The 453165-nt window shown below is 72.6% G+C and carries 408 protein-coding genes, 2 tRNA genes, 1 other RNA gene, 13 pseudogenes and 2 riboswitches (2 of these 426 running past the window's edge); of the genes and pseudogenes, 196 read left to right on the top strand and 228 right to left on the bottom strand.

From position 1 onward, the window contains the following. From AC0VYN_RS26620 to AC0VYN_RS26645, 6 genes are all read right to left on the bottom strand, one after another. Positions 1–1229 carry the 5' portion of an FUSC family protein gene (locus AC0VYN_RS26620; protein ID WP_475533003.1) on the bottom strand. The gene continues 700 nt to the left of window position 1, outside the view, so 1229 of the gene's 1929 nt are visible here — the first part of the coding sequence; its start codon is at positions 1227–1229; its stop codon lies beyond the left edge, outside the window. Positions 1230–1424: 195 nt separating this feature from the next. Continuing rightward, positions 1425–2345 carry an RNA polymerase sigma-70 factor gene (locus tag AC0VYN_RS26625; protein WP_475533004.1) on the bottom strand — a complete coding sequence of 307 codons (921 nt, stop codon included), beginning with the start codon at positions 2343–2345 and terminating at the stop codon, positions 1425–1427. Further along, positions 2342–3547 (bottom strand): NAD(P)/FAD-dependent oxidoreductase, encoded by a 1206-nt coding sequence (locus tag AC0VYN_RS26630; RefSeq protein WP_475533005.1) that lies wholly within the window; start codon positions 3545–3547, stop codon positions 2342–2344. The genes AC0VYN_RS26625 and AC0VYN_RS26630 overlap by 4 nt, the downstream gene beginning before the upstream one ends. A gap of 116 nt (positions 3548–3663) precedes the next feature. Further along, complete coding sequence (locus tag AC0VYN_RS26635) at positions 3664–4458, bottom strand: nucleotidyltransferase domain-containing protein (RefSeq protein WP_475533006.1); 795 nt, start codon at positions 4456–4458, stop codon at positions 3664–3666. A 42-nt stretch (positions 4459–4500) separates the two neighbouring features. Then, entirely contained in the window at positions 4501–5466 is a 966-nt protein-coding gene (gene pip / locus AC0VYN_RS26640; protein ID WP_475533007.1) for a prolyl aminopeptidase, read from the bottom strand. A 32-nt stretch (positions 5467–5498) separates the two neighbouring features. After that, positions 5499–6221, bottom strand: a complete 723-nt coding sequence (locus tag AC0VYN_RS26645; RefSeq protein ID WP_475533008.1) for a uracil-DNA glycosylase — start codon at positions 6219–6221, stop codon at positions 5499–5501. 215 nt (positions 6222–6436) lie between these two features. Here AC0VYN_RS26645 and AC0VYN_RS26650 point away from each other — a divergent pair, with 215 nt between their 5' ends. Further along, complete coding sequence (locus tag AC0VYN_RS26650; RefSeq protein WP_475533009.1) at positions 6437–6946, top strand: RNA-binding S4 domain-containing protein; 510 nt, start codon at positions 6437–6439, stop codon at positions 6944–6946. A 13-nt stretch (positions 6947–6959) separates the two neighbouring features. On the opposite strand, the gene AC0VYN_RS26655 is transcribed toward AC0VYN_RS26650, so the two are convergent. From AC0VYN_RS26655 to AC0VYN_RS26670, 4 genes and pseudogenes are all read right to left on the bottom strand, one after another. Beyond that, positions 6960–7646, bottom strand: a complete 687-nt coding sequence (locus AC0VYN_RS26655; RefSeq protein WP_475533010.1) for a class I SAM-dependent methyltransferase — start codon at positions 7644–7646, stop codon at positions 6960–6962. Between the two features lie 96 nt (positions 7647–7742). Beyond that, positions 7743–7997, bottom strand: coding sequence for a hypothetical protein (locus AC0VYN_RS26660; protein ID WP_475536996.1), 255 nt, complete (start codon positions 7995–7997; stop codon positions 7743–7745). Further along, positions 7955–8113: pseudogene (locus AC0VYN_RS26665) on the bottom strand (acyltransferase domain-containing protein); the annotation flags it as partial. The pseudogene AC0VYN_RS26665 and the gene AC0VYN_RS26660, both read right to left, overlap by 43 nt. Positions 8114–8240: 127 nt before the next feature. Continuing rightward, positions 8241–8321 (bottom strand): annotated as a pseudogene (locus tag AC0VYN_RS26670) (acyltransferase domain-containing protein); the annotation flags it as partial. A 160-nt stretch (positions 8322–8481) separates the two neighbouring features. Here AC0VYN_RS26670 and AC0VYN_RS26675 point away from each other — a divergent pair. Beyond that, positions 8482–8799 carry a DUF6343 family protein gene (locus tag AC0VYN_RS26675; protein WP_475533011.1) on the top strand — a complete coding sequence of 106 codons (318 nt, stop codon included), beginning with the start codon at positions 8482–8484 and terminating at the stop codon, positions 8797–8799. Between the two features lie 24 nt (positions 8800–8823). Here the strand turns inward: AC0VYN_RS26675 and AC0VYN_RS26680 are convergent, their stop codons facing one another. The 4 genes from AC0VYN_RS26680 to rpsA all read right to left on the bottom strand — a co-directional run bounded on the left by AC0VYN_RS26680 (position 8824) and on the right by rpsA (position 12568). Then, the gene (locus tag AC0VYN_RS26680; RefSeq protein WP_385463929.1) at positions 8824–9204 is read right to left on the bottom strand and encodes a tetratricopeptide repeat protein; all 381 of its coding nucleotides are present in this window, start codon (positions 9202–9204) and stop codon (positions 8824–8826) included. A gap of 49 nt (positions 9205–9253) precedes the next feature. Continuing rightward, positions 9254–9898: a dephospho-CoA kinase gene (gene coaE / locus AC0VYN_RS26685; RefSeq protein ID WP_475533012.1), complete on the bottom strand. Its 645-nt coding sequence runs from the start codon at positions 9896–9898 to the stop codon at positions 9254–9256. A gap of 56 nt (positions 9899–9954) precedes the next feature. Then, positions 9955–10893 carry a PAC2 family protein gene (locus AC0VYN_RS26690; protein WP_475533013.1) on the bottom strand — a complete coding sequence of 313 codons (939 nt, stop codon included), beginning with the start codon at positions 10891–10893 and terminating at the stop codon, positions 9955–9957. 175 nt (positions 10894–11068) lie between these two features. After that, entirely contained in the window at positions 11069–12568 is a 1500-nt protein-coding gene (rpsA, locus tag AC0VYN_RS26695) for a 30S ribosomal protein S1 (RefSeq protein ID WP_225634200.1), read from the bottom strand. A 374-nt stretch (positions 12569–12942) separates the two neighbouring features. Here rpsA and AC0VYN_RS26700 point away from each other — a divergent pair, with 374 nt between their 5' ends. Both AC0VYN_RS26700 and hrpB read left to right on the top strand, forming a co-directional pair. After that, a complete protein-coding gene (locus AC0VYN_RS26700) occupies positions 12943–13767 on the top strand; it encodes a class I SAM-dependent methyltransferase (RefSeq protein ID WP_475536997.1) in 825 nt (274 codons plus the stop codon). 61 nt (positions 13768–13828) lie between these two features. Then, entirely contained in the window at positions 13829–16387 is a 2559-nt protein-coding gene (gene hrpB, locus AC0VYN_RS26705; RefSeq protein ID WP_475533014.1) for an ATP-dependent helicase HrpB, read from the top strand. A gap of 88 nt (positions 16388–16475) precedes the next feature. Here the strand turns inward: hrpB and AC0VYN_RS26710 are convergent, their stop codons facing one another. Then, a complete protein-coding gene (locus AC0VYN_RS26710) occupies positions 16476–18311 on the bottom strand; it encodes a lytic transglycosylase domain-containing protein (protein ID WP_475533015.1) in 1836 nt (611 codons plus the stop codon). Between the two features lie 247 nt (positions 18312–18558). Here AC0VYN_RS26710 and AC0VYN_RS26715 point away from each other — a divergent pair, with 247 nt between their 5' ends. Further along, positions 18559–19413 carry a DUF4184 family protein gene (locus tag AC0VYN_RS26715; protein WP_475533016.1) on the top strand — a complete coding sequence of 285 codons (855 nt, stop codon included), beginning with the start codon at positions 18559–18561 and terminating at the stop codon, positions 19411–19413. A gap of 586 nt (positions 19414–19999) precedes the next feature. Here AC0VYN_RS26715 and polA read toward each other — a convergent pair. Then, entirely contained in the window at positions 20000–22726 is a 2727-nt protein-coding gene (polA, locus tag AC0VYN_RS26720; RefSeq protein ID WP_475533017.1) for a DNA polymerase I, read from the bottom strand. 248 nt (positions 22727–22974) lie between these two features. Between polA and AC0VYN_RS26725 the strand changes: the two genes are divergently transcribed. From AC0VYN_RS26725 to AC0VYN_RS26765, 9 genes are all read left to right on the top strand, one after another. Beyond that, positions 22975–25254 carry an FdhF/YdeP family oxidoreductase gene (locus AC0VYN_RS26725; RefSeq protein ID WP_475533018.1) on the top strand — a complete coding sequence of 760 codons (2280 nt, stop codon included), beginning with the start codon at positions 22975–22977 and terminating at the stop codon, positions 25252–25254. Between the two features lie 66 nt (positions 25255–25320). After that, a complete protein-coding gene (locus tag AC0VYN_RS26730) occupies positions 25321–25851 on the top strand; it encodes a hotdog fold thioesterase (RefSeq protein ID WP_475533019.1) in 531 nt (176 codons plus the stop codon). A 9-nt stretch (positions 25852–25860) separates the two neighbouring features. Next, positions 25861–26280 (top strand): hypothetical protein, encoded by a 420-nt coding sequence (locus AC0VYN_RS26735; protein ID WP_475533020.1) that lies wholly within the window; start codon positions 25861–25863, stop codon positions 26278–26280. Beyond that, positions 26277–26900: a Tat pathway signal sequence domain protein gene (locus AC0VYN_RS26740; protein ID WP_475533021.1), complete on the top strand. Its 624-nt coding sequence runs from the start codon at positions 26277–26279 to the stop codon at positions 26898–26900. The genes AC0VYN_RS26735 and AC0VYN_RS26740 overlap by 4 nt, the downstream gene beginning before the upstream one ends. 287 nt (positions 26901–27187) lie before the next feature. Next, positions 27188–28429, top strand: coding sequence for a branched-chain amino acid ABC transporter substrate-binding protein (locus tag AC0VYN_RS26745; protein WP_475533022.1), 1242 nt, complete (start codon positions 27188–27190; stop codon positions 28427–28429). 118 nt (positions 28430–28547) lie between these two features. Continuing rightward, on the top strand, positions 28548–29480 hold the full coding sequence (locus AC0VYN_RS26750; RefSeq protein ID WP_385462106.1) for a branched-chain amino acid ABC transporter permease: 933 nt from the start codon (positions 28548–28550) through the stop codon (positions 29478–29480). Positions 29481–29485: 5 nt separating this feature from the next. Further along, the gene (locus tag AC0VYN_RS26755) at positions 29486–31312 is read left to right on the top strand and encodes a branched-chain amino acid ABC transporter permease (protein ID WP_475533023.1); all 1827 of its coding nucleotides are present in this window, start codon (positions 29486–29488) and stop codon (positions 31310–31312) included. A gap of 5 nt (positions 31313–31317) precedes the next feature. Continuing rightward, positions 31318–32232, top strand: coding sequence for an ABC transporter ATP-binding protein (locus AC0VYN_RS26760; protein ID WP_475533024.1), 915 nt, complete (start codon positions 31318–31320; stop codon positions 32230–32232). After that, complete coding sequence (locus AC0VYN_RS26765) at positions 32229–32945, top strand: ABC transporter ATP-binding protein (protein WP_386925078.1); 717 nt, start codon at positions 32229–32231, stop codon at positions 32943–32945. The genes AC0VYN_RS26760 and AC0VYN_RS26765 overlap by 4 nt, the downstream gene beginning before the upstream one ends. A 137-nt stretch (positions 32946–33082) precedes the next feature. Here the strand turns inward: AC0VYN_RS26765 and AC0VYN_RS26770 are convergent, their stop codons facing one another. The 7 genes from AC0VYN_RS26770 to AC0VYN_RS26800 form a co-directional block, all read right to left on the bottom strand. After that, positions 33083–33430, bottom strand: coding sequence for a hypothetical protein (locus AC0VYN_RS26770; protein WP_475533025.1), 348 nt, complete (start codon positions 33428–33430; stop codon positions 33083–33085). A gap of 178 nt (positions 33431–33608) precedes the next feature. Next, positions 33609–33959, bottom strand: coding sequence for a hypothetical protein (locus AC0VYN_RS26775; protein WP_350814963.1), 351 nt, complete (start codon positions 33957–33959; stop codon positions 33609–33611). A 17-nt stretch (positions 33960–33976) separates the two neighbouring features. Next, on the bottom strand, positions 33977–34297 hold the full coding sequence (locus tag AC0VYN_RS26780) for a hypothetical protein (protein ID WP_318218142.1): 321 nt from the start codon (positions 34295–34297) through the stop codon (positions 33977–33979). 20 nt (positions 34298–34317) lie between these two features. Beyond that, a complete protein-coding gene (locus tag AC0VYN_RS26785; RefSeq protein WP_475533026.1) occupies positions 34318–39039 on the bottom strand; it encodes a putative T7SS-secreted protein in 4722 nt (1573 codons plus the stop codon). A gap of 2 nt (positions 39040–39041) precedes the next feature. Then, positions 39042–39707 (bottom strand): hypothetical protein, encoded by a 666-nt coding sequence (locus AC0VYN_RS26790; RefSeq protein WP_475533027.1) that lies wholly within the window; start codon positions 39705–39707, stop codon positions 39042–39044. Next, positions 39704–40111, bottom strand: a complete 408-nt coding sequence (locus tag AC0VYN_RS26795) for a hypothetical protein (RefSeq protein ID WP_475533028.1) — start codon at positions 40109–40111, stop codon at positions 39704–39706. The genes AC0VYN_RS26790 and AC0VYN_RS26795 overlap by 4 nt, the downstream gene beginning before the upstream one ends. 150 nt (positions 40112–40261) lie before the next feature. Beyond that, entirely contained in the window at positions 40262–40918 is a 657-nt protein-coding gene (locus AC0VYN_RS26800) for an ANTAR domain-containing response regulator (protein ID WP_189228316.1), read from the bottom strand. Between the two features lie 98 nt (positions 40919–41016). Here AC0VYN_RS26800 and AC0VYN_RS26805 point away from each other — a divergent pair. Next, a tRNA-Leu gene (locus AC0VYN_RS26805) sits at positions 41017–41100 on the top strand. 249 nt (positions 41101–41349) lie between these two features. Here the strand turns inward: AC0VYN_RS26805 and pyk are convergent. Continuing rightward, positions 41350–42786, bottom strand: a complete 1437-nt coding sequence (gene pyk / locus AC0VYN_RS26810; protein WP_475533029.1) for a pyruvate kinase — start codon at positions 42784–42786, stop codon at positions 41350–41352. A gap of 213 nt (positions 42787–42999) precedes the next feature. Here pyk and AC0VYN_RS26815 point away from each other — a divergent pair, with 213 nt between their 5' ends. After that, on the top strand, positions 43000–44805 hold the full coding sequence (locus AC0VYN_RS26815) for a bifunctional metallophosphatase/5'-nucleotidase (RefSeq protein WP_475533030.1): 1806 nt from the start codon (positions 43000–43002) through the stop codon (positions 44803–44805). Positions 44806–44828: 23 nt separating this feature from the next. Here AC0VYN_RS26815 and AC0VYN_RS26820 read toward each other — a convergent pair whose 3' ends face one another. From AC0VYN_RS26820 to AC0VYN_RS26835, 4 genes are all read right to left on the bottom strand, one after another. After that, positions 44829–46241 carry a lysine N(6)-hydroxylase/L-ornithine N(5)-oxygenase family protein gene (locus AC0VYN_RS26820; RefSeq protein ID WP_475533031.1) on the bottom strand — a complete coding sequence of 471 codons (1413 nt, stop codon included), beginning with the start codon at positions 46239–46241 and terminating at the stop codon, positions 44829–44831. Continuing rightward, entirely contained in the window at positions 46238–47707 is a 1470-nt protein-coding gene (locus AC0VYN_RS26825; RefSeq protein ID WP_475533032.1) for a pyridoxal phosphate-dependent decarboxylase family protein, read from the bottom strand. The genes AC0VYN_RS26820 and AC0VYN_RS26825 overlap by 4 nt, the downstream gene beginning before the upstream one ends. Before the next feature lie 173 nt (positions 47708–47880). Further along, on the bottom strand, positions 47881–50409 hold the full coding sequence (pepN, locus tag AC0VYN_RS26830) for an aminopeptidase N (RefSeq protein ID WP_475533033.1): 2529 nt from the start codon (positions 50407–50409) through the stop codon (positions 47881–47883). Positions 50410–50583: 174 nt separating this feature from the next. Next, on the bottom strand, positions 50584–50922 hold the full coding sequence (locus AC0VYN_RS26835) for a chorismate mutase (RefSeq protein ID WP_385462050.1): 339 nt from the start codon (positions 50920–50922) through the stop codon (positions 50584–50586). A gap of 115 nt (positions 50923–51037) precedes the next feature. On the opposite strand from AC0VYN_RS26835, the gene AC0VYN_RS26840 reads away from it, so the two are divergent. The 3 genes from AC0VYN_RS26840 to AC0VYN_RS26850 all read left to right on the top strand — a co-directional run bounded on the left by AC0VYN_RS26840 (position 51038) and on the right by AC0VYN_RS26850 (position 53952). After that, positions 51038–51931 (top strand): hypothetical protein, encoded by an 894-nt coding sequence (locus AC0VYN_RS26840; RefSeq protein WP_475533034.1) that lies wholly within the window; start codon positions 51038–51040, stop codon positions 51929–51931. Positions 51932–52123: 192 nt separating this feature from the next. After that, positions 52124–53053, top strand: a complete 930-nt coding sequence (locus tag AC0VYN_RS26845; RefSeq protein WP_475533035.1) for a rhomboid family intramembrane serine protease — start codon at positions 52124–52126, stop codon at positions 53051–53053. Then, a complete protein-coding gene (locus AC0VYN_RS26850; RefSeq protein ID WP_475533036.1) occupies positions 53050–53952 on the top strand; it encodes a chitosanase in 903 nt (300 codons plus the stop codon). The genes AC0VYN_RS26845 and AC0VYN_RS26850 overlap by 4 nt, the downstream gene beginning before the upstream one ends. Positions 53953–54053: 101 nt before the next feature. Here AC0VYN_RS26850 and AC0VYN_RS26855 read toward each other — a convergent pair whose 3' ends face one another. The 3 genes and pseudogenes from AC0VYN_RS26855 to AC0VYN_RS26865 all read right to left on the bottom strand — a co-directional run bounded on the left by AC0VYN_RS26855 (position 54054) and on the right by AC0VYN_RS26865 (position 61223). Further along, positions 54054–55517 (bottom strand): glutamate synthase subunit beta, encoded by a 1464-nt coding sequence (locus AC0VYN_RS26855; protein ID WP_385462038.1) that lies wholly within the window; start codon positions 55515–55517, stop codon positions 54054–54056. Continuing rightward, positions 55510–60054 (bottom strand): glutamate synthase large subunit, encoded by a 4545-nt coding sequence (gene gltB / locus AC0VYN_RS26860; RefSeq protein WP_475536998.1) that lies wholly within the window; start codon positions 60052–60054, stop codon positions 55510–55512. The genes AC0VYN_RS26855 and gltB overlap by 8 nt, the downstream gene beginning before the upstream one ends. 436 nt (positions 60055–60490) lie before the next feature. After that, positions 60491–61223, bottom strand: a pseudogene (locus tag AC0VYN_RS26865) (VIT1/CCC1 transporter family protein). A gap of 256 nt (positions 61224–61479) precedes the next feature. On the opposite strand from AC0VYN_RS26865, the gene AC0VYN_RS26870 reads away from it, so the two are divergent. The 6 genes from AC0VYN_RS26870 to AC0VYN_RS26895 all read left to right on the top strand — a co-directional run bounded on the left by AC0VYN_RS26870 (position 61480) and on the right by AC0VYN_RS26895 (position 68443). Continuing rightward, a complete protein-coding gene (locus tag AC0VYN_RS26870; RefSeq protein ID WP_475533037.1) occupies positions 61480–62607 on the top strand; it encodes an ADP-ribosylglycohydrolase family protein in 1128 nt (375 codons plus the stop codon). Between the two features lie 158 nt (positions 62608–62765). Continuing rightward, complete coding sequence (locus AC0VYN_RS26875; protein WP_475536999.1) at positions 62766–63872, top strand: ADP-ribosylglycohydrolase family protein; 1107 nt, start codon at positions 62766–62768, stop codon at positions 63870–63872. Next, positions 63869–65044 (top strand): ADP-ribosylglycohydrolase family protein, encoded by a 1176-nt coding sequence (locus AC0VYN_RS26880; RefSeq protein WP_475533038.1) that lies wholly within the window; start codon positions 63869–63871, stop codon positions 65042–65044. Before AC0VYN_RS26875 ends, AC0VYN_RS26880 begins: the two co-directional genes overlap by 4 nt. Then, the gene (locus AC0VYN_RS26885) at positions 65032–66414 is read left to right on the top strand and encodes an ADP-ribosylglycohydrolase family protein (RefSeq protein ID WP_475533039.1); all 1383 of its coding nucleotides are present in this window, start codon (positions 65032–65034) and stop codon (positions 66412–66414) included. Before AC0VYN_RS26880 ends, AC0VYN_RS26885 begins: the two co-directional genes overlap by 13 nt. Continuing rightward, positions 66396–67622, top strand: a complete 1227-nt coding sequence (locus AC0VYN_RS26890) for a CaiB/BaiF CoA transferase family protein (RefSeq protein WP_475533040.1) — start codon at positions 66396–66398, stop codon at positions 67620–67622. Before AC0VYN_RS26885 ends, AC0VYN_RS26890 begins: the two co-directional genes overlap by 19 nt. Next, positions 67619–68443 (top strand): HpcH/HpaI aldolase/citrate lyase family protein, encoded by an 825-nt coding sequence (locus AC0VYN_RS26895; protein ID WP_475533041.1) that lies wholly within the window; start codon positions 67619–67621, stop codon positions 68441–68443. Before AC0VYN_RS26890 ends, AC0VYN_RS26895 begins: the two co-directional genes overlap by 4 nt. 72 nt (positions 68444–68515) lie before the next feature. Here AC0VYN_RS26895 and lgt read toward each other — a convergent pair whose 3' ends face one another. The 11 genes from lgt to hisI form a co-directional block, all read right to left on the bottom strand. Beyond that, positions 68516–69589: a prolipoprotein diacylglyceryl transferase gene (gene lgt, locus AC0VYN_RS26900; protein ID WP_475533042.1), complete on the bottom strand. Its 1074-nt coding sequence runs from the start codon at positions 69587–69589 to the stop codon at positions 68516–68518. An 85-nt stretch (positions 69590–69674) separates the two neighbouring features. Beyond that, positions 69675–70448, bottom strand: coding sequence for a DsbA family protein (locus tag AC0VYN_RS26905; RefSeq protein WP_475533043.1), 774 nt, complete (start codon positions 70446–70448; stop codon positions 69675–69677). Between the two features lie 87 nt (positions 70449–70535). Further along, on the bottom strand, positions 70536–71351 hold the full coding sequence (gene trpA, locus AC0VYN_RS26910) for a tryptophan synthase subunit alpha (protein WP_475533044.1): 816 nt from the start codon (positions 71349–71351) through the stop codon (positions 70536–70538). Continuing rightward, complete coding sequence (gene trpB / locus AC0VYN_RS26915) at positions 71348–72634, bottom strand: tryptophan synthase subunit beta (RefSeq protein ID WP_475533045.1); 1287 nt, start codon at positions 72632–72634, stop codon at positions 71348–71350. The genes trpA and trpB overlap by 4 nt, the downstream gene beginning before the upstream one ends. A 105-nt stretch (positions 72635–72739) precedes the next feature. After that, positions 72740–72913: a tryptophan biosynthesis modulator TrpM gene (trpM, locus tag AC0VYN_RS26920; RefSeq protein ID WP_385467688.1), complete on the bottom strand. Its 174-nt coding sequence runs from the start codon at positions 72911–72913 to the stop codon at positions 72740–72742. Positions 72914–72934: 21 nt separating this feature from the next. After that, on the bottom strand, positions 72935–73744 hold the full coding sequence (trpC, locus tag AC0VYN_RS26925; protein ID WP_475533046.1) for an indole-3-glycerol phosphate synthase TrpC: 810 nt from the start codon (positions 73742–73744) through the stop codon (positions 72935–72937). A 117-nt stretch (positions 73745–73861) separates the two neighbouring features. Beyond that, the gene (locus AC0VYN_RS26930) at positions 73862–74323 is read right to left on the bottom strand and encodes a DUF2752 domain-containing protein (protein WP_475537000.1); all 462 of its coding nucleotides are present in this window, start codon (positions 74321–74323) and stop codon (positions 73862–73864) included. Positions 74324–74416: 93 nt separating this feature from the next. Further along, entirely contained in the window at positions 74417–74662 is a 246-nt protein-coding gene (locus AC0VYN_RS26935) for an HGxxPAAW family protein (RefSeq protein WP_385467694.1), read from the bottom strand. Between the two features lie 197 nt (positions 74663–74859). Then, positions 74860–75501, bottom strand: a complete 642-nt coding sequence (locus AC0VYN_RS26940) for a TIGR02234 family membrane protein (protein WP_475533047.1) — start codon at positions 75499–75501, stop codon at positions 74860–74862. 62 nt (positions 75502–75563) lie between these two features. Beyond that, on the bottom strand, positions 75564–77084 hold the full coding sequence (locus AC0VYN_RS26945) for an anthranilate synthase component I (RefSeq protein ID WP_475537001.1): 1521 nt from the start codon (positions 77082–77084) through the stop codon (positions 75564–75566). Positions 77085–77104: 20 nt separating this feature from the next. Further along, a complete protein-coding gene (gene hisI / locus AC0VYN_RS26950) occupies positions 77105–77506 on the bottom strand; it encodes a phosphoribosyl-AMP cyclohydrolase (RefSeq protein ID WP_385467700.1) in 402 nt (133 codons plus the stop codon). 81 nt (positions 77507–77587) lie between these two features. Between hisI and AC0VYN_RS26955 the strand changes: the two genes are divergently transcribed. Beyond that, positions 77588–78223, top strand: a complete 636-nt coding sequence (locus AC0VYN_RS26955; RefSeq protein ID WP_385467703.1) for a TIGR03085 family metal-binding protein — start codon at positions 77588–77590, stop codon at positions 78221–78223. A 12-nt stretch (positions 78224–78235) separates the two neighbouring features. Here AC0VYN_RS26955 and AC0VYN_RS26960 read toward each other — a convergent pair whose 3' ends face one another. From AC0VYN_RS26960 to hisD, 9 genes are all read right to left on the bottom strand, one after another. Continuing rightward, positions 78236–79489, bottom strand: coding sequence for an MFS transporter (locus tag AC0VYN_RS26960; protein WP_475533048.1), 1254 nt, complete (start codon positions 79487–79489; stop codon positions 78236–78238). 135 nt (positions 79490–79624) lie between these two features. Further along, on the bottom strand, positions 79625–80380 hold the full coding sequence (hisF, locus tag AC0VYN_RS26965) for an imidazole glycerol phosphate synthase subunit HisF (protein WP_475533049.1): 756 nt from the start codon (positions 80378–80380) through the stop codon (positions 79625–79627). A gap of 25 nt (positions 80381–80405) precedes the next feature. Further along, on the bottom strand, positions 80406–80801 hold the full coding sequence (locus tag AC0VYN_RS26970; protein WP_475533050.1) for a RidA family protein: 396 nt from the start codon (positions 80799–80801) through the stop codon (positions 80406–80408). Next, complete coding sequence (gene priA, locus AC0VYN_RS26975; protein WP_475533051.1) at positions 80798–81523, bottom strand: bifunctional 1-(5-phosphoribosyl)-5-((5-phosphoribosylamino)methylideneamino)imidazole-4-carboxamide isomerase/phosphoribosylanthranilate isomerase PriA; 726 nt, start codon at positions 81521–81523, stop codon at positions 80798–80800. The genes AC0VYN_RS26970 and priA overlap by 4 nt, the downstream gene beginning before the upstream one ends. Positions 81524–81525: 2 nt before the next feature. Further along, the gene (hisH, locus tag AC0VYN_RS26980; RefSeq protein WP_475533052.1) at positions 81526–82170 is read right to left on the bottom strand and encodes an imidazole glycerol phosphate synthase subunit HisH; all 645 of its coding nucleotides are present in this window, start codon (positions 82168–82170) and stop codon (positions 81526–81528) included. Then, positions 82167–82331: a hypothetical protein gene (locus tag AC0VYN_RS26985; protein WP_385467722.1), complete on the bottom strand. Its 165-nt coding sequence runs from the start codon at positions 82329–82331 to the stop codon at positions 82167–82169. The genes hisH and AC0VYN_RS26985 overlap by 4 nt, the downstream gene beginning before the upstream one ends. Continuing rightward, on the bottom strand, positions 82328–82921 hold the full coding sequence (hisB, locus tag AC0VYN_RS26990; RefSeq protein WP_386925117.1) for an imidazoleglycerol-phosphate dehydratase HisB: 594 nt from the start codon (positions 82919–82921) through the stop codon (positions 82328–82330). The genes AC0VYN_RS26985 and hisB overlap by 4 nt, the downstream gene beginning before the upstream one ends. Beyond that, on the bottom strand, positions 82918–84030 hold the full coding sequence (locus AC0VYN_RS26995) for a histidinol-phosphate transaminase (protein WP_475533053.1): 1113 nt from the start codon (positions 84028–84030) through the stop codon (positions 82918–82920). Before AC0VYN_RS26995 ends, hisB begins: the two co-directional genes overlap by 4 nt. Then, complete coding sequence (hisD, locus tag AC0VYN_RS27000; RefSeq protein ID WP_475533054.1) at positions 84027–85379, bottom strand: histidinol dehydrogenase; 1353 nt, start codon at positions 85377–85379, stop codon at positions 84027–84029. Before hisD ends, AC0VYN_RS26995 begins: the two co-directional genes overlap by 4 nt. Positions 85380–85578: 199 nt before the next feature. Here hisD and AC0VYN_RS27005 point away from each other — a divergent pair, with 199 nt between their 5' ends. The 4 genes from AC0VYN_RS27005 (at position 85579) to ybaK (ending at position 89869) form a co-directional block, all read left to right on the top strand. Continuing rightward, entirely contained in the window at positions 85579–87156 is a 1578-nt protein-coding gene (locus tag AC0VYN_RS27005) for an oxidoreductase (RefSeq protein ID WP_475533055.1), read from the top strand. Between the two features lie 404 nt (positions 87157–87560). Continuing rightward, the gene (locus AC0VYN_RS27010) at positions 87561–88538 is read left to right on the top strand and encodes a hypothetical protein (protein ID WP_475533056.1); all 978 of its coding nucleotides are present in this window, start codon (positions 87561–87563) and stop codon (positions 88536–88538) included. A 73-nt stretch (positions 88539–88611) separates the two neighbouring features. Beyond that, the gene (locus AC0VYN_RS27015) at positions 88612–89352 is read left to right on the top strand and encodes an LON peptidase substrate-binding domain-containing protein (protein WP_475533057.1); all 741 of its coding nucleotides are present in this window, start codon (positions 88612–88614) and stop codon (positions 89350–89352) included. 13 nt (positions 89353–89365) lie between these two features. Further along, positions 89366–89869: a Cys-tRNA(Pro) deacylase gene (ybaK, locus tag AC0VYN_RS27020; RefSeq protein WP_475533058.1), complete on the top strand. Its 504-nt coding sequence runs from the start codon at positions 89366–89368 to the stop codon at positions 89867–89869. A 98-nt stretch (positions 89870–89967) separates the two neighbouring features. On the opposite strand, the gene AC0VYN_RS27025 is transcribed toward ybaK, so the two are convergent. The 4 genes from AC0VYN_RS27025 to AC0VYN_RS27040 form a co-directional block, all read right to left on the bottom strand. Then, the gene (locus AC0VYN_RS27025) at positions 89968–90666 is read right to left on the bottom strand and encodes an AAA family ATPase (RefSeq protein WP_475533059.1); all 699 of its coding nucleotides are present in this window, start codon (positions 90664–90666) and stop codon (positions 89968–89970) included. 34 nt (positions 90667–90700) lie between these two features. After that, complete coding sequence (locus AC0VYN_RS27030; protein WP_475533060.1) at positions 90701–91516, bottom strand: ABC transporter permease; 816 nt, start codon at positions 91514–91516, stop codon at positions 90701–90703. Between the two features lie 119 nt (positions 91517–91635). Beyond that, positions 91636–92610: an ABC transporter ATP-binding protein gene (locus tag AC0VYN_RS27035; protein WP_386925132.1), complete on the bottom strand. Its 975-nt coding sequence runs from the start codon at positions 92608–92610 to the stop codon at positions 91636–91638. A 120-nt stretch (positions 92611–92730) separates the two neighbouring features. Continuing rightward, on the bottom strand, positions 92731–93945 hold the full coding sequence (locus AC0VYN_RS27040) for an NYN domain-containing protein (RefSeq protein ID WP_385467749.1): 1215 nt from the start codon (positions 93943–93945) through the stop codon (positions 92731–92733). A gap of 225 nt (positions 93946–94170) precedes the next feature. Here AC0VYN_RS27040 and AC0VYN_RS27045 point away from each other — a divergent pair, with 225 nt between their 5' ends. Beyond that, entirely contained in the window at positions 94171–94335 is a 165-nt protein-coding gene (locus AC0VYN_RS27045; protein ID WP_451685446.1) for a hypothetical protein, read from the top strand. 84 nt (positions 94336–94419) lie between these two features. Here the strand turns inward: AC0VYN_RS27045 and dnaE are convergent, their stop codons facing one another. Continuing rightward, positions 94420–97959, bottom strand: a complete 3540-nt coding sequence (gene dnaE, locus AC0VYN_RS27050) for a DNA polymerase III subunit alpha (protein WP_475533061.1) — start codon at positions 97957–97959, stop codon at positions 94420–94422. Positions 97960–98195: 236 nt separating this feature from the next. Here dnaE and AC0VYN_RS27055 point away from each other — a divergent pair, with 236 nt between their 5' ends. The 4 genes from AC0VYN_RS27055 (at position 98196) to AC0VYN_RS27070 (ending at position 102981) form a co-directional block, all read left to right on the top strand. Continuing rightward, entirely contained in the window at positions 98196–99557 is a 1362-nt protein-coding gene (locus tag AC0VYN_RS27055; RefSeq protein WP_386925124.1) for a DUF2252 domain-containing protein, read from the top strand. Positions 99558–99626: 69 nt separating this feature from the next. Further along, a complete protein-coding gene (locus tag AC0VYN_RS27060) occupies positions 99627–100334 on the top strand; it encodes a hypothetical protein (RefSeq protein WP_475533062.1) in 708 nt (235 codons plus the stop codon). An 84-nt stretch (positions 100335–100418) separates the two neighbouring features. Continuing rightward, on the top strand, positions 100419–101219 hold the full coding sequence (locus tag AC0VYN_RS27065) for a DsbA family protein (protein ID WP_475533063.1): 801 nt from the start codon (positions 100419–100421) through the stop codon (positions 101217–101219). A gap of 76 nt (positions 101220–101295) precedes the next feature. Then, entirely contained in the window at positions 101296–102981 is a 1686-nt protein-coding gene (locus AC0VYN_RS27070; RefSeq protein ID WP_475533064.1) for an alkaline phosphatase D family protein, read from the top strand. Here the strand turns inward: AC0VYN_RS27070 and AC0VYN_RS27075 are convergent. After that, positions 102966–103565 carry a dienelactone hydrolase family protein gene (locus tag AC0VYN_RS27075; RefSeq protein WP_475533065.1) on the bottom strand — a complete coding sequence of 200 codons (600 nt, stop codon included), beginning with the start codon at positions 103563–103565 and terminating at the stop codon, positions 102966–102968. The genes AC0VYN_RS27070 and AC0VYN_RS27075 overlap by 16 nt on opposite strands. Positions 103566–103669: 104 nt before the next feature. Between AC0VYN_RS27075 and AC0VYN_RS27080 the strand changes: the two genes are divergently transcribed. Next, the gene (locus AC0VYN_RS27080; RefSeq protein WP_475533066.1) at positions 103670–104794 is read left to right on the top strand and encodes a mechanosensitive ion channel family protein; all 1125 of its coding nucleotides are present in this window, start codon (positions 103670–103672) and stop codon (positions 104792–104794) included. 24 nt (positions 104795–104818) lie between these two features. On the opposite strand, the gene AC0VYN_RS27085 is transcribed toward AC0VYN_RS27080, so the two are convergent. The 5 genes from AC0VYN_RS27085 to AC0VYN_RS27105 form a co-directional block, all read right to left on the bottom strand. Further along, positions 104819–106405, bottom strand: a complete 1587-nt coding sequence (locus tag AC0VYN_RS27085) for a Na+/H+ antiporter (RefSeq protein ID WP_475533067.1) — start codon at positions 106403–106405, stop codon at positions 104819–104821. Positions 106406–106493: 88 nt separating this feature from the next. Next, positions 106494–106967, bottom strand: coding sequence for a GNAT family N-acetyltransferase (locus tag AC0VYN_RS27090; RefSeq protein ID WP_475533068.1), 474 nt, complete (start codon positions 106965–106967; stop codon positions 106494–106496). Then, positions 106964–107908 carry an RluA family pseudouridine synthase gene (locus AC0VYN_RS27095; protein ID WP_385471365.1) on the bottom strand — a complete coding sequence of 315 codons (945 nt, stop codon included), beginning with the start codon at positions 107906–107908 and terminating at the stop codon, positions 106964–106966. Before AC0VYN_RS27095 ends, AC0VYN_RS27090 begins: the two co-directional genes overlap by 4 nt. 57 nt (positions 107909–107965) lie before the next feature. Continuing rightward, positions 107966–108559, bottom strand: coding sequence for a signal peptidase II (lspA, locus tag AC0VYN_RS27100; RefSeq protein ID WP_386926416.1), 594 nt, complete (start codon positions 108557–108559; stop codon positions 107966–107968). A 121-nt stretch (positions 108560–108680) separates the two neighbouring features. Continuing rightward, entirely contained in the window at positions 108681–109421 is a 741-nt protein-coding gene (locus tag AC0VYN_RS27105) for a TraR/DksA family transcriptional regulator (protein WP_475533069.1), read from the bottom strand. Positions 109422–110029: 608 nt separating this feature from the next. Between AC0VYN_RS27105 and ileS the strand changes: the two genes are divergently transcribed. After that, a complete protein-coding gene (gene ileS / locus AC0VYN_RS27110; protein WP_475533070.1) occupies positions 110030–113167 on the top strand; it encodes an isoleucine--tRNA ligase in 3138 nt (1045 codons plus the stop codon). Positions 113168–113344: 177 nt separating this feature from the next. On the opposite strand, the gene divIVA is transcribed toward ileS, so the two are convergent. The 16 genes from divIVA to rsmH form a co-directional block, all read right to left on the bottom strand. Further along, the gene (gene divIVA / locus AC0VYN_RS27115; protein WP_475533071.1) at positions 113345–114526 is read right to left on the bottom strand and encodes an apical growth/hyphal branching protein DivIVA; all 1182 of its coding nucleotides are present in this window, start codon (positions 114524–114526) and stop codon (positions 113345–113347) included. A 55-nt stretch (positions 114527–114581) separates the two neighbouring features. Beyond that, complete coding sequence (locus AC0VYN_RS27120) at positions 114582–114866, bottom strand: YggT family protein (RefSeq protein ID WP_189228257.1); 285 nt, start codon at positions 114864–114866, stop codon at positions 114582–114584. Between the two features lie 80 nt (positions 114867–114946). Continuing rightward, positions 114947–115588: a cell division protein SepF gene (gene sepF, locus AC0VYN_RS27125; RefSeq protein WP_451627923.1), complete on the bottom strand. Its 642-nt coding sequence runs from the start codon at positions 115586–115588 to the stop codon at positions 114947–114949. Positions 115589–115717: 129 nt separating this feature from the next. Beyond that, positions 115718–116437: a YggS family pyridoxal phosphate-dependent enzyme gene (locus tag AC0VYN_RS27130; RefSeq protein WP_475533072.1), complete on the bottom strand. Its 720-nt coding sequence runs from the start codon at positions 116435–116437 to the stop codon at positions 115718–115720. 6 nt (positions 116438–116443) lie between these two features. Next, entirely contained in the window at positions 116444–117172 is a 729-nt protein-coding gene (gene pgeF, locus AC0VYN_RS27135) for a peptidoglycan editing factor PgeF (RefSeq protein WP_475533073.1), read from the bottom strand. After that, positions 117169–118371: a cell division protein FtsZ gene (ftsZ, locus tag AC0VYN_RS27140; RefSeq protein WP_189228253.1), complete on the bottom strand. Its 1203-nt coding sequence runs from the start codon at positions 118369–118371 to the stop codon at positions 117169–117171. The genes pgeF and ftsZ overlap by 4 nt, the downstream gene beginning before the upstream one ends. A 287-nt stretch (positions 118372–118658) precedes the next feature. Continuing rightward, positions 118659–119453 carry a cell division protein FtsQ/DivIB gene (locus tag AC0VYN_RS27145; protein ID WP_475533074.1) on the bottom strand — a complete coding sequence of 265 codons (795 nt, stop codon included), beginning with the start codon at positions 119451–119453 and terminating at the stop codon, positions 118659–118661. A gap of 25 nt (positions 119454–119478) precedes the next feature. Then, entirely contained in the window at positions 119479–120573 is a 1095-nt protein-coding gene (gene murG, locus AC0VYN_RS27150; RefSeq protein WP_385469417.1) for an undecaprenyldiphospho-muramoylpentapeptide beta-N-acetylglucosaminyltransferase, read from the bottom strand. A 6-nt stretch (positions 120574–120579) separates the two neighbouring features. After that, the gene (ftsW, locus tag AC0VYN_RS27155; protein ID WP_385469415.1) at positions 120580–121953 is read right to left on the bottom strand and encodes a putative lipid II flippase FtsW; all 1374 of its coding nucleotides are present in this window, start codon (positions 121951–121953) and stop codon (positions 120580–120582) included. Between the two features lie 75 nt (positions 121954–122028). Further along, entirely contained in the window at positions 122029–123444 is a 1416-nt protein-coding gene (murD, locus tag AC0VYN_RS27160) for a UDP-N-acetylmuramoyl-L-alanine--D-glutamate ligase (protein ID WP_475533075.1), read from the bottom strand. An 8-nt stretch (positions 123445–123452) separates the two neighbouring features. Beyond that, positions 123453–124544, bottom strand: coding sequence for a phospho-N-acetylmuramoyl-pentapeptide-transferase (gene mraY, locus AC0VYN_RS27165; RefSeq protein ID WP_385469432.1), 1092 nt, complete (start codon positions 124542–124544; stop codon positions 123453–123455). Then, positions 124544–125959 (bottom strand): UDP-N-acetylmuramoyl-tripeptide--D-alanyl-D-alanine ligase, encoded by a 1416-nt coding sequence (locus AC0VYN_RS27170; RefSeq protein WP_475533076.1) that lies wholly within the window; start codon positions 125957–125959, stop codon positions 124544–124546. Before AC0VYN_RS27170 ends, mraY begins: the two co-directional genes overlap by 1 nt. A 28-nt stretch (positions 125960–125987) precedes the next feature. Beyond that, a complete protein-coding gene (locus AC0VYN_RS27175; RefSeq protein WP_475533077.1) occupies positions 125988–127508 on the bottom strand; it encodes a UDP-N-acetylmuramoyl-L-alanyl-D-glutamate--2,6-diaminopimelate ligase in 1521 nt (506 codons plus the stop codon). Positions 127509–127699: 191 nt separating this feature from the next. Then, on the bottom strand, positions 127700–129667 hold the full coding sequence (locus tag AC0VYN_RS27180) for a peptidoglycan D,D-transpeptidase FtsI family protein (protein ID WP_451627926.1): 1968 nt from the start codon (positions 129665–129667) through the stop codon (positions 127700–127702). Next, on the bottom strand, positions 129664–130167 hold the full coding sequence (gene ftsL / locus AC0VYN_RS27185; protein WP_475533078.1) for a cell division protein FtsL: 504 nt from the start codon (positions 130165–130167) through the stop codon (positions 129664–129666). Before ftsL ends, AC0VYN_RS27180 begins: the two co-directional genes overlap by 4 nt. Positions 130168–130225: 58 nt before the next feature. Then, positions 130226–131182, bottom strand: a complete 957-nt coding sequence (gene rsmH, locus AC0VYN_RS27190; protein WP_475533079.1) for a 16S rRNA (cytosine(1402)-N(4))-methyltransferase RsmH — start codon at positions 131180–131182, stop codon at positions 130226–130228. Between the two features lie 426 nt (positions 131183–131608). Here rsmH and AC0VYN_RS27195 point away from each other — a divergent pair, with 426 nt between their 5' ends. The 4 genes from AC0VYN_RS27195 (at position 131609) to AC0VYN_RS27210 (ending at position 137251) form a co-directional block, all read left to right on the top strand. Next, positions 131609–132157: a beta-class carbonic anhydrase gene (locus AC0VYN_RS27195; RefSeq protein ID WP_475533080.1), complete on the top strand. Its 549-nt coding sequence runs from the start codon at positions 131609–131611 to the stop codon at positions 132155–132157. 269 nt (positions 132158–132426) lie between these two features. Beyond that, on the top strand, positions 132427–133500 hold the full coding sequence (locus AC0VYN_RS27200) for an AAA family ATPase (RefSeq protein WP_386926395.1): 1074 nt from the start codon (positions 132427–132429) through the stop codon (positions 133498–133500). Beyond that, positions 133500–134864 (top strand): DUF58 domain-containing protein, encoded by a 1365-nt coding sequence (locus tag AC0VYN_RS27205; RefSeq protein WP_475533081.1) that lies wholly within the window; start codon positions 133500–133502, stop codon positions 134862–134864. Before AC0VYN_RS27200 ends, AC0VYN_RS27205 begins: the two co-directional genes overlap by 1 nt. After that, positions 134861–137251, top strand: coding sequence for a transglutaminase TgpA family protein (locus AC0VYN_RS27210; RefSeq protein ID WP_475533082.1), 2391 nt, complete (start codon positions 134861–134863; stop codon positions 137249–137251). Before AC0VYN_RS27205 ends, AC0VYN_RS27210 begins: the two co-directional genes overlap by 4 nt. Positions 137252–137538: 287 nt before the next feature. Here AC0VYN_RS27210 and AC0VYN_RS27215 read toward each other — a convergent pair whose 3' ends face one another. From AC0VYN_RS27215 to AC0VYN_RS27225, 3 genes and pseudogenes are all read right to left on the bottom strand, one after another. Next, complete coding sequence (locus AC0VYN_RS27215) at positions 137539–137949, bottom strand: DUF3040 domain-containing protein (protein ID WP_385472257.1); 411 nt, start codon at positions 137947–137949, stop codon at positions 137539–137541. 279 nt (positions 137950–138228) lie between these two features. Then, positions 138229–139056 carry a class I SAM-dependent methyltransferase gene (locus tag AC0VYN_RS27220; protein WP_475533083.1) on the bottom strand — a complete coding sequence of 276 codons (828 nt, stop codon included), beginning with the start codon at positions 139054–139056 and terminating at the stop codon, positions 138229–138231. A gap of 181 nt (positions 139057–139237) precedes the next feature. Beyond that, a pseudogene (locus AC0VYN_RS27225) lies at positions 139238–139832 on the bottom strand (SAV_6107 family HEPN domain-containing protein). A gap of 194 nt (positions 139833–140026) precedes the next feature. On the opposite strand from AC0VYN_RS27225, the gene AC0VYN_RS27230 reads away from it, so the two are divergent. Further along, positions 140027–140656, top strand: a complete 630-nt coding sequence (locus AC0VYN_RS27230) for a TetR/AcrR family transcriptional regulator (protein WP_385472249.1) — start codon at positions 140027–140029, stop codon at positions 140654–140656. Positions 140657–141126: 470 nt separating this feature from the next. Then, positions 141127–142620: a phytoene desaturase family protein gene (locus tag AC0VYN_RS27235; RefSeq protein WP_475533084.1), complete on the top strand. Its 1494-nt coding sequence runs from the start codon at positions 141127–141129 to the stop codon at positions 142618–142620. 39 nt (positions 142621–142659) lie between these two features. Here the strand turns inward: AC0VYN_RS27235 and AC0VYN_RS27240 are convergent, their stop codons facing one another. The 6 genes from AC0VYN_RS27240 to AC0VYN_RS27265 form a co-directional block, all read right to left on the bottom strand. Next, positions 142660–143616, bottom strand: a complete 957-nt coding sequence (locus AC0VYN_RS27240; protein WP_475533085.1) for an SCO2102 family sporulation regulator — start codon at positions 143614–143616, stop codon at positions 142660–142662. A 56-nt stretch (positions 143617–143672) separates the two neighbouring features. Next, positions 143673–144596: a methylenetetrahydrofolate reductase [NAD(P)H] gene (metF, locus tag AC0VYN_RS27245; protein WP_225633557.1), complete on the bottom strand. Its 924-nt coding sequence runs from the start codon at positions 144594–144596 to the stop codon at positions 143673–143675. A 124-nt stretch (positions 144597–144720) separates the two neighbouring features. Further along, a complete protein-coding gene (gene thiE, locus AC0VYN_RS27250) occupies positions 144721–145377 on the bottom strand; it encodes a thiamine phosphate synthase (RefSeq protein WP_475533086.1) in 657 nt (218 codons plus the stop codon). A 115-nt stretch (positions 145378–145492) separates the two neighbouring features. Further along, positions 145493–145858: an Rv2175c family DNA-binding protein gene (locus AC0VYN_RS27255; RefSeq protein WP_475533087.1), complete on the bottom strand. Its 366-nt coding sequence runs from the start codon at positions 145856–145858 to the stop codon at positions 145493–145495. Between the two features lie 66 nt (positions 145859–145924). Further along, a complete protein-coding gene (locus AC0VYN_RS27260; RefSeq protein WP_475533088.1) occupies positions 145925–147166 on the bottom strand; it encodes an NAD(P)/FAD-dependent oxidoreductase in 1242 nt (413 codons plus the stop codon). After that, the gene (locus AC0VYN_RS27265; protein WP_475533089.1) at positions 147163–147549 is read right to left on the bottom strand and encodes an avidin-fold protein; all 387 of its coding nucleotides are present in this window, start codon (positions 147547–147549) and stop codon (positions 147163–147165) included. Before AC0VYN_RS27265 ends, AC0VYN_RS27260 begins: the two co-directional genes overlap by 4 nt. A gap of 51 nt (positions 147550–147600) precedes the next feature. Continuing rightward, positions 147601–147712, top strand: a riboswitch (TPP riboswitch). On the opposite strand from AC0VYN_RS27265, the pseudogene thiO reads away from it, so the two are divergent. The 5 genes and pseudogenes from thiO (at position 147710) to AC0VYN_RS27290 (ending at position 152938) form a co-directional block, all read left to right on the top strand. Next, positions 147710–148922 (top strand): annotated as a pseudogene (thiO, locus tag AC0VYN_RS27270) (glycine oxidase ThiO). It overlaps the preceding riboswitch by 3 nt. Next, complete coding sequence (gene thiS / locus AC0VYN_RS27275) at positions 148919–149119, top strand: sulfur carrier protein ThiS (RefSeq protein WP_385460802.1); 201 nt, start codon at positions 148919–148921, stop codon at positions 149117–149119. The pseudogene thiO and the gene thiS overlap by 4 nt, the downstream one beginning before the upstream one ends. Before the next feature lie 3 nt (positions 149120–149122). Next, complete coding sequence (locus tag AC0VYN_RS27280) at positions 149123–149920, top strand: thiazole synthase (RefSeq protein ID WP_386925015.1); 798 nt, start codon at positions 149123–149125, stop codon at positions 149918–149920. 133 nt (positions 149921–150053) lie between these two features. Continuing rightward, complete coding sequence (gene pknB / locus AC0VYN_RS27285) at positions 150054–152012, top strand: Stk1 family PASTA domain-containing Ser/Thr kinase (RefSeq protein ID WP_475533090.1); 1959 nt, start codon at positions 150054–150056, stop codon at positions 152010–152012. 47 nt (positions 152013–152059) lie between these two features. Further along, positions 152060–152938 carry a deoxyribonuclease IV gene (locus tag AC0VYN_RS27290; protein WP_475533091.1) on the top strand — a complete coding sequence of 293 codons (879 nt, stop codon included), beginning with the start codon at positions 152060–152062 and terminating at the stop codon, positions 152936–152938. Positions 152939–152951: 13 nt separating this feature from the next. Here AC0VYN_RS27290 and AC0VYN_RS27295 read toward each other — a convergent pair whose 3' ends face one another. Continuing rightward, positions 152952–153599 (bottom strand): sulfite oxidase-like oxidoreductase, encoded by a 648-nt coding sequence (locus AC0VYN_RS27295; RefSeq protein ID WP_386925019.1) that lies wholly within the window; start codon positions 153597–153599, stop codon positions 152952–152954. Positions 153600–153791: 192 nt separating this feature from the next. Between AC0VYN_RS27295 and bfr the strand changes: the two genes are divergently transcribed. Beyond that, positions 153792–154295, top strand: a complete 504-nt coding sequence (bfr, locus tag AC0VYN_RS27300; protein WP_475533092.1) for a bacterioferritin — start codon at positions 153792–153794, stop codon at positions 154293–154295. Here bfr and AC0VYN_RS27305 read toward each other — a convergent pair. Together AC0VYN_RS27305 and AC0VYN_RS27310 are read right to left on the bottom strand one after the other, a co-directional pair. After that, positions 154292–154525, bottom strand: coding sequence for a (2Fe-2S)-binding protein (locus tag AC0VYN_RS27305; RefSeq protein WP_385460784.1), 234 nt, complete (start codon positions 154523–154525; stop codon positions 154292–154294). The two genes, bfr and AC0VYN_RS27305, sit on opposite strands and share 4 nt — an antisense overlap. A gap of 172 nt (positions 154526–154697) precedes the next feature. Beyond that, positions 154698–156050, bottom strand: a complete 1353-nt coding sequence (locus AC0VYN_RS27310) for a class II 3-deoxy-7-phosphoheptulonate synthase (RefSeq protein WP_385460781.1) — start codon at positions 156048–156050, stop codon at positions 154698–154700. Between the two features lie 104 nt (positions 156051–156154). Here AC0VYN_RS27310 and AC0VYN_RS27315 point away from each other — a divergent pair, with 104 nt between their 5' ends. Both AC0VYN_RS27315 and AC0VYN_RS27320 read left to right on the top strand, forming a co-directional pair. After that, positions 156155–156211 (top strand): trp operon leader peptide, encoded by a 57-nt coding sequence (locus AC0VYN_RS27315; protein ID WP_225634270.1) that lies wholly within the window; start codon positions 156155–156157, stop codon positions 156209–156211. A 104-nt stretch (positions 156212–156315) separates the two neighbouring features. Further along, positions 156316–158205: an anthranilate synthase family protein gene (locus tag AC0VYN_RS27320; protein ID WP_475533093.1), complete on the top strand. Its 1890-nt coding sequence runs from the start codon at positions 156316–156318 to the stop codon at positions 158203–158205. Here AC0VYN_RS27320 and AC0VYN_RS27325 read toward each other — a convergent pair. From AC0VYN_RS27325 to AC0VYN_RS27340, 4 genes are all read right to left on the bottom strand, one after another. Continuing rightward, the gene (locus AC0VYN_RS27325; protein ID WP_475533094.1) at positions 158157–159152 is read right to left on the bottom strand and encodes a 2-hydroxyacid dehydrogenase; all 996 of its coding nucleotides are present in this window, start codon (positions 159150–159152) and stop codon (positions 158157–158159) included. The genes AC0VYN_RS27320 and AC0VYN_RS27325 overlap by 49 nt on opposite strands. Before the next feature lie 111 nt (positions 159153–159263). Beyond that, positions 159264–159941 (bottom strand): response regulator, encoded by a 678-nt coding sequence (locus AC0VYN_RS27330; RefSeq protein WP_475533095.1) that lies wholly within the window; start codon positions 159939–159941, stop codon positions 159264–159266. Further along, positions 159938–161188 carry a MacS family sensor histidine kinase gene (macS, locus tag AC0VYN_RS27335; RefSeq protein WP_385460769.1) on the bottom strand — a complete coding sequence of 417 codons (1251 nt, stop codon included), beginning with the start codon at positions 161186–161188 and terminating at the stop codon, positions 159938–159940. The genes AC0VYN_RS27330 and macS overlap by 4 nt, the downstream gene beginning before the upstream one ends. 33 nt (positions 161189–161221) lie before the next feature. After that, positions 161222–162016 (bottom strand): lysophospholipid acyltransferase family protein, encoded by a 795-nt coding sequence (locus AC0VYN_RS27340; RefSeq protein ID WP_475537002.1) that lies wholly within the window; start codon positions 162014–162016, stop codon positions 161222–161224. A gap of 193 nt (positions 162017–162209) precedes the next feature. Here AC0VYN_RS27340 and AC0VYN_RS27345 point away from each other — a divergent pair, with 193 nt between their 5' ends. Both AC0VYN_RS27345 and AC0VYN_RS27350 read left to right on the top strand, forming a co-directional pair. After that, on the top strand, positions 162210–163013 hold the full coding sequence (locus AC0VYN_RS27345) for an alpha/beta hydrolase (protein ID WP_475533096.1): 804 nt from the start codon (positions 162210–162212) through the stop codon (positions 163011–163013). Then, positions 163006–163668: a hypothetical protein gene (locus AC0VYN_RS27350; protein WP_475533097.1), complete on the top strand. Its 663-nt coding sequence runs from the start codon at positions 163006–163008 to the stop codon at positions 163666–163668. The genes AC0VYN_RS27345 and AC0VYN_RS27350 overlap by 8 nt, the downstream gene beginning before the upstream one ends. A gap of 30 nt (positions 163669–163698) precedes the next feature. Here the strand turns inward: AC0VYN_RS27350 and AC0VYN_RS27355 are convergent, their stop codons facing one another. The 6 genes and pseudogenes from AC0VYN_RS27355 to AC0VYN_RS27380 all read right to left on the bottom strand — a co-directional run bounded on the left by AC0VYN_RS27355 (position 163699) and on the right by AC0VYN_RS27380 (position 168766). Next, on the bottom strand, positions 163699–164445 hold the full coding sequence (locus AC0VYN_RS27355) for an endonuclease/exonuclease/phosphatase family protein (RefSeq protein WP_385460761.1): 747 nt from the start codon (positions 164443–164445) through the stop codon (positions 163699–163701). A 138-nt stretch (positions 164446–164583) separates the two neighbouring features. Next, positions 164584–165537, bottom strand: a complete 954-nt coding sequence (locus AC0VYN_RS27360; protein WP_385460758.1) for an ROK family glucokinase — start codon at positions 165535–165537, stop codon at positions 164584–164586. 55 nt (positions 165538–165592) lie between these two features. Further along, positions 165593–166102: pseudogene (locus AC0VYN_RS27365) on the bottom strand (DUF5304 domain-containing protein); the annotation flags it as partial. Between the two features lie 71 nt (positions 166103–166173). Then, on the bottom strand, positions 166174–167355 hold the full coding sequence (locus tag AC0VYN_RS27370; protein WP_475533098.1) for an ArsA family ATPase: 1182 nt from the start codon (positions 167353–167355) through the stop codon (positions 166174–166176). Between the two features lie 76 nt (positions 167356–167431). Next, positions 167432–167872 (bottom strand): SRPBCC family protein, encoded by a 441-nt coding sequence (locus tag AC0VYN_RS27375; protein WP_385460749.1) that lies wholly within the window; start codon positions 167870–167872, stop codon positions 167432–167434. 138 nt (positions 167873–168010) lie between these two features. Then, on the bottom strand, positions 168011–168766 hold the full coding sequence (locus AC0VYN_RS27380) for a metallophosphoesterase family protein (protein ID WP_385460805.1): 756 nt from the start codon (positions 168764–168766) through the stop codon (positions 168011–168013). A gap of 349 nt (positions 168767–169115) precedes the next feature. On the opposite strand from AC0VYN_RS27380, the gene AC0VYN_RS27385 reads away from it, so the two are divergent. Beyond that, a complete protein-coding gene (locus AC0VYN_RS27385; protein WP_385460747.1) occupies positions 169116–170912 on the top strand; it encodes an AMP-dependent synthetase/ligase in 1797 nt (598 codons plus the stop codon). A 130-nt stretch (positions 170913–171042) separates the two neighbouring features. Here AC0VYN_RS27385 and AC0VYN_RS27390 read toward each other — a convergent pair whose 3' ends face one another. Beyond that, on the bottom strand, positions 171043–172185 hold the full coding sequence (locus tag AC0VYN_RS27390; protein ID WP_475533099.1) for a glycosyltransferase family 4 protein: 1143 nt from the start codon (positions 172183–172185) through the stop codon (positions 171043–171045). 121 nt (positions 172186–172306) lie between these two features. On the opposite strand from AC0VYN_RS27390, the gene AC0VYN_RS27395 reads away from it, so the two are divergent. Next, the gene (locus AC0VYN_RS27395) at positions 172307–173557 is read left to right on the top strand and encodes a glycosyltransferase 87 family protein (protein ID WP_475533100.1); all 1251 of its coding nucleotides are present in this window, start codon (positions 172307–172309) and stop codon (positions 173555–173557) included. Here AC0VYN_RS27395 and AC0VYN_RS27400 read toward each other — a convergent pair. The 5 genes from AC0VYN_RS27400 to AC0VYN_RS27420 all read right to left on the bottom strand — a co-directional run bounded on the left by AC0VYN_RS27400 (position 173514) and on the right by AC0VYN_RS27420 (position 178945). Next, positions 173514–174704 carry a hypothetical protein gene (locus AC0VYN_RS27400; protein WP_475533101.1) on the bottom strand — a complete coding sequence of 397 codons (1191 nt, stop codon included), beginning with the start codon at positions 174702–174704 and terminating at the stop codon, positions 173514–173516. The two genes, AC0VYN_RS27395 and AC0VYN_RS27400, sit on opposite strands and share 44 nt — an antisense overlap. 49 nt (positions 174705–174753) lie before the next feature. Next, positions 174754–175767, bottom strand: coding sequence for a C40 family peptidase (locus tag AC0VYN_RS27405; RefSeq protein WP_475533102.1), 1014 nt, complete (start codon positions 175765–175767; stop codon positions 174754–174756). Positions 175768–175984: 217 nt separating this feature from the next. Beyond that, positions 175985–177025: a C40 family peptidase gene (locus tag AC0VYN_RS27410; protein ID WP_475533103.1), complete on the bottom strand. Its 1041-nt coding sequence runs from the start codon at positions 177023–177025 to the stop codon at positions 175985–175987. A 248-nt stretch (positions 177026–177273) separates the two neighbouring features. Continuing rightward, positions 177274–178623, bottom strand: coding sequence for an NYN domain-containing protein (locus tag AC0VYN_RS27415; RefSeq protein ID WP_475533104.1), 1350 nt, complete (start codon positions 178621–178623; stop codon positions 177274–177276). Between the two features lie 82 nt (positions 178624–178705). Beyond that, entirely contained in the window at positions 178706–178945 is a 240-nt protein-coding gene (locus tag AC0VYN_RS27420; RefSeq protein ID WP_385460726.1) for a hypothetical protein, read from the bottom strand. A 156-nt stretch (positions 178946–179101) separates the two neighbouring features. Between AC0VYN_RS27420 and AC0VYN_RS27425 the strand changes: the two genes are divergently transcribed. Further along, the gene (locus tag AC0VYN_RS27425) at positions 179102–179866 is read left to right on the top strand and encodes a rhomboid family intramembrane serine protease (RefSeq protein WP_475533105.1); all 765 of its coding nucleotides are present in this window, start codon (positions 179102–179104) and stop codon (positions 179864–179866) included. A gap of 541 nt (positions 179867–180407) precedes the next feature. On the opposite strand, the gene AC0VYN_RS27430 is transcribed toward AC0VYN_RS27425, so the two are convergent. Beyond that, complete coding sequence (locus AC0VYN_RS27430; RefSeq protein ID WP_475533106.1) at positions 180408–180566, bottom strand: hypothetical protein; 159 nt, start codon at positions 180564–180566, stop codon at positions 180408–180410. A gap of 55 nt (positions 180567–180621) precedes the next feature. Between AC0VYN_RS27430 and AC0VYN_RS27435 the strand changes: the two genes are divergently transcribed. The 6 genes from AC0VYN_RS27435 (at position 180622) to AC0VYN_RS27460 (ending at position 185845) form a co-directional block, all read left to right on the top strand. Then, entirely contained in the window at positions 180622–181191 is a 570-nt protein-coding gene (locus AC0VYN_RS27435) for a polyprenyl synthetase family protein (protein WP_475533107.1), read from the top strand. Next, the gene (locus AC0VYN_RS27440) at positions 181188–182102 is read left to right on the top strand and encodes an isoprenoid biosynthesis enzyme family protein (protein WP_475533108.1); all 915 of its coding nucleotides are present in this window, start codon (positions 181188–181190) and stop codon (positions 182100–182102) included. Before AC0VYN_RS27435 ends, AC0VYN_RS27440 begins: the two co-directional genes overlap by 4 nt. Positions 182103–182114: 12 nt before the next feature. After that, positions 182115–183470, top strand: a complete 1356-nt coding sequence (locus AC0VYN_RS27445; RefSeq protein WP_475533109.1) for a cytochrome P450 — start codon at positions 182115–182117, stop codon at positions 183468–183470. Between the two features lie 58 nt (positions 183471–183528). Beyond that, positions 183529–184887, top strand: a complete 1359-nt coding sequence (locus tag AC0VYN_RS27450; protein WP_475533110.1) for a cytochrome P450 — start codon at positions 183529–183531, stop codon at positions 184885–184887. Then, entirely contained in the window at positions 184800–185483 is a 684-nt protein-coding gene (locus AC0VYN_RS27455) for a phthiocerol/phthiodiolone dimycocerosyl transferase family protein (protein ID WP_475533111.1), read from the top strand. Before AC0VYN_RS27450 ends, AC0VYN_RS27455 begins: the two co-directional genes overlap by 88 nt. An 80-nt stretch (positions 185484–185563) precedes the next feature. Next, the gene (locus tag AC0VYN_RS27460; RefSeq protein ID WP_385460708.1) at positions 185564–185845 is read left to right on the top strand and encodes an Lrp/AsnC family transcriptional regulator; all 282 of its coding nucleotides are present in this window, start codon (positions 185564–185566) and stop codon (positions 185843–185845) included. A gap of 39 nt (positions 185846–185884) precedes the next feature. Here the strand turns inward: AC0VYN_RS27460 and AC0VYN_RS27465 are convergent, their stop codons facing one another. The 6 genes from AC0VYN_RS27465 to ctaE form a co-directional block, all read right to left on the bottom strand. Continuing rightward, the gene (locus AC0VYN_RS27465) at positions 185885–187273 is read right to left on the bottom strand and encodes an aminotransferase class V-fold PLP-dependent enzyme (RefSeq protein ID WP_475533112.1); all 1389 of its coding nucleotides are present in this window, start codon (positions 187271–187273) and stop codon (positions 185885–185887) included. A 165-nt stretch (positions 187274–187438) separates the two neighbouring features. After that, positions 187439–187555: riboswitch (SAM riboswitch) on the bottom strand. 75 nt (positions 187556–187630) lie between these two features. Next, on the bottom strand, positions 187631–188695 hold the full coding sequence (gene trpD, locus AC0VYN_RS27470; protein ID WP_385460702.1) for an anthranilate phosphoribosyltransferase: 1065 nt from the start codon (positions 188693–188695) through the stop codon (positions 187631–187633). A gap of 131 nt (positions 188696–188826) precedes the next feature. Continuing rightward, the gene (gene qcrB, locus AC0VYN_RS27475) at positions 188827–190464 is read right to left on the bottom strand and encodes a cytochrome bc1 complex cytochrome b subunit (protein WP_475533113.1); all 1638 of its coding nucleotides are present in this window, start codon (positions 190462–190464) and stop codon (positions 188827–188829) included. Further along, positions 190461–191519 carry a cytochrome bc1 complex Rieske iron-sulfur subunit gene (gene qcrA, locus AC0VYN_RS27480; protein ID WP_475533114.1) on the bottom strand — a complete coding sequence of 353 codons (1059 nt, stop codon included), beginning with the start codon at positions 191517–191519 and terminating at the stop codon, positions 190461–190463. Before qcrA ends, qcrB begins: the two co-directional genes overlap by 4 nt. Continuing rightward, positions 191516–192325, bottom strand: coding sequence for a cytochrome bc1 complex diheme cytochrome c subunit (qcrC, locus tag AC0VYN_RS27485; RefSeq protein ID WP_475533115.1), 810 nt, complete (start codon positions 192323–192325; stop codon positions 191516–191518). The genes qcrA and qcrC overlap by 4 nt, the downstream gene beginning before the upstream one ends. 65 nt (positions 192326–192390) lie before the next feature. Beyond that, complete coding sequence (gene ctaE, locus AC0VYN_RS27490; RefSeq protein ID WP_077797597.1) at positions 192391–193011, bottom strand: aa3-type cytochrome oxidase subunit III; 621 nt, start codon at positions 193009–193011, stop codon at positions 192391–192393. 188 nt (positions 193012–193199) lie between these two features. Here ctaE and AC0VYN_RS27495 point away from each other — a divergent pair, with 188 nt between their 5' ends. Continuing rightward, a complete protein-coding gene (locus tag AC0VYN_RS27495; protein WP_475533116.1) occupies positions 193200–193601 on the top strand; it encodes a response regulator in 402 nt (133 codons plus the stop codon). A gap of 118 nt (positions 193602–193719) precedes the next feature. Here the strand turns inward: AC0VYN_RS27495 and AC0VYN_RS27500 are convergent, their stop codons facing one another. From AC0VYN_RS27500 to ctaC, 4 genes are all read right to left on the bottom strand, one after another. Next, positions 193720–194997 (bottom strand): L,D-transpeptidase, encoded by a 1278-nt coding sequence (locus AC0VYN_RS27500; RefSeq protein WP_475533117.1) that lies wholly within the window; start codon positions 194995–194997, stop codon positions 193720–193722. A 130-nt stretch (positions 194998–195127) separates the two neighbouring features. Then, a complete protein-coding gene (locus AC0VYN_RS27505) occupies positions 195128–195526 on the bottom strand; it encodes a cytochrome c oxidase subunit 4 (protein WP_385460685.1) in 399 nt (132 codons plus the stop codon). Beyond that, entirely contained in the window at positions 195523–197256 is a 1734-nt protein-coding gene (gene ctaD, locus AC0VYN_RS27510; protein ID WP_475533118.1) for an aa3-type cytochrome oxidase subunit I, read from the bottom strand. The genes AC0VYN_RS27505 and ctaD overlap by 4 nt, the downstream gene beginning before the upstream one ends. After that, a complete protein-coding gene (ctaC, locus tag AC0VYN_RS27515; protein WP_451685559.1) occupies positions 197253–198212 on the bottom strand; it encodes an aa3-type cytochrome oxidase subunit II in 960 nt (319 codons plus the stop codon). The genes ctaD and ctaC overlap by 4 nt, the downstream gene beginning before the upstream one ends. 324 nt (positions 198213–198536) lie before the next feature. Between ctaC and AC0VYN_RS27520 the strand changes: the two genes are divergently transcribed. Beyond that, entirely contained in the window at positions 198537–199919 is a 1383-nt protein-coding gene (locus tag AC0VYN_RS27520; protein WP_475533119.1) for an aminotransferase class V-fold PLP-dependent enzyme, read from the top strand. Positions 199920–199958: 39 nt separating this feature from the next. On the opposite strand, the gene AC0VYN_RS27525 is transcribed toward AC0VYN_RS27520, so the two are convergent. Then, entirely contained in the window at positions 199959–200933 is a 975-nt protein-coding gene (locus AC0VYN_RS27525; RefSeq protein WP_475533120.1) for a carbohydrate kinase family protein, read from the bottom strand. Positions 200934–201066: 133 nt separating this feature from the next. Between AC0VYN_RS27525 and AC0VYN_RS27530 the strand changes: the two genes are divergently transcribed. Further along, the gene (locus AC0VYN_RS27530; protein WP_385460671.1) at positions 201067–201276 is read left to right on the top strand and encodes a hypothetical protein; all 210 of its coding nucleotides are present in this window, start codon (positions 201067–201069) and stop codon (positions 201274–201276) included. A gap of 114 nt (positions 201277–201390) precedes the next feature. Further along, positions 201391–202920: a hypothetical protein gene (locus AC0VYN_RS27535; RefSeq protein WP_475533121.1), complete on the top strand. Its 1530-nt coding sequence runs from the start codon at positions 201391–201393 to the stop codon at positions 202918–202920. A 99-nt stretch (positions 202921–203019) separates the two neighbouring features. Here the strand turns inward: AC0VYN_RS27535 and AC0VYN_RS27540 are convergent, their stop codons facing one another. After that, positions 203020–203376, bottom strand: coding sequence for an iron-sulfur cluster assembly accessory protein (locus AC0VYN_RS27540; RefSeq protein WP_030405042.1), 357 nt, complete (start codon positions 203374–203376; stop codon positions 203020–203022). Positions 203377–203627: 251 nt separating this feature from the next. Between AC0VYN_RS27540 and nadA the strand changes: the two genes are divergently transcribed. After that, positions 203628–204812 carry a quinolinate synthase NadA gene (gene nadA, locus AC0VYN_RS27545; RefSeq protein ID WP_475533122.1) on the top strand — a complete coding sequence of 395 codons (1185 nt, stop codon included), beginning with the start codon at positions 203628–203630 and terminating at the stop codon, positions 204810–204812. A 78-nt stretch (positions 204813–204890) separates the two neighbouring features. On the opposite strand, the gene AC0VYN_RS27550 is transcribed toward nadA, so the two are convergent. Next, positions 204891–205679 carry an SDR family oxidoreductase gene (locus tag AC0VYN_RS27550; protein ID WP_475533123.1) on the bottom strand — a complete coding sequence of 263 codons (789 nt, stop codon included), beginning with the start codon at positions 205677–205679 and terminating at the stop codon, positions 204891–204893. Beyond that, entirely contained in the window at positions 205676–206692 is a 1017-nt protein-coding gene (locus AC0VYN_RS27555; RefSeq protein WP_475533124.1) for a 3-oxoacyl-ACP synthase III family protein, read from the bottom strand. Before AC0VYN_RS27555 ends, AC0VYN_RS27550 begins: the two co-directional genes overlap by 4 nt. Before the next feature lie 151 nt (positions 206693–206843). Between AC0VYN_RS27555 and AC0VYN_RS27560 the strand changes: the two genes are divergently transcribed. Further along, positions 206844–207599, top strand: a complete 756-nt coding sequence (locus AC0VYN_RS27560) for an SDR family NAD(P)-dependent oxidoreductase (protein WP_475533125.1) — start codon at positions 206844–206846, stop codon at positions 207597–207599. A gap of 17 nt (positions 207600–207616) precedes the next feature. On the opposite strand, the gene AC0VYN_RS27565 is transcribed toward AC0VYN_RS27560, so the two are convergent. The 14 genes from AC0VYN_RS27565 to AC0VYN_RS27630 all read right to left on the bottom strand — a co-directional run bounded on the left by AC0VYN_RS27565 (position 207617) and on the right by AC0VYN_RS27630 (position 224319). After that, positions 207617–208822 (bottom strand): cytochrome P450, encoded by a 1206-nt coding sequence (locus tag AC0VYN_RS27565; protein ID WP_385466081.1) that lies wholly within the window; start codon positions 208820–208822, stop codon positions 207617–207619. Beyond that, on the bottom strand, positions 208819–210060 hold the full coding sequence (locus AC0VYN_RS27570; protein WP_475533126.1) for a phthiocerol/phthiodiolone dimycocerosyl transferase family protein: 1242 nt from the start codon (positions 210058–210060) through the stop codon (positions 208819–208821). Before AC0VYN_RS27570 ends, AC0VYN_RS27565 begins: the two co-directional genes overlap by 4 nt. A gap of 233 nt (positions 210061–210293) precedes the next feature. Next, on the bottom strand, positions 210294–210953 hold the full coding sequence (locus AC0VYN_RS27575; protein WP_475533127.1) for a LuxR C-terminal-related transcriptional regulator: 660 nt from the start codon (positions 210951–210953) through the stop codon (positions 210294–210296). Between the two features lie 239 nt (positions 210954–211192). Beyond that, the gene (locus AC0VYN_RS27580; protein ID WP_385466072.1) at positions 211193–211426 is read right to left on the bottom strand and encodes a ferredoxin; all 234 of its coding nucleotides are present in this window, start codon (positions 211424–211426) and stop codon (positions 211193–211195) included. Beyond that, positions 211423–212787: a cytochrome P450 gene (locus AC0VYN_RS27585; RefSeq protein WP_475533128.1), complete on the bottom strand. Its 1365-nt coding sequence runs from the start codon at positions 212785–212787 to the stop codon at positions 211423–211425. The genes AC0VYN_RS27580 and AC0VYN_RS27585 overlap by 4 nt, the downstream gene beginning before the upstream one ends. Beyond that, on the bottom strand, positions 212784–213875 hold the full coding sequence (locus AC0VYN_RS27590; RefSeq protein ID WP_475533129.1) for a terpene synthase family protein: 1092 nt from the start codon (positions 213873–213875) through the stop codon (positions 212784–212786). The genes AC0VYN_RS27585 and AC0VYN_RS27590 overlap by 4 nt, the downstream gene beginning before the upstream one ends. Before the next feature lie 8 nt (positions 213876–213883). Continuing rightward, positions 213884–214951: a polyprenyl synthetase family protein gene (locus AC0VYN_RS27595; protein WP_475533130.1), complete on the bottom strand. Its 1068-nt coding sequence runs from the start codon at positions 214949–214951 to the stop codon at positions 213884–213886. Next, entirely contained in the window at positions 214948–216303 is a 1356-nt protein-coding gene (locus AC0VYN_RS27600) for a cytochrome P450 (protein WP_475533131.1), read from the bottom strand. Before AC0VYN_RS27600 ends, AC0VYN_RS27595 begins: the two co-directional genes overlap by 4 nt. A gap of 55 nt (positions 216304–216358) precedes the next feature. Next, complete coding sequence (locus AC0VYN_RS27605; RefSeq protein ID WP_475533132.1) at positions 216359–217594, bottom strand: cytochrome P450; 1236 nt, start codon at positions 217592–217594, stop codon at positions 216359–216361. Between the two features lie 265 nt (positions 217595–217859). Further along, the gene (locus tag AC0VYN_RS27610) at positions 217860–220982 is read right to left on the bottom strand and encodes an efflux RND transporter permease subunit (RefSeq protein WP_475533133.1); all 3123 of its coding nucleotides are present in this window, start codon (positions 220980–220982) and stop codon (positions 217860–217862) included. Positions 220983–221137: 155 nt separating this feature from the next. Then, positions 221138–221824 carry a response regulator gene (locus tag AC0VYN_RS27615; protein ID WP_475533134.1) on the bottom strand — a complete coding sequence of 229 codons (687 nt, stop codon included), beginning with the start codon at positions 221822–221824 and terminating at the stop codon, positions 221138–221140. Next, the gene (locus AC0VYN_RS27620) at positions 221821–223041 is read right to left on the bottom strand and encodes a sensor histidine kinase (protein ID WP_475533135.1); all 1221 of its coding nucleotides are present in this window, start codon (positions 223039–223041) and stop codon (positions 221821–221823) included. The genes AC0VYN_RS27615 and AC0VYN_RS27620 overlap by 4 nt, the downstream gene beginning before the upstream one ends. 187 nt (positions 223042–223228) lie before the next feature. Then, entirely contained in the window at positions 223229–223513 is a 285-nt protein-coding gene (gene pspAA, locus AC0VYN_RS27625) for a PspA-associated protein PspAA (RefSeq protein WP_385466045.1), read from the bottom strand. Positions 223514–223533: 20 nt separating this feature from the next. Continuing rightward, entirely contained in the window at positions 223534–224319 is a 786-nt protein-coding gene (locus tag AC0VYN_RS27630; protein WP_385466042.1) for a PspA/IM30 family protein, read from the bottom strand. Between the two features lie 272 nt (positions 224320–224591). Between AC0VYN_RS27630 and AC0VYN_RS27635 the strand changes: the two genes are divergently transcribed. From AC0VYN_RS27635 to AC0VYN_RS27645, 3 genes are all read left to right on the top strand, one after another. Next, complete coding sequence (locus AC0VYN_RS27635; RefSeq protein WP_475537003.1) at positions 224592–225230, top strand: DUF3043 domain-containing protein; 639 nt, start codon at positions 224592–224594, stop codon at positions 225228–225230. 83 nt (positions 225231–225313) lie between these two features. Next, positions 225314–226015: a class I SAM-dependent methyltransferase gene (locus AC0VYN_RS27640; protein WP_475533136.1), complete on the top strand. Its 702-nt coding sequence runs from the start codon at positions 225314–225316 to the stop codon at positions 226013–226015. Between the two features lie 143 nt (positions 226016–226158). Then, positions 226159–227253 (top strand): S1C family serine protease, encoded by a 1095-nt coding sequence (locus AC0VYN_RS27645; RefSeq protein ID WP_475533137.1) that lies wholly within the window; start codon positions 226159–226161, stop codon positions 227251–227253. A 49-nt stretch (positions 227254–227302) separates the two neighbouring features. Here the strand turns inward: AC0VYN_RS27645 and AC0VYN_RS27650 are convergent, their stop codons facing one another. Next, positions 227303–227515, bottom strand: a complete 213-nt coding sequence (locus AC0VYN_RS27650; protein WP_189228162.1) for a hypothetical protein — start codon at positions 227513–227515, stop codon at positions 227303–227305. Positions 227516–227683: 168 nt separating this feature from the next. On the opposite strand from AC0VYN_RS27650, the gene AC0VYN_RS27655 reads away from it, so the two are divergent. After that, positions 227684–228883, top strand: coding sequence for a bifunctional adenosylcobinamide kinase/adenosylcobinamide-phosphate guanylyltransferase (locus tag AC0VYN_RS27655; protein WP_475533138.1), 1200 nt, complete (start codon positions 227684–227686; stop codon positions 228881–228883). Here AC0VYN_RS27655 and AC0VYN_RS27660 read toward each other — a convergent pair. Continuing rightward, positions 228872–229627, bottom strand: coding sequence for a class I SAM-dependent methyltransferase (locus tag AC0VYN_RS27660; RefSeq protein WP_475533139.1), 756 nt, complete (start codon positions 229625–229627; stop codon positions 228872–228874). The two genes, AC0VYN_RS27655 and AC0VYN_RS27660, sit on opposite strands and share 12 nt — an antisense overlap. A gap of 150 nt (positions 229628–229777) precedes the next feature. Here AC0VYN_RS27660 and cobT point away from each other — a divergent pair, with 150 nt between their 5' ends. Beyond that, complete coding sequence (cobT, locus tag AC0VYN_RS27665) at positions 229778–230836, top strand: nicotinate-nucleotide--dimethylbenzimidazole phosphoribosyltransferase (RefSeq protein WP_475533140.1); 1059 nt, start codon at positions 229778–229780, stop codon at positions 230834–230836. 24 nt (positions 230837–230860) lie between these two features. Here the strand turns inward: cobT and AC0VYN_RS27670 are convergent, their stop codons facing one another. Further along, entirely contained in the window at positions 230861–231607 is a 747-nt protein-coding gene (locus AC0VYN_RS27670; protein ID WP_475533141.1) for a hypothetical protein, read from the bottom strand. Between the two features lie 60 nt (positions 231608–231667). On the opposite strand from AC0VYN_RS27670, the gene AC0VYN_RS27675 reads away from it, so the two are divergent. Beyond that, positions 231668–232450 carry an adenosylcobinamide-GDP ribazoletransferase gene (locus AC0VYN_RS27675; RefSeq protein ID WP_475533142.1) on the top strand — a complete coding sequence of 261 codons (783 nt, stop codon included), beginning with the start codon at positions 231668–231670 and terminating at the stop codon, positions 232448–232450. A gap of 3 nt (positions 232451–232453) precedes the next feature. Here AC0VYN_RS27675 and AC0VYN_RS27680 read toward each other — a convergent pair whose 3' ends face one another. After that, a complete protein-coding gene (locus AC0VYN_RS27680; protein ID WP_385466016.1) occupies positions 232454–233239 on the bottom strand; it encodes an endo alpha-1,4 polygalactosaminidase in 786 nt (261 codons plus the stop codon). Positions 233240–233482: 243 nt separating this feature from the next. On the opposite strand from AC0VYN_RS27680, the gene AC0VYN_RS27685 reads away from it, so the two are divergent. From AC0VYN_RS27685 to AC0VYN_RS27715, 7 genes are all read left to right on the top strand, one after another. Further along, the gene (locus AC0VYN_RS27685) at positions 233483–235009 is read left to right on the top strand and encodes a leucyl aminopeptidase (RefSeq protein WP_475533143.1); all 1527 of its coding nucleotides are present in this window, start codon (positions 233483–233485) and stop codon (positions 235007–235009) included. 352 nt (positions 235010–235361) lie between these two features. Next, complete coding sequence (gene lpdA, locus AC0VYN_RS27690) at positions 235362–236750, top strand: dihydrolipoyl dehydrogenase (RefSeq protein ID WP_385466010.1); 1389 nt, start codon at positions 235362–235364, stop codon at positions 236748–236750. Between the two features lie 65 nt (positions 236751–236815). Continuing rightward, entirely contained in the window at positions 236816–238606 is a 1791-nt protein-coding gene (gene sucB, locus AC0VYN_RS27695) for a 2-oxoglutarate dehydrogenase, E2 component, dihydrolipoamide succinyltransferase (RefSeq protein ID WP_475533144.1), read from the top strand. Between the two features lie 210 nt (positions 238607–238816). Then, the gene (locus AC0VYN_RS27700) at positions 238817–239440 is read left to right on the top strand and encodes a GntR family transcriptional regulator (protein WP_385466004.1); all 624 of its coding nucleotides are present in this window, start codon (positions 238817–238819) and stop codon (positions 239438–239440) included. 374 nt (positions 239441–239814) lie between these two features. Next, positions 239815–242517 (top strand): pyruvate dehydrogenase (acetyl-transferring), homodimeric type, encoded by a 2703-nt coding sequence (aceE, locus tag AC0VYN_RS27705; protein ID WP_475533145.1) that lies wholly within the window; start codon positions 239815–239817, stop codon positions 242515–242517. Between the two features lie 55 nt (positions 242518–242572). Further along, a complete protein-coding gene (locus AC0VYN_RS27710; protein WP_475533146.1) occupies positions 242573–243580 on the top strand; it encodes a helix-turn-helix transcriptional regulator in 1008 nt (335 codons plus the stop codon). Between the two features lie 56 nt (positions 243581–243636). Continuing rightward, on the top strand, positions 243637–244158 hold the full coding sequence (locus AC0VYN_RS27715) for a DUF4240 domain-containing protein (protein ID WP_475537004.1): 522 nt from the start codon (positions 243637–243639) through the stop codon (positions 244156–244158). 15 nt (positions 244159–244173) lie between these two features. On the opposite strand, the gene AC0VYN_RS27720 is transcribed toward AC0VYN_RS27715, so the two are convergent. Together AC0VYN_RS27720 and AC0VYN_RS27725 are read right to left on the bottom strand one after the other, a co-directional pair. Further along, positions 244174–244971, bottom strand: a complete 798-nt coding sequence (locus AC0VYN_RS27720) for a peptidoglycan recognition protein family protein (RefSeq protein WP_475533147.1) — start codon at positions 244969–244971, stop codon at positions 244174–244176. Between the two features lie 79 nt (positions 244972–245050). Beyond that, entirely contained in the window at positions 245051–245539 is a 489-nt protein-coding gene (locus tag AC0VYN_RS27725; RefSeq protein WP_475533148.1) for an N-acetyltransferase family protein, read from the bottom strand. Positions 245540–245604: 65 nt separating this feature from the next. Between AC0VYN_RS27725 and AC0VYN_RS27730 the strand changes: the two genes are divergently transcribed. Both AC0VYN_RS27730 and AC0VYN_RS27735 read left to right on the top strand, forming a co-directional pair. Continuing rightward, positions 245605–246510: a TIGR01777 family oxidoreductase gene (locus tag AC0VYN_RS27730; protein ID WP_475533149.1), complete on the top strand. Its 906-nt coding sequence runs from the start codon at positions 245605–245607 to the stop codon at positions 246508–246510. A 194-nt stretch (positions 246511–246704) separates the two neighbouring features. Beyond that, positions 246705–248108, top strand: coding sequence for an NAD(P)/FAD-dependent oxidoreductase (locus tag AC0VYN_RS27735; RefSeq protein WP_475533150.1), 1404 nt, complete (start codon positions 246705–246707; stop codon positions 248106–248108). Between the two features lie 87 nt (positions 248109–248195). Here AC0VYN_RS27735 and AC0VYN_RS27740 read toward each other — a convergent pair whose 3' ends face one another. After that, positions 248196–249659, bottom strand: coding sequence for a regulator (locus AC0VYN_RS27740; RefSeq protein WP_475533151.1), 1464 nt, complete (start codon positions 249657–249659; stop codon positions 248196–248198). 257 nt (positions 249660–249916) lie between these two features. On the opposite strand from AC0VYN_RS27740, the gene lipB reads away from it, so the two are divergent. The 4 genes from lipB to AC0VYN_RS27760 all read left to right on the top strand — a co-directional run bounded on the left by lipB (position 249917) and on the right by AC0VYN_RS27760 (position 253100). After that, complete coding sequence (gene lipB / locus AC0VYN_RS27745) at positions 249917–250714, top strand: lipoyl(octanoyl) transferase LipB (RefSeq protein ID WP_475533152.1); 798 nt, start codon at positions 249917–249919, stop codon at positions 250712–250714. Positions 250715–250889: 175 nt separating this feature from the next. After that, positions 250890–251855, top strand: a complete 966-nt coding sequence (gene lipA, locus AC0VYN_RS27750) for a lipoyl synthase (RefSeq protein ID WP_385469855.1) — start codon at positions 250890–250892, stop codon at positions 251853–251855. A gap of 271 nt (positions 251856–252126) precedes the next feature. Next, positions 252127–252330 (top strand): SCO2195 family GlnR-regulated protein, encoded by a 204-nt coding sequence (locus AC0VYN_RS27755; RefSeq protein ID WP_385469857.1) that lies wholly within the window; start codon positions 252127–252129, stop codon positions 252328–252330. A gap of 68 nt (positions 252331–252398) precedes the next feature. Continuing rightward, positions 252399–253100, top strand: a complete 702-nt coding sequence (locus AC0VYN_RS27760; RefSeq protein ID WP_475533153.1) for a DUF4191 domain-containing protein — start codon at positions 252399–252401, stop codon at positions 253098–253100. A 108-nt stretch (positions 253101–253208) separates the two neighbouring features. Here AC0VYN_RS27760 and AC0VYN_RS27765 read toward each other — a convergent pair whose 3' ends face one another. Then, complete coding sequence (locus tag AC0VYN_RS27765; protein WP_475533154.1) at positions 253209–253676, bottom strand: RDD family protein; 468 nt, start codon at positions 253674–253676, stop codon at positions 253209–253211. Between the two features lie 231 nt (positions 253677–253907). On the opposite strand from AC0VYN_RS27765, the gene glnA (AC0VYN_RS27770) reads away from it, so the two are divergent. From glnA (AC0VYN_RS27770) to AC0VYN_RS27790, 5 genes are all read left to right on the top strand, one after another. Then, positions 253908–255317, top strand: a complete 1410-nt coding sequence (glnA, locus tag AC0VYN_RS27770; RefSeq protein ID WP_385469863.1) for a type I glutamate--ammonia ligase — start codon at positions 253908–253910, stop codon at positions 255315–255317. Between the two features lie 155 nt (positions 255318–255472). Then, positions 255473–255736 carry an SCO2583/SCO2584 N-terminal domain-containing protein gene (locus AC0VYN_RS27775; RefSeq protein WP_475533155.1) on the top strand — a complete coding sequence of 88 codons (264 nt, stop codon included), beginning with the start codon at positions 255473–255475 and terminating at the stop codon, positions 255734–255736. 104 nt (positions 255737–255840) lie between these two features. Further along, complete coding sequence (htpX, locus tag AC0VYN_RS27780) at positions 255841–256758, top strand: zinc metalloprotease HtpX (protein WP_385469867.1); 918 nt, start codon at positions 255841–255843, stop codon at positions 256756–256758. Positions 256759–256763: 5 nt separating this feature from the next. Then, positions 256764–257342, top strand: coding sequence for a PspA-associated protein PspAB (gene pspAB / locus AC0VYN_RS27785; protein WP_451685623.1), 579 nt, complete (start codon positions 256764–256766; stop codon positions 257340–257342). Positions 257343–257421: 79 nt separating this feature from the next. Continuing rightward, positions 257422–258606: a winged helix DNA-binding domain-containing protein gene (locus AC0VYN_RS27790; protein WP_475533156.1), complete on the top strand. Its 1185-nt coding sequence runs from the start codon at positions 257422–257424 to the stop codon at positions 258604–258606. 66 nt (positions 258607–258672) lie between these two features. Here the strand turns inward: AC0VYN_RS27790 and AC0VYN_RS27795 are convergent, their stop codons facing one another. After that, the gene (locus AC0VYN_RS27795) at positions 258673–258987 is read right to left on the bottom strand and encodes a hypothetical protein (protein WP_385469878.1); all 315 of its coding nucleotides are present in this window, start codon (positions 258985–258987) and stop codon (positions 258673–258675) included. A 174-nt stretch (positions 258988–259161) separates the two neighbouring features. On the opposite strand from AC0VYN_RS27795, the gene AC0VYN_RS27800 reads away from it, so the two are divergent. From AC0VYN_RS27800 to AC0VYN_RS27835, 8 genes and pseudogenes are all read left to right on the top strand, one after another. Beyond that, positions 259162–259521, top strand: coding sequence for an arsenate reductase family protein (locus tag AC0VYN_RS27800; protein WP_475533157.1), 360 nt, complete (start codon positions 259162–259164; stop codon positions 259519–259521). A gap of 122 nt (positions 259522–259643) precedes the next feature. After that, positions 259644–260412 (top strand): annotated as a pseudogene (locus AC0VYN_RS27805) (hypothetical protein). Between the two features lie 231 nt (positions 260413–260643). Continuing rightward, positions 260644–261675, top strand: a complete 1032-nt coding sequence (glnII, locus tag AC0VYN_RS27810; protein WP_385471743.1) for a glutamine synthetase — start codon at positions 260644–260646, stop codon at positions 261673–261675. A 326-nt stretch (positions 261676–262001) separates the two neighbouring features. Then, a complete protein-coding gene (locus tag AC0VYN_RS27815; protein ID WP_475533158.1) occupies positions 262002–262610 on the top strand; it encodes a winged helix-turn-helix domain-containing protein in 609 nt (202 codons plus the stop codon). A 60-nt stretch (positions 262611–262670) separates the two neighbouring features. Further along, the gene (locus AC0VYN_RS27820; RefSeq protein WP_475533159.1) at positions 262671–263690 is read left to right on the top strand and encodes an SDR family oxidoreductase; all 1020 of its coding nucleotides are present in this window, start codon (positions 262671–262673) and stop codon (positions 263688–263690) included. 51 nt (positions 263691–263741) lie between these two features. Continuing rightward, entirely contained in the window at positions 263742–265004 is a 1263-nt protein-coding gene (locus AC0VYN_RS27825) for a sensor histidine kinase (RefSeq protein WP_475533160.1), read from the top strand. Then, a complete protein-coding gene (locus tag AC0VYN_RS27830) occupies positions 264989–265642 on the top strand; it encodes a response regulator transcription factor (RefSeq protein ID WP_475533161.1) in 654 nt (217 codons plus the stop codon). Before AC0VYN_RS27825 ends, AC0VYN_RS27830 begins: the two co-directional genes overlap by 16 nt. A gap of 132 nt (positions 265643–265774) precedes the next feature. After that, positions 265775–267295 (top strand): DUF1996 domain-containing protein, encoded by a 1521-nt coding sequence (locus tag AC0VYN_RS27835; RefSeq protein ID WP_475533162.1) that lies wholly within the window; start codon positions 265775–265777, stop codon positions 267293–267295. 69 nt (positions 267296–267364) lie between these two features. Here AC0VYN_RS27835 and AC0VYN_RS27840 read toward each other — a convergent pair whose 3' ends face one another. Then, on the bottom strand, positions 267365–267796 hold the full coding sequence (locus AC0VYN_RS27840) for a hypothetical protein (protein ID WP_475533163.1): 432 nt from the start codon (positions 267794–267796) through the stop codon (positions 267365–267367). A gap of 133 nt (positions 267797–267929) precedes the next feature. On the opposite strand from AC0VYN_RS27840, the gene AC0VYN_RS27845 reads away from it, so the two are divergent. The 3 genes and pseudogenes from AC0VYN_RS27845 (at position 267930) to AC0VYN_RS27855 (ending at position 270930) form a co-directional block, all read left to right on the top strand. Continuing rightward, entirely contained in the window at positions 267930–269864 is a 1935-nt protein-coding gene (locus AC0VYN_RS27845) for a hypothetical protein (protein ID WP_475533164.1), read from the top strand. 76 nt (positions 269865–269940) lie between these two features. Next, a pseudogene (locus tag AC0VYN_RS27850) lies at positions 269941–270174 on the top strand (2Fe-2S iron-sulfur cluster-binding protein); the annotation flags it as partial. Positions 270175–270240: 66 nt separating this feature from the next. Beyond that, entirely contained in the window at positions 270241–270930 is a 690-nt protein-coding gene (locus tag AC0VYN_RS27855; protein ID WP_475533165.1) for a TetR/AcrR family transcriptional regulator, read from the top strand. A gap of 1 nt (position 270931) precedes the next feature. Here the strand turns inward: AC0VYN_RS27855 and AC0VYN_RS27860 are convergent, their stop codons facing one another. From AC0VYN_RS27860 to AC0VYN_RS27890, 7 genes are all read right to left on the bottom strand, one after another. Beyond that, positions 270932–271285: a 5-carboxymethyl-2-hydroxymuconate Delta-isomerase gene (locus tag AC0VYN_RS27860; RefSeq protein ID WP_475533166.1), complete on the bottom strand. Its 354-nt coding sequence runs from the start codon at positions 271283–271285 to the stop codon at positions 270932–270934. A gap of 50 nt (positions 271286–271335) precedes the next feature. Further along, entirely contained in the window at positions 271336–276762 is a 5427-nt protein-coding gene (gene pulA / locus AC0VYN_RS27865; protein WP_475533167.1) for a pullulanase-type alpha-1,6-glucosidase, read from the bottom strand. A gap of 144 nt (positions 276763–276906) precedes the next feature. Further along, on the bottom strand, positions 276907–278280 hold the full coding sequence (locus AC0VYN_RS27870) for an alpha-amylase (protein WP_475533168.1): 1374 nt from the start codon (positions 278278–278280) through the stop codon (positions 276907–276909). Between the two features lie 149 nt (positions 278281–278429). Continuing rightward, positions 278430–280112, bottom strand: a complete 1683-nt coding sequence (locus AC0VYN_RS27875; RefSeq protein ID WP_475533169.1) for a glycoside hydrolase family 13 protein — start codon at positions 280110–280112, stop codon at positions 278430–278432. Between the two features lie 150 nt (positions 280113–280262). Then, a complete protein-coding gene (locus AC0VYN_RS27880) occupies positions 280263–281174 on the bottom strand; it encodes a sugar ABC transporter permease (protein WP_385460650.1) in 912 nt (303 codons plus the stop codon). A 13-nt stretch (positions 281175–281187) separates the two neighbouring features. Further along, a complete protein-coding gene (locus AC0VYN_RS27885; protein ID WP_451685655.1) occupies positions 281188–282192 on the bottom strand; it encodes a carbohydrate ABC transporter permease in 1005 nt (334 codons plus the stop codon). 107 nt (positions 282193–282299) lie between these two features. Next, complete coding sequence (locus AC0VYN_RS27890) at positions 282300–283568, bottom strand: extracellular solute-binding protein (RefSeq protein ID WP_475533170.1); 1269 nt, start codon at positions 283566–283568, stop codon at positions 282300–282302. Between the two features lie 378 nt (positions 283569–283946). Here AC0VYN_RS27890 and AC0VYN_RS27895 point away from each other — a divergent pair, with 378 nt between their 5' ends. Continuing rightward, the gene (locus AC0VYN_RS27895) at positions 283947–284981 is read left to right on the top strand and encodes a LacI family DNA-binding transcriptional regulator (RefSeq protein WP_385460642.1); all 1035 of its coding nucleotides are present in this window, start codon (positions 283947–283949) and stop codon (positions 284979–284981) included. Between the two features lie 84 nt (positions 284982–285065). Next, complete coding sequence (locus AC0VYN_RS27900) at positions 285066–285929, top strand: phosphatase PAP2 family protein (RefSeq protein ID WP_475533171.1); 864 nt, start codon at positions 285066–285068, stop codon at positions 285927–285929. Positions 285930–285993: 64 nt separating this feature from the next. Here the strand turns inward: AC0VYN_RS27900 and AC0VYN_RS27905 are convergent, their stop codons facing one another. Beyond that, positions 285994–288987 carry a bifunctional [glutamine synthetase] adenylyltransferase/[glutamine synthetase]-adenylyl-L-tyrosine phosphorylase gene (locus AC0VYN_RS27905; RefSeq protein ID WP_475533172.1) on the bottom strand — a complete coding sequence of 998 codons (2994 nt, stop codon included), beginning with the start codon at positions 288985–288987 and terminating at the stop codon, positions 285994–285996. Positions 288988–289180: 193 nt separating this feature from the next. On the opposite strand from AC0VYN_RS27905, the gene AC0VYN_RS27910 reads away from it, so the two are divergent. Next, on the top strand, positions 289181–289627 hold the full coding sequence (locus AC0VYN_RS27910) for a VOC family protein (protein ID WP_385460633.1): 447 nt from the start codon (positions 289181–289183) through the stop codon (positions 289625–289627). A gap of 189 nt (positions 289628–289816) precedes the next feature. Here the strand turns inward: AC0VYN_RS27910 and AC0VYN_RS27915 are convergent, their stop codons facing one another. Continuing rightward, positions 289817–290443: a DUF305 domain-containing protein gene (locus AC0VYN_RS27915; protein WP_475533173.1), complete on the bottom strand. Its 627-nt coding sequence runs from the start codon at positions 290441–290443 to the stop codon at positions 289817–289819. Next, positions 290440–291108: a DUF3105 domain-containing protein gene (locus tag AC0VYN_RS27920; RefSeq protein WP_475533174.1), complete on the bottom strand. Its 669-nt coding sequence runs from the start codon at positions 291106–291108 to the stop codon at positions 290440–290442. Before AC0VYN_RS27920 ends, AC0VYN_RS27915 begins: the two co-directional genes overlap by 4 nt. A 306-nt stretch (positions 291109–291414) precedes the next feature. Between AC0VYN_RS27920 and glnA (AC0VYN_RS27925) the strand changes: the two genes are divergently transcribed. From glnA (AC0VYN_RS27925) to AC0VYN_RS27950, 6 genes and pseudogenes are all read left to right on the top strand, one after another. Next, positions 291415–292776, top strand: coding sequence for a type I glutamate--ammonia ligase (gene glnA / locus AC0VYN_RS27925; RefSeq protein WP_475533175.1), 1362 nt, complete (start codon positions 291415–291417; stop codon positions 292774–292776). Between the two features lie 576 nt (positions 292777–293352). Then, positions 293353–293736: a hypothetical protein gene (locus AC0VYN_RS27930; RefSeq protein ID WP_475533176.1), complete on the top strand. Its 384-nt coding sequence runs from the start codon at positions 293353–293355 to the stop codon at positions 293734–293736. Positions 293737–293895: 159 nt separating this feature from the next. Then, complete coding sequence (locus AC0VYN_RS27935; RefSeq protein ID WP_475533177.1) at positions 293896–294348, top strand: hypothetical protein; 453 nt, start codon at positions 293896–293898, stop codon at positions 294346–294348. 88 nt (positions 294349–294436) lie between these two features. Beyond that, positions 294437–294568, top strand: a complete 132-nt coding sequence (locus AC0VYN_RS27940; protein ID WP_475533178.1) for a hypothetical protein — start codon at positions 294437–294439, stop codon at positions 294566–294568. Positions 294569–294625: 57 nt separating this feature from the next. Further along, positions 294626–295826 (top strand): annotated as a pseudogene (locus AC0VYN_RS27945) (IS3 family transposase). Positions 295827–295961: 135 nt separating this feature from the next. Beyond that, positions 295962–296219, top strand: coding sequence for a hypothetical protein (locus AC0VYN_RS27950; RefSeq protein WP_475533179.1), 258 nt, complete (start codon positions 295962–295964; stop codon positions 296217–296219). Between the two features lie 372 nt (positions 296220–296591). Here AC0VYN_RS27950 and AC0VYN_RS27955 read toward each other — a convergent pair whose 3' ends face one another. Together AC0VYN_RS27955 and AC0VYN_RS27960 are read right to left on the bottom strand one after the other, a co-directional pair. Further along, the gene (locus AC0VYN_RS27955) at positions 296592–297026 is read right to left on the bottom strand and encodes a hypothetical protein (protein ID WP_475533180.1); all 435 of its coding nucleotides are present in this window, start codon (positions 297024–297026) and stop codon (positions 296592–296594) included. A 29-nt stretch (positions 297027–297055) separates the two neighbouring features. After that, positions 297056–297712: a hypothetical protein gene (locus tag AC0VYN_RS27960; RefSeq protein WP_475533181.1), complete on the bottom strand. Its 657-nt coding sequence runs from the start codon at positions 297710–297712 to the stop codon at positions 297056–297058. A gap of 687 nt (positions 297713–298399) precedes the next feature. Between AC0VYN_RS27960 and AC0VYN_RS27965 the strand changes: the two are divergent. Both AC0VYN_RS27965 and AC0VYN_RS27970 read left to right on the top strand, forming a co-directional pair. Further along, positions 298400–299149 (top strand): annotated as a pseudogene (locus tag AC0VYN_RS27965) (transposase); the annotation flags it as partial. A 242-nt stretch (positions 299150–299391) separates the two neighbouring features. Further along, positions 299392–300312, top strand: coding sequence for a GNAT family N-acetyltransferase (locus tag AC0VYN_RS27970; protein ID WP_475533182.1), 921 nt, complete (start codon positions 299392–299394; stop codon positions 300310–300312). 123 nt (positions 300313–300435) lie between these two features. Here the strand turns inward: AC0VYN_RS27970 and AC0VYN_RS27975 are convergent, their stop codons facing one another. Beyond that, the gene (locus AC0VYN_RS27975) at positions 300436–302496 is read right to left on the bottom strand and encodes a restriction endonuclease (protein WP_475537005.1); all 2061 of its coding nucleotides are present in this window, start codon (positions 302494–302496) and stop codon (positions 300436–300438) included. 114 nt (positions 302497–302610) lie between these two features. Here AC0VYN_RS27975 and AC0VYN_RS27980 point away from each other — a divergent pair. Continuing rightward, positions 302611–302694, top strand: a pseudogene (locus tag AC0VYN_RS27980) (glutamine synthetase); the annotation flags it as partial. Between the two features lie 82 nt (positions 302695–302776). Here the strand turns inward: AC0VYN_RS27980 and AC0VYN_RS27985 are convergent. Both AC0VYN_RS27985 and AC0VYN_RS27990 read right to left on the bottom strand, forming a co-directional pair. Continuing rightward, a complete protein-coding gene (locus AC0VYN_RS27985) occupies positions 302777–303232 on the bottom strand; it encodes a VOC family protein (protein WP_475533183.1) in 456 nt (151 codons plus the stop codon). A 359-nt stretch (positions 303233–303591) separates the two neighbouring features. Further along, complete coding sequence (locus AC0VYN_RS27990; RefSeq protein ID WP_475533184.1) at positions 303592–304845, bottom strand: hypothetical protein; 1254 nt, start codon at positions 304843–304845, stop codon at positions 303592–303594. A gap of 438 nt (positions 304846–305283) precedes the next feature. Here AC0VYN_RS27990 and AC0VYN_RS27995 point away from each other — a divergent pair, with 438 nt between their 5' ends. Next, positions 305284–305490 (top strand): hypothetical protein, encoded by a 207-nt coding sequence (locus AC0VYN_RS27995; protein WP_475533185.1) that lies wholly within the window; start codon positions 305284–305286, stop codon positions 305488–305490. 43 nt (positions 305491–305533) lie between these two features. Here the strand turns inward: AC0VYN_RS27995 and AC0VYN_RS28000 are convergent, their stop codons facing one another. The 6 genes from AC0VYN_RS28000 to AC0VYN_RS28025 all read right to left on the bottom strand — a co-directional run bounded on the left by AC0VYN_RS28000 (position 305534) and on the right by AC0VYN_RS28025 (position 311647). Then, positions 305534–305743 (bottom strand): DUF397 domain-containing protein, encoded by a 210-nt coding sequence (locus tag AC0VYN_RS28000; RefSeq protein WP_475533186.1) that lies wholly within the window; start codon positions 305741–305743, stop codon positions 305534–305536. After that, positions 305740–306591 (bottom strand): helix-turn-helix domain-containing protein, encoded by an 852-nt coding sequence (locus AC0VYN_RS28005; protein ID WP_475533187.1) that lies wholly within the window; start codon positions 306589–306591, stop codon positions 305740–305742. The genes AC0VYN_RS28000 and AC0VYN_RS28005 overlap by 4 nt, the downstream gene beginning before the upstream one ends. 228 nt (positions 306592–306819) lie before the next feature. After that, positions 306820–308040, bottom strand: coding sequence for an MFS transporter (locus AC0VYN_RS28010; protein WP_475533188.1), 1221 nt, complete (start codon positions 308038–308040; stop codon positions 306820–306822). Between the two features lie 100 nt (positions 308041–308140). Beyond that, on the bottom strand, positions 308141–309103 hold the full coding sequence (locus tag AC0VYN_RS28015; RefSeq protein WP_475537006.1) for an endonuclease/exonuclease/phosphatase family protein: 963 nt from the start codon (positions 309101–309103) through the stop codon (positions 308141–308143). Positions 309104–309380: 277 nt separating this feature from the next. Then, a complete protein-coding gene (locus AC0VYN_RS28020) occupies positions 309381–310004 on the bottom strand; it encodes a TetR/AcrR family transcriptional regulator (RefSeq protein ID WP_475533189.1) in 624 nt (207 codons plus the stop codon). A gap of 50 nt (positions 310005–310054) precedes the next feature. Next, a complete protein-coding gene (locus AC0VYN_RS28025) occupies positions 310055–311647 on the bottom strand; it encodes an MFS transporter (protein ID WP_475533190.1) in 1593 nt (530 codons plus the stop codon). Between the two features lie 193 nt (positions 311648–311840). Between AC0VYN_RS28025 and panB the strand changes: the two genes are divergently transcribed. The 4 genes from panB (at position 311841) to AC0VYN_RS28045 (ending at position 315178) form a co-directional block, all read left to right on the top strand. Beyond that, positions 311841–312716 (top strand): 3-methyl-2-oxobutanoate hydroxymethyltransferase, encoded by an 876-nt coding sequence (panB, locus tag AC0VYN_RS28030; protein WP_385460590.1) that lies wholly within the window; start codon positions 311841–311843, stop codon positions 312714–312716. 147 nt (positions 312717–312863) lie between these two features. Beyond that, positions 312864–313163, top strand: coding sequence for a hypothetical protein (locus AC0VYN_RS28035; protein ID WP_475533191.1), 300 nt, complete (start codon positions 312864–312866; stop codon positions 313161–313163). Between the two features lie 165 nt (positions 313164–313328). After that, positions 313329–314357, top strand: coding sequence for an ATP-binding cassette domain-containing protein (locus AC0VYN_RS28040; RefSeq protein WP_475533192.1), 1029 nt, complete (start codon positions 313329–313331; stop codon positions 314355–314357). After that, positions 314354–315178 carry an ABC transporter permease gene (locus AC0VYN_RS28045; RefSeq protein ID WP_475533193.1) on the top strand — a complete coding sequence of 275 codons (825 nt, stop codon included), beginning with the start codon at positions 314354–314356 and terminating at the stop codon, positions 315176–315178. The genes AC0VYN_RS28040 and AC0VYN_RS28045 overlap by 4 nt, the downstream gene beginning before the upstream one ends. Before the next feature lie 6 nt (positions 315179–315184). Here AC0VYN_RS28045 and AC0VYN_RS28050 read toward each other — a convergent pair whose 3' ends face one another. Next, positions 315185–318898 carry an AfsR/SARP family transcriptional regulator gene (locus tag AC0VYN_RS28050; RefSeq protein WP_475533194.1) on the bottom strand — a complete coding sequence of 1238 codons (3714 nt, stop codon included), beginning with the start codon at positions 318896–318898 and terminating at the stop codon, positions 315185–315187. A 166-nt stretch (positions 318899–319064) separates the two neighbouring features. On the opposite strand from AC0VYN_RS28050, the gene AC0VYN_RS28055 reads away from it, so the two are divergent. Further along, positions 319065–319862: a site-2 protease family protein gene (locus AC0VYN_RS28055; RefSeq protein ID WP_475533195.1), complete on the top strand. Its 798-nt coding sequence runs from the start codon at positions 319065–319067 to the stop codon at positions 319860–319862. Here the strand turns inward: AC0VYN_RS28055 and AC0VYN_RS28060 are convergent. Both AC0VYN_RS28060 and npdG read right to left on the bottom strand, forming a co-directional pair. Continuing rightward, positions 319852–320040 carry a hypothetical protein gene (locus AC0VYN_RS28060; protein WP_385460572.1) on the bottom strand — a complete coding sequence of 63 codons (189 nt, stop codon included), beginning with the start codon at positions 320038–320040 and terminating at the stop codon, positions 319852–319854. The genes AC0VYN_RS28055 and AC0VYN_RS28060 overlap by 11 nt on opposite strands. An 83-nt stretch (positions 320041–320123) precedes the next feature. Beyond that, on the bottom strand, positions 320124–320831 hold the full coding sequence (npdG, locus tag AC0VYN_RS28065) for an NADPH-dependent F420 reductase (protein ID WP_475533196.1): 708 nt from the start codon (positions 320829–320831) through the stop codon (positions 320124–320126). A gap of 131 nt (positions 320832–320962) precedes the next feature. Between npdG and AC0VYN_RS28070 the strand changes: the two genes are divergently transcribed. Both AC0VYN_RS28070 and AC0VYN_RS28075 read left to right on the top strand, forming a co-directional pair. After that, positions 320963–321565 carry a hypothetical protein gene (locus AC0VYN_RS28070; protein WP_385460566.1) on the top strand — a complete coding sequence of 201 codons (603 nt, stop codon included), beginning with the start codon at positions 320963–320965 and terminating at the stop codon, positions 321563–321565. Positions 321566–321626: 61 nt separating this feature from the next. Further along, positions 321627–322943 (top strand): MFS transporter, encoded by a 1317-nt coding sequence (locus AC0VYN_RS28075; RefSeq protein ID WP_475533197.1) that lies wholly within the window; start codon positions 321627–321629, stop codon positions 322941–322943. Here the strand turns inward: AC0VYN_RS28075 and AC0VYN_RS28080 are convergent, their stop codons facing one another. After that, positions 322944–323174: a hypothetical protein gene (locus AC0VYN_RS28080; protein ID WP_475533198.1), complete on the bottom strand. Its 231-nt coding sequence runs from the start codon at positions 323172–323174 to the stop codon at positions 322944–322946. A gap of 57 nt (positions 323175–323231) precedes the next feature. Between AC0VYN_RS28080 and map the strand changes: the two genes are divergently transcribed. Both map and AC0VYN_RS28090 read left to right on the top strand, forming a co-directional pair. Next, positions 323232–324089 carry a type I methionyl aminopeptidase gene (gene map / locus AC0VYN_RS28085; protein ID WP_364677424.1) on the top strand — a complete coding sequence of 286 codons (858 nt, stop codon included), beginning with the start codon at positions 323232–323234 and terminating at the stop codon, positions 324087–324089. Between the two features lie 11 nt (positions 324090–324100). Continuing rightward, positions 324101–324741 (top strand): annotated as a pseudogene (locus AC0VYN_RS28090) (biliverdin-producing heme oxygenase). Positions 324742–324780: 39 nt separating this feature from the next. Here AC0VYN_RS28090 and AC0VYN_RS28095 read toward each other — a convergent pair. Beyond that, positions 324781–325425 (bottom strand): PhzF family phenazine biosynthesis protein, encoded by a 645-nt coding sequence (locus tag AC0VYN_RS28095; protein WP_385460554.1) that lies wholly within the window; start codon positions 325423–325425, stop codon positions 324781–324783. Positions 325426–325702: 277 nt separating this feature from the next. On the opposite strand from AC0VYN_RS28095, the gene efeO reads away from it, so the two are divergent. The 4 genes from efeO to AC0VYN_RS28115 are packed head-to-tail and all read left to right on the top strand — an operon-like array spanning position 325703 to position 329954. Continuing rightward, a complete protein-coding gene (gene efeO, locus AC0VYN_RS28100; RefSeq protein WP_475533199.1) occupies positions 325703–326857 on the top strand; it encodes an iron uptake system protein EfeO in 1155 nt (384 codons plus the stop codon). A gap of 16 nt (positions 326858–326873) precedes the next feature. Continuing rightward, the gene (efeB, locus tag AC0VYN_RS28105; protein ID WP_475533200.1) at positions 326874–328127 is read left to right on the top strand and encodes an iron uptake transporter deferrochelatase/peroxidase subunit; all 1254 of its coding nucleotides are present in this window, start codon (positions 326874–326876) and stop codon (positions 328125–328127) included. A 2-nt stretch (positions 328128–328129) separates the two neighbouring features. Continuing rightward, entirely contained in the window at positions 328130–329002 is an 873-nt protein-coding gene (gene efeU / locus AC0VYN_RS28110) for an iron uptake transporter permease EfeU (RefSeq protein WP_385460545.1), read from the top strand. Next, entirely contained in the window at positions 328962–329954 is a 993-nt protein-coding gene (locus AC0VYN_RS28115; RefSeq protein ID WP_475533201.1) for an SCO2278 family lipoprotein, read from the top strand. The genes efeU and AC0VYN_RS28115 overlap by 41 nt, the downstream gene beginning before the upstream one ends. A 21-nt stretch (positions 329955–329975) precedes the next feature. On the opposite strand, the gene AC0VYN_RS28120 is transcribed toward AC0VYN_RS28115, so the two are convergent. Together AC0VYN_RS28120 and AC0VYN_RS28125 are read right to left on the bottom strand one after the other, a co-directional pair. Continuing rightward, a complete protein-coding gene (locus AC0VYN_RS28120) occupies positions 329976–330707 on the bottom strand; it encodes a bifunctional DNA primase/polymerase (protein WP_385460539.1) in 732 nt (243 codons plus the stop codon). Positions 330708–330799: 92 nt separating this feature from the next. Continuing rightward, on the bottom strand, positions 330800–331447 hold the full coding sequence (locus AC0VYN_RS28125; RefSeq protein WP_475533202.1) for a TetR/AcrR family transcriptional regulator: 648 nt from the start codon (positions 331445–331447) through the stop codon (positions 330800–330802). Between the two features lie 108 nt (positions 331448–331555). On the opposite strand from AC0VYN_RS28125, the gene AC0VYN_RS28130 reads away from it, so the two are divergent. Then, entirely contained in the window at positions 331556–331744 is a 189-nt protein-coding gene (locus tag AC0VYN_RS28130; protein WP_475533203.1) for a DUF6243 family protein, read from the top strand. On the opposite strand, the gene AC0VYN_RS28135 is transcribed toward AC0VYN_RS28130, so the two are convergent. From AC0VYN_RS28135 to AC0VYN_RS28145, 3 genes are read right to left on the bottom strand one after another with little or no spacing between them, the layout of a single operon-like run. Then, positions 331745–332737: a small ribosomal subunit Rsm22 family protein gene (locus AC0VYN_RS28135; protein WP_475533204.1), complete on the bottom strand. Its 993-nt coding sequence runs from the start codon at positions 332735–332737 to the stop codon at positions 331745–331747. Next, complete coding sequence (locus AC0VYN_RS28140) at positions 332734–333966, bottom strand: serine hydrolase domain-containing protein (protein WP_475537007.1); 1233 nt, start codon at positions 333964–333966, stop codon at positions 332734–332736. Before AC0VYN_RS28140 ends, AC0VYN_RS28135 begins: the two co-directional genes overlap by 4 nt. Beyond that, entirely contained in the window at positions 333903–335237 is a 1335-nt protein-coding gene (locus tag AC0VYN_RS28145; protein WP_475533205.1) for a multidrug effflux MFS transporter, read from the bottom strand. The genes AC0VYN_RS28140 and AC0VYN_RS28145 overlap by 64 nt, the downstream gene beginning before the upstream one ends. 84 nt (positions 335238–335321) lie before the next feature. Between AC0VYN_RS28145 and AC0VYN_RS28150 the strand changes: the two genes are divergently transcribed. After that, positions 335322–336359: a Gfo/Idh/MocA family protein gene (locus AC0VYN_RS28150; protein WP_475533206.1), complete on the top strand. Its 1038-nt coding sequence runs from the start codon at positions 335322–335324 to the stop codon at positions 336357–336359. Here the strand turns inward: AC0VYN_RS28150 and AC0VYN_RS28155 are convergent. Further along, positions 336346–338013 (bottom strand): alkaline phosphatase D family protein, encoded by a 1668-nt coding sequence (locus tag AC0VYN_RS28155; protein ID WP_475533207.1) that lies wholly within the window; start codon positions 338011–338013, stop codon positions 336346–336348. The two genes, AC0VYN_RS28150 and AC0VYN_RS28155, sit on opposite strands and share 14 nt — an antisense overlap. 143 nt (positions 338014–338156) lie before the next feature. Between AC0VYN_RS28155 and AC0VYN_RS28160 the strand changes: the two genes are divergently transcribed. After that, entirely contained in the window at positions 338157–338951 is a 795-nt protein-coding gene (locus AC0VYN_RS28160; protein ID WP_475533208.1) for an SDR family oxidoreductase, read from the top strand. A 262-nt stretch (positions 338952–339213) separates the two neighbouring features. On the opposite strand, the gene AC0VYN_RS28165 is transcribed toward AC0VYN_RS28160, so the two are convergent. Beyond that, a complete protein-coding gene (locus tag AC0VYN_RS28165) occupies positions 339214–340236 on the bottom strand; it encodes an aldo/keto reductase (protein ID WP_475533209.1) in 1023 nt (340 codons plus the stop codon). A gap of 71 nt (positions 340237–340307) precedes the next feature. Further along, the gene (locus AC0VYN_RS28170; protein ID WP_385469948.1) at positions 340308–340634 is read right to left on the bottom strand and encodes a nuclear transport factor 2-like protein; all 327 of its coding nucleotides are present in this window, start codon (positions 340632–340634) and stop codon (positions 340308–340310) included. Between the two features lie 163 nt (positions 340635–340797). Here AC0VYN_RS28170 and AC0VYN_RS28175 point away from each other — a divergent pair, with 163 nt between their 5' ends. The 3 genes from AC0VYN_RS28175 (at position 340798) to AC0VYN_RS28185 (ending at position 342900) form a co-directional block, all read left to right on the top strand. Then, on the top strand, positions 340798–341340 hold the full coding sequence (locus tag AC0VYN_RS28175; protein WP_385469950.1) for a DoxX family protein: 543 nt from the start codon (positions 340798–340800) through the stop codon (positions 341338–341340). Between the two features lie 36 nt (positions 341341–341376). Further along, a complete protein-coding gene (locus AC0VYN_RS28180; protein WP_475533210.1) occupies positions 341377–341772 on the top strand; it encodes a MazG-like family protein in 396 nt (131 codons plus the stop codon). A gap of 141 nt (positions 341773–341913) precedes the next feature. Next, positions 341914–342900 carry a PASTA domain-containing protein gene (locus AC0VYN_RS28185; RefSeq protein WP_475533211.1) on the top strand — a complete coding sequence of 329 codons (987 nt, stop codon included), beginning with the start codon at positions 341914–341916 and terminating at the stop codon, positions 342898–342900. A gap of 110 nt (positions 342901–343010) precedes the next feature. Here the strand turns inward: AC0VYN_RS28185 and AC0VYN_RS28190 are convergent, their stop codons facing one another. Further along, the gene (locus AC0VYN_RS28190; protein ID WP_475533212.1) at positions 343011–343391 is read right to left on the bottom strand and encodes a hypothetical protein; all 381 of its coding nucleotides are present in this window, start codon (positions 343389–343391) and stop codon (positions 343011–343013) included. 3 nt (positions 343392–343394) lie between these two features. Here AC0VYN_RS28190 and AC0VYN_RS28195 point away from each other — a divergent pair, with 3 nt between their 5' ends. Then, positions 343395–343832: an ATP-binding protein gene (locus AC0VYN_RS28195; RefSeq protein ID WP_475533213.1), complete on the top strand. Its 438-nt coding sequence runs from the start codon at positions 343395–343397 to the stop codon at positions 343830–343832. Continuing rightward, positions 343829–344878, top strand: a complete 1050-nt coding sequence (locus AC0VYN_RS28200) for a ParA family protein (RefSeq protein ID WP_475533214.1) — start codon at positions 343829–343831, stop codon at positions 344876–344878. The genes AC0VYN_RS28195 and AC0VYN_RS28200 overlap by 4 nt, the downstream gene beginning before the upstream one ends. Positions 344879–345012: 134 nt before the next feature. Here the strand turns inward: AC0VYN_RS28200 and AC0VYN_RS28205 are convergent, their stop codons facing one another. The 3 genes from AC0VYN_RS28205 to AC0VYN_RS28215 form a co-directional block, all read right to left on the bottom strand. Continuing rightward, the gene (locus AC0VYN_RS28205; RefSeq protein WP_475533215.1) at positions 345013–345999 is read right to left on the bottom strand and encodes a polysaccharide deacetylase family protein; all 987 of its coding nucleotides are present in this window, start codon (positions 345997–345999) and stop codon (positions 345013–345015) included. Positions 346000–346034: 35 nt separating this feature from the next. Then, the gene (locus tag AC0VYN_RS28210) at positions 346035–347030 is read right to left on the bottom strand and encodes a glycoside hydrolase family 11 protein (protein ID WP_475533216.1); all 996 of its coding nucleotides are present in this window, start codon (positions 347028–347030) and stop codon (positions 346035–346037) included. Positions 347031–347242: 212 nt separating this feature from the next. Continuing rightward, entirely contained in the window at positions 347243–348802 is a 1560-nt protein-coding gene (locus AC0VYN_RS28215) for a hypothetical protein (protein ID WP_475533217.1), read from the bottom strand. Between the two features lie 188 nt (positions 348803–348990). On the opposite strand from AC0VYN_RS28215, the gene AC0VYN_RS28220 reads away from it, so the two are divergent. Continuing rightward, the gene (locus AC0VYN_RS28220; RefSeq protein WP_475533218.1) at positions 348991–350217 is read left to right on the top strand and encodes a cytochrome P450; all 1227 of its coding nucleotides are present in this window, start codon (positions 348991–348993) and stop codon (positions 350215–350217) included. A 69-nt stretch (positions 350218–350286) separates the two neighbouring features. Here AC0VYN_RS28220 and AC0VYN_RS28225 read toward each other — a convergent pair whose 3' ends face one another. From AC0VYN_RS28225 to AC0VYN_RS28260, 8 genes are all read right to left on the bottom strand, one after another. Then, a complete protein-coding gene (locus tag AC0VYN_RS28225; RefSeq protein ID WP_475533219.1) occupies positions 350287–351549 on the bottom strand; it encodes a cytochrome P450 in 1263 nt (420 codons plus the stop codon). After that, positions 351546–352163, bottom strand: coding sequence for a GTP-binding protein (locus tag AC0VYN_RS28230; protein ID WP_475533220.1), 618 nt, complete (start codon positions 352161–352163; stop codon positions 351546–351548). The genes AC0VYN_RS28225 and AC0VYN_RS28230 overlap by 4 nt, the downstream gene beginning before the upstream one ends. Then, positions 352144–352500 (bottom strand): DUF742 domain-containing protein, encoded by a 357-nt coding sequence (locus AC0VYN_RS28235; protein ID WP_385469967.1) that lies wholly within the window; start codon positions 352498–352500, stop codon positions 352144–352146. The genes AC0VYN_RS28230 and AC0VYN_RS28235 overlap by 20 nt, the downstream gene beginning before the upstream one ends. After that, positions 352497–352916, bottom strand: a complete 420-nt coding sequence (locus AC0VYN_RS28240; RefSeq protein ID WP_475533221.1) for a roadblock/LC7 domain-containing protein — start codon at positions 352914–352916, stop codon at positions 352497–352499. Before AC0VYN_RS28240 ends, AC0VYN_RS28235 begins: the two co-directional genes overlap by 4 nt. Before the next feature lie 119 nt (positions 352917–353035). Next, entirely contained in the window at positions 353036–354826 is a 1791-nt protein-coding gene (locus AC0VYN_RS28245) for a sensor histidine kinase (protein ID WP_475533222.1), read from the bottom strand. 463 nt (positions 354827–355289) lie between these two features. Next, positions 355290–355703, bottom strand: an RNA gene (rnpB, locus tag AC0VYN_RS28250) — RNase P RNA component class A. A 65-nt stretch (positions 355704–355768) separates the two neighbouring features. Further along, positions 355769–355918 (bottom strand): hypothetical protein, encoded by a 150-nt coding sequence (locus AC0VYN_RS28255; protein WP_475533223.1) that lies wholly within the window; start codon positions 355916–355918, stop codon positions 355769–355771. A 25-nt stretch (positions 355919–355943) separates the two neighbouring features. Next, entirely contained in the window at positions 355944–356312 is a 369-nt protein-coding gene (locus AC0VYN_RS28260) for a hypothetical protein (protein WP_475533224.1), read from the bottom strand. A 100-nt stretch (positions 356313–356412) separates the two neighbouring features. Here AC0VYN_RS28260 and yaaA point away from each other — a divergent pair, with 100 nt between their 5' ends. Together yaaA and eda are read left to right on the top strand one after the other, a co-directional pair. Beyond that, positions 356413–357195 (top strand): peroxide stress protein YaaA, encoded by a 783-nt coding sequence (gene yaaA, locus AC0VYN_RS28265; RefSeq protein ID WP_475533225.1) that lies wholly within the window; start codon positions 356413–356415, stop codon positions 357193–357195. Positions 357196–357267: 72 nt separating this feature from the next. After that, the gene (gene eda, locus AC0VYN_RS28270) at positions 357268–357954 is read left to right on the top strand and encodes a bifunctional 4-hydroxy-2-oxoglutarate aldolase/2-dehydro-3-deoxy-phosphogluconate aldolase (RefSeq protein ID WP_475533226.1); all 687 of its coding nucleotides are present in this window, start codon (positions 357268–357270) and stop codon (positions 357952–357954) included. Here eda and AC0VYN_RS28275 read toward each other — a convergent pair. Genes AC0VYN_RS28275 through AC0VYN_RS28285 form a run of 3 tightly spaced genes read right to left on the bottom strand, consistent with a single transcriptional unit; the run spans position 357929 to position 360996 of the window. Then, positions 357929–359377 carry a bifunctional RNase H/acid phosphatase gene (locus tag AC0VYN_RS28275; RefSeq protein ID WP_475533227.1) on the bottom strand — a complete coding sequence of 483 codons (1449 nt, stop codon included), beginning with the start codon at positions 359375–359377 and terminating at the stop codon, positions 357929–357931. The genes eda and AC0VYN_RS28275 overlap by 26 nt on opposite strands. A 12-nt stretch (positions 359378–359389) precedes the next feature. Beyond that, on the bottom strand, positions 359390–360133 hold the full coding sequence (locus tag AC0VYN_RS28280; RefSeq protein WP_475537008.1) for a zinc ribbon domain-containing protein: 744 nt from the start codon (positions 360131–360133) through the stop codon (positions 359390–359392). Beyond that, complete coding sequence (locus tag AC0VYN_RS28285; RefSeq protein ID WP_475533228.1) at positions 360130–360996, bottom strand: Nif3-like dinuclear metal center hexameric protein; 867 nt, start codon at positions 360994–360996, stop codon at positions 360130–360132. Before AC0VYN_RS28285 ends, AC0VYN_RS28280 begins: the two co-directional genes overlap by 4 nt. A gap of 198 nt (positions 360997–361194) precedes the next feature. Here AC0VYN_RS28285 and AC0VYN_RS28290 point away from each other — a divergent pair, with 198 nt between their 5' ends. Together AC0VYN_RS28290 and AC0VYN_RS28295 are read left to right on the top strand one after the other, a co-directional pair. Beyond that, positions 361195–362358, top strand: a complete 1164-nt coding sequence (locus tag AC0VYN_RS28290; RefSeq protein WP_475533229.1) for a hypothetical protein — start codon at positions 361195–361197, stop codon at positions 362356–362358. A gap of 97 nt (positions 362359–362455) precedes the next feature. Then, positions 362456–362623, top strand: coding sequence for a hypothetical protein (locus tag AC0VYN_RS28295; RefSeq protein ID WP_475533230.1), 168 nt, complete (start codon positions 362456–362458; stop codon positions 362621–362623). Positions 362624–362711: 88 nt separating this feature from the next. On the opposite strand, the gene AC0VYN_RS28300 is transcribed toward AC0VYN_RS28295, so the two are convergent. Next, positions 362712–363572: a MaoC/PaaZ C-terminal domain-containing protein gene (locus AC0VYN_RS28300; RefSeq protein ID WP_475533231.1), complete on the bottom strand. Its 861-nt coding sequence runs from the start codon at positions 363570–363572 to the stop codon at positions 362712–362714. 255 nt (positions 363573–363827) lie between these two features. Between AC0VYN_RS28300 and AC0VYN_RS28305 the strand changes: the two genes are divergently transcribed. The 6 genes from AC0VYN_RS28305 to AC0VYN_RS28330 all read left to right on the top strand — a co-directional run bounded on the left by AC0VYN_RS28305 (position 363828) and on the right by AC0VYN_RS28330 (position 369125). Next, positions 363828–365567, top strand: coding sequence for an MFS transporter (locus tag AC0VYN_RS28305; RefSeq protein WP_475533232.1), 1740 nt, complete (start codon positions 363828–363830; stop codon positions 365565–365567). A 98-nt stretch (positions 365568–365665) separates the two neighbouring features. Continuing rightward, the gene (locus AC0VYN_RS28310) at positions 365666–366316 is read left to right on the top strand and encodes a class I SAM-dependent methyltransferase (protein ID WP_385467917.1); all 651 of its coding nucleotides are present in this window, start codon (positions 365666–365668) and stop codon (positions 366314–366316) included. Between the two features lie 37 nt (positions 366317–366353). Beyond that, positions 366354–366617 carry a hypothetical protein gene (locus AC0VYN_RS28315; protein ID WP_189228049.1) on the top strand — a complete coding sequence of 88 codons (264 nt, stop codon included), beginning with the start codon at positions 366354–366356 and terminating at the stop codon, positions 366615–366617. A 96-nt stretch (positions 366618–366713) separates the two neighbouring features. Then, on the top strand, positions 366714–367703 hold the full coding sequence (locus AC0VYN_RS28320) for an N-acetylmuramoyl-L-alanine amidase (protein ID WP_475533233.1): 990 nt from the start codon (positions 366714–366716) through the stop codon (positions 367701–367703). Positions 367704–367861: 158 nt separating this feature from the next. Continuing rightward, complete coding sequence (locus AC0VYN_RS28325; protein WP_475533234.1) at positions 367862–368731, top strand: hypothetical protein; 870 nt, start codon at positions 367862–367864, stop codon at positions 368729–368731. Positions 368732–368837: 106 nt separating this feature from the next. Next, on the top strand, positions 368838–369125 hold the full coding sequence (locus AC0VYN_RS28330; RefSeq protein WP_385467906.1) for a hypothetical protein: 288 nt from the start codon (positions 368838–368840) through the stop codon (positions 369123–369125). Between the two features lie 16 nt (positions 369126–369141). Here AC0VYN_RS28330 and AC0VYN_RS28335 read toward each other — a convergent pair whose 3' ends face one another. The 3 genes from AC0VYN_RS28335 to AC0VYN_RS28345 are packed head-to-tail and all read right to left on the bottom strand — an operon-like array spanning position 369142 to position 372340. Then, positions 369142–370230 carry a glucosidase family protein gene (locus AC0VYN_RS28335; protein ID WP_475533235.1) on the bottom strand — a complete coding sequence of 363 codons (1089 nt, stop codon included), beginning with the start codon at positions 370228–370230 and terminating at the stop codon, positions 369142–369144. Further along, complete coding sequence (locus tag AC0VYN_RS28340; protein ID WP_475533236.1) at positions 370227–370961, bottom strand: class I SAM-dependent methyltransferase; 735 nt, start codon at positions 370959–370961, stop codon at positions 370227–370229. The genes AC0VYN_RS28335 and AC0VYN_RS28340 overlap by 4 nt, the downstream gene beginning before the upstream one ends. Continuing rightward, on the bottom strand, positions 370955–372340 hold the full coding sequence (locus tag AC0VYN_RS28345; RefSeq protein WP_475533237.1) for a glycosyltransferase family 4 protein: 1386 nt from the start codon (positions 372338–372340) through the stop codon (positions 370955–370957). The genes AC0VYN_RS28340 and AC0VYN_RS28345 overlap by 7 nt, the downstream gene beginning before the upstream one ends. A 202-nt stretch (positions 372341–372542) precedes the next feature. Here AC0VYN_RS28345 and AC0VYN_RS28350 point away from each other — a divergent pair, with 202 nt between their 5' ends. Beyond that, complete coding sequence (locus AC0VYN_RS28350; RefSeq protein WP_475533238.1) at positions 372543–373208, top strand: TetR family transcriptional regulator; 666 nt, start codon at positions 372543–372545, stop codon at positions 373206–373208. A 36-nt stretch (positions 373209–373244) separates the two neighbouring features. On the opposite strand, the gene AC0VYN_RS28355 is transcribed toward AC0VYN_RS28350, so the two are convergent. Further along, complete coding sequence (locus tag AC0VYN_RS28355; protein WP_475533239.1) at positions 373245–373919, bottom strand: phosphotransferase; 675 nt, start codon at positions 373917–373919, stop codon at positions 373245–373247. Positions 373920–374223: 304 nt separating this feature from the next. On the opposite strand from AC0VYN_RS28355, the gene AC0VYN_RS28360 reads away from it, so the two are divergent. The 7 genes from AC0VYN_RS28360 to AC0VYN_RS28390 all read left to right on the top strand — a co-directional run bounded on the left by AC0VYN_RS28360 (position 374224) and on the right by AC0VYN_RS28390 (position 382067). Next, positions 374224–375474, top strand: a complete 1251-nt coding sequence (locus tag AC0VYN_RS28360) for a prenyltransferase/squalene oxidase repeat-containing protein (protein ID WP_475533240.1) — start codon at positions 374224–374226, stop codon at positions 375472–375474. Beyond that, complete coding sequence (locus tag AC0VYN_RS28365; protein WP_475533241.1) at positions 375471–376130, top strand: SCO2322 family protein; 660 nt, start codon at positions 375471–375473, stop codon at positions 376128–376130. Before AC0VYN_RS28360 ends, AC0VYN_RS28365 begins: the two co-directional genes overlap by 4 nt. 112 nt (positions 376131–376242) lie before the next feature. Next, the gene (locus AC0VYN_RS28370; protein ID WP_475533242.1) at positions 376243–377439 is read left to right on the top strand and encodes an energy-coupling factor transporter transmembrane component T; all 1197 of its coding nucleotides are present in this window, start codon (positions 376243–376245) and stop codon (positions 377437–377439) included. Further along, complete coding sequence (locus tag AC0VYN_RS28375) at positions 377436–379112, top strand: ABC transporter ATP-binding protein (RefSeq protein WP_475533243.1); 1677 nt, start codon at positions 377436–377438, stop codon at positions 379110–379112. Before AC0VYN_RS28370 ends, AC0VYN_RS28375 begins: the two co-directional genes overlap by 4 nt. Continuing rightward, positions 379109–379957, top strand: coding sequence for an ECF transporter S component (locus tag AC0VYN_RS28380; protein ID WP_475533244.1), 849 nt, complete (start codon positions 379109–379111; stop codon positions 379955–379957). The genes AC0VYN_RS28375 and AC0VYN_RS28380 overlap by 4 nt, the downstream gene beginning before the upstream one ends. An 89-nt stretch (positions 379958–380046) precedes the next feature. Next, the gene (locus AC0VYN_RS28385) at positions 380047–381597 is read left to right on the top strand and encodes a serine/threonine-protein kinase (RefSeq protein WP_475533245.1); all 1551 of its coding nucleotides are present in this window, start codon (positions 380047–380049) and stop codon (positions 381595–381597) included. Positions 381598–381812: 215 nt separating this feature from the next. Then, a complete protein-coding gene (locus AC0VYN_RS28390) occupies positions 381813–382067 on the top strand; it encodes a hypothetical protein (RefSeq protein WP_475533246.1) in 255 nt (84 codons plus the stop codon). Here the strand turns inward: AC0VYN_RS28390 and AC0VYN_RS28395 are convergent, their stop codons facing one another. Continuing rightward, positions 382068–382544 (bottom strand): ATP-binding protein, encoded by a 477-nt coding sequence (locus AC0VYN_RS28395; RefSeq protein WP_475533247.1) that lies wholly within the window; start codon positions 382542–382544, stop codon positions 382068–382070. A 92-nt stretch (positions 382545–382636) separates the two neighbouring features. Between AC0VYN_RS28395 and AC0VYN_RS28400 the strand changes: the two genes are divergently transcribed. The 3 genes from AC0VYN_RS28400 (at position 382637) to AC0VYN_RS28410 (ending at position 385457) form a co-directional block, all read left to right on the top strand. Further along, the gene (locus tag AC0VYN_RS28400; RefSeq protein ID WP_475533248.1) at positions 382637–383485 is read left to right on the top strand and encodes a helix-turn-helix domain-containing protein; all 849 of its coding nucleotides are present in this window, start codon (positions 382637–382639) and stop codon (positions 383483–383485) included. Next, a complete protein-coding gene (locus tag AC0VYN_RS28405; protein ID WP_475533249.1) occupies positions 383460–383717 on the top strand; it encodes a DUF397 domain-containing protein in 258 nt (85 codons plus the stop codon). Before AC0VYN_RS28400 ends, AC0VYN_RS28405 begins: the two co-directional genes overlap by 26 nt. Before the next feature lie 102 nt (positions 383718–383819). After that, the gene (locus tag AC0VYN_RS28410; RefSeq protein ID WP_475533250.1) at positions 383820–385457 is read left to right on the top strand and encodes a hypothetical protein; all 1638 of its coding nucleotides are present in this window, start codon (positions 383820–383822) and stop codon (positions 385455–385457) included. Here AC0VYN_RS28410 and AC0VYN_RS28415 read toward each other — a convergent pair. Continuing rightward, positions 385411–387510 (bottom strand): bifunctional glycosyltransferase 87/phosphatase PAP2 family protein, encoded by a 2100-nt coding sequence (locus AC0VYN_RS28415; protein ID WP_475533251.1) that lies wholly within the window; start codon positions 387508–387510, stop codon positions 385411–385413. The two genes, AC0VYN_RS28410 and AC0VYN_RS28415, sit on opposite strands and share 47 nt — an antisense overlap. Before the next feature lie 474 nt (positions 387511–387984). On the opposite strand from AC0VYN_RS28415, the gene proP reads away from it, so the two are divergent. Both proP and AC0VYN_RS28425 read left to right on the top strand, forming a co-directional pair. Continuing rightward, positions 387985–389382 carry a glycine betaine/L-proline transporter ProP gene (proP, locus tag AC0VYN_RS28420; RefSeq protein WP_475533252.1) on the top strand — a complete coding sequence of 466 codons (1398 nt, stop codon included), beginning with the start codon at positions 387985–387987 and terminating at the stop codon, positions 389380–389382. A 163-nt stretch (positions 389383–389545) separates the two neighbouring features. Continuing rightward, positions 389546–390217 (top strand): O-methyltransferase, encoded by a 672-nt coding sequence (locus tag AC0VYN_RS28425; protein ID WP_475533253.1) that lies wholly within the window; start codon positions 389546–389548, stop codon positions 390215–390217. Between the two features lie 16 nt (positions 390218–390233). Here AC0VYN_RS28425 and AC0VYN_RS28430 read toward each other — a convergent pair whose 3' ends face one another. Next, the gene (locus tag AC0VYN_RS28430) at positions 390234–390626 is read right to left on the bottom strand and encodes a hypothetical protein (protein WP_475533254.1); all 393 of its coding nucleotides are present in this window, start codon (positions 390624–390626) and stop codon (positions 390234–390236) included. Positions 390627–390718: 92 nt separating this feature from the next. Here AC0VYN_RS28430 and AC0VYN_RS28435 point away from each other — a divergent pair, with 92 nt between their 5' ends. After that, positions 390719–391126: a DnaJ family domain-containing protein gene (locus AC0VYN_RS28435; RefSeq protein ID WP_475533255.1), complete on the top strand. Its 408-nt coding sequence runs from the start codon at positions 390719–390721 to the stop codon at positions 391124–391126. 10 nt (positions 391127–391136) lie between these two features. On the opposite strand, the gene AC0VYN_RS28440 is transcribed toward AC0VYN_RS28435, so the two are convergent. Together AC0VYN_RS28440 and AC0VYN_RS28445 are read right to left on the bottom strand one after the other, a co-directional pair. Continuing rightward, positions 391137–391754: a hypothetical protein gene (locus tag AC0VYN_RS28440; protein WP_475533256.1), complete on the bottom strand. Its 618-nt coding sequence runs from the start codon at positions 391752–391754 to the stop codon at positions 391137–391139. A 5-nt stretch (positions 391755–391759) separates the two neighbouring features. Beyond that, positions 391760–392425: a hypothetical protein gene (locus tag AC0VYN_RS28445; RefSeq protein WP_475533257.1), complete on the bottom strand. Its 666-nt coding sequence runs from the start codon at positions 392423–392425 to the stop codon at positions 391760–391762. A gap of 160 nt (positions 392426–392585) precedes the next feature. Between AC0VYN_RS28445 and AC0VYN_RS28450 the strand changes: the two genes are divergently transcribed. Beyond that, the gene (locus AC0VYN_RS28450; protein WP_475533258.1) at positions 392586–393077 is read left to right on the top strand and encodes a GNAT family N-acetyltransferase; all 492 of its coding nucleotides are present in this window, start codon (positions 392586–392588) and stop codon (positions 393075–393077) included. Positions 393078–393082: 5 nt separating this feature from the next. Here the strand turns inward: AC0VYN_RS28450 and AC0VYN_RS28455 are convergent, their stop codons facing one another. Continuing rightward, positions 393083–395134, bottom strand: coding sequence for an MDR family MFS transporter (locus tag AC0VYN_RS28455; protein ID WP_475533259.1), 2052 nt, complete (start codon positions 395132–395134; stop codon positions 393083–393085). A gap of 185 nt (positions 395135–395319) precedes the next feature. Between AC0VYN_RS28455 and AC0VYN_RS28460 the strand changes: the two genes are divergently transcribed. Continuing rightward, positions 395320–396426 carry a peptidoglycan-binding domain-containing protein gene (locus tag AC0VYN_RS28460; protein ID WP_475533260.1) on the top strand — a complete coding sequence of 369 codons (1107 nt, stop codon included), beginning with the start codon at positions 395320–395322 and terminating at the stop codon, positions 396424–396426. A 235-nt stretch (positions 396427–396661) separates the two neighbouring features. On the opposite strand, the gene AC0VYN_RS28465 is transcribed toward AC0VYN_RS28460, so the two are convergent. After that, positions 396662–397336, bottom strand: a complete 675-nt coding sequence (locus AC0VYN_RS28465; RefSeq protein WP_475533261.1) for an HAD family hydrolase — start codon at positions 397334–397336, stop codon at positions 396662–396664. 371 nt (positions 397337–397707) lie between these two features. Here AC0VYN_RS28465 and AC0VYN_RS28470 point away from each other — a divergent pair, with 371 nt between their 5' ends. The 4 genes from AC0VYN_RS28470 to AC0VYN_RS28485 all read left to right on the top strand — a co-directional run bounded on the left by AC0VYN_RS28470 (position 397708) and on the right by AC0VYN_RS28485 (position 401632). Beyond that, positions 397708–398352, top strand: coding sequence for an HNH endonuclease family protein (locus AC0VYN_RS28470; RefSeq protein ID WP_475533262.1), 645 nt, complete (start codon positions 397708–397710; stop codon positions 398350–398352). Between the two features lie 82 nt (positions 398353–398434). Then, positions 398435–400081 (top strand): alkaline phosphatase D family protein, encoded by a 1647-nt coding sequence (locus tag AC0VYN_RS28475; protein ID WP_475533263.1) that lies wholly within the window; start codon positions 398435–398437, stop codon positions 400079–400081. A gap of 244 nt (positions 400082–400325) precedes the next feature. Continuing rightward, positions 400326–400778, top strand: a complete 453-nt coding sequence (locus AC0VYN_RS28480; protein ID WP_386922346.1) for a DoxX family protein — start codon at positions 400326–400328, stop codon at positions 400776–400778. Positions 400779–400984: 206 nt separating this feature from the next. Next, positions 400985–401632, top strand: coding sequence for a DedA family protein (locus AC0VYN_RS28485; protein ID WP_475533264.1), 648 nt, complete (start codon positions 400985–400987; stop codon positions 401630–401632). A gap of 28 nt (positions 401633–401660) precedes the next feature. Here AC0VYN_RS28485 and AC0VYN_RS28490 read toward each other — a convergent pair whose 3' ends face one another. Beyond that, positions 401661–401894, bottom strand: a complete 234-nt coding sequence (locus AC0VYN_RS28490; protein WP_475533265.1) for a DUF2277 domain-containing protein — start codon at positions 401892–401894, stop codon at positions 401661–401663. A 164-nt stretch (positions 401895–402058) separates the two neighbouring features. Between AC0VYN_RS28490 and AC0VYN_RS28495 the strand changes: the two genes are divergently transcribed. Beyond that, positions 402059–402403, top strand: a complete 345-nt coding sequence (locus AC0VYN_RS28495) for a hypothetical protein (RefSeq protein WP_386922343.1) — start codon at positions 402059–402061, stop codon at positions 402401–402403. A gap of 68 nt (positions 402404–402471) precedes the next feature. On the opposite strand, the gene AC0VYN_RS28500 is transcribed toward AC0VYN_RS28495, so the two are convergent. After that, positions 402472–402546 (bottom strand) — tRNA-Val (locus AC0VYN_RS28500). Between the two features lie 225 nt (positions 402547–402771). Here AC0VYN_RS28500 and AC0VYN_RS28505 point away from each other — a divergent pair. The 4 genes and pseudogenes from AC0VYN_RS28505 to AC0VYN_RS28520 all read left to right on the top strand — a co-directional run. Next, a complete protein-coding gene (locus AC0VYN_RS28505; protein ID WP_475533266.1) occupies positions 402772–403542 on the top strand; it encodes a DUF4097 family beta strand repeat-containing protein in 771 nt (256 codons plus the stop codon). 71 nt (positions 403543–403613) lie between these two features. Further along, positions 403614–405020, top strand: coding sequence for a hypothetical protein (locus AC0VYN_RS28510; protein WP_475533267.1), 1407 nt, complete (start codon positions 403614–403616; stop codon positions 405018–405020). A gap of 55 nt (positions 405021–405075) precedes the next feature. Continuing rightward, positions 405076–405294: an FmdB family zinc ribbon protein gene (locus AC0VYN_RS28515; protein ID WP_385470187.1), complete on the top strand. Its 219-nt coding sequence runs from the start codon at positions 405076–405078 to the stop codon at positions 405292–405294. 74 nt (positions 405295–405368) lie between these two features. Continuing rightward, positions 405369–406019: pseudogene (locus AC0VYN_RS28520) on the top strand (DedA family protein); the annotation flags it as partial. Positions 406020–406038: 19 nt separating this feature from the next. Here AC0VYN_RS28520 and AC0VYN_RS28525 read toward each other — a convergent pair. From AC0VYN_RS28525 to AC0VYN_RS28535, 3 genes are all read right to left on the bottom strand, one after another. Further along, entirely contained in the window at positions 406039–406848 is an 810-nt protein-coding gene (locus AC0VYN_RS28525) for an HAD family hydrolase (protein WP_475533268.1), read from the bottom strand. Next, positions 406848–409343 (bottom strand): phosphoribosyltransferase, encoded by a 2496-nt coding sequence (locus tag AC0VYN_RS28530; RefSeq protein ID WP_475537009.1) that lies wholly within the window; start codon positions 409341–409343, stop codon positions 406848–406850. Before AC0VYN_RS28530 ends, AC0VYN_RS28525 begins: the two co-directional genes overlap by 1 nt. Before the next feature lie 63 nt (positions 409344–409406). Beyond that, positions 409407–410591 (bottom strand): HpcH/HpaI aldolase/citrate lyase family protein, encoded by a 1185-nt coding sequence (locus AC0VYN_RS28535; protein ID WP_475533269.1) that lies wholly within the window; start codon positions 410589–410591, stop codon positions 409407–409409. A 209-nt stretch (positions 410592–410800) separates the two neighbouring features. On the opposite strand from AC0VYN_RS28535, the gene AC0VYN_RS28540 reads away from it, so the two are divergent. Beyond that, complete coding sequence (locus AC0VYN_RS28540) at positions 410801–411745, top strand: TerD family protein (RefSeq protein ID WP_475533270.1); 945 nt, start codon at positions 410801–410803, stop codon at positions 411743–411745. Between the two features lie 42 nt (positions 411746–411787). Here AC0VYN_RS28540 and AC0VYN_RS28545 read toward each other — a convergent pair whose 3' ends face one another. From AC0VYN_RS28545 to AC0VYN_RS28570, 6 genes are all read right to left on the bottom strand, one after another. After that, positions 411788–412525 (bottom strand): TerD family protein, encoded by a 738-nt coding sequence (locus AC0VYN_RS28545; protein WP_385470179.1) that lies wholly within the window; start codon positions 412523–412525, stop codon positions 411788–411790. 150 nt (positions 412526–412675) lie between these two features. After that, positions 412676–413818 carry a DUF475 domain-containing protein gene (locus AC0VYN_RS28550; RefSeq protein ID WP_475533271.1) on the bottom strand — a complete coding sequence of 381 codons (1143 nt, stop codon included), beginning with the start codon at positions 413816–413818 and terminating at the stop codon, positions 412676–412678. Between the two features lie 49 nt (positions 413819–413867). Next, positions 413868–414443, bottom strand: a complete 576-nt coding sequence (locus AC0VYN_RS28555; protein WP_475533272.1) for a TerD family protein — start codon at positions 414441–414443, stop codon at positions 413868–413870. A gap of 112 nt (positions 414444–414555) precedes the next feature. Continuing rightward, on the bottom strand, positions 414556–415131 hold the full coding sequence (locus AC0VYN_RS28560; protein ID WP_385469910.1) for a calcium homeostasis/redox stress adaptation protein: 576 nt from the start codon (positions 415129–415131) through the stop codon (positions 414556–414558). Between the two features lie 142 nt (positions 415132–415273). Next, positions 415274–415732 carry a peroxiredoxin gene (locus AC0VYN_RS28565; protein ID WP_385469912.1) on the bottom strand — a complete coding sequence of 153 codons (459 nt, stop codon included), beginning with the start codon at positions 415730–415732 and terminating at the stop codon, positions 415274–415276. Positions 415733–415856: 124 nt separating this feature from the next. Beyond that, positions 415857–416294: a DUF3052 domain-containing protein gene (locus tag AC0VYN_RS28570; RefSeq protein ID WP_385469914.1), complete on the bottom strand. Its 438-nt coding sequence runs from the start codon at positions 416292–416294 to the stop codon at positions 415857–415859. A 374-nt stretch (positions 416295–416668) separates the two neighbouring features. Here AC0VYN_RS28570 and aceE (AC0VYN_RS28575) point away from each other — a divergent pair, with 374 nt between their 5' ends. Beyond that, complete coding sequence (gene aceE / locus AC0VYN_RS28575) at positions 416669–419416, top strand: pyruvate dehydrogenase (acetyl-transferring), homodimeric type (protein WP_475533273.1); 2748 nt, start codon at positions 416669–416671, stop codon at positions 419414–419416. Positions 419417–419494: 78 nt separating this feature from the next. Here aceE (AC0VYN_RS28575) and AC0VYN_RS28580 read toward each other — a convergent pair whose 3' ends face one another. Both AC0VYN_RS28580 and AC0VYN_RS28585 read right to left on the bottom strand, forming a co-directional pair. Continuing rightward, positions 419495–419803 carry a small hydrophobic protein gene (locus tag AC0VYN_RS28580; protein ID WP_475533274.1) on the bottom strand — a complete coding sequence of 103 codons (309 nt, stop codon included), beginning with the start codon at positions 419801–419803 and terminating at the stop codon, positions 419495–419497. 252 nt (positions 419804–420055) lie between these two features. Beyond that, entirely contained in the window at positions 420056–421672 is a 1617-nt protein-coding gene (locus AC0VYN_RS28585) for an MFS transporter (protein ID WP_475533275.1), read from the bottom strand. A gap of 146 nt (positions 421673–421818) precedes the next feature. Here AC0VYN_RS28585 and AC0VYN_RS28590 point away from each other — a divergent pair, with 146 nt between their 5' ends. The 3 genes from AC0VYN_RS28590 to AC0VYN_RS28600 all read left to right on the top strand — a co-directional run bounded on the left by AC0VYN_RS28590 (position 421819) and on the right by AC0VYN_RS28600 (position 424700). Then, positions 421819–422502: a TetR family transcriptional regulator gene (locus AC0VYN_RS28590; RefSeq protein ID WP_475533276.1), complete on the top strand. Its 684-nt coding sequence runs from the start codon at positions 421819–421821 to the stop codon at positions 422500–422502. A gap of 65 nt (positions 422503–422567) precedes the next feature. Then, positions 422568–423785 (top strand): alpha/beta hydrolase, encoded by a 1218-nt coding sequence (locus AC0VYN_RS28595; RefSeq protein ID WP_475533277.1) that lies wholly within the window; start codon positions 422568–422570, stop codon positions 423783–423785. Positions 423786–423851: 66 nt separating this feature from the next. Then, entirely contained in the window at positions 423852–424700 is an 849-nt protein-coding gene (locus AC0VYN_RS28600) for a DUF4429 domain-containing protein (RefSeq protein ID WP_475533278.1), read from the top strand. Here AC0VYN_RS28600 and AC0VYN_RS28605 read toward each other — a convergent pair. Then, positions 424697–425161, bottom strand: coding sequence for a MerR family transcriptional regulator (locus tag AC0VYN_RS28605; RefSeq protein WP_475533279.1), 465 nt, complete (start codon positions 425159–425161; stop codon positions 424697–424699). The two genes, AC0VYN_RS28600 and AC0VYN_RS28605, sit on opposite strands and share 4 nt — an antisense overlap. Before the next feature lie 156 nt (positions 425162–425317). Between AC0VYN_RS28605 and AC0VYN_RS28610 the strand changes: the two genes are divergently transcribed. Then, positions 425318–426133: a serine hydrolase domain-containing protein gene (locus AC0VYN_RS28610; RefSeq protein ID WP_475533280.1), complete on the top strand. Its 816-nt coding sequence runs from the start codon at positions 425318–425320 to the stop codon at positions 426131–426133. Here the strand turns inward: AC0VYN_RS28610 and AC0VYN_RS28615 are convergent. After that, on the bottom strand, positions 426130–426780 hold the full coding sequence (locus tag AC0VYN_RS28615) for a pirin family protein (protein ID WP_475537010.1): 651 nt from the start codon (positions 426778–426780) through the stop codon (positions 426130–426132). The two genes, AC0VYN_RS28610 and AC0VYN_RS28615, sit on opposite strands and share 4 nt — an antisense overlap. Before the next feature lie 62 nt (positions 426781–426842). On the opposite strand from AC0VYN_RS28615, the gene fasR reads away from it, so the two are divergent. From fasR to fabF, 5 genes are all read left to right on the top strand, one after another. Then, on the top strand, positions 426843–428048 hold the full coding sequence (gene fasR, locus AC0VYN_RS28620) for a fatty acid biosynthesis transcriptional regulator FasR (RefSeq protein WP_385469932.1): 1206 nt from the start codon (positions 426843–426845) through the stop codon (positions 428046–428048). A gap of 89 nt (positions 428049–428137) precedes the next feature. Continuing rightward, complete coding sequence (locus AC0VYN_RS28625; protein ID WP_475533281.1) at positions 428138–429049, top strand: ACP S-malonyltransferase; 912 nt, start codon at positions 428138–428140, stop codon at positions 429047–429049. Between the two features lie 16 nt (positions 429050–429065). Next, a complete protein-coding gene (locus AC0VYN_RS28630) occupies positions 429066–430097 on the top strand; it encodes a beta-ketoacyl-ACP synthase 3 (RefSeq protein WP_475533282.1) in 1032 nt (343 codons plus the stop codon). Between the two features lie 79 nt (positions 430098–430176). Further along, entirely contained in the window at positions 430177–430425 is a 249-nt protein-coding gene (locus tag AC0VYN_RS28635) for an acyl carrier protein (RefSeq protein WP_077795951.1), read from the top strand. Positions 430426–430512: 87 nt separating this feature from the next. After that, positions 430513–431784, top strand: coding sequence for a beta-ketoacyl-ACP synthase II (gene fabF, locus AC0VYN_RS28640; protein ID WP_475533283.1), 1272 nt, complete (start codon positions 430513–430515; stop codon positions 431782–431784). An 88-nt stretch (positions 431785–431872) separates the two neighbouring features. Here the strand turns inward: fabF and AC0VYN_RS28645 are convergent, their stop codons facing one another. Beyond that, positions 431873–432367, bottom strand: coding sequence for a DUF3145 domain-containing protein (locus tag AC0VYN_RS28645; protein WP_475533284.1), 495 nt, complete (start codon positions 432365–432367; stop codon positions 431873–431875). A 255-nt stretch (positions 432368–432622) separates the two neighbouring features. Here AC0VYN_RS28645 and AC0VYN_RS28650 point away from each other — a divergent pair, with 255 nt between their 5' ends. Then, positions 432623–433537, top strand: coding sequence for an SGNH/GDSL hydrolase family protein (locus tag AC0VYN_RS28650; RefSeq protein WP_475533285.1), 915 nt, complete (start codon positions 432623–432625; stop codon positions 433535–433537). 56 nt (positions 433538–433593) lie between these two features. Then, on the top strand, positions 433594–434568 hold the full coding sequence (locus AC0VYN_RS28655) for an aldose epimerase family protein (RefSeq protein ID WP_475533286.1): 975 nt from the start codon (positions 433594–433596) through the stop codon (positions 434566–434568). Between the two features lie 214 nt (positions 434569–434782). Here the strand turns inward: AC0VYN_RS28655 and AC0VYN_RS28660 are convergent, their stop codons facing one another. The 3 genes from AC0VYN_RS28660 to AC0VYN_RS28670 all read right to left on the bottom strand — a co-directional run bounded on the left by AC0VYN_RS28660 (position 434783) and on the right by AC0VYN_RS28670 (position 437268). Then, positions 434783–435640, bottom strand: a complete 858-nt coding sequence (locus AC0VYN_RS28660; RefSeq protein ID WP_475533287.1) for an EI24 domain-containing protein — start codon at positions 435638–435640, stop codon at positions 434783–434785. Between the two features lie 78 nt (positions 435641–435718). Continuing rightward, on the bottom strand, positions 435719–436138 hold the full coding sequence (locus AC0VYN_RS28665; RefSeq protein WP_475533288.1) for an organic hydroperoxide resistance protein: 420 nt from the start codon (positions 436136–436138) through the stop codon (positions 435719–435721). A gap of 107 nt (positions 436139–436245) precedes the next feature. Continuing rightward, entirely contained in the window at positions 436246–437268 is a 1023-nt protein-coding gene (locus AC0VYN_RS28670; RefSeq protein ID WP_475533289.1) for an NADP-dependent oxidoreductase, read from the bottom strand. A gap of 101 nt (positions 437269–437369) precedes the next feature. On the opposite strand from AC0VYN_RS28670, the gene AC0VYN_RS28675 reads away from it, so the two are divergent. Continuing rightward, positions 437370–437810 (top strand): MarR family winged helix-turn-helix transcriptional regulator, encoded by a 441-nt coding sequence (locus AC0VYN_RS28675; RefSeq protein WP_475533290.1) that lies wholly within the window; start codon positions 437370–437372, stop codon positions 437808–437810. Between the two features lie 178 nt (positions 437811–437988). Here AC0VYN_RS28675 and AC0VYN_RS28680 read toward each other — a convergent pair whose 3' ends face one another. After that, entirely contained in the window at positions 437989–438756 is a 768-nt protein-coding gene (locus AC0VYN_RS28680) for an SCO2400 family protein (protein ID WP_475533291.1), read from the bottom strand. 215 nt (positions 438757–438971) lie between these two features. On the opposite strand from AC0VYN_RS28680, the gene AC0VYN_RS28685 reads away from it, so the two are divergent. The 8 genes from AC0VYN_RS28685 to AC0VYN_RS28720 all read left to right on the top strand — a co-directional run bounded on the left by AC0VYN_RS28685 (position 438972) and on the right by AC0VYN_RS28720 (position 449357). After that, on the top strand, positions 438972–440138 hold the full coding sequence (locus AC0VYN_RS28685) for a mandelate racemase/muconate lactonizing enzyme family protein (RefSeq protein WP_475533292.1): 1167 nt from the start codon (positions 438972–438974) through the stop codon (positions 440136–440138). Further along, complete coding sequence (locus AC0VYN_RS28690) at positions 440135–441139, top strand: zinc-dependent alcohol dehydrogenase (protein WP_475533293.1); 1005 nt, start codon at positions 440135–440137, stop codon at positions 441137–441139. Before AC0VYN_RS28685 ends, AC0VYN_RS28690 begins: the two co-directional genes overlap by 4 nt. Before the next feature lie 147 nt (positions 441140–441286). After that, on the top strand, positions 441287–442258 hold the full coding sequence (locus AC0VYN_RS28695; protein WP_451628156.1) for a hypothetical protein: 972 nt from the start codon (positions 441287–441289) through the stop codon (positions 442256–442258). A 140-nt stretch (positions 442259–442398) separates the two neighbouring features. Then, positions 442399–443511, top strand: coding sequence for a multiple monosaccharide ABC transporter substrate-binding protein (chvE, locus tag AC0VYN_RS28700; protein ID WP_475533294.1), 1113 nt, complete (start codon positions 442399–442401; stop codon positions 443509–443511). 32 nt (positions 443512–443543) lie between these two features. Continuing rightward, complete coding sequence (gene mmsA / locus AC0VYN_RS28705) at positions 443544–445094, top strand: multiple monosaccharide ABC transporter ATP-binding protein (RefSeq protein ID WP_475533295.1); 1551 nt, start codon at positions 443544–443546, stop codon at positions 445092–445094. Further along, positions 445091–446335, top strand: a complete 1245-nt coding sequence (mmsB, locus tag AC0VYN_RS28710) for a multiple monosaccharide ABC transporter permease (protein WP_189227971.1) — start codon at positions 445091–445093, stop codon at positions 446333–446335. Before mmsA ends, mmsB begins: the two co-directional genes overlap by 4 nt. Before the next feature lie 65 nt (positions 446336–446400). Then, positions 446401–447549, top strand: a complete 1149-nt coding sequence (locus AC0VYN_RS28715) for an aldose epimerase family protein (protein ID WP_475533296.1) — start codon at positions 446401–446403, stop codon at positions 447547–447549. A 152-nt stretch (positions 447550–447701) separates the two neighbouring features. Next, complete coding sequence (locus AC0VYN_RS28720; RefSeq protein ID WP_475533297.1) at positions 447702–449357, top strand: pyridoxal phosphate-dependent aminotransferase; 1656 nt, start codon at positions 447702–447704, stop codon at positions 449355–449357. A gap of 45 nt (positions 449358–449402) precedes the next feature. Here AC0VYN_RS28720 and AC0VYN_RS28725 read toward each other — a convergent pair whose 3' ends face one another. After that, the gene (locus AC0VYN_RS28725) at positions 449403–449861 is read right to left on the bottom strand and encodes an RrF2 family transcriptional regulator (RefSeq protein WP_385466607.1); all 459 of its coding nucleotides are present in this window, start codon (positions 449859–449861) and stop codon (positions 449403–449405) included. Between the two features lie 96 nt (positions 449862–449957). Between AC0VYN_RS28725 and AC0VYN_RS28730 the strand changes: the two genes are divergently transcribed. Beyond that, complete coding sequence (locus tag AC0VYN_RS28730; RefSeq protein ID WP_475533298.1) at positions 449958–452690, top strand: beta-galactosidase; 2733 nt, start codon at positions 449958–449960, stop codon at positions 452688–452690. A 2-nt stretch (positions 452691–452692) separates the two neighbouring features. On the opposite strand, the gene arfA is transcribed toward AC0VYN_RS28730, so the two are convergent. Then, a protein-coding gene (gene arfA / locus AC0VYN_RS28735; protein ID WP_475533299.1) for an arabinosylfuranosidase ArfA crosses the window boundary here: on the bottom strand, positions 452693–453165 show its 3' end. Its footprint extends 1033 nt past the window's final position; 473 of the gene's 1506 nt are visible here — the last part of the coding sequence; the start codon falls outside the window, past its right edge; its stop codon occupies positions 452693–452695.

Genomic DNA, 453165 nt, shown 5'->3' on the forward strand with positions numbered 1-453165 from the left:
GTCCCGGCCACCCGGCACAGCACGCGGGACACCAGCGGGCCCAGGTCGGGCTTGACCAGGAAGACGACGGTGGCGGGCAGCCAGTACCAGTGCTGGTGCGACCCGTACCAGTGCCCCTGGTGCAGGACCTGGCCGACGGCGGCGCCGGCCCCGAAGCACAGACCGGCGCGCAGTCCGTACTCCCGGCCGGCGGCGCCGAGGACGGTGCGCGCCACGGAGGTGAGCGGCCGGCTGCGGGTGTGCAGGTCCCGGCCGCTGCCCCGGTCGAAGGCCTCCGCCGCGTGCAGGAGGGCGTCGTCGAGGGCCCGCAGGGCGGGTTCGGTGCGGGCGGGGGCGGGCAGCGGCCCGGTGGGGGTGTTGCCGCGGACGGCCGCGGCGAGCCGCCGGGGGCCTTCGGCGGCCCGGGCGGGCACGGGGTGCTCCGACCAGGCGAGCGCGGTCGCGGCCTCGCCGAGGGGCAGCGCGGCGGCGTACTGCGCGTGCAGCCGGCGTTCGGCCGAGGAGGAGGGGTGGCGCCGCAGCCGGGGCCCGGCGAGCGCGTCCTGCGCCTGGTCGAGGGCGGCGGTGAGCGCCGCCCGGCGGGCACCGGCGTGTTCGGTGCCCGCCGCCTCCAGCAGCGCGGCGACGGCGTCGTACGCGTCGGCGACGGCCGCGCGCTCCCCGTCGAAGCGGAAGTCGAGGCGCGCGTCGCGGGCGAAGGAGCCGGGTGTGGGCAGGATCAGCCGCAGCGTGAGCAGCCATCCCGCGCCGGCGAGGAAGGCGAGGACGCTCTGCCACCCGGGGTCGGGCATCGGCATGCCGGCGCCCACGGCGGTGGTGACCATCACCTGCGTCCCGGTCCCGGACGCGACGGTTCCGGCGGCGCTGACGCCTCCGGCGACCACTCCGAGCGCGGTCAGCGCCAGGGTCAGCGGGACGGGCCCGAGGTGCTGCCCCGCGAAGGTGCCGCCCAGCAGCCCGGCCGCCCCCGCGAGCGCCGGGACGCCGATCCGCCTGACGGACGTACGGCGACTGCCCGGCCGGTCGTTGATGCCGGCGAGCAGGGCGGCGATGGCGGCGACGACGCCGAGGGAGGTCCGCCCGGCGAGGAGGGCGGCGAGCAGCAGCGGCCCGCCGGCCAGCGCGCCCCGCGTGACCGCGCTCCAGGGCACGGGCCCGCGCTGGGCGTTCAGGGCGTGGGCGAGCCAGGGCGGGAGCGCGAGGACGGCGGGACGGGCGGTGCGGGGCACGGGGCGCGGGGCTCCTGTCGTCTGGTCGAGGGCGGAGGTGAGCCTTCGGGCGACGGTGGCCGGGCTGTGGCGTGCGCTGTCAAGAGTACGGGCGGTTCGTGAGGGGGCGGAAACGGGCGCGTTTCCGCGAGGTGACGGACGCCGGCCCGCCACCGCCGGGAGCCGGGGCTCCGCGGCGGCGCGCGGTGACGGCGCTCACCGCGTACGGACGTCGTAGGCCGTGCCGTCGGCGACGGCCTGGAGTTTGTCCGGGTTGGCCACGTTGTGGATGGCGGTGATACGGCCGTCGGGGCCGAAGTCGAAGGTGACGGTGGCGATCACGCGATCCGGTCCGCTGAACACCACGCCCGGCCCGCCGTTGACCCCGACGAGTTCGGCCTTCATGTCGGCGGGCTCGACGCCCTGGTAGGTGACGGTGCCGATGGCCGCGAACCAGGCGGCCACCGTGGCCGCGCCCACCACCGGGCGCAGGGCCTGGCGGACCTTGCCGCCGCCGTCGGTCCACAGGGTGACGTCCGGGGAGAGCAGTTCCATCAGGGCGTTGACGTCCCCGCCGGTCGCGGCGGCGAAGAACCGCTCCGTGGCATCGCGCTGACGCGAGCGGTCGGCGGCGAAGCGCGGCCGTCGGGCCCGCACGTGCTCGCGGGCGCGGTGCACGGCCTGCCGCACCGCGACCTCGGAGCGCTCCACCGCCTCGGCGATCTCGGCGTGGCTGAAGTCGAAGACCTCCTTCAGCACGAACACCGCGCGCTCCAGCGGGCTGAGCGTCTCCAGCACCACCAGCATGGCCATCGACACCGACTCGGCGTCCATGACGGCCTCGGAGGCGTCCCCGCCGGTGAGGATGGGCTCCGGCAGCCACGGCCCCACGTAGGTCTCCCGCTTGTGCCGGGTGGAGCGCAGCCGTTCCAGTGCCAGGTTGGAGACGATCCGGGTCAGGTACGCCTTGGGGTCGGCCACCTGCGACCGGTCCGCGGCGGACCACTTGATCCAGGCGTCCTGGACCGCGTCCTCGGCGTCCGCCGCGCTGCCGAGGAGGCGGTAGGCCACGGAGAACAGCAGCCGCCGGTGCTCGTGGAAGACCTGCTGGCCGGGGTCGGTGGAGAGGCCGGTCACCTGCCCTCCCCGCTCCGGGTGAAGCGGCCCCCGCGGGGCCAGAACGCGCCCGAGGCGGGCATCTTCTTCATGCGGCCGTAGGTCGGCCAGGGCGAGGCGGTCACGGTCTCCTTGTACCGGACGGCCATGCGCCCGGTCAGGCAGATCCGGCGCGGACTGTCGTCGGGCCGTGTGAACTGCACCACGGCGTCGCCGCGTCCCAGGCTCACCGGCGTGTGATAGTAGCCGAAGCGGAACGGCTTGGGCTGCTTGCCCCTGAGCACCCGGTCGATCGACAGCGCGGCGTGCACCCCGGTCGGCATGCCGCCCTGGCAGGTGCCGTGCATGACGCCGTAGCCCTGGCGGATCGCGGCCGCGTCGCCGATCGCGTACACGTCGGGATGGGACACCGACCGCAGCGCGGCGTCGGTGACGACGCGTCCGTGAGCGTCGACGGTCAGCCCGGCGGCGGCCGCGAGCGGCTGGGCCCGCGTGCCGCTCGTCCACAGGACCGCGTCGGCCGCGACGCTCTCCCCGCCCGCCAGCTCGACCGCGTCGGGCAGCACCTTCACCACCTCGACGCCGGCGCGCACCTGGACGCCCAGCCGGTCGAGCGCGGCGTGCACATACGCCTTCGCCCTCGGGGTCATGGCCGCGCCGGGATCCTCCCTGCCGAGCAGCACGACCTTCGACTCCGGGTACCGCTCGGCGATCTCCGCGGCCGACTCGATGCCGGTCAGCCCGCTGCCCGCGACCACCACCGTGCCGCGGCCGAACCGTGCCAGCCGGTCGGCCAGCAGCTCGGCGTCCTGTGCGCCGCCCAGCGTGTACGCGTGGTCGTCGGCCCCCGGCACCGCGGCGGTGTCGGCGACGCCGCCCAGCGCGTACACCAGCGTGTCGTAGGACAGGACCCGGTCGTCGTCGATCCGCACGGTCCTCGCGTCCGCGTCCACCGCCGTCACCCAGCCGCGCACGAACTGCGTGCCCGTGCCCTCCAGCAGCTCCGGGACGTCCAGCTCGGCGAGCCGCTGCCCGGTCGCCGTCATGTGCAGCCGCATGCGCTCGGTGAAGCGCTCCCGCGAGTTCACCACGGTCACCCGCACGTCCTCGCGTCGCTTCGTCCGGGCCGCTAGCTGGATGGCCGCGGCCATGCCCGCGTATCCCGCCCCCAGGATCACCACGCGGTGCGCGGTCGCCGTGCCGGTCCCCTGTCGTGCGCTCATCGTTCGTCCTCCTTGGCCAACTTGCCGACACCCACCGGATGGAAGCAGGCGGCCCGAACGTGACATGGCCAGGATGTGACGCGCGCCACAGGTCGGCGGCCGGGCGGGATCTGCCGTCACGCACGCGTCGTCGGCGCACCGTGCCGGGCCGCCTCCATGGCTTCGCCCAGCAGTTCCCCGGCCCGCGTGACCGCCCCGGTCAGGTACCGCGGGTCCTCCGTCAGCCGCGTCAGCAGGACGTCGAGGCCGCCCAGTCCCGCCCGCGCGACCATCCCCTTCTCGTTGGTGACCCACTCCCCCCGCGCCGCCAGCACCGCGTGCGCCGTCTGAGTCGCGGCCAGGGCGATCGCGCCGGCCACCTGGGTCACCGCTCCCTTCGGGGCGTGGCCCGCCCCGGCGTAGGCGAGGGTGGCCGTGGCCATCCCGTACCAGTGCTCCGGGGCGGTGGCGCGGAGGGCCGCCGGGTAGGCGGGGCGGGGCAGTTCACCGCGCAGCACCTCGTTGACGGCCAGCTCCGCGACCACGAGGTACGTCGGGATGCCCGCCAGGTGGAACATCAGCGGCTCCACGCCGAAGCGGCCCGCCTCCGCCTCCGCCACCTCGTGCTCGACCGCGTCGAGGTCGCGGTAGTGCACGTCGACCCGGCGTTCGTCGATCGTCAGCCAGGCGCCGCCGTTGAAGACGCCGCCGCCCCACGCGCCGATGCCGGACACCTCCCCCGGCCAGCCGAGGGCACGGAGGCCGTCCGGGTCGAACGCGCCCCGGTAGTAGACCGCCAGGTCCCAGTCGCTGTCGGGCCGGTGGGTGCCCCGGGCCCGGGAACCGCCGAGGGCGACGGCCCGGACGGTGGGCAGGGCGGCGAGCCGGTCGGCGGTCGTGTCGAGGAAGGCCTGGTCCGTGAGGGAGGGCACGGCTGCGAGCTCCTGGTGGATAGGGGGTGGAATGCCGGCCGGTCAGGCCGCGGCGCGGGCGTACTTGTCCGTCGCCGCCACGAGCGCGTCGTCCCCGACCGCGCCGGCGTCGTGTCCCGCCTCGTCCACGACCACCAGTTCGCTGTCCGGCCAGGCGTGGTGGAGCCGCCAGACGATGCCGAGCAGGTTGCCGAAGTCGAGGCTGCCCTGCACCAGGGTGCCGGGGATGCCCTTCAGCAGGTGCGCGTCCCGCAGGACCACGCCTTCGTCGTTGCCGTCGCCGAGGAAGTGGTCGTTGCCCCAGTAGTGCGTGACGGTGCGGGCGAAGCCCATCCGGAACACCGGGTCCTGGAAGCGCGCGATCGAGCCGGGCGGTGCGGGGACGGTCGCCGTCTCCCAGTCCGTCCAGGCCCGCGCGGCCCGCTCCCGGACGTCCGGATCGGGGGACTCCAGCAGCCGGTTGCAGGCGGCGGCCAGGTTGCCGTCGCGCTCGCCGGCCGGCAGGGCGGCGAGGAACCGCTCGTGGGCCTCCGGGAAGACGGTGCCCAGCCCTCGGGTGAGCAGGTCCACTTCGGCGTTGGAGCCGGTCGCGACCCCGGTCAGGACCAGCTCGGTCACCACGCCCGGGTGGGTCTGCGCGTACCGCAGCCCCAGGACCGACCCCCACGACACGCCCCACACCAGCCACCGCTCGATCCCCAGGTGGGCGCGCAGCCGCTCCAGGTCCGCCATGAGGTGGCCGGTGGTGTTCACGCTCATGTCGGTGGTGGGGTCGCTCGCCGGGGGCACGGAGCGTCCGGCGCCGCGCTGGTCGAGCAGCACGATGCGGTACGCGGCGGGATCGAAGTAGCGCCTGAGGTTCGGGCTCGTGCGGGACCCGGGCCCGCCGTGCAGCACCAGCGCGGGCTTGCCGTGCGGGTTGCCCGCGGTCTCCCAGTGGACGTGGTTGCCGTCGCCCACGTCGAGCATGCCGTGGTCGTACGGTTCGATCTTCGGATACAGGCCCATCGGGGCACCGTAGCGCCGACGGGCGCGGCCGTTCATCCCCTTTCCGCCGTGGGCAGCCCCGCCGCCCCGGCCGCGGTGCGGAGCACCTCCCGCAGCATCTCGGGGGTGAGGCGGCCGGTGAAGGTGTTGCGCTGGCTGACGTGGTAGCAGCCGAAGAGGTGCAGGTCGGGGGTGTCCGGGCCGTGCAGCGTGACCCGGGCGCCGTGGGCGAAGGCGGGGCGGGGCCGGGGCAGCATCCAGCCGGCCCCGGCGAACGCCGGCAGCGCGGCCTGCCAGCCGAAGGCACCGAGGACCACCACGGCGCGCAGCGTGCGCCGCAGCAGGCCCAGTTCCTGGACGAGCCACGGGCGGCAGGTGTCGCGCTCCGCGGGGGTGGGTTTGTTGGCGGGCGGGGCGCAGTGCACCGGGGAGGTGACGCGGACGCCGTGGAGCTCCAGGCCGTCGTCGGCGGTGACGGCGGTGGGCCGGGACGCGAGCCCCACGTCGTACAGCGCCCGGTACAGCACGTCACCGGAGCGGTCGCCGGTGAACATCCGGCCGGTCCGGTTGCCGCCGTGGGCCGCGGGGGCGAGCCCGACGATCAGCAGGCGCGCGTCCGGCGGGCCGAAGCCGGGCACCGGGCGGCCCCAGTACGTCCAGTCGGCGAAGGCCGCCCGCTTGGTGCGGGCCACCTCCTCCCGCCAGGCGACCAGCCGCGGGCAGGCCCGGCACCCCGCGATCCGCTGATCGAGCCCGGCGAGGCCGCTGGTGTCCATGCCCCCACCGTAAGACCACCGGGCCACCGCTCGGCCACGCCCCCGGGGGGGGCCGGCTGTGCCGCCGCCTGCCGCGCGCGCGTGAGGGGGCGGCCGTCCCGTCGACTGCCGCGCGGCACGGCACGGCACCCGATGGTCCCGGCGCCCCGGGCCCCGTCTCCCGGCCCCCCCCGATATCCGGTCCCCCGCACGGGGCCGGGCGGCTAAGGTCGGGCATGGCTTCCGAGCATGACGAAAGCACCGGCGGCGAGGCGAAGGCCGCCGAGCAGGCCCCCGACCCGAAGACCGCCGCCGCGGTCGCCGCCGCCGAGGCCGCCGGGCCGCAGCCCGGCGAGAGTGTCCGGGTCGACAGCTGGATCTGGGCCGTCCGCCTGATCAAGACCCGTTCCCTCGGCGCGACCGCCTGCCGGGGCGGTCACGTCCGGGTCAACGGTGAGCGCGTGAAGCCCGCGCACTCCCTGCGCGTCGGCGACGAAGTGCGCCTGCGGCACGAGGGCAGGGAACGGGTCGTCGTCGTGAAGCGGCTGATCCGCAAGCGGGTCGGAGCCCCGATCGCCGCCCAGTGCTACCTCGACAACTCCCCGCCGCCCCCGCCCCGCGAGGCCGTCGCCCCGGCCGGCATCCGCGACCGGGGCGCCGGACGCCCGACCAAGCGGGACCGGCGCGAGCTGGAACGCCTGCGCGGCCTGGAGGGCCCGGGCCGCCCGGAAGGCCCGGCGAGGTAGCCGGCCCGTCCCCTCACCCCCGGTCCGCGGGAACCGCCCGCACCCATGTCCCGTCCTCGGTGAGACAACGGTCCACCCTCAGCCCCGCCGCTGCCAGCGCCTCCTCGAACTGCTCCTCGGTCAGCGGCCGGGCGCGGAAGGTCTGTGTCCAGACCGCGTCCGGGAACTCGTACTCCACGTGGACCGAGTTGACACCCTCCCCGACCGGCTTCGCCGACACGATCCGCACGGTGAAACCGCTCGGGTCCACCCGCTCGCGCGGCACGTTCGTGTGGTAGTCCGCGCCCTCCCGCTGGATCAGCACGCAGCCGCTCTCCGAGACGTGCCGGACGCAGGCGTCCAGCAGCCCTCTTCTCACCTCGACGTCCCCGGCGTGGACGAGGAACGACGCCAACATCACGACCTCGAACGTCTCGCCGAGGTCGAGGTGCTCGATCGGGCTGCACACGGTGCGTGCCCCGCACACCTGCTCCAGCATCTCGGCGGACTCGTCGACCGCCGTCACGTCGAAGCCGCGCTCCAGCAACGGCCGGGTCATACGGCCCACTCCGCAGCCCAGCTCCAGGATGCGCGCGCCCGCGGGCACGGCCGCGGCCACGATGTCCGGCTCGGTCCCGACGGGCAGCCGTGAGTAGAGCTCGACCGCGCAGCCGTCCGGGGTGATCGCCCCTGGCCCCGTCCCCTGGTGTCCCTCTCGCATTTTCAGCTCCATGCCCGTCCAACGGGCCGCGTCCGCACAGCCGTTCCACTCCGCGGCCGGTTCACCCGACCGAGTGAACGCCCGGCCGTCGCCGGTTCAGAGCGGCAGCCAGCCGTGCCCGAGGTGCCAGTGGCCGACCGCCCGCATACGGTCCCCGACGGCCCGCTCCACCGACGTGCGGCGCGGCAGCCGCGCGGCCGCCGCATCGGGGGCGCCGAAGACGAAGCGGAGGGGCTCGGCGTCGGCCGGTTCAGCGTCGGGACCCCCCGGAAGCGTTGCTGGAAGCCAGCGATGTGGGAGTCCAGGGCCAGATACCGCTTCAACTGCGGGTCCAGCAGCCAGGAGTGGCAGACCGCGGCCGGGTACGGCTCCTCGGTGAAGTGACGGCGGACGAACTCCCGGGCGAGGACCAGGCAACGGTCGCAGGCGGTCGGCGTCAGCGGTCCCCGGGAGCCGGGGACGTGCACCTCCAGGCAGGGCTCCCCCGGTACGGCGTCCAGACCGGCCCGCCGCAGCAGCGGTGCGCGATGCGCCGGCCGAACCGGGCCCGCTCGAACTGAGCCTCCCCAGCTGGTACGGCTCGCCCCGGAAGTGGTGTGTCAGCCACTGCGGGGCCTGCACCCCGCCCGTGCCGTGCCGGCTGCGATGCCCCGCCATGTCGCGGCCCAGGTCGGCGAGCGTCCGCCGGTGACCTCAGCCGCGTCGCCCCGGGGTCCCGCGTCACCGACCGGTGCGGTGCGATCAGGCGTCGGGCAGTACGGCTCGGTCCGGTCGCACGGCTCGGTTTCCTCCTCGGCGTTCCGGGAGTACGTTTTTGACAGGAGTGGTCATCCCCATGCGTACGGGAAGTGAACCGACAACCGCGCGCAGTGCCCTGCGGGCGCGGTTCTGGCTGAGCCTGTGGGGGGTGGTCTGGTCGATCTTCGGGACGGCCGTCTTCGCGCTCACCGGGCGGCCCGGCTGGGCCGTGGCCTTCGGGGTCCTGTGGCTGATCATCATGGTCGACCTGGCCGTGATCATGCGGCACATCCGCCAGGGCCCGCACTACCAGCCCGGCCCGGACGTCCCGCCGTACCGGCCACCGGAGCACCGCACGCGGGACGGTCCCCGGGGGCCGCCCCCCGGTGGGCCCGGGGCACCCGGGAGCCCGTGACCCGCACCGGCCGTCCCGTCGGGATCAGGAGTCGAACCGCGCCTGTTGCAGGTACTCCGGGTTCGGGTCGAGGGCCGCGGCCAGCCGGAAGTGGCGTCTGGCCTGGTCCGGGCAGCCCCGACGCTCGAAGGTGCGGGCCAGCGCGAAGTGCGCGAAGGCGTTGTCCGGCTCGCGTTCCAGGACGATGGTGAACTCCAGCTCGGCCGGTCTGAGCTGCGCCGCCGCGAAGAAGGCGCGGGCACGCAGCAGCCGTGCCGCGGTGTTCTCCGGGTGCGTGGCGATGACTCCGTCGAGGAGCTTCACCGCGCCCCGCGGGTCCCGCGCGGCGAGCAGTTGCTCGGCGGCGCGGAAGTCGATGACGTCCGTCTCCGGAGTCCGTCCGGTCGAACCGCTGGTCTCGGGCACGGCAGAGTCCTTCCCTCGCTGGAAGGGCTCAACGCTCCCGCGGGGGCCGCTATTCCTGCGCCGGCCGGGGCGGCGGCGCACTCGCCGGGGGCTGCGCCGCGTGGGCCCTACGGGTCAGCTCCGCCCACACCTCCGCCACGCGGTGCCGCAACCGCTCCAGCGGCACGTCGTTGTCGATGACGACGTCGGCGATCTCCCGGCGCTGTTCCCGGGTCGCCTGGGCGGCCATGCGGGCGCGTGCGTCCTGCTCGGTCATGCCGCGCAGCCGCACCAGCCGGTCCAGCTGGGTGGCCGGGTCGGCGTCGACGACGACCACGACGTCGTACAGCGGCGCCAGACCGTTCTCGGTGAGCAGCGGGACGTCGTGGACGACGACGGCGTCCTCGGCCGCGGACCTCTCGAGTTCGCGGGAGCGGGCACCGACCAGGGGATGCACGATCGCGTTGAGCGCGGTCAGCTTCTCCGGGTCGGCGAACACGATCGCGCCCAGCCGGGGCCGGTCCAGGCTGCCGTCACCGGCGAGCACCTCCGCGCCGAACGCCTCCACGACCGCCGCGAGCCCCGGGGTCCCCGGCGCGACGACCTCGCGGGCGATGCGGTCAGCGTCGATCAGTACCGCCCCGCACTCGACCAGCAGCCGGGACACCTCGCTCTTGCCGGCGCCGATCCCGCCGGTCAGGCCCACACTCAGCATGAGCGGAAGCTTAGGGCCTGCCGGTGACGGCACCTCGTACGGGGCGCCGCGGGACGTCAGCCGTCGCCCTCCCGCTCCGCCAGGAAGCGTTCGAACTCGAGACCGATCTCGTCGGCCGACGGGATCTCGACCGGCTCGGCGAGCATGTTGCCCCGGGTCTGGGCGCCCGCGGCGGCGTCGTACTGGTGCTCCAGGCCCTGGACGAGCGCGGTCAGCTCCTCGTCACCCTCCTGGATCTGCCGGTCGATCTCGGTCTGGGTCCGGTGGGCCTCCGTGCGCAGGGCGTGCGCGACGCCGGGCAGGACCAGTCCGGTCGCCGCCGTGATGGCCTCCAGGACGGTCAGCGCGGCGTCCGGGTAGGCGGACCGGGCGATGTAGTGCGGCACGTGCGCGGCGACGCCCAGGGCGTCGTGACCGGCCTGAATGAGCCGGTACTCGACGAGCGCCTCGGCGCTGCCGGGGACCTGCGCCTCCTCGAAGGGGCTGCGGTGGCCCGGGACGAGGTCGGTGCGGTTGCCGTGCGGGGTGATCCCGACGGGACGGGTGTGCGGGACGCCCATGGGGATGCCGTGGAAGTTGACCGAGAGGCGGACACCGAGCCGCTCGACGATCTGCCGCACGGCGGCGGCGAACCGCTCCCACTCGACGTCCGGTTCGGGGCCCGACAGCAGCAGGAAGGGCGCTCCGGTGGCGTCCTGGACGAGACGCACCTCGAGGGTGGGTTCCTCGTAGTCGGTCCAGGTGTCGCGCTTGAAGGTCAGCAGCGGGCGGCGGGCCCGGTAGTCCACGAGCCGGTCGTGGTCGAAGCGGGCGACGACCTGGTGGGGCAGCGAGTCGAGCACCTGGTCGACGATCTGGTCGCCGGTCTCGCCGGCGTCGATGTATCCGTCGAAGTGGTAGAGCATGACCAGCCCGGCCGACTCCTGGGCGAGTGCCATGTCGACCACGGCCAGGCCCTTCGGCTCCCACGCGTACAAATCTTGCGGATCAAGCACAGTGACCGCTCCCCTCCTGGTGTCCGTGGGTCATAACGCCGGTGCGGGGGCGGGCATTCCCGGAACGGGAGGCGGTGATCTTCACGGCGGCCGGGCAACGCGAAGGGGCCGCACCTCGAAAGGTACGGCCCCTCGGTGTCAACGACCGGGCCTCAGCGGCCGGCGTTCACGGTGTTCAGCTCTGGCCGCCGGCCAGCTTCTCGCGCAGCGCGGCCAGCGCCTCGTCCGACGCCAGGGCGCCGGAGTTGTCGCCACCCTCGGAGGAGTACGAACCGCCACCGGACGCGGCCGGAGCCGCACCCGCGGTGTCGCCACCCTCGGCGGCGGCCTTCTCGTCCGCCTCGCGGGACTTGATGACCTGCGCCTGGTGCTGCTCGAAGCGCTGCTGCGCCTCGGCGTACTGGGTCTCCCAGGCCTCGCGCTGGGTCTCGTAGCCCTCGAGCCAGTCGTTGGTCTCGGGGTCGAAGCCCTCGGGGTAGATGTAGTTGCCCTGGTCGTCGTAGGACGCGGCCATGCCGTACAGGGTCGGGTCGAACTCGACCGCCGACGGGTCGGCACCGAAGGCCTCGTTGGCCTGCTTCAGCGAGAGGCTGATGCGGCGACGCTCGAGGTCGATGTCGATGACCTTGACGAAGATCTCGTCGTTGACCTGGACGACCTGCTCCGGGATCTCCACGTGGCGCTCGGCCAGCTCGGAGATGTGGACCAGACCCTCGATGCCCTCGTCCACGCGGACGAACGCACCGAACGGAACCAGCTTCGTGACCTTGCCGGGCACGACCTGGCCGATCTGGTGGGTGCGGGCGAACTGCTGCCACGGGTCTTCCTGGGTCGCCTTCAGCGACAGGGAGACACGCTCGCGGTCCATGTCGACGTCGAGGACCTCGACGGTGACTTCCTGGCCGACCTCGACAACCTCGGACGGGTGGTCGATGTGCTTCCAGGAGAGCTCGGAGACGTGGACCAGGCCGTCGACGCCACCCAGGTCCACGAAGGCACCGAAGTTGACGATCGAGGAGACGACGCCGGAACGGACCTGACCCTTCTGGAGGGTGGTGAGGAACGTCTGGCGCACCTCGGACTGGGTCTGCTCCAGCCAGGCACGGCGGGACAGGACCACGTTGTTGCGGTTCTTGTCCAGCTCGATGATCTTCGCCTCGAGCTCCTTGCCCACGTAGGGCTGGAGGTCGCGGACGCGGCGCATCTCGACCAGGGAGGCCGGGAGGAAGCCACGGAGGCCGATGTCGAGGATGAGACCACCCTTGACGACCTCGATGACGGTACCGGTAACGATGCCGTCCTCTTCCTTGATCTTCTCGATGGTGCCCCAGGCACGCTCGTACTGGGCGCGCTTCTTCGAGAGGATCAGGCGGCCTTCCTTGTCCTCCTTCTGGAGAACAAGGGCCTCGATCTCGTCACCGACGGCGACGACCTCGTTGGGGTCGACGTCGTGCTTGATCGAGAGCTCGCGGCTCGGGATGACACCTTCGGTCTTGTAACCGATGTCGAGCAGGACCTCGTCCCGGTCGACCTTCACGATGACGCCGTCGACGATGTCGCCGTCGTTGAAGTACTTGATCGTCTCGTCGATCGCGGCGAGGAAGGCTTCCTCGTTACCGATGTCGTTGACCGCAACCTGCGGGGTGGTGGCGGTGGTCTCGGTGCTGCTCGTCATGTGGGAAAGGGCTCCGGTACGGACATTGAAGTCGTAGGTACTGCTTACGCCGGGAGCCCGTTTCGCTCTGCAGAAGCCGGACAGCCAAGTAAGCGTCACCGAAAAACAGTGGCGACGCCTCGAGAACCGAGGGGACATACAACAGATGCGAGCGCGACCTGCTACGTCTGAGGTGCGCAGGCCCGCAGCGCAACTTGTAGCATACGGGGGCGGCCGGGCATGGTCAATGCGCGAAGCCGCCCACCCGGGGCGGATCGCCGCATACCCGGCGCAGAAGCCGTCTCCGGAGGCCGCGCGGAACCCGTCGAGTCCCGTGCCCGAGGCCCCGGACAGCCTGGCCGGAAGAGCCGCAGACTAGTACGAGGGAGCCGGTCATCCAAGAGCCCGTAACGTCCGAAGCCGGAGAGACGGAATCCGAGGCCACCCGGCGCGCCGCCGGTGTCACGGAGAGTGCCCGCGCCAACCGCGGCTGGTGGGACCGGAACGCGGACGAGTACCAGGTCGAGCACGGCACCTTCCTCGGCGACGACCGCTTCGTGTGGTGCCCCGAGGGCCTGGACGAGGTCGAGGCCGAGCTGCTCGGCCCGACGGAGGAGCTGAAGGGCAAGGACGTCCTGGAGATCGGCGCCGGCGCCGCCCAGTGCGCGCGCTGGCTGGCCGGCCAGGGCGCGCGTCCGGTGGCCCTGGACCTCTCCCACCGCCAGCTCCAGCACGCGCTGCGCATCGGCGCCGGCTTCCCGCTGGTACAGGCGGACGCGGCCGTGCTGCCCTTCGCGGACGGCTCCTTCGACCTGGCGTGCTCGGCCTACGGGGCGCTGCCCTTCGTCGCCGACCCCCGGCTGGTGCTGCGGGAGGTGCGCCGGGTGCTGCGGCCCGGGGGGCGCTTCGTCTTCTCCGTCACGCACCCGCTGCGCTGGGCCTTCCCGGACGAGCCGGGCCCCGAGGGGCTGTCGGTGTCCGCCTCCTACTTCGACCGCACGCCGTACGTCGAGCAGGACGACGAAGGCCGGGCGGTGTACGTCGAGCACCACAGGACGGTGGGCGACCGCGTCCGGGACGTCGTGGCGTCGGGGTTCCGGCTGGTGGACCTGGTGGAGCCGGAGTGGCCGGACTGGAACACCTCGGAGTGGGGCGGCTGGTCCCCGCTGCGCGGCCATCTGATCCCCGGGACGGCGATCTTCGTGTGCGAGCGCGACTGACCGGCCTCCGCCCTCCACGCGCGCGTGGAGGGCGCTTCCGCCGGCGTACGACACTGGGGACGTGATCCGTTACGACGCCCTGGACGCGCTGCCCGTGCGCGGTGCCCTGCCCGCTCTGCACGACGCCCTGGAGGGCCACGGCACCGCGGTGCTGGTCGCGCCGCCCGGCACCGGCAAGACGACGCTGGTGCCGCTCGCGCTGGCGGGCCTGCTCGGCGAGGGGCCCGCGCGGCGCGTGGTCGTGGCCGAGCCCCGGCGGATCGCGGCGCGGGCCGCGGCCCGGCGGATGGCGTGGCTGCTGGGCGAGAAGCCCGGCGGCAGCGTGGGGTACACCGTGCGCGGCGAGCGGCTGGCCGGGCGGCACACGCGCGTGGAGGTCGTCACGACCGGCGTGCTCCTGCAGCGGCTCCAGCGGGACCAGGAGCTGACCGGTGTCGACGCGGTCGTGCTCGACGAGTGCCACGAACGGCACCTGGACGCGGACACGACGGCGGCGTTCCTGTGGGACGTGCGGCAGGCGCTGCGGCCCGAGCTGCGGCTGGTGGCCGCGTCGGCGACGACCGACGCGGAGGGCTGGGCCCGGCTCCTGGGCCGGGCGCCGGTCGTCGAGGCGCGGGGCGTGGCGTACCCGGTGGAGACGGTGTGGGCGCCGCCCGCCCGGCCGGTCCGGCCGCCGCACGGGATGCGGGTCGACCCGGCCCTGCTCACGCACGTGGCGTCGGTGGTGCGGCGCGCGCTGGCCGAACGGGACGGGGACGTGCTGTGCTTCCTGCCGGGCGTCGGCGAGATCGCCCGGGTCGCGGGGCAGTTGTCCGCGCTCGGGGACGTGGAGGTGCTCCAGGTGCACGGGCGGGCGCCGGCCGCCGTGCAGGACGCGGTGCTGTCCCCCGGGGCGCGGCGCCGGGTGGTGCTGGCGACGTCGGTGGCGGAGTCGTCGCTGACGGTGCCCGGGGTGCGGGTGGTGGTGGACGCGGGGCTGGCCCGGGAGCCGCGGGTCGACCACGGGCGCGGGCTGAGCGCGCTGACGACGGTGCGGGCATCGCGGGCGGCGGGACGGCAGCGGGCCGGGCGGGCGGGGCGTGAGGCGCCGGGCACGGTGTACCGCTGCTGGGCGGAGGCGGAGGACGCCCGGCTGCCCGGCTTCCCGAATCCGGAGATCAAGGTGGCCGACCTGACGGCGTTCGCCCTCCAGGCGGCGTGCTGGGGCGATCCGGAGGCGTCCGGGCTGGCGCTGCTGGACCGGCCGCCGGGCGGCGCGATGGCGGCGGCGCGGTCGGTGCTGACGGCCGTGGGCGCGGTGGACGCGGCCGGCCGGGCCACGGAGCGAGGCGTACGGCTGTCGCGGCTGGGGGTGCATCCCCGCCTGGGGCGGGCGCTGCTCGACGCGGGCGCCTCGGGCACGGTGGCGGAGGTGGTCGCGCTGCTCGGCGAGGAGCCGCCGCGGGAGTACGGCGACGACCTGGCGTCCGTGCTGCGGGCGGCCCGGCGCGGGGGCGACGCCTACGGGGCCCGGTGGCGGACGGAGGTGCGGCGCCTGCGGGCCGCCGCGGCACTGCCCGACGAGGTACCCGCCGGTGCGGCGGGGGGCGCCGCGGGTGACGTGTCCTCGGGCGCGGCGGACGGGTCGGGGGAGGACGGGATCGTCGGGCTCGTGGCCGCGCTGGCGTATCCCGAGCGGGTGGCCAGGAAGGACGGTGGTTCGTATCTGATGGCGTCCGGGACGCGGGCGGAGCTGCCGGAGGGGTCCGGGCTGCGCGGGGCGCCGTGGATCGCCGTCGCCGCGGCCGACCGGCCGGTGGGCAGGGGTCACGCGCGGGTGCGGCTCGGCGCGGTCGTGGACGAGGCGACGGCCCGGCTGGCGGCGGGCGCCCTGCTGACGGAGCGGGACGAAGTCCACTGGGCCGGCGGTGACGTGGTGGCGCGGCGGGTCGAACGGCTCGGGGCCGTCGAGCTGTCGGTGGGCCCGCCGGCCGACGCCGCCCCCGGCCTCGTCCGGGACGCGCTGCTGGAGGGGCTGCGGCGGGAGGGGTTCGGGCTGCTGCGCTGGTCCGCCGACGCGCGGGTGCTGCGGCAGCGGCTCGCGTTCCTGCGGCAGCGGCTGGGCGAGCCGTGGCCGGACGTCTCGGACGACGCGCTGCACGCGCGCGTGGACGAGTGGCTGGAGCCTGAGCTCGGACGGGCCCGGCGGCGGGCCGACCTGGCCCGTGTCGACGCCGGGCAGGCGCTGACGCGGCTGCTGCCCTGGGCGTCGGGCGAGGCGGCGCGGCTGGACGAGCTCGCGCCGGAGCGGATCACCGTGCCCAGCGGGTCCGGGATCCGGGTCGACTACAGCGATCCCGGGCAGCCCGTTCTCGCGGTGAAGCTGCAGGAGATGTTCGGTCTGGAGCGGTCGCCGGAGATCGCCGGGGTGCCGCTCCTCGTCCACCTCCTCTCCCCCGCCGGCCGGCCGGCGGCGGTCACGGCCGACCTGGCCTCCTTCTGGAAGGACGGCTACAAGGGCGTACGGGCGGAGCTGCGCGGCCGGTACCCGAAGCATCCGTGGCCCGAGGACCCGGCCACGGCGCAGGCGACACGGCACACGAAGGCGCGGCTCGGACGGGAGTCCGCGTCCGGGACCTGACGGCTCCCGCCGTCACGCGGCGGACGGCCCGAGGGCGCCCCCTCCGCCGCGGCGGAGGGGGCGCCCTCGGTGCCGGTCCGGCGGGTGCCTACGCGGTGGGTTCGGCCGACGGGTCGCCCGACGGGTCCGCGGAGGGGCTCGGCGAGGCGTCGGGGGAAGCCCCGGTGGACGGGTCCGGCGACGGCTCGGCCTCTGCCTTCGCCACCTTCAGCGGGACGTCGAGGGTGGCGCCGCCCGCGGTGGTGAGGCGCAGCACGAACGTGCCCTCGGTGTCGTCCGCGTACAGCTTCGGCAGCGTCAGCAGGCCCTGGGCGTCGGTCGTCAGGCCGCTCAGGGCGCGGACGGCCTTGCCGTCCGCGTCCTTGAAGTAGGGGCCCTTGTCGTTCACGGCCGGGTCGGCCGCCGACGTGACGAGCGTGGCGGTGACGGCGACCTTGTCCGCGACGGCGCCCTTGTACGTCGCCTTCACCTCGACGCGGTCCGCGAACTCGCCGCCCACGGTGCAGGTGAGCGCCGCGGCGCCGGTGCGGGCGAGGGCGTCGGCGACGCGCTCGGTGACGGTGGCCCGGTAGTCGAGGCCGGCGACGGTACGGCCGACGACGGTGGCGCGGACGGTGAACGCGCCGGTCTTCTCGCCCGCCCTGAGTGCGGGTGCCGCGGCCACGCCGGCGCTGCCGGTGACGACGGTGGCGACGTTCTCGCCGCCGGCGAAGGTGGCGTCCGTGTCCCCGACGATCGTGAAGCGGATGCGGACCTTGGCGACGGCCTCCCCGCTCCTGGTCTCGGCCCGGGTGCTGATCCTCCCTGCGAACGTGTCGCCCGCGGTGGCGGTGAGGCCGGAGGTGCCGGCGTTCTCCAGGTGGTGCACCGTGTCGGTGGGGGTGGGTGTCGTCGTCGGCGGGATCGAGGGGGTGGGGTCCGGTGAACCGGTGCCGGGCGGCGAGGGCTCGGCGGGGACGGCCGGACCGGTGGAGCCGCCGGAGCCGCCGGAGCCGCCCGGGGACGGCGTCGACGTGCCCGGGGTCACGGGCACGGTGGGCAGGCCGGGGGTGCCGGTGAGACCGGGCGACGGGCTCGGCCCGGTCACGGCGCCGTCGTCGCTGCGGCCGACCGGCAGCGCGCCGGAGCCGTCCGGGACCTCGTGGGTGCCCTTGCGGTAGTACTCCAGCCAGGACAGGACCGTGTTCAGGTAGTCCTGCGAGTTGTTGTAGCTGAGGATCGCGCGGTTGAGGTCGGCCTGGACGGCCAGGTCCCAGCCGTTGCGGCACAGGTAGTGGCCGGCGGCGAGGGCGGCGTCGTAGACGTTGTTGGGGTCCTTCAGGCCGTCACCGTTGCCGTCGCGGCCCGCCCACGCCCAGGTGGACGGGATGAACTGCATGGGGCCGACGGCGTTGTCGTAGCTGCTGTTGCCGTCGTAGACGCCGTTGTCGGTGTCCTTGATGAGCGCGAAGCCGTTGCCGTCGAGCTGCGGGCCGATGATGCGGCCGGTGGTGGTGCCGTTCGCGTCGACCCGGCCGCCGCGGGCCTGACCGGACTCCACCTTGCCGATGGCGGCGAGGAGTTGCCACGGCAGGTTGCAGCCGGGCTTGGCCCGGCGCAGCTCCGACTCGGCCTTCTTGTACGCGTCGAGGACGGTCGCGGGGATGCCCGCTTCGGCGGGGCCCCGGGACACGGGGGTGCCGACGGTGGGCGCGGGGCTCGGGGTGTTGAGCGGCGGCAGGTCCGTGTAGTAGGGCGAGTTGCCGGTGGCGCTGTCGTCGGAGGCCGCGGAGGGTGACGGCGTGCCGTCGGCGGTGGTCCGTCTGCCGTTGCCGTCCGCCGTCACGTCGGGAGCCTGGGACGCGGAGAGGGCCGCGACCGCGACCGCCGCGACGGTGGTGGTGACCGCCGCCTTGCGGAGTCTCCTGTCGAACTGCGCCGCCATAGAGTGACCCCTCCCGTGGACGCCCGCGCGTCCGTCTCCGTCGTCCGTCCGTCTTCGGCTGTGGTGCTCGCGCCGTACCGTCCCCGTGGGGACGAGCGGCCCGAGCCGGAGGTTGCGCCGCAACTTTCCGAGCGCGAGGGTCGTCTGTTCGACCAGTACGGCGCCGCAGGCGACCCTACGACAACTTGCTTTGCGTGGGCACCCGTTCGTGCCCGATATTCACCAGTTGGCCATATGAGGAGCCGGGTTGCCTTTCACCCTCAGTCATGCGGCGGCCGTGCTGCCCGCCGTGCGCGGCGACGGTTCCGGGCGGGGCCGCCTGGTGCCGGCCGTGCTGGTCGCGGGTTCGTTCTCGCCCGACATGACCTACTACGCGGCGAGTCTGGTGTCCGGAGCGATGGAGTTCGGGGACGTGACGCACTCCTTCGCCGGGGTCTTCTCGGTCGACGTGCTCATCGCCTGGGCGCTGGTGGGGCTGTGGCTGCTGATGCGCGAGCCGGTGGTGGCGCTGCTGCCGCGGGCCCGGCAGGGGCGTCTCGCCGCCCTGCTGCGCTGCGGGGCGCCACGGGCGCGCGTGCGGCCGTCCCTGGTGGTGCGGTGGTACGTGTCGGCGGCGCTGGGTGCGCTGACGCACGTGGTGTGGGACGCGTTCACGCATCTCGACCGGTGGGGGATGCGGGTGCTGCCCGTGCTGGGACGGGAGATCGCGGGCTCGCCGCTGTACTGGTACCTGCAGTACGGCGGTTCCGCGGTGGCGGCGGTGGTGATCGTCGTGTTCGTGGCGCGGGCGCTGCGCCGGCGGCCTCCGGCCGAGCCGCTGGGCGTCCCCGCGCTGTCGGCACGGGACCGGTGGTGGGCCGGGGCGGTGCTCGGCGGCTGTGCGCTGGCCGGGGTGGTGCAGCGGACGGCCCGGTGGTGGGAGCACGGGGCGTCCGGGGCGAAGCCCTGGGAGGTCGTCCCGACGGTGTGCTTCGGGGCGGGCGCGGGGCTGGTCCCGGGTCTGCTGCTGTGTGCCGTGGGGATCAGGGTGTGGCGTCCGGTCCCGGTCCCCGCCGCCCCGGGAGGCGTCGGTGCGGAGCCGGCCCGCCGGGTGGCGCGCTGAGGGGGTCGGCGGGCGCGACGAACGCGGTGGGAGTGCGCGCGGGGCGCGACCGGGGCAGCAGGGTGAGGGCGAGCGTCAGGTAGCCGCGGGCCAGGTCGGCCCAGAGGCGCCGGGCGGGGACCTCGCGTGGCGCCGCGGCGGCGCGGCCCCGGCGGGTCACTCGGCGGCGGAGGCCCTCCCCGGTACGGCGCAGGGCCGTCATGAGCGTGGCCGGGACGCGGCCGGTGCTCGCGCCCGGCGCGAAGTCCGGGACCGTCGGGAGTGGCACGCGGGCGGGTCGGTCCGTGCTTGCCCGAGCCGGTGTCGTCCGGTGGTGGAGCATGCGTATACCCATGCCCGCATCCTGGGGGGAGGAAGGGGGCGGGGGCTTTCCCGCGGGGGCCACCTGAGTGACGGGTCCTCCGGAGGCGGCGGACGGGGGCGACGGGAGGCCCGCGGGGCCGGGCTCGTGGCGGGGGAACGCGGTGAACCGCCGGATCCGCGGCCCTGCGGCACGGCGCCGCCGCCGAAGCCGGGCCTTGGGGGCTGGACGCGCGGGAGCCGGGGCAGGTGTCCGTCCTGCTCCCGGCTCCCGCGGCGTCGGCGGCTAGTGCGCCGCCGATTCCCAGTCCGCGCCCGAGCCGACCGAGACGCCCAGGGGAACCCTGAGGTCCACGGCGTTCGCCATCTCGCGGCGGACCAGTTCCTCCGCCGCGGCCCGCTCGCCGGGGGCGATCTCCAGGACGATTTCGTCGTGGACCTGGAGCAGCATGCGGGACGCGAGGCCGGCCTCGCGCAGCGCCCGGTCCACGTTGAGCATGGCGATCTTGACGATGTCGGCCGCCGTGCCCTGGATCGGGGCGTTCAGGGCCATCCGCTCGGCCGCCTCGCGGCGCTGGCGGTTGTCGCTGTTGAGGTCGGGCAGGTAGCGGCGGCGGCCGAAGACCGTCGCCGTGTAGCCGGTGGCCCGGGCCTCGTCGACGACCCGGCGCAGATAGTCGCGGACACCGCCGAACCGCTCGAAGTAGGCGTCCATCAGGCCCCGGGCCTCGGCCGCCTCGATGTTCAGCTGCTGGGAGAGACCGAAGGCCGACAGCCCGTACGCCAGGCCGTAGGACATCGCCTTGATCTTGCGGCGCATCTCCGCGTCCACCGCGGACCGCTCGACGGAGAACACCTGCGCGGCGGCGGTGGTGTGCAGGTCCTCGCCGGAGGTGAACGCCTCGATCAGACCCGCGTCCTCGGACAGGTGGGCCATCACGCGCAGTTCGATCTGGCTGTAGTCCGCCGTCATCAGGGACTCGAAGCCCTCGCCGACGACGAAGCCGCGGCGGATCGCCCGGCCCTCGTCGGTGCGGACCGGGATGTTCTGCAGGTTCGGGTCGGTCGAGGACAGACGCCCGGTCGCGGCGACCGTCTGGTTGAACGTGGTGTGGATGCGGCCGTCCGCGGCGATCGTCTTGATCAGGCCCTCGACGGTGACGCGCAGCTTGGCCTGCTCGCGGTGGCGGAGCATGATCACCGGCAGTTCGTTGTCCGTCTGCGTCGCGAGCCACGCCAGCGCGTCGGCGTCCGTGGTGTAGCCGGTCTTGGTCTTCTTCGTCTTGGGCAGGTTCAGCTCGCCGAAGAGGACTTCCTGGAGCTGCTTGGGCGAGCCCAGGTTGAACTCGCGTCCGGCCGCCTCGTGGGCCTCCTTCACGGCCTGCTGGACCGCGCCCGCGAACATCTGCTCCATGGCCCGCAGGTGGTCGCGGTCGGCCGCGATGCCGTGCCGCTCCATGCGGGCCAGCAGGGCGGACGTGGGCAGTTCCATGTCGCGCAGCAGGTCCGCGGCGCCGACCTCCGCCAGGCGGCCCTCGAAGGCCTCGCCCAGGTCGAGGATCGCGCGGGCCTGCACCATGAGCGCCTCGGCCTCGGCGGCGTCGTCCGCGCCGAAGGCCAGCTGTCCGTCGGCCGCCGCGGCCGGGGCCAGCTCGCGGTGCAGGTACTCCAGGGAGAGCGCGTCCAGGTCGAAGGAGCGGCGGCCGGGCTTGACCAGGTAGGCGGCGAGCGCGGTGTCCATGCCGACGCCGGCGACGCTCCAGCCGTGCTCGGCGAGGACGCGCATCGCGCCCTTGGCGTTGTGCAGGACCTTCGGCCGGTCCGGGTCGGACAGCCAGGCGGCGAACGCCGTCTCGTCGGCCTCGTCCAGCTGGGACGGGTCGAACCAGGCGGCCTTCCCGTCGGACGCGGCCAGCGCGACCTCGGCGACCGAGCCGGTGCCCAGCGCCCAGGTGCCCACCGTCGCGACGCCGAGGGGCCGCGTGCCGTGCTCGCCGAGCCAGCCGGCCAGCTCACCGGTGCCCAGCACCGTGCCGTCCAGCTCCACGCCGTCCGTGACGACCGGCGTCGCCTCGGCCTCCTCGGCACCGGGGTCGACGGCGAAGAGCCGCTCGCGCAGCGAGGGGTTGCGGATCTCCAGGGTGTCAAGCAGCATCGCGACGCCCTTGCGGTCGTACGCCGGGCGCTCCAGGTCGGTGACCGTGCCGGGCAGTTCGACCCGCCGCTCCAGCTCGGTGAGCCGGCGGTTGAGCTTCACGGACTCCAGGTGGTCGCGCAGATTCTGCCCGGCCTTGCCCTTGACCTCGTCGACGCGCTCGACCAGTTCCGCGAAGGACCCGAACTGGTTGATCCACTTCGCGGCCGTCTTCTCGCCGACGCCCGGGATGCCCGGCAGGTTGTCCGACGGGTCGCCGCGCAGGGCCGCGAAGTCGGGGTACTGGGCGGGCGTCAGTCCGTACTTCTCGACGACCTTCTCCGGGGTGAACCGGGTGAGCTCGGAGACGCCCTTGGTCGGATACAGCACCGTGGTGTGCTCGCTGACCAGCTGGAACGAGTCCCGGTCGCCGGTGACGATCAGCACCTCGAAGCCCTCGGCCTCGGCCTGGGTGGCGAGCGTGGCGATCACGTCGTCCGCCTCGAAGCCCTCGACGGCGAAGCGGGTCACGTGCATCGCGTCGAGCAGCTCGCCGATCAGCTGGACCTGGCCCTTGAACTCGTCCGGCGTCTTGGAGCGGTTCGCCTTGTACTCCGTGAACTCCTCGGAGCGCCAGGTCTTGCGGGAGACGTCGAACGCCACCGCGAAGTGCGTGGGTGCCTCGTCACGCAGCGTGTTGGCCAGCATCGACGCGAAACCGTAGATCGCGTTGGTCGGCTGGCCCGTCGCGGTCGTGAAGTTCTCCGCGGGCAGCGCGAAGAACGCGCGGTACGCCAGCGAGTGCCCGTCCATGAGCATCAGGCGCGGGCGGCTGCCGCCGGTGGGGGTCTCGGTCTTCTTCGATGCTGTGTCTGCCACGTTCACGATCCTGCCACGTGCCACTGACAGCCCGCTCCGCGCTTCGCCGGTGCCGGGCGCGCGCCGACGTCCGGCGCGGCCGGCCGCGCGGTTGCCGGGACCCCTCGTACGCACCGCGGCGGCGGTGGAGGAGCCGCGGCCACCGCAGCCGTCGCTCCTCCACCCGTTCCCGCCCGGCCTCCCTCGGTGTCGGCGGCCCATGCGAGGATCGGAGACGTACCTCACACGTGCAGGCGAAGGAGCGCGCGATGGCCACGAAGCCGCCCAAGGGTGATCCGGTTCAGGACGCGCCGCAGGTCACCGGGCCCCAGCATGCGGCGGCGGGCATTCCGGCCATCGGCCACACCCTGCGCATCGCGCAGCGGCAGATGGGAGTGCGGCGGACCGCGCTGACGCTGCTGAGCGTCAACCAGAAGGACGGCTTCGACTGCCCGGGCTGCGCCTGGCCGGAGCCGGACCACCGGCACAGGGCCGAGTTCTGCGAGAACGGCGCGAAGGCCGTGGCCGAGGAGGCGACCCTGCGCCGGGTCACCCCGGAGTTCTTCGCCGCGCACTCCGTGGCCGACCTGGCGACCCGCAGCGGCTACTGGCTGGGCCAGCAGGGGCGGCTCACCCATCCCGTGTACCTCCCGGAGGGCGGCGGGCACTACGAGCCGGTCACCTGGGAGCGCGCCTTCGGCATCGTCGCCGAGGAGATCGCCGCCCTGGACTCGCCCGACGAGGCGGTCTTCTACACCTCGGGGCGCACCAGCAACGAGGCGGCGTTCCTCTACCAGCTCTTCGCGCGCGAGCTGGGCACCAACAACCTGCCGGACTGCTCCAACATGTGCCACGAGTCGTCCGGCTCGGCCCTGTCCGAGACCATCGGGGTCGGCAAGGGCAGCGTGCTGCTGGAGGACCTCCACAAGGCCGACCTGATCATCGTGGCCGGCCAGAACCCGGGCACCAACCACCCGCGCATGCTCACCGCCCTGGAGAAGGCCAAGGCGAACGGCGCGAGGATCATCAGCGTCAATCCGCTGCCCGAGGCGGGCCTGGAGCGCTTCAAGAACCCGCAGACGCCGAAGGGGCTCACCACCGGGGCCGCGCTGACCGACCTGTTCCTCCAGATCCGCCTCGGCGGCGACCAGGCGCTGTTCCGGCTCCTGAACAAGCTGATCCTCGAGACCGGGGGCGCGGTCGACGAGGCGTTCGTCGCCGAACACACGCACGGCTTCGAGGAGTTCGCCGAGGCCGCGCGGGCCGCCGACTGGGCGGAGACGCTCGCGGCGACCGGGCTGACCCGCGCGGAGATCGAGGAGGCGCTGCGCCTGGTCCTCGCCTCGGAGCGCACCATCGTGTGCTGGGCGATGGGTCTGACCCAGCACAAGCACTCGGTGCCCACCATCCGCGAGGTCGTCAACTTCCTCCTGCTGCGCGGCAACATCGGCCGGCCGGGCGCCGGCGTCTGCCCGGTGCGCGGCCACTCCAACGTGCAGGGCGACCGCACGATGGGCATCTTCGAACGTCCGGCGCCCGCGTTCCTGGACGCCCTGGAGAAGGAGTTCGGCTTCGCCCCGCCCCGCGAGCACGGCTACGACGTCGTGCGGGCCATCCGCGCGCTGCGCGACGGCGAGGCGAAGGTCTTCTTCGCCATGGGCGGCAACTTCGTCTCCGCGTCCCCCGACACCGAGGTGACCGAGGCGGCGATGCGCCGCGCCCGCCTCACCGTGCACGTGTCGACGAAGCTGAACCGCTCGCACGCCGTCACGGGCGCGCGGGCCCTGATCCTGCCGACGCTGGGGCGCACCGAGCGCGATCTCCAGGCCGGCGGCGAGCAGTTCGTCACCGTCGAGGACTCGATGGGCATGGTGCACGCCTCTCGGGGACGGCTCGAGCCCGCGAGCCGCCACCTGCTGTCCGAGCCGGCCATCGTGTGCCGGCTGGCGCGCCGGGTGCTCGGGGAGGACAGCAGGGTGCCGTGGGAGGAGTTCGAGAAGGACTACGCGGCGATCCGCGACCGCATCGGGCGGGTGATCCCCGGCTTCGAGGACTTCAACGCGCGCGTGGCGGCCCCGGGCGGCTTCGCCCTCCCCCACGCCCCGCGCGACGAGCGCCGCTTCCCGACGGCCACCGGGAAGGCCAACTTCACCGCCGCGCCCGTCGAGTACCCCGAGCTGCCCGAGGGCCGGCTGCTGCTGCAGACGCTGCGCTCGCACGACCAGTACAACACCACGATCTACGGCCTGGACGACCGCTACCGCGGCATCAGGAACGGCCGCCGGGTGGTGCTCGTCAACCCGGAGGACGCCGAGAGGCTGAACGTCGCGGACGGCTCCTACGTCGACCTGGTCGGCGAGTGGTCGGACGGCGTGGAGCGCCGGGCACCCGATTTCCGTGTCGTGCACTACCCGACGGCCCGTGGCTGCGCCGCCGCCTACTACCCGGAGACCAACGTCCTGGTGCCGCTGGACGCCACGGCGGACACCAGCAACACCCCGGCCAGCAAGTCGGTCGTCGTCCGTCTGGAACAATCGGCGACCGACTGAGCGTTCGCTCAGCCGAGCCGACAGGCGCATCGGACCGACGGATCGCGACGAACGGAGCAAGGCCCCATGGGTGAGCAGCAGCAGGTGCGGTTCCCGCAGGAGATCATCGACGAGTACGCCGCCATGGGCGTCGACCTTCCCGCGCTGTTCTCCGCGGGGCACCTGGGGGCGCGGATGGGCGTCCAGGTCCTGGAGGCGGCGCCCGAGCGGGTCGTCGGCACCATGCCGGTGGAGGGCAACACCCAGCCGTACGGGCTGCTGCACGGCGGCGCCTCGGCGGTGCTGGCCGAGACGCTGGGGTCGGTGGGCTCGATGCTGCACGGCGGCAGCTCCAAGATCGCCGTCGGCGTCGACCTGAACTGCACCCACCACCGCGGGGTCCGCTCCGGACTGGTCACCGGTGTGGCCACGCCCGTGCACCGGGGCCGGACGACGGCGACGTACGAGATCGTGATCAGCGACGAGCAGGAGCGGCGGGTGTGCACCGCCCGTCTGACCTGCCTGCTGCGCGACGTTGACTCCGGCGAGGGCGCCCGGGCGGGCGCGGCGGACCGGACTGCCGTCGTCCCCGTTGTCCCCCTCGCTCCGGCGCCTTAGCGTCGGGGCATGGAACGGGGCAGAGTCCCCAGGCCGGCGGCCGCCGGGGGCAGGATCCGGCGTGCGGTCCCCCTGGCACTGCTGACGGCCGTACTGACGACCGCGTGCGGCGGCGGCTCCGGTACCGGCGGGGCGCGTCCGGCCACCGCCGTCCCGCCGCCGTCGCCCGTGTCCGATGCCGTGTTGTGCGTGCGCGTCGTCGCCCACTGGTCGCGCGAGGTGCTGGACGGCGGCACCTACGGCGACTACCAGTCGATGGGGCTGTCGAACCGGCAGTACGACATCCTGCGGGAGGTCGTGGCCGCCGCGCGGCCCGTCCTGCGCACGCAGGGCGCCCTCGCCGCGAAGGAGTTGATCGACCGCCGGACGCGGGCCCGGTGCGCCGGACGCCCACCCGGCCGGGACGCGGACGGGGGGCCGTGGCGGTGAGCGGCACCGGTCCCGTCGAGCCGGGCGAGGGCACGCACGTGCGGGAGACCACGCCGCGCGCCCGCCGTCGCCCAGGCCGGCCGCGCGCACGCCTGGGCCGCCTCCACGCACGCCACCGCCGGGCGGTCCGCGCGACGGTCGCGGCCCTCGCCGTCCTGGCGGTCGGCGGCTATCTGTACGCCGGCCGGCCGTGGGAGCAGCCGCCGCCCCCGGCACCTTTGCCGCCCTACCCCTCCCAGGCCGTCGACCTTGTCTACCTGGACCCGGTGGCCGGTCCCGGCGACGCCCCGGCCGGCGACTTCAGCTTCGCGGTGCTGCTCAGCGTGCGGTCCGGACCACCCGTCACGGTGACGCGGGTGACCCAGCCCTACGCCGGACTCTCGGCGACCTCGACCCCCGCGGCACCTTTCCGGACAAAGTCGCATTCCGCCCTCAAGATCATCGTCACTCTGCGGGTGACGGAATGCGAAAAAGCACCACGGAACCCCGGACTCCCTTTCCTGGATGTAACGCTGCGTAATACGCGCGCAATGGAGGAGCACAGTTTCATCCTCGGAACGCGCTATGCGGGGCACCTCTCGCAGGCGCTGCAGGTCGCCTGCGGCAACGTTTCCCGGTAATCACCAAAACGACTTACACGCCTGAACGAGCCCCGTCGGTCCTGCGGGTTCTCAGCATGCGGACAGAGCAAACCGGCCTGAATTCCGCCCTTCTTCCCAGCCAGTACCGCTCTGCATTACCGCGTGTCATAACAAGAGCGTCACAGCATGAGTCAGACCCTCCTCCACGTTCCCCACACACGCTTAGAGTCACGGCCAGTCACCGCGCCGTCGGATTGTCACTTCGGCCCAGCGCTCGACTCGGCCGTCTCCACGGGGAAACGGCTGCGCCAGGGAAAGGACTGATCGTGCGTCAACGTTCGCTCATCGCCATCACCGCCGCTCTGGCGGCGGGAGCGCTCACCCTCACCGCCTGCGGCTCGCGCGACGACGACGGCGGCTCCGACTCCGGGAACGGCGGCAGCGGTGGCGGCACCACCGTCGTCATCGGTGTCGACGCCCCGCTGACCGGCGACCTGTCCGCGCTCGGCCTCGGCATCAAGAACTCGGTGGACCTCGCGGCGAAGACCGCCAACAAGCAGAAGACCGTCGACGGCGTCACCTTCAAGGTCGAGGCCCTCGACGACCAGGGCCAGCCCTCCGTCGGCCAGCAGAACGCCACCAAGCTCGTCGCCGACAAGGACGTCCTCGGCGTCGTCGGCCCGCTGAACTCCTCCGTCGGCGAGTCGATGCAGAAGGTGTTCGACACGGCCAAGCTGGTCGAGGTCTCCCCGGCCAACACCAACCCGTCCCTCACCCAGGGCGTGGACTGGCAGACCAAGAAGGTCCGGGCCTACAAGTCGTACTTCCGCACCGCGACCACGGACGCCGTCCAGGGCCCGTTCGCCGCGCAGTACGTCTACAACGACTCCAAGAAGAAGAAGGTCTTCGTCATCGACGACAAGAAGACCTACGGCGCCGGCCTCGCCGGCACCTTCACCGAGGAGTTCAAGAAGCTCGGCGGCCAGGTGGTCGGCACCGAGCACATCAACCCGGACACCAAGGACTTCAACGCGGTCGCCACCAAGGTCAAGAACTCCGGCGCCGACGTCGTCTACTACGGCGGCGAATACCCGCAGGCCGGCCCGCTCAGCAAGCAGATCAAGGAAGCGGGCGCCAAGATTCCGGTCGTCGGCGGCGACGGCATCTACAGCGCCGACTTCATCAAGCTCGCCGGCGCCAGCGGCACCGGCGACCTCGCCACCTCCGTCGGCGCGCCGGTCGAGGAACTCCCCTCCGCCAAGGAGTTCGTCGCCAACTACAAGGCCGAGGGTTACAAGGAGGCCTTCGAGGCGTACGGCGGCTACTCCTACGACTCCGCCTGGGCGATCATCGAGGCCGTCAAGAAGGTCGTCGAGGACAACGGCGGAAAGCTCCCCGACGACGCCCGCGCCAAGGTCGTGGACGCCATGCAGAACGTCTCCTTCGACGGTGTGACCGGCAAGGTCTCCTTCGACGAGTTCGGTGACGCCACCAACAAGCAGCTCACCGTGTACGCCGTCGAGAACGGTGCGTGGAAGGCCGTGAAGTCCGGCACCTACACCGGCTGACCCACCCGCACCACACCACTGCCCACGAGCCGCGCGGGGCGCTGTTCCACAGGCGCCCCGCGCGGACTCGCATCCGGGCCACATCCGTCGAACATCCGAAAGTCTCGGAGGACATGCGGTGAACGAACTGCCGCAGCAGCTGGTCAACGGCCTGCTACTGGGATCCATGTACGGGCTGATCGCCATCGGCTACACAATGGTCTACGGCATTGTCCAGCTCATCAACTTCGCCCACGGTGAGATCTTCATGGTCGGCGCCTTCGGCGCGCTCACGGTCCACCTGTACATCCTGCCCGACGGCACCACCATGTGGGTCGCCCTGCCTCTGATGCTGCTCGGTGCCGTGATCGTCTCCGTCGCCGTCGCCATCGGGGCGGAACGGTTCGCCTACCGCCCGCTGCGCGGCGCCCCCCGCCTCGCGCCGCTCATCACCGCCATCGGCCTCTCCCTCGCCCTCCAGCAGGCCGTGTGGGCGCTGTACCCGAACGCCAAGTCGAAGCTCCCCTTCCCCCAGATCGAGGGCGGGCCCTTCCACATCGGCAGCGCCACCATCCAGACCGGCGACATCTTCCTCCTCGTCGCCGCACCGGTCAGCATGGCCATCCTCGCCTTCTTCGTGATGCGCACCCGCACCGGACGCGGCATGCAGGCGACCGCCCAGGACCCGGACACGGCCAAGCTCATGGGCATCAACACCGACCGCATCATCGTGGTCGCCTTCGCCCTCGGTGCCGTCTTCGCCGCCGTCGGCGCCGTCGCCAACGGCCTCAAGTACGGCCAGATCGACTTCAAGATGGGCTTCATCCTCGGCCTGAAGGCCTTCACCGCGGCGGTGCTGGGCGGCATCGGCAACATCTACGGCGCCATGATCGGCGGCGTCGTCCTCGGCGTCGCCGAAACCCTGGCCACCGCCTACATCGCCGACATCCCCGGCCTGGACAAGTTCGGCAGCCAGTCCTGGGCCGACGTCTGGGCGTTCATCCTCCTCATCCTCGTGCTGCTGTTCAGGCCACAGGGCCTGCTCGGCGAACGCGTTGCGGACAGGGCGTGACACCGATGACCACACAGACCACCGCTCCGAAGACCCCGGACACCCCCACCACGGGTGCCCCCACCGGCCTCATCGGCATACCCGCGCACATCGGACGAGCCCTCGCCACCGGCGGCGGCGTCCTCACCGTCCTGTCCACCTTCCTCGCCTGGACCTGGACCGCCGAGTTCCCCGGCGACCTCACCGTCTACGGCTACCCGGGCGGCCTGCAGGTCCTGGTGCTGATCGGCGGCGCCCTCACCGCCCTCCTCGGCCTCGCCTCGTACGGCGTCAGGGGACTGGGCTGGCTCGCACCCGCCGGCGCCGACGCGGCCGTCAAGGTCGCCGCGCTCGCCACCTTCGCCACCGCCTGGTACACGGTCGTCGCGATCAGCACCCAGCTCGGCGGCGTGGTGAACCTGGAGCCCGGCGGCTACGTCGTGGCGGCCGCCACCCTGATCGCCCTGCTCGGCTCGCTCGCCCTGCCGTTCGAGCGTCCGGAACCGGACCCGGTCGACCCCGACGACACCGGCTGGGAGCAGTTCAAGCACACCAGCGCCCACAACTGGCAGATCGTCAGGGCCGCCTTCGCCTCCGGCACCCCGCGCCCCCTGCGCCCGCTGCCCTCCTACGCCGAGCTCCTGATCATCGTCGCCGTCCTCGCCGTCGCCCTGCTCGTCTTCACCTACGGCATCGGCACCGAGTACGACGAACTGTTCGTCGGCTTCCTGATCACGGCCGGCTTCGGTTTCGCCGCCCTCAACAAGTCCGGACTGATCGGCCACATCACGCAGATCACCGCCCGGCACCAGAACATCACCGTCTGCGGCGCCTTCGTCGCGGCGGCCTGCTTCCCCTTCACACAGACCGACGACCAGTACGCCACCCTCGGCGTCTACATCCTCATCTTCGCCACGGTCGCCCTCGGCCTGAACATCGTCGTCGGCCTCGCCGGCCTGCTCGACCTCGGCTACGTCGCCTTCCTCGGCGTCGGCGCCTACGCCGCGGCCCTGGTCTCCGGCTCGCCCAGCTCGCCCTTCGGCGTCCACTTCCCCTTCTGGGCAGCGGTGCTCGTCGGCGCCGCCGCCTCCCTGGTGTTCGGCGTCCTCATCGGCGCCCCGACCCTGCGGCTGCGCGGCGACTACCTCGCCATCGTCACCCTGGGCTTCGGAGAGATCTTCCGCATCGCGGCCAACAACACCGACGGCACGTCGGGCCCGGACCTCACCAACGGCTCCAACGGCGTCTCGTCGATCCCCGACCTCAAGATCCTCGGCTTCGACCTCGGCATCCAGCACGACATCGCCGGCTTCACCATCGGCCGGTTCGCCAACTACTTCTTCCTGATGCTGATCATCACGGCCGTCGTCGTCCTCGTCTTCCGGCGCAGTGGCGACTCCCGCATCGGCCGCGCCTGGGTCGCCATCCGCGAGGACGAGACCGCCGCGCTCGCCATGGGCATCAACGGCTTCCGCGTCAAGCTCATCGCCTTCGCCGTCGGCGCCACCCTCGCCGGCCTCGCCGGCACCGTGCAGGCACACGTCACCTACACCGTCACCCCCGAGCAGTACCTCTTCGCCGGCACCACGCCGCCCAACTCCGCCTTCCTGCTCGCCGCGGTCGTCCTCGGCGGCATGGGCACCATCGCCGGTCCGCTCATCGGCGCCGCACTGCTCTTCCTCATTCCCAACAAGCTCCAGTTCCTCGGCGACTACCAGCTCCTCGCCTTCGGACTCGCACTCGTGCTGCTGATGCGCTTCCGCCCCGAGGGCCTCATCCCCAACCGGCGCCGCCAGCTGGAGTTCCACGAAGAGGCCGAAGCGCCCGCAGTCCTGAGCAAGACAGGGGCCTGACCACCATGACCACCGACACCACCACCAAGGACACCGCCGCGGGCGCCCCCGCCCCCGGCACCCCCGTCCTCGACGCACGCGGCGTCACCATGCGCTTCGGCGGACTCACCGCCGTACGCGGCGTCGACCTCACCGTCAACAGCGGCGAGATCGTCGGCCTCATCGGCCCCAACGGCGCCGGCAAGACCACCTTCTTCAACTGCCTGACCGGCCTGTACATCCCGACCGAGGGCGAGGTCCGCTACAAGGACAAGGTCCTGCCGCCCAAGTCCTTCAAGGTCACCGCCGCCGGCATCGCCCGCACCTTCCAGAACATCCGGCTGTTCGCCAACATGACGGTCCTCGAGAACGTCCTCGTCGGCCGCCACACCCGCACCAAGGAAGGCTTCTGGTCCGCCGTCCTGCGCGGCCCCGGCTTCCACAAGGCGGAGGCGGCCTCCCGGACACGCGCCATGGAACTCCTGGAGTTCGTCGGCCTCGCCGACAAGGCCGAGCACCTCGCCCGCAACCTCCCCTACGGCGAGCAGCGCAAGCTGGAGATCGCCCGCGCCCTCGCCAGCGAACCGGGCCTGCTGCTCCTGGACGAGCCCACGGCCGGCATGAACCCCCAGGAGACCCGGACCACCGAGGAACTCGTCTTCGCCATCCGCGACAAGGGCATCGCCGTCCTCGTCATCGAGCACGACATGCGCTTCATCTTCAACCTCTGCGACCGCGTCGCCGTCCTCGTCCAGGGCGAGAAACTGGTCGAGGGCGACAGCGCCACCGTCCAGGGGGACGAACGCGTCGTCGCCGCCTACCTCGGCGAACCCCTCGAGAACGACCCCGGCGCCGCGGAAGCCGCCGAGGTCGAGGCCGCCGAGGCCGCACAGGCCGACACCACCACGGACACCTCGGCCGGCAAGGAGAACGACCGATGACCGCACTGCTCGAGGTCGAGGACCTCCGCGTCGCCTACGGCAAGATCGAGGCCGTCAAGGGCATCTCGTTCAAGGTCGACGCGGGCGAGGTGGTCACCCTCATCGGCACCAACGGCGCCGGCAAGACCACCACCCTGCGAACCCTGTCGGGGCTCCTCAAGCCGGTCGGCGGCCAGATCAAGTTCGGCGGCAAGTCGCTCAAGAAGGTCCCCGCCCACCAGATCGTCTCGCTGGGCCTCGCCCACTCCCCCGAGGGCCGGCACATCTTCCCCCGCATGAGCATCGAGGACAATTTGCGCCTCGGCGCCTTCCTCCGCGACGACAAGCCGGGCGTCGAGAAGGACATCCAGCGGGCCTACGACCTCTTCCCGATCCTCGGCGAACGCCGCAAGCAGGCCGCGGGCACCCTGTCCGGCGGCGAGCAGCAGATGCTCGCCATGGGACGCGCCCTGATGTCCCAGCCGAAGCTGCTCATGCTGGACGAGCCCTCCATGGGCCTCTCCCCCATCATGATGCAGAAGATCATGTCGACGATCGCCGAGCTGAAGTCGCAGGGCACCACCATCCTGCTCGTCGAGCAGAACGCCCAGGCCGCCCTGTCCCTGGCCGACCACGGCCACGTCATGGAGGTCGGCAACATCGTCCTGTCCGGCAGCGGCCGGGACCTCCTCCACGACGAGTCCGTCCGCAAGGCGTACCTCGGCGAGGACTGAGCCGACGGCACCCGGCACGCGAGGGCCGCCACCGCACTCCGGTGGCGGCCCTCGCGCGTCGGTGCCGTGGCGTCACCTCGTCGAACACCGCATGGTGACCAGGCCCGGGCACCGTGCGTGAGCCACGTGCCGGAGGACTACTGTTCCAGCTCCGCCGCGCGTCGCTTGAGGTCCTCCGCCTCCGCGTCCCAGTCGGGGCCGAAGCACAGCAGGTCGGCGGCGGCCTCGCGCAGCAGCTCCGGGTCGTCCGGACGCTGGAGGCAGGCGAGACGGTAGGCCAGATTGCGGGCCCACGGCGGCAGCCCCATCCAGTCCTCGGCGAGCACCTCCCGCAGCATCCCGCGGATCTCGTCCGCACTCGCGAACGTCACCGCCTCGACGAAATCCCGGACGGCGTCCCGGACCTCCCGGCTCTCGGCACCGGCCTCGTCCAGAGCCTCGCCGAGGTTCCTGGCCACGGAGACCTCACCAGGCCCTGACCTCATGGAGCACCTTCTCCTAGGGCACGGATGGGGATTTCGCGGTCTTCGGCACTCTCCGACAGCACAGCCTCGGCGTCGTCGATGGTGAGGAGGACATGCTCGGTGCCGACCCAGTGCAGTGAACACCCCACTCGTGCCGCTCCCACCAGGTGGCGTCACTCATCGATCCAACCCCACCTCACTACTGGAACAGAAGGCGGTCCCTCACCGACAGAGCCGGTGTCACCCGGATGTCCGTGGCACCCGCGCATTCACCCATGTGAAAGTCGACGGATATGCCGGTTCCCGTGCCCCCGCCGGCGACGGACAGGCGCGTCGCACCCTCCCGGAAGACGTCCAACAACTCCGCGCCCTGCTCGTTCGTCCAGCGCATACTGACCGACCGTGACAACACGTCGTAGGAGAAGACGAGAGTCTGCCCGGAAGCGTCCCGGAGAGTGAGCGTACGCACTCCGTCTTCATTCGAATCCGGCCATTCACCGAGGGCTTTGTAGACCTCTTCGTCGTCAGGCGTCAGAAACTCTTGATACATCTGATGGTGCCTTCACTTCACCCCTCCAGAAGATCGGTGACGTAGTCGCGGAGCTGAGGAGGAAGGTCGTCGACGTCGATCTCACGCAGAGGCGAGAGGTGATCGACCTGGACATGGCCGGTGGAGGTGAGCTCGATGATCGCGTGCAACTCGGCTTCCAGGGCGGATTCCTCCCCCTCTGAGGCCGCGGTCGCCGCCAGCAGGGTCGCCAGAGCGGAAGCCTGAGCAGACGTGTACGAACCCACATGGTCCGACGCTTCGTCGGCCGCGCGTTCCCGCGCCGATGCGTCGACGCCCAATACCATCCGAGCCACGCTGATGAAGTCGTGGGACTTCATTGTGAAACACCCGTTCGTCACTAGTACGGAAGTGGAAACTGGGCCGGCCACGGAATGTGTGTGGCATGGGCCGCGTCCGGATTGTAATGAGGACTGTTGGCGTTGTGGACCTGACGGTGATACAGGTTCCCCGCCTCGTCCTGGTACTTCCCGCCGATCGAGATACGGTAGATGTCCCCGTTCGCCGCGTTGGACCCGGCGGGAGCGGTTCCGTCCTTGTCGTGGACCCGCAGACGAACCTTGTTGCCCGTCTCCGGATCGTCCCACTTGTATTCGACGCCCTTCTGCGCACCGCCGTTGGGGTCCGGCTTGAGGACCCGCATCTCGGCATCGTCCGGGACGATGTCGAGCGGGTTGCGACCTCTCACGTCCCAGCCGCCCCCCTCGACGCGGGAGGGATAGGGGGACAGGCCCAGTGGGTCGGCCCACACGTGGGGGTTGACCACGTATGCCGTCGGATTGGGAGCGGGTTCCAGACCGAGCGGATCGGCGGTGAGGTAACGGGCCGTCGCGGGATCGTAGTGGCGGAAAACGTTGTAATGGAGGCCGGTCTCAGGGTCGTAGTACTGACCGGGGAACCGTAGCGGGGTGTAGGTGGTCCCGGCAGTGGACCATGCCGTGGTGCCCCACAGCGTGCTCCGGCTGCGCCAGGCGATGTCACCATTCTCGTCGACCAACTCGGTGGGAGTGCCGACGAGGTCGGCGGCGATGGCGAAGAAGCGGCGGTCGATCTCTTCCTGCCGGACGTCCGCGGTGAGGATGCGCTCGGTCTGGGCCAGCGGCGCCAGGCCGCGGTGGTCCCACGTGAGGACCACTGGGCGGGGCAAGTCCGGGGACACCGTGCTCTGTTCGCACAGTGCCGCGCCGTCCCAGGTGAAGAGAACCTCCTCGACAGCCGTTTCACCGTCGGCGGCGAGGCGCTGCTTGGCGGTGCGGCGACCCAGCGGGTCGTACCGATACCGCCACCGCGCTCCGTCCGGGGTGACCACGGACGTCAGGCGGCCTTCGATGTCCCACGTGAAGCGCCAGGTGTCCGGCTTGCGAGACAGACGGGTCCTCCGACGCAGGATCACGCGGCCGAGCGAGTCGTGTTCGTAGCGGACGCTTCCGGCGCGAGTGAGGGCGGTGCCCTCGTACGTCCGGCGACCGGTGGCCTCGTGGCCGGGGTGGGAGACCGGCCAGGACGCCTCCGTCTGATTGCCGCTCGTGTCGTAGGCGTACCGCTCGCTCCAGCCGTCGGCGGTCACGGAGGTGACGCGGCCGACTGGGTCGTGAGCGAATGCACGGGTGCCGGAGAGCTGGTCGACGAGCGTGACGAGGTGCCCGTCCGCGCGGTAGGTGTACGCCCGGCTGTTAAGCGTCCGGCCCCCGACGGTCAGGTGCTGGGCGGCCAGCCGCCCCGACTCGTCCCAGGCGGAGTGCACGGTGAAGATGTCGTCGAAGACCCGGGACAGCTCACGGCCCGCGGCGTCGTGGGCGAAGGCGATGTGGTGGCCACCGGTGGTCAGATGGTCGGGGCGGCCGGCCTTGTCGTAGGCGTACGTGGTGACATGCCCGGTGGGGGTCACGCGCCGGGACCGGCGGCCGAGCGCGTCGTAGGCGTACGTGATCACGTGGCCGTCGATGACTTCGGTCTTGAGCCGGCCGCAGCGGTCGTAGCCGCGTGCCAGTTCGGTGTCCGGGCCGGAAGCGTGGACGAGACGCCCTGCAAGGTCGTAGGCGTACTCGGTCACCTGCCCCGCGACGTCCTTGCGGATCACCCGGTCCAACGAGTCGTGTGTGAGAGAGACGACGTGGCCGAGAGAGTCCTCCCGTGCGGTCAACCGGCCTGCCCGGTCCCGGCGGTAGCGAATGGTGCGGCCGTCGAAGTCGGTCTCGGCCGTGAGCCGCCCGGCCGCGTCGTACACGTAGCTCCAAGGGAGTCCGTGCGGATCGGTGACCCTGGTGAGACGCAAAGCCGCATCGTGCTCGAACTCATAACGGGCACCGTCCGGGTAGGTACGGGCAGCGAGCAGGTCGAAGTGGGTGTACTCGAAGCGGGTCACCCCTCCGACCGGGTCGGTGTGGGTGAGGCAGTTGCCTTCGCCGTCGTACGTCCACGACGTCGTGGCCCCGCCCGGATCGACACGTCGGGCGAGATTGCCGTCGGCGTCCCACATGAAACGGGTGACTCCGCCGGACGGGTCGGTGATCCGCACGACTCTGCCGAGGGCGTCCCGTTCCAGGCGAGTGGTGCCGCCGGCCGGATCGGTAACCTCCACCGGCAGACCAGCGGCATCGCAGCGGACCCCGGTGGTGGCGCCGAGGGCATCGGTGACGGAGGTCGGACGGCCGGCATCGTCGTAGGCGTAACGGGTCGTGCGGCCGGCCGGGTCGGTGACCGAGACCCGGTTGCCGCGCCCGTCGAACTCCTGCGTGCGGCGGGCACCGTCCGGTTCGTCGATCTCCACCGGCAGCCCGAACCGACCGTACGAACCCCGGACCTGGCTGCCGTCCGGCCGGGTGACCCCGGTGAGACGACCGTCCTCGTCATAGGTGTAGGCGGTGATGCGGCCCAGCGGGTCGGTGCGGCTCGACAGATTGCCGCGAGCGTCGTACGTGAACCGCGTGGTGCTACCGAGCGGGTCGCTGGTGGCCAGGACACGACAGCCGCGGCCGATCAGATGACGCGTGACGGCGCCGTCCGCCGTGGTCAGCGTCGTCGTGCGGTGTCCGGTCCGAGGGTCCGGGTCCGTGTACGCCAGGGTGATCTGGACGTGGCCGGCCTCGCCGCCCTCGACGACGACACGGTCGCGGTCGTCGTACGCGTAGTCGTAGCGGCTCCCGTTGGAGTCGATCCAGGCGGTCACGCGGCGGCGTTCGTCGTAGACGAACGTGGTCGTGGCACCGGACGGCTTGGTGACGGCCGTGAGATTGCCGTCCTCGTAGCCGTAGCGCATCAGCAACAGGTCCGCGCCGCCCTCGCCCGCCCCCGCCAGGGACAGCGCGGTCACCCGGCCCTCGCCACACGTCACCCGCACCTCGTGCCCCGCCGAGTGGACCAGCGCCAGCGGCAGGCCGTCCGCGGACCGGTCGACGTCGACGGCGTGGCCGTTGCGTTCGGTGATGCGGGACAGCCAGCAGGTGCCGTCACCGCCCGGTTCCGTGCCCACCGGGGCGGCGAAGCGCCGCACCAAGCCGCTGTCCGGCTCGGTGACCGTGTAATCGCCGTCGGCGTCACGCGACAGCAGCGTCCGTGCCGTACCCGACTCCGGGCGCGTCGGGGCCCCGGGCACCGGATGCGGATACGTGACCAGCAGACCGTCGGCCGTGACGTGGAGGACCCCCACCGGGTCGACGACGAGGCGCTCATCGACCGTGGAGGACCACGACGGGCCCAGAAACCTGCCAGAGGTGAGACCCGACTCCGTACGCCGGGTGAACGTCAACGGCAGGATGCCGGGGATCACGACATCCGTCTGGGGCAGGAACATCCGTCCCGAGGCGAGGTCCACCGGGTCCGTGCCGTCCGTGACGCGCTCACCGTCGGGACGGTTGTGCGTGCCGTCCGGCGCGTCGTCCACCAGCCGGCGCAGCCGCGCCGTGTCGGCCGCCTCCTCCGCGACCCGCACCCCCTTGACCGCGGCGCCGCCGCCCCCGGTCGCCGCCGTCAGCGCGAGGTCCGGGATCAGCCGCCCGAACCCCTCCGCCGGGTCCTTCATGAAGTCGCTGACCATCTGCTTGCCCGTGCCGACCGGGTCGTTGGCCGCCACCACCAGCCCCGCCGCCAGACTGTTCAGCGACGTCGCGTACTCCGCCGGATGCGTCAGGTTGTACGGATCCATCGGATTGACACTGCGGACGAAGTTCACGATCCCCGCGGTGCCCTTGATGATCCCGCCACCGACATGATCACCGATGATCTGCGCCTCCTGCAGACCGCCACCGAGCTGATCCGCGTACGACGGCTTCTCCGGCGCCTTGTCACGCGCCGCACGCACCGCGCTGCGCGCCGTCTCCGCGGCGTTGTTGCGCTGCTTGCGCGCCTCCGCCAGCAGATCCTGCGCCTCCTTCATCAGCGCCTTGCCCGGATCGTCGAACGTCGGCGCCGGACACGGCGGCAACGTGGACGGATCCCGCTTGTCCGGAGCCTGCGCGTTGTAGCGGTCGACGGCCTTGTTGTAGTCGTCGACCTTCTTGCGATGGGCGTCCGCCGCCTCCTCCGACGCCTTGACGCCCTCCTTCCACTTGTCGATCGCCGTCTGCGCCTGCCCCTGCGCCCACGTCACCGTCGTGGCGAACGCCTCCAGCGCGGCAGCCGCCTCCCCACAGGCATCCGCCCCGGTGAACCACTTCGGCGGCTGAGACCCCACCACCGTCCGCAGCGTCTCCGCCGCCTTGCCCTTCAGCTCGGACGAGTCCAGACCCTTGAGACCGTCACCCACACCGTCGAACGACGACTGGAACCCCCGCAACCGCTCAGCGGTCGACCGGATCTTCGACGCACTGCCGTACACCAGCTTCGTCTTGTCCTCGGTCTGCCCGAGATCCATCTCGTCGACCTCGGCACCCATCCGGTTCGCCACCGAACGGGACTGCTCCCGCACCCAGTCCGCACCGGACTCCCAGCCGACGTCGTCCAGCCGGTCCGCCGTCCAGTTGCCGGCGTCCTCGACCCGGTTGCCGACCCACTCGACACCGTCCTCGACCGCGTTCTCCACCGAGTCCGGAGTGATGTCGCTGAGGAAACCGCCGATACCCACGCTCAGTTCCCCCCGGACTCACCCTGCTGTGCCTGCTGCTGCGCCTGTTGCGCGCGCTCCTTCGGCGACGGACCGAACGTGTCGTCCAACGCCTGGTCGAACTGATCGTCGGAGATCCCGAGCGCCTGGTTGAGCAGGTCCGCCCGGCGCTCGCCCTCCCCCTCGGTCAGAACGGTGCGACCGGTGTCCTTCCACGTCTGCGAGATGTCCTGCCCCGCCTGCTCGAACGACTGCGCACTCCAGTCCGGATCCAGATAGTCCGGCGTGAACACGTCGCCCCAGCCCTGCTGGGTGATCTCCTCCTCCGACGCGTGCGGATTGCCGCCCATCACCGAGTTCACACCGACCTTCAGCGCGCCCTCGACGTACTGGTCGTGCTCCCACTGCGTGCCCGCGGCCAAACCCAGGCGGTTGGCGATCTCGCTCGCGTCGTGGACAAGGGCGCGCACGCCCCACTCCCAGCGCTCGCAGAAGTCCTCGAAGTCGGTCGACAGACCGTGGTGCCCGGCCTCCATACCGGTCATCGCCAGCTCGGAGAAACCTTTGCCCATCACCGAGCCCGTGGAGTCACCGATCTCACCGAGCTGGTCGATCGTGCCGCCCAGCCCCTTGGTGAACTTCGCGACCGCGGCCTCGTCGAACTGCAGGTCCGACCCGTCCCCGCTCATGCCCGCACCTCATCGCCCGCGTCGACGGCAGCCCGGTCCGGCACGATGCCGACGACCGGCGGGAAGAACATCGACCCGTCCTCCGTCGCGATGTCCACCGCGAGCCCCGCCGGCTCACCCAACGACGGCACGATCTCGTCGACGATGCGGGCACCGAGCAGCGCGGCATAGTCCAGGGACTGCCCGCCCGGCGCGTGCAGCAGGGCGAAGCGCGCCAGCGCGGCCTCGTCGGTCAAGGCGCAGACCCACCGCACCCCGCCCGAACGCGCACTCCACAGACCGCCGTCGGCCAGCGGAACCAGCAGCGTCGCTCTCCGCATCTCGCCCACCAACGCCCGCGGATCCCCGACCCCGGCCCGCCGCTCGGCGATACGCCCGGCGAGCGCCGTCCCTGTCTGCTCCACAGCTCCTCCCCCGTTCCGGTGCCTGGCGGCACCCTAGAACAGGACGCGACGGGAGAGGCGGACGGTTCTGTGCAGGGACGGTGTGAACCGCACGACGAGGCCCGCGCCCCCTGCCGCACAGGGAACACGGGCCTCGTGAGGTACCGGGCGTCAGCCCTTGGACGCCTTCTTCTCCTCGGCGTCCTGGATGACCGCCTCGGCCACCTGCTGCATCGACATCCGCCGGTCCATCGACGTCTTCTGAATCCACCGGAACGCGGCCGGCTCGGTGAGCCCGTACTGCGTCTGCAGCACCGACTTCGCCCGGTCCACCAGCTTCCGCGTCTCCAGCCGCTGCGAGAGGTCCGCGACCTCCTGCTCCAGCGCCTTCAGCTCCGTGAACCGCGAAACGGCCATCTCGATCGCCGGGACGACGTCGCTCTTGCTGAACGGCTTCACCAGGTACGCCATCGCCCCGGCGTCCCGCGCCCGCTCCACGAGGTCGCGCTGCGAGAACGCGGTCAGCATCAGCACCGGCGCGATGCTCTCCTCGGCGATCTTCTCGGCCGCGGAGATGCCGTCCAGCTTGGGCATCTTCACGTCGAGGATCACGAGATCGGGCTTGTGCTCCCGGGCCAGCTCCACGGCCTGCTCCCCGTCACCGGCCTCACCGACGACGGAGTACCCCTCCTCCTCCAGCATCTCTTTGAGATCCAGCCGGATGAGCGCCTCGTCCTCGGCGATGACGACACGGGTCGTCAGCGGAGGCACGTGCGACTTGTCGTCTTCGGGCACGTCAGCGGGCTGGGGCGACTCGGGGGCGGTCACGTGGGCGCTCCTTGTTCCGGGGCAGGCGGTACTGCTGACAAGAGCCTACCTAGCTGCGGCTGACTGGGGTGAACCGGTACACTCGCTGAGGCTAACCAGCCGGGTTGGCGGAATTGGCTTACGCGGATGTCTCAAACACATCTGTCCGAAAGGACATACGGGTTCGAGTCCCGTACCCGGCACTCCTGAAGCGGAGGCTCACCTTCTCGTGAACCTCCGCTTTTTGCTGCACACGGCACCCCGCGGTGACGCACGGTGATCGTGTGAGTATCCACAGCACTGAGACATCCGGAAGCTCTTCACCGACACCCTCGACACGGTCGGTGTCGAGTGGACGACCCTCGCACGCGGCAGCGACCCCTTCAACGTCTCTGTCGCCCGCAAAGCCTCTGTCGCCCTCATGGACGCCCACGTCGGCCCCAAGTACTGACCTACCGGAGACCGTCGTCCTCCCCGATGTGGTGGACCCGGACCAGGTTCGTCGTGCCCGAGACCCCCGGCGGGGAGCCGGCCGTGATGATCACCACGTCGCCCTTGCGGCAGCGGCCGTACTCGGTCAGGAGTTCGTCCACCTGGTCGACCATCGCGTCCGTGGAGTCCACGTGCGGGCCGAGGAAGGTCTCCACGCCCCAGGTCAGGTTCAGCTGGGAGCGGGTCGCCGGTTCCGGGGTGAAGGCGAGCAGCGGGATGGGTGAGCGGTAGCGGGAGAGGCGGCGGGCGGTGTCGCCCGACTGGGTGAAGGCGACCAGGTACTTGGCGCCGAGGAAGTCGCCGATCTCCGCCGCCGCGCGGGCGACGGCCCCGCCCTGGGTGCGGGGCTTGTTGCGGTCGGTCAGCGGGGGCAGGCCCTTGGCGAGGATGTCCTCCTCGGCCGCCTCGACGATGCGGGCCATCGTGCGCACCGTGTCGGCCGCGTGCTTACCGACGCTGGTCTCGCCGGAGAGCATCACGGCGTCCGTGCCGTCGATGACCGCGTTGGCCACGTCGGAAGCCTCCGCGCGGGTCGGCCGGGCGTTGTCGATCATGGAGTCGAGCATCTGGGTGGCGACGATGACCGGCTTGGCGTTGCGCTTGGCCAGCTTGATCGCGCGCTTCTGGACGATCGGGACCTGTTCGAGGGGCATCTCGACGCCGAGGTCGCCCCGGGCGACCATGATGCCGTCGAAGGCGGCGACGATGTCGTCGATGTTCTCGACGGCCTGGGGCTTCTCGACCTTGGCGATGACGGGGAGGCGGCGGCCCTCCTCGTCCATGATGCGGTGGACGTCGAGGACGTCCCGGCCGCTGCGCACGAAGGACAGGGCGACGACGTCGAAGCCGTTGCGCAGGGCCCAGCGCAGGTCGTCCTCGTCCTTCTTGGACAGGGCGGGGACGGAGACGGCGACGCCGGGGAGGTTGAGGCCCTTGTGGTCGGAGACCACGCCGCCCTCGATCACGGTGGTGTGCACGCGGGGGCCGTCGACGGCGGTGACCTCGAGGCAGACCTTGCCGTCGTCGACGAGGACGCGTTCGCCCGGGGTGACGTCGTCGGCGAGGCCGGCGTAGGTGGTGCCGCAGATGTGGCGGTCGCCGCCGACGCCCTCCTCGACGGTGATGGTGAAGGTGTCGCCGCGTTCAAGGAGTACGGGGCCCTCGGTGAAGTGGCCGAGCCGGATCTTCGGGCCCTGAAGGTCGGCGAGGGTGCCCACGCTGCGTCCGGTCTCGTCGGAGGCCTTCCGGACGCGGTGGTATCGCTCTTCGTGTTCGGCGTGGGTGCCGTGACTGAAATTGAAGCGGGCGATGTCCATTCCGGCGTCGACCAGGCTCTTGATCTGGTCGTACGAGTCGGTGGCGGGCCCCAGTGTGCAGACGATCTTCGCTCGGCGCATGGGTCGAGCCTATGACCTACCGCCGGGTAGCGAATTGGCCGCACATGACGACTCAACAACCTCTGAGTAAAGGGTCATTGACAAGTGTTGAATTGTGCACCGGCTCGCTCCGATGAGCGTGTCTCCCGGTTCCCACTCTTGACAGGTGCCATGCCCAGGACAGAATCTACGCGCGTTGTTGATGATGTGACGGGTCACCGAGGAGAGTCAGTCATGCCGTTGAACCGCCGGAAGTTCCTGAGCAGGTCCGCCGTGACGGGGGCGGGGGTGGCGCTGGGCGGCGCGGTGGCGGCTCCGGCGGCCGAGGCGGCTCCCGCGCACCGGGGTCCCAAGAAGCCGAAGCGGTACGCGCTGACGGTGCTCGGCACGACCGACTTGCACGGGCACGTCTTCAACTGGGACTACTTCAAGGACGCGGAGTACACGGACGCGGCGGGCAACGCCCAGGGCCTGGCCCGGATCTCGACGCTGGTGAACCGGATCCGTGAGGAGCGGGGCCGGCACAACACGCTGCTGCTGGACGCGGGTGACACCATCCAGGGCACGCCGCTGACGTACTACTACGCGAAGGTGGACCCGATCACCGCCGAGGGCGGCCCGGTCCATCCGATGGCGCAGGCGATGAACGCGATCGGGTACGACGCGGTGGCGCTGGGCAATCACGAGTTCAACTACGGCATCGAGACGCTGCGGAAGTTCGAGGAGCAGTGCGACTTCCCGCTGCTCGGTGCGAACGCGGTGGACGCGAAGACGCTGAAGCCGGCCTTCCCCCCGTACTTCATGAAGACGTTCCGGGTGAAGGGCGCGCCGCCGGTGAAGGTGGCGGTGCTGGGGCTGACCAACCCGGGTATCGCGATCTGGGACAAGGCGTACGTGCAGGGGAAGCTGGCGTTCCCGGGGCTGGAGGAGCAGGCGGCGAAGTGGGTGCCGAAGCTGCGTTCGCTGGGTGCGGACGTGGTGGTCGTGTCGGCGCACTCGGGTTCGTCGGGCACGTCGTCCTACGGTGACCAGGTGCCGTACGTGGAGAACGCCGCGGCGAACGTGGCCCGGCAGGTGCCGGGGATCGACGCGATTCTCGTCGGGCACGCGCACGTGGAGATCCCGGAGCTGAAGGTCGTCAACGAGAGGACGGGGAAGACGGTCGTGCTGTCGGAGCCGCTGTGCTATGCCGAGCGGCTCACCCTGTTCGACTTCGATCTGGTATTCGAGCGTGGCCGGTGGCAGGTCGAGTCGGTGCGGGCGTCGCTGCGTGATTCCAGCACGGTGGAGGACGACCCGCGGATCGGCAGGCTGCTGGCGGACGAGCACGCGCAGGTCGTGGCGTACGTCAATCAGGTGGTCGGCACGGCGACCGAGACGCTGACGACGGTGGAGGCGCGGTACAAGGACGCCCCGATCATCGACCTGATCACCAAGGTGCAGGAGGACGTGGTCAGGGAGGCGCTGGCGGGCACGGAGTACGCGTCGCTGCCGGTGCTGGCGCAGGCGTCGCCGTTCTCGCGGACGTCGGAGATCCCGGCCGGCGAGGTGACGATCCGGGACCTGTCGAGCCTGTACGTGTACGACAACACGCTGGTGGCGAAGCTGATGACGGGGGCGCAGCTGCGGGCGTACCTGGAGTACTCGGCGGAGTACTACGTGCGGACGGCGGCGGGTGCGCCGGTGGACGTGGAGAAGCTGACGAACGCCAGCGGCCGCCCGGACTACAACTACGACTACGTGTCGGGGCTGACGTACGAGATCGACGTCGCTCAGGCGGCCGGTTCGCGGATCAGGAATCTCTCCTTCGGGGGTGCTCCGCTGGACGACGCGCAGCAGTTCGTGCTGGCGGTGAACAACTACCGGGCCAATGGCGGGGGTGCGTTCCCGCACGTGGCGTCGGCCAAGGAGCTGTGGTCGGAGTCGACGGAGATCCGTACGCGGATCGCCGAGTGGGTGACGGCGAGGGGTGTGCTGGACCCGAAGGACTTCGCGTCGGTGGACTGGTCGCTGACGCGGGAGGGTACGCCGGTGTTCTGACGCGCCGATCGCGGTTCGCGGCCTCAGATTCCGTCCGCCAGCGGGGTGAGTTCCCGGTAGTGGCGTGCGGACGGGATCTGGGGCCGTCCGCGTTCCAGGCCGAAGGTGGTGAAGGCGGTGCGGCCGGGCAGGGGGTAGGGCTCCTGCCCGGTGAGGTCGTTGAGGATGGTGGCGCTGCGCCAGGCGGCGAGTCCGAGGTCGGGTGCGCCGACGCCGTGGGTGTGGGTCTCGGCGTTCTGGACGTAGACGGAGCCGGTGACGCGGGGGTCGAGGGAGAGGCGGAAGCGTTCGTCGACGCGGGGGCGTTCGCGGTCGTCGCGGTGCAGGTACGGGTCGAGGCCGGCGAGGATGCGGCCGAGGGGGCGTTCGCGGTAGCCGGTGGCGAGGACGACGGCGCCGGTGGTGAGGCGGGAGCGGGTGTTCTGCTGGGTGTGTTCCAGGTGGAGTTCGATCCGGGTGGCGGTGACGCGGCCGGCGGTGCGGACGCGGACGCCGGGGGTGAGCACGGTGTCGGGCCAGCCGCCGTCGAGGGTGCGGCGGTAGAGCTCGTCGTGGATGGCGGCGCTGGTGTCGGCGTCGATGCCCTTGTGGAGCTGCCACTGTGCGGCGACGAGGCGGTCGCGTACGGGTTCGGGCAGGGTGTGGAAGTAGCGGGTGTGGTCGGGGGTGAAGTGCTCCAGGCCGAGCTTGGAGTACTCCATGGGGGCGAATGCCTCGGTGCGGCCGAGCCAGTGGAGGCGTTCGCGGCCGGCGGGGCGGTGGCGGAGCAGGTCGAGGAAGATCTCCGCGCCGGACTGGCCGGTGCCGATGACGGTGATGTGTTCGGCGGCGAGGAGCGCGTCGCGGTGGTCGAGGTAGTCGGCGGAGTGGATCACGGGCACGCCGGGGGCGTCGGCGAGGGGTCTGAGCGCGTCGGGGACGTGTGGTTCGGTGCCGATGCCGAGGACGACGTTGCGGGTGTGGGTGCGGCCGACGGCGTCGGCCTCTCCGTCGGCGTCTAGTCGGGTGTAGTCGACCTCGAAGAGTTCCCGCTCGGGGTTCCAGCGCACGGCGTCGACCTGGTGGTGGAAGCGGAGGGTGGGCAGGTGTTCGGCGACCCAGCGGCAGTAGGCGTCGTATTCGGCGCGCTGGATGTGGAAGCGTTCCGCGAAGTAGAAGGGGTAGAGGCGTTCGCGGGCGCGGAGGTGGTTGAGGAAGGTCCAGGGGCTGGCGGGGTCGACCAGGGTGACGAGGTCGGCGAGGAACGGGACCTGGATGCGGGCGCCGTCGATGAGCTGGCCGGGGTGCCAGCGGAAGGCGGGGCGCTGGTCGTAGAAGACGGCGTCGAGTGCCGGGAGGGGGTCGGCGAGGGCGGCGAGGGAGAGGTTGAAGGGGCCGATGCCGACACCGACGAGGTCGCGGGGTGTCGCTGGGGTGTGGGGGGCGGGGGCGCTCATCGCGGGGTGTGTCCTTCCACGAGGCTGAGGAGGCCGGCCAGGTCGTCGGGCCGGGTGTGGGGGTTGAGGAGGGTGGCCTTGAGCCAGAGCCGGCCGTCGGCGCGGGCGCGGCCGAGGACGGCGCGGCCGGTGGTGAGCAGGTCGCGGCGTACGGCGGCGACGTCGGTGTCGGTGGCGTGTGCGGGCCGGAACAGGACCGTGCTGATGGTGGGCGGGGCGTGGAGGGTGAAGCCGGGGTGGTCGTCGACGAGGGCGGCGAACTCGTGGGCGCGGGTGCAGACTTCGTCGACGAGGGCGCCGAGGCCGGTGCGGCCGAGGGTCCTGAGGGTGACGGCGATCTTGAGGATGTCGGGCCGGCGGCTGGTGCGTGGAGAGCGGCCCAGCAGGTCGGGCAGTCCGGCGTCGGTGTCGTCGTCGGCGCAGAGGTAGTCGGCGCGCTGGCGCAGTGCGGTGAGGTCGTCGGGGTTCTTGACGGCGAGGAGGCCGGCGGCGATCGGCTGCCAGCCGAGTTTGTGCAGGTCGAGGGTGATGGTGTCGGCGGCGTCGAGGCCGGCGAGGCGGGCGCGGTGGCGGGCGCTGAAGAGGAGGCCCGCGCCGTAGGCGGCGTCGACGTGCAGGCGGGCGCCGTGGGCGGCGCAGAGAGCGGCGATGTCGGGCAGGGGGTCGATGAGGCCGGCGTCGGTGGTGCCGGCGGTGGCGGCGACGAGGTGGGGGCCGGGGAGGGTGGTGAGGGCGTCGTCGAGGGCGGCGGGGTCGAGGGTGCCGGCCGGGGCGGGGATGCCGACGGGTTCGGGGAGTCCGAGGAGCCAGGCGGCGCGGGGCAGGGAGTGGTGGGCGTTGGCCCCGTGGAGGAGCCGGAGGCCGGCACCGCGGGTCTCGCGGGCGAGCAGGACGGCGAGCTGGTTGGATTCGGTGCCGCCGGTGGTGACGAGGGCGTCGGCGGCGCCTGCCTGCTCGGCGAGGGCGCGGGTGACCAGGGTTTCCAGGGTGGACGCTGCGGGTGCCTGGTCCCAGGAGTCGAGGGAGGGGTTGAGGGCGCTCGCGGCGAGGTCGGCGGCGGCCGCGACGGCGAGGGGCGGGCCGTGCAGGGTTTCCAGGGTGGACGCTGCGGGTGCCTGGTCCCAGGAGTCGAGGGAGGGGTTGAGGGCGCTCGCGGCGAGGTCGGCGGCGGCCGCGACGGCGAGGGGCGGGCCGTGCAGGTGGGCGGCGCACAGGGGGTGGGCGGGGTCGGCCGCGCCTTCGGCGAGTGCGGTGACGAGGACGCGGAGCGCCTCGGGGTCGCCCCGTTCGGGCAGGACCTCTCCGAGTGCGTCGCACAGTCTGGCGGTGACGGCGTCGGGTCCGCCGGCGGGCAGTGGTCCGCCGCGGGCGGCGGCGCCGGCCCGCAGTGCGTCGAGCACGGTGTCGCACAGCGGCCGCAGGGCGTCGGGGCCGTGCGGGCCCGAGGCGAGGGGCGGCATGCCCATGGGCTGTCCTCCGGGCGCGGGGACGGGATCTACAGGGTGTACGCGGTTGCGTGCCCGCGCCCGGAAAGCCGAACGATCAGAACCCGAAAGGGGGTAATTCGGCGGGGGTGGGTGTGCCGGGGTGGCGGTGCGGCCGGCCTCCGCGTGGTCGGGAGGCCGGCCGCGTCGCCGGGTCAGCCGGCCGGGGTGCCGCGCACCCGCAGGGCGCGGGCGAGGTCGTCGAGCTGGTCGACGAGCTTGCGGCGCAGGGCGGGGACGGGGTCGGCGGTGGCGAGGCATTCCTGGCCGAGGCGCAGGGTCTCGGCGTCGACGGCGTGCGCGGGGAAGGCCCAGCGGCCGGCGGCTTCGGCGATGGCGGGGCCGCGGCGGGCGGCGACGGCGACGGCTTCGGCGTAGTAGCGGGGGACGTAGCCGGCGACGAGGTCGGCCTGTTCGGGCTGCCAGAAGCCCTGGGCGGTGGCGGTGAACAGGTAGTTGGACAGGTCGTCGGAGGCGAACATCGCGGCCCAGGCGCTGCTCTTGGCCTCGGCGTCGGGCAGGGCGACGCGGCAGCGAGCGGCGCCCTCCTGGCCGGTGGCGCTGGGGTCGCGTTCGAGTTCGGCGGCGATCGCCGTCTCGTCGGTGGCGCCGAGGACGGCGAGGCGGGTGAGGATGCGCCAGCGCAGTTCGGGGTCGAGTTCGGGGCCGCCGGGGACGGTGCCGTCGGCGAGCCAGGCGGCGATGGTGTCCGGGTGGGCGGCGGTGTCGATGTAGTGGCGTACGGCGATCAGGCGCAGGCCGGGGTGGTCGCCGTCCTCGGTGCGGCGGATGAGGTCGCGGCACAGGTCGGAGAGGGTCGCCAGGGCGGCGGGCCGCTGTTCGGGGGTGAGGTGGCGGTCGGCGATCTGGGTGGCGGCGAAGGCGAGGACGCCCGCGACGAGGGCGAGGTCGGTCTCGTGCGGGAGGTGGGCGCGGGCGGTGTCGAGGTAGGCGGTGGCGGGGAGTTCGCCGTCGCGGACGGCGTCGCGCAGGGCGTTCCAGACGACGGCGCGGGTGAGGGGGTCGGGCAGGCCGGACAGGGCGGTGCGCAGGGTCCGGAAGGAGTCCGCGTCGAAGCGGATCTTGGCGTAGGTGAGGTCGCCGTCGTTGAGGACGACGAGTGCGGGCCGGGCGCCCGCGGTGCTGAGGGTGATGTTCCCGTCGGCGGGGACGTCCGCCTCGAGGCGTTGACGCAGGGTGAGGCGGCCGGCGTCGTGCAGGTCGTGGTCGTAGGCGCCGATGGTGACGCGGTGGGGGCGGGTGCCTCCGGTGCTGCCCCGGTGCTCGATGTTCAGGTGCCAGGTGCCGTTCTCGGCGCGCGGTTCCGGCACGAGGGTGTCGACGCCGGTGGTGCGCAGCCAGGCGTCGGCCCAGGCGTGGACGTCGCGTTCGGTGGCGGAGGCGAGGGAGTCGATGAAGTCGGCGAGGGTGGCGTTGGCGAACTTGTGCCGGTCGAAGTGGGTGTTGATGCCGGCGAGGAAGTCCTTCTCGCCGAGCCAGGCGACGAGCTGGCGCAGCGCGGAGGCGCCCTTGGCATAGGAGATGCCGTCGAAGTTGAGGAGCGCGGAGGCGGTGTCCTCGACGTTCTCGGGGGCGACGGGGTGGGTGGAGGGGCGCTGGTCGGCGTCGTAGCCCCAGGGCTTGCGGGTGACGCCGAAGTCGGTCCAGCTGCCGGTGAAGCGGGTGGCCTCGGCACAGGTCTGGTAGCCCATGTACTCGGCGAAGGACTCGTTCAGCCAGATGTCGTCCCACCACCTGAGGGTGACGAGGTCGCCGAACCACATGTGGGCCATCTCGTGGGCGATGACCATGGCGCGGGTCTGCCGTTCGGTGTCGGTGACGGCGGAGCGGAAGACGAACTCGTCGCGGAAGGTGACCAGTCCCGGGTTCTCCATGGCGCCGGCGTTGAACTCGGGGACGAACGCCTGGTCGTAGGAGTCGAAGGGGTAGGGCTCGGCGAACTTCTCGTGGTAGCGGTCGAAGCAGGCGCGGGTGACGTCGAGGAGCTCGTCGGTGTCGGCGTCGAGGTGGGGGGCGAGCGAGCGGCGGCAGTGGAGGCCGAAGGGCAGGCCGCGGTGTTCGGTGCGCACGGAGTGCCAGGGGCCGGCGGCCACGGCGACGAGGTAGGTGGAGATGAGCGGGGTGGTGGCGGCCTTCCAGTGGCCGTCGCCGGTGTGTTCGGTGATGCCGTTGGCGAGGACGGTCCAGCCCTCGGGCGCGGTGACGGCGAGGTCGAAGACGGCCTTGAGGTCGGGCTGGTCGAAGGCGGCGAAGACGCGCTGCACGTCGTCCATGAACAGCTGGGTGTAGACGTAGGTCTCGTCGTCGGTGGGGTCGGTGAAGCGGTGCATGCCCTCGCCGGTGCGGGAGTAGCGCATGGCCGCGTCGACGCGCAGTTCGTGCTCGCCGGGGGCGAGGTTCTTCAGCGGCAGGCGGTTCTCGTCCAGGGCGTCCGGGTCGAGGGGGTGTCCGTCCAGGGTGACGCTGCGCAGCTCGGCGGGCTTGACCTCGACGAAGGTGTCCGTGCTGTCCGTCCCGGCGCGGACGGTGAACCGGATGACGGTGCGGGAGTCGAAGGTCTCGTCGCCACCGGTCAGATCGAGGTCGATCGCGTAGTGGTGGACGTCGAGGAGCTGGGCACGGGTCTGCGCTTCGTCGCGCGTCAGTACGGACATGCAGGACATGCTGCCTGATGCGGTGGGCGGGGCACAGGGGCGGATCGGTACGCGGGGTTTGTCCGGTCCGCGCCGGCCCGCGCCGGGTGCGGGGCGCCCGGGGCGGGTGAGGGGCGGAGGGGGTGCGCGGTCGGGCGCCGTCGTGGTGCCGCCGCGCCCGCCCCCTGCCCGCGGGGGTGTGGGTCAGCCGGCCCCGTTGCCGGTGTCCTCGGCGATGCGCTCGTGGTGGTGGATGACCTCGGCGATGATGAAGTTGAGGAACTTCTCGGCGAACGCCGGGTCGAGTTTGGCGCTCTCGGCGAGGGCGCGCAGCCGGGCGATCTGCTTGGCCTCGCGGGCGGGGTCGGCGGGCGGCAGCTGGTGGTGGGCCTTGAGGTGGCCGACCTGCTGGGTGCACTTGAAGCGCTCGGCGAGCATGTGGACGACGGCCGCGTCGATGTTGTCGATGCTGTCCCGCAGCCGGGCCAGTTCCTCGCGGACGGCGGGGTCGGCGGCACCGGTGCCGGTGTTGCTGGTGGTCATGGCCGACCACCCTAAGGGCGCCGCGCCGGCCGCCGCAGACCGTCTCAGGCCGTGAGCGGCGCCGGGGCCCGGCTCGTACAGTGGAGGCACGGTCAGGCGTCTTGGGGGTGCGGGCGTGGCGAACGGTGGTCCGGTGGAGCACGGCTTCCCGCACCTGGACACGGTGCGCGCCGCCATCACGGCGCTGTACAGGCGTCTGTCGTACGACACCGTCCGGACGTTCTCGGCCAGTGTGGCCCCGGCCGACGTGGCGTTCTGCGACACGGACGACCTGTATCTGGGCGCGCAGCGGGTGGCGCGCGAGCTGGTGCTTCACTACCGGCTGCCGGATGCCCGGCTGATCGTCTCCTTCCGTGGGATGACGCATGCGGCGAACGTCGAGCTGGCGGCGGGCCCGGAGTACTTCGTCGAGCTGAACGACCGCTTCCGCACGCACCGCCGGGACATCGGCGCGGCGCTCGCCCATGAGGTGATGCACGTCTACCTGCACCGGATGGACCTGTCCTTCCCGGGGACGCGGGACAACGAGATCCTCACGGACACGGCGGCGGCGTACCTGGGCGCGGGGTGGCTGCTGCTGGACGCCTTCCGGGAGGACGCGACGTCGTCGCAGAAGCTGGGGTACCTGACGCCGGAGGAGTTCGGGTACGTGCTCGCGAAGCGGGCGCTGCTGTTCGGGGAGGATCCGGCGGTGTGGTTCACCAGTCCGCAGGCCTACACGGCGTACGTCGAGGGCAGGGCGCGGGCCCTGCGGGACGAGCAGCAGCCGCCTCTGACGGCGGCCGGGTGGGCGGGGCGCCGCCGGTACGCCCGGGACCGGCGGCGCGCGTCGGACCCGCATGCCGCCCCCGTGACGGACGCGCCCTACTCCTTCCTGCCGGACGCGCGCGGGCCGCTGCGGGTGTCGTTCCCCTGCCCGACGTGCCACCAGCGGATCGGGGTGCCGGTGCAGGGGCGGGTGCGGGCGCGGTGCGGGCTGTGCCGGACGGTGCTGGAGTGCGACACGTAGGGGCGGCGGCTCGCCCTCCCGCACCCCGGTGAAGGTGACCGCGGCTGTGCGGACTCCCCCGCGTGCCCCGGCGGCCGGCGGCCGGGCGTACGGCACTGCGGACCCCGCCTCTCGGCGGCTTCACAGTGTTTCGATATTTTGTTCGCCGCCGTCCCCACCGGCTCACCGTCCGCCCGTCCCGAGGAGCCGGCCGTGGATTCCGAGTCCACCGTCACCACCTGCTACCGCCATCCCGCGGTGGAGTGTCATGTCCGCTGCACGCGCTGCGACCGTTTCATCTGCCCCGACTGCATGCACGAGGCCGCGGTGGGCCACCACTGCCCGGAGTGCGTGAAGGACGGCGCCCGGTCCGTGCGGCAGGTCCGGACGATCGTCGGCGGCCGGATCTCCGCGACGCCCGTCGTGACGTACGTACTGATCGGGCTCAACGTCCTCGCGTACCTGGGTGAGCTGGTGCGGCCGGGGATCGTGGACCGGTTCTCGATGGTCGGCGCGCGCCTGGCCGGGCCGGACGGCGGCCACTACGTCTACCAGAGCGTGTTCCCGGCGGACTTCCGTGCCGAGGGTGTCGTGGCCGGCGAGTGGGAGCGGATGCTCACCGGCGCCTTCCTGCACCTGGAGCCCACCGAGGGCGTGTTCGGCATCCTGCACATCGTGATGAACATGGCCGCGCTGTGGCAGCTCGGCCGCGTGGTGGAGCCGATGCTCGGCCGCGTCCGGTACGCCGTCCTGTACCTGCTGTCGGCGCTCGGCGGTTCCGTGCTGTGCCTGCTCCTCGCCGATCCCGCCCAGCCCTCGGTCGGCGCGTCGGGCGCGGTCTTCGGCCTCGGAGCCGCGTACTACGTCCTGGCCCGGCGGCTGGGCGCGGACATGGCGCCGGTCAACCGCTTCATGGGCTTCCTGCTGCTGTGGCTGCTGATCTCCGCGGGTCTCACCTCGTGGCAGGGCCACCTGGGCGGTCTGCTGACGGGCGGTGCGGTGGCCGCGGCGTACGCGTACGCGCCCCGCGACGGACGCCGGGTGCCGGTGCAGGCGGGCGCCTGCGCGGGTGTGGTGGTGCTGCTGGCGGTGTCGGCGGCGGTCAAGGTCTCGGAACTGTCAGGTGGAGGTATCCCCCAGTGAAACGTGCCGGTGTGCTGCTCCTCGCGGCCGTCCCCGTGGTCGCCACGGGGGTGTACTTCCTGATGCCGGCGGACTCGGCCGACGCCCCGGCCACTCCGCCGGCCACCACCGCCCAGTCGGCCCGCGACGACGCCAAGGACCGCGCCGAGCAGGAGCGGAACGCGGACGACGAGCTGATCGCCGACCTGCCGCCGGGGCTCGCCGCCCCGGCGAAGAAGGAGCTGGCGCAGCAACTGGTGTCCAGCGCCGAGAACTCGACCACCGACTGGCGCAGCGCCTACGGCACCATCGAGGACCTCGGTCAGGGCGACGGCTACACCGCGGGCATCATCGGCTTCTGCACCGGCACCCACGACCTGCTCGCCCTGGTCGAGCACTACACCGAGGAGCACCCGGACAACGGCCTGGCGAAGTACCTGCCGGCCCTGCGCGAGGTGGACGGCACCGACTCCCACGAGGGCCTCGACCCCGGCTTCACGGCCGCCTGGGAGGCGGAGGCGCGGCTCCCCGCGTTCCGCACGGCCCAGGAGCAGGAGCGCGACCGCGTCTACTTCCAGCCGTCGGTGCGCCTGGCCAAGCTGGACGGTCTCGGCACGCTGGGCCAGTTCGTCTACTTCGACGCGATGGTCTTCCACGGCCCCGACAGCGACGCGGACGGCTTCTACAGCCTGCGCGAGCGTGCCATGGAGAAGGCGAGGACCCCGGGCGAGGGCGGGTCCGAGAAGGCCTACCTGGACGCGTTCCTCGACATCCGGCGCGACGCCATGCTGGCCAAGCGGCCGGACATCGACACCTCACGCGTCGACACGGCCCAGCGCCGGTTCCTGAAGGCGGGGAACCTGGCCCTGGACACGCCGCTGGTGTGGGAGATGTACGGGGACACCTACAAGCTGCCCTGAACATGCGACGGCGCCTGCCCGTTCGTCCGGTCGGGGACAGGGCAGGCGCCGTCAGTGTTCCGCACGCCTTTGTGCGGGACGACTGGTGGGGCTTCCGGCCGTCAGACCGCCAGTGCGCGGTCCGTCGGGCGGATCGGGGCCGGCAGGTCGCTGGCTCCGGTCAGGAAGCGGTCCGCGCCGCGTGCGGCGGAGCGGCCCTCGGCGATCGCCCAGACGATGAGCGACTGGCCGCGGCCGGCGTCACCGGCGACGAACACACCCGGCACATTGGTCTGGAAGTCGGCGTCCCGGGCGATGTTACCCCGTTCGTCGAGCTCCAGGCCGAACTGGTCGACCAGGCCGTTCTCCCGGTCGGTGCCGGTGAAGCCCATGGCGAGGGTGACGAGCTGGGCCGGGATCTTGCGCTCGGTGCCCGGCTTCGGGGTCAGCCTGCCCTCGACGAACTCGACCTCGCTCATGTGCAGCCACTGGACGTTGCCGTCCTCGTCGCCCTCGAAGTGGGTCGTGGAGACGGCGTAGACCCGCTCGCCGCCCTCCTCGTGGGCGCTGGTCACCTTGTAGAGCATCGGGAAGGTCGGCCACGGCTGCGCGACCGGGTTCCGCTCCTCGCCCGGCCGGGGCATGATCTCCAGCTGGGTGACGGAGGCCGCGCCCTGACGGTGGGCGGTGCCCACGCAGTCGGCGCCGGTGTCGCCGCCGCCGATGACGACGACGTGCTTGCCCTCGGCGGAGATCGGCGGGGCGACGTAGTCGCCCTCCTGCACCTTGTTGGCCAGGGGCAGGTACTCCATGGCCTGGTGGATGCCGTTCAGCTCGCGGCCGGGGACCGGCAGGTCGCGGGCGGTGGTGGCGCCGGCGGCGATGACGACGGCGTCGTAGCGCTTCTTCAGGTCGGTCGCCTTGAGGTCGCGGCCGATCTCGACGCCGGTGCGGAAGCGGGTGCCCTCCGCGCGCATCTGCTCTATGCGGCGGTTGATGTGCCGCTTCTCCATCTTGAACTCGGGGATGCCGTACCGGAGGAGGCCTCCGACGCGGTCCGCGCGCTCGTAGACGGCGACGGTGTGGCCGGCCCGGGTCAGCTGCTGGGCGGCGGCCAGGCCCGCGGGGCCCGAGCCGATGACCGCGACGGTCTTGCCGGACAGGCGCTCCGGGATCTGCGGGGCGACGTCCCCGGTCTCCCACGCCTTGTCGATGATCGAGACCTCGACGTTCTTGATGGTGACCGGCGGCTGGTTGATGCCGAGCACGCACGCCGACTCGCACGGAGCCGGGCACAGGCGGCCGGTGAACTCCGGGAAGTTGTTGGTGGCGTGCAGGCGCTCCTGCGCGGCCGACCAGTCCTCACGGTAGGCGTAGTCGTTCCACTCGGGGATCAGGTTCCCGAGCGGGCAGCCGTTGTGGCAGAACGGGATGCCGCAGTCCATGCACCGGCTGGCCTGCTTGCTGATGATCGGCAGCAGGGAGCCGGGGACGTAGACCTCGTTCCAGTCCTTGACGCGTTCCGTGACGGGCCGGGTCTTGGCGACCTCGCGGCCGTGGTTCAGGAAGCCCTTGGGATCAGCCATTGGTCGCCGCCTCCATCATCTTCTCGGTGATCTCGGTCTCGGAGAGACCGGCTCGCTCGGCGGCGTCCTTGGCGGCGAGCACTGCCTTGTACGTACGGGGAATGATCTTGCTGAAGCGCTCCGCGGCGGCCGGCCAGTCGGCGAGCAGCTTCCGGGCGACCGTGGACCCGGTCTCCTCGGCGTGGCGGCGCACCACGTCGTGCAGCCACTCCTTGTCCGCGTCGTCCAGTGCCTCGACCGCGTCGAGGTTGCCGGCGTTGACGTTGTCCGGGTCGAGGTCGACGACGTAGGCGGTGCCGCCGGACATGCCGGCCGCGAAGTTGCGCCCGGTCTCGCCGAGGACGACCGCCTGGCCGCCGGTCATGTACTCGCAGCCGTGGTCGCCGACGCCCTCGGAGACGACCAGCGCGCCGGAGTTGCGGACGCAGAAGCGTTCGCCGACCTTGCCGCGCAGGAACATCTCGCCGCCGGTGGCGCCGTAGCCGATGGTGTTGCCGGCGATGGTGGAGTACTCGGCGAGGTGGTCGGCGCCCCGGTCGGGGCGGACGATCAGCCGGCCGCCGGAGAGGCCCTTGCCGACGTAGTCGTTGGCGTCGCCCTCCAGGCGCAGTGTGATGCCGCGCGGGACGAAGGCGCCGAAGGACTGGCCGGCGGAACCGGTGAAGGTGATGTCGACGGTGTCGTCGGGCAGGCCCGCGCCGCCGAACTTCTTCGTCACCTCGTGGCCGAGCATGGTGCCGACCGTGCGGTTGATGTTGCGGATGGCGACCTGGGCGCGCACCGGTGCGGCACCGGTGGCGTCCGTGGCGCCCAGCGCGTCCGAGGCGAGCTTGATCAGCTCGTTGTCGAGGGCCTTCTCCAGGCCGTGGTCCTGGCCGACGGCCTGGTGGCGGACCGCGCCCTCGGGCAGCTCGGGCACGTGGAAGAGCGGGGCCAGGTCCAGGCCCTGCGCCTTCCAGTGGTTCACGGCGCGGGTGACGTCGAGGGCCTCGGCGTGGCCGACGGCCTCCTCGATGGAGCGGAAGCCCAGTTCGGCGAGGATCTCGCGGACCTCCTCGGCGATGAACCGGAAGAAGTTCACGATGTACTCGGCCTTGCCGGCGAACCGGTCGCGCAGCACCGGGTTCTGGGTGGCGATGCCGACCGGGCAGGTGTCCAGGTGGCAGACGCGCATCATGACGCAGCCGGAGACGACGAGCGGCGCGGTGGCGAAGCCGAACTCCTCGGCGCCCAGCAGCGCGGCGATGACGACGTCGCGGCCGGTCTTGAGCTGGCCGTCGGTCTGGACGACGATCCGGTCGCGCAGGCCGTTGAGCAGCAGGGTCTGCTGGGTCTCGGCGAGGCCGAGCTCCCAGGGGCCGCCCGCGTGCTTGAGCGAGGTGAGCGGGGAGGCACCGGTGCCGCCGTCGTGGCCGGAGATGAGCACGACGTCCGCGTGGGCCTTGGACACGCCCGCCGCGACCGTGCCGACGCCGACCTCGGAGACCAGCTTGACGTGGATCCGCGCCTGCGGATTCGCGTTCTTCAGGTCGTGGATCAGCTGGGCGAGGTCCTCGATGGAGTAGATGTCGTGGTGCGGCGGCGGGGAGATCAGGCCGACGCCGGGGGTGGAGTGCCGGGTCTTGGCGACCCAGGGGTACACCTTGTGGCCGGGCAGTTGGCCGCCCTCGCCGGGCTTGGCGCCCTGGGCCATCTTGATCTGGATGTCGTCCGCGTTGACCAGGTACTCGGAGGTGACGCCGAAGCGGCCGGAGGCGACCTGCTTGATCGCCGACCGGCGGGCCGGGTCGTACAGGCGCTCCGGGTCCTCGCCGCCCTCACCGGTGTTGGACTTGCCGCCCAGCTGGTTCATGGCGATGGCGAGCGTCTCGTGCGCCTCCTGGGAGATGGAGCCGTACGACATGGCGCCGGTGGAGAAGCGCTTGACGATCTCGGAGACGGGCTCGACCTCGTCGAGCGGCACCGGCTGCCGGCCGGAGGTGAAGCCGAAGAGGCCGCGCAGCGTCATCAGGCGCTCGGACTGCTCGTTCACGCGGTCGGTGTACTTCTTGAAGATGTCGTACCGGCCGGAGCGCGTGGAGTGCTGGAGGCGGAAGACCGTCTCCGGGTCGAACAGGTGCGGTTCGCCCTCGCGGCGCCACTGGTACTCGCCGCCGATGTCCAGCGCCCGGTGCGCGGGCGCGATGCCGCTGGCCGGGTAGGCCTTCGCGTGGCGGGCGGCGACCTCCTTCGCGATGACGTCGATGCCGACGCCGCCGATCTTGGTGGCGGTGCCGTTGAAGTACTTCTCCACGAAGCCCTCGTCGAGGCCGACGGCCTCGAAGACCTGGGCGCCGCGGTAGGAGGCGACGGTGGAGATGCCCATCTTGGACATGACCTTGAGGACGCCCTTGCCGAGGGCGTAGATCAGGTTGCGGATGGCCTGCTCGGGCTCGCCGTCGGCGGTCTGCAGGAAGGTGCCGGCGCGGACCAGGTCCTCGACGGACTCCATGGCCAGGTAGGGGTTGACGGCCGCGGCGCCGTAGCCGATGAGCAGCGCGACGTGGTGGACCTCGCGGACGTCGCCGGCCTCGACCAGCAGGCCCACCTGGGTGCGCTGCTTGGTGCGGATGAGGTGGTGGTGGACGGCCGCGGTGAGCAGCAGCGACGGGATCGGGGCGTGCTCGGCGTCCGAGTGGCGGTCCGACAGGACGATCAGCCGGGCGCCGTTCTCGATCGCGGCGTCGGCCTCGGCGCAGATCTCCTCTATGCGCGCGGCGAGCGCGTCGCCGCCGCCGTGCACCCGGTACAGGCCGGAGAGGGTCGCGGCCTTGAAACCGGGCATGTCGCCGTCGGCGTTGATGTGGATGAGCTTGGCCAGCTCGTCGTTGTCGATGACCGGGAAGGGCAGGGACACGCTGCGGCAGGAGGCGGCCGTCGGGTCGAGCAGGTTGCCCTGCGGGCCGAGCGAGCTGCGCAGGGAGGTGACCAGTTCCTCGCGGATCGCGTCCAGCGGCGGGTTGGTGACCTGGGCGAACAGCTGGGTGAAGTAGTCGAAGAGCAGCCGGGGGCGCTCGGACAGCGCGGCGATCGGCGAGTCGGTGCCCATGGAGCCGATCGGCTCGGCACCGGCCTTGGCCATCGGCGCGAGGATGACGCGCAGCTCCTCCTCGGTGTACCCGAAGGTCTGCTGGCGCCGGGTGACCGAGGCGTGGGTGTGCACGATGTGCTCGCGCTCGGGAAGGTCGGACAGCTCGATCTCGCCGGCCTCGAGCCACTCGGCGTACGGCATCTCCGCCGCGAGCTGGGCCTTGATCTCGTCGTCCTCGATGATGCGGTGCTCGGCGGTGTCCACGAGGAACATGCGGCCGGGCTGGAGGCGGCCCTTGCGGACGACCTTCGCCGGGTCGATGTCGAGGACGCCGACCTCGGAGCCGAGGACGACGAGGCCGTCGTCGGTGACCCAGTAGCGGCCGGGGCGCAGACCGTTGCGGTCGAGGACGGCGCCGACCTGGGTGCCGTCGGTGAAGGTGACGCAGGCGGGGCCGTCCCAGGGCTCCATCATCGTGGAGTGGAACTGGTAGAAGGCGCGCCGGGCCGGCTCCATGGACTCGTGGTTCTCCCACGCCTCCGGGATCATCATCAGCACGGAGTGCGGCAGTGACCGCCCGCCCAGGTGCAGCAGCTCGAGGACCTCGTCGAAGGAGGCGGAGTCCGAGGCGTCGGGCGTACAGATCGGGAACAGCCGCTCCAGGTCCGGGGAGGCGCCGAAGACGTCGGAGACGAGCTGGGACTCGCGGGCGACCATCCAGTTGCGGTTGCCCTTGACCGTGTTGATCTCGCCGTTGTGCGCGACGAAGCGGTACGGGTGGGCGAGCGGCCACGACGGGAAGGTGTTCGTGGAGAACCGGGAGTGCACGAGCGCGATCGCGGACGCGAAGCGGCGGTCGGACAGGTCCGGGAAGAAGGGCTCGAGCTGGCCGGTGGTCAGCATGCCCTTGTAGACGATGGTCCGCGCGGACAGCGACGGGAAGTAGACACCCACCTCGCGCTCGGCGCGCTTGCGCAGCGCGAAGGCGCGGCGGTCGAGGGCGATGCCCTGCGAGGCGCCGTCGGTCACGAAGACCTGGCGGAAGACCGGCATGGTCGAACGGGCGGTGGCGCCGAGCATCTGCGGGGCGACCGGGACCTCGCGCCAGCCGAGGACGGTGAGGCCCTCCTCTGCCGCGATCGTCCCGATCCGCGTGACGGCGTCCTCGGTGCCGTCCGCCGGCAGGAAGGCGATGCCCACGGCATACGCCCCGGCCTCGGGCAGCTCGAATTCGGCCACCTCGCGGAAGAAGGCGTCCGGCACCTGGGAGAGGATGCCCGCGCCGTCGCCCGAGTCGGGCTCGGAGCCGGTGGCACCGCGGTGCTCCAGGTTGCGCAGGACGGTCAGGGCCTGGTCGACAAGGGTGTGGGAGGCCTCGCCCGTGAGGGTGGCGACGAAGCCGACGCCGCAGGCGTCGTGCTCGTTGCGGGGGTCGTACATACCCTGCGCAGCAGGGCGAGCATCCATGAAGGACCAGTTCTGGCCATTCGCGGAGTGCTGGGACGGCTGGCGCGGCGTACGCATCGGCTCTCCCGTCGTCGTCAGGTGGCATGTGGCAAGTTGCCGAGGGACGACGTTGGCCCTCTGCGGTGGGTGCAAAATTTGATGTAGGTTACATGATGGAGTGGTTCTCGGTAACCGGGATAATCCGTTCCATCATGCGGACATCGGCGGGTCCTCCGGCGGGGTACCGGAGCCCGGCGACGGAAGCCTTGGAGACCGCTGCGGACAGATCGGTGTCCGTCGGGGCCCTGGGGGGCGGGGGGAGCGTCGTCGCCCACTCCGCGAGTACACGTCGGGCGTCGTTGCCCGCAGCGCTTACGGCTCATGCCCGATGGTCATGCACTCGAAACCAGCGAGTAACGACTACTTATGCGGTCCGACGCATAAGTTCGAGGCCCGGCTATCCTACGGCCGTTCCGAACAGGCTGCCCAGGAGATATGTCACACCCGCCGCGGCGCCACCGAGCGCGAGCTGCCGCAGTCCGCTGTACCACCAGCTGCGCGCCGTCACCTTGGCCACCACCGCGCCGCACAGGAACAGACCGGCCAGCGCCAGCAGGACGGCGGGCCACAGCGCACTGGCGCCGAGCAGGAACGGCAGGACCGGCAGCAGGGCGCCCAGGGCGAACGAACCGAACGAGGACACGGCCGCGACCAGCGGGGACGGCAGGTCGCCGGGGTCGATGCCCAGCTCCTCGCGGGCGTGTATCTCCAGGGCCTGCTCGGGATCCCGGGACAGCTGGCGGGCCACCTCGCGGGCGAAGCTCCGGCTCGACGCCCCGCACCTCGTAGAGGGCGGCCAGCTCGGCCTCCTCGTCCTTCGGGTGCTTCCTCAGCTCCCGGCGCTCCACGTCCAGCTCGGCCTCGACGAGCTCGCGCTGGGAGGCGACGGACGTGTACTCGCCGGCCGCCATGGAGAAGGCACCGGCGGCGAGACCGGCGAGGCCGCTGAGCACGACGGTCTGCTGACCGGCCGCCCCGCCGGCGACGCCGGTCATCAGGGCGAGGTTGGAGACCAGGCCGTCCATGGCGCCGAAGACGGCGGGGCGCAGCCAGCCGCCGTTCACGTCCCTGTGGGTGTGGTTGTCGCGGTGCGCCTCGTGCAGCGACGCCTCGGTCTCGATGATGGCCACGGGTCCCCCAGAGGTCTTTTTGGACGAGTTCTACTTTTCGACAACACCAAACGTACGTCGGTCATGCCCGTCCCGCCAGCAAGGAAAGGCTGGGCTTACCTGCGCTTTCGTGCCCGCGCGGTCCTGCGTGATCTCGTCTGCCCCCATGTCGACCGGGTGACGCCGGCGCGTGTGAGGCTGCGCGGCGAGCCGCACCGGGGACAGTTCCGCAAAGGGCTGTGCGCCTCTTCGGGCGCCGCCTGAGAGGAGAGGCCGCATGGCATCCACCGCCTGCATTCCCTCGGTCCCCGCCCCGGGGGACGCCGCCGGGCTCCGTGAACGGGCGCGCGGCGCGCTGCTCGGTCTGGCCGTCGGGGACGCCCTCGGGGCGCCGGCCGAGAACATGAAGCCCTCCGAGATCCGCGCCCGCTGGGGCCGCATCACCGGATACGTGGCGGAGCGGCCGTCCGGCACGGACGACACGGAGTACGCGATCTTCTCGGGTCTGCTGCTGGCCCGGCACGGTGCCGCGCTCACCCCGGCCCACGTGGAGGCGGCCTGGCACGAGTGGATCGCGGACCGGGAGGAGGGGCCCTTCCGGGGCGCGGGCTTCAGCGAGCGCGGCACCCTGGAGAACCTGCGCCGCGGGCTGGCCGCCCCCATCTCCGCCCAGCACCGCCACGCCTGGAGCGACGGGCTGGCCATGCGGGCCGCGCCGCACGGGGTGTTCGCGGCCGGCCGGCCCGCCGAGGCGGCCCGCCTGGTGGCGGTCGACGGTTCGGTCAGCCACGACGGCGAGGGCATCTACGGCGGGCAGGCGGTGGCCGCGGGTGTCGCGGCGGCGATGACGGGGGCGCCGCCCGTGGCGGTCGTGGCCTCGGCCCTGGCCGTCGTCCCGGACGACTCCTGGACGGCCCGCTGTCTGCGCCGCGCGATGACGGCGGCCCACCTCGGCGAACGCGCGGTCCGCTCCGCGGTGGTCATCGGCGGCTACCCGTGGACGGATCTCGCCCCCGAGGCGGTCGCCCTCGCCTTCGGCGCGTTCGCGGCGGCCGACGGGGACTTCACCGACGCCGTGCTGACGGCCGTGAACATGGGCCGCGACGCCGACACCACGGCGGCGGTGGCCGGCGCGCTGGCCGGGGCGAGCCGCGGGGTGGCCGCCATCCCCGCCGAGTGGGCCTCGGCCATCGGCCCGGCCCGCGGCTCCTGCCTGCCGGCGATGGCCGGGCACCACGTGCTGGAGATCGCGGACCTGCTGGTGCCGGGCGGCCGGCCGCCGGGAGGTGAGGTCGCGGGAGGACCGGGGCCCGCGGAGCGCCGCGCCCCGGCGCCCAGCGGGCGCGACGCCGCCGCGCTCGTGGCACCCGTGCCGGACGGCGGGACGGCGGAGGTGTGGCCGTGACCCGCTCCCGCCCCGCCGACGAGGAAGCGGCCACCACGGCGTACGTGGCCCACCCCGACGACGACACCGCCCGGCCCGCCGTCGGCGGTGCCGCCTCGCCGGTCGCCGACGGCGGACCTCGCCCCTCGCCCGGGAAGGCGCCCCGGCGGGTCGAAGGGCTGCTGCTCGGCCTCGCCGCCGGGGACGCGGCCGGCTGGCCCGCCGCCCGGCACCGCGCCGCCCGGATGCCCGAGTGGACCCGCCGTCTCACCCGCGAGCTGGACACCTTCGCCGAGCAGAACGCGACGACCACCCTCCCCGTCCCCATCGCCCTGAACCAGCCCCCGGAGCCCCTGTGCCTCGGCCCGTCGGACGACGCCGAGTGGGCGGCGTTCGCAGCGGAGGCCCTGCTGCGCGCCGGGGACGACAGCGCGCTCGGCGACCTCAGCCGGGAGCGCCGGACGCGCGCCGCGATCGACCTCACCTGGAACGCCGTCGCCAGCGAGGTCGCCGCGGCGGCGGACCGCGCCCCCGAGATCGAGTCGGCCGTCCTGCCCCTGCGCGCCCGCATCTCGGTACGGGCCGGGCTCGGCAACCTCGCCACCGGCCTGCGCCCGCCCGCCACCGGCCACGACAACCCGCACTACTTCGACGACGCCGCCTGCGTCCGGGCCTGCGTCCTGGCCGTCGCCCACCCCGGCGCCCCGCGGCTCGCCGCCGACCTCGCCGAGTTCGACGCCCGCTACACCCAGGACGGCGACGGCGTGCACGGTGCCCGTGCCATGGCCGCGGCACTGGCGTGCGCCCTCGGCGGCAGCGACGTGGAGGCCTGTGTGGACGCCGCGCTCGCCGAGCTCCCCGAGGAGACCGAGATCGGCCGCAACACCCGGCAGGCCCTCGCCCTCACGGCCGAGGCCGACAGTGCCTTCGCCCTGGTCCCCCTGCTGGAGCACCAGATCGTCGACCACGTCTACAGCTACGGCGTCGCCGCCGCCGAGACCGTCCCGGTCGCCCTCGCCCTGGCCCTGGCCGCCCGGGGCCGGATCGCCGAGGCGGTACCGGCGGCGGCCTGCCTGTCCCGCGTCGCGGACTCCGCCCCGGCGCTGGCGGGCGCCCTCACCGGCGCCCTCGGCGGCGGCGCGTCCATCCCCGCTCCCTGGCGCGACGCCTGCCGCACGCTCCCCGGCTGCGTTCTGCCCCGGCTCACCGGCACGGACCTGGTGGAACTCGCCGGGCTCCTGCACGCCGCGCAACCGCCCCGACCCGAAGGAGGACGCACACCATGACGGCCCGCACATCGGAGAACGGCACGGCGAGCCTGGAGGAGCGCGTCACCGGCGCCCTCGTCGGCGCGGCCGTCGGCGACGCGCTCGGCGGCCCGGTCGAGGGCTACTCCCCCGAGCAGATCCTCGAACGCCACGGCGGCCGGATCCACGGCGTCGTCGGCCCCTGGCAGGGCGACGCCTGGCGCACCGCCCGCCCCGTCGCCCCGTACCACAAGGGCGACGGCCACGTCACCGACGACACCCTGATGACCCACGCGCTGGTCCGGGTCTACGCCGGCGTCCGCGACCACCTCGACGCGTACGCGGTCGCCGAGCACCTGGTCCCGGACCTGATGACGGTGCCCCGCTGGATCCCGGAACTGGAGGCGGAGGCCCTCCCGCTCCAGCGGATCTTCCTCGCCGAGAAGTGGCTGGTGGCGAGGATCCACTACGGCCACGCGGACCCGCGCGAGGCCGGCACCGGCAACATCGTCAACTGCGGCGCGGCGATGTACATGGCCCCGGTGGGCCTGGTCAACGCGGCCGGCCCGGCGGCCGCCTACGCCGAGGCGCTGGACGTCGCGGGCGCGCACCAGTCGTCGTACGGCCGTGAGGCGGCCGGCGTCTTCGCGGCGGCGGTCGCGGCGGCGTGCGCTCCCGGCGCGACGCCGGACTCGGTGCTGTCGGCGTGCCTGTCCCTGGCGAAGGACGGCACGCGGGCGGCGATCGAGGCGGTCGCCGAGGCGGCCTCGCGGCACTCGGACTACGAGTCGGCTCTCGCGCCGCTGCGGGAGGCGGTGGCACCGTACGACACGGTCGGCCCGGACTACCGCGCTCCCGGTCTCGGCGCCCGCCGTCCGTCCCGGCTGCACGCGATCGAGGAACTTCCCGTCGCCCTCGGCATGCTGCTGGTGTCCGGCGGCGACTACCGCCACGCGGTCCTCGGCGCGGTCAACTACGGCCGCGACTGCGACTCCATCGCCACGATGGCGGGCGCGCTGGCCGGGGCACTGGGTTCGCCCGTCCCGGAGGACTGGGCCAAGACGGTCGCGGAGGCGAGCCGCCTGGACCTGTGGGAGCCGGCGGCGGCACTCACCGAGGTGGCCCGGGAGGTCTTCGAGCGGGACGTCGCGCGACGCCGCGCCCACGAACGGGCGTTCGCCGCGATCGGAGGCGCGGGATGCTCCGACTGACCTGGGTCCAACCGGAGGACCTGATCGGCCACGAACTGCGCCAGGCCGCGCTGGACGGCCGCGAGGCGTCGGCGGTCGCCGCCCGCTGGCGCTCGGCGGGCGGCTGCGACGCGCCGTCCCGGGCGGGCGCGTCCCCCCAGCCGGCCTCCCCCGGCGTACGCCTGCTGGCCGAGGAGCTGCTGGACGAACTGGCCGCCCTGCCGAACCCGTCGGCGGAGCGGGAACCGACGGACCTGGAGGCCATCAGGGCCCGGTGCCCGGACTGGCCCGCGCCGCGCACCGCCCCTCCCCCGGCCGTGTCCGCCGAACGGCTGGAGGCCGCCTGGCTGGGCCGGGCCGCCGGCTGCCTCCTCGGCAAGCCGGTCGAGAAGCTCCCCCTGACCGGCATCCGCCGCCTCGCTGGGGCCACCGGGAACTGGCCCCTGACGTCGTACTTCACGGCCCGGGGCGTGCCCCCGGAGCTCGCCGCCGACCACCCCTGGAACCGCCGCTCCGCGTCCACCTCCCTCGCCGAGAACATCGACGGCATGCCGGAGGACGACGACCTCGACTACCCCCTCCTCAATCTCCTGCTCCTCCAGCGCCACGGCCGGGCCTTCACCACCGCCGACGTCGCCCGCGTCTGGCTCGACGAACTCCCCGCCGGCCGCGCCTTCACCGCCGAACGGGTCGCCTACCGCAACCTGCTCACCGGTCTCGAACCCCCGCTCACGGCAAGCCACCGCAACCCCTTCCGCGAGTGGATCGGCGCCCTGATCCGCGCCGACGTGCACGGCTGGACCAACCCCGGCGACCCGGCCGCCGCCGCCGAGCAGGCGCATCGCGACGCGACGCTCACCCACACAGCGAGCGGTGTCCACGCGGCGATGTTCGCGGCGGCGGTCCTCGCCGAGGCCGCCACCGGGACCCGCGACGTCCACGCCTGCCTGCGCACCGGCCTCACGGTCGTCCCGTCCGGCTCACGCCTCGCCGAGGCGGTGCGGCACGCCGTCCGGCTCGCGCGGACGCACGACGACTTCGACGTGGTCGTGGACGCGCTCCACGCCACCCACTCCCCCTCCCACCACTGGGTCCACGCCGTCCCCAACACCGCCCTGATCGCCGCCGCCCTCACCCACGCGGACGGCGACTTCCACGGCTCGGTCTGCCGGGCCGTGTCGGGAGGCTGGGACACCGACTCCAACGGGGCCACTGCGGGCAGCGTCGCCGCCCTGCTCGCCGGTTCCCCGGCCGCCCTGCCCGAGCAGTGGACCGCCCCGCTGAAGAACCGTCTGGCCACCTCGGTCGGCGGCTTCGACGGCATCGGCTTCGACACCCTCGCCCACCTCACCCACACGGAGGCCACCCGCTCATGCCCCGGCCCGTCGTGACTCCCCCCGCGCCCCTGCCCGTACCGGCCCCCCTGGCCGGCCTGCGCGTCCTCGATCTCGCCACCCTCTTCGCGGGTCCGCTCGCCGCCACCATGCTCGGCGACTTCGGCGCCGAGGTCGTCAAGGTCGAGCACCCCACCCGCCCCGACCCCTCCCGCGGCCACGGACCGTCCAAGGACGGCATCGGTCTGTGGTGGAAGCTGCTGGGACGCAACAAGCGCACGATCACCCTCGACCTGTCGAAACCCGCCGGCCGGACCACCCTGCTGCGTCTCGCCGCGACCGCGGACGTCGTCATCGAGAACTTCCGCCCGGGCACCCTGGAGAAGTGGGACCTGGGCTGGGACGAACTGTCCGCGGTCAACCCGCGCCTGGTCCTCACCCGGGTCACCGGCTTCGGCCAGTTCGGCCCGTACGCGCGCCGCCCCGGGTTCGGCACGCTCGCCGAGGCCATGAGCGGCTTCGCCGCGATGACCGGCGAGCCGGACGCGCCGCCGACGCTGCCGCCGTTCGGGCTGGCGGACTCGATCGCCGCGCTGGCGACGGCGTACGCCGTGATGACGGCCCTGTCCGCCCGCGACCTCACCGGCGAGGGCCAGGTGGTGGACATGGCGATCATCGAGCCCATCCTGACCGTGCTGGGCCCGCAGCCGATCTGGTACGACCAGCTCGGCCACGTCCAGCCGCGCACCGGCAACCGCTCCCAGAACAACGCCCCGCGCAACACCTACAGGACCGCCGACGGCACCTGGGTCGCCGTCTCCACCTCCGCCCAGTCGGTCGCCGAGCGCGTGATGTGCCTGGTGGGCCGCCCGGAGCTGGTCGACGAGCCGTGGTTCGCGACGGGGGCCGACCGGGCCCGGCACGCCGACGTGCTGGACGCGGCGGTCGGCGACTGGATCGCCCGGCACACCCGTGCCGACGTGATCGCCGCCTTCGAGAAGGCGGAGGCGGCCGTAGCCCCGGTCCAGGACGTGCGGGACGTGATGACCGACCCGCAGTACCAGGCCCTCGACACGGTCACCACGGTCGACGATCCCGAGCTGGGGCCGCTGCGCATGCAGAACGTGCTGTTCCGGCTCTCCGCCACCCCCGGCGCGATCCGCTGGGCCGGCCGGCCCCACGGCGCGGACACCGAGGAGGTGCTGACCGAACTGGGTCTGACCCCGGCGGACGTGAAGGAGCTGCGCGAGGCGGGGGTCGTATGACGCCCCCCGCGCTGACCTGGCTGTACGCCCCCGGGGACCGGCCCCGGGTGGTCGCCAAGGCCCTCGCCGCCGGGGCCGACGTGGTCGTGATCGACCTGGAGGACGCGGTCGCCCCGGACCGCAAGGAGTACGCCCGCGCCTGCACCGCCGAGCTGCTCACCGAACCGCAGCCGGTGCCGGTGCACGTGCGGGTGAACGCCCTGGCCGGGCCGCTGGGCGCGGCGGACCTGGCGGCGGTGGCCGCGCTGCCGGGGCTGTCCGGGCTGCGCCTGCCCAAGGTGACGTCCCCCGGGCAGGTCGCCGCCGTCGCCGAGGCGACCGGCGGGCCGCCCCTGTACGCGCTGCTGGAGACGGCCCTGGGAGTGGAGCGGGCCTACGCGATCGCCGCCGCCCACCCGGCGTTGCGCGGCATCGCCCTCGGCGAGGCGGACCTCCGGGCCGACCTGGGCGTACGGGGTGACGCGGGCCTGGACTGGTCGCGTGCGCGGGTGGTGGTGGCCGCGCGGGCGGCGGGGCTGGCGCCGCCGTCGCAGACGGTGCATCCGGACACCCGGGACCTGGAGGGCCTGGCCGCGTCCTGCGCGCACGGCCGCGCCCTGGGTTTCCTGGGCCGCGCCGCCATCCACCCCCGTCAGCTGCCGATCATCGAGCGGGCGTACCTGCCCACCGAGCGGGAGCTGGAGGAGGCGGAGACGATCGTCAAGGCGGCCACCACGCAGCCGGGTGCCCAGGCGCTGCCGGACGGCCGGTTCATCGACGCGGCGGTGGTGGCGACGGCCCGGCGCACCCTGTCCCTGGCCCGGCGGCCCGTCCTGGCCTGACACGTCCTGGCCCGACACACGCCTAGGGCGCCCGGATCGCTCCGGGCGCCCTCGCTGACGTACGGCGGACGGTCAGCCCTTCCGGGCCGGGTCGGCCCCGTCCTTCACGTCCTCCGCGGTGCCGGCCCCGGCGTCCTCGTCACGCCGGCCGTCCTCGGCCTCCCCGGCGGCCTCGGCGCTCCCGGGAGCCTCGGCGTCCTTCGCGGCCCCGGTGTCCTTGGGGGTCACGGAGTCCGTGGCGGACCCGGTCTTGGGGGTCGCGGCGTCCTTGGAGGGCCTGGCGTCCGTGTCCGCCTCCGCGTCGTCCCCGGCGTCCTTGCCGGAGCCCTCCGCGGCCGGCTCCACCACGGCCTCCCGGCCCGGCCGCATCCGCGCCGAGACCACCATGTAGACGACCGCCAGCAGGAACACGAAGAGCGCGGTCCAGTTGTTCAGCCGCAGGCCCAGGATGTGGTGGGCGTCGTCGACGCGCATGTACTCGATCCAGAAGCGGCCCGCGCAGTACGCGGCGACGTACAGCGCGAACGCCCGCCCGTGCCCGAGCTTGAAGCGGCGGTCGGCCCAGATGACGAGCAGGGCGACGCCGATGCACCACAGCGACTCGTACAGGAACGTCGGGTGGTACGTGCCCGGCTCCCGCCCGTCGGCCGACGACGTGATCTTCAGCGCCCAGGGCAGGTCGGTGGCCCTGCCGTAGAGCTCCTGGTTGAACCAGTTGCCCCAGCGGCCGAGGGCCTGGGCGAGGGCGATGCCGGGGGCGACGGCGTCGGCGTACGCGGGCATCGGGATGCCCCGGCGCCGGGCGCCGATCCAGGCGCCGAGCGCGCCGAGCGCGATCGCGCCCCAGATGCCGAGGCCGCCCTCCCAGATCTTGAAGGCGTCCACCCAGTCACGGCCGTCGCTGAAGTACAGCTCGTAGTCCGTGATCACGTGGTAGAGCCGGCCGCCGATCAGGCCGAACGGAACGGCCCAGACCGCGATGTCGGCCACCGTGCCGGCCCGCCCGCCGCGGGCGATCCAGCGCTTGTTGCCGAGCCAGACGGCAACGAAGACGCCGATGATGATGCAGAACGCATAGCCGCGCAGCGGGATGGGACCGAGGTGCAGCACCCCGCGCGACGGGCTGGGAATGAAGGCAAGTTCCATGGCAGGGTCGACGCTACCGTGTGGGACGGGGGGTGCGGCGGCCAGCCCGGCTACGGGTCCGTAACGGGCGGGGGGCCGACCGGGCCTACTTGTCGGCCTCCTGCACGAGCTGCTTCAGCTTCGCCGGAGTCATCGACTCCTCCTTGTAGATGTTCCTGCCGTCCAGCAGCACGGTCGGCGTGCCGCTGAAGCCGGCCTTCAGGAAGGCTTTGTTCGACTTGTCGACCCAGCCGTCGTGCGTGCCGTCCTTCACGCACTTCTGGAAGGCGGGGGTGTCCAGGCCGTCCACCTTTCCGGCCAGCCCGATCAGCTTGCCGTTGCCGGCGAAGGCGTCGTCGGTCTCCTCGGGCTGACTGTCGTACAGCACGTCGTGGTAGGCCGGGAACCTGCCGGCGTCCTGGGCGCAGGCGGCGGCGTTGGCCGCCTTGCGGGAGCCGCTGCCGCCCATGTTGCCGTCGATGATCGTCGCCAGGTGGTACTCGACCTTGAGCTGCCCGGCCTTGGTCAGCTCGTGGATCGTGTCGCGGTACGTCAGCTCGAAGGCCTTGCAGGCCGGGCAGCGGAAGTCCTCCCAGACGGTGAGCGTCGACCCGGCGCTCTCCTTGCCGACGGGGATGGCGAGGCTGTCCTTGCCCTGCGCGCCCGAGGGCGCCACGACCGGGCCCGCCGACTCGCTGCCGTCGTCCTTGCCGGCGTTCGCGGCGATCACGCCGATCACCGCGGCCAGGCCCATGACGCAGACCACGGACGCGCCCACGATCAGCGCGCGCCGGCGCTTGTCCCTGGACCTCTGCTTCTCGCGCTGGGCCGCCAGCTTCTCACGGGCGGTGCGCTTTCCGTCTCGGTTCTTCTCGCTCACACCCCGCAGAACGAACCGGGGAGGCGCACAGCGCCTCCCCGGTCCCAGGTCCACCCGTACGAGGGACCCCCTGTCATGGGCTTGCCGTCACGCCTGCCGACGCACGCCCTTCGACAGGTCGGCGGCGAGCGCGCGGACGCCCTCCAGGCCGGCCGCGTCGTCGGGGGCGTCCAGCATCCGCTTGACGAAGGCGGAGCCGACGATCACACCGTCGGCGAAGCCGGCCACCTCGGCGGCCTGCGCCGCGTTGGAGACGCCGAGCCCGACGCAGACCGGGGTGTCGGTGGTGGCGCGGGTGCGCCGCACCAGGTCCTCGGCCTGCGCGCCGACCGACTCGCGGGTGCCGGTGACGCCCATGAGGGAGGCGGCGTAGACGAAGCCGCTGCCGGCCGCGGTGATCTCGGCGAGCCGCGCGTCCTTGCTGCTCGGCGCGACCACGAAGACCGTGGCGAGCCCGTGCTTGTGGGCGTGCTCCTGCCACAGCGCCGACTCCTGCACGGGCAGGTCGGGCAGGATGCACCCGGCGCCGCCCGCCTCGGCGAGCTCGGCGGTGAAGCGCTCGACGCCGTAGCGGTCGATGGGGTTCCAGTACGTCATGACGAGGATCGGCTTGCCGGTGGCCTCGTGCGCCTCGCGGACCGTGCGCATCACGTCGGCGATCCTCACGCCGCCGCGCAGGGCGATGTCGTCGGCGGTCTGGATGACCGGGCCGTCGAGGACGGGGTCGCTGTGCGGCAGACCCACCTCGACGACGTCGGCGCCGCCGTCGAGCGCCGCCTTGACCGCCTCGATTCCGCCGTCCACGGTCGGGAACCCGGCCGGAAGGTAGGCGATCAGGGCGGCGCGGCCCTCGGCCCTCGCCGCGGCGAGGGTGTCGTTCAGAAGCTGCACATTCCCGCTCACTTGGCGTCCCCCTCGATCTCGGCGGTGGTGCCGGCCTCGTCGGCGGCGACCTCGGCGTCGGTGTCGTACAGCCCGAAGTAGCGGGCGGCGGTGTCCATGTCCTTGTCGCCGCGGCCGGACAGGTTGACCACGATCAGCCCGTCCGTGCCCAGCTCCCTGCCGACCTCCAGGGCCCCGGCGAGGGCGTGGGCGGACTCGATGGCAGGGATGATGCCCTCGGTGCGCGACAGCAGGCGCAGCGCCTGCATGGCGGCGTCGTCGGTGACCGCGCGGTACTCGCCGCGGCCGGAGTCCTTGAGGTGGGCGTGCTCGGGTCCGATGCCCGGGTAGTCGAGGCCGGCCGAGATGGAGTACGGCTCGGTGATCTGGCCCTCGTCGTCCTGGAGGACGTAGGACCGGGAGCCGTGCAGGATGCCGGGCTCGCCGGCGGTCAGGGTGGCCGCGTGCTCGCCGGTCTCGATGCCGTGCCCGGCCGGCTCGCAGCCGATGAGGCGGACGTCCGTGTCCGGGATGAAGGCGTGGAAGAGGCCGATGGCGTTGGAGCCGCCGCCGACGCAGGCGATCGCGGCGTCGGGGAGGCGTCCGGCCTGCTCGAGGAGCTGACGGCGGGCCTCGACGCCGATGACGCGGTGGAAGTCGCGCACCATCGCCGGGAAGGGGTGCGGGCCGGCGACGGTGCCGAACAGGTAGTGGGTGCGGTCCACGTTGGCGACCCAGTCGCGGAACGCCTCGTTGATGGCGTCCTTGAGCGTGCGGCTGCCGGACTTCACGGCGATGACCTCGGCGCCGAGCATGCGCATGCGGGCCACGTTGAGGGCCTGGCGCCGGGTGTCGATCTCGCCCATGTAGATGGTGCAGTCGAGGCCGAACAGCGCGCAGGCCGTGGCCGTCGCCACGCCGTGCTGACCGGCGCCGGTCTCGGCGATCACGCGGGTCTTGCCCATGCGCTTGGTGAGCAGGGCCTGGCCGAGCACGTTGTTGATCTTGTGCGAGCCGGTGTGGTTCAGGTCCTCGCGCTTGAGGAAGACGCGGGCTCCGCCGGCGTGCTCGGCGAAGCGGGGGACCTCGGTGAGGGACGAGGGGCGGCCGGTGTAGTGGACGAGCAGGTCGTCGAGCTCGCGGGCGAACTCGGGGTCCGACTTGGCCTTGTCGTACTCGACGGCGACCTCGTCCACGGCGGCGACGAGGGCCTCCGGGATGAACTTGCCGCCGAACGCGCCGAAGTAGCCCTCGGCGTTCGGGATCCGGCCCTCGGGGTCGGGGATGAAGAAGTTGCTGGGCATGCGTGAACCTCACGGTGAGTGTCTGGTGTGACCAATCGCCGTGGGGGCGAGGACTCGTTGTCGGCTGCCGGCCGTCGTGGGCCGGTCGCGCAGTTCCCCGCGCCCCTATGGGGCGCGTTGCCATCGACGGCCGTTGACCTGGCCGGGCTCGTCTCCGATGACGTACCTCACCCGGCGGCCGTGCACCCGGCGTGCGGGCGCGCGACAGCCTCGGGGCCGGCAGCCGCGCGCGAGGCGGGCGTACGGGTCCCGGGGGGCCGGGGCGAGGGTGAGCGTCATCGGGGTCAGCCTACCGGCGGGTCAGCCGCGGCCGTGTCGCAGTGCCGGGTGCTCGCCCGCGGCCACCAGGTCGGAGACGGCGGTCCTGGGGTCGCGGCCGGTGACCAGGGACTCGCCGACCAGGACCGCGTCCGCGCCCTCGTTGGCGTAGGCGATGAGGTCGTGCGGGCCGCGGACGCCGGATTCGGCGACCTTGACGATGTGCGCGGGGATCTCGGGGGCGACCCGTTCGAACGTGCCGCGGTCGACCTCGAGCGTCTTCAGGTTGCGCGCGTTGACACCGATGATCTTCGCGCCGGCGTCCACCGCGCGCTCGGCCTCGTCCTCGTCGTGCACCTCGACGAGCGGGCTGAGTCCGATGGACTCGGCGCGCTCGATCAGCGACTCCAGGGCCGGCTGGTCGAGGGCCGCGACGATCAGCAGTACGAGGTCGGCGCCGTGCGCCCGGGCCTCCCACAGCTGGTACGACGTGACGATGAAGTCCTTGCGCAGCACGGGGATGTCCACGCGCGCGCGGACGGAGTCCAGGTCGGCCAGCGAGCCGCCGAAGCGGCGCTGTTCGGTGAGGACGGAGATGACGGCCGCGCCGCCCGCCTCGTAGTCCGCGGCTAGTCCGGCCGGGTCGGCGATGGCGGCCAGCGCGCCCTTGGACGGGCTGGAGCGCTTGACCTCGCAGATGACCTTGACGCCGTCGCCCCGCAGGGCGCTGACGCCGTCCTTGGCGGGGCGGGCCTTGGCCGCGCGCTCCTTGAGCTCGTCGAGGCTGACGCGCGCCTGCCGTTCCGCGAGGTCGGCACGGACTCCGTCGATGATCTCGTCGAGCACACTCACGCGAGCGGCCCCCTTTCAGACGGCGAAACGTGTGGTCACTGCGATGGTATCCGGAGGAGCGCGCAGGCCCCGCATCCGGTGGACGGTGGTCTTGCCACCTGGACGTTCCCCTGACGGTCAGGGGTGGAGCCAGCCGCCGAACGGCAGGTTGCGGACCACGGTGAAGACCAGCAGCAACGTGCCCAGCGTCCACAGGTGCGCCGGGCCCAGGTCGACCCGGACCGGCCGGCCGCGCGCCGCGCGCACCACCCAGACGGTCCACAGCACGGCGAAGGCCGCGTAGCCGAGGACGGCCGGCGCGTTGGCGTGCAGCGCGGTCAGGACGTCCCCGTGGACGAACGCGTGGGCGCTGCGCAGGCCGCCGCAGCCGGGGCAGTAGACGCCGGTGAAGCGCAGCAGCGGGCAGGCGGGGTAGTGGCCGGGTTCGTTGGGGTCGACGCTCCCCACGTAGGCGAAGGCGCCGGCGACGGCCGCCAGGACCCCGGCCGGTACGGCCACGCGGGCCGCGGCGGCCGCCCCGCCGGGGCGGGGCAGGGTGCTGCTCGGGGTCGGTCTCGGGCTCTCGTCCACGCCCCGCATTCTGCCCGGCACGGCCCCCGCGCGCACGTGAGGGGCGGCCCCGGCACCGAGTGCCGGTCCACCCCTCAGGGAGTACTGCGCGACCGCGGCGGGTCAGCCCTTGGCGCCGGCCGGCTCGCGGCTGACCTGGTGCACCGGGTGGTCCTCCTTCGGCTGGCCGAGGCCCATCGCGCGCATGATGAAGCCCACGACGCCGCCGAGGAGCACGACCGCGATGCCGGCCCAGAAGCCCGCCGGCTGGGCCGCCACCATGAACACGCCCGCGATGCAGAAACCGATGAAGGTGATGATGACACCCGCCCAGGCGGCCGGGGTGTGACCGTGGCTGCTGCCCGCCATTGCTTGCTCCTCGTTGCTGTGTACGTGTCTGAGCAGGACGCTCGCGCCCATTGTCCCGCACGGGTGCGCGCGTCGTGACCGGGGGTGGTCCTCCACGCGCGCGTGGCGGTGACCGGACGCCCCGGAGGTGCGTGGCGGGTGTACGGGTGCCCCTCGGCGCACGGCCGAACCGCGCCGTCGCGCCGGGTGCGCGCGGGTCAGGCGCCGGTCGGGTCCTCGCCCCGGTCCAGGGCCTTCCACAGGTCCTCGGGGCGGTCGGGGTCCACTGCCTTGGCCGTGCGGCGCGGACGCGGGGTGCCGTCGCGTTCGTAGCGGCCGGACATGGCGGGCCACAGCCGGCCGTAGCGCAGGGCCAGCAGCCCGGCCAGCAGGAGCAGGACGCCGCCGGCGGCGGCGACGTAGGGCCAGGCGGTGTGGGAGAGGGCGTCCACGGTGGCCGAGGTGTCGCCGGCGGCCTCGGCGGCCTTGTCGTCCAGGGCGGAGCCGTCGGAGGCGCCGGCCAGGGCCGCGGCGACGGTGCCCGCGCCGCTCAGCGCGAGCAGGGCGGCGACGGCGAACCGGCCGGCGCGGCGGACGGCGAAGACGGCGACGAGCGCGGCGAGGCCCACTATCGCGAGCGCCGCGGGGACGCCCGTGACGTCGCTGCCCCTGGCGGTCAGGGGGAACGCGCCGCCGGCCACGGTCGCGGTGCCCTCCGCCCACTCCTGCCGGGTGGCGAGCAGGACGACGGCCGCGCCGAGCGCGCCGCACAGCAGGGCGGCGGCGAGGCTCCGGCGGCCGGCCCGGGCGGGTCCTGCGGCGGGGGTACGGGGGTGAGGAACAGCTGTCACGTACTCCACTATCGCCCGAACCCCGGGCGATACGTCACCCGGGGTTCGGAATGCGGGGCGTGAGAATGGCCCTATTGCCCGAGCCGGTTGGCCGTGTGCACGGCCCGCAGCACCGCCGCCGCCTTGTTGCGGCACTCGGTGTCCTCGGCGACCGGGTCGGAGTCGGCGACGATTCCGGCGCCCGCCTGCACGTAGGCCGTGCCGTCGCGCAGCAGGGCCGTGCGGATGGCGATGGCGGTGTCGGAGTCGCCCGCGAAGTCGAGGTAGCCGACGCAGCCTCCGTACAGGCCGCGGCGCGACGGTTCGAGTTCGTCGATGATCTGCAGGGCGCGCGGCTTCGGGGCGCCGGAGAGGGTGCCGGCCGGGAAGCACGCCGTGAGGACGTCGAAGGCGGTGCGGTCCGGGGCGACCCGTCCGGTGACCGTCGAGACGATGTGCATGACGTGCGAGTAGCGCTCGACGGACATGAAGTCGACCACCTCGACCGAACCGGGTTCGCAGACGCGCCCGAGGTCGTTGCGCCCGAGGTCGACGAGCATGAGGTGCTCGGCGCGCTCCTTGGGGTCGGCGAGCAGCTCGTCGGCGAGGGCCTGGTCCTCCTGCGGGGTGGCGCCGCGGGGCCGGGTGCCGGCGATGGGGTGGACCATGGCCCGCCCGTCCTCGACCTTGACCAGTGCCTCGGGGGACGAGCCGACGACGTCGAAGCCGTCGAGGCGCAGCAGGTACATGTAGGGGGACGGGTTGGTGGCCCGCAGCACCCGGTACACGTCCAGGGCGCTCGCCGTGCACGGCGTCTCGAACCGCTGCGAGGGGACGACCTGGAAGGCCTCGCCCGCGCGGATGCGCTCCTTGATGTCCTCGACGGCGTCCTGGAAGTCGGGGCCGCCCCACTGCGCGGTGTACTCGGGCAGCTCGGAGGGCGGCAGCGCGGCCGGGGGCTGGGCCACCGCGCGCGTGAGGTCGGCCTGCATGGCGTCCAGGCGGGCGACCGCGTCGGCGTAGGCCTCGTCGACGCCCGTCTCGAGGTCGTTGTGGTTGATCGCGTTGGCGATCAGCAGGACCGAGCCCTCCCAGTGGTCCATGACCGCGAGGTCGCTGGTGAGCAGCATGGTCAGCTCGGGGAGCCGCAGGTCGTCGCGCTCCCCCGGGCCGACCTTCTCCAGCCGGCGCACGACGTCGTAGCCGAGGTAGCCGACCATGCCGCCGGTGAACGGCGGCAGGCCCAGGTCGTGGGCCAGGTCGCGGGGGGTGTGCAGGGCCTCGACGGTGGCGCGCAGGGCGGCGAGCGGGTCGCCGTCGGTGGGGACGCCGACGGGCGGGGTGCCCTGCCAGTGGGCCTCGCCGTCCCGCTCGGTGAGGGTGGCGGCACTGCGGACGCCGACGAAGGAGTACCGGGACCAGGACCGCCCTCCCCCAGTGCTGAACGCCTGGGAGGTACCCCCATCCGCGGACTCCAGCAGGAACGTGCCGGGGCGCTCGGCGGCGAGCTTGCGATACAGGGCGACCGGGGTGTCGCCGTCGGCGAGGAGCTTGCGGCAGACCGGGACGACCCGGCGGTCGGCGGCCAGCTTGCGGAAGGTGTCGAGGTCCATGACGTCCATGGCGGCGAACCCTACTGACCCGTGCCGGCCGCGTCGGCACCCGCGCCGTCCGCGAGCAGCACGTCGGCGTCGAAGCAGGTGCGGGTGCCGGTGTGGCAGGCGGCGCCGACCTGGTCGACCTTGACCAGGACGGTGTCGGCGTCGCAGTCGAGGGCGACGGACTTGACCCACTGGAAGTGCCCGGAGGTGTCGCCCTTCACCCAGTACTCCCCGCGGCTGCGCGACCAGTAGGTGCAGCGGCCCGTGGTCAGCGTGCGGTGCAGTGCCTCGTCGTCCATCCAGCCGAGCATCAGCACCTCCCCGGTGTCGTACTGCTGGGCGATGGCGGGCAGGAGGCCGTCGGAGCTGCGCTTGAGGCGCGCGGCGATCTCCGGGGCGAGCGGGCTGGGGCGCCGGGAGGAGCTGCTGGTCATGACGCCATTGTGCCGCGCACGGGGGACACGCCCCGGCGCCGTCCACTGGGCGGACCCGGCCGGCGGCCGTAGGCTGGCTCCATGTCGACATTCGCCAAGCGTGAACGGCTCCTGCTGGCCGACCTGTTGGAGACGGCGGGTCCGGACGCCCCCACCCTCTGCGACGGCTGGCGGACCCGGGACCTCGCCGCGCACGTCGTGGTCCGCGAGCGCCGTCCGGACGCCGCCGGCGGCACCCTGATCAAACAGCTGGCGTCCCGTCTGGACCGGGTGATGGAGGAGTACGGCGCGAAGCCGTACGAGGAGCTGATCCAGCTGATCCGCACCGGGCCTCCCCGGTTCTCGCCCTTCCAGCTCAAGCAGGTCGACGAGGCCGCGAACACGGTGGAGTTCTACGTCCACACCGAGGACGTCCGCCGCGCCCAGCCGGACTGGTCGCCGCGCGAGCTGGACCCGGTCTTCCAGGACGCCCTGTGGTCCCGGCTGGAGCGCACCGCCCGGCTGGTGGGCCGGGGCATCCCGACGGGGCTGGTCCTGCGCCGCCCCAACGGCCAGACGACGGTCGCGCACCGCGGCACGCCGGTGGTGACGGCGACGGGCGAGCCGTCCGAGCTGCTGCTGTTCGCGTACGGCCGGCAGAGCGCGGCGAAGGTGGAGCTGGAGGGCGAGAAGGACGCGATCGTACGGCTGGGCGAGACGAAGCAGCTCGGGATCTGAGCGCCCCGGCCGTCATGCGGGGAGTTCGGCGCGCCGCAGGGCCGGCGCGCCGAGGGCGACCAGCCCGCCGAGGCCGCACACCGCGGCGCTGACCGAGAAGACCGGGCCGGTGCCCCAGACGCCGATGGCGGCCGCGGTCACCGGCATGCTCAGCGGCGCCACCCCCAGGCTGACGATGCCGGCGACGGCGGTGACCCGGCCCAGGTAGGCGGGCTCCGACTGGGTCTGCAGCAGCGCCCCGCACACGGCGCCGCTGAGTCCCGTGAGGAGACCGACGAGCACCGCCGTGCCGACGGCCCCGGCGAGGGCGGGCACGTGGGCCAGGACGGCGATCGCGCCGGCGCCGGGGACGATGGCGCCGGCGGCGACCAGTCCGGCGTACGGCACGCGTCCGCGGACGGTCAGCAGCAGGGCGGCCACCCCCGCCCCGGTGCCGAACCCGGCGAGGACCCAGCCCATCCCGGAGGCGCCCCAGCCCCGCTCGTCCGCGAGCAGGGTGAGGCCCACGTTGAGGGGGCCGACGAAGCCGAGGTCGCCGAGGGCGATGGCCACCATCAGCGGGGCGAGGACACGGTGGCGGCGGATGTAGCGGAGTCCGGCCCGCAGGTCCCGCCAGGCGGTGGTGTCCGGGGCGGCGTCCGTGGTGCCGTCGGAGGGCAGTTCCCGCATCCGTACGGACACCAGCAGCGGCAGCGACGCGGCGATGAACAGCCCGGCCAGCGCGAAGGCGGCGGCCGATCCGCCGACCGCGACGCCGAGCCCGCCCAGCGGAGCGCCCACGACGGCCGCGAAGCGGACCGCCAGCCCGCGCATGCCCTGGACGCGGGCGAGCTGGTCCCCGGCGGTGATCCGGGCGGGCAGCGCGCCGACGGCGGGCATGAACACGGCGTCGACGGTGCCGAAGACGAGGGCGACCAGCGCCAGCAGCCACAGGCCGGGGTCGGTCGCGAAGAGCACGGCGGCGACCGCCAGGACGGTGACGCACCGTACGGCGTCGCTGCCGATGACGACCCGGCGGGGGCCCAGCCGGTCGGCGACCACGCCGCCGCCGAGCATGAGCAGCGCCCGGGGGACCGCGCTCACGGCGGTGACGGCGCCTGCCTGGGCGGGGGTGCCGTTCTGGACGGCGGCCCAGGACAGCGCCAGGAAGAAGACGGTGTCGCCGAGCATGGAGGCGGTGTAGGCGGCGATCCAGCGCAGGACGTTGCGGTCGCGGTGGGCCGGGACGGGAGCGGCGGCGGCCTGCGGTGTCAGCGTGTTCGCCACGGACGTGGGTCCTCTCGGAGGTGGTCCTCTCGGACACGGAACGACGACCTGTGCCCGTGCGCTGTTCGCGGGCCCCTGTGGTGCGGGCGCGGGAAAGCCCCGGCCGTGCGGCGGCCGGGGCTGACGGGCGGCGTGCTAGCGGACGGGGTGGCCGGCCTCCCGCAGCGTGTCCTTCACCTCGCCGATCCGCAGGTCGCCGAAGTGGAAGACGGACGCCGCGAGCACCGCGTCCGCGCCCGCCTCGACCGCGGGCGGGAAGTCGGCGAGGCGTCCGGCGCCGCCGGAGGCGATCACCGGGACGGTGACGTGCCTGCGGACCGCCGCGATCATCTCCAGGTCGTAGCCGTCCTTCGTGCCGTCCGCGTCCATCGAGTTGAGCAGGATCTCCCCCGCGCCCAGCTCGGCGGCCCGGTGCGCCCACTCGACCGCGTCGATGCCGGTGCCGCGCCGGCCGCCGTGGGTCGTCACCTCGAAGGTGCCCGCCTCGGTGCGGCGCGCGTCCACCGACAGCACGAGGACCTGGCGGCCGAAGCGCTCGGCGATCTCGCGGATCAGGTCGGGGCGGGCGATGGCGGCGGTGTTGACGCCGACCTTGTCCGCGCCGGCCCGCAGCAGCTTGTCGACGTCCTCGGCGGTGCGTACGCCGCCGCCCACGGTCAGCGGGATGAACACCTGCTCGGCGGTGCGGCGCACCACGTCGTAGGTCGTCTCGCGGTTGCCCGACGAGGCGGTGATGTCCAGGAACGTCAGCTCGTCGGCGCCCTCGGTGTCGTACACCTTGGCCATCTCGACGGGGTCGCCCGCGTCGCGCAGGTTCTGGAAGTTGACGCCCTTGACGACCCGGCCGTTGTCCACGTCCAGGCAGGGGATGACTCGGACCGCCAGGGTCATGAATCCACGGCTCCTTCGATGCCTCTTACTGCTCTCTGAATGCTTCCAGCTCCACCGACACCAGGACCCGGGAGTCGACGAAGCCCTCCACGACCAGCACGGTCGTGGCCGGGCGCACGGAGGCGAACAGCTCCTTGTGGGCCCGGCCCGCGGCGTCGACGTCCCGCGAGTGGGCCAGGTACACCCGGGTGCGGATCACGGACTCGACGCCCAGTCCGAACTCGCCGATCGCCTCGAGGGCGGTGGCGAAGGCCACCCTGGTCTGTTCGTAGGGGTCGCCCTCGCCGTACAGCACGTCGCCCTTGAAGGCGGTCGTGCCCGCCACGACGACACGGTCGCCCGCCGCGACGGCCCGTGCGAAACCGAAGGACTCTTCCCAGGGACTTCCGCTCTGCACGCGCCGTACGGCTTCGGACGTCATGTCGCCACTGCCTCCAGGGCCTCTTCGAGGGTGAACGCCTTCGCGTAGAGGGCCTTCCCTACGATGGCGCCCTCGACACCGGACGGGACGAGACCGGCGATGGCGCGCAGGTCGTCCAGGGAGGACACGCCGCCGGAGGCCACGACCGGGCGGTCGGTGGCCACGCAGACGTTCCTCAGGAGCTCCAGGTTGGGGCCCTGGAGGGTGCCGTCCTTGGCGATGTCGGTGACGACGTACCGGGCGCAGCCTTCCTGGTCGAGGCGGGCCAGCGTCTCGTAGAGGTCGCCGCCGTCGCGGGTCCAGCCGCGGCCGCGTAGCGTGGTGCCCCGGACGTCGAGACCGACCGCGATCTTGTCGCCGTGCTCGGCGATGACCTTGGCGACCCACTCGGGGGTCTCCAGGGCGGCGGTTCCCAGGTTGACGCGGGTGCAGCCGGTGGCGAGCGCGGCGGCGAGGGTGCTGTCGTCGCGGATGCCGCCGGACAGCTCGACCTTGATGTCCATGGCCTTCGCGACCTCGGCGATCAGCTCGCGGTTGTCCCCGGTGCCGAACGCGGCGTCCAGGTCGACCAGGTGCAGCCACTCGGCTCCGGAGCGCTGCCAGGCGAGGGCGGCCTCCAGCGGGGAGCCGTAGGAGGTCTCGGAACCGGACTCGCCGTGCACGAGCCGGACGGCCTGTCCGTCGCGGACGTCGACGGCGGGGAGGAGTTCGAGCTTGCTCATCTCTACAGGGTCTCGATCCAGTTGGTGAGGAGCTGGGCTCCGGCGTCGCCGGACTTCTCGGGGTGGAACTGGGTGGCCCACAGGGCGCCGTTCTCCACGGCCGCCACGAAGGGCTTGCCGTGGGTGGACCAGGTGACCCTGGGCGCGGCGATCAGCGGGTTGTGCGACTCCAGCGACCAGTCGTGGACGGCGTAGGAGTGCACGAAGTAGAACCGGGCGTCCGCGTCCAGGCCGGCGAAGAGCTGGGAGTCGGCGGGTGCCTCGACCGTGTTCCAGCCCATGTGGGGCACGACGTCGGCCCGCACGGGGCCGACCGTGCCGGGCCACTCGTCCAGGCCCTCGGCCTCGACGCCGTGCTCGATGCCGCGCGTGAAGAGGATCTGCATGCCGACGCAGATGCCCATCACGGGGCGCCCGCCGGACAGCCGGCGGTCCACGATCCAGTCGCCGCGGGCGGCCCGCAGGCCCTCCATGCAGGCGGCGAAGGCACCGACGCCGGGGACGAGCAGCCCGTCCGCGTTCATCGCCTTGTCGAAGTCACGGGTGATCTCGACGTCGGCGCCCGCGCGCGCGAGGGCGCGCTCGGCGGAGCGGACGTTGCCGAAGCCGTAGTCGAAGACGACGACCCGCTTGGCGGGAGCGGTCAATTCCACACCTCCAGCCTCATGACGCCCGCGACGAGGCACATCGCGGCGCCGACGGACAGCAGGACGATGAGCTGCGTGGGCATCTTCTGCTTGACGAAGGAGATGATGCCGCCGACCAGGATCAGGCCGACGAAGATCAGCGCGGTCGAGGACCCGTTCACAGTGCGCCCTTCGTGGAGGGGAGGATGCCGGCCGCACGCGCGTCGCGCTCGGAGGCGTAGCGCAGGGCCCGGGCGAGCGCCTTGAACTGGCACTCCACGATGTGGTGCGCGTTGCGCCCGTAGGGGACGTGCACGTGCAGCGCGATCTGCGCCTGCGCGACGAAGGACTCCAGGATGTGCCGGGTCATCGTGGTGTCGTACTCGCCGATCATCGGCGCCATCTTCTCGGGCTCGGTGTGCACGAGGTAGGGGCGGCCGGACAGGTCGACGGTGACCTGGGCGAGGGACTCGTCCAGCGGGACCGTGCAGTTGCCGAAGCGGTAGATGCCCACCTTGTCGCCGAGGGCCTGCCTGAAGGCGGCGCCCAGGGCTAGGGCGGTGTCCTCGATGGTGTGGTGGGAGTCGATGTGCAGGTCGCCGTCGGTCTTCACGGTCAGGTCGAACAGACCGTGCCGGCCGAGCTGGTCGAGCATGTGGTCGTAGAAACCGACGCCGGTGGCGATGTCGGTCCTGCCGGTGCCGTCGAGGTCGATCTCGACGAGGACCGACGTCTCCTTGGTGGTGCGCTCCACGCGCCCGACGCGGCTCATCCGCTCTGCTCCTGTTCCTTGAGGTCGCGTACCGCAGCGAGGAACGCGTCGTTCTCCTCCGGGGTGCCGGCGGTGACCCGCAGCCACCCCGGTACGCCGTTGTCCCGGACCAGGACGCCCCGGTCGAGGATCTTCCGCCAGGTGGCGTGCGCGTCCGCGAACCGCCCGAACTGGACGAAGTTCGCGTCGGACTCGGTCACCGCGTAGCCGGTCGCGCGCAGTTCGGTGACGAGCCGGTCCCGCTCGGCCTTCAGCTGCTCGACGTACTTCAGCAGCGTGTCCGTGTGCTCCAGGGCAGCCAGCGCGGTCGCCTGGGTCACGGCCGAGAGGTGGTACGGCAGCCGGACGAGCTGCACGGCGTCCACGACGGCCGGGTGCGCGGCGAGGTAGCCGAGGCGCAGGCCCGCCGCGCCGAACGCCTTCGACATCGTGCGGGAGATCACGAGGTGCGGCCGTCCGTCGAGCAGCGGCAGCAGCGAGGCACCGTGGCTGAACTCGACGTAGGCCTCGTCCACGACCACCATGGTCGGCTTCACCGCCTGCGCGGCCTCGTACAGGGCGAGGACCGTCTCGGCCGGGACCGCGTTGCCGGTGGGGTTGTTGGGGGTCGTGATGAACACGACGTCCGGGCGGTGCTCGGCGACGGCCTTCTCGGCGGCCGGCACGTCGATGGTGAAGTCGTCGCGGCGCGGGCCGGAGATCCAGCCCGTGCCGGTGCCGCGGGCGATGAGCCCGTGCATCGAGTACGACGGCTCGAAGCCGATCGCCGTGCGGCCGGGTCCGCCGAAGGTCTGCAGCAGCTGCTGGATGACCTCGTTGGAACCGTTGGCCGCCCAGACGTTGCTCACGTCGAGGGGGTGTCCGGAGGTCCGCGTCAGGTACTCGGCCAGCCCGGTGCGCAGCTCGACCGCGTCCCGGTCGGGGTAGCGGTTGAGGTGGCGGGCGGCCTCGCGGACCCGCTCGGTGATCCGCTCGACCAGTTCCTCGGGCAGCGGGTAGGGGTTCTCGTTGGTGTTCAGCCGTACGGGCACGTCCAGCTGGGGGGCGCCGTAGGGGGACTTGCCGCGCAGCTCGTCCCGTACGGGGAGATCGTCGATTCCGAACGTCACTTGCTCTCGGGGACCTTCCACTCACTGTGCCCGTTCTGTTCGCCTCCGGCGAAACGCGCCTTGATCGCCGCGCCGTGCGCGGGCAGGTCCTCCGCCTCCGCCAGCGTCACCACGTGGTGCGCGACCTCGGCCAGCGCGTCCCGCGTGTAGTCGACGACGTGGATGCCGCGCAGGAAGGACTGGACCGACAGGCCCGAGGAGTGGCAGGCGCAGCCACCGGTGGGCAGGACGTGGTTGGAGCCGGCCGCGTAGTCGCCGAGGGAGACCGGCGCCCAGGGGCCGACGAAGACGGCGCCGGCGTTCCGCACGCGATCGGCGACGGCAGCGGCGTCGGCGGTCTGGATCTCCAGGTGCTCGGCGCCGTACGCGTCGACCACCCGCAGGCCCTCGTCGATGCCGTCGACCAGCACGATCGCGGACTGGCGGCCCTTGAGCGCGGGGACGATCCGGTCGTCGACGTGCTTGGTGGCCGCGACCTGCGGCTCCAGCTCCCGCTCGACCGCGTCGGCCAGCTCCGGGGAGTCGGTGACGAGGACGGCGGCCGCCAGCGGGTCGTGCTCGGCCTGGCTGATCAGGTCGGAGGCGACGTGCGCCGGGTCGGCCGTGGCGTCCGCGAGGACCGCGATCTCGGTCGGGCCGGCCTCGGCGTCGATGCCGATCCGGCCGGTGAAGTACCGCTTGGCGGCGGCGACCCAGATGTTGCCGGGGCCGGTGACCATGTTGGCGGGCGGGCAGGACTCGGTGCCGTACGCGAACATCGCGACGGCGGTGGCGCCGCCGGCCGCGTACACCTCGTCGACGCCGAGCAGGGCGCAGGCGGCGAGGATCGTCGGGTGGGGCAGCCCCCCGAACTCGGCCTGCGCGGGCGAGGCGAGCGCGATCGACCCGACGCCGGCCTCCTGCGCGGGCACGACGTTCATGACCACGGACGACGGATAGACGGAGCGGCCACCGGGCGCGTACAGACCGACCCGGTCGACCGGCACCCACTTCTCGGTGACCGTGCCACCGGGCACCACCTGGGTGGTGTGGGTCGTACGGCGCTGCGCGCGGTGGACGAGCCGGGCGCGGCGGACGGACTCCTCGAGGGCCGCGCGCACGGCCGGGTCGAGCTCGTCGAGCGCGCGCGTGAGCGCGGCGGCCGGGACCCGCACCTGGTCGAGCCGGACGCCGTCGAACTGCTCGGCGAAGTCGATCAGCGCCGCGTCGCCACGATGATGCACGGCCTCGCAGATCGGACGCACCTTCTCCAGGGCGGCCGAGACGTCGAAGTCGGCTCGGGGCAGCAGGTCGCGCAGGGCGGGGCCCTCGGGGAGGGCGTCGCCGCGCAGATCGATTCGGGAGATCACGGAACCAATTCTCTCAGACCCGCGTCGGAGCCCGTTCGCGCGTATCAATGGCTGATACAGAAAGCGACCGCTCGTCACGGCCGGCCGCGGAACCGGCGAATCATCCTCACTTTGAGTGTTCGGGGCATCACCCAGCGGGCATGAACGGTTGTACGAAGCGTGTGTGACCCGCGAGTAGCCGGGGAGGGAGTGAAGCGACATGACCGGAGGGGACGGCCGCCGTGACGGAGAGCTGCCGGACGACCTGACCGCCGCGGAGGCGGGCATGTGGCAGGCCTTCCGCAACGGCAGCGTGTACGACCTCAGCAGCGGGGACGCGCTCGTGGACGATCCGCACGGCGGGCAGCCCTGGGGCCCCGAGCGGACCGTGCGGGCCCGCATCGTGTGCTGGCTGCTCCTCGACGGTCCGCCGGCGCTCGCGGGCCGTGTGTCCTCGCTGCAGCTCGTGGGGGTGCGGATCAGCGACCGGATGGACCTGGCGGGCGGCACGGTGGTGCCGTACGTCGAGCTTCGGGGCTGCCGCTTCGAGCGGGAGGTCCTGCTGCCCGAGACCCGCTTCACGACCCTGCGGCTGGTGGACTGCTCCGTGCCGCGGCTGGAGGCGGCCCGGCTGCACACCGAGGGCGACCTGCACCTGCCGCGCTGCCGGATTCCGGGCGGGATCCGGCTCACCGACGCCCAGATAGGCACCGACCTGCTGCTGAGCCAGGCCGTCGTGCACCGGGACCGCAGCGGCCGTTCCATCGCCGCGGACGGCATGACCGTCGGCCAGGACCTGCAGGCCGAGATGCTGGAGTCGTACGGCGAGGTGAGCCTGCGCAGCGCCCAGGTCGGGGTCTCGCTGAGCCTGCGCGGCGCCCGGCTGCTCAACCCGTACACGCGGCACGCGCTGAACGCCCCGCGGCTGGCGGTGGAGCGCACCCTGTACCTGACGCCGGCGGGCCTGGGCAGCCCGATGGTGCCGGGCACCACTCCGGCGCAGGGGACGCGGATCCAGCGGTTCGAGTGCGAGGGCGGGGTGCGGCTGGACGACGGGCGGTTCGGCGACGCCGTCGACTTCGAGCACGCCCGGTTCACCTTCACCGACGACCAGGAGCTGTCGCTGCGCCGGGTGCAGACGCCCGAGCTGCGGTTCCTCGGGGAGCGGCCGGCGCGGGGGCGGGTGGTGCTGTCGGGGGCCCGGGTGGTCAACCTGATGGACCGGGCGGCCAGCTGGCCGGGCCCCGGCCGGCTGCAGATGGGCGGTTTCTCCTACGAGAACCTGGTGCCGCGGGGGCCGTTCCCGCTGGAGAAGCGGCTGCGGTGGGTGGGCGCCGCGACCGCCGAGTACCACCCGGAGCCGTACGAGCGCCTCGCCGCCGTGCTGCGGGCCGGCGGCGAGGACGAGGACGCCCGCGAGGTGCTGCTCGCCAAGCACCGCCGGCGCCGCGAGAGCCTGCCGCTCGCCGCGAAGCTGGTGGGGTACGCGCAGGACTGGACGGTGGCCTACGGCTACCGGCCGGGACGGGCCGCGGTGTGGATGGCGGTGCTGTGGGCGGCGGGCTCGTTCGCCTTCTCGCGCACCGACCATCCGCCGCTGAAGAGCGGCGAGCATCCCGACTGGAACCCGGCCCTGTTCGCCCTCGACCTGCTGCTGCCGGTCATCGACCTGGGCCAGGTGGGCTACTGGCAGCTGCGCGGCGGCTGGCAGTGGCTGGCGACGGCGATGATCCTGCTCGGCTGGATCCTCGCCACGACGGTCGCGGCCGGCGCGACCCGACTGCTGCGCCGCCACTGACCCCGCCGCCCCCGCCCCGCCCACGGGTCCACGGCCCGCCTCGGACGTGGCGTCCCAGCGGCCGGACCACAGCCTGCGGGCAGTCGTGCCTCCCCCAGTGCCTGAACGGCCTGGGAGGTACCCCCAGGGGCGGCACGGGTGGGCGCAGGCGGCACCCGGGAAGCCACGCCCACGGCCACGGCACGCCGCCACGCCCGGTACGGACGGGCACGGGCACGGGCACGCACGGGGCGCGGGCGCGCAGGACACGGCGCGTGCGCCCCGCGGGAGCCACCCGCGCACGACGGCGTCATCCGCACAGGCGGACGGGGCGTGTGGTCCGGGCGGGTGGACCCGCGGGCCGAAGGCGAAGCCGGGGCCGCCCGGCGCACAACCATCGCGCACCGTGGGCCGTCGTACTGGCCATGCTGCGCGCGTTCCTCCGTACGTCGCGGCCCGCCGCCGCACCGACCGACGACGACGGGGCCGACGTGCTCCTCGACGCCCCCGACGACCGCCTCGCCCCCGCCCTGGTCGCCGCGGCGCGCGGCGAGTACGGGCCCGCGGCCGGCCTGCTCGCCGGCACCCGGAAGAACGCGGAGTGGGAGCACCGTGACCGCTACGCGACCGGCCTGGCCGCCTTCGCCCGCTCCCGCTCCGAATGGCTCGAGCGCTGGCACGGCGCCGCCCCGGACGACCCCGGCGCCCTGCTGGTCCGCGCCCGGCTGGCCGTGGACCGCTGCTGGGACTCACCGGCCCGCGCCGAACTCCTGCCCCAGGCGGGCCCGGCGGTCACGGCGGCCACCGACGACGGCGGGCCCGACCCGGTGCCGTGGCACGTCGCGCTGGACGCCGCCCGGGGCTCGCACGCGGACCACGCCGAGTTCGAACGGCTGTGGGAGCAGGCGGTCCGCCGTTCCCCGCACCACTACGGCTGCCACGTCGCCGCCCTGGAGTACCTGGCGGCCGCCTCGCCCCGCGCCCACCGCGAGTGCCTCGACTTCGCCGAGACGGCCGCGCAGGACGCCCCCGAGGACGCACTCGTACGGGCGCTGCCGCTGCGGGCGGTCTTCGCCTGCCTGGTGGCCCCCGGCGGCGCGGTACGGGCACCCGGACACGACCCCGTGCCCGGCGTGGGCCGGGCCCGGCTCGACGAAGCGGCCGACCGCGCGATCGCCCTCTCGGCCGCGCACCCCGCGGCGGACCCCTGGCCGGCGGAGCTGCGCAACCTGCTGACGTACGTCCTGGTGCGCCTGGAGCGCACGCGGGACGCGGCGGAACAGCTGCGGCTGACCGGCCCGTACGTCACGTCCTTCCCGTGGGACCGGGACGCGGACGACCCGCTCGGCCGGTTCCTCCAGGTGCGCGGAAACGTCCGCGCGGCGGTGCGGTCACGGCGGTGACGGCGGGTTCGCGCCATCCACGAAGTGGGCACGGCGGTCGCGTCCGCCCCGGCGCCCATTAGGCTTCTGCGTCGTGACCACCGTCCGGCTCCCCCTCTTCCCCCTGAACACGGTGCTGTTCCCGGGGCTGGTGCTCCCGCTCAACGTCTTCGAGGAGCGCTATCGCGCCATGATGCGCGAGTTGCTGAAGACCTCCGAGGAAGAACCGCGCCGATTCGCCGTCGTGGCGATCCGCGACGGCCACGAGGTCGCGCCCAGCGCCCCCGGCATGCCCGACCCGACGGCCGCGCCCGAGCGCGGGCCCGCGGCCGGCTTCGGCGCCGACCCGGCCAGGGCCTTCCACAAGGTGGCCTGCATCGCGGACGCCGCCACGATCCGGGAGCGGGCCGACGGCACCTTCGAGGTGCTGGCGACCGGTACGAACCGGGTGCGCGTGCTGTCGGTGGACGCCTCGGGACCGTTCCTGACGGCCGAACTCGAGCCGCTGTCCGAGGAACCCGGAGACGAGGCGGGAGCGCTGGCCGAGGGCGTGCTGCGGTCGTTCCGCCAGTACCAGAAGCGGCTGGCGGGGGCCCGCGAGCGCTCCCTGGCGACGGGCGCGGACCTGCCGGACGAACCGGGCGTGGTCTCGTACCTGGTCGCCGCCGCGATGATGCTGGACACACCGACCAAGCAGCGGCTGCTCCAGGCACCGGACACCGCGTCCAGGCTGCGCGACGAGCTGAAGCTCCTTCGCACCGAGACCGCGATCATCCGTACGCTGCCGTCCCTGCCGGCGTCCGACCTGACGCGCGGCCCGACGAGTTCCAACTGAGGTACTGGCCCGGATGGCGAAGAAGTCGAAGAAGCAGCAGCAGCCGGGGGGAACGCCCGCGACGGTGGCCCTCACGGCGGCCGGGGTGACGTACGCGGTCCACGCCTACGACCACGACCCGGCCCATCCGTCCTACGGCGAGGAGGCCGCCGAGGCGATGGGGGTGGCGCCGGAGCGCGTCTTCAAGACGCTGGTGGCGGACGTCGACGGCGCGCTGACGGTCGCGGTGGTCCCGGTGGCGGGCCAGCTGGACCTGAAGGCGCTGGCGTCCGCGGTCGGCGGCAAACGGGCGGCGATGGCCGACCCGGCCCTGGCGGAGCGCACCACGGGCTACGTGCGGGGCGGTATCTCCCCCCTCGGCCAGCGCAAGCGGCTTCCGACGGTCCTGGACGCGTCGGCCTCCGGCCACGCGACGATCTGCGTGTCGGCGGGCCGCCGCGGCCTGGAGGTCGAGCTGTCCCCCGCCGACCTGGCGAAGCTGACGGCCGCGGTCCTCGCCCCCATCGGCCGCGCCTGACCGGCCGGGGGGACGTCGCGTCCGGCCGTCGTACCTGGCACCACGGCCGGCGCCCGGCGCGACGGCACGGGACAGGGGCCCTACGCGGGACAGGGGCCCTACGCGGACTTGCCGCCGTGGGACCCCTGCGGGTACTGCGGCGGGTACGGCTGCTGGGCGTACGGGTCGGGGTCCCGGGGGCCGAACAGGCCCGTCAGCCCGAGGTGCACCGCGAGCGCGGCGAACGGCCAGGCCAGCCACGCCCCCTTCGCGCCCAGCTTCAGCGGCGCCGGGAAGGTCGTGCCCCTGCCCACCTCCCGCGCGTGGGCGATCACGTCCTGTCCGGGGCCCAGCCACACCCCGACCTTCCAGGCCAGCAGCGAGCCGAGGAAGGCGCCGACGCCCAGCGCCACCACCAGCGGCACGCCCCCGCGCCGCCGCAGCAGGAAGACGACCAGCGCGCTGAGCACGCCGAACCCGAGCGCGAGCAGCGTGAACGTGCCGTCGACGCCGATCGCCTGCTCGCCCTCGGAGTCCTTCAGGTAGACCACCCAGTTGCCGTCCACCAGGTCACCGACCAGCGGCACGCTCGGTGCCAGCCACCACCACAGCACGCCCAGCAGGGCGCCGGAGAGGGCCACCACCACCAGGGTCACGGCCGCCTGCCGCACTTCGGTCAGCATCCCGGGGCCGTCCTGTTCGCCGTGGTGGTCGTACGCGGTGCCCACCGCATGCGCGCCCACGGGCGGAGGCACCGGCCCGTCCGGGGACGACGAGTGCTCGTTCGGCGGCGGAGGGGGAGTCAGAGGTGCGGTCACCCCGCCATCGTGCCAAACGCGGCTGTGCGCCGCGTCACCGGACGGCGGCCCGGCGGTACGCCCAGGTGGCGACGGCCAGCGAGATCACGCCGACCGACGCGCACACCGCGAGGTCGCCGAGGACGAAGGCCCAGTCGGGATGCGGCCCGAAGGTGCGCGCGAAGGCCTCCACGCCGTACGTCGAGGGCAGCAGGTCGCGGGCCAGCCGGACCGCCTCCGGCATCCGCTCGGCGGGCAGCACGCCCAGCAGCAGCGCCGCCGACATGCCGAGCTGGCCCAGCAGGGTGGCGAGCTCGGGCCGGGGCGCGAGCAGGCCCAGCGCCGCGCCCAGCCCGGCGAGCGCGGCGCCCGCCAGCGGAATCACGGCCACCAGCACCCACAGGTGCGTCATCGGCAGCCCGAACAGCAGGCATCCGGCCACCGCCGTCACCACGGTCCCTGGCACGGTGAAGGACGCGTACGCGCCCGCCGCGCCCAGCACCACCGCGGCCGGCGGCACGGGCAGCGTCGCGTAGTGGTCGAGGCCGCCGCTCGCGCGCAGCTGGCCGAAGTACTGGGCCAGGAGGTTCAGCGCGACGAAGGCCACGACGAGCACCGACGACCCGGCGACCACGGCCTGCGCCTCGCCGCCGCCGTCCACGACGCCACGCATGAGGATCATGATGCCGACCGACTGGAACGTGGCCACGAACAGCAGCGGGATCCGCGCGACCCGCGCCCGGGACAGCTGCGCCCGGTACACGGCCGCCAGGGAGGGCCACAGCCGCGCCCGGGGCCCGAGCGGTGCGGTGCCCCGCTCCTCGGGGACCACGGCACCGTCGGGCAGGACTTCGGCGGGTACGACACTCACGTCGTGCTGCTCCCCTTCACCACTCGTCGCTGAGCCAGTCTGCACTTAGCGGGTCCTCACGCAGGCGCTCGCCCCGTCCGGTACGGAGGCGGCGGCGCGCGGTCCCGTCGCTCGCGGGTTCACGTCCTGACCAGCCCCTGCCGTGCGGCGCCGCCCAGCGCCAGATACACGTCCTCCAGGCTGGGCGTGGCCAGGGTGAAGTCGTCCAGCGCGGCGAACGCGGCCCCGCCGGTGACGGTGGCGACGACCGTGCGGGCCTCCTCCGGGGCGAGCCGCAGCGTCCAGCGGCGTCCGGACTCGGCGGCCCGGTCCCGCAGCGCGGCGACCTCGGGCACGCCCAGCGGTGCACTCTCCCGCCACACCAGGTCTACGCGGACCTCGCCGGCCACCTGCTCCTTGAGCCCGGCCGGGGTGTCGCAGGCGATCACGCGGCCGCGGTCGAGGACGGCGACCCGGTCGAGGACGGTCTCGGCCTCGATGACGTTGTGGGTGACGAGCAGCACGGTCGTGCCGCGCTCGGCCCGCCGTCGGTCGACGGCGGCCCAGACCGCGCGCCGTGCCACCGGGTCCATGCCGGTGGTCGGCTCGTCCAGGACGAGCAGCGGGCGCTCCCCCACCAGGGCGGCGGCGAAACAGGCCAGGCGCCGCTGTCCGCCGGAGAGCTTCTTGAGCGGGCGCGAGGCGATGGGGGTCAGGCCCAGTTCGTCGAGGACGGCGTCCCGTTCGGCGCGCGCGTCGGCGGCGTCCAGGCCGCGCAGCCGCCCGGTGGTCTCGGCGGCGAGGGAGACGGTCAGCTCGTCCAGGGCGCTGGACTCCTGACCGAGGTAGGCGAGGATGCGCGCCGCCCGCTCGGGGTGGCGCACGATGTCGTGGCCGAGGATCTCCACGCTGCCGCCGTCGGGCCGCATCAGGCCGGTGAGCTGGCGGACCAGGGTGGACTTGCCCGCGCCGTTCGGCCCGAGCAGCCCGAAGATCTCACCGCGGCGGATCTCCAGCGTCACGTCGTCGGTGGCCCGGACCTCGGGGGCGGCGGGAACGCCGCGCCGGCCGCGTACCGCCGCATAGGTCTTGGTCAGTCCGCGCGCCACGCACACGGCATCGCCACCGGGTCGAAGTGCCTGGGGCGCGCGCGTATTCACAAAGGACGAGAGTACGTGGTCGTGAACCCCGCCTCGTCCCGGGGTCCGCCCATAAGCATCAATTCGGCCAGGGCGTCACTCCCCGGCGGGAGCACGCTCGGTGGCGGTCCGCACGTCGACCTCCCGCCAGAACCCGGCCCTGATCGCGTACCGGTCGTGCTCGTCGATCTGGTCGTCCTTGTGGGCCAGCAGCCCGAAGCGCGCGGCGTACCGCAGCAGCTCCCCGTCGACCCGGTGCGGGATGCGGGGGTACATACCCGACAGCTTCTGCAGGTGGCCGTGGTCACCGAGGCGTTCCACCCAGCGGCGGGCGAAGACCTGCCCGACCTCGTAGGGGTCGCCGCCGACCGTGGTGATGTCCTCCTCGCGGTCGGCCCAGCGCTGCTCGGCCGTGGTGAGCTGGGCCAGGGTCGGCAGGGAGACGGCCTCGGCCTGCTCGGCGGCGGGCCGGTCGACCCAGCCCTTGTCGGAGGACCAGCGCAGGGTGGCGGTCGGCGGGTGGGCGGCGGGCTGGGCTCCGGGGGCGCGAAGGGCGGCCAGGTCCTTGGGGGTGGGCACGCCCCGGGCCGGCGCCGGGCGCTCCTCGGTCCCGTTGCGCGCGGCGGAGTCAGCCGTGGGGTGCTCCGGCTCCGGGGCGGGCCGTTCGGCCGCGGCGGACAGGGCGGACTCGGGCAGCGGCGCGGACAGGATCGCGGCGATCTCGGGCCGGGGCACGGGGGGCGGGGCGCAGATGCCGCCGACCTCCTTGGCCCGCACCGCCTTGGTGATCCAGGCACGGTCCAGCACGCGGCGCTCGTCGGCCTCGGCGACCAGGTCCTCGGACTGGTTGTAGTCGCCGTCGGCGGCCTGCACGGCCCACAGGTGGACGGCGACGCCGTGCTCCTTGGCGGCCATCATGCCGGGCAGCAGGTCACCGTCGCCGGTCACCAGGACGACGTCGGAACAGGCCCGGTTGCGGGCCAGCTCGGTCAGCTCGGCGTGCATGGCCGCGTCCACGCCCTTCTGTGCCCAGCGGCCGTCACTGCGCGTGAGGGCTCCGAGCCGCACGGTGACCCGGGGCATCACGCGCAGCCGGCGGTGTTCGGGCTGCGGGACGCGGTCGGGGGCGCCGTCGAACCAGTAGATGCGCAGCAGGGGCTGCTGCGTGTCGGACTCGGCGCGGTCGCGCAACCCCTGGACGAGGGCGGCGTGGTCGACGGTGATGCGCGAGCGCGAGGGCTCCCCGGCGAGGAGACTCGCGGCCGCCCCCAGCAGGTACCCGGCGTCCACCAGGACGATGCAGCGGTCCACGCGGTCCACCCTCTTTCCGGGAGGTTTGCTTCGGGCTTCCTTCGAGTCTGCCCGACGGCGCGGAGGTTAACGGCCCGAACTCGATCTTCGGCGTGGCGTTTCGGCGGCCCGCCGCCCGACGAGCCGCGTCACGCACGGTAATTACCCGATATGCGTTCTTTTTCAGTCTATGTGAATCTGATGCGGAACCTGGCCCGACAGATCCCCCTCAGGAGGTAGATCACCATGGCCAAGAACAAGAACAACCGTGAACGTAAGCAGTCCCAGTCCGCCCGTGCCCCGCAGGCCGCCGAGGCGGCCGTGCTGGACCGCGAGGAGCAGCACGCCCCGCAGATGCCGTCAGGCGACCTGGCCTCCCGCAAGCGGCAGAAGCGCTTCGGCCACAACTGACGTCCGGCGCACGGGCCGTCGCGCCCGCCGTGACCCGAAGGGGCGCACCCGGTACCGGGTGCGCCCCTTCGCCGCTCTCCTCGGTCAGCCCGCCAGGCAGGACGGGCCGAGCAGCACCTTCAGGTCGCCGAACAGCGCCGGGTCGGGCTTCACCCGGTGCCGGTCCAGGCGCAGCACCGTGGTCTTCGTCGGCCCCTGGAGCTTGATCCGCACCTCGCTGTCGCCCCGGTGGTGCGTGAGGATCTCCCCGAGGCGGCTGACCATCGGCGGCGTGACCCGGGTCGCCGGGATGGTGAGGACCACGGGTGCGTTGGCGCCCGCGTTGGACAGGTCCGGGATCATCAGCTCCATCGCGACCAGCCGCGGCACGTCCTCCCGCTTGTCGAGGCGGCCCTTGACGAACACCACGGCGTCCTCGACGAGTTGGGTGGACACCAGTTGGTAGGTCGCGGGGAAGAACATGCACTCGATGGAGCCGGCCAGGTCCTCGACGGTGGCGATGGCCCAGGCGTTGCCCTGCTTGGTCATCTTGCGCTGGAGACCGGAGATGATGCCGCCGATGGTGACGACCGCCCCGTCGCCGAAGTCGCCGCCGGTGAGCTGGGAGATGCCCGCGTCGGCCTTGTCGGACAGCACGTGCTCCAGGCCGAAGAGCGGGTGGTCGGAGACGTACAGACCGAGCATCTCCCGCTCCTGGGCGAGCAGGTAGGTCTTGTCCCACTCCTCGTCGCCGAAGGTGACGTCGAGTCCGAAGCCGGGTTCGTCGCTCTGCTCCTCGCCCATGCCGCCGAAGAGGTCGAACTGGCCCTCGGCCTCCTTGCGCTTGACCGCGACCACGTTGTCGATCATCGGTTCGTACTGCGCGGTCAGGCCCTTGCGGGTGTGCCCCATCTCGTCGAAGGCGCCGGCCTTGATCAGCGACTCCGTCGTCCGCTTGTTGCAGACGACCGCCTCCACCTTGTCCAGGTAGTCGGGGAAGGACTCGTACTTCCCCTTGGCCTTGCGGCACCTGATGATCGATTCCACGACGTTGGTGCCCACGTTGCGCACGGCGGAGAGGCCGAAGAGGATCACGTCGTCGCCCTGCGCGGCGAAGTTCGACATCGACTCGTTGACGTTGGGCGGCAGCACCTTGATGCCCATCCGCCGACACTCGTTCAGGTAGACGGCCGACTTGTCCTTGTCGTCCTTGACCGAGGTGAGCAGCGCGGCCATGTACTCGGCCGGGTAGTTCGCCTTCAGGTATCCGGTCCAGTACGAGACCAGTCCGTACGCGGCCGAGTGCGCCTTGTTGAAGGCGTAGCCGGCGAAGGGGACCAGCACGTCCCACAGTGCCTGGATCGCCTCGTCGCTGTAGCCGTTCTTCCTGGCGCCGGCCTGGAAGAGGACGAAGTTCTTCGCCAGCTCGTCGGGCTTCTTCTTGCCCATCACGCGGCGCAGGATGTCGGCCTCGCCGAGCGAGTAGCCCGCGATGATCTGGGCGGCCTTCTGCACCTGCTCCTGGTAGACGATCAGGCCGTAGGTGACCGACAGGACCTCCTGGAGGGGTTCCTCCAGCTCCTTGTGGATCGGCGTGATCTCCTGGAGGCCGTTCTTGCGCAGCGCGTAGTTGGTGTGCGAGTCCATGCCCATGGGACCGGGCCGGTACAGCGCGGAGACGGCGGAGATGTCCTCGAAGTTGTCGGGCTTCATCAGCCGCAGCAGGGAGCGCATCGGGCCGCCGTCGAACTGGAACACGCCCAGGGTGTCGCCGCGCTGGAGCAGTTCGAAGGTCTTGGGATCGTCCAGCGGCAGCGACAGCAGGTCGAGCTCGACGCCCTTGTTGGACTTCACCATCTTGACGGCGTCGTCCATGATCGTGAGGTTGCGCAGGCCGAGGAAGTCCATCTTCAGCAGGCCGAGCGACTCGCACTGCGGGTAGTCCCACTGCGTGATGGTCACGCCGTCGGTGTGCCGCACCCAGATGGGGGCGTGGTCGACGATGGGCTCGCTGGACATGATCACGCCGGCGGCGTGCACGCCCATCTGCCGGACCAGGCCCTCGACGCCCTTGGCGGTGTCGATGACCTTCTTCACGTCCGGCTCGTTCTCGTACATCGAGCGGATCTCGCCGGCCTCGCTGTACCGCGGGTGCGTCGGGTCCGTGATGCCGTTGAGGTCGATGCCCTTGCCGAGGACGTCGGCGGGCATGGCCTTGGTGAGCCGGTCGCCCATCGCGTACGGGTAGCCCAGTACGCGCGCGGAGTCCTTGATGGCGTTCTTCGCCTTGATCTTGCCGTAGGTGCCGATCATGGCGACCTTGTCGGCGCCGTACTTCTCCGTCACGTACCGGATCACCTCGACGCGCCGGCGCTCGTCGAAGTCGATGTCGACGTCGGGCATGGAGACGCGCTCGGGGTTGAGGAACCGCTCGAAGATCAGGCCGTGCGGGATCGGGTCGAGGTCGGTGATGCCCATCGCGTACGCCACGATCGAGCCGGCCGCGGAGCCTCGGCCGGGGCCGACGGCGATGCCCTGGTTCTTGGCCCACATGATGAAGTCGGCGACCACGAGGAAGTAGCCCGGGAACCCCATCTGGATGATGACGTCCATCTCGTACTCGGCCTGCTTCTGGCGGTCCTCGGGGACGCCGCCGGGGAAGCGGCGCTCCATGCCGCGGCGGACCTCCTCCTGGAACCAGGTGATCTCGGTGTAGCCCTCGGGGATGTCGAACTTCGGCATGAGGTCGCGCTTCTCGAACATGCCGTCGGTGTCGATCATCTCCGCGACCAGGAGCGTGTTGGCACAGCCCTCCTGCCAGGCGTCCGAGGAGTCGATGGCGTACATCTCGTCCGTGGACTTCAGGTAGTAGCCGGTGCCGTCGAAGCGGAAGCGGTCCGGGTCGGAGAGGTTCTTGCCGGTCTGGATGCACAGCAGGGCGTCGTGGGCGGTCGCCTCGTGCGCGTAGGTGTAGTGCGAGTCGTTCGTCACCAGCGGCGGGATGCCGAGCTTCCTGCCGATCTCCAGCAGGCCGTCGCGGACCCGGTGCTCGATGTCGATGCCGTGGTCCATCAGCTCCAGGAAGTAGCGGTCCTTGCCGAAGATGTCCTGGTAGTCGGCGGCGGCCTTGAGGGCCTCGTCGAAGTGGCCGAGGCGGAGCCGGGTCTGCACCTCGCCGGAGGGGCAGCCGGTGGAGGCGACGATCCCCTCGGACCACTGGGAGATGGTCTCCTTGTCCATCCGGGGCCACTTCTGCAGCCAGCCCTCGGCGTACGCGTCGGAGGAGAGGCGGAAGAGGTTGTGCAGCCCCGTCTTGTTCGTCGCCCACATCGTCTTGTGGGTGTAGCCGCCGGAACCGGAGACGTCGTCCCGCTTCTGGTGCGGCTGGCCCCACTGGATCTTGCGCTTGTTGCGGCGCGACTCGGGGGCGACATAGGCCTCGATGCCGATGATCGGGGTGATCCCGGCCTTCTTCGCGGAGTGGAAGAAGTCGTACGCCCCGTGCAGGTTGCCGTGGTCGGACATGGCGATGTGCGTCATGCCCATCTCGTTGCACGCGTCGAACATGTCCTTCAGCCGCGCGGCACCGTCCAGCAGCGAGTACTGGGTGTGGACGTGCAGGTGCGTGAACGGCGGCTTGGACACGTGCGGCCTCCTGGGAAAACAATGGGCGACGGGCTGCGGTCAGTCCGGGGGGTCAGCGTCGAAGTCTATGCCCCGGGACTGACACTCCGGGGCTCCGGCCGCGTACCTTCGTGCGGGGCCCCGCGCGTCGGGCCGGCCCCGGGCCGCGGGCACTCCCGTGCGCCCTCGAACGTTGGTCCGAGTGGAGTTTTCCGCTCCGCCCGCCACGCACCACCCGTACCAGGAGGCACCCAGCGATGTCGGTTTCGCAGCTCAGCGACGAGCACCGCGGCGAGGAGATCCTCGCCGTCTTCGACACCGCGTTCGGCGAGCTCCTGGCCGCCGACCCGGCCGCGTTCCGGGTGAAGTTCCGCAAGATGGCGGCCTCGGCCTTCGCCTTCTACCGGGGCACGGCGTGCCTCTTCTACCACGACCTGGACGCGGAGAGCGGCGGAGGGAACGCGGCGCGGGACGGCGGGAGGACGTACAGCGGCCCCTACCTGGACGAGCGGACCTCCCGGGTGTGGATCCACGGCGACCTGCACGCGGAGAACTTCGGCACGTACATGGACTCCACCGGCCGCCTGATCTTCAACGTCAACGACTTCGACGAGGCCTACGTCGGCCCCTTCACCTGGGACCTCAAGCGCTTCGCGGCCTCCGTCGCGCTGATCGGGTACGCGAAGGCGCTCGGCGACGAGCAGATCACCGAGCTGGTGCGGGTGTACGCGGGCGCCTACCGCGAGCGGATCCACTCGCTGGCCACGGGGGCCAAGAGCGACGAGGTACCGCCGTTCACGCTGGACACCGCGGAGGGCCCGCTGCTGGGCGCGCTGCGCCTCGCCCGTTCGCTGACCCGGTTCGGGCTGCTGGAGTCGATGACGGAGATCCGCGACTTCGAGCGCCGCTTCGCCGCCGGCGGCGGCTCCGTCGAGCTGGACGCGGCCACGCGGTACAAGGTGCTGGCCGCCTTCGACGGCTATCTGGAGACGCTCCCGGAGTCGTCGCTGACCCGCCCGGACTCCTACCGCGTGAAGGACGTCGTCGGCCGCCGGGGCATCGGCATCGGCTCCGCCGGTCTGCCGTCGTACAACATCCTCCTCGAGGGCAACAGCGACGCCCTGGAGAACGACGTCGTGATCTACGTCAAGCAGGCCCAGACCCCGGCGGTCTCCCGGCACGTCACCGACCAGGCGATCCGGGACTACTTCCAGCACGAGGGCCACCGCACGGTGATCTCCCAGCGTGCCCTCCAGGCGCACGCCGACCCGTGGCTGGGCTGGACCGAGCTGGACGGCGCCGGACAGCTGGTCGCCGAGGTCTCGCCGTACGCGGTCGACCTGGACTGGGGCGACATCGACGACCCCGAGGAGATCGCCGAGGTCGTCGCCGACCTGGGCCGGGCCACGGCCGCGATGCACGCGGCGGCGGACGACCAGTCCGGGGAGTCCCTGGTGCCCTTCTCCACCGAGCGGGCCATCGACGCGGCGATCGCGGCCGACGAGGAGGGCTTCGCGCCCCTGCTGGTCGACTTCGCCCACACCTACGGGGCACGCGCCCGCGCCGACCACCAGACCTTCGTCGACCTCTTCCGCAACGGCCGGATCCCGGGTCTGTGACCGCCGCCCTCCTCACAGGGACCCTTTAGGGGGCTCTTACCGGCCCTCATGACAGACTCTTCTCTCGCTATGGACATATCCGGAACCCCGCTCAGAGCCGTGCGCGCGGCGCTGTTCACGGCCCTCGTCGTGACGCTCAGCACCGCGTCGCACGTGCTGTTGTCCGGGGTGCCGCTTCCGCTGCCCACGGTGGCCGCCGTCGCGGCCGCCGTCTTCCTGATCGCGTACGCCCTGGCCGGGCGGCGCGAGCGCGGCTTCGGGCGGATCGCCGCCCTGCTGATCCCGCTGGAGCTGGCCGCCGACACGGTCTTCACCACGGGCCAGCACGTCTGCTACGGCAGGGCGGGCGGCCCCGTCGCCGGCCCCCTGCGTTCCGTGGGCTTCGACGTGCTGTGCGGCGACGGCATGGGGGTCCGGGCGGGTGTCGCCGCCCCGCTGACCCGGGTCACCGGCGCCGACGGCGACCGGCTGGCGGCCACCCTGGCCCACGCCGACCCCGCGACCGCCTGGCTGCTGCTGGGCGCGCACGTGGGCGTCGGCCTGATCGCGGCGGCCTGGCTGCGGCGCGGAGAGCGCGCGCTGGCCCAGTTGCTGAGCGCGGTGACGGCGACGACCTTCCGGCCCCTGCTGCTCGCCGTCGCGGCCGTGACCGTCCGGCGGGCGCCGGCGGTGCGCCGCCCCGCCCCCGCGGTCCGGCGCACCGCCGGCGCCCGCGAGCGGATCCTCACGCACTCCCTGGGACGGCGCGGACCTCCGTGCTCGCCCGCGCTCGTGTGACCTCCCGGTCACCCACCGAGCACCGGCAGCCCCCGTACGCATCCCGCACACACCCGTGTGCGCGTCCCCGGAGAGAACTTCACCATGAGCAAGCGGAACGCCCAGGCGGCGAAGACGGCGGCCCGTGAGCGCCTGCGCGAGGAGCGCGAGCGCCAGGCCAAGCGCGACAAGGTCAAGCGGCAGGTCATCGTGGCCTGCTCCATCGTCGGCGTGCTGGCCATAGCCGGCGGCATCAGCTACGCCGTCGTGCAGAGCAGCAAGCCCACCGGCTGGGAGAAGGCCGCAGAGGCCGAGGTGGTGGCGCCGGCCCACACCTCGGGCAAGGACGGCACCACGATCGTCGCCGGCGACTCCAAGTCCGACAACGTGATCCACCTCTACGAGGACCCGCGCTGCCCGGCCTGCGCCTCCCTCGAGCAGAACCTCGGCGAGACCATCAACAAGGGCATGAAGGACGGCGACTACAAGCTCTCCTTCACGATCGGCACCTTCCTCGACGGCAACCTCAGCGGAGAGGGCTCCAAGAACGCCCTCAGCGCGCTCGGTGCCGCGCTGAACGTCGGCACGGACGCGTTCATCGACTACAAGACCGCGCTGTACTCCTCCGAGTACCACCCCGCGGAAACGACCGACGACTTCGCCAAGGACGACTACCTGATCAAGGTGGCCGACACGGTCGACGCCCTGAAGAACAACAAGAAGTTCCAGGACGACGTGAAGAAGGGCACCTACGACGCGTGGGCGATGCGCATGAGCAAGTCCTTCGACGACTCCGACGGTGTCCGGTCGACCCCGACCATCAAGATCAACGACAAGGTGATCGAGAACCCGGGCACGGCCGCCGACTGGCAGAAGGCGCTCAAGGACGCGGGCGTCACCAAGTGATCAAGTAGGCGACGAGTGGGCGAACTTTTTCGAGTTCGCCCACTCGGGGCCATACCGATCAGTAACCTGATCGGCCGTGACCAGTCGACACAGATCGTCCGAAGAGACCCTCCCGTCGTCCGCCGGGCGCTCCGCCTCCCGCGCCCCCAGCCGCCGTGCGGTCGTCAAGGCCGCGGCCGCCGGAGCCGTCCTCGCGGCGCCGCTCGCCGCGGCGCTGCCCGCCGGCGCCGCCGATGCCGCCCCGGCCTTCCTGCACGGCGTCGCCTCCGGCGATCCGCTGCCCGACGGCGTCCTGCTGTGGACCCGGGTGACGCCGACCCCCGAGGCCGTGCCCGGTTCGGGTGCCGGCCCGGACACCGAGGTGAGCTGGGCCGTCGCCACCGACAAGGCGTTCACGAACATCGTCGCCAAGGGGTCCGTCACCGCGACCGCGGCCTCCGACCACACGGTCAAGGCGGACATCCGCGGCCTCGCCCCCGCCACGGACTACTGGTACCGCTTCTCCGCCGGCCCCACCGACTCCCCCGTCGCCCGCACCCGCACCGCCCCCGCGGCCGACGCGGCCGTCACCGGCCTGCGCTTCGGCGTCGTGTCCTGCGCCAACTGGGAAGCCGGCCACTTCTCCGCGTACCGCCATCTCGCGGCGCGCGGAGACCTCGACGCCTGGCTGCACCTGGGCGACTACATCTACGAGTACGGCACCGGCGAGTACGGCACCCGCGACACCGTCGTACGGCAGCACGCGCCCACCCACGAGATCGTCACCCTCGCCGACTACCGCGTCCGGCACGCCCGCTACAAGACCGACCCCGACCTGCGGGCGCTGCACGCCGCCGCCCCGGTCGTGGCCATCTGGGACGACCACGAGTTCGCCAACGACACCTGGTCGGGCGGCGCCGAGAACCACACCGAGGGCGCCGAGGGCAGCTGGACGGCACGTCAGGCCGCCGCGAAGCAGGCGTACTTCGAGTGGATGCCGGTCCGCCCGGCGATCGCCGGCACCACCTACCGCCGGCTGCGCTTCGGCAGGCTCGTCGACCTCTCGCTCCTGGACCTGCGCTCGTTCCGCTCGCAGCAGACCGCCATCGGCAACGGCGACGTCGACGACCCGGACCGCACCCTCACCGGCCGCGCCCAGCTCGACTGGCTCAAGGCCGGCCTGAAGTCCTCCGACGCCGCCTGGCGCCTGGTCGGCAACCCGGTGATGATGTCGCCGTTCGCGATCGGCGCGCTCCCCGCCGAGCTGCTGAAGCCGCTCGCCGAACTCCTCGGCCTGCCGAAGGAGGGGCTGGCCCTCAACACCGACCAGTGGGACGGCTACACGGACGACCGCCGCGAACTGCTGGCCCACCTGCGTGCCAACGCGATCCGCAACACCGTGTTCCTGACCGGCGACATCCACATGGCCTGGGCCAACGACGTGCCCCACAACGCCGGCACCTACCCGCTGTCCGACTCGGCGGCGACGGAGTTCGTCGTCACCTCGGTGACCTCCGACAACCTGGACGACATCCTCAAGGTCCCCGAGGGCACCGTGTCCGCGGTCGCCGCGCCGGTCATCCGGGCGGCCAACCGGCACGTCCACTGGGTCGACACCGACCGGCACGGCTACGGCGTGCTGGACGTCACCGCCGAGCGCGCCCAGATGGACTACTACGTCGTCTCCGACCGCACCGATCCGCAGGCAGGGTCGAAGTGGGCGCGGTCCTACCGCACGCGCAGCGGCACGCAGCGGGTCGAGCGGGCCTACTCCCCCGTCTGAGGGGCGTCCTCCCGCCGGAGCGAGTCCAGGAAGCCGAGCGCCACCCGCCAGGTGGCCTCGGCCGCCTCCTCGTCGTAGTCCGGCAGCCCGGGGTCGGTGTAGAGGTGACCGGCCCCGGCGTACCGGTAGACCTCGACGTCGGCGCCGGCCCGGCCCATCTGGAGGTACCAGGCGCTGAGCCAGTCGTCCGTCTCGAAGGGGTCCGGCTCGGCGACGTGCAGCTGCACCGGCAGGTCGTCCACCGAGGCGTTGGCTGCGATGTCCGAGGTGCCGTGCAGGAGCAGCAGTCCGCGCGCCCGGTGGTCGCCGAGGGCGAGGGTCTGGGCGATGGAGGCGCCGAGCGAGAACCCGGCGTACACCAGCCCGCGCTCGGAGTAGGGCGCCGCGGCCAGCACGGCCCGCTTCAGCAGCTCCTCCCTGCCGACCCGCTCCTGGTACTCCATGCCCTCCTCGACCGTGTCGAACGTCCGTCCCTCGAAGAGGTCCGGGGTCCATACCCGGTGCCCGGCGTCGCGCAGCCGGCCGGCCGCCTGCCGCACCGCGGGCCTCGGGCCGTGGGTCGAGTGAAAGAGCACGATGTCCATGAGGCCATGGTGCCAGCCGGGCGGGACGGCTCGGCGGGCGGAGGCACCCGGCGCGGGACACAAGTCACAGGTTCATGCCCGGGCGGGCCGGTTACGTTCGAGGGATGGAGACCATACTCCGCCCACTGATCGTGGTCGGCGGCTCCGTCCTGCTGACGCTGGTCATCGGATGGGCCACCGACCTGCTGCTGCGCAAGGCCGACGAACGGCACCCGGAGACGCCCCTGTGGGGGCTGCTGCGCCGCGCCCGCATCCCGTACCAGGTCGTGCTGTGCGCGGCGCTGCTGAGAGGGACGTACGTCGAGGCGCAGGTGTTCCCGGAGCACCGGGTGGGGGTCGGCCGGACGCTGACGCTGGTACTGATCGGCTCGGCGGCCTGGCTGGTGATCCGGATCGCCGCGGCCGTCGTCGAGACGTCGTACTCCCGCTACGCCCAGGCCCACGCCCAGCGAGACCCGGCCCGGGTGCGGCGGGTGCGCACCCAGGTGTCGCTGATCATGCGGGTCGTCTCCGCGGTCGTCGGTGTCGTCGCCGTCTCGTCGATGCTGCTGACGTTCCCGGCGATGCGCACGGCGGGCACCTCGCTGCTGGCCTCCGCCGGTGTCCTCGGCATCGTGGCCGGCATCGCCGCGCAGTCCACGCTGGGCAACCTGTTCGCGGGGCTCCAGATCGCCTTCGGCGACATGGTGCGCCTGGGCGACACGGTCGTGGTGAACGGCGAGTGGGGCACCGTCGAGGAGATCACGCTGACCTTCCTGACCGTGCGCACCTGGGACGAGCGCCGGATCACCATGCCGGTGTCGTACTTCACCTCCAAGCCGTTCGAGAACTGGTCCCGGGGCACCCCCCAGATGACCGGCGTCGTCTACTGGCACCTCGACCACACGGCCCCGCTGGACGCGATGCGCGAGCGGCTGCGGGACATCCTTCGCGGCTGCCCGGCGTGGGACGGACGGGCCTACAACCTGACCGTCACGGACACCACCCCCAACACCATGCAGGTCCGGGCCCTGGTCACGGCCAAGGACGCGGACGACATCTGGACGGTACGGGTCGAGGTGCGCGAGCGGATGATCCGGTGGCTGGCCGACGAGCACCCGTACGCCCTGCCCCGCGTCAACACGGCGGACGCGGACCGGATCCCCGGCCGCGACGGCTTCCCCCCCGCCCGGCAGGCGCCGGACGGGGAGACCCGCCGCTTCCCGCACCAGTCGCGCAAGTCCCTGTGACCCGAAGCGCGCCGTGCGGAGCGCTCAGCGCAGGCTGCGCACGTCCAGGTGGCGCAGCACCCGGTCGACGATCTCCGGGTCGGCTCCCGGTTCGCTGCGTGCCGCCAGCACCTCGTGGCGCGCGGCGCTGAGCATCTCGCCCTGGATCCGGCGGATCCGCTTCAGTCGGCGGGCCCGCTGAAGCTGCGCCTCGCGCCGCTCCTCGTCCCCGATGTCCGGGCTGATCCGGATGCCGATGTCGAAGGCGCGGCGCAGCATCTGCTCGGACAGCTCCTCCGGGAGGTCCTCGACCGCCTCGATCTCCCTGAGCCGCTGCTTCGCCGCCTTCGCCGCGCGCACGGCGAGCGCCTTCTCGTACTCCTTCTCGCGCTCGGTGTCCGAGCGCACCCCCAGCCGGTTGACCAGCCACGGCAGCGTGAGGCCCTGGAGCAGCAGCGTCACCATGATCACCCCGAAGGCGATGAAGACGATCTCCTCCCGCTTCGGGAAGGGGGACCCGGCGTCGGTCTCCAGCGGGATCGCCAGCGCCAGCGCCACCGAGGCGACGCCGCGCATCCCGGACCACCACATGACGACGGTCTCCCGCCAGCTCGTCGGGATGTCCTCGTCGTGGTCGCGGCGGGCGTGCAGCCGCTGGGTCAGCCAGGTGGCCGGCAGCAGCCACGCCAGCCGGACGAGGATCACCACCGCGGTGACCGCGCCCGCCCAGCCCAGCAGCTCGGGCCACCGCCCGGAGGCGGTGCGGACGGCGTTGTGCAGCTCCAGCCCGATCAGCCCGAAGGCCACTCCCGTGACGAGGGTGTCGACGACGTCCCAGACCGTGTGCCCGGTGAGCCGGGTCATCACGTCGTCGGCGCCGACCGCGTACTCGGCGAGGAACATGGCGGTGGTCAGCACGGCGAGGACCCCGGAGCCGTGGAGCTCCTCGGCCAGCACGTACGACACGTACGGCACCAGCAGGGTCAGCCCGATCTGCAGGGTCGGGTCCCCCAGCAGGTCCAGCAGCCTGTTGGCGCCCCAGCCCAGCGCGAGGCCCATCGCGACGGCGACGACGGCGGACAGCACCAGGTCGAGCCCGGCCTTCCAGGGCGAGAAGGAGCCGCTGACGGTCGCGGCGATGGCCACGTGGTAGAGGACGATGGCCGCCACGTCGTTGAAGAGTCCCTCGCCCTCCAGGATGGACACCAGGCGGCGCGGCAGCCCGAGCTGGCCCGCGACGGCGGTCGCCGCGACGGGGTCGGGCGGCGCCACCAGCGCCCCGAGCGCGAAGGCGGCGGCGATCGGCAGTCCCGGCACGATCGCGTGGGCGACGGTGGCCACGCAGGTCATGGTGACGAACACCAGCGCGACGGCCAGCAGGAAGATCGGGCGTTTGTTGGCGGCGAACTGCCGCCAGGAGGTGCGCCGCACGGCCGCGTACAGCAGTGGCGGCAGCAGCGCGGGCAGGATGAGCTCAGGTGGGATGTCGACGTTGGGCACGAAGTCGAGCAGTGCCAGCACGATGCCGAGGAGCGTCATCAGAACGGGCGCCGGGAGCCCCAGCCGGTCTCCGGCCGGGACGCTCAGCAGGGCCCCCAGCAGCAGCACGAACAACAGGGCCAACTGATCCACGGTCACCGCTCCGGTGGGTCTCGGCGTTCACACGGCGGGTCCCCAGCCTGCCATGTGACCGGCCCCACCAGCCGCTGCGGCTCGGCTCCTACAGGACGCGGCGCATGGCGCGGTGGGGTATCCCCGCGTCGGGGAACTCCGGTCCGTACGCCTGGTACCCCAGTCGCTCGTAGAAACCCAGGGCATGCGTCTGCGCATGCAGGTCGACCGCGGTGAGCCCGCGCGTGCGGGCCGCGTCCTCGACGGCGCGCACCAGCGCGGCCCCGACGCCCAGCCCACGGGCCTCACGGACGACGGCGAGCCGTCCGAGGGAGCCGACGGCCGGGTCCCCGTCGCCGTTCTTCGCCGCGGCGGCCGCGCCGTGCAGCAGCCGCCCGGTGCCGAGCGGCAGGCCGTCCTCCCGGACCGCCAGCACGTGCAGGGCGCCGGCGTCGTACGCGTCGTACTCGATGTCCTCCGGGACGTTCTGCTCGGCGACGAAGACCTCCTTGCGCACCGCGAAGCAGGCCTCCCGGTCGACGGGGTCCTCGGCGACGCGCACCTCGAAGGCCGGGGTGCTCATACGTAGGTCTCCTCGCGGACGCGGTCCAGGGCCTGCTGAAGGTCCTCGGGGTAGTCGCTGGCGTACTCGACCCACTGTCCGTCGCCGGGGTGCTCGAACCCGAGCCGCACGGCGTGCAGCCACTGGCGGGTCAGGCCCAGCCGCTTGGCGAGGGTCGGGTCGGCGCCGTAGGTCAGGTCGCCGACGCAGGGGTGGCGGTGCGCGGCCATGTGGACGCGGATCTGGTGGGTGCGGCCGGTCTCCAGCTTCACGTCGAGCAGGGAGGCGGCGCGGAACGCCTCGATGAGGTCGTAGTGCGTGACGGAGGGCTTGCCCTCGGCGGTGACGGCCCACTTGTAGTCGTGCTGGGGGTGGCGGCCGATGGGGGCGTCGATGGTGCCGCTGGTGGGATCGGGGTGGCCCTGCACGAGCGTGTGGTAGCGCTTGTCGACCGTGCGCTCCTTGAACTGGCGCTTGAGCGAGGTGTAGGCCCGCTCCGACTTCGCCACCACCATCAGGCCGGAGGTGCCGACGTCGAGGCGGTGCACGATGCCCTGCCGCTCGGCGGCGCCGGAGGTGGAGATGCGGTATCCGGCGGCGGCCAGTCCCCCGATGACCGTGGGGCCGGTCCAGCCGGGCGACGGGTGGGCGGCCACGCCCACCGGCTTGACGATCACGACCACGTCCTCGTCGTCGTGCACGATCTCCATGCCCTCGACCGGCTCGGCGACGACCTGCACCGGCGCGGGCGCCTGGGGCATCTCGACCTCGAGCCAGGCGCCGCCGCGGACCCGCTCGGACTTGCCGACCACCGATCCGTCGACCTGCACCTTGCCCGCCGCGGCGAGCTCCGCGGCCTTGGTACGGGAAAAGCCGAACATGCGGGAGATGGCGGCGTCGACGCGCTCGCCCTCCAGGCCGTCGGGCACGGGCAGGGTACGGATCTCGGGAAGCGTGCTCACCCGTCGAGTATGCCGGACGGGCCGGACGGTCCCGCACGCCCGTCCGGCACGGGGCCCTCAGTCGCGGTGGACGGTCCCGTCCGGGTCGAGACCGCGGAAGGAGAGGATCACGATCAGGATGCCGCCGCAGACGATCGCCGAGTCGGCGAGGTTGAACACGGCGAAGTGCTTGGGCGCGATGAAGTCGACGACCGCGCCCTCGAAGACGCCGGGCGAGCGGAAGATCCGGTCGGTCAGGTTGCCGAGCGCGCCGCCGAGCAGCAGGCCGAGCGCGATCGCCCACGGCACGCTGTACAGCTTGCGCGCGAGACGGGCGATCACGACGATCACCGTGGCGGCGATCACGGTGAAGATCACCGTGAACGCCTCGCCGATGCCGAAGGCCGCGCCCGCGTTGCGGATCGCCGAGAGCCGCAGCCAGTCCCCGAGGACCTCGATGGGCTCGTGGTGCTCCAGCCTGGCGACCACCAGCATCTTGCTGCCCAGGTCGAGGAGGTACGCGAACACGGCGACCGCGAACAGCACGGCGATCCGGCGCCTGCCCCGCGGGGGCTCCGCCGGCCGTGCCTGCTCGGCGTCGGGCCGCTCCTGCCCGTCCCCCGCCGTGTCCGGGGTGTCCGGCGTACCGATGATGCGCTCCGCCTCTGCCACGTGAGTCCCTCAGCCTAGGTACCTGACTGAGCACGAGGGTACGGCACGCCCCGCGTCCCGCACGTGCCCAGGACGCACCGGTCCGCCGGACGCCCCGGCCTCGGCGGGGGCGGTCTCCGGCTCAGTACCGGCGCTCCTGCTTCTGCTTGCACTCGACGCACAGGGTGGCCCGCGGGAAGGCCTGCATGCGCGCCTTGCCGATGGGGTTGCCGCAGTTCTCGCACAGGCCGTAGGTGCCCGCGTCGAGGCGTCCCAGGGCACGCTCGGTCTGGAGGAGCATCTCGCGCGCGTTGGCGGCCAGCGCCAGCTCGTGCTCGCGCGTGATGTTCTTGGTGCCGGTGTCCGCCTCGTCGTCGCCGGCGCCGTCCCCGGAGTCCCGCATCAGTCCCTGCAGCGACCGCTCCGACTGGTCGATCTCGGTGCGCAGCCGGTCCGCCTCGGACTGCAGCTCCCCGCGCGCCTCCTCGACCTCCGCCGGGGTCCAGGGGTCCTCGCCGGGGCGTACCGCGAGGTCACCGGGCTCCGCGGCGACGCCGCGGGCCTTCGGAACCGCGGACGTGGCCGCCGTGGCCGTGCCAGGAGTCTTCTTCGCAACCACCGTCGTGGCTCCCGTCTGCTCCGCGGCCTCGGCCGCGTCCGCCTTCTTCGCCGTGCTCTTCCCGGCCGTGTCCTTCCCGGCCGTGCCCTTCTTCGCCGAATCCCGCCGCTTCGCCGCGGGCTTCTTCGCGGCGCTCCGGTCGGCGGTGCTCGCCGCCGCGGCGGTCTCCTCCGCCGCGGTTTTCTTCGCGGCCGTCGTCCTCCTGGCGGCGGTCTTCTTCGCAGCCGTCTCCGACTGGTCTACGGCGGTCTTCTTCGCCACCATGGCCGCGACCCCTTCACATTTTGTGATCTTGCGCGCGAATCGTGCTGGGACGATAAATCGACTCGGGTCCCGCGGCAACGGGGCACGCCGCCCGATTCGCCCGCCCACCGCGCGCGGCGCGGCGAGCATGCATGCGTTGTGCCCAGCTCCCCGCCCGGTAATCGCCGCTCCGGCTCCCGGCCGGGCCCGCCGGGAGCCGGACGCGCGGCCCGGCATTCGGGTCACGCCGGGCCGCGCGGCGCCTTCGCCGCACCCGGCGCGGAAACCGGTCGGCCGCCGTCCGTGCGGCGCCGTACACTGGGCGGAGCGAGAAGCGTGGATGGGGACGAGTAGCGGCGTACGCAGCCAAGAGCGACCCGGGGACGGTGGGAGCCCGGGGGTGAGCGCGACGTGAAGATCACCCCGGAGCCGCCGGAGGAAAGCCCGACCTCGGGGACGGGCGAGTAGAACCGGCTTCGCGACCCCAATGAGGGGGCTCACCGGCGCACACGACGCACCGGGGGCCAAGGAGGGTGGTACCGCGGGAGCGCGCCGCACACAGCGGCGTACGTAGCCTTACGGCTCTCGTCCCTCCGACGGAAGGCAGTACGTCCGCCGGAGGAAGATCGATGACGCAGTACCGACAGGTGCCCGCCCAGGTCGACCTGCCCGCGCTCGAGCACGCCGTGCTCGACTTCTGGCGCGAGCAGAAGATCTTTGCCAAGAGCCTGGAGCAGTCCGAGGGCCGCCCCGAATGGGTGTTCTACGAGGGCCCGCCCACCGCGAACGGCATGCCGGGCGCCCACCACATCGAGGCGCGCGTCTTCAAGGACGTCTTCCCCCGCTTCCGCACCATGCGCGGCTACCACGTGGCCCGCAAGGCCGGCTGGGACTGCCACGGCCTCCCGGTGGAGCTGGCGGTGGAGAAGGAGCTCGGCTTCAACGGCAAGAAGGACATCGAGGCGTACGGCATCGCCGAGTTCAACGCCAAGTGCCGCGAGTCCGTGACCCGGCACACCGACGCGTTCGCCGAGCTGACCACCCGCATGGGCTACTGGGTCGACCTCGACGACGCCTACCGGACCATGGACCCGGAGTACGTCGAGTCGGTCTGGTGGTCGCTGAAGGAGATCTTCGGCAAGGGCCTGCTGGTCCAGGACCACCGCGTCGCCCCCTGGTGCCCGCGCTGCGGCACCGGCCTGTCCGACCACGAGCTGGCGCAGGGCTACGAGACGGTCGTCGACCCGTCCGTGTACGTCCGCTTCCCGCTGACCTCCGGCCCGCTGGCCGGCGAGGCCGCGCTGCTGGTGTGGACGACGACCCCGTGGACCCTGGTGTCCAACACGGCCGTCGCCGCGCACCCCGACGTCACCTACGTCGTCGCCACCGACGGCCAGGAGAAGCTCGTCGTCGCCGAGCCGCTGGTCGGCAAGGCGCTCGGCGAGGGCTGGGAGACCACCGGCCGGACCTTCACCGGCGCCGAGATGGAGCGCTGGACCTACCAGCGCCCCTTCGAGCTCATCGAGTTCCCCGAGCCGGCGCACTACGTGGTCAACGCCGACTACGTCACCACCGAGGACGGTACGGGTCTGGTCCACCAGTCCCCCGCCTTCGGTGAGGACGACCTCAAGGTCTGCCGCTCCTACGGCCTGCCGGTCGTCAACCCGGTCCGCCCCGACGGCACCTTCGAGGAGGACGTCCCGCTGGTCGGCGGCGTCTTCTTCAAGAAGGCCGACGAGAAGCTCACCGAGGACCTGGACACCCGGGGCCTGCTGTTCCGGCACATCCCCTACGAGCACAGCTACCCGCACTGCTGGCGCTGCCACACCGCGCTGCTCTACTACGCGCAGCCGTCCTGGTACATCCGCACCACGGCGATCAAGGACCGTCTCCTCCAGGAGAACGAGAAGACCAACTGGTTCCCGGACTCGGTCAAGCACGGCCGGTACGGCGACTGGCTGAACAACAACATCGACTGGGCGCTCTCCCGCAACCGCTACTGGGGCACCCCGCTGCCGATCTGGCGCTGCGAGGACGACCACCTCACCGTCGTCGGCTCCCGTGCCGAGCTGAGCGAGCTGACCGGCACGGACCAGTCCGCGCTCGACCCGCACCGCCCGTACATCGACGAGGTCGTCTTCGCCTGCCCGCAGGACGGGTGCGGCAGGACCGCCACGCGCGTGCCGGAGGTCATCGACGCCTGGTACGACTCGGGCTCGATGCCGTTCGCGCAGTGGGGCTACCCGTACAAGAACAAGGAGCTCTTCGAGTCCCGGTACCCGGCCCAGTTCATCAGCGAGGCCATCGACCAGACCCGCGGCTGGTTCTACACGCTGATGGCCGTCGGCACCCTGGTCTTCGACAAGTCGTCCTACGAGAACGTGGTCTGCCTCGGCCACATCCTCGCCGAGGACGGCCGCAAGATGTCCAAGCATCTGGGCAACATCCTGCAGCCGATCCCGCTGATGGACCAGCACGGCGCCGACGCCGTCCGCTGGTTCATGGCGGCCGGCGGTTCCCCGTGGGCGGCCCGTCGCGTCGGCCACGGCACGATCCAGGAGGTCGTCCGCAAGACGCTCCTCACCTACTGGAACACCGTCGCCTTCCAGGCCCTCTACGCCCGCACCACCGGCTGGGCGCCGAGCGACGCCGACCCGGCCCCGGCCGAGCGTCCGGTGCTGGACCGCTGGCTGCTGTCCGAGCTGCACGCGCTCACCGACCAGGTGACCCAGGCGCTGGAGAGCTACGACACCCAGCGCGCCGGCAAGCTGCTGTCCGCGTTCGTCGACGACCTGTCCAACTGGTACGTCCGCCGCTCGCGCCGCCGCTTCTGGCAGGGCGACAAGGCCGCGCTGCGCACCCTGCACGAGGTCGTCGAGACCGTCACCAAGCTCATGGCCCCGCTGACCCCCTTCATCACCGAGCGGGTCTGGCAGGACCTGGTCGTGCCGGTCACCCCGGACGCCCCGGAGTCGGTGCACCTGGCGTCCTGGCCGCAGGCGGACCTGACTGCGATCGACCCGGAGCTGTCGAAGCAGATGCTGCTGGTGCGCCGCCTGGTCGAGCTGGGCCGCGCCACCCGCGCGGAGTCGGGCGTCAAGACCCGCCAGCCGCTGCGCCGCGCGCTGATCGCCGCGACGGGCTTCGACGCGCTCTCCCCGGACCTGCACTCGCAGATCACGGAGGAGCTGAACGTCGAGTCCCTCGCGTCGCTGAGCGAGGTCGGCGGCTCCCTGGTCGACACGACGGCCAAGGCCAACTTCCGCGCGCTGGGCAAGCGGTTCGGCAAGCGCGTCCAGGACGTCGCCAAGGCCGTCGCGGCCGCGGACGCCGCCGCGCTGTCCCTCGCCCTGCGCGAGGGCACGGCCTCGGTCGAGGTCGAGGGCGAGACGATCGCGCTCGCACCCGACGAGGTGATCATCACCGAGACGCCGCGCGAGGGCTGGTCGGTCGCCTCGGACGCGGGCGCGACGGTCGCCCTCGACCTGGAGATCACGGAGGAGCTGCGCCGTGCGGGCCTCGCCCGCGACGCGATCCGCCTGATCCAGGAGGCCCGCAAGAACAGCGGTCTCGACGTCGCCGACCGCATCGCGCTGCGCTGGACGGCCACGGACCCGGCGACCGTCGCCGCCCTGACCGGGCACGCCGGCCTGATCGCCGACGAGGTCCTGGCCACGGACTTCGCCCAGGGCGAGGCGGACGACGCCTACGGGGACGCGTTCACGGACGAGGGCCTGTCCCTGACGTTCCGTCTGCGCAAGCGGTAACGCACACGACGAAAGGCCCGGCCCCTCGACCGGAGGGCCGGGCCTTTCGTCGTACCGCCACGCGCGCCGCGCCCGGCACCGGCACCCCGCACAGCACAAGGGCGGGCCCCGGGTCAGAAACCCGGGGCCCGCCCTGAACGCTGCCGAAGGCTACGCCGTACTACCGTTCGTCACCCGTCAGTTGTCGTCCTCGTCGATCAGGAAACCCCGCATCGGCGACGGAGCCTGCCCCATCGGCGACGGCCCCTGCGGCCGCACCGGCGCCATCGGCTGGGTCATCGCCGGCGACATCTGCTGCTGACCGCCGTAGGACGGACCCGACTGGCTCGGCCCGCCGCCCATCGGCTGGTTGCCGCCGAAGGACGGGGCGCTCGCGCCGGCCGGAGCCATCGAGGGCGCCGGGGACGGCGGAAGCGAGGCCGTCGCGGGCGTACGCGGCGGGGCGAGCGAGTCGTCCGCCTGGGTCTCCAGCTGACGCAGCTGCGACTCCAGGTACGACTTCAGCCGCGTCCGGTACTCGCGCTCGAAGCCGCGCAGGTCCTCGACCTTGCGCTCCAGCGTGGCGCGAGCGGACTCCAGGGAGCCCATCGCGACGCGGTGCTTCTCCTGCGCGTCCCGCTCCAGGGCGTCGGCCTTGGCACGGGCGTCCCGCTCCAGACCCTCGGCACGCGAACGCGCCTCGCCGACGATCTTGTTGGCCTCGGAACGCGCCTCGGCGATCGCCTGGTCGGCGGTCTGCTGGGCGAGCGAGAGGACACGGGCGGCGCTGTCGCCGCCGGGACCGCCCTGGCCGGGCATGCCGGGGCCACCGGGGCCCTGCGGACCGCCCATGTGGCCGCCCATCGGACCGGGACCCATCTGGCCCTGCATCGGACCCGGGCCCTGGCCCATCGGACCCTGACCCATCGGCCCCGGACCCTGGCCCATCGGACCGGGACCCTGCGGGCCACCCTGACCGCCGGGACCGGCGGGCAGCTGCGGGGCACCGCTCGGCAGCTGGGGCGGACCACCCATGGGGCCACCCATCTGCTGCTGCGGCGGGCCCGATATGCCGGCGGGCACCGGAGCGCCGGGACCTCGCATGCCCTGCTGCGGCATGCCGCCCTGCTGCGGATGCCCCTGATGCTGCTGCTGGTCCTGCGGCGGTTCCGGAGGCTTGCGCATGTTCTGCTGGTTCTGCGCAGCCGCGCGCGTCGCCGCGGCCAACTTGGCCCGCAGGTCCTCGTTCTCACGGAGCAGCCGGGTCAGTTCGGCTTCGACCTCGTCGAGGAAGGCATCGACCTCGTCCTCGTCATAGCCTTCTCGGAGGCGGACGGTCGTGAACTGCTTGTTCCGCACGTCCTCAGGGGTCAACGGCATCTCTTCACCTCAACGTAGTCGTCGGCATTCGGCAAGCCCGTATCTCTCTCATCGCTCACAGCCGGCTCACGATATAGATCAGGATGTAAACGATGATCATCAGTACGAAGAAGGACAGGTCGAGCGCCACGCCCCCGAGACGCAGCGGCGGAATGAACCGCCGCAGAAGCTTCAACGGTGGATCGGTGACAGTGTAGGTGGCCTCCAGAACGACCACCATCGCCTTGCCGGGTTGCCACGAGCGGGCGAACTGGAAGACGTAGTCCATGACCAACCGGAAGATGAGCACGATGAGAAAGCACATCAGCGCGATGTAGACGACATCCAGGACCACGCTCATGACCTGTGCTTCCCTCTCCCCTGAACCATCTCTCGGATCCGTCCTCGGATCCGTGCTCTTGCTCTAACCGGTCGTGCGTCTCAGCTCTGGTTGAAGAACCCGCCCTCTGCGATGCGGGCCTTGTCCTCCGCCGTGACATCGACGTTAGCAGGAGACAGCAGGAACACCTTCTGCGTCACCCGCTCGATACTGCCGTGAAGACCAAACACCAAACCGGCCGCAAAGTCGACAAGTCGCTTCGCATCTGTGTCATCCATCTCAGTCAGATTCATGATCACCGGTGTGCCCTCACGGAAGTGTTCCCCGATGGTACGGGCCTCGTTGTAGGTCCGGGGGTGAAGTGTGGTGATCCGGTAGGGCTCTCGTTCGGACACGACCTTGGGCATGATGACCGGTGCGCTCTTTTCCAGGCTTGCGCGTTCTTGTGTGATGGATGCCACGGGCGCGATGCGCGCCGGGCGGCCCGATTCCGCCGCGAGCGAAGCGGAACGGGGCACCGGCTCGCGCTGCACGGGCGGTTGGACGATTCGTACCTCTTCGTCCCTTTGGGGCTGGTGTGAACCGTGCGGCTGGTGCGCCGGTTCGTGCCGCCGGTGGTCCCGCTCGGGCTCCGGGTCCAGCTCGGGTTCGAAGTCGTCGTCGGGGTCGAACCCCCTGCCGTCGTACCCATCGTCCTCCACGAGGCCGAGGTAGACCGCCATCTTGCGCATCGCGCCGGCCATGCTCTGAGTCCTCCGCTCTGTGGTGGATCGGCTGACGACTGCCAAATGCCCGCGATCCACTAGGTCGTTGCCTCCGCCTTTCGGCGGTAATGACCATATTTTCTGCTGTGGTCCGACTTCCTGGCGACGTTACCCGAGCCCGGGGCGGACTCCGAGTACCGCGGTGCCGACGCGTACATGTGTCGCCCCGGCGGCCACGGCCTCCTCGAGGTCCGCACTCATCCCTGCGGAAACCATGTTCGCAGCAGGATGGGCTCGGCGCAGGTGGGTCGACAAATCCATGAGGTGGTCGAACGCCGCCCGTTGACGACCGGCGTACTCACCGGTCAGCGGCGCCACGGTCATCAGTCCGTCGAGCCGCAGTCCGTCCGACCCGGCGACCAGATCGGCCAACTCTTCGATTCCCGCGGGCGCGACGCCACCGCGCTCACCCCGCGCGCCCTCCCCCGCGTCGAGCGCGACCTGGAGGAGCACCCCCACCTCGCGGCCGGCGCGCACCGCCTCCCGCGACAGAGCCGTGACGAGCCTGGCACGGTCGACGGACTGCACGACATCCGCGTAACCGATCACGGAGCGCACCTTGTTGGTCTGCAACTGACCGACGAAATGCCACGAAAGCGGCAGATCCGAGCAAGCAGCGGCCTTGGGTGCGGCGTCCTGGTCGCGGTTCTCGGCGACGTGACGCACGCCGAGTCCGGAGAGAATGCGCACATCGTCGGCCGGGTAGGTCTTGGTGACCACGATCAGGGTCACCTCCTCGCGGCGGCGGCCGGCGGCCTCGCACGCGGCGGCGATGCGCTCTTCCACTTTCGCCAGGTTCCCGGCGAGTTCGTCCTTACGGTCCGTCATGCCCCATCAGTCCAGCCAGACATAGCCCGCGAGCCGCCCGGTGGTGCGGTCGCGTCGGTACGAGAAGTGGTCCTTCGACTCCCGGGTGCACACCGGCGACTGCGCCGGGTCGCGCACCCCGAGCCGTTCGAGCTGCGCGTGCACTCCGGCGCCTACGTCGAGAGCCGGGGTGCCCCAGCTCGTCACGGCGTGCGCCGCCGGTTCGACGGCGGCGACCTCGGCGCGCATCGCCTCGGGCACCTCGTAGCACCGGCCGCACACGGCGGGCCCGGTGCGGGCGACGATCCGGGCGGGGTCGGCGCCGAGTCCGGTCATGGCCCGCACGGCGGCGGGGACGACTCCGGCGACCAGGCCGGGCCGGCCCGCGTGGGCCGCGGCGGCGACGCCGGCGACGGGGTCGGCGAGCAGGACCGGGACGCAGTCGGCGGTGAGGACGGCGAGGGCGAGACCGCGTTCGGCGGTGACGACCGCGTCGACCCGTGGGACCGGGCGGCCCCCCCAGGGTGCGTCGACCACGGCCACGCCGGCCCCGTGCACCTGGTTCATCCAGACCACCCGGGCCGGGTCGACGCCCAGCGACTTCGCGGCCAGTTCACGGTTGGCCGTCACGGCGGCCGGGTCGTCGCCGACCGCGCCGCCGAGGTTGAGCTCCTCGTACGGAACGGCGCTCACTCCGCCCCACCGGTCGGTGAAGCCGAAGTGCGCGCCGTTCACGGTGTCGCGCTGTCCTATCACTTCAGGAAGTCCGGCACGTCCAGTTCCTCGGCCGCGCTGTCCGAGTAGGTCCGCGACGGCGGGACCGGCGGCGGGGCGACCGGCGGCAGGTCGCTGACCGGCTCCGGCGCGGGGACCGGCTCCGGCTCCTCCTTCGGCTTGACGCTGCCGAGCGAGCCGAAGGACGGGCGGCTCTCGGGCTGCCGCGCCGGGGCGGGCTCCTCGCGCTTGGCCGAGGCCGAGCCGAGGACGTTGTCCCGCTTGGACGGCGGCTGCCCCCCGTCGAAGCCGGCCGCGATCACGGTGACCCGCACCTCGTCGCCGAGCGCGTCGTCGATGACCGCGCCGAAGATGATGTTGGCCTCGGGGTGGGCGGCCTCGCTGACCAGCTGGGCGGCCTCGTTGATCTCGAACAGGCCGAGGTCGGAGCCACCGGAGATGGAGAGCAGCACGCCCCGGGCGCCGTCGATGGAAGCCTCCAGGAGCGGCGAGGAGATGGCCATCTCGGCCGCGGCCACCGCGCGGTCGTCGCCGCGGGCCGAGCCGATGCCCATGAGGGCCGAACCGGCCTCGGACATGACCGACTTGACGTCGGCGAAGTCCAGGTTGATCAGGCCGGGGGTGGTGATGAGGTCGGTGATGCCCTGCACACCGGACAGCAGCACCTGGTCGGCGGACTTGAACGCGTCCAGCACGCTGACCTGGCGGTCCGAGATGGACAGCAGCCGGTCGTTGGGAATGACGATGAGGGTGTCGACCTCTTCGCGGAGTTCGGCGATGCCGTCCTCGGCCTGGTTGGCCCGGCGCCGTCCCTCGAAGGTGAACGGGCGGGTGACCACGCCGATGGTGAGGGCGCCGAGCGAGCGGGCGATGTTGGCCACGACGGGCGCGCCGCCGGTGCCGGTGCCGCCGCCCTCGCCGGCCGTCACGAAGACCATGTCGGCCCCCTTGAGGACCTCCTCGATCTCCTCGCGGTGGTCCTCGGCGGCCTTGCGGCCGACGGCCGGGTTGGCTCCGGCGCCGAGTCCGCGGGTGAGTTCGCGGCCGACGTCCAGTTTGACGTCGGCGTCGCTCATCAACAGAGCTTGCGCGTCGGTGTTGATGGCGATGAACTCGACGCCCTTGAGACCGACCTCGATCATCCGGTTGATGGCATTGACACCACCGCCGCCGACACCGATGACTTTGATGACTGCGAGGTAGTTCTGCGGTGCTGCCACGTCGAAGGCCTCTCGCCTCGAGTTACGTGTCGCCGGATCACCGGAGCACTGATGCCCCGCGACCCGCCGACTGATGCCGAATGGGACGGTCCGTAGCGCCGACCCGAACCCTAACGCTGAAGTTTAGGGTTACCAGTGTGTCCGTTTCTTGAAGTCTTCTGAACAGGACACTAAGTCGACAAGTGGCGCGCGTTCAACGAACACGCCGAACCTCCCGTTTTTCTTTTCACCCTATGTGATCAGCCGTAGCGCTGCCCAACCAGGGTGCTGGCCTGCACGTATACCCGTCAACTCCCCGATGACGCCGGAGCGGTGGGAACGCTCACGTCGAAGTGCCGTGCGCCGGGCGTCGCTTTCGTCAGCGCGGTGAGCGCCCGGGCCTTCTCCTCGCCCTGTTCGCCGCTCCCCCAGGCCACGGTCCGGCCGTCGGCCAGCTCCAGCGAGATGTCGTCGTAGGAACGGACCTTGACCAGGCGGGTCTTCCGGGCGATCGCGTCCGGGACGGCCCCGGCGACCCGCACCGCCTCGCGCACCAGACGGTCCTCGCCGAAGCGGCGCAGGCTCGCCGCGGCCGGACCCGAACGGGCCGGCTCCAATTTCAGCGTGGGCACGCCTTTCGGGGCGCGGGAGACCGTGGCGTACCGGACACCTTCGTCGTCCACTTCGATGAAGTTCCGGCCTTTTTGCGTCACCAGGACCGGGGTCCGTTCCGTCACTTTCAGCGCGATCGAACGCGGCCAGGAACGCACCACGTCGACCTCGTCGACGCGGGGCAGTGCCCGCCTGAGCCGCGCCTCGATCACCTCGGTGTCGACGGAGACCAACGGGTCCCCGACGGGCACGTCGGCGGCCTCGCGGACCTGGGCCGACGTCAGGACGCGGGTGCCGGCGACCGACACCCGTTCCACGCGGAGCCAGTTCGACCCGTACAGCACCCAGAGCGTCACGCCTCCGAGGAGCACGACGGCGGACGCCAGGGTGATCATCATACGAAGACGGGGTCGCCCGAACCGCCCGGGGCCGGGCGGGCCGGACGACCTCTGCTGGCGTTCACCGCGTTCGGCGGTGGTCGGTCCGGCCACGCTCCCTGCCTTCCGTCATGCGTCCTCAGCGGTGTGCGCGGCCGGCGATCGCCTCGTACACCATGCCGACGAGGAGGTCGTCGGCGTCCCGGCGGCCGAACTCGGCGGCGGCGCGGGACATCTCGTACAGCCGGTGCGGGTCGGCGAGCACGGGCAGGACGTTCTGCTGCACCCACTCGGGCGTCAGCTCCGCGTCGTCGACCAGCAGTCCACCGCCGGCCTTGACCACCGGCTGGGCGTTCAGCCGCTGTTCGCCGTTGCCGATGGGCAGCGGGACGTAGGCGGCCGGCAGTCCGACGGCGGAGAGTTCGGCGACGGTCATCGCGCCCGCGCGGCAGAGCATCATGTCGGCCGCGGCGTACGCGAGGTCCATCCGGTCCAGGTAACTTACCGGGATGTACGGGGGCATCCCCGGCATCTGGTGGACCTGCGGCAGTTCGTTCTTCGGGCCGACCGCGTGCAGGATCTGGATGCCGGCCTGCTGGAGCCACGGCGCGACCTGCTGGACCACCTCGTTGAGGCGCCGGGCGCCCTGCGAACCGCCGGTCACCAGCAGCGTCGGCAGATTGGGGTCGAGCCCGAACATCGCGCGGGCCTCGGGGCGCGCCGCGGCGCGGTCGAGGGTCGCGATGGCGCGGCGCAGCGGGATCCCGATGTACCGGGAGTTGCGCAGCTTGCTGTCGGGGGTGGAGACGGCGACCTGCGCGGCGTAGCGCGAGCCGATCTTGTTGGCCAGGCCGGGGCGGGCGTTGGCCTCGTGGACCACGATCGGCACGCCGAGCCGCTTGGCCGCGAGATAGCCGGGCAGCGCGACGTAGCCGCCGAAGCCGACCACGGCGTCCGCCTTGGTGCGCTCCAGGATCTGCTCGGTCGCCTTGATGGTGCCGCGCAGCCGGCCCGGGACGGTGATCAGCTCGGGCGTGGGCTTGCGCGGCAGCGGGACGGCCGGGATCAGCGCCAGCTCGTAACCGCGCTCGGGCACCAGCCGGGTCTCCAGACCGCGTTCCGTGCCCAGGGCCGTGATGCCCACGGTCGGATCCTGCCTGCGCAGGGCGTCCGCGAGGGCGAGCGCGGGCTCGATGTGGCCCGCGGTTCCTCCGCCGGCGAGTACGACATGCACCGAATTTCACCGCTCTCCGGACGAACGCGCCGCCGAGGCGCGCCGTCGCATCGTGTTCCAACTCCGGGGGTTCCGCTTGGGCCCCGAGCCCCCGGTTCCCCCCGTTCCCCGCTTTCTACCAAAGCGAGGTTGCCGCAGCGCGAGCGCCGCCCGCGCACCGGGCTCGTCGCGCGCGAAGGCGATGAGCAGACCGATGGCGAACATGGTCGGCAGCAGGGCGGATCCTCCGTAGGAGAACAGCGGGAGGGGGACACCGGCGATCGGCAGCAGCCCGAGGACCGCACCGATGTTGATCACGGCCTGGGCCGTGATCCAGGTGGTCACGCCTCCCGCGGCATACCTGACGAAGGGGTCCTCCGTGCGTCCGGCCACGCGGATACCCGCATAGCCTAGAGCCGCGAACAGGGCGAGTACCGACAGCGTCCCCGCCAGGCCCAGTTCCTCACCGGTGACGGCGAAGATGAAGTCGGTGTGCGCCTCGGGGAGTTCGCCCCATTTCTCCACGCTGGCGCCGATCCCGGATCCGAACAGACCGCCCGAGGCCAGGGCGTAGATGCCGTGCACGGCCTGCCAGCAGGAGTCGCCCGGGCCGGGGTCGGTGGCGCCGATGCAGTTCAGCCGGGCCATGCGGTTGGGGCTGGTCTTGATGAGGATCACACCGAGCAGCGCGGCGATCGAGAGCACCCCGGCGAACAGCCGCGTGGGCGCGCCGGCCAGCCACAGCAGACCGAAGAGGATCGCCGTGAGGATGATCGCGGTCCCCATGTCGCCGCCGATCATGATCAGCCCGAGCAGCATGAAGGCGGCCGGCACCAGGGGCACGAGCATGTGCTTCCACTGGGTCAGCAGCTTCTTGTCCTGCTTGCGCGCGAGCAGGTCGGCGCCCCACAGCACCAGCGCTAGCTTGCCGAACTCGCTGGGCTGGATCTGGAAGGAGCCGCCCAGGGAGATCCAGTTCTGGTTGCCGTTGACCGACATCCCTATCCCCGGCACCTGCACGAGGATCATCATGAAGACGGCACCGGCCAGGATGGGGTAGGCCAGCGCCCGGTGCAGCTTCACCGGCATCCGCATCGCGGCCACCAGCAGCCCGGTGCCGATCAGGGCGGCCAGGAACTGCTTGCGGAAGAAGAACGAGCCGGGCAGGGAGAGCTGGAGCGCCGTGATCTGGGAGGCCGAGTAGACCATCACCAGGCCGAGCACGGTGATCAGCAGGCTGCCCCCGAAGATCAGGTAGTAGGCGGTCAGCGGCCGGTCCCAGGCGCGGCGGAGACGGAGGTAGAGGCCGAGGACCGGGTTCTCGTGCGGCGGCCCCGCCGCGGGCGGCCGCTTGGCGGCGCCCCGCTGCACGGGCGGACGTCCGGTGCGGCTACCGGGCATCGCGGCCTCCGCTGTACATCGGCCTGGACCGTCCCACGCGTCCTCCCGAGATCACCCGGCGCAGGAGCGGCCGGATCAGGCGCCGAGTTCGCGAACGGCTTCCGCGAACGCGTCACCGCGCTTGTTGTAGTTGGTGAACATGTCCATGGAGGCACAGGCCGGAGCCAGCAGCACCGTGTCGCCGGGCCGGGCGAGCCGCCGCGCCTCCTGGACGGCCTGGAGCATCGCCCCAGTGTCGGTCCGGTCGAGGTCGACCACGGGTACCTCCGGGGCGTGTCGCGCCAGGGCTTCGCGGATCAGCGCACGGTCGGCGCCGATCAGGACGGCACCGCGCAGCCGCTTCGCCGCCCCCGTGACGAGTCCGTCGAAGGTGGCGCCCTTCGCCAGTCCGCCCGCGATCCACACGATGGACTCGTAGGCCGCCAACGAGGCCTCGGCGGCATGGGTGTTGGTGGCCTTGGAGTCGTTCACGTACGCCACCCCGTCGACGTCGGCGACGTGCGCGATGCGGTGGGCGTCGGGCGTGAAGGCCCGCAGTCCGTCACGGACGGCGGCGGCGGAGACGCCGAAGGCGCGGGCGAGGGCCGCGGCGGCGAGGGCGTTGGCGATGTTGTGCGGGGCCGGCGGGGTGACGTCGGAGACCTCGGCGAGCTCCTGGGCGTTCTTCTGCCGGTTCTCCACGAAGGCGCGGTCGACCAGGATGCCCTCCACGACGCCGAGTTGGGAGGGGCCGGGGGTGCCCAGGGTGAAGCCGATGGCCCGGCAGCCCTCCTCGACATCGGCCTCGCGGACCAGGTCCTCGGTCGACGGCTTGGCGGTGGCGTCGGCGTTGTAGACGCAGGCGACCTGATTGCCCTCGTAGACACGGCCCTTGTCGGCGGCGTACGCCTCCATCGAGCCGTGCCAGTCGAGGTGGTCGGGGGCGAGGTTGAGCACCGCGGCCGAGTGGGCGCGCAGGGAGGGCGCCCAGTGGAGCTGGTAGCTGGACAGTTCCACGGCGAGGACGTCGTACTCCTCCTCGCCGGTGACCGCGTCCAGCAGCGAGACGCCGATGTTGCCGACGGCGGCCGTGCGCAGGCCGGCCGCCTTCAGGATGGAGGCCAGCATCTGGACGGTGGTCGTCTTGCCGTTGGTGCCGGTGACGGCCAGCCAGGGCGCGGCGCCGGGGCCGCGCAGGCGCCAGGCCAGTTCGACGTCGCCCCAGACCGGGACGCCCGCCCGCTCCGCCGCCGCGAACAGCGGCTTGTCCGGCTTCCAGCCGGGCGCGGTGACGATCAGCTCGGTGCCCTCGGGGAGCGTGTTGCCGTCGCCGAGGCGCACGGTGACCCCGAGCGCCTCGAGCTCGGCCGCCTGCGACCGCGCGCGCTCGTCGTCGCCGTCGTTGACGACGGTGACGTGCGCGCCGAGGCCGTGCAGGACCTTGGCCGCCGGGACGCCGGAGACGCCCAGTCCGGCGACGGTGACGTGCTTGCCCGTGAATTCCGAAGGCACCGAGGAGGTCACTTGTCCGCTGCCCATCCCGCGTAGAAGAGGCCGAGTCCGACGATCACGCAGATGCCCTGGATGATCCAGAAGCGGACCACGACAAGGACCTCGGACCAGCCTTTGAGTTCGAAGTGGTGCTGGAGTGGCGCCATCCGGAAGACGCGCTTGCCGGTGAGGCGGAAGGAGCCGACCTGGATGACCACCGACATGGTGATCAGGACGAACAGGCCGCCGAGGATGGCCATCAGCAGCTCGGTGCGCGAGCAGATCGCGAGACCCGCGAGCACGCCGCCGAGCGCGAGCGAACCGGTGTCGCCCATGAAGATCTTGGCCGGCGAGGTGTTCCACCACAGGAAGCCGAGGCAGGAACCCATCAGCGCGGAGGCGACCACCGCCAGGTCGAGCGGGTCCCGCACCTCGTAGCAGGCGCCCGGGTTGGTCAGGGTCAGCGCGTTGGCGCAGGACTCCTGGAACTGCCATACGCCGATGAAGGTGTAGGCGCCGAAGACCAGGACGGAGGCGCCGGTGGCCAGGCCGTCGAGACCGTCGGTGAGGTTCACGCCGTTCGACATGGCGAGGATCATGAACAGCGCCCAGAGCACGAACAGCACCGGGCCGATGGTCCAGCCGAAGTCGGTGATGAACGACAGCTTGGTGGAGGCCGGGGTGTTGCCGCGGGTGTCCGCGAACTGGAGCGCGAGGACCGCGAAGGCGATGCCGACGATGAGCTGGCCGGCCATCTTCGCCTTGGCCCGCAGGCCCAGCGAACGCCGCTTGACGATCTTGATGTAGTCGTCGAGGAAGCCGACCAGGCCCATGCCGACCATCAGGCCCAGCACCAGCAGACCCGAGAAGGTCGGCCCCGCGTCGGCCTCCTCGTCCAGGTAGCCGGTGATCACCTTGGCGAGGAAGTAGGCGACGACCGTCGCCAGGATGAAGGCGATACCACCCATGGTCGGCGTACCGCGCTTGCTGGCGTGCTCGCGCGGGCCGTCGTCGCGGATGTACTGGCCGTAGCCCTTGCGGGCCAGGAGCTTGATCAGCAGCGGGGTGCCGACCAAGGTCAGGAACAGGCCAATGACTCCCGCGAACAGGATCTGCTTCATCATCGGGCGGCGACCTCACCCTCGGCGCCGGTCTCGAGCAGCGCCGTGGCGACGCTCTCCAGTCCCACCGAACGGGACGCCTTCACGAGTACGACGTCCCCCGGGCGCAACTCGCTGCGCAACAGGTCGATCGCCGCCTGTGCGTCGGACACGTGCACCGACTCCTCACCCCACGAACCCTCGTTATATGCGCCCAGTTGCAGCCAGTGGGCTTCCCTGCCCCCGACCGCGACGAGCTTGCTGACGTTGAGCCGGACGGCGAGCCGTCCGACCGCGTCGTGCTCGGCGAGCGCCTCGTCCCCGAGCTCGGCCATCTTGCCGAGCACCGCCCACGTCCGGCGTCCCCTGCCCATGGCCACAAGCGCACGCAGCGCTGCCTTCATGGACTCGGGGTTCGCGTTGTAGGCGTCGTTGACGACCGTCACGCCGTCCGGGCGCTCGGTGACCTCCATCCGCCAGCGGGAGAGGGAGCCCGCCTCGGAGAGCGCGGTGGCGATCTCGTCTGCGGACATGCCCAACTCGTGGGCGACGGCGGCCGCGGCGAGCGCGTTCGACACGTGGTGCTCACCGTACAGGCGCATGGTCACATCACTTGCACCGGAGGGTGTGTGAAGCCTGAAGGAAGGCTGTCCGCTGTCCGTGAGTCGCACGTTCTCGGCGCGAACGTCCGCTTCGTCGGACTCTCCGAAAAGGATCACCTTCGCCTTCGTACGGGAGGACATGGCACGCACGTAGGCGTCGTCCGCGTTGAGGACCGCGACGCCCCCCTCCTCGGCCGGCGGGAGCGACTCGACGAGTTCGCCCTTGGCCTGGGCGATCTGCTCCCGGCCGCCGAACTCGCCGATGTGGGCGCTGCCGACGTTGAGGACGAGGCCGATCCGCGGCGGGGTGAGTTCGGTGAGGTACCGGATGTGTCCGATGCCGCGGGCGCCCATCTCCAGGACGAGGAACCTCGTCTCGTCGGTGGCGGTGAGGGCGGTCAGCGGCAGCCCGATCTCGTTGTTGAGCGAGCCGGGCGTGAACACCGTCGGCGCCTTGCGGCGGAGGACCTGCGCGATGAGGTCCTTGGTGCTGGTCTTGCCGGCGGATCCGGTGAGGGCGACGAGGGTGGTGCCGAGCCGCCGTACGACGTGGCGGGCGAGGGCGCCGAGGGCCGCCTGGACGTCGTCCACGACGATCGCGGGCACCCCGACGGGCCGGGAGCCGAGCACGGCCACCGATCCCGCCTCCACGACCGCCCGGGCGAAGTCGTGGCCGTCCACGCGCTCGCCGACGAAGGCGACGAAGAGGCTGCCGGGCCCCGCCTCCCGGGAGTCCCGGACCACCGGTCCGGTGACCTCGACGGACGCGTCCGGTATGTCGTGCATCTGCCCGCCGACGACTTCTGCGATCTCGGCGAGGGAGAGGGCGATCACAAGTTCATCCCCTGGGTCTTCTGGATTTTCATCCCTGGGTCTTCCGGATGGCTTCGCGGAGCACCTGGCGGTCGTCGAAGGGGCGGACCACTCCGGCGATGTCCTGGCCCTGCTCGTGCCCCTTGCCGGCCACCAGCACGGTGTCGCCGGGCTGGGCCCGGGCGACCGCGGCGGCGATAGCGGCGGCCCGGTCCTCGAAGACCTGGACCTCGCCGCGCTCGTGCGCGGGCACGGACGCCGCGCCCTGGAGCATGGTGGCGAGGATGGCCAGCGGGTCCTCGGAGCGGGGGTTGTCGGAGGTCAGTACGGCCGTGTCGGCGAACCGGGCCACGGCGGCGCCCATCGGCTCCCGCTTGGTGGTGTCCCGGTCGCCGCCGCAGCCGAGCACGGCGTGCAGACTGCCCTCGGTCACCTTGCGCAGGGCCCGCAGCACGGACTCGACCGCGTCGGTCTTGTGGGCGTAGTCGACCACCGCGAGATACGGCTGGCCCTCGTCCACGCGCTCCAGCCGGCCCGGCACGCCCGGCACGGCGGCGACGCCGTCGGCCGCGGTCTGCGGGTCGAGGCCGGCCGCGGCCAGGGCGGCGATCGCGGCGAGGGTGTTGGCCACGTTGAAGGGGCCGGCCAGCGGCGACCTGGCGCGGATCCGCTCGCCCTTGGGGCCGACCACGGTGAACGTCGAGTCCAGCGGCCCGACCGTGACGTCCTCGGCACGCCAGTCGGCGTCGGGGTGGCCCTCGGCGCTGTAGGTGACGACGGGGACCGTGGCCTCCTTGGCGAGCCGGCGGCCGTACTCGTCGTCGGTGTTGACGACGCCGAGCCTGCTGCGCTCCGGCGTGAACAGCTGCGCCTTGGCCTGGAAGTAGTCCTCCATGCCGGAGTGGAACTCCATGTGCTCCGGGCTGAGGTTGGTGAACACCGCCACGTCGAAGACGCAGGCGTCGACCCGGCCGAGCACGAGGGCGTGGCTGGAGACCTCCATGGCGACCGCCTCGGTGCCCCGCTCGCGCATCACCGCGAACAGGGCCTGGAGGTCGGTGGCCTCGGGCGTGGTGCGCTCGGACTTGATGCGCTCGTCGCCGATGCGCATCTCGACCGTGCCGATGAGGCCGGTGGTCCGCGCGGTGCGCAGGCCGCCCTCGACGAGGTAGGCGGTGGTGGTCTTGCCGGAGGTGCCGGTGATGCCGATCTGGAGGAGGTCGCGGCCGGGGTGGCCGTAGATCGTGGCCGCCAGTTCGCCCATCTGCGCGCGCGGGTCGTCGACGACGAGCGCCGGCAGCCCGGTGGCGGCGACGCGCTCCGCGCCGGCCGGGTCGGTCAGCACGGCGGCGGCGCCGAGACCGGCGGCCTGGGTGACGAAGTCGGCGCCGTGGGCGCGGGCTCCGGGGAGGGCGGCGTACAGGTCACCGGGGCGGACGGCGCGGGAGTCGTGGGTGATGCCCGTGACCCCGGCGGTGCTGTCCGGCGCGGTGACACCCAGCTGATCGGCGAGTTCCGCGAGGGATGTGGCGGAGACCTGCACCGGCCGGGGCGGTCCCGGATATGTCACGGGGTGGCCCTTCTGGGTGGATTGGGACTGATCGGCGTGTGGCACGGCGGTGAGCGTACCGGGCGTACCCGCTTCCGGGCGAAGCGAGGGGCCGGGGCTGCTCTGGTTCCCGGGATCCGGGGTGATCGTTGTCACGGATGGTTCCTGGTGGCTCGGTGCTGGCTTGCTCGGTGCGGGGATCTCTCGGCCGGTCAGGGCTTGAAGGCGACCGGCAGGTTGGCGGGTGCGGCCCCGGTCGGCGGGACCTGGAGGGTCTTGAGGGCGAACTCCATGACCTGCTTGTAGATGGGGCCGCAGATCTGGCCGCCGAAGTAGCTGCCCGCGGTGGCGTTCTGGATGGCGCAGTAGACGGTGACGCGCGGCTTGTCGGCGGGGGCGAACCCGGCGAACGACGAGGTGTAGCCGTGGTACTTGCCGGTGGCCGGATCCACGCGGTTGGCGGTGCCCGTCTTGCCCGCCACGCGGTAGCCGGGGATGCGCGCCTTGGTGCCGGTGCCCTCCTCGTCGTCGACGACGGACTCCAGCATGCGCGCGAGGGTCTTGGCGGTCTTCTCGCTGATCACACGGGTTTTCTTGGGCTCGGGGGCCGGGGTGAAGCTTCCGTCCTCCTCCTGGGTGCCGCGGACGAGCGTGGGTTCGACGCGGACGCCGCCGTTGGCGATCGTCGAGTACACGGAGGCCGCCTGGAGCGCGTTCACGGAGACGCCCTGGCCGAAAGGAATCGTGTACTGCTGCGAGGTCGACCACTGGTCGGGCGGCGCGAGGATGCCCTTGGTCTCGCCGGGGAAGCCGAGCCCGCTGTAGCCGCCGAGGCCGAACTTGCGCAGGTAGGAGTGGAGGACCTTGTTGGCCTCCTGCTGCGTCCTGCCCAGCTCGCCGGTGGCCATGATCGTGCCGATGTTGCTGGACTTGGCGAGCACGCCGTTGAGCGTGAGGTACCAGGTCGGGTGGTCGATGTCGTCCTTGAAGAGCCGGTCGCCGCGCTTGAGGCGGTTGGGGACGGTGAGGTGGGTCGCCGGCGTGGCGACGTTCTCCTCCAGCACGGCCGCCATCGACAGCACCTTGGCGGTGGAGCCGGGCTCGAAAGCGTCCTGGAGGGCCGCGTTGCCGAGCGCGGCGGGGTCGGCGTGGGTCAGGTCGCCCGGGTCGAAGCCGGGCGAGTTGGCCATGGCGAGGATCTCGCCGGTGCCGGTGTCCTGGACGATGACGTAGCCGCCGTCCGCCTGGGACTTCTCCACCTGTTCGCCGAGGGCGTGCTGCGCGGCCCACTGGATGTCGCGGTCGATGGTGAGCTCGACGTCGCTGCCGGGCACGGCGCGTGTCTCGGAGCCGCCGGCGGTGGGCACCTGGCGTCCGCCGGACTGCACGTACCGGATCTCGCCGTCCTGGCCCGCCAGCGTCTCGTTCAGCTGCCGTTCGAGGCCGCCGCCGCCCTTGCCGTCGGCGCCGACCCAGCCCAGGATGCCGGCGGCGAGGTCGCCGCCCGGGTACACGCGCTTGCTGCTGGGGTCGGCGAGGACGCCCGCGAGGACGTTGACGGCGGACCTGTCGGTCTCGGCCTTCTTGGCGAGCGCGGCCTTCAGGTCCTTGATCTGGTTCCACACCTGCGGGGTCTGCCGCTGGGCGAGGCGGACGTACCGCAGCTTCTTGTTCGCCGGGCGGAGCCGGTCGACCAGTTCCTGCTGGTCCGTACCGAGGATCGGGGCGAGGAGCGCCGCCGCCTGCTCGGGGCCGTCGCCGACCTTCAGCGTCTCCCGGGTGAAGAGCGTGGGGTCGGCCGTGATGTCGTAGGCGTCCACGGTGGCCGCGAGGGCCACGCCGTTGCGGTCGGTGATGCCGCCGCGGTCGGCGGCCAGGGTGTGGACGACGTAGCGGTTCTGCTCGGCCTTGGCGGTGTAGGTGCCGGCGTCGACGGCCTGCACCTGGAGCAGCCGTACGACGAAGGCCGTCAGGACGAGGGTCAGCGCGAGACCGATCAGACGCAGCCGGGGCCGGGGGCTGCCCAGCCGGATGGTGCGGGGGGCGCCCGGACGGGGCGGTCCGGGCCGGCGGGCCGGACGGGCGCCGGGGCCGGGCTGCCGCCGGGCACCGGGCCGGACGGGCCTCGCGGGTCCGGGCACACGGCGGCGCGGCGGTTCCCTGTCGGACACTTCCGTCACCTGCCGGGGGTCGGGGTCGGGATGGCTGGGGCCGCCGAGGCGGGGACGGAGGCCGGGCCGGTACCGGCGGAGACCGGGGCGGACCGGCGGCTCAGCGCCTCCGGGGCGAGGACGAGCGGGACCGCGGCGGCCGTCGCCGGGCCGGGCGAGCCCTTGACGGTGCCGTCGGGGGCGAGGAAGGCGGGATCGCCGCCGGGCACCATGCCGAGTTCGCGGGCGCGGTAGTGGAGTGCCTGCGGAGCCGAGTAGGCGTCGATGTCCCGTTGCAGCGCCTGTTCCTCGTCGGTGAGGCTCTTCGTCTCCTGCTCGAGGTCGTCCAGCTGGAACGAGCCCTCGCTCAGGGCGGAGTTCAGGACGAGGAGTCCGATGAGGCCGCCGCCCAGCAGGAGGACGACGAGGAGGACGAAGGGCGCCCGTGCGGCCCGGGCGCGTCCGCCGCCGGGCGGAAGCAGCCGGGCGAGCCGGGCGGCCCTCCCCTTCAGCTGAGGCCTGCCGCTCACTCGCCCTCCCCTCGGCCCGGGTGGCACACCCGCACCCGCCTGGTCCGCCTCACTCGTTTCACCCGACGGACTCCCTGATCCGCTCGGCTCCGCGCAGCCGTGCCGGTGCCGCCCGGCGGTTCTCGGCGATCTCGTCCTCGGTGGGAAGTTCGGCACCGCGCGTGAGCAGCTTGAGCCGGGGCGCGTAGCGTTCCGGGACCACCGGCAGCCCGGGCGGCGCGGTGTTGGCGGCGCCGGCCGCGAACACCTGCTTGACCAGCCGGTCCTCGAGGGAGTGGTACGACAGCACGGCGATCCGCCCGCCGACGGCGAGCGCCTCGACGGCGGCCGGGACCGCCCGTTCCAGGACGGACAGTTCGCCGTTGACCTCGATGCGCAGGGCCTGGAAGGTGCGCTTGGCCGGGTTGCCGCCGGTGCGCTTGGCCGCCTGCGGCAGCGCGGCGCGGATCAGCTCCACCAGCCGGGCGCTGTTGGCGAACGGCTCCTTCTCCCGTTCCCGCACGATCGCGGAGACGATCCGCTTGGCCTGCTTCTCCTCGCCGTAGGCCCGCAGGATGCGGACCAGCTCGCCCGGCGGGTAGGTGTTGAGGACCTCGGCGGCGCTCATGCCGGTCGTCTGGTCCATGCGCATGTCGAGCGGGGCGTCCTGGGCGTAGGCGAAGCCCCGGTCGGCCTCGTCGAGCTGCATGGACGAGACGCCGAGGTCGAACAGCACGCCCTGGACGCGCGGGACGCCGAGCCGGTCGAGGACGTCGGGCAGCTCGTCGTAGACGGCGTGCACCAGGGTGGCGCGCTCCCCGTACGGGGCGAGCCGCTCACCGGACAGGCGCAGGGCCTCCTTGTCCCGGTCGAGGGCGACCAGACGGGCCTCGGGGAAGCGGTCGAGCAGCGCCTGGCTGTGCCCGCCGAGCCCGAGCGTGCAGTCCACCACCACGGCCCCCGGCTCCTGGAGGGCGGGTGCCAGCAGGTCCAGGCACCGCTGGAGCATCACCGGGACGTGTCGACTCTGGCTCAAGTGGGACGGCCTCTCGGGTCCGGCGCGGCGTCACGCACCGCCGGGTCCCCTCCCGCTCGCGTCCGAAGGGGAGGCCTGCCGGCGCCGGAAGCGTCAGCCGGCCAGGAGCGGGAGGAGGCCGAGCCGTACGTACGCGCCGCGCACGTGGGGAGATCTGGCGGGACATCGACCAGGTCTCCGGGGTGTTCAGTCCAGCGGGGAGAGCCTCGCCTCCCGCTTCGCGTCACTTTAGTCCACCCTGTGGCCCGGTCAATCAACCGGCCGCGCGTCGCGGACGCCGGCGCCCGTGAACGGGTGCGCCGGGGCTTCTCACCCGTACAGGTACATTCTCACGCCCTGTGGATTGGCTCACAACAAGCCGTGATGGCGTTCTTTGTCCCTCTTCACGGCGGGCCCCGGGCACCAGTGACCAGTAACGTCATGGTTATGACGACTTCCGCATCGGTCCCCACAGGTTCAGAATCCGCCATAGCCGGCGACGGCACCGTCACCGACCGGCTCGTCGAGGCGAACGCGCGCTATGCCGCCGCGTTCACCGACCCCGGGATGGACGCCCGCCCGGTCCAGCGTGTCGCGGTCGTGGCCTGCATGGACGCACGGCTCGACCTGCACGCCGCGCTCGGCCTCAGCCTCGGCGACTGCCACACCATCCGCAACGCGGGCGGCGTCGTCACCGACGACGTGATCCGCTCCCTCACCATCAGCCAGCGGGCGCTGGGCACCCGCAGTGTGGTCCTCATCCACCACACCGGCTGCGGCATGGAGACCATCACCGAGGAGTTCCGGCACGACCTGGAGCTCGAGGTCGGCCAGCGTCCCGTGTGGGCGGTGGAGTCCTTCCGGGACGTCGAGCAGGACGTGCGCCAGTCGATCGAGCGGGTGCGCACCTCCCCGTTCCTGATGCACACCGACGACGTACGCGGTTTCGTCTTCGACGTGAGGACGGGCCGCCTGAGCGAGGTCAAGCCCGCCTGACCACCGCCGTCCTGTCCGCCCCGGGCCGGCGGCCCCCGCCGGGCAAGACCCGCAAAGGACGCAAGACCCGACATATCGCGGTCAGTTGTCCACAGGCGAGTGACACGAATCGGTAACGGCGGCAAGAATGCGGGGAAGTGGTGTCGCGCGGAACTGTTTCCGCGCGGCATCCGTGATTCGGGGTGGGCCGGCCGGCCGTACGTGGGCCGGTCCGGAATGCTGGTACCCCTCGCTCCCCGGGAGCGCGGGGCAAGGCCGAGGAGGGCCGGGTGACGACCTATGACGATCAGGCGAGCCATGGGGGCGCCCCCGTCCGGGCGTATGCGCGGGTGGGGGACGATCTGACCGCTGTGGTCGAGCGGGTGCGCGGTTCGGTGGAAGCCGTGATCGAGGGCAAGCCCGAGGTCGTGCGGCTCACGCTGACCGTGCTGCTCGCCGAGGGGCACCTGCTGATCGAGGACGTCCCGGGAGTCGGCAAGACGATGCTGGCCAAAGCACTGGCGCGGTCGATCGACTGCTCCGTGCGGCGGATCCAGTTCACGCCCGACCTGCTGCCCTCGGACATCACCGGGGTGTCCATCTGGGACCAGCAGCGCCGTGACTTCGAGTTCAAGCCGGGCGCGATCTTCGCTCAGGTGGTGATCGGCGACGAGATCAACCGCGCCTCGCCGAAGACGCAGTCCGCGCTGCTGGAGTCGATGGAGGAGCGCCAGGTCACCATCGACGGCCACACCTACGAGCTGCCCAGCCCCTTCATGGTGGTGGCGACGCAGAACCCGGTCGAGATGGAGGGCACCTACCCGCTGCCGGAGGCCCAGCGCGACCGCTTCATGGCCCGTGTCTCCATCGGCTACCCCAGCCCGGACGCCGAGCTGCAGATGCTGGACGTGCACGGCGGGGTGAACCCGCTGGACGACCTGCAGCCGGTGGCCCACGCGGACGAGATCCTCAAGCTGATCGAGGCGGTCCGGGGCGTCCACGTCGCGGACCCGGTCCGGCGCTACGCGGTGGACCTGGTCGCCGCCACCCGGACCCACCCCGACCTCAGACTCGGCGCCTCGCCGCGCGCGACGCTGCACCTGCTGCGCGCGGCGAAGGCGTCCGCCGCCCTGAGCGGCCGGGACTACGCGCTGCCCGACGACGTGCAGGCCCTCGCCGTCGCCGTCCTGGCGCACCGCCTGCTGCCCACGGCGCAGGCCCAGCTCAACCGCCGCACCGCCGAGCAGGTCGTCCACGAGATCCTGCAGCGCACCCCGGTGCCCTCGGCGACCCCGCAGCAGACCGGCTACGGCTTGGGCCGCGGCGAGCCGGCGTACGGCCAGCAGCCGCCACGGAGGCTGTGATGGACGCCGGGGGGACGGGCGGGGCGGAGGGCGATCGCGGGGAGACCGGCGGTGTCCGCACCGCGCTGGCGGGCCTGACCACCCGCGGACGCTCCTTCCTGGCCGCCGGCATCGCCGCCGCGATCTGCGCCTTCGTCCTCGGACAGAGCGACCTGCTGCGGGTCGGGCTGCTGCTGGGCGTGCTGCCGCTGGTGTGCGCGACGGTGCTGTACCGCACGCGCCACCGGGTCGCGGGCAGCCGCCGCCTCTCCCCCGGCCGGGTGCCCGCGGGCAGCGAGGCTCGAGTCCACCTGCGCATCGACAACGTCTCGCGGCTGCCCACCGGTCTGCTGATGCTCCAGGACCGGGTGCCCTACGTGCTCGGGCCGCGCCCCCGCTTCGTGCTCGACCGGGTGGAGCCGGGGGGCCGCCGGGAGGTGTCCTACCGGGTCCGCTCCGACCTGCGCGGCCGTTATCCGCTGGGGCCGCTCCAGCTGCGCCTGACCGACCCCTTCGGCATGTGCGAACTGACCCGGTCCTTCTCCACGTACGACGACCTGACCGTGGTCCCGCGCGTGGAGCCGCTGCCGCCGGTGCGGCTGGGCGGCGAGGCGACGGGGTACGGCGACGGACGGCAGCGCTCGCTGGCGCTGGCGGGCGAGGACGACGTGATCCCGCGGGGGTACCGCTACGGCGACGACCTGCGCCGCGTGCACTGGCGCTCCACCGCGCGCTACGGGGAGCTGATGGTGCGCCGCGAGGAGCAGCCGCAGCGCGCCCGGTGCACGGTGCTGCTGGACACCCGGGGCGTGGCCTTCGAGGGCGCGGGCCCCGACTCGGCCTTCGAGTGGGCCGTGTCGGGCGCGGCCTCGGTGCTGATGCACGTGCTGGAGCGGGGGTACTCCGTGCGGCTGCTCACCGACACCGGCGACTCGGTGCCCGGGGAGGGCGCCGACGGGTTCGCGGGCGTGAGCCAGGGGACGGCCGACTCGGCCGGACTGATGATGGACACCCTCGCCGTGATCGAGCACTCCGACGGCACGGGCCTGTCCCGGGCCTACGACCTGCTGCGCGGCGGGAACGAGGGGCTGCTGGTGGCGTTCTTCGGCGATCTGGACGAGGAGCAGGCCACCGTGGCCGCCAGGATGCGGCAGCGCAGCGGCGGTGCGGTCGCCTTCGTGCTGGACAGCGACACATGGCGGCGGGAACCGTCCGACGTGCCCGGCGCGTCGGACGGGAACGGGGAACGGCTGCGGATGCTGCGTGAGGCGGGCTGGAGCGCCGTGGGCGTGCCGCGGGGCGCCGGCCTGGAGGAGTTGTGGCGGCTGGCGGGTCGGGAGCGCACGGGGCTCGCGGCGGCGAACGGTGGGGAGAACGCGGGATGAGCGGGCGGGCGCGGCTGGCGCTGTGGGCGTGGGGGGCCACGCTGATGGCGGCGTGCGCGCTGCTGCCCCTGGTCGACCCGGCCTTCTGGCTCCTGGAGGCGGCGATCCTGCTGGCGGTGCAGTCGGGGGTGGGCGCGGTGGCCCGCCGGGTGCCGCTGGCCCGGCCGCTGACCGTCGCCGCGCAGGCCGTCGCCGGGCTGATGCTGCTGACCCTGGACTTCGCCCGTGGACAGGCCCTCGCCGGGCTGATCCCCGGCCCGGAGGCCTTCCGGCACTTCGCGGAGCTGCTGCGGGAGGGCGGCGACGACATCGCGCGGTACGCGATCCCGGCGCCGCTCGAGTCCGACGGCATCCGTCTGATGCTGGTCGGCGGGGTGCTGGTGATCGGCCTGCTGGTGGACACCCTCGCCGTGACCTTCCGCAGCGCGGCCCCGGCCGGGCTGCCGCTGCTCGCCCTGTACTCGGTGGCCGCGGGACTGTCCGACGGCGGCGCCGACTGGCTGTGGTTCCTGGTCGCGGCGGCCGGCTATCTGATGCTGCTGCTGACCGAGGGCCGCGAGCGGCTCTCGCAGTGGGGCCGGGTCTTCGGCGGGCCGCCGCGCCACCCGGGTGGGGACCACGGCGCCGCGGTCGCCCCGGTGCGCACCGGGCGCCGCATCGGCGCGCTGGCGCTCGGCGTCGCCCTGGCGGTGCCGCTCGCGCTGCCCGCGATGGACGGCGGGCTGCTGGACGGCACCGGGGCAGGCATCGGCTCCGGCACCGGGGGCGGCGGCACGATCTCCGCGGTGAACCCGCTGGTCTCGCTGCGCGACAGCCTCAACGTCGACGAGGACCGCCAGGTCCTCACCGTCAAGACCGATTCGAGCGACGCCTCCGGCCTGTACCTGCGGATCGTGTCCCTGGACGATTTCGACGGCAGTACGTGGAAGCCCTCCAAGCGGAACATCACCGCGGTGCCGGGGGGCACGTTCCCCGCTCCGGCCGGTCTCGGGCCCGACGTCGAGCGCGTGCAGACCCAGACCACGATCTCGGCCGCGGACTGGTACGCCCAGGACTGGCTGCCGATGCCGTACCCGCCGAGCGGTGTCCGGATCGGCGGCAACTGGCGCTACGAGCCGGTCGGGATGACGCTGGTCGGCGACCACGGCCAGAACACGCGCGGGCTGACGTACGAGGTGCGCAGCCTGGAAGTGCGGCCCACGGCGGAGCAGCTCGCCGCCGCACCGCCGCCGCCGGCGGCCCTGAGGCGGGAGTACACCGAGCTGCCGGACTCGCTGCCGCCGGTGGTGGCGCGGACGGCGCGCGAGGTGACCGAGGGGGCTTCGAACGCCTACGAGCAGGCGGTCGCGCTCCAGGAGTACTTCGCCGTCACCGGCGGGTTCCAGTACGACACCCAGGTGCAGGTGGGCAGCGGTTCGCAGGCGATCGCCCGCTTCCTGAAGGACAAGCAGGGCTTCTGCGTGCACTTCTCCTTCGCCATGGCGGCGATGGCCCGGTCCCTGGACATACCGGCCCGGGTGGCGGTCGGGTTCGCGCCGGGCTCGCCGCAGGGGGACGGTTCGGTGGCGGTGGGTCTGCGGGACGCGCACGCCTGGCCCGAGCTGTACTTCGAGGGCGTGGGCTGGACCCGGTTCGAACCCACCCCGACCCGGGGCTCGGTGCCGTCCTACACGGTGGAGAACACGCCGGGCAACGCCGTCCCCGACCCCGCGCTGCCCTCCCGGAACGCGACGTCGGAGCCGTCGGCGGCGCCCTCGGCGAGCGAGAGCTGCTCGGCCCAGCAGCGCAAGCTGGAGGCCTGCCCGAGCGAGTCGGCGGCCGCGCTGCCGGTCACGGGCGGCGGCGGACCGAAGTGGTACGTCGTCCTGGCCTGGTCGCTGGGCGGACTCGCGGTACTGGTGCTTCCGCTGGCGCCGATGCTGTGGCGGATGCGGATCCGGTCGGTCCGGCTGGGGGCGCACGGGCGTGCCGAGGCGGACGCGGCCCCGCACGTCCTGGCGGTCTGGGAGGAGCTGGCCGACACGGCGTGGGACTTCGGCATCCCGCCGGACGAATCGCAGACACCGCGCGGGGCGGCGGCCCGGCTGGTCCGGCTCGGGCAGCTCGACCCGGACGCGGCGGCCGCGGTGCACCGGGTGGCGGACGCCGTGGAGCAGGTGCTCTACGCGCCCCGGCCGCGTCCGGCCGTGGGTCTCACCCAGGACGTGCACCGCGTGAGCGCCGGCCTGCGGGCCACGGTCAGCCGTCGGACGGCACTGCGCGCACGGTTCGCCCCGCGTTCCACCGTCCGGGTGGTCTGGGTCCTGTCGGCCCGGTGGGCGGCCCTCAAGCGGCGGGTCTCGGCGGCCCGGCCGACGCTGCGGAAGCCATCGGGGCAGCGGGGCTGAGTCCCGCGCGCACGCGGAAGGCACCGGGTCCGGCCGTCCACGCGACGGGCCGGGGCCGGTGCCGGTGCCTTTGGCGCGATTACGGGCGGGGTCCGGTGCCGGTGGCGTGAATACGGGACGGGCCCGGTGCCCGCAGCGCGACCGCGGGGTCCGGCCCGGTGCCGCATGGGGATCGGGCTCGTTGCCGGTGGCGCGACGCGTGACGGCGCGCCGGCATGCGTGAGGGGGTGACCACCGGGTCGGTGGTCACCCCCTCACGCGACTGTCCTGGTGAGCGGTGGCCGCGGCTACTGGCCGCCCTGCTGCTCGTCCCTGCGCCGCTGCCAGCGCTCCTCGATGCGATCCATCATGGAGCGTCTTTGCCGCGCCTGACGGTGTGCCTGTGGTCCGGCGCCCACGGCGCCTGCGGTGGGCTGCTCGCCCGGCTTCGGGGCCTTGCGCCAGCCGGTCACGGCGAGGACCGCACAGCCCAGCATGACGAGGAACCCCACCACGCTGAGCCAGACCTGCTTGGCGACCATACCGGCCATGAGGAGCGCAATTCCCACGAGGAAGCCCGCGACCGCCTGGTAGACCCGCCGCCGGGTGTACGTACGCAGCCCGCTTCCCTCGAGCGCCGACGCGAACTTGGGATCTTCGGCGTACAGCGCTCGCTCCATCTGCTCGAGCATGCGCTGCTCGTGCTCCGAGAGCGGCACGGAGTCCTCCTCATCGTGCAGTCGCCGGGGCGACCCGGGGGGTCCCTTCAGGATAGGCAGGGAATCGCCCCCGTGAAACCCGCCCCTCTACGCCAATTGGCCAACCGGACTCCGTCATGGCCGCGCCGGCTCGCTGAAGTTCACTTTCCCCAGCGGCCGACCCGTCATGCCGGGCGGTCTCCCTCGATCATACGGCGCCATGCCTCCGTTCGGGGGGCCTGTGGCGTACTCCATCTGCAGCCGCGGCCCTGATCAGCGGCCTGCCTCGGGAGGCGGCGCTCAGGCCTGCCCGGTTCCCCGCGTCTCACCGAGCACGTGGAGTTGCGTGGCCACGGAGTGGAAGGCGGCGAGCTCGGCCGCCGCGGCCTCGAGCCCGAGCAGCGCGTCCAGGGCGCCGGGCTCGGTGTCCACCAGCGCTCCGGGGACCAGGTCGGCGAAGACCCGCACGCCGTGCACGGCGCCGACCCGCAGCCCCGCGCCCTCCACCAGGCCGGTGAGCTGCTCCGCGGTGAACCGGCGGGGCATCGGGTCCCCCGTGCCCCAGCGGCCGTCCGGGTCGTCGAGCGCCTGCCGGGCCTCCGTGAAGTGGCCGGCGAGGGCCCGGGCGAGCACGGCGCCGCCGAGGCCGGCCGCGAGCAGGCTGAGGACGCCCTCGGGGCGCAGGGCGGCCACCGCGTTGCGCACGCCCTCCGCGGGGTCGTCCACGTACTCCAGGACGCCGTGGCACAGCACCACGTCGTGAGCCCCGCGCTCGACCACGTCGAAGAGGCCGCGGACGTCGCCCTGGACGCCCCGCACGCGGTCGGCGACGTCGGCCTCGGCGGCCCGGCGCTCCAGGGCGAAGAGCGCGTTGGGGCTGGGGTCGACGACGGTGACGCGGTGGCCGAGGCGGGCCAGGGGCACCGCGAAGTTGCCGCTGCCGCCGCCGGTGTCCAGGACGTCCAGCGACTGGCGGCCCGTGGCCTTGACCCGGCGGTCGACGGCGTCCTCGAGGACCTCCCGGACCACGGCGGTGCGCAGGGCGGCGCGGGACCGGGAGGGGTCGGAGCGCAGCGATGCCGCCAGGGGGCGGTGGGGGGAGGCGGGCGGGCGCATCGGGTCCGACACGGCAGTTGACTCCTCGGCGCGGCACCGCCTCTGGCAGGGGCGGAGCGAACGGGCTGCCTCCCCGGCCCGGGTGCGGGAAGGGGCAGGCTTCAGGCGTCTCCCACCCTATTGCCTCCGGCGCGCCGGCCGGTCACGCCGGGTGCCCGCCGCCCGGGACCCGGGACCCTGCGGACCGGCGCGTTCACCCCACGTCGGACAGCTCCCGGCCCGCGCCGCCCGCGTCCGGCCGGTCCGTGCCGGGACGGCCCGGGTCCGGGGTCTCCGTGTCGGCGCGGGGCTGGGGCAGGACCGGCTGGAGGACGAGCATCCGCTCCACGAGGCGCAGGAACATCGACACGTCGCGTATCAGGTCGTCGGCGTCCCGGCTGCCCGCCGCCCCCCGGATGCCCGCCTCCGCCCGGGCACGGCGCCCTGCGCCCGAGGCGAACAGCGCGCTCCAGTCGGCGAGTTCGGGCGCGATCTCGGGGAGCACCTCCCAGGCGCTCCGGATGCGGGCCCGGGCCCGCGGGGTGGTCTCCGGCCGGCCGCGTGCCGCGAGCACGGCGGCGGCGGTGCGCAGGGCGGCGAGGTGGGCCGTCGCGTAACGCTCGTTCGGCGTTTCGAGGACGGTGGCCTCCTCCAGCCCGGCGCGGGCCTGGGCGAGCAGGTCCAGGGCGGCGGGCGGGGCGAGGCTTCCGGCGGAGCACGGGGTGCACGTCGCTCGCCGGGCCGTTCAGTGAGGGGGCAGGGCCGGCTGCGCGGGGCCGCCGGGCGGCGGCTGCGGACGAGTGGGCCATGACGATCCTCCTGTCGTCTCCGTGACGGCACGTCCTGGCAGGAGGTGCCGTATGTGCCCATCGTGCGGTATGCCACTGACAATCCGTCCCGACCTGGACTTTTGATGCGATCGTGCGTTCGAGACCTGGTCGTCCGGTGAGCCGCCGGGCCCTGCGGTGACCACCCCGGACGGGGTGCTGTGAGAATCGGGACCATGGACAGCAGCAGCACCGCCTCGCCGGGCAGCAGCCGGCGCGAGGCCACCCGGCAGAAGCTCTACGAGGCGGCGGTCACCCTCATCGCCGAGCAGGGCTTCTCCGCGACCACCGTGGACGAGATCGCCGAGCGCGCCGGCGTCGCTAAGGGCACGGTCTACTACAACTTCGCCAGCAAGTCCGTCCTCTTCGAGGAGCTGCTGCGGCACGGAGTCGGACTCCTGACGGCCTCGCTGCGGGAGGCGGCGGAGCGGACGGAGCGGGAGGGCCGGGGCCGGGTCGACGCCCTGGACGCGATGGTCCGCGCGGGGCTCGTCTTCATCGACCGCTACCCCGCCTTCACCCAGCTCTACGTGGCCGAGCTGTGGCGGACCAACCGGGCCTGGCAGTCCACGCTGCTGGTGGTCCGGCAACAGGCCGTCGCGGTGGTGGAGGGCGTGCTGCGCGACGGGGTGGCGAGCGGCGAGTTCAGCGAGGAGATCGACGTGCCGCTGACCGCCGCCGCGCTGGTCGGCATGGTCCTGGTGGCGGCGCTGGACTGGAAGTCGTTCCAGCCGGAGCGGTCACTCGACGACGTGCACGCGGCCCTTTCCCGGCTGCTCCAGGGCCGGGTGAGCGGCCGCCGCTGAGGGCGGTCCGGACACGGAGAACGCCGGTCCGTCGCCGGCCGCGTCCCCCGCGGGCCGCCGTCGGACCGGCGCCTTCCCGTACTCCCCCGTACGTTCCCCCGTGGACTTCCGTAGCGGTCGTCCCCCGGGCTCCCCCCGTGCCTCGCTCCCGCCGGCCGCGGCCGGCGGAAGGAGCGGATCGCGGGCCCGGCTCCGTTCCGGCGCCCCGTGTCGCCGGTGCCGGAGCCGTGCCCCTCTCCGTGCCTCCACTCTCTCGTCACCGCAGGTCGGGGCCCATCCGCGCGGGTACTCATCTCCTCGGCTAGGTACGGGTACTCAGTCCTGCGCACGCGTGCCCACCGGGCTGTGGCGCCGGCCGGTCACCCGCGCGTCCGTCGGGGTACTCGACCCGGGTGGCCACCCCCCGCGCCCCGCACCCCCGCACGGCCCCTCGGGCGGGACGGCCGGCGGCGGCGGATAAAGTCCCTGGCATGGCACGGATTGCGGTGATCGGCGCCGGGATGGGCGCGATGGCGGCCGCCGCCCGGCTGGCCGTCGCGGGCCACCGGGTGGCGGTGTACGAACGGACCGGGACGTACGGCGGGGCGGTGCGCCGCTTCGAGCGGGGCGGCTTCTCCTTCGACACCGGTCCCGGTCTGCTGCCCCTGCCCGCGGTCTGGCGCGACCTGTTCGTCAAGACCGGCAAGGAGCCGCTGGAGTCCCGCGTCGAGCTGGTCCAGGTCGACCCGTCGTCACGCCACGTGTTCGCGGACGGCACGGCGGCCTCGCTGCCGAACGCCTCCCGGGCGGGCGTGGTCACCGCCCTGGACGAGGCGCTCGGCCGGCCCGCCGGGCAGCGCTGGGGCGATCTCCTGGTGCGTGCCCGGGACGCCTGGGAACGCACGCGCCGGCCGCTCCTCGAGGAGCCCCTGTGGCCCGACTGGCGGGTGCTGGCCGAACGCGAGCCCTATCCGGCCGTCCCCCACAAGCGGCTGCTGCGCACCCGGCGGGCCGGCACGCTCGCCGAGGTCGCCGCCTGGGAGCTGCGGGACGCCCGCCTCGCCGCCCTGCTGGAGAGCCACGCGCTCGCGTACGGCCTGGATCCGCGGGCCGTCCCGGCGAACGCTGCCGTACTGCCGTACATGGAGCACGCCTTCGGCATGTGGTACGTCCGCGGCGGCCTGCGGGAGCTGGCGCGGGCGGTGTACGAACGCTGCCTGGACCGGCGGGTCGAGTTCCGCTTCGACACCGAGGTCACGGGGATCGCCGGCAAGGACGGCCGGGTGGCGGGCGTGGAGCTGGCCGACGGCGGGACGGACGAGGCGGAGATCGTGGTCGCCGGTGTGGCACCCGGCGTGCTGGACCGCCTCGCCGGGGACACGGCGGTGCGCGGTGAGGGCGAGGTCCCGCCGCAGCGCGGGACGGCGACGAGCCGGGTCACGGTGCTGCTGGCACTGCGGGGCGGCCGTCCCGCGGGCACGGCGCACCGGACGGTGGTGCACGCGGAGGACCGCGCGGAGGAGCTGGACTCCCTGTTCGGTGCCGCGCCCGGTGCTCCCGCGCGGCCGACCGTCACGATCCTGCGGCCGGACGACCCGGGGCTGGTCCCCGGCCCGGACCACGAGGCGCTCACCCTCACCTCGACGGTGCCCGCGGGCACCGGCACCGAAGGCCTCGCCGAGCGTCTCGTCGCCGTGGCCGAGCGGGCCGTGCCGGGCCTGCGGGAGCGCGTCCTGTGGCAGGAGGTGCGTTCCCCGGCCGACATCGCGGCGGACACCGGAGCGGCCGGCGGCGCGATCCCGGCCCCGGCACTGGCGGCGGCCGGCGGACGGCTGCTGCACCCCGCCAACAGCACGCGCCTGGCGGGGCTGTTCACGGCGGGCGGCTGGTCGCATCCCGGCGGTGGGCTCCCGCACACGGGCATGTCGGGCGCCCTGGTCGCCGGACTCGTCGTGGAGGGACCGGACTTCCGGGGCTCGCAGTGACCCGGTGACCGGCGGGCCCGTCACCGGGCCCGGAAGCCGTCAGAAGCGGTACTGCTCGTCGTACCCCTGACTCGGACCCTGCGCCTGGCCGTTGCCCTGGTACGGGTACGTCTGCTCCGGCGGGAGTTCGCCGCCGTACGGGTCGTCGGCGCTGCGCTGCTGCGGCACCCACACCCCGCCGGCCGGGGTCTCGCCGCCGTAGCCGCCGGGTGCTCCGGCGGGGTACTGGCCCTGCCCGTAGCCCTGCTGGTCGTACTGCGCCTGCGTCCCGCCGGTGGTGTCGTAGCCGCCGGTGTCGTACGCCCCGCCGCCGTAGGTGTGGGTGCCGATGTACGGGTCGGAGTAGGCGGCGTACTGCTGCTGCTGACCGGTGTCGTAGCCGTAGCCCTGCTGGCCGTAGCCGGAGTAGTCGTAGGCGTAGGACTGGTCGGCGCTCTGCGCGGCGGCCGGTGTCTGCCGGTCCTGGCCGTAGCCGGAGTCGTCGCCGTACACGCCGTACGAGCCGGTGTCGTCCGGCATGGGCTGCGGCGCGTAGACGGCGGTGGTCTCCGCGGGGCGGACCGGGGTGAAGACGTCGTCGCGGTCGTAGTCGTCGTGGCCGTAGGAGGCGCCGTCGTGGCCCTGTGCGGGTTCCTCGTGGGCGCCGGGGGCGGCGTCGTCGGCCTCCAGGCCGGAGACCTCCAACGTCGGTTCCCGACGCGTCCGTTCGGGACGACGGCGCTTGCTGCCCACCAGGCCCGCCGGGGCGTTGACCGCCCATCCGGCCTCGAAGCCGCGGCGGAACGACAGCGTGACGTAGGTCTGGCCGACGGCGAACGCGGCGGCACCCAGTCCGATGACGAGCACGTTGGACATCAGCACACCGGCCACGACGCCGGCGAACCCGCCGAAGGCGAGCAACCGCCAGCGCAGCCGCGCCTTGTACTGCAGCAGTACCTCACCGAGCAGCCACAGCGCGACGATGCCGAACGCGATGTAGAGGACCGTCCAGCCCATGTACGCCCCTCTCCCAGTGGCCGTTACGCAGTGTGTCGCAAATACGTGCGGCCGGTCTAGGCCCGCGGGGGGTGGTGCAGGCCCAGGTTCTCGTAGATTTCCAGCGTCGCCGTGGAGTTGTTCAGCGTGATGAAGTGCAGTCCGGGCACACCCTCGGCCAGCAGCCGCGCGCAGAACTCCGTGGCGAACTCGATGCCAATGGAGCGTACAGCGGCCGGATCGTCCTGTGCCGCGAGGATCCGCTCTTTCAGCTCCGCCGGGAACGAGGCGTTGCTGAGTTTCGGCAACCTCTCCAGCATCTTCACACTGGTCACCGGCATGACCTCGGGGATGACCGGGGTCTCGCAGCCGGCCGCGGCGACCCGGTCGCGCAGGCGCAGGTACGACTCGGGCTGGAAGAACATCTGCGTGATCGCGTAGTCGGCGCCGGCCCGGCACTTGTCGACGAAGTGCGTCACGTCGGTGTCCCAGTCCGCGGAGCGCGGATGCATCTCCGGGAAGGCCGCCACGCCCACGCAGAAGTCGCCGGACTCCTTGATCAGCCTGACCAGTTCGGCGGCGTAGGTCAGTCCCTCGGGGTGCGGGACCCAGTCGGCCGTCGGGTCGCCGGGCGGGTCGCCGCGCACGGCCAGCATGTTGCGGATCCCCGCGTCGGCGTACTGGCCGATGATGTTGCGCAGCTCGGCGACGGAGTGGTTGACGGCGGTCAGGTGGGCGACCGGGGTCAGGGTCGTGTCGGCGACGATCTGCTCGGTCTCCTTGACCGTGCCCGCGCGGGTGGAACCGCCCGCGCCGTACGTCACGGAGACGAAGTCGGGGGCGACCGCCTCCACCCTCCTGAGCGCGCTCCACAGGTTCCTCTCGCCCTTGGGCGTCTTCGGCGCGGAGAACTCGAACGAGTACGTCGTCTTGCCGGCGGCGAGGATGTCCCGCACGGTGCGTGCGCGATCAGTCCTGGTGGATGCGGTTCCGAGGGCCATACGGGCAGGTTAGCCAGGGACCGGCGACCCCCCAACCGGATGGGGGACATTTGCCCTTTTTGTCGACTTGTTGTCCATCCCTTGGACACATGCCCCGGGCAGCCGCGCCGGACGCGCTCCCGGCCTACGCCTGCCGCAGGCGCTTGGCGAACTCGGCCGCCGCCGCGCCGGGGTCGTCCGCCGCGGTGATGGCGCGGACGACGACGACCCGGCGGGCGCCCGCGTCCAGCACCTCGTCGAGGTTGCCGAGGTCGATGCCGCCGATGGCGAACCAGGGGCGGTCGGTGCCCAGGGAGGCGGTGTGGCGGACCAGGCCGAGGCCGGGCGCGTGGCGGCCGGGCTTGGTGGGGGTCGGCCAGCACGGGCCGGTGCAGAAGTAGTCCACGCCCTCCTGGACGGCGGCGGCGGCCGCCTCGGACTCTGCGTGCGTGGAGCGGCCGACGAGGACGTCGTCGCCGAGGATCGCCCGGGCGGCGGGCACCGGGAGGTCGCCCTGGCCGAGGTGCAGCACGTCGGCGCGGGCGGCGTGGGCGACGTCCGCCCGGTCGTTCACCGCGAGGAGCTTGCCGTGCCGCGCGCAGGCGTCGGCGAAGATCCGCAGGTGCTCCAGCTCCTCGGCGGCCTCCATGCCCTTGTCGCGCAGCTGCACGACGTCGACGCCGGCGGCCAGCACCGCGTCCAGGAACTCGGGCAGGTCGCCCTGGCTCCTGCGGGCGTCGGTGCACAGGTACAGCCGGGCGTCGGCGAGCCGGGCGCGGGCGGTGACGGCGGTCTCGGGCATACGTGTGTCCCCAGGTCGGTGGCGTACGGCGCGGCGGGCGGCGTGGCAGGGCGCCGCGCGGGCCGCGGCCGTGGCGTGCGGGCCGCCGGGGCCCGCACGCCGACGGTGTGTCAGGTCAGACGGCGAGCGCCTGGGCGCGGCGCTTCACCTCCGTGCCGCGATTCTCGCTCAGCGCCTGGGCGGGGGTGCCGGGCAGGGTCGGGTCCGGGGTGAAGAGCCACTCGAGCATCTGCTCGTCGGTGAAGCCGTCGTCCCGCAGCAGGGTCAGGGTTCCGACGAGGCCCTTGACGACCTTGTCCTCGTCGATGAAGGCCGCCGGGACGTGCAGCGCGCGGTTCTCGCCGCGGCGTACGGCGATGAGCTGGCCTTCCTTGATCAGCTGCCGCACCCGGGTCACCTCGACACCGAGCATCTCGGCGATGTCGGGGACGGTGAGCCAGGCGGGTACGAGAGCATCGGTCTTTGCGTCAATCTCGGTCACGCCTCCAGCCTGCCATCTGCCACTGACACCAGGAAGCCGGACCCGCCCCGAGAGGCCGGCGGCGGACTACGCCGTCGCCGCCTTGAGCGGCCGCGCGGGGTCGGCGAGCAGCCGCGGATCCATCCGCGCGCCCGCCTCGATCAGGCGCCTGCCCTGGGCCAGGTCGCGGGGGCGGCCCACCGCCAACAGGGCGATCAGCCGCTCGTCGCGCAGCCAGCAGACCGTCCAGGCCGGGCCGGAGGGGTCGCCGCGCCACAGGGTGGTGTCGGCGGACGTGTGATGCCCCGCGTACTGGACGAACCGGCCGAACTGCTCGGACCAGAAGTACGGCACCGGGTCGTAGACCGGCGGGACCTCACCGGTGGCGGCGCCGACGATGTCGGCGGCGACCGTGCGCGGGCCCTGGAGGGCGTTGTCCCAGTGATGGACGAGCAGGCGCTCCCCGTAGCGGCCGGAGGGGAAGGAGGCGCAGTCGCCGACCGCGTGGACGTCCGGCACGGAGGTGCGCAGGCGGTCGTCGGCCAGGATCTCGCCCTGCGGGCCGAGCTCGACGCCGGAGCCGGCCAGCCAGGCGGTGGCGGGCCGGGCTCCGATGCCGACGACCACGGCGCCGGCGGGCAGTCGCGAGCCGTCGTCGAGGACGACGTGGCCGGCCTCGACGCGCTCCACGCGCGCGCCGGTGCGCAGGACTGCGCCCGCGTCGGCGTACCAGGCGGTCATGGGGGCGGCGACCTCGGCGGGCAGGGCACCGGCGAGGGGCCGGTCGGCGGCCTCCACGACGGTCACCGCGCAGCCCGCCTCGCGCGCGGCGGTGGCGAACTCGGCGCCGATCCAGCCCGCGCCGACGACCACGATGTCGTGCTGCCGGGCGAGCACCGGACGCAGCCGCTCGGCGTCGTCCAGGGTGCGCAGCAGATGCACGCCGGGGACGTCCTCGGCGCCGGGCAGCAGCACCGGTTCGGCACCGGTAGCGACGACCAGGACGTCGTACGGCACGGGCCCGGCGGAGGTGTCCAGGACGTGCGTGCCGGGGCTGACGCCGAGCGCCTCGCAGCCGAGCCGCAGCTCGATGCCGAGCGCCTCGAAGTCGACGTCGAAGGCGGAGCCCTCGGCCGTGCCGAGCAGGACGGCCTTGGACAACGGGGGGCGGTCGTACGGCTGGTGGGGTTCGGCGCCGATCAGCGTCACCGTGCCGGTGAAGCCCTGCTCGCGCAGGGCGACCGCGGTCTGCACGCCCGCCATGCCCGCACCGACGACGACCACGCGACACTCCGCGTCCGCTCCCCGCTCCTGCGTCTGCTCGTTCACCCGATCACCTTAGACACCCGGCAAATCGCCGGTCGGTTCCCGTGTGCGGTGATCTCCTCCACAACACTCGTCCCGCTCCCCCGCCGGGACTCCCACTCCCAGCTCTCCTCCAGGCGCATCCGCCCGTCGGGCAGGTCGACGACCGTCGAGACGCAGTGCCCCGACGAGGTGCTGCCGTCGGTCCTGAGCTGGACATAGCGGAAGTCGAGCCGGTCGCCCGCGCGGGTGCCCACCAGCCGGCCGCGGACGACGTCGCCGCCCGCGTACTCGGCCCAGACCGCCCCGTCCTCCTCGTGGTAGGTGAACCGGGTGCGGGTCCCGACCTGGCCGGGGGCCTGGTCGGCGACCGGCGCGAGGACGAGACCGTCGAGCGAACGGGCCACGGTGGAGACTCCCTTACGAGTTCGGCGCGCTGCGGGCTAGGGTGGCCAACGTAAAGCACTCGCGGGAGCCCGGACGCACCGGGCTGAGAGGGAGGCTGGCGGCCTCCGACCGTACGAACCTGATCCGGGTCATGCCGGCGAAGGGAGGGGCTGGACGCCCATGTCGTCCCCACCGAACGCACCGTCCGTACCGTCGTCGTCCCGCACGTCCGCGCGTACGCCGGACGTGCTCGTCGTGGGCGGCGGGATCATCGGCCTGGTCACCGCCTGGCGGGCCGCGCAGCGCGGGCTCGCCACGGCCCTCGTGGACCCCGACCCGGGCGGCGGGGCCGCCCGGGTGGCGGCCGGAATGCTGGCCGCCGTCACGGAGCTGCACTACGGCGAGCAGACGCTGCTCGCGCTGAACCTCGCCTCGGCCCGCCGCTATCCGGAGTTCGCCGCCGAGCTGACCGACCTCACGGGCCACGGCCTCGGGTACCGCCGCTGCGGCACCCTGGCCGTCGCGATGGACGCCGACGACCGCGCCCACCTGCGGGAACTGCACGCGCTGCAGGAGCGCTCGGGCCTGGAGTCCGAGTGGCTGTCGGGCCGCGAGTGCCGACGCCTGGAACCGATGCTCGCGCCGGGCGTGCGGGGCGGGCTGCGGGTGGACGGCGACCACCAGATCGACCCCCGCCGCCTGGCCGGCGCGCTGCTGGCCGCCTGCGAGCGCTCGGGCGTGGTCCTCCACCGGGTGTGGGCCGACCGGCTCACCCTCGCCGGGGACCGGGCGACCGGCGTCGTCACGGCCGACGGGACGGCGCTGGGGGCCGGGCAGGTGGTGCTGGCCGGAGGCAGCCTGAGCGGGCGTCTGGCGGGCGTGCCGGACGACGTACTGCCGCCGGTCCGGCCGGTGAAGGGGCAGGTGCTGCGCCTGACCATGCCGCGGACGCACGGGCCGCTGCTGAGCCGGACGGTGCGTGCCGTGGTGCGCGGCAACCCGCTCTACCTGGTGCCCCGGGAGAGCGGCGAACTGGTCGTCGGCGCCACCAGCGAGGAGCTGGGCTGGGACACGACGGTGACCGCGGGCGGCGTCTACGAGCTGCTGCGCGATGCCCACGAGCTGGTCCCCGGCATCACCGAGCTGCCCCTCACGGAGACGCTGGCGGGTCTGCGCCCCGGCTCCCCGGACAACGCCCCGCTGCTCGGCCCGGCCGGGCCGGAGGGGCTGCTGCTGGCCACCGGGCACTACCGCAACGGCGTGCTGCTGACCCCGGTCACCGGCGACGTCATGGCGGACGTCCTGACCACCGGGGAGCTTCCCGGAGGAGGCCCGCCCCTTCACTCCGCGGCGCTTCAGCGCCGCCCCCGCACTCACGGAGGGGACCGTATGAACGTCCGCGTCAACGGGGAGCCGCGCGAGGTGGCTCCCGGCACCGCCCTGGACGCACTGGTGCGCACGCTCACCGCGGCGCCGTCCGGAGTGGCCGCCGCCCTGAACGAGACCGTCGTCCCGCGCGCGCAGTGGTCCGCCACCGCCCTGTCCGACGGCGACCGCGTCGAAGTCCTCACCGCCGTCCAAGGAGGCTGACCCATGGCCGACGATCCCTTCGTGCTCGGCGGTACGGCCTACACGTCCCGCCTGATCATGGGCACCGGCGGTGCTCCCAGCCCGGACGTGCTCGAGCGCGCGCTGGTGGCGTCCGGGACGGAGCTGACGACCGTCGCGATGCGCCGGGTGGACCCGTCCGTGCACGGGTCGGTGCTGTCGGTGCTGGAGAAGCTCGGCATCCGGGTGCTGCCGAACACGGCCGGCTGCTTCACCGCCGGGGAGGCGGTCCTCACCGCGCGACTCGCGCGCGAGGCGCTGGGCACGGACCTCGTGAAGCTGGAGGTCGTCGCCGACGAGCGCACCCTGCTGCCGGACCCGATCGAGCTGCTGGACGCGGCGGAGACGCTGGTGGACGACGGCTTCACGGTGCTGCCTTACACGAACGACGACCCGGTCCTCGCCCGGAAGCTGGAGGACGTCGGGTGCGCGGCGATCATGCCGCTCGGGTCGCCGATCGGATCCGGGCTCGGTATCCGCAACCCGCACAACTTCCAGCTGATCGTGGAGCACGCGCGCGTGCCGGTGATCCTGGACGCGGGGGCCGGTACGGCGTCGGACGTGGCACTGGCGATGGAGCTGGGCTGTGCGGGGGTGATGCTGGCCTCGGCGGTGACGCGGGCGCAGGAGCCGGTGCTGATGGCCGCCGCGATGCGCTCCGCGGTGGAGGCGGGGAGGCTGGCCCGGCGGGCCGGGCGGATTCCGCGCCGGCACTTCGCGGAGGCGTCGTCTCCCGCGGAAGGCCTGGCGGTGCTGGATCCGGAGCGGCCCGCTTTCCGGTGAGCCCGTGCGGGGGCGACCCCCCGCGGCCGGCCGGCCGGGGCGTGGGGTGGGAAGCGTCACAGGTCCGCTCCAGTACCGCCGCGGATCCGGACGTGGCCGCCGGGTGTCCGCGGCGGCTCGTACACTCGCCTGCGTGGACACGACCCTTCAGGACCCTCTCGTCGGGCAGGTGCTCGACGGCCGGTACCGCGTCGAGGCGCGGATCGCGGTCGGCGGGATGGCCACGGTCTACCGGGCCGTGGACACCCGCCTGGACCGCGTGCTCGCGCTGAAGGTGATGCATCCGACGCTCGCCACCGACGTCACCTTCGTGGAGCGGTTCATCCGCGAGGCCAAGTCGGTGGCGCGGCTCGACCATCCCAACGTCGTCCAGGTCTTCGACCAGGGGGCCGAGGGGGCGTACGTCTATCTGGCCATGGAGTACATCGCCGGCTGCACCCTGCGCGACGTGCTGCGCGAGCGCGGGGCGCTCCAGCCGCGGGCCGCGCTGGACATCCTGGAGCCGGTGCTGGCCGCGCTGGGCGCCGCGCACCGGGCCGGGTTCGTGCACCGGGACATGAAGCCGGAGAACGTGCTGATCGGGGACGACGGCCGGGTCAAGGTCGCCGACTTCGGGCTGGTGCGGGCCGTGGACACGGTCACCAGCACCACCGGGTCGGTGCTGGGCACGGTCTCCTACCTGGCGCCCGAGCAGATCGAGCACGGCACCGCAGATCCGCGGGTCGACGTGTACGCGTGCGGTGTCGTCCTGTACGAGATGCTGACCGGCGGCAAGCCGCACGAGGGGGACTCCCCCGCCCAGATCCTCTACAAGCACCTCCACGAGGACGTGCCGCCGCCGTCGGCCGCCGTCCCGGGGATGGCGTATCCGCTGGACGACCTGGTCGCCTCGGCGACCGCGCGCACCCCGGAGGTCCGCCCGCACGACGCCGTGGCGCTGCTGGCACGGGCCCGTGAGGCGCGTGCGGCGCTGACCGCCGCGCAGCTGGACGCGATGCCCCCGCAGGCCCTCGCCGCGGACCACGACAACGCCGAGGACCGCACGAGTGTGATCCCGCGCGCCCTGACACTGCCCCGGCCGCTGCCGGTGAACGAGGACGCCGGCCCGCCCGCCGGCCCGGCCGGCGTCCCCGGCGCCGACGGGGTGCACCGCACCAGCCGGCTGTCGGCGGAGCCGCCGCTGCCGCCCCGGAGCCGCCGCCCACGGCTGAAGCGCGGGCCGGTGGCCCTCGTCGTCGCCGTGCTGCTCGTCCTCGGCGTCGGCACGGGCGTCTGGTACATCAACTCCGGCCAGTTCACCAAGGTCCCGCCGCTGCTGTCGAAGACCCAGGCACAGGCCGAGGACCGGCTGGAGGAGGCCGGGCTGGACGTCGGCGCGGTCCGGCACGCCTACAGCGACACGGTCGAGCGGGGCACCGTCATCAGCACCGACCCCGGGGTCGGCACCCGGATCCGCCGGAACGACTCGGTGTCGTTCACGATCTCCGACGGTCCCGACACCGTGAAGCTGCCGGACGTGCAGGGCTACAAGCTGGACCGGGCGCGGACCCTGCTCGAGGACGAGGGGCTGGAACCGGGCATGGTGACCCGGGAGTTCAGCGAGGACGTCCCCAGGGGCTTCGTGATCTCCACGGACCCGGGGACGGGCACCGAGGTGCGCGCGGGCTCGGCGGTCGCCCTCGAGGTCAGCAAGGGCCGCCCGATCGACGTGCCGGACGTGACCGGCGAGGACCTGGCGGACGCGAGGGCCGAGCTGACGGACGCCGGCCTGAAGGTGAAGGTCGCCACCGAGCAGGTCACCTCCGAGTACGACAAGGGGCAGGTCGCCCGGCAGACACCGGACGCCGGCAGCCGGGCCGCCGAGGGCGACACGGTGACGCTGACCGTGTCCAAGGGCCCCGAGATGATCGAGGTGCCGGACGTGGTGGGCGACAGCGTGGACGACGCGAAGCGGAAGCTGGAGGACGCCGGGTTCGGGGTGAAGGAGGACCGCGGGCTGCTCGGGCTGTTCGGCGACACCGTGAAGGACCAGTCCGTCGACGGCGGGGACACGGCACCCAAGGGCTCCACCATCAAGATCACCATCAGGTGACGGCTCTCACGGCCCGGACCCCTGACCGGGCATGACACCCTGAATGGGTGAACAGTCAACAGTCCGCCCTCCCGCGCAACCCCGTCGGCGGTCACGTGCCCGTGGCCGGCGGCCTGCACTCCGTCGGCCTGTCCTACGCCCGTGACCTGCGGGCGGAGGCCGTGCAGGTCTTCGTCGCCAACCCGCGCGGCTGGGCCATCCCGGCCGGCAACCCGAAGCAGGACGAGGCGTTCCGGGAGGCCTGCGCCACCGAGTCGATCCCGGCGTACGTGCACGCGCCGTACCTGATCAACTTCGGGTCGCACACCGAGGCGACGGTGGAGCGGTCGGTGGAGTCGCTGCGGCACTCGCTGCGGCGCGGGCGCCAGATCGGGGCGCTCGGGGTGGTCGTGCACACCGGCAGCGCGACCGGCGGACGGGACCGTTCCGTGGCCCTGAAGCAGGTGCGGGAGTTCATGCTGCCGCTGCTGGAGGAGCTGACCCACGACGACGACCCGTACCTGCTGCTGGAGTCGACCGCCGGACAGGGCGCCTCCCTGTGCTCGCGGACCTGGGACTTCGGGCCGTACTTCGAGGCGCTGGACGCCCATCCGAAGCTGGGCGTCTGCCTGGACACCTGCCACATCTTCGCCGCCGGGCACGACCTGACCGGCCCGGCCGGCATGCACCGGACGCTGGACCTGCTGGTGGACACCGTCGGCGAGGGGCGGCTGAAGCTGATCCACGCCAACGACTCCAAGGACGTGGCGGGCGCGCACAAGGACCGCCACGAGAACATCGGCGCCGGACACATCGGCGAGGACCCGTTCCGGGCGCTGATGACGCACCCGGCGACCGAGGGCGTGCCGCTGGTCATCGAGACGCCGGGCGGCAAGGAGGGGCACGCCGCGGACGTGGAGCGGCTGAAGAAGCTGCGCGACGGCTGATCCGGCGGCCGGGTCAGAGCCCGGGGCCGTCCCCGGGCTCCTCCTGGTAGGAGTAGCGCTGCTCCCGCCACGGGTCGCCGATGTTGTGGTAGCCGCGCTCCTCCCAGAAGCCGCGGCGGTCGGCGGTCATGTACTCGATGCCGCGGACCCACTTCGGGCCCTTCCAGGCGTACAGGTGGGGGACGACCAGGCGGAGCGGGAAGCCGTGCTCGGCGGTCAGCAGCTCGCCGTCCTTGTGGGTGGCGAACAGGGTCCGCTCGGCGGCGAAGTCGGACAGCCGGAGGTTGGAGCTGAATCCGTACTCCGCCCACACCATCACATGGGTGACGGCGGGCGCGGGCGGGGCGATCTCGAGGATCGTGCGGGCCGGGACACCGCCCCACTCGGAGCCGAGCATGCTGAACTTCGTCACGCAGTGCAGGTCGGCCACGACCGTGGTGTACGGCAGGGCGGTGAACTCCTCGTGGGTCCAGCAGTGCTTGTCGCCGCCGGCGGTGGCGCCGAAGACCCGGAACTCCCACCGCTCGGGCCGGAACTTGGGGACCGGACCGTAGTGGGTGACCGGCCAGCCGCGCTGGAGCCGCTGTCCCGGCGGAAGCTCGACCTGCGGCGTCTTCCCCGAACCGCCCTCTCCCGACCCGTGTTCCACCGGCTGACCCATGCCTCCATCCTGACAGACCCGGACCGATGCCCCGGACACGGCCCCCTTACATGCGGGTACACGCGATCAAAAGGGGCATTTCTTTCTAAATCTGTACGTACTTACTAAGTCAAGACTTACTGGACGATCTTCGATGCCGGTGCAATCATGCGGCGCAACCCGCCAGTTCCCGCGTGGAAGGAGCCTTACGCGATGCAGGGCGACCCCGAGGTCCTCGAGTTCCTCAACGAGCAGCTGACCGCCGAGCTCACCGCGATCAACCAGTACTTCCTGCACTCGAAGCTGCAGGACCACAAGGGCTGGACCAAGCTCGCGGAGTACACGCGCGCCGAGTCCTTCGACGAGATGCGGCACGCCGAGCTCCTCACCGACCGCATCCTGCTCCTCGACGGCCTGCCCAACTACCAGCGCCTGTTCCACGTGCGGGTCGGCCAGAGCGTGACGGAGATGTTCCAGGCCGACCGGGAGATCGAGGTCGAGGCCATCGACCGGCTGCGCCGTGGCGTCGAGGTGATGCGGGCCAGGAACGACATCACGTCGGCCAACGTCTTCGAGGCGATCCTCGCCGACGAGGAGCACCACATCGACTACCTCGACACCCAGCTGGAGCTGATCGACAAACTGGGCGAGTCGCTCTACCTGTCGACGGTCATCGAGCAGTCCCAGCCCGACCCGTCGGGACCGAAGCTGGTCTAGGCGGCTTCCGGAATCTCCGAGAGGACCGGTTCCCCCTGGTCGGCGAGCTGCCGGCGGGGGCAGGCGCCGCGGCCGAGCAGCGCCTGGATGCGCCGCACGCAGCCGCCGCAGTCGGTGCCGGCCTTGCAGGCGGACGCGATCTGCCGGGGCGTGCAGGCGCCGGCTTCCGCGTGGCCCTTCACCTGTTCCTCGGTGACACCGAAGCAGCTGCAGACGAACACGCGGTTCACCTCCCGAGCGGGGTACTGGGTCGTGCCGTACCGACGACCGGAGACCCGACTGGTCGGTGAGGCAAACCTAACCTTACCCACCACGCGGGAGCGGCAAAAGCGGAGGGGGCGCGGATCGTATGTGACCCGCGCCCCATTCCGTGTGCCCGCCGCCCGGGTCAGGGGCGGACCGTCACTGGTCCCGGTACATCTCCGCCACCAGGAACGCCAGGTCGAGCGACTGGCTGCGGTTCAGGCGCGGGTCGCAGGCCGTCTCGTAGCGCTGGTGCAGGTCGTCGACGAAGATCTCGTCGCCACCGCCCACGCACTCGGTGACGTCGTCGCCGGTGAGCTCCACGTGGATGCCGCCCGGGTGCGTGCCGAGCGACTTGTGGACCTCGAAGAAGCCCTTGACCTCGTCGAGCACGTCGTCGAAGCGGCGGGTCTTGTGGCCGGAGGCCGCCTCGTAGGTGTTGCCGTGCATCGGGTCGGTGATCCAGGCGACGGTGGCACCGGACGCGGTGACCTTCTCGACCAGCTCGGGGAGCTTGTCGCGGATCTTGTCCGCGCCCATCCGGACGATGAAGGTCAGCCGGCCGGGCTCACGGTCCGGGTCGAGACGCTCGATGTACTGCAGCGCCTCCTCGGCCGTCGTCGTCGGGCCGAGCTTGATGCCGATCGGGTTGCGGATCCGCGAGGCGAACTCGATGTGCGCGTGGTCCAGCTGACGCGTGCGCTCACCGATCCACACCATGTGCCCGGAGACGTCGTAGAGCTGCCCGGTGCGGGAGTCGACGCGGGTGAGCGCCGACTCGTAGTCGAGCAGCAGCGCCTCGTGCGACGAGTAGAACTCGACGGTCTTGAACTCCTCCGGGTCCGTGCCGCAGGCCCGCATGAAGTTCAGGGCGCTGTCGATCTCCCGGGCGAGCTGCTCGTAGCGCTGGCCGGACGGGGACGACTTCACGAAGTCCTGGTTCCAGGCGTGCACCTGGCGCAGGTCGGCGTAGCCGCCCGTGGTGAAGGCGCGCACCAGGTTCAGCGTGGACGCCGACGCGTGGTACATGCGCTTGAGCCGCTCGGGGTCCGGGATCCGGGCCTCTTCGGTGAAGTCGAAGCCGTTGACGGAGTCGCCGCGGTAGGTCGGCAGCGTGACGCCGTCGCGGGTCTCGGTCGGCTTGGAGCGCGGCTTGGAGTACTGGCCGGCGATCCGGCCGACCTTCACCACGGGCACCGAGGCGGCGTACGTGAGCACGGCGCCCATCTGGAGCAGGGTCTTGAGCTTGTTGCGGATGTGGTCCGCGGACACCGCGTCGAAGGCCTCGGCGCAGTCGCCGCCCTGGAGGAGGAACGCCTCTCCCTTGGCGACGGCCGCCATCCGGGCACGCAGCTGGTCGCACTCGCCCGCGAAGACGAGCGGCGGATACGACTCGAGGTCCGCGATCACTGCGCGCAGAGCCTCGGTGTCGGGGTACTCGGGCTGCTGCGCCGCGGGCAGGTCTCGCCAGGTGTTGCCAGCGCTCGGGCTGGTCTTAGCGTTCACGGTCACGGCCTCAACACTACGGGGTCGGATGACCGCTCCCGGCGCATGCCCAGGGAGTGAGACACGGTGCACGCCCTGTGGACGGGCCGCGGTGGGGTACGCTGCGCCGTATGTTCGCGCACTCGACCCAGAACTGGTGGTGGACCGCTCCTCCGGCGGCCCACTGACTGCGCGTACGCAAGACTTCGCGAAGGCCGCCCGAGAGGCGGCCTTCGGTGTTTTCGCGTCCGGGCCGTTCCTCTCACCGAGAGAACGAGAAGGACACGGACCCATGTCACAGTTCGACCTGCGCGCCCTGGCCGCCGGCGACCGCCCGTTCGCCCTGCTCCGCCGCCGCACCCCGGGCCACCCGCACGACACCGTGGAACTGCTGCTCGGCCCGGTGACGGAGCACGACCGGCTCGCCGCGCTGCCCGACGAGGGGCTGGCGCTGGTGCCGTTCCGGCAGATCCGCGAGCGCGGCTTCGACGTCCGCGACGACGGCACACCGCTGCTGGTGCTGACCCCCGAGGAGCGGTACGGCATCCCGCTCGACCAGGCCTTGGAGCAGCTGCCCGCGCACGACGTGCGGGTCGAGGACGGCGGCTTCGACGTGGACGACGAGGAGTACGCGCGGATCGTCGCACGGGTGCTGGACGAGGAGATCGGGCGGGGCGAGGGCGCCAACTTCGTGATCCGGCGGACGTACGGGGGGCGCGTCCCCGGCTTCGGGCGCGCCGACGCGCTCGCCCTGTTCCGGCGGCTGCTGGAGGGCGAGCGGGGCGCGTACTGGACCTTCGTGGTGCACACCGGGTACCGGACGCTGGTGGGGGCCAGCCCCGAGGTGCACGTGCGGATGTCCGGGGGCACGGTCGTCATGAACCCGATCAGCGGCACGTACCGCTATCCCGCCGAGGGACCGTCCCCCGAGCACCTGCTGCGCTTCCTCGCCGACGGCAAGGAGATCGAGGAACTGTCGATGGTGGTCGACGAGGAGCTCAAGATGATGTGCACCGTCGGCGACATGGGCGGCGTCGTCGTCGGACCCCGGCTGAAGGAGATGGCCCACCTCGCGCACACCGAGTACGAGTTGCGCGGCCGTTCCTCGCTGGACGTGCGGGAGGTGCTGCGGGAGACGATGTTCGCGGCGACGGTCACAGGCTCGCCGGTGCAGAACGCCTGCCGGGTCATCGAGCGGCACGAGGCCGGGGGGCGGGGCTACTACGCGGGTGCGCTGGCGCTGCTCGGCCGGGACGCGGGCGGTGCGCAGAGCCTCGACTCGCCCATCCTCATCCGTACGGCGGACATCGACGCCGAAGGGCGGCTGCGGGTGCCGGTCGGCGCCACGCTGGTGCGGGGATCGGACCCTGCGGGCGAGGTCGCGGAGACGCACGCCAAGGCGGCCGGGGTGCTGGCGGCGCTGGGGGTGCGTCCCGCCCGGCCGCGTGCGGAGGCCGGGCGGCCGGGGCTGGCCGACGATCCGCAGGTGCGGGCGGCCCTGGACGGGCGCCGGGCCTCGCTGGCGCCGTTCTGGCTGCGGATGCGGGAACCGTCGGACGTGCTCACCGGGCAGGCCCTGGTCGTCGACGCGGAGGACACGTTCACCGCGATGCTCGCGCACGTGCTGCGCTCGGCCGGGCTCGGCGTCACCGTCCGGCGGTACGACGAGCCGGGGCTGCGCGAGGCGGTGCTCGGGCACGAGGGCCCGGTGGTGCTGGGGCCCGGTCCCGGTGACCCGTGCGACTCCGCCGATCCGAAGATGCGCTTCCTGCGCGCGCTGACCGCGGACGTGCTCCGGGACGGCCGGCACGGTGTCCTCGGGGTCTGCCTGGGGCACGAGCTGGTCGCGGCCGAGCTGGGTCTGGGCATCGTCCGCAAGGAGGTGCCGTTCCAGGGGGCGCAGACCGGGATCGACCTGTTCGGGCGGCGGGAGACCGTCGGCTTCTACAACAGCTTCGTGGCCCGCTGCGACGACCGGGCGGCCGCCGGGCTGGCCGCGCGCGGCGTGGAAGTGAGCCGGAGTGCCGCGCACGAGGTGCACGCGCTGCGCGGACCGGGCTTCGCCGGCGTGCAGTTCCACCCGGAGTCGGTGCTGACGCTGAACGGCGCGGCGATCGTGCGGGAGCTGACCGGTCAGGTGCGCGGCACGAGCACGTTCTCCGAGCGGCGGCCGGCCCGGTAGTCGAGGACGTTGCGCACCGTGGCGTCGACGATCTGCCGGACGGCGTCCTCGGTGTAGTAGGCCTGGTGCGAGGTGACCAGGACGTTCGGGAAGGTGACGAGGCGGGCCAGCGTGTCGTCGGCGATGGCCTCCAGGGACTTGTCGAGGAAGAACAGGCCCGCCTCCGCCTCGTACACGTCGAGGCCCACCCCGGTGAAGCGGCCGGCGCGCAGTTCGCCGACCAGGGCCGCGGTGTCGATCAGGCCGCCCCGGCTGGAGTTGACCAGGATGGCGTCGTCCTTCATCGCCTTCAGGGCGTCCGCGTCGATCAGGTGCTGGGTCTCGGCCATCAGCGGGACGTGCAGGCTGACCAGGTCGGACTCGGCGAGCAGCTCGTCCTTGGCGACGTAGCGCATGCCCAGCTCCAGGCAGGCCGGGTTCTCGGCGACGTCCCAGCCGAGCAGCCGCATGCCGAAGCCGTGGGCGATGCGGGCGAACGCCTCGCCGATCTTGCCGGTGCCGAGGACGCCGGCGGTGCGGCCGTGCAGGTCGCGGCCCATCAGGCCGTGCAGGCGGAAGTCGAAGTCGCGGGTGCGGGTGGAAGCCCGCACGATGCGGCGGTTGACGGCCATGGCGAGCGTCCAGGCGAACTCGGCGACCGAGTGGGGCGAGTAGTAGGAGACGCGGGCGACGGTCATGCCGAGCCGCTCGGCCGTGTCGAGGTCGACGTTGTTGAAGCCGGTGGAGCGCTGGGCGACCATCCGGGTGCCGCCGGCCGCGAGGATCTCCAGGACGCGTGCACCGAGGTCGGCGTTGACGGACGTGGAGACGATCGCGTGGCCCGCCGCGATGGGGGCGGTGTCCTCGGTGAGGAAGACGTCCACGCAGTGGACGCCGTCGTGGCCGAGGAACGCCTCCTCGATCAGGGGCTTCTCGTCGGCCTGGACGCCGAAGGCCAGGATCTCCATGACCGCTCCCGTTCCGCTGGGCTCCGGGCCGAATATACGGCGCCCCGTCCGCGGCCGCCGACAGGCCGGGAAAGTGCCGCCTGTGGGCGTCCGGTCACCGTCCCGATCCGGTCACGCGTCGTCCAGGCCCCGCTCTATCGCGTACCGCACCAGCTCCACCCGGTTGTGCAGCTGGAGCTTGCCGAGGGTGTTCTGGACGTGGTTCTGCACGGTGCGGTGGGAGATGACGAGGCGTTCGGCGATCTGCTTGTAGCTCAGGCCCTTGGCGACCAGGCGCAGCACCTCGGTCTCGCGGTCGGTGAGCCGGGGCGCCCCGGGCTCGCCGGTGTCCGGGGCGGGGGCCGGTTCGGAGGCGAGGCGGCGGTACTCGCCGAGGACCAGCCCGGCCAGGCCCGGGGTGAAGACCGGGTCGCCGACGGCCGTGCGGCGCACCGCGTCCTGCAGTTCCCCGGTGGAGGCCGATTTCAGCAGGTATCCGGTCGCGCCGGACTTCACCGCCTCCAGGACGTCGGCGTGCTCCCCGCTCGCGGACAGCACCAGGACGCGCAGCTTCGGGTCGGCGCCGACGACCTCCTTGCACACCTGGACCCCGGGCTTGCCGGGCAGGTTGAGGTCGAGCACGAGCACGTCGGGCGCGGCCGCCCGGGCGCGGCGCACGGCCTGTTCGCCGTCGCCGGCGGTGGCGACCACCTCGAAGCCGGACTCGGCGAGATCCCGGGCCACGGCGTCGCGCCACATCGGGTGGTCGTCGACCACCATGACCTTGATCGGATCCTGTCGCTCGGTCATCGGTCCGCCTTCCCCCGTGCGCTGCCGCCGGTGTCCATGGATGTGCCCGGCGCCTTCGGCGCCCTGAGCTCCACCTCGGTGCCCTGTCCGGGCACCGAGATCAGTTCGGCCGTGCCGCCGAGGTCGCGCAGCCGTCCCCGGATGGACAGGGCGACGCCCAGCCGCCCCTCGCCCTCGGCCTCGGCGAGCCGTCCCTCGGGGATGCCGGGGCCCTCGTCGCGGACGGTGACGATCACCTCGTCCGGCTCGTCCTCGACGAGGATCCACGCGCGCGCGTCCTCGCCGACGTGCCTGCGGACGTTGTCCAGGGCGGCGCCCACCGCGGCCGCGAGCTCCCGCGCGGCGGCCGGGGCCAGGGGCACCGGGGCGCCGGGCTCGGCGAGGTTCACGCGCGCCCCGGCGTACGGGGCCAGCAGTGCGCGCAGGTCGACGGGACCGTCCGGGGCGTCCTCGTCCGGTTCCTCCACCGCCCGTACGACGGCGCCCTCGGCGGTGTCCTCCGACACCCGGGAGACGGGGACCAGGCCGCCGGAGACCAGGGTGCGCAGCGCGACCTCCTGCTCGCCGGCCATCCGGCCCAGCTCGGCCGCCTCGCCGCCGATGACGGCGCCGCGCCGCTGCACCATGGCGAGGACCTGGAGGACGCTGTCGTGGATGTCCCGGGCGAGCCGCTCCCGCTCCCTGGTCGCCGCCTCGATCTCCAGGGCGCGGGCGAGGGTGCGCTCGGAGGCGCGGGCGACCTCGACGACGTAGCCGATGGCGATGGAGGCGACCCAGACGAGGATCACGTTGTGGACGGTGTCGCGGGCCGGGGTGCCGCGTTCGACGAGGTTGGCCACGGCGACCGGGGTGGAGGCCATGGCCGCCCAGCGCCAGCCGCCCTTGATGGCGAAGGCCAAGACGGAACCGGCGGTCCATATGGACGGCAGGGTCGGCCCGCCGTCCATGACCCGTTCGGGCGCGTCGGCGAAGGGGGTGAGCAGGATGCCGGTGAGGGCGATCGTGAGGTCGGCGGCGAGGAAGCCCCTGGTGCAGCCGGCCGCGCCCGAGACCCTGGGCAGGGTCGCCAGCGTCCAGACGAAGAGGACGGCGTAGTAGCCGACGGCGAGCCAGGGGCGGGTGAAGCCGGACCAGGCGGTGGTGAAGAAGCCGATCGCGTACAGCATGGTGAGCACCCGGTAGCCGGCGAGCGCGCGCCACAGCGGCTGCTCGACCGACATCCTCATGACTCTCTCGCGCCTGGCCATGTCCCCCCGCCCCCGGCCCCGGCCCCGGCCCGGCTAGGGCTCGGTGCTCCGCTCGGCGCCGCCGTCCCGCTCGGCCGCCTTCTCCTTCGCCGTCTGTTCCTTCTCCGCCTGCGCGAGCGCGGCCTTCGCCGCCTTGCCCGCCTCCTTCTCGGCCTTCGCCGCGTCCGCGAGCTGCCGCTTCATGGCGGTCGCGTACATGTCGACGTACTCCTGGCCGGAGAGCTTCATGATCTCGTACATGACCTCGTCGGTCACCGCGCGGAGCACGAAGCGGTCGTGCTCCATGCCCTGGTAGCGGGTGAAGTCCAGGGGCCTGCCGATGCGGATGCCGGGGCGCATCAGCTTCGGCACCACCTTGCCGGGCGGCTGGATCTTCTCGGTGTCGATCATGGCGACCGGGATGACCGGGGCGCCGGTGGCGAGCGCCACGCGCGCGAGGCCGCCGGGCTTGCCGCGGTACAGCCTGCCGTCCGGGGACCGCGTGCCCTCGGGGTAGATGCCGAACAGCTCGCCGCGCTCCAGGACCTCTATGCCGCTCCTGATGGCGGCCTCGCCCGCGCCGCGCGCGCCGGAGCGGTCCACGGGGAGCTGGCCGACGCCCTTGAAGAACGCGGCGGTCAGCCGGCCCTTGACCCCGGGCGTGTTGAAGTACTCGGCCTTGGCGATGAAGGTCACCTTGCGGTCGAGGACGGCCGGCAGGAAGAACGAGTCGGAGAACGACAGGTGGTTGCTCGCCAGAATGGCGGGGCCCTCGGCCGGGATGTGCTCCAGGCCTTCCACCCAGGGCCGGAAGGCGAGCTTCAGCGAACCCCCGACGGTGACCTTCATCGCGCCGTACAACAACCGAGTGCCTCCTGTGTCTGTGGGTCAGACCCTATCCCGGGGCACCGTCAATGGCCCCGACGGCCCTGGTCGGTGTCAGTGCGGTCGCGTACGGTGAAGTACCCGCGAGTACCGCACACGTGTCCATCGCACCCGACGGTCCGGCTGTGCCGGCCCCCTGACGACAGGAGACCGAGACGTGCCGGTCCTGCCCGGAGCCGAGCCGTTCCGCCACGAGGGCGGGGAGGCCGGCGTCCTCCTCTGCCACGGTTTCACCGGTTCCCCGCAGTCGCTGCGCCCGTGGGCGCGGTATCTCGCGGAGCGCGGTCTGACCGTCGCGCTGCCCCTGCTGCCCGGGCACGGCACCCGCTGGGAGGACATGCAGGTCACCGGCTGGCAGGACTGGTACGCGGAGGTGGACCGCGAGCTGCGCGCCCTGCGGGAGCGCTGCGCGCGCGTGTTCGTGGCCGGCCTGTCGATGGGCGGGGCCCTGGCGCTGCGGCTCGCCGCGAAGCACGGCGACGCGGTGTCGGGCGTGGTGGTCGTCAACCCGGCGAACCGGATGCACGGCGTGGCCCAGCACGCCCTTCCGGTGCTGCGCCATCTGGTCCCGGCGGCCAAGGGCATCGCCAGCGACATCGCCAAGCCGCTCAGCACCGAGCTGGGGTACGACCGGGTGCCGCTGCACGCGGCCCACTCGCTGCGCACCTTCTTCCGTCTCGCCGACGGCGATCTGCCGCAGGTCACGCAGCCGCTGCTGCTGCTGCGCAGCCCGCAGGACCATGTGGTGCCGCCGGCGGACTCGGCGCGCATCCTCGGCCGGGTGTCCTCGACGGACGTCACGGAGGTCCTGCTGGAACAGAGTTACCACGTGGCGACGTTGGACCACGACGCGGACCGGATCTTCGCGGAGAGCATCGCGTTCATCGGCCGGCTGGCGCCCGGTTCCGTCAGGGAGCCGGAGTCCGGTGCCGGTGGGGAAGGGACGACCGCAGGTGGCTGAGCACGACTCCGACCGCGAGGACCGGGAGGAGCGGGACGTGGAGCGTGAGGAGCGGGACGTGGACGGGGAGCTGGAGCGGGAGGCCGGGCGGGAGCGGCCCGAAGGCCGGGGGCCCGAGGAGGAGCGCGCGCCGGAGGAGCGGGCCGCGCCCTTCGACGAGGACGCGGCCTGGGCGGCGATCGTCGCCGGGTACGGGGAGGAGCCGCCGGACCCGGCGGGGGCCAAGCCGTTCAAGTCGGTGGAGGACCTGGCCCTGCTGGAGCCGGAGACGAACGACGACGGCCCCGAGCCGGAGCGGCCGGCCTCGGCGCGTCCGCTGGGCAGCTCCGTCGCCTTCGCCCCGGGTGTCGGGCCGCGTGACCACAGTCTCGCCGAGCCCTCCGACGGTGATCCGGGCGAGGACGACGAGGGCCACTTCGTGCCGCCCGAGCCGCCGCCGCTGCCCGAGGGCGACACCACGGCGAAGTTCGCCTGGCTGGGCGTGCTGGGCGGCCCGGTGCTGCTCCTGCTGGCGGTGGTGCTCGGCTGGGACATGACCTGGTGGCTGACGACCCTGAGCCTGGGCGGCTTCCTCGGCGGCTTCGCCACGCTGGTCATGCGGATGCGGACGGGCGACGAGGACGACGACGACCCGGGGCGGGGCGCGGTGGTCTGAGGCCGGGCTCGGCCCGGGCGCCGGATGGGCTCAGGCCGCGGGCACGCGGAGGGCGGTCAGGACCGGAAGGTGGTCCGTGGCCGCCCTCAGGTCGTCCTCGGCCACCCCGGGGAGTCCCACGGGCACCCCGCAGCCCAGCACCTCGATGCCCTCGGTGGTGAACACCGCGTCGATGCGCTGGTGCGGGTCGGTGGCGGTGGAGGTGTACTCGCCGCCCCAGGGCGCGGCGGTCCAGCAGTCCCGCAGCCCGTCGCCGAGCCGCCGGAAGGTGGGGCCGCCGGGGCGTTCGTTCAGGTCGCCGCCCGCCACCACGTGCCGCACGCCCAGGGCGGCGACCCGGTCGAGGAGCAGGCCGGCCTGCGCGTGCCGCTCGTCCTTCTGCAGTGACAGGTGGCAGCTCACGACGCCGAGCCGGGCTCCGCCGAAGCGGACCACGGCGGTGGCGAGTCCGCGGCGGTGCAGGCCGGGGGTGAGCGGGAGCAGTACGTCCTCGGTGCGCTCCACGGTGGCCCGCAGGGAGCACAGCAGCGCCGGCCCGGCGGCCGTGGCGCCCCCGGAGAGGAGCACCAGTCCGGAGGCGGCGGCGAGCCGGGTGAGCTTCTTGCGCCAGCGGAAGAAGCGGGGGGCCTCCTGGAGGAGGACGAGGTCGGGGGCGCAGGCGGCGATCACGCGGGCGAGGGCGTCGGTGTCGTCGCGCATCGAGCGGATGTTGTAGCTGAGGACCCGGACGACGGCGGAACCGTCGGGTTCGGTGCGGGAGTTGGGGAGCGGCTCCATGTGGATCACAGTACGCCCAACGGCTCGGGGCGCGAGGAGCGTGGGCGGCTGTCGGTACGTCGTGGCCTGTCGCGCCCGTGGGGCGGAGTCCCGAATGGACTCCGCCCCGCGCCCCCGCAGGCGTGTGGTGAGCGTCGTTTACATGATCGGGTCGGGCTCGCGGGCCAGGTCGGCCGCGCCCACCAGGCCGGCCTTGTTGCCGAGCTGGGCGGCGATCACGTCGGCCACCGGACGCCAGTTGCCGCCGACCAGCCAGCGCTTGTACGACTTGCGGATCGGGTCGAGGACCAGGTCGCCCTCGTCGGACAGGCCGCCGCCGACGATGAAGGCGGACGGGTCGAAGAGCGAGGCCAGGTCGGCGAGGCCGGCGCCGGCCCAGCGGGCCAGCTCGCGGTAGGAGTCGACGGCGACCGGGCAGCCCTGCCGGGCGGCGACCGAGATGTGCTTGCCCTCGATGCCGTCGGGCGTGCCGTCGCCGAGCGCGAGCAGCACCTCGGCGCGCTCGGGGGTGGCGTTGGCGCGCTGCTTGGCGTAGCGCACGAGGGCGCGGCCGGAGGCGTACTGCTCCCAGCAGCCCTGCGAGCCGCAGCCGCACAGCAGTCCGTCCGGCACCATGCGGATGTGGCCGAACTCGGCGGCCACGCCGAAGTGACCGCGGCGCAGCTTGTTGCCGATGATGATGCCGCCGCCGAGGCCGGTGCCGAGCGTGATGCAGATGACGTTGCGGTGGCCCTTGCCGGCGCCGAACTTGTACTCGCCCCAGGCCGCGGCGTTGGCGTCGTTCTCCACGACGACCGGGAGGCCGACGCGGGCCTCGACCTTCTCCTTGAGCGGCTCGTTGCGCCAGTCGATGTTCGGCGCGAAGTAGACCGTCGAGCGCTGGCGGTTGACGTATCCGGCGGCGCCGATGCCCACGCCGACGATCTCGTGCCCAGCGCGTGCGCCCTCCACCGCCGAGGCGATGGCGTCCACGATGGCCTCGGGTGTGGTGGGGGTCGGCACCTTGAAGGTCGAGAGGATGTTGCCTTCCTCGTCGACCACGCCGGCCGCGATCTTCGTGCCGCCGATGTCGACGCCGATGGTGAGTCCCATGAATCCCTCAGTTCCGGTCGAGCCCCGCTACGGCCAACCGTACCCGAGGGGGGCCTCAGTCCAAGTCGATACGCTGCCCCGGGCCGGTGCCCCCGTCGCCGTCGTCGCCGGGTTCGTCCAGGTCACGGGGGTCGGCGGCGTCGGTGGCCCGGGCGGTCCAGCGACGCTCCTGGTTCTGGACGGCGGAGCGGTAGGCGGCGAGGAGCTCGCCGCCGGCCGCCGCGAGGTGGTCGAAAACATCTGGATTGCGCTCGATGACCGGTTCGACGGCGGCCTTGGCCTGCTGGACGACCTGACGGACCACCTGCTGGGCGGCCGGCCCGGCGACCTGGCCGAGCAGCGGGGACTGGAGGCCGGACAGCTTCTCCGCGACCGTGTCGACGAGCCGGCGCAGTTCCTCGGCGGCCGACCCCGGCTGCGGCCCGTACTCGGACCGGCGGCGGGCCTTCTCGGCCTCCAGGTCCTCCGCGCAGGCGGTCGCCCACGCGTCGGTGTCGGACGCCCGCGCCTCGCCGGCCGGCCCTACCGCGTCGGCCGCGTCGTGGCGCGCGTCCTCGGACGGGGGAGCTCTTCGCTCATGACGGACTCCTGACTACGGTTCGTCCCTCCGACGTTACCCGAACGGGCGCGGCGGGATCAGCGTCCGCGCGGCCACAGCCGGGGGTCCGGCGCGAACCGCACGGCGAGGGTGCCCTCCCGCAGGGCGGCCCCGTCGACGGTGCAGCGGCGCAGCGCGGACGGCAGCGGCACGATCCGGCGGAACGGACCGGCGGTGACGACGAGTTCGTCACCGCGCCGGACGAGGTCGAGATCGTCGCGTATGGCACCGGGCAGCGGGATGTGCCAGACGAGCACGCCGTCGTCGGCCAGCCGGTCGGTGACGGGCCACTCGACCGGGGCGGCGGGCCGGCCGGCGCCCGGCGCGCCGAGGGCGGCCAGGTCGTCCGCGCCCCGCGGGTCACGTCCGAGGTGGGTGACGGTCCGGACGTCGTACGCCTCCTCCCACGCCTCCAGCGCCTTGCGCTGCTGGGCGAGGGGGCCGGCGGACCAGCCGTCCGCGAAGGCCTCCTCGGGCAGGACGCGGTTGGCGACCAGCAGGTCGGTGCGCAGGCCGCGCAGGGCGAGGCCGAGGCCGGCGGTGCGCACGGCGTCCGCACCGGCGGGTCCGGGCTCGGCGACGAGCCGCACCACGGTGTTCCGGTCGGCGAGGACGGCCTCGGCGGCGGCCAGCTCCAGGTCCCAGCGGGCGGCGGCCTCGTACAGCGACTCGGCGGGCAGGGGGACGCCCGCGAGCCGGCCGAGGACGGGCCGCAGGGCGCGGGCGGCCTGCCGCTCGGGCGGGAGCAGGCGGCGCAGGTAGCGGCGCAGTTCCTCGGGGAGGGCGAGCAGGGCAAGGGCGCGGGGGGCGGGCGGGAGGTCGACGACGACGAGTTCGTGGGAGCCGGGGCCCTCGGCGAGGGCGGCGTCGCGCAGGGCGCGCAGCAGGGCGAGTTCCTCGGCGCCGGGCAGCGGGGTGAGCTCCTCGGCGTCCAGGCGGGCGGCGCCGAGCAGGCCGAGGGCGGAGGCGGCGCGGTCCTGGAGGGCGGCGAGGCCGTCCCGGAAGCCCCGGGCGGCGTCGGGCCGCCGGACGGTGAGGCCTGGTTCGACGGGGGCCGGTTCCGGGCCGGTGCGCATCCCGAGCGCGGCGCCGAGGGTGTCGTCGCGGTCGGCGCCGAGCAGGAGGGTGCGGGTGCCGGCACGGGCGGCGGCGAGCGCGGTGGCGGCCGCGACGGTCGTACGACCGCTGCCGCCCGGACCCGTGATCAGGATGGTGCGCATGAGGCTGAACGCTACCGCCGCCCCCGCGCCGGACCGCCGCGCCGCTCCCCGCCGCGTGCCCGCCCCGGCCGGCCGACTACTTCGGGGCCGACTCCACGCGCTTCTTCAGGCCCGCCAGCGCGCGGTCGATGATGACCTTCTCGGCCTTGCGCTTGATCATGCCGAGCATGGGGATCTTGACGTCGACCGTGAGCCGGTACGTGACCTCCGTGCCCGATCCGGCCGGCCGGAGCAGGTAGGAGCCGTCGAGCGAGCGCAGCATCTGGGACTTGACCAGCGTCCAGGACACCTCGTGCGCACCGGTCCAGGTGTACGCCAGCGTCTGGTCGTCCTTGATCGCCCCGGCGTCCATGACGAGTCGGACCTGCTCGGCACGCCCCTGCGCGTCGGCCGCGAGGACCTGTGCCTCCTTCACCTCACCGGTCCAGTCCGGGTAGCGGGCGAAGTCGGCGATCACCTCCATGACGTCGGCCGGTGCCGCCTCGATCGTGATGCTCGAGCTGGTGTGTTCCGCCATCGCCGTGGCTCCTCCAGATGCGGGCCGGTACTGAGGTACGCCGTGCGCCGGAGCGCGCACGCGTGTGCCGCGTGAAGGCTATCGCGCACCGGAGCGGCGGATGTCACCACCTGCCTGCGACAGTCCGGCCGCGCGGGCTCACCACTCCAGCGCCCACGGCTTCCCCGTCGACGCGAAGTGGCCGACGTTCACGCACTCGGTCGCCCCGATCCGCATCCGCCGCACCAGCGGCTGGTGCACGTGGCCGAACAGGGCGTAGCGCGGCCGGGTCCGCCGGATCGCGTCCAGCAGGGCGCGGCTGCCGCGCTCGAAGCGCCGCGCCACCGTGTCGTAGACCAGTTCCGGCACCTCCGGCGGGATGTGCGTGCACAGCACGTCCACCTCGCCGACGGCCTCGATCTTCGCGGCGTACTCCTCGTCGCCGATCTCGTACGGCGTGCGCATCGGGGTGCGCAGGCCGCCGCCGACGAAGCCGAAGACCCGGCCGCCGATCTCGACGCGCTCGCCGTCCAGCACGGTCGTGCCCGGTCCGGCGTACTCCGGCCACAGGGGCGGCATGTCGACGTTGCCGTAGGTGGCGTACGTCGGTGTGGGGAACGCGGCGAACAGCTCGGCGTACTGCCCGCGCACCGCCCGCTCGATCAGCGCGCCGCGGTTCTCGCCGACGCCCGCCCACAGCCGGGCCCCCAGCTCGCGGGCCTCGGCGAAGCGGCGGGCGGTGCGCAGCTCGACGATGCGGTCGGCGTTGGCCTCGCCGAACAGGTCCGGGAAGATGCCGCGCGAGTGGTCGGCGTAGTCGAGGAAGAGGACCAGGTCCCCGAGGCAGATCAGGGCGTCGGCGCCCTCGCCGGCCCTGGCCAGGTCGCGCGCGTTGCCGTGCACGTCGCTCACCACGTGGACGCGCGTCGTCGTGTTGCCGGCCGGTGTGGGTGCCATGGCGATCAAGGGTAAGTGTGCGCGTCCCGCGTGAACAGTGGGGGCCGGACCTGCGGTTACTGGCTGGTCGCCCCGGGTGTCGACTACTCTGCGCCAAGGAAACCCCATCCGTGTGACGCAGCGAACATCTCGCGGGGACCCCCTGTCGGAGACGCCATACCGGCGGGTAACGTCCGGGCAGTCCAGTCGTGCTCAGGATTTCAACATGTGAATCGGCATGTTCTCCTCGAGCACTTGCCCGAGCCTTGGACCGCACCGTCGCATCACACAACGTCGTGGCGCCGGCGCCCTATGAGGAGCAGCAGTCTTGCGCGAGTTCAGCCTTCCGGCTTTGTACGAGGTCCCTGCGGACGGAAATCTGACCGACATCGTCCGCAGAAACGCCGCGCAGCATCCGGACGTCGCCGTCATCGCCCGCAAGGCCGGCGGCACCTGGCAGGACGTGAGCGCTCGCGCCTTCCTCGCCGAGGTGCACGCCGCCGCCAAGGGCCTCATCGCCTCCGGCGTCCAGCCGGGCGACCGGGTCGGCCTGATGTCCCGTACGCGCTACGAGTGGACACTGCTGGACTTCGCGATCTGGAGCGCGGGCGCGATCACCGTGCCGGTGTACGAGACCAGCTCGCCGGAGCAGGTGCAGTGGATCCTCGGCGACTCGGGCGCCACGGCGTGCGTCGTGGAGTCGGCCGGGCACGCCGCCGCCGTGGAATCGGTGCGCGAGCGGCTGCCCGCCCTCAAGAACGTCTGGCAGATCGACGCCGGTGCCGTCGAGGAGCTGGGGCGTCTCGGCGGGGACGTCACCGACGAGGCGGTCGAGGAGCGCAGCTCGATCGCGAAGGCCGACGACCCGGCGACCATCGTCTACACGTCGGGCACCACCGGCCGCCCCAAGGGCTGCGTGCTCACCCACCGCAGCTTCTTCGCTGAGTGCGGCAACGTCGTCGAGCGCCTGCGCCCGCTGTTCCGCACGGGCGAGTGCTCCGTCCTGCTGTTCCTCCCGCTCGCCCACGTCTTCGGCCGCCTCGTCCAGGTCGCGCCGATGATCGCGCCGATCAAGCTGGGCTGCGTCCCGGACATCAAGAACCTCACCGACGAACTGGCCGCGTTCCGGCCGACGCTGATCCTGGGCGTGCCGCGCGTCTTCGAGAAGGTCTACAACTCGGCGCGCGCCAAGGCGCAGGCCGACGGCAAGGGCAGGATCTTCGACAAGGCCGCCGACACGGCGATCGCGTACAGCAAGGCCCTGGACACCCCGTCGGGGCCGTCCGTCGGTCTGAGGATCAAGCACAAGGTCTTCGACAGGCTCGTCTACAGCAAGCTCCGCACGGTCCTCGGCGGGCGCGGCGAGTACGCCATCTCCGGCGGTGCCCCGCTCGGCGAGCGCCTCGGCCACTTCTTCCGCGGCATCGGCTTCACGGTCCTGGAGGGCTACGGCCTGACCGAGTCCTGCGCGGCGACCGCGTTCAACCCCTGGGACCGGCAGAAGATCGGCACGGTCGGCCAGCCACTGCCCGGCTCGGTGGTGCGCATCGCCGACGACGGCGAGGTGCTGCTGCACGGCGAGCACCTGTTCAAGGAGTACTGGAACAACCCGGGGGCGACCGCGGAGGCGCTGGCCGACGGCTGGTTCCACACCGGGGACATCGGCACCCTCGACGAGGACGGCTACCTGCGCATCACCGGACGCAAGAAGGAGATCATCGTCACCGCCGGCGGCAAGAACGTCGCCCCGGCCGTGATCGAGGACCGCATCCGGGCGCACGCGCTGGTCGCGGAGTGCATGGTGGTCGGCGACGGGCGGCCGTTCGTGGGCGCGCTGGTCACCGTGGACGAGGAGTTCCTCGGCCGCTGGTGCGCGGACCACGGCAAGCCGGCCGGCTCGACGGTGGCCTCGCTGCGCGAGGACCCGGACCTGCTCGCCGCGATCCAGTCGGCGGTCGACGACGGCAACGCGGCGGTGTCGAAGGCCGAGTCGGTGCGCAAGTTCCGTGTGCTGGGCGCCCAGTTCTCGGAGGAGTCGGGGCACCTGACCCCGTCGCTGAAGCTGAAGCGGAACGTGGTGGCGAAGGACTACGCGGACGAGATCGAGGCGATCTACGCGAAGTAGCCGAGCGGGGGGCGCCCATGGAGGTGCCCCCTTGTCACCGTGGGCGGGTGCCGGTGCGTCGTGGCTTGTCGCGCAGTTCCCCGCGCCCCTGACCCGCATGCCCTGGCCCCCGTTGCCGAGACCCCCCGCGTTACAGCAGGGTCTTCAGGTGTTCCGCCAGCAGGTCCCAGCGCCACTTCTCCTCGACCCAGGACCGGCCCCGCTCGCCCATCCGGCGGCGCAGTTCCGGGTCGGCGAGGAGAGCGGTGACGCGGTCGGCCGTATGCTCCGCCGAGTCGCCGCGCACGACCCAGCCCGTCTCCCCGTCGAGCACGGCGTCCGGGGCGCCGCCGGAGTCGCCGGCGACGACGGGCAGGCCGGTCGCGGACGCCTCCAGGTAGACGATGCCGAGCCCCTCCACGTCCAGCCCGCCCCGCCGGGTGCGGCACGGCATGGCGAAGACGTCCCCGGCGCCGTAGTGCGCGGGCAGCTCGGCCCAGGGCACGGCGCCGGTGAAGCGCACGGAGGCGGCGACGCCGGTGTCCCGGGCGAGGCGGCGCAGGTCCTTCTCGTAGGGGCCGCCGCCGACGATGAGCAGGACGGCGTCCGGCTGGGCGGCGAGGACGCGCGGCATGGCCCGGATCAGCGTGTCCTGGCCCTTGCGCGGCACCAGCCGCGAGACGCACACCACGACGGGCCGGTCGGTCAGCCCGAGCCGGGCCCGCACCTCGTCACCGCCGCTGTCCGGGTGGAAGGTCTTCTCGTCGACGCCCGGCGGCAGCTGCACCATCCGCGCGGCGGCCGCCGGCGTGAGCGCGCCCGCGATCCGCGAGCGCGTGTACTCGCCGAGGTAGGTGATCGTGTCCGTCGACTCCCCGATCCGGCGCAGCAGTTGCCGGGCGGCGGGCAGCTGGGCCCAGCCGGCCTCGTGCCCGTGGGTGGTGGCGACGATCCGCTCGGCGCCCGCCTTGCGCAGGGCGGGCGCCATCAGCCCGAGGGGCGCCGCCGCCCCGAACCACACCGACGTGCACCCGTGCTCGCGCAGCAGCCCGACCGCCCGGCGGGTCGCGCCCGGCGTCGGCAGCAGCATCGTCGTACGGTCGCGCACGACGGTGAAGGGCTGCTCGGCGTCGAAGGCGGCGGTGGCCTCGAGGCCCTCCCGGCTCCGCCTCCAGGTGGAGGCGTAGACGACCAGCCGCTCGGGGTCCAGGCGCAGCGCCATGTTGTGCAGGAAGGCCTGGATGCCGCCGGGGCGGGGCGGGAAGTCGTTCGTCACGATCAAGGTCTTGCGCATCGCCGCCGACCCTACCGAACCGGCCGCCCGGGGCGGGGCCCGGCCGTGTCGGTGGAGCGCGCGCGGGCGTCCGGGCCATCATGGGGCACCGGCACGGCACACGCGGACGGGCAGGGAGCACGTGGAGACGACGGACGCGGCGCGGTCCCCGCTGGGGCCGCTGACGGCCTGGGGCGTCACGCGGCTGGTGCTGCTGCTGTTCGTGCTGAGGGTGCTGGTCCTCCCGGGCCCGGACGTCACCAGCGACGTGTCGGTCATCTACCGGGACTGGTACGACGTCCTGCGCACCGGGACGTTCCCCCTGGACGACGTCACCTGGCAGTACCCGCCCGCCGCGGCGTTCGCGATCCTCTCCCCCGGCCTGCTGCCCTTCTGGGACTACCCCACCGCCTTCTTCGCGCTGGCCTGTGCCGCGGACCTGACCGTCCTGGCGCTGCTGCTGCGGGCCGGCCGGGGACGCGGCCGGTCCCGGGCCGGCGCCCGGGTGTGGGTGGCGGGCGTCCCGCTGCTCGGTCCGACGGTGTACGCCCGGTACGACGTGATGGTCACCGCCGTCGCGGTCGCCGCGCTGCTCGCCGCCGGGCGGCATCCCCGGGCGGCGGGTGCCCTGGCGGCGCTCGGGGCGCTGCTGAAGGTGTGGCCGGCGCTGGTGCTCGCCGGCCTGCGCGGGCGCGGTACCTGGGCGGCGGCGGCCCTGACGGGGGCGGTCCTGGCCGCGCTGTTCGCCGTGACCATGCCCGGCGCGTTCGCGTTCCTGACGTTCCAGCGCGAGCGGGGCACCGAGGTGGAGTCCCTGGGCTCGCTCGCCCTGCACGTCGCCCGGCACTTCGGCTGGGACGGCCAGGTGCTGCTCAACTACGGCTCCGTTGAGTTCCTCGGCCCCCACGTGGGCACGGTGAGCACGGTCGCCCTCGCGCTGACCGCGACGGCGTTCGGCTGGCTGCTGCTGTGGCGGCTCGCGGCCTCGCGGTTCGCGGCGCACACGGCGGCGGACGCGGCGCTCACGGCGGTGCTGCTGTTCACGGTGACCAGCCGGGTGATCAGCCCCCAGTACCTGGTCTGGCTGGTCGGCCTCGCCGGGGTCTGCGGGTGCTTCCGGGCGAGCCGGATGCGGGTGCCCGCCGCGCTGGTGCTGGCGGCGGGCGCGGTGACGGTGCTGGAGTTCCCCGTCTGGTTCGCGCACGTCGTGGCGAGCGACCCGCTGGGGATCGCGCTCCTGTCCGTCCGCAACGGGCTGCTGGTGGCGGCCGCGCTCGTCGCGGCCCGGGCGCTGTGGCGCGGCACCGTGCCGCGCGGGGGGCCGGGACGCTCCGCCGCCTCCCGGCGGCTCAGCCGAGCTCCGTCCGCAGATACTCCCGCCACCGCGCCGTGAACGCGTCCCCGCTCGTGCCGAGCACGTCCCGCATCGCGTCCTCGACCGCGCCCGCGCGTCCGTCGTGGGCGCCCACGGCCCGGTAGAAGGCGTCCAGGCGGTCCTCGCCCCACTCGTCGGCGATCATGCGGCAGGCCAGCCAGCCGCCCTCGTAGGCGCGGGCGAGCGCGTCCGCCTCGCCGGTGAAGCCGAAGTCCTCGTCCGTGGGCAGCCCGGCGGGCAGCCGGCCCTCGGACACCGCGCGCGTCAGTTCGGCGGCGGCCTGCGACGGCGCGCGGCCGTCGGCCCGGTAGCCGACCCAGTCGGCATAGCCCTCGGACAGCCACAGCGGCGTGGCGGCGGTGGTGTGGACGCGCGTGGCGACGTGGGTGGTCTCGTGGGTGAGCACGACCTGCCGGCCCAGGGTGCCGAGCAGCCCGTACGCGTCGGGGTTGACGATGATCCGGTCCGCGGGCGCCCGCTCCCGGCCGCCCGTCTCGCCGGTGGTGACCGCGGCGATGCCCCGGTAGGAGGAGGCGGGTGAGCCGAGCAGCCCCGCCATCCCCTCCAGCGACGTGGGCACCAGCACGACGATCCGGCGGCTCCACGCGCCGTCCCAGGCGTCGGACACGGCCGGCACCGCGTGGTCGGCCAGGTCCGCGTAGCCGCTCAGCGCCACGGTGGACTGCCCGATGCCGAGGACGAGGCTGTGCTCGCCCCGCACCACCCGCACCGGGCCCTGGTCCCACGGCTGCTGGCCGGACCGCTCCGCGGGCCGGTCGGAGTCGACGGACCAGTCCCCGTCCCGCTCCCGGCTGAGCCGCACGGTGCGGGCGGTGGTGACGGCGCCCCGGTCGTAGCCCTCGACGCGGTAGCTGAGGTCGACGTCGGCGGTGGCGGTGTCGCCGGTGCGGTGGACGCCGGTCACGCGGTACGACCAGTCGGCCAGCGGCACCGCGGCCAGGTTGGCGAAGCCCGTCCCGGTGCCGGTGCGGGCCCAGGCGGTCCGGTCGTGGGCGAGCACGGCCGCCGCGCGCCGGTCCAGGACCCGCTGCACCTCTGCCCCGACGGGGTCGGCCGCGGTCCGGCCGCCGCAGGCCACGAGGGAGACCAGCAGCAGGCACAGCGCCACCACCGAGGAACCCGACACGCGCCTTCGACCAGCCATCCTCCCGATCGTACGGGCGCCGGGCCGCGGGGGCCCGGGTTCGGGGAGGTCAGACCCTGGTGACCGAGGAGACCGGCATCATGCCGACCGGGTCGTAGCGCACCGGGGCGCCGGGGTGGGGCGCGTGGATCACCTGGCCGTTGCCGGCGTACATGCCGATGTGACTGGCGTCGTCCCGGTAGGCGACCAGGTCGCCGGGCCGCGCCTCGGAGAGCGGGATCCGGCGGCCCGCGTACCGCTGTGCCTGCGAGGTGCGCGGCAGACCGACCCCGGCCTGGGCGTACGCCCACTGGGTCAGGCCCGAGCAGTCGAAGCCGGTGGGGCCGTTGGCGCCCCACACGTAGGGTCTGCCGAGCGCGGAGCGGGCCGCGGCGAAGGCGGCCGCGGACCGGCCGGAGGCGGGTACGCCGCCGAGGGCGGACAGGTCGGCGCGGCCCGAGCGCGAGGCGCGGCCGTAGGCGGCGCGTTCACCGGCCGGGAGGGTGCCGAGCAGCCGGCGGGCCCGGGCGAGCTTGCGCTCGACGGTCTTCTTGTGGGCGGCGACGGCCTTGCGGCCCTTCTCCAGCTCGGCGAGCTTGCGGGCGGCCTCGGCACGGTCCTGGGTCAGTTCGCGCGTGACCCGCTGGAGCTCCCGGAGTTCGCCGGCCTGGTGGGCGGTGATCCGGTCGAGCACGGAGGCCTTGTCGAGGTAGTCGTCCGGGTCGGCGGAGAGCAGCAGCGCGAGGGACGGGTCGACGCCGCCCGCGCGGTACTGGGCTCCGGCGAGCGAACCGAGCCCGTCCCGCATGGTGTTGATCCGCTGCTGCTTGCGGGCGATCTCGTCCTGGGCGGCGTCGACCTCCTCGCGCAGGGCGTCGGTGCGCTCGTCGGCCTTGTTGTAGGCCTCGGTCGCCTGCTCCGCCTCCGTGTGCAGGCGGTCCACCTCGGCACGTGTGTCGTCGTGCGGCGCGGCCACGGCCGCCGGTACGGCGCCCAGGACGGCGGTGGCTACGGAGAGAAGGCCGAGGGCGGCGGTGGCGCCGCGGTCGAGCCCGGACGGTGCAAGGCGGCGATGGGACCCCACGGGAAGCCGCACTCCTTCCGCTGGCGGACGGGAAACGCGGCAGACAGTAACCCCGCGGCGGGGCCGGCGACCAACGGCCGGGAAGGGGCGCGGAACGCGGCACCCCGCCGCTGACGCAGGTCAGACGGCGGGGCGGGCGGTCGGAACACCGTGCCGTGATTCCCCCGAACGGGCGGCACGGGCGGGACGTTCGCGGATGGTCGTCCCGGGACGCGGGTCAGACGCGGACGCCCCACATGAAGGGGCCGCCGATGGTGTTCATCGACTCGTAGCGGACGACCGTGCCGGTGCGCGGCGCGTGCAGGACCTGGCCGTTGCCGGCGTAGAGGCCCACGTGGTGCAGGTCGTTGAAGAAGAAGACGAGGTCGCCGACCTGGAGGTCGCTCATCGAGGAGATGCGCGTGCCGTAGTTGGCCTGGGCCTCGGAGGTGCGGGGTATGCCGACGCCGGCCTGCGCGTAGGCCCAGGAGGTGAGGCCGGAGCAGTCGAAGGAGGACGGGCCGGTGGCGCCGTAGACGTACGGCGTGCCGATCTTGCTCTGGGCGGCGGAGAACGCGGCACCGGCGCGGCCGGAGGCGGACGCCGTGGAGCCGGAGAGGGCCTCGCGCTCGCTGCTGCGGGTGGCGCGGTCCTGCTCGGCGGTGAGGGCGGCCTTCTCCGCGGCGGTGAGCGTGTTGAGGAGCTTCTGGGCGGAGGAGAGCTTGCCCTGGACCTCCTTCTTCTTCTTGCCCAGTTCGGTGCGGGTGGCCGAGAGGTCCTTGAGCTTCTTGGAGGCCTCGGCTCGCTGCTGGGCCAGGTCGCGCTGCTTCTCCTGGATCTTCTTCAGCGACTCGACCTGCTGACCGCTGAGCTGGTCGAGCGTGGAGGCCTTGTCCAGGTAGTCGTCCGGGTCGGCGGACAGGAAGAGCTGGAGGGAGGGGTCGATGCCGCCGGAGCGGTACTGGGCGCTGGCCATCGAACCGAGGCCGTCGCGCAGCTCGTTGAGCTCCTCCTGGCCGCGGGCGACGTTGTCCTGGATGGTGGAGATCTCCTTCTGGAGCTTCTCCTGCTTCTCCTTGGCCCCGTTGTACTTCTCGGTGGCCTGCTCCGCCTCTTCGTAGAGCTTGTCGACCTTGGCCTTGACCTCGTCCTTGCTCGGCTTCTCGCTCGGCGCGGCGTTGGCCGCCTGCGAGCTGAGAGCGACTGCGGCTGCCGCGGCGGTGGTGAGCACGGTCACACGCGTGCGGCTCGGCTGCTTGGGACGACGGTGGGACGCCACGGAGTCGAGCTCCTTCTTGAGGGGGATCACCCGATCGGGGGTTCGAAGGCAGACCCTAGTGACCAAGTCGTGATGAGTTCAAATCCTCAGCTGAAAATAGTGAGACCGATGAGGCATATTTTGCCGTGAACTCACGTGCGGTGAGGCAGCCTTGACCGTGCGTCGCATCGAACGCCCCTCAATCCGGGCAAGGCACCCGTAGGTTGCGCTTGGGACGGACGGCGCTCCGGGGACATTCCGCCCGGGACTCAGCCGCGCGAGAACCGCTTGAGGAGGACCACCGAGGCCACCGGCCGCGCGCCCGCCTTCGCCACCCCGTCGGCGACCTCGCGGTCGGTGGAGACGACGATGACCGGCCGGCCCGGCGGCTCGGCCCGCACCAGCTGGCGGATCAACTCGTCCGCGGTGACACCGGGCTTGGAGAACAGCACCCGCACCCCGCGCGGCGGCGCCAGGAGCACCGGCGCGGCCAGTTCGGCCCCGTCGAAGACGCAGGTCGTCTCGGCGCCGGTCTGCGCGGCGAGCTGGGAGAGCTGACCGAGCAGGCGCAGCCGCTGCTTCTCCAGCGGCATCTGCGGATAGCCGGTCTTGGTGACGTTGTAGCCGTCGACGACCAGATGCGCCTGGGGCAGCGCGAGCAACTGGTCCAGGATGGCGGGGTCGTGCTCGGACAGGGCGCGGGCGGCGATGTCCTTCGGGGTCATCCGGCCGGGCTCGACCGCGTCCACCGTCTCCGCGGGCCGCACCGACACCGGGGGCAGCGCGAGCTCCCGGCGCAGCCCCTGGGTGGCGTCCAGCAGCGTGTCGAGGAGCAGCCGGACGCGCATGTCCTCGGTGCTGCGTCCCTCGCGTGCCGCCCGGCGGGCGGCCTCCAGGGCGGCCTCCGCCTCGCCGAGGCGGGCCTTGAGCCGACGGCTCTCGCTCTCGGCGGCGGAGAGCTGGGCGCTGTCCTCGGCGCGGACGGCGTCCATCTCGTCCCGGACCTTGCGCAGGGCCGCCTCGCCGCGCTTGACGTCGCTGAGGGCGGAGCGCAGCTTGCGGTGCAGCGACTCGGTCTCCTTCTTCGCCGCGTCCAGCTCGCCGCGCAGCCGCTCCGTCTCGGTCCTGGTGTGCTCCCGGGCCCGGGCCAGCTCCTCCTGCAGCCGCTCCAGCTCCGCGCGGCTCTCCTCGTCGGCGCGCTCGGCGTGCGCGCGCTGCACCTCCTCGCCGGCGGCGGTCACCAGCTTCACCCAGCCGTGCGGGCGCAGCACGTAGGCCGCGGCCGCCACGTCGAGGGGGTCCGCGGCCGGGGGCGGGGAGTTGGAGTCCAGGGCGCCGGCCAGCTCCGGCTGGGCCTCTCTGAACTTCTCGCCGATCCGCTGCCGGAACAGGGGGTCGGTCTCCACGGCGGCGGCCATGGCGTTGCCGGCGAACTTGGCCCGGCGGTTGGGGGCGAAGCGGGCGTACTGTCTCAGCTGCGCGGGCAGTTCGCCGAGGGTGAGTCCGCCGAAGCCGTCGGAGACGATCTGCACGACCCTGCGGCGCACTCCGTCGGGCAGCGGGCGGTCGAGCACCTCAGCGGCGCCGTCGTCCGGCCCCCCGCCGTGTGTCTCCACCATCCGTCACCCCAATGCCTCTGCTGCCTGCGCATGCCTGTGCGCGGCCCCGGTACGGGACCACGGCCCGCGGGACCCGCTCCCGTCAGGAGCCGGCGCCGGGCCTGTCCACGAGTTCCACCTGGTCCACGGCATTGCACCAGCGGCACCGCACCGACTCGATGGTCTCACTGAGCACCTCGCGCTCCTCGACCGTCGGCTCTCCGGCCAGATCGAGGTGCACGTACTCGACGACCTTCGAGGCGCGGGTCACGTCGAACCGGGTGAGGTTGCCGCAGAGGGTGCAGCGCCACCGCGTCGCGTCGGTCGGCAGGGGAACCGTCATCGTGCCTGTTCGCTCTCTTCCAGTGTCCGCGACGCCCCGGCCTCCCCGGCGCGTATGGCTCGTAACCCTACGGCCTGGCGGGTACCCGCCGCCCACGTGTCCACGGCGGCGAGGCGATATGGGCGGATGCGCCCGGTTGCGTCATGCTCTGTGTTCATGATCCGCGACTGGATGAGGGCAGCCGCCGGGAAGGCCGGGGCGCGCGGTGCGGCCCGCCCGCCGCACGGCCGGACGGCGCCCGTGACGTACGCGCTGATCATCCTGTGCTGTCTGCTGTTCCTGGTCAGCCCGGCGTCGGGGTTCGATCCGGCCCACCGCTCCGGCGAGGAGCTGCTCACCGCGCAGCGTGCCTGGTTCCGCCACTGGGGCGTGATCCCCGCAGAACTGTTCGAGGACTCCCCCGGGGCCGCCCTGACCCCCGCCACGGCGCTGTTCGTCCACGGAAGCTGGGTGCACCTGCTCGGCAACATGCTCTTCCTCTACGTCTTCGGCGCGATGACCGAGGCACGGATGGGACGGCTCCAGTTCCTGCTGTCCTACGTCGGCTGCGGCTACCTGGCGCTGCTGGGCTACGCGGCGGCCAACGCGCACTCCCAGGAGTCCCTGGTCGGGGCCTCCGGGGCGATCTCCGCGGTCCTCGGGGCGTTCCTCTTCCTGTTCCCGCGCGCCCGCGTGACCAGCCTCCTGCCCTTCCTCCTCTTCCTGCCGCTGCGTTTCCCGGCCTGGGTGGTGCTGCCGTTCTGGGCGTTCCTGCAGTGGATGGCGGCGGGGCGGGCCGGCGACGGCCCGGGGGTGGCCTACCTCGCGCACCTGGTGGGTTTCGGGCTGGGCTTCGTCTTCGCCTGGGCGCGGTTCGGGGGCGCCGGCGAGCCCGTGCCGCGCACCGGTTCGGAGCCGGACGGGGACGGCCGGTCGGCCTGAGGAACGGAGACGTTCGCACACGGCTCCGGAAAAAGCCCGGAAAATATATGCCCTTGTCACGCCCGGTAGCCCTGTGCATACCATCGCTCATGGGTTCGGACGCGTTGGCGGCGAACCCGCGACCAAACCTGCCCGGGGGACACAGTGGAAAAAACGGGGAAGGAGCTCCGGACGAATGTCCGGAGCATACGGTTACACGGCTCTTCGTACGTCCGTTCCGCGGGCCGGGACACACCCGGCCGTGACACATGGTTCCGCGACTCACCTCACCGTTTCCCACCCTTCCGCCGCCCGGTGATCACCCTGTTCGCCCGCGTTCCGGGGCGGGGTGGCGCACGCGGCCGGGGCCGCACGCCGTCCGCGTCCGGCGGCCCCCGCAGATTCTCGCCGGCTCACCTCGCACCCGTCCCGCCCGCGTGGCCGGACCCGCGCCCCGCCGCACCGCGGCGCACCGCTCCGTAGCGGCTCCGGCGGCCTGAGCCGCCACGACGTGCCCTTCCGGACCGCTCGCCGCCGGCGAGACGACCTCCAACCGCACTCATCACCGGGGCCCGCCGACAGCGACACCCGCCGCGGCCGCCCCACCGTGCACCGCCTGCTGGCCGGGCAGGGGGCGGACGACCGGACGGAGCGGTTCGGCCTCGGCGCGGCGGTGCTGCTGGGCGATCTCGCGTTCGCCTGGTCGGACCAGTTGCTGCACACCGCGGAGCTTCGCCCCCGGGCAACTGGCCGCCGTCCTCCCGCTCGTCACCGAGATGCGCACCGAGGTGATGCTCGGCCAGTACCTGGACCTGGAGGCCACCGGCGAGCTGACGGACGACATCGACGCGACACTGCTGGTCAACCGCTACAAGACCGCCAAGTACACGGTCGAACGCCCCCTGCACATCGGAGCCGCCCTCGCCGGCGCCGGGCCGGAGGCGATGGCCGCCTGCACCGCGTACGCCCTGCCCCTGGGCGAGGCGTTCCAGCTCCGCGACGACCTCCTCGGCGTGTACGGGGACGTCCGCGACACCGGCAAGTCCCGCCTCGACGACCTGCGCGCCGGCAAGAACACCACCCTGGTCGCCCTCGCTCTGCGGGCCGGGACCGAGACGCAGGCCGCCCGGCTGCGCGCGCTGATCGGCGACCCCCACCTGGACGAGGCCGGCGCCGAGGAGGTCCGCGGGCTCTTCGCGGCCACCGGTGCCCGGGACACCGTGGAACGCATGATCGACGACCGCTACCGGCAGGCCCTGCGCGCGCTGGACGCCGCCCCCTTCACCGCCGGGGCGGTCACCGAACTGAAGCACCTCGCCGTCACGGCCACCAGGAGGAACTCGTGAGCGCCGAACTGACCGCCCCCGCGACCCCGGCCACCGGCGCCGCCCGCTACCGGCAGGAGTGCACCGAAGCGTTCGCCGGGCTCTTCGACCGGTACGTCGGCTACGAGGCGAGGAAGGTGCCCATGACGGACGCGGAGCTGCGTGAGGTCATCGACGCCTGCAACCGGGCCGTCGCCCCGCTGGGCAAGAGCGTCTCCGACAAACGCTGGATCTCCTACATGGACGTGGTGCGCTGGTCGCAGAGCGCCCGGCACATCGAGGACATGGAGGCGTTCAAGGCCGTCTGCGTGCTCAACTGCGTGACGTTCGTGTGGGACGACATGGACTCCGCCCTGCACGACTTCGGCCTCTTCCTGCCCCAGCTGCGCTCGGTGTGCGAGCGGTACTACTCCCCGCAGGACGCGGAGTTCGCGTACGAGGGCGCCCGCGCCTTCGTCACCAGCGACCACATGTTCCGCGACTCGCGCCTGAAGACCGTGCTGTGCGGCACCTCGCCCGAGCAGTACTTCCGCTACCGCGTCACCGACGTCGGGGTGGACTTCTGGATGCGGATGTCCTACCCGATCTACCGGCACCCGCAGCTGACCGAGCACGCCAAGACGGGCCTCGCCGCCCGGATGACGACCCGCGGGCTGGCCGTCGTCAACGACTTCTACTCCTACGACCGCGAGCACGCCCTCGGGCAGGTCACCAACTGCTTCCGGCTGTGCGACGTGTCGGACGAGGACGACTTCCGGCGCTTCTTCCGCGCCCGGCTGGACGACATGGCCGAGGACCTGCGGTGCATACGGGCCTTCGACGACACCACCCGGGACGTCCTGCTCGACCTGATCCACGGCAACTTCGTGTGGACCACGCGCGACCGGCGCTACCAGGCCCCGGTCAACGACGTCAACTCGACGATCCAGTAGGGAGACCGCCGCATGCGCACCACCAAGTCGGCGGCGGAACGGGCCTGGCGGGTCGGCGTCGCGCCCGGCGCCCTGCCCGTGCTGGGCCACGTGCCCGCACTGTGGCGCCGCCCCCTCGAGTTCCTCGCCTCGCTGCCCGCCCACGGAGACCTGGTCGAAGTACGGCTCGGGCCGGGACGCGCCTATCTGGCCGCCCACCCCGAGCTGGTGCGGCACGTGCTGCTCCACCCGCACGTCTTCGACAAGGGCGGTGTCTTCGACAAGGCCCGCCAGCTGCTCGGCAACAGCCTTTCGGTGTCCCGCGGGGAGGAGCACCGCTTCCAGCGCCGGCTGATCCAGCCCGCGTTCCACACCACCCGGATCAGTGCCTACACGACGGCCGTGGCGGAGGACACGCGCACCGTCACCGACGCCTGGCGGTCCGGGGAGACGCGGGACATCAGCGACGCGATGCACGGCCTGCTGATGCGGGTCGCCGCCCGCACGCTGTTCTCCACCGGCCTCGACGCGGCGACGATCGAGGAGGCTCGGCAGTGCCTTCGCACGGTCTCGCACGGCATCTACCGGCGCACCGTCGCGCCCCTCGGCGTGCTGGAGCGGCTGCCCACTCCGGGCAACCGGGCCTACGACCGGGCCAATGCCAGGCTGCGGCAGATCGTGGCCGGCATGATCGCCCAGCGGCGCCGCGCGGACACCGGCCACGACGACCTGCTCTCGATGCTGCTCGCGGCCGGGCATCCCGACACCGGGGAGAGGCTGACCGACGGTCAGGTCCTGGACCAGGTCATCACCTTCCTGGTCGCGGGCAGCGAGACCACCGCCTCGACACTGGCCTTCGTCTTCCATCTGCTGGGCACGCTGCCCGAGGTGGAGCGGCGGGTGCACGCCGAGGTGGACGGGGCGCTGGACGGACGCACCCCGGTCTACGACGACCTGCCCGCGCTGCCCTACACCCGCAACGTGATCACCGAGGCGCTCCGCCTGTACCCGCCGTCCTGGATGGCGATGCGGGTCACCGCCGAGGAGGTCCGGCTGGGCGGGCGGACCCTCCCGGCCCGCACGATGATCCTGTACAGCGCCTACGCCCTGCACCACAACCCCGAGCTCTTCCCGGACCCGGAGACCTTCGACCCCGGGCGCTGGGAGGGCGAGCGCGCGGCGCTGGTCCCCCGCGGGGCGCTGCTGCCGTTCGGCGCGGGCAGCCACAAGTGCATCGGCGACGTCCTCGCACTCACCGAGACCGCGCTCGTCGTCGCCACCGTCGCCGCGCGCTGGCGGCTGCGTCCGGTGCCGGGCGGCGAGCTGCGCCTCGTACCGAAGGCCACGCTGGAGGCGGGCCCGCTGCCGATGCGTCTGGAGCGGCGGTGACGACGCTGCCGTGTGACGTTCCGTACGCCGCAGTCCCGGACCGGAGGACATCCGAAGCATGACGACCATCCCTTCCGACACCGCACGCGCGCCCCGGCCGGTGCCCGCACCCGGCCGGCTGCCCCTCGTGGGCCACGCGCACCTGCTGGCCCGCCGCCCCCTGGAGTTCCTGTCCTCCCTGCCCGCCGTGGGGGACCTGGTCGAGCTGCGCATCGGCGGCAGGCCCGCCTATCTGCCCTGCCACCCGGACCTGGTGCAGCAGGTGCTGCTGAACGCGCGGGTCTACGACACCGGCGGACCGGTCAAGGAGAAGGCCCGCCCGATCCTGGGCAACGGGCTGATCACCTCCGACTGGGCCGACCACCGCAGACAGCGGCGCATGGTGCAGCCGGCCTTCCATCCGGCGCGCATCGCCGCCTACGCCGAGGTCATGCGGGACGAGTGCGCGGCGCACGCCGAGACCTGGGAGGCCGGGCGGCCGACCGACGTCGGCGACGCGATGCAGGCACTGACGGCGCGGGTGACGGCCCGCGCGCTGTTCTCGACCGAGATGGCACCGCACTCGGTCGCGGAGATCCAGCGCAGCCTGCCCGTGATGGTCCACGGCGCCTACCGCCGGGCCATGGACCCCACCGGGCTGCTGGCCAGGCTCCCGCTGCCCGCCAACCGCGCGTTCGACGCGGCGCTCGGCCGACTGCACACCCTCATCGACGGCATCGTCGCCGACTACCGGCGGGCCGGCGGGGACCGCGGCGACCTGCTGTCGGCCCTGCTGGCCGCGCGGGACGAGGAGGACGGCGGCGCCCTGTCCGACCAGGAGGTCCACGACCAGGTCATGACCCTGCTGCTGGCCGGTGTGGAGACCACCGCGAGCGCGTTGACCTGGGCCTGGCACCTGCTCGCGGCCCACCCCGAGGCCGAGGCGAAGCTGCACGCCGAGGTCGACGAGGTGCTGGACGGCCGTCCGCCCGCGTACGCCGACGTGCCGCGGCTCGCGTACACCCAGCGGATCTTCACCGAGACGCTGCGGCTGTACCCGCCGGCCTGGATGTTCACCCGCACCACGACCGAGCCGACGGACCTGGGCGGCGTCCGCCTGCCGGCCGGTGCCGACGTGCTGGTCAGCCCGTACGTCATCCACCGCGTCCCCGCACTGTTCGCGGACCCGGAGCGGTTCGACCCCGACCGGTGGCTGCCCGAGCGGGCCGGGGACGTCAAGCGCTCCTCGTACCTGCCGTTCGGCGCGGGCAGCCGCAAGTGCATCGGCGACGTCTTCGGCATGACGGAGGCCACGCTCGCCCTCGCCGCGCTCGCCTCCCGCTGGCGGCTGTGTCCGGTCCCCGGCACCGCGGTGAGGCCGCGGGCCGGGATGAGCCTGACCGCGGGCCCGCTGCCGATGGTGCCCCGGCCGCGCTGACACACCGCCGCCCGCCGCCGCGGGGCTCCGGTCCCCGGCGATGGACGGCGGGCGCGGTCGGCCGACGGTGGTGCCGGACGGCCTCCGGCCCGGACGACGGTCCGTTGCCCCTGGTCTGCGGCCACGCGGTCGACCTGCTCCCCCGGCTGACGCCCGAGCTGCCCCGCGACGTGGTCGTCAACTGCATCACCGGCTTCCAGACGCCGCTGACCGTGACACACGACGACGACCCCACCTCCGTCGGCCGGGCCGTGTCCGGTCAGGTCTCCACGGCCCTGGCCCGCCGGGACCCCGAGCGCTTCCTGCTGGCCGCGCGGCGGGCCGGCGCCCGGGGCGTCGCGGTACCGGTCCCGGTGGTCACCCACGGCATCTCCAACGTCGGCCGTATCCCGGCCCATCCCGTCCCCGACGACGTGCGCCTGGTCCGGTTCGGCGCCACCGTGAACGCGCCCGGCCTGCCGCCCAAGCTCTTCGTCGCCTCGTTGGACGGCCGGCTGCTCGTGCAGTACGAGTACGACAGCCGTGCCCACGGCGCCGAGCGGATGCGGCGGCTGCGCGCGACGATGCGCGCCTCGCTGGAGGCCCTGGTGCGCTGAAGCCCCGGCCGGGCGTCGCCTCCCGGCGGACCACGCCCTAGAGTGGGTGTCCCAGTGCGCACCGAGGGAGAGAATCAACCGTGATCAGCGCGATCGTCCTCATCAAGACCAGCGTGGACCGGATCCCCGAGATCGCGGAGCAGATCGCCTCGCTGGAGAACGTCACCGAGGTCTTCTCGGTCACCGGCACCTACGACCTGATCGCCATGGTGCGGGTCCACCAGCACGAGGACCTGGCGGAGGTCATCCCCGGCCGGATCAGCAAGATCCCGGGCGTGGAGGGCACGGACACCCACGTGGCGTTCCGCACCTACTCGCAGCACGACCTCGAGGCGGCGTTCGCGATCGGCCTGGACAACTAGGGCCCGCCGTCCGGACGCCGCCGTGCCGGTACGGGCGGCTCAGGCGGCGGTACCCGTCCCGGCGGCGGACGTGTCCGGCACGCACCGGCCGTCCTCGGTGCGGTAGTTCCACCGGGCGCCGTCGCTGACCAGCTCCTTGACGGCGTTCACGAACCGCTCCACGTGCTCGTCCGGGGTGCCCGCGCCGAAGCTGACCCGGACGGCGTTGAGGGACCTCTCCCCCGGCGCCGCCTCGGGGGCGCCGCACTCGCCCTGCGTCTGCGGGTCGCTGCCGAGCAGGGTGCGCAGCAGCGGGTGGGCGCAGAACAGGCCGTCGCGGACGCCGATGCCGTACTCCGCGGAGAGGGCGGCGGCGAAGTGCGAGCTGTTCCAGCCGTCGACCACGAAGGAGAGGACGCCGACGCGGGCGGCGTCGTCGCCGAAGAGGGACAGGACCCGGACCTCGGGCACCTGAGCGAGCCCTTCGCGGACCTTGCGGACCAGGTACTCCTCCCGCGCGACCAGCGTGCCGAACCCGGCCTCGGTGAGCGCCTTGCAGGCCGAGGCGATGGCGTAGGCGCCGATGACGTTGGGCGACCCGGCCTCGTGGCGGGCGGCGCCGTCGTGCCACCGCACCTCCACGCCGCCGTCCGCGCGCCGGGTGACGCTGCGGCTGGCCCCGCCGCCGGCGAGGTACGGCTCGGCCTCGCCCAGCCAGTCGGCACGGCCCGCGAGGACACCGGCGCCGAAGGGGGCGTACAGCTTGTGCCCGGAGAAGGCGACCCAGTCGACGTCCAGGTCACGGACGTCGACCGGGTGGTGCGGGGCGAGCTGGGCGGCGTCCAGCACGATCCGGGCCCCGTGCGCGTGCGCGGCGGCGGCCAGTTCGCGCACCGGCCACAGCTCGCCGGTGACGTTGGAGGCGCCGGTGACGCAGACCAGGGCGGGGCCGTACGGCTCGCGGGCGGCCAGCGCGCGCTCCAGGGTCTCGACGGCGTCGGCGGGGCTGCTCGGGGCGTCGAGGCAGGTCACGTCCGCGTCCCGCCAGGGCAGCAGCGAGGCGTGGTGCTCGGTCTCGAAGACGAAGACCCGGCAGCCGGCCGGGAGGGCGGCGGCGAGCAGGTTCAGGGAGTCGGTGGTGGACCGGGTGAACACGACCTGGTCGGCGTCCCGGCAGCCGAGGAACTCGGCGACGGTCCTCCGGGCGTTCTCGAACAGGTCGGTCGACAGCTGCGACAGGTACCCGGCGCCGCGGTGCACGCTGCCGTAGTACGGGGCGTAGGCGGCGACGTCGTCCCAGACCCGCTGGAGCGCGGGCGCGCTGGCGGCGTAGTCGAGCGCGGCGTAGGTGACCTCGCCGCCCGTGACGAGCGGGACGGTGACGTCCCGGCCCAGGACGGGCAGCGGGGCGGCGACGGACTGGTCGGCGGCGACGGCGGAGACGGACATGGGTGCTCCCGTGAAGGCAGAGTTCGTCGCCGCGCGAGCGGGTACGGCTCGAGCGCGGGACGAGCGGAAGAGAGGGGATGCGGAGGCGGGGCTCTGCGGCCCTATCGCATTCGCTGATTCACGGAAGACTCCCTCGGACGACCCAGGACCCCTGGTTCCGCGAGGGGTCCGCGCTTGCCGTGAACCCTGCTGTCCACGGCCTGGTCCTCACCCGGGGCACCCCGCCACGGACGGAGGGTTGCCGGACAGTCGGCCGGGGCCGTATGACTGTCACTCATGACCTGGAAGGGAACGTACGTGAAGTGATCGCCGCCCCGCAACCCGGGTCCGGATCGCGGGACGGGCGTCACGGTCCGCTCAGGCGTTGCTGGCGGCCACCCAGCGCTCCAGGGTCCGCCGGGCGGCGCCGGAGTCGATGGACGCGGCGGCCTGCTCCATGCCGGCCCGGATCCGCTCGGTGAGCGGGCCGTCGCCGGGCTTCAGGGCCACCAGGGCCGCCGCCGAGTTCAGCAGCACCGCGTCACGGACGGGGCCCCGCTCGCCGGCCAGCAGCCGGCGGGCGACGTCGGCGTTGTAGGAGGCGTCGGCGCCGCGCAGGGCCTCGACCGGCACCAGTTCCAGGCCGACGTCCCGCGGGTCGAAGGTCTCCTCGGTCACCGTGCCGTCCCGCACCACCCAGACCCGGGAGGTGGAGGTCGTGGTCAGCTCGTCGAGGCCGTCGTCGCCGCGGAACACCAGGGAGGAGTTGCCGCGCTCGGCGAACACCCCGGCGATGATCGGGGCCATCCGGGGGTCGGCGACACCGACCGCCTGGGCCTTCACCTTCGCCGGATTGGTCAGCGGTCCGAGGAAGTTGAACACGGTCCGCACACCCAGCTGGCCGCGCGCGGTCGCCACATGGCGCAGTGCGGGGTGGAACTTGACCGCGAAGCAGAAGGTGATCCCGGCCTCCTCGGCGACCTGGGCCACCCGCTTCGGGGTCAGCTCGAGGTTGACGCCGAGCTTCTCCAGCACGTCGGACGCGCCGGACGCCGAGGACGCGGCACGGCTGCCGTGCTTGACGACCTTCGCGCCGGTGCCGGCGATCACGACGGCCGACATGGTGGAGATGTTGACCGTCCTGGCGCCGTCGCCGCCGGTGCCGACGATGTCGACCGTCTCGCCGGGGACCTCGATCACGTGCGCGTGCTCGTACATCGACCGCACGCAGCCGGAGATCTCGCCGACGGTCTCGCCCTTGGCCCGCAGCGCCGTCGCGAACCCGGCGATCTGCACGTCGGTCGCCTCGCCGCGCATGATCAGGTCCATCGCCCAGGCGGTGTCGTCGGCGGACAGGTCGCGGCCGTCCAGCAGACCGTTCAGCAGGGCGGGCCAGGAGCGGCCCGCCGCGGTGTCGCCTCCAGCGGGGGTCACAGCGCTCATGAGCCGCTCCTGAATCGTGTACGTCGTGGAAAGAGTGTGGTCCCACCCTATCCAGCCCCCGGGCACGGCGAAGGGCCCCGTCCGCAGACCGGACGGGGCCCTTCGACCGTGGTGTGGCGACGCTGGAGGGTTCAGTGGTGGCCGTGGCCGCTCGTGATCTCCTTGTACTCGTCGACGGTCGGCTTCGGGATCTGCGACCCCTCGCCGTAGTACGCCTTGCTGAGCTTGGCGCGCAACTTCTCCGCGCTCTTCGGCTTGCGCTCGACGCCGTTCTCGTCGACCGTCGGGCCGATCTCGGCCGGCTCGTACTGCTCGTGCGACGTGAGGGTGTGCAGCGCGCCCTGGCTGAGCGGCTCGTGCACCTCGATGAACTCACCGTGCGGCAGGCGCTTGATGATGCCGGACTCGCGTCCGTGCAGCACCTTGTCCTTGTCGCGGCGCTGGAGGCCGAGGCAGATCCGCTTGGTGATCACGAAGGCGATGACCGGGCCGACGAAGAACCCGATCCGGACGAACCAGGTGACCGCGTTGATCGACAGGTGGAAGTGCGTGGCGACGATGTCGTTGCCACCGCCGATCAGCATGATGATGTACGCCGTGACCCAGGCGACGCCGAGGCCCGTACGGGTCGGGGCGTTGCGCGGCCGGTCCAGGATGTGGTGCTCGCGCTTGTCGCCGGTCACCCACGACTCGATGAAGGGGTAGACGGCGATCGCGGCGAGGAACAGACCGAAGACCAGCAGCGGGACGAACACGCCCAGGACCAGCGTGTGACCCCAGAAGTTGATCTCCCAGCCGGGCATGGCGCGGACGAGACCCTCGGCGAAGCCCATGTACCAGTCGGGCTGGGCTCCGGTCGACACCTGGTCGGGCCGGTAGGGGCCGATGCTCCAGATCGGGTTGACCGTCACGAGGCCGGCGACGGCCGCGATGACACCGAAGACCAGGAAGAAGAAGCCTCCTGCCTTCGCCATGTACACCGGCAGCAGCGGCATGCCGACGACGTTGTTGTTGGTCTTGCCGGGACCCGCGAACTGCGTGTGCTTGTGGTAGAAGACCAGGATCAGGTGGCCCACCACCAGGCCGAGCATGATGCCCGGCAGCAGCAGGATGTGGATCGAGTAGAACCGGGCCACGAAGTCGTGGCCGGGGAACTCCCCGCCGAACAGGAACATCGAGATGTACGTGCCGACGATCGGCACGGACAGGATCGCGCCCTGCGTGAAGCGGACACCGGTGCCGGAGAGCAGGTCGTCCGGGAGCGAGTAGCCGGTGAAACCGGTGAACATGCCGAGGACGAACAGCAGGAAGCCGAACAGCCAGTTGATCTCACGCGGCTTGCGGAACGCGCCGGTGAAGAAGACGCGCATCATGTGCACGAACATGCCGGCGAGGAAGATGATCGCCGCCCAGTGGTGGATCTGCCGGATGAGCAGACCACCCCGGATGTCGAAGCTGATGTTCATCGTCGAGGCGTAGGCCTCGCTCATCAGCTGACCCTGCAGCGGCACGTACGAGCCGTGGTACGTGACCTCGTTCATCGACGGGTGGAAGAACAGCGTCAGGTACACACCCGTGAGGATGATGATGATGAAGCTGTACAAGCACACTTCGCCGAGCATGAACGACCAGTGGTCGGGGAAGATCTTGCGCATGTTGGCCTTGGCCAGGGAGTAGATCCCGAGCCGGCCGTCGGCCCAGTCGGCGACGCGCTCGCCGGCCGGTGCCTTCCCGCGAGAGCGGGACTCGTTGGTCGCTGACGTGCTCATCCGCGCTCCCAGAAAGCAGGACCGACGGGCTCTTCGAAGTCGCTGAGCGCCTCGAGATAGCCCTCGTCGTTCACGCCGATGCGCAGCTGCGGCAGGGCGTGACCGGCGGGACCGAAGATCACCCGGGCACCGTCGGAGAGGTCGAAGGTGGACTGGTGGCAGGGGCACAGCACGTGGTGCGTCTGCTGCTCGTACAGGGAGATCGGGCAGCCCACGTGGGTGCAGATCTTCGAGTACGCGACGATGCCCTCGTGCGACCACTCGAGCTCGCGCTTGTCCTTGATGTCCTCCGGCTGGAGCCGGACGATCATCAGGGCCGCCTTGGCGATCTCGTTCTGGAAGTTCTCGTCGTGCTCCTCCAGGCCCTCGGGCATGGCGAAGGTGAGCGAGCCGACCGCGACGTCGGAGGGACGCATCGGCTCGTTCGTGTTCATGTTGACGAGCAGCTTGCCCTTGGACCACAGGGTGTGGCGGAGCTTGGTGCCGGGCAGCGGGCCGAGGTCGCGCAGCAGGACGACGCCGGAGAGCGGCACCAGCGTGAGCGCGCCCAGCATCGTGTTGCGGATCAGCTTGCGGCGCCCGATCACGGACTCCTTGGCGCCCTGCTTGAAGTCCGCGTGGACCTTGGCACGGACGTCGGGGGCCGCCTCGATCGGGTGACGCTCGTCGGCGACCTCCTCGTCGGACATCAGGGTGCGCGCCCAGTGGACGGCGCCCGCGCCGATCGTGAAGAGCGCCACGCCCAGGGTCAGGCCGAGCGCGAAGTTCATCGCGTTCACGTGCCCGATCGGGAAGACGTAGATCGCCCTGTCGTTCGGGATGGCCACGAACGAGGCGATGAAGCCCGCGGTGGCCAGCATCGACAGCGTGAACAGGAACGCGACCGCACGCTCGGACCGCTTGGCGGCCCGCTCGTCGATGTCCTGGATCCGGTGCTCGTGGGGCGGCAGCCCCGGGTCGGCGAACGGGTGAGCCTCGTCCGCGACCTTCACCGCACCGTGCGCGGTGCCCTGCTCAGCAGGCAGGTTCTCTTCTGGAATGTCTTGGCTACTCATGACTTCTTGGCCTTTGCGGTCCGAGCGGCGACCCACACGGCGACGGCGATGCAGGCACCGAGGCCGAAGATCCAGCCGAAGAGGCCCTCGCTGACCGGCCCGAGGCCGCCGAGCGACAGACCGCCGGGGCTGACGGTCTCGTCACCGTTGACCGCGTTCAGGTAGGCGATGATGTCCTTCTTGTTCTGCTCCGACATGGTCGTGTCGGGGAAGGAGGGCATGTTCTGCGGGCCGGTCTGCATGGCCTCGTAGATGTGCTTCGGGTCGACACCCTCGAGGCTGGGCGCGTACTTGCCGTGCGTCAGCGCGCCGCCCTTGCCGGTGAAGTTGTGGCACTGGGCGCAGTTGGTGCGGAACAGCTCACCGCCCTTGGCGATGTCCGCGCCCTCCGGGCCGTACTTCTCCTCCGTCGGGACGGCCGGACCGGCACCCAGGGAGGCGATGTAGGCCGCCAGCTGGTCGATCTCGGCCTGCGAGTAGAGGTTCGGCTTGGGCGGGACCTGGGCGCCCGGCTGCTGGGCCGGCATGCGGCCGGTGGCCACCTGGAAGTCGACGGCGGCGGCGCCGACGCCGACCAGGCTCGGACCGTCGCTGCTGCCCTGACCCCCGGTGCCGTGGCAGCTGGCGCAGCCGACGGCGTAGAGCTTCTTGCCCTCGTCGATGGCGAGGGACTGGGCGGATTCATCGGCCTGCGCCTTGCTCGCGGGCGCGAACGCGGCGTACAGCCCCCCGGTGCATGCCAGCGCGAGGAGTAGGACGACGAGCGCCGCCAGCGGATGGCGTCGTCGTGCGGAGAGCTTTTTCACGGATTACCCCGGTGTCAGGATCTTCTGCGTCGATGCTTCTGGTATTGCGCGGGTGCGTGCCGCGACTACTTGATCATGTAGATCGTGGCGAAGAGGCCGATCCAGACGACATCGACGAAGTGCCAGTAATAGGACACGACGATGGCCGCGGTCGCCTGCTCGTGAGTGAACCTCCGGGCCGCGTAGGTACGGCCGAGGACCAGCAGGAAGGCGATGAGGCCGCCCGTCACGTGCAGTCCGTGGAAGCCGGTGGTCAGGTAGAACACCGATCCGTACGGGTCCGACGAGAGCGAGAGGCCCTCGTGCTTGACCAGCTCGGTGTACTCGAACACCTGACCGCCGATGAAGATCGCACCCATCACGAAGGTGACGATGAACCACATCCTGAGCTTCTTCACGTCACCGCGCTCGGCGGCGAAGACGCCGAGCTGACAGGTGAGGGAGGAGAGCACCAGGATCGTGGTGTTCGTCGCGGAGAACGGGAAGTTCAACGCTTCGGCCTTCTCGGACCAGAAGTCCGGGCCGGTCACCGATCGCAGGGTGAAGTACATCGCGAAGAGGGCCGCGAAGAACATCAGCTCGGAACTCAACCAGATGATGGTTCCGACGCTGGTGAGGTTCGGCCGGTTGACCGACGGGTGCGCGTGCCCGGTTTCTACTGTCGTTGCTGTCGCCACGACCGACATTATGTCGGTCGCTTATCCCGCCCTCACCCCGGGGGGTGCCGTTCGGAGTGTCCGCCCCCTCTGTAGTGCCCGTATGGCCCATCGAACGGCCCCTCGAAGCCGTGTCCGAACCAGTGCTGACGAGCTGTCCGAGGGAGTAGCATCCGGCGCAACGGGCACGACAGTCCCCACCGCGTATCGGAGGAAGCATGCAGGCGACCGCCACGGTGCTGGTCTACAGCGACGACTCCAACACCCGCGAACAGGTGCGGCTCGCGACCGGCCGCCGGCCGGCTCCGGACGTGCCCGTGGTCGAGTTCGTGGAGTGCGCGACGCCGGCCGCCGTCATCCGGGAACTGGACAAGGGCGGGATCGACGTCTGCGTCCTGGACGGCGAGGCCGTCCCGCTGGGCGGCATGGGCGTGTGCCGGCAGATCAAGGACGAGATCTTCCACTGCCCGCCGGTGCTGCTGCTCATCGCCCGGCCGCAGGACGCCTGGCTGGCCACCTGGAGCCGTGCGGAGGCCGCTGTGGCCTCTCCGGTGGAGCCGGTGGAGTTCGCGGGCGCACTGGCCGCGCTGCTGCGGCAGAAGCGGCTGCAGGGCGTCTAGGGGCGCCCGCGGGGGCGAAGGTACGGGCCGGTCGGCGGCCGCGGTGCCGCCGTGGCCGCCAGCGCTGTTCCCCGCGCCGTTCCCCGCGCCCCTGGGGACGTCGCCCCCGGGGGCGTTCTCACACGCTCTCCGGGCGCACCCGGGCCTGCTCCGCCGCGCCGGAGGCGTTCGAGGTGCCGCCGGTGAGGGCGCTGCCCTGGCGCCACTTGGCCCAGTCCAGGTTCCAGTCGCCGAAGCCGTTGCCGAAGGGCTCCATGGTCTCGCCGTCCGAGTTGATCACCTGGACGACGTCGCCCTCCTGGACCTCGCCGAAGAACCACTCGGCGTTCTCGGTGCTCATGCCGACGCAGCCGTGGCTGACGTTGGCGGAGCCCTGGGACCCGACGGACCACGGGGCGGCGTGTACGTACTCGCCGCTCCAGGTGACCCGGGTGGCGAAGTACACCGGCAGGTCGTACGACTCCGACGAGCCCTCGGCGATGCCGACGGTCGTGCTGCGCATGCGTACGAAGGGCTCCTTGCCCAGCACGACCTTGACGCCGTTGCGGGTCTCGAAGCCGGGCTTGCCCGTCGTGACGGGGACCTGCCGGACCTCCTCGCCGTCCCGGTAGACCGTCAGGGTGTGCGCGGCGGCGTCGGTGACGGCGACCACGTGGTCGTCCGTGGTGATCTTCAGGGACGTGGTCCTGCCGCCCCGGAGCCGGTCGCCGATCCTTATGCCGTCGAGGTTGCTGCGCACCTGGACGGTGGCGTGGGCGGGCCAGTACTCCTGGGGCCGGTAGTGGAGCTTCTTGTCGTCCACCCAGTACCAGGCGCCCTGCACCGCGGGGGTGGACTGCACCCTCAGGCCGCGCTCCACTATGGCCCGCTGGGCCTTGTCCGCGACCGGCCGGCTCAGTTCCGCCGTGATGGGCTGGCCGACGCCGTACGCGCCCGCCTTGGGCCCGAAGGTGACGTCCAGGGTCTTCTTGGCGGTGGGTTTGTCCGTCTCGAAGGTGAGGACCTTGCGGCCGGGTGCGCCGTCCCCGTCCTCGGTGCTGACGCGCACCGTGTAGCGGGCGCCCGCGGCCAGCGGTGAGGTGCTGTGCCAGCGGCCCCCGTCGGCGGAGAGTTCACCCGCCACGTAGCGGCCGGCGGCGTCCACGGCCGTCACGTCCGTGATGCGCCCGTCGGCGCCCTCGGCGACGACCTCCAGGGGCTTGTCCGGGTCGGCCTTCTTCCCGGCGTCCGTGGGGCCGTTGAAGGAGATCTGGCCGGCCGCGTCGTAGGGCGTGGCCGACAGCGGATTGTCGTCGTCGCCCAGGCATGCAGTGGCGCTCGCGCCGAGAGCGATCACCAGCAGGGTGCAGCCGACGACCGTACGCCCCCGCGCCTGGAAGTGAACCGTGTTCCTCATGACCTCACGCTAGGGAGCGGCGTCAGGGGCGGCACGGTGGAGTAATCCGGACGAGTGAGGTCCGGTACGGCAGACGAAGGGCCCGGACGCTCCTGACGGAGTGTCCGGGCCCTTGTGCGCTCATCGCGTGTTACTGGGTGCGGTTCTCACCGCGGTAGTACTCGAAGACCCAGCCCCACAGGCCGACCAGGATGACCGGCAGCGAGAAGTACATGATCCACCAGCCGACGGCCACGCCCAGGAAGGAGAGGGCACCGCCGAGGCCGAGGGCCAGCGGCTGCCAGCTGTGCGGGCTGAAGAACCCGACCTCGCCGGCGTCGTCGGCGACGTCCGCTTCCTTGTTGTCCTGCGCACCGACGTCGACCCGCCTGGCCGTGAAGGCCAGGTAGAAGCCGATCATCAGGCACAGGGCGAAGGCCAGGAAGAGGGCCGTGGCGCCGGCCGGCTCCTTCGACCACACGCCGTACGTGACCGCCACGGCGAGGATGAAGAGGCTCAGCCAGAGGAAAATCTTGCCCTGGATCTTCACTTGCCGGCCTCCTTGCCGCCAGCGAGGGTCTTTTCACCGTGACCGACGTTCTCGAGCTGGTCGAGCGCGGCGATCTCCGGGTGGTGCAGGTCGAACGCCGGGGATTCGCTGCGGATGCGCGGCAGGGTGAGGAAGTTGTGCCGCGGCGGCGGGCAGGAGGTCGCCCACTCGAGCGAACGGCCGTAGCCCCACGGGTCGTCCACGCCGACCGGCTTGCCGTACTTGGCCGTCTTCCAGATGTTGTAGAAGAACGGCAGGATCGACATGCCGAGCAGGAACGAGGCGATCGTCGAGACCGTGTTCAGGGCGGTGAAGCCGTCGGCCGCCAGGTAGTCGGCGTAACGACGCGGCATGCCCTCGGCGCCCAGCCAGTGCTGGACCAGGAAGGTGCCGTGGAAGCCGACGAACAGCGTCCAGAAGGTGATCTTGCCCAGGCGCTCGTCCAGCAGCTTGCCGGTGAACTTCGGCCACCAGAAGTGGAAGCCGGCGAACATCGCGAAGACCACGGTGCCGAAGACCACGTAGTGGAAGTGCGCCACCACGAAGTACGAGTCGGAGACGTGGAAGTCCATCGGGGGCGAAGCCAGGATCACGCCGGTCAGACCACCGAAGGTGAAGGTGATCAGGAAGCCGATCGTCCACAGCATCGGCGTCTCGAAGGACAGACTGCCCTTCCACATGGTGCCGATCCAGTTGAAGATCTTCACGCCGGTCGGGACCGCGATCAGGAACGTCATGAACGAGAAGAACGGCAGTAGTACTCCGCCGGTCACGTACATGTGGTGCGCCCACACGGTCACCGACAGACCCGCGATCGCGATGGTGGCCGCGATCAGGTTCATGTAACCGAACATCGGGCGGCGGCTGAAGACCGGGATGATCTCACTGACGATGCCGAAGAACGGCAACGCGATGATGTACACCTCTGGATGCCCGAAGAACCAGAACAAGTGTTGCCACAGCAACGCTCCGCCGTTGGCCGAGTCGAAGACGTGCGCACCGAACTTGCGGTCCGCCTCGAGCGCGAACAGGGCCGCGGCCAGCACCGGGAAGGCCAGCAGGACCAGCACACCGGTCAGCAGGACGTTCCAGGTGAAGATCGGCATGCGGAACATGGTCATGCCCGGGGCACGCATGCAGATGATCGTGGTGATGAAGTTGACCGAGCCGAGGATGGTGCCGAAGCCGGAGAAGGCCAGACCCATGATCCACAGGTCACCGCCGATGCCCGGCGAGTGCACCGCGTCGGACAGCGGCGAGTAGGCGAACCAGCCGAAGTCGGCCGCACCCTGCGGGGTGAGGAAGCCGCCCACCGCGATGAGCGAGCCGAACAGGTAGAGCCAGTAGGCGAACATGTTCAGCCGGGGGAAGGCCACGTCCGGCGCGCCGATCTGCAGCGGCATGATCCAGTTCGCGAAGCCCGCGAACAGCGGCGTCGCGAACATCAGCAGCATGATCGTGCCGTGCATCGTGAACGCCTGGTTGAACTGCTCGTTCGACATGATCTGCAGACCCGGGCGGGCCAGCTCGGCGCGCATGATGAGCGCCATCACACCGCCGATGCAGAAGAACGCGAACGACGTGACCAGGTACAGCGTACCGATCGTCTTGTGGTCCGTGGTGGTCAGCCACTTGACGACCACTTCACCACGCCTCTGGCGCCGGACCGGCAGCTCGTCCTCGTAGTGGGACCCTGCCGCGGCACCCTGGGGTTCGTTGAGGATGCTCACAGGTTGTTCGTCTCCCGGTTCTTCTCGTGGCTCGTCTGCGCGATGCCGGCGGGAACGTAACCGGTCTGCCCCTTCTTCGCGAGGTCCTGAAGGTGCTGCTCGTAACGCTCCGGGGAGACGACCTTCACGTTGAACAGCATCCGGGAGTGGTCCACGCCGCACAGCTCGGCGCACTTGCCCCGGAAGGTGCCCTCCTTGTTGGGGGTCACCTCGAAGGCGTTGGTGTGGCCCGGGATGACGTCCTGCTTCATCAGGAACGGCAGCACCCAGAACGAGTGGATGACGTCGCGCGAGGTCAGCACGAAGCGGACCGTCTTGCCCTTGGGGAGCCAGAGGGTCGGACCCGGGTTGTTGTTCTGCGGGTTCCGGGTGCCGGGGACACCGCAGTCGTAGACACCGCCGGCGTTCGCCGGGAAGTCGTCCTTGAAGCGGTTCGGGATCGCTTCCAGTTCCGCGGACGTCTTGGCGTCACCGGTGGAACCGGCGACGTCCTCGATGTGGTTGAAGCACCAGCTCCACTGGAAGCCGACGACATTCACCGTGACGTCGGGCTTCTTCTTGAGGCTCAGGAGCTCGGACTCGTCACGGGCCGTGAAGTAGAACAGCACCGAGACGATGATGAGCGGGACCATGGTGTACAGCGCCTCGATGGGCATGTTGTACCTGGTCTGCGGTGGAACTTCGACCTTGGTGCGGCTGCGCCGGTAGAAGAATGCACACCACAGGATCAGGCCCCACACCAGCACGCCGACGGCGAGCGCGGCGGCCCAGGAACCCTGCCACAGGGAGAGGATCCGCGGAGCCTCTTCCGTGGTCGGGGTGGGCATGCCAAGGCGGGGGAAGTCCTTGTATGTGCAACCGGTGGCGGTCGCCAGGACCAGGCCCGCGGTCAGTGCCTGCAGCAGCTTCCGCCGCATCGGGCGCCGCGGCGAGCGGTCGGAGCCGTTGGGACTCACGTAGCGCCTTCCCGAGAGTCTCGCCCGCGCTGTTCGGCTGCGGCCTTCTCGCTGGTCGGTCGCCGCCCTGCGTCGGGCAGGGGTTTGATGTTTATGCGGACCAAACCCTAGCCGACGCCCTCGGGGGGGTCGCGGGGAGGGTGGCATACGCGCCGCCGCTCACCCCGAAGGGTGGGGTGGAGGGCCTACGGGGGCCGGTGATGCGGCCGTTCCGGCGGCTGACGGTGCGTCGCGGCCCGCCGCGCCCGGCGGTGGAACCGGGTCCCGGGCACGGCTTCCCGCCCCCCGGCGGCACTCCCCCGCCGGACGTCATAGCGTTGCCCCGTGGCCTACTTTGACGCTGCTTCCGCTGTTCCGCTCCACCCCGTGGCCCGCCAGGCCCTCCAGGCATCCCTCGACGAGGGGTGGGCCGACCCCGCCCGGCTCTACCGGGAAGGACGGCGGGCCCGGCTGTTGCTGGACGCGGCCCGGGAGGCGGCGGCCGAGGCGGTGGGGTGCAGGCCGGACGAGCTGACGTTCACTCCTTCGGGGACGCGCGCGGTGCATTCGGGCGTGGCCGGTGCGCTGGCGGGGCGGCGCCGGTCCGGACGCCACCTGATCGTGTCAGCGGTCGAACACTCCTCCGTCCTGCACGCCGCCGAGACGCACGAGCGGGACGGCGGCACCGTCACGCAGGTCCCCGTGGCCCGGACGGGGGCGGTGGACCCGGCGGCGTACGCGGCGGTCCTGCGGGGCGACACCGCGCTGGCCTGTCTCCAGTCGGCCAACCACGAGGTGGGCACCGAGCAGCCGGTGGCGGAGGTGGCGGAGGCCTGCCGGACTGCGGGGGTGCCGCTGCTGGTGGACGCGGCCCAGTCGCTGGGCTGGGGGCGGGTGGCCGGCGACTGGTCGCTGCTCGCGGCGAGCGCCCACAAGTGGGGCGGGCCTTCGGGGGTGGGGCTGCTGGTCGTGCGCAAGGGTGTCCGGTTCGCGCCGCAAGGGCCCGGGGACGAGCGGGAGTCGGGCCGGGCGCCCGGTTTCGAGAACCTTCCGGCGATCGTGGCCGCGGCGGCCTCGCTGCGGGCGGTCCGGGCCGAGGCGGCCCAGGAGGGGGCTCGGCTGCGGGAGCTGACGGAGCGGATCCGGACACGGGTGCCGGGCGCGGTGCCGGATGTGGAGGTGGTCGGGGACCCGGAGCGCCGGCTGCCCGGTGTCGTCACCTTCTCGTGTCTCTATGTCGACGGGGAGACATTGCTGCACGAGCTGGACCGGGCCGGCTTCTCGGTCTCCTCCGGCTCGTCCTGCACCAGCAGCACCCTCACGCCGAGCCACGTCCTGAGGGCGATGGGCGTGCTCAGCGAGGGCAACGTCCGGGTGTCGCTGCCGTCCGGGACGCCCGCCGAGGACGTCGAGCGGTTCCTGGAGGTGCTGCCGGGCACGGTGGCCGCGGTCCGGGAGAAGCTGGGGGCGCCGACGGGGACGGAGGCCGTCCGGGAGGCGGGGGCCGACCTCGTCGTGGACGCGATCGGCCGCCGCTGCCCCATTCCGGTGATCGAACTGGCCAAGGTCATCGGCGACGTCCCCGTCGGCGGCACGGTCCGCGTTCTGTCCGACGACGAGGCGGCCCGCCTGGACATCCCGGCGTGGTGCGAGATGCGGGGGCAGGAGTACGTGGGCGAGGAGCCGGCGGAAAGGGGAACGGCCTACCTGGTCCGCCGGGTCGGCTGACGCCCCGGGGGCGGCCTGGCGGCCGCCCCGCTCGGGGCCTCAGCGCAGGTGCGCCTGGACCTCCTCCGCCGCCTCGTCCCCGTAGGCCTTGGTGAACCGCTCCATGAAGTGCCCGCGGCGCAGCTGGTACTCCTGGGTGCCGACCGTCTCGATGACCAGCGTGGCGAGCATGCACCCGACCTGCGCCGCCCGCTCCAGCGGCACCCCCCAGGCCAGTCCCGACAGGAACCCCGCGCGGAAGGCGTCGCCGACGCCCGTCGGGTCGGCCTTGCGCTCCTCGTCCGGGACGCCGACCTCGATGGTCGCCTCGCCGGCCCGCTCGATCCGCACGCCTCGCGCGCCGAGGGTGGTGATCCGGTGTCCGACGCGGGCGAGGATCTCCTCGTCCGTCCAGCCGGTCTTGGTCTCGATGAGCCCCTTCTCGTACTCGTTGGAGAAGAGGTAGGTCGCCCCGTCCAGCAGTATCCGGATCTCGTCGCCGTTCATCCGGGCGATCTGCTGGGAGAAGTCGGCGGCGAAGGGGATGGAGCGGGCGCGGCACTCCTCGGTGTGCCGGAGCATCGCCTCCGGGTCGTCGGCGCCGATGGAGACCAGGTCCAGGCCGCCCACGCGGTCGGCGACGGTCTTCAGCTCGATGAGGCGGGCCTCGCTCATCGCGCCCGTGTAGAAGGAGCCGATCTGGTTGTGGTCGGCGTCGGTCGTGCAGACGAAACGGGCGGTGTGCAGCGTCTCGGAGATCCGCACCGAGTCGGTGTCGACGCCGTGCCGCTCCAGCCAGGCCCGGTACTCGGCGAAGTCCGAGCCCGCGGCGCCGACCAGGACCGGCCGGGTGCCGAGCTGGCCCATGCCGAAGGCGATGTTCGCGGCGACGCCGCCGCGGCGCACGTCGAGCTGGTCGACCAGGAAGGAGAGCGAGACCGTGTGCAGCTGGTCCGCGACGAGCTGGTCGGAGAAGCGGCCGGGGAAGGTCATGAGGTGGTCGGTGGCGATGGAGCCGGTGACTGCGATGCGCACGGCGTGGACTCTCTCCTGAGGGGAGGCGGGGTTACCGGTTCACGCTACCCGGCGGCACGCCGACTCCGAAGCAGGTGAAACTACCCGATAGTAGAACTTCCTACGCCGTGCCGAACGTGCCTACGGTTCCGTTATGACGAACCCGAAGACCGTCGCACCCGCCCCGGCCGACCTCGAGGGCGGTCTGGCGTCGCTCCGCGGCGACTGCGCCCGGATGACGCCGCACTGGGCGCCGCCCGTACGGGTGACGGCCCGCCCCGTCCCCCTGTCGCTGATCCACGGTGTGCGTGTGCCGCGGACGTCGGCCCGGCTGCTGGAGGCGATGTCGGACTACGGAGACTAGGGCACTTCCGGGCCTCCTTCGGCCGTTCGGGCGACACGCGCCGGCCGAGGGGAACCGGATCCTCCCCCACCGCGTCCCACCGCTGTCCCCAGCAACAGCCGAAGGAGCGATGCGGTGAACACCGAGCGACCCGACAACGACGACGTCCCCGCCGCCGGCGAGGCGGGCACCGGGCGTCCCGCGCGGCGGCGCCCCCGGGCGGTCGCCGTCGCGTCAGTCGCCGCCGCCGTCCTGGCCGTGGGGGTGGGCGGGGCGTATCTGGCCACGTCCGCGTCCGGCGGCGACTCGGACGGCGGTACGTCCTCCGGGGCACCGGGCGACGACACTCCCCCGCCGCTCGCCCTCGACGGGTACGGGACCCCGTCCCCCGGCGGCCGGGGCGGCGGCGACACCAACGGCATCGCGCCCGGCGAGCCCGACCCGCACGGCGTCACCTACCGCGCCGACGGCCCGCTCCCCGAGGGTCCCGGCTCGGCGCCCGTGTACGGGGCCAGGGGCGAGGTCGGCCAGGAGGAGGTGGCCCGCCTGGCGGCGGCCCTCGGTATCGACGGGGCGCCGCGGCTCCAGGGCGGGGCCTGGAAGGCCGGCAACGCCAAGGACGGCGCGGGCCCGCTGCTCACGGTGAACCGGCAGGCGCCGGGGACCTGGACGTTCCAGCGGTACACGCCCGGCACCGACGACTGCCGCAAGGGCCCGGCGTGCAAGGCGCCGTCCGCCGGCGGGGCACCGGTGAGCGAGGAGGCCGCGAAGAGGGCGGCGGCGCCGGTGCTCAAGGCGCTGGGCCAGGACGACGCCAAGCTGGACGCCAGCCAGGTCATGGGCGCCCGGCGCGCGGTGAACGCCGAACCCGAGGTCGGCGGGCTGCCGACGTACGGCTGGACGACCGGCGTGGTCGTCGGAGCGCGGGGCGAGGTCGTCGGCGGCAGTGGCCGGGTGAAGGCGCCGGTCAAGGGGGACACGTATCCGGTCCTGGACGCGAAGGAGACGCTGGCGCTGCTGAACGAGCCGGGCGGCGGCTCCCGGGCCGGCATCGGCGGGTGCACGGGGCCGGTGCCGGCGCGGGAGGGCATGCCGGAGGGGCCGTGCGAGCCGTCGGCGGGCGTGTCCGGGAAGCCGGGGGCGTCCGGCGGGCAGACGGTCACGGTGCGGGACGCGGTGTTCGGGCTGGCCGCGCAGTCGGTGCGGGGCCGGCCGACGCTGGTGCCGTCCTGGCTGTTCGAGGTGCGCGCGCCGGGCACCGAGGACGTGTTCACGGTGACGTATCCGGCGGTCGAGCCGAAGTACCTGACCTCGCCCGCGCCGTCGCCGTCCCCCTCCGGCGGGTCCGCGTCGGCACCGGCCTCGCCCCACGACGTGCCGGTGAGCGGCTACACGGCCGAGGGCTCCGAGCTGACCGTGCACTTCACCGGCGGGGTGTGCTCCGACTACGACGCGACGGCGAAGGAGGACGCGGGGCGGGTGACGGTCACGGTGACCGAGACCCCGCACCCGGACCGGATCTGCATCCTGATCGCCAAGGAGTACACACGGACGGTGACGCTCGGCGGGCCGCTCGGCGACCGGAAGGTCGTGGGGACGGACGGCCAGGGGGTCCCGCTGTTCAAGCCCGGTGCCCGGCTTCCGGCGCCGTCCGACGGGCGCTGACGCCCGGTGGCACGGACGCCCGGCGGCACGGACGGCGAAAGGGCGGCGGCCCGGGGAGGAACCCCGGGCCGCCGCCCTTCTCGCACGGTGTCGCGCGGCTCAGCTGAAGGAGTCGCCGCAGGCGCAGGAGCCCGTCGCGTTCGGGTTGTCGATCGTGAAGCCCTGCTTCTCGATGGTGTCCACGAAGTCGATGGTGGCACCGCCCAGGTACGGGGCGCTCATGCGGTCGGTGGTCACCTTGACCCCGCCGAAGTCCTTCACGACGTCGCCGTCGAGCGAGCGCTCGTCGAAGAAGAGCTGGTAGCGCAGGCCGGAGCAGCCGCCGGGCTGGACGGCGACGCGCAGCGCCAGGTCGTCACGGCCTTCCTGGTCGAGCAGGGCCTTGACCTTGGCCGCGGCGGCGTCGGTCAGGATGATGCCGTCGGTGACGGTGGTGGTCTCGTCCGATACGGACATCTACATCTCTCCCGGGTTGTACGGAGACTGCTTGCCGACGGTTCCAACCGACGGGGCCGCGGATTCATTCCGGGACGGACCCGTGGTGTGCTCCTCGGCCTTCTCCTCATGCTCGCACATGCCCCGGAGCGCCGACAGCGGCTCGGCGGCCGGGATTCACGTCACATCGACATGATGAGCATCGTCAAAGTGACGTGAACCGGTTATGATATATAGCGTCAGTTCGACGAAAAGTAGAAAGGGTGCGTGTCGTGACCACCGCCCAACCCCAGGAGCTCGACGTGCAGCCGACGCCCCTCGCCCTGCTGCTGCTCGGCCGCGAGGCCGACCCGAGGAGCGAGCGCGGCGTGGAGTGCCCCGGCGACCTGCCCTCGCCCTCCGACCCGGACCTGGTCGCGCGCGCCCGTGCGGCCAAGGAGAAGCTCGGGGACAAGGTCTTCGTCCTCGGTCACCACTACCAGCGCGACGAGGTCATCCAGTTCGCGGACGTCACGGGCGACTCCTTCAAGCTGGCCCGGGACGCCGCCGCGCGCCCGGAGGCGGAGTACATCGTCTTCTGCGGCGTGCACTTCATGGCGGAGTCCGCGGACATCCTGACCTCCGACGACCAGAAGGTGGTCCTGCCCGACCTCGCGGCCGGCTGCTCCATGGCGGACATGGCCACCGCCGAGCAGGTCGCCGAGTGCTGGGACGTGCTGACCGAGGCCGGGATCGCCGAGCAGGTCGTGCCCGTCTCGTACATGAACTCCTCCGCGGACATCAAGGCGTTCACCGGCAGGCACGGCGGCACCATCTGCACGTCGTCCAACGCCGAGCGGGCCTTGAACTGGGCCTTCGAGCAGGGCGAGAAGGTGCTGTTCCTGCCCGACCAGCACCTGGGCCGCAACACCGCGGTGCGGGACCTGGGCATGTCCCTGGAGGACTGCGTCGTCTACAACCCGCACCGGCCGAACGGCGGGCTGACGACGGACGAGCTGCGCGCCGCCAAGATGATCCTGTGGCGCGGTCACTGCTCGGTGCACGGCCGCTTCAGCCTCGACTCGGTGAACGACGTGCGCGAGCGCATCCCGGGCGTGAACGTGCTGGTGCATCCCGAGTGCCGGCACGAGGTCGTGGCCGCGGCGGACCACGTCGGCTCGACCGAGTACATCATCAAGGCGCTGGAGGCGGCCCCGGCCGGCTCCAAGTGGGCGATCGGCACCGAGCTGAACCTGGTCCGGCGGCTGGCGAACCGTTTCGCTCCGGAGGGCAAGGAGATCGTCTTCCTCGACCGGACGGTCTGCTTCTGCTCGACGATGAACCGCATCGACCTGCCCCACCTGGTGTGGGCGCTGGAGTCCCTCGCCGAGGGCACCCTCGTCAACCGCATCGAGGTCGACAAGGAGACCGAGGCGTTCGCGAAGCTGGCGCTGGAGCGGATGCTGGCGCTGCCGTAGCCTCCGCCGTCCGGGCCGGCCGCGCGCCGGCCCGGACCGCCCGCCGGGCCGGGCTTCCGGCGGCCGTGCGGCCGGTCCTCAGGCCGGGTGGCCGCAGAAGGGCGCGGAGATGCTCAGTCCGCCGTCGACCACCAGGTTCTGGCCCGTGATGTACTCGGCGGCCGGCGACAGCAGGAAGTCCACGGCGTCGGCCACCTCCCGCGGCGAGCCGGCCCGGCCCTTGGGGATGTGCGGCACGATGTCGCCGTCCGTCAGGCCCGTGGCGCCGAGGTAGTGGCCCAGGGAGTCCGTCCGGATCATCCCTCCGGTCACCGCGTTCACATTGACGCCCCTGGGGGCCAGTTCGGCCGCGAAGTAGCGCACCCATGCCTCCAGGGCCGCCTTCTGCGCCCCGATGGCCGCGTAGCCGGGCATGGCGCGTCCGGCGGCGAGGGACGAGACGGCCACGATCCGGCCGCCCCGGTCCATCAGGCGGACGGCGTACTGCGCGGCGACCACGAAGGACTGGGAGTTCATGGCGTGGCTGCGGGCGAGATGGCGCAGCTCGACCTGGTCGACGCTCTTGGCGGGGCCCGCCGCGGCGTTGGCCACCAGGTGGTCGAGGCGTCCGTACCGGCCCTCGACGAACCCGAACAGCTCCCCCACCGCCTCGGGGTCCTCGACGTCCGCGCGGAACAGGCTGCCCTCGCCGCCGGCCTTCTCGACCTCCTCCAGCGCGCTCCGCGCCGCCTCCGCGTCCCGCTTGTAGTTGATCACCACGTGGCCGCCGCGGCGGGCGAGCGCGCAGGCCACCGCCCGCCCGATGCCCCGGGAGGCCCCGGTGACGACGCTGACCTCGCGCGGGTCGTCCGCCTCGGGCCGGGTCATGCCGCTCCCGCCAGTCCGGCGCCGAAGTCCTCCGGGGCGCACCAGCGCAGGACGGTCCCGCCGTAGCTCATGCCCGAGCCGAACGACACCAGCAGGACGTCGTCGCCCGGCCGCAGCCGCCCGGTGTCCACGGCGTCCGCGAGGGCCAGGATCACGCTGGACCCACTGGTGTTGCCCAGGCGGTCCGCCACCACGACGGCCTTCGACTCCGGCTGGCCCAGCTCGCGGATCAGCCGGCGCAGCAGGGTCGGGTTGGCCTGGTGGGTGACGATGAGGTCGACGTCGTCCAGCGTGGTGCCGGACGCCTTGACCACCTGCTCGGCGAAGTCGGGCACGACGTCCAGGGCGAAGTCGCGCACGCCCCTGCCGTCCATGCGCATGTAGTTGGGCCCGCTGAAGCGGTTGGGCAGGCCCCCGGGCGGGTCCTGACGCTCCGTGAAGGCGACGTCGTAGAGCTCCGGCTTGGTGCGCATCAGCGTGGGGCCGACGCCGCTGCCCTCCCGGCACTCCTCCAGCAGGTAGCAGCCGGCTCCGTCGCCGAAGATGGCGTGCCCGGTGCGGTCCTCGGGGTCCAGGCACTGGGCGACCGTGTCGGCGATGACGACGGCGACCCGGTGGTACTCCCCGGAGCGGATGTACTTCACGCCCACGTCCAGGGCGAAGACCCCGCCCGCGCAGCCGCCGGCGTTCACGTCGAAGCCCCGGATGTCGTACAGGCCCGCCTTGCGCAGGACGGCCGCCGCCATGGCGGGCAGCATGTGGTCGGGGGTCCCCGTGCAGCAGATGAGCAGGTCGATGGTCGCGGGGTCGACGTCGGCGCGCGCGCAGGCGTCCCGGAGCGCCTCGACCGCCAGGTCGGAGGTCAGCTGGCCGGGGCGGGCCACCCGGCGCGTATGAATTCCCAGTTTTTCCCGGATCCATTCGTCACTGGTGTCGAAGCGGGCGACGACATCCGCGTTCGACACTTCCAGGTCGGGAACGTAACGCCCTATCGACCGAATTCCCACGGGCATCGGAGTCGAATTTCGCACCGTCCGCACACTCCTCACGTAAATTGCGACATCGCGGGCAATCCCAAGAAATGCTTGCCGTATACGGGGCCCTCGACCACTATGGGTTCGCCCCTACCGCGGTCCTCCGCTTCCTTCCGAGGAAAGGCCTGCCATGCCCCGTCCCGTCGCTCTCGTCACCGGTGGAACCTCGGGTCTGGGTCTCGCGACCGCCGAGCGGCTGCTCGCCGACGGCATCCGGCCGGTGCTGCTCGGACGCTCCCGGGAACGGGGCGAGCGGGCGGTGCGACGGCTGGGCCCCGAGGCCGTGTTCGTGGCCGGGGACGTCGCCGTGGAGGGCGACGTGGAGCGGGCCGTCGGCGTCGCGGCCGAGCACGGGGCGCTGCGGGCCGCGGTGAACTGCGCCGGCCGGGCGCACGCGGCGCGGGTGGTGGGCCGCTCGGGCCCGCACTCGCTCAAGGAGTTCGCCGACGTGGTCGAGTCGAACCTCGTGGGCACCTTCAACGTGGTACGGCTGGCCGCCGAGGCGATGGCCCGCAACGAGCCCGTGGACGGGGAGCGGGGCGTCATCGTCAACACCGCCTCCATAGCGGCCTTCGACGGTCAGACCGGGCAGGCCGCCTACGCCGCCTCCAAGGCCGGGGTGGCGGGCATGACCCTGCCGCTGGCCAGGGATCTCGGCGGCCTCCTGATCCGGGTGGTCACCGTGGCCCCGGGGCTCTTCGACACTCCGGCGGCCGAGGTCCTGCCCGCCGACAAGAGGGCCGCGCTGGCCGGCGTCGTCCCGCATCCGCGCAGGTGGGGGCGGGCGGAGGAGTTCGCCGAGCTGGTGGTCCACATCCTCGCCAACCGCATGATCAACGGCGAGACCATCCGGCTGGACGGCGGCCTGCGCCTGCCGCCCCGCTGAGCGCGGCCCCCGGGCGGCTACCACGCCACCGGCAGTTCCCGGCACCCGTACACGATGGCCCCGTCCCGCATCGGCACCTGCTCGGCGGGCACCGCCAGGCGCAGCCGCGGCAGCCGCTCGAGCAGCACCTGGAAGCCGATCCTCAGCTCGGCCCGGGCCAGTTGCTGGGCCACGCACTGGTGCACGCCGAAGCCGAAGGCGACGTTGCCGGAGGGCACGCGGGTGACGTCGAAGCGGTCCGGGTCCTCGAAGCGGCCGGGGTCCCGGTTGGCGGCGGGCAGCGACACGGTGACGGTCTGCCCGGCCCGCACGGTCCGCCCGCCGAGTTCCACGTCCTCCTTGGCGCCGCGCGAGATGCCGAACTGGATGACGGTCAGGTAGCGCAGGAGCTCCTCGACGGCACCGTTCATGAGGGACTCGTCGGCGCGCAGGGCGGCGAGCTGACCGGGGTGGGTCAGCAGGGTGTAGGTGCCCAGCGAGAACATGTTGGCGGTCGTCTCGTGGCCCGCGGTGAAAAGCTGGAACGCCACACTGGTCAATTCCACGTCGGTGAGTTCGGCCGACTGCACGAGTCCGCTCAGCAGGTCGTCGGCCGGCTCTTTCCGTTTCATGGCCACGACGTTCCCGAGGAATTCGAAGATGATGCGGTAGCACTCCTTCACCTCGTCGGCGGAGGAATCGATGCGCAGCATCTTCTCGGAGACCGGCTGTATTTCCTTCCAGTCGTCGTACCGGATTCCCAGCAGGTCGCAGATGACCCGGGACGGCAAAGGCATGGCGAACCCGGTGACGAGGTCGGCGGTGGCCGCCCCGTCCGCCAGCATCCCGTCGACCAGCTCGTGCGCGACCGCGGCGATCTTCGGTTCCATCTCGCGCATGCGCCGGGTGCTCAGCTCTCCGGTGAGCAGCCGGCGGTACTTGGTGTGCTCCGGGGGGTCCATGCCGACGAACATGCCCGGCACGTCCTCCTCGGGCGGCTGCCCGTCGCCGAGGACGTCGTGCACCGCGGAGTGCCGGATGCGCGGGTCGGAGCTGAACCGGGGGTCGGACAGCACCTGCCGGGCGAACTCGTGCCGCGTGACGATCCAGCCCTCGTGGCCGTCCGCGTAGGTCAGCGGGGCCACGGGGCAGCGCGAGCGCATCTCGGACAGCTCCGGCGGGGGGTCCAGCGGGTGGACTCGCTCCGTCGGGATACGTGGGGCCCTGGCTCCCTGCTCGGTCATGCGCGCTCCTGGTTCGTGGTGCGGGCGCGGAGCAACTCCGCGGTACGGTCCGCGAGGGCCGTGCGCTCCTGCTCGGAGAGCAGGCCCTCGGGCGAGGTGATCTCGATGCTGAGCCGGCCGCCGTAGGAGGTCACGACGAACAGCAGCAGGCCGTGCATGGTGGTCGTGGTGTAGCCGCGGAAGTCCGTCACCCGGATCCCGGCGGGTGCCGTGAACTCGGGCAGCGGGCCGAGGTTGGTGACGACCAGGTCGACGGAGACGGGTTCGGCGGCCGCGAACTGGCCGGCCTGGAGGATGGCGCGCTCCGCCTCGCCGCTGTCGACGGCCTTGTCGAGCCGCTCCTTGATCACGCGGCCGACCTCGGTGGGGTCGGCGCCGCGGGGCACCGGGACCGACGTCTCCACGCCGCTGACGAAGTTGGTGGACTCCTCGACGGTCACCGGCGGATCGGTCCGGCCACGCAGGTCCACCGGGCAGCCGCAGACCAGGTCGGGCGTGCCCGGCTCGGGCCGCCCCTCGCGTACCGCCACGGTCGCCGCGCCGGCCACGAAGGCGTGCACCGAGCATCCGTCGGCGCGCAGCGAGGCGCGCAGCGCGGAGGTCTCCCGCGCGTCGAGCCGCAGTCGCCCGGGCACCACCCGCAGCGGCTCCGGGGACGGGGCGGCGGCCAGTGCCGCGCGCAGCGCCGGCCGGTCCACGGCGGTCTCGTCGACGCCGGCCGGGCCGCGGGTCCTCAGCAGGGTCTCGGCGGACAGCTGGGCGGGGGCTCCGGGAGCCGCGTAGGGCGGTGTCCGGCCCTCGGTGAGCGCGGTGTAGTTGCGGCACAGCTTCTCCAGCAGGGTGACGCCGCCGCGCCCGTCGATCATGCTGTGGTGCAGCACCAGGATGACGTGCGCGGCGTCCGGGCCGCGCACCAGGACGAGCCGGCACAGTCCGCGGCCGGAGTCCAGCGGGCGTGCCATTTCCGCCAGATAGGCCGATTCCCGCTCCGCGCCGTTTCCCGCGACGTCGAGGACGGTGGTCTCCGGCCGCTGTCCCGGCGGAATGCGGAAGAAATAGCCCTGCTCGTCCCGGCCGAGGCTTCCGTTCAGCAGCGGGACGGCGTCGCGGAGGGCGTCGAACGCCCGTATGAGCAGGTCGGTGTCGACGACGCCGTCCATCGCTATGGAATAAGAACCGGACCAGTCGACAAATGCGTGATAGGCCTCGCTGGGATCCAGATACCGCAGCCTCGACATCAAGCACTCATTCCCGTTGCGTCAATTCGAGCCGTGCGCCGCACGCCGGCCCTTTTCCGAAGTAAAGCGGGAAGAATTCTCGCCGCCCGCGCGGAACCAGTATTTCCGGACGCCGTCGGGGTGTCTTCGGCCTGAGTACCAGGGTCCCGGCCCGCCTCCCGGCGAGGCCGGTCGCCCATGATCCTGGACCATGGACCAGGTGGGGACCGGCCACCGCGGGGACGGTGGCGGCCTCAGGCGCTGCGGCGTCCCAGGGGGTGGCCGTAGGGGGCGGAGAAGGAGCCCAGGGCCGCGATCAGCTGGGTCCTGGTGCTGACCCCCGACTTGGAGAGCACGTTGGAGACGTGGAACTTGACGGTCTTCTCGCTGACGGAGAGCGCGGCCGCGATGGCCTTGTTGGACAGCCCCTGGCACAGCAGGTTCAGGACGACGTTCTCCCGTTCGGTGAGCCGGTCCCGCAGGTGGTGGTCCACGCCCGGGGCCGCGTAGCCGGCCCGGATGGCCTGGAGCATGCATCCGGTGAGCTCCGGCGAGGCGTAGCCGCCGCCCGACATGACCGCGTGCACCACGTGGACCAGCTCGTCGTTGGCCGCGTCCCGGTGGACGACGCCGGACACGTTGCCCCTGACGAGGTCGGCCAGCCGCTCCGGCGTCACCGTCTCGATGCCGTAGACCACGACGAGCGGGCCGTGGACCGCCCTAGCCAGTTCGTGCACCACTTCGGCCAGCCCGGCCTCCAGCAGGACGACGTCGGGGCGGTGCTCCACGACCCGCTTCACCGCCTGCCGTTCGTCCGCCGCCTCGGCGAGCACGGTGATCCCCGCGTCCTGGGAGAGGAGCGTCCGTACACCGAATCTGGCGTGCGGGTGGCGGTCGCAGACGACCACTCGCACGGTGTCAGCTAGAGAATCGAACGACGCGTTGTGCGTATGGGCGACCGGCAATGCGCTCCCCTACCCCGTTATCGTTACTCTTCAGTAGCGTATGCGGGAGCGCAAAGAAACCTTTCCTCGGCCAAATGATCACTGTGCGGCGCCCCCGTAACGACCGGAAGGCTAATCGAACGCCGGTGCCCCCACAAGGGATTCGACGATCGGCCCGGTTTCCGGCGTGCTCACGGGGGCGTACCGCGTCAGTCTTTCCCGTCCGCGTACCCGGCCTTTACCGTGCCGGTCACGGAAATGGCACCGCACGGGCAGTTCTCCGAGGCGGTCCGCACCGAAAGTTCTCGGCCAGGTGGCGCGAACTGCGTCATCAGAACCACCGTTCCGTCACCGTCCCGCTGGTCGAACACGTCCGGAGCACTCAGCGCGCACATGCCCGCGCCGCAACAGCGGTCGGTGTCCACCGAGATGCGCAGGCTCACGGGCACGCCACCGGCTTCCGGGGCCGCACCGCGCTCGCCGTCATCGGCATGTGGTTGGGGTTGACCGTCGCCCACGGCATCTCCTTGACGGCGACCCCGTCGGGGAGTGTCAGCCGCCAGCGGCGGACGATCATGCCCAGGACCACGTGCATCATCGCCCACGCGAACTGCTCCCCGATGCAGTGCCGGGGCCCCGCCCCGAAAGGCGTGTACGCGCCCTTCGGCAGAGCGGCGGCCGGCCGCTCCAGCCAGCGGTCGGGGTCGAAGCGCAGCGGGTCGGGGAAGAGTTCGGGGTCCCGGTGCACGGCGTACGGGCTGTAGAACAGCTCGGTGCCGGCCTTGACGTGTCCGCTGCCGAGGGGGAAGTCCCGCACGGCCCGCCGCGAGATGACCAGGATCGGCTGCCGCACCCGCATCAGCTCCTGGAGCACCCGGCGGCTGTAGGGCAGGCTGCCGACGTCGGCCATCGTGAAGTCCCGTTCGCCCACGACCTCCTCGGTCTCGGCGCGCACCCGCTCCTCGATCTCCGGGTGGCGGGCGAGTTCGTAGAACAGCCAGGCCATGGCCGTGGCGGCGGTCTCCGACCCCGCCATGGTGACCGACACGATCTGGTTGCAGAGCTCCTCGTCGGTCATCCCCTCCCCGGTCTCCTCGTCCCGGGCCGCCAGCAGCATGGCGAGCATGCCCGCCCGGCCGGGTTCCGCCGCCCCCTGCCGGTAGGCCAGCATGACGCGGCTGATGGCGTCGCGGAGCTGGGCGAAGGCCTTGTCGAACCGGCGGTTCATTGGCAGCGGCAGCTTCTCCAGCAGGTCGCCCGGCGACACCGTGCGCCACATGATGGCCTCCAGGACCACGGGCAGGATGCCCGCCAGTTCCTCGTGGGCCGAACGGTCGACGACCGAGCCGAACATGGTGCGGGCCAGGATGTTGAACGTGATGTCCCGCATGGCCTTGTCGACCGGGATCGTCTCCCCCGCCCGCCAGCCGGCCGTCTTCTCCGCGGTGACCTCGCGCATCACCTCGACGTAGCGGGTGATCTCGTCCCGGTGGAACGAGGGCTTGATCATGGCCTGCTGACGGCGGTGCTCGTCGCCGTAGGCGTGGATCACGCCGTTGCCCGTCAGCGGCCGGACCTTGTCGTAGAACCGCCCCTTGTCCAGCAGGTCCTTGCGGTCCGTGAGCAGCGTGTGGATCAGCGGCGGCGAGGTCACGAACAGGGACGGCATGGGGCCGAGGTCGACCCGCACCAGATCGCCGTGGGCGCGCAGCGAGGTCAGGAACCCCAGCGGCCCGCGCATCAGGGCCACGGCGTGGCCCAGACCCGGGACCCGCCCCGGCGCGGTCGTGTACGAGGTGCTCACGCCGGGACCTCCTCGGCCCGCGGCAGCGAGCAGTACGCGCGGTCGCTGAAGACGGTGCGGTCCCGGTGCAGCGTCAGCACACCCGAACGCACCCCGTTCCACCGGTGGCCGGGGCCGTTGTACCGGGACGTCAGGTACGACCACTGCAGGTTGCCGGCCATCATGTGCCACAGCGCGTCCAGATAGGCGCGGACGTCCTCGCGCCGGCCCAGGTCGCTCGCCTCGATGGCCGCCCGCGCCGCCATGAACTCGGCCCGCTTGCCGTCGACCAGGGCGAACAGGCGGTCCACGGCCTCCTGGAGACCGAGTCCCTCGCTCAGGCGCAGCACCGACAGGGCGTTGACGTAGTCGTCCATCATCGCCTCGGCCCGGAACGAGAACATGTCGTTGGTCAGCATGATGTGGACCAGGGCCGTGTCGACGATCCCGCGCAGCTCCGGGTGGCGGCGCAGGTCCTCGGTCAGGTCGATGCCCAGTCCGTACTCGCCGAGCACGAAGTACATGCCCATGCCGACGCTGTCCTTGCGGACCTCGATGTAGCTCTCGTAGTCGAACACCCGGTCCTCGGAGCGGGAGGTGATCTCGTGTACGCAGCCGGCGAGGAAGCGGCGGACCTCCCCCATGAACCGGTCCCACACCGTGGGCGGCATGTCCGCGCGCATGTCCTTCCACAGCCCGTGCAGCACCGAGCCCCACGCGAAGTCGGCGCCGTCGGCCTGGTCGTCGAGGATGCCCGCCACGCGGCGGAACGTCTCCTGGGCCGCCGCCGGGTCCTTGCCGATCCTGGCGCGGTCCACCATCGCGTTGTCGAAGACGGAGAGGTACTCGGTGTACTTGCACAGGTGGCGCAGCCGGTCCTCGCGGGCCGTCGGCAGCACCAGGCAGGTCCACAGGGAGGCGGTCTCCTCCAGGAGCAGTTCCATCTCCCGGGGGTCCGTCATCGCGAACCCCATGGCCTCCTTGACCCAGGCGTCCGACTCCGCGCGGATGTCGTCCGTGCGCGGATGACTGCACGCGGGCAGCAGGTAGGGGAACTCGGGCAGGTAGATCTCCGTGCCGTACGAGAACGGCTTGGGAATGGTCGACATGGAGTCACTCACCTTTCACGGTGCACGGAGGTCGCCGCCAGCGCCTCCAGCTCGGTCAGCGCGGAGGGCTCCACGCGGGCGCCGCGCAGTGCGCGGACCGCGTCGGCGTGCCGCTCGCGGATCATCCGCTCGACGACGGCCGGGGCTCCGGTCGCCCGCACCACCTCCCGCAGTTCGGTGAGGCCGTCCAGGTCCAGCCGGTCGTCCCCGTAGAGCAGGTCCAGCCGCGCGCGCCGAGCGGCGTCGGCGCGCTCACGGGCCACGGCGATCAGGGCGGTGGGCTTGCCCTGCCGTGCGTCGTCCGAGGGTTCCTTGCCGGTGAGCTCGGACGCCCCGAACAGCCCGATCAGGTCGTCGCGGAGCTGGAAGGCCTCGCCCAGCAGCAGTCCGAACGTGTCGTACGCCGCCAGCAGTTCGCCGTCGGCGCCGGCGAGGGCGCCGCCGATCTGGAGGGGGTAGCGGACGGTGTAGCTCGCCGTCTTGTGCCGGATGATCCTCAGCGCGTCGTCGAGGCGTCCGCTGCGGGTCTCACCGACCAGGTCGAGGTACTCCCCGTAGACCGCCGACTGGCGCAGGCGGGTGAACAGCCGCCTGGCGGTCTCGCGCCGGGTGACGAGCGGGCTGTTGTGGAACAGCTCCTCCGACCAGATCAGGCAGGCGTCCCCGACGAGCAGCGCGCCGCTCTGCCCGAACGTCCGGCTCTCGCCCGGCCAGTCCTGCTCGGCGTGCCACTTGTCGAGGGACAGGTGGACGGTGGGCCGGCCGCGCCGCAGTTCGCTGTTGTCGATGATGTCGTCGTGGATCAGGGCCGCGGTGTGGAAGAGCTCCAGCGCCGCGGCCACGGTGATGACCTCGGGGTCGTCCGGGGACCCGCCGGCGCCCCGCCAGCCCCAGTAGCAGAACAGCGGGCGGATCCGCTTCCCCCCGTCAAGCGTGAAGTCGCGCAGCAGCGCCAGTGCCGTACGGGCCGCCGGGTCGGACTCCCCGGCGAGCCGCTCCCGCAGGAAGGCGTCGAGGCTGCCGTTGACCCGCCCGGTGACCGCCGCGCTCTCCGTCAGCGCGTCGGTGACGGTCACTTGTCGCGCCTGACGACCTTCATGGGCAGCTCCCCGGGGACCAGGGCGCCCATGGCTATCGGCTTCACCGGCTCGCCGGTGATCGGCTGCACCGTCCACTGCTGCATGAGGGTGGCGAGGACGGTCTGGGTCTCGAACCACGAGAAGGACTCGCCGATGCAGTTGCGGACGCCCGCGCCGAACGGCATGAACGCGCTGCGCGGCACCTGCCTGGCCCGCTCCGGCAGCCAGCGGTCGGGGTCGAACGCCTCGGGGTTGTCGTACGTCTTCGGGTCGTGGTGGACCGCGTAGATGGAGTAGAGGACCTCGGTGCCCGCCGGGATGAGGTGACCGCCGAGTTCCGTGTCCTGCACGCACTTGCGGCCCAGGGCCCACACCGGCGGGTAGATCCGCAGCGCCTCCTGGATGACGCGCCGGGTGTAGTCCAGGTCGCGCAGGTCGCCGGCCTCGACCGGGCGGTCGCCGACCACCTTGTCGACCTCCTCCTGCATCCGGCGCTGCACCTCGGGGTGGCGGCCGAGCAGCATGCAGGTCCAGCTCATGGCGCTCGGCGTGGTCTCGGACCCCGCCGTCAGGAGCGTCATGAACTCGTCCTGGATCTGCTTGTCCGTCATCTCCTTGTTGCCGCCGGCCTGCGCCGCGAAGAGCAGCGTCATCAGGTCGTCGGCCTGGTCGCCGGCGCCCTTGGCCCGGTAGTCGGCGATGATGCGGCGCCCCATCGAGTAGAGCCGGCCGATGGCGCCGTGGAACTCGCGGCTGGACTGGGTGGGGATGCGGTCCAGGAGGGCCGGCGGGATGGCCGCGCGCTTCTCGACGCCGGAGATCACGACGGGCATCGACTTGTACACCTCGGCCACGTCCTGCTCCACCATGTCGGTGGAGAACAGCGCCTTGATGACGATGCGCACGGCCAGTTCGTAGAACATGTTGTACATGCCGACGCGCTGGCCGTCGCGCCAGGTGCCGAAGACGTCGGTGGCCGACTCGCGCATGACGTCGACGTAGGTGCCGATCTTCTCGTGGTGGAAGGCCGGCTGCATCAGCAGGCGCTGCCTGCGGTGGAAGTCGCCCTCGGACAGCAGGATGCCGTTGCCGAGGAGCGGACGGGCCTGGTCGAACTGCATGCCCTTCTCGAAGGACTTGGACTTGCGGACGAGGATGTCGTAGAGCATGTCGTGGTCGCTGACCACGTAGGCCTGCTTGGTGCCGAGCCAGATCCGTACCAGGCCGCCCTGCTCACTCACGCTCTGGAAGAACCGCAACGGGTTGCGGAACATCTGAACGGCGTGGCCCGCGAGCGGAATGCGTCCCGGCATGGGGGGAACGGACGGTGCGGCGGTCGCGAGAGCCATGTTGTTCTTGCCTCCGTGGGGTGGGACGGCGGGTGGATGGGACGGCGTGGCCCGGTCAGGACCAGGTGACCGGCAGCTCGGCGAGGCCGCGGAAGACGAAGCCGCCCGGCAGGTACCGCGGCGCGAAGCCGTCGGCGAGGCGCAGCCCGGGGAGCGTCTCCACCAGGGCCTCCAGGGCGATCCGGGCCTCCAGGCGGGCGAGGGCCGCGCCCACGCAGAAGTGGATGCCGTGGCCGAACCCCAGGTGCCGGGGCGGGCCCTGGCGGTCGAGCCGGAAGGTGTCCGGGTCCTCGACCCACTCGGGGTCGCGTCCTGCGGCCGCGAACATCACCCGCAGCCGGGCCCCTTCGGGGATCTCGGTCTCACCGACGCGCTTGGCGCGGGTGGCCACCCGGGGGGCGCCCTGCACCGAGGAGTCGAAGCGCAGGGTCTCCTCCACGGCCGCGCCGGCCAGGCCCGGGTCCTTGACGACCGCTTCCCACCGGTCGCGTTCCCGCAGCAGCTGGTGGACCGCGTTGGAGATCAGGTTGGTGGTGGTCTCGTGCCCCGCCGCGATCATCACGCGCAGCGCGACCACGGCGTCCTCGACCGTGCACACCGGGTCGTCCGCGTCGGCGGCCCGCACCAGTTCCGTCAGCAGGTCGTCGGCCGGTTCGCGGCGGCGGCGCTCCAGCAGGCCGAGGACGTACTTCTCGTAGGTGACCACGTTGCCGGCGCAGTGCACCTGCTGCTCCGGGGGGAGCGGGACGACCTGGAGGGCGAGCCAGTCGTTGTTCCAGGCCTTGACCGTGGCCCGGTCCTCCTCCGGGATGCCGATGATGTCGCAGATCACCGTCATGGGGAGCGGGTAGGCGAACTCCTGGAGGAGGTCGCATCCGTCCTTCGCCGCGATGTCGGCGGCCAGCCGGGCGGCGATCTCCCGGATCGAGGCCTCGCGGCGGCGCAGGACACGCGGGGAGAAGAACTCGCTGACGAGGTTGCGGAACCGGGTGTGGGCCGGCGGGTCGACGTTGTAGAGGGCGACCCGGAAGAACAGCGAGGCGTCGAGGATCTCCTTCGCCTCCGGGCAGAAGGGGTAGGAGCCGTCGAGGTTGTAGCGGCTGGTGAAGTCCTCGTGGTCCCGTTGCACGGCCTCGATCTCGGCGCGTCCCGTGACGATCCACTCGTCCAGCGCGGTCTGGTGGGCGACCGGCTGTTCCTGCCGTGCGCGGGCGAACGCCGCGTAGGGACAGGCGGTGTACTCCGGGGACATCGGGTCGAAGAGTTCTGCCGCGGAAGTGTCGGTCGACATCGGGAGCGCTGGCCTCCTGCTGCGAGGCGGTGGACCGGTCGCCGGTGGGCGGCGGGATCCTGTCCGCATGATCGGGTCTCAGGATCACCGACCGGCTCCGGAGGTGTCTTCCGCCGAGAGGCCAGGTTCCACCTGCCCGGCAGAAGGCGAGGAAGCGCGCTTCCCTGGTCGCCGGACCAGGTGGGCGAGGCGCACGGGACACAGCACACCGGGCACCCGTCGTGCGACGGGTGCCCGGTGCGGTGGGACGCGGTGGAACGGCGGGTCAGCGCTGGGCGAGCTCCGGCTCCGGCTCGTCGGAGGCCGTCCCCGGGGCGGGGACCTCGCCGCGCTTGGCCGCGCGCTTGCTCGCGCGCCGCTCCTTGCGCAGCTCCAGCATCGCGTAGAGCGTCGGGACCAGGAGCAGCGTCAGCAGCGTCGAGGTGATCAGACCGCCGATCACGACCACCGCGAGCGGCTGGGCGATGAAGCCCCCCTCGCCGGTGACGCCGAGCGCCATCGGCAGCAGCGCGAAGATCGTCGCCAGGGCCGTCATCAGGATGGGCCGCAGACGGTGCCGGCCGCCCTCGATCACCGCTTCGACGACGCCGTGTCCCTGCTTGCGGTACTGGTTGATCAGGTCGATCAGCACGATGGCGTTGGTGACCACGATGCCGATCAGCATCAGCATGCCGATCATCGCCGGGACACCCATCGGGGTGCCCGTGGCGATCAGCAGGCCGATCGCGCCGGTCGCCGCGAACGGGATCGACACCAGCAGGATCAGCGGCTGGGCCAGCGACCGGAAGGTGCCGACCAGCAGCATGAACACGATCGCGATCGCCGCGAGCATGGCCAGGCCCAGGTTGACGAACGCCTCGTCCTGGTCGGCGGTGACGCCGCCGATCTCGGCCGTGGCGCCAGCCGGCAGGTCCAGCCCGTCGATCTTCGACTGGAGGGCCGTGCCCACCGCGCCGGTGTTGTCGCCGGTCGGCTTGGCGGTGATGGTCGCCGCGCGCCGGCCGTCGATGCGGGTCATCGACACCGGGCCGTCGACCAGCTCCACGGTGGCGATGTCGCCCAGCTCGGCCACGCCGAGGTTCAGGGCCTTCAGCTCGGCCAGCGTCGCGGCCGGCCGGGCGGACCTGATGACGACGTCGCGCTCGGTGTCGCCGAGGACCGCCTTGGCGGTCGGGGTGCCGCGCACCGCCTGGGCGACGGCCGCGCCGAGCGTCTGGTCGGTGAACCCGGCCTCGGCGGCCTTCGCGTTGGCCCGGACCGAGATGCGCGGCACGCTCTGCGCCAGGTCGCTGGTGACGTCGGTGACGTCGTCGAGCCCGGCGACCGCCTTGCGGACCTCCTCCGCGGCCTCGCGGAGCGCCTGCGCGTCGGCCGCCTTCACGACCACGCTCAGGTCCTGGCTGCCGAAGCCGTCGCCGGCGGCGACCGTGGTGGTGCCGATGCCGTCGAGCTTCGCGAGCCCGTCCTCGATGCGGTCCTGGACGTCCTCGGCGTCCGCCGAGTCCTCCAGCATCAGCTGGTACGAGGCCTGGTTGGTGTCCGTGCCGCCGCCGAAGGCCGCCATGAAGCCGGACGAGCCGACGGTGACCTGGAAGTCCTTGACGCCCTCGGTCGCGCCGAGCAGCTTCTCGACCTTCTCGGCCTGGGCGTTCGTCGCCGCGAGGCTGGTGCCCGGCTTCAGCTCCTGCCTGACGCTGAGGACCTTCTGGTCGCCCGGGTCGAAGAAGTTCGTCTTCAGCAGCGGCGCCATGCCGAACGTGCCGATCAGCACGACGACGGCGATGGCCACGCTGGTCAGGCGGCGGCGGGTGGCGAAGCGCAGGACGGGGACGTAGAGGCGCTGGAGGCGGCTCTTCGCCTCCTTCTCCTCGGCCAGGCGCCGCGCCTCCCCGGCGTCCTCCGGGGTGCCCTTCGGGGGCCGCAGGAACCAGTACGACAGCACCGGGACGACCGTCAGCGACACCAGCAGGGACGCCAGCAGCGCGGCGGTGACGGTCAGGCTGAAGGAGCCGAACAGCTCGCCGACCATGCCGCCGACCAGTCCGATCGGCAGGAACACGGCGACCGTGGTGAGCGTGGAGGAGGTGACCGCGCCGGCGACCTCGCGGACGGCCCTGAGGATGGCCTCCTGGCGCTCCTCGCCGTAGCCGAGGTGCCGCTTGATGTTCTCCAGGACCACGATCGAGTCGTCGACGACGCGGCCGATGGCGATGGTGAGCGCGCCCAGCGTCAGCATGTTGAGCGACAGGTCGCGGGTCCACAGCACGATCAGCGCCAGCACCACCGACAGCGGGATGGAGACCGCGGTGACCAGGGTGGAGCGGATCGACGCCAGGAAGACCAGGATGACGAGGACGGCGAAGAGCAGACCGAGGGCGCCCTCGGTGGTCAGGCCCTCGATGGCCTGGGACACCGCCGGGCCCTGGTCGCTGACGACGGTGAGCGTCGCGCCGGAGCCGAGCTGCTCGCGCAGGCCGGGCAGCTTGTCCTCGACGGCGTTCGAGATGGCGACCGCGCTGCCGTCGTGGTCCATGGTGACGGCGACCGCGAGACTCGGCCTGCCGTTGGTGCGGGTGAGCGAGTCGGCCCTGGCCTCCTCCTCCGCGACCGTGGCGACGTCGCCGAGGCGCACCGGCTTCTTCACGCCCTCGCCGGTGACCATCAGGTTCTGGATCTGCTCCAGCGAGGTGAAGCCGCCGCCCACCTGGACGGTGCGGTTGGCGCCGCCCTCGTCGAACGAGCCGGCCGGTACGGTCGCGCCGCCCGCCTGGAGGGACTGGCTCAGGGCCAGCGGGCTCACGCCGGCCTTCGCGAGCTTCGCCTGGTCGGGGGTGACGGTGACCTGGAGGTCCCGTACGCCGTCGACCACGACCTGGGCGACCCCGTCGATGTCCTTCAGCTCGGAGACGACCGTCTTGTCGAGCTGGTTGGCCAGCGCCTGCTGGTCCTTGTCCGAGGTGACGGCGAGGACGACGGTGGGGATGTCGTCCGTCGAGCCGGAGATGACCTGCGGGTCCACGTCGTCCGGGAGCTGGGCGCGGGCCCGGTTGACGGCCTGCTGCACGTCGGCGACGAGCTGCTGGGTGCCGTTGCCGTAGTCGAAGGACGCCATGATCACGGCGTTGCCCTCGCTGGCGGTGGAGGTGATGCCCGAGACGCCGTCGACCGCTTCGAGGCTGTCCTCGATCGGTTCGACGACCTGCTTCTCGACCACGTCGGGCGAAGCGCCCTGGTACGGCGCCAGCACGGACACCATGGGCAGTTCGATGGTGGGCAGCAGCTGCTGCTTGAGCTGGGGGATCGCGATCGCCCCGAAGACGAGCGCGACGATCGACATGAGCCCTGTCAGGGCTCGTTGCGCGAGGCTGAATCTCGACAGCCAGGACATGGATCAGGGTCTCTCTTCTGTGGCCGAGCGGAGGGAGGGCACAGGTGCGGGCGCCCACCTCAACACCTTGGGCCATGGGTGGGCCCGGTTCCGTAGGCCCCAGGTCCATTTCCTTATCCGGCGCATACTCCCGCCGCAGTACGGCCGGGTGGACGTCACTCCACCCTTGGACGTACCAGCCCGGACTCGTACGCGATGACCACCAGCTGGGCCCGGTCGCGGGCGCCCAGCTTGGCCATCGCCCGGTTCACGTGCGTCTTGACCGTGAGCGGGCTGACCTCCAGCCGTTCGGCGATCTCGTCGTTGGAGTGCCCGCCGGCCACCTGCACCAGCACCTCGCGCTCCCGCCCGGTCAGCGAGTCGAGCTTCCGTGCGCGGGCCGGGTCGCGGTCGGCGTCGTCGGCGGTGCCCGCCTGGGCGAGGAAGCGGGCGATGAGTCCCTTGGTGGCGGCCGGGGACAGCAGTGCCTCGCCGCCGGCCGCGACGCGGATGGCGCTCAGCAGTTCCTCCGGCTCCGAGCCCTTGCCGAGGAAGCCGGAGGCACCGGCGCGCAGCGACTGCACCACGTAGTCGTCGACCTCGAAGGTGGTCAGTATGACCACGCGGACGTGGGCGAGGGCGGGGTCGGCGCTGATCGTCCGGGTGGCGGCGAGCCCGTCCGTGCCGGGCATCCGGATGTCCATCAGCACCACGTCGGGCCGGTGCTCGGCGGCCAGCCGTGCCGCCTCGGCGCCGTCGGACGCCTCCCCCACCACCTCCATGTCGGGCTCGGAGTCGACGAGCACCCGGAAGGCACTGCGCAGCAGCGCCTGGTCGTCGGCGAGCAGGACACGGATCGTCATACGGCATCCTTCGCGGCGTCGTCACGGTTCCTGACGGGAAGGATCGCATGGACCCGGAAGCCGCCTCCGTAGCGGGGACCGGTGGTGAGGGTGCCGCGCACGGCGGTGACGCGCTCGCGCATGCCGAGCAGGCCGTGCCCGCCGCCGTCGGCTGGGGCGTCCGTCCCGCCGGCGCCGTCGTCGAGGACGGTGACCTCGATGTTCGGTCCCACCCGGACGATGCTGACCTCCGCCTTCGCCCGCTGTCCGGCGTGCTTCTGCACGTTGGTCAGCGCCTCCTGGATGATCCGGTAGGCGGCCAGGTCGACGGCGGCGGGCAGGGTGGCGCCCTGGTCGGCACGGGCCACCTCGATGTGCAGACCGGCGTGGTGGAAGGTGGCGACGAGCTCGTCAAGCCGGTCCAGGCCGGGGGCCGGTTCGGTCGGGGCCCTGGGGTCGTCGGACTGGCGGAGCAGGCCGACGGTGGCGCGCAGTTCGCCCAGCGCGGACCGGCTGGCCTCCCGTACGTGGGCGAGGGCCTCCTTGGCCTGGTCGGGCCGCTTGTCCATGACGTGGGCGGCGACCCCGGCCTGGACGTTGACGAGGGCGATGTGGTGGGCGACGACGTCGTGCAGGTCGCGGGCGATGCGCAGCCGCTCCTCGGCGACGCGGCGGCGGGCCTCCTCCTCGCGGGTCCGCTCGGCCTTCTCGGCGCGTTCCCGGATGGCCCGGACGAAGGCCCGGCGGCTGCGGACGGCGTCGCCCGCGGTGGCGCCGATGCCGGTCCAGGCGAAGACGGCGAGGTTGTCCTGGGCGTACCAGGGCAGGGGGCCGGCCAGCATGGCGGCGCCGGTCAGCACGGTCGTGGTGAGCAACCCGACCCGCCAGGTGGTCGAGCGGTCGGTGGTGGCCGCGACGGTGTAGAGGGCGACGACGGCGGACATGACGACGGGCGTGCGGGGGTCGCCGGTGACGCACTCGACGATCGAGAGGCAGCCGGTGAACGCGAGGACCGCGAGGGGGGCCCGGCGGCGCGGGACGAGCGCGGCGGCGCCGAGCACCATGAGGAGCAGGCTGAGCGGGTCGGGGGTGCGGACGCCCCAGGTGACGCCGTCGGGGCCGTGCGGGTCGGCGAAGGATCCGGCCACCATGCACACGAGGACGGCCGCCGCGAGGGCCGCGTCCAGGGCGGAGGGATGGGCGCCGAGGCGGCAGCGGGCGCGGGCGAGGGTGCTCACGCGTGTTTACGGTAGCCGTAGCGGGCGTCTCTTCGCGGGGTGCCCGGCGTCATGGTGGCCGTCGGCCCGGGGGCTGCGCCCCCGGACCCCCGCTTCGGCCTGAACGGCCTCGTCCTCGAGCGCCGGACGGGCTGAAAGTGACCGGCGCCGCCGCGGTACCGGTGGCCGGCGTTCCCCGAAGGTGCCGTCAGGCGCCGTCCGGGATGAGGCCGTCGTCGCTGAGGAGTTCCCTGACCTCCTCAAGGGTGGCGTCCTGGGCGGGGAGGATCAGGTCCGACGGCTCCAGGGAGTCGTCCGGCAGCGGTTCGCCCAGTTCGCGGACCTTGGCCAGCAGGGCCTGGAGGGTCGCGCGGAAACCGGGGCCGTCACCGTTCTCCATCTCGGCGAGGAGTTCGTCGTCCAGCTTGTTCAGCTCGGCGAGACGGCCGTCGGGCAGCGCCAGCTGCCCCTCCCCCATGATCCTCACGATCATGTCGCCCTCCTGGGTGTGGGCTACTGCTTGTCGAAACGCGGGGTGTCCTGCGGCTGCTGCTGGGGCTGCGACTGGCCCTGCCCGCCCTCCAGTGCCTGCCGGTCGGACGAGCTGCCGCCGGCCAGCTCGGCCTTCATGCGCTGCAGCTCCAGCTCTACATCCGTACCACCGGAGAGCCGGTCCAGCTCGGCCTGGATGTCGTCCTTGTGCATGCCGGACTGGTCGTCCAGGGCGCCGGAGGCGAGCAGCTCGTCGATGGCGCCGGCCCGCGCCTGGAGCTGGGCGGTCTTGTCCTCGGCCCGCTGGATCGCCAGGCCCACGTCGCCCATCTCCTCGGAGATGCCGGAGAACGCCTCCCCGATGCGGGTCTGCGCCTGGGCCGCCGTGTAGGTGGCCTTGATGGTCTCCTTCTTCGTGCGGAAGGCGTCCACCTTGGCCTGGAGGCGCTGGGCCGCCAGGGTGAGCTTCTCCTCCTCGCCCTGGAGGGTGGCGTGCTGCGTCTCCAGGTCGGTCACCTGCTGCTGGAGCGCGGCGCGGCGGGAGAGCGCCTCGCGGGCCAGGTCCTCGCGGCCCAGCGCGAGCGCCTTGCGGCCCTGGTCCTCCAGCTTGGACGACTGCCCCTGGAGCTGGTTGAGCTGGAGCTCCAGGCGCTTGCGGCTGGTCGCCACGTCGGCGACGCCGCGGCGCACCTTCTGCAGCAGCTCAAGCTGTTTCTGGTACGAGTAATCGAGGGTCTCGCGCGGGTCCTCGGCCCGGTCAAGGGCCTTGTTGGCCTTCGCGCGGAAGATCATCCCCATACGCTTCATGACACCGCTCATGGGCTTCGCGCGCCCCCTTCTGACCGACTCCAGCTCCAGCGACTGCAACAAGACCCACAGTACGGGCCCTGCATCCATTACCGCACTGTTCGGGGACGGATGCGCTCATCCCCAAGGACGACTGCGTACGCTCCCGGTCCGGCGTAAGGAGTAGGTGCTCCCCGGGGAGACGCCCCGGAACCCCGGTGCCGGGGCCGTACGCAACGTCCCCCTCTGTCCCCTTACCGACGACTGGCGTTGCCGGATCGTTCCCCACCGGACTGGGGTCCGCACTCCCCCACCCCGTACCCTTGGGTTTTGTGTTCCGTAGCCGTGCCAAGGAAGAGAAGGCCCCGAGCGCCGTCAGGACGCCGGTGACCGACTCCAAGCAGCCCCGCGACCCGCAGGCCCCGAAGGGCAGGCCCACGCCCAAGCGCAGTGAGGCCCAGTCCCAGCGCCGCAGCGTCGCCAATACGCAGATGACGCGCAAGGAGGCCGCCAAGCGCCAGCGCGAGGAGCGCCGCTCCGCGATGGAGCGGCAGCGCCAGGCGCTGGCCAGCGGCGACGAGCGGTACCTGCCGGCCCGTGACAAGGGCCCGGTCCGCAAGTTCGCGCGCGACTTCGTCGACTCGCGGTTCAACATCGCCGAGTACTTCCTGCCGATGGCCGTGGTCATCCTCGTGCTGAGCATGATCCGCGTGGCCTCGCTGCAGAACGTCGCGCTGCTGCTGTGGCTGGTCGTGATCGTGCTGATCGTGCTCGACTCCCTGGTCACCGGCTTCCGCCTGAAGAAGCGCCTCGCAGAGCGCTTCCCCGACGACCGCAAGCGCGGCGCGGTCGCCTACGCGCTGATGCGCTCGCTGCAGATGCGCCGGCTCCGGCTGCCCAAGCCGCAGGTCAAGCGCGGGGAGCGGCCCTGAGCACCACGCCGTTCACCGGGGGCGCGGCCGAGGCATGGCTGGACAAGCTCGGCGGTCTGCGCGACGTCGTACGGCAGGAACTGGTGGCCCGGCAGCTCGACGAGCAGATAGTCGGCCGCTACCCGGTCGGCAAGCGGCTGCGGGTGCTCGACGTCGGCATGGGGCAGGGCACCCAGGCGCTGCGGCTGGCACGGGCCGGGCACCAGGTGACCGGCCTGGAGCGGGACGCCACCATGATCGCCGCGGCGCGGGAGGCCCTGGCGGGCCAGCCCGAGGGCATCCGGGAGCGGATGCGGATCATCGAGGGCGACGGCCGGGACACCGGCGTGCACTTCCTGCCCGGCAGCTTCGACGTGGTGCTGTGCCACGGCGTGCTCATGTACGTCGAGGAGCCCGACCCGCTGCTGGCCGGGCTGGCCCGCATGCTCGCCCCGGGCGGCCTGCTGTCGCTGCTCGTGCGCAACGGTGACGCGCTCGCCATGCGCCCGGGTCTGTCCGGCGACTGGGCCGGCGCGCTCGCCTCCTTCGACACCACCGCCTACCGCAACCGCCTGGGTCTGAACGTCCGCGCCGACCGGCTCGTGACGCTGACGGCCAGGCTCGCCGGCATCGGCGCCCCGCTGAACGCCTGGTACGGCGTCCGGGTCTTCACGGACACGGCGGCCGACGGTGCCGCGGCCCCGGACGACCTCGAGACGCTGCTGGCTGCCGAGGAACGGGCCGGCCGGACGGACCCGTACCGCGGGATCGCGGCGCTGCTGCACCTGTGCGGGGTGCGGGGGTAGGGGGTTTCCGGCAACGCGGCGAGCGTGCGTACCGGGCGCCGCGACGCCGCGGGCATGTGTCGGACACCCCCCCAGGCGCCCCGCGGCGCCCGTTCGGGTGCCGTACGGAAGCAGGACGTCCGGGCCGCCGTGAGACTCGGGGCATGGACGTCTCCCGCACCCGTGTGTCCCGGCCACGCGCCCTCGTCGCCGCGCCGGCGTGCGCCCTGCTGCTCGCCACCGGTTGCACCGCGGCCGGAGCGGGCGCCGGGCCGGAAGCCGGTACCGGCGCCGGGCGGGAGGCCGCCACGACCAGGGCCGCCGCGCCGGCCGCGGCCAATGACCTCCAGGCCGACTACCAGCGGGTGATCAAGGACGTCCTGCCCTCGGTCGTGCAGATCCAGGCCGGGGACGCCCTGGGCTCGGGGGTCGTCTACGACGGTCAGGGCCACGTCGTCACCAACGCCCATGTCGTCGGGGACCGGACGGACTTCCGGGTGACGACCGCCCACAGCGAGGACCCGCTGTCCGCGCGGCTCGTCTCCACCTACCCCGAGCAGGACCTCGCGGTCGTCAAGCTGGACAAGGTGCCCGAGGGCGTGCGGGCGGCCGGGTTCGGGGACTCCTCGAAGGTCGAGGTCGGACAGATCGTGCTGGCGATGGGCTCGCCGCTGGGGCTGTCGTCCAGCGTGACGCAGGGCATCGTGTCGGCGACCGGACGGACCGTCACCGAGGGGCGCGACGACGGCGGCACGGGGGCGACCCTCGCCAACATGGTGCAGACCTCGGCCGCCATCAACCCCGGCAACAGCGGCGGCGCCCTGGTGAACCTCGACGGGCAGGTCATCGGCATCCCGACGCTCGCCGCGACCGACCCGGCCCTCGGCGACAGCGCGGCACCCGGCATCGGGTTCGCGATCCCGGCCTCGACGGTGAAGACGATCGCCGGCCAGATCATCCGGAACGGCAAGGTCACCGACTCGGGGCGGGCGGCGCTGGACATCACCGGCCGTACGGTCGTCGACGACGACTACCGTGCCGCCGGTGTGGCGATCGTCAGCGTCGGCGACGGCGGTGCCGCTGACCGGGCGGGCCTGCGGGCCGGGGACGTCATCACCGGGCTGGGCGACGCGGACATCACCACGATCACCTCGCTCTCCGAGGCCCTGGCGTCGATGCGGCCGGGCGAGCGCACCGAGGTCACCTACACCCGCGGCGGCGACCGGCGCACCGCCGAGGTGACGCTGGGCGAGCAGTGACGCGGGAGGGGGCGGCCGGTCGTGGCCGCCCCCTCCCGCGGCGCCCGGGTCAGGCCTCCTCGGCGTGCAGGCTCATCGGCCCGTAGATCTCCGTGGAGTCCTCGAAGAGCCGCACCTGGTCCGTGCCGCCCTCCTGGAGGTCCTTCCAGTGCTCCCCGATCCAGGACTCGGCGTCCCCTTGCGTGGTGAACTCCTCGGGCTGCACCGCGGGCTGGACCTCCGTCCCGCCGGCCGTCTCGAACCGCCACGTCCATGCCGCCATGTACGCCTCCAAGATGTGAGCACATGCAGAGCGGAAGCCGGATCTTGGTCCGGCTCCCGGTCGAAGCCTATGCGCTGAGCCGGCCGGGTCGTAGAAGGCCGGGGCACGGCCGGGCCCCTCGGGGGCCTCGGGCGCGCACGTCTCCGGGCGAGCGGCGAAAATCGGGGCGTGGACGTGACTCTGCTCGGCACCGGTGCCCCCGCGGGACTCCCCCGCCCCGACTGTCCCTGTGCGGCGTGTGCCGCGGCGCAGGGCGACGACGCGCGCGCGGCGACCGCGCTGCTGGTGGACGGGGCGCTGCTCCTCGACCTGACCCCCGGTGCCGCGTTCGCCGCCGCGCGGGCCGGGCATTCGCTGGCCGGTGTACGGCAGGTGCTGCTGTCGCACCCGCACGACGGCCCCGCCGTGGAGGTGCCGGCCGGGCTGCCGCAGCCGGGGCGGGTGCCGGACGGGCGGGAGCTGGCGCTGCTGACGGGGCACCGGGTGCGGGCGGTGGCGCTGGACGCGCCGGGCACCGGGTACGCCGTGACCGGGCCGGACGGGCAACGGCTGCTGTACCTGCCGCCGGGCGGGGCGCCGGCCGGTCCGGCGGAGACCGCCGAGCCCTACGACCTGGTCCTCGCGGACGTCGTGGGACGCCCCGACGCGCTGGCGAAGCTGCGGGCGGTGGGCGCGGCGGGGCCGACGACGGACGTCGTCGCGGTCCACCTCGGTCACGACGTGCCGCCGGGCCGGGAGCTGGCGCGGCGGCTCGCGGCGGCGGGGGCGCGGGCGGTGCCGGACGGGACGACGCTGGTGACGGGTGTGTACGAGGACGTGCCCGACGTCCCGCGGCGGACGCTGGTGCTGGGCGGGGCCCGGTCGGGGAAGTCGGTGGAGGCCGAGCGGCGGCTGGAGTCCTTCCCCGACGTGCTCTACGTGGCCACCGGCGGCTCCCGGGGCGGGGACACCGAGTGGGCGGTCCGGGTCCGCGCGCACCGCGAGCGGCGGCCGGGCTCCTGGCGCACCGTCGAGACCTGCGATCTGGTCCCGCTGCTGAAGGACGACGGGCCGCCGCTGCTGGTCGACTGCCTGTCGCTGTGGCTCACGGACGCGATGGACGCCGTCGGGGCGTGGGACGACGCCGAGTGGGCCGACGGCGGGGAACGGGCGCTCAGGGACCGGGTGCGGGAGCTGACGGAGGCGGTGCGCGCCACCCGGCGCACCGTCGTCGCCGTGTCGAACGAGGTCGGGTCGGGCATCGTGCCGGCCACCGCGTCGGGCCGCCGTTACCGCGACGAACTGGGGCGGCTGAACGCGGCGTTCGCCGGCGAGTGCGAGCAGGTGCTGCTGGTGGTGGCGGGCCAGGCGCTGGTGCTACGGGGCTGACGCCCCCTTGCGGGCGACGAGACGGGGGGCCCGCCCGGCGGTGAGGACCGTGCAGCCGTGGGCCTCCAGCTCGGCGCGCAGGCCCGCCGGGTGCGGGGTGCCCGGCGGCAGGGCGAACAGGCGGCGCGGATCGGCGACGTCGAGGAGCAGATGGCCGCCGGGGCGCAGCACGTGGAGGGCGGCGCGCAGTTCGGCGCGCGGGTCGGGGACGCGTTCCAGGTGCTGGAAGAGGCTGACGACGTCGTAGCGGGCGCGGAGCCGGGCGGCGATGTGCGGGTCCGTCAGCCGGCCGAGGTACGCCTCCTCGAGGCGGTCGGCCGCGCGGGCCCGCAGGACGCGGTGGGTGGGGTCCACGCCGTCGAAGGATGTGTACGGGAAGTACTCCCGCGCCGCCCGCGGGAAGTCGGCGTCGCCGGTGCCCACGTCGAGCCAGCTCTCGGGCTCGGGGTGGTGGCGGAGCATCGCGCGGGCGGCCTGGACGTGCCGCAGGCGGACGCCGGCCCGGAGGACGAGGGGGGCTGGACGGGGCACGGGCATGGGGTTGCGGAAGGTGTGCCGGCAGTCCCGGCACCGGTCGAGGACGGAGCGGGCCGGCGCGCCCCGCCGCGGGCCCTGGTGGCCGGGCCGGGAGCGCAGCCGCCGCGAGCCGCACCAGGGGCAGTCGGCGCGGTGCGGGCCGTAGAGGGGGACGGGAGGCACCGGGGGCACGGGAGACGGCACCGAGGGGGCGGAGGGCTCGGACATGGGCGGCTCCCGACAGGTGGAGGAGGACGTACGACAATCCAACGCAAAACGTTACGTAGGGGATGACGATCCGGAGGGCAACGACGCCGGTGGGGCGCGGTGCGGATGTGACCTCCGTGGCGTCCGGCCGGGGCCGGTACTGTTCGGCGAATGAGCTCGCTGAATCTCGACGACTTCACCGATCTGATCGAGCGCCCCGACGGCGGGGTGCGCCGCGACGCCGAGGCGCGCCGGGAGCGTCAGGTCGTGCCGCCCGGGTCGCTGGGCCGGCTGGACGACCTGGGTGAGTGGCTGGCCGCGGCACAGTCCGCCGTACCGGTACGGCCCGTCGAACGGCCCCGGGTGGTGCTCTTCGCCGGTGACCACAAGGTCGTCGAGCTGGGCGTGTCGGCCCGTCCCGCGGGCGGCGCGGCCGACCTGGTGCGCGCGGTGCTGGAGGGCGGCCGGCCGGTGTCCGTGCTCGCCCGGCGGCTCGGGGTGCCGGTGCGGGTGGTCGACATGGCGCTGGACTGCGACCCGGAGACGCTGCCGGCCGAGGTCGTGAAGCACCGGGTGCGGCGCGGCGGCGGGCGCATCGACGTGGAGGACGCGCTGACCCCGGAGGAGGCGGAGGCCGCCTTCCGGGCCGGGACGGCGGTGGCCGACGAGGAGGCCGACTCCGGTACGGATCTCGTGGTGCTCGGCGACATCAGCGTGGGCGGTACGACGGCGGCGGGGGTCCTGGTCGCGGCGCTGTGCGGCACGGACGCGTCGGTCGTCACCGGCCGGGGCGGGCTGGCCGTCGACGACCTGGCCTGGATGCGCAAGTGCGCGGCGATCCGGGACGCGCTGCGGCGGGCGCGGCCGGTGCTCGGGGACCAGCTCCAGCTGCTGGCGACGGTGGGCGGCGCCGACCTCACCGCGATGACGGGCTTCCTGCTGCAGTGCGCGGTGCGGAAGGTCCCGGTGATCCTGGACGGCGTGGTGACCGCGGCGTGCGCGCTGGTGGGCCAGCGGGTGGCGTTCCGGGCGCCGGACTGGTGGCTGGCGGCCCACGACAGCGGGGAGCCGGGGCAGGCGAAGGCGCTGGACCGGATGGCGCTGGAGCCGCTGCTGGCGCAGGGCGTGAGGGTGGGTGAGGGCGCGGGGGGTCTGCTGGCGTTGCCGCTGGTGCAGGCCGCGGCGGCGCTGGCGGCGGAGTTGCCGGAGGTCGCCGACGGCGGCGAGTGAGCGGGCTCGCGCGGGCGTCCCGGATCAGCGGCGTCCCGGGTCCGGGCGGCCGCCGATCCAGTCCTGGAGGGCGCGGCGCGGCCCGGACCAGCGGCGGTCGTGGTGGTAGGCCCGCAGGCGGGACCTGGCCCGGGCGCGCGGGCGCCGGCCGTAGAAGCGGCGGGCCCAGAACGAACCGGGCCGGGCGAGGCGGACGGCGCCGATCAGGGCCAGCAGCGGGATGATCACGCCGAAGATCGCCAGACGTGCCTTGCCCTTGGCCAGGGCGAGGAGGGAGAAGACGAAGTTGCCCCCGACGGTCGCGATGACGTTGGCGCGGTCCCGCAGCTCGTCCTGGGAGACGCCGTCGACGCCGAACGGCGTGAACCCGGCGAGGACCAGTCCGACCAGGGCCGCGGTGATCACGACGACCTCCACGCTCTTGCGTCCGGCCTCGGTCCAGTAGACGTCGTCGAGGTGCAGGATCAGCGCGAACTCGTCCAGGACGAGACCCGCGCCGATGCCGAAGACCACCGCCGCGAGGGCGGACCCGAACCCGTACCGGCCGCCGGCGACCGCGGCGAAGCCGCCGACGACGGTGAGGACGACCCCGGGCACCACGTGGTGGATGTGCACACCGCCCGCCTGGACGTTCCCGAACGGGCCCTTGCCCGCCCGGATCAGGCGCGTCACGGTCCGGGTGATCACGAACGTCAGCACGAAGGCCGTGAGGGCGAGGAGCAGCGGCAGCTTTCCCGGTTCGACGATGTTCCGCTGCCACCAATCTCCCATAGGGGAACTTTATCCCCGAGCCCCGGAAGTGCCCCGGTGACCGCCGGGTAGTCTGCGCCGGTGCTCAGGACCCCCTCCACCGACGGCCTCCGGTTCGCCTTCGGCACCCTCACCGTGCTCCCGGTCCGGCTGACCCGCTGGGACCGCGGCGCGGCGCGCGGCGGCATGCTGTGCGCCCCGCTGGCCGGCCTGGCCGTCGGCGTCGCCGCCGCCGCCGTCGGGCTCGTGCTGCTCCTCCTCGGCGCCGGCAGCCTGCTCGCCGCGGTCGCCACCGCCGCCGTGCCCGCCGTACTCACCCGGGGGCTGCACCTGGACGGGCTGGCCGACACCGCGGACGGACTGGGCAGCGGGAAGCCCGCCGAGGACGCGCTGCGGATCATGAAGCAGTCCGACATCGGGCCCTTCGGCGTGATCACCCTCGTCCTCGTGCTGCTGGCCCAGGTGGCCGCACTGACGCAGGCGTACGACGCCTCGTGGGCGCGGGGCGCCCTCGCCGCGGTGGTCTCGGCGGCCGCCGCCCGGGTGACGCTCACCCTGGCCGCCCGGGCCGGGGTCCCGGCGGCGCGCCCGGAAGGACTGGGCGCCGCGGTCGCCGGGGTGGTCCCGGCACGCCGGGCCGTGGGCGCGGTCGTCGCCGTCGCGGCGGCCGGGGCCGCGGCGGGCGCGTTCCTCGGGCCGTACGACGCGGCCCGGACGGCACTCGCCGTGCTGTGCGCCGTCGCCGTCGCCGAACTGCTGCTGCGGCACTGCGTCCGCCGTTTCGGCGGGGTCACGGGTGACGTCTTCGGCGGGGTCGCGGAGACGGCGGCCACGACCGCGCTGGTCGTCCTGGTGCTGGGCTGACGCTCAGCAGGCCTCGCGCCACACGCCGAGTTCGTACTTCTTCAGCATCGAACTCAGCCGCAGCTCACGGGACTCGGCGCAGAACCGGTCGGTCGGGAGCTCGTACTCGACGTGGAAGACCGCCTTGTCCGCGTCGATGAACGGCTTGTTGTCGGCGCACTCGCCGTACTGGGCGCACTGCTCGTTGACGGCGAAGTCGAAGTCGTCCACCAGGTCCGGGATCTGGTCCAGGTCGTTCTTCAGGCCGACGGCCATGCCCCGTTCGTGGGCGAGCCGCGCGATCAGCCGGTTGTAGCGGAGCTGGTCGCCGGCGGTGAGCGGGAAGCCGGTCTCGTTCCGGTAGCCGTCCATGTTGTCCGGCTCGACCGCGTCGAAGCCCTTCTCCCGGCACATGTCGAGGCGTTCGGCCATCAGCGGCTCCAGGACGTCCGTCGCCCGGATGTCCAGCCAGCGTTCGCCCTCCCAGCCGTTGCCCTCGCCCAGCACCGACTCGGGGAAGCCGGCCGCGTCGGGGCGGAAGTCCTCCCAGGCGCCGGTCGAGACGTAGCAGATGACCTTGCGGCCGTCGTCGTGCAGGGAGGCCACGGTGGACGCGCCGTGGTCGAAGCCGTCGATGTCGTAGACCGGCACGTCGACGGTGGTGTCGAGCCTGCCGCTGAGCTGCCACTGCCAGGCGGTGCCGGGCCGCGGCCGCCAGGGTCCGGCGTCGCCCCGCTCGTCGTCGGGGGACGCCGACGAGCAGCCCGCGAGCAGCAGGAGCAGGGCCGTCAGCAGGGCCGGGCGTCTCATGGGGCGTGCTCCAGAGGGTGGGGTCGGCATACCCCCCGATGATCTCCTACGCCCCCGGCGGCACCGGAAACGCGGGGGCGCGGCGGCGAGCGGGCGGCGGCGCGAGCGTAGGCTCGTGCCGGGTGTTCGCCTGCCCGGGTGGATACCACACCGCAGGAGGGATCTAGGGTCGGTTGTCGGGCCCGGTCGACCCACCCGCATTCGGCCATTCAGGACTTCATACGGAAGCGAGATTTCACCACCGTGACTGCTCTCACTCTCTCCACCGCAGCGGTGCCCGGCCTGCGGGCCGACGCCATCGTGATCGGTGTCGCCAAGGGCGCACGCGGCCCCGTCGTCGCACCGGGCGCCGAGGCCGTGGACAAGGCGTACGACGGCAGGCTCGCCGACGTGCTGGAGACCCTCGGTGCCTCCGGCGCGGAGGGCGAGGTGACGAAGCTGCCCGCGCCGTCCGGCTTCAAGACCCCCGTCGTGGTGGCGGTGGGCCTGGGCGCCGAGCCCGAGAAGGACGCCGGCTTCGACGCCGAGGCGCTGCGCCGGGCCGCCGGTGCCGCGGCCCGCGCGCTCGCCGGTGCCAGGAAGGCCGTCTTCGCGCTGCCGCTGACCGAGGCCGCCGACGCCGGCGCCGTCGGTGAGGGCGTGCTGCTCGGCGCGTACTCCTTCGACGCCTACAAGGCCAACGGCAAGGACGCCAAGGCGAAGAACGGCAAGGCGCCGCTCGCCGAGGCCGCGCTGCTCGGCGGCAAGCCCCGCGACAAGGCCTACAAGGCCGCGATCGAGCGTGCCGCCTCCGTCGCCGAGGAGCTGAACCGCGCCCGCGACCTGGTCAACACGCCGCCGAACGACCTGAACCCCGAGGCGTTCGCCGCCATCGCGCAGGCCGCCGCCAAGGAGCACGGCATCAAGGTGCAGGTGCTCGACGAGAAGGCGCTGACCAAGGGCGGTTACGGCGGCATCCTCGGTGTCGGCGCCGGTTCGGCGTCGGGTCCGCGGCTGGTGAAGCTGTCGTACACCTCGTCCAGGGCGACGAAGTCCCTGGCCTTCGTCGGCAAGGGCATCACCTACGACTCGGGCGGCATCTCGCTGAAGCCGGCCGGGCACAACGAGACGATGAAGTGCGACATGGCCGGTGCGGCCGCCGTGTTCGCCGCGGTCGTCGCCGCCGCGCGCCTCGGCCTCGAGGTCAACGTCACCGGCTGGCTGGCGCTGGCCGAGAACATGCCGTCCGGCTCCGCCACCCGCCCGGGTGACGTGCTGCGCATGTACAGCGGCAAGACGGTGGAGGTCCTCAACACCGACGCCGAGGGCCGTCTCGTCCTGGCCGACGCCCTGTGGGCGGCCTCGCAGGAGAAGCCCGACGCGATCATCGACGTGGCGACGCTGACCGGCGCGATGATGCTGGCGCTGGGCAGCCGCACGTACGGGATCATGGCGAACGACGACGCGTTCCGTGCCGCGGTGCACGAGGCGGCGGAGGAGGTCGGCGAGCCGGCGTGGCCGATGCCGCTGCCGGAGCACCTGCGCAAGGGCATGGACTCCGCGACGGCCGACATCGCCAACATGGGTGAGCGGATGGGCGGCGGGCTGGTGGCCGGCCTGTTCCTGCGCGAGTTCGTCGGCGAGGGCATCACCTGGGCGCACCTGGACATCGCGGGCCCGGCCTTCAACGAGAGCGCGCCGTTCGGCTACACGCCGAAGGGCGGCACGGGCACGGCGGTGCGGACGCTGGTGCGGGTCGCCGAGCTGACGGCCGCGGGCGACCTGGGCTAGGGGCGCCTGCCGGCTCGGGGGTGCGGGTGATTCGGCGGCCACGGGTCCGTGGTGGCTCGTCGCGGCCACACGGCGGGAGCCGCGGATCGGAACAGCCCGCGCCCCCGAGTGCGCTGCCCCGCCGTCGGCCGGCAGCACGGCCCAGCGCCCCCGAGGGCATCATCGCCTCCTGCGTCACGAGGGAACGTGGGGTGTCTCACACCCCGGCCCGGCGTCTCGTAAGGGGCCGACAAGTGCGAAGATGGGGCTCGGCAGGACAGGGCCCCAACCAAGGGCCGAAGAACGAGCGGCCGGACACCAGCCGCCAGCCGGTCACCGTTGACCGGTGGCGCACATGCATGGAGGACGTGACGTGGCGAACGACGCCAGCACCGTTTTCGACCTAGTGATCCTCGGCGGTGGTAGCGGTGGTTACGCCGCGGCCCTGCGCGGGGCGCAGCTGGGTCTGGACGTCGCCCTGATCGAGAAGGACAAGGTCGGCGGCACCTGCCTGCACAAGGGTTGCATCCCCACCAAGGCCCTGCTGCACGCGGGCGAGATCGCCGACCAGGCCCGCGAGAGCGAGCAGTTCGGTGTGAAGGCCACCTTCGAGGGCATCGACGTACCGGCCGTCCAGAAGTACAAGGACGACGTGATCTCGGGCCTGTACAAGGGCCTGCAGGGTCTGATCGCCTCGCGCAAGGTGACCTACATCGAGGGTGAGGGCCGTCTGTCCTCCCCGACCTCGGTGGACGTCAACGGCCGGCGCGTCGAGGGCCGCCACGTCCTGCTCGCGACCGGCTCCGTGCCGAAGTCGCTGCCGGGCCTGGACATCGACGGCAACCGGATCATCTCCTCCGACCACGCCCTCGTCCTGGACCGCGTGCCGAAGTCCGCGATCATCCTGGGCGGCGGCGTCATCGGCGTCGAGTTCGCCTCCGCGTGGAAGTCCTTCGGTACCGACGTCACGATCATCGAGGGCCTCAAGCACCTCGTGCCGGTCGAGGACGAGAACAGCTCCAAGCTGCTGGAGCGCGCCTTCCGCAAGCGGGGCATCAAGTTCAACCTGGGCACCTTCTTCGACAAGGCCGAGTACACCCAGGACGGTGTCAAGGTCACCCTCGCCGACGGCAAGGAGTTCGAGGCCGAGGTCCTGCTCGTCGCCATCGGCCGCGGCCCGGTCTCGCAGGGCCTGGGCTACGAGGAGGCCGGGGTCGCCATGGACCGCGGCTACGTCCTGGTCGACGAGTACATGCGGACCAACGTCCCGACCATCTCCGCCGTCGGCGACCTGGTCCCGACGCTCCAGCTCGCGCACGTCGGCTTCGCCGAGGGCATCCTCGTGGCGGAGCGGCTGGCCGGTCTGAAGACCGTCCCGGTCGACTACGACGGCGTGCCGCGGGTGACGTACTGCCACCCCGAGGTCGCCTCCGTGGGCATCACCGAGGCCAAGGCCAAGGAGATCTACGGCGCGGACAAGGTCGTCGCCCTGAAGTACAACCTGGCCGGCAACGGCAAGAGCAAGATCCTGAAGACCACGGGCGAGATCAAGCTCGTCCAGGTCAAGGACGGTGCCGTGGTCGGCGTCCACATGGTCGGCGACCGCATGGGCGAGCAGGTCGGCGAGGCCCAGCTGATCTACAACTGGGAGGCGCTGCCCGCCGAGGTGGCCCAGCTCATCCACGCCCACCCGACGCAGAACGAGGCGCTCGGCGAGGCCCACCTGGCGCTGGCCGGCAAGCCGCTGCACTCCCACGACTGACCTTCCCTCGGTCACTGGGCGCGACGACACAGACTTCCGCAATTTCGTAAGGAGCAACCGAAACCATGGCGGTTTCCGTAACCCTTCCGGCGCTCGGCGAGAGCGTCACCGAGGGCACCGTCACCCGTTGGCTGAAGGCCGAGGGTGAGCGCGTCGAGGCCGACGAGCCGCTGCTCGAGGTGTCGACCGACAAGGTCGACACCGAGATCCCGGCCCCCGCCTCCGGCGTGCTGTCCTCCATCAAGGTCGCCGAGGACGAGACGGTCGAGGTCGGCGCCGAGCTGGCCCTGATCGACGACGGCTCCGGCGCCCCGGCCGCCGAGGCCGCCCCGCAGGCCGAGCAGGTCGCCGAGCCGGCGCCCGAGCCCGCCGCGGCCGCCCCGTCGACCGAGCAGGCCGCCCCGGCCCCCGCTCCCACCGCCGAGGCCGCCGCCGGCGGCTCCGCCGAGGGCACCGACGTGGTCCTGCCGGCGCTCGGCGAGTCCGTCACCGAGGGCACGGTCACCCGTTGGCTGAAGTCGGTCGGCGACAGCGTCGAGGCCGACGAGCCGCTGCTCGAGGTGTCCACCGACAAGGTCGACACCGAGATCCCGGCCCCCGCCTCCGGCACCCTGCTGGAGATCGTGGTCGGCGAGGACGAGACCGCCGAGGTCGGCGCCAAGCTGGCCGTCATCGGTGAGGCGGGTGCCGCTCCGGCCGCCGCCCCGTCCGAGCCCGCCGCCCCCGCGCAGCCCGAGCCCACCCCGGCTCCGCAGCAGGCCGCTCCGGCTGCTCCGGCTCCGGCCGCGCCCGCCCCGGCCGCTCCGGCTGCTCCGGCTCCGGCCGCCCCGGCGCCCGCCCCGCAGCAGGCCGCCCCGGCGCCCGCGCCGGCCCCGGCCGCCGCTCCGGCGGCCCCGGCCGCCCCGGCCGCCGCCCAGCCGGTGGACGACGGCGCCTACGTCACCCCGCTGGTGCGCAAGCTCGCCGCCGAGAACGGCGTCGACCTGTCCACCGTCAAGGGCACCGGCGTCGGCGGCCGCATCCGCAAGCAGGACGTCACCGCCGCCGCCGAGGCCGCGAAGGCCGCCGCTCCGGCTCCGGCCGCCGCTGCCGCCGGGACCGCCGCGAAGAAGGCCCCCGCCCTGGAGGCCTCCCCGCTGCGAGGCCAGACCGTCAAGATGCCGCGCATCCGCAAGGTCATCGGCGACAACATGGTCAAGGCGCTGCGCGAGCAGGCCCAGCTGTCGTCGGTCGTCGAGGTCGACGTCACCCGCCTGATGAAGCTGCGCGCCCGGGCCAAGGACGCGTTCGCGGCCCGTGAGGGCGTCAAGCTCTCCCCGATGCCGTTCTTCGTCAAGGCCGCGGCGCAGGCGCTGAAGGCCCACCCGGCCATCAACGCCAAGATCAACGAGGCCGAGGGGACCATCACCTACTTCGACACCGAGCACATCGGTATCGCGGTGGACTCCGAGAAGGGCCTGATGACCCCGGTCATCAAAAACGCCGGTGACCTCAACATCGCCGGTATCGCCAAGGCCACGGCCGAGCTGGCCGGCAAGGTCCGCGCCAACAAGATCACTCCGGACGAGCTGTCCGGCGGGACCTTCACCATCAGCAACACCGGTTCGCGCGGCGCGCTGTTCGACACGATCATCGTGCCGCCGGGCCAGGTCGCCATCCTCGGCCTCGGTGCGACGGTCAAGCGTCCGGCCGTCATCGAGACGGAGGAGGGCACGGTCATCGGCGTCCGCGACATGACGTACCTGACCCTGTCCTACGACCACCGCCTGGTGGACGGCGCCGACGCCGCCCGCTACCTGACGGCGGTCAAGGCGATCCTGGAAGCGGGCGAGTTCGAGGTCGAGCTCGGCCTGTAATTCCCCTGCCCATGGGCCTGTACGGTGCCCCCGCCCGGAGCTTCCCGGGCGGGGGCACCGTCGCGTTCCGGCGGCGGCACGCCGTGTAAGTCTCGTCTCACCTGCGTGGAAGCGCCCCCGTGCGCCCTTCCCGCGCGCCGCGACGGCCGTATTGTCTAAAGGCCGAACGCCCCAGGGGTCCCGCCCGCCGCCCCTCCTGAAGGAGCTCTCATGACCGCGCCCGTCGTCCACTCGCTGCGCGAACAGATCCGCGAGCACATCCTGGAAGGGATCATCAGCGGGCGCTGGCAGCCGGGCGAGCGGATCGTGGAGCGGCGGATCGCCACCGAGCTGGAGGTGAGCCAGACCCCGGTGCGGGAGGCGCTGCGCGAGCTGGAGTCGCTTCGGCTGATCGAGTCGGCGCCGAACAAGGGCGTACGCGTCCGCAATCTCACCGCCGCCGACCTGGAGGAGAGCTACCCGGTCCGGGCGGGCCTGGAGGCCATCGCGGCGGAGCTGGCGGCGGACCGGCTCGCCGAGGACTGCTCCGTCCTGGAACCCCATGTGGCCGCGCTCCACGAGGCCGACCGGGTGGCCGACGGGACGGCCCAGGTGCGGCACACGGTGGGCTTCCACCGGGAGCTGGTGCGGGCGGCCGGCAACTCGGTGCTGCTGCACACGTGGGAGGGCCTGGGCATCGAGGTGTTCACGGCCCTGTCGATACGGTGGCTGGGGACCGTGCAGCAGTCGTACGCGGAGGAGCACGAGGAGCTGGTCGCGGCGTTCCGGCGCCACGACCCCCGCATCCCGGAGATCGTCAAGGCCCACGTCCTGGGCTGCGCCCCGCGGGCCTAGTTTTCTCGCCCCCGCCGCCCCTTCCCATTCCCGACCCCTGGGGGCTGCGCGATCAGCCGCCACGCGCCGACAGCCGCCAGACACACCGCGACCACCCGAGCTGTATTGCGCTCACCTGCACAAACACCCACCGAACAAGGTCACCCCGTGCCACCGCCGGAGGCACCGCGTGCCGACTTTCTCGGTATCGAGAGGTTTTGCCCCTCAACCCTTTGATCGATCATCGATCAGGGGGTTACAGTCACCGACGGGCCGCGCGGCGGAAGCCGCAGGTGTTACAGCACCCAAGCCCCAGCCCTGTCCTGCCAAAGACCTAGGGCACCCCCGAACCCTTGACCTTGAGGGAACCCCCTTCGACTGAGGAAGGCGGCGACATGACCGACCCCAACGCCATCCAGCCGAGCGAGCTCGACCAGCTCCCGGACCGCGACCCCGAGGAGACCGCCGAGTGGCGCGCGTCTCTGGACGCCGTCACCAAGGCGGCCGGGCCGCACCGTGCCGCGTACCTGATGCGCCGCACACTGGAGCGCGCCGAGGGCGCCGGCATCGCACTGCCGAAGCTGCTCGAGACGGACTACGTCAACTCCATCCCGACCGCCGACGAGCCCGCGATCGACGGTGACGAGGAGCTCGAGCAGCGGATCACCGCCTGGAACCGCTGGAACGCGGCGGCGATGGTGACGCGCGGAAGCAAGTACGGCGTCGGCGGCCACATCGCCACCTTCGCCTCCGCGGCCTGGCTGTACGAGACCGGCTTCAACCACTTCTTCAAGGGCAAGGAGGGGGACGGCTCCGGCGACCAGCTCTACATCCAGGGCCACGCTTCCCCCGGCATCTACGCCCGCGCCTTCCTCGACGGCCGGCTGACCGAGCAGCACCTCGACAACTTCCGCCGCGAGGCCGGCGGCAACGGTCTGCCGTCCTACCCGCACCCGCGCCGCCTGCCCTGGCTGTGGGAGTTCCCCACCGTCTCCATGGGCCTCGGCCCGATCTCCGCGATCTACCAGGCGCGGTTCAACCGCTACCTGACCAGCCGCGGCATCAAGGACCTGACGAACTCCCACGTGTGGGCGTTCCTCGGCGACGGCGAGATGGACGAGCCGGAGTCCACCACCGCGCTCACCCTCGCCTCCCGTGAGGGCCTGGACAACCTGACCTTCGTCATCAACTGCAACCTGCAGCGCCTCGACGGTCCGGTCCGCGCCAACTTCAAGATCGTGCAGGAGCTGGAGGCCCAGTTCCGCGGCGCCGGCTGGAACGTCGTGAAGTCGCTGTGGGGCACCGCCTGGGACGAGCTGTTCCAGCTCGACACCACCGGCGCGCTGGTACGCCGGCTGCGCGAGGTACCGGACGCGCAGGTGCAGACGTACCAGACGCGCGACGCCGCCTACATCCGCGAGGACTTCTTCGGCAAGGACCCGGCGCTCGCCGAGATGGCGAAGCTGCTGTCCGACGACAAGATCCTCGAGTGCTTCCACTACTCGCGCGGCGGTCACGAGTCCCGCAAGGTGTACGCCGCGTACCGGGCGGCGCTCGCCCACAAGGGCGCGCCGACCGTGATCCTGGCCCAGACGGTCAAGGGCCACACCCTCGGCACCGGCTTCGCGTCGAAGAACGCCAACCACCAGATGAAGAAGCTCTCGGTGGACGAGTTCAAGAACATGCGCGACCTGCTCGGCCTGCCGATCAAGGACAGCGACTTCGTCGACGGCGTGGTCCCCTACGGTCACCCGGGCGCCGACTCCCCCGAGGTCCGCTACCTCCAGGAGCGCCGTGCCGCCCTCGGCGGTCCGGCCCCGGCCCGCCGCGTGCACCCGCTGGCTCCGCTGCCGGCCCCGGCCGACAAGGCGTTCGCGGCCTTCGACAAGGGCTCCGGCACGCAGAGCGTGGCCACCACCATGGCGTTCGTCCGCCTGGTCAAGGACCTGGTCCGCGACAAGGAGACCGGCAAGCGCTGGGTGCCGATCGTCCCCGACGAGGCGCGCACCTTCGGCATGGAGTCGCTGTTCCCGTCGCTGGGCATCTACTCGCCCAAGGGCCAGACGTACGAGCCGGTCGACCGCGACCAGCTGATGTACTACAAGGAGGCCAAGAACGGCCAGATCCTCAACGAGGGGATCACCGAGGCCGGGTCCATGGCCGACTTCATCGCCGCTTCGACGTCGTACGCGACGCACGGCGAGGCGATGATCCCGTTCTACATCTTCTACTCGATGTTCGGCTGGCAGCGCACGGCCGACCAGATGTGGCAGCTCGGCGACCAGCTCGGCCGCGGCTTCCTGGTCGGTGCCACCGCCGGCCGGACCACGCTGACCGGTGAGGGCCTCCAGCACGCGGACGGCCACTCCCCCGCGATCGCGGCGACCAACCCGGCCGCCCTGTCGTACGACCCGGCGTTCGCGTACGAGATCGCGACGATCGTCAAGGACGGTCTGCGCCGCATGTACGGCGAGACGGCCCCCGGCGAGGACCCGGACGTCTTCTACTACCTGACCGTCTACAACGAGCCGATGCCGCAGCCGGCCAAGCCGTCCGCGGCCGGTGTGGACGAGGGCATCGTCAAGGGCCTGTACCGCTTCAACACGGCGGAGTCGGCGGGTCTGACCCCGGTCGCCAACGCGCCGCGCATCCAGCTGCTGGGTTCCGGCACGGCCATCCACTGGACGCTCGCGGCGCAGCGGATGCTCGCCGAGGAGTGGGGCGTGGCCGCCGACGTGTGGTCCGCGACCTCCTGGACGCAGCTGCGCCGGGACGCGCTGGAGGCCGACGCCGCGCTGCTGCGCGGCGAGGAGCGGGTCCCGTACGTCCGCCAGGCGCTCCAGGGTGCCGAGGGCCCGGTGCTGGCGGTCTCCGACTACATGCGCCAGGTCCCGGACCAGATCGCGCAGTGGGTCGAGCAGGACTGGTCCTCGCTGGGTGCCGACGGCTTCGGTCTGTCGGACACCCGTGAGGCGGCCCGTCGCCACTTCGGCGTGGACGCCGAGTCCATCGTGGTCGCGGCCCTGGCCCAGCTCGCCAAGCGCGGCGAGGTCCAGGCGACGGCCGTGAAGGAGGCGCGCGAGCGCTACGGCCTGTAAGGCTCTGACCCGAGGAGGCCCCCGCTTCGGCGGGGGCCTCCTGCATGATGTGCGCATGCGTGCTGCCCGCCTCATCAAGATGGTGCTGCTGCTCCAGTCCCGCCCGGCCATGACCGCCGCCGAGCTGGCCCGGGAGCTGGAGGTGTCGGAGCGGACCGTGACGCGGGACGCGCAGGCCCTGTCGGAGGCGGGCGTGCCGGTGTACGCCGAGCGGGGCCGGGCCGGAGGGTACCGGCTGGTCGGCGGGTACCGGACGCGGCTCACGGGGCTGGCGCGCGGCGAGGCCGAGGCGCTGTTCCTGTCCGGGGTCCCCGGGGCGCTGCGCGAGATGGGCCTGGAGGACGCGGCGTCGGCTGCCCGTCTGAAGGTGTCGGCCGCGCTGCTGCCCTCGCTGCGGGACGCCTCCCGCACGGCGGCGCAGCGGTTCCACCTGGACGCGCCGAGCTGGTTCCGGGAGCCGGAGACGCCCGGGCTGCTGCCGGCGGTCGCGGACGCGGTGTGGGACGACCGGCGGCTCACCGCGCGCTACCGGCGCGGGGAGGACGAGGTCGTCCGGGAGCTGGAGCCCTACGGGCTCGTCCTGAAGGCGGGGGTCTGGTACCTGTGCGCGCGGGTGGCGCACGGGGGCTCGTTCCGGGTGTACCGGATCGACCGGTTCACGGCGGTGGAGCCGGACGAGGAGCGGTTCACGCGGGACGCGGAGTTCGACCTGCCCGCGTTCTGGGCGGAGCGGGCCGCGCAGTTCGCGCGCTCGATCCTGCGGGCGGAGGTCGTGGTACGGCTGTCCGCGGAGGGCGTGCGGGGGCTGCCGTACGCCGTGGACGCGCCGGCCGCCCGGGAGGCCCTGGAGGCCGCCGGCGGGCCGGACGCGGACGGGTGGGTGACGGTGACGATGCCGGTGGAGTCCGAGGAGGTCGCCCTCGCCCAGCTCAGGGCGCTCGGGCCGGAGGCGGAGGTGCTGGCGCCCGCGGAACTGCGTGAACGTTTCGCCCGGGACGCCCGGCGGCTCTCCGCGCTGTACGGGGACCACGGCCGGCCGGAGGCGCCGCCCGCCCGGACATAACGATCCGATCCGCTCCGCGTGCGTCGTACCCCCGCAGGGCCGATGCTGGACCCGTGATGGACGAGACGGAGTTCTGGGAGCTGATCGACGCGGCCCGGCGCGGCGCCGACGGTGACCCCGAGGACCAGGCCGACCTGCTCGTGGAGCGGCTCCTCGAACTGGACCCGGACCTCGTCCTGGACTTCGCCCGCCACTTCGAGGCCCGCTACAACCGGGCCTGCACGTGGGACCTGTGGGCCGCCGCGTGGGTGCTGCTCGGCGGGGCGAGCGACGACGCCTTCGACTACTTCCGGTGCTGGCTGATCGGCCAGGGCCGCGAGGTGTACGAGGGCGCGGTGCACGAGCCCGACTCCCTCGCCGAGCTGCTGGACGACTTCGACGAGGAGCTGGACGGCGACGGGGAGGAGCTCGGCTACGCGGCCGACGAGGCCTACGAGCAGCTCACCGGCACCGTCGCCCCCGACCTCGGCATCGCGCCCGCGCCCGCGGAGCCGCTGGGCGCCCCGGTCGACCTGGAGGACGACCGGGCCGTCGCCGAACGCCTCCCGCGGCTGTGGGAGCGCTTCGGGCCGGGCTGAGGCGCCCCGACCGGGTCAGCCGGTCCTGCCCTGGAGGCGGGCCGCGAGGTCCCTGATGTGCGGGAGCCTGGCGGTGAGGGCCTCGCCGGGGCAGCTGGTCTGGTAACCCTCCCCGTGCCCCGCGACGGCGGGCAGGGTGGCGGTGCTGCCGGCGGCGTACCGGCTGAGGCCGTTGCTGGAGACCAGGCGGACCGTCCCGCGCGGGTCGGTGTCCGTGGGCCCCAGCTTCCAGGCGGCGAGGGCGGCGATCGCTTCGGTCAGGGCGTCCGGCACGGGGACGCCGGCGGTGAAGGTGCCGAGGGCGGCGATGCCGGTGGTGCGGTGGTTGAAGCCCTGGGTGTGGGCGCCGGTGACGGGGCGGTCGATGCCGCCGGCGCGGCCCTCGTAGATGGTGCCGCAGCGGTCGACGACGAAGTTGTAGCCGATGTCGTCCCAGTCCCTGGCGCCGGTCTGGCCCGTGTAGACCCCGCGGAGGATGGCCGGCACGTCGGCGCAGTCGTAGTCGTTCGGGGTGTCGGTGTGGTGGACGAAGACCGCGCGGACCTCGTCGTCGTAACGCGGGGCCGGCTGGGCGCGGGCCTCGCCGCCCAGCCAGACCGAGCGGGGCACGACGGGCGGCCGCGGGGCCGTGTGCCGCGGGACGGTGGCCGCGCGGACGTGCGGGTCGGAGGCCCGTTCGACACCGCCCGCGCACATCGCCAGCGCCGCGGCGGCGGCGATGCCGGGCACGCAGCACAGCAGCACCCGGACGGGCGCCGGTATGCGGTCCGCACGCCGTTCCCGCGGGCCGCGCGGACCTCGGAAGACACGCATGGTCCTACTGTCGGGCTGATCCGGTCCGCCCGCGACGCGAGCCGGGCCGCCGGGTGGCACCGCCCGGCGGCCCCGGGACCTACACCAGCGGCCGTCCCATGAGCACGTCGTCGACGTAACTGCCGTCCAGGAAGAACTCGCCCGGCTGGACGCCCTCGACGGTAAACCCCTCGGACTCGTAGAGCCTGCGGGCCGCGGTGTTGGGGCCGAGGACGCGCAGGGTGATGCGGCGGGCGCCCAGCCGGCGGGCCTCCGCGACGGCGCCGCGGACGAGGGCCCGGCCGACGCCGTGGCCGCGGGCCGCGTCGGCGACGGCGAGGCCGCGGATCTGGCGGACGTGGGTGTTGGAGGCAAGTGGCGTCGGGAAGCCGAGGCGGACGTAGCCGACGAGGCCGCCGTCGAGCTCGGCGACGAGGTGGTCCGCGGGGCCCGAGTGCTCCCGGAAGAAGGGGTCGTCCGGCCCCGGCGGGGGCGAGACGGCGTGCTGGTACGACCAGGTCGCGCGGTCGAGCAGGCGCAGCGGCCGCTCGTCCTCGGACCGGGCGGGGCGTATGTGGGCGACTGGCATGGCGATCACTGTACGACGCGCGTTCCGGACGGCGATCTTCCCCCGGTTCCGGGCAGGATGGGCCCATGGACGACTCGGAACGTTCCCGTATCGCGGTGGCCGGCGCCTCCGGTCTCATCGGCAGCGCGCTGGTGCGGTCCCTGACCGCGGACGGCCACGAGGTGGTGCGCCTGGTGCGGCGCGCGCCGCAGGGGCCGGACGAGGTCCGGTGGGACGCCGTCGCCGGACGCGTGGACGCGGCCGGGCTCGAGGGGTGCGACGCCGTGGTCAACCTGGCCGGGGCGGGGGTGGGCGACCGCCGCTGGACCGACGCGTACAAGGCGCGCGTCCGCGACAGCCGGGTGAACGGCACCAGGGCGCTCGCCGAGGCCGTCGCCTCGCTCCGGCGGCCCGTGCGGGTCTTCGTGAACGGCAGCGCGATCGGCTACTACGGGGAGACCGGCGACCGGCCCGTCGACGAGAGCGCGCCCGCGGGCGAGGGCTTCCTGCCGTCGCTGTGCGTGGAGTGGGAGGACGCGGCGGCACCCGCCCGGGAGGCGGGCGTGCGGACGGTGTTCGTCCGGACCGGGCTGGTCGTCTCCCGGCAGGGCGGGGCCTGGGCGCGGCTGTTCCCGCTGTTCAGGGCGGGGCTCGGCGGGCGGCTGGGCGACGGCTCGCAGTACTGGTCGTTCGTCGCGCTGCACGACGAGGTGGCGGCGATCCGGCACCTACTGGACCGGGACGACCTCTCCGGCCCCTTCAACGTCACCGCCCCGCACCCGTCGACGAACCGGGAGATCACCGCGGCGATGGGGCGGGTGCTTCACCGGCCGACGCCCTTCCCGGTGCCCGCGCCGGTGCTGCGGGCCGTGCTCGGCGAGATGTCCGGCGACGTCCTGGGCAGCGCCCGCGTGCTTCCGGCCCGTCTCCTGGAGTCGGGTTTCCGGTTCGCGTTCCCGGAGATCGACGGGGCGATCCGGGCGGCGCTGTGAGACGGGGCCCGGCCGCCTTGTGACCGTTTGACGGCCGTATGGCAGCCATATGCGACCGCCGTGCGACCGTGCCCTGCCTCCGTGCGACTCCCCCTGACCGTTCCCGGCCTTAATCTCGGAGTGAACTCGGGTATCCCTCAAGCCGGTTGGGGGCATCACGTCTCCAGCGGCCGCGCAACCTCGAGGAGGGGCACGTGCTTGAGCCCGCGTACCAGGCGGACGTCGTCGTCGTGGGGGCCGGGATCGCCGGCCTCGCCGCGGCGCATCGGCTGACCAGCGCAGGAGTGACGACCACGGTCCTGGAGGCCGCCCACGGCGTGGGCGGCCGGATGGCGACCGAGAAGGTCGACGGATTCCGTCTCGACAGGATCGGACAGCTGCTCTCCACGGCGTATCCCGAACTGCGCCTCGTCCCCGGGCTGGACGGCCTCGCGCTGCTGCCGTTCGCGCCCGGGGTGCTGCTGCACAGCGAGGGTCGCCACCATCGCGCGGGTGCCCCGGCCGGCGCACGGGGCGCACGGGGCGCACTCCATACGGTGCGCGCCCTCGCGAGCGCCCCACGGTCGGTTTCCGCGCCCCGGCGCTTGGTTCCCGCCTCCCGGGTGCCGGGAAGGCCGGCGCCCGCCCCCCGGCCCCGCACGGGCGCCCCGCTGGGCACCGCCGTCGACCAGGCCCGGCTCGGCGCCGCGCTGACCCGCCTCGCGAGCACGCCGATCGAACGGCTGCTGGCCCGCCCGGAGCTGCCCGCGGCCCAGGCGCTGGCGGCCCGCGGACTGCCCGCCCGCACGATCGACGGCTTCCTGCGCCCACTGCTCGCCGCGCTGCTGCACGACCCGGACCTGACCACCTCCAGCCGGTGTGCCGACCTCGCGCTGCGCGCCTTCGCGAGCGGGCGGCCGGTGCTGCCCGAGGGCGGTGCGGAGACCGTGCCGGAGCTGCTGGCGCGAAGGCTGCCGCCGGGCACCCTGCACACCGGCGTCCGGGTCACCTCGGTCGCCACCAACGCCGTGACCACTGCCGAGCACGGCGTCATCCGGTGCCGGGCCGTCCTGGTGGCGACCGACGCCCGGGCCGCCGCCGAGCTGCTGCCGGGCCTGCGGGTGCCGGACTTCCATCCGGTGACGGTGGTGCACCACACGACCGACGAGCCCCCGGCGACCGGCGCGTCCCTGCTGCTCGACGCGGACCGCGGCGGTCCGGTCGCCCACACGGCGGTGGTCAGCCACGTGGACCCGTCGCGCGCGCCGGCCGGCCGCGCCCTGGTCTCGTCGACGGTCCTCGGTCCCGTGCCGTCCGACGTGGACGCCGCCGTCCGCATCCACCTGGCCCGCCTGTACGGCACACCGACCGGCCGCTGGGAGACCCTCGCCGTGCACCACACGGCCGACGCGGTGCCGGCCATGCGCCCGCCGCACGACCCGCACCGGCCGGTGCGGCTGCTGGCCGGCCTGTACGTGTGCGGCGACCACCGCGACACCAGCACCGTCCAGGGGGCGCTGCACTCGGCCCACCGGGCCTCGGCGGCGATCCTGACGGACCTGGGCGCGGGCGGTTCGATGCACCGGGCGGAGCCGCTGCCGGCGGCGCGGGCGGCCTGACGCACGTCCCGGCGCGGGAGCCCCGGCCCGCACACCGGGGCGGGGCTCCCGCGCATGACGTGTATGGCGTCGTGGACAGCGCGGCGGCTACCCCATGGCGGCCACCCGGTCCCGGTAGCCGCGCACCGGTGCCGCGTCCCGGTACGGCTCCAGGCGCCGTTCGAAGTCGCGCACGTACTCCGCCGCCCGTACCGACCGCATCTCGGCCGCCTCTCCGGCGGCTTCGGCGGCGAGCCGGCAGGCCTGGTCGAGTTCGCCGAGGCCCAGGCGGGCGGTGGCGAGGACGACCCGGCAGAACAGGCGGCTGCGGGCGTAGGCGGGGGCGCGCAGTTGCAGGGAGCGCTCAGCGTGCTGGGCGGCGGCGCGGAACTGCTGGAGGTCGCGGTGGCAGTGCCCGAGCTCGTCGGCGAGCTGGGCCTCGTCGAAGAAGCGCGCCCAGTGCGGCACCTCGTCCCCGGGCCGGGCGGCCTCCAGGGCGCGCTCGGCCCGCACCAGGGCGGCCGTGCACGCCCGCACCTCGCCGAGCACGCCGTGCGCCCGCGCCTCGGCGGCGTGCAGCAGCGTCTGCACCACCGGCGGCGCCGACGTGCCGACGCCCTGCTGGGCGACGCGTGCGAGCTGCACGGCCTCGCGGCCGTGGCCGAGGTAGACGGCCTGGCGGCTCATCGTGACCAGCACGTACGAGCCGTACGCCCGGTCCCCGGCCGCCTGGGCGAGCCGCAGCGCCTGCACGAAGTAGCGCTGGGCGAGCCCGTGTGCGGCGATGTCGTACGACGTCCAGCCCGCGAGCCGGGTCAGGTCGGCGGCCGCGGCGAACAGCCGGCGGCCGGTCTGCTCGCCGTAGCTGCCGCGCAGCATCGGCTCCAGCTCGTGCTCCAGGTAGCGCACGAGGGCCTGGCGGGCGTGTCCGCCGCCGTACCGGTCGTCCAGGCTCCGGAACAGCTCGCCCACCGAGCGCAGCGCGGCGAGGTCGCCGCCGGTGACCTTCTGGCCGGGCCCGCGGTCGGCCGGCACCCGCCTGCGGGCGGGGGCGAGCGGAGCCGGGCCGCCGGGGAACGCCGGACGGCCCTGCGCGGGGATGCGGACGGGCGCCTCGGTGCGGGCCACCCTCTCGTCGGCGCGGCCGATCAGCCAGTCCCGGCTGGGGACGACGAGACCGGCCGGGGTGAAGGCGATCTTGCGCAGCTCGGCGTGGCTGCCGGAGTCCTTGCGCCACAGCCCGCTGACGATGTCGACGGCCTCCTCCGGGCCGGCGGCGAACTCGAGGCCCGCGTAGACGGGGGCGCAGGCGTCCAGGCCGAGGTCCTGGGCGGTGAGGCGGCGGCCGAGGCGCCGGGTGAAGACCTCGGCGATCAGGGCGGGGGTGGTGCCGCGGGGCTGCTGGCCGCGCAGCCACCGGGTGACGGACGTCTTGTCGTATCTCAGGTCCAGGCCGTGCTCGAGTCCGAGCTGGTCGACGCGTCGCGCGAGACCCGCATGGGAGAACCCCGCCTCGGCGATGAGGGCGGCGAGCTGGCGGTTGGGGGTGCGCTGCGCGGGTCGTTCCGTCATGGTGCGGTGCGGTCTCCTGCCTTCCGGGCCCTCGTCGTGCCCGGAGCGCCTGTGAGCAGCCCTTATGGCCTCGTGAACGGCGCGAATGTAGCGGAGAGTAAGCAGCTCATCGCATACTTTCGGGGGTATTCATCCGATCGTGTGAGGATTCCGTGTCGAGCTGACGGGCAGCGGCCCCCCGACGGAGGTCCGGCGGCCGGTCGTACAGTGGCGTGGGCACGGTTCGTGCCTTACGACCTTCCAGGGAGGCTCTTGCCGTGAGTGAGCTCCGGTTCGTCCGCATGGGGTTCGGCGCCGACCGTGTCGACTACCAGGAGGCGTGGGACGAGCAGCGCCGGGTGCATGCCGCGCGGTTCGCCGACGAGGTCCCCGACACGGTGCTGCTCCTCGAGCACCCGCCGGTCTACACCGCCGGGCGGCGCACCGCGGACGAGGAGCGGCCCCTCGACGGCACGCCGGTCGTCGACGTGGACCGCGGCGGCAAGATCACCTGGCACGGCCCGGGCCAGCTGGTCGGCTACCCGATCCAGAAGCTCCCGCGCCCGGTGGACGTCGTCGCCCACGTACGGCGGCTGGAGGAGGCCCTGATCCGCACCTGCGCGGAGTTCGGCGTCGAGACCACCCGGGTCGAGGGCCGCAGCGGGGTCTGGGTCCTCGGCGACCCGGTGGAGAAGCGCCCGGCCCTCGGCGGTCTGTCCCTGGACTTCGACCCGCGGCTGACCGACGAGGAGTTCGACCCCCGCCTCAACGGGCCGGAGTACGCCCCGTCCAACGCGGGCCAGCGCCGCGAGGACCGCAAGATCGCCGCGATCGGCATCCGGGTGGCGAAGGGCGTCACCATGCACGGCTTCTCGTTCAACGTGAACCCGGACAACACCTGGTTCGACAAGATCATCCCGTGTGGCATCCGTGACGCGGGCGTCGCCTCCCTGGCGAACGAGCTGGGCCGGGAGGTGACCATCGAGGACGTGCTCCCGGTGGTGGAGCGCCACCTGCGCGACGTCCTGGAGAACGCGGACCTGAAGCCGAGGGAGATCGAGAAGACCCCGGCCTGATACCGGCGCCGGCGGCATAAACGCGGCCCGTCCGGCGTTCCCGCAGGAGGTCGTCCAGGCCCGAGCAGGGGCCTGGGGGCCGGCAGTCCCCAGCAAGGCCGTCACCCTCGCCGGGCATCAAATCAACGGGCGTACCCTGAAGGTCGCCGAAGAATCGAACGCTAGGGAGCCGGTCGTGTCCGCAGTCGCACCCGACGGACGCAAGATGCTGCGCCTGGAGGTCCGCAACAGCCAGACCCCCATCGAGCGCAAGCCCGAGTGGATCAAGACCCGGGCGAAAATGGGTCCCGAGTACACGAAGATGCAGAACCTCGTGAAGAGCGAGGGCCTGCACACGGTCTGCCAGGAAGCCGGCTGCCCGAACATCTACGAGTGCTGGGAGGACCGCGAGGCGACCTTCCTCATCGGCGGCGACCAGTGCACCCGGCGCTGCGACTTCTGCCAGATCGACACCGGCAAGCCCGAGGCGCTCGACCGCGACGAGCCGCGCCGGGTCGGCGAGTCCGTGGTCACCATGGACCTGAACTACGCCACCATCACCGGCGTGGCCCGCGACGACCTGCCGGACGGCGGCGCCTGGCTGTACGCCGAGACGGTGCGCCAGATCCACCAGCAGACCGCCGGGCGCCAGGACGGCCGCACCAAGGTCGAGCTGCTGGCCCCCGACTTCAACGCGGTGCCGGAGCTGCTCCGCGAGGTCTTCGACTCGCGCCCCGAGGTCTTCGCGCACAACGTCGAGACCGTGCCGCGCATCTTCAAGCGGATCCGCCCCGGCTTCCGCTACGAGCGCTCCCTGAAGGTGATCACCGACGCCCGCGACTACGGGCTGGTCACCAAGTCGAACCTGATCCTCGGCATGGGCGAGACCCGTGAGGAGATCAGCGAGGCGCTCAAGCAGCTGCACGAGGCCGGCTGCGAGCTGATCACCATCACGCAGTACCTGCGTCCGTCCGTGCGCCACCATCCCGTGGAACGCTGGGTCAAGCCGCAGGAATTCGTGGAGCTGAAGGAGGAGGCCGAGCAGATCGGCTTCTCCGGCGTGATGTCCGGCCCGCTGGTGCGCTCCTCCTACCGCGCCGGGCGGCTCTACCGGATGGCGGTCGAGAAGCGCGACACCGTAGTCGCCGGCCAGGCCGTCTGACGCACCGCCAGCCCTCGCCCGCCCGGCGGGGGCGCGCCGCGTGTGAATTCACGCACAAGCCCCTACTCGGCGGTACTGGCCGATGTGCCGCGGCCCCGACCGTCCTCGCAGATGAGGGCACCGGTCGGGGCCGCGGCGCCGTTCCGGGTCCCGGCACCACCGCTTCATGTGCGTTTGACCGGCGGGTCACGCCCTGGTAACACCAATCAGTAACCCTGGAATCACAGGACGTACTTCCGTACCCGGATCCGCACCGAGGGAGACCTCCGCCATGCAGGCCGCGCCCGTTCGCGCCACCGCCATCCCTTCGTTCACCGACGCCCTGCGGGCCGTCGAGTCGCTGCTGATGAGCCGCGGCCAGCGCACCGCCCGGCGCAACGCCTGGACCTCCGTGCTGGAGGACCGCCGCCGGGCCAAGGACCGCATCGAGACCGAGCGGGTCCTGCAGCAGCAGGTCGTCGCCGGCCACCTCTGACCTCCCCCGTACGGCGGTGCCGGGCACTGCCGTCGTCGGCGCCTTCCGGGCCACGTAGACTTCACGTCATGGCGAGGAAGGAACCTGCAGCGGACGCTGCGAACCCCGGGCGACTGAAGCAGATCGCTCTGACCTACAAGATGACCCGCAAGGCCGACAAGAAGATCGGTCTTGTGCTCGCGGGTGTCGGCATCGTCGTCTTCGGTGTCCTCCTCGCGATCGGTTTCCTGGTCGGTCACCCCATCTATCTCGGCATCCTGGGCCTGCTGCTCGCCTTCCTCGCGACGGCGATCGTCTTCGGGCGCCGGGCCGAGCGGGCGGCCTTCGGGCAGATGGAGGGCCAGCCGGGCGCCGCCGCGGCGGTGCTGGACAACATCGGCCGGGGCTGGACCACGACCCCCGCGGTGGCGATGAACCGCAGCCAGGACGTGGTGCACCGAGCGGTCGGCAAGGCCGGCATCGTGCTGGTCGCCGAGGGCAACCCGAACCGGGTGAAGTCCCTGCTCGCGGCCGAGAAGAAGAAGATGAACCGGATCGTCGCCGACGTGCCCGTCCACGACCTGATCGTGGGCACCGGCGAGGACCAGGTCGAGCTGAAGAAGCTGCGCACGACCATGCTCAAGCTCCCGCGCGTCCTCACCGGCCCGCAGGTCACCGCGACCAACGACCGGCTGCGCGCCCTGGGCGACCTGATGAGCAACATGCCCCTCCCCAAGGGCCCGATGCCCAAGGGCATGCGCATGCCGAAGGGCGGCAACCCCCGGCGCTGAGCCGGCGGTGCCCGCAGCGGCACCACGACGCACCTGCGCCGATGGGGCGCCCGGATCACTCCGGGCGCCCCATCGCCGTCACCGTGCCGCGCCGGCGGCCGGCGGACGCTAGATCCTGACCTCCACGGTGCGGGCCAGCCGGTCGTGCAGCCCGCGGCCGTCCCGGTCCCAGATCAGCGCGGGGACCGCGACGCACAGCAGGGCCGCCCGCAGCAGCGCGCGCCCCGGGCTGACCCGGCCCGTGCCCAGCTCCACCACGCGCAGGCCGAAGAGGCGCTTGCCCGGGGTGAAGCCGACCGTGCCGACGGTCAGAACGCTGAGCACGAAGAAGATCAGCAGGGCCCAGTTGCTCGCCGTCTGGCCGTAGCTGCCCGTGATCAGGCCGTATGCGATCAGGGAGCACAGGGCCCAGTCCACGGCGAGGGCGCCCAGCCTGCGGCCCGGACGGGCGATGGAGCCCGACCCCTCCTCCGGCAGCCCGAGTTGCTCACCCCGGTATCCGAGATCGGCGCCGGCCCCTTCGATGGCCGCGCGCGGCCCGGAGAGCCACGATCCGATTGCTTGCCTGTTGTCCACCCGTCCACGGTACTGGGCCCCGATATGCCCGGGGAACGGTGGGGTGCGCAGCGGGGTGTGCCCTACACGGTTGAGGCCTAGGCTGGGAGGGAACCGGTTAACTTCTGCGAAACAAACGGGTCACGCCCGAGAAATCACCCGTCCTTAGGGTCGATGCAGCGTGTGCCACCCGCACTGGCCGCACGAACGATCTACCACCCCGGCGGGACGGTCGGGAGTAGGAGGAGCTGGATGTTCCAGAACGCCGACGAGGCCAAGAAGTTCATCGCGGACGAGGACGTCAAGTTCGTCGACGTCCGGTTCTGCGACCTGCCGGGCGTCATGCAGCACTTCACGTTGCCCGCCGAGGCGTTCGACCCCGACGACGAGCAGGCCTTCGACGGGTCCTCGATCCGCGGCTTCCAGGCCATCCACGAGTCGGACATGTCCCTGCGCCCCGACCTGTCCACCGCGCGCATCGACCCGTTCCGCCGGGACAAGACACTCAACATCAACTTCTTCATCCACGACCCGATCACGGGCGAGCAGTACTCCCGCGACCCGCGGAACGTGGCGAAGAAGGCCGAGGCCTACCTCGCCTCCACCGGCATCGCCGACACGGCGTTCTTCGGTCCCGAGGCCGAGTTCTACGTCTTCGACTCCGTCCGCTTCGCCACCAGCGCGAACGAGTCCTTCTACCACATCGACTCCGAGGCCGGCGCCTGGAACACCGGTGCCCTCGAGGACAACCGCGGTTACAAGGTCCGCTACAAGGGCGGCTACTTCCCGGTCCCGCCGGTCGACCACTTCGCCGACCTGCGCGCCGAGATCTCGCTGGAGCTGGAGCGGTCCGGCCTGAAGGTCGAGCGCCAGCACCACGAGGTGGGCACCGCCGGCCAGGCGGAGATCAACTACAAGTTCAACACGCTGCTCGCCGCCGCGGACGACCTCCAGCTCTTCAAGTACATCGTGAAGAACGTGGCCTGGAAGAACGGCAAGACGGCGACCTTCATGCCGAAGCCGATCTTCGGTGACAACGGCTCGGGCATGCACGTCCACCAGTCGCTGTGGACCAACGGCGAGCCGCTGTTCTACGACGAGCAGGGCTACGCCGGCCTGTCGGACACCGCCCGCTACTACATCGGCGGCATCCTCAAGCACGCCCCGTCGCTGCTGGCCTTCACCAACCCGACGGTGAACTCCTACCACCGCCTGGTGCCGGGCTTCGAGGCGCCGGTGAACCTGGTCTACTCGCAGCGCAACCGCTCCGCCGCGATGCGCATCCCGATCACGGGCTCGAACCCGAAGGCCAAGCGCGTCGAGTTCCGCGCCCCGGACGCCTCCGGCAACCCGTACCTGGCCTTCTCGGCGCTGCTCCTGGCGGGCCTGGACGGCATCAAGAACAAGATCGAGCCGGCCGAGCCGATCGACAAGGACCTCTACGAGCTGGCTCCCGAGGAGCACGCCAACGTCGCGCAGGTCCCGACGTCCCTCGGCGCCGTCCTCGACCGCCTCGAGGCCGACCACGAGTTCCTCCTCCAGGGCGACGTCTTCACGCCGGACCTGATCGAGACGTGGATCGACTTCAAGCGCGCGAACGAGATCGCCCCGCTGCAGCTGCGTCCGCACCCGCACGAGTTCGAGATGTACTTCGACGTGTGACCGGCACCCGGACCGTGTCCGGACCGTGCGGAGCCCCCGCCCCCTGCTCGTCAGGGGGCGGGGGCTCCGTCGTTGGCCGAAAAGCTTCCCCGGGGCGCCGGGTTTCGGGATCATGGCCCTGACACGATGGCCGGGGCAGGGGACGGGGAGAGGGCATGTCCGATCGGAACGACGAGGAACGCGAGTTCGACCTCAGGTGGGCGGACGGTGCCGAGCACAAGGAACCCTCCGCGCGCGCCCGGATGCTCGCCGCGCGCTGGAAGGAGAACCCGCCCGGGCCGGTCCCCTTCCGTGCCGCTCCCGACCACGTGGGATCCGGCCGCCGCTCGTCGTGGGTGTCCACCGCCGTGGTGCTCGGCTGCGTGGCCGGCGTGATCGTCCTGCTCGGCTACATCAACTTCCGCTCGCCCCACTACTAGGGTCTCTTCTTTGCCGCCTCCGGTAGCGGCCGCGACCCGTTCATGGGGTGTGCCGGGTGCACACTGGATTTGCGGGACGAGTGCACGACTGCGGGGTGATCCAGATGCAGAGCCGCTTCCGGAGCGACCGGCGACTGACCGTGCGCATGGGCACCACGCTGTTCCTGCTGGGCCTGCTGTACGTCGGTTTCTTCGCCGCGCTGATCGTGCTGCTGAAGTCCTGGGTCCTGGTCGTGGTGATCGTGGCTCTGATGTTCGGGGCGCAGTACTGGTTCTCCGACCGCATCGCGCTGTTCGCGATGCGCGGCCGGATCGTGGAGCGGGACGAGTACCCGGAGCTGCACGCGGTGGTCGACCGGCTGTCGGCGATGGCCGGCATGCCGAAGCCGGTGGTCGCCGTGTCCGCGATGGACATGCCGAACGCGTTCGCGACCGGGCGGAACCCGGACAACGCGGTGGTCTGCGTGACCACCGGGCTGCTGCGCCGGCTGGAGCCGGCCGAGCTGGAGGGCGTGCTCGCGCACGAGCTGTCGCACGTGGCGCACAAGGACGTCGCCGTGATCACGATCGCGTCGTTCCTGGGCGTGATCGCGGGGCTGATCGTGCGGTTCGCCTTCTACTCGCAGCTGTTCGGCGCCGGACGGCGGGACCAGAACACCCTGGTCGTGTTCGCGGCCGTGATGGGCGTCTCCGCGGCCGTGTACGCGCTCAGTTTCCTGCTGATCCGGGCCCTGTCCCGGTACCGGGAGCTGGCCGCCGACCGGGCCGCCGCCCTGCTCACCGGCCGTCCCTCGGCGCTGGCCGCGGCGCTCACCAAGGTGACCGGCGACATCGCCCGCATCCCGACCAAGGACCTGCGCACGGCCCAGGCCTTCAACGCCTTCTACTTCACGCCCGCCTTCGGCGCCGAGCCCGGCCTCGCACGGCTCTTCGGCACGCATCCCAGCCTGGAGCAACGGCTCGAGCAGCTGGGCCGGATCTCCGCCGAACTGGGTGAGGCGGCGACGCCCGGAAAGGCCTGAGGATCATGGGCCTGCTGGACATCCTGCTCGGCCGCTCCAAGCCCGTCACGCCCGACCTGGACCGGCTCTTCGCGCTCCCCTCGGCGGCGCTGACCCTTCGGCCGGCGGCCGGTTTCACACCGACCGGGCAGGGCGCGGTGTGCTTCGCGACGGTCGAGGGCGCCGCCTTCGAGCAGACGCACCGTGAGGTCCGGGCCCTGCTGGACGCGGACGCCGGCCGGACGCCGGTGGAGCTGCGCCACGACGCCTACGGCTACTCCTGGCTCGTCTCGCACCGCTCCCCCGACGAGCTGCCGGCGCTCGTGAACGACCTGCACGCGGTGAACAGCTCGATGGAGGTCAACGGCTTCGGGCCGCAGCTGCTGTGCTCCCTGGCCGGTTTCCGCGACGACGACGGGCGGCGGCTCGCGCTCGTCTACCTCTACAAGAGGGGCACCTTCTACCCCTTCGCGCCCCTGCCCGGTGACCGGCAGCAGCGGGACAACGCGCTGGAACTGCGGATCCGCGCGGTGCTCGCCGGCGAGCTGCCTCTCGAGGAGGACCTGGGCCGGTGGTTCCCGGTGTGGGGCGCGCCCGGCCTGTGAACGGCACGGCCCCGGCCGGCTGTCAGTGGGGTCGGGCAGGATGGCCGTTCCGGGAGGCGACGGGCGGGCGGAGGCCGGGATGGGTGACGGACGGCGGTACATCGGAGGGGCCGAGCGGCGGGCGCGGCTCGCGCTGCGGCAGCGACTGGCGGGCGGGGCCCGGGCGGGGAGCCCGGAGGAGGTCGCCGGTTCGCTGGTGGCGCTGCACGGCACGGATCCCTCGACGGTGTACCTGGCCGTAGGGGCGCGGCTGGCGGACCCGGCGAAGACGGTGGCCGAGACGGAGCGCGCGCTCTACGAGGACGGGACGCTGGTCCGGATGCACGGCATGCGGCACACCGTGTTCGTCCTCCCGGCCGGGCTGACGGCGGTCGTGCACGCCTCGACCGGTCTCGCGGTGGCCGCCCGGGAGCGGGCCGCGCTGCTCAAGCACATGGCGACCGCCGGGGCACCGGACGCGGCCTGGCTGGCGGAGGTCGAGGAGTCGTTGCTGGCGGCGCTGGCCCGGCGCGGACAGGCGACGGCGGCCGAGCTGTCCCGGGACGAACCGCGGCTGAAGGAGCGGTTCGTGTACGCGGCCGGGAAGAACTACGAGGGCGTGCACACGGTCTCCACCCGGCTGCTGAAGGTGCTGGGCGTGGAGGGCAAGGTCGTGCGGGGCCGGCCGCTGGGGTCGTGGACGTCCAGCCAGTTCCGCTGGGCGCCGGCGCCCGAGCATCCCGAGCTGGACACCGCGCAGGCGCAGGCGGAGCTGCTGCGCCGGTGGCTGGGGGCGTGCGGGCCGGCCACCGAGGAGGACCTGAAGTGGTGGACGGGGTGGCGGGTGACGGAGGTGCGCCGGGCGCTGGCGGCGATCGGCGCGGAGGAGGTGACGCTGGACGAGGGCACGGGGTACGTGGCCGCGGGGGACGCCGGTCCGGTGGCGGCGCCCGCCGGGCCCTGGGCCGCGCTGCTGCCCGGGCTGGATCCGACGGCGATGGGCTGGCGGCACCGCGACTGGTACCTGGAGCCCGGGCTGCGGCCGATGCTGTTCGACGGCAGCGGCAACGTCGGCCCGACGGTGTGGTGGGACGGCCGCGTGGTCGGCGGCTGGGCGCAGCGGGCCGACGGGGAGATCGTCTGGCGGGTGCCGGGCGCCGAGGGGCTCGGACGCGAGGCCGGGGCGGCGATCGCGGCGGAGGCCGAGCGGCTGCGGGGCTGGGTGGGCGCGACCCGGATCACACCGCGCTTCCGGACGCCTCTGGAGCGGGAACTGTCGGCGTAGGGAGCACCGGGGGCGCACCCGCGACGCCGGGTACCGGACGGCAGCGGCCGGCACCCGGCGCCCGCGTCAACGCGAGTACCGCATCAGTGCCCGCACCATGTGGCACGTGGTGTCCGACGGCGGGTGCACGCCGATCGTCTCCGCGGTGCTGCGTATCGTCTCGTTGCGGGCCTGCCGGGGCAGGTGGACGCCGGAGTCGAGCAGGGCGATGGCGAGGCGCATCGCCTTGAGCCGGCGGTTGTGCGTGACGTACCACTCGCGGGGGCGGCCCGCCGGCAGCGGGCTCTTCTCCACGGGTGCGTACGGCAGGTCGAGCAGGACGGGGCGCTTGGCGGTCGACTGGGTGGGCAACGGCTTCTGCTTCAGTGCGGCAGCGGGCACGGGCATCCTCCTGTCGCGGTCGGGGCGCCGTCCGGCCACCCCGGCGACACCCTCGAACACTGCTTCTATTTTACCCCCTTCCACTGACAAAAGCCCCTGGCCACAAGGGCTTTCGGGGGTGCTGAGGCGTGCGGGGGGAACGGGTTTCGCGCCCCTCGGGCTACCGTGTGCGGAATGGAGATCTGGATCAACCCCGCCTGTTCCAAGTGCCGCAGCGCCATCAGCCTGCTCGACGCGGAGGGCGCCGACTACACCGTCCGTCGTTACCTGGAGGACGTGCCCAGCGAGGACGAGATCCGCGCGGTTCTCACCCGCCTCGGCCTCGAACCCTGGGACATCACCCGCACCGGCGAGGCCGACGCGAAGGAACTCGGTCTGCGGGACTGGCCCCGTGACGACGCGTCACGCGACCGCTGGGTCGCCGCGCTCGCCGCGCACCCGAAGCTGATCCAGCGCCCGATCATCACGGCGGACGACGGTACGGCCGTCGTGGGCCGCTCCGAGGAGGCGGTCCGCGACGCCCTGTCCCGCTGAGGCCCGTCCCGGCGACGGCCGTGACGCAGGTTATGTCCGCCGATCCCCGTGACCGCTGAGTCACCCCGTTCGGTATCTCGTACATAGCGGCGTACGCTCCCCTACCTCTTCAGGAGGCGCGCATGTCGCGCAGGAGAAGTCTCGGTACGAAGAAGAAGATCGCGCTGCTGGTGGGCGCCGCGTCGGTGGCGGGCGGCGGGGCCTTCGTGACGGCGAACGCCTCGAACGCGGCGCAGACCACCCAGAACGCGCAGACCAGGTCCGCGCAGGACTCCACCGTGTGCCAGGGCCTGGCCACCGCGCTCGGCAACAACCTGCGGTTCATCGAGGGCCAGCGGGCCGCCCCCGACGCGCAGTCGGAGGCCCGGATCGCCAACCGGGAGGCGGTCGTCGAGGAGATCGAGCGCAAGCAGGAGGCGTCCGGGTGCGCGGTCGGGGAGTCGGCTCAGGACTCCCCGACCGCGCAGCCGCCGGGGAACGGGCATGAGACCGGGCAGGGCGCCGGCCAGGACACCGGGCAGCCGACCGGGCAGGACGCCGACCAAGGCGCCGGGCAGGAGACTGGCCAGGACACCGGACACGGCACCGGCCAGGAAGCGGGCGAGCAGCAGGCCGGGGAGGCGGGCGGCGCCGCGCAGGCGGGTGAGCAGGTGTGCAACGGCTCCACCGTCACCCTCTCCGGCCGAGGGCGGCGCCCCGGCCGCGTCCAGCAACCAGTTCCCGGCGGGCACCCGGCTCCGGGTGACCAACCTGGACAACGGCAGGTCGACGACCGTGCGGGTCGACTCGGTCTCGGGAAGCTGCGTGCTGCTCAACGACGCGGCGTTCGAACAGGTCCGGGAGCCGGGCAAGTTCCTCGTCCGCCGGGCGCTGATCGAGAAGGTGGGCTGACCGCCCCTCCACCCCCGCCCTCGGCGTCTCCGCCCGGTACCCGCCGGGCGGAGACGCCGAGCCGCCTCCCGGGCCCGTGAGTCGCGCCACACCACCCCCCGGTAACACGGGATTCACAAACGGGCAACGGACGGGAAATCGCCCGTTGACACGCTGACGGCAGTAGAAGCGGCGCACCGGTGCCGCAGCACCCGCAAGTGCGCCAAAACGCACCCCGAAGGATGTGGCCCCGTGACCTTCAAGGCTGAGTACATCTGGATCGACGGCACCGAGCCGACGGCCAAGCTCCGTTCCAAGACGAAGATCATCACGGACGCCCCGGCGGGTCTGGACGCCCTGCCCGTCTGGGGTTTCGACGGGTCCTCCACCAACCAGGCCGAGGGCCGCTCCTCGGACTGCGTGCTCAAGCCGGTCTTCTCCTGCCCCGACCCGATCCGCGGCGGCGACGACATCCTGGTGCTGTGCGAGGTCCTCGACACGGACATGACGCCGCACCCGTCCAACACCCGTGCCGAACTGGCCGCCCTGGCCGAGCGGTTCGCCGCGCAGGAGCCCATCTTCGGCATCGAGCAGGAGTACACCTTCTTCAAGGGGTCCCGTCCGCTCGGCTTCCCCGAGGGCGGCTTCCCGGCCGCGCAGGGCGGCTACTACTGCGGTGTCGGCTCGGACGAGATCTTCGGCCGTGACGTCGTCGAGGCGCACCTGGAGAACTGCCTGAAGGCCGGCCTCGGCATCTCCGGCATCAACGCCGAGGTCATGCCCGGCCAGTGGGAGTTCCAGGTCGGCCCGCTGGCGCCGCTCGAGGTCTCCGACCAGCTGTGGGTGGCCCGCTGGCTGCTCTACCGCACCGCCGAGGACTTCGGCGTCTCCGCCACCCTCGACCCCAAGCCGGTCAAGGGCGACTGGAACGGCGCGGGCGCGCACACCAACTTCTCGACCAAGGCGATGCGCGAAGGCTACGACGCGATCATCACCGCCTGCGAGTCGCTCGGCGAGGGCTCCAAGCCGATGGACCACGTCAAGAACTACGGCGCCGGCATCGACGACCGCCTCACCGGCCTGCACGAGACCGCCCCGTGGAACGAGTACTCCTACGGCGTCTCCGACCGCGGCGCCTCGGTCCGCATCCCGTGGCAGGTCGAGAAGGACGGCAAGGGCTACATCGAGGACCGCCGTCCCAACGCCAACGTCGACCCGTACGTGGTGACCCGTCTGCTGGTGGACACCTGCTGCTCCGCCCTGGAGAAGGCCGGTCAGGTCTGATCCGCGCCGCATCAGTCAGCGCCGAGGGGCGTCCACCGGTCGGGGTGGGCGCCCCCGCGCGTTGTCCGAGCGGTGAGAGGGGGCTCCTGCCGGGCGCCGGTGTCTGCTTCAATGGGGACATGGCCAGCTTCCGGAAGTACGACGCGACAGGTCGCCGTGACCTCGAGCCGTTCTGGCCTTCCCGTCAGCACCACGACTTCGACCGGGTGTGTTGTCGCGCGACGAACGCGCCGGCCCTCTAAAGCCCGGATCCCTTCCCGGCCTCCGGCCGGCGCGAACCGCGTACGTCCTCGACGAACCCCTTCGCGCGAAAGAGCTGACGACTCATGGCGACCACCCGTTCCCTGTCCTCCGTGTCCTCCGTCTCCCCCGCCCCCCACGGTCACCCGCGGCTGCGGGCCGTCGACCGGGACGAGGTGGTGACCGTCGCGGACCTGCTGCCGCCGGGTGCCACCTGGCTGCCCGCTCCCCCGCACACGCTGCCCACCCTGCCGGGCCGGCCGCCCATGGTCGGCTACCTGGTGCTCGTCCCCGCCGACCAGCAGCCGCCCTTCCCGCCGGCGGCCGTGCCCGGCACCGCACGGCGGGACGGCAGGGGCACCGCGGACACCGAGGCCACCAGGGACGCCGAGGTCCTCGGCGACCCGCTCGTCCGGATCGACGCCGCGCGCCGGACCGCGGCCGTCGAGGGGCGGCAACTCGACCTGACCTACCTGGAGTTCGAGCTGCTCGCCCACCTCGTCGCGCACCCGCACCGGGTGCACACCCGCGACCGGCTCGTCACCACCGTGTGGGGCTACGGCCACGTCGGCGACGGCCGCACCGTGGACGTGCACGTGGCCCGGCTGCGCCGCAAGCTGGGCGCCGAGCACCGGCGGACGATCCAGACCGTGCGGCGCGTCGGCTACAAGTACACGCCGCCCACCGGACGCTGAGGCTCTGCTGTCGGCAGAGGCCCGTTCCCCCGCGCCCTCGCACCGGGCAGAGTGGCCCGCATGAGGCTACTGGTGCTGGGCGGTACGGAGTTCGTGGGGCGGGCCGTCGTGGAGGCGGCGCTCGGGCGTGGCTGGGAGGTGACCGTCTTCCACCGGGGACGGCACGCGGCCCCGCCCGGCGTGCGGTCGCTGCACGGCGACCGCACCGCACCCGACGGGCTCGCCGCCCTCGCCGAGGGCACCTGGGACGCCGTCGTCGACACCTGGTCGGCGGCGCCCCGCGCGGTGCGGGACGCGGCCCGGCTGCTCACCGGCCGCGCCGGGCGGTACGTGTACGTGTCCAGCTGCTCGGTGTACGCCTGGGCCCCGCCCGCCGGGTACGCCGAGGACGCCCCGCTGGTCGAGGGCGCCGCGGCGGACGCCGGGCAGCGCGACTACGCCCTGGACAAGCGGGGCGCCGAACTGGCCGTCCTGGACGCCTTCGGCGCGGACCGCTCGGTGCTCGTGCGCAGCGGGCTGATCCTCGGCCCGTACGAGAACATCGGGCGGCTGCCGTGGTGGCTGGACCGCGTCGCGCGCGGCGGCCCGGTGCTCGCTCCCGGACCCCGGGACCTGCCCCTGCAGTACGTCGATGTCCGCGACCTCGCCGCCTGGACCCTCGGCGCGGTGGAACGGGAACTGAGCGGGCCGTACAACCTGGCCTCCGCGCCGGGGCACACCACCACCGGCGACCTGCTCGACGCCTGCGTCCGGGTCACCGGCGGCGCGGCCGAACTGCGCTGGACGGCTCCGGACACCGTCCTCGGTGCCGGCGTGCGGCCGTGGACGCAGCTGCCGGTGTGGGTGCCGCCGGGCAGCGACCTGCACGACGCCCTGCACACGGCCGACGTCTCCCGCGCGCTGGCGACGGGACTGCGCTGCCGGCCGGTGGCCGAGACCGTCTCCGACACCTGGGCCTGGCTGCGGGACATCGGCGGCACGGCGCCGCTCCGCCCGGACCGGCCGCCGGTGGGGCTGGACCCGGAGACGGAGGCGAAGGTGCTCGCGGTGGCCGGGGGTGTACCTGGCACCACCCCCTGACCGGGGGCCCGGCCCCGTGACCCGCTCCGCCGCCTCCGCGAGACTGATGCCATGGGCTTCGAGACGACGAGCGACGGCGGCGGCATGCGGATACGGAACGTGGGCCTGGCGGCCGTGCGGGGACTCGGCCTGGCACTGATCTGCCTTCCCTGCGCGGTGCTGTGCTTCTGCCTGACCCTGGTGTCCGTCGCGCTCGTCCCGATCGGCGTCGGCATCGTCACCACCCCGTGGGTGCTGCGGGGAGTGCGGGAGTTCGCGGACCGGCGGCGGCTGCTGGCCGCCGAGTGGGGCGGGGTGCGGATCCCGCGGACGTACCGGACGCTGCCGGCGGACGCCAACCCGTGGGCCCGCACCTTCGGCATGCTCCGCGACCCGGCGACCTGGCGGGACGTCCGCTGGCTGCCGGCCGACATGACGGCGGGGTTCGTCCTCGCGCTGCTCGCCTTCGCGCTGCCCCTGTATCCACTGGAGGGGCTCGTGATCGCGGCCGGGCTGTGGCGGGTGCTGCCGGACGGGTACTGGTACGGCTTCGTGCACGTCACCGACCAGACCTCCGCGTACTACGCCGCGGCGCTGGGCATCGCCCTCCTGCTCCCCGCCCTCTGGCTCGCCCCGCGCATGCTGCACGCCCACTTCCGGCTCACCGCCGGCCTCCTCGGCGGTGAGGGCGAACTGGCCGAGCGGGTGCGCGTGCTGACCGAGACGCGGCGCGACGCCGTCGACACCTCCGCCGCCGAACTGCGCCGCATCGAACGGGACCTGCACGACGGGGCCCAGGCCCGGCTGGTCGCCATGGGCATGGACCTGGGCACCGTCGAGGCCCTGATCGAGAAGGACCCGTCGAAGGCCCGCGAGCTGCTGGCGCAGGCCCGGCAGTCCTCGGCCGAGGCGCTGACCGAACTGCGCGAGCTGGTGCGCGGCATCCACCCGCCGGTCCTCGCCGAACGCGGACTCGGCGACGCCGTACGGGCGCTGGCGCTGCGGCTGCCCGTCCCGGTCGAGACCGACGTGGACCTGCCCGGCCGCGCGGAGGCGCCCGTGGAGTCGGCCGCGTACTTCGCGGTCAGCGAGCTGCTCACCAACGCGGTGAAGCACTCCGGCGCCGACCGGATCTGGGTCGACGTCCACCACGCCGAGGGGCAGTTGCGCGTGTCCATCACCGACAACGGCAAGGGCGGTGCGGTGGCCGGACCGGGGTCCGGGCTGGCCGGGGTGGAGCGGCGGCTGGGTACATTCGACGGCGTCCTGGCCGTCAGCTCCCCGGCGGGCGGTCCCACCATGGTCACCATGGAGATCCCTTGCGCGTTGTCCTAGCCGAAGACCTGTTCCTGCTGCGCGACGGACTGGTCCGGCTCCTCGAGGCCCACGACTTCGAGATCGCCGCGGCCGTCGAGTCCGGTCCCGAGCTGTCCCGGGCGCTGGCCGAACTGGATCCGGACGTCGCCGTGGTCGACGTCCGGCTGCCGCCCACGCACACCGACGAGGGCCTGCAGTGCGCGCTCGCCGCCCGCCGGGAGCGGCCGGGGCTGCCGGTGCTGGTGCTGTCGCAGCACGTGGAGCAGCTCTACGCGCGCGAGCTGCTCGCCGACGGCAGCGGCGGGGTGGGGTACCTGCTCAAGGACCGGGTCTTCGACGCGGAGCAGTTCGTGGACGCCGTACGGCGGGTGGCGGCGGGCGGCACGGCAATGGACCCGCAGGTCATCCAGCAGCTGCTCAGCCGGCGCGCGGCGGAGGACCGGCCGCTGGAGCGGCTGACGCCCCGGGAGCGGGAGGTGCTGGAACTGATGGCGCAGGGGCGGACCAACGCGGCGATCGCGGGCCGGCTCGTCGTCACGGAGCGCGCGATCGCGAAGCACACGGCGAACATCTTCGCCAAGCTGAGCCTCGAGGTCTCGGACGACGACAACCGCCGTGTCCTGGCGGTTCTGGCGTATCTCGACCACGGACGCTGAGTCACACCGGTCCCTCGCGTCCCCGCAATCGCCGGGACGGGTGAACACCTCCGGAGCGGCTTCCGTATGGAAGGGAGCCGCTTCACTCCTGTCGGGCGCCTCGATGCCCCGCAAGGAAGTCAGAGGAGTTCCATGGGACGCAACACAAGAAAACGCCGAATGCCGCTGGCCACGAAAGCCGTTGCCGGGGCGGCGGCCCTGGCGCTCGGTGGGGGCGGGCTGGTCTGGGCGAACTTCTACGCCTCGGCCCACGAGGAGCACTCACCGCACAACCGCACCAGGTCGGCCGCGGCGCAGGTCGCGACCATCAGCTGTCCCGACGTCGGCCAGCGGATCAAGGAGGTGCCGGACCGCGCCCGCGGGGAGGTGGACGGCGAACTGGCGACGCTGGACAGTCAGATCACCGACGCCTACCAGCGGCTCGCCACCACGCGGCGTGCGCAGGCCGGGGACTCCCGGTTCGTGGAGAACGCCATTCTGGGTCCGCTCAAGGACCGGCGGAAGGCGATCATCGACCGGATCCAGCTGGAGATCAACCGGGCCGGCGGCCGGGCGGACGACAACCTGGACGACCTGGCAGCATGCCAGGGCCGCCCCGTGGACCAGCCGCAGGACGACGGCGGCCAGGGCGACGGCGGCGGTGACCAGGGCGGAGGTGACCAAGGCGGAGGCCAGGGCGACGACCAGGGCGGGGACGGCCAGAACCCGGACGACAACGGCAACGGTGTCGCGGGCCCGGTGGCCGACGACTTCGTCGACATCAACGACGTCCGGCCCGACTCGCGCAACAGCCGCAACGGCCTCGCCGCCGACGGGGAAGGGGGCTCCACCGGCACCTTCACCACCGACTGCGGCGTCAACGAGAACAACCTCTTCAACAGCGACAACCTGATCGCCGCCCCCGGCGTCGACAACGGCGCGCACCACACCCACGACTACGTCGGCAACCAGGACAACGACGCCTTCTCGAGCGACGACGACCTGGCGAACGCCGACACCTCGTGCCGGAACCAGGGCGACAGGTCCACCTACTACTGGCCGGTGCTGCGGCTCCAGGACGGCACGCAGGAGTTCGACGCGGGCGACCAGGGCGGCGGTGCCGAGGGCAACATCGGCACGATCCTCAAGCCGGCCCAGGCGGAACTGAAGTTCGTCGGCAACCGGCAGGGCGACGTGGTCGCGATGCCCAAGTTCCTGCGCATCATCACCGGCGACGCCAAGTCCTTCGTCAACGGCGACGCCAACGCCAACAGTTCGTGGAGCTGCACCGGCTTCGAGGACCGGCAGGTGACGGACAAGTACCCGCTGTGCCCCGACGGCAGCCAGGTGGTGCGGACGGCCAACTTCCAGAGCTGTTGGGACGGCCAGAACACCGACAGCGCCAACCACCGCACCCACACGGCGTTCGTCGACGAGAACGGCAACTGCCCGGACGGCTTCCGGGCCATCCCCCAGCTCCAGGTCCGCCTGGTGTACGACATCCCCACCCCGGTCGTCGAGAACGGCCAGGTGCGCAACCCGTACGCCGTGGACAGCTTCCCGGAGCAGCTGCACAAGCCGATCACCGACCACAACGACTTCATCAACGTCATGGACGAGGACCTGATGAACAAGGTGGTCGACTGCATCAACAACGGCCAGGACTGCACGTAGTAAAGGCGGCCGGGGACCGGGAGGGCCGGTGGCGGAGTCCGCCACCGGCCCTCCCGTGTCCGCGGGAGGTCAGCCGCCGTGACCGCCGTGCCCGGCCGGGTGCGCGGCGCCCCCGTGCCGCGCCCCCTGCTCCAGGGAGCCGCCGAGCCGGCCGCGCAGGCCGGCCACGACGTCCTCGTGGCCGACGGCGACCCACTTGCGGCCGACGAGGTAGTAACCGCCGTAGTCCTTGGCCGTGTCGATCCACTCGCGCTGTCCGCGGTCGGTGGCGAAGGTGGCGAGGACGTACTTCTCGTCGCCCTTCACGCAGATGGCCTGGCGGATGGTGTCCGCGTCGGTCTGCAGGTCCGGCTCGCACTCGGCCTCGGCGGCCAGGTGCTCCAGGCTCCCGGTCGCCGTCTCCGGTACGGCCGCCTCGCCGTCCCCCTCGGACGCGCAGCCCGCCAGCGCCAGTACCGTCACCGCTCCGGCCAGCGCGAGCCTCGGTCGGGTCAGCCCCATGTGTTCCTCCGGTCCTTCCGGCGACATGCCGCACGGAGCCCCGGCGCGGGGCTCTGCCCATCGGTACGGCCACGGAGGGCGGAGCGCTCAACGCCCCGGGTGACCACGGGCCGACTGGCTCGTTCTGCTGGACGTGCAGTCACAGGATGTCGCCCCACGTTCCGCACCGTCCGTCGGCGGCCCGGTCGTCGACGTCGAGCAGGCCGAGGCCGCGCTCGTCGAGCACTACCCGGGCCTGGTCCGGCTCGCCTACCTGGTGCTGCCGCCGGGCCTCGGCCGCAGCCGCCGGGTGCTGACGGCGCACGCGCTGACGCAGCGCGCACTGCCCAGGAACCGCACCACGACCCCCGTCATCCCGGCCCAGTCGGCCGGCCGCGAGGGCGACCCGGGGTACGCCCTGGTGCGTCTGCGGGTCGTGCGCACGGCGCTGGAGGCGGGGCTGCCGCTCCGGCGCCGGGCGTGGCCCAGGCGGTCCCAGTTCCCGCCGCTGCTGCCCCAGGTGTGGGGGCTCAAGCTCTTCCCGCGCTCGGGCGGTGCCGACGAGCTCGCCCTGGACCAGCGGCTGTCCGCCCTGTCCGGTCCGGCCCGGGCGGCGTACGTGCTGCGCGGTCTCGACAGGCTCCCCGACGGCGACGTACGGCGGCTGCTCACCGCGGCCGGGGTCGCCGACGCCGACGCCGCGCTGCGCGAGGCCGACGGGGTGGCGGACCAGTACGCGCTGCTGGCCTCCCCCGAGTTCGACCCCTGCCGGCTCCAGGTGCGGCCCACCGATCTGATGCGGCGGCGCCGGCACACGAAGGCGGCACTGGCGGCCGCGGCCGCGCTGGCGGTGGGCGGGGCGCTGCTGAGCCTGCCCGGGGACGGCTGGGGCCCGGACGGCGCCGCCGCCCCGGCGTACGCGCGCAACCCGGCGGCCGAGGCGGCGCTCGACCCCGGCAGGCTGACGAAGGCCGCGCCCGCCGCCTGGAAGACGTCCGCGCGCACCGACTTCTCGGTGTGGCCGGCGCGCGGTGCCCTCACCGGCGACACGAAGCTGCTGCGCCGGGCCCTCGCCGTCTGGGCCCGCCCCGGCGGCGACGTGCGGGTCTCGGCGACGGCGGGCACCGCGAGCGGCGGGCCGGCCGGACCGCCGCAGCTGCTGTACGCCGGGACCGTCGACACCGCCCACGTGGTGATCTTCTACGACGGTCTGCGCGTCGTCCGGTACGCCGAGCCGAAGGACGGCACGGCGGGCGCCGCCCTCGACTTCGCGCGGGCCGACGGGGCCGGCCGGAAGGAGGCGACCGCGGTGGTGCTGGGCCGGTCCGACGGCGACGTGCGCTACCTGACGGCGCCCTGGGTGACGAAGGCGGCCGAACGGGACCTGACGAGGCCGGGTTCCGGCGCGATGGACCTGACGCTGACCGACGGGGTGACCTCGCCGCTGGCCACTCCGGTCCAGCGGTCCGGCGCCTGCACGTCGTGGAACGTGCTCCAGCTGACCGACGGTTCGCACACCCGGCTGGCGAGCGACCTCGGCGAGCTGGTGCCGGCCCGCCTCACCACCGGGCGGCCCGGCAAGGCCGAGGAGGCCTCCGGTGCCGGGGCGCTGCGTCTGTGGGCGCCGTACGCCTGTTCGCTGGGCGCCGTGCGCGGGCAGGGGGTGCGGTCGGTGAACGCCTGGGAGTTCGCGAGCCAGCCGCTGCCCGGCGCTGACGGAACGGACGGGGGAAGCGCGAGCGAGTGGGTGTGCACGCGGGCCGAGACCTGGCGGGGCGACGGGGCCCGGGTGATGGCGCAGTTCCGGACGCCGGGCGGGGCGCGGGGCGCGGTGGCCGCGAAGGCCGAGGACGTACCGGCGTGCGGCAAGCGCGATCCGCACGTGCTGGCCGGGGTGCTGTGGAAGTCGGAGGGCGGGCACTGGTACCTGCTGGCCGCCGGCAGCCGGGACACGGAGTCGATCGAGGCGACGGGCGGCGTCGAGGGTTCCGCCGACGGCCACCTGCTCACGGCGGCGGCCGAGAAGGGGGCGCAGGCCCAGCTGAAGGGCGTTTTGAAGGACGGGCGGACGATCGGCGGACTGCGCTAGCCGCGGGAGCCACGCTTGCTGACACCGGCGTCAACAAGTGGGCGCCGACGGGTTCCGAGCGGGCCTACTCGTCAGTAGCGGCCGCACCCTGACCGTGGGCGCCGGCTCTTCCGTGCTGGGCGCCGTGCGCGCCGAGCTGCCGAACACGCCGTACTCCTGCGAGCAGGGCTGGTGCGGGACCTGCCAACAGCGGGTGCTGGAGGGCGAGATCGACCACCGGGACGAGCTGCTGACCGACTCCGAACGCGGCGACTCGATGCTCATCTGCGTCTCGCGCGCCAGGAGTGCGCGGCTCGTACTGGATCTGTGAGACCGGTGAACACCGATGCCCGGTCCGGCCCGTTCGAAGGCCGGATTCGATCGGTAAGGTGTTCGTATGACTACCGGGGTGCGCCGCAGAATGGGCGTCGAGGAGCGGCGGCAGCAGTTGATCGGCGTCGCGCTCGAACTGTTCAGCCGCCGCTCGCCCGACGAGGTCTCCATCGACGAGATAGCCTCGGCCGCCGGCATCTCGCGTCCGCTGGTCTACCACTACTTCCCCGGCAAACTCAGCCTGTACGAGGCCGCGTTGCAGCGTGCCTCCAGCGATCTGGCGGCCCGGTTCGTGGAGCCCATGGAGGGGCCGCTGGGCGCGCGGCTGCTGCGGGTGATGGGGCGCTACTTCGACTTCGTCGACGAGCACGGCCCCGGTTTCTCGGCCCTGATGCGCGGCGGCCCGGCCGTCGGCTCGTCCACGACCAACGCGCTCGTCGACTCCGTTCGGCAGGCCGCGTATGTCCAGATCCTCGCGCACCTGGACGTCACCGATCCGCCCGCCCGCCTGGAACTGGTCGTGCGCTCCTGGATCTCGCTCGCCGAGTCGACGGCCCTGATCTGGCTGGACGGCCGGCGCATCCCGCGTGCCGAGCTGGAGTCCCAGCTCGTGCACGACTTCGCCGCGCTGCTGGCGGTGAGCGCCGCCCACGACGAGGAGATGGGCGCGCTGCTCCGCCGCGTCGTCGCGGACGAGCCGGCCGACGGCCCGTTCACGGAGCCGGCCGGCCGGCTGATCGAACCGGTGTCCTAGGTCAGATCTCGGCCTTGCGGTAGGACGGGTCGAGGTCGCGGACCTCGGCCGACAGGTGCAGGGTGAGCCCGTCCCGGGGCTCGACGTGCTTGCGCAGCAGCTCCACCACGGCCTCGCCGAGCCGCGCCTTCGTCTCGTCGGACCGCCCGGCGAGCAGGGCGATCGAGACGTACACGACGGCGTGCCCCTCCCCTTCGGCGCCGACGGCCTCGTCCTCGGTGATCAGGACCCGCGTCTTGCACGCCTCCAGCCGCGCGGCCGCCGTCTCGACGACCACCGGGTGCAGGGCGAGGGCGAACGCCGTCCAGTCGACGTCGTCGAGGGAGGGTGAACGCTCGACAGTGATCTGCGGCATGGGTGCTCCTGTTCTACGGCGGACAGGAGCACCCTAACCGCAGCGTCCCGCTAGCCGGCGCGGGTGAAGACCGCCACCGTGCGGGCCGGGACCGTGAAGGTGCCGGTTTCCGCCGAGTAGGCCGCGTGCTTCACGACGGGGTCCGCTCCGGACGCCTGCACCGGGTGCAGGCGGTAGCCGGTCCCGGCCTGCGTGCCCACCCGCTGCCGCTGCTCCTGCGGGGTCGCGTTGAAGACCACGACCAGGTCACCGAGGCGCATGGTGATCACGCCGGGTGTCTCGTCCTTCCCGGAGAGCGGGAAGGAGAGCCGGGACTGCACCTGGCCGGCCGTGGCGAGGGAGAAGTCCTTCTCGCCCGTGCGGATCCTCAGCAGGTCCTGGTACGCGGCCGAGGTGCCCCGGATCTGCGGGCAGCCGGCCGTCACCGAGGTGAGCAGGGGTGCCGCGTAGGACCACTTGTCCTTGTTGTCGGCGGCCGGCGGCAGCCCTCGGCCGAAGCCGTTGCCGTCGGCGCAGTTCCAGTGGATGGCGTTGAACCAGTCGCCGCTGTCGAAGGAGTTGCGGTCCAGCGACTTGGAGCGCAGCAGGTCGGTGCCCGCCTGGGAGAGCGCCGGGCCCTGCGAGAGGGCGGCGGTCGCCATGGCGATGAGCTGCATGCGGGCCCGGTCGTCGGCGGAGGTGTCCGCCGGCAGCTTGAAGGCGAGGGCGTCGAACAGGGACTCGTTGTCGTGGGCGTCGGCGTAGGCGAGGGCGTCGCCCGGGGCGTCGGCGTATCCGGCGGGGGCGCCGTTGTAGTCGACCTCGGAGCCCCTGACCTCCTTGCCGTCGGTGTCGGTGAAGCGGTAGGCGGCGAGGTTGCCGGAGAGGCCGACCTTGATCAGGTCCTGGTAGTGCAGCAGGCGGGCCTTCTGCTCGGCCTCGGTGCCGTTCTCCTTCGAGGAGTTGGGGTCGGTGTACAGGCCGGAGGCGAAGCCCTGGACGCCGGGGTCGGCGTCGAAGGGGCTGCCGCCGCGCACGGCGTCGCGGGCCCGGTCGGAGAAGGTCGCGATGCCGGTGCCGGCCATGTTCTTCTGGGTGGCCTGGACGAAGCGGGCGTCGTCGGCGACCTCGCCGAAGTTCCAGCCCTCCCCGTACAGGATGATCTTCTTGCCGTCGACGCCGTCCTTCTCGGGGGTCAGCGCGTCGAGGGCCTTGCGGACGGCGAGGATGTTGGCCTTCGGGTGGTGGCCCATGAGGTCGAAGCGGAAGCCGTCGACCTTGTACTCCCTGGCCCAGGTGACGACCGAGTCGACGACCAGCTTGCCCATCATGGCGTTCTCGGTGGCCGTGTTCGCGCAGCAGGTGCTGTTCGCGACCGAGCCGTCGGCCAGCAGCCGCTGGTAGTAGCCGGGCACGATCCGGTCCAGGACGCTGGTGGCCGCCTGGCCGCTCGCGGCCGTGTGGTTGTAGACGACGTCCATGACGACGCGCAGGCCGTCGTCGTTGAGCCCCTTGACCATCCTGCGGAACTCGACGGTGCGGGCGGTGCCGTCCGGGTCGGTGGCGTAGGAACCCTCGGGGACCGTGTAGTGGTACGGGTCGTAGCCCCAGTTGTAGGCGTCCTTGGCGGCGGTCCTCGTCACGCACTCCTGCTGCCGGTCGGAGTCGGCCGGGTAGGAGGCGAGGTCGCAGCCGGGCGTCTCCTGGCGGGACCTGTCCTCGGGGACGGTGGCGATGTCGAAGGCGGGCAGCAGGTGCACGTAGGACGTGCCGGCCTTCGCCAGGTCGCGCAGGTGCTTCGAGCCGTCGCTGTCCTTGTCGGTGAAGGCGAGGTAGGTGCCCCTCAGGTCCGGGTCGGCCGTGCGGTCCGCGACGGAGAAGTCACGGACGTGCAGCTCCTGGATCTGGGCGTCCCTCAGCGGCACCGCCTCGGGCTTGGTGTAGTCCGTCCAGCCGCCCGGGGCGAGCTTCCGGTCGTCGAGGTCGACGACGAGGCTGCGCTCCGAGTCGGTGGTCAGGGCGACGGAGTAGGGGTCGGTGACCTTGTTGGTGACGATTTCGCCCGCGGTGGGCGCCCACACCTGGACGACGTACCGGTAGGGCTTGCCCTTCCAGGACGCCGGGCCGGTGACGGACCAGACGCCGGTGGCGTCGTCGCGGCGCATGCCCACCGTGCGGTCGCCGATCTCCAGCTTCACGCTCTGCGCCGTCGGCGCCCACACGGACAGCGTGGGGCGGCCGTGGCGGAAGACCGGGCCGAGGCTCGCCCGGGTGGCGCCGGCGTAGAGGTCGTCGAGGGCGCCGGCGGTCTGGACGCCGGTCGCGGCGAGCACCGCGCCGGTGGCGGCGCGCTGGGAGGCCACGACCTGGCCGCGCAGGGCCTCGCGGACCCGGTCCCGGTCGCGCGGGTCGACGGACCAGGCGGTGTACGCCTTCAGGTGCGGGTACTTCGCCTTCTGGGCGTCGGTGAGGGTCGTCCTCGTCAGGCGCAGCCACTGGGCGTCGGCCGCGGTGAGGGTGCCGTTCTCCGCCTTGACCGAGCCGCTGCGGGAGGCGAGCAGCTGGGTGGAGGCGGCGCTCTCGGCGCCGTTCCAGGCGACGGTGTCCCGGTCGATCCAGACGGCCTTGGCGGTGGTGAGGTCGACGGCCGCGGCCGAGCCCGCGGGCTGCGGCAGCAGGTACTTCTCCTGGCCGCTCAGCAGCCACACCTCGTGCCCGTTCGCCTTGAGGTCGAGGGCCTGGTCGGTGGGCAGGTCCTTCTCGTCGCCCTTGTGGAGGATGTAGTTGAGGCTGGTGGCGCCCTCGGTGAGAGGCACCTCGAAGACCGCGCCGAAGGAGTCGGTCCTCACCGGTGCCAGCGGCTTCGACCAGTCCGTGGGGTTCGCGGCGCCCGTCCACACGTGCAGGCCCCAGCCGTCGTAGGCGCCGTCGGGGCGCTGGTAGTGCAGGACGGCCTTGGTGGTGTCCTGGGCCGGGTACTGGGGCCGCTCGGTGACGACCTGTTCCTTGCCCTGCTCGATCCACACCTCGCCCGTGCTGCCGACGTCGATGGTGCGGTCGGCGGCGACGTCCTTGTTGCCGTCCTTGTCGATGACGAGGAAGCCGACGTTCGACGCGCCGGGCTTGAGCCTGACGTGGGCGAAGGCGCCGTAGGCGTCCCGGCCGGTGAAGGGGTGGGTGGCGGGCCAGGTGGTCGCCTCGCCGTCGGCGAGGTCGCCCCAGGCGTACAGGCCCCAGTCGCCGTAGTTCCCGTCCTGCCGCTTGTAGTGGACGATCGCGTAGTCGCGGGAGGCGGCGGTGGGCGGCTGCTCGACGGGCGGGGTGCCGGTGACCGAGGCGGCCGTGGCGCTCGCGGTGCGGCCCGCCGAGTCGACGACGACCGCCTTGTAGCGCAGGGCGGTGCCGGCCGGGGTGTCCTCGCCGATGGTCTGGGTGACCTTGTAGGGGGCGTGGTCGGCGGAGCCGAGGGTGCGCCAGGCGCCGTTGCCGGTCTGGGCGGCGAAGACGACGCGGTTGAGCTGCCCGCCGGTGACACCGGCCGTCAGTTCGACGGTGCCGGTGGCGCCGGGTTCCGGGGCCTTCAGGGTGATCGCCGGCGCGGTGGCGGGGGCGGCGGGCCGGCCCGCGGCCTTCAGGACGATCGCCGAGCCGGCGGGCACGGTGACGGTGATCCGCCGGTCGGCGCCGGACCGCACGGTGGCGTCGGTGCCGTAGAGGCCGCGGAAGGTGGTGCCGGCCGAGCCGGTGGCGAAGGTGGCCGTCCTGGCGGTGTCGGCGTTGTTGAGGGCGACGACGTACTCGGTGCCGGTTCCGGCGTCCGTGCGGGAGAAGGCGTAGACGCCGGCGCCGTCGGCGGCGTACCGCTCGGTCTGGACGCCGTCCGCGAGGGCCGGGTTGGCCTTGCGGAGCTTCGCGAGGGTGCTGATCTGACGGTACAGCGGTGCGCTCGTGTCGTAGGCCGCCTCGGCGTGGGTGCGGTCGGTGCCGAGCTGGTCGTCGTCCAGGTAGTCGGCTATGCGGGAGGCGAACATCGGCTGGCGGGCGTCCTTGTCGCCGCCGGCGCCGGTGAAGCCCTGCTCGTCGCCGTAGTAGATCACCGGGTTGCCGCGGCTGAGGAACATCAGCTCGTTGGCCAGCTTGTCCTTCCGCAGCAGTTCGGCGTCGCCGGCCCCTGGGTCGTCCTGCTTCAGGAAGGTGCCGAAGCGGCCCATGTCGTGGTTGCCGAGGAAGGTGACCTGCTCGTAGGCGTTGGCCTTGTCGGTCGTGTACTTGTAGTCGTCACCGAAGACGGCGGCGAGCTTCGCGGCGCTGCCGCCCTGGGAGACGTAGGCGCGGGCGGCGTCCTGGAAGGGGAAGTCCAGCGTGGAGTCCAGGCGGCCCTGGGTGACGTAGGGGGCGGTGACGGAGGTGTCGGCGGAGTAGACCTCGCCGAACATGAAGAAGTCCTCGCGGCCCCGCTTCGCCGCGTAGGCGTCCAGCGCGGTGGCCCACTGCGTCCAGAACTCCATGTCGACGTGCTTCACGGTGTCGATCCGGAAGCCGTCGATGGCGAAGTCCTTCACCCACCGCTGGTAGATCTTCTCCATGCCGTCGACGACCTCGGGCCGTTCGGTCCACAGGTCGTCGAGGCCGTTGAAGTCGCCGTAGGTGGCCGATTCGCCGGCCCAGGTCGAGTCGCCCCGGTTGTGGTACATCGCCGGGTCGTTGAGCCAGGACGGGACCTTCAGGTCCTTCTTCGCGGCCGGCACCGTCGGCGTCCGCGGGAAGGAGCCGGCGTCCACGCGGGGGAAGCGCCGGGTGCCGTCCGCGTAGTCGGCGTCGTCGAAGGGCTGCCCGTCCCGGGTCAGGTACGGGAAGGCGCCCTTGGAGAGGTAGTCGTAGGACTTCTCCTCGTAGTCGACGACGTCGGCGGTGTGGTTGGTGATGACGTCGAAGAAGACCTTCATGCCCTTGGCGTGCGCCTTGGAGATGAGGTCCTTGAGGTCCTGGTTGGTGCCGAAGTGCGGGTCGACCTGGGTGAAGTCGGTGATCCAGTAGCCGTGGTAGCCGGCGGAGGCGTTCGCCCCGGTCCCCTGCACGGGCTGGTTCTTGAAGATGGGCGCCATCCAGATGGAGGTGGTGCCCAGGCCCTTGATGTAGTCGAGCCTCCCGGTCAGCCCCTTGAGGTCGCCGCCCTGGTAGAAGCCCTTGTCGGTGGGGTCGTAGCCGGTGGTGAGCCGGGTGCCGGTCAGGCCGCCCCGGTCGTTGCGGGTGTCGCCGTTGGCGAAGCGGTCCGGCAGGACGAAGTAGAACTGCTCGCGGGTCAGGTCGTGGCGGGCGGCGGTCTTCGCCAGCTTCGCGTCCGACGGGGGCGCGGGCGGGGCTCCGGCCCGTGCGGCGAGGGGTGTCAGGAGTGTCGCCGCGAGCGCGGCGACGGTGACGGCCGCGATCCGTGGGGCCGCGGCCCCTCCGGGTGCGGCGGTGCGGCGCTTCACAGGCGCCGGCCATCTCGGTATCACCGGTGTGAACTCCTTGCGATTACGGCTCGATCGGGTCCGACCCCGGCGTGACCGTAGCGCCGACGCAAGTCTTGCGGCAAGGGCCGTGAAAGTAACGGAAAGGAATTTCACGGCCCTTGCGCACGGCACGTGCTCAGCGGCCGGTCAGCAGCCGCTTCTGCCCGCGTACAGAGCGAGCGCGGTGTTGGCTCCCAGCGTCGCCGTGAACTGGCCGGAGCCGTTCACGGTCACGGTCCTGTTGCCCTGGACGTCGCAGTACGTCCCGCCCGGCAGGGAGGTCTGGTAGGTGCGGGTCAGCGCGCCCGGCTCGTGGTTGACGGCGACGTAGCCTTTGTTGCCGCGGCCGAAGGCGATGGCGTCGTTGCCGTTGTCCCACCAGTTCGTGACCGCCTGGCCGCGCACGGCGTTGCGGAAGGCGACCATCGACCTGATCTCCGGCCAGGCGTGCTGGCACTTCCAGCCGTCCTGCCAGCAGGCGTTCACCCGACCGCCGTTGGGGGGTCCGGCGTCGGAGTCGGACCACTCGTAGCCGGAGTTGACGTCCGGGGCGCCGTAGGGCCAGGCCAGCATGAAGACGTTGGCGAGGGTGTAGGTGGCGTTGTCCTTGTAGCTGAGCGTGGAGCCGTTGCGCTCGGTGTCGTGGTTGTCGACGAAGACACCGGAGACGCCGCTGCTCATGTAGCCCCAGCCCTCGCCGTAGTTCTTGAGGTAGGCGAGGTTCTCGTTGTTGAAGACGCGCTTGAGGTCGTAGGCGTACCGGAACTCCTGCACGTCCCCGTTGCCCGTGTACTCGGTGGGCTGGACGGCCTCGCCGGCGCCGTGGATGACCTCCTGCTTCCAGTACACGCCCGGGTTGGTCAGGCGGGACTTGATGTTGGCGAGGTCGGCGGCGGGGATGTGCTTGGCGGCGTCGACGCGGAAGCCGTCCACGCCGAGGGAGAGCAGGTCGTTCATGTACCCGGCGATGGTCTTGCGGACGTACTCCTCGCCGGTGTCGAGGTCGGCCAGGCCGACCAGCTCGCAGTTCTGGACGTTCCCGCGGTCGCCGTAGTCGGTGATCTGCCCGGTGCAGTTGTCGAAGTCGTACGAGGAGTACAGGCCGGGGTAGTTGTACTTGGTGTACGACGAACCGCCGGTGCCCGTGCCGCTGCCGGCGGACATGTGGTTGACGACCGTGTCGGCGACGACCTTGACGCCGGCCGCGTGACACGTGTCGACCATGTTCTTGAACGCGGCGCGGTCACCGAGCCGCCCCGCGATCCTGTAGCTGACCGGCTGGTACGAGGTCCACCACTGCCCGCCCTGTATGTGCTCGGCGGGCGGTGAGACCTGGACGTAGCCGTACCCGGCGGGGCCGAGGGTGGTGGTGCACTCCTTGGCCACGGAGGCGAAGTTCCACTCGAAGAGGACGGCGGTGACGTCCTTCGCGCCGGGTGGGGAGGCCTGCGCGTTCGTTGGGGCCATGACAAGGGCGGCCGCTGCCAGGGCGACGGCCCCCGTGAGGAATCTGCGTGCCATGTGGGGGTTCCTTCTTCTTTGAAGGCTCTTGCTGAAAGCTTCAGCAGGTTTTCGGTGACGCAGATGTTAAAGGCCCGCCGCCCGAAAGGGCAGCGGGCCGTACGCAATTGAACGAAGATTCTTGCCGAACCTCCGTCGGGCGGCGGCCGTCAGGCCGTCGTCCACCACACCGTCGTGTCCGCGGGCACCGTCGCCTCGCCCGCGGCCTCGGTCACCTCGCCGCTGGCCAGCAGCACGCGGCCGTACACCGGCACGGTCACCGCCGCACCGGTGGTGTTGGCCACGCACACGAACTCACCGCGCCGGAAGGCGAGGACGCCCTCGGGTGCCCGCAGCCACTCCACGGCGTCGCCCGCGCCCAGGTCGGCCCGCTCGCGGCGGAGGGCCAGCGCGGCCCGGTACAGCTCCAGGGTCGAGCCCGGGTCGCCCGTCTGGGCCTCGACGCTCAGCTCGCCCCAGGCGGCGGGCTGCGGCAGCCAGCTCCCGCCGTCGCCGAAGCCGTACGACGACCCCGCGCGCGTCCACGGGATCGGCACCCGGCAGCCGTCGCGGAAGCCGTCCTGGCCCGCGCCGCGGAAGTACGCCGGGTCCTGGCGCACCTCGTCGGGCAGGTCGACGACGTCCGGCAGGCCGAGCTCCTCGCCCTGGTAGACGTAGGCCGAGCCGGGCAGCGCCAGCATCAGCAGGGTGGCGGCGCGGGCCCGGCGGAGCCCGAGCTCGCGGTCGCCGGCCAGGCGGATCTGGGTGCCGAGGCCCGCCGGGTTGGCGAAGCGGGTGGCGTGCCGGGTGACGTCGTGGTTGGACAGCACCCAGGTGGCCGGGGCGCCGACCGGGCGCATGGCGTCCAGCGTGCGGTCGATGACCGTGCGCAGCTCCTCGGCGTCCCAGTGGGTGCCCAGGTACTGGAAGTTGAACGCCTGGTGCAGCTCGTCGGGGCGGACGTAGTTCGCGGTGCGCTCGACGGTCGGGGTCCACGCCTCGGCGACGAAGATCCGCTCACCGGAGTACTCGTCGAGGATGAGCCTCCACTGCCGGTAGATGTCGTGCACACCGTCCTGGTCGAAGAACGGCATGACATCGTTGCCCAGCAGCTTCAGCTGCTCGTGCGATCCAAGGTCGGGCAGCCCCTCCGCCTTCACCATGCCGTGGGCGACGTCGATGCGGAAGCCGTCCACGCCCATGTCCAGCCAGAAGCGCAGGATGGAGCGGAACTCGTCGCCGACGGCCGGGTGCTCCCAGTTGAAGTCGGGCTGCTCGGGGGCGAACAGGTGCAGGTACCACTCCCCCGGCGTGCCGTCGGGCTCGGTGACGCGGGTCCAGGCGGGGCCGCCGAAGATGGACTCCCAGTCGTTGGGCGGCAGCTCGCCGTTCTCGCCCTTGCCGGGGCGGAAGTGGTAGCGGTCCCGAGACGGGGAGCCGGGGCCCTCGGCGAGGGCGCGCTTGAACCACTCGTGCTGGTCGGAGGAGTGGTTCGGGACCAGGTCGACGATGATGCGCAGGCCCAGCCCGTGCGCGTCGCGGATCAGCGCGTCCGCGTCCAGGAGGGTGCCGAACATGGGGTCGACGGCCCGGTAGTCGGCGACGTCGTAGCCGGCGTCGGCCTGCGGCGAGGCGTAGAAGGGGCTGAGCCACACGGCGTCCACGCCCAGGTCGCGCAGGTACGGCAGGCGGGTGCGGACACCCTCCAGGTCGCCCATGCCGTCGCCGTTGCTGTCGGCGAAGCTGCGCGGGTACACCTGGTAGATGACCGCGTCGCGCCACCAGTCGCGGCGCCTCGTGACGGTTGCGGTGGCTGAGGTGGGGGCCGGTGCGGCGGAGTGCTGCTGGCTCATGGCGTCCTTGTACGTAACGGGGCGGTTCGGGTCATGGAGTCGTGGCGGGGTCCGGCGACGGGGGACGAGGCGGCCGCGGTGACAGCGGGGTCGGATGGTCACTGCGGCCGCCACCCGCGCGGTGAGGCGCGGGAGTCGGTGGGGCGGTCGTCAGCCCTTCGTGCCGCCGGCCGTGAGGCCGGTCACCAGGTTCTTCTGCACCAGGTAGAAGAACGCGGAGACGGGTATCGCGACGAGGACGGCGGTGGCCGCCATCAGGTTGCGCTGCGCGTCGTGCTCGCTGACGAAGCTCTGCAGTCCGACGGCGAAGGTGTACTTCGTGTCGCTCAGCATGAACGTCGAGGCGAAGGCGACCTCGCCGAAGGCCGTGATGAAGCTGTAGAAGCCGGCGACGGCCAGACCGGGCTTGGCGAGCGGGAGGATCAGCCGGAAGAAGGTGCCGAAGGGGTTCAGTCCGTCGACCCGGCCGGCCTCGTCGATCTCGAACGGGATGGTGTCGAAGTATCCCTTGAGCAGCCAGGCGCAGTAGGGCACCGCGGTGGAGCAGTAGACGAGGACCAGACCGAAGTAGTTGTCGATGAGCTGGAGCTCGGACAGGATCTGGTACATCGGCACGATCAGCACCGCGATGGGGAACATCTGGGTGACCAGCAGGATCCACATCAGCTTGCGGTAGCCCGGGAAGCGCATCCGCGAGACGGCGTAGCCGGTGGTGGCGGCGACCATGACGCCGATGACCGTGGTGCCCAGCGAGACGATCAGCGAGCTCTTCAGCCAGTCGAAGAAGTTCGTGTGCTGGAGCACGAACGCGTAGTTGTCGAAGGTCATCTTCGACCAGATGCCGCCGGGGTGCAGGTAGTCGTCCTTGTCCGGACCGAGGGACAGGTAGACCAGCCAGGCGATCGGGAAGAGGGCGACGAGGCTCGCGACGGTCAGGATGCCGTGGGAGACGAGGGACGCGGTGCGGCTGCGCTCGCTGCGGCCGCGCACCCGTCGCTTCGGCGCGGCGGGGGCGGGGGCCTGGTCGGCCGGCGCGCCGGCCGGCACGGTGGTGGTGGTCATGGTGGCTCCTGCCTCAGTTCGCGAGCTGCTGCTCATTGCGGTTCAGCCAGCGGCGGTAGAAGGAGGTGAAGACGATCAGGATGGCCAGCAGCAGGATGCCGTAGGCGGCGGACTGCGCGAAGTCGCGCGGCTGCTGTCCGAAGCCGAGCTGGTACGCCCAGGTGACGAGGATCTGCGCGTCCGGCGCGGTGTTGCCGAAGAGCAGGAAGATCACGGCGAACTGGTTGAAGGTCCAGATGATGCCGAGCAGGACGACGGTGGAGCTGACGGACCTGAGCCCCGGCAGGGTGACGAAGCGGAAGCGCTGCCAGGCGTTGGCGCCGTCCATCTCGGCCGCCTCGTACAGGCTGGCGTCGATGGACTGGAGGCCGCCGAGGAGCGAGACCATCATGAACGGCACACCGCACCAGGTGTTGACCATGATCGCGGCGAACCGCTGCCAGAAGACGTCCTCGAGCCACAGCGGCGTCGGCAGGTGCAGCGCGTCGAGCGCGGAGTTGATGATGCCGCTGTCGGCGAGCATGAAGCGCCAGCCGAAGACCGTGACGAAGGTCGGCACCGCCCACGGCAGGACCAGGACCAGCCGGTAGAAGGTGCGTCCGCGCAGCTTCTGGTTGAGCAGCAGCGCGAGGCCGAGACCGATGAAGTAGTGCAGGCCGACACAGAGCGCCGTCCACACGATCGTCCAGATGAAGTGTGACCAGAACCGGTCGTACGCCGTCGGTCCCCACAGGATGTCGGCGTAGTTGTCCAGGCCGATGAACTTGTAGGTGGCATCGATGTGGTTGACGCCGATGGTCCGCGCGGAGTTGAGGCTGTTGGCGTCGGTCAGCGTGAGGTAGAGGCCGTACACCAGCGGGTACAGCACGAGGACGCCGAGCACGACGGCCACCGGCGCGATCATCGCGTAGGCGTACCAGTGCTTCTGGTATCCGTCTCTCAGACGCCGGCCGAGGCCGGGCCGCGGGGTGCGGTCACCGCGGCGCTTGCCGGTCGCGCGGTCGATGGCGACTGTCATGGTTCGACACCTTCGGGAGCAGCAGGAAGATCAAGGGGTACGACGCGTGGGCCGGTGGCCGCCGGATCCCCTCCCCCCTGGGCGGGGGACCCGGCGGCCACGCGGGATCACTTGCCGAAGTCCGGCACCAGCTTGGTCATCGCGGTCTCGACGTCGCCCAGTCCCTCGCCGAGGGACTTCTTGCCGCCGGCGATCTGGGGCAGCTCGTCGTCCAGCGGACCCCACAGGGAGCTGTACTCGGGCAGGGCCGGGCGCGGCTGGGCGGCGGGCAGGACCGTCTGGTAGCCGGCGATGCCCGGGTCGGCCTTGACCTTGTCGGTGTAGGCGTCGTCGCGGGTCGGCAGCGTGGAGTTCTTCAGGGCGACGGTCTCCTGGGACTTCGCCGAGGTCATGAAGTTGACCAGCTTCAGCGCCGCCTCCTGGTGCGCCTTGTCCGAACCGGCGTAGACCGACAGGTTGTGGCCGCCGGTCGGGGCGCCCGCCTTGCCGGCGGAGCCGGCCGGGACGGTGACGATGCCGAGGTTGTTCCTGTCCTTGAACGCCGAGCCCTTGTAGAAGTTGGTGATCTCCCACGGGCCCTGGATCGTCGAGGCGACCTTGCCGTTGACGAACGCGTCCTGGATGTGCGCGTAGGCGTCGGCGGTGGTGTCGGCCTTGTGCAGGCCCTTGCCGTTGAACAGGCTCAGCCAGGTGCCGTAGGCCTTCTGGGCCTCGGGCGACTTGACGGTGATCTTCTTGGCGTCGGCGTCGACCGTGTCGGTGCCCTCGCCGTACAGGAACGGCTGGGCGTAGTAGCCGGCCGTGGAGCCCCAGAAGCCGTCGACGCCGGTCTTGTCCTTGATGGTGGCGGCGGCCTTCTTCAGGTCGTCCCAGGTCTTGGGGGCCTGGACGCCGGCCTTCTCGAACAGCGCCTTGTTGTAGACGAAGGCGAGCGTGTCGGTGACCAGCGGCACGCCGTAGGTCTTGCCCTCGTACTTGGCCTGCTCGATCAGGTTGGGCTGGAACTTGGCCTGGTCGGCGAGGGCCTCGGTGCCGTCCAGCGGCAGGAAGAAGCCCTTCTTGGCGAAGGCGGGGGTCCAGCCGACCTCGGAGCGCAGCACGTCCGGGGCGCCCTTGGAGCCTGCGGCGGTGTCGAACTTGTTCTGCGCCTGGTCGAACGGCACGTTGACGAAGTTGACCTTGATGCCCTTGTTGGCGGCCTCGAACTCCTTGACCAGGGCCTTGTAGGTCGGCGCCTCGTTGGTCGCGTTGGAGGTGTCCCAGTAAGTGATGGTGACCGGTCCGCCGGACTCGCTGTCGCTGTCGTCCCCGCCGCACGCCGTCGCCGCGAGGGCGAGGGACGCCACCAGAGCGGTGGCCGCTATGCCACGCCGCATGAGTTCTCCTTGAGGGTGAAAGCCCGTGTGGTGCAGGGTCGCGGGCCCGTCCGCCGCTCCTGCCGTCACCGACGCGCCGTTGCTGCCGTCGGGCGACGTGAACGTAACAGCGATGTAAGCGCGGCGAAAGGTCTTGCTGCAAAAAAGTGCAAGACATCTCCGAAGTTATCCGCGCGTGACCTCCTGGCGACCGCCACGAGACGCTTGTTTACAGGGCGCGAGCGGTATCCGGCCGGTTGTGCAAGACTCTGCAAGCTCTTGCCATCACTTCTTCGAGGGAGCGCGATGACGCAGCAGCCCGCGCCGGGCCGTCCAACAGGCCGCCCACGGCGCCCGGTCGGTGTGCAAGGCGCCATCCGGCAGGTACAGTCCAGCCCTGTGACCACACGGCTTGCCGACATCGCCGCCCAGGCGGGCGTGAGTGAAGCGACGGTCAGCCGCGTCCTCAACGGCAAGCCGGGCGTCGCCGCCACCACCCGGCAGTCGGTGCTCGCCGCCCTCGACGTCCTGGGCTATGAACGCCCCGTGCGGCTGCGGCAGCGCAGCGAGGGCCTGGTCGGCCTGATCACCCCGGAGCTGGAGAACCCGATATTCCCGGCTCTGGCCCAGGTCATCGGCCAGGCGCTGACCCGCCAGGGCTACACGCCGGTCCTCGCCACCCAGACCCCGGGCGGTTCCACCGAGGACGAGCTGACGGAGATGCTGGTCGACCGCGGGGTGGCCGGCATCATCTACGTCTCCGGACTGCACGCCGACACCACCGCCGACATGGAGCGCTACGAGCGGCTGCGCGCCCAGGGCGTGCCGTTCGTCCTGGTCGACGGCTTCTCGCCGAAGGTGCAGGCGCCGTTCATCTCGCCCGACGACCGCGCCGCGATGAGCCTCGCCGTCACCCACCTCGTCTCGCTGGGCCACACCCGCATCGGGCTGGCCCTCGGCCCGAAGCGGTTCGTGCCGGTGCAGCGCAAGATCGAGGGCTTCGTCCGCACGGTCCAGGAGCAACTTGACCTCGACGCGCGGACCGTGGAGACGGAACTCGTCCAGCACTCCCTCTACACCCTCGAGGGCGGCCAGGCGGCGGCCACCTCGCTCATCGAGCGGGACTGCACGGCCGTGGTCTGCGCCAGCGACATGATGGCGCTGGGCGCGATACGGGCGGCCCGGCAGCGCGGCCTGGACGTGCCCAAGGACGTCTCGGTCGTCGGCTTCGACGACTCCCCGCTCATCGCCTTCACCGACCCGCCGCTGACGACCGTCCGCAAGCCGGTCCCCGCGATGGGGCAGGCGGCGGTGCGCACCCTGCTGGAGGAGATCGGCGGGACACCCGCGCCGCACAGCGAGTTCGTGTTCATGCCGGAGCTGGTGGTGCGCGGCTCGACGGCCTCGGCGCCGGGCGAGCGGCACCGGCCCTGATCTCACCCCGAGGCACCGGGTGCGGCCCGGACCCGCCTGGGGGATGATCGGTGGGAAAGGGCTTTTCTGGCAGACTTCATGCCTATGGGTGACGCGACCGTGAGGACTTCGGAGCGCCGCGAAGAGGGCGCTTCGCACCCCGTCACGGAGGAGACGGGGCGGGGACCCGTGCGCCGGCTTCGCAGGCCGCGCCGGCCCCGCCTGTGGTTCGAGATCCTGCTGATCGCCCTCAGTTACTGGACGTACTCGCTCGTCCGCAACGCCGTGCCGGAGCAGCGCGGTCAGGCACTGCGCAACGCCGACTGGATCTGGCGGGTCGAGCAGCAGCTCGGCGTCGCCGTGGAGGAAACGGTCAATCACGCCGTCAACTCGGTGACTTGGCTGGTCGTCGGCATGAACTACTACTACGCCACGTTGCACTTCGTGGTGACCCTGGGTGTGCTGGTCTGGCTGTACCGCAGTCATCCGGGCCGGTACGCGGCGACCCGTCTGGTCCTGTTCGCCACGACCGGTGTCGCCCTGGCCGGTTACTACCTGTATCCACTCGCCCCGCCCCGCCTGATGAACGGCGGGAACTTCGTCGACACGGTGATGGTCCACCAGACGTGGGGGTCGATGGCGTCCGGTGACCTGAAGAACATGTCCAACCAGTACGCCGCGATGCCCTCGATGCACATCGGCTGGTCGGTGTGGTGCGGGCTGACGATCTTCGCGCTGGCGTCGGTGCCGTGGGTCCGGGTGCTGGGACTGGTGTATCCGGCACTGACGCTGGTGGTGATCGTGGCGACCGCCAACCACTTCTGGCTGGACGCGGTGGGGGGCCTGCTGTGCCTGGCCTTCGGCTACGCGGTGGCCCGGGTCTGGTACGGGCGCCTGCCGTACGCGCTGCCCCGGGTGGTGCCGGGGAGCGGGGCGCGGCGGAGGGCGTGGGCGGCCGGGCGGGTGTAGCGGCGCGGGGCGCCGGTGCGCGGGCCGCGCGCCGTAGGCCCCCCTGCGCGCGGTCGGGGCCCCGTCACGCGTAGAACAGCTCCTCCACCACCGTGCGGGCGCGGCGGGCCGTGCGGCGGTACTCGTCGAGCATGTCGCCCGCGTGGCCGGTGCCGTGTCCCAGGTAGCGGCCCACGGCCGCCAGTTCGCGCGGGTCGGTCGGGAACGTGTCGCCGGCCCGTCCCCGCACCAGCATCACCGCGTTGCGCACGCGTGTCGCCAGCACCCACGCCTCGTCGAGGGTCGCGGCGTGCTCCTCGGAGACGAGCCCCGCCTCGCACGCCGCCGCGAGGGCCTGCCGGGTCCTGGTGGTGCGCAGGCCCGCCTCCGCGTGGCCGTGCCGCAGCTGCGTGAGCTGCACGGTCCACTCCACGTCGGACAGGCCGCCCGGCCCCAGCTTGGCGTGCAGCTTGGGGTCGGCGCCGCGCGGCAGCCGCTCGGACTCCATGCGGGCCTTGAGCCGCCGGATCTCCCGTACGGCCTCCTCGGTGAGTCCTTGCGCCGGGTACCGCAGCGGATCGACCAGTTCGGTGAACCGCCGCCCCAGGTCCTCGTCGCCGGCGACGAACTCGGCCCGGAGCAGCGCGTGCGACTCCCACGCCAGCGACCAGCGCCGGTAGTAGGCCTCGTAGGACTTGAGCGTGCGCACCAGCGGTCCGGACTTGCCCTCCGGCCGCAGGCCGGCGTCGATGATCAGGGGCGGGTCGGCGCTGGGCACCTGGAGCAGCCGGCGCATCTCGGCGACGACCTTGTTCGCGGCGTCCGCGGCCTCCCGTTCGCCGACCCCGTCGCGGGGCTCGTGCACGAACAGGACGTCCGCGTCCGAGCCGTAGCCCAGCTCGTGCCCCCCGAAGCGGCCCATGCCGATGATCGCGAACCGGGTGGGCAGGGTGTCGCCCCAGCCCTCGCGGACCACGGCCCGCAGGGTGCCCGCCAGCGTCGCCGCCGTCAGGTCCGAGACAGCGGCGCCGACCCGGTCCACCAGCGCGCCCTGGTCAGCCTCCGCGGGCTGCGCCTCGGTGCCGTAGGAGCCGACGATGTCGCCGGCGGCCGTGCGGAACAGCTCGCGGCGCCGCACCCCGCGCGCGGCGGTGACCGCCTGTTCCACGCCGTCCGCGCGGCGCACCGCGGCCAGCACCTCCTGCTCGAGCTGGGCCCGTCCGCGGGGCGCCAGCCCCCCGGCGTCGCCGTCCCCGAGGAGGGCCACCGCCTCGGGCGCCCGCATCAGCAGGTCGGGCGCGAGCCGCCCGGCGGACAGCACCCGGGCGAGGTTCTCGGCGGCCGCGCCCTCGTCCCGCAGCAGCCGCAGGTACCAGGGCGTCTTGCCGAGCGCGTCGGAGACCTTGCGGAAGTTGAGCAGGCCCGCGTCAGGGTCGGCGGAGTCGGCGAACCAGCCCAGCAGCACCGGCAGCAGGGTCCGCTGGATGGCGGCCTTGCGGGTGACGCCGGAGGCCAGCGCCTCCAGGTGCCGCAGGGCGGCGGCCGGGTCGGCGTACCCGAGGGCGACCAGCCGCTCGCGGGCCGCGTCGGGGCGCAGCCGGGTCTCCCCCGGCGCGAGCTGGGCGACCGCGTCGAGCAGCGGCCGGTAGAACAGCTTCTCGTGCAGTCGGCGTACGACGGCCGCGTGCCGCCGCCACTCCCGCAGCAGCCCGCTGACCGGGTCGTTGCGCAGGCCGAGGGAACGGCCAAGACGCCGCAGGTCGGCCTCCTCCTCGGGCACCAGGTGGGTGCGCCGCAGCCGGTGGAGCTGGATGCGGTGCTCCATGGAGCGCAGGAAGCGGTAGGCCTCGTCGAGCTGAGCGGCGTCCACCCGGCCGACGTAGCCGCCCGCGGCGAGGGCCTTCAGCGCGTCCAGCGTCGTGCCGCTGTGCAGCGACGTGTCGGCCCGCCCGTGCACGAGCTGGAGCAGCTGCACGGCGAACTCGACGTCGCGCAGGCCGCCCGGCCCCAGTTTGAGCTGGCGGTCGACCTCGGCGACGGGGATGTTCTCCACCACCCGGCGGCGCATCTTCTGCACGTCGGCGACGAAGTTCTCGCGTTCGGCGGCCTGCCACACCAGGGGCTGGAGGGCGGCGACGTACTCGCCGCCGAGGGCCGGGTCGCCGGCCACCGGGCGGGCCTTGAGCAGCGCCTGGAACTCCCAGGTCTTGGCCCAGCGCTGGTAGTAGGCGAGGTGGCTGCTGAGGGTGCGCACCAGCGGGCCGTTGCGGCCCTCGGGGCGCAGGTTGGCGTCGACGGGCCAGATGGAGCCCTCGACGGTCGTCTCGGAGCAGATCCGCATCATGTGCGAGGCCAGTCCGGTCGCGGCCCGCAGCGCCTTGGTCTCGTCGGCCTCGCCGGCCGGTTCCCCGACGAAGATGACGTCGACGTCGGAGACGTAGTTCAGCTCGTGTCCGCCACACTTGCCCATCGCGATCACGGCCAGCCGGCACAGCGCGGCGTCCTCGGGCGCGTCCTCCTCGGCGAGCCGGAGGGCGGCGCGCAGGGTGGCGGTGGCGAGGTCGGCGAGCTCGGCGGCGGTCTCGGCGACGTCGATGGTGCCGCACACGTCGCGGGCGGCGATGGACAGCAGGCAGCGCCGGTAGGCGACGCGCAGGGAGACGGGGTCGGTGGCCCCGGCGAGGCCCTGCTCGAACTCCGCCACTCCCCGGTGCAGGTCGCGCGGCTCGTAGGTGACGAGGGCCTGCCAGTCGCCGGCGTGCCGGGCGAGGTGGTCGGCGAGCGCCTCGGAGGCGCCGAGCACGCCGAGGAGACGGTCGCGCAGCGGCTTGGCCGCTATCAGGGTGTCCAGCAGCTCCTGGCGCGCGGTGGGGTCGGGCTGTGCCTCCAGCAGCCGGACCAGGCCGTGCAGGGCGAGGTCCGGGTCGGCGGTCGCGCCCAGCGCCTCCAGCAGGACCGGGTCGTTGCGGACCGGTGTCAGCTCGATGCCGTCCAGCAGCCGCTCGGCGGCCGAGGGATCGGTGAAGCCGTGCCGCAGCAGTCGCGTGAAGGTACTGCTCCTGCGCCCCGGCGCCGTCATCTCGGCCTCCTGTCGGACCTGCGGGGCCGGTGGGACCGGCCCCGTCGGATCAAGGTCGTACGGCCTGAGCGTAACCGGGGAGCGGCGGGGAGGCGCAGGGTGCGGGCCGTGCCGTCCGCGATCCGGTCGCCGCCGTGCGGGGAGTTCCGCTCTTTCGGTGGCGCGGTGGGCGGTTATCGGCTTCGGTGAGGGCATGGACTTCACCCTCGAAGTGATCCCGCTGCCCGTGACGGACATCGACCGCGCCCGGGACTTCTACCGGGACAGGGTCGGCTTCCACGTCGACATAGACCAGGAGGTGATGCCGGGGATGCGGATCGTCCAGCTGACGCCCCCGGGCTCGGGGTGTTCGATCGCCCTCGGTGACGCCATCTGGGACATGGCGCAGGGCCGGACCCGGCCGGAACCCGGGTCGTACCAGGGTCTGCAGCTGTGCGTCGCCGACATCAAGGCGGCCCACGCGGAACTGGTGGGGCGCGGCCTGGAGGTGTCCGAGCCGGTGCGGTACGCGCCGGACGACGGGGCGACGTTCATGTACTTCACGGACCCGGACGGCAACGGCTGGGCGATCCAGGAGTACCGGCGCCGGCAGACGGAGCCGCTGCACCAGGTGCTGACGGACCTGAAGCGGCAGCGCTGACGCGGCGCCCGCGGCGTCTCCGGCCGCCGACTCCGGGCCGTGCTCGGCACGGGGCCGGGCTCGACGGGGCCGGGCTCGACGGGGCCGGGCTCGACGGTGCCGGGACACGAGGGCCGGGCTCGACCGTGCCGGGCACGGGGCGGGCTCGGGCGTGCCGGGCGCGCGGCGGGCTCGTCCGTGCTCCCCGGGTCACGCCTCCGGTTTGGCGCCGCGCTGGACCAGCAGGTCGGCCATCAGCCGGATCTCCGACTCCTGTGACTCGACCATCCCCCGGGCCAGCCGCTTCTCCACCCCGACCGTGCACCGGGCGACGCAGCCCTCGGCCATGTGGACGCCGCCCTTGTGGTGCTCGGTCATGAGCTGGAGGTAGTACACCTCGGCCGGCCTGCCGCTCAGGCCTGCGAGCTTCTTCATCTCGGCGTCGGTGGCCATGCCGGGCATCAGCGAGCCCTCCCCCGCGGACGGCATGTCGCCCATGCCCATCCAGGTCATGGGCGGGTCGGACGACACCTTCGGCAGCCCCCACAGGTCGAGCCAGCCGATCAGCATGCCCCGCTGGTTGGCCTGGGTCTGCGCGATGTCGTAGGCGAGCCGCCGCACCTCCTCGTCCTCGGTGCGGTCCCGCACGACGTACGACATCTCGACGGCCTGCTGGTGGTGCACCGCCATGTCCCGCGCGAACCCGGCGTCCGCCGAGGCGGCGGACGGGGTGGCGTCCCCGCCGTCGTCGCCGGCGACCGCGTAGGTGATGGCACCGGCCGCGACGAGTGCCGCCGCGGCTGATCCCGCGATCCAGCCGGCCCGCTTCGGTTTCACTGCGCCAGTCCGTTGGTGCAGGCGGCGCCCGGCTCGGGGGTCTGCTCGCCCTGGACGTACTTCTCGAAGAACGCGTTAACGTTCGGGTCGCTCGCGCCCGTCACGGTGCGCTGGTGGCCCCACGCCGTCAGCACGATCGGGTCCTTCTGCTTGTCGTCGGGGCTCATCAGCGAGTACGGGGTCTTCTTCACCTTCGCCGCCAGCGCATCGACGTCGGCCTTGGGCGCCTTGTCGGTGTAGGTCACCCAGACCGCGCCGTGCTCGAGCGAGTGCACGGCGTTCTCGTTGTTCAGCGGCTTGGTGTAGACGTCGCCGTCGCAGTTCATCCAGACCTGGTTGTGGTCGCCGCCGACCGGGGGCTCGACCGGGTACGTCACCTTCTTGGCGACGTGGTTGCGGGAGAGGGTGCCCTTCCAGGAGCGCACACCGTCCGAGCCGGAGACGAACGAGCCGGAGGTCTTGGAGTCGGTGGCCGCCGTGTCGCCGGAGTCGTCGGTCTGCGAGCGCACGAGCACGACACCGCCGACGACGAGACCGGCGACGACCAGGGTGCTGATCCCGATGGTCAGGATCCGGTTCCGGCGGTCGCGGGCCTCCTCGGCGCGGCGCATCTCCGCTATGCGCGCCTGCCGCGCCGTGTTGCTGCTCTTCTTGGCGGAACCCATGGGGTGTGCCTTCCGGGAAAGGGGGGCGGTGAGTGCGCTGATCGTAATGGTGCGGGCGGGGTCTTTCGTAGGGATGTCGCATGATCCGACGCCGCGGGGCCGCAGGAATGGCCCGATCGAACACGCGGCCTCTACGCTGCGGGTGAGCGGTGCACACGGCCGGCATCCGTATCGGCCGGGGCCGGCCGGCCGATCGGGCTCCGCAACGCGTACGAAATGGTCCTGTGGTGTGATGCTCAGGTGCCCGACCGCCTTCCGCCGTACCGGAGACAGGCGGCGTGACCAGCAAGGATGGGGAAGCGGAAGATGGACAAGCAGCAGGAGTTCGTGATCCGGACGCTCGAGGAGCGCGACATCCGGTTCGTACGCCTGTGGTTCACGGACGTGCTGGGCTTCCTCAAGTCCGTGGCCGTGGCCCCGGCCGAGCTGGAGCAGGCATTCGACGAGGGCATCGGCTTCGACGGTTCCGCGATCGAGGGCTTCGCGCGGGTCTACGAGTCCGACATGATCGCCAAGCCGGACCCGTCCACGTTCCAGGTCCTGCCCTGGCGCGCGGAGGCGCCCGGCACGGCCCGCATGTTCTGCGACATCCTCATGCCGGACGGTTCGCCGTCCTTCGCGGACCCGCGCTACGTCCTCAAGCGCGCCCTGGCCCGCACCTCCGACCTGGGCTTCACCTTCTACACGCACCCGGAGATCGAGTTCTTCCTGCTGAAGGACAAGCCGGTCGACGGCACGGTCCCGACGCCCGCCGACAACTCCGGGTACTTCGACCACACCCCGCAGAACATCGGTATGGACTTCCGCCGCCAGGCGATCACGATGCTGGAGTCGATGGGCATCTCGGTGGAGTTCTCCCACCACGAGGGCGCCCCCGGCCAGCAGGAGATCGACCTGCGCTACGCCGACGCGCTGTCCACCGCCGACAACATCATGACGTTCCGCCTGGTCATGAAGCAGGTCGCGCTGGAGCAGGGCCTGCAGGCCACCTTCATGCCGAAGCCGTTCTCGGAGTACCCGGGCTCGGGCATGCACTCGCACCTCTCGCTCTTCGAGGGCGACCGCAACGCCTTCTACGAGTCGGGCGCGGAGTACCAGCTCTCCAAGGTCGGCCGGTCCTTCATCGCGGGCCTGCTGCGGCACGCGGCGGAGATCTCGGCGGTCACCAACCAGTGGGTGAACTCGTACAAGCGGATCTGGGGCGGCTCGGAGCGCACGGCGGGCGCGGGCGGCGAGGCCCCGTCCTACATCTGCTGGGGCCACAACAACCGCTCCGCGCTGGTCCGCGTCCCGATGTACAAGCCCGGCAAGACCGGCTCGGCCCGCGTCGAGGTCCGCTCCATCGACTCCGGCGCCAACCCGTACCTGACCTACGCGGTCCTGCTGGCCGCCGGCCTCAAGGGCATCGAGGAGGGCTACGAGCTCCCGCCGGGCGCCGAGGACGACGTGTGGGCCCTGTCCAACGCCGAACGCCGCGCGCTGGGCATCGAGCCGCTCCCGCAGAACCTGGGCGAGGCCCTGGCCCTGATGGAGCACAGCGACCTGGTCGCCGAGACCCTCGGCGAGCACGTCTTCGACTTCTTCCTCCGCAACAAGCGGCAGGAGTGGGAGGAGTACCGCTCCCAGGTGACGGCCTTCGAGCTGCGCAAGTCGCTGCCGGTGCTGTAGGGCCGGCCGGGGCGAGATTCCCTCTTTGACGACAAAGGGGCAGGCGGCCGTGGATTGTCGCCCTACGAAGTCTCGCTGGCCCCAGGCCGTCTCTGTGGCGTGCTCGGATCTCCCGCTTTGACGCACCCGCCGAAGACATCAACCGCCGCGGCTCCTCTGCCCGTCTTACGGGCGGAGGAGCCTGCCCGACACATACAACTTCCGGGTGGCGTCAGAACAGAGCCCCGACCCGTCACCTTCCGTCAGTCGGTGGATGCCCCGGCGTTACCAAACACACCCCCAAGAGCCTCGGATGAACACCAGCAGGCCCCCGCACCCGCCGGCGGACGCAGCACTGAGCAGCTAGTGGCCGTTGTCCTGAAATGGGCCTGCTGTGGTGCACATTCCGGCCCTACGGTCGGACCTTCGTTCCCCCTTGGTCTATACATGGCCGGGCTGCGGGCGGAGAGAAGGAGAGGGCTCATGCGCTCAAGATCCTTAGTGGCTGCGGCAAGTATCTGCGCTGCGCTATTCGCTACGGCAGTCCCCGCTGCACAGGCGGCGCCGCCGCCCAACCCGGGACCGCCCAAGGTCTTGGTGACCGTTGACGATCCCTCACTTGCTGTAGCCGTCACCTGCGAGATATTCGCCAACAAGCCCAACCTGAGCGGTACCCGCATCATCGGCACCGGTGGAATCTCCAGTTGCACCGGTGGATCCCCCGCCTCCTGCAACAGCGAGGTGGACGTGGAGTTCTACAACAACTACTCCGGCACTTGGATGACCGGAGGCTCCGGCCCCCGCCAGTACAGTTGCCCTCCCCCGCTGAGGTCCAGCAGCGCCTCGGCCACCTGCGAGAGCCATCCCGGTGACCCCAACACCGCCTGGCGCTCCTTCACTCTCGGCACCATCGTGGCTTACGGCGGCGGCACGTCGACGGGTCGGGCCTACAGTCCTGTCCTCTACGTGCCCTGCGCGTAAGGAACGCACGAGCCTGCTGTCGGGTTGTACCGATAGCGCGTCCCACAACAGGTCCTCCGGCTATGCGGCGAGGGAGTTGACGTACCAGTGGAACCCAGCGGTGGCGGTGACACGGTGTGGCGCGAGTGTGTACTGCTGGGGCAGTGCATCCTCCCTCTGGTGGACCAGGAGTCGTGGCGCCAGACCAGGCGCCACGACTCCTTCCGCGAGCGGGGGATCGACAGCGAGCAGGGCGAGAAGCTGTTCGCGATCTTTGCCTCGGCGGCCATGCGGGCGGTGACTGCTGACGCCGTCGCGGCGGGAAGGCCAGCCAGCATAGAAACCCTCCACGCCACGCCGTTGAGCGACGTAGCCCAGGCCGCGGTCAGCCGACAGGACTACGAGATCCTGGCCGGCCTGCCAAACCGCCGTGCGGACGGCGCCGAAGAGGAGGCCGTCGCCGCCTTTCGCCTGCTCTCTTACCAAGTCAGCGGTCAGGGCAGCCACTGGCTCTTCTACCTCAGCAGGGAACTGCATCGAGCGCTGGTCACTCTCACAGAACGGTCCCGAAAACTTTCCCCGACCTGCGGTGACCTTCACCAATGGGCGACCCGAGCCGGACTGATCCAATAGGCAAGGCGCGATTGCCCGTACTGTCCCGGAGTACCCCGACCCGGCGATACCGTGGTGACACACGCCAGATGACAGCCAGGAGCCCCGGATGAGCGAGCAGCCGGCCCCCACGCCCGCCCCCGACCGCCAGCCCATCGATGAAAACGCCGCCGCGTCCGTCCGCGCCTACGCCGCCGACCAACGCGCCCGGGTCGACGTCCTCGCCTCGGTCGGGCCTTGACCCCTGATCTTGGACACACGAGACACTGGATCCTGAGGATCTGAGAACGGACATCTCGTGGTCATGAAGAACTATCCGCCGCAGTTCAAGGCGGACGCGGTCGCGCTGTACCAGTCGCGGCCCGAAGTGACGATCAGGCAGGTCGCTGCCGATCTGGGGATCAATCCCGAGACCCTGCGGAACTGGGTCCGGGCCGCTGGTGCGAGCCGGCCCCGGGGACGCCGAGCCGAGGTGCCGGCCGAGCCGCCCACGCCATTGGAGGCGGAGAACGCCGCTCTGCGCAAGAAGGTCCGCGAGCTGGAGGAGGAACGCGAGATCCTGCGGAAGGCGGCGAAGTATTTCGCCGGGGAGACGCGCTGGTGAACCGCTTCCAGTTCGTCGCCGACCACCACCGCCGCTACGGCGTGAAGCGGCTGTGCACCATCCTCGGCATCGCCCGCTCCAGCTTCTACTACTGGCGCCGCACCGCTGCGGACCGGGCCGCCCGGCAGGCGGCCGACGCCCGCCTCGCCGCCCGGATACGGGCCGTGCACCACAAGTCGGACGGCACCTACGGCGTCCCCAGGATCACCGCCGAGCTTGCGAGGCGGGCGAGCGCGTCAACCACAAGCGGATCGCGCGCGTGATGCGGGGTGCCGGTCTGGCGGGCGTGCGCTTGCGCCGCAGACACCGCACCACTGTCGCCGACCCGGCCGCGGCCAAGGCCCCAGACCTCATCGGCCGCGACTTCACCGCAAGCAGGCCGAACACGAAGTACGTCGGCGACATCACCTATCTCCCGCTGGACGGCGGGAAGTTCCTCTATCTGGCCACCGTCATCGACCTCGCCTCACGGCGTCTTGCCGGCTGGGCGATCGCGGACCACATGCGCACCGACCTCGTCACCGACGCCCTGGCCGCCGCCGAGCGGACCCGCGGCGGCCTCGCCGGGGCGGTCCTGCACACCGATCACGGCGCCCAGTACACCAGCCGGGCCTTCACCGACGCCTGCCGCACGGCAGGCGTCCGCCAGTCCATGAGCGCGATCGGCTCCAGCGCGGACAACGCGCTCGCCGAGTCCTTTAACGCGACGTTCAAACGCGAGACGCTTCAGGGTCGAAAGCGCTGGTCCACCGAGGGCGAGGCCCGCCTCGACGCCTTCCGCTGGCTGAACCGCTACAACACCCGACGCCGTCACTCCCGCCTCGGACACCGCAGTCCGATCGCCTACGAGAACACCTTCCGAACGACATCAACTACGCTGACGCAAGCCGCATAACCCGTGCCCAGGAACCGGGGTCAAGGCCCGTCCTCGAGGACATCGCGGAGCACGGCTACCCGACCGCAGAGTCCGGCGTGCTGTGGGAGGAAGCCCGCGACGCCCACCTGGAGCGCCTCGCCGGCGAGCAGCCCCGTGTCGCCTGAGCACGCACCGCGCCGCTCCCAGGTCGTCCTGGTGGAGCCCGCGCTGAGCCAGCTGGAGAAGCTGACCGCGGCCGAGACGCACCGCCTGGACCGCGCGATCGTCGCGATCAGCGTCAACCCCGAGCTGGGCACTCCGGTGCCCGACACCCTGCTGCGCGACTACGTCGACGACATCGACGGCGTCCGCGTCATCTACTACGCCACGGCCCTTCGGCAGATCACGATCGTCGCGTACGTTGAGGCGTAAGGGCCTCCCGAGCACCCATGCAGCGCCCTGGACCACCAGGTGGTCCAGGGCGCTGCTGCATCCCGCTGCACGGTGCTTGCGCGCGGGCAGCGAGCGGTGCTGCTCGTCTGCTGCACGGCGCCGCTGCAGGAATCAGCTGCTGCTCGTGGCCCACTTCTCCATCTCGCTCGGGTCCTTCTTCAGCAAGGTGTCGCGCCGGGACTGGGCGGCGGCTCGGGTGACGCCCATGGAGCTCGCCAGCGCGCCGTACGAGCCGCCCTGCGCGCGGCGTGCTGGCGTACGGCCGCGTCCCTGACGCCCTCCAGGCGGTTGAGTAGACCCGTGGTGCAGGACGCCACAACGTTCCGGCCCGTGCAGTGGGCCTCCTGCCCCCTACTGCAAGACTAGTAGGTCTAGCGTGACCGGACCGCAGCCCAAACGGGCTGCCAGATCTGAAACCGTTGCGCGCACATAGGGGTAAACCGCAAATTGTACGGTGGTTCGCCCAAATGCGGCAAGCGCTTCCTCGCTCGTATCTCCGTCTGGAGTGCCCTCTTCTGGAAAGTCGAAGAGGGCACCCACATGGAGGCCAATTTGCAGGGCATCCTTGCCGCCCGAGCCCTTGATGGTGAGATCGTGTTCGAAACGGTATAGCAAGCGGTCCTCCGAACGTCCCACCGTGAGCTTCGTCGAGAGCTCCTCCAGCGGTTGGAGTTCATCAGCAGCTTCCGCGTCGAGCACCTTCGCATGCATCTCAAGAACCCTAATGCCCGAGAGGCGAGCTTTTTTGGCCACACTGAGTGCCTGCTTCTGCTCATCTTCTGCCACGTCTAGAACGAAAGGCATAGTGTTCCGCCTCAACCAGCACTTCGCGAAGCTAGCGATTCAGTCTGCGTCTGGCGCCGCATATTCCAGGAGGAAACCCAGTCGACACCCGGGCGATGAGATGCCCTGGAGCGCTGAAACTGGGTGTTCACCATTTGCGCTGCAGTGATCTCGTAGAATTCAGAGCGCACGTGTTGCTCTTGGGGAATCGTGCCCCATCGAACAAGCCATGCGTCTACGACGGCCATTTCCTCCCGGCTGAGGTAACGCTCAGGGTCGCCGCTTCCCGAGATGTTTCGATGAAGCCACTCGTTGACAACGCCCCATTCCCAAATTCTTTTTCCATTGGGGGCGCCCAGCGGTGTTGGAAACACTTCCCGCTTGTGGCGCTCACCGTGAATAATTTGGCGAATGCTTTCCCTGCTGCGGTTGGTGCGGCGAGCGATCTCCGAGGCATCAACCAGGTCGCGGTCCATGCGGCAGACCACGACGTCGAGCTTGCGCTGGAGCTCCATCGCCGCACTCTTTGCGGCGCTCTCTCCGTTGTCGTGGCCGTCCATGTACATAGTGATGAGAAAGCGCCCGAAGGAATCAGCGACTGTTCCGTCGAAGTGCTCGTAGAACGCTGCCTCGACAGCAGCCACGTCGCACGGCGGCTGCACCTCAAAGCTGAGTGCGTAGGTCGTCATCGGCGCTCCCCCTCTGGTCGATTAACCTGTTGACGGCTGTCAACGCCATGCTACCCCGATACCGGCTCGTGAAGCGCGATGTCAAGCCACAGATCGCTTCTTGCTTCGGGGATCATCGTCCGGGAGTGGGCAGGTCCTCGCTAGTCGCAGCAGGTCGCGAGCGTGCCGCTCCGCGACTCGCGGCGTGCCGCTGACGGGGATGCGGTGGCAGCCGGCGTCACAGATGAGACTGCCCCAGTGGCCGGCCTTGTGGAGTGACCAGCCGCCGGCGGACATGATCTCCTCAAGGGCTTCGCGCACAACCTTGTACTGATGGTTGCGCGGCAGTAGCTCTTCCCCCACCCAAGGTCCCCCTGGTGTGCATTGAGCAACAAACGACACACGCCAGCTTAAGGTTACACCTAGTTACGGGAGTTGACTTCCTCGTGCGCGTTCCTTGTGGCCCGTACGAGTCATCCGGCCTACCTGCGCACTGTCAAGCGGCAGTGCGGACTCTCCGCTGTCTTGGACGAGGTCTGGACGACCTGATGGTTCGAACGACGAAACTGTAATTTCCGTGCTCCTGAACTAGGCCGTCTCCGGGCCTTACGCGCGGACTCCGCACGCGGAAATACGGATGACGTCGTCATCCTGTCCTGCCTAAAGGTTGTCCCGTAACCGGTGGTGCGGCTGGTGCGTTGGTCGGGCATGGGTGGGGTGATCTCAGCTGATGATCCGAAGTGGATCGAGCCGTTTGCAGGTCTGACCGAGGTGCAGTTCGCCAGGCTGGTGGCACTGGTACGGCGTCGAGGTGGCGACGTTCAGCGTGGCCGGCCGTGGCGGCTACCGCTGGAGGACCGGGTGCTGCTGGTGGCGACGTACTGGCGCACGAACCTCACGTTGCGGCAGGTAGCGCCGTTGTTCGGAGTCTCGAAGTCTGCGGCCGACCGTATCTTGGACCATCTCGCACCGCTGCTGGCCATCTCGCCTGCTCGCCGGCCGCGCAAGGACACCGTCTACATCGTCGACGCCACCCGCGACCGCAGCGTCGCCGCATCCAGCAAGAACTACCGGTACTCGACCAACCTGCAGGTCGTCATCGACGCCAACAGCCGCCTGGTCGTGGCCATTGGTCTCCCACTGCCCGGCAGCCGCAACGACTGCCGGGCCTTCAGCGAGTCCGGTATCGACCGTGCCTGCCGCGGAGTGCCGACCATCGCCGACGGCGGCTACCAAGGCACTGGTCTCCTCATCCCGCACCGCAAACGACGTGGCCAGAGCCACCTCAGCCCACAGCAAGAGGCAGAGAACGCCGTCCATCGTCGGGCCCGTGCGCGGGTGGAACACGCCCTCTCGCGGCTGAAGAACTGGAAGATCCTGCGGGACTGCCGGCTCAAGGGCGACGGAGTTCACCAGGCCATGCTCGGCATCGCCCGGCTGCACAACCTAGCTCTGACCCCTATCGGGTCAGATGTGTCTGCGGCCGGAGAGACGGCGATCATGATCATGCCGCACAGCATCGCAACCCACTGAATCGGATGTCACCTGATCGGCGGCCCGCAGATGCCGGTCGCTGGCCGACTGTTCCAACCCACAGCCGGCGCTCCCACAGCGACGACGGCCATGCATGGCGCAGATTCCCTCCCTCCGCAGCAGCACCTCCCCGCCAACGCTTACGGGACAGGACTTAGCGTCGGCCCATGGCCTTCGACCTCGCGAGTCTCACCCGCCGTCCGATCGCCGCGACGGACGCCGCCGCCCTGGCCGGGCTGCTCAACGCCATCGAAGTGGTCGACGTGCTCGCTGAGTACTACTCCGAGGAGGATGCCGCCGACCAGATCAACGCCCCGCTGCTCGACCTCGACCGCGGCACGGTCGGCGTCTTCGACGGCGACCTCATGGTCGGCTACTCCTCCGCAGCGCACAAGCCGGTGGCGCAGGGGGTGCATCGTGTGGTCGTCAGCGGCGGCGTACATCCGGACCACCGGCGCCGGGGACTCGGTACGGAGCTGCTGGCCGCCGGGATCAGGAGTGCGAGGGTTCTGCATTCGATCCATCACCCCGGACTGCCGCTCGCCGTCGACGTCCACAACAACGCGCTCAACGACGGCGCGCTCGCCTGCTACCGAGCCGCGGGCATGACCTCCTTCCGGCGGTACTCGCACCTGCGGCACCCGCTCGGAGCCGCCATCGTCGCCGCGCCGGCGCCCGAGGGCTTCGCCTTCGAGAGCCACTCCGCGGACAACGACCACGAGTTCTACGCGGTCGGCAACGAGAGCTTCCTCGAACGTCGGGGCGGGGTCCCGACGCCGCTGGAGCAGTGGCGCGGGCTGCTCGGCTGGCAGGCTTTCCGCCCTGGTCTCAGCTTCCTGCTGCGCGACGCGGCCAGCGGCGCGGCCGTCGGCATGCTGCTGACCGTCTCCCGAACCCGCCGCGCCTACCGCAGGCGTGGCGTGGCCGGCGCGCTGATCGGCCACGCGCTGCGCTGCGCCCAGGACGACGGATTCGGCCGAGCGAGCATCGAAGTGGACGCCGACAGCCCGGCCGGAGCGAACGGCCTCTACGAGCGGGCCGGTGTCACCGTCGCCCGGACTGAGGTCAGCTACACCCTCGACGCGTGAACGCCCTGCCCACGCCCACCCCTCGACGGCAACCCGGTGGACCTATGCGGTCACAGCACCAGGTGCTTCAGTCCACGAATCGATTTCGGGTCACCTGGGCATCCAGACTCGAGCGCCGATGACCTACTCCACCTCGATGCCGTAGTCCTTGACGAGTTCCTCCAGACCGCCCGTGTAGCCCTTGCCGCCGAGGACGAAGTGCCAGTCCCCGCTTGACCTGCGGCGGAAGGAGCCGAGTACCAGGGCGGTCTCGCGCGGCCGGCCGTCGGAGACCTCGAGTCTTCCGAGTTCGGTCATCCCAGCGTCCAGAAGCCGGATACACGCATCCGTGAAGCCGGAGAGGTCGGCGTCCGGGTTGACCTCCGGGTCAACGGCAGCGACTAGTACGAACCGGTCGGCCTCATCCGGCAGCGCGTCGAAGGACACGCAGATCGCGGCCTTGTCGGGTGCATCGGCGGGAAGAGCGCGCACGCTGCCGTCAGGCGTTTGCGGGTTGTTATAGAAGACGAAGTGATCGTCGTTGATGACGCGGTTCCCGCGGCAGACGAGAGCGCACACGTCCAGGGCGACGTTTCCACTCCACGACATGCCGAGGACGTTGTAGTCGTCAGGCAGTCGAGTGTCCGGAACCGTCGGCGTCGAGGGCACAGCAGATTGACGGGCACCATCGCCCAGACGTCCCCGTAGCCCGTGGCGATGCAGCAGGTCGACGAGTTCGGATCCCGAGATCAGTTCCAGCGGCTTGCCGTTGGCGAAGGTGTGGGAGCCAGGGCCGAATCGTGACGTCGTCACGAGCACGCCCTTGTTGGCACCGACGTCTTGTACGGTCCCGTACAAGTCACGCACCGCGGTGGGCGGCACAGTGTTGCGATAGCGCTTCACCTGTACGACGATCTTGCCGCCTCGGATGGGTGTCGGATCAAGCGCGTCGACGTCCACCCCACCGTCGTTCGAGCGCTGGGTGGTGACGGCCTGCATTCCCATAGCCCGGAAGAGATCGGCGACGAGGTTCTCGAAGGCGATCGGGTCCATCTCGTACAGGTCGGGTTCCTCGTCGCTGCCATGCGTGACGACACGGTTCCCGACCTCCTGCGGCCGGCGGCTCGGCCGCACCGGAGTGAGTTGGTCGGGACGAGCCGACAGTTGCCCGCGCAGCGCATCGGCCAGGCAGCTGCAGGCATCCACCTGTGCCAAGTGCAGGTCGCGGAACGTCGAGCGCGGAGCCATGACGGTCGCCAGGTAAATGTGGCCCGGTCGACCCGTCGTGGGGTCGTGCCCGTCCACGAAACCGTTCAAGGCCACTGACTCAAGTGCACCCGGTTCATCCGCGGCGAAGAGTTCGTGCAGGACGAGCAACAGGCACTGCGCGAGCACCTCCCGGTAGAGAGCCCGACGCTGAGTTACCGGCCGGGGGGCCTCCTTGTGCTGGTCAGCCGCGTACATGTACCGAACGGATTTAGCCTCAGGGACGATGCTGTAGGCGGGCAGTTCCCAATCCAGCACCAACTGTCCGGCTGCCGTGTCGTAGGCCGCTGCCACCTGACGTGGGAAACCCTCGGGCCATGCGGTCGACGCGTAGAGAGCCGCTGAGAAGTACTCGACCACGGCGTCGGGATCGCGGCGTCTCACTCCCTCGGTCAGCTCGGCGATGTTGGCGTTGTGTCGCCGCACTTCGGCCAACTGGGCCTCAGCCCACTGCTGGTACTCCCGCTGGTACGCCGCCAACTGTTGCTGTCGCTGTGCTTCGGCCGCCTGGGCTGCGTGCCAGTCCCGGTCGAAGCGCGCCCGGGCTTCGGCCTGGGCCTGCGCTCGGCGCCCGGGGCTCCATCCGCTCTGCACTTGGTAGCTGTCGAAGTTCGGCATGGGCACGGGCTGCGTCAGCGGCCCGGCGGAGAACGGCTGGACCTGTTCGGGACGCATGAGGGAGGGAGCCCTGAAAGCCGGAGCCTGGCAACCCGAGGCGAGAAGTTGCTGAAGGGAGGCCACCTGTGCGTCCAGTTCTTCAGTACGGCGTAGTGCCTCTGTCTGCATGTACTCGCGGTGACTCTGGGCGGCTCGCCGCTGGTAGGCACGAGCTTGCTGCGCTTCTTGTCTCCGCCGCCGAGCATCGGCCTCCACCTGGCGCTGCTGCTGCCTTTGCATCTCTGCCCAGACACCGACCAAGCCCTGAGAACGACGACTCATATGCTGCATGCCCTCCCCGAGGCGCTTTGGTTGTCCCCGCAACCAGTCGTAACGGGACGACTTTATCCAGCGATGGCGATCTCGCCTATCCGTCCAGCAGGAGTGCCCTGCTCCGTCCGCAACAAGCGGCAGGAGTGGGAGGAGTACCGCTCCCAGGTCACGGCGTTCGAGCTGCGGAAGTCGCTGCCTGTGCTGTAGGGCCGGCCGGGGCGGGTAGCCCACGGCCGTGCTGGTCGCGGCCGTGGGCGAGTCGCTGTGACCAGCACCGTCGCAACGGCCCTCAGACGACGTCGAACTCGTTGCCCTCGGGGTCCTGCATGGCCGCGGCGTAGAGCCCCATGTCCGGCTCGTCCTTGATCCTCAGCACGGTGGCACCGGCTTCGACCAGCTGGTCCACCGCGGCTCTGACCCGCCGCGCGCGCACGTCCAGCGGGACGTCACGGCCGCCACCGACCTTCAGGTCGAAGTGCCACCGGTTCTTGGCGGTCTTCAGCTCCGGGACCTGCTGGAACCACACGCGTGGTCCGCGACCCGCCGGATCGACGATCGACTCCGCCATGTCGCCGGCCCCGGTCGGCAACTCCTCCGCGGGCACCCCCATCGCCACCCAGTAGGCACGCCACGTGGCGTGCCCGTCCGGCGCGGGCTCGGGCACATAACCCAGGGCCGGGGCCCAGAACGTCACCATTCTCCGCGGATCGGAGCAGTCGATCGTCAGCTGCACCGTCATCTCCATGCCCGGAGCCTCCCAGACAGGTCTGACAGACGATCCATTTCTCGTAACAGACCTTGGGCGCTTCGGCCTCCGCCTGGCGCCGCTGCTGCCCGCGCATCCCAGCCCGGACACCGACCGAGCTCAGCGTCACCCGGAAGTAGTCATACGGCGACCGCACAGGGGCATATGAGTCTGCTTCGCACTCCAGGCTCCCGGCGTCGTCGGGCTGTCGGCCGTGTGGATCCGCACCCCGATGGACGATGATCCTTCCCGGCGCCCCGGCGCCCCGGCGCCCCGGCGCACCGGCTCGGCCTGGACGACCTGCGCCCCGACGCCGCCGCCTCACAGTAGGCCGCCTGAGAACGCGTCCGTCATGGGGGCTACTTGTCGGAGCGGCCGGACAGGGCCTTGCCGAGGGCATCGAGGATCGAGGCCTTCGCGGTGGAGTCACGCGGGAGGACGAGGCTCAGCACGGCCGTGATGATGAGGGTGACCCGCACCCCGCTCGCCACGTCGGGCGCCTGCGCCACCGCCGGTATCCAGGGCAGTGCGACGGCCGCGGTGAGGAGGACGACCGGGGGCCACACCGCGGCCGTGGTCCTGCGCAGCCGGGACAGGGCGGTCACCGGCGGAGCCGCGGCGGTCAGGGTCTCCCAGTCGTCGTCGATCAGCGCGAGCACCCCGGCGCAGAGGGACTGCCTGACGAGGTCGAAGGAGGCCGGCCCGCTGGCTCGGGCTATCGGCGGCCGGTGCTGCCGCAGGACGGTGGCCAGCCGCAGTGTGTCGGCCCGGGCGGGCCCGCGCCCGCCTGCGAACGGGCGGGCGGGCAGCGCGGTCTCCGCCTTGCGGGCGGCCTTCTCCAGCGCACGTTCCACCGCCCTTCGTGAGCGTTTGCGGAACCAGGTGCCGCGGTGGGCGTGGGTGACCGCGCAGGCGTCGATCATGCTGAGGAGCAGGAGGTCGTAAGGGCGCAGGACGGGGCGGACCAGCCACTTGATCAGACCGAAGCACATCGACATCCAGACCGCGACGAGCAGGGCGAGGCCCAGGGTGATCAGCACGGCCTGGGCGACCTGCGCGGCGAACCGCACCAGGGCATCGCGGGCCGTGGGCCACTGGCCGCCGCGGACGTCTCCCGAGTAGGCGAAGAAGGTCAGGGAGACGGTGACAAGGCCGAGACCGAGGGTGTGGAGCAGGGCCATCCGCCCCGCATGCAGACTCCGCACGGGCGGTTGTGCGTACAGATGCTGGGTCCACAGCAGCATGCCGGCCGCCACGACGAAGATGCCGAAGCCGATCCACAGGGACGCGGAGTGGTGCGTGGGAACGTCGTGCCTGGCGATGACACGGTTGAACCAGGGGATTCCCAGGGTCACCTGGTCCCCTTTGTGCACTGCCAACAACCGGATGATCCAGGGGAGCGCGGCGGCGACGAGGAGGCACCCCGGGATGGCGAGCGGCCACCATTCCTGGGTGGCCTCCTCGTGGATGGCCCGGCGGGCGGCGGCCCTGGCGGCCTCCCTCCTGACGAGTACGGTCTCCTCCGCGTTCAGCGCGTCGGCGCAGGAGGCCGTGACATGGTCGCGGTACCGCGCGGCCTCCGCGCGGACGACCTCGATGGACGGCTCGCTCACGGCTGTTCCTCCGTTGCGGGTGAAGCGGGAGAACCTCAGCACTATGCCTGTCCGGGCCTGCCCCGTCAGCTCGTTTAGCCACGGATGAACGGCGTCCCCGAACATTCCCCGGACCCGCACACCGTCCATCACTCGGTCACGCGAACGGTCCGGAACGGCGGGAGCCGGGGCGGCTGCGGGCGTCCGCGCGGCGGGTAAGCCTCTCCCCCAGGGCGGATTGCGTGAAGACAGGGGCTTTTTCCCCGACGCCATGCCCACACCGGTGAACGCGGTGGCGTTGCGATTGAACGCTCAACAGCGTCTGGATGGTGGGCCGTTCGGACGCGTGCTTTGATCGGTGCGCGGCGCGCCGGTGATCGTCCCGGGCTCCCCGATCCGCATCCCGGGCGTGCGCGCCTCACCGCTCCGACTTCTTTCGCACGAAGGGAAGGACCTGTCATGAACCACGTCCCCCAGGTCGAATCGGCCGAACTCTCCGACACGGACCTCGACCAGGTGTCCGGCGGCCTCGCCGCCAGCGCCGCCGTCTTCACGACCGGCGGTTCCGTCGCCGCGGGTCTCTACGCCGAGGCCGGTCCGGTCTCCGTCTGCGCCGGCCTCGGCGCGTCGGCGACGCTCGGCCAGGTGCGCCCCATGAGCATCTGAGCCGAAGCACACCGGGCCCCGGACCACCGCGTCCGGGGCCTGCTCATTCCTCGCCGGCACCGCCCAGAAAACCGCCCCACGCCGCCCGCGAGACGACGAGGCGGGGACCGTCCGGTCGCTTGGAGTCACGGACGTGAATAGCGACGGGGGTCATGGCGACCTCGACGCAATCGCTGGGGTTGCTGGTATCGCTGTAGCTGCTCTTGTACCAGGCCAGGTCGGCGAGGTCTCCGGATATGTCCTTGCGACTCATGTCTCCCCCAGCAGTTGTTCGATGAAGGCCACCGATTCCCTGGCGCCCAGTGCCTCGGCCCGGATGATGCCATAGCGCAGTTCGAGGATGCGCAGGTGCCGAGGCTCCGAGACAGGTCGGCTGCCGAACTCGTCATCTGCGCGGCCGACCGCGGTACCGTCGTCGAACTTGAGCACCTGAATCCGCCCCGCTCCTGGGTGGTCACCGCGAGACGTCGGCATCACCTGGATCTCCACGTGCCGCATTCGCGCGACCTCCAGCAGATGTTCGAGCTGCTCGCGGAGGACCATTCTGCCCCCAACGGGCCTTCTGAGAGTCGCCTCTTCCTGGACGAAGCTGAGTTCCGGGGCCGGGACACGGTCGAACATCCCCTTGCGTCCCATGCGCGCGGCGAGCGCACTCTCGACTTCGTCCTCCGAGAGAGCCGGCCGACGCGTACGGAGAAGCGCACGCGCATACTCCTCCGTCTGAAGAAGCCCGTGCAGGCTGTAGCTGCCGTACGAGAGTGACTCGACCGCCCGTGACTCCAGCTTCGCCAAGTCCCGCACCTGCTTGGGATACCGGACCCTCTTCACGTCCTCCCAGGCCGCGGTGATGAGCCCGTCCGCCCCCAGCACCTGGTCGGCCTTCTCCAGGTACTCCCGGCGGGGAATCCGCTTCCCGCCCTCGATCTTGTAGACGAGATCCTCCCCGTACCCCACCGCCGCCCCGAAGTCGCCCGCCCGCATCCCCACCGCCTCGCGCCGCAGCTTCAGCTGCCGCCCGACGGTGGCGATGACGGCCACGCCCCACTCGTCGTCCGGGTCGACCTCCCACCCGGGCTCGTCCGCAGCACCGCCCACCGACATCCGCACCTCCGTCGTACGCGTCCTGTCGCGACGCGTACGACGGTAGGCGGGAAGCCGGCGCGGCTCGGCGGGATGGCCTGGACGGCACTCCGGAGAGTGACGGCTCGCCGCGTGATGCACGACCACGAGGGACCTCGGAGGCCCCGTGGACAAGGGCGCGAGGAGACCGGGCGTCGGAACCGGGGCCGCGCTACCTGACGGCCGCGGTCGACGCTTACGGAGTCCTCGTCACCGCCGCACCGGCTCCGCCGTCTCGGGTACGTGACCCGCGACCACGCGGCGGTGGACGGCCTCCGCCGTGGTGGTCCGGCGGTCCACCGCGTACGCCGTGCCCGCGACCGCCAGGCCGAGGACCGCCAGGGCCGCGCCCGCCAGGGCCGGGGACGTGGCGCCGAGGCCCGCCGCGAGGGCGAGGCCGCCGATCCAGGCGCCGCCGGCGTTGGCGAGGTTGAAGGCCGCCTGGTTGGCCGAGGAGGCGAGGGACGGGGCGGCCGAGGCCTTCTCCATGACCATCAGCTGGAGCGGGGAGCCGGTGATGAACGCGGCCATGCCGAGCAGCGCCACCGCGACGGCCGCCGTGACCTCCGTGCGCATCAGGAGGGGGAAGAGCGCGAGGACCACGACCAGGGAGGCGAGGCCGCCGAAGAGCGTGCCGCGCAGGGAGTGGTCCGCCAGCCGGCCGCCGAGCAGGTTGCCCGCGGTGGCGCCGACGCCGAACAGGGCGAGCAGCAGGGTCACGCTGGCCTCGGCGAAGCCGGCGGCGTCCGTGAGCATCGGCGTGATGTAGCTGTAGGCGGCGAAGAGCGCGCCGAAACCGGCGACCGTGGTGCCGAGTGCCAGCCAGACCGGCAGGGAGCGCAGGGCGGCCAGTTCACCGCGCAGGCCCGTCGTGGGGGCCGGGGCGTGGTCGCGCGGGATCAGTGCCACGAGGGCCGCTATCGCCGCGACGCCGATCGCGCTGACCCCGAGGAAGGTGGCCCGCCAGCCCAAGTGCTGGCCCATGGCGGTGGCCGCGGGGACGCCGACGATGTTGGCGACCGTCAGGCCCAGGAACATCAGGGAGACGGAGCGGGCCTTGCGCTCCGGCGCGACCATGCCGGTGGCGACGACCGCGCCGACGCCGAAGAAGGCACCGTGCGGCAGACCGCTGACGAAGCGGGCGGCGAGCAGGGATATCTCGCCGGGGGCGGCGGCCGACAGCGCGTTGCCGGCGACGAAGAGGACCATCAGGGCGATGAGGACCGTGCGCCGGGACATCCGCGCGGTGGCCGCCGCGAGCAACGGGGCGCCGATGACGACACCGAGGGCGTACGCCGAGACCAGGTGTCCGGCGGTGGGGATCGAGATGTGGAGGTCGCCGGCGACATCGGGCAGCAGGCCCATCATCACGAACTCGGTCGTGCCGATGCCGAAGGCGCCCACGGCGAGGGCGAGCAGGGCCAGGGGCATGAAGGGTCTCGCCTTTCGAGAGCGGAGTGCGTACGGAGGAGCGTCTGTATGTTCCCGTACGGAACAAAGCCTCTCAGGGCGAGTATTCCCTCGGCGAATCTCAGGAAGCCGTTGTGTCGACCTTCACACGCGCGGCGATCGGCAGATGGTCGCTGCCGGTCTCCGGGAGGGTCCAGCTCGTCCTCGGTTCGACGCCCGTGACCAGGATCTGGTCGATGCGGGCCATCGGGAAGGACGCCGGCCAGCTGAAGCCGAAGCCGTCGCCCACGGCGCCCTGCGGTGAGCGCATCTGGGAGGTGATCGCGGTGAGCGCGCGGTCGTTCATGGTGCCGTTGAGGTCGCCGAGCAGGATCTTGCCGGGCAGCCTCTCGTGGGCGATGGCCTCGCCGAGGGCCTCGGCGCTCTTGTCCCGCTGCCGGGCGGTGAAGCCGGCCTCCAGCTTCACCCGGACGGAGGGGAGGTGGGCGACGTACACGGCGACCGGGCCGGAGGGGGTGGCGACGGTGGCGCGCATCGCGCGCTTCCAGCCCAGCCGGATGTCGACGGCCTTCACGTCGCTCATCGGGTACCTGCTCCACAGCCCGACCGTGCCGACCACCGCGTGGTGCGGGTACTTCGCCTCCAGCGCCTTCTCGTACATCGGGACGGCGGACGCCTTCAGTTCCTCCAGGGCCAGTACGTCCGCGCCGGCGGCGGCCACGGCGCGGGCGGTGCCGGCCGGGTCGGCGTTGTCGGCGTTGACGTTGTGCGTGGCCACGGTGAGGTCGCCGCCGGCGCCGGTCTTGTCGAAGAGCAGGCCGCCGAAGAGATTGAGCCACACGCTCACCGGCAGGACGAGCGCGATCAGCGCCGTCGCCGACTTGCGGACGAGGGCGATCACGAGCAGGACCGGCACCAGCAGGCCGAACCACGGCAGGAACGTCTCGGTGAGGCTGCCGAGGTTCCCGACGGCGTTGGGGATGTGCGAGTGCGCGGCCATCACCACGGCCAGGAGGACGGCCACCGCCGCCGTGACCAGGCCCCGGCGCCAGATCTTCCGGTCGCCGCGCCAGCCGGTGGTCATCCGGTCGAACAGGCGCCGGAGCCGGGGGCCCCGACGCTCGGGTCCCGAGCCGCCGTTGTCCGTCTCCGTCATGTACGCCTGCTGCGCCATACCGCCGCCTCACTGCCTGCCGTGCACACCGTCGCCCCCCCGTGTCTCAGCACCCTAGGGGATGATCGGTTCCGTTCCCGCCGTCCCATGACGGCCGTACGGGCACAGGGACGTCCGGGGCGGCGTCCGGAGTTCCGAACACGGGCGGGAGCGGGGGTCTCTGTGACAGAACGAGCACATTCGGGCCCTATGGGCGCGGCGGGCCCACGGGGCGGAGGCCGCCGAGCAGGGTGTCGACGATCTGCGTGGCGAGGTCCTCGGGGAGGTCGCCCTCCGGACGCATGATCGCGCGGACCAGCATGGGGCCGACGACGATGTCGTGGAGCAGCCCCAGGTCGATGTCGTCGCGCAGTTCGCCGTGGTCGCGGCCGCGGCGCAGTATCTCGATGCCGAGTCTGCGCCGCGGTTCGATGACGGTGTTGTGGTACGCCGCCCAGATCCTGGGGCTGGACTTCATCTGGGCGTACACGCTGTGCAGGATCGCCGACCGGTTGGTCAGGCCGCGCTGCCGCAGCGACTCCAGGACGACGATCAGGTCGTCGCGCATCGAGGTGCCGGGCAGGACCGGGTCCGCGGGCTCGGCGGCCCGCACCACGTCGACGAGGAGTTCCTCCTTGCCGCTCCACCGGCGGTAGATGGTGGCCTTGCCGACGCCCGCCATGCGCGCGATGCGCTCGACGGACAGCTCGGCGAGCGGGACGCCCTGCTCCAGGAGCTCCAGCACGCCCTCGATGATGGCGCGCTCGACGGCCTCGCTGCGGGGGCGCCCCCGCGTGGGGAAGCCGTGTGGCGAGCGGCTGTCGAGGCTCACGTGCCGGGTCCTTTCACTGGGCTGGGACGATTGTCCCTCGTACGTCCGTACTACTCCATGGTGGCCACCGGCTCCCGTTCCCGCTCGGGCGACGCGGGCTCCGGGGTGCGGCCCGGCAGGAACAGGGCCACCACGACCACGCCGAGCACGGCGACGCCCGCTCCCCACAGGGCGGTGACGTGCATGGCGTGCAGGAAGGCGTCGTGGGCCGGTCCGACCAGGGCCTCGCCCCGGGGGCCGAGCTTCGCGGCGACGCCGAGCGTGGCCTCGATGGACTCCCCGGCGGTGTGGCGCAGGTCTGCCGGGACGCGGTCGAGGTCGCCCTCGATGCCGGTGCGGTAGGCGGTGGACAGCACGGAGCCGAGGACGGCGATGCCGAGGGCGCCGCCGACCTGGCGGAAGGTGTTGCTGAGCGCGGAGGCCGAGCCGGCCTTCTCGCGGGGCAGGGCCTGCATGATGACGACGCTGGTCGGCGTCATGATGTGCGCCATGCCGGTGCCCATGAGGAAGAAGTAGACCTCCAGGAGCCAGACCGGCGTGTCCGCCTCCAGCGTGGCGAACGCGGCGAGCATCGCGGCGATGAGCGCCATGCCGGCCGTGGTCGTGGCCCGGTTGCCGAAGCGGTCGACGAGCAGGCGGGCCCGGGGAGCGAAGACCAGCTGCGCGGCGGCCAGCGGCAGCATCAGCAGACCGGTCTCCAGCGGCGAGTAGCCGAGCACGCTCTGGGTGTAGAAGACGGAGAAGAAGGTCACGCCCATCAGGGCGAAGAAGACCAGCGCTATGGCGGCGATCGCGGCGGAGAAGACCTTGTTACGGAAGTACGTGACGTCGATGGACGGATGGCTGCTGCGCTTCTCGTACACGACGAAGGCCACGAGCACCGCGAGACCCGCGCCGATCGTCGCCAGCACGGTCGGGTCCGTGAAGTCGGCGAGCTGGCCGCCCTTGATGATGCCGTAGACGAGCAGGACGAGGCCGACGACGGACAGGACGACGCCGACCGGGTCGAGGCGGCCGGGGTTCGGGTCGCGGGAGTCGGGGACCAGCCACAGCATCAGCGCGAGGGCCACGACGACGATCGGCACGTTGACGAGGAAGACCGAGCCCCACCAGAAGTGGTCCAGGAGCAGCCCGCCGGTGATCGGGCCGATGGCGATGGCCAGGCCCACGCCGCCGGCCCAGATGCCGATGGCCTTGGGCTGCTCCTCGCGCTCGAAGACGTTCATCAGGACGGCGAGGGTGGCGGGCATGACGAAGGCGGCACCCAGGCCCATCACCGCGCGGAAGGCGACGAGCTGGCCGGGTGAGCCGGAGAAGGCGGCGAGCGCCGAGCCGATGCCGAACACGGCCAGGCCGCCGAGCAGGACCTTCTTGCGGCCGAGCCGGTCGCCGAGCAGGCCGGCGGTGAACAGCAGGCCCGCGAAGACGAGGGTGTAGGCGTTGATCGCCCACTCCAGCTCGCTCTGGGTGGCGCCCAGGCCGGTCGGCTCGGGGGTGGAGATGGTCTTGATGGCGACGTTCAGGATCGAGTTGTCGAGCACCACGATCAGCAGGCTCAGCATGAGCACGCCGAGGATGGCCCAGCGGCGCCGGTGCACCTCTTCCGGTATGCGCCGGGAGGAAGAGTCGGCAGGAGTAGTCATGCGGACGAGCCTAGGATCCGTAAGATACGAGACCGTTCCGTATCGTAATTCTCTTACCGACCTCTTACACCGGCCACCGCCGTACGGCATGTGGCGAGGGTCCCCTAGCCGTCCGGCGGCACGAGGTGCCACCATGGGAGGGATCCGGGGACGCCGTCAGGGCGCCTCGAGATGACATGAAGGAGCCGTTGCCATGACGCAGCTTTCGGCTGCCCAGACGCCTCAGGCCAAGTCCGCCGACGGCGGCAGGGCACTGTACGGGGGCAAGAGCACCCGCCGCATCACCGTCCGCGACATCACCGCCGCCAAGGAGCGCGGCGAGAAGTGGCCCATGCTCACCGCGTACGACGCGATGACCGCGTCCGTGTTCGACGAGGCCGGCATCCCGGTCATGCTCGTCGGTGACTCCGCGGGCAACTGCCACCTCGGCTACGACACCACCGTGCCCGTCACGCTGGACGAGATGATCATGCTGTCGGCCGCCGTGGTCCGCGGCACCAGCCGCGCCCTGATCGTGGCCGACCTGCCCTTCGGCTCCTACCAGGAGGGCCCGGTACAGGCGCTGCGTTCGGCGACCCGGCTGGTGAAGGAGGCCGGCGCCGGGGCGGTCAAGCTGGAGGGCGGCGAGCGCTCGCACCGGCAGATCGAGCTGCTGGTGGAGTCCGGCATCCCGGTGATGGCGCACATCGGCCTCACCCCGCAGTCCGTCAACGCCATGGGCTACCGAGTGCAGGGCCGCGGCGAGGAGGCCGCCCAGCAGCTGCTGCGCGACGCCAAGGCCGTGCAGGACGCGGGCGCCTTCGCGGTAGTCCTGGAGCTGGTGCCGGCCGAGCTGGCCGCCGAGGTGACGCGCACCCTGCACATCCCGACCGTCGGCATCGGCGCGGGTCCGGAGACGGACGCGCAGGTGCTGGTGTGGACCGACATGCTCGGGCTGACCGGCGGACGGGTGCCGAAGTTCGTGAAGAAGTACGCCGACCTGCGCCAGGTCATGGGTGACGCGGCGAAGTCGTTCGCCGAGGACGTCGTCGGCGGAACGTTCCCGCTGGACGAGCACTCCGTCCACTAGACCAGCACGGCACCACCCGGCCCCGCCGATCTTCCCCCGTCGGCGGGGCCGGCTCCTTTCCCGCCCCCGGCCGACGGCGGACCGGGTGTCCGCGTTCACCGGGACGTGCGACACGTAGCGGGCCGAACCCTGGGTACACGGCTCGGCATGGCAGCGACGACCGAGCACCGCTCCCCCCTGCAGACCATGCGTCAGCTACGTCAACTGCGCCGTATCCGAACCTTCTACGCGGCGGGCCTCTGCCTGTGGGCGGTGTCGGCCGCCTGGACGGGGTGGGAGTCCCCCGGGAGCAGGCAGATGTGGGCGTCCGCACTCCTCCTGGGTGTCTTCACGGGGCTGCTGCTCCTGGCCACCCTGTGGCTGCGCCGCCTCGAACACGCCGCCCCCGACCGGCCCGTCCACCACGCCGCGCCCCGCACGGCGGGCGCCGCGCAGCACGCGGGCTGATCCCCCGCCGGACGCTCCGTCACCCACCGGCCCGCTGGTGTGGCGGGTGCACGACGGCGCCGGAACCCGAGCGTCGGCCGGCCGTGCGGCGGCCCGCCGGCGCTGTCGGCGGCGTGTCGGTGGTTCGTCGGTGGTTTGTCGGCGGCCCCTGGGATCGTCGTGGACATGAAGCGAATCGACGACACCCCCGCGTCCGCGAACAGCGCGGTCACCGTGCGGGGGCTGGTCAAGCACTACGGCGAGACCAAGGCGCTGGACGGCGTCGACCTGGACGTGCGCGAGGGCACCGTGATGGGTGTGCTCGGGCCGAACGGCGCCGGCAAGACAACCCTCGTCCGCATCCTGTCCACCCTCATCACCCCCGACACCGGGCAGGCGCACGTCGCCGGCTACGACGTCGTACGGCAGCCGCGGCAGCTGCGGCGGGTGATCGGGCTCACCGGGCAGTACGCGTCCGTGGACGAGAAGCTCCCCGGCTGGGAGAACCTCTACATGATCGGGCGGCTGCTCGACCTGTCCCGCCGGGACGCCCGCGCGCGTGCCGACGAACTGCTGGAGCGGTTCTCGCTCACCGAGGCCGGCAAGCGCCCCGCGTCCACCTACTCGGGCGGCATGCGGCGCCGGCTCGACCTGGCCGCCTCCATGATCGGCCACCCGGCCGTCCTCTTCCTGGACGAGCCCACCACCGGCCTGGACCCGCGCACCCGCAACGAGGTGTGGGACGAGGTCAAGCGCATGGTCGGCGACGGCGTCACCGTGCTGCTGACCACCCAGTACATGGAGGAGGCCGAGCAGCTCGCCTCCGAGCTGACCGTCGTCGACCGCGGCAAGGTCATCGCCAAGGGCGGCATCGAGGAGCTGAAGGCGAAGGTCGGCGGGCGCACCCTGCGCGTCCGCCCGGTCGACCCCGCGCAGCTGCGCCCGCTCGCCGCGTACCTGGACGACATGGGCATCACCGGGCTCGCCAACTCCACCGTGGACACCCAGCGCGGGGCCGTGCTGGTGCCGATCCTCAGTGACGAGCAGCTGACCGCCGTGGTCGGCGCGGTCACCGCGCGCGGTGTCACCATCGCCTCCATCACCACCGAGATGCCCAGCCTGGACGAGGTCTTCCTGTCCCTCACCGGCCACCGCGCCAGTGCCCCGCAGGAGCCCGCGCCCACCACCGACGCCCGCGAGGAGGTCGCCGTATGAGCGCCGCCACCGTCAGTCCCGTTGCCGCTCCCGCTCCCGACGCCCGGATCTCGCTGCGCGGGCACGTGCGGCACACCGGCGCGCTGGTCCGCCGCAACCTGCTGTGGATCCGGCAGGACCCGGAGTCGATGTTCGACGCCATCCTGTTCCCGGTGATCTTCACGCTGCTGTTCGTCTACGTCTTCGGCGGCTCCATCGGGCAGTCGCTGGGCGGCGGGCAGCAGGCGTACGTCCAGTACGTCGTGCCCGGCCTGATGGCCATGATGGGCATGAACATGGCCCAGGGCGTGGGCACCGGCTTCAACCAGGACTTCAACTCCGGCGTCATGGACCGCTTCCGGTCCCTGCCGATCGGGCGCGGCTCCGTGCTGTTCGCCAAGATCGCTGTAGAGCTGCTGCGGATGCTGTTCGCCACCGTGGTGCTGATGATCGTCGGCGTGCTCGTCGGCTTCGACATCACCAACTGGGGCGGTCTGCTGGCCTCCGTGGGACTGTCGGTGCTGTTCGGCTCGGCCCTGATGTGGATCTTCCTCACGCTGGGCGTGATGATGAAGAACGCGCAGTCCGTGCAGGCGATGGGCTTCCTGGTGCTGATGCCGCTGCAGTTCGGCTCCTCGATCTTCGCGCCGACGCAGTCGATGCCGGGCTGGCTGAAGTCCTTCACGGACTACAACCCGCTCTCCAGCCTCGCCGACGCCGCGCGGGGCCTGATGGTGGGCGGTCCCGTCGCACACGACCTGTGGATGACGGTGGGCTGGTCGGTGGCGCTCACGGCGGTCATGGCGCCGATCGCGATCCACAAGTTCCGTACGAAGGCCTGACGAGGGTCAGACCAGGGCGCCGGCCTCCTCCTTGGTGAGGCCGGCGCCCTCGGCGTACGCGGTCTCGTACGCCTCGGCGCCGAGCACGTCCCGGACCCGTTCCGCGGCCCGGACGCGCGCGTCCCGCTCCAGGCCCGTCGCGACGTGCTGCGGGGGCAGCATCGCGTCGGCGGCACCGATGCAGCGCGCGCCGTCCGCGGCCCGGCGCCCGCCGTCCGCCCGGGCCAGCGCCATGGCGGCGATGGCCAGGTATCCGGAGCGCATGTGCGGGGCGACGGCGGAGGCCAGCGGGTCGTCGGCCCGTTCCAGCGACTGCCGGACCTTGGTCAGGCACTCCTCGTGGTCGCCGTCCAGGGTGGCGAGCCAGGCCTCCGCGGCGAGGATGAAGGCGTCGAAGACGACGAAGTGGGAGATGGAGAAGTTCTCGCGCAGCAGCCGCAGCTGCTCGCGGGCCTCGGCGGTCCGGCCGGTCATGCCGAGCCACCCGGCGAGGTAGAGGCGGGCGGCCGGCATCGCGCCGTTGTGTCCCGTCCCCTCCGTCCGCGCGATCACGGCGCGCAGCATGGGCTCGCCCCGCTCGGCGTCGCCGTCCTCCAGCAGCACGCTGCCGAGGCGGGCGTCGAGAATGTCCACCTGGGCGTGCGCCCCGAGCCGCTGGGCGAGTTCCGCGGCGGCCTCGTAGGAGGCGGCGGCACGCCGGTACTCGCCCCGGCGCTCGTAGGCCTCGGCGCGTGCGGACAGGGCCTCGGCGGTGCCCCAGGCGTCGCCGAGACGGCGGTAGATCTCCAGTGCCTCGTCGGCGTCGCGGGCCGCGTCGCCCGCCCAGTCGGTGCGGTTGGCGAGCAGGTTGGCCCGCATCTGGAGGCTGCCGGCCAGCTCCCAGTCGTATCCCTGGCGCTCGCGGCAGGTGCGCACGGCGGCGTTCATGATCTCGTGCAGCCGCTCGACGTCACCGGAGAGCATCACCGCGAAGAACCAGAGCAGGCCGGGAGGGGAGCAGGTCTGGGGCATGCCGGGTTCGTAGGTCTCGGCGATGATGCGCAGCTTCCGCTGGGCCTGCGGGCGCTGCCAGGCGTCCAGTTCGGTGTCCATGCAGGCGAGGTGGGCCAGGTGGACGCCGCGCCGGGCCTCGGCGAGCACCTCGCCGGTCATCGGCGGCGGGGCGGCCGTGCACCGCTCCCACACCGGCTCGGCGCGGCGCCCCGGCTCGGCGAACGGGTCCGGGCCGAGGGTCATGACCTCGCTGAACCAGTTGCGGGCCTCCACCCGCAGGTCGCGCATCTGCCAGTACCAGACGAGCGACAGCGCCAGGCTGAGCGCCTCCTGCTCGTCGCGCTCGGCGATGGCGTGTCGCAGGGCGGTGCGCAGGTTCTCGTACTCGCGCTCCAGCCGCTCGATGGCGGGCAGTTGCCGGGGGCCGCGCAGCAGCGGGTCGGTGGTGCGGGCCAGTTCGCGGTAGTACGTCAGGTGCGCGCGCTCGGCGGCGGGCCGGCCGCCGGCCTCGTCGAGGCGCTCCGCCGCGTACTCGGCGACGGTCTCCAGGAGCCGGTAGCGCATGCCGTCGCCGCCGGACGGCGCGGCCACGACCAGGGACTTGTCGACGAGGGAGCCGAGGACGTCCAGGGCGGCGGGCCCGCACACCGCCTCGGCGGCGGCCAGGTCGCAGCCGCCCGCGAAGACCGACAGGCGGCCGAGGACGTCCCGTTCCTCCTCGTCGAGCAGCTCCCAGGACCAGTCGACGACCGCGCGGAGCGTCTGCTGGCGGGGCAGGACGGTGCGGCTGCCGGAGGTGAGCAGGCGGAAGCGGTCGTCGAGGCGGTCGGCGATCTGGCGCGGGGTGAGCATGCGCAGCCGGGCGGCGGCCAGTTCGATGGCGAGCGGCAGGCCGTCCAGGCGGCGGCAGATCTCGGCGCAGGCCGCCGCGGTCTCCGCGTCGGCGTCGGGACGGAAGCCGGGGCGGGCGGCGCCGCCGCGGTCGGCGAGCAGCCGCAGCGCGGCCGGCTCGGGCAGCGGCTCGACCGGGCGCAGCAGCTCCCCCGGGACGCCGAGGGGTTCGCGGCTGGTGGCGAGGACGGTCAGGCGTGGGCAGCGGGCGAGCAGTTCCTCGGCGAGGCGGGCCGCGGCGTCGACGACGTGCTCGCAGTTGTCGAGGACGATCAGCATGCGGCGCCGGCCGCAGTGCTCGACGAGGCGCTCGACGGCGGTGGCCTGGCGGTCGGTGGCGGTGACGGCGCGCATCTCCTCGGCGCCGGCGCCGTACAGCACGGTCTCGCGGGCGCCGAGGGCGGTCAGCACGGCCTCGGGGACGGCGCCGGGGTCGTCGACGGGGGCGAGTTCGGCGAACCACGCGCCGTCGAGCGCCGGGTCCCCGGCGCCCTCGGCGGCCTCCTGCGACAGCCGGGTCTTCCCGGCGCCGCCGGGCCCGAGCAGGGTGACGAGCCGCGCGGTCGACAGGTCGGCGCGCAGGGCCTGGACGTCGGCGTCCCGCCCGACGAACGAGGTGAGCCGGGCACGGAGGTTGCCCCGGGGGCGTGAGCCGGTCTCGGGGACTCCCGGCCCGGCGGGGTGGGTGGTCGCGGTGGCGTGGTCCGCCGCGGAGCGCGCCGCGGGGCCGGCGGGCGCCGTATGGCCGGTGGGTGCCGTATGGCCGGTGGGTGCCGTATGGCCGGCGGGCGCCGACGCGGAGGTGGGTGCCGCGAGGTCCGGATGCCGCGCGGACCCGGGGTGCTGCGCGGAACCGGCGGACCCCGCGGGGTCGGACGGCGCCCCGGAACCGGGACGCGACCCGGAACCGGCTGCCCCCGGGCCGGCGGGCGTCACGGGACCGGCCGAGCCCGCAGGACCGGCGGGCGTCACGGGACCGGTGGAGCCCGCGGGGGCGGACGGTGTCGCGGAGCCCGAGTGCGGCGCGGCGCCGGCGGATCCCGCGCGAGGGGTGGGCCCCGGGCGTGCCCCGGGACCGGGGCGGGTCGCCGGGGCGGCGGCGGTCCCCGAGGGGTTGAGCAACTCCCCGTACAGCGCACGCAGTTCGGGGCCCGGGTCGGCGCCGAGCCGGTCCGCGAGCAGGCGTCGTACGTCCTCGTAGGCGGCCAGTGCCTCCGCGGTGCGGCCGGTGTCGCGCAGGGCGCGCAGCCGCAGGGCCTGGAGGGACTCGTCCAGGGGGTGGACGTCGCACAGCGCGGTCAGCCCGGGCAGGGCGTGCTCCGCCTCCCCGAGGTCCAGGGCGGCGGCGTGGCGGGTGCGCAGGGCGTCCAGGTGCCGGGTCTCCCAGCGGGCCGCCTCGGCGGTGCGGTCGGGCAGGTCGGCGAGGGCGGGGCCGCGCCACAGGTCGAGGGCGGCGTCGAGGAGTTCGGCGGCCTTGTCCGGGTCGCCGTCGGCCAGGGCGCGGGAGCCCTCGCCGGCCAGCCGGTCGAAGCGGTGCAGGTCGATGTCGTCGGGGACGGCGGTGAGCCGGTAGCCGCCGTCGGCGGAGGCGACCGCGTCCGCGCCGAGCGCCCGGCGCAGCCGTCCGACCAGTGCCTGGAGGGCGCCCGGCGCGTCGGCGGGCGGGTCGGCGCCCCACACCTCCTCCACCAGCAGTCCCGCGGGCACGGCGCGGCCGGGCCTGAGGGCGAGCACGGTCAGCAGGGCACGCAGCCGCGCCCCGCCGACGGGGGCGGCCGTGCCGTCGGGCCGGAGTGCCTGGGTGGTGCCGAGGATGCGGTAGCGCACGGGGTCCATTGTCCCCGGTGCCGTCGGGGCCGGTCACGGGGTTTGTCCGGTGCGGCGCGGCAGCGCCCGGCCGGGAGCCCGGGGCCTCGCCGAACACGCGCCGGGCCGGGTACGGTCGGGCAGTCCCGTGCCCCGCGGGTCCCGCCGCACGTCCGCAAGCCAGTCAGGGAGTCCCATGACCGCCGCCACCACCCGTCCCGGCGACCGGAGGATCAGTCCCGTGTTCCTCGGGATCCTCGCCGTCATGGCGGTCACCGGGTGGGCCACCTGGAGCGGGTTCGCCGAGCAGCCGGGCGTGGCCGTGTTCCTGTTCGTGACGGCGGCGTGGATCGTCTCGCTCTGCCTGCACGAGTACGCGCACGCGCGCACCGCGCTGCACGGCGGCGACATCTCGGTCGGCGCGAAGGGCTACCTCACGCTGAACCCGGTGAAGTACACGCACGCGCTGCTGAGCATCGTGCTGCCCGTGCTGTTCGTGATCATGGGCGGGATCGGCCTGCCGGGCGGTGCGGTGTTCATCGAGCGCGACCGCATCCGCGGGCGCTGGCGGCACAGCCTGATCTCGGCCGCGGGCCCGCTGACGAACGTGCTGTTCGCCGCCGTGTGCACGGCCCCGTTCTGGCTGGACGCGCTGGACGGCGTGCCGCGCGACTTCCGGCTCGCGCTCGCCTTCCTCGCGCTGCTCCAGGTCACGGCCGCGATCCTGAACTTCCTGCCGGTGCCGGGCCTGGACGGCTACGGGGTGGTCGAGCCCTGGCTGTCGTACGGCGTGCGGCGCCAGGTGGAGCCGTTCGCACCGTTCGGACTGCTGTTCGTGTTCGCGCTGCTGTGGCTGCCGGCGGTCAACGGCGTGTTCTTCGACGCGGTCGACGCGATCCTGCGCGGGCTGGGGATCAGCGACTTCGACTCGTACTGCGGCTTCGAGCTGTACCGGTTCTGGCAGACCGACGAGTTCTGCTCGGTCAGTTCGTGACCGACTCACGGCGCCGGTCCCGGCCGCGCCTGAGGTAGTACCAGCACATGTTCGACGACAGGCCCGTCAGCAGCACCCAGACGACGCCGATCACCACGCTGCCCTGCACGAAGGAGACCACGGCGGCGGCCACGGCGAGCACGCAGACGATCAGGGCGTAGACGGCGAGGCGGGGCATGGGCGGGGCTCCTGTCGGGGGACACGTGCGGGTACTGCGGATCCGGCCGTGGCGGCCGGCACCCACCAGTGTCCCCCATCGCCTCACAGGTCGGTGACGCGGAGCCCGGCGTGTGCCTTGTAGCGGCGGTTGACGGAGATCAGGTTGGCGACCAGCGACTCGACCTGGTGGGCGTTGCGCAGCCGTCCCGCGAAGACGCCGCGCATGCCGGGGATGCGCCCGGCGAGGGCCTGGACGATCTCCACGTCGGCCCGGACCTCGCCGAGCACCATGACGTCGGTGTCGATCTCGTCGATCTCCGGGTCCTGGAGGAGGACGGCCGAGAGGTGGTGGAAGGCGGCGGTGACCCGGCTGTCCGGCAGCAGGGCGGCGGCCTGCTCGGCGGCGCTGCCCTCCTCGGGCTTGAGGGCGTAGGCGCCCTTCTTGTCGAAGCCGAGCGGGTTGACGCAGTCGACGACGAGCTTGCCGGCGAGCTCCTCGCGCAGCGACTCGAGGGTCTTGCCGTGTCCTTCCCACGGCACGGCGACGATCACGATGTCGCTGCGGCGGGCGGTCTCGGCGTTGTCGGCGCCCTCGACGCCGTGCCCGAGCTCCTCGGCGGCGGCCCGGGCGCGCTCGGCGGCGCGGGAGCCGACGATCACCTTCTGGCCGGCCCTGGCGAGGCGGAGGGCGAGGCCCTTGCCCTGCGGGCCGGTTCCGCCGAGCACGCCGACGACCAGCCCGGAGACGTCGGGCAGGTCCCAGGGGTCCTTGGCGGGGGCCTTCTGTGCGGCACTGTCGGTAGAGGTCATGGGCCGACCCTACGTCCGTCCCGGCCGCCGCACCGGTCCGGGTGCCGCCGGCCGGGACGCCGTCCCCGGGACGGGGGACATCGGGGCGAACGCCGGGACGGGCGGGCCCGGTTGCGGCAGGATGCGGGCCCATGGACGCCGTACGGGTAGCACTGCTGCGGGACGTACTCGCCGGGACCGAGTGGCTGGGGGCCACCCGGCGCTTCGCGGGGGCGCTGCGGGGATCGGTGGTGCCGCACGGGGGCGGGCTGCTGCTGGTGGGGACGGCCGGGTACGAGCCGTGGCATCTGGCCGCCCACCTGGTGGACGAGGCCGCCTGGTCGGGGACGCCGGAGCTGGCGCCGACGCTGGTGCGGCACGGTGCGCGTCCGTCGGACCCGGCGCACCTGGCGGTGGGGCTCGGGCGGCTGGCGGCGGCCCGGCGCGGGGAGACGCTGCTGGTGGTGACGCCGGACGAGCCGGGCGCCCCACTGCTGGAGCGGGTGTACGACGCCCGCCGGGCCGGCGCGACGGTGCTGGCCCTGGGCAGCGGGGAGCGGGAGCTGACGGCCATGGCGCACGAGACGCTGACCGTGCCGGACGGTGCCGAGCTCGACCTGGACACCGTGCAGCACCTGGTCAGCGCGGCGGCCGGGGAGAACGCGGTGCCGCCGCCACGCGGCCGGCGCCGCTTCCGCGACCGCCTCTCCCGCCTGACCGACCACCTGACGGCCCCACCGCCGCCACGCTGGTGAGGGCCGCCCCGGGGACAAAACCCGTTGCCCCCGGCCGTCGTCCCGCCGACGATGGGCGTTCGTGACCGACGACTCCCCCGGCCCCTTTGCGGGGCCCACCGGGCTGCGTGCCCTGCTGCCCGACCTCTCCCCCTGGCGGGCCTCCGCCGACTTCCGGCGGCTGTGGCTGGCGGGGCTGATCACGAACTTCGGGAGCTTCCTGACGCTCGTCGCGCTGCCGGTGCAGATCAAGGAGCTGACGGGGTCGGCTGCGGCCGTGGGCGCGATCGGGGCCGTGGAGCTGGTGCCGCTGGTGGTGTTCGGGCTGTACGGCGGGGCGCTCGCCGACGCCTGGGACAAGCGGAAGCTGATCCTGTGGACGGAGGCCGGCCAGGGCCTGCTGTGCGCGGTGCTGCTGGTCAACGCGCTGCTGCCGGGCCCGGCCGTGTGGCCGCTGTACGCCGTCGCGGCCCTCTCCTCCGCGCTCGGCGCGGTCCAGCGGCCGGCCCTGGACTCGCTGATCCCGCGGATCGTGGCGCACGAGCACCTGCCGGCCGCCGCGTCGCTGAACGCGCTGCGCTGGCAGGTCGGCGGGATCGCGGGTCCCGCGCTGGCCGGCGTCGTGGTGGCGTACGCGGGGCTGGGGTGGGCGTACGCGGTGGACGTCGTCACCTTCGCGGTGTCCGTCCTGCTGGGGATCGGTCTCGCCGCGTGCCCGGCCGCGCACGAGGCGGCGAAGCCGTCCTGGGCGGCGATCGCGGAGGGCGCGCGTTACGCGTGGAGCCGCAAGGAGCTGCTGGGCACGTACGCGATCGACCTCGCCGCGATGTTCCTGGCGATGCCGCTCGCCGTACTGCCGTTCCTCGCGGACGAGCTGGGCGCCGAGTGGTCACTGGGCCTGATGTACGCGGCGATCCCGGCGGGTTCGCTGCTGGTCGGCGTGAGCAGCGGCTGGACGTCGCGGGTGCACCGGCACGGGCGGATGGTGGTGCTGGCGGCCGTCGGCTGGGGCGTCGCGGTCGCCGCGGCCGGCGTCGCCGGGAACGTGTGGCTGGTGCTGCTGTGCCTCGTCCTGGCCGGCGCCTGCGACATGGTCAGCGGCGTCTTCCGCGGGGCGATGTGGAACCAGACGATCCCGGACGAGCTGCGCGGCCGGCTCGCCGGGATCGAGCTGCTGTCGTACTCGGTGGGTCCGCAGCTCGGTCAGGTGCGGGCGGGCGGCACGGCCGCGCTCGTGGGGGTGCGGGCGTCGGTGTGGTCGGGCGGGCTGCTGTGCGCCGGCGCGGTGGGGCTGCTGGCGCTGTGCCTGCCCGGACTCATGGCCTACGACGCGCGGACGAACGAGCACGCGGTGCGGCTGCGCGACAGGCGCGCGGCCGCCACCGCGCCGAGTGCCTGATCAGCTCTCGTCCCCGCGTCCGGCCGGGGCGTCGTGCCACTTGGGGTCGTTCTCCCACTCCAGGTTGCGCTCGCGCGCGGTCCGCATCGCGTGCTCGGCCTCCGCCCGGGACGCGTACGGCCCGAACCGGTCCTTGGCCGGGCACTCCGGGCCCTCCTCGACCTTCTTGTGCTCCAGGCAGTAGTACCACTCGCCCGGTTTTCCGACCGTGCGCTTCTTGAACAGGGCCATGACCAGCTCCTCTCGCCACCGACATGTTCCCCCGTGCCCGCTGGTTAGACTCGCGGCATGTCTGGCCAGTCGCTGCTCGTACCAGGGGAGCTGTCTCCCACCCGTTCCGTACCCGGCAACATCCGCCGGCCCGAGTACGTCGGCAAACCGGCGCCGGCGCCGTACACCGGCCCGGAGGTGCAGACGCCCGAGACGATCGAGGCGATGCGCGTGGCCGGCCGGATCGCCGCGCAGGCGATGGCGGAGGCCGCGAAGCTGATCGCGCCGGGCGTGACGACGGACGAGCTGGACCGGGTCGCGCACGAGTACATGTGCGACCACGGCGCCTACCCCTCGACGCTCGGCTACCGCGGCTTCCCGAAGTCCCTGTGCACCTCCGTCAACGAGGTGATCTGCCACGGCATCCCGGACTCCACCGTGCTGCGCGACGGCGACATCGTCAATCTCGACGTGACGGCGTACATCGGCGGCGTGCACGGTGACAACAACGCGACCTACCTGGTCGGCGACGTGGACGAGGAGAGCCGGCTGCTCGTCGAGCGGACCAGGGAGTCCTTGGCCCGCGCGATCAAGGCGGTCAGGCCGGGCCGGCAGATCAACATCATCGGCCGGGTCATCGAGTCGTACGCCAAGCGCTTCGGGTACGGGGTGGTGCGGGACTTCACCGGGCACGGGATCAACTCGTCGTTCCACTCCGGGCTGATCGTCCCGCACTACGACAGCCCGCACGCGACGACCGTCATCCAGCCCGGGATGACGTTCACGATCGAGCCGATGCTGACGCTCGGGACGCACGAGTACGACATGTGGGACGACGGCTGGACGGTCGTGACGAAGGACCGCAGGCGGACCGCCCAGTTCGAGCACACGCTGGTGGTGACGGACACGGGCGCGGACATCCTCACGCTGCCCTGACCGCACCGGCCATGGACTCCTTCTCCACCCTCCTCCGTACGCCCTCCCACGAGCGGCACGTGGAAGCGGAGACCTCCGCGTTCATGGGCGATCTGCTCGGCGGCCGGCTCGGCGTCGACGCGTACGCGCGCTACACGGAGCAGCTCTGGTTCGTCTACGCGGCCCTGGAGGCCCCCGCCGCCCGGCTGGCCGGGGACCCGGTGGCGGGGCCCTTCGTGCGGGCGGAGCTGATGCGGCTGCCCTCGCTGGAGCGGGACCTGGAGCACCTGCGCGGACCGGACTGGCGCACGGGTCTGACGGCCCTGCCCGCGACCGCGGCCTACGCGGCCCGGATCCGCGAGTGCGCCGGGCGGCGGCATACGTGGCGCACCACTACACGCGCTACCTCGGCGACCTGTCCGGCGGCCGGATCATCCGCGACCGGGCGGAGCGGACGTGGGGCTTCGCCCGCAAGAGCGACGGGGTCCGCTTCTACGTCTTCGAGGGGATCGCCAACCCGGCCGCGTTCAGCCGCGAGTACCGCGAACTGCTGGACGGCATACGCGCCGACGACCTGGAGAAGCAGCGGGTCGCCGCCGAGTGCGGGCGGGCGTTCGCCCTGAACACGGCGGTGTTCCGGGCCCTGGGCGAGGAGTTTCCGCTGTCCGCCTGACCCCGCGCCCGGGCCCGCGGGGGCGGAGCCGGACGGGCGTCACCGCTCCAGGCGCACCCGCCCCCCGATCTCGATCCACCCCTCGGGCTGGGGCGCCGTGAGGATCTGCGAACCGGCCCCCTGGGTGATGTTGAGGGCCCGGCCCAGCCGCTCGGTCAGCAGCAGCGCCGCGGCCCCCGTCGCCTCGTCCTCGTCGATGCCGTCGTCGCGCCCGGGGAAGGCGCGGGCCCGGACGCGTCCCGCGGGCTCGCTCTCCCAGGCCCAGGCGTAGATCCACTCCCCCTTCGGCGGCACCGGCAGCGCGTCGACCTCACCGGCCGTGGCGTACTGGCGCAGGGTGCGCGGCGGCGCCCACTCGGGGCGGGCCTCGATCCAGCTGAACTCGCCGTCCTGCCGGGCGCCGGCCACCCCGGCGGGGGTGACGAGTTCGGGCACGTCCAGCAGCCAGGCCGTGCCGACGCAGGGGTGCCCGGCGAACGGCAGGCGCAGGGTGGGGGTGTAGATGTCGACGACGCCGCGCTCGGGGTCGTCCACGAACACGGTCTCGCTGAAGCCGAGTTTGGCGGCGAGCTCCTGCCGGTCGGCCCGCTCGGGCAGCACGGAGCCCTCGCGGACTACGCCGAGCTCGTTGCCGTATCCGCCGTTCGGCGCGCAGAAGACGCGCAGTACGTCGTAGTCAGTCACCGGGGCATTCAAGCAGCGACCGGCCGGAGGAGGTGCTTCCGCTTCCGCGCGCGGAGGCGGCGACCGTGATCCCGCGACGCGACCTTTGACCTTCCTTTGACTTTCTTATGAGCACCTCTTTGAGCCACCGTGACCGTCTCGTGCTCATACACCGTCCATGAGATTCGGATCACCGCATGGACGGGTATCGGTCAGGAATTCCTTAGGTACGTTAGGCGAGCCTCACCTTCCCTATGAGGTCCGTCACGCGTACTTTCGGCCATCCCTTGGAGCCCGCATGCGAGCCGCCAGACTCTCCGTCGTCACCGCCGTCGCCACCGCGGCGGCCCTGACCGCCGTGACCGGGTGCACGGAGAAGAGCGGCGCGGCGGACGGCGACCACGTCGTCACCGTCACGGCGACCGACGACGCGTGCGACGTGTCGGCGAAGGAGTTCCCGGCCGGGCACGTCGAGCTCGCCATCGAGAACAAGGGGTCCAAGGTCACGGAGGTCTACCTCCTCTTCCCCGACGACCGCGTGGTCACCGAGCGGGAGAACATCGGCCCCGGCACCAAGCAGCGGGTCACCGCCGAGGTGAAGGCCGGCGACTACCGGATCGCCTGCAAGCCGGGCATGAAGGGCAAGGGCATCCGCCAGGACGTCAAGGCCACCGGCGGCAAGGCCGCCACGCGCGATCCGCGCCTGGACGCGGCCGTGGCCGCCTACCGCCAGTACGTGCAGCAGCAGGCCGACGAGACCCTGCCGAAGGCCGAGGCGTTCGCCGAGGCCGTCCGGGCCGGTGACCTGGAGGCCGCGAAGAAGGCGTACGCGCCCTCCCGCATCGGCTGGGAGCGCACCGAGCCGGTCGCCGAGTCCTTCGGCGACATCGACCCGCAGGTCGACGTCCGCGAGGACGGCCTGGAGGACGGCCAGGACCCGGCGACCGACTGGACCGGCTGGCACCGCCTGGAGAAGGCGCTGTGGCAGGACAGGAAGATCGGCGACCGCGAGAAGGAACTCGCCGGCACGCTGGTCACCGACCTGAAGGACTGGCAGAACCGCGTCGGCACGGCCGACATCACCCCGACCTCCATGGCCAACGGCGCCAAGGAACTCCTCGACGAGGTCGCCACCGGCAAGGTCACCGGCGAGGAGGAGCGCTACTCGCACACCGACCTGGTCGACTTCAAGGCCAACGTCGAGGGCGCCCAGAAGTCGTACGAGCTGCTGAAGCCGGTCGCCAAGGAGAACGACGCGGCGCTGACGGCGGACCTCGACAAGCAGTTCGCCGCTCTGGACAAGCTGCTCGACCAGTACCGGCCCGGCCCGGACTCGTACGAGTTCACCTCCTACGACAAGGTCGGCAAGGCCGACCGCAAGGAGCTGTCGGACGCGGTGAACGCGCTCGCCGAGCCGCTGTCCAAGCTCGCCGCCGCCGTGGTCGGCAAGTGAGCGCCGGAGGACGACGATGACGGACACGGACGGCAGGACGCAGGCCCCCACGCGCCGGACGCTGATCGGCTGGGGCGGCGCGGGGCTCGCCCTCGGCGCCGCCGCGGCCGGCGGGGCGATGGCGATGGCCCGCGCCGGCGACGACGTGGACCCGGCCGGCGCCGACGCGGGCGGCGCGGTGGACTTCCACGGCGCGCACCAGGCGGGCATCGCCACCCCGGTGCAGGACCGGCTGCACTTCGCGGCGTTCGACGTGACCACCGACGACCGTGCCGAGTTCGTGCGGCTGCTGAAGGAGTGGACGGCGGCGGCCCGGAGGATGACCGCCGGGGAACCGGTCGGCGAGGGCGCCTACGGCGGACTGGCCGAGGCCCCGCCGGACGACACCGGCGAGGCGCTGGGCCTCAGGCCGTCCCGGCTGACGCTCACCATCGGCTTCGGGCCGTCCCTGTTCGGGAAGTTCGGGCTCGCCGGGCAGCGCCCCGAGGCGCTGGTCGACCTGCCGAAGTTCCCCGGCGACAACCTCGACAGGAACCGCAGCGGCGGCGACCTGTGCGTCCAGGCCTGCGCGGACGACCCGCAGGTCGCCGTGCACGCGATCCGCCAGCTGGCCCGCATCGGCTTCGGCAGGGTCGTCGTGCGCTGGTCCCAGCTCGGCTTCGGCAAGACGTCCTCGACGACGGCGGACGCCCAGACCCCGCGCAACCTGTTCGGGTTCAAGGACGGCACCCGCAACATCTCGGGCACGGAGACGGAGCGCCTGGACGAGCACGTGTGGGCCGACGCGAAGGACGGGGCCGACTGGATGGCGGGCGGCTCCTACCTCGTCGCCCGGCGCATCCGCATGCACATCGAGACCTGGGACCGCACCTCGCTCCAGGAGCAGGAGGACGTCTTCGGCCGCGACAAGGGCGAGGGCGCCCCGGTCGGCAAGGCGAAGGAGCGCGACGAGCCGTTCCTGAAGGCGATGAAGCCCGACGCGCACGTCCGGCTGGCGCACCCCGACGCCAACGGCGGGGCGACGATCCTGCGCCGCGGCTACTCGTTCACCGACGGCACCGACGGTCTGGGCCGCCTGGACGCGGGCCTGTTCTTCCTCGCCTACCAGCGCGACGTGCGCAGCGGTTTCATCCGCGTCCAGCGCAGTCTGGCGACGGACGCGCTCAACGAATACATCCAGCACGTGGGTTCGGCGGTCTTCGCGATCCCGCCCGGCGTCCGTGACGCGGACGACTGGTGGGGCAGCACGCTGTTCGCCAAGGAGGCGTAACCGTGTTCTCCAACTATCTGATCGGACTGCGTGAGGGCCTGGAGGCTTCCCTCGTCGTCTGCATCCTCATCGCCTACCTGGTCAAGACCGGTCGCCGGGACGCGCTGAAGCCGATCTGGGCCGGCATCGGTGTCGCCGTCGCCATCGCGCTCGGCTTCGGCTGCGCGCTCGAATTCGGTTCCCAGGAACTGACGTTCAAGGCGCAGGAGGCCCTCGGCGGCTCCCTGTCCATCCTCGCCGTGGTGCTGGTGACGTGGATGGTGTTCTGGATGCGGCGCACAGCCCGTCACCTGAAGTCGGAGCTGCACGGCCGGCTGGACGCGGCCCTGAGGATGGGCACGGGCGCGCTGGTGGCCACCGCGTTCCTCGCCGTCGGCCGCGAGGGCCTGGAGACCGCCCTGTTCGTGTGGGCGTCGGTGCACGCGGCGAGCGACGGCACCCCACGCCCGCTGATCGGCGTGGCCCTGGGTCTGGCGACGGCGGTGCTGCTCGGCTGGCTGTTCTACAAGGGCGCGCTGCGCATCAACCTGGCCAAGTTCTTCACCTGGACCGGCGGCATGCTGGTCGTCGTGGCCGCGGGCGTGCTCGCGTACGGGGTGCACGACCTCCAGGAGGCCGACCTGCTGCCCGGCCTGACGAACCTGGCCTTCGACATCAGCGGCACCGTCGATCCGGCGAGCTGGTACGGCACCCTGCTGAAGGGCGTGTTCAACTTCCAGCCCGACCCGACCGTCCTCCAGGTCACGGTGTGGCTGCTGTACCTGGTCCCGGCGCTCGCACTGTTCCTCGCCCCGGTAGGGTTCGCCTCCGGGAAGGGGAAGGTGAAGGAACCTGATGAGCAGGGATCGCGGCCCTCGAAGGCCCCGCAGGCTTGACCGGAGCGCGCTGATAGCGGTCTCGGTGACGGCTTTGTCGTTGTCCGCGAGCGGCTGCGTGGTGGTGCACGGCGAGCGCGAGGTGCTCCCCGCGACCACCCGGGCCGAGGCCGCGAAGGCGCTCGAACGGTTCACGGACGCGTACAACAAGGCCGACAAGGCGTACGACGGTTCCCTGGACGCCGAGTACACCACCGGCGCCCTCGCCGCCATCGACTCGGCGCGGCTGAAGGCCGGCCGGGCCAACGACCCGGGCGGCAACCCGTCGCACACGCCGCTGGAGCTGACGGACGCGAAGTTCACGATCCCGAAGAAGGCCGGCTGGCCGCGCTGGTTCGTCGCCGACACCAGGGCCAACAAGGGCGGCGCGGCGCGCTGGCTGCTGGTGTTCACCCGCGACGGTCTGGAGGACACCTGGGAGGTGGCCTACCTGACGCTGGTCGCCCCCGGCGACGTGCCCGAGTTCAAGACCGACGAGGACGGCTGGGCCGAGGCAGTTCCCGCGAACTCCACCGAACTGGCCGCCGCGCCCGCGGGACTGAGCAAGGACTACACGGCGTACCTCAAGGACGGTGGGAAGGTCTTCGCGGACGGCGCGCACACCAGCTCGTGGCGCGCGCTGCGCGAGAAGCGGTCGATCAGGCCGGGCCTGGTCACCCAGTACATCGACGAACCGCTGACGGACGGCGACTACGCGCCGCTGGCGCTGCGGACGAAGGACGGCGGGGCGATGGTGTTCTTCACCACGCGCCATTTCGAGAAGCAGACCGCCGCGCAGGGCACTTCGGTGCCGGCCCCGAACAAGGACGTGCTGGCGCTGACGGACGGCGAGATCAAACAGTCCCTGACGATGGAGTTCGTCTCCAACGAGGTCGCGCTGGACCCGGCGGGCAGCGGTCAGGTGTCGGTCCTGGGCCGCATCCAGGGCATGACGTCGGCGAAGGGCGAGTAGCGCCCCGCGGCCGGCCTTCGCTCAGCGGCGCAGCGGCCAGGCGGTGCCGGCCGGGTCGCTCTCCTCGCCGACGTGCCGGGCGCAGGCGTCGGTGAGCGTCTCCAGCAGGGTCAGCGGCTCGGGCAGCGGGTGCTCGGGGCCGCGCACCCAGTGCACCGTCCGGTCCTCGCCGGGCAGCCGGGCGGGCGGTACGAGCACGTAGGAGCCGCGGCAGTGCCAGCGCAGGCCGGGGTGCTCGTCCATGGTCTCGGGGTGGCAGTCCAGCTCGCACGGCCACCACTCGTCCTCCTCCTCGGGCGTGCCGCGGGTGAGGGTGAAGAACAGCATGCGGCCGTCGTCGCTCTCGGCGACGGGGCCGGCCTCGACGCCCGCGTCGAGCAGCCGCCGCAGCGCCTCGCGGCCGGCCTCGAGGGGTACGTCGAGGACGTCGTGCACCATGCCGGTCGCGGTGATGAAGTTCGCCTGCGGCTGGTGCCGGACCCAGCGTTCGAGCTGTGCCCGGTCGGTGGTGGACTGCGTCTGCCAGGCGAACGACACCGGGTGCCGGGCGGGGGTGGGACAGCCGACGCGGTCGCAGGAACAGCGGTAGCCGACCGGGTGGGCGGCGGGAGCCAGGGGCAGTCCCGCGGCGGCGGCGGCGAGCAGCAGGGACTCCCGGCCGCCGTCACCGGCGGCCTCCTTCGGGCGGCCCTTGCGCAGCCACTGGGAGAGTTTGTCCCGCAAGCCGGTCCGGCCACCGAAGTCCGCGCTCATCTATCTCCTCGCCTCGCCGTCGTGCGCCCCAGCATGCCCTATCGTCCCACCATTCCGCGCTTCGGGGCCGGGAAAGGGACAAACTTCACTGGTCAGCGGGGAGCGAGTCCGTACAGCGCGTAGTCGACGAGCGTGTCGGTGTAGTCGTAGGAGATCGGGGCCGTGTACTGGAGCCAGCGCTGGGCGAGCGGGGAGACGAAGAGCTCGAGGGCGATGCGCGGGTCGATCTCCGGCCGGAGCTGACCGGCCTCCTGGGCGGCGCGCAGCCGGTCGACGTAGAGCTGGAGCGAGGGCTCGAGCAGCTTGGCGACGAACTCCCGGCCGAGCTGTTCGTTGACGACGCCCTCCGCGGCCAGGGCGCGGGAGGGGGCCTCGAACTTCGGGTCGTGCAGCTGGTCGACGGTGGCGCGCAGCACGGCCTTCAGGTCGGCGGCGAGGTCGCCGGTGTCCGGGATGGCGTAGGTCTCCTGCTGCCCCTGGGCCTCGACGGCCTGCTCCTCGAGGTCGAGGAAGGCTTCGAGCAGGACCTCCGCCTTGGAGGACCACCAGCGGTAGATGGTCTGCTTGCCGACGCCGGCGCGGGCGGCGATGCCCTCGATGGTGGTCCTCGGGTAGCCGGCCTCGGCGACGAGTGCGAGGGCGGCCTCGTAGATGGCCCGGCGGGACCTGGCGCTGCGGCGCGTGACGTCGGGGTGCGCTTTGCCGGGGGAGGGGACCTGGGTGGGTTTCCGGTTGGCCATGGCCCGAATTTACCAGTTGACAAGACGGCGCGTCTCGCCTGACAGTGGGAGGGCAAGCACGAGACGAACCGTCTCGTCGCATACGGATGTGAAGGGACGTGAGCTCTGATGACCCGAGGCGGAGCCGGGAACATGCTGGGCGTGGGCGGCGCGCGCCGGAACCTCGGCCGCGAGGCCCTGCGCGGTGGCGGCCGGGGCGACCGGACCGGCGGCGCGCCGGACGCGCGGGCCCAGAAGCGGGAGCTGCTGCGCAGGCTCCAGGAGAAACGGCAGGAGGCGGCCCGGAAGGAGGCGTGACTAGCGCTCCGCCGCCGGAGGCCAGGGGTCGCCCCAGTCCGCGTCGCGGGCCGCCCTGTACAGGTCGCCGTGGCGCCTGGTGACCGTCCGGCGGCGGAGCTGCTCGTCGGTCTCGCACAGGTCGAGCAGGACCTGCCCCTTGCGGATCTGCGGGCGCCGGACGACGCGGGAGGGCGCGGGGGCGACCGGGAAGCGGGCGGCGGCCACGTAGCTGAACTTCTCGTCCTCGTAGGCGAGGGAGCCGCCCTTGACCTGCCGGTGCAGGGAGGAGCGGCTGACCCGCGCCGCGAAGTGGCACCAGTCCGTGCCGGGCACGATGGGGCAGGCGGCGCTGTGCGGGCAGGGGGCGGCGACATGGAAGCCGGCGGCGATCAGCCGGGCGCGGGCCTCGATGACCCGGGCGTACCCGTCGGGCGTGCCCGCCTCGACGATCACGACGGCCTGCGCGGCGCCGGCGGCGGCGTCGACGAGGGCGGCGCGGTCGGGGGCGGTCAGTTCGTTGAGGACGTAGGAGACGGTGACGAGGTCGGTGCTCTCCAGGGTGAGCGCCGCCCCGATCCGGGAGCGCTGCCAGCGGACGTCGCGCAGGGCCGGATCGGCGGCGGCGATCTCCCGGCCGAGGGCGAGCGCGGGCTCGGCCCAGTCGAGCACGGTCACCGGGCGGGTACCGCCCCAGGTGTCGCCGACGGCCCAGGTCGCCGCGCCGGTCCCGCCGCCCACGTCCACGTGGCCGGCGGGCGTCCAGCCGGGCACGGCGTCCGAGAACGCCGCGAGCGCCGACCGCACGGCGGCGAAGGTCGCCGGCATGCGGTACGCGGCGTACGCGACGACGTCCGCGCGGTCCCGCAGGATCGGGGCGTCGGTCGGGGTGGCCCCGCGGTAGTTGGCGATCAGCCGTTCGACGGCCTGCGCGGCCTGGCGGGGCGGGAGCCCGTCGACGAGATCGGCGAGGGCGGCGCGCAGGGTGTCGGCGGAGCTGGCGGGGGCGTTCACCCGGGAATTCTACGGGGCGGGGGCGGGCCCCCGGCCCGGCGGACCGCGCGCACCGCCCGGGCCACCCGCGTCCCCAGCGTCGCCCGCGGCCCGTTGTCCGGCGTCCGCCGCCGCGGGTGGACCGTGTTGGCGAGCAGGACCGCGAACGTGTCCGTCGCCCGGTCGAGCACCAGCATCGTCCCCGTGAAGCCCGTGTGCCCCGCCGCCCCGCGCCCCGCCAGCTCCCCCATGAACCAGGGCCGGTCGAGCGCGAAGCCGAGCCCCGGCTCGGTCAGGAGCAGCTCCACGAAGTCGGCGCCGAGGATGCGCGCGGGCCCGTAGGAGCCTCCCGCGAGCAGCGCCCGGCAGAAGACCGCGAGGTCCCGCGCGGCGGAGAACAGTCCCGCGTGCCCCGCCACGCCGCCCAGCGCCCAGGCGTTCTCGTCGTGGACGACGCCCCGCAGCATCCCCCGGTTCGCCTTGGCCCACGGCCGCCGCTGGTCCTCCGTCGCCGCCGCCTCCGGGCACGGCCCGAAGCGCGTCGCCGTCATGCCCAGCGGCCGGGTGATCCCGTCGCGCACGAGGACGTCGAGGCCGCGGCCGGTGATGCGCTGGAGCACGTGCTGGAGGAGCAGCATGTTCAGGTCGGAGTAGCAGTAGGTACCGGGCACCCCGACCGGCGGTTCCGCGCGCAGCCGCCGCAGCCGTGCCTCGTCGTCGGGGCAGTCGTACAGCGGCAGTTCGGGCCGTAGCCCGGAAGTGTGCGTCAGAAGCTGCCGCACGGTGGTCCCGTGCGCCGCGGCCCCGCGGAAGTCGGGCAGGTAGGCGCCCACCTCCGCGTCGATGCCGAGCGTGCCGCGCTCGATCTGCTGCACGGCGGCGACCGCGGTGAACAGCTTGGTCAACGACGCCAGGTCGAAGGGCGTGTCCACGGTCGCCGGCACCCGGGCGCCCTCGGGCAGCTCCACGCCCGTGTCGGTGACCGGGTCGTACGACGCGTACCGCACGGCCCAGCCCGCCGCCTCCTCGACGGCGAGCACCGGCCCGCGGCCCACGGCCACGACGGCCCCGGCCGCCCAGGGCCGCTCACCGGCGGTGAGGGCGTGCACGTCGGCCACGACACGTCGGAGCTCCCCGGGGTCGAGCCCGGCCCGCTCCGGGGTGTCGAGGCGCAGTCTCGGAGCGCTCAGCTCTCCGCCCCCTCCGCGGTCGCGCGCCCCGCCCGGGGACGGCACAGGCCCAGGAAGCAGGCCAGCGCCACCACCGCCGCGGCGAGTTGGACGACGGCCATGGGCAGGGCGGTGTCCTTCCCGGCGATCCCGACCAGCGGGGAGGCGACGGCGCCGATGAGGAAGGAGGACGTGCCGAGCAGCGCGGACGCGGAGCCGGCGGACCGCTCGACCCGCATCAGCGCGAGCGCCTGGGTGTTGGGCAGGCTGATGCCCATCGCGGACATCAGCACGAACAGCGCGGCGGCGATCGGCACGAGCCCAACCTCGCCGAAGACGCCGAGGGTCATCAGCAGCAGGGCGGTCGCGGCGGCGATGACGACCAGGAGGCCGAGGCCCAGCACCCGGTCCAGGGCGACCCGCCCGACGAGGATCCTGCCGTTGATCTGGCCGACGACGACCAGGCCGATCGAGTTGAGCCCGAACAGCAGGCTGAAGGTCTGCGGGGAGGCGCCGTAGATCTCCTGCACGACGAACGGGGAGGCCGAGACGTAGGCGAACAGCGAGGCGAAGGCGAAGCCGCCGGCGAGCATGTACCCGGTGAAGGCCCGGTCGGCGAGCAGGCCGCGCATCGAGCGGAGCGTGTCACCCACCCCGCCGGCGTGCCGTTCGGACACCGGCAGCGTCTCGGGCAACCAGGCCCACACCACCCCGCCCAGCAGCACACCGACCACGGTGAGCACGGCGAACACGCCCCGCCAGTCCGTCACCCGCAGGATCTGCCCGCCGATGAGCGGAGCGACGACCGGGGCGACGCCGGAGATCAGCATGAGCGTGGAGAAGAAGCGGGCCATGGCCACACCGTCGTACAGGTCCCGTACGACGGCCCGCGCGATGACGATGGCGGCGGCTCCGGCGAGGCCCTGCGCCAGCCGGACCGCGACCAGGAGCTCGACGGTGGGGGCGACGGCGCACAGCGCGGTGGCGACGACGTAGACGGCGAGGCCGGCCAGCAGCGGACGGCGGCGGCCCCACTTGTCGCTCATCGGGCCGACGACGAGCTGCCCGAGGGCCATGCCGGCCAGGCAGGCGGTGAGCGTGAGCTGGACGGTCGCCGCCGGCGCGCGCAGGGACTCGGTGACCTCCGGCAGCGCGGGCAAGTACATGTCCATCGCCAGCGGCGGGGTCGCGGTCAGCCCGCCGAGGACGAGCGTGACCAGCAGTCCGGTGCGGCGGGTGCCGCGCGGCGCGCGGACGGCCGGCCGCGGGTCCGGCCCGGCCGCCGGGGGCGTGCCCGGCCGTGCGGTCCTCGTCGGTGACGCCTGCGGTATGGACGGCCCGCGCTCGGGCATGTGCCCCTCCCTGTTCTCCGGATCCGGCACCTATGCTCTCAGCTCGTACGGACTTGTCTGAACGTGAGCGAGGGTGGGGACAGGGTGGCCGAGCAGAGGGTGCGCTGGGGAGTTCTGGCGACCGGCGGGATGGCGGCTAGGTTCACGGCGGATCTGGTCGATCTGCCGGACGCGGAGGTCGTGGCGGTCGCCTCGCGGACCGAGGCGTCGGCGAAGGCCTTCGCGGAGCGGTTCGGCATACCGCGGGCCTACGGCGACTGGGCGACGCTGGCCCGGGACGAGGACATCGACGTGGTGTACGTCGCCACTCCGCACGCGGCCCACCGCACCGCCGCCGGCCTCTGCCTGGAGGCGGGCCGCAACGTGCTCTGCGAGAAGCCGTTCACGCTGAACGTGCGCGAGGCGGAGGAACTGGTCGCGCTGGCGCGGCAGCGTGGGGCCTTCCTGATGGAAGCGATGTGGATGTACTGCAATCCGCTGGTGCGGCGCCTGAAGGCGCTGGTGGAGGACGGTGCGATCGGCGAGGTCCGCAGCGTCCAGGCGGACTTCGGACTGGCCGGCCCCTTCCCACCGGCGCACCGGCTGCGGGACCCGGCGCAGGGCGGCGGCGCGCTGCTCGACCTCGGCGTGTACCCGGTGTCGTTCGCGCAGCTCCTGCTCGGCGAGCCGTCGGACGTCGCGGCGCGCGCGGTGCTCTCGGAGGAGGGGGTCGACCTCCAGACGGGTGCGCTGCTGTCCTACGACAGCGGCGCTCTCGCCTCGGTGCACTGCTCCATCACCGGCGGCACGCCCAACTCGGCGTCGGTCACCGGTTCCCTGGGCCGCATCGACGTCCCGGACGGCTTCTTCTTCCCGGAGCACTTCGTGCTGCACCGGGACGGCCGCGAACCCGAGAGGTTCACGGCCGACCCGGCCGACGGGCCCCGCGCGAGCCTCGAGCACGAGGCCCGGGAGGTGATGCGGGCACTGCGGGCCGGTGAGACCGAGTCGCCGCTGGTCCCGCTCGACGGCACCCTTGCCGTGATGCGGACGCTCGACGCGATCCGGGACCGCGTCGGCGTCCGCTACCCGGGCGAGCGCACCGGCGAGCCGGCCGCCGAGCGCGAGGTCACGCCGGCTTGAGCCCCTGCTCCCCCACCTCCGTGACGAAGGAGGCGGCGGTCGTGAGCGGCGCGCCCTGCGTGGTCACGTGGGACACCGTCTTGAAGTCGGCGCGCGCCAGCTCCCGGCCGAGGGACACCGTCGCGTAGCCGCGCAGGCCGTTGTAGAACCGCAGGTGCGGGTTGGCGGCCAGGTAGGTGTCCCAGTTGGACGGCTTCGCGGAGCCGTTGCCGCCGCTGGTGACGGAGGAGGTGACGATCTCCGTACCCAGGGTCCGGGAGTCCGGGTCGGCGAAGTCGCGCTTGATGTCGAAGCCGTAGTGGACGTGCACGTCGCCGGTGAGGACCATCAGGTTCTCGATTCCGGCGGCCTGCGCGCCGGCCAGCACCCGCTCGCGGGAGGCCGGGTAGCCGTCCCAGGAGTCCATGGAGACCTTGGAGGGCGCGGTGGTGGAGTTGTACCGCTGGGAGAAGGTGACCTGCTGGGGCACCACGTTCCAGACGGCGTCCGACCGGTGCCAGCCGTTGATCAGCCAGCGCTCCTGGGCGTCGCCGGTGAGCGTGCGCGACGGGTCCTGCGACTCCGGGCCCGGGTACTGCCAGCCGTCGCCGTAGGCCTGGTCGGAGCGGTACTGGCGGGTGTCGAGCACGTCGAACTGGGCGAGCCGGCCCCAGTGCAGACGCCGGTACAGCTTCAGGTCCGGGCCCTCGGGGAGCTGGGGGCGGCGCAGCGGCATGTTCTCCCAGTACGCCCGGTAGGCGGCGGCCCGGCGCAGCAGGAACTCCTCCGGCGGGACGCTGTTCTCCGGGGTGTCGCCCGCGTAGTTGTTCTCGGTCTCGTGGTCGTCCCAGGTGACGACGAAGGGGTGCGCGGCGTGCGCGGCCCGCAGGTCGGGGTCGGACTTGTAGAGGGCGTACCGCAGGCGGTAGTCCTCCAGCGTCACCGTCTCGTGGTTGAACTGCGCGGGCAGGGTGCCGGCCGGGTAGGCGCGGGAGCCGCCGGCGGAGTTGACGGCGTACTCGTAGAGGTAGTCGCCGAGGTGGAAGACGACGTCCACGTCCTCCTCGGCGAGGTGCCGGTAGGCGGTGTAGTAGCCCTGGTCGTAGCGCTGGCAGGAGACCAGGCCGAAGGTGAGCCCGGCGGTGCGGCTGCGGGCCGGGGGCGCGGTGCGGGTGCGGCCGGCGGGGCTGACGAAGCGGCCGGCGCGGAAGCGGTAGTAGTAGACGTGGCCGGGGGCGAGGTGACCGACCTCGACGTGGACGGTGTGGTGGAACTCGGGGTGGGCGGTGGTGGTGCCCCGTCTGACGACGCGGCGGAAGCGTTCGTCGAGGGCGAGTTCCCAGCCGACGTCGACGCGTTTCGCGGGCAGTCCGCTGTCGGTCTGGTAGGGCGCGGGGGCCAGGCGGGTCCAGAGCAGGACGGAGTCCGGCAGCGGGTCGCCCGAGGCGACGCCGAGCGTGAAGGGGTCTCCGGGGAGCTGCGCCGGGTCGAGCTCGGCGGCGCTCGCGGTGCCGGCGGCGGGCAGGTTCACGGAGAAGGCGAGCGCCGCGGCGGCGCCGGTGACGGTCAGGAAGCGGCGGCGGCCCAGGTGGCGGGCGGCGGCGCGGAGTTCGGGCGCGTGCGTGGCCCGGGCGGCCTGGGCACGGTGCGGGGCCTGGTGGTTCGCGGGTGTCATCCGTTCCTCCCCTTGCGGTGGGTGCAGGGGGCATTCGAATGGCCGGGAACGACGCGAGCTTGGCGCGGACATGACGGGGCTGTGGCGGACGGATGAGTTCCGCAAGATCGCCGGCCGATCCCCCACGCGTACGCTGCGGCGTCATGAACACCGTGAGAATCACCGACGAGGGAACGTACGACATGGCGGACCAGGGGCGGATCGCCGTGGTCACGGGTGCCGGTTCCGGCATCGGCCGCGCGGTCGCCGCCGAACTGGCGCGCGCGGGCTGGACGCTGGTCCTGGCGGGCCGCCGCACCGGGCCCCTGGAGGAGACGGCGGCGCTCGCCCCCGGCGACACCGCTTTCCCCGTGCGGGCAGACGTGTCACGGCCCGAGGACGTGGCCGCCCTGTTCGCCGCCGTGCGCGACCGGTTCGGGCGGCTGGACCTGCTGTTCAACAACGCCGGGACGTTCGGCCCCGGCGGCGTGCCGGTCGAGGACCTGCCCTACGACGCGTGGCGGCACGTGGTGGACACCAACCTCAACGGGGCGTTCCTGTGCGCGCAGGCGGCGTACCGGCAGATGAAGGAGCAGAGCCCGCAGGGCGGCCGGATCATCAACAACGGCTCGATCTCCGCGCACACGCCGCGCCCGCACTCGGTGGCGTACACGGCGACCAAGCACGCGCTGACGGGCCTGACCAAGTCGCTGTCCCTGGACGGCCGCCCCTACGGCATCGCGGTCGGCCAGATCGACATCGGCAACGCGGCGACCGACATGACGGCCGGCATGCGGACCGGGGCGCTGCAGGCCGACGGGGAGGTGGTGCCCGAGCCGGTGATGGACGTCGCCGACGTGGCGCGCACGGTGCGGCACATGGCGGAGCTGCCACTGGAGGCGAACGTGCAGTTCGCGACGGTCCTGGCGACGGCGATGCCGTACGTGGGACGCGGCTGAACGGGGCCTGCCGGACGGGCTCTTGACGATCCGCACATTCGGAACGCAACGGTCCGCGCCCTTGCGGGCGACAGCGGTCGTATGCTCAACTTTCCTTCACCGAAGCTTCACACTCGGAGCATCGGCCTTCCGGAGCTCCGCAAGCCATACCCAGGGGGGAAGGCGGCAGCCGTTCCGGCCACCGGGTGGGGGTGGATCCCGCGGGGGGACCGCGGGATGCGCACCGGTGGACGGAACGGCTGCCGCGCACACCGTGCCGGCGTCAGCGTGCCAGGATCCGCTCGACGTCGGCCATCTGGCCGGGGGTGAGCGGCCCCCTGTCCAGCGCGCCCGCGTTCTCCTCGGCCTGGGCGACGGTACGGAACCCGGGAATCGGCACGGTCCGGTCGCTGCGGGCCCAGAGCCAGGCCAGGGCGCCCTGCGCGAGCGTACGGCCGCCCGCGGTGAGGACGTCCCGCAGCGCCTCGACCCGGGCCAGCCACCGGGGGTCGGCGCCGGTCCCGTCCCCGAACCCCGGCAGCCAGGCGGGCGGCCTGCTGCGGATGTCACCGGCCGCCGGGGCCCGCCGGGCCGCGTGCCCGCCGCCGAGCAGTCCCATGGCGAGCGGGCTGCGGTTGACGCTCGCCAGCCCGGAGGCCTCGCACAGGGCGATCATCCCGGGCGCGTCCTGAAGGACGTTGGCCCGGTGCTGCACGGCCGCGCAGTGCTCACCGGCCGCGAACACGGCGGCGCGTGCGGGGTCGTCCGTGCTCCACGCGTACGCGCGCACCAGCCCCTCGCGCACGAGGTCCTCGCAGACGTCGCGGAGTTCCGCGGCCCGCCCTGGGTCGGCGTCCGCGAGGTGCAGCTGGTAGAGGTCGACGTGGCCGGTGCCCAGGCGTTCCAGCGACGCGGTGAGCGCCCGGCGCACGTGCGCGGGCGAGTCGTCGGAGCCGGTGAGGGTGCGGGTGCGCGCGTCGAAGACGTTGCCCCACTTGGTGGCGAGGACCACGTCGTCCCGCCGCTTTCCGAGGGCCCGGCCCAGCACGCGCTCGCTGTGCCCGGCGCCGTAGACGTCGGCCGTGGCGAAGAAGGTGACGCCGAGGTCGAGGGCGCGCCGGACCGCCCGTACGGACTCGTCGTCGTCGACGTGCCCCCAGCCGAGCGGCTGCCCGGCGGTGTCCCGCCACTCGCCGCCGATGGCCCAGCAGCCGAAGCCGAGCGCACTGACCTCCATGCCGCTGCGGCCGAGGCTCCTGGTGGCCCCGGCCGTACCGGGGGGCGTGGTGGTTCCGTTGGTGTTCATGCCCGGGGAGGCTAGGAGTTGAAGCGCACCCGAAGGCAACACCCGGGGGGAACGGCGTCGCCGGTCCCCGGTTACGCCTGGCCGGTCTCGAACCGGGCGATGCGGCCGTCCTCGTCCACGGTGAAGTTCCACCGGGTGCGCATCTCGCCCCACGTGTCGTTGCGGTAGCGGGCGATGAGGGCGCGCCCGCCGTTCGACTCGTTGTCGACCTCCATGTGGCCGTTCGAGGAGAAGATCTCCTGGTCGATCCACTGGGCGAGGTCCCGGTCGTCGCCGTCGTCGGCCATGGTGGCGTCTGGCGCGAGCAGCGCCAGGAAGGCCTCGCGGTCGTGCGCGTTGACGGCGGCGACGAAGGCCCGGACGGCCGGGTCGCTGAGACGGGTGGTCTGAATCGTCATGCCGGCCAGCGTCACACCGGCCCCGGCGCCCCGCCACCCGAACGGCGCCCGCGGCGGGCCGGCCGGGTGCGGACGGTGCGACGGTGGGAACCTGGGAGGTGCCCACCCCAGACGTCACGGCGGTAAGCGCCCGTCACCGCCGTCACCGCCCGAAGGAGCAGACATGACCTGTTACGACCGACGCGACCTCGGACTGCTGCTGCTCCGTCTGGGGACGGGCGGCGTGCTGGCCGCGCACGGCGCGCAGAAACTGCTCGGCTGGTTCGGCGGCGGGGGGCTGGAGGGGACCGGCAAGGCCATGGAGTCCATGGGCTACACCCCGGGCCGGGCCAGCGCGACCGCGGCGGGCCTCGCGGAGGCCGGGGGCGGCGTGCTGCTGGCCCTGGGCCTGGCCACCCCGGCCGCGGGCGCGGCGGCGGCCGGCGCGATGACGGGCGCCGCCGCGGTGCACGCCCCGAACGGCTTCTTCGCCCAGGCCGGCGGCTACGAGTACGCGGCCTCCCTGGGCCTGACGGCCGCCGGCCTCGCCGTCACGGGCCCCGGCCGCCTCTCCGTCGACCACGCCCTGGGCCACGCGGTCAACCGGAACTGGATGGTTCCGGCGGCCTTCGCGGCGACGGCGGCCGCCACGGCGGTGGTCGTCGGGGCGCGCAACAAGCGGGTACGCAAGGCGGCGGAGGGCCGGCAGGAGCAGCTGTTCGACTGACGCGGCGGCCCCGCGGCCCGTGGCAGGCTGCCCCGCATGACCGACAACCGAGGCGGCACGCCCGCCGACGACGCCTGGACCACCGTCGACTCCCTGTGGAAGTGGCTGGAGGCGGACCAGCCCGTCGGCGGCCGTGAGGGCCTGCTGCTGCGCATGCTGAAGCTGTCCGAGGAGGTCGGCGAGGTCGCCGAGGCGGTGATCGGCGCGACGGGCCAGAACCCGCGCAAGGGGGTCACCCACACGTGGGAGGACGTCGAGGCGGAGCTGTGCGACGTAGTGATCACGGCGATGGTGGCCCTGCGGACCCTGACGCCCGACGCGCGGGAGGTGTTCGGGCGGCATCTGGCACGGGTGGCGGGCCGGTCGCTCCGGGGTCCGGCCGGGCCGGGGGCGGGCTGTACGATGCGGTCGCCCGACGGAGCGCCGGACTGACCTCACGGGCCATCACCACCCGCACCAGGAAAGACACCGCCCATGCACCGCCCGCCCGCCCCGCCCACGCCACCGGCATCTCCCGGACCCGACCGCCCTCGCACCCGCTGGTGGCGGACCGACCGGGCGCGCATCGGATTCGTGGCCGCCGTGCCCCTGCTCGGCCTGGTCAGCGAGTACCTGGGCTTCGTCGCCCTGGTCGCCGCGATCGTCCTGGTGTGGAAGGACAGCCCCTGGCAGAAGGGCACCAAGGTGATCGTCACGATCGGGGCCATGGCGCTGCTCGGCGGGGTCCTCCCGGATCCGCCCGAGGACGGCGCGGCGACCGTCGCGGCGGAGGCGGACGGCAAGGGCGGCGCGGGCGTCACGGCCGGCGCCCTCGCCCCGGCGACGCCGTCGGCGGCCGGGACGACCCCGAAGCCCAGCCCCAGGCCCCGGCCGGAGGCCGCGGACTACCGGGGCATGACGCTGGACGACGCCCGGGACCGGGCCGAGGCCGCCGGGTTCGGCGTCGACGAGCACGACGCGTCCGACCAGGACAAGAGCATCATGATGCGGCTCAACTGGACCGTCTGCTTCCAGAAGACCGGCTGGACGTCGTCCGGGACGAGGACGATCGACTTCGGCGCGGTGAAGAACGGTGCCCCCTGCCCCGCGGCGGACGGCGGGGCGATCCCGTGGCCGACGATGCCGGATCTCGTCTGGAAGACGTGGAAGACGGCGCACAAGGAGGTCGCCGCCCTCGGGACCGTCCCGGACGACCACATCATGGCGTCCACCGCGTACGTCAACGACCAGCTCCCCGACGAGGGCGAGTACGACGACTGGCGGGTGTGCGTGACCGACCCGGCCGAGGGCGGGGACGTCACCGTCGACCTGTGGGTGACGCTCGAACTGACCCACCCGGACAACGGCTGCCCCGACCCGGACCGCGACGACGGCGACCGGCCGAACCTGCCGGACCGGGACGACGACGGCGACCCGGACTACCGGGACCCGTTCCCCGGCGACCGGAACCGCAACAGCGCCTTCCCGAACGGCCTGACGGGCGGCTCCGACGACTCGTCGGACGGAAACGGCGGCGGAGGCGGCGGCCACTGGAACTGCCCCCGCACCCGCTGGTGCTGAACCGGCGTCCGGGCCGGAGCCAGTCGTCGTTCTCAGCGATGCTTCCTGCAGGCGCGGCTTGGCGCGGGCGGCCGGGTTGCTGTTCAGGACGGCGTGCAGCGCGCGCCTTCTCAGGCAGCCCGGCGGACGGCTTCGGGAGTCGGCTCAAGCTCGTCGTGCGCGGCGGCTGCGAACGGGGCCGAGGGCTCCGCGAAGGAGTCCAGCACGGTCACGCCGAACCGGTGCGCGACGGGCACGGCGGCCATGGCCAGCGCGATGACGATCGGTCCGGTGAACTCGGCTGCGGCCCCGGTGACGCCGAGTCCGACGGCCATGGCCACGAGGGCGCACAGGAAGAGCAGCGGGACGAGTACGCGGGCCTTCGGGGAGGGCACCGCGGTCGCGTCGGGAACCGTCTCCGGCACGTCGGCGAGCCGGTCGACGTCGAACACGTCCGCTACCAGGGCAGCGACCTGGACGCGGCCATCGCGGACGAGCAGGAACTGCGGCACAACGTGGTGGCCACCGCCGACCGGCTCGAGACGGTACTGCGGGGGCACCTGCACACCCGGGTGGTCCAGTCCTCCGGCTTCAAGGAGGAGTCACGCCCCGACTATCCCCTTGCAGCCCTTCGCGAGCTCTGCATGAACGCGATCATGCACCGCAACTACGAGACGTCCTACGCGCCCGTCAGGATCGTGTGGTTCGACGACCGGATCGAGGTGACCAACCCCGGCGGACCCTACGGTCAGGTCCGCAGCGACAACTTCGACCAGGTCAACGACTACCGCAACCCCTCCCTCGCCGCCGCGATGAAATCCCTTGGCTACGTCAACCGCTTCGGCAGGGGCATCGGACGGGTACGTGCGGCCCTCGACCGCAACGGCAACCCGCCGGCCGAGTTTTCCGTGGACGACTCATCCTGGTCTGTGACCGTGAGGAGAGCGCAGTGATCTCTGTCGCCCTGTTCAACAACAAGGGGGGCGTCGGCAAGACGACGCTCGCCTACCATCTGGCCCACATGCTGCACCGCCAGGGGGCGCGCGTCCTGGCGGTGGACCTCGACCCCCAGTCCAACCTGACGGCGGCGATCCTGGACGAAAACGAACTGGAGGAGCTCTGGGACAAGGGCTCCGAACTATTCGCCCAGAACGACTACCCCGAGCAGCGCAAGCTCTTCACCCGCACCGAGGGGCAGCACACCGTCGCGGACGCGGTGCGTCCCATTCTCGAGGGAACCGGCGACATCGCACCGGTCAGCCCGGTGACGATCACCTCGGGCCTGTGGCTCCTGCCGGGCAACCTGGAACTGAGCAAGTTCGAGGACAAACTGTCGGCGGCCTGGCTCAACGGCTACGGGGGTGACCCCGCGGCCATCCGCACCACGACGGCCTTCCACCGCATCATCGAGCGGGCGGCGCGCGAGGTCGACGCGGACCTGGTACTCATCGACGTGGGCCCGAACCTCGGAGCCATCAACCGGGCTGCTTTGATCGCCGCCGACACGGTCCTCATGCCCATGGCCGCCGACTTGTTCTCCCTCAAGGGACTGCTCAACCTGGGCCCAACGCTGCGCGAGTGGCGCAGCCAGTGGCAGGATCTGGTAAAGCCCAAGATCCCGTCGTCCATCTCCTCCCCCAGCGCAGCCATGCAGCCGCTCGGTTACGTGATCATGCAGCCGGAGATGCGCCTCGACCGGCCCGTGCGGGCGTACGAGCGCTGGCTCACCCGGATCCCCTGGGTCTACGGCACGGCGGTTCTGGGGCACGCGGACTGGCCCACCGACGACCGCTCGTACGAGATCGCCACCCTGCGCAACTACCGCAGTCTGATGCCGCTCGCGCACGACGCCCGCAAGCCGATGTTCGATCTCAAAGCCGCAGACGGTGCCCTGGGCAGCACGCAGAAGTACGTACAGACTTGCTACCAGGAGTTCAAGGCGCTCGCCGAGGCGGTCGTGGACCGTCTCAGAGAGACCACCGAGGATGACCCGACCTAGGGGTCCAGCTCTGGGAGTTGTTTACTCTCGGTGCGGACGACCTCGCTCAGCTTGGCGGCGTTCCGCAGCGAGGCGCAGTCGGCGTCCGGCGCGGTGGTCGGACGACCACCGCGCCGCATGTTTCCTCGTGCGGCTCAGCCGGTGCTGCAGCTGACCGTCGGCCAGGTCCAGTTCCCGTTGGCCTGGATGGTGGCGCCCCAGGTGTTCCCGCTGCCGTTCGACTTGGCGGTCAGTGTCTGCGCGCTGGGGTAGCTCGCGCTGACGTTCCAGGTGGACAACACCTTCGCCGGGGACGGCACGTTCATCGTCACCGTCCAGTTGCCCGCCCCGCTCACCGAGACGTTGAGGTTGTACCGGTCACCCCAGGTCTGTCCCGCCGACAGCGTCGCGGTGCAGCCGCCGCCACCGCCCCCTCCGCCGCCGGTGCCGCCGCCGTCGGGGGCGACCGCGCGGCCGGTCGCCGGGGAGATCATGCCGGAGCACAGGCCCTTGCCCGCCAGGGTCTGCGCGATGCGGGGGATCGCCGCGAGGGTGTTGGCGGGCCAGTCGTGCATGAGGACGACCTGGCCGTTGCCGAGCCGGGACACGGCCTGCACGATGGCATCGGTACTGGCGTTGTTCCAGTCCTGCGAGTCGACGTCCCAGATGACCTCGGTCAGGCCGTACTTGGCCTCGACCGACCGCAGCGTGGAATTGGTCTCGCCGTACGGCGGGCGGAACAGCTTCGGCGTACCGCCGCCCGCGGCCGCGATCGCCTGCTGGGTCCGGGAGATCTCCGACTCCATCTGGGCCTGGCCGAGCTGGGTCATGTGCGGGTGGGTGTAGCTGTGGTTGGCGACCCACATGCCGGCGTCGGCCTGGGCCCGGACGAGGGACGGGTTCTGGGCCGCGTACTGGCCCTGGTTGAACATGGTGGCCCGCAGCCCGTTCTGCTTGAGGGCGTTCAACAGGGACGACGTGTTGCCGGAGGGGCCGTCGTCGAAGGTGAGGCCGACGTAGCCGGTGCAGGCGGCGGCCTGGGTGGGTGCGGCGTCGGCGGCGACGGTGCCGGCGGCGGCCAGCGCGACGACGGCCGCCCCGGTGACCAGGGGACGCCATGACGGACGGGGTCTGGTGCGCATACGAAGTTGTCCTCCTCGCTGGTCGGTGGATGGTGTCAGCCCGCGCTGCAGCTGACCGTCGGCCAGGTCCAGTTCCCGTTGGCCTGGATGGTGGCGCCCCAGGTGTTCCCGCTGCCGTTCGACTTGGCGGTCAGCGTCTGCGCGCCGGGGTAGCTCGCGCTGACGTTCCAGGTGGACAGGACCTTCGCCGGGGACGGCACGTTCATCGTCACCGTCCAGTTGCTCGAGCCGCTCACCGAGACGTTGAGGTTGTACCGGTCACCCCAGGTCTGTCCCGCCGACAGCGTCGCGGTGCAGGCGCCGCCACCGCCCCCTCCGCCGCCACCGCCGGACGTACCGCCGACGTTGATGCTGGAGCTGCCGCTGCTCTGGTAGCCCTCGGTCGCCATGATCATGTAGTAGTTGAAGCTGCCCATCGGCATCCCGGCACGCGACCACGCGTCGAAGTGGTTGCCCGTGGTGATGGTGCCACCGGTCCGCCTCGACTGCCGCACGCTCCAGTACTGGTCGAAGGTGCGGGTGCCCTCGACGGACGGGGCGTTGTACCGCGTCGTCCGGTAGATGTCGTAGGTGCCGCCGTCGCTGTTCACGGTGCCCATGAAGGTGCCCGTGGGCCGGAAGGTGCCCCAGTTGTCGACGATGTAGTACTCGACGAGCGGGTTCGAGGTCCACCCGTAGAGAGCCAGGTACGCGTTGCCGGAGGGGTTGAACGTGCCCGAGTACTGCACGGTCCTGCGCCCGCCGTTGCTCCAGCCCTTGCCGGCCACGAAGTTGCCGGTGTTGCGCCACGAGGTGCTGTACTGGCCGCCGGCCCCCATGTTCATGGAGACGGTGCCCTGGCTGTCGGTCCAGAACGAGTAGTAGTAGCCGTTGTCGGTACCGGTCTGGTTGGTGGTCACGACCGTGTCGGCGTGGGCGGTGGCCGGCAGCAGCAGCGCGGCCAGGGCGGCCAGGGCGACGGCCCACGCGCCGCGGACTGACAGGGAGACCGAGCCGCGTCCGCGGCGCCTCGGTCCGGCGAGGACGTTCATCGCGATGCTTCCTCTCCTGGGGGTTCGACGACGGCGCCAGTGTTGGCCTGCACCCGTCGAGCGTCAAGAGTTTCGGTAATTGTTTCGAAAGCTTCGGACGCGGGAGAGGCGTAAGGGGCGAGGGTTCTGGCTGTTCAGGCGCATACATGCCAGGAATGAGCCATCCGCGAGCAGCGGAGGCCGGAACGTAGATCAGAAAGCGCGAGGAGTGGCTACGAAACTTTCGTAGGGCCCGGTGCCGGGCGTACCGGGCACGTGACCTTGCCCGACTTCGCCGGCCCCAGCCACACCTGACTCGCCGGCAGCTTCACGGGCTCGCGGGTGGCGGGGTCCCACAGCACCGCCGTCTCCCCCGCGATGCCGAAGGAGAGGTAGGGCCGGGACGCGTTCAACCGCGGTCCCTCTCCGGCGGCTTCGTCGGCCGGCACGACGAGCCGTACGCAGGTCCACTTCGGTTCGACGCCGAAGTACGACGGCGGCTCCGCACCGCGCCGGGCCGCCGCGACCGTCCGGTCCACGGCCGTCGCGGCGGAGTCCCAGGCCTGCAGCCCCGCGCCGGCCAGCATCGCCACGAAGAGGCACACGTTCAGGATGATGTTGGTGCCGTCCCCCGGGGTGGCGTACCGGTGGTGACGGTGCTTGGCGAAGCCCCACCAGGCGGGGACGATCATGACGAGGCTGAGCATCACCAGCAGCTTCACCGAGGCCGCGAACTGCCAGACCGGCGGCACGTCGAGGTCCGACGGGCTGAGCGAGAGGCCGTCGGCGTACAGGGCGTGCAGGACGGACCCCGCGGCCACGAAGGCGGAGACGGTCAGGGTCGCCGTCAGCGGGACCGCCCAGGCGACCCACTCGCCCCACGTCCACTGCCGCGCCAGGAGCCACAGCCCCGCGAGGACGGCGACCACCACCGCGGTCGTGAGGGTCTCGCGCGGGGTCCAGGCCTTGCCGTCGCTGCTGAGCAGGCCCATCCCGAAGGCGGCGAAGACCAGCAGGCAGAGCAGGGCGAGGACGACGCCCTCCTGCCGCTTGCCCGCCCGGCTCATGTCCCAGCCGGACCAGAGGGATCCGCAGGCACCGAAGAGCGCCAGGGTTCCCAGGATCCACCGGGGGGCGCCGGGGACCGCCGCCGAGGCCAGCGTGAGCGCGCCCGCCGACAGCAGGGTCCACAGGACCAGCCGGTAGATAGAGCGCTCCAGCTGCTCCTCCCGCCGGTACGGAGCGGGTTCGCGGCGCCGCCCGTCCAGCGGCCGGACGGCCACGGCGGGGCGGGGGGCCCCGGCGGGAGCGTCGGCGCGGGCCAGCCGCAGCGCCTGGCGCGGCCCGCCCGCGACGAATCCGCCGGTGTCGTGCCTGCCTAGCCGCGTGGCCGCGCGGGTGAGGTGCCGTCGCCAGGCGGGCTGCCTGCCGGGGCGCCGGTGGGCGGTGCTCACGATCCGCCAGTGGGGGAACAACTCCCGGTCGCGCTCGAGGAGTTCGGCCCGACGGACGTACCCTTCGAGGTGCGCGCCGCGCAGCACCTTGCGCACCCGGTCGGCCGCGCCCCGGTCGCTGCCCTTGGCCGCGCCGAAGAGGCGGACCTCTATCTCGTACACGCGGGACCCCGGGTCGGCTTCCAGCGCCGTGCCCAGCGGTCCCCCGCCCGCGGGGTGGGCGTCGCGCACCGGCCAGCCGTGCGCCTCGAAGCGGGCCTCGGCCTCCCGCCAGTCGTGCTCGCCGCCGCAGACCTGGACGAACACCCGGATCCGTTGGTCGTAGCGCGTGTGGGCCATGCGGTCCGCCTCCTCCTGCACCGGGTGTCGCACGAAACAGCCAGGAGACTACGGAACGCCACGCACCGGACGTCACCCGGGCTCCCCGCCTCGCACCGTCGGGCGAGTGGTGCACCTGGCGCCCTGTCGGAACTGATGAATGATCAATAACCTTGTGCCGTACACCAAGTCACGACCCTGGGAGCCCCATGCCCACCGCCCAGCAGGTGCCCGACATCCTCTCGCCCGAGTTCGCGGCGAACCCCTACCCCGCCTACCGGGTCATGCGGGAGACCGCGCCCCTCATCTGGCACGAGGCGACGCAGAGCTACATCGTCTCGCGCTACGAGGACGTCGAGCGCGTCTTCAAGGACAAGGCCGGCGAGTTCACCACGGACAACTACGCCTGGCAGATCGAGCCCGTGCACGGCAAGACGATCCTCCAGCTCAGCGGGCGGGAGCACGCCGTGCGCCGGGCGCTCGTCGCCCCCGCCTTCCGCGGCAGCGACCTGGAGCGGAAGTTCCTGCCCGTCATCGAGCGCAACTCCCGCGAACTGATCGACTCCTTCCGGCACACCGGCTCCGCCGACCTGGTCACGGACTACGCCACCCGCTTCCCGGTCAACGTCATCGCCGACATGCTGGGCCTGGACAAGGCCGACCACTCCCGCTTCCACCGCTGGTACACGGCCGTCATCGCCTTCCTCGGGAACCTGTCGGGCGACCCGGAGGTGACGGCGGCCGGCGAGCGGACCCGGGTGGAGTTCGCCGAGTACATGCTGCCGATCATCCGGGACCGCCGCGAGAACCCGGGCGACGACCTGCTGTCCGCGCTGTGCGCCGCCGAGGTCGACGGGGTGCGGATGAGCGACGAGGACGTCAAGGCGTTCTGCAGCCTGCTGCTCGCCGCCGGCGGCGAGACCACCGACAAGGCCATCGCCGGCATCTTCGCGAACCTGCTGCTCCACCCCGACCAGCTCGCCGCCGTCCGTGCGGACCGCTCGCTGATCCCGCGCGCCTTCGCCGAGACCCTGCGGTTCACCCCGCCCGTCCACATGATCATGCGGCAGTCGGCGACGGAGGTGACGCTCAGCGGCGGCACGATACCCCCGGGCGCCACCGTCACCTGCCTGATCGGCGCGGCCAACCGTGACGAGAGCCGCTACCGCGACCCCGACCGCTTCGACGTCCTCCGCGACGACCTCACCACCACGACCGCCTTCTCCGCCGCCGCCGACCACCTCGCCTTCGCGCTCGGCCGGCACTTCTGCGTCGGCGCGCTGCTGGCCAAGGCCGAGGTGGAGATCGGCGTCGGCCAGCTCCTCGACGCCATGCCCGACGTGCGCCTCGCCGACGGGTTCGAACCGGCCGAGCAGGGGGTGTTCACCCGGGGACCGCAGAGCCTCCCGGTGCGCTTCACGCCCGTCCGGGACTGACCCGCACCGCCGTCCCACCCGCCGGTCCGCGCCGGTGTCCGGGCCCTGATCACGGGCCCGGAAGCCGCGCTACTGCACCACCGGCGTGAACCGCACCGGAAGCGCCGACAGCCCGCGCATCCAGATCGACGGCCGCCAGGCCAGCTCCTCCGGGTCCGCCGCCAGCACCAGGTCGGGCAGCCGCTCCAGCAGCGTCTCGACCGCCGTCCGCGCCATCACGTCCGCGAGCAGGGGAGCCGGATAGGGGCAGCGGTGCTCGCCGTTGCTGAACGACAGGTGCGCGGCGTTCTCCGCGCCCACGTGCCCCTCGGGCCAGATCTGCGGGTCGGTGTTGGCCGCGGCCAGCCCGAGCACCAGGCAGTCGCCGGCCCGGATCTGCCGACCGCCCAGCTGGACGTCCCGTGCCGCCCACCGCCCGATGAAGTTCTGCGTCGGCGTGTCCAGCCACAGCACCTCGTTGAGCGCCTCGCCCACGCTGAGCCGGCCGCCCGACACGTTCACGGCGAACCGCTCGTCCGTCAGCAGCAGCCGCAGCGTGTTGCAGATCCAGTTCGCGGTCGGCTGCTGCGCCGCCGCGATCACGGAGATCAGGTCCTGGACGATCTCCTCGTCCGTCAGGCCCGCCGGGTGGGCCAGCATGCGCGAGGTGACGTCCGGGCCGGGGACGGCCCGCTTGTCCCGCACCAGCCGACGCAGCCGCTCCCCCACGCGCGCGTACGCCGCCACCGGGTCGTCGCCCTCGACGGCGTCCAGGGAGATCCGCAGGTCGTCGACGAGCCGGCGGGTGTCCTCGCCCGAGGTCGGCATCCCGCACATGTGCACCACGGTGCGCATCGGCAGGGCGTGCGCGTAGTCGGCCATCAGCTCCGCCCGGCCGCTGCCGGCGAACCGGGCGATGAGCTCGTCGGCGATCAGCAGGCAGTCGTGGGACAGTTCGAACTGGTCGATGCCCTCCAGCGCCTCGGTGATCACCCCGGCCCGCCGCCGGTGCTCCTCGCCCTCGGCGAAGAGCACGGACGGCTGGTACCCGACGAAGGGCAGCAGCGGCCAGTCCGGCGGGATGGAGTCCCACTGGTTCCAGCGCCGCGAGTCGCGCGCGAACAGCTCGTCGTGGCTCGTGACGTACGTGACCTCCGAGTACCCCAGCACGAGCCAGGCGGGGATGTCGCCGTCGAGCAGAACCGGCGCGACCGGGCCGTGCTCCCGGCGCAGCGCTCGGTAGAGCTGCGCCGGCGTCTGCTGGTACTCGAGCCCCCCGAGGCGCACCGCCCCGGCGTGGGCGGGGCAGCCCGGGGGCGCCGGTCGCGCGGAAGGGTAGCCGGAGTCGGTCACAGTGTCGCCTCCTGGGCGATGGCCATGTCGTGCAGATGGTTGACCAGGGTGAGCAGGACGTCCTTGCCGGACTGCCTGACCCGCGCGTCGCAGTCGACCATCGGCACGTGCGCGGGCAGGGCGAGCGCCTGGCGGATCTCGTCCAGGGAGTAGCGGACGCCGTCGTCGTCGAACCGGTTCACGGCCACCACGAAGGGCGTGCGGTGGTGTTCCAGCCTGTCGATCGCGTACCAGGAGTCGTCCATCCGCCGGGTGTCCACGAGGACCACGGCGCCCAGCGTTCCCGAGAACAGCCGGTCCCACAGGAACCAGAAGCGCTCCTGGCCGGGTGCTCCGAACAGGTACAGCACCATGCGGTCGTTGAGGGTGATCCGACCGAAGTCGAACGCGACCGTCGTGGTGGTCTTCCCCGTCACCGCACCGGTCTCGTCGACACCCACACCGGCCTGGGTCATCACTTCCTCGGTGTTGAGCGGCCGGATCTCGCTCACGGAGCGGACGAGGGTCGTCTTTCCGACGCCGAACCCGCCCACGACGACGATCTTCAGACCGGTCTCCGCGGTGTCGTTCAGCGGTGTGCGGTGGGAGGGCGGCTCAGAGGTTGCGGAGCCCATGGAGCACCTCTTGGAGTAGGGCGGAATCAGGCAGGGAGGCGACGGACTGCGCCGTGCGCGGGTGGCGGGCGGTGATGCGGCCCGTGTCCAGCAGATCGCCGAGCAGGATCCGCACCACCGTGACCGGCAGTGCGAGTTCCGCGGCGATCTCGACGACGGCGGTGGGGTGCCGGCACATCTCCAGGATCCGGGCGAGCTCCGACTGCATCCCCGGCACCGGCCCGCTCTCGCTGACGACGAGGGTGACCAGGTCGAAGGACTCGTCGGCACGGCTGCGTCCACGGGTGACGGTGTAGAGCCGGTCGGGATCACCCGTGTCGACGGGCTTGCGCATCACGCGGTGCCGTTCGCCCTGGTCTGGTCCCGCGGCTCGGCCCGCAGGTGCTCGCCGATCTGCTCGACCAGCTCCGTCATCTGGTGGCCGACCACTCCGGGATCGGCGTCCTCGCCGGCGATGACGGCGAGGTGCGCCCCCTCGCCGGCCTCCACGATGAACAGCAGGCCGCCGTGGAACTCGGTCATCGACTGCCGGACCCCGCCGGTGCCGTCGCCGAACTCCATGGAGGCCCCTTGGGCGAGGGCCTGGATGCCGGAGCAGATCGCCGACAGCTGGTCGGCCAGGTCGAGCGTCAGGTGCTCGCTCCAGCAGAGCTTCAGGCCGTCCCGGGAGAGGACCAGGGCGTGGCGGGCTCCGGGGGTCTGTTCCAGGAGACCTTGCAGGAGCCAGCTGAGGCTGTTGTCGGTGGTCTGCATGATGGGTGATGGGACGGTGGTGCCCGGCTGACCGGCCACCGGCCCGTTCCTCCTATCTCACGAGCTCGAGCGGGAAGGGGGCGCCGTCGCTCCGGACGCCGTACGGGAAGGGGTGGGGACTAGGGAGCCGCGGGCGGCTCGGTTCCGGGCCGGGCGGCCGGTCCGGCGGTACCGTCCGCGGACTGCCGTGCGCGGTGGAAGGCGCCGAACCGGGAGCCCGCGTCGCGTGCCGGGCGCCGGGCCGGCGGTGCGTCGGCGGCCTGCGCGGACGTCGAGTGGCGCTGTTCGCGTTCGCGTTCCGCCTCGGCCATGGTGCGGCCGGGGGCTCGCACCGGCAGACCGTTCGGCGTGGTGCCGTCGGGCCGCCGGTGCCGTCGCTGTGCGGGCAGCTCGGGCCGGGCGGCGGGGGGCTCGGTGGCGGCCGGCAGTGCCGCCGCCGCGGGGCGCTCGCCGGCCGCCGGCAGTGCCGCGGCGGGGCGCTCGTGGGCCTCGGGCACCGGCGCGGGTGCGAGCGCCGCCGGCATGGCCTCGGGCCGGGGGGCCGTCTGGTGCGGGACCAGGTCGCGCTGCTGGGCGAGCAGGTGCAGGGGCAGCAGGACGACGACGCCGGTGCCGCCGCGGGAGGAGGGGCGGTAGTTGACGCTGATGCCGTACTTCACCGCGAGCCGGCCCACCACGGCGAGGCCGAGCCGGGTGCCCTGCAGCGAGGCCAGGTCGGTGACGCGGCCGGTCACGGCCTCCTCGGCGCGGCGCATCGCCGCGTCGGCCATCTTCAGGCCGCTGTCCTCGATGGTGACGACGATGCCGGCGCTGCGGTCCTCGACGTAGACGTGCACCTCGTCGATGGGCGGGGAGAAGTTCGCGGCGTTGTCCATCAGTTCGGCGAGCAGGTGCATCACGCCCTCGGCGGCGAAGCCGGACACGGCGGCGCGGGTGGAGCAGTGCAGGCGCACCCGCTGGTAGGCGGAGATGCGGCCGACGGCGCCGCGCAGGATGCTCTCCATGACGATCGGCTTGTTCCAGGCGCGGCTGGACCTGCCGCCCATGAGCAGCGCCAGCCGGTCGGTCATCAGGCCGAGCTGGGAGGTGCTGTGGTCCAGCTTCAGCAGGTCGCCGAAGACCTCCTCGCCGTGCCGCTCCTGCATGTCCCGCAGGTCGGCGAGCATCCGCACGGCCTTGGCCTGGACGCGGCTGAGGGCCTTGGCGGAGGCGGCCTGGGCCGCGGCGGCGCGCCGCTCGCTGTGGGCGAGTTCGCGGATGAAGGACTCGGCCGGGATCCGCAGTTCCGGCAGCCGGGGCAGCTCGAATTCGGCGAGCACGGTGTCGGCGGACCGGCCCTCGCGCAGCCGGGCGACCGCGGCGGGCAGCGTCTCCTTCACGAAGCGCTCGTACTCGGCCGCCGCCAGGTCCATCTCGTCGCGCAGCGTGCGGTGCTCGCCGTCCAGGGCGGCCAGCCGTCGGACGTCCTCCTCGACGACCGCGGCGAACGTGTGGGTCAGCCGCTGGAGGTGCGGGTCGGACGACGGCGGCACGCTGGCCAGTACGTCGGCCGCGCTCGTGCCCTGCCGCAGGCGCTCGGCCAGGTCGGGCAGCGTCTGGCCGGCCAGGTGGGACATCTCGACCGACAGCCGGGCCGCTTCGGCCCTGAGGCGGTTGTTCTCCGTCTCGCGCTCGGCGGCCGCGCTCCGGGCGCGGTGGACCAGCCGGTGGGCGACGAGGACGGTGACGGTCACGCACACCCAGGCGACCACCACCACGGCCAGGACCCACGTGGAGGCGTCGGACGGTGCCAGGGCGACCGTCGCGCCGCCGGCGGCGGCGGTCGTCACCGGCACGACCGACCGTGCGGCGAGCGAGGTGCGCGGCGCCACCGCCGGTTGGTGCTGGCTGGGCGAAGCAGGCACTGGCATGGAGCGGTCCCTCGGTCGGTGAGAGCAGGGGAAGCGGGGTGACGGCGCGAAGCGGCCGCGGGCCGGGAAAGGGGTCAGCCGACAGGAAGACGATCTTCCGTCCACGTACGGCTCATGCTAATCACCCTGACGTGCGGGAAAACCCCGCTTGTTGCATGGTCCGTCAGCAATCCGAGTTCGTCGCGAACCCGTCGCCCGTGCGTCCCGCCGTGGTATCCGGGACGGCGCCCGGCGAGTCCGGCCGAAGGGCGCGAAACGGGCAGGGCCCGCTCCGGCGCGACGCCACTTCGCTCCCACCGCGTGGTTCTCACCGCTCCCCGCCCCGCACGAGCTGTCGAATTTCGGCCAACTATACGTACACCCACGCCCGTTGCACGCACGGGCCGCGGGATCAGCCGGGTCGTGGGGTGTGGGAATGCCGTTGATCGTGGAGGTTCCGTGACGGCGGCCCGAGGAGGGGCGGCAGACGAGTCGGGCTGTACGCCGGGTTCTGTTCCGGCGGGTCCTCGCGGTCCCGCCGGCGACGGCCATCCATCTAGGACCGGCGTTGCCACCGGCCTCCAGCGGTCTACCCGCGGACTCGGGCGGGCAGCCCTCGAACGTCCGCGCAGGGCCGCCCTCTCTCGCGAGGAGGCGTCCCCTCTTGACCTTGCTCCGGGTGGGGTTTACCTAGCTGCCCAGGTCGCCCTGGGCACTGGTGGTCTCTTACACCACCGTTTCACCCTTACCGGAGACCGAGATCCCCGGCGGTCTGCTTTCTGTGGCACTGTCCCGCGGGTCACCCCGGGTGGCCGTTAGCCATCACCCTGCCCTGTGGAGCCCGGACGTTCCTCGGGAAGTCCCGTGAGGGACTCCACGCGGCCGCCCGCCCGGCTCGTCTGCCGTGCCGCCCATGCTACCGGGCGCCGACACCGCCCCGCCCCGCACGCCCGCGCCCGGGGATCACAGGAAGTCGGTGGTGTCGAGTTCCAAGGAGAAGGGAGCCGGGAGTTCCACCGGCTTGCCGAAGGCGAAGGTGCCGAGCATGCGGTAGTCGTCCCCCTCCGGATCACCTGTCCGGGAGATCGGGAACCGTTCCCTCGATCGTGGCACAGGATCAGCGAGGGCGGGGCGTGGCTCAGCGGACGTAGGTCTCGAAGCCCGCGTCCGTGCAGTAGGACGCCACCCGGCCCTCGGCGCCGAGGTCCGCGGTGTCGACCGCCAGGGCGGTGTCCTGGAGGACGTGGCTGCCGGAGCGGTCGAGGCCCTCCCGGTCGAGCCGTCGCGCGGCGGCGAGGACCGCGTATCCGGCGACGTCGGCGTTCTCGGACCGGGCCTTCGTCCGCTGCCAGGTCCCCAGCGCGGAGCAGTAGTGCTCGCGCGTCTCGTCGTCCTGCGCGCTGTCGTGGGACGAGCAGCCGCCCGTCAGTCCGGCGACGGCGACCGCCGTCACCACGGTCGCGAGGACGCGCCCCGCGGACCGTCCGTGTGCGCCTGCGCGCCCCATGAGCCAGCCCCTCCCGGTGATCGACTCCGGTGAGTATGGGGCACCGGCCCCCTCGGAGCCACCCCGTACCCTGGCCAGGAGCTCGACCGAAGGAGTACCCGTGCTTGTCCTGCTGCCGCCGTCGGAGGGTAAGGCGTCGTCCGGCCGGGGCGCCCCGCTGAAGCCGGAGACGCTGTCCCTTCCGGGGCTGACGCCCGCCCGGGAGACCGTCCTCGCCGAGCTGGTCGAGCTGTGCGCCGGGGACGACGAGAAGGCCCGTGAGGTGCTCGGGCTGAGCGAGGGGCTGCGCGGCGAGGTGGCCAAGAACGCGGAGCTGCGGACGGCCGGGGCGCGGCCCGCCGGCGAGATCTACACCGGCGTGCTCTACGACGCCCTGGACCTGTCCTCCCTCGACGCGGCCGCCAGGAGGCGGGCCGCCCGCTGGCTGCTGGTGTTCTCCGGGCTGTGGGGTGCCGTGCGGGTGACCGACCGGATCCCCTCCTACCGGTGCTCGATGGGCGTGAAGCTCCCCGCCCTGGGGGCCCTGGGCGCGTACTGGCGGGCGCCGATGGCCGAGGTGCTGCCGGAGGCCGCCGGGGACGGGCTGGTGCTGGACCTGCGGTCGGCGGCCTACGCGGCGGCGTGGAAGCCGAAGGGCGAGGTGGCCGGGCGGACGGCGTCCGTGCGCGTGCTGCACGCGCCGACCCGGAAGGTGGTCAGCCACTTCAACAAGGCGACGAAGGGGCGGATCGTCCGGAGCCTGCTGACCTCCGGGACCGCGCCGGAGGGCCCGGCGGAGCTGGTGGAGGCGCTGCGCGACCTGGGGTACGCGGTCGAGGCCGAGGCACCGGCGAAGGCGGGGAAGCCGTGGTCGCTGGACGTGCTGGTGGAGGAGATCCACTGACCCCACCGGGCAGGCGTTGCGCCATACGCAACGACAATTGCAGAGGATGCACTCGGAGGGCACGATGAGGCCATGACCTCACCGCTGCCCCCCTCACCGCTGCCGGCCTCCCCGTCCGCCTCGCCCGCCGGCTCGGTCCTGGACCTCGCCCCCGTCGTCCCCGTCGTGGTCCTCGACGACCTCGCGGACGCCGTACCGCTCGCCCGCGCGCTCGTCGCCGGCGGGCTGCCCGCGATCGAGGTCACGCTGCGGACGCCGGTCGCGGTCGAGGCGATCCGGGCGATCGCCGAAGAGGTGCCGGACGCGGTGGTCGGCGCGGGCACGCTGATCACGTCGGAACAGGTCGGCGAGGTCGTGGCGGCCGGGGCGCGGTTCCTGGTCAGCCCGGGATGGACGGACACGCTGCTGGAGGCGATGCGCGCATCCGGCGTGCCGTTCCTGCCGGGGGTGTCGACCACGTCGGAGGTGGTGGCGCTGCTGGAGCGCGGGGTGCGGGAGATGAAGTTCTTCCCGGCCGAGGCCGCGGGCGGCACCGCCTACCTCAAGGCGCTCGCCGCCCCGCTGCCGCAGGCCCGGTTCTGCCCGACCGGCGGCATCGGGCCGGCCTCCGCGCCGGAGTACCTGGCGCTGCCCAACGTCGGCTGCGTCGGGGGGAGCTGGATGCTGCCGAAGGACGCCGTGGCCGGGCGCGACTGGGCGCGGGTCGAGGCGCTGGCCCGCGCGGCGGCGGGGCTCAGCGCAGGTGGGACGTGTCGTTGAACAGGCGGACGCTGGCGCCGCCGTCGGCGTAGTACGCCACGGCCGACAGCGACGCCGCCGACAGTTCCATGCGGAACAGCGACTCGGGCGGGGCGCCGAGGGCGAGCCGTACGAACGTCTTGATCGGCGTCACGTGCGAGACCAGCAGGACGGTGCGGCCCGCGTGGGCGGAGACCAGCCGGTCGCGGGTGGCGGCGACGCGGGCGCCGGTCGCCGCGAAGCTCTCGCCGCCGCCGGTCGGCTCGGCGTCCGGGGAGGCCAGCCAGGCGTTCAGGTCGTCCGGGTACCGCTCGCGCACCTCGCCGAAGGTCAGCCCCTCCCAGGCGCCGAAGTCGGTCTCGCGCAACCCCTCGTCGACCGTGACCTCCAGGCCCAGGCGGGCGGCGACGACGGCGGCGGTCTCGCGGGTACGGGCCAGCGGTGACGCGACGACCGCCTGGATCGTGCCGCGCCGGGCGAGGCCCTCGGCGGCCCTGGCGGCCTGCTCGCGGCCGGCGGCGGACAGCGACGGGTCGCCGCCCCCGCTCCCGGAGAACCGCTTCTGCGGCGTCAGGGGCGTCTCGCCGTGCCGGAGCAGTACGAAGGTGGCGGGGGCGCCCATGTCGGGCGGACCCCAGCCGGGCGAGGCCACCGTCCTGGCGGCCCGCGCGTCGTCGGCGCCGCGTCCCGTCCCGGCGACGGGCGACGACAGGGCGTCCGGCGTGGTCCCGTCAGCGGCGGTGGAGGGCCGGGCACCGGCCGCGGTCCGCGCCGTCCGGGCGATGCGCTCGCCCTCGGCGGCGCCGGCACCGCGCCCGTCCGGAGCGGCGGCCCGTGCCCCGGCGTCCGCCGCGGTCCCGGAATCGGCGGACCGTGCGGCCCCCGCCCCGGCACCGGCACCGCCCGGCGCACCCCCGGCACGACCGCCCCGGGCGGCGCGCCCGCCGGCGGTGCCGGTCGCGTGCAGGTCGGCCGTCGACGCCGACGGCGACCACTGCTCGCCGCGGGCGCCGGCGTCCATCGCCTCGTTGGCCAGGCGGTCGGCGTGCTTGTTGCCCGCCCGGGGGATCCACTCGTAGGTCACCCGGCCCGGCGGGAAGACGCGGGCCGCCTCGGCCGCGAGGGGCTTCATGTCGGGGTGCTTGATCTTCCAGCGGCCCGACATCTGCTCGACGACGAGCTTGGAGTCCATCCGGACGTGGACGGACGCCGACGGATCCAGCCCGTGCGCGGCGCGCAGGCCGGCCAGCAGGCCGCGGTACTCGGCGACGTTGTTGGTGGCGACGCCGAGGTACTCGGCGACCTCGGCCAGGGTCTCCCCCGTCACCGCGTCGCTCACCACCGCGCCGTAGCCCGCGGGCCCCGGGTTGCCCCGCGACCCGCCGTCGGCCTCCACGACGAACTCCCGCGGCGGACCCGCCGCCGGATCTGCCCCCGCGCTCACCGCACCGGCCCCCTACAGTCCGGAGTCGGCCGTGCGCACGAGGATGCGGCGGCAGTTCTCGCAGCGGACGACGGTGTCGGGCGCCGCCGAGCGGATCTCGCTCAGCTCGGTGATGGCCAGCTCCTGGCGGCATCCCTGGCAGCTGCGCTGGTACAGCTTGGCCGCGCCGACGCCGCCCTGCTGCTCGCGGAGCTTGTCGTAGAGCTTCAGCAGGTCCGCGGGGACGGCGCCCGCGATGACCTCGCGGTCCTTGGCCACCGAGGCCGCCTGGCCGTCGAGCTCCTCGACGGCCGCGTCCCGGCGCCCGGTGGCGTCGTCGATCCGGTCCTGCACGGAGCCGACCCGCTCGGTCAGCTCGGCGACCCGCTCCTGCGCGGACTCGCGGCGCTCCATGACCTCCAGGACGACGTCCTCCAGGTCGCCCTGCCGCTTGGCGAGGGAGACGATCTCGCGCTGGAGGTTCTCCAGGTCCTTCGGGGAGGTGACGGCCCCCGAGTCCAGGCGCTGCTGGTCGCGGGCGGCGCGCTGGCGCACCTGGTCCACGTCCTGCTCGGCCTTGGTCTGCTCGCGGGCGCAGTCGCTCTCCTCGGTCTGCGCGGCGACGAGCAGGTCGCGGAGCTGGGTGAGGTCCTTGGTCAGCGACTCGATCTCGGCGTGCTCGGGCAGCGACCGCTTCTTGTGCGCGAGCTGCTGGAGGCGGACGTCGAGGTCCTGGACGTCGAGGAGTCGGATCTGGTCGGCGGGCGCGGCGTTCAGTTGGGGGCTCCCATGGTGTTCGCTGTCGTGGTGGACGCCGCGTGGGCGGTCCAGGGGTCGGTGACCGTGCGGGACACGTGGACCCGGAGGTCCCATCCGTTGCGGTCGGAGATCTCGTCGAGCTGGGCTGCGGCCAGCTCGCACCAGGGCCACTCGGTGGCCCAGTGCGCGGCGTCGAGCAGCGCGAGAGGACTGTGGGCGCGATCCGCCGTGAACTCGGACACCGGGTGGTGGCGCAGGTCCGCGGTGAGGAAGGCGTCGACACCCGCCGCCCGTACGTGGTCGAAGAGGCTGTCGCCGGAGCCGCCGCTGACCGCGACCGTGCGGACGACCGCCTCGGGGTCGCCGGCGACGCGGATGCCCTGCGCGGTGGCGGGCAGCCGCTCGGCGGCGCGGGCGGCGAGCTCGCGGACGGTGAGCGGGTGCTCCAGCGCGCAGACGCGGCCCAGGCCGCGGCGGCCCTCGGGGTCGGACGGGTCCGGCACCAGGGGGCGTACGACGCGGAGGCCGAGGGCGCCGGCCAGCGCGTCGGAGACGCCGGGGTCGGCGGTGTCGGCGTTGGTGTGGGCGACGTGCAGGGCGACGTCGTTCTTGATGAGCGTGTGCACCACGCGGCCCTTGGAGGTGGAGGCCGCGACCGTCGTCGTCCCGCGCAGATACAGCGGGTGGTGGGTGACCAGCAGGCCGGCGCCCAGCTCCACCGCCTCGTCGGCGATCTCCTGGACCGGGTCGACGGCGAACAGCACCCGGGAGACCTCCTGGTCGGGGTCGCCCGCGACGGTGCCGACCGCGTCCCAGGACTCGGCCCGCTCGGCGGGCCACAGGTTCTCCAGCGCGGCGATGACTTCTGACAGACGGGGCACGCACGCAAGGCTACCTGGAGCTTCTGGGCCGCTGTACCCGCCGCGGGCCGGCCCGGGCGGACCGGCACCGTCCAGCACACACCTCCCGCTTTCCTCAGGCGAACCGTTCCTGCGCCACCCGTATGTGTGATGGAGGCCGTCTCCGCTCCCCCGCGTGTGCGTACGAAAACTAGCTTCGTCGCCGGAGGTGACCGAACGATGACGGTCTGTGCTATCGAGCCTTCGGCGGACCACGGGGACGACGGCCCGGAGAACGCCGGGACACCGCGGGCGGCCTGCGCCATCACCGCGGAGGGCGCCTACGCCGCGCGCCTCGCCCCGGCCGGCGACTCCTGGTACCCGGAGCGCTGGACCCTGGACGGTCCGGAGCCGTACGCGGTGCCGCTGCCCGGCCATCAGCCGGAGGAGCCCGGCACCGAGGTGCAGCCGATGGCCGACGGGCGGGTCCTGGTCCACCGCGTCGCGGCCGGGCGGCACCTCTTCGCGCTGCTGTACCCGACCGGGCCCGGTACCGGGGAGCAGCCGCTGGGCGCGATCGAGTGCCCGGACGGCACCGCCCCGCCCCGGCTGCTGCCGCCGGTGCCGGGCGGCGAGCGGGCGTACGCCCTGGCCGTCGGCCCGCGCTCGACGGCGCTGTGGCAGGTGGCGGGGGGCTCGTCCGGGCCCCGGCACCTCGCGGAGATCCCCGGCCGGTGCTCGGGCGGGGTCTGGCTGGACCGCGAGGGGCGGATGCTGGCCGTGGACCGCGAGACCGGCGGGCGCACCAAGGCGGTCGTGGTGGACCTGGGGTGCGGCGGCGAGGTGTCGCCGCTGCTGCAGATCGCCGCGGACAGCGACGACCGGATACTGCTGGCCGACCCGGACAGCGGGCTGGTGCTGATCCGCTCGGACGCGCCCTCGCCGGGGCACGCCCGGCTGGGCTGGGGAGTGCTGGGCAGCACCCTGCCGGTGCGGTTCCCGGAGTGCCTGCGGCTGCCGGACTGCGCCGTGACGCCGTTCGCGGTCCAGCCGGGTCAGATGCTGACGCCGGAGCGCTGCGGAGTGGCGCTGCGGGTGGACGGCGCGCTGGGCAGCTGGGTCGGGGTGTGGCGGCCGGTCGAACGCCGGGTGCGGCATCTCGCGGCTCCCGAGGGCTGGCTGGCGGGGGCCGGGACGTGGACGGCGGGCGGCGAGCTCCGTCTGCCGTACGCCACCCGGGAGTCGCCGTGCGGGGTGGCCAGGCTGCCGGTCCCCTTCGCCGAGGACGGGCGGACCGACGGTACGGAGCCGGGGACTTCCGCGGGAACGGAGGATCCGGCCTCCGCTCCGTCGCGCCCGGTTCCGCTGCAACAGGCCCCTCTGGCACGGCTTGTAACGAACTAGTGCCGGTCGGCGTGGCCGCCTGGATCCGGGCCGCGGTGTGCCGGTTACACTCGCCCGGCTTCAGGAAAGATCATGTTGACGGGGTGAATTCCTACCGATGAACGACGCCAGCACGACCCAGCCGATCCAGGCCGCCGGTGCCGACGTTCGAACGACCGGCACCGGCCACGGCCGGCACCGAGGACCGGTCTCCAGCCAGGACGACGCGGCCACGCCGCGCGGCCGCCACCGCAAGCCGGTGGAGGAGACCGAAACGGCGGCCTGACGGCACGCCGAGCACAACGGGAGACACGGCCCCGCACGTCGCTCGCGACGTGCGGGGCCGTCGTCGCCGCCGGCGCGGGCCCCGGCGGTCAGCCGTGCCGCACCAGGGTGTCGGCGAGGACGGCCGCGTCGTCACGCTCGACGGCGCCGACCGCCACCCGTACGACGCCGTCGCCCCGCCACATGCGCACCCGCAGGGTCTCCCCCGGGTACACGACCCCGGCGAAGCGCGTGCGGTACTCGCGCACCCGGGTCACGTCCCCGTCGAGCAGCGTGTCCACGACCGTCTTCAGCGTGCTGCCGTAGGTGCACAGTCCGTGCAGGACCGGCCGGCCGAACCCGGCGCGCGCGGCGAACGCCGGGTCGGCGTGGAGCGGGTTCCAGTCACCGGAGAGCCGGTAGAGCAGGGCCTGGTCCTCGCGGACGGGGCGCTCGACGACCAGGTCGGGCTCCCCGGCCGGCGACGGCGCCGGGCGGCCGGACGGGCCCCGCTCGCCGCCCCACCCGCCCTCTCCGCGGACGAAGACCTCGGCCTCGTCGGTCCACAGCGGCCCCGCGGCGTCCGCGGCCTCGGTGCGCAGGACGAGGACGGCCGCCGTGCCCTTGTCGTGCACGGCGACGACGCGCGAGGTCGCGGTCGCCCGGCCGCGCGCCGGGACGGGCCGGTGGATCTCGAGGCCCTGTCCGCCGTGCAGCACCCGGGCGAGGTCGACGTCGACGCCGGGCACGGACAGCGTGCCGATCACGCCCGGCGGGCCGCCGCCCGCGACGGTGGCGAAGCTCGGCAGGGCGCACAGCCGGGACTCCAGCGTGTAGCGCAGCTCGCGCGGGTCGGTGGCGGGGACGCCTGCGCCGATGCCGAGGTGGTAGAGCAGGACGTCCTTGTGGTCCCAGGCGATATCGCGGACGCGGGGAGCGGCGGCGAGCGCCCGGGCTGCGTCGATGGGCATGCGTCTCCTGTCGGCACGGTGCTGGACGGCGACGACCGTACGGGACGCCGGCCACCGGGACACGGGTCCCACCGCACTCCGGACCAGGGCGCCCGGTCCCGGACCGCGCGGGCCCGGTTCCGGCACGTCCCAAGAGAAGGTCAAGAAATCGTTAGGGACTCGAAGCAACGGAATAGTTGCCCGGGCGCACGAGGTTCAGCCTGCACACGTCACGCATCGCATTCGCCCGACTCCCCGGCCTGGAGGCCTCACTCAATGTCCCACACGACGACCGACGAACCCGCCCGCAGAGCGAGCGGGGCCACCGTCCCGGTGCTCGCCTTCGCGGGCATCGTCGTCGCGGTGATGCAGACCCTGCTCGTCCCGGTCATTAAGGACCTGCCCCGGCTCCTGGACACCACGCCCGGCAACGCCACCTGGGTCCTGACCTCCACGCTCCTGTCCGGAGCCGTCGCCACGCCGATCATGGGGCGCCTCGGCGACCTGTACGGCAAGCGGCGCATGCTGATCGTCAGCCTGTCCGTGATGGTGGCCGGCGCGCTGGTCAGCGCCTTCACCGCCGCCCTGCTGCCCATGATCGTCGGCCGTACGCTCCAGGGCTTCGCGATGGGCGCGATACCCCTCGGCATCGGCCTCATGCGCGACATGCTGCCCCGCGAGCGGCTCGGCTCGTCGATGGCCCTCATGAGCTCCTCGATCGGCGTCGGCGGCGGCCTCGCGCTGCCCGCCGCCGCCCTGGTGGCCCAGCACACGGACTGGCACGCCCTGTTCTACGGCGCCGCCGGCCTCGGCGTCCTCGCCATCGCCCTGACCCTCCTGGCCGTACCGGAGTCCCCGCTGCGCGCGAGGGGTTCCTTCGACCTCCCCGGCGCGCTCGGCCTCTCCGCCGGCCTGGTCCTCTTCCTGCTGCCGATCACCAAGGGCAGCGACTGGGGCTGGGGATCGGCCACCACGCTGGGCCTGTTCGCCGCCGCCGTCGCGGTGCTGCTGCTGTGGGGCCTGATGGAGCTGCGCGTCGCGGCCCCGCTGGTGGACCTGCGCACCACGGCCCGCCGCGAGGTGCTCCTCACCAACCTCGCCTCGATCATGGTCGGCGTCGCCTTCTACGTCGTCTCCCTCGTCCTGCCCCAGCTCCTCCAGTTGCCCTCCGCCACCGGCTACGGCCTCGGCCAGTCGATGGTCGTCGCCGGCCTGTGCGTGGCCCCGCTGGGCCTGACGATGATGTTCACCGCGCCGGTGTACGCCCGCCTGTCCGCCCGTTACGGCCCGCGCACCACCCTGATCATCGGCCTGCTGGTCATCGCGGTCGGCTACGGCGGCGGCCTCGGCCTGATGAGCGCCGCCTGGCAGACCGTCGTCACCTCGGTGCTGCTCGGCGCGGGCATCGGCCTCGCCTACTCGTCGCTGCCCGCGCTGATCGTGGGCGCCGTCCCGGCCTCGGAGACGGGCTCGGCCAACGGCCTCAACACCCTGATGCGGTCCATCGGCACGTCGGTGTCCAGCGCCGTCATCGGCATGGTGCTCGCCAACACCTCGACCACCGTCGGCGGCGTGGCGGTCCCGACCATGCACGGCTTCCGGGTCTCCTTCCTGATCGCGACCGTCGCGGTCGCCGCCGGACTCGCGCTGGCCTTCTTCCTGCCGCGCAGGCGCCCGGCGGCCACCACGCAGCTGCGGGCGAGCAGCGAGGAGGACGAGAACCTGGCGCGCGCCGAGGAGGCGCTGCGGGGCTTCCGGGGCCGGGTGCTGGCCGCCGACGGCGTGCCCGTCGCCCGCGCCAAGGTCACGCTGATCGACCGCCACGGCCGTCAGGCGGGCGCGACGCTCTCCGCCGGGGACGGCAGTTACACGCTCGCCGTCCCGGCCGAGGGCCCGTACGTCCTGGCCGCCCGCGCCGCGGGGCACGGCCCGCTCGCCCACGCGGCGACCCACGGGGGCGACGAGCGCCCGGTCGACCTGGACCTGTCCCTGCCGGGCGCCCCGGTCTCCGCCTGACCCGCGCCGCCCGCCCCGGAGCACCCCCTGCCGCAGCGCGCGGCGGGGGGTGCGGCAGCATGGGGCGCCAGCACGCACGCACCACCGGGAGGACCCCCATGCCCGCGGCACCCACGCCGGAGATCCTGGCCGCCTTCGACGCCGCGAAGGGGTTCATGCCCGCGCACGAGGGACTGGCGCTGTACGCGGCGGCGGCCGAGGCGGGCGGGCTCGGACTGCCGCTCCTCGAGGTCGGCACGTACTGCGGGCGCTCCACCCTGCTGCTGGCCGACGCCGCCCGCCGGGCCGGGGTCACGGCGCTCACCGTCGACCACCACCGGGGCAGCGAGGAGCAGCAGCCGGGCTGGGAGTACCACGACCCGGAGACGGTCGACGCCGAGCTCGGGGTGATGGACACGCTCCCCACCTTCCGCCGCACCCTCCACCGGGCCGGCCTGGAGGAGCACGTGGTGGCCCTCGTCGGCCACTCGCCCCGGGTCGCGGCGGTCTGGAACTCCCCCCTCGGCCTGGTCTTCGTCGACGGCGGCCACACCGACGAGCACGCGAACGCCGACTACGAGGGCTGGGCCCCGCACGTGGCCGACGGCGGCCTGCTGGTCATCCACGACGTCTTCCCGGACCCGGCCGACGAGTTCACCGGCCAGGCCCCGTACCGGGTCTACCTCCGCGCCCTCGCGTCCGGCGCTTTCACCGAGGTCTCGGCCACCGACTCGCTGCGCGTCCTGCGGCGCACGGGCAAGGGGATCTGAGGGCGCCTCCGGCGCGTCCGTGTGCGATGGTTCGGCCATGAGCAGCGACTACGACCGCGTCCGCACCGGTATCGAGTTCATGACCGCCTACGTCTCCGGGGACGACCTGCTGGCCGAGTACGTCGCCGAGCGGCGCCGGGAGGACCCGCTGGCGACGGAGGCCCTGATGGACGGCGCGGCGGCTCTCTGCGCACAGCTGCTGCGCACCATGGCGCGGGTGACGGGCAAGACCGAGCACGAACTCCTCCAGGAGCTGGCCCGGGGCACCTACCGGCACGAGCAGCAGTCCGACGACGACTGACCGGGCGCGCGTGCGCCGCCGCGGTCCGGCGACGGGGTCCGGGGCGGGCCCCGGGGGGCCCTGCGGAGCCCGCCGGGGGCCTCTAAGGTGGCTGACGTGTCGTACACAGGCCCGGACTTCGATCCTCCCCAGCCCCGCCGTTCCCGTCTGCGCCGCCCGCTGACCGTGGCGCTCGCCGCGCTCGTCCCCGGGGCGCTGCTCGGGTGGGGGGTGTACGCCGCGGTCGGCGGCCCGGGCGACGGAGGCGGCGGCACGGACCGGGCGAGCGGCGCGTCGGTGTCGCCGGCACCGTCCTCCGGCGGTCCCGCGTCCCCCACCGCGGACGCCAAGAGGCCCACCGGCACGTCCTCCGCGTCCGCGGACGGCACGTCCCCCGCGTCCCCGCGGGCGTCCGCGCCCGCCGCCGGGTCCGGCCCGCTGAAGGGCAAGGTCGTCGTCATCGACCCGGGGCACAACCCGGGCAACTTCCGGCACTCGTCCGAGATCAACCGGCAGGTGGACATCGGCACGAACCGCAAGGAGTGCGACACGACCGGCACGTCCACCAACGCGGGCTGGCCCGAGGCGAAGTTCACCCTCGACGTGGCCCACCGGCTGCGCACGCTCCTGGAGGAGCAGGGCGCCACGGTGAAACTGACGCAGGACGGCGACCGCCCCTTCGGTCCCTGCGTGGACGAACGGGCCCGGATCGGCAACGAGGCGCGTGCGGACGCCGCGATCTCCATCCACGCCGACGGCGCGGGGGCCGGCAACCGCGGCTTCCACGTCATCCTGCCGGGCAGGGTGCACGACGGTGCCGCCGACACCCGCGCCGTCGTCACCCCCTCCGCCGAACTCGGCCAGCGCATCGCGGGCAACTTCGTCCGGGTCACGGGCAGCGCGCCCGCCAACTACCTAGGCGGCGGTACCGGTCTCGTCACGCGCACGGACCTGGGCGGTCTCAATCTGTCAACGGTTCCCAAGGTGTTCATCGAGTGCGGCAACATGCGCGACAGCGCGGACGCGGCACTGCTGACCAGCGGCGAGTGGCGGCAGAAGGCGGCGCAGGGGATGTCTGAGGGAATCGTGAGTTTCCTGCGCGGGTAGCGATCACCGCGCAGATCCCTGCGGACAGGTCCGCCGTACGGACGATAGTGTCGTCCGTACGATGAGGGGTCACCCCCGCGCTTCCCATCAGGGCCCGACGGCGACATGGTGACAGCGACGCCTCTACCGACGACGAGACGACCTACGAAGGACCTGAAGTGAATATCCGCTCCCTCACTCGAGGCGACGGCGTGGTGATCGGAGCAGCGGTGTTGCTGTTCATCGCGTCGTTCCTCGACCTCTACTCGATCGACGGCGTGCCCGACAGTGTCGAAATGCCCAACTTGTGGGAAAGCGGCCCGGTCCTGATGGGGGTCGTCCTTGCGGGCATCATCGCCGCCGCTCTCGTCGTGGTCTCCCGGGGGCTGCCGCAGCCCCGGAAGATCGCGGGGCTCGAACTCGGGCAGTTCGGCGCCGCCTTCGCGATCTTCGCCGCGTGGAGCGCGCTCGGCAACGTCTTCGACCCGGCCGGCGGCACGGACAACTTCGGTAGCTCCTCCGGCGGTCCGGACGCGGGCATGGGCCTGATCCTCGCCCTCATCGCGACGCTGGTCATGGCCGCCGCCGCCCTCGCCACCCCGCTCGTTCCCGCCCTCAAGAGCCCGCTCGTGCCGGCCCAGCGTCCGGCCGCGCCGCAGCCCTACGGCGCCCAGCCGCAGGGTGGTTACGGCTACCCGGGTGCGCCGCAGCAGCCGTACGGCGGGCAGCCGGGTCAGCCCGGCCAGCCCGGTCAGCCCGGTCAGCCCGGTCAGCCGTCGTTCGGCGGTCAGCCGCAGCAGGGCCAGCCGCAGGCCCCGCAGCCGCAGCAGGCGCAGGCCCAGCCGGCCGGGGACTTCTCGCCGTTCTGGTTCGCCGTGCCGGTGCCGCGTCCGCTGTTCGCGGAGGACGGCTCGCCGACGCCGATCGCCGAACTGGCGCCGGGCACCTGGTACCTGGCCGTCGAGCAGCGCGGCGCGAACCTGGTCGCCCAGACGCAGGACGGCCGTCGCGGCGTCCTCCAGGACACCTCGGGCATCCAGCGCGGCTGACCTTCGAAGGTCCGAACAGACTCAACGGCCCCCCGTCCGGACGCAGTTCCGGGCGGGGGGCCGTCCGCGCAGGTTTCCCCCGGGCTTCCGGGGCCATACGCAAGGCATGTCTAGATACCACGGTTCCAGCACCGCGGGCCGGGCCATCGCGATCGTCGCGGACGTCATGGCCTTCATCCTCGGCCTGTGGATACTGATGTACCTGTTGGACGCCAACCGGGCCAACGACCTGGTGCGGTTCGTCCATGACGCGGCCGACTGGCTGGCCGGCTGGTCGCGGGACCTCTTCACGTTCGACGAGGCCTGGGCGCGCGTCGTCGCCGGGTACGGTCTGGCCGCCGTCGTCTACCTCTTCGTCGGCCACGCCATCGCCGGCCGGCTCGGCCACCGCTGACCCGCCGGCCTCCCGGTCAGACGCAGCAGTCCGGGTCGAGGCCCTTCGGCAGCCGGTCGCCCGAGAAGACCTGGCAGGTCGCCTCGTGGCCGCCGAGCGCGGCCACGGCGAGCAGCAGGGAACCGGCCGTCCAGGAGGTCAGTTCGCGCGGCCAGACGACCTGGTCGTCGAAGACGTACCCGGTCCAGTACAGGCCGCTTTCGGCGTCCCGCAGGTGCTGGATGGACTGGAGGATCTCCAGGGCTCGGTCGGACTCGCCCACCGCCCACAGCGCGAGGGCGAGTTCGGCCGATTCGCCGCCCGTCACCCACGGGTTGGGGACGACGCAGCGCACGCCGAGGCCGGGGACGACGAAGCGGTCCCAGCTCTCCTGGATGCGCGACCTGGCCTCCGTGCCGGTCAGCGCGCCGCCCAGCACCGGGTAGTACCAGTCCATCGAGTAGCGGTCCTTGTCCAGGAACCGCTCCGGGTGGCGGCGGATGGCGTGCCGCAGCGCGCCGACGGCCAACTCCCAGTCGGGCTGCGGCTCCTCGCGCTGCTCGGCGATGGCGAGGGCGCAGCGCAGCGCGTGGTGGACGGAGGAGCTGCCGGTGAGCAGCGCGTCGTGCGCCGGGGTGCCGTCGTCGTCGCGCCGCCAGCCGATCTGGCCGCCGGGCTGCTGGAGTCGCAGCACGAACTCGGTCGCGGCGACGACGACCGGCCACATCCGGTCCAGGAACGTGTCGTCGCCGGTGGCGAGGTAGTGGTGCCAGACGCCCACGGCGACGTAGGCGACGAAGTTGGTCTCCCGGCCGCGGTCGGTGACGTCGGCGAAGTCGCCGTCGGCGTAGGCGGCGTACCAGGAGCCGTCCTGGTTCTGGTGCCGGGCCAGCCACGTGTACGCGCGCTCGGCGGCGTCGTGCTCGCCGGCCGCGTCCAGGGCCATTGCCGCCTCGACGTGGTCCCAGGGGTCGAGGTGGTGCCCGCGGAACCACGGGATGGCGCCGTCCTCGCGCTGTACGGCGAGGATGCCGCGGACGGTGGCCGCGGCCTGCTCGTCGGTGAGGACGCCGGGCAGGACGAGGTGTTCGGTGCGGGGGGTGCGGGGACTCCTGGGCGACGTCACGCGGCGTCCACCGGCGGGAGGTGCGGCTTGGTCGCGTAGGCCACGAAGCTCTTGCCGATCAGCGGGTTGAGCGCCCGCTCGGCGACCCGGGTCGCCAGCGGCTTCTTCATGATGTCCCAGACCAGCAGCTTGTGGTACGCCCGCACCGGCAGCGCCTTGTCGTTGTCGACGCCGAAGGCGCACTTCAGCCACCAGTACGGCGAGTGCAGCGCGTGCGCGTGGTGGGTGCCGTACGGCTTGAGGCCCGCCTCGCGTATGCGTGCGAGGAGTTCGTCCGCCTTGTAGATGCGGATGTGGCCGCCCTCGACCTCGTGGTAGGCGTCGGACAGCGTCCAGCAGACCTTCTCGGGGCCGTAGCGCGGCACGGTGATGGCGATGCGCCCGCCGGGCCTGAGGACGCGGACCATCTCGGCGAGGACGCCCTTGTCGTCGGGGATGTGCTCCATCACCTCGGAGATGATGACGACGTCGAAGGACTCGTCCGGGAAGGGCAGGGCCAGCGCGTCGCCCTCCATGGCGGTGGCGGTGGCACCGGCCGGTGCCTCACCGGCCTCCTTCATCGCGGCGAACCACTTGGCGACCTCGCGGATCTCCTCGCCGTTCTGGTCCAGCGCGACGACCTGGGCGCCGCGCCGGTAGCACTCGAACGCGTGCCGGCCGGCGCCGCAGCCGAGGTCCAGGACGCGGTCGCCGGGGGCGAGCGGGAACCGGGAGAAGTCGACGGTCAGCACGTGGCCCTGCTTTCGGGATAGACGCCGGTGTCACTGGGGGTCGGGGTCGCGGGCACGATCCTCGGGGTGGCCGTGGGGGCGGGGCCGATGGCCTCGCGGTAGCGGGCGACCGTGCCCTCGGCGGCACGGGCCCAGGTGAAGTGCCGCAGCACGCGGTCGCGTCCGGCCACGCCGAGCCGGGCGCGCAGCTCCGGGTCGCCGAGCAGCCGGTTCAGGCCGGCGGCCAGCGCCCCCGCGTCGCCGGGCGGCACGGCGAGGCAGGTCTCCCCGTCGCGGCCGGCGACCTCCGGGACGGCCCCGCCGGTCGTGGCGAGCAGCGCGGTGCCGGTCGCCATGGCCTCGGCGGCGGGCAGCGAGAACCCCTCGTACAGGGACGGCACGCAGGCGACCTGCGCCGAGCGCACGAGGTCGACGAGTTCGGCGTCCGAGATGCCCTTGACGAACTCGACGGCGCCTTCGAGGCCGTACCGCTCGATCGCCTGGGCGACGGGCCCCTCGGCGGGCCGCTTGCCGACGACGACGAGGTGGGCGTCGGGCTGCTCGGTGCGGACCTTCGCCAGCGCCTCGACGAGGAAGACCAGGCCCTTGAGCGGGACGTCCGCGCTGGACGTGGTCACGATCCGGCCGGGCACCTGCGGCACCGACGGGTCGGGCGAGAACAGGTCGGTGTCGGCGCCGATGTGGACGACGTGGATGCGGTCGCCCCGTACGCCGAGGTGGTCGACGATCTCCTGGCGGGAGGTGCCGGAGACGGTGAGCACGGACGGCAGGCGGCGGGCGACGCGCTTCTGCATGCGGGTGAAGGCGTACCAGCGGCGCACGGACAGGCGGCGCTTGCGGCTGTCGGCGGCGTCCAGTTCGAGCTGCCGGTCCACGGTGATGGGGTGGTGGATGGTGGTGACGAGGGGGGCGCCGACGTCGCCGAGGAGGCCGTAGCCGAGGGTCTGGTTGTCGTGGACGACGTCGAAGTCGCCGCGGCGGGCGCGCAGATGGCGGCGGGCGCGCAGCGAGAACGTCAGCGGCTCGGGGAAGCCGCCGGTCCACATGGTGGCGACCTCGAGGGCGTCGACCCAGTCGCGGTACTCGTCGCGCTTCGGGGTGCGGAAGGGGTCGGGCTGCCGGTAGAGGTCGAGGCTCGGCAGCTCGGTGAGGGACAGCCGGTCGTCGTGCCCCTCGTCGAGCACGGGGTACGGCTGGGCGCCGATGACCTCGACCCGGTGGCCGAGGCGGGCCAGTTCGCGCGACAGATGGCGGACGTAGACGCCTTGGCCGCCGCAGAACGGGTTCCCCTTGTAGGTGAGGAGCGCGATGCGGAGGGGTCGCAAGCCGTCGGCGGCGACCTCCTGACGGGGACCCGCCTGACTGGCCTCAGCGGTCACTCCCGGGCCCCTCTCTCCCTGCTTCGTCCCGCGACACTACGCCGGGACGTTAATCTGGAACAAGTTTCAGACTTGATCGTCAGAGGCCTCGAATCTACCGGCAGGTAGGGGCCCTGTGACGAGTGGATCAGGTGATTCACGCCACGACGGCGGCCCCGGCGGGACACCTGCCGGGCCGGGTGGGGGGAAGAAGGTGACCAAGGTGACCAAGGTGGACAACCCGGTGGCGGGAACGGCGGCCGGACCCGTGCGCCGCTCCCCGCCCTCCCCGCCCCTGACGGAACGGCAGGAGGCGCGCCGTCGCCGCATCCTCCAGGCGAGCGCCCGGCTGGCCGCCCGGGGCGGTTTCGACGCGGTGCAGATGCGCGAGGTCGCCGAGTCCTCGCAGGTGGCCCTCGGCACGCTGTACCGCTACTTCCCGTCCAAGGTCCATCTGCTGGTCGCGACCATGCAGGACCAGCTCGAGCGCCTGCACGCGACGCTGCGCAAGCAGCCGCCGGACGGCGAGACGGCGGCGGAGCGGGTGGCGCAGACCCTGATGCGGGCCTTCGGCGCCCTCCAGCGCGAGCCGCGGCTGGCCGAGGCGATGGCCCGCGCCCTCACCTTCGCCGACCGCAGCGTCTCCCCCGAGGTCGACCGGGTCTCCCGGCAGACCACGGCGATCATCCTGGACGCGATGGGCGGCCCGGACCACCCGGCCCCCGAGCGGCTCTCCGCGGTCCGTGTCGTCGAGCACACCTGGCACTCCACCCTGATCGCCTGGCTCGCGGGCCGCGCGTCCCTCGACCAGGTGAAGGTGGACATCGACACGGTGTGCCGTCTGCTCGACCTGACGGAGGCCGGGGAGGCGAGCACCCCGGTCCGGTGAACGGACCGGGAGCCCTTCGGGGGCAGGCCGGTCGGGTCAGCCCAGGTGCGAGCGGATCAGCGTCTCGGCGGCGGGCAGGACCTCCCGTTCCCGCCGGCTCATGGTCGGGTTGGCCGCGCGCCGCCGCCGCGCCTCGGCGAGGCCGTCCGGCGTGAGGCCCGAGGGGTCGGCGAGCAGCGCGGCCAGCATCTCCCCCGCGGGGCCGGCCATCGGCCCGTCGGGGTCGGCGGCCACCTGGGCGAGGATCACCGCGGACATGCCCCAGTCCAGGCCGGGGTCGCCCTCCTCGGCGTTGGACCAGTCGATGACCCGGGGCCCGTCGGGTGTGAGGATCACGTTGTCCGGGTGCAGGTCGAGGTGGAGGACGCGGACGCCGGGATCCGCGGAGCCGGGGGCGGGGACCTCGTGCAGCCGCCGCAGCAGCCGGGCCAGTTCGGCACCCGCCTCGCGGGGCGTCGGCGAGCCCGACAGGCACGCCCGCAGCATGGTCGGCCCGGACAGCCGCTCCATCACCAGATCGGTCCGCGGCGCTCCCGGACCGCCGGGCCGCACCCGGGGCACCGGGTAGCCGTGCGCGCGCACGTGCTCCATCACCGTGCCCTCGGCCACGGCGTCGCCGATGCCCTCCCGATCGCGGCGCAGCACCCACGCCTCGTCGATCTCGTACACGTCGGCCGTGCGCCCGGAACCGAGCAGTCTCCCCAGTGGCATGACGGGAAGGTACGGGAGGCCCTCCCGTCCCCCGCGACCGCCCTCGGCCCGCCTGCCTACGGGCGGGTAAAGTGGCGGCGTCGTCATCACACCCGTACGGGGGGAAGCCGGTGCAATTCCGGCGCTGACCCGCAACCGTGAGCCGTCCGTCCCGGGCGGTGAGCCGGATCGCCCCGGGCGGAACTGTGACCGGCTCACGTGCCCGGCGCCCGCCGTGCACGGGCACCGTCGAGGCATACGGGGCCGAGCCGCCGGGGGTGCCCCGTGCTGTCCGGTCCCGCACAGGGAAAGGCACCCGCCGATCATGAACGTCCGCCGTCGCAGCGCCGCGGCTCTGGCCGCCATAGCCGTGCTCGGCGCCGCCGCCGCGCCCGCGGTCGCCGCCGACCCGTCACCGTCCGCCTCCGCGACCGCGCCCGCCGGGCTCTACGGCACCGCCGACCCGCAGTACGACGGGGTCTGGCGCCAGTCGCTCGCGCTGCTCGCCCAGGACACCGCGGGCGTGATCCCGGCCACGAAGGCCGTGGACTGGCTCGCCGGGCAGCAGTGCGACAACGGCGCCTTCGCGCCCTACCGGGCCGACACCGGCAAGCCGTGCGACGCCAAGACCATGGTCGACACCAACAGCACGGCCGCCGCCGTCCAGGCCCTGTGGGCCGTCGGCGGGCGCGGCGACGTCGTCGAGGACGCCCTGGCCTGGCTGAAGTCCGTGCAGAACAAGGACGGCGGCTGGGGTTACACCCCGGGCGGTCCCAGCGACGCCAACTCCACCTCCGTGGTCATCGGCGCCCTGACGGCCACCGGCACCAAGCCGGAGGACGTCACGAAGGGCGGCAGGTCGCCCTACGACGCCCTGCTGACGTTCGCCCTGCCCTGCTCCGGCGGCGAGGGCGCGGGGGCCTTCGCCTACCAGCCCGAGAAGGACGGCAAGCTCCTCGCGAACGACGACGCGACCGCCGCCGGTGTCCTCGGCGCGCTCGGCAAGGGCCTGGTCGCCGAGCCGGGCAAGGCGGCGGGCGGCGCCACCGGCTGCGCCGGCGCGGACCGGCCCACCCGGGAGCAGGCCGCCGCGAACGGCGCCGCCCACCTCGCGCGGACCGTCGCCAAGGACGGCCACCTGACCTCCGCCCTCGCCGGTGCGGACCCCCAGCCCGACTACGGCAACACCGCCGACGCCGTCGTCGCGCTCGCCGCACAGGGCGGGGCGAAGAGTGCCGCGAAGCCGCTGGCCTGGCTGGAGAAGAACGCCGCGGCCTGGGCCGCGCAGAGCGGGCCCGCCGCCTACGCGCAGCTCATCCTCGCCGCCCACGCCACGGGCACCGACCCGCGCGCCTTCGGCGGCACCGACCTGGTGGAGCAGCTCAACGCCACGGGTCCGGCCCCGAGCGGGGTCAAGGTGAGCGACCGTGCCACCGGCCAGTCCGGGAAGGACGAGCAGAAGGACGGGAAGGACGACTCCCCGTTCGGCGTCTGGTGGTTCGTCGGCGTCTGCCTCGTCTTCGGCATCGGCATCGGCATCTTCATCAGCGGCCGCAACCGGAAGCAGCAGCCGTGATACGCCGCCTGGCGCTCCTGCTGCTGGCCGCGCTCGTGATCGTCGCGGGCGCGGGCCCGGCGCAGGCCACCGGCTACCGGTACTGGTCCTTCTGGGACCGTGACGGCGACCACTGGACGTACGCCACCCAGGGCCCCTCGACGGCCCGCCCCTCCGACGGCGACGTGCAGGGCTTCCGCTTCTCGGTGAGCGAGGACTCCGGCGACGCGGCCCAGCCGCGCGGCACGGCGGACTTCGCGGCGATCTGCGCGAAGACGCCCGCGGAGGAGGGCAGCAAGCGGGTGGCGCTCGTCCTGGACTTCGGTACGGCGTCCGACGCCCCGTCCGGCGAGACCCCGCCCGCGGGCCGTACGGCCTGTGCGCGCGTCGCCGCCGACGCCACGACGGCCGACGCCCTGGCCGCCGTGGCGGGTCCCCTGCGCTACGACACCAACGCCCTGCTCTGCGCCATCGCGGGCTACCCGAGGGCGGGGTGCGGGGAGCAGGTGTCGTCGCGGAAGCAGGACCCGACGACGACCGCGGCCCCCGAGCAGAAGCCCGCGCAGGAGGACGACGGCGGTCCGTCGGCCGGCCTCGTCACGGGCATGGCGATCGTCGCGGCCCTGGCCGCGGCAGCGGCCTGGCAGTCGAGGCGGCGCGGAAATGCCAACTCCTGACCCAACGCCTGCGCAGCCCACGGCCAGCCGAGCCGCGCACCCCGCCCAGCCCACCCAGCCTGCTGGGGCGACGGGGGTCGCCCCGCTCGAGCGCAGCCGAGAGCGGGGGAGGGTGGGCGCAGGCCGCGCCCCGTCAGCGCGGGCGAGCGCCCCCACCCCCTGGCGCCGGCGCACCCCGACCCCGCGCCCGACGCCCGGCGCACCCACCCCCCGCGCCCGGCGCACCCCACAGCTCCACCCCGGCGCCTGGTGGCTCTGGGCCCTCGCCCTCGGCACCGCCGCCACCCGCACCACCAACCCCCTCCTCCTCGCCCTCCTCGTCGCCGTCTCGGCCTACGTCGTCATCGCCCGCCGCCCCGACGCCCCCTGGTCCCGCTCCTACGGCGCCTTCGTCAAGCTCGCCCTCGCCGTCCTCCTCATCCGCCTCGTCTTCACCACCGTCCTCGGCTCCCCCATCCCCGGCACCCGCACCCTCGTCACCCTCCCCGAAGTCCCCCTCCCCCACTGGGCGCAGGGCATCCGCCTCGGTGGCCGCGTCACCGCCGAGGGCCTCGCCTTCGCCCTGTACGACGCGATGAAGCTCGCCGCCCTCCTCGTCTGCGTCGGCGCCGCGAACGCCCTCGCCAACCCCTCCCGCCTCCTCAAGTCCCTCCCCGGCGCCCTGTACGAGATGGGCGTGGCCGTCGTCGTCGCCCTGACCTTCGCCCCGAACCTCGTCGCCGACGTCCACCGCCTGCGTGCCGCCCGCCGCCTCAGGGGCCGGCCCGACAAGGGCGTGCGCGGCCTGCTCCAGGTCGGACTGCCGGTGCTGGAGGGCGCCCTGGAGCGCTCCGTCGCCCTCGCCGCCGCGATGGACGCCCGCGGCTACGGCCGTACCGCCGAGGTCCCCGCCGCCGTACGCCGTACCACCGCCGCCCTCACCCTGGGCGGACTGCTCGGCGTCTGCGCGGGGACGTACGGCGTGCTGACCGCCGCCGGCGGCACGTACGGCGTCCCGGTCCTCGTCGCCGGGCTCGCCGCCGCGCTCGGGGGACTGTGGCTCGGCGGCCGCCGGTCCCCGCGCACCCGTTACCGCCCCGACCGCTGGGACGCCCGCGCCTGGCTGGTCACCGCCTCCGGCGTGGCCGTCGCGGCCCTGATGTCCGTGGCCGCGTCCGTCGACCCGGCGGCGCTGCATCCGGGCGTGGTCCCCCTGGTCGCGCCGTCGCTCCCGCTGTGGCCGGCGGCGGCGGTGCTCGTCGGTCTGCTCCCGGCGTTCGTCACCCCCGCCCCCGAGCCCGCCTCCGCACCCGTCGAGGAGCCGTCGTGATCCGCTTCGAGGATGTCTCCGTGACGTACGACGGAGTGGCCGAACCCACCGTCCGCGGCGTGGACTTCGAGGTCCCCGAGGGCGAACTCGTCCTGCTGGCCGGCCCGTCGGGCGTCGGCAAGTCGACCGTGCTCGGCGCGGTCGGCGGCCTCGTGCCGCACTTCACCGGCGGCACCCTGAGCGGCCGGGTCACCGTGGCCGGCCGCGACACCCGCACGCACAAGCCGCGCGAACTCGCCGACGTGGTCGGCACGGTCGGCCAGGACCCGCTGTCCCACTTCGTGACGGACACCGTCGAGGACGAGCTCGCCTACGGCATGGAGTCCCTGGGCCTCGCCCCGGACGTGATGCGCCGCAGGGTCGAGGAGACCCTCGACCTGCTGGGCCTGTCCGGCCTGCGCGCCCGTCCCATCGCCACGCTCTCAGGCGGCCAGCAGCAGCGCGTCGCCATCGGCTCGGTCCTCACCCCGCACCCCGCCGTCCTGGTCCTGGACGAGCCGACCTCCGCCCTGGACCCGGCCGCCGCGGAGGAGGTCCTGGCGGTGCTCCAGCGCCTGGTCCACGACCTCGGCACGACGGTGCTGATGGCCGAGCACCGCCTGGAGCGCGTCGCGCAGTACGCCGACCAGGTCGTCCTGCTGCCGTCCCCGGGCGCCGCGCCGGTCATCGGCTCCCCGGCGGAGGTGATGGCCGTGTCCCCGGTGTGTCCGCCGGTGGTGGACCTGGGCCGGCTGGCCGGCTGGTCCCCGCTGCCGCTGACGGTCCGGGACGCCCGCCGCCGCGCGGCCCCGCTGCGGGAGCGGCTGGACGGCCGGCGGCCCCCGGAACGCACCCCCGCGGGCTCCGTGCTCCCGGCGCCCCGGCCCGCGCCCGCCTCCCGGTGGCCCCGCCGCCGGAAGGTCCCGGACGCCGCCCCCTCCCCGTACGCCGCCGAGGTCCGTTCCCTCGCCGTCCGGCGCGGCCGCGTCCAGGCGCTGCGCGACGTCGGCCTCGCCGTCTCCCCCGGCGAGACGGTCGCCCTCATGGGCCGCAACGGCGCCGGCAAGTCCACCCTCCTTGCGGCGCTCGTCGGCCTCGTCGAACCGTCCGCCGGTTCGGTCCGCGCCGGCGGCGCCGTGCCGCACCGCACGGCCCCGCGCGAGCTCGTCCGCCGGGTCGGTCTGGTCCCGCAGGAGCCGCGCGACCTGCTGTACGCGGACACGGTCGCCGCCGAGTGCGGGGCCGCGGACCGGGACGCGGACGCGGCGCCCGGCACCTGCCGCGCACTGCTGACGGAGCTGCTCCCCGGCGTCACCGACGGCACGCACCCCCGCGACCTGTCGGAGGGCCAGCGCCTGACCCTCGCCCTGGCCGTCGTGCTGACGGCCCGCCCGCCGCTGCTGCTCCTGGACGAGCCGACGCGCGGCCTGGACTACGCGGCGAAGGCCCGCCTGGCGGGCATCCTGCGCTCGCTCACGGCCGACGGCCACGCGATCGTGCTGGCCACGCACGACGTGGAACTGGCCGCCGAGCTGGCCGACCGGGTCGTGCTGCTCGCCGAGGGCGAGGTGATCGCCGACGGCCCGGCGGCGGACGTGGTGGTGGCCTCCCCGTCCTTCGCCCCGCAGGTCGCGAAGGTCCTGGCGCCGCAGAGGTGGCTGACGGTGGCGCAGGTGCGGGAGGCCCTGTCGTGAGCGACGCACACCCGGACACCAAGCCCGCCGCACCGCAGCGCCAGGCCCGCGCCGTCCGCCTGGGCCCCCGTTCCGTCGTCGCCCTGGTGCTGGTCAGCGCGGTGGGCGTGGCGGGCTTCGGCTGGCCCTTCCTCGCCCCGCCGGACGCCTCGGTGAACGCCCACGCCCAGGACGCGCCGTGGCTGTTCGCGGGCGTGCTGGTGCTGCTGGTGGCGGTGGTGGCGGCGACGATCTCGGAGTCGGGTCTCGGCCCCAAGGCCGTGGCGATGCTCGGCGTGCTGGCGGCGGCGGGCGCGGCACTGCGCCCCATCGGCGCGGGGACGGCCGGCCTGGAGCCGATGTTCTTCCTGATGGTCCTCAGCGGCCGGGTCCTCGGCCCGGGCTTCGGCTTCGTCCTCGGCTCGGTCACCATGTTCGCGTCCGCGCTGCTCACGGGCGGGGTGGGGCCGTGGATGCCGTTCCAGATGCTGTCGATGGGCTGGTTCACGATGGGCGCGGGCCTGCTGCCCTTCCCGGACCGGCTGCGCGGCCGGGGCGAACTGCTCCTGCTCGCCGTGTACGGGTTCCTGGCCGCGTTCGCCTACGGCACGGTGATGAACCTCGCGGGCTGGACCTTCATGAACACGCTCGCCTCGAACATCGCCTTCGACCCGGACGCGTCGGTCGCCGACAACCTGGCCCGCTTCCTCGCGTACTGCCTGGCCACGTCCCTCGGCTGGGACGGGGGCCGCGCCGCGATGACGGTCGCGCTCACCCTCGCGCTCGGCACACCGGTGCTGAAGGCCCTGCGCCGCGCCACCCGCCGGGCGGCCTTCGAGACCCCGGTCACCTTCGACTCGCCGTGACCTGACGTCCCGAAGTGGCCTCCCATTGACCCGCATTCGTGGGATAGTGCCAGTATCCAAACGGCTGGCGTGGCAGTACGGGGGTACGGATGACCGGCAGATTCACCCCGCTCGACGCCGACGACCCCAGGACCGTCGGCGGATACGAGGTCCGGGCACTCATCGGCGCCGGCGGTATGGGGCGCGTGTACCTGGCCTTCACCCCGGGCGGCCGGCCACTCGCCATCAAGGTCGTACGGCCAGACTACGCACACGATCCGGAGTTCCGCCGCCGTTTCCAACGGGAGATCAAGGCTGCCCGGAGCGTCGAGGGCCTGTACACCGCGCCCGTGGTGGACGCGGACAGCGGGGCGAAACTCCCCTGGCTGGCCACCGCCTACGTACCGGGCCCATCGCTCGCACAGGCCGTCTCCGAGCACGGGCCCCTCCCCCTGTCCACGGTCTTCCGGCTGATCGCCGGTGTCGCGGAGGGCCTCGCGGCCGTCCACGCCCGTGAGTTGGTACACCGGGACCTCAAGCCGGCGAACATCCTCCTCGCCGACGACGGGCCCCGGGTCATCGACTTCGGCATCGCCCACGCGGCGAACGCGACGTCCGCCACCACCGCCGGGATCCGTATCGGCACCCCCGCGTTCATGGCTCCGGAGCAGGTCCGCGGCCGCTCGGCGGGACCACCGTGCGACGTCTTCGCCCTCGGCAACCTCGCCGCGTACGCGGCGACGGGCCAGGCCGCCTTCGGCGAGGGCAACACCGAGGCGCTCTTCTACCGCATCCTGCACGAGGACCCGGACCTGGAGGCCTGTCCGCCCCAGCTGCGCGAGATCGTCCGACCCTGCCTCGCCAAGGACCCCGCGAAACGGCCCGGCGTCGACTGGATCATGAAGCAGGCCCGCCGCGGGACCGGGGGCGAGACCCTCGACCTCACCGGCGGCTGGCTCCCCGACACCGTGGCCGGCTCACTGGCGGCCTACGACACGGCGAAGTACAGCGCGACGGCCACGACCGTGAAGCGCGCTCCGGACCCGAAGAAGACGAAGAAGATCGACGCCCCGTCGAGCTCCGGCACCGGTTCGGGCTACGGCTGGCTCGGCTTCCTCGCCGTCGTCGTCGGCGTGATGGTGCTCGTGATCGGCCCGGGCAAGCTCCTCGACCGGCTGGAGTCGCAGACGGCGGACGAGCCCGCCGTGTCGGCGGACGCCGGCGGGACACCGTCCGCCGGAGGCGAAGCCGTCCCGAGCCCTCAGCAGCCGGAGGACACACCGGAACCGGACGACTACACACCCGAGCCCGACGAGTACACCTCCGAACCCGAACCCGAGGACACCACACCGGCCGGCTGCGAGGACGCCATGTCCGGCGTCAGCGAATACAACGAGGCGACGGACCCGGGCACCGCCGAGCTGATCGATCTGGAGGTCGACCTGGAGTTCGCCGCGAAGGACGCCGACGACCCGGACGTCTCCGGCGCAATCAACGATCTCGCCGACGACATGCAGGAGCTGAGGAGCACCCTGAACGACATCGGGTCCGCGAACGCCTCCGGCGACACCTGGCGCGGTGACCAGCTCCGGGAGTACTACGACACGGTCAGCAATCGCATGACCAGCGACTTCGACATCCTGAGCGCCCTCTGCCACTGATCCGTCGGCCGCGGTCCGTCCGGTCCCGCTCCATCGAGACGCCGGTCACGTCCGGGAAGGCCGCCGGGGTGAGCAGCCCCACGTGACCCGCGGCACCTACGAAGCCGCCTCGTAGCCGACGGGCCACACATGGGCCCCCTCACGGCCGCTTTCGGTCGGATCTACGATCATCGAACCAGGCGAAGGCGGACACCCACCTGATCGACCTGCCGACCGTGGAGACCCCCTCGGACCCGATCGCCGTGGCCCTGGACAACCTGGCCCGCATCGTCCAGGACAACGTCGCCGCCGAGATGGTCTTCAACACCGACCTCAAGGTCGCCGACGCCCTCAAGGGCAAGGAGGACCTCCTCTCCGACGAGATCCTCCAGCAGATCGGCGGGACGGCGCCCACCGCCAGGACGGCCGGTTTCACCGCGGCCGTGGCGGCGGGCACCTGCCCGATCACCGGGCACACCGCGACGGTGTGATCACCGGGCGTCCCCCGCCTCCAGGACGGGGGGCGCCCCCGCGCACCGCTCCGCGGGGTCCCCGCACTCGAACCACACCGTCTTGCCGCGCCCCGGCCCCGACGTGACACCCCACGTGTCGGCCACCGCGTCCAGCAGCACCAGCCCCCGCCCGCCCTCGGCGTCGTCGGGCACCTCGCCGGACAGGCGCGGGCGTCGCGGACTGCCGTCCGTCACCTCGACCCGGACTCCGGACCCGTCCGCCCGCCGCAGCAACAGCAGCGTGCAGCGGTGGTCCGGGACATGACGCACGACGTTGGCCAGCAGCTCCGTCACGCCCAGTTCCACCGCCTCGGTGAGTCCGGCGAGCTCCCACTCGGCCAGGTAGGAGCGGACGATCCGCCGGACGTGCCGGGCCGAGTGCGCGCCGGCGGTGAAGCGCATCGTGTACTGGTCCGGGCAGTGACCCACGAGGGCCGGGGGAAAGTAATCGTTCACGGCACGAGCCTGACGTGGGGCGACTACCGTGGGCTACCGAACGAATACAACCGGTCCCGCGGTGGGCCGAGTTGCGCGAGAGGGGCCTCTGCGTGACCCACGTCAACATCCTCGACCCGGGAGCCTCACCGCTCGACTACTACGGCTTCGAGCTGCGCCGGTACCGCGAGGCCGCGGGACTGACCCAACGGCAGCTCGGCGACATCGTGAACTACACCGGCTCCCTGGTCGGCCAGATCGAGACCGCCCGGAAACTGCCGACGCCGGAGTTCAGTGAACGGGTGGACGCGGCGCTGGGCACGGGCGGACTGCTGTCCCGCCTGGTCACGCTGGTGATGCGCAGTCAGCTTCCGGGGTGGTTCCAACAGGTCGCCGAGTTGGAGGCGCGGGCGGTCGAGATCTGCGCTTTCCAGACGCACATGGTGCACGGACTGCTCCAGACCGATGCGTATGTACGAGGCGTACTCGGAGCGCTGGACGAGACCGACCTGGACGACCGTACCGCCGTGCGACTCGCACGCCAGCGCATCTTCGAAAAGGCCGAGCCGCCGGTTCTGTGGCTGGTGCTCAGCGAGGCGGCCATGCACCAGGAGATCAGCGATTGGGAGACGATGCGGGGTCAACTCGCCCGTCTGTTGTCGTTCGAGAGCAATCCCCGGATCAACGTGCAGGTGCTGCCGTTCTCTGTGGGGGCGCATGCGGGGCTGCAAGGCTCATTTACCCTCTTCCGCTTCGCCAGCGACCCGACCATCGTCTACACAGAGGGGTACGGCACCGGTCATCCGACGGCCAACCCGGACACGGTGAAGGACTGTTCGCTCCGTTACGATCACCTCTGGGCCGCCGCGCTTTCTCTCAGGGATTCGGCGGAGCTGATCCGCCGGGTGATGGAGGAACGCTATGGAGAACAAAGCAATGCCGACGAGGATCCAGTGGCGTAAGTCCAGCTACAGCGGCGACCAGGGCGGCGAGTGCGTCGAGTGCGCGCCGCTCGGCCGGCTCGCGTGGCGCAAGTCGTCGTACAGCGGCGACCAGGGCGGGAACTGCGTCGAAGTCGCCGAACTGCGCTCCGCCGTCGCCGTCCGCGACTCCAAGGACCCGGCGGGCCCCGTCCTGGCTCTCGCCCCCGCCGCCTTCGCCGCCTTCCTCGACTGGGCCTCCGTACCGGCCTGATGACCCGGCCCCGGGTCGGATCAACGTTTCTGTTCGAATTATCGTCTTCGCACGTGTGTCCGCACCGGACGCAGCTGACGAAGCCGAACGGAAACCCCGACCGTGGTCCCTGCCGATCTCACCGTCTCCCGTCCCGAACAACGGGCGGACGGACGCCGGAACGACGCGCCGCGCACCTTCTGGCACCGGCACCGCGTCCCACTGCTCGCGACGCTGCCCACCCTGCCCCTGTACGGGCTGTGGTGGGCGTACCTCGCCACCGGCGGCGGTGACCTCGCGGCGCAGCAGGCGTGGGCGGACTTCGCGGCGCGGCACGGCGGGTCGGCGTACGGGCTGTTCTGGTACGGCGGGATGCACACCGCCAACTACAGCCTCATATCCCCCTACTTGATGGCCGCGCTCGGCGTGCGCACGGTCACCGTGGCGTCCGGGCTGGCCGCCACCTGGCTGGCGGCCGTGCTGATCAGGCGGGCGGGGGTGCGCCGGCCGCTGTGGCCCGCGCTGCTCGCCTCGCTCGCACTGTGGTGCAACGTGGCCTCGGGGCGGACGACCTTCGCCCTGGGCGTAGCCCTCGGACTGGCCGCGTGCGTGCCGCTGGTCCGGGAGCGGCGGCTCGCCCTCGCCGCCGCCTACGCCGCGCTCGCCACCATGGCGTCGCCGGTGGCCGGGCTGTTCCTGGCCGTCGTCGGGGCCGGGTTCCTGCTGGTGCGGGACTGGGGCCGGGCCCTGGTCCTGCTGATACCGCCCGCCGCCGTCGTCGGGCTCACCACGCTGTTCTTCCCCTTCACCGGGGAGCAGCCGATGCCGGCGGGCCGGATCTGGCCGCCCGTCGCGCTCGGGCTGGCCGTCACCGTACTGGCGCCGCGCACCTGGCGGGTGGCGCGGTGGAGCGGCGCCGTGTACGCGGTCGGGACGGTGCTGACGTACCTCGTCGCCTCGCCCGTCGGGACGAACGTCGAGCGCTTCGTCGAGCTGTTCGCGCCCGCCGCGCTGCTCGCCGCCCTGCTCACCGTGGACCGGAAGCGGCGCGTCACGAGCGCTCTCCTGGTCGTCGCGCTCGTCTACTCCGTCGGATGGGTGGGGAAGAAGACCGTCGACGACCTGCGGGTGTCCACGGCCGTGCCCGCCTGGGCCGCCGAGACGGACGGGCTCGTCCGGGCGCTGGACGGGCTGGGCGCCGACCGCACCCGGGTCGAGGTCGTGCCCGCCCGCAACCACCGCGAGGCCGCCGGGCTCGCCCCGCACGTCAATCTCGCCCGCGGCTGGAACCGGCAGCTCGACGTGGAGCGCGGCCGTCTCTTCTACGACGGCAGCTTCTCCGCGGCCGGCTACCGGGCCTGGCTGGACCGCTGGGGCGTCGGCCTCGTCGTCCTGCCGCTCGGCAGGCCGGACGGCCCCGCCGAGGCCGAGGCGGCGCTCGTGCGGGACCCCGGGCTGCGGCCCGAGTGGCTGGAGCCGGTCTGGCAGGACGAGCACTGGCGGGTCTACCGGGTGCGGGACGCCGTGCCGCTGGTCTCCGCGCCCGGCACCGTCGTGACGACCACCGGCGTCGAGCTGGTGCTGCGCGCCGAGCGGCCGGGCCCGGTCACCGTGAAGGTCGCCTGGTCACCGTGGCTGCGGGCCGACGGCGGGTGCCTGACCCGGGACGGCGAGTTCACGCGGCTGACCGTCCCGGCGGCGGGCGAGTACCGGATCAGCTCGGCGTACCTTCCTTCGCCGACGACGCCGGACCGCTGCTGACCTCGTCGGCCGGGGGACGGGAGGGAGCCGGCAGGGCCTGCCGCGCCGCGGCCGTCACCGTCCGGGCCCGGGGGCCCTGGAGCAGGTACGTCAGCCCGAAGCCCCCGCCGACCACGAGCGCGCCGCCCACCGCGTCCAGCACCCAGTGGTTGCCGGTCGCCACGATCGCCGAGACCGTGAACAGCGGGTGGAGCAGGCCGAGGGCCTTCATCCACGTCTTCGGCGCGATGACCGCGATCGCCAGTCCGCACCACAGCGACCAGCCGAAGTGCAGCGACGGCATCGCCGCGTACTGGTTGGTGAGGGCCGTCAGCGTGCCGTAGTCGGGCTTGGAGAAGTCCTGCACGCCGTGCACCGTGTCGATGATGCCGAGCCCCGGCATCAGGCGCGGCGGGGCCAGCGGGTACAGCCAGAAGCCGACCAGGGCCAGCAGGGTGGCGAAGCCCAGGGAGGCGCGGGCCCAGCGGTAGTCGACCGGGCGGCGCCAGTACAGGACGCCGAGCACGGTCAGCGGGACGAAGAAGTGGAACGACGTGTAGTAGAAGTCGAAGAAGTCCCGCAGCCAGCCGATCCGCACCACCGCGTGGTTGACCGCGTGCTCGATGTCGATGTGCAGGACACGCTCGAGGTCGAGGATCTGGTGGCCGTGCGCCTCCGCCCGCTCCCGGCCGGCGGAGTTGCTGCCGCCGGTCGCCGCGAGCCGGACCTGGGAGTAGGCGGCGTAGGTGACCCGGATGAGGAGGAGTTCCAGGAGGAGGTTGGGGCGGGTCAGGACCCTGCGCAGGTGGGGCAGGAGCGGGACGTGCCGGAAGCGGGCGGGGACCGGTGCCGCGTAGCTCGTCGGCACCGGGGAGTCGTAGTACGGCGAGGTGCGGGGCAGGAACGGCACGGCGACGGCCGCGGCCAGCGCCGCGAGCAGCACGAGGTCGTCGCGCAGCGGGTACAGGGCCGGCATGTCCGGCAGCATCATCCTGGCGGGCAGCGTCATCACCAGCACGACGGCGACCGGCCACACGTACCGGTCGGAGGCGCGCCTGCCGACCCGGCCGACGACCGCGAGCAGCACCCACAGGAGCTGGTGCTGCCAGGTGGCCGGCGACACGGCGACGGCCGCGCAGCCGGTGACGGCGACGGCGAGCAGGAGCTGGCCGTCGCGGGCGTAGCGCACCGCGCGGCGCAGGGCGAGGACGGCGACGGCCGCGCCGAGGACGAGGAAGAGGGCGATCTCCAGGGGGCCGGAGAGGCCGAGCCGCAGCAGGGCGCCGTGCAGGGACTGGTTGGCGAGGTCGTCGGCCGCGCCGCCGAGCCCGACGCCCGCCAGGTGGTGCACCCAATAGGTGTACGAGTCCTGCGCCATCGCCGCCCAGGCGATCGCCGTGCAGGCGGCGAAGGTGGCGGCGGTGGACACGGCGGCCCGTCCGCGGTCGGTGAACCACAGCAGGGGCACGAACAGGAGCACGGTCGGCTGGAAGGCCGCGGCGACGCCGATCAGCACGCCGCCGACACGTTCGCCGTGCTCGCCGCGGACGGTGAAGCAGCCCAGCAGGACGAGCAGGACGGGGAGGATGCTGGTCTGGCCGAGCCACAGCGCGTTGCGCACCGGCAGCGAGAGCATCAGCAGGCTCACTGCGACCGGCGCCGCCAGCAGCGCCGTGCGGCGGCCCACCGGCTGGGGCAGGGCGCGGGCGGCGACCACGCCGAGGGCCACGACCAGCAGCAGCGAGCCGAAGGTCCAGCCCCAGCCGAGGGCCTGTTCGGCGGCGCGGGTGAAGGGCTTGAGGACGAGGCCGACGAAGGGGGTGCCGGTGAACTGCGTGGAGTCGTACAGCGAGCCCTCCACGTGCAGGACCCCGTGCTCCCCGACCCACGTCTCCAGGTCCGTCAGCCGTTCTCCGCTCGGGGTGCCGAGGACCGAGGCCAGCTGGCGTACGGCGAGGATGGCCGCGACCAGCCACAGTCCCAGCCGCGCCGCGCGCAGCCGTGCTCTGGTCGCCGCGACGGCCGGTGCGCCGAAGGCCTCCGCCGGTCGCCCACTGCTCTCCGCATTCGCCACGCCCCGCGGCCTCCCGCCCCGCTCGTCCGCGCGCCCGTGTGCGCGGTGCTGTCCCTGCGAACCCTATGAGGCTCGCACCGCCCCCTGGGGGAGACGCAGGCAACCCCCGTTCCGCCTGACCGCCGTCCGTCATCGGCCGGCCCCTCGGCCGCCTTTTGTCCGCATGACGATAGTGCGGTCGTACTCGGGGCGCTTCCCGTCCTGTTCCGCCGGCCCCTCACGGCCCCGGCCGGAGCGAGAAGGATCACAGGTCAGAGGCCCAGGGCGTGCTCCGTACCGACGAGACGTGCCTGTTTGCACGACATATTGATGCACTGTGCAACGAACACCCTACCGGGCGTAAGCGGCACATCAGCGCCTATGGTCGCTTTTCGGCCTGTGGCGCGTTGCCGCGGGTTCCTTCCGGCCCGGCGACAGTGCCGCCGTGCGGGTCGCGGTGTCCCTGTCCCCGTCGAAAGGTAGGTGAGCGGAGTTTTGTCGGCTGCCACCGTCGCATCCCATCCGTCCCTCGAGAAGCCGGTCCGCTCCGGTGCGTCGGCGTCCGGCGCCCGCGTCACCTCCACCGACCCCGCCCTCGTCAAGCGCGCCGTGAAGGCAGCGGCGCTCGGCAACGCCATGGAGTGGTTCGACTTCGGCGTCTACAGCTACATCGCCGTGACGCTCGGCAAGGTCTTCTTCCCCTCGGGCAACCCCACCGCCCAGCTCCTCTCCACCTTCGGCGCCTTCGCCGCGGCGTTCCTGGTCCGGCCGCTCGGCGGCATGGTCTTCGGCCCGCTCGGCGACCGGGTCGGGCGGCAGAAGGTCCTCGCCGTCACGATGATCATGATGGCGGCCGGCACGTTCGCCATCGGCCTGATCCCGTCCTACGCGTCGATCGGCGTGTGGGCGCCGGTGCTGCTCCTGGTGGCCCGCCTGGTGCAGGGCTTCTCGACCGGCGGCGAGTACGCGGGCGCGTCCACCTTCATCGCCGAGTACGCGCCGGACAAGCGGCGCGGGTTCCTGGGGAGCTGGCTGGAGTTCGGCACGCTCGCCGGCTACATCGGCGGCGCCGGACTGGTGACCCTGATGACGGCGCTGCTGTCCGACGGCGACCTCACCTCCTGGGGCTGGCGCATCCCCTTCCTGATCGCCGGACCCATGGGCATCATCGGCCTGTACCTGCGGATGCGGCTGGAGGAGACCCCGGCGTTCGCCGCCGAGGTCGAGAAGGCGGAGGCCTCCCGGCCCCGCGTTCCCCTGCGGGACATGATCACGGGGCAGTGGAGGACGCTGCTGCTGTGCGTCGGCCTGGTGCTGGTCTTCAACGTCACCGACTACATGCTCCTGTCGTACATGCCCAGCTACCTGACGAGCGAGCTGAAGTACGACGAGACGCACGGACTGCTGGTCGTGCTGGCCGTGATGGCGCTGATGATGATCGTGCAGCCGTTCGCGGGCGCGCTCACCGACCGGGTCGGGCGACGGCCGGTGATCGCGGCGGGCTGCGCCGGCTTCCTGCTGCTGTCCGTCCCCGCGCTGCTGCTGATCCGCCAGGGCAGTCTGCTCGCCGTGGGGCTCGGCATGGCCGCGCTGGGCCTGCTGCTGGTCTGCTTCACCGCGTCGATGCCGTCCGCCCTGCCCGCGCTGTTCCCGACCCGGGTGCGCTACGGCTCGCTGTCGATCGGCTTCAACGTCTCCGTGTCCCTCTTCGGCGGCACGACGCCGCTGGTGGTGACGGCGCTCATCGGGGCGACGGGCAACATGATGATGCCCGCCTACTACATGATGGGCGCGGCCGTGATCGGCGGCGCGGCGGTGTGGTTCATGACGGAGTCGGCCGGACGCCCGCTGCCCGGCTCGGCCCCCGCGGTCGAGCGCACCGAGGCCGCCTGAGCACACCGAGGCCAGCCGAGCACACCGGGGCCACCGGGGCCCGGCCGGGGGACACACCCGGCCGGGCCCCGGTCAACTCCGGGACACGCCCTCCCCGCGCGTCTATATTCGTTAGCGCATCTATTTAGCAGTGCTAACCACGCGTACGGGAGGCATCCCCGGTATGAGCGACTCACGGCTCTGGGACGACGTCGACGCCTACTTCACCGGCCATCTCGCACCGGGGGACGACGCCCTGGAGGCCGCCCTGCGGGAGAGTGACGCCGCCGGGCTGCCGCCGGTGGCCGTCACCCCCACCCAGGGCAAGTTCCTCCACCTGCTCGCCCAGGTCCAGGGCGCCCGCACCATCCTGGAGATCGGCACCCTCGGCGGATACAGCACCATCTGGCTGGCCCGCGCCCTGCCCGCCGACGGCCGCCTGGTCACGCTGGAGTACAGCGCCCGGCACGCCGAGATCGCCGTCCGCAACATCGCCCGCGCCGGCCTGGAGTCCGTCGTCGACGTGCGCGTGGGCCCGGCGCTGGAGTCGCTGCCGAAGCTCGCCGACGACAACCCGCCGCCCTTCGACCTGGTCTTCATCGACGCCGACAAGGGCAACAACCCGCACTACCTGGAGTGGGCGCTGCGGCTCACCAGCACCGGCAGCCTCATCGTCATCGACAACGTGGTGCGCGGCGGCCGGGTGGCCGACGCCGGCAGCGACGCCGAGGACGTGCGCGGCACCCGCGCCGCCATCGAGATGATCGGCAGCCATCCGCGGCTGAGCGGCACCGCGGTCCAGACCGTCGGCAGCAAGGGCTACGACGGCTTCGCGCTGGCCCGCGTACTGGCCTGAGCGGCCGGGCGGCGGCCTACGCCTCGTGGTAGAAGCCGACGTTGACGCTGCGCGGCCCGGTGCGGTCCTGGACGACGATCTCGCCGCTGCCGCCCCTGGGCAGCGCCACGGTGCCGCCGTGGACGAGGGGCTGCGTGTGCGCGCCGGCGGTGAGCCGGACCTCGGAGGACGGGTCCGGCTGCGAGCCGCGCAGCCAGGTGAGCTGCCACGTGCCGTCGGGGCCGCACCGGAACTCCAGGTGGACGCGGGAGACGAACAGCCAGTCGTCCGGCGTCGACAGCCGGCACACGGACCGGTCCCGGCCCACCCGCAGCACCGCGCCCGGCTCGCTGGGCGCGTCGGCCATCTGCATACCGGCGGTGGCGCCCGCGTCCGCCGCGGTGACGGCGGCCATGGTGAGTTCGAGCACGTGCGCTCCTTCGAGACGTCCCGGCTGGGCGTTGGCTGGTCGCCGCCGCATGATAGATCGGCCGGTGGTGCGGTGTCCGGCACAATGGGGTCATGACCGAGCGAAAGCCACCGGGCGTCGACTTCGAGTCCTTCGTCGACAAGCAGATCCGCGACGCGGACGCGCGCGGCGCGTTCGACCGGTTGCCGGGGGCGGGGAAACCGCTCCCGAGCGACGTGGAGACTCCGTACGACGAACTGTGGTGGGTCAAGCGGAAGATGGCCCGCGAGGGCCTCTCCGTGCTGCCGCCGACGCTGGCCCTGCGCAAGGAGGCGGAGGACGCGCTTCAGGCGGCGGTGGACGCCCCGACGGAGGGGGCCGCCCGCACGATCGTCGAGCAGATCAACGTCAAGATCCGTGACGTCATGTTCAAGCCACCGCCCGGGCCCCCGCTGGGTCTCAAGCCCTACGACGTCGAAGAGGTCGTGGGCCGGTGGCGGGAGCGCCGGGCGGAGCGGTGACGCCTGCGCGTCACACGTGCATCAGGCGGTCGGCCAGCTCGCGGTAGTCCCGCAGGGCCAGGCGGAGCTGTTCGGTGTCGGTGCTCGTCGCGCGGGTCTCCTCGCCGTCCTGCCAGGAGGTGCGCAGGGCGCGGCGGCGGTGCGTCACGGCGTCCGTGAAGCGGGCGGCGAGCTCCTCCAGGACGCGGTCGGCCTCCTCGACCGAGGCACGCGGGGCGTCGACGAACTCCGTCACCGCGTGGTGGAGCCGCTGCCCGAGCCTGTCGCACTCCTCGTGCGGCAGCAGCCCGTGCCCGTCCACGGCCCCCTCGGCACGGGTACCGGCGCCGTTGCCGGTGCCGTGGGTCCCCGAGCCGGGGGTGACCCCGTCGCGGATACGGGCACCGAGACCGGTGTCGTGGCCGGCGTCGTGGCCGGTGTCGTGTCCGGCGCTGGTGCCCGCGTCGTTGCCGGTGCGGGGGCCGGCGCCCTGGTCGGCGCGCCCGCCGGGGGTCTGGTCGAAGCCGCCCGCCGGGCCGGCTCCGTGATCGGCGCGGTGGGCGCCCGGGGCGGTTTCGCCGTGGGCGCCGGGGATCCGCGGGTCTCGTTCGGCGGGGGTGCCGCCGGGCTGCCGGGTCACGTCGGACATGTGGCTCAACTCTCCTTCGGCTGACGCTTGCTGAACGACCAGGAGTGGTGCGCGCGGGCCGGTGCGGGTGCGCCGCCTTCCGCCCCGGTCCGGTGCCGGCCGCCGTCGTGGCGGGACGGGCGCAGCAGGTCCTCGAACAGGGCGCGCGCATCGACCAGGGACGCGCGCATCTCCTCCGTGCCCGCACCGCTGTCCTGCGCCCCGTCCACTCGCGCGTGCGTCACGCGGTGCACGCGCCGGTAGCCCTCGACGTGGTGGGCGTGGTGCACGGACAGCGCGGCGAGCTGCTCCTCGTACTGGCCGCCGTCCGGGAAGCCGCGGGCGCCGGCCACCTCGGCGATCAGAAGGTCCGCCTCGGCGACCGCCTCGCGCGGGGAGTCGACGAAGCGCTCCTGCACGGCCGTCCAGCGCGCCTCGAAGCGCTCGCGCTCGGCCGGGTCGAGCTGCCTGGTCTGCAGCGACCCGTGCCGCTCGACGCGCTCGGCCAGTTCACGCTCGGCGGCCTTGGTGTCGCCGTCGTGCCGGGCCACGGCCCGGTCGTACTCGGGCCCGAAGCGCCGCTTCAGGTTTCCGCCGTGCTGGGAGCCCCGTGCGCGCGAGGCCAGGACGGCCGCGACAACGAGCACGGCCGCCACGATCACGATCAGAGCGATGATCACGCCTGTGGACATGTGTGCCTTCCGGGTTCTCGGGCCACCGGCTCTCGGACGGCCGGTTCGCACTTCGTGTTGCCGCGCAGATCCGCCTCAAACGGCGCCCGGGAGGCGCCGACGGCGCATCGGTGGGAAAATACGGTCGCGCACCGGACGGCCGGTCCCGAGAATGCCGGTCATGACCTGGACCGTCGCCCCGGAACCGCACGACTCCCCCGTCGCCGCCGCCCTGTGGCGCGCGTACTACACGGAGGTCAGCGACCGCTGGTACCTGCTGCACGAGGGACGGCGCACCGACCCGGACGAGCTGGAGCGGGAGATCGCCGCGCACTCCGGTGCCGACCTGGCCCGGCTGCTGGTGGCCCGGTACGCCGGTGAACCGGCCGGCACCGCGGGCGTACGGCTGCTGGACGGCACGACCGCCGAGCTGACCCGGGTGTTCCTGCGGGCGGACCTGCGCGGCCGGGGCGGCGCCGCGCTGCTGGTCGGAGCCGCGGAGGAGGCCGCGCGGGAGCTCGGCGCCGCGCGGATCGTCCTCGACACCCGCGGCGACCTCGTCGAGGCCCGCTCCCTGTACGCGCGGCTCGGCTACACGGAGACCGAGGCGTACAAGGACGACCCGTACGCCGAGCACTGGTTCACGAAGCCGCTGGACGGGGCCGCCGTCTGAGGGGTTCAGGGGGACCGGGTGAGGAGGGTGCGCTCGTCGTGCGGGCGCTCCCGCTCCGACCCGCACAGCTCACCGGTGAGCTCCTTCACCAGCCGCACCAGGTCGGTCGGGCGGTCCGGCCCCCACCAGTCGCCGAGGAGCTCGGCCAGGGAGTCCTCCCGGGCCTGCGCCAGCCGCTCGGCGTACTCGCGTCCCCGGTCCGTCAGGACCAGGTCGGGGCCCTCGCGGACGGCGAGGTGCCGCTCCTCCACCTGGCGCGCGGCCGCCATGACGGCGGTCAGCGGAACGGGGCTGCGCTCGGCGAGCACGGCCGGCTCCACCCGGCCGTACTTCCTGACCCGCAGCAGCATCCAGCTCGCCGCGGGCAGCAGGTCGTAGCCCGCCCGTTCGGTGATCCGCCGGTAGATCTCCCGGCGGCCCTCGCGGGTGCCGAGCACCGACAGGGCGCGGCACACCTCGTCGTGCGAGGACCGTTCGACCGGGTTGCTGGCGTAGGTCTGCGAGCCGTCGGGCGCCGTGACCGAGCCGCGCAGCCGGTCCTCCTTGAGGAACCAGGCCAGCGCGAAGCCGAGGAGGGCGACGGGGGCGGCGTACAGGAAGACGTCGGTGATGGCGGACGCGTAGGCGTGCAGGACGTCCGGGCGCAGGGCGGGGGGCAGGGCGCCGATGCCGCGCGGGTCCGCCTTGAGCGAGTCCGCGGAGACGCCGGGCGGCAGCGTGGCGCCGCCGAGCACGTCGGTGAGCCGGTCGCCGAGGCGGCCGGAGAAGACCGTGCCGAAGATCGCGACGCCGAAGGACGCGCCGATGGACCGGAAGAAGGTGGCGCCGGAGGTGGCCACACCCAGGTCCTCGTACGCAACGGCGTTCTGCACGATGAGGACGAGGACCTGCATCACCAGGCCGAGGCCCACGCCGAAGACGAAGAAGTAGACGCTCATCTCGGCGGTCGAGCTGTTCTCGTCGAGCCGGTGCAGCAGGACCAGGCCGAAGGCGGTGACGGCCGTGCCCGCGACGGGGAACACCTTCCAGCGCCCGGTGCGGCTGACGATCTGCCCGGAGCCGGTCGAGGCCAGCAGCACGCCGACCACCATCGGCAGCATGTGCACACCGGACATGGTCGGGGTGACCCCCCGCACGACCTGGAGGAACGTGGGCAGGTAGGTCATCGCGCCGAACATCGCGAAGCCGACGATGAAACTGATGACGGCGGAGAGCGTGAAGGTGCGGACGCGGAAGAGCTTGAGGGGCAGGACGGGCTCCGCGGCCCTGCGCTCCACCGCCACGAACACCACGGCCAGCACGACGCCCAGCACCGCCAGCCCGACGATCTGCGGCGATCCCCACGCCCAGGTCGTGCCGCCGAGCGAGGCGACCAGCACCAGGCAGGTGGCGACGGAGGCGATGAGCAGGGTGCCCAGGTAGTCGATGACGTGCCGGGTGGTGCGGCGCGGGATGTGCAGCACCGCCGCGATCACGGCGAGCGCGACGATGCCGACGGGCAGGTTGATGTAGAACACCCAGCGCCAGCTCAGATGCTGGGTGAAGACCCCGCCGAGCAGCGGCCCCAGCACGCTGGTCGCGCCGAACACGGCACCGAACAGGCCCTGGTAGCGCCCGCGTTCCCGGGGGGACACCAGGTCGCCGACGATAGCCATCGACAGCACCATCAGTCCGCCGCCGCCCAGGCCCTGAAGGGCGCGGAAGGCGATCAGCCCGGACATGCTCTGCGCGACGCCGCACAGCGCGGAGCCCACCAGGAAGATGACGATCGCCGTCTGGAACAGCCGCTTGCGGCCGTACTGGTCGCCGAGCTTGCCCCACAGGGGGGTCGCGGCGGTCGCGGCCAGCAGGTACGCGGTGACGACCCAGGACAGGTGCTCCAGCCCGCCCAGGTCGCTGACGATGGTGGGCAGCGCCGTCGACACGATGGTCTGGTCGAGGGCGGCGAGCAGCATGCCGAGGAGCAGGGCCCCGATCGACACCAGGACGCCACGGGAGACCTGTTCGCGGTCCTCGGGCCCTGCCGCCTCCGTCGCTTCGCGCACATCCGCTGCCATCGATGACCTCCCGGCGCTGTCCACGGGTGCCGCCACCCACACCCCATCCTTATCGGTGTGGCCCGTTATGGCCTGTTCAGTCCTGCGGAAGGCGGGTGTTCCGGAGGCGTGTGCGCGAAAGTGTGGAGAAGATCTGCATAATCTCTGGAGTTCGCGAGGGGAGTCGCGAGGGGAGGGACGAGCGCGTGGAGCAGGAACAGAAGCCGTCGCAGGGGCCGCACAGGCCCGGGGGGCGGCCCTCGGAGCACCCCTGCCCGGAGTGCGGAGCACCCAGGGAGGCCGACCACACGCCGTCCTGTGCCTGCGGGTCCCGCGCGGCCGACGCCCTGCGCGACGCGCGCACGGCCCAGGCCGCGGCCGCGGAGGACTTCGACCCGCTGCGGATCCGGCCGTACGTCGAACTGGACGGCACCGGTGAACCGGCGGCGCTCCCGCCGGAGTCCACGCCGCCGGCGCCGGACCCGGACGCCACCATGACGCTGCGCGCCGTCGACGCCGGGCCGTCCGCCGCGCCCCCGGCCACGGGGGCGGCGTCCGTGCTGCCCACGCCGCTGGCGCCCTCGGCCGGTGCGCCCAGCGACCACGACGTGCGCCTGTTCGACACCTCGGCGGACGACCCGGCGTCGACGGCGCCGCTGCGGAGCGTGCCGGCGGGCACGGGGGGCGGCCGGCCTCGCCGACGGCGGCTGGGCGTGCTGCTCGGCGTCGCGGGGGCGGCCGTGATCGTGGTGGGGGCGGCCGGGTACGCGAGCGGCCTGTTCTCCTACGAGTCGCCGTCGCGGGACGGTGCCCTGCCGGACGAGGTCCGGGCGGGCGTACCGGCCCCGTCGGCCACCGCGTCGTCGACGGCACCGGAGCCGAGCGCCACCACGGCCGAGCCGGTCACCGAGTCCCCGTCCCCGTCCGCCTCCGCGTCGGCGAGCCCCTCGTCCTCCCCCTCGCCGTCCCCGTCGGCCTCCAGCGCCTCGCCGACACCGTCGCGGTCGCCCGAGCCGACCACGACCACGCCGAGCGCCCCCGCGCTCGCCCCGGGGACCGACGGGCAGGACGACGGCGGCCCCTACGACGGCGGCGGCACGCTGCACCGGGGCGACCGGGGCGCCGAGGTCGTGGAACTCCAGCAGCGCCTGACCCAGCTCCACCTGTACACCGGCGAGTTCAACGGCACCTACAACCGCCAGGTCGAGGAATCGGTCCGCACCTACCAGTGGGCCCGCGGCATCCGCGCCGAACCGGGCGTGTACGACGAGACCACCCGCCGAATGCTGGAAACGGAGACCCACCAGCCCTGACCCGCCTCAGCCGCGGCCAACCGTGCCGCAAGCGTCTCAGCCGCGGGCATCGTGCCGCACCGGCCACCGCAAGCGCCTCAGCCGCGGGCAATCGTGCCGCCGAGGGCGGCACGGGTGGGCGCGGCGGCACCCCGTCGGCGCCGGGCCGCGCTCCCCGCCCGCGACCCCGCCACCCCCACGGTCACCCCCTCACCGACCGCGGCCGCACCCGCCCCCCTCGGCGCACGCAGACGCGTCAGGCCACCCCGCCGCCCACGGACAGCCGCAGCCCCCCACACCCGTCGGCCTCCACCCGCACCTCCGTCAGATCCCGCACCACCACGTCCGGCCCGTACGCACCGGCCCGCGGCCCGACCCCCACGACCCGCATCCCCGCGGCCCGCGCGGCTTCGATCCCGGCCCCGGAGTCCTCGAAGGCGACGCAGTCCGCGGGGTCGACGCCCAGTTCGGCCGCGCCCTTGAGGAAGCCCTCCGGGTCCGGCTTGCTCGCGCCGACCGACTCAGCGGTCACCCGGACGTCCGGCAGCCCCAGCCCGGCGGCGGCCATCCGCGCGGTGGACAGCGCGACGTCGGCGGAGGTCACCAGCGCGTGCGGCAGCCCCCGCAGCGAGGCGAGGAACTCCCGCGCCCCGGCGATCTCCACGACACCCTCGGTGTCGGCGGTCTCCTCGGCGAGCATCCGCGCGTTGTCGGCGTGGTTCCGCTCCATCGGCCGGTCCGGCAGCAGCAGCGCCATCGAGGCGTAGCCCTGCCGGCCGTGGACGACCTTCATGACCTCGTCGCCGTCCAGCCCGTGCCGGCCGGCCCAGCGCCGCCAGATGCGTTCGACGGCGGCGTCCGAGTTGACGAGGGTGCCGTCCATGTCGAGCAGCAGGGCACGGGCGGAGAGAACAGTGGTGGTGGCCGTCATCGGCAGACTCCAAGACACGGGGAGGGAACAAGGCGGCCCCGCCCGCCGGTCAGGGAGAACGGGCGGGAGCCACTTTGTTCCCCCACGGTACAAAACAGGTCGGCCATCGCGCCACCGCACGGGCGGACAGTCACCCGCCGTTCGCCCGCCGAACCGCCCACCTGGCCCCGCCGGCTCCGCACCCCTGAGCCCGCCACCAGCACCACCGCGCCCCGGCGGGCCGCCACATCGAGGGCGAAAGTCCCGTCGCGCTTCTAGACGTGCCATGCACACGTCACTAACTTCTTACCGGCCGCACATCTGTGCGCCATGCGGCGCCGCGAGCATTCCTTCGCTCGCGCCCCAGACCCCCACCCCCCAAGGGAGTTCGCATGCCGAAGTTCTACGCGCGTCGACGTCTCGCCGGCCTCGCCGCGCTCACCGGGCTCATAGCCTCCGCCGGGCTGTTCGGCGCCCCGGCCGCCTCCGCCGCCCTGCCCACCCCGGTGAGCGCCGCCACCGCCCGCTCCTACCTCGCCTCCCTCACCGTGGCCACCGAGAACCGCACCGGCTACGACCGCGACCTCTTCCCGCACTGGATCACCCAGTCGGGCACCTGCAACACCCGCGAGACGGTCCTCAAGCGCGACGGCTCGGGCGTGGTCACCGACTCCTCCTGTGCCGCCACCAAGGGCAGCTGGTACTCCCCCTACGACGGCGCCACCTGGACCGCCGCCTCCGACCTGGACATCGACCACGTCGTGCCGCTCGCCGAGGCCTGGGACTCCGGCGCGAGCGGCTGGACCACCTCCCGCCGCCAGTCGTTCGCCAACGACCTGACCCGCCCGCAGCTCATCGCCGTCACCGACAACGTCAACCAGGCCAAGGGCGACCAGGACCCGGCCACCTGGCTGCCGTCACGCACCGCCTACCGCTGCACGTACGTGCGCGCCTGGGTCCAGGTGAAGTACTACTACGGCCTCTCCGTCGACTCCGCCGAGAAGTCGGCGCTGACGAACCAGCTCGCGAGCTGCTGAGACCGCTCCGGCTCCGGCGCGGACACTCCCCGCACCCCTCCGTCGTTCCGTACCGTACGGGGCGACGGAGGAGGGGATCGCCATGGCGGAACTGCGCCTTGGACCACTGCTGAGGTACAACGACGGCTCGTCCGCGACCATCTGGGCCGAGACGAACCGTCCCTGCACCGCCGAGGTGCGCTGCGCCGACGGCGCGCACGGCACGGCCCGCACGTTCCAGGTCGCGGGCCACCACTACGTCCTGGTCCCGGTGACCGGCCTGACGCCCGGGACGGCGACGGAGTACGAGGTGCTGCTCGACGGCGCCCCCGTGTGGCCGCCGCCCGACTCGCGCTTCCCGCCCTCGGTGATCGCCACGCCGGCCGCCGACGACGGCCTGCGCGTCGCCTTCGGCTCCTGCCGCTGGGCCGCACCGCCGGCCGGCGGGAAGGACCCGGTGGGCCCGGACGCCCTGGACTCCCTGGCGACCCGCATCGCGGCCGACCCGGGGGGCGCGCGGCCCGACGTGCTGCTGCTGCTCGGCGACCAGGTGTACGCCGACGAGGTCTCCGACGCGACCCGCCGCTGGATCTCCGGGCGCCGCGACCTGGCGGAGTCCCCGGGCGACCAGGTCGCGGACTACGAGGAGTACACCCGGCTCTACGACGAGTCGTGGAGCGACCCGGAGGTGCGCTGGCTGCTGTCCACCGTGCCCTCGTGCATGGTCTTCGACGACCACGACGTGATCGACGACTGGAACACCTCCGCCGCCTGGGTCGCCGACATGCGGGCCACCGGCTGGTGGCGCGAGCGCATCCTGAGCGGCCTGATGTCGTACTGGGTGTACCAGCAGCTGGGGAACCTCTCCCCGGCCGAACTGGCCGCCGACCCGCTCTACGCGGCCGTCCGCGCGGCGCCCGACAGCACCGACGCGCTGCGCGACTTCGCCGCCCGGGCCGACGCCGATCCCGCCTCCGTCCGCTGGAGCTACCGGCGCGACTTCGGCCGGGTGCGGCTGGTGATGGTGGACTCCCGCGCCGCCCGGGTCCTGGACGAGGACCGGCGCTCGATGCTCGACGCGGGCGAGGAGGCCTGGCTGCGCGAGCAGGTGCTGGACGGGCGGGACGACGGCGAGGGCGCGTACGACCACCTGCTCATCGGCACCTCCCTGCCCTGGCTGCTGCCCCACCTGGTGCACGACCTGGAGGCCTGGAACGCCTCGGTGTGCGGCGGCGAGCGGGGCGCCCGCTGGGCCCGGCTCGGGGAGCGGATCAGACGCGGGGCGGACCTGGAGCACTGGCCGGCCTTCCCGGCCTCCTTCGACGCGCTGGCCGGCCTGATCGCCGACACCGGGAAGGGGCCGGGGGCGCCCGCCACGGTGAGCGTGCTGTCGGGGGACGTCCACCACGCCTACGTGGCCGAGCCGTCCTGGCCGGGCGGGGGCCCCGACGCCCGGGTCGTGCAGCTCACCTGCTCCCCCGTGCACAACTCGGTCCCGCTCTCGATGCGGCTCGGCTTCCGCTTCGGCTGGAGCGCCCCGGCGCGTGCCCTCGGCCGTCTCATCACCCGGCACGGGCGCTGTGCGCCGCCGGCGGTCTCCTGGCGCAGGACCGGCGGGCCCTGGTTCGGCAACCAGCTCATGACGCTGACCCTGCGCGGCCGCTCGGCCCGGCTGCGCCTGGAGCAGGCCCGCTCGGACCCCGACGGCACGACGGAGCTGCGGACGGTCACGGACCGGGCGCTGACTTAGGGGCAAGGCCGCGCGGAGCCCGGGGCTCCGCGCGGTTTCGGTCAGCCCGCCGGTCCCGGGCGGCGCACGTGGGACGACCCGTACGTGCGGTGGTTTCCCCTACGAACCAGTAACCCGGAGCCACGTCGTGGCCAAATGTTGAACTTGCAAGTACTCCTTAGGGCCACCTAACGTGGGCATCCCGATCGGTTCCGTCCCCCACCGGTCCCCCACGGACCGGCCCGACCGAAGGAGCACCCCCCACATGTCCGCACGCCTCGACAGCGCCCAGCCCTACGCCCTCGGCCTGTTCCGCATCGTCGTCGGCCTGCTCTTCGCCTGCCACGGCGCCGCCTCCCTCTTCGGCGTGCTCGGCGGCGCCTCCGGAGGCGGCGGCACGATAGAGGCCGGCACCTGGCCGGGCTGGTACGCGGCCGTGATCCAGCTCGTCGCGGGCGGTCTCGTCCTGCTGGGCCTCGGCACGCGCGCCGCCGCGGTCGTCGCCTCGGGCTCGATGGCGTACGCCTACTTCAAGGTGCACCAGCCGGGCGCCCTGTGGCCGATGGAGAACGGCGGCGAGGCCTCCGCGATGTTCTGCTGGGCCTTCCTGCTGCTGGCCTTCACCGGCTCCGGCGCCCTCGGCCTGGACCGGGTCCTGGCCCGGCGCTCGTCCGAGCCGGAGAAGCAGACCCCGGAGCAGACGCCCGTCGCGGCCTGAGCCGGCCGGTGCGGCGCCCACCCCGCGCGGGTGGGCGCCGCACCGTTTCCGGCGGCCGGGTGAACGCTCCGTGCCCTGCGCGCGAGCCCCCTGTGAACCCTCTGTCACACCCCACGCGTACGCTGTATGGCTGTCATCGACCGCTCCTGCCGTTTCCCCGCGCACCGCGGCACGGTCCGGTCCACGGGGGATCCAGGGGAGTAGTGGTGGTCGAGGGTTTCGGGAATGTCGCGGCGCTGGTCAGCAGCCCATGGATCTATGCGCTGGTGGCCCTGTCGGTGCTGCTCGACATCTTCCTGCCGGTGCTGCCGAGCGGCGTGCTCGTGATCACGGCGGCCACCGCGGCGGCCGCGGGCTCGGGCGCGGCGGCGGCCGGGCGGGTGCCGCACGACGTCCCCGACATCGTGCTCCTCCTGCTGTGCGCCACGACCGCCTCCGTACTCGGCGACCTGGCCGTGTACCGCCTGGCCTGGCGCGGCGGGGACCGCCTCGACCGCGCGATCGCCCGGTCCCGCCGGCTGACCACGGCGCACCAGCGTCTCGGCGGAGCGCTCGCCCGCAGCGGAGGCGCCCGGGGCGCCCTCGTCGTCCTGGCCCGCTTCGCCCCGGCCGGCCGCTCGGTCGTCTCCCTCGTCGCCGGAGCCGCACACCGCCGGGTCCGCGAGTTCCTGCCCTGGTCCGCCCTCGCGGGACTGTCCTGGGCCGCCTACAGCGTCGCCCTCGGCTACTTCGGCGGCCAGTGGCTCGGCCCGAGCTGGCTCGCGACGGGGGTGTCCTTCCTCGCACTGTTCGGCGCGGGGGCGGGCGCGGCGTACCTGATGCGCCGCCAGCCGCAGGCCACCGAGGCCTCGTAGCGGGGGCGGGACGGCGGCGGCAGCGGCGTCATCCCGCCCGGCGCGCGCCGGCGCCTCCCCGTACCTCCAGGCCGTCCAGCAGCTCGGCCGTGGCCGCGGCGACGGCCTCCACCGCCTGTTCGAACACCTCCCGGTTGTGCTCGGCCGGCGCCCTGAACCCGGACACCTTGCGCACGTACTGCAGGGCGGCGGCCCTGATCTCGTCCCCGGTGGCCTCCTCGGCCAGCGCGGGCGGGCGGAGCGTCTTGATGCTGCGGCACATGGCTCCAGTCTCCACCCCGAGGCCCGCCCGCGGGGCGCCCGCACCGAAGCGGCACCCACCCGCCGGAGAGCGGCACGCCGGGCGGCCGGGCCGTGGCCACCCGTTCGCGTGAACCGCCGAAGGGAACGCGCGCCGCAAAATCGAACAGGCGTATGATTGAGGGCGTGGCTACGACCTACGACTTCCCCAGTGACCTCCTCGCCGGTCAGGAGGAACTGCATCAGGTCCGGGCCGAGCTGTCGGCCCTGCTGAAGAGACTTCCCTGGTCCGTCGAGCCGCTGGACGGCTTCAGCGACGACACCGGCTGGCGCAGGGTCGAGCGCCCCGCCTCACCCGGCTGGTCGGAGGACGAACAGGCCGAGGTGGAGAAGCTCCGGCAGCGCGAGCGCGAGCTCGCCGTCTTCGTCACCACCCACCGCTACTGGTCCGGGATCACCGGCCCGGACCGCGTGGCCGCGCGCACGGAGCTCAAGCACGCCCACGAGACCGGGGCGGAGCAGGACGCGTAGGGGCGGGCGTACGCGAGAGGCCCCCGGAGGATCTCCGGGGGCCTCTCGACCGGCACCGACGCCGGTCCTGGTGGGCGCGGACGGTTTCGAACCGCCGACATCCTGCTTGTAAGGCAGGCGCTCTACCCCTGAGCTACGCACCCAGGACGAGTCGACAGCCTACATGGCCCCGGGCGTCGTCCGGAAAGCGCGTGGCGGGCCCGGCCCCGGGCGGGGGTTAACCCCACCCCGGATCCGGGAGCGGCCCGGATCCCCGCGGGGGACCCCGGTCACTACGGTCGGGAACATCACCGCACCGGGCCCGCCGGCCCCGCCGGCCGGGCGTCCCGGAGCGGTGCCTCGACATCCGTCACAGGGGGAGATCCGTCATGGCCGCCCGTACCGTCACCGTCCGCGCCCTCGCCGCCGCCGGCGCCGTCGCCGTCCTCGTCGCCGGGCTCAGCGGCTGCTCCTCCGCCGACGAGGACAAGGAACCGGACCACCGGTCCTTCGCCCTCCAGGGCAGCACCCTCACCGTCGACGCCGACGACTCCGCGCTGGAGATCGTCGCCGCGGACGGGCACGCGCCGGGCCGGGTCGAGGTCACCCGGTGGTTCAAGGGCTCGGTCGTCGTCGGCTCCGACCCCGAGGTGACCTGGAGCATGGAGGGCGACCGGCTGAAACTGCGGACGCACTGCTCCGGTCTGGTCGCCGACTGCGACACCAGGCACCGCGTGGAGGTGCCCCGCGGCGTCACCGTCACGGTGCGCAGCGACGACGGCAGCGTCCGGGCGCAGGGCTTCCGGGACGCGCTGGACATCCGCACGGCGGACGGATCCGTGCGGGTCGGGGACTCCACCGGACCGCTGACCCTGCGCAGCGACGACGGGTCGCTGCGCGCCGAGGTCTCCTCGCGCCGGGTGGACGCGTCCACCAAGGACGGCTCGATCCACCTGGAACTCGGCACCGTCCCCGACCTGGTGGAGACCCGCAGCGACGACGGCTCCGTCACCGTCGACCTGCCCCGGGCCACGTACAAGGTGTCCGCCGACAGCGACGACGGGTCGGTCGACGTGTCCGTGCCCCGGGCCGACACGAGCTCCCACGTGGTGACCGCGCGCACCCAGGACGGCAAAGTCACGGTCCGAACCGCGAACTGACCGGCCCGTGTGTTCGTCCCTTACGGGTGGGAGAATGAACCCGGGCAGGACGGACGACACGGGAGAGGGATGTGACGGCGACACCATCGCAGCCGTACTCGCCGATGGTGCCGCGTGCGCCGCGCCCGCCGCACCGGGCCCCGGGCAAGCGCCCGCCCGGAGCGCTGCGTGACACGCTCACTCTGCTCGGCCTGCCGCTGCTCGCCGCGCTCGCCCTGCCCGCCGCGTTCGCCGGCGGCGGCACCCGGCGCTGGTTCGGCGGCCGGGCCGAGAGCCAGCGGGCCGAGGCACAGGCCGCGAAGGACGCCGCCGCGGCGGCCTTCTACGAGCTGGACACCGCCCAGCGGGACCTGCGCATCTCCATCGAGACGATCGCGGCCGTCGACTCCTCCCCCGCCGCCCGGCGCGCCGTCGACGGCTTCGCCGAGCTGGGCCGGCGCATCGACGAGGCCAGCGGCCGGTACATCAGCGCCGTCGACGCCCACGACCTGGAGCGGGACGACCTGGAGGCGTCGGCCGCCTCCCGGGCCCGCACCGACCTCACGGCCGCCAAGGACGAACTGGGCCGGGTCAAGCAGGAACTGGACCGCTTCGCCGAGGGACTGGGCCCGCTGCTCGGCAAGGCCGAGACCCAGCTGGCCCGGCTCGCCCCCGCCGTCGAGCGCGCCCGGCAGGCCCTGCTCGCCGCCTCGGACGCCCTGGACGCCGTACGCGGGGCCGGGCTGAAGGCGGACGACCTGGCCGCCCGGCTCGCCACCCTGGGCCCGGAGCTGACCCGGCTGAACCAGGGCGCCGGACAGCACGGCGTGCCGCAGACCCTGGAGCGGGCCGAGCGGGTCATCCGGGAGGCCGAGTCGGTCCGCGCCGAGGCCGAACGCCTGCCCGAGCGGGCCGCCGAGACCGACCACCGGCTGGTCTCCCTGCGCACCCGCGCCCAGGCTCTGACCACCCGCGCCGGGCAGGTCGAACCGGTGCTGAGCGAGCTGCGGCGGAGGTTCACGGCCGCCTGCTGGCAGGACCTCCAGCACGTGCCCGACCAGGCCGGTGAAACGGTCCGGCAGGCCGAGCGCAAGCTGGCCCAGGCGCAGCGCGCCCGCGACGAACAGCGCTGGCCCGACGCCACCGCCCTGCTGTCCACGGTCCGCGCGCTGCTGAACGGCACCGACGAGGCCGTCTCGGCCGCCGGCGACCGGCTGCGGCAGCTCAACGCCGTGCAGAAGGACCCGCAGCAGGAGATCGAACGCACCCGGTTCGCGATCCGCGACGCCCAGCGGCTCGCCATGGCGGGCCGCAACACCCCCGACCCGCGGCACGCGCGTCCCCTGGACGACGCCGTGGCCCGGCTGGAACGGGCGGTCACCACGCTCGAGGGCCGGCACCCCGACTACTGGCACTTCCTGACGGAGACGGACGCGGTCCGCCGGACGGTCGCCGACGTGGTGGCTCACATCCGCGAGGAGCGCGGGGGCGGGCACTGAGACCGGCTCCCGCCGCCGGGACCGGCCGTCCGGGGCCGCCGGTTAACCTGTGCGCATGCCTCGCTACGAGTACCGCTGCCGCAGCTGCGGCGACACCTTCGAACTGAGCCGGCCCATGGCCGAGTCCTCCGCCCCTGCGCCCTGCCCGGCGGGCCACGACGACACGGTGAAGCTGCTGTCGGCGGTCGCCGTCGGCGGCTCGGCGTCCGCCCCGGCGCCCCGCGCGGGCGGCGGAGGCGGTGGCGGCTGCTGCGGCGGGGGCTGCTGCGGCTGACCGGTGACGCCGGGGCGCCCGACGCGCCCCGGCCGCTCAGGATCCCTTCAGGTTCGTCCGCCTAGCGTGGGGACATGGCATTCAACGCGGCGGAGGCGGTGGGCGGCGCGCCCCAGTGGATCAGCGACCTGATGGACACCCTCGGCGCGCCCGGGGCCGGGCTGGCCGTCGCCCTGGAGAACCTCTTCCCGCCGATCCCCAGCGAGGTGATCCTGCCGCTGGCCGGCTTCGCCGCCAGCACCGGCAGCATGAACCTGGTCGCCGCGCTCGTGTGGACCGTCGCCGGTTCGGTGGTGGGCGCCCTCGCGCTGTACGGCATCGGGGCGCTCCTCGGCCGGGACCGGACCGTCGCCGTGGCGGCACGGCTGCCGCTGGTGAAGGTCTCGGACATCGAGCGGACGGAGGAGTGGTTCCGCCGGCACGGCACGAAGGCCGTGTTCTTCGGCCGGATGCTCCCCGTCTTCCGCAGCCTGATCTCCGTCCCGGCGGGCGTGGAGCGCATGCCCCTGCCGGTGTTCACGGCGCTGACCACGGCGGGCAGCGCCATCTGGAACACCGCGTTCGTCCTGGCGGGCTACTTCCTCGGCGACAACTGGCACCAGGTCAGCACCGTCGTCTCCGCCTACTCGAAGGTCGTGCTCGCCGTCGCCGCGCTGGCCGTCGTGGCCTTCGTGCTGCTGCGGCTGCTGCGCCGGGGCCGCGGCAGCCGCCGCAAGGCCGACCGCCACTGAGCGCCACCGGGCACTAGCCCCCGCTCGCCGCCGTGCGGAACTCGCGCAGGATCCGCTCCCCCGCCAGCACGCCGCGCTCGGGCAGGGCCTCGATCGCCGGTGCCGTCCAGCCGGAGTCGGCCAGCTCGCCGTGGCCGGGACGCCAGCCCCGGTCCGCGGCCAGCAGCAGGTCGGCGTCGAGGAGGGAGTCGCCGGCGGCCAGGGTGAGATCGGCGCCGGTGCGGCGGGCGACCTCGCGCACGGCGGCGCTCTTGGTCAGCGGCCTGGGCACGGTGTAGATCTTGCGGCCCTGGAGGGACACGGTCCAGCCGCGGTCCTCCGCCCAGACGGCGAGTTCCTTGACCCAGTCCTCGGGCAGCAGCTCGCGCTCGACGACGAGGTAGGCGAACAGGTCCTCGGCGACCCGCTGCTTGCGCACCCATACGGGGTCGGCGGCGCCCATGAGGTGGTCGCGGACCTCGTCCAGCGAGGCGCACTCGTCGGCCAGCCGCGCGGCCACCCGCGCCTGCCAGCCGGCGTCGGAGACCCCGTCGACGAGCAGGTGCCCGCCGTTGGCGCAGATCGCGTACTTCGGCGGCGGTCCGGGCAGGCTGATCCGCCGGTACTGCTCGCGGGTCCGGGTGGTCACCGGCACGAAGACGGCCGTCTCGCCGAGCCCGGCGAGCAGTCCCGCGGCCGTCTCGGTCATGTAGGACAGGGGCCTGCTCTCGTAGACCTCCACGCACAGCAGCCGCGGCGCCCGCGCGTCGGGCATGGTCAGCCCCAGGGCGGCGGCGGAGTAGATGAGCGTGCGGTCGAGGTCGCTCGCGACGAGCACCGGCATCAGCGCGTCACCGCCCTGCCGTCGGCGCCGGTCGCGCCGCGCGTGTACTGCGGGTGGATCAGCCCGACGCAGGTGTAGGGCAGGCCGGCCACCTCCTCCACGGGCACCCCGCGCTGCTCGGCCAGCAGCCGCACGTGGTCGAGGTCGGCGCCCGCACCGGCCCGGGCCAGCACCTTCCACGGCACCCGGCGCAGCATCACGCGGGTGGTCTCGCCGACGCCGGGCTTGACGAGGTTGACGTCGTGGATGCCGTACTCCTCGCTGATGCGCTCGACGGCGGCCCAGCCCTCCCAGGTGGGGGTGCGGTCGGCGGCGAGGAGCTCCTTGACCTGCGCGTCGACGGTGTCCGCGACCTCCGGGAAGCGGGCGGAGACGGCGTCCAGGAAGGCCCGTGACAGGTCGGTGCCGGCGAGTTCGCGGTAGAACTTCGCGCCGTGGTAGTCGTGCGGGCCGACCAGGTCGGCGCGGAGCACGGTGCGGGATATCAGGCCGGAGACCGTGGAGTTGAGGCAGGCGGACGGGATGAGGAAGTCGTCGCGGGTGCCGTAGGTGCGGACGCAGGAGCCCGGGTCGGCGAGGACGGCGATCTCCGGGTCGAAGCCGGTGATGCCGTCGGAGACCTCGAAGTCGCGGAGCGCGGCGGCGAGTTCGCGGGTGATGGCGCCCTTGCCGGTCCAGCCGTCGACGAAGACGACGTCGGCCGGGTCGTGGTCGGCGGCCAGCCTGCGCAGCGCGTTGGCGTCGATGCCGCGGCCCCGGACGATCGACACGGCGTAGTGCGGCAGGTCGAGGCCGTGCCGGTACTGCGCCCAGCGGCGCATCAGGACGCCGACGGGGGTGCCCGCGCGGGCCAGGGAGACCAGGACGGGCCGCGGCGACCGCTCGGTGAGCACGATCTCGGTGACGGCGCCGACGGCCCGCGCGAGGCGTGCCGCGGACGCCTCCAGCGCCGTGTGGAACAGCTCCTGGTACTGCTCGCTGGGCTGGTACTCCACCGGCAGCGACTCGGCGTAGTGGGCGCCGCCCCGCTGGATCGCCTCCTCGCGCTCCTCGGTCGGCGCCTCCAGCGTCACCTCCGAGAGGTCCTGGAGCAGCCAGCCGACCTCGTCGGGGGCGTACGAGGAGAAGGCGGGGCCGCGCAGGGGCTCGGGCAGCATCGGGGGCCTTTCGGGGGCGTGCGGGGACCCGGGGGAGCCGGGCACGTACGACGGGACGACCGCGAGCAGGACGTGCGGGACGTGCGCGGCGAGCCGGGCCAGCAGTCCGTCCGGCGCGTGCAGCGCGGGGGTGTCGGCGGCCGAGTCGACGACGGCGACGACGGCGTCGAAGCCGCCGCCCGCGACGTTGTAGGCGTAGCGCTCGCCGGGGCCGTCGGCGGGGTCGTCGTGCGCGGGGAAGACCAGCCGGGTGCGTATCGCGTAGCCGGGGTCGTCGACCGCGAGGACGGGCGAGCGGGTGGTGGTGGAGTAGCGCACCTCGGCCCCGGCGGTCCGCTCCAGCTCGCAGGCCAGGCGCAGCGGGGCGTACATCAGCTCCTCGAAGCCGAGCACGAGCACCCGGCGGGCACCGGCCGGCAGCGCCTTCGCGATCCGGGCGGCCATGCCGGGCAGGGCGGATTCGAGGCGGGCACGGTGGGCGGGGGTGAAGCCGTGCCGTCCGCCGTCGGGAAGGCCGGGAGGCCAGCACAGGTCCACGGGGGTGGGGAACCGCGCGACCGGCCACGACGGCGCCGCGGACGGCGGGCCACCGGCCCCGGGCCCTTCCGCCTCGTACCGCGCCACCAGTGCCTGCCCCTTCTCCAGCACCCCTTCCGGCAGGCGCACCGTCCCCGAGGCCGCCGTCACCAGATCCACCCGCGCGCCGATCTCCCGCGCGAATTCCTCGAGCCGTCCCACGTCCGCCGCGGACCGCATGTCCACCAGGGCGACCACCACGTACCACCCCCGCGGGTAGCGCTCGTGCAGGGCGCGGACGGTGTTCAGGACCGTGTTGCCGGTGGAGAACTCGTCGTCGACCAGCACCAGGGGACCGTCGCCGGTCAGCAGCGCCGGGTCCTCGGGCAGCAGCAGGTGGGAGGTGGCGTGCGAGTGGGACTCCTCGAAGCCGCCCGCGGGGACGGCCCCGGCGACCGGACGGCGGGTGGAGTGCAGGCAGGGGGCGGCGCCCAGGCCGTCGGCGACCGAGTGGCCGAGGCCGGTGGCGGTCTCCGCGTAGCCGAGGACGACGGCCCGGCCGGCCTCCTCGGCGCCCAGCAGGCCGCGGACGCGCCGGCCGAGGGCGAGACCGTGGCCGTACACGACGGACGGGGACTGCGGGACGTGCTTGCCGAGCACGTTGGACACGAGCAGGTGGGCGCGCTTGGGGTTGCGGCGCAGGGCGAGTCCCAGCATGCCGGTGAGGGCGTCGTCGCCCGCGATCCCGACGCCGAGCCGCTCCGCGACCCAGCTGCCGGACCAGACGCCGGCGTGCTCCCCGGCACGCGCCCCCTCGTCCATGTGCTCGTGCCTCCCGTGGTCCACTGCGTCGTTCATCGATTCCTTGCGTTCGGTCGGGCGGGTTCAGTCGGACAGGCCGGCGGCGAGGAGTTCCACGAAGCCGACGTCCTCGTGGGCCACGCCGAAGACCTCGGCGCGCAGCAGCGTCCGCTCGGCCCAGGCGCGGTGCGGCTTCACCTCGTTCATCTTGTTCGTGTACGCCGACCTCAGCACGCCTCCGCCGCCGCGCTCGGGGCGCAGGATGTCCTGGGCGTCGCTGAACTCCTCGTGGCTGACGACGGACAGGGCGTGCACGGGCAGCACGTGCGAGGGGTGGATGCAGGTCTTGCCGAGCAGGCCGTTGGCCCGGTCCAGGGAGATCTCCCGCAGCAGACCGTCCATGGAGTGCTCGATCAGCTTCTGGCGCAGCTCCACCGCCTGCACCTCCAGGAACGGGCTCTGCCGCAGTTGCGGTTTGAACATCCTCTCCTGGACCCGGAAGTACTCCCACACCGGCCCGGTCACCGTGAATCCGGTGCCGTCGGCCCGGGCCAGCATGTTCACCACGTCGGCGATCACGGAGGCGACGATCTGGACGTCGTACGCCGTCATGTCGGGGGCCCGGCGCAGCCCGTAGGAGGAGCAGAAGTCGGTCACGCCGAGGCGCAGGGCGAGCACCCGGTCGCGGTACTTGTCGACCGCCCGGAAGATCCCCTCCAGCGTCTGCACGCGCGACTCGCGGTACAGCAGGTCCGGCGACTCCAGGACCGGCATGGCGAACAGGCGCCGGCCGCTCGCCGCCTCGGCCGCGGTGACCGCCTCCAGGAAGGGCACGCCGCGTTCCCCGGTGAACTTGGGCAGCACGAACCCGGACAGCAGCCGCACGGCCGGGCCGAGGCGCCGCACGAGGTCGGGGATCTGCTCGGGGGTGCGGACCCGGACGAACAGCAGCGGCACCTCGGTGCCGACGGGGGCCCCGGGAGCCGTGCGGTCCGCCAGGTCCGTGAACTGCCGCACCAGGTTCTCCTCGCCGGCCGCCACGTCGGCGTCGTCGATCGAGTCCTCCAGGCACAGCACCATCGACACCACGCCGCGCGCGCCCTGCTTGAGGACGTCGTCGGCGAGCCTCGGCCGGGTGGCCGGGCTGTAGAGCGTGGCGCCGAGGGCCGCGGACAGCAGCCGGGCCGGGGAGTCCGCGGTGAACTCGCAGGGTTCCCGGTGGAAGAGGCGCTGGCGCACCTCAGGGGCGAGGTGACCGAAATGACGCATGAATACTCCCCCGCGGTGTCTGGGCGTCCGGTGAACAGTCCAAGGTGGCCGGTAATAGTACGTACGTATCCATGTCGGTGGTTCCCACCGGGCATGAATTCCAGGTAACCCCGCCGTGTCGGCGGCGGGCGACCGGGCTGCGGGGGCACGGCCCCGGGCAGCCCGCCCCCGCGTTGTCGTGAGCAGGACCGAGAGGGCAGGATGACGGCATGACGCACGCGATGCTGAAGGGGTCGAACGTCCCGCTGCAAGCCACCACGGTACGCGCCGTGCTGCGCTGGACACCCGGGCAGGGGGTCCCGGACGTCGACGCCTCCGCGCTGCTCCTGGGCCCCGAGGACCGTGTGCGTTCCGACGAGGACTTCGTCTTCTACAACCAGCCCCGGCATCCGTCCGGGCAGGTCTGGCGGCTCGGCAAGAAGCGGGTCCCCGAGGGCCTGACCGACACGATCCAGACGGACCTCCCGGGCGTCGAGCCCTCGGTGCGCCGGATCCTGGTGGTCGCCTCGGCGGACGGCGTCGCCTTCGACCGGGTACGGGACCTGCGCATCGTGCTGTACGACGCCACGGTCGCCGACGGGGAGCCGCTGGCCTACTTCGACGTCAGGCCGGAGACGGGCCAGGAGACGGCGCTGATCTGCGGGGAGCTGTACCGGCGCGGGGAGGCCTGGAAGTTCCGGGCGCTCGGCGAGGGCTACTCCAACGGGCTGAAGGGTCTGGCGACCGACTTCGGGATCTCCGTGGACGAGTCCGAGGCGGCGCAGGAGCCGGCCGCGGCCGCCTCGCCGGAGCCGCCCGCCACAACCCCGTCCACGCCGGGCCGGCCGGTGTTCGGCCCCGACGAGCCGACGACCGTGCAGCCGCTGCCCGTCCTGTCCTCCTCCGAGGTCTCGTACCCGCTGCCCCCGGAGCAGCCGGCGGGGGTGCCGGCGCAGCCCGCGTACGGCTATCCGCAGCAGCCGCCGGCGACACCGCCGGCCTACGGCTACCCGCAGCCGGCCGGGCGGCCGGACTACGGATATCCGCAGGCGGCGCCCGCCACCGCGGGGGCCGCCGGGGCGCAGTCCGGGTACGGCTACCCGGCGCCGGCGGCCACGGCGCCCGGTCCGGACTTCCGGCTGCCGCCGCAGGGGCCGCAGTTCGTCGGCCGCTAGCGGGCGCCGCTCAGCGGTACGCGGGTGCGGCCGGTGCGGGGCTCAGCGCTCGACCTTGGTCTTGTAGCCCCGCCCCCACTGCAGTCCCCACCCGTAGAGCCGGTCCAGCTCTCCCTGGAAGCCGTAGACGAACTTCACCTCGCGGCGGACCAGGATCTCGCCCTTGACGTTCTCGATCATCACCACGGCGCAGGACCGGGCCTGCGGGTGGCGCTCGTCGAGGCCTATCTCGATGCGCGGCCCGTTGCTCGGGTAGAGGGTGACGATGGCGTGCGTACGGTCGAAGGCCGGCGTCTGGTCGTAGATGTAGGCGAAGAGCAGCAGGCGTTTGATGGAGTCCCGGTGGTCGAGGTTGACGTAGATCGTCTCCCCGGAGGCCGAGCCGAACCGGTCGTCGCCGCTGAGCTTGACGTACGGCGGGGCGTTGACGTCGCCCAGGTAGCCGCCGAGCGGCTGGACGACGCCCCGGGTGCCGTCCTGGAGCTCGTAGAGGCAGCCGAGGTCGAGGTCGACGTTGACCATGCTCTGGCTGTGGCCGACGACCTCGGGGGGCTTGAGGGCCTTGAAGGGGTGCCTCAGCAGGCTCTCGCGCTGCACGCCCATGATGTCGGAGGTCCGCATCCGCCAGGTGAGGTTGATGCGCAGGTGCCCGGTGGCCGCGCCCTGTCTGGTGAGTGAGACCTGGCTGTGCCGTTTGGTCAGCTCGATCGAGTTGGTGGCCGCGCTGCCCGAGTCGAACTCGTTCTCACGGCCGCGCCACAGCCCGTCCAAGAAGCCCATTCCCGCCCCCACGTTCCCTTCACCGCCGACGGGGCGGCCCCGAGGAGTCGTCCTCGTCGGCCGCCCCGCACAGAGCGTTCCTCGTCCGGGCCGGGTTCACACCGGTGGCGCGGACGCACCGGGGGCGCACCGGCCCGGGACCCCGGGGTGTCACACCCCGGAGGAGACCTCCGTCTTCTCGCCGTCGCCCGGTCCGCCGGCCGCCGCGAGCGCCTTGTTGCGGCGCACGGAGGACCAGAAGGACCAGGCGATCAGGACCACGCCGACGAGGCCGGTGATGATCTCGTGGATCTGGTACTGGATGGTGACGAGCAGGAGGACGGCGAGGGCGCCGATGGCGTAGTGCGCGCCGTGCTCCAGGTAGACGTAGTCGTCCAGGGTGCCCTGGCGGACCAGGTAGACCGTGAGCGAACGGACGTACATGGCGCCGATGCCGAGACCGAGGGCCATCAGGACGATGTCGTTGGTGACGGCGAAGGCGCCGATCACGCCGTCGAAGGAGAACGACGCGTCCAGGACCTCGAGGTAGAGGAACATGAAGAACGCGGCCTTGCCGGCCAGCGCGACGGCCGATTTGGGCTTGCCGGTGCGCACGGCCTGCTCCTCCGCCTCGTGCTCGCGTTCCTCCTCCTCTTCGAGCTTGTCCTCGAAGTAGCCGGAGAGACCGCCGACGATCATGTAGGTGATCAGACCCGCGATGCCGGAGATCAGGACCGTCTCCGCCTTGTCCGCGTGGGCGCCGCCGTGCTGGTGGGCGTGGGCGGCGAAGGTCATCGAGGAGACGAGCAGCACGACCAGGGCGATGCAGACCGACAGCATGTCGACCTTGCCGAGCTTGGCCAGCGGCCGCTCCAGCCACTGCAGCCACTTGATGTCCCGGTCCTCGAAGATGAAGTCGAGGAAGATCATCAGCAGGAACATGCCACCGAACGCGGCGATCGACGGATGGGCGTCCGTCACCAGCTCCTGATAGCGGTCCTTGTCGGTGAGCGCGAGGTCGACGGCCTCGATCGGCCCGAGCTGGGCGCTGATGGCCACGATGACGACCGGGAAGACCAGGCGCATGCCGAAGACGGCGATCAGGATGCCGACGGTGAGGAAGATCTTCTGCCAGAAGGCATTCATCTTCTTCAGGATTCCGGCGTTGACCACCGCGTTGTCGAAGGACAGCGAGATCTCGAGGACGGAGAGGATCGCCACGATCCCGAAAGCGGTCCACCCCCCGTAGAAGACCGCCGCGACCAGGCCGAGCGCGGTGACCGCGAACGACCAGCCGAAGGTTTTCAGAAGCACTGGCTACCCAATCGTGTGTGTACGGGGCTCCCCCGCGCCGTACTCGGCTTTACGAAACGTTGACTCCGAAGTCTAGAGCGATGCCGCGGAGCCCCGACGCGTACCCCTGCCCCACTGCACGGAACTTCCACTCGCCCTGGTAGCGGTAGAGCTCGCCGAAGATCATCGCGGTCTCGGTGGAGGCGTCCTCACTGAGGTCGTAGCGGGCGAGTTCCTGGCCGTCGGCCTGGTTGACCACCCGGATGAAGGCGTTGCTGACCTGCCCGAAGGTCTGGCCGCGCTCGTCCGCCATGTGGATCGAGACCGGGAAGACGATCTTGTCGCAGTGGGCGGGCACCTTGGGGAGGTCGACGAGCACGGACTCGTCGTCGCCCTCGCCCTCGCCGGTCAGATTGTCGCCGGTGTGCTCGACGGAGCCGTCCGGGCTCTTGAGCTGGTTGTAGAAGACGAACCACTCGTCACCGAGCACCCGGCCCCCGCTGCACACCAGCGCGCTGGCGTCGAGGTCGAAGGGTGCTCCGGTGGTGGAACGCGCGTCCCAGCCGAGACCGACCAGCACCTGCGTGAGGTTCGGTGCGGCCTTGGACAGGGAGACATTGCCCCCCTTGGCAAGAGTGACGCCCATGGTGATGGTCCCTCCCCGGGTGATGGTTCTTGGGTTTCCTGCGCGTCCGGCGCCGCACGTAAACCGTGCGGCGCCGGACGATCGAGGCCGTCGCCTCGGACGGAGCGGTGACTCAGACGTTCACGCCGAAGTCCTGCGCGATGCCGCGCAGGCCGGAGGCGTAGCCCTGGCCGATGGCCCTGAACTTCCACTCCGCCCCGTTGCGGTACAGCTCGCCGAAGACCATGGCGGTCTCGGTGGAGGCGTCCTCGGAGAGGTCGTAGCGGGCGATCTCCGCCTCGCCGGCCTGGTTCACCACGCGGATGAACGCGTTGCGCACCTGGCCGAACGACTGCTGGCGGTTCTCGGCGTCGTAGATCGACACCGGGAAGACGATCTTCTCGATCTCGCCGGGGACCGCCGCGAGGTTGACCTTGATCTGCTCGTCGTCGCCCTCGCCCTCACCGGTGATGTTGTCGCCGGTGTGTTCGACCGATCCGTCGGGGCTCTTCAGGTTGTTGAAGAAGACGAAGTTGGCGTCACTGCTGACCTTGCCCGAGCTGTCCAGCAGCAGCGCGCTGGCGTCGAGGTCGAAGTCGGTGCCGGTCGTGGTACGGACGTCCCAGCCCAGACCGACGATGACCGCGGTCAGTCCCGGGGCCTCCTTGGTCAGCGATACGTTGCCGCCCTTGCTGAGGCTGACTCCCACGAGTCCTCCCTTGGTGTCCAGGGGCGGGAAGCCCCGTAGTGCGTTGGATGACGTGGTGTGGCTTGTCGGATCAACGAATCGATCCTAGTGACGGGTTCCCGCCCGCCGCAGGCCCTGGAGCCGACGAATCACACGGTGTCGCTCAGAGGGCGTCGAGCGCCTTCACGTACTCGGCCAGGTCGCGGGCGTCCGGCAGGCCGTTGCGGACGGTCCAGCGGACGACGCCCTCCTGGTCGATGATGAAGGTGCCGCGGACGGCGCAGCCCTTGTCCTCGTCGAAGACGCCGTAGGCGCGCGAGACGTTGCCGTGCGGCCAGAAGTCGGACAGCAGCGGGTACTCCAGGCCCTCCTGCTCGGCGAAGACGCGCAGGGTGTGGATGGAGTCGTTGGAGACGGCGAGCACCTGGGTGTCGCGGTCGGAGAACTGCGGCAGGTTGTCCCGCACCTCGCACAGCTCGCCCGTGCACACGCCGGTGAAGGCGAACGGGTAGAAGAGCAGCACGACGTTCTTCCGGCCGCGGAAGTCGGACAGCTTCACGGTCGCGCCGTGGTTGTCCTTGAGTTCGAAGTCGGGGGCCTTGTCGCCGACCTGGATCGTCATGGTCCTGTTCGTCCCTTCGAAGGGTGATTCGCTGGAAACACCCTACGCAGGGATCATCACGGACCCGCGGACGGGCCGACGGCGGTCGGCCCGTCCGGAGCCGGGTGACGCGGAGCCGGACCGGCTACCGCTTCGACTTGGCGGCCTTGGGGGTCGCCAGCCGGCTGCCGCTCCAGTCCTTGCCGACGCTGACGCTCTTGGACGCCGTCAGGCCGGCCGTCGTGGCGGCCTCCGAGATGTCGCTGGCCTCGACGTACCCCGGACGGCCGGTCTTCGGCGTGAGGAGCAGGATCGCCCCACCCTCCTCGATGTACGTGGTGGCATCCACCAGCGCATCCGTCAGGTCGCCGTCGTCGTCACGGAACCACAGCACGACGGCGTCGGCCACGTCCTCGTAGTCCTCGTCCACCAGCTCGCCCTCGACGGCGCCCTCAATGGCCTCGCGGAGCTCCTGGTCGACGTCGTCGTCGTAGCCGATCTCCTGGACCACCTGCCCGGGCTGGAAACCCAGCCTGGCGGCAGGGTTCGTCCGCTCCTCCGCGTGGTCCGCGGTCGCGCTCACGGGTTGCCTCCTGATCATGTCTTGGGTGAAATTCTCAGCCACGCGCGTGCGCGAAGCCTGGCCGTAGTCCACACGGGCGGGACGGATCGCGCAAGTACCCGGCGACTGGGACCGCCGAAACGGTGACGATCCCGGCCGTGTCGCCGCAACTCCAGCCATGCCGTCCGAGCCGAAGGTGACGTACACCACACCCTTGTGCCCCGTTTGCGTATTTGGGAACCATGTGTGGGTACGAGACTCGAATGAACGTGCCCCCGGTCCCCATGGGGGAACCGATTACCCCACGGTACAGATGACGTTTGCCCCCGCGAGGTACACGATGGGGAATCGGCGCAGACACCGGCACAAGTGGCCCTCGACAGCGAAGGAACAGCGTGGCTTCCGCATCCGATCGCAATCCGATCATCATTGGCGGCCTGCCGAGTCAGGTTCCTGACTTCGACCCCGAGGAAACGCGGGAGTGGCTCGACTCCCTGGACGCCGCCGTCGACGCGCGGGGCCGTGAGCGGGCCCGCTACCTGATGCTGCGCCTGATCGAGCGGGCCCGCGAGAAGCGCGTGGCCGTGCCCGAGATGCGCAGCACGGACTACGTCAACACGATCGCCACCAAGGACGAGCCGTTCTTCCCCGGCAACGAGGAGATCGAGCGCAAGATCCTCAACGCCACCCGCTGGAACGCCGCCGTGATGGTCTCGCGCGCGCAGCGGCCCGGCATCGGCGTCGGCGGCCACATCGCCACCTTCGCCTCCTCCGCCTCGCTGTACGACGTGGGCTTCAACCACTTCTTCCGCGGCAAGGACGAGGGCGACGGCGGCGACCAGGTCTTCTTCCAGGGACACGCCTCGCCGGGCATCTACGCCCGCGCGTACCTGCTGGACCGGCTGACCGAACAGCACCTGGACGGCTTCCGGCAGGAGAAGTCCAAGGCGCCCCACATGCTGTCGTCGTACCCGCACCCGCGGTCGATGCCGGACTTCTGGGAGTTCCCGACCGTCTCGATGGGCCTCGGCCCGATCGGCGCGATCTACCAGGCGCGGATGAACCGCTACATGCACGCGCGCGGGATCGCGGACACCTCGAAGTCGCACGTGTGGGCGTTCCTCGGCGACGGCGAGATGGACGAGCCGGAGTCGCTGGGCCAGCTGTCCATCGCCGCCCGCGAGGGCCTGGACAACCTGACCTTCGTGGTCAACTGCAACCTCCAGCGCCTGGACGGCCCGGTGCGCGGCAACGGCAAGATCATCCAGGAGCTGGAGTCGATCTTCCGCGGCGCCGGCTGGAACGTGATCAAGCTGGTGTGGGACCGCACCTGGGACCCGCTGCTGGCCCAGGACCGCGACGGCGTGCTGGTCAACCGGATGAACACGACCCCGGACGGTCAGTTCCAGACCTACGCCACCGAGTCCGGCGCCTACATCCGCGAGCACTTCTTCGGCGACGACCACCGGCTGCGCGCGATGGTCGAGAACATGACCGACGACCAGATCCTGCACCTGGGCCGCGGCGGTCACGACCACCGGAAGATCTACGCGGCCTTCTCGGCGGCCAAGGCGCACAAGGGCCAGCCGACGGTGATCCTGGCCAAGACGATCAAGGGCTGGACGCTTGGCCCGAACTTCGAGGGCCGCAACGCCACGCACCAGATGAAGAAGCTGACGGTCGACGACCTCAAGCGCTTCCGCGACCGGCTGCACCTGCCGATCTCCGACAAGGAGCTGGAGTCCGGCCCGCCGCCGTACTACCACCCGGGCCGGGACACGGAGGAGATCCAGTACATGCACGACCGCCGCCAGGGCTGCGGCGGCTACGTGCCGACCCGAGTGGTGCGCTCGAAGCCACTGGCCCTGCCGGACGACAAGACGTACGCGACCGTGAAGAAGGGGTCTGGTCAGCAGTCCATCGCGACGACGATGGCCTTCGTGCGGCTGCTGAAGGACCTCATGCGGGACAAGGAGCTCGGGAGGCGCTTCGTCCTGATCGCGCCGGACGAGTACCGCACGTTCGGCATGGACTCCTTCTTCCCGAGTGCGAAGATCTACAACCCGCTCGGCCAGCAGTACGAGTCCGTGGACCGGGAGCTGCTGCTCGCCTACAAGGAGGCGCCGAACGGGCAGATGCTGCACGACGGCATCTCGGAGGCCGGCTGCACGGCCTCGCTGATCGCGGCGGGCTCGGCGTACGCCACGCACGGCGAGCCGCTCATCCCGGTCTACGTCTTCTACTCGATGTTCGGTTTCCAGCGCACCGGCGACCAGTTCTGGCAGATGGGCGACCAGCTGGCGCGCGGTTTCGTCCTGGGCGCGACCGCGGGCCGCACGACCCTGACCGGTGAGGGCCTGCAGCACGCGGACGGACACTCGCAGCTGCTCGCCTCCACCAACCCGGCGTGCGTGGCGTACGACCCGGCCTTCGGCTTCGAGATCGCGCACATCGTCAAGGACGGCCTGCGCCGGATGTACGGCGCGGACGAGCGGCACCCGCACGGCGAGGACGTCTTCTACTACCTCACCGTCTACAACGAGCCGATCCGGCATCCGGCCGAGCCCGAGAACGTGGACGTCGAGGGCATCCTCAAGGGCATCCACCGCTTCAGCGCGGGCACCGGCGGCTCGATCCCGGCGCAGATCATGGCGTCCGGGGTCGCGGTGCCCTGGGCCGTCGAGGCGCAGCGGATCCTCGCCGACGAGTGGAACGTGCGGGCCGACGTGTGGTCGGCGACCTCCTGGAACGAGCTGCGCCGCGAGGCGGTGGCGTGCGAGGAGCACAACCTGCTGCACCCCGAGGAGGAGCAGCAGGTGCCGTACGTGACGCGGAAACTGGCCGGCGCGCAGGGACCGTTCGTGGCGGTGTCCGACTGGATGCGGTCGGTGCCGGACCAGATCGCCCGGTGGGTGCCGGGGACCTACCAGTCGCTGGGCGCCGACGGCTGGGGCTTCGCGGACACGCGCGGTGCGGCGCGGCGCTTCTTCCACATCGACGCCGAGTCGATCGTGGTGGGCGTGCTGACCGAGCTGGCCCGGGAGGGCAAGGTCGACCGGTCGGTGCTGAAGCAGGCGGTGGACCGCTACCGGCTGCTCGACGTGACGGCGGCCGACCCCGGGGTCGCGGGCGGCGACGCGTAGCGCGGACGACGCGAGGAGGGCCCCCGGCGTCGCCGGGGGCCCTCCTCGTTCGCGCCTGCCGTCGGGCTTGCCGACCGGTCAGAGCATGCCGTTGTTCATGCCGGCCGACCCGGCGAGCCAGATGATGGCCAGGAGCGCGTCGATGGCACCCAGGGCGAAGGCGACCACCGCGGGCACCGGGCGTGAACCCTCCCAGCTGCGCCCCATGGCGAGCCATCCGCAGACGATCGCGGCGGGGCCGAGGATGATCCCCAGCGTGAAGAAGCCCGCGACCGCGCAGACGACGCCGATGATGCCGAGTGTCGCGCGGTCCGGCCCGGTCCCTGACCACGTCCGGCCGGGCGACCGGGGGTTCCTGCGCGTACCGTGTTCGAAGCTCGCCATCATCAACTCCCTGAACCTCTGGCCGAGTTCGGTTCATCTCGGGTTGATGTGCGAGTACCCGCGTCCGGGTGGACAATCCCCCCGCGGTGTGCTGCCCGCGCGCTGCCCCCCTCCGGCAGCGCGCCGCAGCCTCTCGTCCCCCCATGCCCTGCGGAGGACTTGACCCACTGTGACCTGCGAGGCCCCCCGGCGGGGAGGCTTCGCCGGCCCTGTCACCCTGATGGACGAACCCGGGCGACAGGGCCGCACCCTTCGTCAGATGTGGCCCACGCCCGCGCCGGCCTCGGCGTTGTCGCCGCGCTTGGTGAGGAACGCGACCAGCACCGCCACGGCGGCCACCCCCGCGGCGACGAGCGACGCCAGGCTCATACCGGAGATGAAGGTGTCGTGCGCGACGTCCGCGATCTTCGCGGCGATCGGCGCCGGGGTGCCCTCGGGCACCGGGGCGACGCCCTGCTGCACGAGCTGTGCGGCTTGGCCCTGCTGCTCCGGGCCGAGCTTGGGCAGACCCGCCTCGGCCCAGTTGCCGGCCAGGTCGCTGTCGACCCTGGAGGCCATCACGGCGCCCAGCACCGCCGTGCCGAGGCTGCCGCCGATCTGCATCGCGGCCTGCTGGAGGCCGCCGGCCACGCCGGACAGCTCCATCGGCGCGTTGCCGACGATGACCTCGGTCGCGCCGACCATGACGGGCGCGAGCCCGAGGCCGAGCAGGGCGAACCAGATGGACATCGCCAGGCTGCCGGTGTCCGTCTCCAGCGTGGACATGCCGTACATGGCGATCGCGGTGAACGCCATGCCGCCCGCGAGCGGGATGCGCGGACCGACCTTGGTGATCATCGCGCCCGCCAGTGGCGAGCCGACGATCATCATGCCGGTGAGCGGCAGCAGGTGCAGACCGGCGTCGATCGGGCTCATGCCGTGCACGTTCTGAAGGTAGAACGTGACGAAGAAGAGGCCGCCCATGAAGGCGATGGCCATCAGGACCATCAGGACGACACCCGCCGACAGCGGCACGGAACGGAACATCGTCAGCGGGATCAGCGGCTCCTCGACCCTGTTCTCCCAGAAGGCGAACAGGACGAAGCCCACGACCGACACCACGACGAACAGCCACGTCCGGCCGGAGCCCCAGCCCCAGTCCGGGGCCTTGATGAGCGCCCAGACGAGGCAGAACATCGAGGCCGACAGCAGGACGATGCCAAGGATGTCGAACGAGCGCGGGGCGTTCTCGGCCCGGTGATCCAGCAGGATCAGCACGCCGAGCACCACGGCGAGGACGCCGACCGGCACGTTGATGAAGAACACCGACTGCCAGTTGACGTGCTCGACCAGCACGCCGCCCAGGATGGGGCCGCCCGCCGTGGAGGCGCCGATGACCATGCCCCAGATGCCGATGGCCATGTTGAGCTTCTCGGCCGGGAAGGTGGCCCGCAGCAGGCCGAGCGCGGCCGGCATGAGCAGCGCGCCGAACAGGCCCTGGAAGACGCGGAAGGTGATGACCATCGCGATGCTGTCGGACAGCCCGATGGCACCGGAGGCGGCGGCGAAGCCGGCCACGCCGATGAGGAAGGTCTGCCGGTGGCCGAAACGGTCACCGAGCTTGCCCGCCGTGATCAGGGAGACCGCGAGAGCGAGGAAGTAGGCGTTGGTGATCCACTGGAGCTGGGGCCAGCTGGCACCCAGGTCCTTGCCGATGGCCGGGTTGGCGATGGCCACGATGGTGCCGTCGAGGGCCACCATCATGACGCCGACCGCGACGGTGACGAGGGTGGCCCACGGGTGGCCGCGCAGCCCCGAGGCAGGCGTCGCTTCCGACGGCGTGGGCGGCCCGTCCCCCGGCCCGGTTTTGTCGATGGTGGTCTGACTAGTCATAACTTCAGAGGCTAGTGACAGTCGCTGACAGTTGACAATCCAATTCATCGGTCGGTAACCGACACGTCTCATACGCAGGGCCCGTATAGCCTGAACCTAGCCTGATCAGGTGAAACGGTGACGCACCGGGGACAGGGAGACCACCTTTGACGACGGCGGACACGCCGGCGGCGGCGGGAGACGCCCAGGCGGCTCCCCGGCCGGGACTGCGCGAACGCAAGAAGCGGCACACCCGGGAGACGCTGCTGCGCCTCGCCCTGGAGCTGTTCACCGAGCGCGGCTACGAGGAGACGACCGTCGACGACGTCGCCGCGGCGGCCGACGTCTCGCAGCGCACCTTCTTCCGCTACTTCGCCAGCAAGGAGGAGGCGGCGTTCCACGTCTCACGGCTCGCCGAGGCGCACTTCGTCCGCGCCGTGCACCGCCGCCCGCCCGGCGAGGCGCCGCTGGACGCGCTGCGCGGCGCGCTGGAGGAGAGCTGGGACACCATCGGCGAAGCCGTCGAGGAGCTGGTGCCGCTCGAGCTGCACCTGCGCTTCCGCCGGGTGATCGAGTCGACGCCCGCGCTGCTCGCCGCCGACCTGCGGCGCGCGGCGGAGCTGGAGGAGGAGCTCGCCCGCGTCGTCGCCGCCCGCGAGGGCCTCGACCCGGACGAGGACCCGCGGCCGCGCGTGGCCGTGGCCGTCTTCGGCGCGGTCGTGCGGGTGACGGAGCGGATCTGGTCGGAACGGGACGAGACCGGCCTCGCGGCGCTGCGCGCCCTGACGGTCTCCTACCTCGATCAGGTCGGGCCCGCGCTCGCCGGGACGTGGCGGCCCCGTACCACATGAGCGAAACGTGATCCGCATCACTGGATTCACGCGAGACCGTGCCGTTCTCCTAGTGTGTCCTCCCAGTGACTTCCTTCGACACCTCCCCGCAACTGAACGTCTGGCGCGCTCTGCTCGCCCTGGCCGTGGTGTTCGTGATGCTGGCGACCACCGGGTGGACCGCCCTGCGCAACCAGCGGGGACCCACGGCGCTCGAGGCCTCGATCACGGCCTGGGAGCACGGCCGGGTGGACGGACGTCCGCTGCCCGACGCACAGGCGGCTCCCGCCCGGCTGTCCCGCTTCTTCGCCTCGCTCACCGCGGCTCAGCGTGCGGACCTGGCCCGCCGGTACCCCCTGGCCGTCGGCAACATGAACGGCGCGCCGGTCGAGCTGCGCTACCGGGCCAACCGCGCGGCACTCGGCAAGGCGCGCACGGTCGAGGGGCGGCGCCTGCACGACAAGCGCCTCTCCCCGTCCGGGCAGCGGGAGGCGGGCCGGCGCGTGGAGCGCTACGCGTCCCTGCTCGCCCCCGGCCGCCACATCCTCGCCTTCGACCCGGCCGGCTCGGGCCGGGTCGCCGAGGTGTTCGGGGACCTGGACCGCGCCGAACGGGTGTCGGTCGTCGTCCCCGGCGTGGACACCGAGCTGCTCACCTTCCAGCGCTCCGACCGCAGGTACTCGGCGCCCGCCGGCATGGCCGAGTCGCTCTACGCGGCCGAACGCGCGGCGAGCCCGTCGACGCGGACCGCGGTGATCGCCTGGGCCGACTACACCTCCCCCGCCGGCCTCGGCATGGAGGCGGCCACGGCCACGCGCGCCGAGCGCGGTGCCGTCCGGCTGAACGCGCTGCTGCGGGCGCTGCCCGGCCGCGCGCCCGTCTCCCTGTTCTGCCACAGCTACGGCTCGGTCGTGTGCGGCGTCGCCGCCGGCGCGCTGCCCGGCCGGGTGAGCGACATCGCCGTGGCCGGCAGTCCCGGCATGCGGGTCGAGAAGGCATCCCACCTGCACACCTCCGCCCGGGTGTGGTCGATGCGGGACGCCGACGACTGGATCCAGGACGTGCCGTACCTGGAGCTCGGCGGGCTGGGACACGGTGCCGACCCGGTGTCCGCGGCGTTCGGGGCCCGGGTGCTGTCGGCGCGGGGCGCCCAGGGGCACGCCGGGTACTTCGTACCGGGCACGGAGAGCCTCGCGAACTTCGCCGGGATCGGCGTTGGCGCATACCGCACGCTCGCCTGCGCCGGAGAGGACGGCACATGCCGGGCGGGTTTGTCCGCAGCGGTGACGGCGGAACGCGCGTAGAGGAGCGGAAACTCCGGTTTGCACGGACAGGGGACGAAGAAGCGCGTGCCGCATACGATGAGCCGCATGGGTGACGTACTGGCCGGATTTCATGCCGCCTGGGAGTTCCAGTCCGACTCCGTGCTCATCCGCTACGAACGGGGGATTCGAACACCCAAGCTGTTCCAGGCCCTGGGGGAACGCCGCGTCCCGCTGGAGGCGCTCGCCGGGGTGACGCTGACGCCCGGGAAACGCGGCACCGTCGTGCTGCGCGCCGAGCCGCGCCCCGGCGCCGATCCGCTGATGGAGGCGGCGGCCGGACAGCTCAGGGAGGGCTGCGACCCGTACCGGCTGGTCCTGCCCGCCGAGCGGGAGACCCTCGCGGAGTACTACGCCGACGAGCTGCGCGGGCTGCTGAGCGAGTCCGGCAGGACCGAGCGGTACCTGGTGGCGGCGCCCGAGGCACCGCTGCACTTCAAGGCCTACGACGGGAAGGCGTCCTTCGACGGGACGGCGGTGACGTTCCGCTGGTCCTGGACGGGCGCGTCGTCGGCGAAGTGGAAGGCCGGCGACCAGAGCTTCCCGGTCGCCGCGCTGGGCGGCGTGGAGTGGCGGTCCCCCGAGGCGTTCGAGGGGTACCTCCGGCTGCTGCCGCGGGACGCCGACGCGGTCGCCCCGCAGGCCGACCAGGACCCCGCGTCGGTCGTGTTCGGGCTCGGGTACGGGCCGGTGCACGAGTCGCTGCCGTTCGCCGCGGCGGTGCTGGCCGCGGTGCGGGAGCGGGGCCACGCGACGCCGGTACCGGTGCCGGCGCCCCGCCGGGACCCCGCGGACATCGCCGAGCGGATCCGGCACCTCGGGGAGCTGCACCGGGCGGGGCTGGTGACGGACGAGGAGTTCTCCTCGAAGAAGGCGGAGCTCCTCGCGGAGCTCTAGACGCGTCCCGCGTCCCCGTAGAAGCTGATCTTGCGGTCGAGCACGGCGAGGGTGTCCTGGAGCTCCGAGATCCGCGCCAGTACGTCGCGGCGGGTCGACTCCAGCAGCTCGCGCCGGTCGAGGTACGTGCTCTCCCCCTCGCGCACCAGCTCCGCGTACCGGACCATGTCGGCGACCGGCATGCCGGTCATGCGCAGCTTGCCGACGAAGTCGAGCCAGTCGAGGTCGCTGTTGCTGTAGCGGCGCTGCCCGGTGTGCGAGCGGTCGATGGTGGACATCAGGCCGATCCGCTCGTACCAGCGCAGCGTGTGGGCCGTCAGCCCGGTGAAGGCGACGACCTCGCTGATGGTGTAGCGGTCCTGGCCCTCGGGGCGCGGGTGGCGCCGGGGCGGGGCGGCGCAGGTGTCGGTTCTGGTGGCGTTCGGCCGGGCCGTCCCGGCCGTGGTCTGCATCACCGTCATGGCCCACACGCTATGACCTTGGAGTGCACTCCAGGCAAGCACGACGGCGGGAAACGCGCGGGACGGCCGGTGCGGCCGGTCACCGGTGCCGCGGCGGCGACGTCCGACCCGACCCCTCGGTGCGGCCGCGCCCGTGGGCCGCTTAGGCTCGGTGGCATGTCCTTGAAGAGCGTCGCACTGATCGAGAACTGGCCGGTTCCCACCGCCGCGGCGGGTGTCGTCCGCGCCGACGGCACGGTCCTGGGGACCCACGGCCCCGTCGGGCGGCGCTTCCCGCTCGCCTCGGTCACCAAGCCGCTCGCGGCGTACGCGGCGCTCGTCGCCTACGAGGAGGGCGCGATCGAGCTGGACGAGCCGGCCGGCCCGCCCGGTGCGACGGTCCGTCACCTGCTCGCGCACACCTCGGGGCTGGCCTTCGACGAGCACCGGACGACCGCCCCGCCCGGGGAGCGGCGGCTGTACTCCAACGCCGGCTTCGAGCAGCTCGGCGACCACATCGCCGAGGCGACCGACATCCCGTTCGCCGAGTACGCGCGGCAGGCGGTGCTGGAGCCGCTGGGCATGGCGGACACCACCCTGGACGGCTCCCCCGCGAAGGACGGCGTCTCGACGGTCGAGGACCTGCTGCGGTTCGCCGCCGAGGTGCAGGCACCGCGCCTGCTGGACCCGCGCACGGTCGCCGCGGCGATGACGGTGCAGTACCCGGGCACCAAGGGTGTGCTGCCGGGCTACGGCCACCAGAACCCCAACGACTGGGGCCTCGGTTTCGAGATCCGCGACGCCAAGTCCCCGCACTGGACGGGCGCTTCGTCCTCGCCCCGCGCCTTCGGGCACTTCGGCCAGTCGGGCACCTTCCTGTGGATCGACCCCGACGCCCGGGTCGCCTGCGTGGCCCTGACCGACCGCGCCTTCGGCCCGTGGGCGGCCGAGGCGTGGCCGCCCTTCACGGACGCGGTGCTGGCGGAGGTTTAGGACATCTCCCACACCAGCAGCTCGGCGGCGGTCACCGCGACCGCCTCCACCTCCTTCGCGTCCGTGATCCGCGCCGCGTCCCCCGCCTCCAGCACCTCGCCGTCCAGGCGCACGGTGCCGCGCACGACGTGGACGTAGAGGTACGCCCCGTCCGGCACCGCCGTCCGCTCCCCCGCCGCGAGCCGCCGTACGTGCAGCATGGCGCCCGCCCCGGGGACGGCGTAGGGGGTGGAGTCGGCGATGCCGCGGACGATCTCGTAGGACGGGTCGCCGCCGGGCTCGCGCGGGGCCAGCCACATCTGGACGAAGGTCAGCGGCACCGGGCCGTCGTTGCGCTCGACGTGCCGCACGCCGCCCGCCGAGCCGAGGCGCTGCACGTCCCCGGCGCGCACGAGCGTCTCGTGGCCCGCGCTGTCCCGGTGGGTCAGCTCGCCCTCCACCACCCACGTGACGATCTCGGTGTGGCTGTGCGGGTGCTCGTCGAAGCCCGCGCCGGGTGCCAGGCGCTCCTCGTTGCAGGCGATCAGCGCGCCGAAGCGGAGGTTGTCCGGGTCGTAGTGGGGGCCGAAGGAGAAGGCGTGGCGCGACTCGATGCCGGCCGACCGGTCGCCGCCTGGATAGCGCTCGTCGGCGCGCCGTACGTCCATCACGCCGTCCACCGTAGACCCGGCGGCAAGCCCGCCCGTCCGGATAAGGCAGTCTTGTCCCCGTGCCCGAACCCGAAACCAGCAAGCCCGAGCCCACGGCGCGCGCCGTCCATCCGCATGCCCCGACCCTGAAGCGACTGGAGCAGTCCTCCGGATCGCTCGCCGCGCAGGCGATCGCGCGGATGGACGAGACGCTGCCGTGGTACCGGGCGATGCCCCCGGAGAACCGTTCCTGGATCGGGCTGGTCGCCCAGGCCGGCATCGCCGCCTTCACCGAGTGGTTCCGGCACCCGGACGCCCCGCAGGCCATCTCGACCGACGTCTTCGGCACCGCGCCGCGCGAGCTGACCCGGGCGATCACGCTGCGGCAGACCGTCGAGATGGTGCGGACCACCATCGAGGTCATGGAGTCGGCCATCGACGAGGTGGCGGCGCCCGGCGACGAGTCCGTGCTGCGCGAGGCGCTGCTCGTGTACGCCCGGGAGATCGCCTTCGCGACCGCCCAGGTGTACGCGCAGGCCGCCGAGGCACGCGGTGCCTGGGACGCGCGGCTGGAGTCGCTGGTGGTGAACGCGGTGCTCAGCGGCGAGGCCGACGAGGGCGCCGTGTCCCGGGCGGCGGCGCTGGGCTGGAACTCCCCCGAACACGTGTGCGTGGTGCTGGGCACCGCCCCCGACGGGGACTCCGAACTGACCGTGGAGGCCATCCGGCGCGCGGCCCGGCACGCCAAGCTCCAGGTGCTGACCGGGGTGCTCGGGGACCGGCTGGTGGTGATCGCGGGCGGCAGCGACAATCCGCTGGCCGTCGCGAAGTCGCTGATCGGCCCGTTCGCGCAGGGGCCGGTGGTGGCCGGTCCGGTGGTGCCGGACCTGCTGGCCGCGACCCGGTCCGCGCAGGCGGCCGCGGCCGGCCTGAAGGCCTGCACCGCTTGGCAGGACGCTCCGCGGCCGGTGCTGGCGGACGATCTGCTGCCGGAGCGCGCGATCGCCTCCGACCCTTCGGCCCGCGAGCAGTTGGTGGAGGAGATCTACAGACCGCTGGAGGACGCCGGGGCCGCGCTCCTGGAGACGCTCAGTGTCTATCTGGAGCAGGCGAGCAGCCTCGAAGGCGCCGCGCGGATGCTCTTCGTTCACCCGAACACCGTGCGCTACCGGCTCCGACGTGTGACGGACGTCACCGGGTGGTCGCCCTCTGATGTACGGTCTGCCTTCACCCTGCGGATCGCGCTCATCCTGGGGCGTCTGGCCGATGGAGATCCGCAACTCTAGGTTTTTGTCGGGGGTCCACAAAACCCCCTCGTGTTCTTCGTCCTTGTCCCCACGGGCGGTCGTGGCCGTCCTCAAGAGAGAGTGTGAGAGTGCTCGTACTCGTCGCTCCCGGCCAGGGCGCCCAGACGCCCGGCTTCCTGACTGAATGGCTCGACCTCCCCGGTGCCGCCGACCGCGTCGCCGCGTGGTCCGACGCCATCGGACTCGACCTCGCCCACTACGGCACGAAGGCCGACGCGGACGCGATCCGCGACACCGCCGTGGCGCAGCCGCTTCTGGTCGCCGCCGGACTGCTGTCCGCCGCGGCCCTCGGCGACCTCCTGCCGGGCGCCGTCGCGGGCCACAGTGTCGGCGAGTTCACCGCCGCCGCCTTCGCGGGCGTCCTCGACGACACCGCCGCGCTGACCCTCGTGCGCCGCCGGGGCCTGGCCATGGCCGAGGCCGCCGCCGTCACGGAGACCGGCATGTCGGCGCTGCTCGGCGGCGACCCCGAGGTGAGCGTGGCGCACCTGGAGAAGCTCGGCCTGACCCCGGCGAACGTGAACGGCGCGGGGCAGATCGTGGCGGCCGGCACCCTGGAGCAGCTGGCCGCGCTGAACGAGGACAAGCCCGAGGGCGTCCGCAAGGTCGTGCCCCTGAAGGTCGCCGGCGCGTTCCACACGCACCACATGGCGCCCGCGGTGGACAAGCTGGCCGAGGCCGCCAAGGAGCTGGCGCCGGCCGACCCGAAGGTGACGTACGTCTCCAACAAGGACGGGCGGGCCGTCGCCACCGGCGCCGAGGTGCTGGAGCGTCTGGTCGGCCAGGTCGCCAACCCGGTCCGCTGGGACCTGTGCATGGAGACGTTCAAGGAGCTCGGCGTCACCGCCCTGATCGAGGTGTGCCCCGGCGGCACGCTGACCGGCCTGGCCAAGCGCGCGCTGCCCGGCGTGCGGACGCTGGCCCTGAAGACCCCCGCCGACCTCGACGCGGCCCGCGAGCTCGTCGCCGAGCAGGCCTGACAAGGAGCCCCAGAGCATGCCGAAGATCAAGCCCAGCAAGGGCGCCCCGTACGCACGCATCCTCGGCGTGGGCGGTTACCGCCCCACGCGGGTCGTGCCCAACGAGGTGATCCTCGAGACGATCGACTCGTCCGACGAGTGGATCCGCTCGCGCTCCGGCATCGAGACGCGGCACTGGGCCTCGCCCGAGGAGACCGTCGCGGCCATGTCGATCGAGGCGTCCGGCAAGGCCATCGCGGACGCCGGCATCGACGCCTCGCGGATCGGCGCCGTGGTCGTCTCGACCGTGTCGCACTTCAGCCAGACCCCGGCCGTCGCCACGCTGATCGCCGACAAGCTCGGCACCGGGAAGGCCGCGGCGTTCGACATCTCGGCGGGCTGCGCGGGCTTCGGCTACGGCCTGACGCTGGCCAAGGGCATGATCGTCGAGGGTTCGGCGGAGTACGTCCTGGTCATCGGCGTGGAGCGGCTCTCGGACCTGACCGACCTGGAGGACCGGGCGACGGCCTTCCTGTTCGGCGACGGCGCGGGCGCGGTCGTGGTCGGCCCGTCCCAGGAGCCGGCCATCGGCCCGACGGTCTGGGGCTCGGAGGGCGACAAGTCCGAGACGATCAAGCAGACGGTGCCGTGGGACCGGTTCCGGATCGGCGACGTCTCGGAGCTGCCCCTCGACAGCGAGGGCAACGTGAAGTTTCCTGCGATCACGCAGGAGGGCCAGGCGGTGTTCCGCTGGGCCGTGTTCGAGATGGCGAAGGTCGCCCAGCAGGCGCTGGAAGCGGCCGGGATCAGCCCGGACGACCTGGATGTCTTCATTCCGCACCAGGCCAACGTGCGGATCATCGACTCGATGGTGAAGACGCTGAAGCTGCCGGAGCACGTCACGGTCGCCCGTGACATCCGCACCACCGGCAACACCTCGGCCGCCTCGATCCCGCTCGCTATGGAGCGGCTCCTGGCGACCGGTGAGGCGAAGAGCGGCGACACCGCGCTCGTCATCGGCTTCGGGGCGGGTCTCGTCTACGCCGCGACGGTCGTTACTCTCCCCTAGGCACTCCGTGCCGGATCACGCGGTCCGGGGCGGAGCACAAGAGCCACACCCTCTGGAACATCTACGAAGGAGCGCCGCCATGGCCGCCACTCAGAAGGAGATCGTCGACGGTCTCGCCGAGATCGTGAACGAGATCGCCGGTATCCCGGTTGAGGACGTCCAGCTGGACAAGTCCTTCACCGACGACCTGGACGTCGACTCGCTGTCCATGGTCGAGGTCGTCGTCGCCGCCGAAGAGCGTTTCGACGTCAAGATCCCGGACGACGACGTCAAGAACCTCAAGACCGTCGGTGACGCGACCGACTACATCCTCAAGCACCAGAGCTGATCGACCGATCACTGCCTCTGGGCTGACTGCCCCGCCACCCGGCGGTGGCGCCGTACGAATCCGTATCCCGTTGGAGAAAGAATTCCCGTGAGCTCGACCAATCGCACCGTGGTCGTCACCGGTATCGGCGCAACCACACCGCTGGGTGGCGACGCAGCCTCTACCTGGGAGGGGCTGGTGGCCGGCAGGTCCGGCGTCAAGCCCCTCGAGCAGGAGTGGGCCGCCGACCAGGCGGTCCGCATCGCGGCCCCGGTCGCCGTGGACCCCTCCGAGGTCATTCCGCGGCCGCAGGCCCGCCGGCTGGACCGTTCGGCGCAGTTCGCGCTGGTCGCGGCCCAGGAGGCGTGGAAGGACGCCGGCTTCACCGCCAAGGCCGGTGAGGACGGCGCCGTCGACCCCGACCGGCTCGGCGCGGTCATCGCCTCCGGCATCGGCGGCGTGACGACCCTGCTGGACCAGTACGACGTGCTGAAGGAGAAGGGCGTCCGCCGCGTCTCCCCGCACACCGTCCCCATGCTGATGCCGAACGGCCCCTCCGCCAACGTGGGTCTGGCCGTGGGCGCCCGGGCGGGCGTGCACACGCCGGTCTCCGCCTGCGCGTCGGGCGCCGAGGCCATCGGCTACGCCATCGAGATGATCCGTTCCGGCCGTGCCGACGTCGTCGTCGCGGGTGGCACGGAGGCGGCGATCCACCCGCTGCCCATCGCCGCCTTCGGCAACATGATGGCGATGTCCAAGAACAACGACGACCCGCAGGGTGCCTCGCGTCCCTGGGACATCGCCCGGGACGGCTTCGTCCTCGGCGAGGGCGCCGGCGTCCTCGTGCTGGAGTCCGCCGAGCACGCCGCCGAGCGCGGTGCCCGCGTCTACGCGGAGGCGGTCGGCCAGGGCATCTCCGCCGACAGCCACGACATCGTGCAGCCGGAGCCCGAGGGCCGCGGCATCTCCGCCGCCCTGCAGCACCTGCTGGACCGCACCGGCCTGAACCCGGCGGAGATCGTGCACGTCAACGCGCACGCCACCTCGACGCCCGCCGGTGACCTCGCCGAGCTGAAGGCGCTGCGCAAGGTCCTCGGCGACGACGTGGACCACATGGCGGTCTCCGGCACCAAGTCGATGACCGGTCACCTCCTCGGCGGTGCGGGCGGCGTGGAGTCCGTCGCGACCGTGCTCGCCCTGTACCACCGGGTGGCGCCGCCGACCATCAACGTCGACAACATCGACCCCGAGGCCGAGGCCACCGCGGACATCGTCCGCGGCGAGGCCCGCAAGCTGCCCGTCGAGGGCCGCATCGCCGCGCTGAACGACTCGTTCGGCTTCGGCGGGCACAACGTGGTGCTGGCGTTCCGGGCGGTCTGAGCGACCCCCGTACGCGCCTGAAAGGGCCCCCACCGGCCGGTGGGGGCCCTTTCGCGTGCCGTCGCGCCCGGCGCCCGGGGGCGCGGCGTCACACCACCTGGTGCAGCCAGCGCACCGGGGCGCCCTCGCCGGCGTACCGGAACGGCTCCAGTTCGTCGTCCCAGGGCTTGCCGAGGAGCTTGGCGATCTCCTTCTCCAGGTCGGTCTCGCCGGCCCGGGAGCGGGCCAGGGCGGCCCGCAGCCGGTCCTCGGGGATCAGGATGTCGCCGTGGATTCCGGTGACGGCGTGAAAGATGCCGAGGTCGGGGGTGCAGCTGTAGCGCTCGCCCTCGGCTCCGGCGGACGGTTCCGCGGTGACCTCGAAGCGCAGCATCTGCCAGCCGCGCAGCGCGGAGGCGAGTTTGGAGGCGGTGCCGGCCTGGCCCTGCCAGGAGAACTCCGAGCGCCAGGTGCCGGGCGAGGCGGGCTGCCGGATCCAGTCCAGGGCGACGCGGGTTCCGAGCACACCGGCGACGGCCCACTCGACGTGCGGGCAGAGCGCGCGCGGCGCGGAGTGCACGTACAGGACTCCACGGGTCGTCACCGGAACCTCCGGGCTGAGCGGGACTTCTCGGAACGGGTGGAACGGCCGTGACCGGGTGGGCCACATGAGGGCGAGGCTACCGTGCGACGGCGCAAGGAGTGTGACGTACCGTCGGTCCAGGTGCCGGGAAACCGTCGGCATTCACCCGGCAGGACGCCTGTACGGATGTGAGCCGTCGCATCCGGGGCCCGGGAACCCTGGCGTCGTGTCATGGGTTGAGGACGTTGGAGGCACGAGGCGAGGGACGGTACCGGCATGGGGCAGGGGACGGATCACGGAACTCGGGTCCGATTGCGCCGTTCGCGTGCCCTGCTCGCCGTGCTGACCGCCGCCGTCCTCGGCGTGGCCGGCTGCGACGCCGCCGGCGGCGACTCCCCCGGCGCGTCCGGCACCGGCTCCGGGCGGCCGTCGCCGAGTCCCACGCCGGCCTGGGACACGAGCCCGGGGTCGGTCGCTGCGGTGGGCGACTCCATCACCCGCGGCTTCGACGCCTGCGCGATCCTGTCGGACTGCCCCGAGGTGTCGTGGGCGACCGGCAGCAGTGCCGAGGTCGACAGCCTGGCCGTGCGGCTGCTGGGGGCGAAGGCGGCCGGGCGGAGCTGGAACTACGCGGTCACCGGGGCCCGGATGGCGGACCTGACCGGGCAGGTGAGGCGGGCGGCGGCACGGAGACCGGAACTGGTGACGGTGATGGCCGGGGCGAACGACGCCTGCCGGACCTCCACCGACGCGATGACCCCGGTGGCCGACTTCCGGGCGCAGTTCGAGGACGCGATGCGTACGCTGCGCCGGGAGCTGCCCAGGACGCAGGTGTACGTGGCCGGCATCCCGGACCTGAAGCGGCTGTGGTCCGAGGGGCGCACCAACCCGCTGGGCAAGCAGGTGTGGCAGCTCGGCATCTGCCCGTCGATGCTGGCCGACGCGGACGCCGTGGACGCCGCGGCGACGCTGCGGCGCAACACGGTGCGGGACCGCGTGGACGACTACAACGAGGTCCTGCGGGAGGTCTGCGCGAAGGACCGCAAGTGCCGTACCGACGGCGGGGCGGTGCACGGCTTCCGGTTCGGCACCGACCAGTTGAGCCAGTGGGACTGGTTCCACCCGAGCGTGGACGGGCAGGCCCGGCTGGCGGAGATCGCCTATCGCGCCGTCACCGCGAAGACCCCCTGACGGACCGCGCCGACGCAGGTCCGGGCGGGTCCCCGGCGTGTCCTAGAGTTCCGCACATGAACGAACTCTTCGGCACACTTTCCGACGGCACGCCGGTCCACCGCTGGACCCTGGAGCGGGCCGGCGTGCGGGTGCGGGTCCTGACGTACGGCGGGATCGTGCAGTCGGCCGAGGTCCCGGACCGGGACGGGCGCACCGCGGACGTGGTGCTGGGGTTCGCCGGTCCGGACGGCTATCTGACGCACCCGGAGCCCTACTTCGGCGCGCTCGTCGGCCGGTACGCCAACCGGATCGCCGGCGGCCGTTTCACGCTGGACGGGCGGACGTACACGCTGGCGCGCAACAACGGGCCCAACTCGCTGCACGGCGGCGAGCGCGGCTTCGACAAGCGCGTGTGGGACGCGGAACCCGCCGGGCGGCACGGCGTCCGCCTGCGCAGGATCAGCCCGCACGGCGAGGAGGGCTTCCCGGGCCGCCTGGAGATCTCGGCGACGTACACGCTGGAGGAGCCGGGCGCGCTGCGGATCGCGTACGAGGCGGTGACCGACGCGCCGACCGTGCTGAACCCGACCAACCACAGCTACTTCAACCTGGGCGGCTCCGGTCACACGGGCGGACACGAGCTGCGGATCGACGCGTCCCGGATCACGCCGGTCGACGCGGACCTGATCCCGGCGGGTGCGCCCGCCGAGGTGGCGGGCACGCGTTTCGATTTCCGCCGGGCCCGCAAGGTCGGTGCGGGCTACGACCACAACTTCGTCCTCGACAAGGGCGTGACGGACACCGCGGTGCCGGTCGCCGAGCTGTACGACCCGGCGTCCGGGCGGGCGCTGACGGTGGCGACCACCGAGCCCGGCCTCCAGCTGTACACCGCGGACCACCTGGGCGAGCCGTTCGCGCCCGGCGACGGCATCGCGCTGGAGACGCAGCACTTCCCGGACTCCCCGAACCGGCCGGACTTCCCGAGCACGGTGCTGCGGCCGGGCGAGGTGTTCCGCTCGGAGACGGTGTACGGCTTCTCGGCACGGTAGCCCGGGGCGGTGGCCGTCGCCGGGCCGGACGGCGGCGGTCGTGGGGCGGCGGGCGGTCGGGGCGGCGGGCCGCGTGAGCCCCGGCCCGGCCGTCAGGTCCCGGACCGGGGCTGTCCCGCGGGGGTCGCCGTGCGGCGCCCCGGTCCGACCGTAAACGCCGTGGTGGCCCACCGGTCCGTCAAGCGGCGCCCGGTGCGCGGTTCGTACGAATCCTTCACAAACGGCCGCCGCGTCCGGCGGGGTCCGTGAACGTGCCGCCGGACGCCGTGCCATCGCCGGACCCGTCGCCGGAACCGTCGTCGGAGGGCTCGGTGCCGCCCTCGCGGGTCTCCTCGCCCAGCAGCTCCCGGGCGAGGAGCGTGGCGCCGGCGACCGCGCCCGGCATCAGGAACACGGCGACGAACGGCACCAGGAACGCCACGCCCAGGGGTGTGCCGAAGCCCCAGACCAGCGTCTTGCGGGAGCGGAGCAGGGCGAGGCGCTCGCGCAGCTCGACCCCGCGGCGCTGGAGGGCGACGGCGGCCAGTTCCTCGGTGAGGAAGAAGCCGGTGACGAAGAAGCCGATCACCGGCACGATCGTCTGGCCGACGACCGGCACGAAGCCGGCGGCGAAGAGCAGCACGCCCCAGACGGCGGCGCGCAGCAGGATGCGCAGGCTGTCGCGGGCGGAGATCCACAGCTCGCGCCAGAGCGGCAGGTTCGACACGGGTGCGGTGCCGTCCGGGGAGACGTCCCGGTCGACCCGCTCGGAGAGGCTCTCGTAGAAGGGCTGCCCGACCAGCAGCGTGACCGCGGTGAAGGTCAGGACCGCCATGAGCAGGGCGAGGGCGAACAGGACGGCGGTGAGCAGACCGCGGAAGAGGCCGAGCCAGGGGCTCGGCCAGTCGTCGGCGAAGGGGGTCGCCCAGCCGACGACGTCCTCGCCCCACAGCGCCAGCGCGACCAGCACGGCCGCGTACAGCACGAGGGTGATCAGGCCCGGGAGGAGCCCGAAGCCGTAGCTCCTGCCGTGCCGGGTCACCCAGCGCTGGCCCTTCAGGAGATGGCCGAATCCCGCCCCAAGATCACGCATGGGCGGAACTCTACCGGGCGCCGGAGGCCGCGCCCCCGGGCTCGGGGACGCGGCCTCCGGTGTGCGTGAGGGGCCCGGTCAGGCGAGCGTCACGGTGATGTTCCCCCGGGTCGCCTTGGAGTACGGGCAGACCTGGTGGGCCTTCTCCACCAGGGCCCGCGCGGTGGCGGCGTCCACGGACGGAATCTCGGCGGAGATCTCGACGACGATGCCGAAGCCGTCGTCGTTCTTGCCGATGCCGACCTTGGCGGTGACGGTCGAACCCGAGACGTCGGCACCCTCCTGGCGGGCGACGACGGCGAGCGCGCCCTGGAAGCAGGCGCTGTAGCCCGCGGCGAAGAGCTGCTCGGGGTTCGTGCCGGCGCCGCTGCCGCCCATCTCCTTGGGCGGGTTCACGACCACGTCGAGCTTGCCGTCATCGGTGGCGACGCGTCCGTCGCGGCCGTTCTCGGCGGTGGCGACGGCGGTGTACAGGACCTCGGACTGCTGGATCGGCATGCGGGTGTCCTCCTCCTCGGTCCGCCGTGACTCGCGCCCACGATCACGACGGATTTCGGAATGACGCTATCGCATGGCGGAAACTCCGGGAAGGTCCGCCCTCAGTCTCAGAGCTTGACGATCATCTTGCCGGTGTTGTCGCCGCGCAGGACGCCGAGGAAGGCCTCGAGGTTGTTCTCGATGCCCTCGACCACCGTCTCGCGGTACTTCAGCTCGCCGGAGCGGACCCAGGGGCCGACCTCCTGGACGAACTGCGGCTGGAGGTCGTAGTGGTCGCCGACCAGGAAGCCCTCGATGCGGCCGCGGGTCTGGATGAGGCGGGCGAGGTTCTTCGGGCCCGGGGCCGGCTCGGTGTTGTTGTAGACCGAGATCATGCCGCAGACGGCGATGCGGCCGTCCCGGTTGAGGGAGCCGATGGCGGCCTCCAGGTGGTCGCCGCCCACGTTGTCGAAGTAGACGTCGATGCCGTCCGGTGCGGCGGCGCGCAGCTGCTCGGCCACCGGGCCCTCCTTGTAGTTGAAGGCGGCGTCGAAGCCGTACTCGTCGACCAGCAGCTTGACCTTCTCGTCGGAACCGGCCGAGCCGATGACCCGCGAGGCGCCCTTGAGCTTCGCGATCTGGCCGACCTGGCTGCCGACGGCACCGGCGGCGCCGGAGACGAACACCGCGTCGCCCTCCTTGAAGGCGGCGGTGCGCAGCAGGCCGGCGTAGGCGGTCAGGCCGGTCATGCCGAGCACGCCCAGGTACGTCGACAGGGGCGCGGCCTCCGGGTTCACCTTGACGGCGTTCGCGGCGTCCACGGCGGCGTACTCGCGCCAGCCGAAGAAGTGCAGGACGTGGTCGCCGACGGCGATGCCCTCGGCGTTGGAGGCGACGACCTCGCCGACGGCCCCGCCCTGCATGACCTTGCCGAGCTCGAAGGGCGCGACGTAGGACTTGGCGGCGCTCATGCGGCCGCGCATGTACGGGTCGACGGAGAGGAACAGGTTGCGCACGAGCACCTGGCCCTCACCCGGGGTGGGGACCTCCGCCTCGACGAGGGAGAAGTCCTCCGGCTTGGGCCAGCCGACCGGGCGGCTGAGCAGGTGCCATTCGCGGTTGACGGTGGGGAGAGCGGGGGAGTCGGCCATGGGGACGCCTTCCTGGGAGTGCGGGGAGAATGTTTCAGTGCCTGAAACAACCATGCGACTGAACATTTCAGGTTGTCAAACAACTGGGTACCCTGGATTCCATGGCCACACCACGCGACACTCCCCGCCGACCCGACGCGCTCACCCTCGAAGTCGTCGAACTGATCGGCGAGGTCGTGGCCCGCTTCCACGCGGACTACGAGGAGGCCGCGGCGGAGCGGGCCCTCACCGGGGCGCAGGCCAAGCTGCTCAGCCTGCTCTCGCTGGAGCCGCTGCCGATGCGGAAGCTGGCGCAGAAGCTGAAGTGCGAGCCGTCGAACGTCACGGGGATCGTGGACCGGCTGGAGGCGCGGGGGCTGGTGGAGCGCCGCCCGGACCCGACCGACCGGCGGGTGAAGGTGGCGGCGGCGACGGAGGAGGGCCGGCGGGTGGCCCGGGACCTGCGGGAGACCCTGCGCTTCGCCCGGGAGCCGCTGGCGGGGCTGGCGGAGGAGGAGCGGGTCGCGCTGCGGGACGCGCTGCGGCGGATGCTGGGGGTCTGAGCGCGGGCCGGGCGGGGCCGGTGAGCGCGCCTCCGCGGGCGGCCCGGGTCCGGTCCCTGCCGGGCGTGGGCGCGCCGGCGCGTGTCCCCCGGTGGACCGGCGCCTCCGCCGGAGGGGCGCTCGGCCCCGCGCCGACGGGGTGCCTCCCCCGCCATCCCGCTTCCCTCGAGCGGCTTGGCTAGGTGCACCACCACAGGAAGCGGTCGCACGTCTCCGTGGGGGTCGGGTCCGGCGTGGGCGTCGGGGTGGGGGTCTCGGCCGGGGGCGGGGCGTCCGGGGGCGTCGACGGACCGTCCGGGCCGGGGGTCGCCTCCGGCGCCGGGGGCTCCGACGGGCTTCCGCTCCCGGTCGCCGCTCCCGGCTCCCCCGCGTCCGGGGACGACGACGCGGAGGCCGACGCGGACGCCGAGGCCGAGGCGGACGCGGAACCGGAGGCGGAGGCGCCGGGGGACGGGCCGGCCGAGGACGAGGTCGATATCGAGGTCCCGGCGGCCGGTTCGGCCGAGGCCTCCCCCACCTCCCGTGTCGAGGCACCGTCCGCCGTCTCGCCCCCGGCGGCCACCGGCTGCGCCGGGGAGTGCGCGGCGTCCGTGCCGAGTTCGGCGAGGCTCAGACCGCCGGCCGCCAGGACGAACCCCGCGGCGACGAGCAGCGTCCGGCGACGGCGCCGGCGGTGCGCGGCGGCCTTCCGGTCCCGGCGGCTCGCCCTGCCGCCACGACCGGCCGGACCCTCGTCACCCGAGGCGCCGGAGGCATCGGCGGTGCCGGAGGCTTCACCGGCGTAGGGGGTGCCGGCGGTGTCCGGTGCGCCGGTGGCCCCCGGCGGACGCTCCCCGGCCGCCGTCAAGTGGGCCTCGGGCGCGGGGAGTCCGGGGGCAGGAGTGCCGCACCCAGGACAGGCGAGGGCGCCGTTGAGGTGCCGTCGGCACGGGTGGCAGAAGTCCATGACGCGGGAAGGTTAAGTTCTGCGACGGCTGCGTCTCCAGAGGCCGCTGTGAAGGTTGTGTGGGAAAGCGCCCGGACCCGTCGCGCCCCGCCCTCGCCAAACTGCCGAAACCGTTACCTGTCCGACCCATTGACACCCCCGCCGCCCCCTCCTTACTGTCACGCCAGCATTTCGAACGAGTGACGAAATATCGAACAGAGCGAAGGGCAACCGCCGTGCGCATCACCGGAATCAGCACACACGTGGTCGGGACGCCGTGGCGCAACCTGACGTACGTCCAGGTGCACACCGACGAGGGCCTCACCGGAGTCGGTGAGACCCGGATGCTCGGCCACACCGACGCCCTCCTCGGCTATCTGAAGGAGGCCGAGGCCAACCACATTCTCGGTTCCGACCCGTTCGCTGTCGAGGACCTGGTCCGCCGCATGAAGTACGGCGACTACGGCCGTGCCGGCGAGATCGTGATGTCCGGCATCGCCGTCGTCGAGATGGCCTGCTGGGACATCAAGGGCAAGGCCCTCGGCGTCCCCGTCTGGCAGCTCCTGGGCGGCCGCGTCACCGACAAGGTCAAGGCGTACGCCAACGGCTGGTACACCACCGAGCGGACGCCGGAGGCCTACCACAAGGCCGCGCAGGGCGTGATGGAGCGCGGGTACCGGGCACTGAAGATCGACCCGTTCGGCACCGGGCACTTCGAGCTCGACCACGAGCAGACCCTGTACGCCGTGTCGCTGATCGAGGCCGTGCGCGACGCCATCGGCCCCGACGCCGAGCTGATGCTGGAGATGCACGGCCGCTTCTCCCCCGCCACCGCGGTGCGACTGGCCAGGGAGATGGCGCCCTTCAAGCCGGCCTGGCTGGAGGAGCCGGTGCCGCCGGAGAACCTCAGGGCGCTCAGGAAGGTCGCCGAGAAGGTGGACCTCCCGGTCGCCACCGGCGAACGCATCCACGACCGGATCGAGTTCCGCGAGCTGTTCGAGGACCAGTCCGTCGACATCATCCAGCCCGACGTCGGCCACATCGGCGGCATCTGGGAGACCCGCAAGCTCGCCGCCACCGCCGAGACCCACTACACGCTCGTCGCCCCGCACAACGTCGGCGGCCCCGTGCTCACCGCCGCCAGCCTCCAGGTCGGCTTCACCGCGCCGAACTTCAAGATCCTGGAGCACTTCAACGACTTCGCCGACGCGGAGATCAAGAAGGTCGTCAAGGGCGCGCCGCGGGTGGACCCGGAGGACGGCTGCTTCCACCTGTCCGACGCCCCCGGCCTCGGCGTGGAGCTGGACACCGACGCGGCGGCCGAGTTCCCGCAGCAGCAGGCGCGGTTCGACCTGTGGGCCGAGGGCTGGGAGCAGCGCAAGCCCAAGGGGACGCAGGCATGAGCCGCGCGGTCGTCGTCGAGGCGCCGGGCGAGCACCGGCTCGTGGCGCACGAGCCCCGCGAACCCGGCCCCGGCGAGGCGCTGGTGCGGGTGCACGCCGCCGGGATCTGCGGCAGCGACCGCGAGGTCTACCAGGGCAACCGGCCCGAGGGGTACGTGCGGTACCCGCTCACCCCCGGGCACGAGTGGTCCGGGACCGTCGAGGCGGTCGGTGCCGGGGCGCCCGGGTCCCTGGTGGGACGCAAGGTCGTCGGCGAGGGCTTCCGCAACTGCCAGGTGTGCGACCGCTGCCACGCGGGCGAGACCACCCTGTGCGGCGCCGGGTACGAGGAGACAGGCTTCACCCAGCCGGGCGCCATGGCACCCACAATCACCCTGCCCGCGCGCCTGCTGCACGTCCTGCCCGACGACGCCGACCTCACGGCCGCCGCCCTGCTGGAGCCGGCCGCCTGCGTCGCCGCCGCCGCGCTCAAGGCGAACGCCCGCCCCGGCGAGCGGGTCGCCGTCGTCGGCACCGGCACGCTCGGCATGTTCGCCGTGCAGTTCCTGCGCGCCGCCTCCCCGGCCGAACTGCTGGTCGTCGGCACGCGCGGGGACCGGGAGGCGTTGTCCCGGCAGTACGGGGCGACCGACTTCCGCACCAGGGACCAGCCCCTGCCGGACGACTTCGACGTCGTGATCGAGACCGCCGGATCCGCGGACGCCGCCCGCACCTCCGCCGCGCTGCTGCGCAGGGGCGGGCGCCTGGTCCTGACCGGCATCCCGGCGCCGGGCGCCGGCGGTCTGGACCCGACCGACCTGGTGGTGCGTCAGCTGGAGGTGCACACCGTCTTCGGGGCGCCGCCGGACGCCTGGGCGCACACCGTGCGGGTCTTCGGCGCCGGCCTGCTCGACCCGCTGCCGCTGGTGACGCACGAGCTGCCGCTCGCCGAGTTCGCGCGGGCCATCGAGCTGGTCGGCGCCGGTGACCCGAGGGTCGGCAAGGTGCTGCTGCGTCCCTGAGGCCGTACGCCGGTACGGGGGCGACCTGACGGCCCCCGTACCGGCGTACCCCACCCGAACCGAGCTTTCCGTACCCTTCGCCGCGAACCATGTCCGGTATCTCGAACCGGCATCTCGGGGCGGCACATCGAACACGAAGGACAGCCCGTGACCGACTCTTCCGCCCAGGCAGCCGCCCGCCGGCCCGGCGAGCAGGCGCTCACCGCGCTCGGCCTGGCCGCGCCCGCCCTGGACCCCGCCGACGCCTCGCCGCACTCCTTCCCGGGCGGCGGCCGCTGGCGCACCGAGGTCCCCTCCTGCGAGGGGCCGGAGGCGCTGGCGGTGATCCTGAAGGAGTCCTCGCGGCTGGACGTGCCGATCCACCGGATCAGCCAGGGCAGCGGCGTCTGGATGCTGACCGACGCCGAGATCACCGAGATGGTCGAGTCCACCGCCGAACGCGACATCGAGCTCTGCCTGTTCACCGGGCCGCGCGGCACCTGGGACATCGGCGGATCCACCCGGACCGACTCCGGGGGCGCGGGGCTCCGGGCCCGCGGCCACGACGCGGTCGCCGGATGCGTCGAGGACGCCGTCCGGGCGACCGAGCTGGGCGTCAGGTGCCTGCTCGTCGCCGACGAGGGCGTGCTGTGGACGCTGCACCGGGCGCGGTCGGCCGGCGTCCTGCCGGCCGACACCACGCTGAAGCTGTCCGCGCTGGTGGGTCCCGTCAACCCGGCCTCGTACGAGGTGTACGAGCGGCTGGGCGCCGACTCGGTCAACGTGCCCAGCGACCTGACGCTGGACCACCTGACCGAAATCCGTCGGGTTTCGGCCGCGCCGATGGACATGTACATCGAGGCCCCGGACGACCTCGGGGGCTATGTGCGCATGTACGAGGTCGCCGAGCTGATCCGGCGCGGCGCCCCGCTGTACCTGAAGTTCGGCCTGTCGAAGGCGCCGGGGATCTACCCCTACGGACACCACCTGCGCGAACTGACGCTGGCGACCGCCAAGGAGCGGGTGCGGCGCGGCCGGCTGGCCCTGGACCTCCTCCAACGGCACGGCGCCGCGGGGGACATGGCCCCGCTCGGCTCGCGGCTTCCGGGTCCGCTCAACCGGTTCGAGATCTCGTCATAACGTTCCGGAAACCCCCTTCACAAAAGACGACACGACCGCGCACAATCCCACACACCTGCTCTCGGTCGTTCCACCCTCAGCGCTTCCAGCGTGCCGGCACCACCAGACCGAGCCCTGCACCCACATCAAGGATGATGACCATGCGCAACCGCAGAGCCGCACTCGCAGCCATCGCCTCGGCCGCCACCCTCGCCCTCACCCTGACCGCCTGCGGCCAGAACAGCGAGGGCGGCGGCGAGGACGACAAGGGCGGCGCCGAAGGCGCCACCATCGGCATCGCGATGCCGACCAAGTCCTCCGAGCGCTGGATCGCCGACGGCGCCAACGTCGAGAAGGAATTGAGGGCCAAGGGGTACAAGACCAAGCTCGTCTACGGCGAGGACGACCCCGACCAGCAGGTCTCCCAGATCGAGAACATGATCACGCAGGGCGTGGACGCGCTGATCGTCGCCGCGATCGACAACAAGTCGCTCAACAACGTGCTCCAGCAGGCCAAGGACGCCGACATCCCGGTGATCTCCTACGACCGGCTGATCCTCGGCACCGAAAACGTCGACTACTACGCCTCGTTCGACAACGAGAAGGTCGGCGAACTGCAGGGCGGCTACATCGCCGACAAGCTCGGCCTGAAGGACGGTTCCAAGAAGGGCCCCTTCAGCATCGAGCTGTTCGCCGGCTCAAACGACGACAACAACACCAGGTACTTCTTCCAGGGCGCGATGAACGTCCTGAAGCCGTACATGGACAAGGGCGAGCTCGTCGTCCGGTCCAAGCAGACGGCCCTCAACCAGGTCACCACGCTGCGCTGGGACGGCGGCACCGCGCAGAAGCGCATGGACGACCTGCTGACCTCCAGCTACCGCAGCGCCCGCGTCGACGCGGTGCTCTCGCCGTACGACGGCATCTCCATCGGCATCCTGTCCGCCCTGAAGTCGGACGGCTACGGCTCCGCGGGCAAGCCGTTGCCGGTCGTCACGGGTCAGGACGCGGAACTCGCCTCGGTGAAGTCGATCATCGCGGGTGAGCAGACCCAGACCGTCTACAAGGACCTGCGCAAGCTCGCCAAGGTCGCCGCGAACATGGTCGACGCCGCCCTGAATGACAAGAAGCCCGAGGTCAACGACACCAAGTCCTACGACAACGGTGCCAAGGTCGTCCCCGCGTACCTGCTGCAGCCGGTCAGCGTCGACAAGTCCAACTACAAGGAGGCCCTCGTGGACGACGGCTACTACACCGAGAACGACCTCAAGTAACCGGGCCCACCCAAGGATTGGAAGGCACGACCATGGCGGGACCCGTCCTGGAAATGCGCTCGATCGTCAAGACCTTCCCCGGTGTCAAAGCGCTGTCGGACGTCACGCTGACCGTTCACCAGGGCGAGGTCCACGCCATCTGCGGCGAGAACGGCGCCGGGAAGTCGACCTTGATGAAGGTGCTCTCCGGCGTCCATCCGCACGGCAGTTACGAGGGGGACATCCTCTTCGAAGGGGAGACCTGCCGGTTCAGGGACATCAGAGCGAGCGAAGAACACGGCATCGTGATCATCCACCAGGAGCTGGCGCTGGTGCCGTACCTCTCCATCGCGGAGAACATCTTCCTCGGCAACGAGCACGCCAAGCGCGGGCTGATCAACTGGAACGACACGCTCAGGCACGCCACCGAGCTGCTGCGCCGGGTCGGTCTGGACGAGCACCCGGAGACCCGCGTCGCCGACATCGGCGTGGGCAAGCAGCAGCTGGTGGAGATCGCCAAGGCCCTGTCGAAGAAGGTGAAGCTGCTCATCCTCGACGAGCCGACGGCGGCGCTCAACGACGAGGACAGCGGCAAACTCCTCGACCTGATCCTCCAGTTGAAGGACCAGGGGATGACGTCGATCATCATCTCCCACAAGCTCAACGAGATCCGCCGGGTCGCCGACTCGGTCACGATCATCCGCGATGGGCGCTCCATCGAGACGCTCGACGTCAAGGCGGCCGACACCACCGAGGACCGGATCATCAGCGGGATGGTCGGCCGCGACCTGGAGAACCGCTTCCCGGACCGGACCCCGCACCAGCCGGAGGCAGGGGCCGCACCGGCCCTGGAAATCCGCAACTGGACCGTGCACCACCCCCTCGACCAGCAGCGCAAGGTCGTCGACGACGTGTCGATCGAGGTGCGGCGCGGAGAGATCGTCGGCATCGCCGGTCTCATGGGCGCCGGCCGCACGGAACTGGCGATGAGCGTGTTCGGCCGCGCCTACGGCCGATACGCGGGCGGCACGGTCCTGCGCGACGGCACCGAGATCCGCACCAGGACCGTCCCGGACGCGGTCAAACACGGCATCGCGTACGTCACCGAGGACCGCAAGCACTACGGCCTGAACCTCATCGACAACATCAACCGCAACATCTCGCTGACCGCGCTGGGCAAGGTCGCCAAGCGGGGTGTCGTCGACGAGCACGGGGAGCGGCAGGTCGCCGAGGACTTCCGCAAGTCCATGAACATCAAGGCGCCGACCGTCTTCGAGCCGGTGGGCAAGCTGTCCGGCGGCAACCAGCAGAAGGTCGTCCTCAGCAAGTGGATCTTCGCGGGTCCCGAGGTGCTGATCCTGGACGAGCCCACCCGCGGCATCGACGTGGGCGCCAAGTACGAGATCTACACGGTCATCGACCAGCTGGCCGCCCAGGGCAAGGCGGTCGTCTTCATCTCCTCCGAACTGCCGGAGCTGCTCGGCATGTGCGACCGCATCTACACGATGGCCGCGGGACGGCTGACGGGTGAGTTCTCGCGGGCCGAGGCGTCGCAGGAAGCGCTGATGCGTCAGATGACGAAGGACAAAGAGGTAACCCGATGAGCACGGACGTGACCGCCAAGACCCCGGCCCCCGCACCACCGGGCAAAGGCGCCTCGGCCGACGGGGGCGGCCTGCTGCAGCTGATGCTGGACGGCATGCGCCGCAACATGCGGCAGTACGGCATGCTGATCGCCCTCGGCCTGATCGTGGCGCTGTTCGCCGTCTGGTCCGACGGCGACCTGCTGCTGCCGCGCAACGTCTCCAACCTGGTGCTGCAGAACAGCTACATCCTGATCCTCGCGATCGGCATGATGCTCGTCATCATCGCGGGCCACATCGACCTGTCGGTCGGGTCGCTGACGGCGTTCATCGGCGCGATGGCCGCCGTCCTGATGGTCGAACACGATCTGTCCTGGCCGCTCGCGGTGGTGCTGTGCCTGGCCATCGGCGCGGTCGCGGGGGCCCTGCAAGGGTTCTTCATCGCCTATCTCGGCATACCGTCGTTCATCGTGACCCTCGCGGGCATGCTGCTCTTCCGCGGTCTGACGGAGATCTTCCTGAAGGGCCAGACGCTCGGCCCGTTCCCGAAGGACCTCCAGAAGATAGCCAACGGCTTCCTGCCCGAGGTCGGCCCGAACACCAATTACCACAACCTCACCCTGCTGCTCGGTCTCGCGCTGATCGCCTTCGTGGTCTTCCAGGAGGTCCGCGACCGGGGGCGCCAGCAGGAGTTCTCCCTGGACGTCCTGCCGGCCAAGCTGTTCCTGCTCAAGCTGGTCGCGCTGGTCTCCGCCGTCCTCGTGGTCACGCTGCTGCTCGCCAGCTACAAGGGCGCCCCGATCGTGCTGCTCATCCTGGGCGTGCTGGTCGTCGGCTTCGGCTACCTGATGCGCAACGCGATCATCGGCCGCCACATCTACGCCATCGGCGGCAACCTGCCCGCGGCCAAGCTGTCGGGCGTGAAGGACAAGAAGGTCACCTTCCTGGTCTTCCTGAACATGGGCATGCTCGCGGCCCTGGCGGGTCTCGTCTTCGCCTCCCGCTTCAACGCGGCCTCGCCCAAGGCAGGCCTCAACTTCGAGCTGGAGGCCATCGCGGCCTCGTTCATCGGCGGCGCGTCGATGAGCGGCGGTGTCGGCACGGTCCTCGGCGCGATCATCGGCGGTCTGGTCCTGGGCGTGCTGAACAACGGCATGAACCTCGTCGGCATCGGCACCGACTGGCAGCAGGTCATCAAGGGCCTGGTGCTGCTCGCGGCGGTCGGGTTCGACGTGTGGAACAAGCGCAAGGTCGGTTCGTAGGTCACTTCGGGCCCCGCCCCCTCCGGGCGGGGCCCGCTTCTTCCACGGAAGTACAAGGAGCCGCAATGGAACTGAGCAGACGCACGGTCATGGCATCCGCCGCGGCCGCCGGCATCACCGCGACCGCCCTCGGCGGCACGGCGCACGCCATGGGAGGCAGGAAGCCGGTGAAGGAGCTCTTCGGCAGGCTCGCCGACGGCACGAAGGTGTACCGCTGGTCGCTGGAGAACGGCGGCACGCGGATGAGGGTCCTGTCGTACGGCGGCGTCGTGCAGTCCCTGGAGATCCCCGACCGCCGGGGCCGCTACGAGAACGTCTCGCTGGGCTTCGACAACCTCGACGACTACGTGGCCCGCAGCCCGCACTTCGGCGCCCTGATCGGGCGGTACGGCAACCGCATCGCCAAGGGCCGCTTCACCCTGGACGGCAAGCAGTACCAGCTCTCCGTCAACGACGGCGAGAACTCCCTGCACGGCGGCGCCCTGGGCTTCGACTACCGGGTGTGGGACGTCGAGCCGTTCACCCGGGGCTCCGACGTGGGCCTGGTCCTGCACTACACCAGCGTCGACGGCGAGATGGGCTACCCGGGCACGCTCAGGGCCGAGGTGACGTACACGCTCACCCGGCGCGGCGAGTGGCGCATCGACTACGAGGCCACCACCGACAAGGCCACCGTCGTCAACCTCACCAGCCACGTCTACTGGAACCTGGCCGGCGAGGGCAGCGGCACGATCGAGGACCACGAGCTGTCGATCGCCGCCTCCCGGTTCACGCCCACCGACGCCGGGCTGATCCCCACCGGCGAGCTGGCGAAGGTCGCGGGCACCCCGTTCGACTTCCGCCGCGCCAAGCCGATCGGCCGGGACATCCGGGACGGCCACCCGCAGCTCGTCACCGCCAAGGGCTTCGACCACAACTGGGTGCTGGACAAGGGCATCACCGACCGGCCCGAGCACGTCGTCACCCTGCGCGACGCCTCCTCCGGCCGCACCCTGCGCATCGCCACCGACCAGCCGGGGCTCCAGTTCTACTCCGGCAACTTCCTCGACGGCACGCTGACCGGCACCGGCGGCTCCGTCTACCGGCAGGGCGACGCGCTGTGCCTGGAGACGCAGCACTTCCCGGACTCGCCGAACCAGCCGTCGTTCCCGTCGACCGTCCTGCGGCCGGGGCAGACGTACCGGACGACGACGGTGCACTCGTTCGGCGCGTGAGCCGCGACGCCGTGGGGGGCGAAGCCGTGACGCCGTGACGCCGTGGGAGGGACACACTTTCTTCACACGAGTTGAACGGCGCCCCCTCCGCCTCCGTATGTGAGGGCGGCCCGCGTTCCCCCGCGCGGGCCGTCCACCGACGGAGGTCCCCCTTGTCCGGCAGCGTCACCTCGTTGTTCCGCAGCACCGCGGCGCACAGCCCGTCCATGGCGGCGCTGACGCGGGAGAGCGGCGACGGGGCGGGCGCCGGGCCGGTGGACTTCTGCATCCCCTGCAACCCGTACTTCCCCACCCCGGCGATGTTCGACGAGATGGCCGGCCGGCTGCGCGAGATCATCACGTACTACCCGAGCGGCGCCGACACCATCACCGCCGAGCTGTGCGGACTGCTGCGACTGCCCCCGCAGTGCGTGGCGATGGGCAACGGCTCCACCGAGCTGATCACCTGGATCGACCACCTGCTCGTCCGCGACTCGCTCGCCGTCCCCGTCCCCACCTTCGGCCGCTGGACCGACCAGCCCATGGAGACCGGCAAGCGGGTCGACATGTTCCCGCTCCAGGAGTCCGGCGGCTTCGCCCTCGACCTCGCGCAGTACGCCGAGTTCGTCCGGGCCAGGGGGACGCGCACGGTGGTGGTCTGCAACCCCAACAACCCCGACGGCGGCTATCTGCACAAGCAGGCGCTCGTGCAGTTCCTGGACGCGATGGCCGACCGGGACCTCGTGGTCGTCGACGAGTCCTTCCTGGAGTTCGCCGACGCCGAGGCCGAACCCAGCGTGGTCCAGGAGGCGATGCTGCGGCCCAACGTCGTCGTCCTGCGCAGCCTCGGCAAGAACTTCGGGCTGCACGGCATCCGCTTCGGCTACCTGGTCGCCAACCCCGCGCTCGCCGGGCGGGTGCGCGCCATGCTCCCCAAGTGGAACCTCAACTCCCTCGCGGAGCACGTGGTGTTCATGCTGCGCGACCACGGCCCCGAGTACGCGCAGAGCCTGCACCAGGTCCGCCGGGACCGTCTGGAGATGGCCGCACAGCTCTCGGCGCTGCCCGGCCTGACCGTGTACCCCTCCCAGGGCAACTTCCTCTTCGTCCGGCTCCCGGTGGGCGCCGAGGGCACCGTCGTCCGGGACCGCATGCTCACCGAGCACCGGGTCCTGGTCCGCGAGTGCGGCAACAAGATCGGGTCCTCCAGCCGCTTCCTGCGTCTCGTGGTGCGCCCCCGGGCGGACGTGCGCCGCCTGGTGTCCGGCCTGGAACAGGTGCTCTACGGGACCGGGAGGGGAGCCGCCGTGCCCGGGCCCGCCACCGGGACCGGCTACAGCTCGGGCACGGCGGCGGTGGACCGCCTGATGAGCGAGACCAACGGGGCCGGCCTGCGGCAGCTCGCCGCTCCGGCCACCGGCACCGGCATGCCGCTCCCCGCCGCGGTGCCCGTCGCCCCCGCGGCGGCGGTGCCCGGCTCGATACCGGTGCCGGCGGAGGTGCCCGCGGAGGTGCCGACGCGGGTGCCGACCGAGCCGCAACCGGTGCCGTTCCCCGCGCCGTTCCCCCAGCCGGCGCCGCCGTATCCACAGCCGGTGCCGATCCCCCACCCGGCACCGGTCACCCAGCCCGTGCCCGCCCCGGCTCCGGCCGCCGCGGCGGCCGCGTATCCGGCGCCCACCGGCCCCACCCCGCCCGGTGTCCCGGCCCGCGGTGGTCTCACGGCCGCCCAGGTCCGGGGCACCAACGGCCTGGACCCGGTCCCGGCGGCGGGCCGCCCGGGTCCGCGGGCCTGGCCGGACGCGGCGGGCATGGGCCGCACGGGCTGACCCCGGCCGCCCGGCGGGCCACGCACTGACCGTGACCCGGCCGTCCTACGGGTTCTCCCACGCCGCCGGTTCCGCCGCCAGCTCCCGCACCGGGGCGGGCAGCGCGTCCGCCGCCAGGTCCGCGATGGTCACGCCCTCCAGGATGCGGCGGACGTTGGCGCGCAGCGCCACCCACAGCGGCAGCAGCGGCCCCGCCGTGCCCGTGTACACGAGGCCCGTCGGCCGCTCGCCGCGGACCGAGACGATCGGGCCGTCCACCGCCCGGATGACGTCCGCGACCGTGACCGCCGACGCCTCGCGCGCCAGCCGGTACCCGCCGCCCCCGCCGCGCCGGCTCTCCACGATGCCGCCCCGGCGCAGGTCGCCGAGGATGCCCTCCAGGAACTTGTGCGGGATGTCCTGGGCGGTGGCGACCGTCTCCGCCTTCACGGGGCAGTCGCCCTGACGGACGGCGAGTTCCAGGACCGCCCGTACCGCGTAGTCCGCCCGTGCCGAGATCCTCATACGTCCATTGTGCGGGGCGTTGTGGACAATGGGCCCGGCACAGGTGTCCCGGCCGACGCACCGGCACCGGCGGTACAGGCAACAGGAGAGGCTCCCGTGGAGCTCAGCAGACGAGTTTTCAGCGCCCTCGCGGGCACCACCGTCCTCGGTCTCGCCCTCGGCGGCAGCGTGAGCGGCGGGGCGGTGCCGGCCTCCGGCGCGCCCGGGCCCGTGCCCACCGGCCCGGCGCCCGCGCCGCCGGGCGCCGACGGGGTGCGCCACCGGATCGCCTTCGACCGGCACTCCCTGCTGGTCGACGGCAGGCGCCTGGTGCTGTGGGCCGGCGAGTTGCAGCCGTTCCGGCTGCCGAGTCCGTCCCTGTGGCGGGACGTGCTCCAGAAGATGCGGGCGCACGGCTTCAACGCGGTCGGTGTGCCCCTCGCGTGGAACCAGCACTCCCCCGCCCCGGGCCACTACGACTTCACCGGCGTCCGCGACCTGGACCTGTTCCTGCGCACAGCCGCCGAGACCGGCCTGTACGTCGTCCTGCGGCCGGGCCCGCACATCGGCGCGGACGTCGACGCCGGCGGTCTGCCGGGCTGGCTGACGGCAGCCGGGACCGACGCCCGGACCGCGGGGCCGGCGTATCTGCGGCACGCCGACGAGTGGCTGACCCGCGTCAACGCCGTCGTGGCCCGGCACCAGTACACGCGGGGCACCGGCACGGTCCTGCTCTACCGCCTCGACGCCCCGCGGCCCGACGCGCTGGCCCGCCTCCGGGAGAAGGTCCGCGCGGACGGCATCGACGTGCCCCTCCTCCACGACGACTCCCCGCTCGCCCGGGGCGAGGCGCACCGGGGCGCGGACGCGGCCGAGGCCCGGCGGGTCCATCTCGCCCACCTCGCCGACGGCGTCACGCTGCACGACGTCGGCACGGCGTTCGGCGGCACCTCGTGGGGCTGGCTGGCCGCGCCGTCGGCGCCCACTCCCACGTACGACCCGGCGGCCGCGATCGACGAGGCGCGCAGGCCCACGGAACGGCTCGCCCCGCTCCACCAGATCGGGCATCTCCTGCGCCACGTCCCGGACTTCGCGCGGCTGGACGAGGCTCCCGCGGTCCGGGCCGGCGACGCCCGGATCCAGGTGCGGCACCTGACCAACCCGGACACCGGCGCCCAGGTGTACGTCCTGCGCAACGACTCCGCCGCGGCCGTGACGTCCACGCTGCCGCTGGGCGGGACGGACGTGCCGGTGACCGTGCCCGCGCGGGACGCCCGCATGCTCGCCGCCGGCCTCGACCTGGGCGGGGGACGCAAGCTGGCCCACGCCACCGTGCAGCCCATGCTGACCCTCGGCGTCGGGCGGCTGGACATCGCCGCCTTCGTGGGCCGGGCCGGGGAGATGGCGCACCTCGTGCTGGACTGCCCGGAGGAGCCGTGGCCCACCCGGCTGGACGAGGAGGCCGCCTGGGCGTACGACAAGGAGCAGCTGCACGTGACGGTGCCGCTCGGGGCGGACGGCCTGGCCCGGGTGCGGGTGCGCAGCGGCGGCTCCGACCGGACGCTGCTGCTGCTCTTCGCGGACGACGCCACCTCCCTGCGGCTGTGGCCGTACGAGACCCCTTCGGGCAAGGGGCTCGTGTACGGCCCGGCGCTGCTGCGCGACGCCGCCCTGGACGGGAACACGGTGCGGCTGACCGGCGACATGGTCGACGCCTACGGGCTGGAGGTGTGGGCGCCGCGCGGCATCACCGACGTCACCTGGAACGGCCGCGCGGTCGCCACGTCGGTCAGCCGTGCCCAGAGCCTGCGGTCGCGGCGGCCGCTGCCCGGCGTGACGGAGCCGGCGCTGCCCGCGCTGGACGGCTGGCGGCGCCGGGACGAGAACCCGGAGGCCGAGCCCGGTTACGACGACTCGGGCTGGACGGTCGCCGACCGCCGGACGTCGCACAGCACGACGCGCGTGCCCGAGGAGCAGCCCGTGCTCTTCGCCGACGACTACGGCTACCACTACGGCGACGTCTGGTACCGCGGCCGGCTGACCGGCGCCGCGGGCCTGGAGTCCGTCTCCCTCACCGCCGCCACGGGCGCGCGGGGGATGCTCATGGCCTGGCTGGACGGGGAGCCGCTGGGCACCCACGACGTGGCGCGGCAGGACGGAAAGGGCACGTGGAGCGACACGGCCGGCTTCCTCGTGCCGGAGCGGCTGCGCGAGCGGCTGGACGGGGGCCGGCCGCACTCCCCCCTCCTGTCCGTCCTGGTCCGGCGCACGCAGCGCGGGCAGGACGACGGCCGGGCGGCCCGGGGGCTCACGTCGGTCGTCTTCCGGGGCGCCTCGCCGGCCGTCCACTGGCGGGTGCGGGGCGCGGCGGCCCCCGACCCGGTGCGCGGGCCGCTCAACAACGGCGGGCTGTACGGGGAGCGCAAGGGCTGGCACCTGCCCGGGTACGACGACGGCGGCTGGGAGTCCGTGTCCCTGCCGCGCGCGGACCGGCGGCAGGGCGTCGCGTGGTACCGGACGGTGTTCCGGCTGGACGTCCCGCCGGACGTGGACGCCTCCGTCGGTCTCGCCTTCGACGACGACCCGGCCCGCGACTACCGCGTCCAGGTCTTCCTGAACGGCTGGAACATGGGCGAGTACGTCAACGGCGGGAAGAGCCCGCAGCGCACGCTCGTGCTGCCGAACGGCATCCTGCGCACGCGCGCCGCCGCCAACACCCTCGCGCTGGCGGTGCTGGCCGGCGGCGGCACCCCGGCGGGGCCGGGTTCGGTACGGCTCACGCTGCTGGGCAGCGCGGCCGGAGGCGTGCCGGTGGCCCCGGTCGCCTCCCCCGGCCGCCGGGAGCCCTGAGCTCAGCGCAGCCGGATCACGTTCCAGGACAGCGGCTCCAGGACGGTGGTCAGCCTGCCGTCCGCCAGGGCCGTGCCCGTGACCGGGTGCGGGACGACCCGGTCGGGCTCGGCGAGCGTGTTGCGGGCGTCGGGGTCGGCGTCCGCGAGGACGCTGTGCTCCACGACCCCGGTGACGCCGAGGCCGCCGAGCGCGACCTCGAGCGGCAGCGGCTCGGTGCGGGAGCGGTTGACGGCGAAGACGGTCACCGTGCCGTCCTCGGCGCGGACGGCGGTGGCGTGCAGCAGGTCGGTCTCCCCGTACTTCCTCGTCTCGTACGCCGGTGAGTCCACCCGGACGTCGAGGACCTCGCCGCGGCCGTACCGGGAGGCCTGGGCGAAGGGGAAGAAGGTCGTCTGGCGCCAGGCGGGGCCGCCGGGTTCGGTCATGATCGGGGCGATGACGTTGACGAGCTGGGCGAGGCAGGCGACGGTGA

The sequence above is a fragment of the Streptomyces sp. 63XJN7_1_ISO-PGPR-S23-121 genome (genome assembly GCF_056173025.1).

What these genes read in the sequence shown, in the direction of transcription:
- AC0VYN_RS28540 (WP_475533270.1), top strand. Translation starts at nt 410,801, where the DNA reads ATGACGCACGCGATGCTGAAGGGGTCGAACGTCCCGCTGCAAGCCACC.
- AC0VYN_RS27540 (WP_030405042.1), bottom strand. Translation starts at nt 203,376, where the DNA reads ATGTCCGTATCGGACGAGACCACCACCGTCACCGACGGCATCATCCTG.
- AC0VYN_RS28010 (WP_475533188.1), bottom strand. Translation starts at nt 308,040, where the DNA reads ATGCCCCTGGCCCTGCTCGCCCTCGCCGTGGGCGCCTTCGGCATCGGC.
- AC0VYN_RS28035 (WP_475533191.1), top strand. Translation starts at nt 312,864, where the DNA reads ATGGCAGCGACGACCGAGCACCGCTCCCCCCTGCAGACCATGCGTCAG.
- priA (WP_475533051.1), bottom strand. Translation starts at nt 81,523, where the DNA reads ATGAGCAAGCTCGAACTCCTCCCCGCCGTCGACGTCCGCGACGGACAG.
- pepN (WP_475533033.1), bottom strand. Translation starts at nt 50,409, where the DNA reads ATGTCCTGCATGTCCGTACTGACGCGCGACGAAGCGCAGACCCGTGCC.
- AC0VYN_RS27375 (WP_385460749.1), bottom strand. Translation starts at nt 167,872, where the DNA reads ATGGCGGAACACACCAGCTCGAGCATCACGATCGAGGCGGCACCGGCC.
- AC0VYN_RS28115 (WP_475533201.1), top strand. Translation starts at nt 328,962, where the DNA reads ATGAGCAGGGATCGCGGCCCTCGAAGGCCCCGCAGGCTTGACCGGAGC.
- hisB (WP_386925117.1), bottom strand. Translation starts at nt 82,921, where the DNA reads ATGAGCCGCGTCGGGCGCGTGGAGCGCACCACCAAGGAGACGTCGGTC.
- AC0VYN_RS27820 (WP_475533159.1), top strand. Translation starts at nt 262,671, where the DNA reads ATGAGGCTACTGGTGCTGGGCGGTACGGAGTTCGTGGGGCGGGCCGTC.
- sucB (WP_475533144.1), top strand. Translation starts at nt 236,816, where the DNA reads ATGGCGGTTTCCGTAACCCTTCCGGCGCTCGGCGAGAGCGTCACCGAG.
- AC0VYN_RS26675 (WP_475533011.1), top strand. Translation starts at nt 8,482, where the DNA reads ATGCGTACGGGAAGTGAACCGACAACCGCGCGCAGTGCCCTGCGGGCG.
- AC0VYN_RS28125 (WP_475533202.1), bottom strand. Translation starts at nt 331,447, where the DNA reads ATGGCCAACCGGAAACCCACCCAGGTCCCCTCCCCCGGCAAAGCGCAC.
- AC0VYN_RS27530 (WP_385460671.1), top strand. Translation starts at nt 201,067, where the DNA reads ATGACGAACCCGAAGACCGTCGCACCCGCCCCGGCCGACCTCGAGGGC.
- AC0VYN_RS28070 (WP_385460566.1), top strand. Translation starts at nt 320,963, where the DNA reads ATGGACGCCGTACGGGTAGCACTGCTGCGGGACGTACTCGCCGGGACC.
- AC0VYN_RS27710 (WP_475533146.1), top strand. Translation starts at nt 242,573, where the DNA reads ATGCGTGCTGCCCGCCTCATCAAGATGGTGCTGCTGCTCCAGTCCCGC.
- AC0VYN_RS28635 (WP_077795951.1), top strand. Translation starts at nt 430,177, where the DNA reads ATGGCCGCCACTCAGAAGGAGATCGTCGACGGTCTCGCCGAGATCGTG.
- AC0VYN_RS26855 (WP_385462038.1), bottom strand. Translation starts at nt 55,517, where the DNA reads ATGGCTGATCCCAAGGGCTTCCTGAACCACGGCCGCGAGGTCGCCAAG.
- AC0VYN_RS27330 (WP_475533095.1), bottom strand. Translation starts at nt 159,941, where the DNA reads ATGACCGAGCGACAGGATCCGATCAAGGTCATGGTGGTCGACGACCAC.
- AC0VYN_RS26945 (WP_475537001.1), bottom strand. Translation starts at nt 77,084, where the DNA reads ATGGACCTCGACACCTTCCGCAAGCTGGCCGCCGACCGCCGGGTCGTC.
- mraY (WP_385469432.1), bottom strand. Translation starts at nt 124,544, where the DNA reads ATGAAGCAGATCCTGTTCGCGGGAGTCATTGGCCTGTTCCTGACCTTG.
- AC0VYN_RS28490 (WP_475533265.1), bottom strand. Translation starts at nt 401,894, where the DNA reads ATGTGCCGCAGCATCAAGACGCTCCGCCCGCCCGCGCTGGCCGAGGAG.
- AC0VYN_RS27355 (WP_385460761.1), bottom strand. Translation starts at nt 164,445, where the DNA reads ATGGAGCCGCTCCCCAACTCCCGCACCGAACCCGACGGTTCCGCCGTC.
- AC0VYN_RS28545 (WP_385470179.1), bottom strand. Translation starts at nt 412,525, where the DNA reads ATGGGCTTCTTGGACGGGCTGTGGCGCGGCCGTGAGAACGAGTTCGAC.
- AC0VYN_RS26895 (WP_475533041.1), top strand. Translation starts at nt 67,619, where the DNA reads ATGACGCCCCCCGCGCTGACCTGGCTGTACGCCCCCGGGGACCGGCCC.
- metF (WP_225633557.1), bottom strand. Translation starts at nt 144,596, where the DNA reads ATGGCCCTCGGAACCGCATCCACCAGGACTGATCGCGCACGCACCGTG.
- AC0VYN_RS28040 (WP_475533192.1), top strand. Translation starts at nt 313,329, where the DNA reads ATGAAGCGAATCGACGACACCCCCGCGTCCGCGAACAGCGCGGTCACC.
- AC0VYN_RS27445 (WP_475533109.1), top strand. Translation starts at nt 182,115, where the DNA reads ATGCGCACCACCAAGTCGGCGGCGGAACGGGCCTGGCGGGTCGGCGTC.
- glnA (WP_475533175.1), top strand. Translation starts at nt 291,415, where the DNA reads ATGGACAAGCAGCAGGAGTTCGTGATCCGGACGCTCGAGGAGCGCGAC.
- AC0VYN_RS26870 (WP_475533037.1), top strand. Translation starts at nt 61,480, where the DNA reads ATGGCATCCACCGCCTGCATTCCCTCGGTCCCCGCCCCGGGGGACGCC.
- cobT (WP_475533140.1), top strand. Translation starts at nt 229,778, where the DNA reads ATGAGCTCGCTGAATCTCGACGACTTCACCGATCTGATCGAGCGCCCC.
- sepF (WP_451627923.1), bottom strand. Translation starts at nt 115,588, where the DNA reads ATGGCCGGCGCGATGCGCAAGATGGCGGTCTACCTCGGCCTCGTGGAG.
- AC0VYN_RS27550 (WP_475533123.1), bottom strand. Translation starts at nt 205,679, where the DNA reads ATGACCCGGCCCGAGGCGGACGACCCGCGCGAGGTCAGCGTCGTCACC.
- AC0VYN_RS26930 (WP_475537000.1), bottom strand. Translation starts at nt 74,323, where the DNA reads ATGCGGGGCGTGGACGAGAGCCCGAGACCGACCCCGAGCAGCACCCTG.
- AC0VYN_RS28660 (WP_475533287.1), bottom strand. Translation starts at nt 435,640, where the DNA reads ATGCGTGATCTTGGGGCGGGATTCGGCCATCTCCTGAAGGGCCAGCGC.
- AC0VYN_RS28220 (WP_475533218.1), top strand. Translation starts at nt 348,991, where the DNA reads ATGCCCACCGCCCAGCAGGTGCCCGACATCCTCTCGCCCGAGTTCGCG.
- qcrA (WP_475533114.1), bottom strand. Translation starts at nt 191,519, where the DNA reads ATGAGTAGCCAAGACATTCCAGAAGAGAACCTGCCTGCTGAGCAGGGC.
- AC0VYN_RS27615 (WP_475533134.1), bottom strand. Translation starts at nt 221,824, where the DNA reads ATGACGATCCGTGTCCTGCTCGCCGACGACCAGGCGCTGCTGCGCAGT.
- AC0VYN_RS28315 (WP_189228049.1), top strand. Translation starts at nt 366,354, where the DNA reads ATGAGCAGCGACTACGACCGCGTCCGCACCGGTATCGAGTTCATGACC.
- pip (WP_475533007.1), bottom strand. Translation starts at nt 5,466, where the DNA reads ATGGGCCTGTATCCGAAGATCGAACCGTACGACCACGGCATGCTCGAC.
- AC0VYN_RS27825 (WP_475533160.1), top strand. Translation starts at nt 263,742, where the DNA reads ATGGGCTTCGAGACGACGAGCGACGGCGGCGGCATGCGGATACGGAAC.
- AC0VYN_RS27390 (WP_475533099.1), bottom strand. Translation starts at nt 172,185, where the DNA reads ATGCGCAAGACCTTGATCGTGACGAACGACTTCCCGCCCCGCCCCGGC.
- AC0VYN_RS28615 (WP_475537010.1), bottom strand. Translation starts at nt 426,780, where the DNA reads ATGGACGTACGGCGCGCCGACGAGCGCTATCCAGGCGGCGACCGGTCG.
- AC0VYN_RS27645 (WP_475533137.1), top strand. Translation starts at nt 226,159, where the DNA reads ATGGACGTCTCCCGCACCCGTGTGTCCCGGCCACGCGCCCTCGTCGCC.
- qcrB (WP_475533113.1), bottom strand. Translation starts at nt 190,464, where the DNA reads ATGAGCACGTCAGCGACCAACGAGTCCCGCTCTCGCGGGAAGGCACCG.
- AC0VYN_RS28530 (WP_475537009.1), bottom strand. Translation starts at nt 409,343, where the DNA reads ATGGACGAGGGGGCGCGTGCCGGGGAGCACGCCGGCGTCTGGTCCGGC.
- AC0VYN_RS27370 (WP_475533098.1), bottom strand. Translation starts at nt 167,355, where the DNA reads ATGCGCACCATCCTGATCACGGGTCCGGGCGGCAGCGGTCGTACGACC.
- AC0VYN_RS28215 (WP_475533217.1), bottom strand. Translation starts at nt 348,802, where the DNA reads ATGGCCCACACGCGCTACGACCAACGGATCCGGGTGTTCGTCCAGGTC.
- AC0VYN_RS28715 (WP_475533296.1), top strand. Translation starts at nt 446,401, where the DNA reads ATGGAACTGAGCAGACGCACGGTCATGGCATCCGCCGCGGCCGCCGGC.
- AC0VYN_RS27060 (WP_475533062.1), top strand. Translation starts at nt 99,627, where the DNA reads ATGGACATATCCGGAACCCCGCTCAGAGCCGTGCGCGCGGCGCTGTTC.
- AC0VYN_RS27670 (WP_475533141.1), bottom strand. Translation starts at nt 231,607, where the DNA reads ATGGGAGATTGGTGGCAGCGGAACATCGTCGAACCGGGAAAGCTGCCG.
- chvE (WP_475533294.1), top strand. Translation starts at nt 442,399, where the DNA reads ATGCGCAACCGCAGAGCCGCACTCGCAGCCATCGCCTCGGCCGCCACC.
- AC0VYN_RS27720 (WP_475533147.1), bottom strand. Translation starts at nt 244,971, where the DNA reads ATGCGTGTCTTCCGAGGTCCGCGCGGCCCGCGGGAACGGCGTGCGGAC.
- AC0VYN_RS27985 (WP_475533183.1), bottom strand. Translation starts at nt 303,232, where the DNA reads ATGGAGATGACGGTGCAGCTGACGATCGACTGCTCCGATCCGCGGAGA.
- AC0VYN_RS27800 (WP_475533157.1), top strand. Translation starts at nt 259,162, where the DNA reads ATGGAGATCTGGATCAACCCCGCCTGTTCCAAGTGCCGCAGCGCCATC.
- mmsA (WP_475533295.1), top strand. Translation starts at nt 443,544, where the DNA reads ATGGCGGGACCCGTCCTGGAAATGCGCTCGATCGTCAAGACCTTCCCC.
- glnA (WP_385469863.1), top strand. Translation starts at nt 253,908, where the DNA reads ATGTTCCAGAACGCCGACGAGGCCAAGAAGTTCATCGCGGACGAGGAC.
- AC0VYN_RS28605 (WP_475533279.1), bottom strand. Translation starts at nt 425,161, where the DNA reads ATGACGGTGATGCAGACCACGGCCGGGACGGCCCGGCCGAACGCCACC.
- AC0VYN_RS26835 (WP_385462050.1), bottom strand. Translation starts at nt 50,922, where the DNA reads ATGACCACCAGCAACACCGGCACCGGTGCCGCCGACCCCGCCGTCCGC.
- AC0VYN_RS26650 (WP_475533009.1), top strand. Translation starts at nt 6,437, where the DNA reads ATGGCTTCCGAGCATGACGAAAGCACCGGCGGCGAGGCGAAGGCCGCC.
- eda (WP_475533226.1), top strand. Translation starts at nt 357,268, where the DNA reads ATGACCTCACCGCTGCCCCCCTCACCGCTGCCGGCCTCCCCGTCCGCC.
- AC0VYN_RS27740 (WP_475533151.1), bottom strand. Translation starts at nt 249,659, where the DNA reads ATGACGGAACGACCCGCGCAGCGCACCCCCAACCGCCAGCTCGCCGCC.
- AC0VYN_RS27995 (WP_475533185.1), top strand. Translation starts at nt 305,284, where the DNA reads ATGAACCACGTCCCCCAGGTCGAATCGGCCGAACTCTCCGACACGGAC.
- AC0VYN_RS27920 (WP_475533174.1), bottom strand. Translation starts at nt 291,108, where the DNA reads ATGGGTTCCGCCAAGAAGAGCAGCAACACGGCGCGGCAGGCGCGCATA.
- AC0VYN_RS28230 (WP_475533220.1), bottom strand. Translation starts at nt 352,163, where the DNA reads ATGGGCTCCGCAACCTCTGAGCCGCCCTCCCACCGCACACCGCTGAAC.
- AC0VYN_RS28665 (WP_475533288.1), bottom strand. Translation starts at nt 436,138, where the DNA reads ATGCCGATCCAGCAGTCCGAGGTCCTGTACACCGCCGTCGCCACCGCC.
- htpX (WP_385469867.1), top strand. Translation starts at nt 255,841, where the DNA reads ATGCAGAGCCGCTTCCGGAGCGACCGGCGACTGACCGTGCGCATGGGC.
- ctaE (WP_077797597.1), bottom strand. Translation starts at nt 193,011, where the DNA reads ATGTCGGTCGTGGCGACAGCAACGACAGTAGAAACCGGGCACGCGCAC.
- AC0VYN_RS26710 (WP_475533015.1), bottom strand. Translation starts at nt 18,311, where the DNA reads ATGGCGGCGCAGTTCGACAGGAGACTCCGCAAGGCGGCGGTCACCACC.
- AC0VYN_RS28450 (WP_475533258.1), top strand. Translation starts at nt 392,586, where the DNA reads ATGACCTGGACCGTCGCCCCGGAACCGCACGACTCCCCCGTCGCCGCC.
- AC0VYN_RS28050 (WP_475533194.1), bottom strand. Translation starts at nt 318,898, where the DNA reads ATGGACCCCGTGCGCTACCGCATCCTCGGCACCACCCAGGCACTCCGG.
- AC0VYN_RS27725 (WP_475533148.1), bottom strand. Translation starts at nt 245,539, where the DNA reads ATGCCAGTCGCCCACATACGCCCCGCCCGGTCCGAGGACGAGCGGCCG.
- AC0VYN_RS28165 (WP_475533209.1), bottom strand. Translation starts at nt 340,236, where the DNA reads ATGAACACCAACGGAACCACCACGCCCCCCGGTACGGCCGGGGCCACC.
- AC0VYN_RS27590 (WP_475533129.1), bottom strand. Translation starts at nt 213,875, where the DNA reads ATGTCGACCATTCCCAAGCCGTTCTCGTACGGCACGGAGATCTACCTG.
- AC0VYN_RS27130 (WP_475533072.1), bottom strand. Translation starts at nt 116,437, where the DNA reads ATGACGGACCGTAAGGACGAACTCGCCGGGAACCTGGCGAAAGTGGAA.
- coaE (WP_475533012.1), bottom strand. Translation starts at nt 9,898, where the DNA reads ATGCTGAGTGTGGGCCTGACCGGCGGGATCGGCGCCGGCAAGAGCGAG.
- AC0VYN_RS28385 (WP_475533245.1), top strand. Translation starts at nt 380,047, where the DNA reads ATGACCGGCAGATTCACCCCGCTCGACGCCGACGACCCCAGGACCGTC.
- AC0VYN_RS27565 (WP_385466081.1), bottom strand. Translation starts at nt 208,822, where the DNA reads ATGACCGAGCAGGGAGCCAGGGCCCCACGTATCCCGACGGAGCGAGTC.
- AC0VYN_RS27090 (WP_475533068.1), bottom strand. Translation starts at nt 106,967, where the DNA reads ATGAGCACCCCGGCCTTCGAGGTGCGCGTCGCCGAGGACCCCGTCGAC.
- AC0VYN_RS28245 (WP_475533222.1), bottom strand. Translation starts at nt 354,826, where the DNA reads ATGCCAGTGCCTGCTTCGCCCAGCCAGCACCAACCGGCGGTGGCGCCG.
- gltB (WP_475536998.1), bottom strand. Translation starts at nt 60,054, where the DNA reads ATGGATGCTCGCCCTGCTGCGCAGGGTATGTACGACCCCCGCAACGAG.
- AC0VYN_RS27055 (WP_386925124.1), top strand. Translation starts at nt 98,196, where the DNA reads ATGTCGGTTTCGCAGCTCAGCGACGAGCACCGCGGCGAGGAGATCCTC.
- thiS (WP_385460802.1), top strand. Translation starts at nt 148,919, where the DNA reads ATGAACGTCCGCGTCAACGGGGAGCCGCGCGAGGTGGCTCCCGGCACC.
- AC0VYN_RS28480 (WP_386922346.1), top strand. Translation starts at nt 400,326, where the DNA reads ATGTCCGCACGCCTCGACAGCGCCCAGCCCTACGCCCTCGGCCTGTTC.
- AC0VYN_RS27680 (WP_385466016.1), bottom strand. Translation starts at nt 233,239, where the DNA reads ATGAGACGCCCGGCCCTGCTGACGGCCCTGCTCCTGCTGCTCGCGGGC.
- pspAB (WP_451685623.1), top strand. Translation starts at nt 256,764, where the DNA reads ATGGGCCTGCTGGACATCCTGCTCGGCCGCTCCAAGCCCGTCACGCCC.
- AC0VYN_RS28260 (WP_475533224.1), bottom strand. Translation starts at nt 356,312, where the DNA reads ATGGGGCGCGCAGGCGCACACGGACGGTCCGCGGGGCGCGTCCTCGCG.
- AC0VYN_RS26970 (WP_475533050.1), bottom strand. Translation starts at nt 80,801, where the DNA reads ATGACGTCCGAAGCCGTACGGCGCGTGCAGAGCGGAAGTCCCTGGGAA.
- AC0VYN_RS28055 (WP_475533195.1), top strand. Translation starts at nt 319,065, where the DNA reads ATGACCGCCGCCACCACCCGTCCCGGCGACCGGAGGATCAGTCCCGTG.
- AC0VYN_RS26735 (WP_475533020.1), top strand. Translation starts at nt 25,861, where the DNA reads ATGGAACGGGGCAGAGTCCCCAGGCCGGCGGCCGCCGGGGGCAGGATC.
- AC0VYN_RS26775 (WP_350814963.1), bottom strand. Translation starts at nt 33,959, where the DNA reads ATGTATCAAGAGTTTCTGACGCCTGACGACGAAGAGGTCTACAAAGCC.
- aceE (WP_475533145.1), top strand. Translation starts at nt 239,815, where the DNA reads ATGACCGACCCCAACGCCATCCAGCCGAGCGAGCTCGACCAGCTCCCG.
- AC0VYN_RS28360 (WP_475533240.1), top strand. Translation starts at nt 374,224, where the DNA reads ATGAACGTCCGCCGTCGCAGCGCCGCGGCTCTGGCCGCCATAGCCGTG.
- AC0VYN_RS27360 (WP_385460758.1), bottom strand. Translation starts at nt 165,537, where the DNA reads ATGGGACTCACCATCGGCGTCGACATCGGCGGCACGAAGATCGCGGCC.
- AC0VYN_RS27560 (WP_475533125.1), top strand. Translation starts at nt 206,844, where the DNA reads ATGCCCCGTCCCGTCGCTCTCGTCACCGGTGGAACCTCGGGTCTGGGT.
- AC0VYN_RS26890 (WP_475533040.1), top strand. Translation starts at nt 66,396, where the DNA reads ATGCCCCGGCCCGTCGTGACTCCCCCCGCGCCCCTGCCCGTACCGGCC.
- AC0VYN_RS28045 (WP_475533193.1), top strand. Translation starts at nt 314,354, where the DNA reads ATGAGCGCCGCCACCGTCAGTCCCGTTGCCGCTCCCGCTCCCGACGCC.
- AC0VYN_RS28465 (WP_475533261.1), bottom strand. Translation starts at nt 397,336, where the DNA reads ATGACGGCCACCACCACTGTTCTCTCCGCCCGTGCCCTGCTGCTCGAC.
- AC0VYN_RS28300 (WP_475533231.1), bottom strand. Translation starts at nt 363,572, where the DNA reads ATGCCCATCGACGCAGCCCGGGCGCTCGCCGCCGCTCCCCGCGTCCGC.
- AC0VYN_RS26725 (WP_475533018.1), top strand. Translation starts at nt 22,975, where the DNA reads ATGGCCACGAAGCCGCCCAAGGGTGATCCGGTTCAGGACGCGCCGCAG.
- AC0VYN_RS28310 (WP_385467917.1), top strand. Translation starts at nt 365,666, where the DNA reads ATGCCCGCGGCACCCACGCCGGAGATCCTGGCCGCCTTCGACGCCGCG.
- ileS (WP_475533070.1), top strand. Translation starts at nt 110,030, where the DNA reads ATGACGCAGTACCGACAGGTGCCCGCCCAGGTCGACCTGCCCGCGCTC.
- AC0VYN_RS27435 (WP_475533107.1), top strand. Translation starts at nt 180,622, where the DNA reads ATGCGCACCGAGGTGATGCTCGGCCAGTACCTGGACCTGGAGGCCACC.
- trpB (WP_475533045.1), bottom strand. Translation starts at nt 72,634, where the DNA reads ATGCCCAGCAACTTCTTCATCCCCGACCCCGAGGGCCGGATCCCGAAC.
- AC0VYN_RS27205 (WP_475533081.1), top strand. Translation starts at nt 133,500, where the DNA reads ATGGACGCCGGGGGGACGGGCGGGGCGGAGGGCGATCGCGGGGAGACC.
- AC0VYN_RS28240 (WP_475533221.1), bottom strand. Translation starts at nt 352,916, where the DNA reads ATGCAGACCACCGACAACAGCCTCAGCTGGCTCCTGCAAGGTCTCCTG.
- AC0VYN_RS27210 (WP_475533082.1), top strand. Translation starts at nt 134,861, where the DNA reads ATGAGCGGGCGGGCGCGGCTGGCGCTGTGGGCGTGGGGGGCCACGCTG.
- AC0VYN_RS27975 (WP_475537005.1), bottom strand. Translation starts at nt 302,496, where the DNA reads ATGAGTCGTCGTTCTCAGGGCTTGGTCGGTGTCTGGGCAGAGATGCAA.
- AC0VYN_RS28175 (WP_385469950.1), top strand. Translation starts at nt 340,798, where the DNA reads ATGACCTGTTACGACCGACGCGACCTCGGACTGCTGCTGCTCCGTCTG.
- AC0VYN_RS28160 (WP_475533208.1), top strand. Translation starts at nt 338,157, where the DNA reads ATGAACACCGTGAGAATCACCGACGAGGGAACGTACGACATGGCGGAC.
- AC0VYN_RS27890 (WP_475533170.1), bottom strand. Translation starts at nt 283,568, where the DNA reads ATGCGGCGTGGCATAGCGGCCACCGCTCTGGTGGCGTCCCTCGCCCTC.
- AC0VYN_RS27420 (WP_385460726.1), bottom strand. Translation starts at nt 178,945, where the DNA reads ATGACGGTTCCCCTGCCGACCGACGCGACGCGGTGGCGCTGCACCCTC.
- AC0VYN_RS27870 (WP_475533168.1), bottom strand. Translation starts at nt 278,280, where the DNA reads ATGGCACGCAGATTCCTCACGGGGGCCGTCGCCCTGGCAGCGGCCGCC.
- AC0VYN_RS28475 (WP_475533263.1), top strand. Translation starts at nt 398,435, where the DNA reads ATGGCGGAACTGCGCCTTGGACCACTGCTGAGGTACAACGACGGCTCG.
- AC0VYN_RS28580 (WP_475533274.1), bottom strand. Translation starts at nt 419,803, where the DNA reads ATGATGGCGAGCTTCGAACACGGTACGCGCAGGAACCCCCGGTCGCCC.
- AC0VYN_RS28060 (WP_385460572.1), bottom strand. Translation starts at nt 320,040, where the DNA reads ATGCCCCGCCTCGCCGTCTACGCCCTGATCGTCTGCGTGCTCGCCGTG.
- AC0VYN_RS27835 (WP_475533162.1), top strand. Translation starts at nt 265,775, where the DNA reads ATGGGACGCAACACAAGAAAACGCCGAATGCCGCTGGCCACGAAAGCC.
- AC0VYN_RS28610 (WP_475533280.1), top strand. Translation starts at nt 425,318, where the DNA reads ATGTCCTTGAAGAGCGTCGCACTGATCGAGAACTGGCCGGTTCCCACC.
- rpsA (WP_225634200.1), bottom strand. Translation starts at nt 12,568, where the DNA reads ATGACGAGCAGCACCGAGACCACCGCCACCACCCCGCAGGTTGCGGTC.
- AC0VYN_RS28000 (WP_475533186.1), bottom strand. Translation starts at nt 305,743, where the DNA reads ATGAGTCGCAAGGACATATCCGGAGACCTCGCCGACCTGGCCTGGTAC.
- AC0VYN_RS28515 (WP_385470187.1), top strand. Translation starts at nt 405,076, where the DNA reads ATGCCTCGCTACGAGTACCGCTGCCGCAGCTGCGGCGACACCTTCGAA.
- AC0VYN_RS28670 (WP_475533289.1), bottom strand. Translation starts at nt 437,268, where the DNA reads ATGGCCGACTCCCCCGCTCTCCCCACCGTCAACCGCGAATGGCACCTG.
- AC0VYN_RS26645 (WP_475533008.1), bottom strand. Translation starts at nt 6,221, where the DNA reads ATGGACACCAGCGGCCTCGCCGGGCTCGATCAGCGGATCGCGGGGTGC.
- AC0VYN_RS28440 (WP_475533256.1), bottom strand. Translation starts at nt 391,754, where the DNA reads ATGTCCGACGTGACCCGGCAGCCCGGCGGCACCCCCGCCGAACGAGAC.
- AC0VYN_RS28585 (WP_475533275.1), bottom strand. Translation starts at nt 421,672, where the DNA reads ATGACTAGTCAGACCACCATCGACAAAACCGGGCCGGGGGACGGGCCG.
- AC0VYN_RS28680 (WP_475533291.1), bottom strand. Translation starts at nt 438,756, where the DNA reads ATGGACTTCTGCCACCCGTGCCGACGGCACCTCAACGGCGCCCTCGCC.
- AC0VYN_RS26770 (WP_475533025.1), bottom strand. Translation starts at nt 33,430, where the DNA reads ATGAGGTCAGGGCCTGGTGAGGTCTCCGTGGCCAGGAACCTCGGCGAG.
- AC0VYN_RS27715 (WP_475537004.1), top strand. Translation starts at nt 243,637, where the DNA reads ATGGACGAGACGGAGTTCTGGGAGCTGATCGACGCGGCCCGGCGCGGC.
- AC0VYN_RS28295 (WP_475533230.1), top strand. Translation starts at nt 362,456, where the DNA reads ATGAACGACGCCAGCACGACCCAGCCGATCCAGGCCGCCGGTGCCGAC.
- AC0VYN_RS28290 (WP_475533229.1), top strand. Translation starts at nt 361,195, where the DNA reads ATGACGGTCTGTGCTATCGAGCCTTCGGCGGACCACGGGGACGACGGC.
- AC0VYN_RS28650 (WP_475533285.1), top strand. Translation starts at nt 432,623, where the DNA reads ATGGGGCAGGGGACGGATCACGGAACTCGGGTCCGATTGCGCCGTTCG.
- AC0VYN_RS28145 (WP_475533205.1), bottom strand. Translation starts at nt 335,237, where the DNA reads ATGCCCGAGCGCGGGCCGTCCATACCGCAGGCGTCACCGACGAGGACC.
- AC0VYN_RS26825 (WP_475533032.1), bottom strand. Translation starts at nt 47,707, where the DNA reads ATGGGCATGCCGCCCCTCGCCTCGGGCCCGCACGGCCCCGACGCCCTG.
- AC0VYN_RS27815 (WP_475533158.1), top strand. Translation starts at nt 262,002, where the DNA reads ATGGCGACCACCCGTTCCCTGTCCTCCGTGTCCTCCGTCTCCCCCGCC.
- AC0VYN_RS26790 (WP_475533027.1), bottom strand. Translation starts at nt 39,707, where the DNA reads ATGAGCGGGGACGGGTCGGACCTGCAGTTCGACGAGGCCGCGGTCGCG.
- AC0VYN_RS27325 (WP_475533094.1), bottom strand. Translation starts at nt 159,152, where the DNA reads ATGGAGATCCTGGCCTTCGGCGTCCAGGCCGACGAGAAGCCCCTGATC.
- divIVA (WP_475533071.1), bottom strand. Translation starts at nt 114,526, where the DNA reads ATGCCGTTGACCCCTGAGGACGTGCGGAACAAGCAGTTCACGACCGTC.
- AC0VYN_RS27875 (WP_475533169.1), bottom strand. Translation starts at nt 280,112, where the DNA reads ATGAGCCAGCAGCACTCCGCCGCACCGGCCCCCACCTCAGCCACCGCA.
- AC0VYN_RS26815 (WP_475533030.1), top strand. Translation starts at nt 43,000, where the DNA reads ATGCCGTTGAACCGCCGGAAGTTCCTGAGCAGGTCCGCCGTGACGGGG.
- AC0VYN_RS28405 (WP_475533249.1), top strand. Translation starts at nt 383,460, where the DNA reads ATGCCGACGAGGATCCAGTGGCGTAAGTCCAGCTACAGCGGCGACCAG.
- AC0VYN_RS28675 (WP_475533290.1), top strand. Translation starts at nt 437,370, where the DNA reads ATGGCCACACCACGCGACACTCCCCGCCGACCCGACGCGCTCACCCTC.
- AC0VYN_RS28170 (WP_385469948.1), bottom strand. Translation starts at nt 340,634, where the DNA reads ATGACGATTCAGACCACCCGTCTCAGCGACCCGGCCGTCCGGGCCTTC.
- AC0VYN_RS27450 (WP_475533110.1), top strand. Translation starts at nt 183,529, where the DNA reads ATGACGACCATCCCTTCCGACACCGCACGCGCGCCCCGGCCGGTGCCC.
- AC0VYN_RS26955 (WP_385467703.1), top strand. Translation starts at nt 77,588, where the DNA reads ATGTCGACATTCGCCAAGCGTGAACGGCTCCTGCTGGCCGACCTGTTG.
- npdG (WP_475533196.1), bottom strand. Translation starts at nt 320,831, where the DNA reads ATGACCTCTACCGACAGTGCCGCACAGAAGGCCCCCGCCAAGGACCCC.
- AC0VYN_RS27910 (WP_385460633.1), top strand. Translation starts at nt 289,181, where the DNA reads ATGGACTTCACCCTCGAAGTGATCCCGCTGCCCGTGACGGACATCGAC.
- AC0VYN_RS26820 (WP_475533031.1), bottom strand. Translation starts at nt 46,241, where the DNA reads ATGAGCGCCCCCGCCCCCCACACCCCAGCGACACCCCGCGACCTCGTC.
- AC0VYN_RS27570 (WP_475533126.1), bottom strand. Translation starts at nt 210,060, where the DNA reads ATGTCGAGGCTGCGGTATCTGGATCCCAGCGAGGCCTATCACGCATTT.
- AC0VYN_RS27425 (WP_475533105.1), top strand. Translation starts at nt 179,102, where the DNA reads ATGATCCGCGACTGGATGAGGGCAGCCGCCGGGAAGGCCGGGGCGCGC.
- map (WP_364677424.1), top strand. Translation starts at nt 323,232, where the DNA reads ATGTCTGGCCAGTCGCTGCTCGTACCAGGGGAGCTGTCTCCCACCCGT.
- AC0VYN_RS27240 (WP_475533085.1), bottom strand. Translation starts at nt 143,616, where the DNA reads ATGGGCTGGACGGTCCTCTACATCGCGTTCGGCATCGTCGCGCTGTGG.
- AC0VYN_RS27900 (WP_475533171.1), top strand. Translation starts at nt 285,066, where the DNA reads ATGGGTGACGCGACCGTGAGGACTTCGGAGCGCCGCGAAGAGGGCGCT.
- AC0VYN_RS27650 (WP_189228162.1), bottom strand. Translation starts at nt 227,515, where the DNA reads ATGGCGGCATGGACGTGGCGGTTCGAGACGGCCGGCGGGACGGAGGTC.
- AC0VYN_RS28600 (WP_475533278.1), top strand. Translation starts at nt 423,852, where the DNA reads ATGGGTGACGTACTGGCCGGATTTCATGCCGCCTGGGAGTTCCAGTCC.
- AC0VYN_RS28015 (WP_475537006.1), bottom strand. Translation starts at nt 309,103, where the DNA reads ATGACCACCGGCTGGCGCGGCGACCGGAAGATCTGGCGCCGGGGCCTG.
- efeO (WP_475533199.1), top strand. Translation starts at nt 325,703, where the DNA reads ATGCGAGCCGCCAGACTCTCCGTCGTCACCGCCGTCGCCACCGCGGCG.
- AC0VYN_RS26730 (WP_475533019.1), top strand. Translation starts at nt 25,321, where the DNA reads ATGGGTGAGCAGCAGCAGGTGCGGTTCCCGCAGGAGATCATCGACGAG.
- AC0VYN_RS28725 (WP_385466607.1), bottom strand. Translation starts at nt 449,861, where the DNA reads ATGAGGATCTCGGCACGGGCGGACTACGCGGTACGGGCGGTCCTGGAA.
- AC0VYN_RS27500 (WP_475533117.1), bottom strand. Translation starts at nt 194,997, where the DNA reads ATGAGGAACACGGTTCACTTCCAGGCGCGGGGGCGTACGGTCGTCGGC.
- AC0VYN_RS26755 (WP_475533023.1), top strand. Translation starts at nt 29,486, where the DNA reads ATGACCACACAGACCACCGCTCCGAAGACCCCGGACACCCCCACCACG.
- AC0VYN_RS27885 (WP_451685655.1), bottom strand. Translation starts at nt 282,192, where the DNA reads ATGACAGTCGCCATCGACCGCGCGACCGGCAAGCGCCGCGGTGACCGC.
- thiE (WP_475533086.1), bottom strand. Translation starts at nt 145,377, where the DNA reads ATGCCCGAGACCGCCGTCACCGCCCGCGCCCGGCTCGCCGACGCCCGG.
- AC0VYN_RS27340 (WP_475537002.1), bottom strand. Translation starts at nt 162,016, where the DNA reads ATGAAGGTCACCGTCGGGGGTTCGCTGAAGCTCGCCTTCCGGCCCTGG.
- AC0VYN_RS27755 (WP_385469857.1), top strand. Translation starts at nt 252,127, where the DNA reads ATGCAGGCCGCGCCCGTTCGCGCCACCGCCATCCCTTCGTTCACCGAC.
- AC0VYN_RS26760 (WP_475533024.1), top strand. Translation starts at nt 31,318, where the DNA reads ATGACCACCGACACCACCACCAAGGACACCGCCGCGGGCGCCCCCGCC.
- AC0VYN_RS27855 (WP_475533165.1), top strand. Translation starts at nt 270,241, where the DNA reads ATGACTACCGGGGTGCGCCGCAGAATGGGCGTCGAGGAGCGGCGGCAG.
- AC0VYN_RS28535 (WP_475533269.1), bottom strand. Translation starts at nt 410,591, where the DNA reads ATGCGTCATTTCGGTCACCTCGCCCCTGAGGTGCGCCAGCGCCTCTTC.
- AC0VYN_RS28630 (WP_475533282.1), top strand. Translation starts at nt 429,066, where the DNA reads ATGCCGAAGATCAAGCCCAGCAAGGGCGCCCCGTACGCACGCATCCTC.
- AC0VYN_RS28505 (WP_475533266.1), top strand. Translation starts at nt 402,772, where the DNA reads ATGGCCGCCCGTACCGTCACCGTCCGCGCCCTCGCCGCCGCCGGCGCC.
- hisI (WP_385467700.1), bottom strand. Translation starts at nt 77,506, where the DNA reads ATGACCAGCAGCTCCTCCCGGCGCCCCAGCCCGCTCGCCCCGGAGATC.
- AC0VYN_RS27010 (WP_475533056.1), top strand. Translation starts at nt 87,561, where the DNA reads ATGCTGCGCGCGTTCCTCCGTACGTCGCGGCCCGCCGCCGCACCGACC.
- AC0VYN_RS27790 (WP_475533156.1), top strand. Translation starts at nt 257,422, where the DNA reads ATGGGTGACGGACGGCGGTACATCGGAGGGGCCGAGCGGCGGGCGCGG.
- AC0VYN_RS27840 (WP_475533163.1), bottom strand. Translation starts at nt 267,796, where the DNA reads ATGGGGCTGACCCGACCGAGGCTCGCGCTGGCCGGAGCGGTGACGGTA.
- AC0VYN_RS27005 (WP_475533055.1), top strand. Translation starts at nt 85,579, where the DNA reads ATGACCGGAGGGGACGGCCGCCGTGACGGAGAGCTGCCGGACGACCTG.
- AC0VYN_RS27630 (WP_385466042.1), bottom strand. Translation starts at nt 224,319, where the DNA reads ATGAAGCGTATGGGGATGATCTTCCGCGCGAAGGCCAACAAGGCCCTT.
- AC0VYN_RS27775 (WP_475533155.1), top strand. Translation starts at nt 255,473, where the DNA reads ATGTCCGATCGGAACGACGAGGAACGCGAGTTCGACCTCAGGTGGGCG.
- AC0VYN_RS27120 (WP_189228257.1), bottom strand. Translation starts at nt 114,866, where the DNA reads ATGAGCGTGGTCCTGGATGTCGTCTACATCGCGCTGATGTGCTTTCTC.
- AC0VYN_RS27880 (WP_385460650.1), bottom strand. Translation starts at nt 281,174, where the DNA reads ATGACCACCACCACCGTGCCGGCCGGCGCGCCGGCCGACCAGGCCCCC.
- AC0VYN_RS27960 (WP_475533181.1), bottom strand. Translation starts at nt 297,712, where the DNA reads ATGACGACCTACGCACTCAGCTTTGAGGTGCAGCCGCCGTGCGACGTG.
- AC0VYN_RS27970 (WP_475533182.1), top strand. Translation starts at nt 299,392, where the DNA reads ATGGCCTTCGACCTCGCGAGTCTCACCCGCCGTCCGATCGCCGCGACG.
- bfr (WP_475533092.1), top strand. Translation starts at nt 153,792, where the DNA reads ATGCAGGGCGACCCCGAGGTCCTCGAGTTCCTCAACGAGCAGCTGACC.
- AC0VYN_RS28120 (WP_385460539.1), bottom strand. Translation starts at nt 330,707, where the DNA reads ATGAGCGCGGACTTCGGTGGCCGGACCGGCTTGCGGGACAAACTCTCC.
- AC0VYN_RS27730 (WP_475533149.1), top strand. Translation starts at nt 245,605, where the DNA reads ATGGACGACTCGGAACGTTCCCGTATCGCGGTGGCCGGCGCCTCCGGT.
- macS (WP_385460769.1), bottom strand. Translation starts at nt 161,188, where the DNA reads ATGGCCAGGCGCGAGAGAGTCATGAGGATGTCGGTCGAGCAGCCGCTG.
- AC0VYN_RS28330 (WP_385467906.1), top strand. Translation starts at nt 368,838, where the DNA reads ATGTCTAGATACCACGGTTCCAGCACCGCGGGCCGGGCCATCGCGATC.
- AC0VYN_RS28305 (WP_475533232.1), top strand. Translation starts at nt 363,828, where the DNA reads ATGTCCCACACGACGACCGACGAACCCGCCCGCAGAGCGAGCGGGGCC.
- AC0VYN_RS27760 (WP_475533153.1), top strand. Translation starts at nt 252,399, where the DNA reads ATGGCGAGGAAGGAACCTGCAGCGGACGCTGCGAACCCCGGGCGACTG.
- AC0VYN_RS28435 (WP_475533255.1), top strand. Translation starts at nt 390,719, where the DNA reads ATGACCGAGCGAAAGCCACCGGGCGTCGACTTCGAGTCCTTCGTCGAC.
- AC0VYN_RS26880 (WP_475533038.1), top strand. Translation starts at nt 63,869, where the DNA reads ATGACGGCCCGCACATCGGAGAACGGCACGGCGAGCCTGGAGGAGCGC.
- AC0VYN_RS27235 (WP_475533084.1), top strand. Translation starts at nt 141,127, where the DNA reads ATGGCACGGATTGCGGTGATCGGCGCCGGGATGGGCGCGATGGCGGCC.
- lgt (WP_475533042.1), bottom strand. Translation starts at nt 69,589, where the DNA reads ATGGAACTTGCCTTCATTCCCAGCCCGTCGCGCGGGGTGCTGCACCTC.
- AC0VYN_RS28210 (WP_475533216.1), bottom strand. Translation starts at nt 347,030, where the DNA reads ATGAACGTCCTCGCCGGACCGAGGCGCCGCGGACGCGGCTCGGTCTCC.
- AC0VYN_RS27105 (WP_475533069.1), bottom strand. Translation starts at nt 109,421, where the DNA reads ATGGTGGCGAAGAAGACCGCCGTAGACCAGTCGGAGACGGCTGCGAAG.
- AC0VYN_RS28565 (WP_385469912.1), bottom strand. Translation starts at nt 415,732, where the DNA reads ATGACGATCCAGGTCGGCGACAAGGCCCCCGACTTCGAACTCAAGGAC.
- AC0VYN_RS28555 (WP_475533272.1), bottom strand. Translation starts at nt 414,443, where the DNA reads ATGGGCGTCACTCTTGCCAAGGGGGGCAATGTCTCCCTGTCCAAGGCC.
- AC0VYN_RS27295 (WP_386925019.1), bottom strand. Translation starts at nt 153,599, where the DNA reads ATGGGTCAGCCGGTGGAACACGGGTCGGGAGAGGGCGGTTCGGGGAAG.
- panB (WP_385460590.1), top strand. Translation starts at nt 311,841, where the DNA reads ATGACGCAGCTTTCGGCTGCCCAGACGCCTCAGGCCAAGTCCGCCGAC.
- ftsW (WP_385469415.1), bottom strand. Translation starts at nt 121,953, where the DNA reads ATGCCCGGTAGCCGCACCGGACGTCCGCCCGTGCAGCGGGGCGCCGCC.
- AC0VYN_RS27045 (WP_451685446.1), top strand. Translation starts at nt 94,171, where the DNA reads ATGGCCAAGAACAAGAACAACCGTGAACGTAAGCAGTCCCAGTCCGCC.
- AC0VYN_RS27080 (WP_475533066.1), top strand. Translation starts at nt 103,670, where the DNA reads ATGGAGACCATACTCCGCCCACTGATCGTGGTCGGCGGCTCCGTCCTG.
- AC0VYN_RS27065 (WP_475533063.1), top strand. Translation starts at nt 100,419, where the DNA reads ATGAGCAAGCGGAACGCCCAGGCGGCGAAGACGGCGGCCCGTGAGCGC.
- AC0VYN_RS27860 (WP_475533166.1), bottom strand. Translation starts at nt 271,285, where the DNA reads ATGCCGCAGATCACTGTCGAGCGTTCACCCTCCCTCGACGACGTCGAC.
- AC0VYN_RS28525 (WP_475533268.1), bottom strand. Translation starts at nt 406,848, where the DNA reads ATGCCGGTGCTCGTCGCGAGCGACCTCGACCGCACGCTCATCTACTCC.
- AC0VYN_RS28470 (WP_475533262.1), top strand. Translation starts at nt 397,708, where the DNA reads ATGCCGAAGTTCTACGCGCGTCGACGTCTCGCCGGCCTCGCCGCGCTC.
- AC0VYN_RS28355 (WP_475533239.1), bottom strand. Translation starts at nt 373,919, where the DNA reads ATGCCACTGGGGAGACTGCTCGGTTCCGGGCGCACGGCCGACGTGTAC.
- AC0VYN_RS27940 (WP_475533178.1), top strand. Translation starts at nt 294,437, where the DNA reads ATGAGCGAGCAGCCGGCCCCCACGCCCGCCCCCGACCGCCAGCCCATC.
- efeB (WP_475533200.1), top strand. Translation starts at nt 326,874, where the DNA reads ATGACGGACACGGACGGCAGGACGCAGGCCCCCACGCGCCGGACGCTG.
- trpD (WP_385460702.1), bottom strand. Translation starts at nt 188,695, where the DNA reads ATGAGCGCTGTGACCCCCGCTGGAGGCGACACCGCGGCGGGCCGCTCC.
- ybaK (WP_475533058.1), top strand. Translation starts at nt 89,366, where the DNA reads ATGGCGAAGAAGTCGAAGAAGCAGCAGCAGCCGGGGGGAACGCCCGCG.
- AC0VYN_RS27280 (WP_386925015.1), top strand. Translation starts at nt 149,123, where the DNA reads ATGGCCGACGATCCCTTCGTGCTCGGCGGTACGGCCTACACGTCCCGC.
- AC0VYN_RS26630 (WP_475533005.1), bottom strand. Translation starts at nt 3,547, where the DNA reads ATGAGCGCACGACAGGGGACCGGCACGGCGACCGCGCACCGCGTGGTG.
- AC0VYN_RS28425 (WP_475533253.1), top strand. Translation starts at nt 389,546, where the DNA reads ATGAGCGACTCACGGCTCTGGGACGACGTCGACGCCTACTTCACCGGC.
- AC0VYN_RS28455 (WP_475533259.1), bottom strand. Translation starts at nt 395,134, where the DNA reads ATGGCAGCGGATGTGCGCGAAGCGACGGAGGCGGCAGGGCCCGAGGAC.
- AC0VYN_RS26655 (WP_475533010.1), bottom strand. Translation starts at nt 7,646, where the DNA reads ATGCGAGAGGGACACCAGGGGACGGGGCCAGGGGCGATCACCCCGGAC.
- AC0VYN_RS27320 (WP_475533093.1), top strand. Translation starts at nt 156,316, where the DNA reads ATGTCACAGTTCGACCTGCGCGCCCTGGCCGCCGGCGACCGCCCGTTC.
- AC0VYN_RS28655 (WP_475533286.1), top strand. Translation starts at nt 433,594, where the DNA reads ATGAACGAACTCTTCGGCACACTTTCCGACGGCACGCCGGTCCACCGC.
- hisF (WP_475533049.1), bottom strand. Translation starts at nt 80,380, where the DNA reads ATGACCCTGGCGGTCCGAGTCATCCCCTGCCTGGACGTGGACAACGGC.
- AC0VYN_RS27465 (WP_475533112.1), bottom strand. Translation starts at nt 187,273, where the DNA reads ATGTCCGTCTCCGCCGTCGCCGCCGACCAGTCCGTCGCCGCCCCGCTG.
- AC0VYN_RS27075 (WP_475533065.1), bottom strand. Translation starts at nt 103,565, where the DNA reads ATGGACATCGTGCTCTTTCACTCGACCCACGGCCCGAGGCCCGCGGTG.
- AC0VYN_RS27415 (WP_475533104.1), bottom strand. Translation starts at nt 178,623, where the DNA reads ATGGTGGAGACACACGGCGGGGGGCCGGACGACGGCGCCGCTGAGGTG.
- AC0VYN_RS27700 (WP_385466004.1), top strand. Translation starts at nt 238,817, where the DNA reads ATGACCGCGCCCGTCGTCCACTCGCTGCGCGAACAGATCCGCGAGCAC.
- AC0VYN_RS27605 (WP_475533132.1), bottom strand. Translation starts at nt 217,594, where the DNA reads ATGTCGACCGACACTTCCGCGGCAGAACTCTTCGACCCGATGTCCCCG.
- AC0VYN_RS28180 (WP_475533210.1), top strand. Translation starts at nt 341,377, where the DNA reads ATGACCGACAACCGAGGCGGCACGCCCGCCGACGACGCCTGGACCACC.
- AC0VYN_RS28205 (WP_475533215.1), bottom strand. Translation starts at nt 345,999, where the DNA reads ATGCGCACCAGACCCCGTCCGTCATGGCGTCCCCTGGTCACCGGGGCG.
- pspAA (WP_385466045.1), bottom strand. Translation starts at nt 223,513, where the DNA reads ATGATCGTGAGGATCATGGGGGAGGGGCAGCTGGCGCTGCCCGACGGC.
- mmsB (WP_189227971.1), top strand. Translation starts at nt 445,091, where the DNA reads ATGAGCACGGACGTGACCGCCAAGACCCCGGCCCCCGCACCACCGGGC.
- AC0VYN_RS28005 (WP_475533187.1), bottom strand. Translation starts at nt 306,591, where the DNA reads ATGTCGGTGGGCGGTGCTGCGGACGAGCCCGGGTGGGAGGTCGACCCG.
- pyk (WP_475533029.1), bottom strand. Translation starts at nt 42,786, where the DNA reads ATGCGCCGAGCGAAGATCGTCTGCACACTGGGGCCCGCCACCGACTCG.
- AC0VYN_RS28025 (WP_475533190.1), bottom strand. Translation starts at nt 311,647, where the DNA reads ATGACTACTCCTGCCGACTCTTCCTCCCGGCGCATACCGGAAGAGGTG.
- AC0VYN_RS28080 (WP_475533198.1), bottom strand. Translation starts at nt 323,174, where the DNA reads ATGGCCCTGTTCAAGAAGCGCACGGTCGGAAAACCGGGCGAGTGGTAC.
- AC0VYN_RS27600 (WP_475533131.1), bottom strand. Translation starts at nt 216,303, where the DNA reads ATGGCTCTCGCGACCGCCGCACCGTCCGTTCCCCCCATGCCGGGACGC.
- AC0VYN_RS27610 (WP_475533133.1), bottom strand. Translation starts at nt 220,982, where the DNA reads ATGTCCTGGCTGTCGAGATTCAGCCTCGCGCAACGAGCCCTGACAGGG.
- AC0VYN_RS27230 (WP_385472249.1), top strand. Translation starts at nt 140,027, where the DNA reads ATGGACAGCAGCAGCACCGCCTCGCCGGGCAGCAGCCGGCGCGAGGCC.
- AC0VYN_RS28445 (WP_475533257.1), bottom strand. Translation starts at nt 392,425, where the DNA reads ATGTCCACAGGCGTGATCATCGCTCTGATCGTGATCGTGGCGGCCGTG.
- AC0VYN_RS27495 (WP_475533116.1), top strand. Translation starts at nt 193,200, where the DNA reads ATGCAGGCGACCGCCACGGTGCTGGTCTACAGCGACGACTCCAACACC.
- AC0VYN_RS26885 (WP_475533039.1), top strand. Translation starts at nt 65,032, where the DNA reads ATGCTCCGACTGACCTGGGTCCAACCGGAGGACCTGATCGGCCACGAA.
- AC0VYN_RS26765 (WP_386925078.1), top strand. Translation starts at nt 32,229, where the DNA reads ATGACCGCACTGCTCGAGGTCGAGGACCTCCGCGTCGCCTACGGCAAG.
- trpM (WP_385467688.1), bottom strand. Translation starts at nt 72,913, where the DNA reads ATGACGCTCACCCTCGCCCCGGCCCCCCGGGACCCGTACGCCCGCCTC.
- AC0VYN_RS27400 (WP_475533101.1), bottom strand. Translation starts at nt 174,704, where the DNA reads ATGGCTGGTCGAAGGCGCGTGTCGGGTTCCTCGGTGGTGGCGCTGTGC.
- AC0VYN_RS28690 (WP_475533293.1), top strand. Translation starts at nt 440,135, where the DNA reads ATGAGCCGCGCGGTCGTCGTCGAGGCGCCGGGCGAGCACCGGCTCGTG.
- AC0VYN_RS26935 (WP_385467694.1), bottom strand. Translation starts at nt 74,662, where the DNA reads ATGGCGGGCAGCAGCCACGGTCACACCCCGGCCGCCTGGGCGGGTGTC.
- AC0VYN_RS27660 (WP_475533139.1), bottom strand. Translation starts at nt 229,627, where the DNA reads ATGTCCGAGCCCTCCGCCCCCTCGGTGCCGTCTCCCGTGCCCCCGGTG.
- AC0VYN_RS28130 (WP_475533203.1), top strand. Translation starts at nt 331,556, where the DNA reads ATGACCCGAGGCGGAGCCGGGAACATGCTGGGCGTGGGCGGCGCGCGC.
- AC0VYN_RS28155 (WP_475533207.1), bottom strand. Translation starts at nt 338,013, where the DNA reads ATGACACCCGCGAACCACCAGGCCCCGCACCGTGCCCAGGCCGCCCGG.
- AC0VYN_RS26780 (WP_318218142.1), bottom strand. Translation starts at nt 34,297, where the DNA reads ATGAAGTCCCACGACTTCATCAGCGTGGCTCGGATGGTATTGGGCGTC.
- AC0VYN_RS27905 (WP_475533172.1), bottom strand. Translation starts at nt 288,987, where the DNA reads ATGACGGCGCCGGGGCGCAGGAGCAGTACCTTCACGCGACTGCTGCGG.
- AC0VYN_RS27555 (WP_475533124.1), bottom strand. Translation starts at nt 206,692, where the DNA reads ATGCCCGTGGGAATTCGGTCGATAGGGCGTTACGTTCCCGACCTGGAA.
- AC0VYN_RS27195 (WP_475533080.1), top strand. Translation starts at nt 131,609, where the DNA reads ATGACGACTTCCGCATCGGTCCCCACAGGTTCAGAATCCGCCATAGCC.